The sequence below is a fragment of the Bacteroides sp. PHL 2737 genome (assembly GCF_004115325.2).
GTDB classification, from domain to species: domain Bacteria; phylum Bacteroidota; class Bacteroidia; order Bacteroidales; family Bacteroidaceae; genus Bacteroides; species Bacteroides hominis.
Genome location: NZ_CP040630.1, coordinates 4,959,744 through 5,421,116, shown reverse-complemented (window position 1 = coordinate 5,421,116; position 461,373 = coordinate 4,959,744). Strand labels below are relative to the sequence as shown.

At 44.3% G+C, this 461,373-nt stretch carries 406 protein-coding genes, 6 tRNA genes, 3 rRNA genes, 6 pseudogenes and 2 riboswitches (2 of these 423 running past the window's edge); of the genes and pseudogenes, 233 read left to right on the top strand and 188 right to left on the bottom strand.

Annotation, left to right across the window (positions count from 1 at the left end):
- The 12 genes from DBK98_RS22570 to DBK98_RS22515 form a co-directional block, all read left to right on the top strand.
- Window positions 1-333, top strand: partial view of an AraC family transcriptional regulator gene (locus DBK98_RS22570; RefSeq protein ID WP_005781301.1) — the 3' end only. It extends 516 nt beyond the left edge of the window; only the last 333 of its 849 coding nucleotides appear in the window; its start codon lies beyond the left edge, outside the window; its stop codon occupies window positions 331-333.
- 31 nt (window positions 334-364) lie between these two features.
- Entirely contained in the window at window positions 365-1,672 is a 1,308-nt protein-coding gene (locus tag DBK98_RS22565) for an OmpA family protein (RefSeq protein WP_032536823.1), read from the top strand.
- A gap of 5 nt (window positions 1,673-1,677) precedes the next feature.
- Window positions 1,678-3,834: an FISUMP domain-containing protein gene (locus tag DBK98_RS22560; RefSeq protein ID WP_032536836.1), complete on the top strand. Its 2,157-nt coding sequence runs from the start codon at window positions 1,678-1,680 to the stop codon at window positions 3,832-3,834.
- 18 nt (window positions 3,835-3,852) lie between these two features.
- A complete protein-coding gene (locus DBK98_RS22555) occupies window positions 3,853-6,003 on the top strand; it encodes an FISUMP domain-containing protein (RefSeq protein WP_032536824.1) in 2,151 nt (716 codons plus the stop codon).
- Window positions 6,004-6,019: 16 nt separating this feature from the next.
- Complete coding sequence (locus DBK98_RS22550; RefSeq protein ID WP_032536825.1) at window positions 6,020-8,095, top strand: PL29 family lyase N-terminal domain-containing protein; 2,076 nt, start codon at window positions 6,020-6,022, stop codon at window positions 8,093-8,095.
- 613 nt (window positions 8,096-8,708) lie between these two features.
- Window positions 8,709-10,511, top strand: coding sequence for a dihydroxy-acid dehydratase (gene ilvD, locus DBK98_RS22545; protein WP_005808316.1), 1,803 nt, complete (start codon window positions 8,709-8,711; stop codon window positions 10,509-10,511).
- Between the two features lie 54 nt (window positions 10,512-10,565).
- Entirely contained in the window at window positions 10,566-12,263 is a 1,698-nt protein-coding gene (ilvB, locus tag DBK98_RS22540) for a biosynthetic-type acetolactate synthase large subunit (RefSeq protein ID WP_032536827.1), read from the top strand.
- Window positions 12,264-12,276: 13 nt separating this feature from the next.
- Window positions 12,277-12,837: an acetolactate synthase small subunit gene (ilvN, locus tag DBK98_RS22535; protein WP_005808314.1), complete on the top strand. Its 561-nt coding sequence runs from the start codon at window positions 12,277-12,279 to the stop codon at window positions 12,835-12,837.
- Complete coding sequence (locus DBK98_RS22530; RefSeq protein WP_005781287.1) at window positions 12,838-13,581, top strand: acyl-[acyl-carrier-protein] thioesterase; 744 nt, start codon at window positions 12,838-12,840, stop codon at window positions 13,579-13,581.
- A gap of 16 nt (window positions 13,582-13,597) precedes the next feature.
- Window positions 13,598-14,182 (top strand): porin family protein, encoded by a 585-nt coding sequence (locus DBK98_RS22525; RefSeq protein WP_005808313.1) that lies wholly within the window; start codon window positions 13,598-13,600, stop codon window positions 14,180-14,182.
- A gap of 86 nt (window positions 14,183-14,268) precedes the next feature.
- Window positions 14,269-15,312 (top strand): ketol-acid reductoisomerase, encoded by a 1,044-nt coding sequence (gene ilvC / locus DBK98_RS22520; RefSeq protein WP_032536828.1) that lies wholly within the window; start codon window positions 14,269-14,271, stop codon window positions 15,310-15,312.
- A 196-nt stretch (window positions 15,313-15,508) separates the two neighbouring features.
- Window positions 15,509-17,437, top strand: a complete 1,929-nt coding sequence (locus tag DBK98_RS22515) for an LruC domain-containing protein (RefSeq protein ID WP_032536829.1) — start codon at window positions 15,509-15,511, stop codon at window positions 17,435-17,437.
- Between the two features lie 168 nt (window positions 17,438-17,605).
- Here DBK98_RS22515 and DBK98_RS22510 read toward each other — a convergent pair whose 3' ends face one another.
- Window positions 17,606-19,510 carry an AAA domain-containing protein gene (locus DBK98_RS22510; protein WP_032536837.1) on the bottom strand — a complete coding sequence of 635 codons (1,905 nt, stop codon included), beginning with the start codon at window positions 19,508-19,510 and terminating at the stop codon, window positions 17,606-17,608.
- A 138-nt stretch (window positions 19,511-19,648) separates the two neighbouring features.
- Here DBK98_RS22510 and DBK98_RS22505 point away from each other — a divergent pair, with 138 nt between their 5' ends.
- The 6 genes from DBK98_RS22505 to DBK98_RS22480 all read left to right on the top strand — a co-directional run bounded on the left by DBK98_RS22505 (window position 19,649) and on the right by DBK98_RS22480 (window position 27,546).
- A complete protein-coding gene (locus DBK98_RS22505) occupies window positions 19,649-21,892 on the top strand; it encodes an aconitate hydratase (protein WP_005821648.1) in 2,244 nt (747 codons plus the stop codon).
- 116 nt (window positions 21,893-22,008) lie between these two features.
- On the top strand, window positions 22,009-23,199 hold the full coding sequence (icd, locus tag DBK98_RS22500) for an NADP-dependent isocitrate dehydrogenase (RefSeq protein ID WP_005781277.1): 1,191 nt from the start codon (window positions 22,009-22,011) through the stop codon (window positions 23,197-23,199).
- A gap of 12 nt (window positions 23,200-23,211) precedes the next feature.
- A complete protein-coding gene (locus tag DBK98_RS22495) occupies window positions 23,212-24,555 on the top strand; it encodes a citrate/2-methylcitrate synthase (protein ID WP_005781276.1) in 1,344 nt (447 codons plus the stop codon).
- 116 nt (window positions 24,556-24,671) lie between these two features.
- A complete protein-coding gene (locus tag DBK98_RS22490; RefSeq protein ID WP_032536830.1) occupies window positions 24,672-25,433 on the top strand; it encodes a DUF1295 domain-containing protein in 762 nt (253 codons plus the stop codon).
- Between the two features lie 14 nt (window positions 25,434-25,447).
- Window positions 25,448-26,680: an NADH:flavin oxidoreductase gene (locus tag DBK98_RS22485; RefSeq protein WP_032536831.1), complete on the top strand. Its 1,233-nt coding sequence runs from the start codon at window positions 25,448-25,450 to the stop codon at window positions 26,678-26,680.
- Window positions 26,680-27,546: an SDR family NAD(P)-dependent oxidoreductase gene (locus DBK98_RS22480; protein ID WP_032536838.1), complete on the top strand. Its 867-nt coding sequence runs from the start codon at window positions 26,680-26,682 to the stop codon at window positions 27,544-27,546. The genes DBK98_RS22485 and DBK98_RS22480 overlap by 1 nt, the downstream gene beginning before the upstream one ends.
- A 60-nt stretch (window positions 27,547-27,606) precedes the next feature.
- Here DBK98_RS22480 and pfkA read toward each other — a convergent pair whose 3' ends face one another.
- The 3 genes from pfkA to cmk form a co-directional block, all read right to left on the bottom strand.
- Entirely contained in the window at window positions 27,607-28,587 is a 981-nt protein-coding gene (pfkA, locus tag DBK98_RS22475) for a 6-phosphofructokinase (protein WP_005781272.1), read from the bottom strand.
- Window positions 28,588-28,660: 73 nt separating this feature from the next.
- Complete coding sequence (locus DBK98_RS22470; protein ID WP_005808303.1) at window positions 28,661-29,533, bottom strand: 4-hydroxy-3-methylbut-2-enyl diphosphate reductase; 873 nt, start codon at window positions 29,531-29,533, stop codon at window positions 28,661-28,663.
- A gap of 112 nt (window positions 29,534-29,645) precedes the next feature.
- Window positions 29,646-30,335: a (d)CMP kinase gene (gene cmk / locus DBK98_RS22465; protein WP_032536839.1), complete on the bottom strand. Its 690-nt coding sequence runs from the start codon at window positions 30,333-30,335 to the stop codon at window positions 29,646-29,648.
- Between the two features lie 155 nt (window positions 30,336-30,490).
- On the opposite strand from cmk, the gene DBK98_RS22460 reads away from it, so the two are divergent.
- From DBK98_RS22460 to DBK98_RS22420, 9 genes are all read left to right on the top strand, one after another.
- Window positions 30,491-31,174 (top strand): energy transducer TonB, encoded by a 684-nt coding sequence (locus DBK98_RS22460; protein WP_005781269.1) that lies wholly within the window; start codon window positions 30,491-30,493, stop codon window positions 31,172-31,174.
- 78 nt (window positions 31,175-31,252) lie between these two features.
- A complete protein-coding gene (locus tag DBK98_RS22455) occupies window positions 31,253-32,227 on the top strand; it encodes a polyprenyl synthetase family protein (RefSeq protein WP_005808299.1) in 975 nt (324 codons plus the stop codon).
- A gap of 7 nt (window positions 32,228-32,234) precedes the next feature.
- Entirely contained in the window at window positions 32,235-32,945 is a 711-nt protein-coding gene (locus DBK98_RS22450) for a hypothetical protein (RefSeq protein WP_005808297.1), read from the top strand.
- Between the two features lie 3 nt (window positions 32,946-32,948).
- Window positions 32,949-33,725: a TatD family hydrolase gene (locus DBK98_RS22445; RefSeq protein WP_005781265.1), complete on the top strand. Its 777-nt coding sequence runs from the start codon at window positions 32,949-32,951 to the stop codon at window positions 33,723-33,725.
- 161 nt (window positions 33,726-33,886) lie between these two features.
- Window positions 33,887-33,974, top strand: a tRNA-Ser gene (locus DBK98_RS22440).
- A 79-nt stretch (window positions 33,975-34,053) separates the two neighbouring features.
- Window positions 34,054-34,878, top strand: coding sequence for a MotA/TolQ/ExbB proton channel family protein (locus DBK98_RS22435; protein ID WP_005808294.1), 825 nt, complete (start codon window positions 34,054-34,056; stop codon window positions 34,876-34,878).
- Between the two features lie 6 nt (window positions 34,879-34,884).
- Window positions 34,885-35,355, top strand: coding sequence for a hypothetical protein (locus DBK98_RS22430; protein WP_005781263.1), 471 nt, complete (start codon window positions 34,885-34,887; stop codon window positions 35,353-35,355).
- A 36-nt stretch (window positions 35,356-35,391) separates the two neighbouring features.
- Entirely contained in the window at window positions 35,392-35,982 is a 591-nt protein-coding gene (locus DBK98_RS22425) for a biopolymer transporter ExbD (protein WP_005781261.1), read from the top strand.
- On the top strand, window positions 35,982-36,446 hold the full coding sequence (locus DBK98_RS22420; protein ID WP_005781259.1) for a biopolymer transporter ExbD: 465 nt from the start codon (window positions 35,982-35,984) through the stop codon (window positions 36,444-36,446). The genes DBK98_RS22425 and DBK98_RS22420 overlap by 1 nt, the downstream gene beginning before the upstream one ends.
- Before the next feature lie 285 nt (window positions 36,447-36,731).
- On the opposite strand, the gene DBK98_RS22415 is transcribed toward DBK98_RS22420, so the two are convergent.
- A complete protein-coding gene (locus tag DBK98_RS22415) occupies window positions 36,732-38,012 on the bottom strand; it encodes an IgA Peptidase M64 (RefSeq protein ID WP_032536832.1) in 1,281 nt (426 codons plus the stop codon).
- A gap of 150 nt (window positions 38,013-38,162) precedes the next feature.
- Here DBK98_RS22415 and DBK98_RS22410 point away from each other — a divergent pair, with 150 nt between their 5' ends.
- Window positions 38,163-38,639, top strand: a complete 477-nt coding sequence (locus DBK98_RS22410) for an Lrp/AsnC family transcriptional regulator (RefSeq protein ID WP_005781250.1) — start codon at window positions 38,163-38,165, stop codon at window positions 38,637-38,639.
- Window positions 38,640-38,641: 2 nt separating this feature from the next.
- On the opposite strand, the gene DBK98_RS22405 is transcribed toward DBK98_RS22410, so the two are convergent.
- Entirely contained in the window at window positions 38,642-39,136 is a 495-nt protein-coding gene (locus DBK98_RS22405; protein WP_032536833.1) for a dihydrofolate reductase, read from the bottom strand.
- A 137-nt stretch (window positions 39,137-39,273) separates the two neighbouring features.
- Here DBK98_RS22405 and DBK98_RS22400 point away from each other — a divergent pair, with 137 nt between their 5' ends.
- On the top strand, window positions 39,274-40,560 hold the full coding sequence (locus DBK98_RS22400; protein ID WP_005805709.1) for an IS1380-like element IS613 family transposase: 1,287 nt from the start codon (window positions 39,274-39,276) through the stop codon (window positions 40,558-40,560).
- A 193-nt stretch (window positions 40,561-40,753) separates the two neighbouring features.
- Here DBK98_RS22400 and DBK98_RS22395 read toward each other — a convergent pair whose 3' ends face one another.
- The 5 genes from DBK98_RS22395 to DBK98_RS22375 all read right to left on the bottom strand — a co-directional run bounded on the left by DBK98_RS22395 (window position 40,754) and on the right by DBK98_RS22375 (window position 44,849).
- A complete protein-coding gene (locus tag DBK98_RS22395) occupies window positions 40,754-41,548 on the bottom strand; it encodes a thymidylate synthase (RefSeq protein WP_005781248.1) in 795 nt (264 codons plus the stop codon).
- A gap of 66 nt (window positions 41,549-41,614) precedes the next feature.
- Entirely contained in the window at window positions 41,615-42,889 is a 1,275-nt protein-coding gene (gene cls / locus DBK98_RS22390; RefSeq protein WP_005808280.1) for a cardiolipin synthase, read from the bottom strand.
- Between the two features lie 475 nt (window positions 42,890-43,364).
- Window positions 43,365-43,694: a DUF5056 domain-containing protein gene (locus DBK98_RS22385; protein ID WP_032531961.1), complete on the bottom strand. Its 330-nt coding sequence runs from the start codon at window positions 43,692-43,694 to the stop codon at window positions 43,365-43,367.
- Window positions 43,678-44,226, bottom strand: a complete 549-nt coding sequence (locus DBK98_RS22380) for an RNA polymerase sigma factor (RefSeq protein WP_005808274.1) — start codon at window positions 44,224-44,226, stop codon at window positions 43,678-43,680. The genes DBK98_RS22385 and DBK98_RS22380 overlap by 17 nt, the downstream gene beginning before the upstream one ends.
- Complete coding sequence (locus DBK98_RS22375) at window positions 44,223-44,849, bottom strand: DUF6249 domain-containing protein (RefSeq protein ID WP_005808272.1); 627 nt, start codon at window positions 44,847-44,849, stop codon at window positions 44,223-44,225. The genes DBK98_RS22380 and DBK98_RS22375 overlap by 4 nt, the downstream gene beginning before the upstream one ends.
- Window positions 44,850-44,967: 118 nt before the next feature.
- Between DBK98_RS22375 and DBK98_RS22370 the strand changes: the two genes are divergently transcribed.
- From DBK98_RS22370 to DBK98_RS22360, 3 genes are read left to right on the top strand one after another with little or no spacing between them, the layout of a single operon-like run.
- Window positions 44,968-45,540 (top strand): ORF6N domain-containing protein, encoded by a 573-nt coding sequence (locus tag DBK98_RS22370; RefSeq protein WP_022011680.1) that lies wholly within the window; start codon window positions 44,968-44,970, stop codon window positions 45,538-45,540.
- On the top strand, window positions 45,537-46,955 hold the full coding sequence (locus tag DBK98_RS22365; RefSeq protein ID WP_032531959.1) for an rRNA cytosine-C5-methyltransferase: 1,419 nt from the start codon (window positions 45,537-45,539) through the stop codon (window positions 46,953-46,955). Before DBK98_RS22370 ends, DBK98_RS22365 begins: the two co-directional genes overlap by 4 nt.
- Window positions 46,956-46,990: 35 nt before the next feature.
- Window positions 46,991-47,737 (top strand): hypothetical protein, encoded by a 747-nt coding sequence (locus DBK98_RS22360; RefSeq protein ID WP_005781237.1) that lies wholly within the window; start codon window positions 46,991-46,993, stop codon window positions 47,735-47,737.
- A gap of 146 nt (window positions 47,738-47,883) precedes the next feature.
- Here the strand turns inward: DBK98_RS22360 and DBK98_RS22355 are convergent, their stop codons facing one another.
- From DBK98_RS22355 to DBK98_RS22330, 6 genes are all read right to left on the bottom strand, one after another.
- Complete coding sequence (locus DBK98_RS22355; RefSeq protein WP_005781236.1) at window positions 47,884-49,062, bottom strand: TolC family protein; 1,179 nt, start codon at window positions 49,060-49,062, stop codon at window positions 47,884-47,886.
- 125 nt (window positions 49,063-49,187) lie between these two features.
- Entirely contained in the window at window positions 49,188-52,274 is a 3,087-nt protein-coding gene (locus tag DBK98_RS22350; RefSeq protein WP_032535446.1) for an efflux RND transporter permease subunit, read from the bottom strand.
- Between the two features lie 76 nt (window positions 52,275-52,350).
- A complete protein-coding gene (locus tag DBK98_RS22345) occupies window positions 52,351-53,589 on the bottom strand; it encodes an efflux RND transporter periplasmic adaptor subunit (RefSeq protein WP_022011676.1) in 1,239 nt (412 codons plus the stop codon).
- 170 nt (window positions 53,590-53,759) lie between these two features.
- The gene (locus DBK98_RS22340; protein ID WP_005781232.1) at window positions 53,760-54,164 is read right to left on the bottom strand and encodes a DUF6769 family protein; all 405 of its coding nucleotides are present in this window, start codon (window positions 54,162-54,164) and stop codon (window positions 53,760-53,762) included.
- Between the two features lie 124 nt (window positions 54,165-54,288).
- Window positions 54,289-54,564, bottom strand: a complete 276-nt coding sequence (locus DBK98_RS22335) for a hypothetical protein (protein ID WP_005781230.1) — start codon at window positions 54,562-54,564, stop codon at window positions 54,289-54,291.
- 115 nt (window positions 54,565-54,679) lie between these two features.
- Complete coding sequence (locus DBK98_RS22330) at window positions 54,680-56,314, bottom strand: ABC-F family ATP-binding cassette domain-containing protein (protein ID WP_032535445.1); 1,635 nt, start codon at window positions 56,312-56,314, stop codon at window positions 54,680-54,682.
- A 116-nt stretch (window positions 56,315-56,430) separates the two neighbouring features.
- Here DBK98_RS22330 and DBK98_RS22325 point away from each other — a divergent pair, with 116 nt between their 5' ends.
- The gene (locus DBK98_RS22325) at window positions 56,431-56,829 is read left to right on the top strand and encodes a response regulator (protein WP_005781227.1); all 399 of its coding nucleotides are present in this window, start codon (window positions 56,431-56,433) and stop codon (window positions 56,827-56,829) included.
- Window positions 56,830-56,907: 78 nt separating this feature from the next.
- Here the strand turns inward: DBK98_RS22325 and DBK98_RS22320 are convergent, their stop codons facing one another.
- Together DBK98_RS22320 and DBK98_RS22315 are read right to left on the bottom strand one after the other, a co-directional pair.
- The gene (locus tag DBK98_RS22320; protein ID WP_005808257.1) at window positions 56,908-59,157 is read right to left on the bottom strand and encodes an inorganic phosphate transporter; all 2,250 of its coding nucleotides are present in this window, start codon (window positions 59,155-59,157) and stop codon (window positions 56,908-56,910) included.
- A gap of 65 nt (window positions 59,158-59,222) precedes the next feature.
- The gene (locus DBK98_RS22315; RefSeq protein WP_005808256.1) at window positions 59,223-61,298 is read right to left on the bottom strand and encodes an RNA degradosome polyphosphate kinase; all 2,076 of its coding nucleotides are present in this window, start codon (window positions 61,296-61,298) and stop codon (window positions 59,223-59,225) included.
- 56 nt (window positions 61,299-61,354) lie between these two features.
- Here DBK98_RS22315 and DBK98_RS22310 point away from each other — a divergent pair, with 56 nt between their 5' ends.
- The 3 genes from DBK98_RS22310 to rfbB all read left to right on the top strand — a co-directional run bounded on the left by DBK98_RS22310 (window position 61,355) and on the right by rfbB (window position 64,048).
- The gene (locus DBK98_RS22310) at window positions 61,355-61,846 is read left to right on the top strand and encodes a metallophosphoesterase (protein WP_005808255.1); all 492 of its coding nucleotides are present in this window, start codon (window positions 61,355-61,357) and stop codon (window positions 61,844-61,846) included.
- A 179-nt stretch (window positions 61,847-62,025) separates the two neighbouring features.
- Complete coding sequence (rfbA, locus tag DBK98_RS22305; protein ID WP_005808254.1) at window positions 62,026-62,889, top strand: glucose-1-phosphate thymidylyltransferase RfbA; 864 nt, start codon at window positions 62,026-62,028, stop codon at window positions 62,887-62,889.
- A gap of 19 nt (window positions 62,890-62,908) precedes the next feature.
- Entirely contained in the window at window positions 62,909-64,048 is a 1,140-nt protein-coding gene (rfbB, locus tag DBK98_RS22300; RefSeq protein ID WP_005821615.1) for a dTDP-glucose 4,6-dehydratase, read from the top strand.
- On the opposite strand, the gene DBK98_RS22295 is transcribed toward rfbB, so the two are convergent.
- A complete protein-coding gene (locus DBK98_RS22295; protein WP_005808253.1) occupies window positions 64,045-64,941 on the bottom strand; it encodes a 1,4-dihydroxy-2-naphthoate polyprenyltransferase in 897 nt (298 codons plus the stop codon). The genes rfbB and DBK98_RS22295 overlap by 4 nt on opposite strands.
- A 101-nt stretch (window positions 64,942-65,042) precedes the next feature.
- Here DBK98_RS22295 and DBK98_RS22290 point away from each other — a divergent pair, with 101 nt between their 5' ends.
- A complete protein-coding gene (locus tag DBK98_RS22290; RefSeq protein WP_032535449.1) occupies window positions 65,043-66,098 on the top strand; it encodes a metallophosphoesterase in 1,056 nt (351 codons plus the stop codon).
- On the opposite strand, the gene nadD is transcribed toward DBK98_RS22290, so the two are convergent.
- The 5 genes from nadD to DBK98_RS22265 form a co-directional block, all read right to left on the bottom strand.
- Window positions 66,070-66,660: a nicotinate (nicotinamide) nucleotide adenylyltransferase gene (gene nadD / locus DBK98_RS22285; RefSeq protein WP_005808251.1), complete on the bottom strand. Its 591-nt coding sequence runs from the start codon at window positions 66,658-66,660 to the stop codon at window positions 66,070-66,072. The genes DBK98_RS22290 and nadD overlap by 29 nt on opposite strands.
- Before the next feature lie 32 nt (window positions 66,661-66,692).
- Window positions 66,693-67,307: a guanylate kinase gene (gene gmk / locus DBK98_RS22280; protein ID WP_050503154.1), complete on the bottom strand. Its 615-nt coding sequence runs from the start codon at window positions 67,305-67,307 to the stop codon at window positions 66,693-66,695.
- Window positions 67,308-67,319: 12 nt separating this feature from the next.
- On the bottom strand, window positions 67,320-68,198 hold the full coding sequence (locus DBK98_RS22275; protein ID WP_005781209.1) for a YicC/YloC family endoribonuclease: 879 nt from the start codon (window positions 68,196-68,198) through the stop codon (window positions 67,320-67,322).
- A 630-nt stretch (window positions 68,199-68,828) separates the two neighbouring features.
- A complete protein-coding gene (locus DBK98_RS22270) occupies window positions 68,829-70,457 on the bottom strand; it encodes a hypothetical protein (RefSeq protein ID WP_032535444.1) in 1,629 nt (542 codons plus the stop codon).
- Window positions 70,454-71,761 carry a sensor histidine kinase KdpD gene (locus DBK98_RS22265; RefSeq protein ID WP_032531952.1) on the bottom strand — a complete coding sequence of 436 codons (1,308 nt, stop codon included), beginning with the start codon at window positions 71,759-71,761 and terminating at the stop codon, window positions 70,454-70,456. The genes DBK98_RS22270 and DBK98_RS22265 overlap by 4 nt, the downstream gene beginning before the upstream one ends.
- A gap of 176 nt (window positions 71,762-71,937) precedes the next feature.
- On the opposite strand from DBK98_RS22265, the gene tsaB reads away from it, so the two are divergent.
- The 7 genes from tsaB to rseP all read left to right on the top strand — a co-directional run bounded on the left by tsaB (window position 71,938) and on the right by rseP (window position 78,656).
- Window positions 71,938-72,627, top strand: coding sequence for a tRNA (adenosine(37)-N6)-threonylcarbamoyltransferase complex dimerization subunit type 1 TsaB (gene tsaB, locus DBK98_RS22260; RefSeq protein ID WP_005808245.1), 690 nt, complete (start codon window positions 71,938-71,940; stop codon window positions 72,625-72,627).
- A gap of 49 nt (window positions 72,628-72,676) precedes the next feature.
- Window positions 72,677-73,294: a DUF4290 domain-containing protein gene (locus DBK98_RS22255; protein WP_005781202.1), complete on the top strand. Its 618-nt coding sequence runs from the start codon at window positions 72,677-72,679 to the stop codon at window positions 73,292-73,294.
- Between the two features lie 47 nt (window positions 73,295-73,341).
- Complete coding sequence (gene murA, locus DBK98_RS22250; RefSeq protein WP_005808243.1) at window positions 73,342-74,646, top strand: UDP-N-acetylglucosamine 1-carboxyvinyltransferase; 1,305 nt, start codon at window positions 73,342-73,344, stop codon at window positions 74,644-74,646.
- Complete coding sequence (rimM, locus tag DBK98_RS22245; RefSeq protein ID WP_005808241.1) at window positions 74,643-75,185, top strand: ribosome maturation factor RimM; 543 nt, start codon at window positions 74,643-74,645, stop codon at window positions 75,183-75,185. Before murA ends, rimM begins: the two co-directional genes overlap by 4 nt.
- Before the next feature lie 66 nt (window positions 75,186-75,251).
- Window positions 75,252-76,112: a M23 family metallopeptidase gene (locus tag DBK98_RS22240; RefSeq protein ID WP_005821606.1), complete on the top strand. Its 861-nt coding sequence runs from the start codon at window positions 75,252-75,254 to the stop codon at window positions 76,110-76,112.
- A 2-nt stretch (window positions 76,113-76,114) separates the two neighbouring features.
- Window positions 76,115-77,281: a 1-deoxy-D-xylulose-5-phosphate reductoisomerase gene (locus DBK98_RS22235; protein WP_032535443.1), complete on the top strand. Its 1,167-nt coding sequence runs from the start codon at window positions 76,115-76,117 to the stop codon at window positions 77,279-77,281.
- Between the two features lie 19 nt (window positions 77,282-77,300).
- Window positions 77,301-78,656: an RIP metalloprotease RseP gene (gene rseP, locus DBK98_RS22230; protein ID WP_032535442.1), complete on the top strand. Its 1,356-nt coding sequence runs from the start codon at window positions 77,301-77,303 to the stop codon at window positions 78,654-78,656.
- 102 nt (window positions 78,657-78,758) lie between these two features.
- On the opposite strand, the gene DBK98_RS22225 is transcribed toward rseP, so the two are convergent.
- The gene (locus tag DBK98_RS22225; RefSeq protein WP_005808233.1) at window positions 78,759-79,637 is read right to left on the bottom strand and encodes a hypothetical protein; all 879 of its coding nucleotides are present in this window, start codon (window positions 79,635-79,637) and stop codon (window positions 78,759-78,761) included.
- A gap of 193 nt (window positions 79,638-79,830) precedes the next feature.
- Between DBK98_RS22225 and phnX the strand changes: the two genes are divergently transcribed.
- Window positions 79,831-80,622, top strand: a complete 792-nt coding sequence (gene phnX / locus DBK98_RS22220) for a phosphonoacetaldehyde hydrolase (RefSeq protein ID WP_005808231.1) — start codon at window positions 79,831-79,833, stop codon at window positions 80,620-80,622.
- A gap of 6 nt (window positions 80,623-80,628) precedes the next feature.
- Complete coding sequence (gene phnW, locus DBK98_RS22215) at window positions 80,629-81,717, top strand: 2-aminoethylphosphonate--pyruvate transaminase (protein ID WP_032535441.1); 1,089 nt, start codon at window positions 80,629-80,631, stop codon at window positions 81,715-81,717.
- A gap of 7 nt (window positions 81,718-81,724) precedes the next feature.
- Here phnW and DBK98_RS22210 read toward each other — a convergent pair whose 3' ends face one another.
- The 5 genes from DBK98_RS22210 to DBK98_RS22190 all read right to left on the bottom strand — a co-directional run bounded on the left by DBK98_RS22210 (window position 81,725) and on the right by DBK98_RS22190 (window position 88,249).
- Window positions 81,725-83,131 carry an MFS transporter gene (locus DBK98_RS22210; protein ID WP_005808227.1) on the bottom strand — a complete coding sequence of 469 codons (1,407 nt, stop codon included), beginning with the start codon at window positions 83,129-83,131 and terminating at the stop codon, window positions 81,725-81,727.
- A 234-nt stretch (window positions 83,132-83,365) separates the two neighbouring features.
- Window positions 83,366-83,830 carry an anaerobic ribonucleoside-triphosphate reductase activating protein gene (gene nrdG / locus DBK98_RS22205; RefSeq protein ID WP_032535440.1) on the bottom strand — a complete coding sequence of 155 codons (465 nt, stop codon included), beginning with the start codon at window positions 83,828-83,830 and terminating at the stop codon, window positions 83,366-83,368.
- 7 nt (window positions 83,831-83,837) lie between these two features.
- Window positions 83,838-86,231, bottom strand: a complete 2,394-nt coding sequence (locus DBK98_RS22200) for an anaerobic ribonucleoside triphosphate reductase (RefSeq protein WP_032535439.1) — start codon at window positions 86,229-86,231, stop codon at window positions 83,838-83,840.
- Between the two features lie 32 nt (window positions 86,232-86,263).
- A riboswitch (cobalamin riboswitch) is annotated at window positions 86,264-86,447 on the bottom strand.
- Window positions 86,448-86,570: 123 nt separating this feature from the next.
- Window positions 86,571-87,221, bottom strand: coding sequence for a hemolysin III family protein (locus DBK98_RS22195; RefSeq protein ID WP_005808222.1), 651 nt, complete (start codon window positions 87,219-87,221; stop codon window positions 86,571-86,573).
- A 128-nt stretch (window positions 87,222-87,349) separates the two neighbouring features.
- A complete protein-coding gene (locus tag DBK98_RS22190) occupies window positions 87,350-88,249 on the bottom strand; it encodes a diaminopimelate dehydrogenase (RefSeq protein WP_005821599.1) in 900 nt (299 codons plus the stop codon).
- Window positions 88,250-88,407: 158 nt separating this feature from the next.
- On the opposite strand from DBK98_RS22190, the gene ruvA reads away from it, so the two are divergent.
- Window positions 88,408-89,010, top strand: a complete 603-nt coding sequence (gene ruvA, locus DBK98_RS22185) for a Holliday junction branch migration protein RuvA (RefSeq protein WP_005821598.1) — start codon at window positions 88,408-88,410, stop codon at window positions 89,008-89,010.
- 136 nt (window positions 89,011-89,146) lie between these two features.
- On the opposite strand, the gene DBK98_RS22180 is transcribed toward ruvA, so the two are convergent.
- From DBK98_RS22180 to DBK98_RS22165, 4 genes are all read right to left on the bottom strand, one after another.
- Entirely contained in the window at window positions 89,147-89,671 is a 525-nt protein-coding gene (locus DBK98_RS22180) for a hypothetical protein (RefSeq protein WP_032535438.1), read from the bottom strand.
- Window positions 89,634-90,371 carry an ImmA/IrrE family metallo-endopeptidase gene (locus DBK98_RS22175; RefSeq protein WP_005808215.1) on the bottom strand — a complete coding sequence of 246 codons (738 nt, stop codon included), beginning with the start codon at window positions 90,369-90,371 and terminating at the stop codon, window positions 89,634-89,636. Before DBK98_RS22175 ends, DBK98_RS22180 begins: the two co-directional genes overlap by 38 nt.
- Entirely contained in the window at window positions 90,358-90,711 is a 354-nt protein-coding gene (locus DBK98_RS22170; RefSeq protein WP_005808213.1) for a helix-turn-helix domain-containing protein, read from the bottom strand. The genes DBK98_RS22175 and DBK98_RS22170 overlap by 14 nt, the downstream gene beginning before the upstream one ends.
- A gap of 165 nt (window positions 90,712-90,876) precedes the next feature.
- The gene (locus tag DBK98_RS22165) at window positions 90,877-91,410 is read right to left on the bottom strand and encodes a GNAT family N-acetyltransferase (protein WP_032535448.1); all 534 of its coding nucleotides are present in this window, start codon (window positions 91,408-91,410) and stop codon (window positions 90,877-90,879) included.
- Between the two features lie 72 nt (window positions 91,411-91,482).
- Here DBK98_RS22165 and DBK98_RS22160 point away from each other — a divergent pair, with 72 nt between their 5' ends.
- From DBK98_RS22160 to rpiA, 3 genes are read left to right on the top strand one after another with little or no spacing between them, the layout of a single operon-like run.
- A complete protein-coding gene (locus tag DBK98_RS22160) occupies window positions 91,483-92,487 on the top strand; it encodes a DUF3843 family protein (protein ID WP_032535437.1) in 1,005 nt (334 codons plus the stop codon).
- On the top strand, window positions 92,468-92,608 hold the full coding sequence (locus DBK98_RS22155) for a hypothetical protein (protein WP_022011774.1): 141 nt from the start codon (window positions 92,468-92,470) through the stop codon (window positions 92,606-92,608). Before DBK98_RS22160 ends, DBK98_RS22155 begins: the two co-directional genes overlap by 20 nt.
- Before the next feature lie 29 nt (window positions 92,609-92,637).
- Window positions 92,638-93,339 (top strand): ribose 5-phosphate isomerase A, encoded by a 702-nt coding sequence (rpiA, locus tag DBK98_RS22150; protein ID WP_032535436.1) that lies wholly within the window; start codon window positions 92,638-92,640, stop codon window positions 93,337-93,339.
- A gap of 169 nt (window positions 93,340-93,508) precedes the next feature.
- Here the strand turns inward: rpiA and DBK98_RS22145 are convergent, their stop codons facing one another.
- Together DBK98_RS22145 and DBK98_RS22140 are read right to left on the bottom strand one after the other, a co-directional pair.
- Window positions 93,509-93,604 carry a smalltalk protein gene (locus DBK98_RS22145; RefSeq protein ID WP_156127618.1) on the bottom strand — a complete coding sequence of 32 codons (96 nt, stop codon included), beginning with the start codon at window positions 93,602-93,604 and terminating at the stop codon, window positions 93,509-93,511.
- A gap of 31 nt (window positions 93,605-93,635) precedes the next feature.
- The gene (locus tag DBK98_RS22140) at window positions 93,636-94,106 is read right to left on the bottom strand and encodes an HU family DNA-binding protein (RefSeq protein WP_032535435.1); all 471 of its coding nucleotides are present in this window, start codon (window positions 94,104-94,106) and stop codon (window positions 93,636-93,638) included.
- Between the two features lie 267 nt (window positions 94,107-94,373).
- Here DBK98_RS22140 and DBK98_RS22135 point away from each other — a divergent pair, with 267 nt between their 5' ends.
- Window positions 94,374-94,619 (top strand): DUF4248 domain-containing protein, encoded by a 246-nt coding sequence (locus DBK98_RS22135; RefSeq protein WP_005790540.1) that lies wholly within the window; start codon window positions 94,374-94,376, stop codon window positions 94,617-94,619.
- A gap of 231 nt (window positions 94,620-94,850) precedes the next feature.
- Here DBK98_RS22135 and DBK98_RS22130 read toward each other — a convergent pair whose 3' ends face one another.
- Entirely contained in the window at window positions 94,851-97,010 is a 2,160-nt protein-coding gene (locus DBK98_RS22130) for a VapE domain-containing protein (protein ID WP_005808203.1), read from the bottom strand.
- A gap of 71 nt (window positions 97,011-97,081) precedes the next feature.
- Complete coding sequence (locus DBK98_RS22125; protein WP_032531940.1) at window positions 97,082-97,474, bottom strand: hypothetical protein; 393 nt, start codon at window positions 97,472-97,474, stop codon at window positions 97,082-97,084.
- Between the two features lie 731 nt (window positions 97,475-98,205).
- Here DBK98_RS22125 and DBK98_RS22120 point away from each other — a divergent pair.
- The 19 genes from DBK98_RS22120 (at window position 98,206) to DBK98_RS22030 (ending at window position 115,916) form a co-directional block, all read left to right on the top strand.
- Entirely contained in the window at window positions 98,206-98,745 is a 540-nt protein-coding gene (locus DBK98_RS22120; protein ID WP_005781154.1) for a UpxY family transcription antiterminator, read from the top strand.
- Between the two features lie 44 nt (window positions 98,746-98,789).
- Window positions 98,790-99,275, top strand: a complete 486-nt coding sequence (locus tag DBK98_RS22115; protein ID WP_032535434.1) for a UpxZ family transcription anti-terminator antagonist — start codon at window positions 98,790-98,792, stop codon at window positions 99,273-99,275.
- A 51-nt stretch (window positions 99,276-99,326) separates the two neighbouring features.
- A complete protein-coding gene (locus DBK98_RS22110) occupies window positions 99,327-100,424 on the top strand; it encodes an MraY family glycosyltransferase (RefSeq protein WP_005808196.1) in 1,098 nt (365 codons plus the stop codon).
- Window positions 100,425-100,442: 18 nt separating this feature from the next.
- On the top strand, window positions 100,443-101,786 hold the full coding sequence (rfbH, locus tag DBK98_RS22105; RefSeq protein WP_033572534.1) for a lipopolysaccharide biosynthesis protein RfbH: 1,344 nt from the start codon (window positions 100,443-100,445) through the stop codon (window positions 101,784-101,786).
- A 37-nt stretch (window positions 101,787-101,823) separates the two neighbouring features.
- Entirely contained in the window at window positions 101,824-102,600 is a 777-nt protein-coding gene (gene rfbF / locus DBK98_RS22100; protein ID WP_005781149.1) for a glucose-1-phosphate cytidylyltransferase, read from the top strand.
- A 5-nt stretch (window positions 102,601-102,605) separates the two neighbouring features.
- Window positions 102,606-103,685: a CDP-glucose 4,6-dehydratase gene (rfbG, locus tag DBK98_RS22095; RefSeq protein ID WP_033572590.1), complete on the top strand. Its 1,080-nt coding sequence runs from the start codon at window positions 102,606-102,608 to the stop codon at window positions 103,683-103,685.
- A gap of 1 nt (window position 103,686) precedes the next feature.
- Complete coding sequence (locus tag DBK98_RS22090) at window positions 103,687-104,586, top strand: NAD(P)-dependent oxidoreductase (RefSeq protein ID WP_032535894.1); 900 nt, start codon at window positions 103,687-103,689, stop codon at window positions 104,584-104,586.
- A 2-nt stretch (window positions 104,587-104,588) separates the two neighbouring features.
- Window positions 104,589-105,617, top strand: a complete 1,029-nt coding sequence (locus tag DBK98_RS22085; RefSeq protein ID WP_032535893.1) for a GDP-mannose 4,6-dehydratase — start codon at window positions 104,589-104,591, stop codon at window positions 105,615-105,617.
- Window positions 105,604-106,968, top strand: coding sequence for an oligosaccharide flippase family protein (locus tag DBK98_RS22080; protein ID WP_033572585.1), 1,365 nt, complete (start codon window positions 105,604-105,606; stop codon window positions 106,966-106,968). The genes DBK98_RS22085 and DBK98_RS22080 overlap by 14 nt, the downstream gene beginning before the upstream one ends.
- The gene (locus DBK98_RS22075) at window positions 106,955-107,890 is read left to right on the top strand and encodes a glycosyltransferase family 2 protein (RefSeq protein WP_005781142.1); all 936 of its coding nucleotides are present in this window, start codon (window positions 106,955-106,957) and stop codon (window positions 107,888-107,890) included. Before DBK98_RS22080 ends, DBK98_RS22075 begins: the two co-directional genes overlap by 14 nt.
- A 7-nt stretch (window positions 107,891-107,897) precedes the next feature.
- Window positions 107,898-109,094, top strand: a complete 1,197-nt coding sequence (locus DBK98_RS22070; protein ID WP_032541816.1) for a glycosyltransferase — start codon at window positions 107,898-107,900, stop codon at window positions 109,092-109,094.
- A 4-nt stretch (window positions 109,095-109,098) separates the two neighbouring features.
- Window positions 109,099-110,034, top strand: coding sequence for a glycosyltransferase (locus tag DBK98_RS22065; RefSeq protein WP_033572586.1), 936 nt, complete (start codon window positions 109,099-109,101; stop codon window positions 110,032-110,034).
- A gap of 6 nt (window positions 110,035-110,040) precedes the next feature.
- On the top strand, window positions 110,041-111,150 hold the full coding sequence (locus DBK98_RS22060; RefSeq protein ID WP_033572587.1) for a hypothetical protein: 1,110 nt from the start codon (window positions 110,041-110,043) through the stop codon (window positions 111,148-111,150).
- Entirely contained in the window at window positions 111,147-111,842 is a 696-nt protein-coding gene (locus DBK98_RS22055) for a glycosyltransferase family 32 protein (protein ID WP_032535451.1), read from the top strand. Before DBK98_RS22060 ends, DBK98_RS22055 begins: the two co-directional genes overlap by 4 nt.
- The gene (locus DBK98_RS22050; protein ID WP_032535470.1) at window positions 111,842-112,654 is read left to right on the top strand and encodes a glycosyltransferase; all 813 of its coding nucleotides are present in this window, start codon (window positions 111,842-111,844) and stop codon (window positions 112,652-112,654) included. Before DBK98_RS22055 ends, DBK98_RS22050 begins: the two co-directional genes overlap by 1 nt.
- Window positions 112,655-112,678: 24 nt before the next feature.
- Window positions 112,679-113,566: a glucose-1-phosphate thymidylyltransferase RfbA gene (gene rfbA / locus DBK98_RS22045; protein ID WP_005808173.1), complete on the top strand. Its 888-nt coding sequence runs from the start codon at window positions 112,679-112,681 to the stop codon at window positions 113,564-113,566.
- A complete protein-coding gene (gene rfbC / locus DBK98_RS22040; RefSeq protein ID WP_032535452.1) occupies window positions 113,563-114,105 on the top strand; it encodes a dTDP-4-dehydrorhamnose 3,5-epimerase in 543 nt (180 codons plus the stop codon). The genes rfbA (DBK98_RS22045) and rfbC overlap by 4 nt, the downstream gene beginning before the upstream one ends.
- Window positions 114,102-114,818, top strand: a complete 717-nt coding sequence (locus DBK98_RS22035; RefSeq protein WP_032535453.1) for a CpsB/CapC family capsule biosynthesis tyrosine phosphatase — start codon at window positions 114,102-114,104, stop codon at window positions 114,816-114,818. The genes rfbC and DBK98_RS22035 overlap by 4 nt, the downstream gene beginning before the upstream one ends.
- A gap of 657 nt (window positions 114,819-115,475) precedes the next feature.
- On the top strand, window positions 115,476-115,916 hold the full coding sequence (locus tag DBK98_RS22030; protein WP_032535454.1) for a cold-shock protein: 441 nt from the start codon (window positions 115,476-115,478) through the stop codon (window positions 115,914-115,916).
- A gap of 134 nt (window positions 115,917-116,050) precedes the next feature.
- Here the strand turns inward: DBK98_RS22030 and DBK98_RS22025 are convergent, their stop codons facing one another.
- From DBK98_RS22025 to DBK98_RS22015, 3 genes are all read right to left on the bottom strand, one after another.
- The gene (locus DBK98_RS22025; protein WP_032535456.1) at window positions 116,051-117,001 is read right to left on the bottom strand and encodes a DUF4435 domain-containing protein; all 951 of its coding nucleotides are present in this window, start codon (window positions 116,999-117,001) and stop codon (window positions 116,051-116,053) included.
- Window positions 117,002-117,009: 8 nt separating this feature from the next.
- A complete protein-coding gene (locus DBK98_RS22020) occupies window positions 117,010-117,837 on the bottom strand; it encodes an AAA family ATPase (RefSeq protein WP_005808164.1) in 828 nt (275 codons plus the stop codon).
- A 149-nt stretch (window positions 117,838-117,986) separates the two neighbouring features.
- On the bottom strand, window positions 117,987-118,829 hold the full coding sequence (locus tag DBK98_RS22015) for a hypothetical protein (RefSeq protein ID WP_005808162.1): 843 nt from the start codon (window positions 118,827-118,829) through the stop codon (window positions 117,987-117,989).
- Window positions 118,830-118,982: 153 nt separating this feature from the next.
- On the opposite strand from DBK98_RS22015, the gene DBK98_RS22010 reads away from it, so the two are divergent.
- The 3 genes from DBK98_RS22010 to DBK98_RS22000 all read left to right on the top strand — a co-directional run bounded on the left by DBK98_RS22010 (window position 118,983) and on the right by DBK98_RS22000 (window position 125,564).
- Complete coding sequence (locus DBK98_RS22010) at window positions 118,983-120,428, top strand: CCA tRNA nucleotidyltransferase (protein WP_005808160.1); 1,446 nt, start codon at window positions 118,983-118,985, stop codon at window positions 120,426-120,428.
- A 264-nt stretch (window positions 120,429-120,692) separates the two neighbouring features.
- Complete coding sequence (locus DBK98_RS22005) at window positions 120,693-122,795, top strand: WD40 repeat domain-containing protein (RefSeq protein ID WP_032535457.1); 2,103 nt, start codon at window positions 120,693-120,695, stop codon at window positions 122,793-122,795.
- Between the two features lie 3 nt (window positions 122,796-122,798).
- Window positions 122,799-125,564, top strand: coding sequence for a caspase family protein (locus tag DBK98_RS22000; RefSeq protein WP_005808156.1), 2,766 nt, complete (start codon window positions 122,799-122,801; stop codon window positions 125,562-125,564).
- 83 nt (window positions 125,565-125,647) lie between these two features.
- Here the strand turns inward: DBK98_RS22000 and DBK98_RS21995 are convergent, their stop codons facing one another.
- The 3 genes from DBK98_RS21995 to DBK98_RS21985 form a co-directional block, all read right to left on the bottom strand.
- The gene (locus DBK98_RS21995) at window positions 125,648-126,811 is read right to left on the bottom strand and encodes a Xaa-Pro peptidase family protein (RefSeq protein WP_005781100.1); all 1,164 of its coding nucleotides are present in this window, start codon (window positions 126,809-126,811) and stop codon (window positions 125,648-125,650) included.
- Window positions 126,812-126,954: 143 nt separating this feature from the next.
- The gene (gdhA, locus tag DBK98_RS21990) at window positions 126,955-128,292 is read right to left on the bottom strand and encodes an NADP-specific glutamate dehydrogenase (protein ID WP_005781098.1); all 1,338 of its coding nucleotides are present in this window, start codon (window positions 128,290-128,292) and stop codon (window positions 126,955-126,957) included.
- A 147-nt stretch (window positions 128,293-128,439) separates the two neighbouring features.
- Window positions 128,440-130,527, bottom strand: a complete 2,088-nt coding sequence (locus DBK98_RS21985) for a prolyl oligopeptidase family protein (RefSeq protein ID WP_005808154.1) — start codon at window positions 130,525-130,527, stop codon at window positions 128,440-128,442.
- 246 nt (window positions 130,528-130,773) lie between these two features.
- On the opposite strand from DBK98_RS21985, the gene DBK98_RS21980 reads away from it, so the two are divergent.
- From DBK98_RS21980 to DBK98_RS21940, 9 genes are all read left to right on the top strand, one after another.
- The gene (locus tag DBK98_RS21980) at window positions 130,774-133,743 is read left to right on the top strand and encodes a PEP/pyruvate-binding domain-containing protein (RefSeq protein ID WP_032535458.1); all 2,970 of its coding nucleotides are present in this window, start codon (window positions 130,774-130,776) and stop codon (window positions 133,741-133,743) included.
- A 224-nt stretch (window positions 133,744-133,967) separates the two neighbouring features.
- Window positions 133,968-134,777 carry a DUF4493 domain-containing protein gene (locus DBK98_RS21975; RefSeq protein WP_005781092.1) on the top strand — a complete coding sequence of 270 codons (810 nt, stop codon included), beginning with the start codon at window positions 133,968-133,970 and terminating at the stop codon, window positions 134,775-134,777.
- Window positions 134,778-134,796: 19 nt separating this feature from the next.
- Complete coding sequence (locus tag DBK98_RS21970) at window positions 134,797-136,125, top strand: DUF4493 domain-containing protein (protein WP_005781090.1); 1,329 nt, start codon at window positions 134,797-134,799, stop codon at window positions 136,123-136,125.
- 12 nt (window positions 136,126-136,137) lie between these two features.
- Window positions 136,138-137,928, top strand: a complete 1,791-nt coding sequence (locus DBK98_RS21965) for a DUF4493 domain-containing protein (RefSeq protein ID WP_005808148.1) — start codon at window positions 136,138-136,140, stop codon at window positions 137,926-137,928.
- Between the two features lie 10 nt (window positions 137,929-137,938).
- Complete coding sequence (locus DBK98_RS21960; RefSeq protein ID WP_005781085.1) at window positions 137,939-138,664, top strand: hypothetical protein; 726 nt, start codon at window positions 137,939-137,941, stop codon at window positions 138,662-138,664.
- Window positions 138,665-138,684: 20 nt separating this feature from the next.
- On the top strand, window positions 138,685-140,295 hold the full coding sequence (locus DBK98_RS21955; protein WP_005808144.1) for a PCMD domain-containing protein: 1,611 nt from the start codon (window positions 138,685-138,687) through the stop codon (window positions 140,293-140,295).
- 11 nt (window positions 140,296-140,306) lie between these two features.
- Complete coding sequence (locus DBK98_RS21950) at window positions 140,307-142,418, top strand: DUF4493 domain-containing protein (protein WP_032535459.1); 2,112 nt, start codon at window positions 140,307-140,309, stop codon at window positions 142,416-142,418.
- A gap of 2 nt (window positions 142,419-142,420) precedes the next feature.
- Window positions 142,421-143,098, top strand: coding sequence for a DUF4493 domain-containing protein (locus DBK98_RS21945; protein ID WP_033572588.1), 678 nt, complete (start codon window positions 142,421-142,423; stop codon window positions 143,096-143,098).
- Between the two features lie 104 nt (window positions 143,099-143,202).
- On the top strand, window positions 143,203-143,376 hold the full coding sequence (locus DBK98_RS21940) for a hypothetical protein (RefSeq protein WP_005808137.1): 174 nt from the start codon (window positions 143,203-143,205) through the stop codon (window positions 143,374-143,376).
- An 815-nt stretch (window positions 143,377-144,191) separates the two neighbouring features.
- Here DBK98_RS21940 and DBK98_RS21935 read toward each other — a convergent pair.
- The 3 genes from DBK98_RS21935 to DBK98_RS21925 all read right to left on the bottom strand — a co-directional run bounded on the left by DBK98_RS21935 (window position 144,192) and on the right by DBK98_RS21925 (window position 146,727).
- Window positions 144,192-145,124 (bottom strand): YafY family protein, encoded by a 933-nt coding sequence (locus DBK98_RS21935; protein ID WP_005781063.1) that lies wholly within the window; start codon window positions 145,122-145,124, stop codon window positions 144,192-144,194.
- Window positions 145,121-145,747, bottom strand: coding sequence for a Type 1 glutamine amidotransferase-like domain-containing protein (locus DBK98_RS21930; protein ID WP_005781062.1), 627 nt, complete (start codon window positions 145,745-145,747; stop codon window positions 145,121-145,123). Before DBK98_RS21930 ends, DBK98_RS21935 begins: the two co-directional genes overlap by 4 nt.
- A 524-nt stretch (window positions 145,748-146,271) precedes the next feature.
- Window positions 146,272-146,727, bottom strand: a complete 456-nt coding sequence (locus DBK98_RS21925) for a helix-turn-helix domain-containing protein (protein WP_005821551.1) — start codon at window positions 146,725-146,727, stop codon at window positions 146,272-146,274.
- A 200-nt stretch (window positions 146,728-146,927) separates the two neighbouring features.
- Between DBK98_RS21925 and DBK98_RS21920 the strand changes: the two genes are divergently transcribed.
- Entirely contained in the window at window positions 146,928-147,248 is a 321-nt protein-coding gene (locus DBK98_RS21920) for a hypothetical protein (RefSeq protein WP_005808132.1), read from the top strand.
- 168 nt (window positions 147,249-147,416) lie between these two features.
- On the opposite strand, the gene DBK98_RS21915 is transcribed toward DBK98_RS21920, so the two are convergent.
- From DBK98_RS21915 to DBK98_RS21870, 10 genes are all read right to left on the bottom strand, one after another.
- Window positions 147,417-148,448 carry a BT_3987 domain-containing protein gene (locus DBK98_RS21915; RefSeq protein WP_005781056.1) on the bottom strand — a complete coding sequence of 344 codons (1,032 nt, stop codon included), beginning with the start codon at window positions 148,446-148,448 and terminating at the stop codon, window positions 147,417-147,419.
- 13 nt (window positions 148,449-148,461) lie between these two features.
- A complete protein-coding gene (locus DBK98_RS21910) occupies window positions 148,462-149,643 on the bottom strand; it encodes a DUF1735 and LamG domain-containing protein (RefSeq protein WP_005808131.1) in 1,182 nt (393 codons plus the stop codon).
- 23 nt (window positions 149,644-149,666) lie between these two features.
- Complete coding sequence (locus DBK98_RS21905) at window positions 149,667-150,707, bottom strand: endo-beta-N-acetylglucosaminidase family protein (protein WP_005808128.1); 1,041 nt, start codon at window positions 150,705-150,707, stop codon at window positions 149,667-149,669.
- A gap of 31 nt (window positions 150,708-150,738) precedes the next feature.
- A complete protein-coding gene (locus DBK98_RS21900; RefSeq protein ID WP_032535460.1) occupies window positions 150,739-152,367 on the bottom strand; it encodes a RagB/SusD family nutrient uptake outer membrane protein in 1,629 nt (542 codons plus the stop codon).
- A gap of 20 nt (window positions 152,368-152,387) precedes the next feature.
- Window positions 152,388-155,657 carry a SusC/RagA family TonB-linked outer membrane protein gene (locus DBK98_RS21895; protein WP_005808126.1) on the bottom strand — a complete coding sequence of 1,090 codons (3,270 nt, stop codon included), beginning with the start codon at window positions 155,655-155,657 and terminating at the stop codon, window positions 152,388-152,390.
- 180 nt (window positions 155,658-155,837) lie between these two features.
- A complete protein-coding gene (locus DBK98_RS21890) occupies window positions 155,838-156,827 on the bottom strand; it encodes a FecR family protein (protein ID WP_005808125.1) in 990 nt (329 codons plus the stop codon).
- 46 nt (window positions 156,828-156,873) lie between these two features.
- On the bottom strand, window positions 156,874-157,410 hold the full coding sequence (locus DBK98_RS21885; protein WP_005781047.1) for an RNA polymerase sigma-70 factor: 537 nt from the start codon (window positions 157,408-157,410) through the stop codon (window positions 156,874-156,876).
- A gap of 452 nt (window positions 157,411-157,862) precedes the next feature.
- On the bottom strand, window positions 157,863-159,197 hold the full coding sequence (locus tag DBK98_RS21880) for an NADP-specific glutamate dehydrogenase (RefSeq protein WP_005781046.1): 1,335 nt from the start codon (window positions 159,195-159,197) through the stop codon (window positions 157,863-157,865).
- A 165-nt stretch (window positions 159,198-159,362) separates the two neighbouring features.
- Window positions 159,363-159,539 carry a hypothetical protein gene (locus DBK98_RS21875; RefSeq protein WP_002562412.1) on the bottom strand — a complete coding sequence of 59 codons (177 nt, stop codon included), beginning with the start codon at window positions 159,537-159,539 and terminating at the stop codon, window positions 159,363-159,365.
- Window positions 159,536-161,824 carry an NADP-dependent malic enzyme gene (locus tag DBK98_RS21870; RefSeq protein ID WP_005781044.1) on the bottom strand — a complete coding sequence of 763 codons (2,289 nt, stop codon included), beginning with the start codon at window positions 161,822-161,824 and terminating at the stop codon, window positions 159,536-159,538. The genes DBK98_RS21875 and DBK98_RS21870 overlap by 4 nt, the downstream gene beginning before the upstream one ends.
- 387 nt (window positions 161,825-162,211) lie before the next feature.
- Here DBK98_RS21870 and DBK98_RS21865 point away from each other — a divergent pair, with 387 nt between their 5' ends.
- From DBK98_RS21865 to DBK98_RS21845, 5 genes are all read left to right on the top strand, one after another.
- The gene (locus DBK98_RS21865; RefSeq protein WP_005781040.1) at window positions 162,212-162,505 is read left to right on the top strand and encodes a hypothetical protein; all 294 of its coding nucleotides are present in this window, start codon (window positions 162,212-162,214) and stop codon (window positions 162,503-162,505) included.
- A gap of 15 nt (window positions 162,506-162,520) precedes the next feature.
- Window positions 162,521-162,814, top strand: coding sequence for a cell division protein ZapA (locus DBK98_RS21860; protein WP_032535461.1), 294 nt, complete (start codon window positions 162,521-162,523; stop codon window positions 162,812-162,814).
- A gap of 109 nt (window positions 162,815-162,923) precedes the next feature.
- Window positions 162,924-164,459 carry a ribonuclease Y gene (gene rny / locus DBK98_RS21855; protein WP_005808123.1) on the top strand — a complete coding sequence of 512 codons (1,536 nt, stop codon included), beginning with the start codon at window positions 162,924-162,926 and terminating at the stop codon, window positions 164,457-164,459.
- A gap of 90 nt (window positions 164,460-164,549) precedes the next feature.
- Window positions 164,550-165,305: a copper homeostasis protein CutC gene (locus tag DBK98_RS21850; protein WP_032535462.1), complete on the top strand. Its 756-nt coding sequence runs from the start codon at window positions 164,550-164,552 to the stop codon at window positions 165,303-165,305.
- Window positions 165,306-165,391: 86 nt separating this feature from the next.
- On the top strand, window positions 165,392-165,874 hold the full coding sequence (locus DBK98_RS21845; protein WP_005808119.1) for a PepSY-like domain-containing protein: 483 nt from the start codon (window positions 165,392-165,394) through the stop codon (window positions 165,872-165,874).
- 81 nt (window positions 165,875-165,955) lie between these two features.
- Here DBK98_RS21845 and DBK98_RS21840 read toward each other — a convergent pair whose 3' ends face one another.
- On the bottom strand, window positions 165,956-167,125 hold the full coding sequence (locus tag DBK98_RS21840; RefSeq protein ID WP_032531641.1) for an acyltransferase: 1,170 nt from the start codon (window positions 167,123-167,125) through the stop codon (window positions 165,956-165,958).
- A 154-nt stretch (window positions 167,126-167,279) separates the two neighbouring features.
- Here DBK98_RS21840 and DBK98_RS21835 point away from each other — a divergent pair, with 154 nt between their 5' ends.
- Complete coding sequence (locus tag DBK98_RS21835) at window positions 167,280-167,846, top strand: MTA/SAH nucleosidase (protein ID WP_005808116.1); 567 nt, start codon at window positions 167,280-167,282, stop codon at window positions 167,844-167,846.
- On the opposite strand, the gene DBK98_RS21830 is transcribed toward DBK98_RS21835, so the two are convergent.
- The gene (locus DBK98_RS21830) at window positions 167,813-168,175 is read right to left on the bottom strand and encodes a YbaN family protein (protein WP_005781029.1); all 363 of its coding nucleotides are present in this window, start codon (window positions 168,173-168,175) and stop codon (window positions 167,813-167,815) included. The two genes, DBK98_RS21835 and DBK98_RS21830, sit on opposite strands and share 34 nt — an antisense overlap.
- A gap of 116 nt (window positions 168,176-168,291) precedes the next feature.
- Between DBK98_RS21830 and DBK98_RS21825 the strand changes: the two genes are divergently transcribed.
- From DBK98_RS21825 to DBK98_RS21800, 6 genes are all read left to right on the top strand, one after another.
- Window positions 168,292-168,624 (top strand): 6-carboxytetrahydropterin synthase, encoded by a 333-nt coding sequence (locus DBK98_RS21825; protein WP_005781027.1) that lies wholly within the window; start codon window positions 168,292-168,294, stop codon window positions 168,622-168,624.
- Window positions 168,611-169,156 (top strand): radical SAM protein, encoded by a 546-nt coding sequence (locus DBK98_RS21820; RefSeq protein WP_032535463.1) that lies wholly within the window; start codon window positions 168,611-168,613, stop codon window positions 169,154-169,156. The genes DBK98_RS21825 and DBK98_RS21820 overlap by 14 nt, the downstream gene beginning before the upstream one ends.
- Before the next feature lie 133 nt (window positions 169,157-169,289).
- Window positions 169,290-170,030 (top strand): (Fe-S)-binding protein, encoded by a 741-nt coding sequence (locus tag DBK98_RS21815; RefSeq protein ID WP_005781023.1) that lies wholly within the window; start codon window positions 169,290-169,292, stop codon window positions 170,028-170,030.
- Complete coding sequence (locus DBK98_RS21810) at window positions 170,027-171,412, top strand: lactate utilization protein B (protein WP_032535464.1); 1,386 nt, start codon at window positions 170,027-170,029, stop codon at window positions 171,410-171,412. The genes DBK98_RS21815 and DBK98_RS21810 overlap by 4 nt, the downstream gene beginning before the upstream one ends.
- Window positions 171,409-171,987: an LUD domain-containing protein gene (locus DBK98_RS21805; RefSeq protein ID WP_005808111.1), complete on the top strand. Its 579-nt coding sequence runs from the start codon at window positions 171,409-171,411 to the stop codon at window positions 171,985-171,987. Before DBK98_RS21810 ends, DBK98_RS21805 begins: the two co-directional genes overlap by 4 nt.
- A gap of 58 nt (window positions 171,988-172,045) precedes the next feature.
- A complete protein-coding gene (locus DBK98_RS21800) occupies window positions 172,046-172,918 on the top strand; it encodes a pyridoxamine kinase (protein ID WP_032535465.1) in 873 nt (290 codons plus the stop codon).
- 81 nt (window positions 172,919-172,999) lie between these two features.
- On the opposite strand, the gene DBK98_RS21795 is transcribed toward DBK98_RS21800, so the two are convergent.
- Both DBK98_RS21795 and DBK98_RS21790 read right to left on the bottom strand, forming a co-directional pair.
- A complete protein-coding gene (locus tag DBK98_RS21795; RefSeq protein WP_032531638.1) occupies window positions 173,000-173,314 on the bottom strand; it encodes a hypothetical protein in 315 nt (104 codons plus the stop codon).
- A 202-nt stretch (window positions 173,315-173,516) separates the two neighbouring features.
- Window positions 173,517-175,343: a VWA domain-containing protein gene (locus DBK98_RS21790; RefSeq protein ID WP_032535466.1), complete on the bottom strand. Its 1,827-nt coding sequence runs from the start codon at window positions 175,341-175,343 to the stop codon at window positions 173,517-173,519.
- A 111-nt stretch (window positions 175,344-175,454) separates the two neighbouring features.
- On the opposite strand from DBK98_RS21790, the gene DBK98_RS21785 reads away from it, so the two are divergent.
- Together DBK98_RS21785 and DBK98_RS21780 are read left to right on the top strand one after the other, a co-directional pair.
- On the top strand, window positions 175,455-176,030 hold the full coding sequence (locus tag DBK98_RS21785; RefSeq protein ID WP_032535467.1) for an RNA polymerase sigma factor: 576 nt from the start codon (window positions 175,455-175,457) through the stop codon (window positions 176,028-176,030).
- Complete coding sequence (locus tag DBK98_RS21780) at window positions 176,027-177,193, top strand: energy transducer TonB (RefSeq protein WP_032535468.1); 1,167 nt, start codon at window positions 176,027-176,029, stop codon at window positions 177,191-177,193. The genes DBK98_RS21785 and DBK98_RS21780 overlap by 4 nt, the downstream gene beginning before the upstream one ends.
- Window positions 177,194-177,242: 49 nt before the next feature.
- On the opposite strand, the gene DBK98_RS21775 is transcribed toward DBK98_RS21780, so the two are convergent.
- The 3 genes from DBK98_RS21775 to DBK98_RS21765 all read right to left on the bottom strand — a co-directional run bounded on the left by DBK98_RS21775 (window position 177,243) and on the right by DBK98_RS21765 (window position 178,327).
- Window positions 177,243-177,315, bottom strand: a tRNA-Trp gene (locus tag DBK98_RS21775).
- Window positions 177,316-177,380: 65 nt separating this feature from the next.
- Complete coding sequence (locus DBK98_RS21770) at window positions 177,381-177,734, bottom strand: arsenate reductase family protein (protein ID WP_005808101.1); 354 nt, start codon at window positions 177,732-177,734, stop codon at window positions 177,381-177,383.
- A gap of 2 nt (window positions 177,735-177,736) precedes the next feature.
- Window positions 177,737-178,327: a uracil-DNA glycosylase family protein gene (locus DBK98_RS21765; RefSeq protein WP_005781007.1), complete on the bottom strand. Its 591-nt coding sequence runs from the start codon at window positions 178,325-178,327 to the stop codon at window positions 177,737-177,739.
- Between the two features lie 107 nt (window positions 178,328-178,434).
- On the opposite strand from DBK98_RS21765, the gene DBK98_RS21760 reads away from it, so the two are divergent.
- Entirely contained in the window at window positions 178,435-179,142 is a 708-nt protein-coding gene (locus DBK98_RS21760) for a DUF5020 family protein (RefSeq protein WP_005781006.1), read from the top strand.
- 7 nt (window positions 179,143-179,149) lie between these two features.
- A complete protein-coding gene (locus tag DBK98_RS21755) occupies window positions 179,150-180,475 on the top strand; it encodes a nucleobase:cation symporter-2 family protein (protein ID WP_032535469.1) in 1,326 nt (441 codons plus the stop codon).
- Between the two features lie 54 nt (window positions 180,476-180,529).
- On the opposite strand, the gene DBK98_RS21750 is transcribed toward DBK98_RS21755, so the two are convergent.
- The 5 genes from DBK98_RS21750 to DBK98_RS21730 all read right to left on the bottom strand — a co-directional run bounded on the left by DBK98_RS21750 (window position 180,530) and on the right by DBK98_RS21730 (window position 187,560).
- Window positions 180,530-182,629, bottom strand: a complete 2,100-nt coding sequence (locus DBK98_RS21750; protein WP_005821526.1) for a KamA family radical SAM protein — start codon at window positions 182,627-182,629, stop codon at window positions 180,530-180,532.
- A 12-nt stretch (window positions 182,630-182,641) separates the two neighbouring features.
- Window positions 182,642-184,354: an IS1182 family transposase gene (locus DBK98_RS21745; protein WP_033572589.1), complete on the bottom strand. Its 1,713-nt coding sequence runs from the start codon at window positions 184,352-184,354 to the stop codon at window positions 182,642-182,644.
- Window positions 184,355-184,506: 152 nt separating this feature from the next.
- Window positions 184,507-185,145: a hypothetical protein gene (locus DBK98_RS21740; protein ID WP_005781003.1), complete on the bottom strand. Its 639-nt coding sequence runs from the start codon at window positions 185,143-185,145 to the stop codon at window positions 184,507-184,509.
- A gap of 101 nt (window positions 185,146-185,246) precedes the next feature.
- Entirely contained in the window at window positions 185,247-186,626 is a 1,380-nt protein-coding gene (locus tag DBK98_RS21735) for a sodium:alanine symporter family protein (protein ID WP_032531633.1), read from the bottom strand.
- 292 nt (window positions 186,627-186,918) lie between these two features.
- Window positions 186,919-187,560, bottom strand: a complete 642-nt coding sequence (locus DBK98_RS21730; protein WP_005781000.1) for a helix-turn-helix domain-containing protein — start codon at window positions 187,558-187,560, stop codon at window positions 186,919-186,921.
- Window positions 187,561-187,708: 148 nt separating this feature from the next.
- On the opposite strand from DBK98_RS21730, the gene DBK98_RS21725 reads away from it, so the two are divergent.
- The gene (locus tag DBK98_RS21725; RefSeq protein WP_005780999.1) at window positions 187,709-187,885 is read left to right on the top strand and encodes a histone H1; all 177 of its coding nucleotides are present in this window, start codon (window positions 187,709-187,711) and stop codon (window positions 187,883-187,885) included.
- Window positions 187,886-188,025: 140 nt separating this feature from the next.
- On the opposite strand, the gene msrB is transcribed toward DBK98_RS21725, so the two are convergent.
- Entirely contained in the window at window positions 188,026-189,114 is a 1,089-nt protein-coding gene (msrB, locus tag DBK98_RS21720; protein ID WP_005808092.1) for a peptide-methionine (R)-S-oxide reductase MsrB, read from the bottom strand.
- A 171-nt stretch (window positions 189,115-189,285) separates the two neighbouring features.
- Here msrB and DBK98_RS21715 point away from each other — a divergent pair, with 171 nt between their 5' ends.
- From DBK98_RS21715 to DBK98_RS21705, 3 genes and pseudogenes are all read left to right on the top strand, one after another.
- A complete protein-coding gene (locus DBK98_RS21715) occupies window positions 189,286-190,185 on the top strand; it encodes a YafY family protein (protein WP_032531632.1) in 900 nt (299 codons plus the stop codon).
- Window positions 190,182-191,447 (top strand): annotated as a pseudogene (locus DBK98_RS21710) (putative DNA modification/repair radical SAM protein). The gene DBK98_RS21715 and the pseudogene DBK98_RS21710 overlap by 4 nt, the downstream one beginning before the upstream one ends.
- A 7-nt stretch (window positions 191,448-191,454) precedes the next feature.
- Window positions 191,455-192,228: a TIGR03915 family putative DNA repair protein gene (locus tag DBK98_RS21705; RefSeq protein ID WP_032531658.1), complete on the top strand. Its 774-nt coding sequence runs from the start codon at window positions 191,455-191,457 to the stop codon at window positions 192,226-192,228.
- Between the two features lie 2 nt (window positions 192,229-192,230).
- Here the strand turns inward: DBK98_RS21705 and DBK98_RS21700 are convergent, their stop codons facing one another.
- Window positions 192,231-192,899, bottom strand: a complete 669-nt coding sequence (locus DBK98_RS21700) for an MgtC/SapB family protein (protein ID WP_032531631.1) — start codon at window positions 192,897-192,899, stop codon at window positions 192,231-192,233.
- 149 nt (window positions 192,900-193,048) lie between these two features.
- On the opposite strand from DBK98_RS21700, the gene DBK98_RS21695 reads away from it, so the two are divergent.
- Together DBK98_RS21695 and DBK98_RS21690 are read left to right on the top strand one after the other, a co-directional pair.
- Window positions 193,049-193,420 carry a DUF2809 domain-containing protein gene (locus tag DBK98_RS21695; protein WP_005808086.1) on the top strand — a complete coding sequence of 124 codons (372 nt, stop codon included), beginning with the start codon at window positions 193,049-193,051 and terminating at the stop codon, window positions 193,418-193,420.
- Window positions 193,421-193,538: 118 nt separating this feature from the next.
- On the top strand, window positions 193,539-199,412 hold the full coding sequence (locus tag DBK98_RS21690; protein WP_032536002.1) for a DUF3320 domain-containing protein: 5,874 nt from the start codon (window positions 193,539-193,541) through the stop codon (window positions 199,410-199,412).
- On the opposite strand, the gene DBK98_RS21685 is transcribed toward DBK98_RS21690, so the two are convergent.
- Together DBK98_RS21685 and DBK98_RS21680 are read right to left on the bottom strand one after the other, a co-directional pair.
- On the bottom strand, window positions 199,402-200,301 hold the full coding sequence (locus DBK98_RS21685) for an ion transporter (protein WP_005821520.1): 900 nt from the start codon (window positions 200,299-200,301) through the stop codon (window positions 199,402-199,404). The genes DBK98_RS21690 and DBK98_RS21685 overlap by 11 nt on opposite strands.
- 37 nt (window positions 200,302-200,338) lie before the next feature.
- A complete protein-coding gene (locus DBK98_RS21680) occupies window positions 200,339-201,316 on the bottom strand; it encodes a lytic transglycosylase domain-containing protein (RefSeq protein ID WP_005780989.1) in 978 nt (325 codons plus the stop codon).
- Window positions 201,317-201,453: 137 nt separating this feature from the next.
- Here DBK98_RS21680 and DBK98_RS21675 point away from each other — a divergent pair, with 137 nt between their 5' ends.
- The 5 genes from DBK98_RS21675 (at window position 201,454) to DBK98_RS21655 (ending at window position 210,206) form a co-directional block, all read left to right on the top strand.
- Window positions 201,454-201,837: a hypothetical protein gene (locus tag DBK98_RS21675; RefSeq protein WP_032536003.1), complete on the top strand. Its 384-nt coding sequence runs from the start codon at window positions 201,454-201,456 to the stop codon at window positions 201,835-201,837.
- Window positions 201,838-202,033: 196 nt separating this feature from the next.
- Complete coding sequence (locus tag DBK98_RS21670; RefSeq protein ID WP_005808076.1) at window positions 202,034-205,768, top strand: efflux RND transporter permease subunit; 3,735 nt, start codon at window positions 202,034-202,036, stop codon at window positions 205,766-205,768.
- A gap of 140 nt (window positions 205,769-205,908) precedes the next feature.
- Window positions 205,909-207,417, top strand: a complete 1,509-nt coding sequence (locus tag DBK98_RS21665) for a TolC family protein (RefSeq protein ID WP_284697201.1) — start codon at window positions 205,909-205,911, stop codon at window positions 207,415-207,417.
- 36 nt (window positions 207,418-207,453) lie between these two features.
- Window positions 207,454-209,100 carry an efflux RND transporter periplasmic adaptor subunit gene (locus DBK98_RS21660; protein ID WP_032536007.1) on the top strand — a complete coding sequence of 549 codons (1,647 nt, stop codon included), beginning with the start codon at window positions 207,454-207,456 and terminating at the stop codon, window positions 209,098-209,100.
- A gap of 323 nt (window positions 209,101-209,423) precedes the next feature.
- Window positions 209,424-210,206, top strand: coding sequence for a hypothetical protein (locus DBK98_RS21655; protein ID WP_005780981.1), 783 nt, complete (start codon window positions 209,424-209,426; stop codon window positions 210,204-210,206).
- A 340-nt stretch (window positions 210,207-210,546) separates the two neighbouring features.
- Here the strand turns inward: DBK98_RS21655 and DBK98_RS21650 are convergent, their stop codons facing one another.
- The 3 genes from DBK98_RS21650 to DBK98_RS21640 all read right to left on the bottom strand — a co-directional run bounded on the left by DBK98_RS21650 (window position 210,547) and on the right by DBK98_RS21640 (window position 213,493).
- Window positions 210,547-211,371: a fimbrillin family protein gene (locus DBK98_RS21650; RefSeq protein ID WP_032536008.1), complete on the bottom strand. Its 825-nt coding sequence runs from the start codon at window positions 211,369-211,371 to the stop codon at window positions 210,547-210,549.
- 165 nt (window positions 211,372-211,536) lie between these two features.
- A complete protein-coding gene (locus DBK98_RS21645; RefSeq protein ID WP_005808067.1) occupies window positions 211,537-212,412 on the bottom strand; it encodes a fimbrillin family protein in 876 nt (291 codons plus the stop codon).
- A gap of 196 nt (window positions 212,413-212,608) precedes the next feature.
- Window positions 212,609-213,493 (bottom strand): hypothetical protein, encoded by an 885-nt coding sequence (locus DBK98_RS21640; protein ID WP_032536009.1) that lies wholly within the window; start codon window positions 213,491-213,493, stop codon window positions 212,609-212,611.
- 129 nt (window positions 213,494-213,622) lie between these two features.
- Here DBK98_RS21640 and DBK98_RS21635 point away from each other — a divergent pair, with 129 nt between their 5' ends.
- Window positions 213,623-214,309 carry an HAD family hydrolase gene (locus DBK98_RS21635; RefSeq protein WP_015083751.1) on the top strand — a complete coding sequence of 229 codons (687 nt, stop codon included), beginning with the start codon at window positions 213,623-213,625 and terminating at the stop codon, window positions 214,307-214,309.
- A gap of 9 nt (window positions 214,310-214,318) precedes the next feature.
- Here the strand turns inward: DBK98_RS21635 and DBK98_RS21630 are convergent, their stop codons facing one another.
- Window positions 214,319-214,645: a multidrug efflux SMR transporter gene (locus tag DBK98_RS21630; RefSeq protein ID WP_005780971.1), complete on the bottom strand. Its 327-nt coding sequence runs from the start codon at window positions 214,643-214,645 to the stop codon at window positions 214,319-214,321.
- 226 nt (window positions 214,646-214,871) lie between these two features.
- Window positions 214,872-215,621, bottom strand: a complete 750-nt coding sequence (gene cfiA, locus DBK98_RS21625; RefSeq protein WP_032536010.1) for a CfiA family subclass B1 metallo-beta-lactamase — start codon at window positions 215,619-215,621, stop codon at window positions 214,872-214,874.
- A 149-nt stretch (window positions 215,622-215,770) separates the two neighbouring features.
- Here cfiA and DBK98_RS21620 point away from each other — a divergent pair, with 149 nt between their 5' ends.
- Window positions 215,771-217,057 (top strand): IS1380-like element IS613 family transposase, encoded by a 1,287-nt coding sequence (locus DBK98_RS21620; RefSeq protein WP_005805709.1) that lies wholly within the window; start codon window positions 215,771-215,773, stop codon window positions 217,055-217,057.
- 12 nt (window positions 217,058-217,069) lie between these two features.
- Window positions 217,070-217,252 carry a hypothetical protein gene (locus tag DBK98_RS23485; protein ID WP_081977108.1) on the top strand — a complete coding sequence of 61 codons (183 nt, stop codon included), beginning with the start codon at window positions 217,070-217,072 and terminating at the stop codon, window positions 217,250-217,252.
- A 120-nt stretch (window positions 217,253-217,372) separates the two neighbouring features.
- On the opposite strand, the gene DBK98_RS21615 is transcribed toward DBK98_RS23485, so the two are convergent.
- From DBK98_RS21615 to DBK98_RS21600, 4 genes are all read right to left on the bottom strand, one after another.
- Entirely contained in the window at window positions 217,373-218,005 is a 633-nt protein-coding gene (locus DBK98_RS21615; protein WP_032536725.1) for a CatB-related O-acetyltransferase, read from the bottom strand.
- On the bottom strand, window positions 218,002-218,448 hold the full coding sequence (locus DBK98_RS21610) for a GNAT family N-acetyltransferase (protein WP_032536726.1): 447 nt from the start codon (window positions 218,446-218,448) through the stop codon (window positions 218,002-218,004). Before DBK98_RS21610 ends, DBK98_RS21615 begins: the two co-directional genes overlap by 4 nt.
- An 819-nt stretch (window positions 218,449-219,267) precedes the next feature.
- A complete protein-coding gene (locus tag DBK98_RS21605; protein WP_032536727.1) occupies window positions 219,268-219,543 on the bottom strand; it encodes a hypothetical protein in 276 nt (91 codons plus the stop codon).
- A gap of 237 nt (window positions 219,544-219,780) precedes the next feature.
- Complete coding sequence (locus DBK98_RS21600; RefSeq protein WP_032536728.1) at window positions 219,781-220,038, bottom strand: hypothetical protein; 258 nt, start codon at window positions 220,036-220,038, stop codon at window positions 219,781-219,783.
- A 151-nt stretch (window positions 220,039-220,189) separates the two neighbouring features.
- Between DBK98_RS21600 and DBK98_RS21595 the strand changes: the two genes are divergently transcribed.
- Window positions 220,190-221,185 (top strand): hypothetical protein, encoded by a 996-nt coding sequence (locus DBK98_RS21595; RefSeq protein WP_032536729.1) that lies wholly within the window; start codon window positions 220,190-220,192, stop codon window positions 221,183-221,185.
- Window positions 221,186-221,214: 29 nt separating this feature from the next.
- Here DBK98_RS21595 and DBK98_RS21590 read toward each other — a convergent pair whose 3' ends face one another.
- Together DBK98_RS21590 and DBK98_RS21585 are read right to left on the bottom strand one after the other, a co-directional pair.
- Window positions 221,215-222,171, bottom strand: coding sequence for a homocysteine S-methyltransferase family protein (locus tag DBK98_RS21590; protein ID WP_032536730.1), 957 nt, complete (start codon window positions 222,169-222,171; stop codon window positions 221,215-221,217).
- Between the two features lie 128 nt (window positions 222,172-222,299).
- Window positions 222,300-223,328: an N-acetylmuramoyl-L-alanine amidase gene (locus tag DBK98_RS21585; protein ID WP_032536751.1), complete on the bottom strand. Its 1,029-nt coding sequence runs from the start codon at window positions 223,326-223,328 to the stop codon at window positions 222,300-222,302.
- Window positions 223,329-223,498: 170 nt separating this feature from the next.
- Here DBK98_RS21585 and DBK98_RS21580 point away from each other — a divergent pair, with 170 nt between their 5' ends.
- The 6 genes from DBK98_RS21580 (at window position 223,499) to DBK98_RS21555 (ending at window position 230,407) form a co-directional block, all read left to right on the top strand.
- Complete coding sequence (locus tag DBK98_RS21580; protein WP_005782776.1) at window positions 223,499-224,779, top strand: O-acetylhomoserine aminocarboxypropyltransferase/cysteine synthase family protein; 1,281 nt, start codon at window positions 223,499-223,501, stop codon at window positions 224,777-224,779.
- A gap of 195 nt (window positions 224,780-224,974) precedes the next feature.
- Window positions 224,975-226,087: a site-specific integrase gene (locus DBK98_RS21575; RefSeq protein WP_032536731.1), complete on the top strand. Its 1,113-nt coding sequence runs from the start codon at window positions 224,975-224,977 to the stop codon at window positions 226,085-226,087.
- Between the two features lie 551 nt (window positions 226,088-226,638).
- The gene (locus tag DBK98_RS21570; RefSeq protein WP_005808041.1) at window positions 226,639-227,451 is read left to right on the top strand and encodes a DUF4469 domain-containing protein; all 813 of its coding nucleotides are present in this window, start codon (window positions 226,639-226,641) and stop codon (window positions 227,449-227,451) included.
- A complete protein-coding gene (locus DBK98_RS21565; RefSeq protein WP_128900031.1) occupies window positions 227,451-227,720 on the top strand; it encodes a hypothetical protein in 270 nt (89 codons plus the stop codon). The genes DBK98_RS21570 and DBK98_RS21565 overlap by 1 nt, the downstream gene beginning before the upstream one ends.
- A 145-nt stretch (window positions 227,721-227,865) precedes the next feature.
- Entirely contained in the window at window positions 227,866-229,947 is a 2,082-nt protein-coding gene (locus DBK98_RS21560) for a PAS domain-containing hybrid sensor histidine kinase/response regulator (RefSeq protein WP_234072680.1), read from the top strand.
- Between the two features lie 259 nt (window positions 229,948-230,206).
- The gene (locus tag DBK98_RS21555) at window positions 230,207-230,407 is read left to right on the top strand and encodes a hypothetical protein (RefSeq protein ID WP_005782771.1); all 201 of its coding nucleotides are present in this window, start codon (window positions 230,207-230,209) and stop codon (window positions 230,405-230,407) included.
- Between the two features lie 35 nt (window positions 230,408-230,442).
- On the opposite strand, the gene DBK98_RS21550 is transcribed toward DBK98_RS21555, so the two are convergent.
- The 3 genes from DBK98_RS21550 to DBK98_RS21540 all read right to left on the bottom strand — a co-directional run bounded on the left by DBK98_RS21550 (window position 230,443) and on the right by DBK98_RS21540 (window position 236,569).
- Window positions 230,443-231,816: a TolC family protein gene (locus tag DBK98_RS21550; RefSeq protein ID WP_032536734.1), complete on the bottom strand. Its 1,374-nt coding sequence runs from the start codon at window positions 231,814-231,816 to the stop codon at window positions 230,443-230,445.
- 300 nt (window positions 231,817-232,116) lie between these two features.
- Window positions 232,117-235,326, bottom strand: a complete 3,210-nt coding sequence (locus DBK98_RS21545; protein ID WP_005782769.1) for an efflux RND transporter permease subunit — start codon at window positions 235,324-235,326, stop codon at window positions 232,117-232,119.
- A gap of 133 nt (window positions 235,327-235,459) precedes the next feature.
- A complete protein-coding gene (locus tag DBK98_RS21540; protein WP_032536735.1) occupies window positions 235,460-236,569 on the bottom strand; it encodes an efflux RND transporter periplasmic adaptor subunit in 1,110 nt (369 codons plus the stop codon).
- 150 nt (window positions 236,570-236,719) lie between these two features.
- Here DBK98_RS21540 and DBK98_RS21535 point away from each other — a divergent pair, with 150 nt between their 5' ends.
- On the top strand, window positions 236,720-237,571 hold the full coding sequence (locus tag DBK98_RS21535; protein WP_032536736.1) for a helix-turn-helix domain-containing protein: 852 nt from the start codon (window positions 236,720-236,722) through the stop codon (window positions 237,569-237,571).
- Between the two features lie 285 nt (window positions 237,572-237,856).
- Here the strand turns inward: DBK98_RS21535 and DBK98_RS21530 are convergent, their stop codons facing one another.
- Window positions 237,857-238,090, bottom strand: coding sequence for a hypothetical protein (locus tag DBK98_RS21530; protein WP_022011580.1), 234 nt, complete (start codon window positions 238,088-238,090; stop codon window positions 237,857-237,859).
- A 415-nt stretch (window positions 238,091-238,505) separates the two neighbouring features.
- On the opposite strand from DBK98_RS21530, the gene DBK98_RS21525 reads away from it, so the two are divergent.
- Window positions 238,506-239,999, top strand: coding sequence for an IMP dehydrogenase (locus tag DBK98_RS21525; RefSeq protein ID WP_032536737.1), 1,494 nt, complete (start codon window positions 238,506-238,508; stop codon window positions 239,997-239,999).
- A gap of 134 nt (window positions 240,000-240,133) precedes the next feature.
- On the opposite strand, the gene DBK98_RS21520 is transcribed toward DBK98_RS21525, so the two are convergent.
- On the bottom strand, window positions 240,134-240,982 hold the full coding sequence (locus DBK98_RS21520; protein ID WP_032531656.1) for an AraC family transcriptional regulator: 849 nt from the start codon (window positions 240,980-240,982) through the stop codon (window positions 240,134-240,136).
- Between the two features lie 239 nt (window positions 240,983-241,221).
- Here DBK98_RS21520 and DBK98_RS21515 point away from each other — a divergent pair, with 239 nt between their 5' ends.
- Window positions 241,222-242,853: a PAS domain-containing sensor histidine kinase gene (locus DBK98_RS21515; RefSeq protein WP_005808018.1), complete on the top strand. Its 1,632-nt coding sequence runs from the start codon at window positions 241,222-241,224 to the stop codon at window positions 242,851-242,853.
- Window positions 242,854-242,964: 111 nt separating this feature from the next.
- Here the strand turns inward: DBK98_RS21515 and DBK98_RS21510 are convergent, their stop codons facing one another.
- Window positions 242,965-244,578, bottom strand: coding sequence for a serine hydrolase (locus DBK98_RS21510; RefSeq protein ID WP_032536738.1), 1,614 nt, complete (start codon window positions 244,576-244,578; stop codon window positions 242,965-242,967).
- Window positions 244,579-244,971: 393 nt separating this feature from the next.
- On the opposite strand from DBK98_RS21510, the gene DBK98_RS21505 reads away from it, so the two are divergent.
- Complete coding sequence (locus tag DBK98_RS21505) at window positions 244,972-245,643, top strand: isochorismatase family protein (protein WP_032536739.1); 672 nt, start codon at window positions 244,972-244,974, stop codon at window positions 245,641-245,643.
- 184 nt (window positions 245,644-245,827) lie between these two features.
- Here DBK98_RS21505 and DBK98_RS21500 read toward each other — a convergent pair whose 3' ends face one another.
- From DBK98_RS21500 to accC, 5 genes are all read right to left on the bottom strand, one after another.
- Window positions 245,828-246,742, bottom strand: coding sequence for a YncE family protein (locus tag DBK98_RS21500; RefSeq protein ID WP_033572525.1), 915 nt, complete (start codon window positions 246,740-246,742; stop codon window positions 245,828-245,830).
- A 213-nt stretch (window positions 246,743-246,955) separates the two neighbouring features.
- Window positions 246,956-247,840, bottom strand: coding sequence for an AraC family transcriptional regulator (locus tag DBK98_RS21495; protein ID WP_005821482.1), 885 nt, complete (start codon window positions 247,838-247,840; stop codon window positions 246,956-246,958).
- Window positions 247,841-247,979: 139 nt separating this feature from the next.
- A complete protein-coding gene (locus DBK98_RS21490) occupies window positions 247,980-249,515 on the bottom strand; it encodes an acyl-CoA carboxylase subunit beta (RefSeq protein WP_032536741.1) in 1,536 nt (511 codons plus the stop codon).
- Window positions 249,516-249,532: 17 nt separating this feature from the next.
- The gene (locus DBK98_RS21485; protein ID WP_005782744.1) at window positions 249,533-250,033 is read right to left on the bottom strand and encodes an acetyl-CoA carboxylase biotin carboxyl carrier protein subunit; all 501 of its coding nucleotides are present in this window, start codon (window positions 250,031-250,033) and stop codon (window positions 249,533-249,535) included.
- 6 nt (window positions 250,034-250,039) lie between these two features.
- Window positions 250,040-251,554, bottom strand: coding sequence for an acetyl-CoA carboxylase biotin carboxylase subunit (gene accC, locus DBK98_RS21480; protein ID WP_005808006.1), 1,515 nt, complete (start codon window positions 251,552-251,554; stop codon window positions 250,040-250,042).
- A 138-nt stretch (window positions 251,555-251,692) separates the two neighbouring features.
- Window positions 251,693-251,907, bottom strand: a riboswitch (cobalamin riboswitch).
- 179 nt (window positions 251,908-252,086) lie between these two features.
- Here accC and DBK98_RS21475 point away from each other — a divergent pair.
- Together DBK98_RS21475 and DBK98_RS21470 are read left to right on the top strand one after the other, a co-directional pair.
- On the top strand, window positions 252,087-254,345 hold the full coding sequence (locus DBK98_RS21475; protein ID WP_005808003.1) for a cation:proton antiporter: 2,259 nt from the start codon (window positions 252,087-252,089) through the stop codon (window positions 254,343-254,345).
- 752 nt (window positions 254,346-255,097) lie between these two features.
- Window positions 255,098-256,309, top strand: coding sequence for a peroxiredoxin (locus DBK98_RS21470; RefSeq protein ID WP_032536743.1), 1,212 nt, complete (start codon window positions 255,098-255,100; stop codon window positions 256,307-256,309).
- A gap of 23 nt (window positions 256,310-256,332) precedes the next feature.
- Here DBK98_RS21470 and pncB read toward each other — a convergent pair whose 3' ends face one another.
- From pncB to DBK98_RS21450, 4 genes are all read right to left on the bottom strand, one after another.
- Entirely contained in the window at window positions 256,333-257,499 is a 1,167-nt protein-coding gene (pncB, locus tag DBK98_RS21465) for a nicotinate phosphoribosyltransferase (RefSeq protein WP_032536744.1), read from the bottom strand.
- Between the two features lie 98 nt (window positions 257,500-257,597).
- Window positions 257,598-258,575: a nitroreductase gene (locus DBK98_RS21460; protein ID WP_032536745.1), complete on the bottom strand. Its 978-nt coding sequence runs from the start codon at window positions 258,573-258,575 to the stop codon at window positions 257,598-257,600.
- 116 nt (window positions 258,576-258,691) lie between these two features.
- On the bottom strand, window positions 258,692-259,294 hold the full coding sequence (locus DBK98_RS21455) for a TetR/AcrR family transcriptional regulator (protein ID WP_005807998.1): 603 nt from the start codon (window positions 259,292-259,294) through the stop codon (window positions 258,692-258,694).
- 140 nt (window positions 259,295-259,434) lie between these two features.
- Window positions 259,435-260,214: an SDR family NAD(P)-dependent oxidoreductase gene (locus tag DBK98_RS21450; protein ID WP_032536746.1), complete on the bottom strand. Its 780-nt coding sequence runs from the start codon at window positions 260,212-260,214 to the stop codon at window positions 259,435-259,437.
- Between the two features lie 1,041 nt (window positions 260,215-261,255).
- Here DBK98_RS21450 and DBK98_RS21445 point away from each other — a divergent pair.
- From DBK98_RS21445 to DBK98_RS23455, 22 genes and pseudogenes are all read left to right on the top strand, one after another.
- The gene (locus DBK98_RS21445) at window positions 261,256-262,554 is read left to right on the top strand and encodes an ATP/GTP-binding protein (protein WP_022011572.1); all 1,299 of its coding nucleotides are present in this window, start codon (window positions 261,256-261,258) and stop codon (window positions 262,552-262,554) included.
- Window positions 262,555-262,601: 47 nt separating this feature from the next.
- On the top strand, window positions 262,602-263,021 hold the full coding sequence (locus DBK98_RS21440) for a hypothetical protein (RefSeq protein WP_022011571.1): 420 nt from the start codon (window positions 262,602-262,604) through the stop codon (window positions 263,019-263,021).
- Window positions 263,014-263,961: a hypothetical protein gene (locus DBK98_RS21435; RefSeq protein ID WP_032536747.1), complete on the top strand. Its 948-nt coding sequence runs from the start codon at window positions 263,014-263,016 to the stop codon at window positions 263,959-263,961. The genes DBK98_RS21440 and DBK98_RS21435 overlap by 8 nt, the downstream gene beginning before the upstream one ends.
- Window positions 263,962-263,975: 14 nt before the next feature.
- Window positions 263,976-264,932 carry a hypothetical protein gene (locus tag DBK98_RS21430; protein ID WP_032536752.1) on the top strand — a complete coding sequence of 319 codons (957 nt, stop codon included), beginning with the start codon at window positions 263,976-263,978 and terminating at the stop codon, window positions 264,930-264,932.
- Between the two features lie 4 nt (window positions 264,933-264,936).
- Window positions 264,937-268,464 carry a hypothetical protein gene (locus tag DBK98_RS21425; protein ID WP_033572526.1) on the top strand — a complete coding sequence of 1,176 codons (3,528 nt, stop codon included), beginning with the start codon at window positions 264,937-264,939 and terminating at the stop codon, window positions 268,462-268,464.
- A 4-nt stretch (window positions 268,465-268,468) separates the two neighbouring features.
- Entirely contained in the window at window positions 268,469-269,995 is a 1,527-nt protein-coding gene (locus DBK98_RS21420; RefSeq protein ID WP_032536749.1) for a hypothetical protein, read from the top strand.
- Window positions 269,996-269,997: 2 nt separating this feature from the next.
- Window positions 269,998-271,743: a MoxR family ATPase gene (locus DBK98_RS21415; protein WP_033572527.1), complete on the top strand. Its 1,746-nt coding sequence runs from the start codon at window positions 269,998-270,000 to the stop codon at window positions 271,741-271,743.
- Window positions 271,733-273,451: a VWA domain-containing protein gene (locus tag DBK98_RS21410; protein ID WP_022011565.1), complete on the top strand. Its 1,719-nt coding sequence runs from the start codon at window positions 271,733-271,735 to the stop codon at window positions 273,449-273,451. The genes DBK98_RS21415 and DBK98_RS21410 overlap by 11 nt, the downstream gene beginning before the upstream one ends.
- Before the next feature lie 11 nt (window positions 273,452-273,462).
- Window positions 273,463-273,940 (top strand): annotated as a pseudogene (locus DBK98_RS21405) (O-acetyl-ADP-ribose deacetylase).
- A 70-nt stretch (window positions 273,941-274,010) separates the two neighbouring features.
- Window positions 274,011-274,307, top strand: a complete 297-nt coding sequence (locus tag DBK98_RS23480) for a helix-turn-helix domain-containing protein (RefSeq protein ID WP_005807965.1) — start codon at window positions 274,011-274,013, stop codon at window positions 274,305-274,307.
- Window positions 274,308-274,442: 135 nt separating this feature from the next.
- Window positions 274,443-274,691, top strand: a complete 249-nt coding sequence (locus tag DBK98_RS23475; protein ID WP_005807963.1) for a hypothetical protein — start codon at window positions 274,443-274,445, stop codon at window positions 274,689-274,691.
- 104 nt (window positions 274,692-274,795) lie between these two features.
- On the top strand, window positions 274,796-275,008 hold the full coding sequence (locus tag DBK98_RS21395) for a helix-turn-helix transcriptional regulator (RefSeq protein ID WP_005807960.1): 213 nt from the start codon (window positions 274,796-274,798) through the stop codon (window positions 275,006-275,008).
- A gap of 10 nt (window positions 275,009-275,018) precedes the next feature.
- Window positions 275,019-276,578, top strand: coding sequence for an RNA-binding domain-containing protein (locus DBK98_RS21390; RefSeq protein WP_005807959.1), 1,560 nt, complete (start codon window positions 275,019-275,021; stop codon window positions 276,576-276,578).
- Window position 276,579: 1 nt separating this feature from the next.
- Complete coding sequence (locus tag DBK98_RS21385; RefSeq protein WP_032536623.1) at window positions 276,580-277,974, top strand: hypothetical protein; 1,395 nt, start codon at window positions 276,580-276,582, stop codon at window positions 277,972-277,974.
- Between the two features lie 26 nt (window positions 277,975-278,000).
- Complete coding sequence (locus tag DBK98_RS21380; protein WP_005807952.1) at window positions 278,001-279,752, top strand: nuclease-related domain-containing DEAD/DEAH box helicase; 1,752 nt, start codon at window positions 278,001-278,003, stop codon at window positions 279,750-279,752.
- A gap of 1 nt (window position 279,753) precedes the next feature.
- Complete coding sequence (locus tag DBK98_RS21375; protein WP_128900033.1) at window positions 279,754-282,180, top strand: hypothetical protein; 2,427 nt, start codon at window positions 279,754-279,756, stop codon at window positions 282,178-282,180.
- Window positions 282,167-282,700 carry a hypothetical protein gene (locus tag DBK98_RS23470; protein ID WP_255504393.1) on the top strand — a complete coding sequence of 178 codons (534 nt, stop codon included), beginning with the start codon at window positions 282,167-282,169 and terminating at the stop codon, window positions 282,698-282,700. Before DBK98_RS21375 ends, DBK98_RS23470 begins: the two co-directional genes overlap by 14 nt.
- A gap of 55 nt (window positions 282,701-282,755) precedes the next feature.
- Window positions 282,756-283,025 carry a hypothetical protein gene (locus DBK98_RS23465; RefSeq protein ID WP_255504392.1) on the top strand — a complete coding sequence of 90 codons (270 nt, stop codon included), beginning with the start codon at window positions 282,756-282,758 and terminating at the stop codon, window positions 283,023-283,025.
- A gap of 6 nt (window positions 283,026-283,031) precedes the next feature.
- Window positions 283,032-286,274 carry a helicase-related protein gene (locus tag DBK98_RS21370; RefSeq protein ID WP_255504391.1) on the top strand — a complete coding sequence of 1,081 codons (3,243 nt, stop codon included), beginning with the start codon at window positions 283,032-283,034 and terminating at the stop codon, window positions 286,272-286,274.
- A 4-nt stretch (window positions 286,275-286,278) separates the two neighbouring features.
- A complete protein-coding gene (drmB, locus tag DBK98_RS21365) occupies window positions 286,279-288,435 on the top strand; it encodes a DUF1998 domain-containing protein (protein ID WP_032536803.1) in 2,157 nt (718 codons plus the stop codon).
- A 499-nt stretch (window positions 288,436-288,934) separates the two neighbouring features.
- Window positions 288,935-289,501 carry a competence protein CoiA family protein gene (locus DBK98_RS23460; protein WP_234072676.1) on the top strand — a complete coding sequence of 189 codons (567 nt, stop codon included), beginning with the start codon at window positions 288,935-288,937 and terminating at the stop codon, window positions 289,499-289,501.
- A 243-nt stretch (window positions 289,502-289,744) separates the two neighbouring features.
- Window positions 289,745-290,041 (top strand): hypothetical protein, encoded by a 297-nt coding sequence (locus DBK98_RS23455; RefSeq protein ID WP_232307372.1) that lies wholly within the window; start codon window positions 289,745-289,747, stop codon window positions 290,039-290,041.
- 279 nt (window positions 290,042-290,320) lie between these two features.
- Here DBK98_RS23455 and DBK98_RS21355 read toward each other — a convergent pair whose 3' ends face one another.
- From DBK98_RS21355 to mnmE, 9 genes are all read right to left on the bottom strand, one after another.
- Window positions 290,321-290,848, bottom strand: a complete 528-nt coding sequence (locus DBK98_RS21355; RefSeq protein ID WP_005807945.1) for a hypothetical protein — start codon at window positions 290,846-290,848, stop codon at window positions 290,321-290,323.
- Window positions 290,849-290,852: 4 nt separating this feature from the next.
- Entirely contained in the window at window positions 290,853-292,061 is a 1,209-nt protein-coding gene (locus DBK98_RS21350) for a hypothetical protein (RefSeq protein ID WP_005807944.1), read from the bottom strand.
- On the bottom strand, window positions 292,058-292,420 hold the full coding sequence (locus DBK98_RS21345) for a hypothetical protein (RefSeq protein WP_050503222.1): 363 nt from the start codon (window positions 292,418-292,420) through the stop codon (window positions 292,058-292,060). The genes DBK98_RS21350 and DBK98_RS21345 overlap by 4 nt, the downstream gene beginning before the upstream one ends.
- 383 nt (window positions 292,421-292,803) lie before the next feature.
- Complete coding sequence (locus DBK98_RS21340; RefSeq protein WP_005807941.1) at window positions 292,804-293,874, bottom strand: AAA family ATPase; 1,071 nt, start codon at window positions 293,872-293,874, stop codon at window positions 292,804-292,806.
- Between the two features lie 5 nt (window positions 293,875-293,879).
- A complete protein-coding gene (locus DBK98_RS21335; RefSeq protein ID WP_005807939.1) occupies window positions 293,880-294,254 on the bottom strand; it encodes a helix-turn-helix domain-containing protein in 375 nt (124 codons plus the stop codon).
- Between the two features lie 98 nt (window positions 294,255-294,352).
- The gene (locus DBK98_RS21330) at window positions 294,353-295,069 is read right to left on the bottom strand and encodes a hypothetical protein (RefSeq protein ID WP_005807936.1); all 717 of its coding nucleotides are present in this window, start codon (window positions 295,067-295,069) and stop codon (window positions 294,353-294,355) included.
- 455 nt (window positions 295,070-295,524) lie between these two features.
- Complete coding sequence (locus DBK98_RS21325; RefSeq protein WP_005807935.1) at window positions 295,525-296,640, bottom strand: site-specific integrase; 1,116 nt, start codon at window positions 296,638-296,640, stop codon at window positions 295,525-295,527.
- Between the two features lie 117 nt (window positions 296,641-296,757).
- A complete protein-coding gene (locus tag DBK98_RS21320; protein ID WP_005807933.1) occupies window positions 296,758-297,633 on the bottom strand; it encodes a helix-turn-helix domain-containing protein in 876 nt (291 codons plus the stop codon).
- A 284-nt stretch (window positions 297,634-297,917) separates the two neighbouring features.
- Window positions 297,918-299,315, bottom strand: a complete 1,398-nt coding sequence (gene mnmE, locus DBK98_RS21315; protein ID WP_005807928.1) for a tRNA uridine-5-carboxymethylaminomethyl(34) synthesis GTPase MnmE — start codon at window positions 299,313-299,315, stop codon at window positions 297,918-297,920.
- A 121-nt stretch (window positions 299,316-299,436) separates the two neighbouring features.
- Here mnmE and DBK98_RS21310 point away from each other — a divergent pair, with 121 nt between their 5' ends.
- Together DBK98_RS21310 and DBK98_RS21305 are read left to right on the top strand one after the other, a co-directional pair.
- Entirely contained in the window at window positions 299,437-301,356 is a 1,920-nt protein-coding gene (locus DBK98_RS21310) for an ATP-binding protein (RefSeq protein ID WP_005807922.1), read from the top strand.
- A gap of 78 nt (window positions 301,357-301,434) precedes the next feature.
- Window positions 301,435-302,085, top strand: coding sequence for an NAD(P)-dependent oxidoreductase (locus DBK98_RS21305; RefSeq protein WP_005807919.1), 651 nt, complete (start codon window positions 301,435-301,437; stop codon window positions 302,083-302,085).
- Here the strand turns inward: DBK98_RS21305 and DBK98_RS21300 are convergent.
- The 5 genes and pseudogenes from DBK98_RS21300 to DBK98_RS21280 form a co-directional block, all read right to left on the bottom strand.
- Window positions 302,069-302,597 (bottom strand): annotated as a pseudogene (locus DBK98_RS21300) (3'-5' exonuclease). The gene DBK98_RS21305 and the pseudogene DBK98_RS21300 overlap by 17 nt on opposite strands.
- Window positions 302,597-303,475: a nucleoside phosphorylase gene (locus DBK98_RS21295; RefSeq protein WP_005807914.1), complete on the bottom strand. Its 879-nt coding sequence runs from the start codon at window positions 303,473-303,475 to the stop codon at window positions 302,597-302,599. Before DBK98_RS21295 ends, DBK98_RS21300 begins: the two are co-directional and overlap by 1 nt.
- Window positions 303,476-303,604: 129 nt before the next feature.
- Window positions 303,605-304,606 carry a flotillin-like protein FloA gene (gene floA / locus DBK98_RS21290; RefSeq protein WP_005807912.1) on the bottom strand — a complete coding sequence of 334 codons (1,002 nt, stop codon included), beginning with the start codon at window positions 304,604-304,606 and terminating at the stop codon, window positions 303,605-303,607.
- A 25-nt stretch (window positions 304,607-304,631) separates the two neighbouring features.
- Complete coding sequence (locus tag DBK98_RS21285; RefSeq protein ID WP_005782627.1) at window positions 304,632-305,102, bottom strand: NfeD family protein; 471 nt, start codon at window positions 305,100-305,102, stop codon at window positions 304,632-304,634.
- A 7-nt stretch (window positions 305,103-305,109) separates the two neighbouring features.
- Window positions 305,110-306,537, bottom strand: a complete 1,428-nt coding sequence (locus DBK98_RS21280) for a tetratricopeptide repeat protein (protein WP_005807908.1) — start codon at window positions 306,535-306,537, stop codon at window positions 305,110-305,112.
- A gap of 139 nt (window positions 306,538-306,676) precedes the next feature.
- On the opposite strand from DBK98_RS21280, the gene DBK98_RS21275 reads away from it, so the two are divergent.
- Together DBK98_RS21275 and DBK98_RS21270 are read left to right on the top strand one after the other, a co-directional pair.
- Window positions 306,677-307,426 (top strand): ATP-binding protein, encoded by a 750-nt coding sequence (locus DBK98_RS21275; protein WP_005782625.1) that lies wholly within the window; start codon window positions 306,677-306,679, stop codon window positions 307,424-307,426.
- 14 nt (window positions 307,427-307,440) lie between these two features.
- Window positions 307,441-307,809: a DMT family protein gene (locus DBK98_RS21270; RefSeq protein WP_005782624.1), complete on the top strand. Its 369-nt coding sequence runs from the start codon at window positions 307,441-307,443 to the stop codon at window positions 307,807-307,809.
- A gap of 74 nt (window positions 307,810-307,883) precedes the next feature.
- Here the strand turns inward: DBK98_RS21270 and DBK98_RS21265 are convergent, their stop codons facing one another.
- The 6 genes from DBK98_RS21265 to DBK98_RS21240 all read right to left on the bottom strand — a co-directional run bounded on the left by DBK98_RS21265 (window position 307,884) and on the right by DBK98_RS21240 (window position 312,349).
- The gene (locus DBK98_RS21265) at window positions 307,884-308,900 is read right to left on the bottom strand and encodes an FAD:protein FMN transferase (RefSeq protein ID WP_032536802.1); all 1,017 of its coding nucleotides are present in this window, start codon (window positions 308,898-308,900) and stop codon (window positions 307,884-307,886) included.
- A gap of 70 nt (window positions 308,901-308,970) precedes the next feature.
- Window positions 308,971-309,555, bottom strand: coding sequence for a manganese efflux pump MntP family protein (locus tag DBK98_RS21260; RefSeq protein ID WP_005782622.1), 585 nt, complete (start codon window positions 309,553-309,555; stop codon window positions 308,971-308,973).
- A gap of 4 nt (window positions 309,556-309,559) precedes the next feature.
- Window positions 309,560-310,312 carry a DUF6048 family protein gene (locus DBK98_RS21255; RefSeq protein ID WP_005782620.1) on the bottom strand — a complete coding sequence of 251 codons (753 nt, stop codon included), beginning with the start codon at window positions 310,310-310,312 and terminating at the stop codon, window positions 309,560-309,562.
- Complete coding sequence (locus DBK98_RS21250) at window positions 310,269-310,796, bottom strand: DUF6452 family protein (RefSeq protein WP_032536806.1); 528 nt, start codon at window positions 310,794-310,796, stop codon at window positions 310,269-310,271. Before DBK98_RS21250 ends, DBK98_RS21255 begins: the two co-directional genes overlap by 44 nt.
- Before the next feature lie 24 nt (window positions 310,797-310,820).
- Complete coding sequence (locus DBK98_RS21245) at window positions 310,821-311,774, bottom strand: glycosyltransferase family 2 protein (RefSeq protein ID WP_005782616.1); 954 nt, start codon at window positions 311,772-311,774, stop codon at window positions 310,821-310,823.
- A gap of 26 nt (window positions 311,775-311,800) precedes the next feature.
- Window positions 311,801-312,349 carry a DUF4199 domain-containing protein gene (locus tag DBK98_RS21240; protein ID WP_032530334.1) on the bottom strand — a complete coding sequence of 183 codons (549 nt, stop codon included), beginning with the start codon at window positions 312,347-312,349 and terminating at the stop codon, window positions 311,801-311,803.
- A 307-nt stretch (window positions 312,350-312,656) separates the two neighbouring features.
- Between DBK98_RS21240 and DBK98_RS21235 the strand changes: the two genes are divergently transcribed.
- Window positions 312,657-312,730, top strand: a tRNA-Thr gene (locus DBK98_RS21235).
- Window positions 312,731-313,461: 731 nt separating this feature from the next.
- Here DBK98_RS21235 and DBK98_RS21230 read toward each other — a convergent pair.
- The 3 genes from DBK98_RS21230 to DBK98_RS21220 all read right to left on the bottom strand — a co-directional run bounded on the left by DBK98_RS21230 (window position 313,462) and on the right by DBK98_RS21220 (window position 316,965).
- A complete protein-coding gene (locus tag DBK98_RS21230) occupies window positions 313,462-314,346 on the bottom strand; it encodes an SDR family NAD(P)-dependent oxidoreductase (protein ID WP_032536801.1) in 885 nt (294 codons plus the stop codon).
- Window positions 314,347-315,047: 701 nt separating this feature from the next.
- A complete protein-coding gene (locus DBK98_RS21225; RefSeq protein WP_032536800.1) occupies window positions 315,048-315,905 on the bottom strand; it encodes a GyrI-like domain-containing protein in 858 nt (285 codons plus the stop codon).
- A gap of 733 nt (window positions 315,906-316,638) precedes the next feature.
- The gene (locus tag DBK98_RS21220) at window positions 316,639-316,965 is read right to left on the bottom strand and encodes a cupin domain-containing protein (protein WP_005782604.1); all 327 of its coding nucleotides are present in this window, start codon (window positions 316,963-316,965) and stop codon (window positions 316,639-316,641) included.
- A gap of 311 nt (window positions 316,966-317,276) precedes the next feature.
- Between DBK98_RS21220 and DBK98_RS21215 the strand changes: the two genes are divergently transcribed.
- Window positions 317,277-318,566: an MATE family efflux transporter gene (locus DBK98_RS21215; RefSeq protein ID WP_032536798.1), complete on the top strand. Its 1,290-nt coding sequence runs from the start codon at window positions 317,277-317,279 to the stop codon at window positions 318,564-318,566.
- Here the strand turns inward: DBK98_RS21215 and DBK98_RS21210 are convergent.
- On the bottom strand, window positions 318,558-319,094 hold the full coding sequence (locus DBK98_RS21210) for a GNAT family N-acetyltransferase (protein WP_032536805.1): 537 nt from the start codon (window positions 319,092-319,094) through the stop codon (window positions 318,558-318,560). The genes DBK98_RS21215 and DBK98_RS21210 overlap by 9 nt on opposite strands.
- Window positions 319,095-319,233: 139 nt before the next feature.
- Between DBK98_RS21210 and DBK98_RS21205 the strand changes: the two are divergent.
- Window positions 319,234-319,416: pseudogene (locus tag DBK98_RS21205) on the top strand (DNA-binding response regulator); the annotation flags it as partial.
- A gap of 411 nt (window positions 319,417-319,827) precedes the next feature.
- Window positions 319,828-320,064, top strand: a pseudogene (locus DBK98_RS23445) (transposase); the annotation flags it as partial.
- A 368-nt stretch (window positions 320,065-320,432) separates the two neighbouring features.
- Here DBK98_RS23445 and DBK98_RS21200 read toward each other — a convergent pair.
- Genes DBK98_RS21200 through DBK98_RS21185 form a run of 4 tightly spaced genes read right to left on the bottom strand, consistent with a single transcriptional unit; the run spans window position 320,433 to window position 323,217 of the window.
- Window positions 320,433-321,071, bottom strand: coding sequence for a hypothetical protein (locus DBK98_RS21200; protein ID WP_227239007.1), 639 nt, complete (start codon window positions 321,069-321,071; stop codon window positions 320,433-320,435).
- Window positions 321,072-321,074: 3 nt separating this feature from the next.
- The gene (locus DBK98_RS21195) at window positions 321,075-321,428 is read right to left on the bottom strand and encodes a hypothetical protein (RefSeq protein ID WP_007653852.1); all 354 of its coding nucleotides are present in this window, start codon (window positions 321,426-321,428) and stop codon (window positions 321,075-321,077) included.
- A gap of 4 nt (window positions 321,429-321,432) precedes the next feature.
- A complete protein-coding gene (locus DBK98_RS21190) occupies window positions 321,433-322,836 on the bottom strand; it encodes an ATP-binding protein (protein ID WP_007653851.1) in 1,404 nt (467 codons plus the stop codon).
- A gap of 45 nt (window positions 322,837-322,881) precedes the next feature.
- Window positions 322,882-323,217, bottom strand: a complete 336-nt coding sequence (locus tag DBK98_RS21185; RefSeq protein WP_007653850.1) for a helix-turn-helix domain-containing protein — start codon at window positions 323,215-323,217, stop codon at window positions 322,882-322,884.
- 128 nt (window positions 323,218-323,345) lie between these two features.
- On the opposite strand from DBK98_RS21185, the gene DBK98_RS21180 reads away from it, so the two are divergent.
- The 4 genes from DBK98_RS21180 to DBK98_RS21165 all read left to right on the top strand — a co-directional run bounded on the left by DBK98_RS21180 (window position 323,346) and on the right by DBK98_RS21165 (window position 324,998).
- Entirely contained in the window at window positions 323,346-323,912 is a 567-nt protein-coding gene (locus tag DBK98_RS21180) for a cysteine hydrolase family protein (protein WP_032536796.1), read from the top strand.
- Window positions 323,913-323,922: 10 nt separating this feature from the next.
- Window positions 323,923-324,162 (top strand): hypothetical protein, encoded by a 240-nt coding sequence (locus tag DBK98_RS21175; RefSeq protein ID WP_007653839.1) that lies wholly within the window; start codon window positions 323,923-323,925, stop codon window positions 324,160-324,162.
- A complete protein-coding gene (locus DBK98_RS21170; protein WP_007653837.1) occupies window positions 324,125-324,535 on the top strand; it encodes an RteC domain-containing protein in 411 nt (136 codons plus the stop codon). Before DBK98_RS21175 ends, DBK98_RS21170 begins: the two co-directional genes overlap by 38 nt.
- Window positions 324,536-324,665: 130 nt before the next feature.
- On the top strand, window positions 324,666-324,998 hold the full coding sequence (locus DBK98_RS21165) for a helix-turn-helix domain-containing protein (RefSeq protein WP_005645903.1): 333 nt from the start codon (window positions 324,666-324,668) through the stop codon (window positions 324,996-324,998).
- A 42-nt stretch (window positions 324,999-325,040) separates the two neighbouring features.
- Here the strand turns inward: DBK98_RS21165 and DBK98_RS21160 are convergent, their stop codons facing one another.
- The 6 genes from DBK98_RS21160 to DBK98_RS21135 all read right to left on the bottom strand — a co-directional run bounded on the left by DBK98_RS21160 (window position 325,041) and on the right by DBK98_RS21135 (window position 330,038).
- Complete coding sequence (locus tag DBK98_RS21160; RefSeq protein ID WP_032536795.1) at window positions 325,041-325,766, bottom strand: hypothetical protein; 726 nt, start codon at window positions 325,764-325,766, stop codon at window positions 325,041-325,043.
- Between the two features lie 4 nt (window positions 325,767-325,770).
- Complete coding sequence (locus DBK98_RS21155; RefSeq protein ID WP_032531311.1) at window positions 325,771-326,694, bottom strand: relaxase/mobilization nuclease domain-containing protein; 924 nt, start codon at window positions 326,692-326,694, stop codon at window positions 325,771-325,773.
- Entirely contained in the window at window positions 326,660-327,043 is a 384-nt protein-coding gene (locus DBK98_RS21150) for a MobC family plasmid mobilization relaxosome protein (RefSeq protein ID WP_032536794.1), read from the bottom strand. The genes DBK98_RS21155 and DBK98_RS21150 overlap by 35 nt, the downstream gene beginning before the upstream one ends.
- A 156-nt stretch (window positions 327,044-327,199) precedes the next feature.
- Window positions 327,200-328,180: a toprim domain-containing protein gene (locus DBK98_RS21145; RefSeq protein WP_032536793.1), complete on the bottom strand. Its 981-nt coding sequence runs from the start codon at window positions 328,178-328,180 to the stop codon at window positions 327,200-327,202.
- A gap of 336 nt (window positions 328,181-328,516) precedes the next feature.
- Entirely contained in the window at window positions 328,517-329,749 is a 1,233-nt protein-coding gene (locus tag DBK98_RS21140; RefSeq protein WP_032536792.1) for a VapE domain-containing protein, read from the bottom strand.
- Window positions 329,730-330,038, bottom strand: a complete 309-nt coding sequence (locus tag DBK98_RS21135; RefSeq protein WP_032536791.1) for a helix-turn-helix domain-containing protein — start codon at window positions 330,036-330,038, stop codon at window positions 329,730-329,732. The genes DBK98_RS21140 and DBK98_RS21135 overlap by 20 nt, the downstream gene beginning before the upstream one ends.
- 339 nt (window positions 330,039-330,377) lie before the next feature.
- On the opposite strand from DBK98_RS21135, the gene DBK98_RS21130 reads away from it, so the two are divergent.
- Together DBK98_RS21130 and DBK98_RS21125 are read left to right on the top strand one after the other, a co-directional pair.
- Complete coding sequence (locus tag DBK98_RS21130; protein WP_032536790.1) at window positions 330,378-330,665, top strand: helix-turn-helix domain-containing protein; 288 nt, start codon at window positions 330,378-330,380, stop codon at window positions 330,663-330,665.
- Between the two features lie 4 nt (window positions 330,666-330,669).
- Window positions 330,670-330,951 carry a helix-turn-helix domain-containing protein gene (locus DBK98_RS21125; RefSeq protein ID WP_032536789.1) on the top strand — a complete coding sequence of 94 codons (282 nt, stop codon included), beginning with the start codon at window positions 330,670-330,672 and terminating at the stop codon, window positions 330,949-330,951.
- A 157-nt stretch (window positions 330,952-331,108) separates the two neighbouring features.
- Here the strand turns inward: DBK98_RS21125 and DBK98_RS21120 are convergent, their stop codons facing one another.
- From DBK98_RS21120 to DBK98_RS21105, 4 genes are all read right to left on the bottom strand, one after another.
- Entirely contained in the window at window positions 331,109-332,080 is a 972-nt protein-coding gene (locus tag DBK98_RS21120; RefSeq protein ID WP_032536788.1) for a DUF4062 domain-containing protein, read from the bottom strand.
- Window positions 332,081-332,128: 48 nt separating this feature from the next.
- Window positions 332,129-333,346: a site-specific integrase gene (locus DBK98_RS21115; protein ID WP_032536787.1), complete on the bottom strand. Its 1,218-nt coding sequence runs from the start codon at window positions 333,344-333,346 to the stop codon at window positions 332,129-332,131.
- A 613-nt stretch (window positions 333,347-333,959) separates the two neighbouring features.
- Window positions 333,960-336,362: a S8 family peptidase gene (locus tag DBK98_RS21110; RefSeq protein ID WP_005656967.1), complete on the bottom strand. Its 2,403-nt coding sequence runs from the start codon at window positions 336,360-336,362 to the stop codon at window positions 333,960-333,962.
- 13 nt (window positions 336,363-336,375) lie between these two features.
- A complete protein-coding gene (locus DBK98_RS21105) occupies window positions 336,376-337,335 on the bottom strand; it encodes an AAA family ATPase (protein ID WP_005656965.1) in 960 nt (319 codons plus the stop codon).
- 323 nt (window positions 337,336-337,658) lie between these two features.
- On the opposite strand from DBK98_RS21105, the gene DBK98_RS21100 reads away from it, so the two are divergent.
- Window positions 337,659-338,546 (top strand): toprim domain-containing protein, encoded by an 888-nt coding sequence (locus DBK98_RS21100; RefSeq protein ID WP_005656963.1) that lies wholly within the window; start codon window positions 337,659-337,661, stop codon window positions 338,544-338,546.
- A gap of 71 nt (window positions 338,547-338,617) precedes the next feature.
- On the opposite strand, the gene DBK98_RS21095 is transcribed toward DBK98_RS21100, so the two are convergent.
- The 3 genes from DBK98_RS21095 to DBK98_RS21085 all read right to left on the bottom strand — a co-directional run bounded on the left by DBK98_RS21095 (window position 338,618) and on the right by DBK98_RS21085 (window position 340,376).
- Window positions 338,618-339,397: a DUF4121 family protein gene (locus tag DBK98_RS21095; RefSeq protein WP_033572557.1), complete on the bottom strand. Its 780-nt coding sequence runs from the start codon at window positions 339,395-339,397 to the stop codon at window positions 338,618-338,620.
- Between the two features lie 384 nt (window positions 339,398-339,781).
- Window positions 339,782-340,084, bottom strand: a complete 303-nt coding sequence (locus DBK98_RS21090) for a helix-turn-helix domain-containing protein (protein WP_005656957.1) — start codon at window positions 340,082-340,084, stop codon at window positions 339,782-339,784.
- A 7-nt stretch (window positions 340,085-340,091) separates the two neighbouring features.
- Window positions 340,092-340,376, bottom strand: coding sequence for a helix-turn-helix domain-containing protein (locus DBK98_RS21085; RefSeq protein ID WP_032598767.1), 285 nt, complete (start codon window positions 340,374-340,376; stop codon window positions 340,092-340,094).
- 470 nt (window positions 340,377-340,846) lie between these two features.
- Here DBK98_RS21085 and DBK98_RS21080 point away from each other — a divergent pair, with 470 nt between their 5' ends.
- A complete protein-coding gene (locus tag DBK98_RS21080) occupies window positions 340,847-341,140 on the top strand; it encodes a helix-turn-helix domain-containing protein (protein ID WP_005636803.1) in 294 nt (97 codons plus the stop codon).
- A gap of 56 nt (window positions 341,141-341,196) precedes the next feature.
- A complete protein-coding gene (locus tag DBK98_RS21075) occupies window positions 341,197-341,901 on the top strand; it encodes an NYN domain-containing protein (protein WP_005656955.1) in 705 nt (234 codons plus the stop codon).
- Between the two features lie 83 nt (window positions 341,902-341,984).
- Here DBK98_RS21075 and DBK98_RS21070 read toward each other — a convergent pair whose 3' ends face one another.
- From DBK98_RS21070 to DBK98_RS21025, 10 genes are all read right to left on the bottom strand, one after another.
- The gene (locus tag DBK98_RS21070; RefSeq protein ID WP_033572551.1) at window positions 341,985-342,776 is read right to left on the bottom strand and encodes a PRTRC system ThiF family protein; all 792 of its coding nucleotides are present in this window, start codon (window positions 342,774-342,776) and stop codon (window positions 341,985-341,987) included.
- Window positions 342,773-343,474, bottom strand: coding sequence for a prokaryotic E2 ligase family D protein (locus DBK98_RS21065; RefSeq protein ID WP_033572556.1), 702 nt, complete (start codon window positions 343,472-343,474; stop codon window positions 342,773-342,775). Before DBK98_RS21065 ends, DBK98_RS21070 begins: the two co-directional genes overlap by 4 nt.
- Before the next feature lie 10 nt (window positions 343,475-343,484).
- The gene (locus DBK98_RS21060; RefSeq protein WP_033572550.1) at window positions 343,485-344,594 is read right to left on the bottom strand and encodes a hypothetical protein; all 1,110 of its coding nucleotides are present in this window, start codon (window positions 344,592-344,594) and stop codon (window positions 343,485-343,487) included.
- Window positions 344,595-344,630: 36 nt separating this feature from the next.
- Window positions 344,631-344,852 (bottom strand): PRTRC system protein C, encoded by a 222-nt coding sequence (locus tag DBK98_RS21055; protein WP_005656951.1) that lies wholly within the window; start codon window positions 344,850-344,852, stop codon window positions 344,631-344,633.
- Between the two features lie 22 nt (window positions 344,853-344,874).
- The gene (locus DBK98_RS21050; RefSeq protein ID WP_033572555.1) at window positions 344,875-345,963 is read right to left on the bottom strand and encodes a PRTRC system protein E; all 1,089 of its coding nucleotides are present in this window, start codon (window positions 345,961-345,963) and stop codon (window positions 344,875-344,877) included.
- A gap of 19 nt (window positions 345,964-345,982) precedes the next feature.
- Window positions 345,983-346,192: a hypothetical protein gene (locus DBK98_RS21045; protein WP_032598763.1), complete on the bottom strand. Its 210-nt coding sequence runs from the start codon at window positions 346,190-346,192 to the stop codon at window positions 345,983-345,985.
- A gap of 18 nt (window positions 346,193-346,210) precedes the next feature.
- The gene (locus DBK98_RS21040; protein WP_005656948.1) at window positions 346,211-346,423 is read right to left on the bottom strand and encodes a hypothetical protein; all 213 of its coding nucleotides are present in this window, start codon (window positions 346,421-346,423) and stop codon (window positions 346,211-346,213) included.
- A 295-nt stretch (window positions 346,424-346,718) separates the two neighbouring features.
- Window positions 346,719-348,491 carry a DNA topoisomerase gene (locus tag DBK98_RS21035; protein ID WP_033572549.1) on the bottom strand — a complete coding sequence of 591 codons (1,773 nt, stop codon included), beginning with the start codon at window positions 348,489-348,491 and terminating at the stop codon, window positions 346,719-346,721.
- Window positions 348,492-348,565: 74 nt separating this feature from the next.
- Window positions 348,566-348,841 carry a DUF4099 domain-containing protein gene (locus DBK98_RS21030; RefSeq protein ID WP_007219032.1) on the bottom strand — a complete coding sequence of 92 codons (276 nt, stop codon included), beginning with the start codon at window positions 348,839-348,841 and terminating at the stop codon, window positions 348,566-348,568.
- Window positions 348,842-348,895: 54 nt separating this feature from the next.
- Window positions 348,896-350,731, bottom strand: a complete 1,836-nt coding sequence (locus tag DBK98_RS21025; protein ID WP_005828772.1) for a DUF3945 domain-containing protein — start codon at window positions 350,729-350,731, stop codon at window positions 348,896-348,898.
- A gap of 852 nt (window positions 350,732-351,583) precedes the next feature.
- Between DBK98_RS21025 and DBK98_RS21020 the strand changes: the two genes are divergently transcribed.
- From DBK98_RS21020 to DBK98_RS20900, 25 genes are all read left to right on the top strand, one after another.
- Window positions 351,584-352,807 (top strand): site-specific integrase, encoded by a 1,224-nt coding sequence (locus DBK98_RS21020; protein ID WP_005656940.1) that lies wholly within the window; start codon window positions 351,584-351,586, stop codon window positions 352,805-352,807.
- 495 nt (window positions 352,808-353,302) lie between these two features.
- Window positions 353,303-353,851, top strand: coding sequence for a UpxY family transcription antiterminator (locus tag DBK98_RS21015; RefSeq protein WP_005636842.1), 549 nt, complete (start codon window positions 353,303-353,305; stop codon window positions 353,849-353,851).
- Between the two features lie 24 nt (window positions 353,852-353,875).
- Entirely contained in the window at window positions 353,876-354,982 is a 1,107-nt protein-coding gene (locus DBK98_RS21010; RefSeq protein WP_005636844.1) for an MraY family glycosyltransferase, read from the top strand.
- Window positions 354,983-355,008: 26 nt separating this feature from the next.
- Window positions 355,009-355,803: a polysaccharide biosynthesis/export family protein gene (locus DBK98_RS21005; RefSeq protein ID WP_005636845.1), complete on the top strand. Its 795-nt coding sequence runs from the start codon at window positions 355,009-355,011 to the stop codon at window positions 355,801-355,803.
- Between the two features lie 41 nt (window positions 355,804-355,844).
- Window positions 355,845-358,223 (top strand): polysaccharide biosynthesis tyrosine autokinase, encoded by a 2,379-nt coding sequence (locus DBK98_RS21000; RefSeq protein WP_033572548.1) that lies wholly within the window; start codon window positions 355,845-355,847, stop codon window positions 358,221-358,223.
- A gap of 13 nt (window positions 358,224-358,236) precedes the next feature.
- Window positions 358,237-358,941, top strand: coding sequence for a tyrosine-protein phosphatase (locus DBK98_RS20995; protein WP_005656934.1), 705 nt, complete (start codon window positions 358,237-358,239; stop codon window positions 358,939-358,941).
- Window positions 358,942-359,022: 81 nt separating this feature from the next.
- On the top strand, window positions 359,023-360,228 hold the full coding sequence (wecC, locus tag DBK98_RS20990) for a UDP-N-acetyl-D-mannosamine dehydrogenase (RefSeq protein ID WP_033572547.1): 1,206 nt from the start codon (window positions 359,023-359,025) through the stop codon (window positions 360,226-360,228).
- A gap of 818 nt (window positions 360,229-361,046) precedes the next feature.
- Window positions 361,047-362,390 (top strand): lipopolysaccharide biosynthesis protein, encoded by a 1,344-nt coding sequence (locus tag DBK98_RS20985; RefSeq protein WP_005636855.1) that lies wholly within the window; start codon window positions 361,047-361,049, stop codon window positions 362,388-362,390.
- Window positions 362,378-363,580 (top strand): hypothetical protein, encoded by a 1,203-nt coding sequence (locus tag DBK98_RS20980; protein ID WP_005636858.1) that lies wholly within the window; start codon window positions 362,378-362,380, stop codon window positions 363,578-363,580. Before DBK98_RS20985 ends, DBK98_RS20980 begins: the two co-directional genes overlap by 13 nt.
- Window positions 363,581-363,586: 6 nt before the next feature.
- Entirely contained in the window at window positions 363,587-364,756 is a 1,170-nt protein-coding gene (locus DBK98_RS20975) for a glycosyltransferase (RefSeq protein ID WP_005636860.1), read from the top strand.
- A gap of 5 nt (window positions 364,757-364,761) precedes the next feature.
- Window positions 364,762-365,835: a polysaccharide biosynthesis protein gene (locus DBK98_RS20970; protein WP_005636862.1), complete on the top strand. Its 1,074-nt coding sequence runs from the start codon at window positions 364,762-364,764 to the stop codon at window positions 365,833-365,835.
- 175 nt (window positions 365,836-366,010) lie between these two features.
- Window positions 366,011-367,165, top strand: a complete 1,155-nt coding sequence (locus DBK98_RS20965; protein ID WP_005656928.1) for a capsular polysaccharide biosynthesis protein CapF — start codon at window positions 366,011-366,013, stop codon at window positions 367,163-367,165.
- A 6-nt stretch (window positions 367,166-367,171) separates the two neighbouring features.
- Window positions 367,172-367,570 carry a WbuC family cupin fold metalloprotein gene (locus DBK98_RS20960; protein ID WP_005636866.1) on the top strand — a complete coding sequence of 133 codons (399 nt, stop codon included), beginning with the start codon at window positions 367,172-367,174 and terminating at the stop codon, window positions 367,568-367,570.
- A 6-nt stretch (window positions 367,571-367,576) separates the two neighbouring features.
- The gene (wecB, locus tag DBK98_RS20955; protein ID WP_005636869.1) at window positions 367,577-368,758 is read left to right on the top strand and encodes a non-hydrolyzing UDP-N-acetylglucosamine 2-epimerase; all 1,182 of its coding nucleotides are present in this window, start codon (window positions 367,577-367,579) and stop codon (window positions 368,756-368,758) included.
- 31 nt (window positions 368,759-368,789) lie between these two features.
- A complete protein-coding gene (locus tag DBK98_RS20950) occupies window positions 368,790-369,971 on the top strand; it encodes a glycosyltransferase (protein ID WP_005636871.1) in 1,182 nt (393 codons plus the stop codon).
- 34 nt (window positions 369,972-370,005) lie between these two features.
- Window positions 370,006-370,380, top strand: a complete 375-nt coding sequence (locus DBK98_RS20945; protein WP_172679981.1) for an acyltransferase — start codon at window positions 370,006-370,008, stop codon at window positions 370,378-370,380.
- Between the two features lie 4 nt (window positions 370,381-370,384).
- Window positions 370,385-370,882 (top strand): serine O-acetyltransferase, encoded by a 498-nt coding sequence (locus DBK98_RS20940; protein ID WP_007219052.1) that lies wholly within the window; start codon window positions 370,385-370,387, stop codon window positions 370,880-370,882.
- Window positions 370,883-371,185: 303 nt separating this feature from the next.
- Window positions 371,186-371,302 carry a hypothetical protein gene (locus DBK98_RS20935; RefSeq protein ID WP_227980272.1) on the top strand — a complete coding sequence of 39 codons (117 nt, stop codon included), beginning with the start codon at window positions 371,186-371,188 and terminating at the stop codon, window positions 371,300-371,302.
- Between the two features lie 55 nt (window positions 371,303-371,357).
- A complete protein-coding gene (locus tag DBK98_RS20930) occupies window positions 371,358-372,551 on the top strand; it encodes a glycoside hydrolase family 88 protein (RefSeq protein ID WP_033572546.1) in 1,194 nt (397 codons plus the stop codon).
- A gap of 12 nt (window positions 372,552-372,563) precedes the next feature.
- Window positions 372,564-373,262, top strand: coding sequence for a WecB/TagA/CpsF family glycosyltransferase (locus DBK98_RS20925; RefSeq protein ID WP_033572545.1), 699 nt, complete (start codon window positions 372,564-372,566; stop codon window positions 373,260-373,262).
- An 11-nt stretch (window positions 373,263-373,273) separates the two neighbouring features.
- Window positions 373,274-374,434 carry a non-hydrolyzing UDP-N-acetylglucosamine 2-epimerase gene (wecB, locus tag DBK98_RS20920; RefSeq protein ID WP_033572554.1) on the top strand — a complete coding sequence of 387 codons (1,161 nt, stop codon included), beginning with the start codon at window positions 373,274-373,276 and terminating at the stop codon, window positions 374,432-374,434.
- 894 nt (window positions 374,435-375,328) lie between these two features.
- Entirely contained in the window at window positions 375,329-375,637 is a 309-nt protein-coding gene (locus DBK98_RS20915; protein ID WP_033572544.1) for an Arm DNA-binding domain-containing protein, read from the top strand.
- A gap of 24 nt (window positions 375,638-375,661) precedes the next feature.
- On the top strand, window positions 375,662-377,923 hold the full coding sequence (locus tag DBK98_RS20910) for a Helicase associated domain protein (protein ID WP_005636894.1): 2,262 nt from the start codon (window positions 375,662-375,664) through the stop codon (window positions 377,921-377,923).
- A gap of 329 nt (window positions 377,924-378,252) precedes the next feature.
- Window positions 378,253-380,628, top strand: coding sequence for a hybrid sensor histidine kinase/response regulator (locus DBK98_RS20905; RefSeq protein ID WP_229066991.1), 2,376 nt, complete (start codon window positions 378,253-378,255; stop codon window positions 380,626-380,628).
- Window positions 380,573-381,877 carry a sigma-54 dependent transcriptional regulator gene (locus DBK98_RS20900; RefSeq protein ID WP_005636898.1) on the top strand — a complete coding sequence of 435 codons (1,305 nt, stop codon included), beginning with the start codon at window positions 380,573-380,575 and terminating at the stop codon, window positions 381,875-381,877. The genes DBK98_RS20905 and DBK98_RS20900 overlap by 56 nt, the downstream gene beginning before the upstream one ends.
- Before the next feature lie 5 nt (window positions 381,878-381,882).
- Here the strand turns inward: DBK98_RS20900 and DBK98_RS20895 are convergent, their stop codons facing one another.
- From DBK98_RS20895 to DBK98_RS20875, 5 genes are all read right to left on the bottom strand, one after another.
- Window positions 381,883-382,377, bottom strand: a complete 495-nt coding sequence (locus DBK98_RS20895) for a hypothetical protein (protein ID WP_033572542.1) — start codon at window positions 382,375-382,377, stop codon at window positions 381,883-381,885.
- Between the two features lie 221 nt (window positions 382,378-382,598).
- A complete protein-coding gene (gene mobC, locus DBK98_RS20890; protein WP_005636903.1) occupies window positions 382,599-384,635 on the bottom strand; it encodes a conjugal transfer protein MobC in 2,037 nt (678 codons plus the stop codon).
- A gap of 36 nt (window positions 384,636-384,671) precedes the next feature.
- On the bottom strand, window positions 384,672-385,919 hold the full coding sequence (mobB, locus tag DBK98_RS20885; RefSeq protein ID WP_005636905.1) for a conjugal transfer protein MobB: 1,248 nt from the start codon (window positions 385,917-385,919) through the stop codon (window positions 384,672-384,674).
- Complete coding sequence (gene mobA / locus DBK98_RS20880; RefSeq protein ID WP_005840900.1) at window positions 385,904-386,326, bottom strand: conjugal transfer protein MobA; 423 nt, start codon at window positions 386,324-386,326, stop codon at window positions 385,904-385,906. Before mobA ends, mobB begins: the two co-directional genes overlap by 16 nt.
- Window positions 386,327-386,674: 348 nt before the next feature.
- Window positions 386,675-386,884, bottom strand: a complete 210-nt coding sequence (locus tag DBK98_RS20875) for a hypothetical protein (RefSeq protein WP_005828745.1) — start codon at window positions 386,882-386,884, stop codon at window positions 386,675-386,677.
- Between the two features lie 166 nt (window positions 386,885-387,050).
- Here DBK98_RS20875 and DBK98_RS20870 point away from each other — a divergent pair, with 166 nt between their 5' ends.
- Genes DBK98_RS20870 through DBK98_RS20860 form a run of 3 tightly spaced genes read left to right on the top strand, consistent with a single transcriptional unit; the run spans window position 387,051 to window position 388,959 of the window.
- Window positions 387,051-387,845: a ParA family protein gene (locus tag DBK98_RS20870; protein ID WP_005828742.1), complete on the top strand. Its 795-nt coding sequence runs from the start codon at window positions 387,051-387,053 to the stop codon at window positions 387,843-387,845.
- Between the two features lie 8 nt (window positions 387,846-387,853).
- Window positions 387,854-388,303, top strand: coding sequence for a DUF3408 domain-containing protein (locus DBK98_RS20865; RefSeq protein ID WP_005828741.1), 450 nt, complete (start codon window positions 387,854-387,856; stop codon window positions 388,301-388,303).
- Complete coding sequence (locus tag DBK98_RS20860; protein WP_005828739.1) at window positions 388,291-388,959, top strand: DUF4122 family protein; 669 nt, start codon at window positions 388,291-388,293, stop codon at window positions 388,957-388,959. The genes DBK98_RS20865 and DBK98_RS20860 overlap by 13 nt, the downstream gene beginning before the upstream one ends.
- A gap of 466 nt (window positions 388,960-389,425) precedes the next feature.
- Here DBK98_RS20860 and DBK98_RS20855 read toward each other — a convergent pair whose 3' ends face one another.
- From DBK98_RS20855 to DBK98_RS23440, 3 genes are read right to left on the bottom strand one after another with little or no spacing between them, the layout of a single operon-like run.
- Window positions 389,426-390,565, bottom strand: a complete 1,140-nt coding sequence (locus DBK98_RS20855) for an AbiH family protein (RefSeq protein WP_005828737.1) — start codon at window positions 390,563-390,565, stop codon at window positions 389,426-389,428.
- A 32-nt stretch (window positions 390,566-390,597) separates the two neighbouring features.
- A complete protein-coding gene (locus DBK98_RS20850) occupies window positions 390,598-391,371 on the bottom strand; it encodes a hypothetical protein (protein WP_229055237.1) in 774 nt (257 codons plus the stop codon).
- A gap of 46 nt (window positions 391,372-391,417) precedes the next feature.
- Window positions 391,418-391,606: a hypothetical protein gene (locus DBK98_RS23440; RefSeq protein WP_229055238.1), complete on the bottom strand. Its 189-nt coding sequence runs from the start codon at window positions 391,604-391,606 to the stop codon at window positions 391,418-391,420.
- Window positions 391,607-392,162: 556 nt separating this feature from the next.
- Between DBK98_RS23440 and DBK98_RS20845 the strand changes: the two genes are divergently transcribed.
- From DBK98_RS20845 to DBK98_RS20785, 13 genes are all read left to right on the top strand, one after another.
- Window positions 392,163-392,549 carry a DUF4134 domain-containing protein gene (locus DBK98_RS20845; RefSeq protein ID WP_074668503.1) on the top strand — a complete coding sequence of 129 codons (387 nt, stop codon included), beginning with the start codon at window positions 392,163-392,165 and terminating at the stop codon, window positions 392,547-392,549.
- Between the two features lie 5 nt (window positions 392,550-392,554).
- Window positions 392,555-392,881 (top strand): DUF4133 domain-containing protein, encoded by a 327-nt coding sequence (locus tag DBK98_RS20840; protein WP_005656899.1) that lies wholly within the window; start codon window positions 392,555-392,557, stop codon window positions 392,879-392,881.
- A complete protein-coding gene (locus DBK98_RS20835; RefSeq protein ID WP_005828729.1) occupies window positions 392,878-395,412 on the top strand; it encodes a TraG family conjugative transposon ATPase in 2,535 nt (844 codons plus the stop codon). The genes DBK98_RS20840 and DBK98_RS20835 overlap by 4 nt, the downstream gene beginning before the upstream one ends.
- Entirely contained in the window at window positions 395,409-395,765 is a 357-nt protein-coding gene (locus tag DBK98_RS20830; RefSeq protein ID WP_005636939.1) for a DUF3876 domain-containing protein, read from the top strand. The genes DBK98_RS20835 and DBK98_RS20830 overlap by 4 nt, the downstream gene beginning before the upstream one ends.
- Window positions 395,762-396,391 carry a DUF4141 domain-containing protein gene (locus DBK98_RS20825; RefSeq protein ID WP_005656895.1) on the top strand — a complete coding sequence of 210 codons (630 nt, stop codon included), beginning with the start codon at window positions 395,762-395,764 and terminating at the stop codon, window positions 396,389-396,391. Before DBK98_RS20830 ends, DBK98_RS20825 begins: the two co-directional genes overlap by 4 nt.
- Window positions 396,392-396,393: 2 nt before the next feature.
- A complete protein-coding gene (traJ, locus tag DBK98_RS20820; RefSeq protein ID WP_005656893.1) occupies window positions 396,394-397,407 on the top strand; it encodes a conjugative transposon protein TraJ in 1,014 nt (337 codons plus the stop codon).
- 122 nt (window positions 397,408-397,529) lie between these two features.
- The gene (traK, locus tag DBK98_RS20815) at window positions 397,530-398,153 is read left to right on the top strand and encodes a conjugative transposon protein TraK (protein ID WP_005636947.1); all 624 of its coding nucleotides are present in this window, start codon (window positions 397,530-397,532) and stop codon (window positions 398,151-398,153) included.
- Window positions 398,150-398,449 (top strand): TraL conjugative transposon family protein, encoded by a 300-nt coding sequence (locus DBK98_RS20810; protein ID WP_005656892.1) that lies wholly within the window; start codon window positions 398,150-398,152, stop codon window positions 398,447-398,449. Before traK ends, DBK98_RS20810 begins: the two co-directional genes overlap by 4 nt.
- Window positions 398,400-399,707 (top strand): conjugative transposon protein TraM, encoded by a 1,308-nt coding sequence (traM, locus tag DBK98_RS20805; RefSeq protein ID WP_005828723.1) that lies wholly within the window; start codon window positions 398,400-398,402, stop codon window positions 399,705-399,707. Before DBK98_RS20810 ends, traM begins: the two co-directional genes overlap by 50 nt.
- A 49-nt stretch (window positions 399,708-399,756) precedes the next feature.
- Window positions 399,757-400,671, top strand: coding sequence for a conjugative transposon protein TraN (gene traN / locus DBK98_RS20800; RefSeq protein WP_005828721.1), 915 nt, complete (start codon window positions 399,757-399,759; stop codon window positions 400,669-400,671).
- Complete coding sequence (locus tag DBK98_RS20795) at window positions 400,668-401,255, top strand: conjugal transfer protein TraO (RefSeq protein ID WP_005828719.1); 588 nt, start codon at window positions 400,668-400,670, stop codon at window positions 401,253-401,255. Before traN ends, DBK98_RS20795 begins: the two co-directional genes overlap by 4 nt.
- A 21-nt stretch (window positions 401,256-401,276) precedes the next feature.
- Window positions 401,277-401,738 (top strand): DUF3872 domain-containing protein, encoded by a 462-nt coding sequence (locus DBK98_RS20790; protein ID WP_005828717.1) that lies wholly within the window; start codon window positions 401,277-401,279, stop codon window positions 401,736-401,738.
- On the top strand, window positions 401,735-402,214 hold the full coding sequence (locus DBK98_RS20785; RefSeq protein WP_005828716.1) for a hypothetical protein: 480 nt from the start codon (window positions 401,735-401,737) through the stop codon (window positions 402,212-402,214). The genes DBK98_RS20790 and DBK98_RS20785 overlap by 4 nt, the downstream gene beginning before the upstream one ends.
- 68 nt (window positions 402,215-402,282) lie before the next feature.
- Here the strand turns inward: DBK98_RS20785 and DBK98_RS20780 are convergent, their stop codons facing one another.
- The 7 genes from DBK98_RS20780 to DBK98_RS20750 form a co-directional block, all read right to left on the bottom strand.
- Window positions 402,283-403,437, bottom strand: coding sequence for a hypothetical protein (locus tag DBK98_RS20780; RefSeq protein WP_005828713.1), 1,155 nt, complete (start codon window positions 403,435-403,437; stop codon window positions 402,283-402,285).
- A 28-nt stretch (window positions 403,438-403,465) separates the two neighbouring features.
- Window positions 403,466-404,347 (bottom strand): hypothetical protein, encoded by an 882-nt coding sequence (locus DBK98_RS20775; RefSeq protein ID WP_005828711.1) that lies wholly within the window; start codon window positions 404,345-404,347, stop codon window positions 403,466-403,468.
- A 12-nt stretch (window positions 404,348-404,359) separates the two neighbouring features.
- Window positions 404,360-405,595 (bottom strand): hypothetical protein, encoded by a 1,236-nt coding sequence (locus DBK98_RS20770; protein WP_005636598.1) that lies wholly within the window; start codon window positions 405,593-405,595, stop codon window positions 404,360-404,362.
- Window positions 405,596-405,627: 32 nt separating this feature from the next.
- A complete protein-coding gene (locus DBK98_RS20765) occupies window positions 405,628-406,368 on the bottom strand; it encodes an N-6 DNA methylase (RefSeq protein ID WP_032557856.1) in 741 nt (246 codons plus the stop codon).
- Window positions 406,355-407,176, bottom strand: coding sequence for a DUF4121 family protein (locus DBK98_RS20760; protein ID WP_005636601.1), 822 nt, complete (start codon window positions 407,174-407,176; stop codon window positions 406,355-406,357). The genes DBK98_RS20765 and DBK98_RS20760 overlap by 14 nt, the downstream gene beginning before the upstream one ends.
- Window positions 407,163-407,441 (bottom strand): hypothetical protein, encoded by a 279-nt coding sequence (locus DBK98_RS20755; RefSeq protein ID WP_005636603.1) that lies wholly within the window; start codon window positions 407,439-407,441, stop codon window positions 407,163-407,165. Before DBK98_RS20755 ends, DBK98_RS20760 begins: the two co-directional genes overlap by 14 nt.
- Before the next feature lie 281 nt (window positions 407,442-407,722).
- Window positions 407,723-408,013, bottom strand: coding sequence for a DUF4120 family protein (locus tag DBK98_RS20750; protein ID WP_005942846.1), 291 nt, complete (start codon window positions 408,011-408,013; stop codon window positions 407,723-407,725).
- Between the two features lie 330 nt (window positions 408,014-408,343).
- Here DBK98_RS20750 and DBK98_RS20745 point away from each other — a divergent pair, with 330 nt between their 5' ends.
- Window positions 408,344-408,688: a hypothetical protein gene (locus tag DBK98_RS20745; RefSeq protein WP_005636608.1), complete on the top strand. Its 345-nt coding sequence runs from the start codon at window positions 408,344-408,346 to the stop codon at window positions 408,686-408,688.
- Between the two features lie 58 nt (window positions 408,689-408,746).
- Here DBK98_RS20745 and DBK98_RS20740 read toward each other — a convergent pair whose 3' ends face one another.
- From DBK98_RS20740 to DBK98_RS20655, 18 genes and pseudogenes are all read right to left on the bottom strand, one after another.
- Window positions 408,747-409,457: a hypothetical protein gene (locus DBK98_RS20740; protein WP_005840921.1), complete on the bottom strand. Its 711-nt coding sequence runs from the start codon at window positions 409,455-409,457 to the stop codon at window positions 408,747-408,749.
- A gap of 1 nt (window position 409,458) precedes the next feature.
- Window positions 409,459-410,160: a hypothetical protein gene (locus DBK98_RS20735; protein ID WP_080707123.1), complete on the bottom strand. Its 702-nt coding sequence runs from the start codon at window positions 410,158-410,160 to the stop codon at window positions 409,459-409,461.
- 18 nt (window positions 410,161-410,178) lie between these two features.
- Window positions 410,179-411,198: pseudogene (locus DBK98_RS20730) on the bottom strand (LPD29 domain-containing protein); the annotation flags it as partial.
- 13 nt (window positions 411,199-411,211) lie between these two features.
- On the bottom strand, window positions 411,212-411,421 hold the full coding sequence (locus DBK98_RS20725; protein ID WP_033572541.1) for a hypothetical protein: 210 nt from the start codon (window positions 411,419-411,421) through the stop codon (window positions 411,212-411,214).
- Window positions 411,397-411,696, bottom strand: a complete 300-nt coding sequence (locus tag DBK98_RS20720; RefSeq protein WP_033572540.1) for a hypothetical protein — start codon at window positions 411,694-411,696, stop codon at window positions 411,397-411,399. The genes DBK98_RS20725 and DBK98_RS20720 overlap by 25 nt, the downstream gene beginning before the upstream one ends.
- A complete protein-coding gene (locus DBK98_RS20715; protein ID WP_033572539.1) occupies window positions 411,693-412,292 on the bottom strand; it encodes a hypothetical protein in 600 nt (199 codons plus the stop codon). Before DBK98_RS20715 ends, DBK98_RS20720 begins: the two co-directional genes overlap by 4 nt.
- Before the next feature lie 47 nt (window positions 412,293-412,339).
- The gene (locus DBK98_RS20710; protein WP_033572538.1) at window positions 412,340-412,837 is read right to left on the bottom strand and encodes a DUF4313 domain-containing protein; all 498 of its coding nucleotides are present in this window, start codon (window positions 412,835-412,837) and stop codon (window positions 412,340-412,342) included.
- A 50-nt stretch (window positions 412,838-412,887) separates the two neighbouring features.
- Window positions 412,888-413,139, bottom strand: a complete 252-nt coding sequence (locus DBK98_RS20705) for a hypothetical protein (RefSeq protein ID WP_005634966.1) — start codon at window positions 413,137-413,139, stop codon at window positions 412,888-412,890.
- A 69-nt stretch (window positions 413,140-413,208) separates the two neighbouring features.
- Window positions 413,209-414,096, bottom strand: a complete 888-nt coding sequence (locus DBK98_RS20700; protein WP_033572537.1) for a hypothetical protein — start codon at window positions 414,094-414,096, stop codon at window positions 413,209-413,211.
- 3 nt (window positions 414,097-414,099) lie between these two features.
- Entirely contained in the window at window positions 414,100-415,233 is a 1,134-nt protein-coding gene (locus DBK98_RS20695; RefSeq protein WP_033572536.1) for a hypothetical protein, read from the bottom strand.
- A gap of 14 nt (window positions 415,234-415,247) precedes the next feature.
- Complete coding sequence (locus DBK98_RS20690) at window positions 415,248-415,523, bottom strand: hypothetical protein (RefSeq protein ID WP_007838828.1); 276 nt, start codon at window positions 415,521-415,523, stop codon at window positions 415,248-415,250.
- Window positions 415,524-415,822: 299 nt separating this feature from the next.
- Window positions 415,823-417,058 (bottom strand): site-specific integrase, encoded by a 1,236-nt coding sequence (locus DBK98_RS20685; RefSeq protein ID WP_033572552.1) that lies wholly within the window; start codon window positions 417,056-417,058, stop codon window positions 415,823-415,825.
- Window positions 417,059-417,530: 472 nt separating this feature from the next.
- A tRNA-Phe gene (locus tag DBK98_RS20680) sits at window positions 417,531-417,606 on the bottom strand.
- Between the two features lie 120 nt (window positions 417,607-417,726).
- Window positions 417,727-418,761: a thiamine-phosphate kinase gene (gene thiL, locus DBK98_RS20675; RefSeq protein WP_005782550.1), complete on the bottom strand. Its 1,035-nt coding sequence runs from the start codon at window positions 418,759-418,761 to the stop codon at window positions 417,727-417,729.
- 26 nt (window positions 418,762-418,787) lie between these two features.
- Complete coding sequence (locus DBK98_RS20670) at window positions 418,788-419,597, bottom strand: purine-nucleoside phosphorylase (RefSeq protein WP_005782547.1); 810 nt, start codon at window positions 419,595-419,597, stop codon at window positions 418,788-418,790.
- Complete coding sequence (gene lpxK, locus DBK98_RS20665; RefSeq protein ID WP_032536666.1) at window positions 419,536-420,666, bottom strand: tetraacyldisaccharide 4'-kinase; 1,131 nt, start codon at window positions 420,664-420,666, stop codon at window positions 419,536-419,538. Before lpxK ends, DBK98_RS20670 begins: the two co-directional genes overlap by 62 nt.
- Window positions 420,667-420,674: 8 nt before the next feature.
- Window positions 420,675-422,453 carry a signal peptide peptidase SppA gene (gene sppA, locus DBK98_RS20660; RefSeq protein ID WP_032536667.1) on the bottom strand — a complete coding sequence of 593 codons (1,779 nt, stop codon included), beginning with the start codon at window positions 422,451-422,453 and terminating at the stop codon, window positions 420,675-420,677.
- A 241-nt stretch (window positions 422,454-422,694) separates the two neighbouring features.
- Window positions 422,695-423,207, bottom strand: coding sequence for a ferritin-like domain-containing protein (locus DBK98_RS20655; protein WP_005782541.1), 513 nt, complete (start codon window positions 423,205-423,207; stop codon window positions 422,695-422,697).
- Window positions 423,208-424,545: 1,338 nt separating this feature from the next.
- Between DBK98_RS20655 and DBK98_RS20650 the strand changes: the two genes are divergently transcribed.
- The 18 genes from DBK98_RS20650 (at window position 424,546) to DBK98_RS20565 (ending at window position 447,093) form a co-directional block, all read left to right on the top strand.
- Window positions 424,546-426,074, top strand: a 16S ribosomal RNA gene (locus DBK98_RS20650).
- 155 nt (window positions 426,075-426,229) lie between these two features.
- Window positions 426,230-426,306 (top strand) — tRNA-Ile (locus tag DBK98_RS20645).
- Window positions 426,307-426,332: 26 nt separating this feature from the next.
- A tRNA-Ala gene (locus DBK98_RS20640) sits at window positions 426,333-426,409 on the top strand.
- 150 nt (window positions 426,410-426,559) lie between these two features.
- Window positions 426,560-429,447, top strand: a 23S ribosomal RNA gene (locus tag DBK98_RS20635).
- 89 nt (window positions 429,448-429,536) lie between these two features.
- A 5S ribosomal RNA gene (rrf, locus tag DBK98_RS20630) occupies window positions 429,537-429,647 on the top strand.
- Together the 16S, 23S and 5S rRNA genes with 2 tRNA genes alongside form the textbook arrangement of a ribosomal RNA operon.
- A gap of 124 nt (window positions 429,648-429,771) precedes the next feature.
- The gene (locus DBK98_RS20625; RefSeq protein WP_005780897.1) at window positions 429,772-430,044 is read left to right on the top strand and encodes a hypothetical protein; all 273 of its coding nucleotides are present in this window, start codon (window positions 429,772-429,774) and stop codon (window positions 430,042-430,044) included.
- 401 nt (window positions 430,045-430,445) lie between these two features.
- Window positions 430,446-431,942, top strand: a complete 1,497-nt coding sequence (locus DBK98_RS20620; protein WP_005807874.1) for a 2-isopropylmalate synthase — start codon at window positions 430,446-430,448, stop codon at window positions 431,940-431,942.
- 47 nt (window positions 431,943-431,989) lie between these two features.
- Window positions 431,990-433,384, top strand: coding sequence for a 3-isopropylmalate dehydratase large subunit (gene leuC / locus DBK98_RS20615; protein ID WP_032535603.1), 1,395 nt, complete (start codon window positions 431,990-431,992; stop codon window positions 433,382-433,384).
- Between the two features lie 102 nt (window positions 433,385-433,486).
- Window positions 433,487-434,077, top strand: coding sequence for a 3-isopropylmalate dehydratase small subunit (gene leuD / locus DBK98_RS20610; protein WP_005780891.1), 591 nt, complete (start codon window positions 433,487-433,489; stop codon window positions 434,075-434,077).
- Window positions 434,056-435,585: an alpha-isopropylmalate synthase regulatory domain-containing protein gene (locus tag DBK98_RS20605; RefSeq protein ID WP_005807870.1), complete on the top strand. Its 1,530-nt coding sequence runs from the start codon at window positions 434,056-434,058 to the stop codon at window positions 435,583-435,585. Before leuD ends, DBK98_RS20605 begins: the two co-directional genes overlap by 22 nt.
- Window positions 435,586-435,597: 12 nt before the next feature.
- On the top strand, window positions 435,598-436,659 hold the full coding sequence (leuB, locus tag DBK98_RS20600) for a 3-isopropylmalate dehydrogenase (RefSeq protein ID WP_005807868.1): 1,062 nt from the start codon (window positions 435,598-435,600) through the stop codon (window positions 436,657-436,659).
- A gap of 217 nt (window positions 436,660-436,876) precedes the next feature.
- Complete coding sequence (locus DBK98_RS20595; RefSeq protein WP_032535604.1) at window positions 436,877-437,611, top strand: glycosyltransferase; 735 nt, start codon at window positions 436,877-436,879, stop codon at window positions 437,609-437,611.
- Between the two features lie 4 nt (window positions 437,612-437,615).
- Window positions 437,616-438,263 carry a lipid-A-disaccharide synthase N-terminal domain-containing protein gene (locus DBK98_RS20590; protein WP_005807865.1) on the top strand — a complete coding sequence of 216 codons (648 nt, stop codon included), beginning with the start codon at window positions 437,616-437,618 and terminating at the stop codon, window positions 438,261-438,263.
- Window positions 438,253-439,806, top strand: coding sequence for a glycosyltransferase family 39 protein (locus DBK98_RS20585; protein ID WP_032535605.1), 1,554 nt, complete (start codon window positions 438,253-438,255; stop codon window positions 439,804-439,806). Before DBK98_RS20590 ends, DBK98_RS20585 begins: the two co-directional genes overlap by 11 nt.
- A 13-nt stretch (window positions 439,807-439,819) precedes the next feature.
- On the top strand, window positions 439,820-440,830 hold the full coding sequence (locus tag DBK98_RS20580) for an NAD-dependent epimerase/dehydratase family protein (protein WP_032530700.1): 1,011 nt from the start codon (window positions 439,820-439,822) through the stop codon (window positions 440,828-440,830).
- Window positions 440,831-440,980: 150 nt separating this feature from the next.
- The gene (locus DBK98_RS20575; protein WP_032535606.1) at window positions 440,981-441,265 is read left to right on the top strand and encodes a hypothetical protein; all 285 of its coding nucleotides are present in this window, start codon (window positions 440,981-440,983) and stop codon (window positions 441,263-441,265) included.
- 1,016 nt (window positions 441,266-442,281) lie between these two features.
- The gene (locus tag DBK98_RS20570; protein WP_032535607.1) at window positions 442,282-445,461 is read left to right on the top strand and encodes a TonB-dependent receptor; all 3,180 of its coding nucleotides are present in this window, start codon (window positions 442,282-442,284) and stop codon (window positions 445,459-445,461) included.
- 12 nt (window positions 445,462-445,473) lie between these two features.
- Window positions 445,474-447,093 (top strand): RagB/SusD family nutrient uptake outer membrane protein, encoded by a 1,620-nt coding sequence (locus DBK98_RS20565; RefSeq protein ID WP_005807859.1) that lies wholly within the window; start codon window positions 445,474-445,476, stop codon window positions 447,091-447,093.
- Window positions 447,094-447,250: 157 nt separating this feature from the next.
- Here the strand turns inward: DBK98_RS20565 and DBK98_RS20560 are convergent, their stop codons facing one another.
- Window positions 447,251-447,916: a phosphatase PAP2 family protein gene (locus tag DBK98_RS20560; protein ID WP_005807857.1), complete on the bottom strand. Its 666-nt coding sequence runs from the start codon at window positions 447,914-447,916 to the stop codon at window positions 447,251-447,253.
- Window positions 447,917-447,939: 23 nt separating this feature from the next.
- On the bottom strand, window positions 447,940-449,778 hold the full coding sequence (locus tag DBK98_RS20555; protein WP_164932438.1) for an LTA synthase family protein: 1,839 nt from the start codon (window positions 449,776-449,778) through the stop codon (window positions 447,940-447,942).
- 90 nt (window positions 449,779-449,868) lie between these two features.
- Here DBK98_RS20555 and cysK point away from each other — a divergent pair, with 90 nt between their 5' ends.
- Entirely contained in the window at window positions 449,869-450,819 is a 951-nt protein-coding gene (cysK, locus tag DBK98_RS20550; RefSeq protein WP_005807854.1) for a cysteine synthase A, read from the top strand.
- A gap of 132 nt (window positions 450,820-450,951) precedes the next feature.
- Window positions 450,952-451,821, top strand: coding sequence for a lipopolysaccharide assembly protein LapB (locus DBK98_RS20545; RefSeq protein WP_044300679.1), 870 nt, complete (start codon window positions 450,952-450,954; stop codon window positions 451,819-451,821).
- Window positions 451,822-452,215: 394 nt separating this feature from the next.
- On the opposite strand, the gene recQ is transcribed toward DBK98_RS20545, so the two are convergent.
- Window positions 452,216-454,021, bottom strand: a complete 1,806-nt coding sequence (recQ, locus tag DBK98_RS20540) for a DNA helicase RecQ (protein ID WP_005807850.1) — start codon at window positions 454,019-454,021, stop codon at window positions 452,216-452,218.
- 233 nt (window positions 454,022-454,254) lie between these two features.
- Here recQ and DBK98_RS20535 point away from each other — a divergent pair, with 233 nt between their 5' ends.
- The 3 genes from DBK98_RS20535 to DBK98_RS20525 all read left to right on the top strand — a co-directional run bounded on the left by DBK98_RS20535 (window position 454,255) and on the right by DBK98_RS20525 (window position 457,531).
- A complete protein-coding gene (locus DBK98_RS20535; RefSeq protein ID WP_005780854.1) occupies window positions 454,255-454,719 on the top strand; it encodes an AraC family transcriptional regulator in 465 nt (154 codons plus the stop codon).
- Between the two features lie 94 nt (window positions 454,720-454,813).
- Window positions 454,814-456,865, top strand: coding sequence for a dihydrofolate reductase (locus tag DBK98_RS20530; RefSeq protein WP_005807847.1), 2,052 nt, complete (start codon window positions 454,814-454,816; stop codon window positions 456,863-456,865).
- Window positions 456,866-456,868: 3 nt separating this feature from the next.
- On the top strand, window positions 456,869-457,531 hold the full coding sequence (locus tag DBK98_RS20525; protein WP_005780849.1) for a DNA alkylation repair protein: 663 nt from the start codon (window positions 456,869-456,871) through the stop codon (window positions 457,529-457,531).
- A gap of 142 nt (window positions 457,532-457,673) precedes the next feature.
- On the opposite strand, the gene DBK98_RS20520 is transcribed toward DBK98_RS20525, so the two are convergent.
- Window positions 457,674-459,332: a glycosyltransferase family 39 protein gene (locus tag DBK98_RS20520; protein ID WP_032535609.1), complete on the bottom strand. Its 1,659-nt coding sequence runs from the start codon at window positions 459,330-459,332 to the stop codon at window positions 457,674-457,676.
- Between the two features lie 95 nt (window positions 459,333-459,427).
- Here DBK98_RS20520 and DBK98_RS20515 point away from each other — a divergent pair, with 95 nt between their 5' ends.
- The 3 genes from DBK98_RS20515 to DBK98_RS20505 form a co-directional block, all read left to right on the top strand.
- On the top strand, window positions 459,428-459,916 hold the full coding sequence (locus tag DBK98_RS20515) for a Fur family transcriptional regulator (protein WP_005780845.1): 489 nt from the start codon (window positions 459,428-459,430) through the stop codon (window positions 459,914-459,916).
- On the top strand, window positions 459,913-461,184 hold the full coding sequence (locus DBK98_RS20510) for an adenylosuccinate synthase (protein WP_005780843.1): 1,272 nt from the start codon (window positions 459,913-459,915) through the stop codon (window positions 461,182-461,184). The genes DBK98_RS20515 and DBK98_RS20510 overlap by 4 nt, the downstream gene beginning before the upstream one ends.
- Before the next feature lie 136 nt (window positions 461,185-461,320).
- Window positions 461,321-461,373, top strand: the start of a protein-coding gene (locus tag DBK98_RS20505) for an alpha-L-fucosidase (protein WP_005807843.1). 1,252 nt of this gene lie beyond the right edge of the window; only the first 53 of its 1,305 coding nucleotides appear in the window; its start codon is at window positions 461,321-461,323; its stop codon lies beyond the right edge, outside the window.

Below are 461,373 nucleotides of genomic sequence, written 5' to 3'. Positions count from 1 at the left end.
ACGGAACAGTCATCCAAATTCAAAGAACAGATATTGGAAAACTATCTCAGTGCAAAAAATGTAGGCGAGTTGGCCAGTCTGTTAGGATACGGGGTCACCAATTTCCGGGTTAAATTTAAAGAGCAATTCGGAGTATCGGTTTATCGTTGGCTCCTCAATCGGAAATCACAACGGATTATTTATCGCATTACCGTATATGGTGATGAGTTTAGCCAGATTATCGATGACTTCGGGTTTTCGTCTCCTTCACACTTTAATAAATTTTGTAGGTCACAATATGGACTTACACCTTGCGAACTTCGCAAGAAACTGAAAACAAACAATAATTCTTAAATTGGAGCTTATGTTAAAAATTCGTTGTTGTATGGAAACAGAATGTAAAAGAGCCATTCTTTTCCTTTTCTTGTCTCCGCTGTTTTGTAACGGCTTTGCCCAGACAAAAACATCGGTTGGGGCCGATGAACCTCTCAAATCGTATTCTCATTGGTACTTCGGAGCAGAGTATGCTACTCCCTTTTTATTTGGTGATTTTACTTCATTTTCGGCAGATAAAACTTATATCGGGTCTCAGTTTGGGGGATTTGCAGGCTATCAGATCAATTCGTGGATAGGTATAGAGGCATCCGCACGGACCGGATATACCAGAATGGGCGCAAAATCTTATGCGTCCGATTACCTCCTGAGTGCTGACGGAATGACTTATTATACCAAGCAGGACTTTACTACCTGGAAGTATAAGGATGTGTTTTCGAAAGTACACTTCACCAATCTTGGCTTACAGATGAATCTGAATGTAAATAACTTCTTTGGACCCAACCGGGGTAACCGGCGTTGGACGGTATTGTTGAGTCCTGCTGTCTATGCACAACGTTTCTCTACGGAGTTAGTAAATAAGGCGGATAAGAGCCCGTTGTCAGGCAAAAAGACTGATGACTGGAACTTTGGAGTAGGGGGAGATCTCTCTTTGCGTTACAAGATTTCACGCGCTTTTGACGTACAGTTGCGTACGGGAATTATATGGGTCAATAATAATAAGATGGATGGTGTGTCGACCCTTATCAAGTCAAAAGACCATTTTATGACGAGTGCCGGGCTTTCCTTGATATGGAAAGTTGGTAAGAAGAAACAAGATAATGTCCTTTATGCCTCAAAGCATGTGACAGATATTGCGGTAAGATATATAGAGGAGCGCGCGGTGAACTTACCCACACCTGTTTGCTGTACGGAGGATTCGATAGAGAAGAACCGGATGAAACAGGAAATAGCTTCCTTAAATATGCAGTTGCAGCAAGCGCAAACGGATGCGAAAGAGAGAGTGGAATCCAATCCGGTGCTGGGATTCAATGAGTTGCCTCCTGTCTACTTTAAGAGGGGGTCGGCTTATCTGAATGTAGCTTTATACAAAAATGAATTATCCCGCATTGTGGAAACCCTGAAAAAGTATCCTGATCTGAAAGTCATTCTTTTGGGTTATGCCGATCATACGGGTAATCCGGATATTAATCAAAAAATCTCTTTACAGCGTGCGGAGGTGTTGGCAGCTTACCTTGAAAAGAAGGGAATTGACAGCAAACGTATCAACGTGAAAGGAGAGTGTATAGATACGCTTACTTCCGATCCTAACAGCTACAGTGTACTTGCCAGGCGAGTTATTGTTGAAATTCAAAAATGAAAACTATGATTAGAAAGAGAATATATCTGTTGTTGTTATTGATTCCGTTGCTGCATGGCTGTAAGGAATCCGATTTCAACGATTTACTTGACAGACAAGGCGATCAGAAGAAAGAACTGCAGGAGCTGACAGAGTTATGCAGAAAATTGAATGAAGATATTTATAATCTTCAGGTGATTGTCAATATTGACAAGATAGGAGACAACATCACTCACATTGAGGAGTTGGCGGATGGTACGGGATATACCATCTCCTTTTCCAGAAGTGCCCCGATCACTATTCGTAACGGAAAGAAGGGAAATACGGGTCCCGATGGAGATGCCGGCAAAGACGGTATTGACGGTACGGACGGCAAGGATGGTGTAGATGGTACGGACGGCAAAGATGGCGTAGACGGTGCCGATGGTACGGATGGTAAAGATGGAGAGAACGGCACCGATGGTAAAGATGGTGTGGATGGAACGAATGGCTCCGATGGCAAGGATGGCGTGGATGGAACAGACGGTAAAGATGGAGCTAATGGTACGGACGGAAGCAAAGGAGAACAAGGTGATCCCGGACAGAATCCGGTGGTCGGCATTATGCAGGACCCCACTGACTCGGAATATTACTGGACTGTAAAAGTCGGCTCCGGTGAACCATATTATCTGGCGGACAATGACGGAAACCGGATAAAGGCAGTCTCTGCGGTCCATGATGGACGGACTCCTCGGTTAGGAGTGAAACAGTGGACGGTGGCTGATGGCGGTGACGATAATTATTACTGGACACAGAAGATAGGGTCCGATCCTGAAACATGGATTGAGGCGGGTGGAAAGAAAATAATTGCCAACGCAAAAGATGCCGTGTCTGTGTTTGAGAAGGTGGAATATAAAGATCCGGATTATATAGAGTTTACTTTAAGTGGGGGAGCAACCCAATTTAAAATACCGGTGGGAAAACCTTCTATTGAGGTGCCGGAGGGACGCAAACTGCTCTTTTTCAGTCGTGGCGAGTCCCGGGTGATTGCTTTCAGTTGTAAGGGTATCTCTAAGGAACGGCTATCGGTAGATGTTCCGGAGGGATGGAAGGCAACGGTTGATTTTGATGCAGGTACACTGGCCCTTGAAGCTCCTTTGGCAGGAGCAGCGGACGTAGCATTATCCGGAGATGTAGTACTGAGGAGTACGAATACCACAGAAGAAGCAGCACGGAGCTCTTTCGCCGTGAGTATGCTTTATAGGATAATGCTTCCGGATTTCAAAGGCTCTTATGTCTACAACATCCGTCTTTGGGGTAAAAAGGTGGGAGAGCTTTGCCGGGAATATCAGCGGGAGTTAAAGCAGTCTGCAACGATTGTCTATCCTTATCTGACAGGAGGAATTTATGGGGCGGGGCTTATCACGAATACAGGAGGCACGGTGCAGCACGACGGTACGGGCTATCATGCTCCTGCTGCCGATCGGCCGGCAGTCATGTATATCTATACTGAAGACGGGGCGGAATTCTATACCGACAGTTCGTTGAAAGGACGGGAACCGGATTTCGGAGATGGCCTGCAAGCGGAAAAACTGACTGATGTGGATGGTAACACCTATCGCATCGTGAAAATAGGTAAACAGTATTGGACCATGGAAAATTTACGGACGCTTAGTTATCCTGATGGAAGTCCTGTCGAAACTAACTTATCGGGGCATGCTTGGAAAGAAAGTGGATTTGAAGATACAGGTTCAGGTGCTTGTGCCGTGTATGATTATCAGGACGCCTCCGCTACAGGAGCTTTTGCCAATAAAATATCTTATGGCGTTTTGTACAATTGGGTGGCAGCAAAGAAAGTAGTACCCGATGGATGGAAACTTCCTACGGAATCTGATATCGTATCTATATTGCGGGCTTTTCTGGGCACCAATGCCGGTACGTTATTGAAGGAAGCCGGGACAGAACATTGGAATGTTGCCGGCGGAACTGATCTCACTGGTTTTGGCGGTTTCGGAGGGGGATATAGGGCTGCTGACGGTCTTTCGTTTAACGATCTTCAGCAAGCCGGTATCTGGTGGAGTAGCGCCAGCCTGGAGAGTGTCGGTGCTGTATTCAGGTTGTCTGCAACTTCTTCCGAGCTTGGGTTTAATAGTGGAGATAATAATTCGGTGGGGTATAGCGTACGGATTTTGAGAGAAGACTAATCTTTAAAACAGGAAATCATGAAGAGATATAAAAAATATATATTTATCATTTTGTCGGTTTTGTTGGCAGGAGGATGTGTTCAGGAGGACATTAACGAAGCCTTGCGCCGGGAAGCCGAATTGAATGTCCGGATGGGAAAGCTCCGGGAATGGATATCCGATACCAATAATGAAGTACGGCTGCTTGCCACGATAGTGAATACGATACCGACTCATGATTACATTGAAAGTGTGACCGAGTTGCCCGATGGGAGCGGTACACTGATCGTTTTTCATAAAGGGGGAGACATGCTTGTAAAGAATGGCCTGGTTGGGAATAAAGGAGAAAACGGTAATGACGGAACCGATGGCAGTAATGGCAATGATGGTCAGAACGGCACAGATGGTACGGATGGCAAGGATGGTGTTGACGGTGAAGATGGGGCAGATGGTCAGAATGGCTCGAACGGAACTGACGGAACCGACGGCAGTAATGGCAATGATGGTCAGGACGGCGCAGATGGTACGGATGGCAAAGACGGAGTTGACGGTACTGACGGTAAAGATGGTGTGAAAGGTCCGGCCGGAGATACTCCGTTGATGGGTGCTAAACAGGATACGGATGGTAATTATTACTGGACTGTACAGATAGGTGCCGGAGTGGTAGAGTGGCTGACGGACGGAGAGGGTAATAAAGTGATTATGACTCCGGTAAATGGTATTACTCCATCTGTCGGTATAGCTAAAGATACGGACGGAGAATATTACTGGCAGGTTACTGTCGGAACTGTTACGAAGTGGATGACAGGAGCAAGCGGAGAGAAAATTGTAGCCACCGTGACAGATGGCAGCCAGTCCATCTTTACGTCTGTGAATCCGGGAGATCCGGAGTATGTCATTTTTACAATGACTGACGGAAGTGTCTATAAGGTGGCTAAATCCGCAGATAATAAACTGATATTCAATGAAATGGGACCTATTTTCTTCCGTCGTGGAGTAGCACTGGACATTCCGTTTGATTGTAGTGGTTTCCGGCAGATAGTAAAGGTGGCAGGAACATGGGATGCTACGATTAATTATCAGCCGAAAGCTTTGCAAGGGGTGCTGACTGTGAAAGCGCCTGCTGCCGGTTCGGCTCTGCCGGCTTCGGAAAGAATAACGATAGAAGGCACAGATGCCTTGGGAAATACTGTCCGGGCAGACATCTTGGTAACGTTGTATTATCGTATTGAGCTTCCGAAGTTCAATAGTTCCCTGGTTTATGATATTTTGATGGAGGGGTTTAAAGTAGGAGAAATATGCCGGGAGTATGTGCCGGCTTATTCCACGACGGACCGGGCTACTGTAGTCTATTCTTATAATGCTGCTTCGCGTGTTTTTGGTTCGGGGATTATTCTGGAGAACGGAGCGTCGATACAGCATGACGGAACAGGGTATACTCCCGTTACGGGCAATCCGTCATCTACTGCCATACTGACGGAAGACGGCAGTCAGTATGTAATGCCGGCAGATGGAACAGATGGGCTGGTGAACGGGACTGTTTGCGGGCTGAAAGCTTCCTTGGCTGTCGATGTGCAGGGATATGCTTACCGGGTTGTGAAAATAGGCAGTCTCTACTGGATGGGAGAAAATCTGAAGACAACCCAATTTAATGATGGTACTCCTATTCCTACCGGTTTTGCCACTTCAGAAGCTTGGATGATTCAGTGCGGGTCAGATCTTCCTGCATGTCAGGTTGACCGGGCGGCTAATGCCGATGCTCCGGGTGCTATGCAATATCGCAACCAGTACGGTGTGCTTTACAATCTGTTTGCGATGAAAGGGAATATAGCTCCTCAAGGATGGCATGTTCCTTCTAAAGCAGAACTGCAAGCATTGGTAGACTTTGTGGGGGCAGATGCACGTAAACTGAAATCGACAGCTATTGGGAAAGGGATCGGAAGTTGGATGGAGAGTGCCGGAATAGAGGGAGACAATCTGACCGGTTTTACTGCTTTACCTGCTAATACGGTCGAGGGTAGTAATGGCAGTACCGGAGCTTCGGAAACAACAGGGCAATGGTGGTCGACGGAAGCGGATTACCGTATCCGGATGAGTTTTAGGTCCAATTCTGTAGAGCAACTGACTCCCGGTGTTGCCGGGTTGGGCGAAGGTAACAGTATCCGTTGTGTCCGGGATGCAAATTATTAATTTAACTCTAATAAATATGAATCATATAATCAAACTATTGTTTCTCTGTTTGTTCCTCGTTGCTTCCTGTAGTCAGGAAGAGATAAACGAAGTGCTGAAGAATCACGCGGAAATGGAGGAACAGGCAAACTCTATCGAAGAGTTATGTAAAAATATGAATAGGGATATTGTTGCCTTAAAGCTGATCATAGACTCGTCTGAATCCGGTGATTACATTACCGGATTCAACGAACCTGCCGATGGAAGCGGCTATACGATCAGTTTCTTTAAGAGTGGCACCATTGTCATCAAGAATGGTGAGAAAGGAGATGACGGTAAGAAAGGGGAAGACGGTAAAGATGGTCAGAATGGTCAGGACGGCACCGATGGCAAAGATGGTCAGGATGGTACCGATGGCAAAGACGGAGTTGATGGTACCGACGGCAAGGATGGTCAGGATGGTATCGATGGTAAAGACGGAGTTGACGGTACCGACGGCAAAGACGGTCAGGATGGTACCGATGGTAAAGACGGAGTTGACGGTACGGATGGTAAAGACGGTGCGGAAGGAGATAAGGGAAAAAATGGTATAGCTCCCGTCATCACCATGAAAATGGATACGGACGGGCATCTGTATTGGGCTAACAAGGCTCCGGATGGAACTTCTTCTTTTCTTTTGGATAACAACGGGCAAAAGGTCAGAGCTTCGGGAACCGATGGCATTGTTCCGGTCATTGGGGTCAATGCGGCAGGATACTGGACGCTTGACTACGGGAGTGGTCCTGTTGAATTGGAAGATGCTGCGGGTAATCCGATGAAGGCGAAAGGTGCATCCGGCGATCCTATGTTCCGGAAGGTGGTCAGTGAAGACGGTTATATTGTATTTTATCTGAGTGATGGAAAAACTCTTAAAGTGCCGGAATGGCAAGGATCACAGGTCGGACTGGAGACTTCGGAAGTGGCATATTTCCATCGGAGCGAATCCCGGACCTTTGCATTTACTTGCAGTGGCGTGAATAAAGATATTGCTCCGGTATGTACGGCTCCGCGCGGTTGGACAGTTACGGCAAGGTATACATCGGCCACCGATGGCGAAATAACAGTGATTGCCCCTGGTAAAGGTTCGGCTGATGGAGCATTGTCCGGTACTGCTGTCCTCGAACTGACTGCTAAGGATGGTAAGAAATTGCCGGCAACGCTTGAAACTACCTTATTACTTGAATTTAAAGTGCCCGATTCTTCCCGTTCGTTTGTTTATGAACTTTATGTTGAGGGAGTGAAAGTAGGAGAACTATGTCATGAGTTTATTCCCGGTTATTCATTTGGATCGGGTAAAAATGCCTCGGTCTTTTATCCTTATAATGTTTATAACAAGGCGTTTGGTGAAGGAGTGGTTCTGGACAACGGAGGAAAGGTGGATTATCTGACTACCGTTTATACGCCGGGTACTAATACGGAGCCATTCACCTCTTTGTTTACCGAAGACGGAGTGAATTTTATTACCGGTGATTATATCGGTTACTCGGGCAATCAGGCAAGCGGACTCCGTCCTTATCAGGCTACCGACAATGAAGGTAACTCGTATCGGGTGATGAAAATCGGTACACAGTATTGGATGGCGGATAATTTGCGGACGATAACAAACAGTGCAGGAGTCATTTCCTCAGAATGGAGAAAGGATGGTATCCCGCGATATGCTGTATATGGTTTCCCCGCTGGCATTACGGAAGATAGCCGGACCATTCGCAATCAATATGGACTGTTGTATAATGCAGGTGTGTTTTCCAGTGGCACGTCCTTGGTCCCTAAAGGCTGGAAAATACCGAATCATTTGAGAGACTGGGATACATTGCGGGATTTCTTAGGTGGGGATCCTAAAGTAGCCGAGGCATTGAAGATTGCCGGATTTGTCGGGAAACCCGGTGGACGGCGCAATGCTGATGAGCCTTTTGCTTTTCAGGAAAAAGATGAAGTTGGGTATTGGTGGTTTGACAGTGTTGATGGGAATGATTGCTGGGCACTCTCCGTCAATCCTTCGAATGTAGCCGTACCACAATGTACGAATACATATAGTCGTGGCTTCGGATTTAGTATACGTTTTATTCGTCAGTAATATGCCATTGTTTACTTTGAAACTTTAAACTCTTGTTGCGAAAACATCCGGGTGTTGTTGTGTGAAACATCCGGATGTTTTGTATTATAACATGGGGATGTTTTACGATACAACATCCCCATGTTTTATTGGTTTGACTTTAATCTAATCTTTCCGCTCTTTTCTTTTTCCTTGATTTCTATTGATGTTTCTTTGTTTTCTTCCTTGAAGAGTTGTCGCATAATTGGTATGTTTGTGCTGTTTATATTCAATTTGTATATATTCTGAAAGCGGATTTTTATAAGGAATAGTTCGGAATATAGTATTCTGAATGATAAATGCGTATTTAATGATGGGCTTTGCTTACAATTATTTTGTTTTGAGTGATTTTTTTCTTCAATTTGTTTGGAGTTTATAAAAAAGCACTTACCTTTGCAGCACATAAAGAAAGAAAAACAGAAGTTATGAATAATCATACATCAATTAACCTGGCAGTCCTGCATATTATTCGCGTCGTGGTGATTCCATCAAGAGCGTGAGAAAGGTTATGTATGTATTCGTACAGATAGAAGATATGATTTAGAGCCTTTCTCACTACGGTGGGAAAGGCTCTTTACTTAAAAGGAATATTGAAATGAAAAAGCAGTTACGCAGTTCGTTCAGCACACAAGGCCGTCGCATGGCGGGTGCCCGGGCACTTTGGGCAGCCAACGGTATGAAAAAAGAGCAATTAGGCAAACCTATCATTGCCATCGTCAATTCGTTCACTCAGTTTGTTCCGGGACATGTACATCTACATGAAATAGGCCAGTTGGTGAAAAAAGAAATTGAGAAGCTGGGATGCTTTGCTGCAGAGTTCAATACGATTGCCATTGATGATGGCATTGCTATGGGGCACGACGGAATGCTCTATTCCCTTCCCTCCCGGGATATCATTGCCGATAGCGTAGAATATATGGTGAATGCCCATAAAGCGGATGCCATGGTGTGTATCAGCAATTGTGACAAAATCACTCCGGGAATGTTGATGGCGGCTATGAGGCTGAATATTCCTACTGTATTTGTATCCGGAGGTCCGATGGAAGCCGGTGAATTGGACGGGCAGCATTTGGACCTGATTGACGCGATGATTAAGTCGGCCGACGAAAGTGTGAGCGATGAAGAAGTTTCCAAAATTGAGAATCGGGCCTGTCCCACTTGCGGGTGCTGTTCGGGGATGTTTACTGCCAACTCGATGAACTGCCTCAACGAAGCGATCGGTCTGGCACTCCCCGGAAACGGAACGATTGTGGCAACTCATGCCAACCGTACCCAATTGTTCAAAGATGCTGCGAAACTGATTGTGGAAAATACCTATAAATATTATCGGGACGGTGATGAGAGTGTGCTTCCCCGGAGCATTGCCACCCGTGAGGCATTCCTGAATGCCATGACACTGGATATTGCGATGGGGGGATCTACCAATACGGTACTCCACCTGCTGGCGATAGCTCATGAAGCAGGAGCGGACTTTAAAATGGATGATATCGATATGTTGTCGCGCAAAAGCCCGTGCCTGTGCAAGGTAGCGCCGAACACTCAGAAGTATCACATTCAGGATGTGAATCGTGCCGGAGGTATCATGGGGATTATGGGACAACTTGCCAAAGCCGGATTGATAGATACATCCGTGGCCCGTATCGATGGGATGACATTGGGTGAAGCAATTGATAAATATGATATAACAAGCCCGAACGTATGTGAAGAGGCTATTAAGAAGTATAAGAGTGCGGCTGCCGGGAAGTTCAATCTGGTGCTCGGCTCTCAGGACGTCTATTACAAAGAACTGGATACGGATCGTGCCGAAGGGTGCATTCGCGATATGGAACATGCATATAGCAAAGACGGAGGACTGGCCGTACTGAAAGGAAATATAGCTCAGGATGGTTGTGTGGTGAAAACAGCCGGTGTGGACGAAAGTATCTGGAAGTTTACCGGTCCGGCAAAGGTATTCGATTCACAGGAAGCCGCCTGCAATGGGATACTTGGAGGAAAAGTTGTCAGCGGAGATGTAGTCGTCATCACGCACGAGGGTCCGAAAGGAGGTCCCGGTATGCAGGAGATGCTTTATCCCACCTCTTATATTAAATCGCGCCATTTGGGCAAGGAGTGTGCGCTGATTACCGATGGCCGTTTCAGTGGCGGTACATCGGGACTCAGCATTGGTCATATCTCTCCCGAAGCGGCCGCCGGAGGTAATATCGGGAAGATCAAGGATGGTGATATCATCGAAATCAATATCCCCGAACGGACTATCAACGTGCGACTGACCGATGAAGAACTGGCTGCACGTCCGATGACTCCGGTCACTCGTGAACGCTATGTGCCTAAGAGCCTTAAAGCGTATGCCAGCATGGTAAGCTCTGCCGATAAAGGGGCGGTGAGACTGATTGATTAACTATGGGGTTGTTTCAATCGAAATCATAAATCGTTAAATTGTAAATTTTAGTACATGAGTAAAGATATAATTTCAGGCGGTGAAGCATTAATGCGTTCTTTGGAATATCATGGTGTAAAGACGATCTTTGGTTATCCCGGAGGTTCCATCATGCCGGTATTCGATGCCTTATATGACCATAGGGAGACTTTGAATCACATTTTGGTTCGCCATGAACAGGGAGCGGCACATGCTGCTCAGGGGTTTGCCCGTGCTTCGGGTGAAGTAGGGGTTTGTCTGGTGACAAGTGGCCCCGGGGCTACTAATACCATTACCGGTATTGCGGATGCGATGATTGACAGTACACCGATTGTGGTGATTGCCGGACAGGTGGGAACGGCTTTTCTCGGTACGGATGCTTTTCAGGAAGTCGACCTGGTAGGTATTACACAACCGATCACGAAGTGGAGTTATCAGATTCGCCGTGCCGAAGATGTTCCGTGGGCAGTGGCCCGTGCTTTTTATATTGCCAAAAGCGGACGCCCGGGACCGGTAGTGCTTGACTTTGCAAAAAATGCTCAGGTGGAGAAGGCGGAATATTCTCCTACAAAGCTTGATTTTATACGCAGCTATGTGCCTGTACCCGAGACCGATCCGGAGGCTGTGAAAGTAGCTGCCGAATTAATTAACGGTGCGGAACGGCCCTTGGTATTGGTAGGTCAGGGTGTGGAGTTGGGCAATGCCCAGCAGGAACTGCGTGCTTTTATCGAAAAAGCAGGCATGCCCGCCGGATGTACGCTGCTGGGACTGTCGGCCTTACCGACTGAACACCCTCTGAATAAAGGTATGTTGGGAATGCATGGTAATCTCGGACCGAACATGAACACCAATAAATGTGATGTCTTGATCGCTGTCGGTATGCGTTTTGACGACCGTGTGACCGGCAATTTAGCCACCTATGCTAAACAGGCTAAAGTGATTCATTTTGATATTGATCCGGCTGAGGTGAATAAGAATGTACATGCGGATGTAGCAGTATTGGGTGACTGTAAAGAAACACTTGCCACGGTAACGGCATTGCTTCAACCCAATGAGCATAAAGAGTGGCTGGATAGTTTCCTGCCTTATGAACAGGTGGAAGAAGAAAAGGTGATCCGTCCGGAATTGCACCCGATGGGCGATACGCTTTCAATGGGAGAAGTGGTGCGTGCAGTAAGCGATGCAACGAATCATGAAGCAGTATTGGTAACTGATGTAGGGCAGAACCAGATGATGTCTGCCCGATACTTTAAATACTCAAAGGATCGTAGCATTATTACCTCCGGAGGGCTCGGCACTATGGGATTCGGGCTTCCTGCCGCTATCGGTGCTACTTTTGGCCGACCGGACCGTACGGTTTGTGTATTTATGGGTGACGGTGGTTTGCAAATGAACATTCAGGAGCTGGGAACCATTATGGAACAGAAGGCACCGGTTAAAATCATCGTATTGAATAATAATTTTCTGGGAAATGTACGCCAATGGCAGGCAATGTTTTTTAACCGTAAATATTCGTTTACACCCATGTTGAATCCTGATTATATCAAGATTGCTTCTGCTTACGATATACCGGCCAAAAGGGTTTTCACCCGTGAAGAACTGGCTGATGCGATAGAGGAAATGATTGCGACAGAGGGTCCGTTCCTGTTGGAAGCCTGTGTGATTGAAGAGGGGAATGTGTTGCCGATGACTCCTCCGGGAGGTTCGGTTAATCAGATGTTGTTGGAATGCTAATAATTTAGAGGTTATGGATAAAACATTATATACGTTAATTGTTCATTCAGAGAACTTTGCCGGATTGTTGAATCAGGTTACGGCGGTATTTACCCGTCGGCAGATTAATATAGAAAGTCTGAATGTTTCGGCTTCTTCCATCAAGGGGGTACATAAGTACACCATTACAGCCTGGACTGACAAGGATACGATTGAGAAGGTTGTCAAGCAGATTGAGAAGAAAATAGACGTGCTTCAGGCGCATTATTTCACTGAAGATGAAATTTATTTCCATGAAATAGCACTTTACAAAGTGTCTATGCCGGAATTTCAGTCACAACCGGAGGCGTCGAAAGTGATCCGTCGTTACAACGCACGGATTGTAGAAGTTAATCCGGTATTTGCCATTGTCGAGAAGAATGGAATCAGTGAGGAAATTACTTCCCTCTACGAAGAATTGAGCGTATTGAACTGTGTGTTGCAGTTTGTGCGTTCGGGGCGGGTGGCCATCACTACCAGTTGTTTTGAACGCGTGAACGAATTTCTGGCAGATCGTGAAACCAAATATAACTTAAGCAAAGGAGAGGAAAAGTAGATGAGTGATGCGAATAAGATAGGAAGTTATAAGTTTATTGCGGAACCTTTTCATGTCGACTTCAAGGGGCGTTTGACAATGGGGGTGCTCGGTAATCATCTGTTAAATTGCGCCGGTTTTCATGCCAGTGAACGTGGGTTCGGGATTGCTACATTGAATGAAGACAATTATACCTGGGTACTGTCCCGTCTGGCCATCGATCTGGAAGAGATGCCTTATCAATATGAAGAGTTTACCGTACAGACGTGGGTGGAGAATGTATACCGTCTTTTTACAGACCGTAATTTTGCTATCCTGAACAAAGATGGCAAGAAGATCGGGTATGCCCGTTCGGTATGGGCGATGATTAATCTGAATACCCGTAAACCTGCCGATTTGCTGACATTGCATGGCGGCAGTATCGTGGATTATGTATGTGACGAACCTTGCCCCATTGAGAAACCTTCGCGCATCAAAGTGACAACAGACAAGCCTTCTGCTAAGTTGACCGCTAAGTATAGTGATATTGATATCAATGGCCATGTAAACAGTATTCGTTATATAGAGCATATCTTGGATTTATTCCCCATTCAATTATATATGAGGAAACAAATTCAGAGGTTTGAAATGGCCTATGTGGCGGAGAGTTATTACGGTGACGAACTTTCTTTCTTTGAAGAGGAGGTGAACGAAGATGAGTATCACGTAGAGATAAAGAAAAACGATTGTGAAGTGGTTTGCCGTGCAAAAGTGAAGTTTGTATAGTTTAAAATATAATAGGATGAAAAAAATAGTTTTTCTTTTACTGCTTTTTGTTTCTTGCCGGGTGGGTGCCCAGCAGTTTCATTTGATTCCTAAAGTTGGTTTGAACTTGGCCAACACTACCGGGGAAGTGGATTCTAAAGTACGTCCCGGACTTAATGTGGGATTGGGTGGCGATGTGATGCTGACTGAACGGTTCGGAATAGAAGCAGGAGTGTACTACTCAATGCAGGGAAGTAAATATAACGGTAATGGGGTTTCTTATACGGACAAGTTGGATTATATAAACATCCCGGTATATGCGAAAGAATTCATATATAAAGGATTGTATCTATTCGGAGGTCCGCAGTTTAGTTTTAATGTGAACTCAGAGAATAAAGCATCTTCGGATCATGCGACCACAGTTATAGGTATGAACGTGATTCGTACGTTTGATTGTGGTGTGGGACTTGGTGCCGGATATCAGTTTGAGCGTGGCTTGCTGGTTTCTCTTAACTATAATATCGGATTGATTAATGTAAACAAAGCGTGGGCAAGTAATTCTAATCCGAAAGCAAACAATAGTGTGGTGCAGCTTAATGTAGGCTGGCGGTTTGCACTATAATAAATAAAGAATATAAGTTTAATTATTAATAATCGGTTTTGCTTCCTAAATAAGATGGAGCAGGACTTTTAAAACAAAAAAGAAAAATGGCACAATTGAATTTTGGCGGTGTTACGGAGAATGTAGTAACCCGTGAAGAATTTCCTTTGGAAAAAGCTCGTGAAGTATTGAAAAATGAAACAATCGCTGTTATCGGTTACGGTGTGCAGGGACCGGGTCAGTCACTGAATTTGCGTGATAACGGTTTCAATGTGATCGTTGGTCAGCGTCCGGGAAAAACATATGAAAAAGCAGTGGCAGACGGCTGGGTTCCGGGTGAAACACTGTTCGGCATCGAAGAGGCTTGCGAGAAAGGTACTATTGTGATGTGTCTGTTGTCAGATGCTGCCGTAATGTCTGTATGGCCTACTATCAAACCTTACCTGACTGCCGGAAAAGCGCTCTACTTCTCTCATGGTTTTGCAATCACCTGGAGTGACCGTACCGGTGTCGTTCCACCGAAAGATATCGATGTGATCATGGTTGCTCCCAAGGGATCGGGCACTTCACTTCGTACGATGTTCCTTGAAGGCCGTGGACTGAACTCTTCATACGCTATCTATCAGGATACTACCGGAAGAGCTATGGAGAGAACCATTGCATTAGGTATTGGAGTTGGTTCAGGATATTTGTTTGAGACTACTTTCGTTCGTGAAGCTACTTCTGACCTTACAGGCGAACGCGGTTCGCTGATGGGAGCTATACAAGGACTGCTGCTGGCTCAGTATGAGGTTTTGCGTGAAAACGGTCATACTCCATCTGAAGCATTTAATGAAACAGTAGAAGAGCTGACTCAGTCATTGATGCCTTTGTTTGCTAAGAATGGTATGGATTGGATGTATGCCAACTGTTCTACGACAGCTCAGCGTGGTGCTCTTGATTGGATGGGCCCGTTCCACGACGCAATCAAGCCCGTTGTTCAGAAATTATATAATAGTGTCAAGACAGGTAATGAAGCACAAATTTCTATTGATTCCAATTCAAAACCGGATTATCGCGAGAAACTGGAAGCAGAACTGAAGGCATTGCGTGAAAGCGAAATGTGGCAGACAGCCGTAACAGTTCGTAAACTTCGTCCGGAAAATAATTAATCAGAATATACAAGTTTTGATAAGAGGGAGAATGATTGTTCTTCCTCTTTTTATTTTATTGGTATTTAGTGTATTGTGTATTTGAAATGAAGCGTATATGTTGTATAATATGAAAAATAAGTCTGTTTGTTGGATAAATGTATCAAGTTTTATATATACCTTTGTAGTCTAATTCACAAACAAACTATTTGTCAATATGAAAAATCGTGTTTATGCAACGAAAAAGATGCTGGGAGTATTACTAAGTACTCTTTTATTGGGATGTGTGATTGTGGGATGTATTGATGAGAAAGATCACTATAAACCAGATGAAAAACCGTCCGGGGTAGCTAATTCCTTTGATTTTGCAACTACACAAGATGTCCAATTGGATCTGAAGTATGATATTCCTACAGAGAATTATCAGGTATTATTTGAACTGTATTTTGAGAATCCGTTGACAATTGATGCTGACGGACAGGTTGTGAAGCGCACTGATATCGACCCCAAGGTGGTGAGAATGACTGATGGAACCGGAGTATATCGTGCCAAAGAAACAATCCCGGCTTATGGCGAGGAAGTATATATTTATACCTCTTATATCGGAGTACCAATGTTGTATAAAACTAAAATAGAAGGGAATACAATAATGGCTGATATAAACTGGGATACGGCTGCCGAAGCATCTGTGCAGACACGTGTAGGTGGTGAGTATCAAACGGTGCCTGAAGGATTTTATACTTTGGGCAGTTGGGATATAAAAGGGAGACCTAACTATTTGGATAATGAAGGTGTTATTGAATTGACCCCCGCATTTTACAGAACAATTAATAAAACTATACCGGAGGGTGGAATTTGCCCTCAGAAATATCGCCAGTCGGTTGATTTTATGATTAATGACGAACATGGTGCCGAAGTGAAGGTGCGTTTTGTCGGAGGAGAAAGTTCGGCATATAGTGCGTTTGGCTATTATTGCTATCCGGAAGGAGCAACTGTCGCTCAGATTCGGAAAGCTAAAAAGTACGTTGTATTCCCCAATACCAAAGCAGGAGTCGGCATTAAAGGCGGGGAGTGTGTAAAACTACATTATATTGATGCTGACGGAGAAGATAAGGGAACTGTATTCCCAAAAGGGACTAAAATAGGCTGGTTTATTAGTAATAACGCTTTTACGGGGAAAGGGACGACTACTAATGGCAATGTAGGTAAGGGAGAAAGAATGTTCTATTCAACTACTGCATTAAATAACGATCAACGTAAGCATACAGCTGCATTTAAAATAAATGAATTTATTGTATTATCGTTTGAAGATTGGACAAGTCAGGATTATAATGATGTTATGTTTAATGTCTGGTCAAATCCGATAGAGGCTATTATCCCTCCCGATATGCCCTCGGTTGATCCGGAAGATCCGGACGATCAGTCAATAGCCTATAAAATGACGTATAAAGGAATTTTGGCTTTTGAAGATAATTGGCCTTCTAAAGGTGATTATGACCTGAATGATGTGATTGTGAAATATAATTCGGTTTTGAGTTTTAACACCAAAAATCAAGTACTTTCTACTGAGGATACTTTTACTGCTATGTGGTCAGGAGCGTTATTTAAGAATGGCTTTGCTTACCAAATGAATACAGAAAGGGCAAATGTAGAAGAGTGTGACTTCACCGAGGGGAAATCGGCTTGGGGAAGTCAGGGGTTGGATAATGAATTAGGCCAGGCTACTGTTGCTGTATTTGCCAATGCTATTGAAGAGACCGGTAGCAATACAAAGACCTCTGCATTTAAGATACGGAATAAATTTAAGCAACCTGTAGATCATGAAACTTTTGGAGTGGCTCCCTACAATTCATTCATCTTCTTGCACCAGAATACAGGAAAGGATCGTACGGAAGTACATTTGGTAAACCATAAACCAACTGATAAGGTAAATACGGCTCTCTTTGGAAGCCAGCAGGATTTATCGGATACAGATAAAGGGATCTATTACGTGTCAGACCAGAATTATCCGTTTGCTATTCATTTGGCAGATGTTGAAACATTCAATACGGAAGAGAAGGAATCTATTGATCAATCATATCCGCGTTTTGCTTCATGGGCAAAATCTGGTGGAAAGACAGATAAGGATTGGTATTTGAAGAAATAAGCAGACTGCTGCTTTATTGTAAACGAGGTTGTCAAAACTCATCACAGAGAACACAGAGTAGCACAGAGGTGGTTTAAGTTGCTGATTATTAGTAAAAAGACTCTGAGATGCTCTGTGTTATTCCGTGGTGAGTTTTGACATAACTTCGTTTTTTTGTTATCGGTATTTTTATGAATTTTGCCTGAGTCCATTGATATACTCAATTAACTTTCTGTAGAAAGCGTGTTTGCTCATGGTTGTGGCATCACCCAATATTACCAGTTTCATTCTGGCACGGGTGATGGCTACGTTCATTCGCCTTAAGTCATTGAGAAATCCGATCTGTCCGTTTTCATTGGCTCGTACCAAACTGATAAAGATAACATCACGTTCTTGTCCCTGAAAACCATCTACTGTGTTGACAGTGATTCGGTTACGGTAGGGGCGAAAGAATGGATTTCCTTTTATTTTATTCCGTAAATATTGTACCTGGGCCTTATAAGGTGAAATAAGTCCAAAGTCTATACACTCTTCTGCCACTCGGTTTTCTCCGATTTTGCGGATATAATTTTCCAGTTCTTGCAACAGCAGATTGGCTTCCGGTTTATTGATACGTCCGAAACTTTCTCCAACGAACTCTTCATGAAAGTCCATTTCCGAAGTATCGATCCAATTTATGGGAGTGTCCAGCTCGAGTATTCCCCGGTGAGAAATTTCCGGTGCGGCTTCCAGCTCACCTTGATAGAACCAGGCGGAAGGAAACTGCATGATGGAGCGATGCATGCGATATTGTATTTTCAGCAGAGAAACGGCTTCTTGCTTGTTCATTACGACTTTTTCCATTAATGTGCGGTCTAAACCGCTTCGCGCGGCCTCCATACATTTAATGGTTGGAGGGAGTTGGCAATGATCTCCTGCGAGGATTACACGGTCTGCTTTTCGGATAGCTATCCAGCAGGCAGCTTCCAGGGCCTGTGCGGCTTCGTCGATAAAGAGGGTGCTGAAATGCCGTCCGGTGAGAATCCGGTGATTACTGCTAACCAGTGTCGATGCAATGACACGGGCACTGGAAAAGAGGTCTTCGTTGATTAGTATTTCAAGTTCAGTGGCACGCTCTTTCAGGCGGAGTATTCGGTTACGTGTGGATTCGCGTTCAGAATATCCTCCTTTACGCAGATGATTCCCCATGTCACGAATGGATTTACGAATACCCCATAACTCGGTATATGCCGGATGACTTTCGAAACGGCGTTCGTAGGTAAACGAAAGCATTTTGTCGTTTACCCGGCTGGGATTGCCGATGCGTAGTACAGGCACTCCGCGGTCTACCAACTTTTCCGCAATCCAGTCGACGGCCGTATTACTTTGCGCACATACCAGCACTTGGTTTTCACGATGCAATGTTTCGTAGACAGCTTCTACGAGGGTAGTGGTTTTACCTGTTCCCGGAGGTCCGTGTACGATAGCCACGTCTTTGGCACGTAGCACTTTGTTAACGGCTTCCTCTTGTGTGGTGTTCAGCCAGGGGAAGCGTACCGGATATATCTCTCTCCATTGCGAGGGTTGTTTACTAAGTAAAATATCACGTAGTTGGGCGAGGCGATTACCTTTTGCACGAATCACGTCTTCCAAGGCTTCGAACATACTGCGGTAGGAAGTTTCATCGAAATACAACTGTACACCCAGTCTGTCTGCTCCTTGTATTTCAAGAAGTGCACCTGCTCCGGGTACCACGACTACCATACGCTCTTCATCTGCATAGCTTACGGTGTAGATGGAATTGAAATAATGTATGCTGCCATCATAGCCCTGTTCGAAAAAGCAGACAGGACGTCCGAATTCAAATGAATGTTCTATCTCTTTATCTTCTTGACGTTCTATTTCTATCACAAGTTGGTTCAGCGAATTATAAAAACTTCTGCCTGTACTGACGGGATACCAGCAAAGCCCTCGCTTCACTTTCCTCGCAATGCCCATCGTTTCTGTCTGCTTGCGAAATTCTTCTTTTTCATATTCATATTCCATACGTAGCAAAAGCTGTTGGCGTTGAAGATCGCTAAGTGGGGAAGAAGAGTTTGTATTATAATCGTTCATGCTAATGGGGTGCGGGTTAAATTTCCGGCAAAGATAACAAATCTGTTTCCGGATTGGAATAAACATTTCAATTTGTTAAACCTTTCTTTCGTATAATTGGTTATAATAAATAGAAGAACAGATAAAACCAAAATTGTTATGGTATATGATTTGAATATGTTAAAGAGCTTCTATACATCCTATAAAGGGAAAATGGAGCATGTTCGTGCAGCACTGAAGCGTCCTTTGACGTTGGCTGAAAAGATTTTGTATGCACATTTGTATAATGTGGCGGATTTAAAGAATTATGAACGGGGAGAGGACTATGTCAATTTTCGTCCGGACCGTGTTGCAATGCAGGATGCAACGGCTCAAATGGCCTTGTTGCAATTTATGAATGCCGGGAAAGATACAGTGGCAGTACCTTCCACGGTACACTGCGATCATTTGATACAAGCTTACCGGGGTGCTGAACGTGACATTGAAACAGCTACACAAACCAACCGGGAGGTGTATGATTTCTTGCGTGATGTTTCCTCTCGTTATGGCATTGGTTTCTGGAAGCCGGGAGCGGGCATCATTCATCAGGTGGTGCTTGAGAATTATGCTTTTCCGGGTGGGATGATGGTCGGTACCGACTCGCATACCCCGAATGCCGGAGGGCTTGGAATGGTGGCGATCGGTGTAGGTGGTGCCGATGCTGTGGATGTGATGACAGGTATGGAGTGGGAACTTAAGATGCCGAAATTGATCGGGGTACGTCTGACAGGAGAGTTGAATGGATGGACAGCTCCCAAAGATGTCATACTGAAATTGGCCGGTATCCTGACCGTGAAAGGAGGAACAAACGCTATTATCGAATATTTTGGATCGGGTACGGCTTCGTTATCGGCCACGGGAAAAGCTACAATCTGTAATATGGGTGCTGAAGTAGGAGCTACTACCTCTCTTTTCCCTTATGATGAACGTATGGCTGTTTATCTGAAAGCAACCGGACGCGAGGAAGTGGCTGTGATGGCCGACAGTGTAGCTGCCGATTTGCGTGCAGACGACGAAGTAATGGCACGTCCGGAAGATTTTTATGACCGGGTTATCGAAATAAATCTTTCAGAGTTGGAACCTTATATTAATGGTCCGTTTACTCCGGATGCCGCCACTCCTATTTCAGAATTTGCTGAAAAGGTAGTAATGAACGGTTATCCCCGGAAAATGGAAGTAGGTTTGATAGGTTCCTGTACCAACTCTTCTTATCAGGACATCAGCCGTGCGGCTTCCGTAGCCCGGCAGGTGAATGAGAAGAACCTGGGAGTGGCATCACCACTGATTGTAAATCCGGGTTCCGAACAGATCCGTGCGACAGCCGAGCGTGACGGTATGATGGATGTATTTGAAAAGATGGGTGCTACTATCATGGCTAATGCCTGCGGTCCTTGTATCGGCCAGTGGAAACGCCATACAGACGATCCGACCCGTAAAAACTCTATTGTGACTTCATTTAACCGCAATTTTGCCAAACGTGCTGACGGTAACCCGAATACTTTTGCTTTTGTGGCTTCACCCGAGATTGTTCTGGCACTAACTATTGCCGGCGATCTTTGTTTCAACCCGTTGAAAGACCGTTTGGTTAACCATGACGGTGAAAAGGTGAAACTTAGTGAACCTACGGGGGATGAACTGCCATCTGCCGGATTTGTTGCCGGCAATCAGGGATATCAGGCTCCTACGGGTGAGAAAGCTGAGATTAAGGTTGCTCCGGATTCTCAGCGTTTACAGTTACTGACTCCTTTCCCTGCATGGGACGGCAATGATTTTCTCAATATGCCGCTGCTTATCAAAGCACAGGGAAAATGCACCACAGATCATATCTCGATGGCAGGTCCCTGGCTTCGGTTTCGTGGCCATTTGGAAAACATTTCCGATAATATGTTGATGGGAGCGGTGAATGCATTCAATGGCGAAACGAATAAGGTCTGGAACCGTTTGACCAATACATATGAAACTGTTTCGGGTACCGCAAAACAGTATAAAGCGGATGATATCTCTTCCATTGTAGTAGCCGAAGAAAATTATGGCGAGGGTTCAAGTCGTGAGCATGCTGCCATGGAACCGCGTTTTCTGAATGTGAAGGTGATTCTGGCCAAAAGCTTTGCCCGCATTCATGAAACCAATCTGAAAAAACAGGGTATGTTGGCCGTTACTTTTGTAGATAAAGCCGATTATGACCGGATTCGTGAGCACGATTTAATCTCGGTAGTTGGATTAAAAGAGTTTTCGCCCGGACATAACCTGGAGGTGATTTTGCATCACGAAGATGGCACTGAAGAACGGTTTGCGGTACAGCATACTTACAATGAACAGCAGATTGGCTGGTTCCGAGCTGGATCGGCTTTGAACGCCAAATAGCTTGTAGATAGCTTTCCGGGACTTGTTTTAGGTTTTAAATCAATAAATCTTTGGTTTTAAACCAATGGAACCTGACTTTGGAACACGATTGGAGGAGTATATAAAAAAATAAATCAATGAGTAAAATTACCAAACAGAAAGATGGGGGATTGTTGGTGCCGGATGTACCGACAATACCTTTTATAACAGGTGATGGAGTAGGGGCGGAAATCACTCCTGCCATGCAGGCAATAGTAAATGCGGCGGTAGACGTATCGTATGGTGGCAGCCGTCATATCGAATGGAAAGAAGTATTGGCTGGTGAACGTGCTTTTCGGGCAACGGGTTCATGGTTACCTGATGAAACGATGGAGGCTTTTAAGGAATATCTGATCGGCATCAAAGGACCGTTGACAACTCCGGTCGGCGGGGGAATCCGTTCGTTGAATGTGGCTCTCCGCCAGACGCTCGACTTATACGTTTGCTTGCGTCCGGTGCGCTGGTTTCGTGGAGTGGTGTCTCCCGTCAAAGAGCCTGAGAAGGTGAATATGCACATCTTTCGTGAAAACACGGAAGATATCTATGCCGGGATCGAGTGGGAAGCAGGTACTCCGGAGGCAAGAAAATTCTATAAGTTTTTGCACGATGAGATGGGAGTCAGTAAAGTACGTTTTCCCGAAACCTCTTCTTTCGGGGTGAAGCCGGTTTCGCGTGAAGGTACAGAGCGTCTGGTACGTGCCGCGTGCCGCTATGCATTGCAGCATGAACTGCCTTCAGTCACTTTGGTGCACAAAGGCAATATCATGAAATTCACCGAAGGAGGTTTTAAAAAATGGGGATACGAGTTGGCTGAACGTGAGTTTTCCGATGCGATTGCTTCAGGCAAGCTGGTGATTAAAGATTGTATCGCTGATGCCTTTTTGCAGAACACTCTCTTGATTCCTGAAGACTATTCGGTTATCGCCACTTTGAATCTGAACGGAGATTATATTTCCGATCAGTTGGCAGCCATGGTAGGAGGTATCGGTATCGCGCCGGGAGCCAATATCAACTATGACTCCGGACATGCCATTTTTGAGGCTACCCATGGGACGGCTCCCAACATTGCCGGAAAGGGAGTGGTCAATCCTTGTTCGTTGATACTTTCGGCCGTCATGATGCTTGAATATCTGGGTTGGCAGGAGCCTGCCGACCTGATTGTAGAGGCGCTTGAAGCCAGTTTTGCCGAAGGGAAAGCCACCAATGACCTGGCGCGCTTCATGCACAAAGGGCAGCCACTTTCTACCTCCGAATTTACAGAAGAAATCATTAACCGAATTAAAAATTAATACCTTCAGGACATGAAAAAAGAATATTTGATTTATAAACTTTCCGAGGCAATGAAAGATTGTACCCGGATTGACACCGATTTATTTCCGAAGTTTGACGTAAAACGGGGGCTTCGTAACGAAGACGGTACAGGTGTGTTAGTCGGATTGACTAAGATTGGTAATGTCGTAGGTTATGAGCGAATTCCCGGAGGGGGATTGAAGCCTATTCCCGGAAAGCTGTTCTATCGGGGATATGATCTGGAAGACTTGGCACATGCCATTCTGAAAGAAAAACGTTTTGGATTTGAAGAAGTTGCTTATTTATTGTTATCCGGCAGTTTGCCCGATAAAGAAGAACTGGCTTCGTTTAGGGAACTAATCAATGATAATATGCCTTTGGAACAAAAAACCAAGATGAATATCATTGAACTTGAGGGGAACAATATTATGAACATTCTGGCTCGCAGTGTACTTGAAATGTATCGTTTTGATTCCAATCCGGATGACACTTCACGTGATAACCTGATGCGTCAGAGCATTGATCTGATCTCAAAGTTCCCCACAATCATCGCTTATGCCTTCAATATGTTGCGTCATGCCACTTTCGGCCGTTCGTTACACATCCGTCATCCGCAGGAGAATTTGTCGATTGCCGAGAATTTCCTTTATATGCTGAAACGGGATTATACCGAACTGGACGCGCGTACACTTGACCTTTTGCTGGTGCTCCAGGCGGAACACGGAGGAGGTAACAACTCTACTTTTACGGTTCGTGTAACTTCATCTACCGGTACAGATACATATTCGGCTATTGCCGCAGGTATCGGTTCGTTGAAAGGTCCGCTCCATGGAGGTGCCAATATTCAGGTGGCCGACATGTTCCATCATTTGCAGGAAAATATTCAGGACTGGACCAATGTGGATGAGATTGACACTTACTTTACCCGTATGCTGAACAAAGAGGTTTATAATAAGACCGGATTGATCTATGGTATCGGGCATGCCGTGTATACCATTTCCGATCCTCGTGCCGTATTGCTGAAGGAACTTGCACGTGACCTGGCACATGAGAAAGGGCGTGAACGCGAATTTGCTTTCCTTGAACTTCTGGAAGAGCGTGCCATTGCCACATTCGGTAAGATTAAGAATAATGGAAAAACGGTGTCCAGCAACGTCGATTTTTATTCCGGTTTTGTATACGAAATGATTGGCTTGCCACAAGAAATCTACACTCCTTTGTTTGCTATGGCACGTATTGTCGGTTGGTGTGCCCATCGTAATGAAGAATTGAATTTTGAAGGCAAACGTATCATTCGTCCGGCTTACAAGAATGTGTTGGAAGAAGAAAAATATGTGCCGTTGAAAAAAAGATAAAAGAAAAGTCTGAGGGTGTGGCAGATCACTTTGCAGCACCCTTACTTTATTTCCGTAAACTATTTGTCTCTTTAAAGTTTTTCTTTTAACTTTGTCCATTGTATAAAATCTTGGATATGAGTATAGAAGGCTTTAATCTGCTTCTTTTGATAATGAGTCTGGTGGCTCTGGTCGTTTTCATAGCCCTTTATTTTATCAGGGCGGGATACGGTATGTTCCGCAGCCGTTCCTGGGGTATCTCGGTAAACAATAAGTTGGCCTGGATACTTATGGAGGCCCCTGTCTTTTTGGTCATGAGTTGGTTGTGGTGGCATTCCGACCGTCGTTTCTTTCCTGTAGAACTTACTTTCTTTCTCTTCTTTCAGTTGCATTACTTCCAGCGGGCCTTTGTTTTTCCCTTCTTGATGAAAGGAAAAAGTAAGATGCCGATACTCATTCTTTTGATGGGAGTCCTCTTTAATATCCTCAACGGACTGATGCAGGGTGAATGGATATTTTATCTTGCGCCTTCAGGATACTACACGGCCGACTGGTTGCTGTCACCTTGTTTTTGGATAGGAACACTTTTATTCTTCAGCGGGATGCTAATCAACTGGCATTCCGACTCAGTCATCCGGAATCTGCGTACTCCCGGAGATACCCGCCATTATCTTCCTCAAAGGGGAATGTATCGTTACGTGACTTCTGCCAACTATTTGGGTGAGATTGTTGAATGGATTGGTTGGGCTGTCTTGACCTGGTCTTTGCCGGGATGTGTCTTTGCTTGGTGGACTATTGCCAACCTTGTTCCACGGGCAGATGCTATTTGGCATCGTTATAACGAAGAGTTCGGGGCGCAGGTCGAGTATAAGAAACGAATTTTTCCCTTCTTATATTAAAAAATAAATTACTTATGAATACACACCTTGCTTCTAAGCTTTTCACACCGATTACTATCGGACCGCTTACATTGCGCAACCGTACTATTCGTTCGGCAGCTTTTGAAGGTATGTGTCCGGGAAACGCCCCTTCTCCGATGTTGCTTGATTATCATCGTTCCGTTGCTGCCGGAGGTGTAGGGATGACTACGGTTGCCTATGCTTCGGTGACCCGTAGCGGATTATCATTTCCAAGGCAATTGTGGCTTCGTCCCGAAATCATTCCCGGCTTACGTGAGCTAACCGATGCCATTCATGCGGAGGGTGCCGCTGCCAGTATACAGATAGGGCATTGTGGCAACATGTCTCATAAAAGTATTTGTGGAGTTACACCTATTTCTGCTTCATCAGGCTTCAATATTTATTCGCCTACATGGGTACGGGGGATGGGGCGGGAGGAATTGCCGGAAATGGCAAAAGCCTACGGACGTGCAGTCTGTCTTGCTCGTGAAGCCGGCTTTGATGCTGTTGAAGTTCACGCAGGACATGGGTATCTGATCAGCCAGTTTCTTTCACCTTACACCAACCGCCGGAAAGATGAATATGGAGGATCATTGGAGAACCGGATGCGGTTTATGACGATGGTAATGGAAGAGGTGATGAAGGCGGCCGGCAGTGATATAGCCGTGTTCGTGAAGATGAATATGCGTGACGGCTTTCGTGGTGGCATGGAAATAGAGGAGACCCTTGAAGTGGCCAGACGGCTTGAGTCATTGGGGGGGCATGCATTGGTTCTGAGTGGAGGTTTTGTCAGTAAAGCTCCTATGTATGTTATGCGTGGGGCGATGCCTATCAGGACGTTGACGCACTATATGGATTGCTGGTGGTTGAAGTATGGTGTTAAGTTGGCGGGACGGGTGATGATACCGACTGTTCCTTTTAAAGAAGCCTATTTCTTGGAAGATGCTTTAAAGTTCCGCTCTGAGATTAAAATTCCTTTAATTTATGTTGGCGGGCTGGTGTCCCGTGAGAAAATAGATGAGGTGCTGAATGAAGGGTTCGAGGCTGTACAGATGGCACGTGCTTTGCTTAATGAACCCGGGTTTGTCAACCGGATGCGGCGTGAAGAAAAGGCCCGCTGTAATTGTGGGCACAGTAATTATTGCATAGGAAGGATGTATACCATTGAGATGGCTTGTCATAAGCATTTGGCAGAAGAACTTCCTCTTTGTTTGCAAAAAGAGATCGAACACTTGGAAAATAAATGATGGAACGTAAGCTTGCTATTATTACCGGCGCCGATGGTGGGATGGGGATGGAGATCACCCGTGCCGTGGCTCGTGAAGGTTATGCAGTAATCATGGCCTGTTGTTCGCTGTCGAAGGCGGAACCCAAATGCAGGGAGTTGGCGAAGGAAACAGGAAATAAGAATATGGAAGTGTGGGAGATAGATCTTGCATCACTGGCTTCAGTGAAAACTTTTGCAAACCGGGTATTACAGCGGAACACTTCCATAGCTTTGCTGATGAATAATGCCGGGACGATGGAAACCGGATTGCATATTACAGAAGATGGGCTGGAGCGTACGGTCAGTGTAAACTATGTAGGTCCCTGTCTGTTGACGCGGCTTTTGCTTCCGTTGATGGGACAGGGAACACGTATTGTCAATATGGTGTCTTGTACCTATGCAATTGGTAAGCTGGATTTTCCCGATTTTTTTCTTCGTGGTAAAAGGGGAAATTTCTGGCGAATCCCTGTTTATAGTAATACAAAACTCGCTTTGTTGCTTTTTACTTTTGAACTGGCAGAGCGTCTTCGGGTACGTGGAATAACGGTCAATGCTGCTGATCCAGGAATTGTGTCTACCGATATCATCCGGATGCATCAATGGTTCGATCCATTGACCGACATTTTCTTCCGCCCTTTTATACGGACACCTCTTCAGGGAGCCTCTACTGCAATCGGACTATTACTTGATGTGGAAGCAGGGAAACAGACTGCGACATTTAATTTGAATAATCATTTGCATCCTCTTTCCGAAAAATATACTCACCATGTTCAAAGGGTGCAATTATGGGAGGAAACAGAAAGAATCTTGTCAGAGAAGGGGTTTACCGTAAATGATAAACAGTGAACCATAAACATTTTGTATGTTTACCGTCCACCGTCTGTCTTTTTCTGTTGTATACTGTTATCAAATAGACAGTTCTCTCAACACATTGACGAGATCTCTTTTGACAGGTTTATCGTTTTTGATGGCTTTGCTGAACGGAACATAAACAATTTCGTCGTGCTCTATGCCGATCATGACATTACGTTGGTCTTCCATGATAGCATCGATAGCTGCCGCACCCAGACGACTGGCCAAAATACGGTCATGTGCCGTCGGGCTGCCACCACGTTGCAAGTGCCCCAGAATGGTGACGCGAACATCATATTGTGGATATTCGTTTTTCACACGTTCGGCATAATGCATGGCACCTCCGGTAAGTTCACTTTCGGCTACCAGTACGATACTGCTGTTTTTTGATTTGCGGAAACCGCTCTTTATAAATTCCTCCAGTTGGTCGACTTCCGTACTGAATTCCGGAATGATGGCGGCTTCTGCTCCCGAGGCAATCGCACCGTTCAATGCCAGAAAACCGGCGTCGCGTCCCATTACTTCTACAAAGAACAAACGCTCGTGCGAAGTAGCTGTGTCACGGATCTTGTCGACTGCATCCAGAATGGTATTCAGCGCCGTGTCATATCCGATAGTGGTATCTGTGCCAAAAAGGTCATTGTCAATAGTACCCGGAAGTCCGATACAGGGAACGTCATATTCTTGTGCAAAGATGCGTGCTCCGGTCAGCGAACCGTCACCACCAATTACAACAAGGGCGTCAATTCCTTCTTTTACCATGTTATCGTATGCCATTTTACGTCCTTCGGGAGTTGTAAACTCTTTGCAACGTGCTGTTTTCAGGATCGTTCCTCCCAGTTGAATGATGTTACTTACATTCTGGCTTTTAAATTCTTTGATCTCCCCTGTTACCAAGCCTCTGTATCCTCTATATATACCTTTTACTTGCAGTCCGTTATAGATTGCTGCACGTGTCACTGCACGAATAGCAGCGTTCATTCCCGGTGCATCACCACCGGAAGTTAAAATACCAACACACTTAACTGTTCCCATAACAATCTTGTTTTTTAATTGACGTTGCAAAGATAACAAAAAGGAGTGCCCTGTATGATTAAATAACGTTAATTCATTGTCTTTTAATCTGTGCCTTTATGGCTTCGGAGATTTCTTCCATCAGCCATTTGGGAGTGGATGTAGCCCCGCACACGCCGATAGAATTGACTCCGGGGAGCAAAGAATCATCGATTTCCTCAGCACTGTCTATCAAATGTGAGTTTGGGTTGACTTTTTTGCACTCTTCGAATAACATTTTGCCATTTGAACTTTTTTTACCACTGACAAAAAAGATCAGATCGTGTGAAGCGGCAAATTTTCGCAGGTTGGGCATGCGGTTGGCTACCTGGCGGCAAATGGTATCATAATATTCAAAAGTCGCGTCAGGCGAAATGTGTTCTTTGATGTATTCCACAATTTCCCAAAACTCATCGAGTGATTTGGTAGTCTGTGAGTATAAGCGTATGCTTTTGCTGAAGTCCAGCTGACGGGCTTCATCGAGTTTTTCTATCACAATCGCTTTGCCGGTTGTTTGTCCGACCAATCCCAGGACCTCTGCGTGTCCGTTCTTACCGTAGATCACGATTTGTTTCTCATCAGAGTCCTCCTGCATGTATTCTTGTTTGATCCGTTTTTGCAAACGGAGCACTACCGGACAAGTGGCATCAATGATCTCGATGTTATTCTCTTTGGCGATGATATAGGTCTCAGGCGGTTCGCCATGGGCGCGTAAAAGTACTTTGGCGTTATGAAGTTGCTTGAATTCCTCATGGTTGATGGTAATCAGTCCCATTTCCTTCAGACGCTCCACTTCGCGGCTGTTGTGTACAATATCTCCCAGGCAATAGAGCGTCACCCCTTTTGTGAGTTCCTCCTCGGCTTTGTGGATGGCTGTGACCACTCCGAAACAAAAACCGGAACCTTCATCTATTTCTACTTTTACCATATAATTACAAAATCTGTGATTAAAAAAGGGTGTAGCCATACTGACCGGATGGCTACACCCTTTCCTCAGGATGGCTACACCCTATGGGGCGTATGGCTACACCCTTCCGTTTTTACTTTTTTATTGCTTTTTGATATTCGGCTGTCAACCACTCCCTCTGCTCGGCAATGGTGAGATGACTGTTGTCTAATAGTAAAGCATCGTCGGCTTTCTTTAGCGGGCTCACTTCACGCGTCTGGTCTATATGGTCACGTTGTTTCACGTTCTCCAATATTTCTTCGAAACTGGCCTCCTGTCCTTTGGCTTTCAGTTCGTCATAACGGCGCTGGGCACGAATCTCCGGTGAGGCGGTTACGAATATCTTTAATTCTGCATCCGGAAATACAGTTGTACCGATATCACGGCCATCCATAACAATGCCCTTGGCTTTGCCCATTTCTTGTTGCTGGGCCACCATGGCTTCGCGGACAAAACCGAGCGCACTGATCGGACTTACTTTAGAAGAAACTTCCATGGTGCGGATTTTGTTCTCTACGTTCACTCCATTTAAGTAAGTATTCGGGCGACCGGTTTCCGGATCAATCCGGAAAGAGATGTGGATATCGTCGATACGCTGTTTCAGTTTTTCGGTATCAATCGTATCTCCGTTGAAGATGCCGTTCTCTATACTGTATAGTGTAACGGCACGATACATAGCTCCACTGTCGATATAAATGTATCCGATTTCTTTAGCCAAATCTTTAGCCATGGTACTTTTCCCGCAAGAAGAAAAGCCATCAATTGCAATTGTTATCTTTTTCATGATGTTATGCAGCAGGTTTATTCCCTTTTTTAACGTCTTATCTAAATTTTTTCGCCAAATATACTGCATTTTTAAAATATCTGCGTTATATTTGTGGCACAAAAGCAATAACAGCTTAAAAACCAGAAGAACACCAATTTTTATATAATAATTTTATGGAAGTAAAAAAATCGCCCAAAGCAGACCTCGAAGGTAAGAAGACCCAGTGGCTGCTGATCGGTTACGTTGTGGTGCTCGCCTTTATATTCGTTGCGTTCGAATGGACGGAGCGTGATATAAAGATCGATACAAGCCAGGCGGTAGCCCAAATTGAGTTTGAAGAGGAAATGATTCCTATTACACAACAGGAAGAAAAACCGGCCCCACCTCCTGTTGAGGTTCCGAAACAGGCTGAAATCCTGAAGATTGTTGATGACCAGGCTGATGTGGAAGAAACAGCTATTGCTTCAACAGAGGATACCGGACAGAAAGTGGAAGTAAAATACGTGCCGGTTGAGGTGAAAGAGGAAGAACCGTCGGAACAGGAAATTTTTGAGGTAGTAGAAGAAGCTGCTGAGTTTCCGGGTGGTATGCCTGCTTGTTTGCAGTTCCTGTATAAGAATATCAAATATCCGACCATTGCTCAGGAAAACGGAACCCAGGGACAGGTTGTTCTTCAGTTCGTTGTTGAACGTGATGGTAGTATTACTGACATTAGGGTTGTAAAGAGCGTTGACCCATATCTTGATAAAGAAGCTCTTCGTGTGGTTAAAACCATGCCTAAATGGAAGCCGGGTAAGCAGAGAGGTAAACCAGTTCGTTGTAGATTTACATTACCTGTACGATTCAGACTGCAATAATCATTGTATAGTATAAGAAGAGAGGCTGCCGTCCAAGCAGCCTCTTTTCATTCAATCCTCTTTTTATAACTTATTACTATGTATACAGCATTTCAGCTTCTTGATAAAATAAATTCTCACATTTCAGATATCCGGTTTACACGCACACCGGTTGGTTTGTATGACCCTGTTAAATACGTACTTTCCATGGGGGGAAAACGCATTCGCCCTGTTCTGATGTTAATGGCATACAATCTCTATAAGGAGGATGTTACTTCTGTTTATGATCCTGCTACGGCAATTGAAGTTTATCATAATTATACTCTTTTGCATGACGACTTGATGGATCGGGCCGATATGCGCCGTGGAAAAACAACGGTTCATAAAGTCTGGAATGACAATACTGCAATTTTGTCGGGAGATGCCATGATGGTGCTGGCTTATCAGTATATGGCAAGTTGTTCTTCAGAGTATCTGAAAGAGGTTATGGACTTGTTTAGCCTGACAGCACTTGAGATTTGCGAAGGTCAGCAGATGGATATGGGGTTTGAGTCCCGCGATGATGTGAAAGAAGAGGAATATCTGGAAATGATCCGTTTAAAAACTGCCGTTCTATTGGCGGCCAGTTTGAAAATCGGAGCTATTTTGGGAGGAGCTTCCCGTGAAGATGCTGAAAATCTATATGATTTCGGCATGCAGATTGGGGTTGCTTTCCAATTGCAGGATGATTTGCTGGATGTATATGGCGATTCAGCCGTGTTTGGTAAAAATATCGGTGGTGATATTTTATGCAATAAGAAAACATATATGTTGATTAAAGCATTGGAACGGGCCGACCGGAATCAGTTGGATGAACTGAACCGTTGGTTGAATGCGACTTCATTCTGTGCCGAAGAAAAAATCGGTGCTGTAACCGAGTTGTACAATCAGATAGGTATCAAAGCTGTCTGTGAAAACAAGATGCGTGAGTACTATACTCGTGCGATGACCAGTCTGGGGGCCGTATCTGTCATAGAAGATAGGAAAAGTGAGCTGAAAAAGCTGATGAAGCATTTAATGTACCGCGAGATGTAATATAACGATGCCTTATAGACGTTTGCCAAATACTGATCAAGCCAGGATACGGGCGCTGAAAGCAGCGGTCGTAAAGGGGGACGTATGTAATGTCTATGATTTGGCCGTTTCGTTAAAGACATTGGGGGAAGCACGTATGTTTCTGGCTAAATTTGAGGCTGCGCATTCTTATTATGTACACTGTTATGGCGAACAGAGCAGAAACAGTAAGAAGCATCAGGCCAATGTAAAAGCGGCCCGTCTTTATATTTCTCACTTTATACAAGTTTTGAACCTGGCAGTGATTCGAGCCGAAATTAAAGAATCCCATAAAGATATGTACAGCTTGCCTATGGATAATTTCGGCGTGCCCGACTTGAACAGTGAGGCTTCTATAGCCGAGTGGGGACAGAAAATCATAGAAGGAGAGCGGCAACGTACTTCCCGGGGAGGCATACCTATCTATAACCCGACGATTGCCAAAGTGAAAGTACATTATGATATATTCATGGAAGGTTATGAGAAGCAGAAAAACCTTCAACTCCTCACAAATCGTAGCTTAGAACAACTTTCGTCTATGCGTGCGCAGGCTGACCGGTTGATTCTCGATATCTGGAATCAGGTGGAGGCCAAATACCAGGAGGTACTGCCTAATGAAAAACGGTTGGAGAAATGTCGTGATTACGGTCTGATTTATTATTACCGGACCGGTGAAAAACAAACTAAAGAGATTCTTTAAAATATGCTTGTCGATTCACATTCCCATCTTTTTCTGGAAGAATTTGCCGAAGATTTGCCTTTGGTAATGGAGCGTGCCCGTGCTGCCGGTGTTACGCATATTTTTATGCCCAATATAGACAGTACGACAATCGAACCTATGTTGTCGGTTTGTGATACCTATCGTGACTTTTGTTTCCCGATGATCGGGTTGCATCCTACTTCCGTGAACGATTCGTATGAAAAAGAACTTGAAATAGTGGCTAATCACCTGGCAACTTCGGAACGATTTGTGGCCGTAGGAGAGATCGGGATCGATCTTTACTGGGACAAAACCTGGTTGAAAGAACAGTTGATTGTTTTTGAGAAACAGGTTCAGTGGGCCCTTCAGTACCAGTTGCCGATTGTCATTCATTGCCGTGAAGCTTTTGATTATATATATAAGGTATTGCAGCCTTATAAAAGCAGTGGCTTGACCGGCATTTTTCATAGTTTCACCGGGACGTCCGAAGAAGCTGCCCGGATGATGGAGTTCTCCGGGTTTAAGATTGGCATAAATGGTGTGGTCACTTTCAAAAAGTCAACTCTGCCGGAAGCGCTTAAACATATTCCGTTGGAACGCATTGTGCTGGAAACGGATTCTCCTTACCTCACGCCGGTCCCTAACCGTGGGAAGAGGAATGAGAGTGCGAATGTGAAAGATACATTAATAAAAGTTGCCGAAATATACAAGGAAGATCCCGAAAAAGTTGCGGAATTGACTGCTATCAGCGCATTGAAAGTGTTTGGAATACTCAAATAAGCTCTGTTAGATTTTAAATTTTATTAATTTAGTGGATTTATTAAAGATAAAAGAAGGATAATGCTGCAGAAGAAGAAAAAAAAGAATACATTTGTAGCTGAAAACGCTTGTGGTTCGCATTTTTTTTGTAATTTGCACCCGATTTGAGGAAAGCACCAATTGGAGAGATGCTCGAGTGGTTGAAGAGGCACGCCTGGAAAGCGTGTATACGCCAAAAGTGTATCGCGGGTTCGAATCCCGCTCTCTCCGCAGGAAATATTAAACAAAAGACGATAAGTAAATACAATAATAATAATTTAATTAATTAATCTTAAAAATTAGACACACAATGAAAAAGTTATTTGCAATTGTTGCTGTGATGGGAGTCTTAACATTTGGCTCAACTCAACTCGTTCAGGCTCAGGATGCTGCTGCTACCGAACAAGCTGCTCCTGCAGCAGACAAACCGGTTGCTGACGCTGTAGCTGAGGCTGCTGAAGCTTCTGCTCCTCTTGCTGGTGCTGAAGAAGAAGGTGGTATCCACAAAGAAATTAAAGTAAAATTCATCGAAGGTACTGCATCTTTCATGAGTTTGGTTGCTATCGCATTGGTTATTGGTTTGGCTTTCTGTATTGAACGTATCATTTACTTGAGCTTGGCTGAAATCAACACAAAGAAATTTATGTCTTCTATCGAAGCTGCTTTGGAAAAAGGTGATGTTGAAGCTGCTAAAGATATCGCTCGTAACACGAGAGGTCCTGTTGCTTCTATCTATTATCAAGGTTTGATGAGAATCGACCAAGGCATCGACGTGGTTGAGAAATCTGTAGTATCTTATGGTGGCGTTCAGGCTGGTTACCTTGAAAAAGGATGCTCTTGGATCACACTGTTCATCGCGATGGCTCCGTCATTGGGATTCTTGGGTACTGTAGTAGGTATGGTTATGGCATTCGATAAAATCCAACAGCAGGGTGATATCTCTCCGACAGTTGTTGCTGGTGGTATGAAGGTTGCCTTGATTACTACTATCTTCGGTTTGGTTGTAGCTTTGATCCTTCAGGTATTCTATAACTACATCCTTGCTAAAATTGAAGCTCTTACAAGCGAAATGGAAGACTCTTCTATCTCTTTGCTTGACATGGTAATCAAATATAACTTGAAATACAAAAAATAATCTGAGATGAGTAAGTTAACATATAAAGTATCGTATTACGTACTATACGCGATGTTTGCTCTTATCGTGATCGTATTGGGTCTTTTCTATTTTGGTGGACAAATGGAAACTCCGCTTGTATACGACATGGATAATCCTGCAAACACAGATGCCTTGCTGTACCTGATGTACGGTCTGTTTGGCATTGCTGTAGTTGCAACTGTTGTTGCTGCTATCTTCCAGTTCGGTTCTGCTTTGAAAGACAATCCTAAGGGTGCTATCAGATCATTGCTCGGACTTATTCTTCTTGTTCTTGTATTGGTTGTAGCATGGTCTATGGGTAGTGGTGAAACACTGACAATTCAGGGATATGAAGGAACTGACAATGTTCCTTTCTGGTTGAAACTGACTGATATGTTCCTTTACAGTATTTATTTCTTGTTGTTGGTAACAGTTGTTGCTATCATCGGAAGTAGTATTAAAAAGAAATTATCATAACTAATTGGGGAAACTCAATAAAATACAGTAACTACAATGGCAAAAGGAAATAGAAAAGTTCCTGAAATTAATTCAAGTTCAACAGCGGATATTGCATTCTTATTGCTTATCTTCTTCTTGATTACGACATCTATGGATACTGACCGTGGTTTGGCAAGACAATTGCCTCCACCTCCCGATAAGGATCAGGTTGACAATGACATCGTTGTTAAGGATCGTAACGTTCTGCAGATTTTTCTGAACTTTCAGAATCAGTTGATGTGCGGTGGCGAAGTTGTTGATGTGAAGCAATTGAGGGAAAAAGCCAAAGAATTCATTGCCAATCCATATAACGATGAAAAATTACCGGAAAAACATGCGAAAGATGTGCCTTTCTTTGGTAATACCATGGTTACGGAGAATCATGTAATTTCTTTGCAGAGTGACCGCGGATCTTCTTATCAGGCTTATTTTGATGTTCAAAATGAGCTGGTTGCTGCTTACAACGAGTTAAGAGATGAATTGGCTCAGGAAAAGTGGCAGAAGAATTATGCTGAGTTGAATGAAGACCAGCAGAAAGCTATTCGTGAAATTTTTCCTCAGAAGATCTCTGAGGCTGAACCTAAAGGAGTTAAAAAGAATAATTAATGGGAAAATTTAATAAAACAGGTAAGCGCGGGATGCCTACGCTGAATACTTCTTCTCTACCTGACTTGATCTTTACATTGTTGTTCTTCTTTATGATTGTAACAACAATGCGTGAAGTTTCTTTGAAGGTTGAGTTTAAGATTCCGCAAGGTACTGAGTTGGAAAAGCTTGAAAAGAAATCTTTGGTTACGTTTATCTATGTAGGTAAACCGACAGCAGAGTTTCGTAAAAAACTGGGGTCTGAAAGCCGTATCCAGTTGAATGACGCATATGCTGAAGTTGACGAAATTCAGGCTTACGTAACTAACGAGCGCTCAAGTATGAAAGAGGAAGACCAACCCTTTATGACTGTGTCTTTGAAAATTGACCAGGATACAAAAATGGGTATCGTTACCGATATTAAACAGGCTCTTCGTCAAGCTTATGCACTGAAAATTAACTATTCTGCGAGAGCTCGCGAATAAGTTATTCTATACATAGAAAAGGCCGTCTGATTTGTTTCAGACGGCCTTTTTTTATGAGATACCCGGGCTTATCGCTTTCAGCTCTTATAGGACTAATATCCCTCGGGAATTATATGGGTTGCCTGTATGTATTTAGTGGCGATATCGTAACTCCTGTATGGGCGATTACACAGACTCACATGCAGATATAAAGATTGAAATAGTCGATAATCTTGATAAGACCTGTGAAGTCTGTGTAATTCGTACAGTGGTTAATGTATTCCTTTTCGTTGGTTTGAGATGATCTTATTTACCTGTATAGAATTCTATGATTCGTTTGATGGATCTCTGGCAAACCGGACAGAATGTGGGATATTCATTTGTGCGCATGCGGCAATCGAATGCCGGACGATAGATACCTTTAGCTGAGTAACCTCCTCCTTCGTATACACCTGTGGGGTATTTGGCCTTATCTGCTACCGGAGTCGGAACCGGGGTGTCTTTAGTGAGCATATCTTCCCATTTGGAAGCGAAGTTGACACGTGTGGTTATGTTTTGTTCCCATGGTTCGATACTGAGTGGATAGAGGCCGTTCATCACATCTTCGTCATAGAAGTATTCATCGGCCAGACCACCGAAACTATGTCCGAATTCGTGTACCACTACCGGGCGGAAATTGGGGTGATGTGCGGTGGTTAATGTGAAAGCATTGTAGATGCCGCCTCCGCCATATTGCTCTGTATTGGCGAGGATTATGATATGTTCATAGGGAATGCCTGCCAATGCGTCGTTAATTGCTTTTACACGGCTGGTAGTCAGATAGCGGTCAGAGTAGAAAGTATCGAAGTGCGAACCGAAGGCAGTATGTTTCCATGCTCCCTGTTTCGGAGCACTGACTCCGCTGTCTGCGGAAGGACTGGCTACGGCTATGATATTGAAACGGTTCTTCATAGACTGGAACGGTTCGTGCGAAAATAGTGCTTCGCATGCCACGGCTGCATCTTTATAGAAAGTTTCCATTTCGGCTGTGGTATATCCTTCGGCCAGGATTGCCACATCGATACATTGTTCTTCGTTTCCGCTTTTCAGCAAATATTTGTGTGGGGTGATGTGTGTGAGTCCTTTTTTATGTATCAGGATATCATCGGGCTTGACGATATGTTTCAGGCTTGCGCTTACTTCGTGTTTGTTGTTGCGCAGCGTGATTTCTACTTCCGCCGGTTTTACAGGGTAGGGCAGGAGATAAGTATTCTCAAATCCTTTGGTTACTTCTTTAGCTTCGTCTGTCTCCAGCCATTCCTGGAATAGTGAGGAAAACGAAGTGGTATAGATAACTTTTCCGCTTTTCACATCACGCATGACAATTTGCCCGTTTCCTTCCAGTGGTAATTCTGCAAGATGATGCCGTCTGCCCGCCCATGTGGGCAGTTCCGAAAGTTCGTCGAGACAAATTGATTGCTTCTCCGCATTTCCGGTGAAAAGATAATCGACGCGCAGTGTTTTGTTCGTAAAGTAGGCCGAAAAATTTTGTGCGTATGCACATCCTGTCACGAAAAGACAGGTGAATAAGGTCAATATTAGCTTCATATCGTGTGAATTTATTGTTTTTACAAAGGTACGAACTATTGCCGATTTATTCTATTTTTACAAATAAAAGTAATAAACTATAGTATTTATTGCCGGGGAAATAACTAACTTTGCATTAGTGATTGATATATTAAAACAAATTGATTTAAAATGGGACATCATCAATTAGATACTTTAGACGAGCAGATTCTGAAGTTGATTGCCGACAATGCCCGCATTCCGTTTCTGGAAGTGGCAAGAGCGTGCAACGTTTCGGGTGCGGCTATTCATCAACGCATACAGAAGTTGACTAATCTGGGTATATTGAAAGGTTCGGAGTATGTTATCGACCCGGAGAAGATTGGATATGAGACATGTGCTTATATTGGGATTTATCTGAAAGATCCTGAGTCGTTCGATTCTGTGACCAAAGCTTTGGAAGCGATTCCGGAAGTAGTGGAATGTCATTTCACCACCGGGAAATACGATATGTTTATCAAGATATACGCAAGGAACAACCATCACCTTCTGAGTGTGATCCATGATAAACTTCAACCGTTGGGATTGGCTCGTACGGAGACGCTTATTTCATTCCATGAAGCTATCAAGCGGCAAATGCCGATCATGGTAGAAACGGACGAGGATTAAGTTTATCCCCGAACGTAATCTACGAAAGCATATGAGCAGAGATGTTTCTCATCCGCAGGATGGACTTCTCTGCTTTTTTCGTGCCATATGGCTGTATCTACAGCCGGGAAAAAGGCATCTGCTTCCGGAGCTGTGTCATCAACTTCGGTCAGGCACAGTTCGTCGGCCAAAGGCATGGCTTGGCGGTAGACACTTGCTCCTCCGATGATGTATACTTTCTCTTCTTCCTGACAGCTTTTCAAAGCGGCTTCCAGCGAAGTGAACGCCTCTGCTCCGGGACATTCGGTTGCCGGATTGGAAGAGAGTACCACATTCCGTCGATTGGGTAACGCTCCTTTAGGAAGTGATTCGAAAGTTTTTCGTCCCATTATGATTGTGTTTCCTGTGGTCAGCGCCTTGAAACGTTTCAGGTCGTTGGGCAGCCAGAATAAAAGCTTGTTTTGAAATCCTATGGCCATTCGGTGGTCTACAGCGGCAATAATGCTAATTCTACTCATCCTTAATTCCGCAACACTATTATAAAATATTTTTTTTAAGTACCTGAGCAACAAAAAGTTGCTCAGGATTTTGCCATGTCAGAGGATTCACTTAACTTAGTGTTGCAAAAAAATAATCAAACAAAACCTCATCAGGCATGGCAAAAATACAAATAAAATCCGAGAAGCTCACTCCTTTTGGAGGAATATTTTCAATCATGGAGCAATTTGACTCCACATTGTCATCTGTAATCGACTCGACACTCGGTCTAAGGTGTAGCTCGTTCGGTTATCAGTACAGTGAAATCGTCCGTTCCCTCATGAGTATCTACTTCTGTGGTGGCTCATGCATTGAGGATGTCACTACTCATTTGATGAACCATCTCTCGCTCCATCCGACACTTCGTACTTGTAGTTCTGATACTATCCTCAGAGCGATAAAGGAACTGACGCAAGGAAACATCTCATACACATCAGATACGGGTAAGAACTACGATTTCAACACGGCTGACACACTCAATACCTTACTGCTCAATTGTATGTTTGCATCCGGCCAACTGAAAGAGGGCGAGATGTATGATGTTGATTTCGACCATCAGTTCATAGAGACTGAGAAGTATGATGCAAAGCCTACATACAAGAAGTTCCTTGGTTATCGCCCTGGCGTGGCGGTTATTGACGACTTGATTGTTGGCATTGAGAATAGCGATGGTAACACCAACGTTCGTTTTCATCAGAAGGACACGCTGAAGAGATTCTTTGAGAGATTTGAGCAGAACGGACTTACAATCAATCGTTTCAGAGCTGATTGTGGATCATGTTCCGAGGAAATCGTGGAGGAAATAGAGAAACACAGCAAATCCTTCTATATCCGCGCAAACCGCTGCAGTTCGCTCTACAATGACATCTTTGCTCTTAGAGGCTGGAAGACTGAGGAAATCAATGGCATTGAGTTCGAATTGAACTCTATTCTTGTTGAGAAGTGGAAGGGTAAAGCATACCGACTTGTGATTCAAAGACAGAAACGGATGGACGGTGTGCTGGATCTTTGGGAAGGAGAATACACATACCGTTGTATCCTGACTAACGACTATGAATCTTCCACAAGAGAAATTGTCGAGTTCTATAACCTTCGTGGAGGAAAGGAACGTATCTTCGATGATATGAACAATGGTTTCGGGTGGGACAGATTGCCCAAATCCTTCATGGCAGAGAACACTGTGTTCCTTCTTCTTACGGCACTTATCCGTAATTTCTACAAGGCCATTATCCACAGACTTGACGTAAAGAGGTTCGGACTCAATGCAACAAGTCGCATAAAAGCGTTTGTCTTCAGGTTTGTCTCTGTACCAGCCAAGTGGATCAGAACATCAAGGCGGTATGTGCTGAATATCTATACCTGTAATAATGCTTACGCAGATATTTTTCAGACTGATTTTGGATAACGCCTACAACTTATGGGTATGATACTGCGTATTGCCTCAAGTCGCATAGTGGGGCAAGGGGATATTGTGGGCAGAAGTGGGTATTTCAGCCTCAATTTATCTGCTAATTCAGTGATGAGAGGACGTTTAGACGCAAGAAGGACGCTGAAGAGCTTAGTTGCGGATTTGAGGCTCATAGTCCGGTGGAGTTATGTTATACCGCAACTTTCCCTGCAATGTGCGGGTGCGGATCGTAGTTTACTAATTCAAAATCCTCAAACCGGAAGTCGAAGATACTTTTCACATCCGGATTTATTTTCATCTGCGGCAGTGTACGGGGCTCCCGGCTAAGTTGCAGTTTCACCTGTTCCAAATGATTCAGGTAGATATGTGCATCACCCAGCGTGTGGATGAACTCTCCCGCTTTCAAACCGGTGACTTGCGCCATCATCTGTAGCAGCAGTGCATAGGAGGCTATGTTGAACGGTACACCCAGGAAGATATCGGCGCTGCGCTGGTAGAGTTGCAGGCTCAATCGTCCGTTCGCTACGTAAAACTGAAAGAACGCGTGGCAGGGAGGGAGGTTCATGTGATCCAGATCACCGACATTCCAGGCACTGACGATGATGCGGCGTGAATCCGGATTGTGTTTGATGGCATCCACCGCTTCACTGATCTGGTCGATGAATCCGCCGTCATAGTTGGGCCACGAACGCCACTGATAACCATAAATATGTCCCAGGTCGCCCTTCTCGTCCGCCCATTCGTTCCAGATGCGTACACCGTGGTCCTGCAGATATTTCACATTTGTGTCTCCTTTCAGGAACCACAACAGTTCGTAAATGATCGATTTCAGATGAAGTTTCTTGGTAGTGAGGCAAGGGAAGCCTTCGTCCAGGTCGAAACGCATCTGGTGTCCGAAGACACTGATGGTTCCCGTTCCGGTGCGGTCACCTTTTTCTGTTCCTTCTGCCAACACCCGGTTGAGCAGATCTAAATATTGTTTCATATGGATGGTTATACTTTTTGAGTTACTAAAAATTCCTGCCAAAGTTACAAAAACAGCCCGAATAACTTACAGGAACGGTGTGAATAAGTTCGCAAACCAACATTTAAACTTCTTCCAGGCCGATTTTTGTCTCCACATTTCCGGAGTCAGACGGGTGCAATGCAGGGTGTCGGCTTCAAAAACGTCATTCAACTGCCGAGTGATGTTCTTGTCGAAAATGAAGGCATTCGTTTCATAATCGTATCGCAGGCTCCGGCTGTTCAGGTTAGCTGTACCTACGGTGCAGAACAGATCGTCCACCATCATGATCTTTGAGTGGTGGAATCCACCGTTGTACAGATAGATATTTGCCCCCTTTTTCATCAGTTTCTGCACGGCATAGAGCGAGGCATCCGGTGTGAAAGGGATATCCGATTTGGAAGAAATCATGATCTCTACTTTCGTTCCCCGGTTCAGTGCCCTTTTGAGGGCCTTGCGGATGGATGAAGTCGGAACGAAGTATGGATTCACGATGCGTACATCGTGTTGCGCGGCATAGATAGACATGGCATACGTGTGGCTCAGCATTCGGGAGTTCCGTTTGGGAGTACGGTCTACGATTGCGATGATTGTGTTGCAACTGTCTGCACGTTCCGGATGATTCGGGAAATATTCTTCGCCCACGATGTTTTGTTTGGTAGTCTTGTTCCAGATGTCGAGGAAGATTTCTTGCAGAATATTCACCGCGTCACCTTCGATCCGGATGTGCATATCGCGCCAGGTACCTATCTTGGGCAGTCCGTTGATGTAGTAATCCGCAATATTCATTCCGCCCGTATATCCTATTTTTCCGTCGATGACCGCAATCTTCCGATGGTCACGATGGGCTGCATGATTGATATACGGGAACTTGAACGGATCGAATTTTACGATTTCGATTCCTTTCTCCCGGATTGCTTTCAGATGCTTCTTTTTGAGCGGCTTGTTGTTCGACCAGTTACCGAATGCATCGAACAATGCCCGTACCTTGACACCCTCTTTCACTTTTTCGCCGAGCAGGTCGAACAGTGCATTGGCTATGGAGTCGTTACGGAAATTGAAATATTCCAGATGAATGTGATGCTTTGCTCCGCGGATGGCTTCGAACAAGTCTTCAAATTTCTCCCGCCCGCTTTTGATAAGTTTCACCTTATTGTTGTCAGTGATAGGGATGTTAGAGTACTCGAGGAACTGCATGACAAGGGAGTCGCTTCGAATAAATTGTGTAGTGTCCTCCCGCTGCATCAGCAGGCTGTCAATATTCTGTGTTCGGGCAGTGCCTATAGAGAGAATGGTCGCTATTATTAAAACGTATAATTTCAAAACCTCAGTCTTTATTTAGTTTACAAGGAAACAAAGATACAACATCTCTGTTCTTGGCTTCTTTTTGTCAAGAGCAGATTTAGTATATATTAACAGTGGACCGCTTTTTCGGGAAAGAATAGGAGTAATGCTTGATAACATCAGGAGATAATTGATTTACTCCTGATGTTATCGAGTGGAAGAGCCGGGCTTCGGGGGCGAAAGCTTACTGCTTTTGGCTGGAATACACCGTCTTCCGGACCGAAAGACACCGTCTGTTTTCTCCGGACGCACCGTCTTCCGGAAGATCTGCCGGTGATACCATAAAAAAAGGGAAGAGTTGCAACTCTTCCCTTTTACCTCATATTAAATTGAATATATTGTATGTATCTTGTTTACAAAGATAACGCATTCTGATCCTGAAAGCAAGTTTTTTACCTGTTTTTTTAGGGCTGTTGCGCACAAATCTCTGTACCGCTTCCGGATTATCTCCGCATCAAGCCATAGACCATGCCTTGCGTGCTCCGAAGAAAGCGAGTACCAGAATGGCGATATAGAGAGATTTCGGATCGAATCCCGCCGTAAGCCCGTGTTGTACCATGGATACAAAAACTTCGCGCAGCGTACTGATAGTGGCTTGCAGACCTCCGAAGGCGAAGAACAGGATGACGCACAATACTGTGCAGACCGTTCCCCATACCTGGATCAACCGATGGTTTCGTCCCGGTAGATTACGCATGACGCGGCGGCTGAACCCATTATCTTTTACTTCTTGTTTTTGCTCGCTGAAGAATTGCTTCAGGAGTTTATCATCTGTTTCCGTCATAACCGTTTTGTTTTAAGTAAATTGCCAATTTGTCTTTAGCCCTCGACAGGTGCGATTTGACCGTTCCTACCGGGCATCCCGTTATTCCCGCAATCTTTTCTATACTGACATCTTCCATATAGAACAAAGTGATACAGGTGCGTTCTATTTCTTTCAGCGTTCTGAGTGATTGGTAAACATCCATCTGTTCGCCCACGTTCACTTGTTCGGTGCTGTTGACAGCATCCACTTCACGGGCATCCAGATCCGTTGTTTCCTTTCGGCTGCGAATATAATCATAAAATACGTTATAAGCAATTCTGTAAAGCCATGTTGAGAAACTTGAAAGGTTTTTAAAGTTTGCAATGTTTGTGTAGGCTTTTATAAACGTATCTTGTGCCAGATCGTCGCTCAGTTCGCTGTCGCCGCAGGTCAGGTTCAGGAAGAAGCGCCGGACGGGCGACTGATACTTCTGTACCAATTGGTCGAAGGCCCTGGTGTTTCTGAACACCACGACCTGTGCGACTAACGATATATCATTGAGCTGGCTCATTTCTGTTCATTCTGGGTTTCGTCTCTGTGTGTAGGAGTTGTGAAAGGGTCTTCCGGGCGTCCGTGCTGCTGGTTGCGTGAGATGATCCACTGCCCGATTCCGGTGAACAACACCAGCAATCCGATACATCCTATGCTGAATTCGTCTGTGATGGTCCAAAGGAAGATGAACAGTCCGATTCCGGTACAGATGTTCTTGATGCCTTTCGTCCGGTAGTCCTGTGGCAGGCTATCTTTGAAGATTCCTTCCGGCAGGGGTTGTCCGGTTGCCAGTGCCTGTTCCATCAGTTTGTACTTTGCTTTCCGGTTTTTGTATCGGAAGTAGAAAGCAACGAATACGATAAAGAAAGGGAATCCGAATATCAGTATGACGACTATTAAACCTGTCAGTATACCTCCGTTAATAGCTCCTTTGCCCATATTGAACGGAAATTCGTTTCCGAAATCGAAGCTGCTGCTCTGGTAGTCGGTGTCTACGGTACTGCTGTCCACAATGTCCGTGTATTCAGCAACGAAGGTAGAGTCTGAAGAGTCATTGTTGTTTTGGGTGATGGTTTGGTTCTGTGCCATTGCCAGCGAACAGAAGGTCATAGCTACCATCAAAGCGATAAAGATACGTTTCATATTACTGTTGTTTTTTAATTGTTTTTGTTTATTTGTCTGTTAGACGTAGTTCATAGTGCAGAAAGTTGCAAAGAGACGAAATATTTTTGATATTTGCAGCTATTAATACACAAAAGTGATGGAGCTACAAATCATACAGAGCAAGATTTACGAGATACGGGGGCAGAAAGTGATGCTGGATTTTGATCTGGCAGGGTTGTATCAGGTAGAAACCCGTGTTCTGAATCAGGCAGTAAAGAGGAATAGTAAAAGGTTTCCTGTCGATTTTATGTTCCAATTGAATGCGGAAGAATGGGAAATCTTGAAGTCACAAATTGTGATATCAAGTTGGGGAGGTACCCGCAAGCTTCCTTTTGCTTTTACCGAACAGGGGCTGGCCATGCTTTCCGGGGTGTTGAACAGTGATATTGCCATCGAAGTGAATATCTCCATTATGCGCGCTTTTGTGGCTGTCCGCCAATTGGTTTCGGCTCTTCCGGTGAATGATATCACCAGGTTGCAAAATGAAATCAAAGAATTAAAAGAATATGTAGAAGGGGCATTTGCCGATTACAATGACATCAATGAAGATACGAGGATGCAATTAGAATTGATTAATCAGGCAATTGCCGAGTTGCAGGTCAACGACAAACGACCGGACGGGAAATCCCGTAATCCGATCGGTTTTATATCTTATAATAAAGGAGAATGAAATTACCTATATCATTTATCGAATCGACCCGTGCGCTGATGGGGGATGAAGAGTATCAGAAATTATCCGTTGCATTGGAGCAAGAGCCGCCTGTTAGTGTCCGGCTGAACAGCAAGTTTACTGATTCGCTGTCCTGTTCTTCCATTTCAGGGCGCATTCCCTGGGCGGCAGGAGGATATTATCTCAATCAGCGGCTGACGTTCACCTTCGATCCCCTTTTTCATGCCGGATGCTATTACGTGCAGGAGGCCTCGTCGATGTTTGTGGAACAGGTGTTGCGCCGGTATGTCACGGCTCCGGTGAAGATGCTCGATCTCTGCGCCGCTCCCGGGGGGAAGTCTACTCATGCCCGCAGCCTGTTGCCGGACGGGAGCCTGTTAGTGGCCAACGAGGTCATCCGTAACCGCTCGCAGATATTAGCAGAGAATCTGACGAAATGGGGACATCCCGATGTTGTGGTTACCAATAATGACCCTTCTGATTTTTCGCGGATCGGTTCCTTCTTCGATGTCATATTGGCTGATGTGCCCTGTTCGGGTGAAGGGATGTTTCGTAAAGATCCCGGTGCCATAGAAGAGTGGAGCCCTGAAAACGTGGAAATCTGCTGGCAACGCCAACGCAGGATTATCACCGACATCTGGCCTTGTCTGAAACCGGGAGGAATCCTGATTTACAGTACCTGTACCTATAATACTCGGGAAGACGAAGAGAACATTGCCTGGATCAGGCAGGAATTCGGAGCAGAACCGCTGCCGCTTACCGTTCCCGAAGAGTGGAACATTACCGGTGGTTTGCTCGTCGGGGCCGATGCGCCTGTCTACCGCTTCCTGCCTCATAAAACACAGGGAGAAGGTTTTTTCCTCGCCGTGCTTCGCAAGCCGGAAGAAGCAGAAGAAACGGATGGAGGCTTCCATTTTCCGAAGAAAAAGAAGCCGAAAGGTGAAACGGCTGCTTCATCGGTATCCAAGGAGAATCTGGCCGTTGCCAGAGGCTGGTTGCCAACTTCCGACAAATATGATTTGTTGGTGAACGGTGCTGTGATTACTGCTTTTCCTGCACTTTTTCTGGATGATTTAGCTATGCTTCGTTCGTCTCTCCGCATTGTCCAGGCAGGCACGGAAGTAGCCGAAGTCAAAGGGAAAGATCTGATTCCGGCACATGGGCTTGCCATGAGCCGTCTGCTGGAAACATCGCTTTTCCCGACCGAAGAGCTGACTTACGAACAAGCCATTGCCTATCTGCGGAAAGAAGCCATCACCCTCTCCCCTTCTGTTCCCAGAGGATACGTGCTGGTCACTTATAAAAAGACACCTTTAGGATTTGTGAAGAACATCGGCAATCGCGCCAATAATCTTTATCCGCAAGAGTGGCGTATCCGAAGCGGATATTTGCCCGAGGACATACGGACATTATGATAGTTCACTCAATATTCACACAAACAAGCTTATTAATGAAAACAAACTTTTATCATCTTTTGGTCTGGCTGGTTGCTTTTAGTATAGGTGTTCCGGCTATGGCTCAGACTGGTACGGAAAGGGTAAAACCTTTCAGTCATTTATCTGTTTCGCTGAATGCGGGAACACTGGGAGGAGGATTGCAGGTGGCTGCTCCGTTGAACGATTATCTGGGACTTCGTGCCGGATTCTCTTTGTTGAAGTTCAATTATAATTATGATTATGACGGAACCTATGAAGGTCCGTTGCCGGCAAATGCCCGTGTCGGTAATGAGGATACGGATAGATATTATACGGTTCCTTTGAAGGCCAAAGCAAATATGGCAAACGGAATGGTGTTGCTTGATTATTTCCCGTTCAGAAGATCAGTCTTCCATGTGACTGCCGGACTGCTTTTCGGAACATCGTCCATCCTGAAAGTGTCGGGTGAGACAGACGAACGGATTGAGGTGGGAGATATTATCATCGAGCCGGGAGCGGACGGACGTGTGGAAGCTGCTCTGAAAACCAATGCCGTGAAGCCTTACGTCGGACTCGGATTCGGGCGTTCGGTGGCTCACTCACGCGTAGGTTTCAAGTTCGAATTGGGAGCTATGTTCCATGGCAATCCGAAGATTGAAGCAACTACCGGAAAGATCGTGGAAGATGCGGTTGACCAGGAACTGAGCCGTTTCAATAAATTCCTGAAAAACTTTAAGGCTTATCCCGTACTGAACTTCCAGTTATCTTATCGGATATTCTGACGGACTTTCAGTTGAGGTGTCAAAAGTCTTTTTTACCACGGACTACACAGATTCTCATAGATAATTCATTTTGATAATCAACAGCTTGCAATTCAATCTATGTTAATCTGCGTAATCTGTGGTGAAAAGGGGGGGCAACCCAACTCTTATAGTTTATTCTTATATATCTTTGCCATGGCCTTCTGATACTGGTTCTCCAATTGCAGATAGTTCTGTTTGCTCTGATATACTACCGATACTTCTACAAAATATTCTATCATACTGATTTGTCCGCCTGTCAGTGCTTGTTTCAGCAAAGATAAATCCTGTTGTGCCTGAAAGGTTTTCTCGTATTCTTCCATTGAAGTACGTAGTGTGTGGGCTTCGCGGTAAAGTTGTGTCAGTTCCGATTCCACCTGTACCGAAGTATTGGCCCGTTGCAAGTCGATGTTCAGTGACTGTGCTTTGGCTATCTTCACTTTGTTGCGGTTCTCAAACAGGGGGAATGAGAAACCTACGACAACTCCGTTGAAAGGCTCGCCCGATTCGGTATTCCGACGGTATCCCAGTTCCAGCTTCGGAAGCCATTGCGATTTGTTGACTGTGATTTGTTTGCGGGCGGCGGCACTTTCACTGTTGAGTGCCTGCAGTGTGTAGTCCGATGCCAGAACTTCCGTTTTCAGTTCTTCGTAATTGGTAGGAAAGATAACAGCCGGATAGTCGGAGTCTTCAAACACGACCGGTATGTTTCCGTTCAGTGCAGTCAGCTCCTGTATTTTATTCCGAAGGGCCGTTTCGTTTAACGATGCTTCTGTTTTCACGTTCAGCAGTTCCAGATTGATCTTATTGGTTTCGATCACGTTGGCATCTCCTGTTTGCAAACGTTTGGCATACATGGCAGATAGCTCCTCGGCGTTTCGCAAACGTTCTGCCAGTATCTGTTGTTGCTTGCGCAACATGATGATATCCAGACAAACATCTTTAGCCTGTAACAGGATACTTTGGCGGAATACATTTTTTTGCCCGTCAAAAGCACCGGACTTCAGTCGGTTCAGTTGATTGCGGGTGGCATACAGGCTCGGAAAGTCGAAACTTTGGGAGACTACAAGCTCACCGATCGTATTATTCTTATCTTTGTTGTTCCACAAATGGGCATACGAAAGGGTAGGGTCAGGCAGATTATTGTCCGTCCGGGCTTCCAGCTTTTGTGAGGCAATCAATTGTGCGTTGGCTTGCAACTCTTTATTATTGGTTTCGATGTTGCGCAGTACCCCGTCTATACCGGTTTGTGCCTGCAATCCGGATAGCGCAAAGAGGGTGGCGGCAAGTATGGTTATTCGTTTCATATGATTATTGGGGTTTATGGCTTCACATCTCTGAGGGTATATCGAAATTCGTATTCACCACAGAGTATCACAGAGTTCCACATCTGTGGTGCATGATGACACACTCTCAGGAGTGAGGCCTTTTATTATTTTCTTTTTCCGTTCATCATCAGATAAACAATTGGGATAATAAATCCGTTCAGGAAAGTCGACGTCAACAGACCGCCCAGGATTACCTTTGCCATCGGACTTTGAATTTCGTTACCGGGCAGACTTCCGCTTAATGCCAGCGGTATCAGTGCCAGAGCGGACGAGAGGGCTGTCATTACAATCGGGTTCAGACGGTCGAGTGACCCACGGATAACGCTGTCGTATACTCCCAATCCTTCTACCTGTTGCAGGTGGTTGTAATGGCTGATAAGCAACATACCGTTACGTGTGGCGATACCAAACAGCGAAATGAAACCGATGATGGCCGGGATGCTGATTTCTCCCGTTGTGATCAGCAAGGCAAACACACCTCCGATCAGTGCCAGAGGCAGGTTTATCAGGATGACCGCCGACTCCTTCACGCTGCGGAACTCATGATACAGCAGCAAGAAGATCACTACAATGGACATGAATGAGGTCAGTGCCAGAGTGCGGCTGGCTGCCTGCTCGCTTTCAAATTGTCCGCCGTATTCGATGTGATAACCTTCGGGGAGCTTGATTTGTTCGTCCACCTGCTTTTGAATATCATTTACCACACTTCGCAAGTCACGATCGGCTACGTTGGCAGAAATGACGATTTTGCGTTTTACGTTTTCGCGGTTGATGGTATTCGGCCCCATAGCCGAAACTACGTCGGCAATGTAACTCAACGGCACTTTCTTTCCGTCCTGTGTGTCTACCATCAGGTTGCGTATCTTTTCGGCTTCGTCACGGAAATTGTTTTCCACTTTCACAATCAGGTCGAAGCTCTTACCCTGTTCGTATACTTGCGAAATCACTTCACCGGCCAATGCCACATTAATATATTCAGAGAATTCCGGCAGAGTAATGCCATATTTAGCCAGCATTTCCCGTTTGGGGGTGATCTTCAATTGCGGACGTTCGATCTGCTGTTCTACGTTCAGGTCGGCGATGCCCGGAATGTTGCCGATAGCCCCTTTTATCTGGTTGCCCAGAGAGAACATCTTGTTCAGGTCGTCACCGAACAGTTTGATGGCGATATTGGCTTTGGTACCACTGAGCATAGCGTCGATACGATGGCTGATGGGCTGTCCTATTTCGATATTTGCTCCGGTGATGGTACCTAATTTCTCTCGTACATCCGCCATCAGTTCGGTACGCGAGCGGTCTTTCAGTTCGAATGGCGCTTCTATTTCCGATACGTTCACACCTAAGGCATGTTCGTCCAGTTCGGCACGTCCGGTCTTGCGGGCCACTGTCTGTATCTCGGGGATGGATAGCAGAAGTTCCTCGGCACGGTGTCCCATCTTATCGCTCTCTTCGAGTGAGATACCCGGCAACGAACTGATGTTGATAGTGAACGACCCCTCGTTGAACGGCGGAAGGAACGAGCGTCCCAAAGTGAAGAAGAATCCCAGAGCGATGATGAATAGCCCGATGGTGCTTCCTAAAGTTACGCGTTTGTGGGATAATACCCAAGTCAGTGCTTTTTCATACCCTCCTTTCATCCAGCGCGCTACGAGGGCCTCTTTCGGGAGTTTGTCCCCTTTGTCTTTACCCAGCAGATAAGAGCAAAGTACCGGGGTCAGTGTCAATGCCACTATCGTCGAGGCAAATAATGCTACGATGAAGGCAATGCCCAGCGGAACCAGCATGCGTCCTTCCATACCGGAAAGGAAGAAGAGAGGCACAAAGCTGACGACAATAATCAGCGTAGAGTTCAGGATAGGCATACGAACCTCTTTGGAAGCGTTGAATACCACCTGGATAACCGAAAGGCGTTCACTCTCGGGCAGGAGGCGGTTCTCACGCAACCGTTTGTATACGTTTTCTACATCGACAATGGCGTCGTCCACCAGCGAACCGATGGCGATAGCCATACCTCCCAGACTCATGGTATTGATGGTCAGTCCCATGAAGTGTAAGGTAAGGATGGAGACAAGCAGTGAGAGAGGCAGTGTCACCAGTGAAATGACCGTAGTCCGAACATTGGCAAGGAACAGGAACAAGACGATGACTACAAAGATGCCGCCCTCAAAGAGTGACTTCTTTACATTGCTGATGGAGCTCTCGATGAAACGGCTCTGGCGGAAAATGTCGGTAGATACCTTTACATCCGGTGGCAGATTCTTTTGCAGGTCTTTCAGTGAAGCTTCCAGTTTATCGGTCAGTTCCAACGTACTGGTGGAAGGTTGTTTGGTGACGGTCATCAGTACTGCGGGTTTTCCTCTTTCCGAGGCGGTACCCAGTTTGGGAGCTTTCGGGCCAATCCGGACATCGGCTATGTCTTCCAGCAGTACGGGTACGCTATTGATGCTTTTTACCACTGCTTTGCCCAACTGATCTACTTTGGCGGTAGAAAGTACGCCGCGTACAATGTACTCGTTGCCATACTCGTAAAGTACTCCTCCGTTTGCATTCAGGTTCATTCCCTGGGTAACGGTCATCACCTCGTTCATCGATACACCGTAATGACGCATACGTTCCGGATCGAGTTGAATCTGATATTCTTTCAATTCACCTCCCAATACGGCTACCTGTGCTACACCTCCGGTAGAGAGCAGGCGCGGACGGATGGTCCAGTCGGCAATGGTGCGCAGGTCGAGCATGGAAGTCGAGTCGGCTGTTAATCCGACAATCAGGACTTCACCCAGAATGGACGACTGTGGTCCCAGTGTCGGTTTACCTACATTCGAAGGAAGTTCTTCGCCTACGATGGCCAGCTTTTCGCTTACAATCTGGCGGGCGAGGTATATGTCGGTTCCCCAGTCGAATTCTACCCATACGACAGAGAATCCGTTGGTCGAAGACGAACGTACACGGCGCACACCGGTGGCACCGTTTACGGCTGTTTCTACGGGAAAAGTCACGAGTTGTTCCACCTCTTCGGCTGCCATACCGTTGGCTTCGGTCATAATGACCACCGTCGGGGCATTGAGATCGGGGAACACGTCTACTTCGGTATGCATGGCGGTATAAGTTCCGCCAATCAGCAACAGTACCGAGGCTACAAGCACCAGGATACGGTTCTGAAGTGAGAAATGTATGATTTTATTTAACACAATATTCTTTATTTATAGTTTGTAACCTATGATTGCCGGACTTACTTCGATTGTAAATCTTCCAATCGTAAATCTTTTAATGTTCGTGACTGTGTGCAGGTATTGCGTTGCTTGCTGAAGCCAGTTTTACCTGATAAGCACCTTGGGTCACTACCCGGTCACCGGCTTTAACACCCGAAAGTATCTGTACGCTCTTGCCGTTATCGGCTCCGAGGGTGACTTCCTGTTTCTTATATCCTTCTTCATCCAGTTGCAGATAGACGAAGAATAGGCCCTGTTCTTCGGTTAGTGCGGTGCGTGGAAGCGATATCACGTTTTCCATGGGTGACGACAGCAGGTATACTTCAACGAACGAACCCGGAATGATGTCACCCTTATTGTCGAATTCGAAAGTGACCGGCACGTAAAATGAATTGTCGCCGGCCGATTTGCCGAATGACAAAAGGCGGCCGTTCAATCCTTTCAGTTCGTATACTTTATCATCATACGGTGTCTTGAAATTGGCCGAACCGATGGTGCGCAGAGACGGATAGTATTTCTCCGAAACTTCGGCTCGCAGGAAGAGACGGCGGTTCTGTGTAACGCTGACCAATGGCTGGCCGATGGTCACGTAATCTCCTTCTTTCACCAGGATATTCTTTACGAATCCGGCAATAGGGGAAACCACAGCCTGTCCGCCTGCCGAATGATTCTTGGCAAGTGCTTCATAACTGATACGTGCATTTTCATAATTTTGTTCTGCTTGTGCAAACTCTTTGTCGGATACTATTTTGTTTTTTACAAGTGCTTGCATACGCTCGTACTCCTTCTTGGATATTTCGTAGGCGATGCGGGCACGTTGTACCGGGTCGCCATCGGCAATGTTGCTGGATGAAATGGTCACCAATGCAGTGCCTTTGCCCACACTCATGCCCTCGGTCACTTTACCGCGAAAACTAACGACACCGGCCACAGTAGCTACCGCTACGGATTCATCTCCTTGTGCAGCCAGCACTTGCCCGCTCGTTTTTATCACTTGTTCAAAAGCTTCCGGTGCGATGACGCTTGTTTTCACTCCGGCTGCTTCAGCTTTTACTTTCGGCAGGATGATCTCGTCACTGTGTCCGGCTGCCGGTTCGGTACCTTGGCTGTGTTCTTCACCCTCGTGATCATGCCCTTCATGATCTTCGCCTTCGTGATTGTGGTTTTCACCTTCATGGTCGTGGTCATGTGCTTCTGTTCCATGGTCGTGGCCTTCGTGGTTGCCACCCGATTTACTGTTGCAGGAACCCAGGATAAACAATCCGAGGATTCCCATAAAGATAAGTTTCTTCATGATGATATAAATTCTTTACTTTTGATGATTCTGGGAAGTATATCTGTGTAGGTTTTAAACCAAATGCCTTTGGTTTAAAAACAAGGCATTGTTGGTTTTAAAGGAATATCCCATTGATTTTAAACCAACGGTCAGTAGATTCCTAACCTTACGAAATAGGGCTTATAAGCCTATACAACAGGGTATGGAGGGGCACGAAGGCCGAAGGCACAGTTGATAACCGTGCTGTGAAGAGATTCCCGGTAGGCGTAATAATTCTTAATACGCCGCTCTTGGGGCTTGAATAAATTCTCTATGATAAGGTCCGTAAATAAGATGGCAGTAAACAGATAGTGAGGGCTGTTGTCTGCCTGTACGGATGGGGTTGGCGAATTGAGACGTGTCATACATCCGTCATTGCAGCACGAATCGTTGCCCGGATGATGATGGTGTCTGGGACACTGGGGTTCCGGTGTCACGTCGTTTTTCATGCAAATCACGCCGTTGGCATGGTGGTGATGGGGAATGACAGGTACCACCAGCATAATAATGCTGATGAAGAGCAGAAAAGAGAGTATGTACCGTTTATTCCTCATTCTTATTTTTATATTGAGCCACAAAGATAGTCTATCATCGGGTAAAAAACAAACAGTGTTACTTAAAAAACAAAAAGACAAGCAGATAACTACTTGTCTTTTCAGAAGAGAACGTCAGAAACGTTTATTTTTTCTTTCCTCCTTTGTCTTTGGTGCATTGGGCGTCTTTACATCCGGTTTTAGTTTTGCAATTGGCTTTTTCTTTGCATCCGTCAGATGTTTTCTTATCAGCTTCTTTTTTGCAACATGCTTTTTCTTCCTTTTTACAGCATGCTTTACCGTCTTTCTTGTCACATTGCTCTTTTTTGACTTCTTTCTTTTTCACGTCCTGAGCTTGGGCAGTAGTACCGGCCATACACATTGCTGCAACAAAAGCAGCACAGAAAACTAATTTCTTCATACAGTTTCTTTTTTAGTTGATTAAAATGGGGTTTGTACCTCTCTGTTTTAATTAAACGGGTAAAAGTTACCATATGTTAGTTATCAAATATTAAATAAGATAAGGTGCGGCAATTTTATTTCTCCAGCTCCCGCAGCGAATCCATTTTTTTCTTTTCAAGGAATTCATAAATGCCACACAGGTGTTCTGTTACTTTTTTGTTGCCAAATTCATATACCTTGGTCACCAGCCCGTCCAGGAAGTCGCGGTCGTGTGATACTACAATCAGTGTACTATCGAAATCTTTCAGCGCCTGTTTCAGAATGTCTTTGGTTTTCAGGTCGAGGTGGTTGGTCGGTTCGTCAAGAATCAGCAGGTTTACAGGTTCGAGCAACAGCTTGATCATGGCCAGGCGTGTACGCTCACCTCCCGAGAGTACCTTTACTTTTTTCATCGACTCTTCCGGTCCGCCAAACATGAATGCTCCCAGCAGGTCACGTATTTTATTACGTATCTCTCCTTTGGCCACGTCATCGATAGTCTGGAATACAGTCAGGTTCTCGTCCAGTAACGATGCCTGATTCTGCGCAAAGTATCCTATCTGCACATTGTGCCCCAACGTCAGGGTACCGTCATGTTCTATTTCGTTCATGATACATTTTACCAACGTTGATTTACCTTCGCCGTTTTTGCCGACAAATGCTACCTTATCTCCGCGTTCGACTGTAAGTGTGGCATTTCGGAAAACAACATGGTCACCATAGGTTTTACCTACTCCCTCCATAATGACAGGATAGTTTCCCGAACGTGGGGAAGGTGGAAACTTCAGGCGCAATGCTGATGTGTCTTCTTCGTCCACTTCCAATATTTCCAGTTTCTCAAGCATTTTTACACGGCTTTGTACCTGAAGTGTTTTCGAGTAGGTACCTTTGAAGCGTTCGATGAAGTCTTTTGTCTCAGCGATAAACTTCTGTTGTTCTTCATAGGCTTTCTGTTGCTGTTCGCGGCGTTCTTTACGCAATTCCAGGTATTTGGAATAGTTTACTTTGTAGTCGTAAATACGTCCCATGGTCACCTCGATGGTGCGGGTAGTAATGTTATCGACGAATTTTCGGTCGTGACTGATGACAATTACCGCCTTTCCGTTATTGATCAGGAAATCCTCCAGCCATTGGATGGATTCGATATCCAAATGGTTGGTAGGCTCGTCCAATAAAAGTACATCCGGCTTTTGCAATAAAAGTTTTGCCAGTTCGATGCGCATCCGCCATCCACCACTGAAGTCACTTGTTTGCCGGTGGAAGTCTTCACGCATGAATCCTAAACCGAGCAGTGCTTTTTCTACATCCTCTTCGTAGTTGGTGGCATCGATGGCGTAGAACTTTTCGCTGAGGGCCGACACATTTTCTATTAGCTCCATATAGCTGTCGCTTTCATAATCTGTGCGTGTTTCCAACTCTTTGTTCATACGTTCTATTTCGGCTTCCATCTCGTGAAGGTGGGCAAAAGCTTGCGCTGTCTCTTCGAAAACCGTCCGTCCGTCTTCTGTCATCAGGTGCTGGGGCAGATAAGCAATGACGCACTCTTTAGGGGCAGATATTCTGCCACGGGTAGGCTGGCGTACTCCTGCCAGAATTTTGAGCAAGGTACTTTTGCCGGCACCGTTTTTTCCCATGAGCGCGATGCGGTCTTTTTCGTTAATGACAAATGAAATATCGCTAAATAAAGTGGTTCCGCCGAATTCCACGGCCAATCCGTCTACTGAAATCATATCGCTTCTTTAAATTTTAGCCGCAAAGATAATCAAAACTATGATTTTTTTTTATACCTTGCGGGCTGAATCGAATAAGATTGAATGTAGAATTAAAAGTAAACCTATTATATAAAATGGAAAATGAAGAAATAAAAAGTCTTCGTCCTCTTATTCTTGTGGCCGAAGATGATGATAGTAACTTCAAATTGATTAAAGCTATTATCGGTAAAAAATGCGACATTCTATGGGCAAAGAACGGTGAAGAAATGCTGAATTTATACCGTGATCACGGAAAAGAAGCGTGGGCTATTTTAATGGATATTAAGATGCCGATTATGAATGGACTGGAAGCAACCCGGATCATTCGTCAACAAGGAGCTACCCTGCCTATCATCATGCAGACTGCTTATGCCTTCAGTTCGGACCGGGATAATGCCATCGAGGCCGGTGCAACCGAGGTGCTGGTAAAGCCCATTACGGTAAGTGCTCTCCGGAATTGCCTGAATAGTTATTTCCCCGAGATTAAATGGTAAGATTATATCCTCTTAAAATAAATAGGGCTGACTTCAATAATGAAATCAGCCCTATTTATTTTAAGAGGATATTTGTTTTCAGATTTCTGTTTCCATTTGGAATTTACGGCTTACCTTCATTAGATTGATCGTGTAAGTCACTACGTTTTGTGCTTCTTGAATCATGGTCAGATAAACCATGCTCACTTTAATACTGCCTGTTTGGCTCTGGATACGCTGTAACTCCTGGCGCTTCAGATGTGAGAGTTGTGAGTTCAGTTCGTTTGCACGGCGCAAATCTTCCTCAAAGTTATTGTAATTGTTGGTTTCTAACTTCTGGCGGCATTGCTGGATCAGATAGGTGATGTCCTCGGCTACATCTCCGAATTCACCTTTCTGGATGGCATCCAGCGGATTGAAGTTATTGTCGATATGTTCAAGGCAGGGCTCGCACAGACGGCTGATACTGTATACCAATTCACTGGCAAAGTCATTTCCCTGATAGTAATAAAGTCCTTTTTCAAGTACGGTGTTATTATCCAGTTTGCACATTGCTACAGTCCCGGTGCGTTTCATCTGTTTGATCAGTTGTTTTTCGAATTTGGTAGATCCCATTGCTCTGCGTAGTCCGCGGAGGTTTTCGTGTAAGAACGATGTGACGGTCAGTTCGAAGTTTTGTTCTGCATATTCCAATACTTTGCCCAGTTCTTCACGTGTGTGTTTGCGCATCAACGACAAGGCTTCGTGGCTACTTGTAGCTTGCATCAGTTGTTTCAGGGTTTCATTGCCTTTTTCCTTTTCTTTTTTCTTCTTGTATATCAACTGGCTGCGGATCAATGTGAATGCTGCCAGTCCGATCAGTGCGATGATGGCAATGCTGCCTCCGAAATGGATGATCATAGCAACGAAGAAACAGATGGTGAAAGCGGCTCCGGCTGTGATGAACCATCCGCCAATGACACTTAGCACACCTGTGATGCGGTAAACGGCTGAATCACGTCCCCAGGCACGGTCGGCAAGTGAAGTACCCATGGCCACCATGAAAGTAACATAAGTGGTAGAGAGGGGGAGTTTCAGTGAAGTACCCACGGCGATCAGAAGGCCGGCAAGTACCAGATTGACAGAGGCACGAACCAGGTCGAATGCTGCTCCGTCGGCTATGATGGCTTCGTCTTTGCGGAAGCGGGTATCCATCCAGCGTTTGGCGCTTTCGGGAGTAATACGTGAAATGCCGTTGGCAAGCGTGAGGCTGAAGCGTACCAAGGTACGTGCTATCGGTGTGCTTCCGAAGTTCTCTTCTCCTTCATCCTGGCGGGAGAGGTCTACTGAAGTCTTGATTACTGCATGTGCTTTTTTGGAGGTGCACAAGGCATATACCATGATGGCTCCGGCACCTATCAGGAAGTACCACGGTGTTTTGGCTGAACCCATCAGTGAGGTCATCAGGAAACCATCAGGACCTACAGCGGTTCCGTTAGCTGTATAATCCATAAAAGAAGAGTAACCAGCCAAAGGTACACCGATGAAGTTGACAAGGTCGTTACCCGCAAATGCCAATGCCAATGCAAAAGTTCCCAGCAGGACAACTACTTTGAATACATTTACTTTCAACCAGTGTAATATCTGCATCAGGATGGTAGAGATGACGAAGAAACAGCTTACCAGCATCATTGTATTTTCTTGTACCCACTGCTTGTTTTCAGAAGTCATGAACGAGCTGTCCTTCAATCCTTTTATTACCATGAAATAGATGATGGCAGTGGAAGCGATGCCACCGAACAGGGCAATGCTGTATTTCATCTTGTTTTTATAATTGAATGTAAACACCATACGTGCCAACCACTGTACAAGCATACCGAAGAAGAAGGCAATGGCAACTGAGACAAAGATTGCCATGATGACGGACAGGGCTTTGTCGGTGTTGATAAGATCTCCCAGTCCCAGCGTGTCGCTGTTGTGCACTTTAATCAGTGCCAGGGCAAAAGTACCTCCGAGAAGTTCGAATACCATCGAAACGGTGGTGGAGGTAGGCATTCCCATTGAGTTGAAAACGTCGAGCAGGACGACGTCCGTCAGCATTACGGCAAGCAGGATGCACATGATTTCGGCAAAGTAGAAATGCTCCGGTTGGTAGATGCCGTGTCTTGCAATGTCCATCATGCCGTTTGATAAGGAGGCCCCGATGAAGATGCCGGCACCGGCTATAAACAATATTGTTTTGAAAGATGCCGCCTTCGCTCCGACAGCCGAATTCAGGAAATTTACCGCATCGTTACTTACGCCGACCATCAAATCGAATACGGCAAGCACGAATAGGAAGATAATGATACATAGATAAATTGTCTCCATAAATGTGTATGTTATTTCTGGCTGCAAAGGACGGATTTTCGTATTGCAGAGAAATGTCATACATGTTACAGAAATGTTTCATTCTTCTCTTTAAGGTAATTATAAAAGGTATACTGTGCCCTGACCGGTGCAGCACTTGCTTTGAATTTGAATATGTTATTCAGCTTTTCGTCAACGAAGCAGGCCTTTTGATTGTCTGATAGCTGGATATGCAGCATGTCGACGATTTCTTCCCGTAATTCACTGTCGAGGACAGGCACCACGGCTTCTATTCGCCGGTACAAGTTTCGGCGCATCCAGTCGGGTGAACCCAGATATACTTTGGGATGTCCGGCGTTACCGAAATACCAGATGCGGGCATGCTCCAGGAAACTGTCTACAATACGGGTGACACGTATGTTACGGCTGTATTCCTGTCCGGGGATCAGGCAACAAATGCCCCGCACAATCAGGTCTATTTTTACACCCCTTTGTGACGCTTCATAGAGTCGGTCAATCATGATAGGGTCCTGCAAGGCATTCATCTTCAGAATAATCCTGCCGCCTCTTCCTTTCTCGGCCAGTTCGATCTCCTTATCGATCAATCGGTTTAGTTCGGGAATCAGATTGAAACGGGCCACGAGCAGCCGGGTGAACTTGGGATTTTCTTTACCGCGCAAGGTACGGAAGAGGTTGGTAAGGTCATGTACGATGACCGGATTGCTGGTGAATAATCCGCAGTCCGCATATAGCGTTGCTGTCTTTTCGTTGAAATTGCCGGTACTGATGTAAGCATAGCTGTGAATCTTTTCTCCGTTGAAACTACGGCGACGTATAAGGGCCACTTTGGCGTGAACTTTCAGTCCCGGTATACTATATATGATATTGATGCCGGCGGCTTTCATCATTTCGGCAGTGGCAAGATTATTTTCTTCATCAAAGCGGGCTTTGAGTTCTACAAATACCGTTACTTTCTTGCCATTCTGTGCCGCGGCAATCAAGGTATTGATGACAGCCGAATTTTCCGCTACCCGATATTGCGTCACCATGATCTCCCGGGTCTCGGGATCGTGCACGGCTTCGTAAAGGAAATGAATGAAATGGTCGAAAGAGTGGTAAGGGTAGTATAATAACAGATCTTTCTTTTCTACGTAACTGAAAATAGACTCCTTATCATTCAGCCGGTTCAGTTTCATCGGTACAGGTTTCTCCATCCGGGGAATAGAATGGCTGGGATTGGGCAGATGGCGCAGGTCTTCCAGATTCAGATGTTTGTCTCCCGGTACCAACTCTTCACGTTGGATTCGGAAGGCATCTACCAGAAAGTCCAGAAAATCGTCAGGCATGGCACGGTCATATACAAAACGGCATACGGCACCTATCTTGCGTTTTTTAATCTTTTTCTTTACTTGCTCCACCAAATCGACGCTGCTGATGGTATCGTCTATCATGATGTCGGCATCTCTCGATATCTTGATGCAATAACTACAGTCCACTTCGTAGCCCGGGAAGATGACACCAATATTGGCTTTGATGATATCTTCGATAAACATCAGGTAATAATATTTCCCATGTTTGGGCAGTTCGATGAAACGGGGCACTTTACTATATGGCAGTTTCATTACAAAGTATTGCAAATGGTTGGCATCTTCTTTCTTTGTGCCTTTCAGAAACAGGCGGACAGCCAGATAGAGCCGGTTGTCGCGTAGAAAAGAGATCACTTTGTCTTTGGATACCGGTACCGGTTGCAAGTAGGGAAATATCTCTTCGCGGAAAAAGTCTTTTACGAACTGCTGGTGAAAAGGCTCAACGTTACGGCTTTGGTAAAAGATGACATGGTTTTTGCGTAATGCAGGTATAATCTTCTTTTCATAAATGTGGATACGGTCTTCCAGTTGTCGGTTCACTTCCCTGTTGATTTCTTCCAGCAAAACCTTGGCTGACTGCTGGGATTCTTCTGATCCTTCTGTTACGCCGGAGGCAACAGCTTTGTGGTCGGCTACTCTGATTTTATAGAATTCTTCCAGGTTGGAAGAATAAATAGAGATAAAATTGATACGTTCGTAGAGTGGCAATCGATCGTTATCAGCTTCCAGAAGTACCCGGTAGTTGAATGACAGCCAACTGATATCTCTCTTAAAGTATTGGTATTTGTTTCCCATTTGCATATAAGGTTTGCCCAAATATAGTTACCTTTGCAGAGATAAACAAAGAAAGTATGACAAAAGTTGGTTTATTGTCCGATACACACGGCTGGTGGGACGAAAAATACTTGCAATATTTTGAAACTTGCGATGAAATCTGGCATGCCGGAGATATTGGTTCAGTGGAGGTAGCGCAGAAATTGGCGGCTTTCCGCCCTTTCCGTGCTGTGTATGGTAATATTGACGGGCAGGAAATTCGCCGTATGTTTCCTCAGGTGAATCGTTTTACGGTGGACGGTGCCGAAGTGCTGATGAAGCACATCGGGGGATATCCTGGAAATTATGACCCGTCTGTCAAGGGAAGCTTATTGGTACATCCACCTAAGTTGTTTATCAGCGGACACTCGCATATATTAAAGGTAAAATATGATAAGACACTGGACATGCTTCATATCAATCCCGGTGCTGCGGGAATGTCCGGATTTCATAAAGTACGTACAATGGTCCGTTTTGCCATAGATAATGGTGTGTTCAAGGATTTGGAAGTGATTGAACTGGCCGGTTAATAAATTTGTATTTTTATTTTGTCACGTCAGATTTCTTTCCGTTCTTTGTCACAGGTTTGAGAGATGTAAGCCATAAGCAATGTGCTACAAATTACAAGTAACTGTGCGAGAAACTTATGTATTGTTTATTACAGTATGTAACCTGTAACCTGTAGCCCGTAACTCATAATGTTCAAAATATGAAAGGAATTATTCTTGCCGGTGGCAGTGCCACCCGACTCTATCCGCTGTCAAAAGCCATATCGAAGCAAATGATGCCGGTGTATGACAAGCCGATGATATACTATCCGCTTTCTACATTGATGTTGGCCGGAATACGGGAAGTGCTGGTTATCTCTACTCCCCGTGACCTGCCGTTGTTCCGTGAACTTCTGGGTACCGGTGAGGAGTTTGGAATGTCCTTTTCATATCAGGTGCAAGAACAGCCGAATGGACTTGCTCAGGCTTTTGTATTGGGAGCTGACTTTCTGGATGGCGAACCGGGTTGCCTGATATTGGGAGATAATTTGTTTTATGGGCAGGGTTTCTCAGCCATGCTTCGCCGGGCGGCTACTCTTGAGAAGGGAGCTTGTATCTTTGGATATTATGTGAAAGATCCTCGTGCTTACGGAGTAGTGGAGTTCGATGAAAGTGGAAAGGTGATTTCGTTAGAGGAAAAGCCGGCTGTACCTAAAAGTAACTATGCGGTACCCGGACTTTATTTTTATGATGCCACGGTGACGGAAAAGGCACTTGCTCTGGAACCTTCTGTCCGGGGGGAATATGAAATAACTGATTTGAATAAATTATATCTCGGTGAGGGAACGCTGAAAGTGGAACTTTTCGGGCGCGGTTTTGCCTGGTTGGATACGGGAAACTGCAACAGCCTGCTTGAGGCATCCAACTTTGTAGCCACTATTCAGAATCGCCAGGGGTTTTATGTGAGCTGTATTGAAGAAATAGCTTGGCGTAACGGATGGATTTCTTCATCCCAACTGAAAGCTCTGGGCGAGAAGTTGGGAAAAACCGAATACGGTAAATATCTGATAGACTTAGCAAATTAATAAATCAATCATAAAGAATATGAAAACTTATCTTGTAACCGGTGCTGCCGGATTTATCGGTGCCAATTATCTGAAGTATATTCTGGCTAAACACAGCGATATCAAAGTGGTAGTGCTCGATGCACTGACTTATGCCGGAAATCTCGGAACAATTGCAAACGACATTGATAACGAACGTTGCTTTTTTGTAAAAGGTGATATTTGTGATCGTGAACTGGCTGACCGTCTTTTTGGTGAGTATAAATTTGACTATGTAGTTAACTTTGCTGCCGAAAGTCATGTAGACCGTAGCATTGAGAATCCTCAACTGTTCCTGATGACCAATATTTTGGGAACACAAAACCTGTTGGATGCGGCACGTCGTGCATGGGTGACCGGTAAGGATGAATACGGGTATCCTACCTGGCGTAAAGGAGTACGCTATCATCAGGTATCCACCGACGAAGTTTACGGTTCGCTGGGGGCTGAGGGGTATTTCCATGAAACAACTCCACTCTGTCCGCATAGCCCTTACAGTGCATCGAAGACCAGTGCCGATATGGTGGTTATGGCTTATCATGATACGTATAAGATGCCGGTGACCATCACCCGCTGTTCAAATAATTACGGTCCTTATCATTTCCCGGAGAAATTGATTCCGCTTATTATCAAGAATATTCTTGAGGGCAAGAAACTTCCGGTGTACGGTGATGGCAGCAATGTGCGCGACTGGCTGTACGTAGAAGATCATTGCAAGGCTATCGATTTGGTAGTTCGTGAAGGACTGGAAGGTGAAGTGTACAATGTGGGTGGACATAACGAAAAAACAAATCTTGAGATAGTGAAGTTGACCATTGCGACGATTCACCGCCTGATGTCGGAACATCCCGAATATCGTGAAGTATTGAAGAAGAAAGAAAAGAATGCCGATGGTGAAATCTCGGTTGACTGGATCAATGAAGACTTGATTACGTTTGTAAAGGACCGTCTGGGTCATGACCAGCGCTATGCTATCGATCCGACGAAAATCACCAATGCCTTGGGATGGTATCCCGAAACGAAATTCGAGGTGGGCATTGTGAAAACAATTGAATGGTACCTGAATAATCAGGAATGGGTAGAAGAAGTTACCAGCGGTGATTATCAGAAATATTACGAACGGATGTATAGCAAACGTTAACCGTTTATAATCAGTCCTATTGATAGTAGGATCCCCATAAACAGCATATTTCGCGAAGTTTCGCCCAATATGCTGTTTAGCTTTTTACCGCTGTGTATCTGTACCATCTTTCTCCAGGTCCGGATATGAAAAAACAGGTAAAACTGAGGCAGGAGAGTCGCATATAAATGTCCGCTGAATAAAAACCAGAAACAGAGCCAAGCGGCTATGATGCCGAGCAACAGATAGAAATATCTTCCGAAAGGTTCACCGAAACGAACTACAACCGTCTTTTTCCCGCTTTTCCGGTCGGCATCCCGGTCCCGGTAATTATTAACTACCAGTAATGTATCTACAATCAGTCCGCACACCAATGAAGCAACCGTAACGTCCGGTGTCCAGTTGAGGGCCTGTACATAATAAGTACCTCCTACCGGGACAAAACCAAAAAACACAATGACTAATACGTCTCCCCATCCTTTGTAGGATAACGGGTAAGGACCTGTGGTATACAGGAAAGCAAATAATACACATAGCGCACCTACAAGGATCAATTCCCAGCCGCCATATAATAGGAGGCTACAACCAATCAGGCAGGCGAGGGCTACTGTTATGAATATGCCCTTCTTCATGGCGTTCGCCGAAATCCAGCCTTGTGCACAAGCACGTTCCGGACCGAGGCGGTCTTCCCGGTCGGTACCTTTCAGAAAGTCAAATAAGTCGTTGATAAAATTGGCGGCAATCTGCATTAAGCCGGCAAACAAACAACAGATTAATGCCGGTATCCAACTGAATTTTCCGTCGGCATAAGCCAATGCACAACCAATCATTACCGGGGTAATGGCACCTGCCAATGTTTTGGGACGGGCAGCAAGTATCCATGCCTGTAACGAGTTCCGTCTTACTTCTTCCATTCTCTTTTTCTATATAATTCGTTTCAAGAGAACAAAGATAGGGCAAAAAAATGTATATTTTTGCTTTTTTGCCTATCTTTGCGCTCCTGATATTAGAGAATATGAAGAAAACAATATACTTATTGGCGGCACTTTTATTGCTGCTTTCGTCCTGTAAATCAAAGAAAAACCTGGTTTCTCCGATTGCCTGTCCGGTATTGAATACCGATTCCATTCGTCCGGACAGCTCCGATGTAGTGGCCCGGTTGTTTGCTCCTGATACTTCCGGACTCAAAAGACTTTCTGCCAGACGGAAAGCAGCAGAAAAGGGGCAGGTTGCCTCTTCCGGGATAACGCGTTCGATTCCGCCTGTTGTAGCCCGGGGAACAAATATCACCAGTTCTGCTGTCAGTGTATCTTCTGTTTATCCGGGGATCGGCCGGGTGAAAAGATACGAGTTCACCCATCGTGATGTTCCCGAAGCCTTTGATGGTTTCCGTATCGCCTTTATTTCGGACTTGCATTATAAAAGCCTTTTCAAGGAGAAAGGGCTGGAGAGTCTGGTACGTTTGCTTAACGCACAGCATGCCGATGTATTGTTGATGGGAGGTGATTACCAGGAAGGGTGTCAGTTTGTACCCGAACTTTTTGCGGCATTGGCTAAAGTGAAAACACCGTTGGGTACTTATGGTGTGATGGGAAATAACGACTATGAACGTTGTCATGATGAGATTATCCGTGAAATGAAGCGTTATGGCATGCGCCCTCTTGAACATCAGCTTGACACGTTGAGGCGCAATGGTGAGCAGATTATTCTGGCCGGTGTACGTAACCCGTTTGATCTTGCCAATAACGGTGTTTCTCCTACTCTGTCCCTCTCTCCGGCCGATTTTGTGATTCTGTTGGTACACACTCCTGATTATGCCGAAGATGTGTCTGTCGCTAATTCTGATCTGGTGCTGGCCGGACACACGCATGGAGGGCAGGTACGTATTTTTGGCTATGCTCCCATCATTCCTTCGCATTATGGCAGTCGGTTCCTGACAGGATTGAAATATAATTCAGCTAAAATTCCGATGATTGTAACCAACGGGATCGGTACTTCAAACAAGAATATCCGTATTGGAGCACCGGCCGAAATTGTGATGATTACATTACATCGTTTGCGGAATGAATAGCTTTGATTTTCGTGTACACAGCCGGGTGAAGGAAATAGCGCACATCTTTTCCGGCAGCCAGAGCTTGACGGATAAAGGTGGAACTGATTTCGAATATCGGAGAATGCGCTAAGTGTACGTTCGGGGGTAGTTGTGAGGCATCTACCGGAAAACCGGGACGAGGATAAACGAGTATTTTATTTTCTGAGACAATACGTTCCGATTCGAACCATTGGTCAAATACTTTCCAGTTGTCAGAGCCTATAATCAGTTGGAATTCCCTTTCGGGATATACTTCTTTCAGACGGTTGAGTGTGTGGACTGTATAGGAGGGACGAGGTAAATGAAATTCAAAATCGGATGCACGGAATCGTGGATATCCTTCAATAGCAAGCTGTACCAGTTGCAGGCGCAGCTCGTCAGACCATAAATCTGCTTGCTTTTTGAAGGGGTTGTGCGGAGTGACCATAAACCAAACTTCATCCAGCCCTTCAAACTCGCACAGATAGTTGGCAAGTGCCAAGTGCCCGATGTGTATCGGGTTGAAAGAGCCGCTGAAGATTCCGGTTTTAGTTTTTTCCATATGCTATAATCACAAATAAGAGAACACAGATCTTATTCCGCATCGATACCCAAAAACTCTTTAATCACTTTTAATGCCTGTGCCTTGGCTGTTGCCAGGTCATCATTGATGATTACTTTGTCAAATTTCGGAGCGAAACTTAGTTCATATTCGGCTTTGGCTATTCTACTCTCAATGACCTCGGGAGCATCTGTGCCACGCCCGATCAGGCGGCGACGTAACTCCTCGATACAAGGGGGCTGGATAAAAAGTGAAAGTGCACGGTCACCATAGAATTTTTTTATGTTACAACCGCCCACCACATCTACATCGAACACTACGTTCTGGCCGGCAGCAAGCTGTTTCTCTACCTGTTCTTTTAAAGTTCCGTAAAATCGATCGGTATAAACTTCCTCGTATTCCAGAAATTCATTGTTTGCAATGCGTTGGCGGAATTCGTCGGGAGTGAGGAAAAAATATTCTACTCCATGCTTTTCATTTCCTCGTGGCGGACGGCTGGTAGCTGAAATGGAGAATGCAAGATTCAGCTGCTGGCCCAACAAATAGTTTATAATTGTCGACTTGCCCGATCCGGAAGGAGCAGAAAAGATGATGACTTTGGCTTCACCCTTTTGAGGTGGGGTAGTTATTTTTTCTGTTAAATTCATAATCTGTCGTTGTTACATCACATTCAGCACTTGTTCTTTGATCTGTTCCAGCTCATCTTTCATCTGTACCACAATCTTTTGCATTTCAGCATGATTCGATTTGCTGCCGAGCGTATTGATTTCACGTCCCATTTCCTGAGCGATGAATCCCAGCTTTTTACCTTGTCCGCTACCGTTTTCAAGGGTACTGATGAAATATTTCAGGTGGTTGCTCAAGCGTTGTTTCTCTTCATTGATGTCGAGTTTCTCGATGTAGTAAATCAGTTCCTGTTCAAGACGGTTTTTATCATAATCTACGCTCAGTGTTTTTTCCAGCGCATCTGTGATTCGTTCTTTAACTTTATCCACCCGTTCTTTTTCATAAGGTGTTACCGATTCAAGTAAACGATGAATGTTTTCAATCTTTTCACGGAACTTCTTTTCAAGGGCGGCACCCTCCTGCTTACGGAAATCTACTAAATGTGAAACAGCTTCCTTGACGGTTGCATATACTATTCCCCATTCTTCCTCACTTAACTCCTGTGTTTCGGTACGTGTCATCACGTCCGGCATGCGGAGCAGAGTCTGAAACCAGTCAGTGGGTACTGCAATGTGGAGGTTTTCGGAGATAGCTTTGATTTGGTTATAATATCCTTCTACCAATACCTGGTTGATGGGAGTGGCGGCTTCTGCGCACTCTTTCTTTTCCACCCAGAGGCTGAAGTCAACTTTTCCACGTTCCAGCACACGTGCAATTTCATTGCGGAGTTCCATCTCTTTTTCACGGTATGCCGGTGCGATTCGTGCCGACAAATCCATCGCTTTACTATTGAGCGATTTTATCTCTACATTAATCTTCTTATCGGGAAGTTCGGCAGTTGCTTTGCCATATCCCGTCATGGATTGTATCATATTACCAAAAGTTTTGTGCAAAAATACGGGATAATTTTAAGATAACCGCTGTAAATGGATAAAAAAGACATTTTGTTTAATCGGGCGGCACGGCTCTTTCATTTAACAACCGTCTTCCTCCCATACAAAAAACACGTTTCGATCTTCCATCTTCCACCTTTTAGAGTGCATATCGTTGATTGTGAGATGTGTATATTGGTGAAAGATGCGGTTTTTATGCCATTTATCTTCCACCCCTATCTTCCATCTTCCACCCGCTGTTTTAGGGGGTGTTTCAGCAGTAACGGTTTGGAAAACAAATGGATATGTCCAATTTCTTATCCGTTAATCTCTCTAAAAGCATTTCATTTCCCTTACTCTCTTTAGTGCAAATGGTCGGATCTTTATCTCAGTCCGGGCATGTGGGCTCATCGGCCTGGGTATGCGGGCTCATCAGCCCGGGTATGTGGGCTTATCAGCCCAGGTATGCGGGCTGGGATAAAGAGTTGTATGACAATGGTTAATCTACTACACTTCTCCGGTAATAGCCGGCCGGATTCTTTCTTAAAAAAGAAACAACGAAGCGCTGCTTCCGCATCGTTGTGTGCGAATGGAGGGTTTTGTGGGGGGGACAAGGGAGGAAGGCGGTTGTTAAATGAAAGAGCCGTGGTCCGGCGGAGCATCTTTTGCTTCTGCCGAACTTTCGTGGTAGGCCTTTTCGAGCATTTCATCCAATAGCGAAGTCAATTGCTGGCAGCTCTCTTTTATCTGTTCCGAACATTCTGCCTTTTGGGTGGGCGAAAGTGAAGTGCCTACTATCAGTTGAGTCTGTTTGTTGATGTGATTGAGAGGAATGTGCACATCGTTATACATCGACCGGATGAAGTTCGATTGCATTCGTTCGCTTTCCTGAGCCTTTTGGGTCTGGCGTAGCAACTCTTTTTGTAGTTTGCGGGTACGTTTCAGGTTGATTGAAAGATAAACAGTAAAGCCGATGACAACGAAAGTCAGTAGGATGGTACTGTAAAAAGCAATGTTCCTGATTCGGGTAATAATGTCCGCTTTTTCCAGTTCCAGTTGTGCGACTTCATTTTTTACCTGTATTTCTCCAAGTTCGCCGAGTTGTTCTTTACGGGTCAGTGAATCGGCCAGAAACATAGCCCGGTCGTAAACCTGACAGGATTCTTCGGCACGTCCCATTTCCCGGAGTAATTTGGCTTTGGTCTTATAGTGAGTCACCGAGGCCGTATTGATAGCCTTACCGGTTTCTACCATCTGGATCAGTGAATCACAAAAGGCGAGTGCTTGTGGATATTCGCCCAGACTACTGAAATAACTTTGACTTAAATCGTAGAAAAAAAGTTTATTGCGTAACAGGGCATCTCCTTTTCCGTGACGGACGTAGTTACAATAACGCAAATAATATTCATGTGCTTTCTGTCGCCCTATCAATTGATGGTTTAGCATCAGTTGCTGGTAGCACAGCACATATAAACTGTTTTTGTAGAAGTAAGGGCGCCGGTGGATTACATCTTCCCGACTGAAATATTCATCCAGTCTTTGCAAGTACTGGTTAGATACTTCCATCAGGCGTTTGCTGTCTTTCAGACTGCGGTAACTCACGCTTAGCATGATATATAGATTGCCTGTAAAGTTTTTGCGGGCAGTAGGTGGAAAACCCTCTGCCAAATTCCATCCTTCTTCCCAATAGGGGAGGGCATTTTTATAATCTATATTTTCGGTCATAGCCATTAACAGATAATGGATCACTCCGGTGAGGAATAGACGTTCGGCCTTTTCATAAGGCGTTTCCGACTCTTTCCGGTCGTTCAGTTCCTGCTGTATCCGGTTGCAGACTTTTACCCTTTCTTCCCGGGGAGCAAGTTGCAGGAGCCGGGCTTTATAAGTCATTTTGTAATAGGTGGCAAGTCCCTCTTCATCTGAGTTTTCCAGCAACTTTTCTGCTTCGTTCAGCAGAAGGGTAAGTGAATCTTTCTTTTCCGGATCCTGCATATAGTGAATGGTGAGTGTGCTGAGAGATGCGCCGATGGCCATTTTATCGTCCGCTTTCTTCCCTTCGGAATAAAGTTTCCGGGCGATTTCCAATTCATCGGGTGAGGAATCGGACAGGTCTAATATATTGATTAGTAATTCGGCACGTTGAGTAGGCTCTTTCGTTTTTTGCAGTATGTTTTGTAAACTGTCCTTGATCGAAGGGGCGGCTTGGGATATTGTTACAATGAATAGCAATATAATCCAGATGTAGTATTTCTTTTTCATTTCTTAGCGTTCTCCATCGGTAGGGTAAATATAAAGCGGGATCCTTTCGTATACGTCTTGTCAATGTAGATATCTCCTTGCATGTGCCTGATGATCAGTTTACAAAGGTAAAGTCCCAATCCGCTTCCTTGCCTGAAAGTATCCAGTTTGGTGAAGCGCCGGAAAACATATTCGTGCTTGTCCGTCGGTACTCCACATCCCGTATCTGTAACACTGACCATCAGCATCTTCCGTCTGCTGTCTTTCCGGCAACTGAGATTGATGAACCCCTGAGTCGTAAACTTATTGGCGTTGTTCAGCAAAGCCCGGAGCAATAAGCTGAGATATTGCGGGTGGGCATAGACTTTATAATCGTTCTCCGGTAAATTGAGTTGATAATCTATTTCCGGTTTTCCTTCCGTTTCTTCCAGATATTGCATTTCGAGACGGCAATAGTGGTTTATTTCTATAGGTTTCAGTGTGAGACTTGCTGTCAGGCTATCCAGATTGGCCACTTCTACCAGGCTATGGAGCAGTGAGGTGAGCAGACGGGTGTTTTCCTGAATAATAAGCTGGTAATCCTTTTGTTCTTCGGGAGTAGAGAAGTCATCGCTTAATATTTCGGAGAAGCCGTTGATAGAATTGAGTGGTGTACGTATTTCGTGACAGATGGATTTGATAAAAGATGCTTTCACCTCTTCGCTCTCCTGTGCTTTGATGCTCTGTTGCAATACCTCTTTCTGAAGTCTTTGAGTCTTGGCCAGTGTCTGGTAGTAATATAAGCTGATGCAGATAGCTATGAACAAGATGCATAGGGCAAAGATGAAAGCTACCTGACGCTTTTCTGACTGCAAATTTATTTTTTCAAGTAATAATGTATTTACATCATGTTTCTGGCGGAGGGAGTCGACCTGTGCACCATACTCTTTCTTAATTAGTGAGTCGGAAACGATCATTGATCGGTCGTAGGCTGCGCAAGCCTCTTTATATCGGTGAAGACAACGCAACAGATGCCCTCTGTTCTGGTAAATTTCGACGATGTTGATGTTTTCCGGAGCTTTTCCTGCTTCTATGCTGCGGATTAGTGAGTCATGCCGTGCGAGTGCTTTTTCTTTTTGTGCTTGAGTGAGTGACAGGTAACAACTGTCGGGAAGGAACTTCCCCTTTGCAGATGTACCGTAGTCACTGTACTTTTCTGCCGGGCTGTCATTTGACAAAACGGCAAAATGCTTCGTTTCGCTTGATTCTGTAGCTTGTACGGTCGTCGGGATACCTGCCAACTCTACAAATAATAACAGCATTATATAGTAGCATGCCTGTTTCATCTCTAATTTTAAAACTTGTTATATTTATCTTTTGCTTGTATAAAATAGTCTGCTAAAGTACGCAAAAACTTAATTTAATGCAATGATTTTGAATGGAAATGCGCTTTATTTATATCTCGGTGCGGTAATCTGAAAATAATCATGTAAATTTGCGTCAATTTAATAATCTGATTATTATGTCGTGTATCCTACATATTGAAACCTCTACCGCCGTTTGTTCGGTAGCTGTGAGTGAAGACGGGCAGAATATTTTTGTGAAAGAGGACCTTAAGGGGCCTTCACATGCCGTTTCGTTGGGAGTATTTGTAGATGAAGCATTGTCTTTCATCGATAGTCATGCTATTCCGTTGGATGCGGTTGCCGTCAGTTGCGGTCCCGGATCGTATACCGGATTACGTATCGGTGTTTCAATGGCAAAGGGCATTTGTTACGGGCGTAATGTCCCGTTAATCGGTATTCCTACACTGGAGGTACTGAGTGTACCGGTATTGCTTTATCACGAATTGCCCGAAGACGCACTGATTTGTCCGATGATCGATGCCCGGAGAATGGAGGTATATGCGGCTATATACGACCGTGCGCTGAATGTGAGGCGTGAGATTTCAGCCGACATTGTAGACGAAAATTCTTATCTTGAGTTTTTAGAGAAGCACCCGGTTTATTTCTTTGGGAACGGGGCAGCAAAGTGCCGTGAAAAGATTACGCATCCCAACGCGCATTTTATTGACGACATCCATCCATTGGCAAAGATGATGTTTCCACTTGCCGAAAAAGCGATTGCTATTAATGATTATAAAGATGTGGCTTATTTTGAGCCCTTCTATCTGAAAGAGTTTGTGGCTTCCCAACCCAAGAAGTTACTTTGATACTTTTCAACCCTTTGGATTTTCTATTTTCAAATTAAAATTTAACTACATGCAGTATAATACTCAACAGAAAAGAATGCCGCTGCCCGAATATGGGCGCAGTATCCAGAATATGGTCGATTTTGCATTGACTATACAAGACCGTTCCGAACGCCAGCGTTGTGCCAATACCGTTATCAATATCATGGGTAACATGTTTCCTCATTTGAGAGATGTACCCGATTTCAAACATAAGCTGTGGGATCATCTGGCCATTATGTCAGACTTTAAGCTGGATATAGACTATCCTTACGAGATTATCCGCAAGGACAATCTGGTGACTAAACCCGATTCGATTCCTTATCCGAGCACTAAGATCCGTTATCGCCACTATGGCCGTACACTGGAAGTGTTGATTAAAAAGGCATGTGAGTTTCCGGAAGGGGACGAAAAGAAGAATCTGGTAGCCCTTATCTGCAATCACATGAAGAAAGATTATATGGCTTGGAACAAAGATACGGTGGACGACCGGAAGATCGCTGAAGATCTGGCTGAATTCTCAGGAGGTAAATTGCAGATGGATGACGAGATTTTGCGTTTGATGTCTGAACGTATTGCCCAGAATTATCGTCCGCGTACGAATAACAACAATAACCAGAGAAATAATAATCAGAGAAGAAAATTCTAAGCAAGGAGATTATTATCATTAATCATTAACCACTAATCACCTAAAACATGGCTTCATTTGTAATCGAAGGAGGACACAGGCTCAGTGGGGACATTCATCCGCAAGGTGCCAAAAACGAAGTGTTGCAGATTATCTGCGCTACGTTGCTTACCGCCGAAGAAGTGACAGTAAATAACATCCCGGATATTCTGGACGTCAATAACCTGATTCAATTGATGCGGGATATGGGAGTAACGGTGGCGAAGACAGGTGTCGATTCATATAGCTTTAAAGCTGAAAATGTAGATCTCGCTTATCTGGAGAGTGATGAATTCCTGAAGAAATGTTCCAGCCTGCGGGGATCGGTGATGTTGATCGGACCGATGGTTGCCCGTTTTGGCAAAGCAATGATATCCAAACCGGGCGGAGATAAAATCGGTCGTCGGCGATTGGATACGCACTTTGTGGGGATCCAGAACCTGGGAGCTGACTTTGCTTATAATGAAGAACGTGGGGTATACGAGATTTCGGCACAAGAGCTGAAAGGTACTTATATGCTGCTCGATGAAGCCTCTGTTACCGGAACAGCCAATATAGTGATGGCTGCCGTGCTTGCCAAAGGGATGACTACGATTTATAATGCCGCTTGTGAACCTTATTTGCAGCAGCTTTGTAAAATGTTGAACCGGATGGGAGCAAAAATCAGCGGCATAGCTTCGAACCTGCTGACGATTGAAGGGGTGGACGAACTCCATGGAACGGATCATACCGTATTGCCGGATATGATTGAAGTAGGCAGTTTCATCGGTATGGCTGCAATGACCCGTAGCGAAATAACCATTAAGAATGTCTCTTACGAGAATTTAGGCATTATTCCTGAAAGTTTCCGTCGGTTGGGCATTAAGCTCGAACAGAGAGGAGATGATATTTATGTACCGGCTCAGGACTGTTATCAAATCGAATCTTTTATCGACGGATCTATTATGACCATTGCCGATGCTCCCTGGCCGGGGCTGACTCCGGACTTGTTGAGTGTCATGCTGGTAGTGGCTACCCAGGCGAAAGGGAGTGTGCTGATTCATCAGAAGATGTTCGAAAGCCGCCTCTTCTTTGTGGATAAGTTAATTGATATGGGGGCCCAGATCATTCTTTGCGATCCGCACCGTGCAGTCGTTATCGGTCATAATCATGGATTTACTTTGCGGGGTGGCAATATGACATCTCCCGATATACGTGCCGGTATCGCCTTGCTTATCGCTGCGATGAGTGCCGAAGGCATTAGCCGGATCCATAATATTGAGCAGATCGACCGGGGATATCAAAACATTGAAGGGCGTCTGAATGCCATCGGAGCCAGAATCACACGCATATGATAAGAAGAGAAGACGTATATAAGATCGGATTATTCAATAAACCGCATGGTATCCACGGAGAATTGTCGTTTACCTTTACGGATGATATTTTTGACCGGGTGGACTGCGATTACCTGATTTGCCGGCTGGATGATATCTTTGTTCCCTTTTTTATAGAAGAGTACCGCTTTCGGTCCGACTCTACCGCTTTGGTAAAACTTGAAGGGGTGGATACGGCCGAACGTGCCCGGATGTTTACCAATGTGGAAGTCTATTTCCCGGTGGAGCATGTAGAAGAGGCCGAACCGGGAGAGCTGTCATGGAGCTTTTTTGTGGGTTTTCGGGTGGAAGATGTTCACCACGGTGCTTTAGGTGAGGTGACAGACGTAGATACATCTACCGTTAACACTTTGTTTGTGGTGGACCGGGATGGAGATGAACTGCTGATTCCAGCACAGGAAGAATTTATAGCCGGTATTGACCAGAAACACAAAATCATTACAGTCGATTTGCCCGAGGGCCTGCTGTCTTTGGACGAGTGCGATGATGAAGAAAGTTAAATAGCATAAAGAAACAGGCGGCAAGTAAAGCGAAATGCTTACATTTGTACGCTATATCCTATAATAATGCCGAAAAAGAAACGCAGTAAAGCTTTTTGGAACAATATTAAGTTCAAGTACAAACTCACTATCATCAACGAGAATACGCTCGAAGAGGTGGTGGGACTTCATGTATCCAAGTTGAACGGGCTTTCCGTGTTACTTTCGGTTCTGACCCTGCTTTTCCTGTTTGCTGCTGCCATTATCACTTTCACCCCTTTACGCAACTATTTGCCGGGATATATGAACAGTGATATTCGTGCGCAGGTTGTAGAGAATGCCTTGCGGGTGGATTCTTTGCAACAGCTGGTGGACCGTCAGAATATGTATATCATGAATATACAAGATATTTTCAGCGGAACAGTGCGGGTGGATACCGTACAGTCAATGGATTCACTGACCACTATGCGTGAAGATTCGTTGATAGCCCGTTCCGAACGCGAAGAAGCTTTCCGTCGCCAATATGAAGAGACCGAAAAATATAATCTGACCTCTATTACCTCTCAGCCCGATGTGAACGGATTGATTTTCTATCGTCCGACCCGTGGTATGATATCCGATCATTTTAATGCTGAGAAGAAACATTTTGGAACCGATATTGCCGCTAATCCCAATGAAAGTGTTCTGGCTACCCTTGACGGTACAGTCATATTGAGTACTTATACGGCCGAAACCGGTTACCTGATCGAGGTACAGCATAACCAGGATTTTGTATCAGTCTATAAACATTGCGGTTCGTTGCTGAAGCGTGAGGGAGATACTGTGAAAGGCGGTGAAGCAATTGCTCTGGTCGGGAATAGCGGAACGCTCACTACCGGTCCGCATCTCCATTTTGAACTTTGGCACAGAGGACGGCCGGTTAATCCTGAAAAATACATTGTATTCTAATAATGAACGAGATAAAGAAAAAACAAATAGCTATCTTAGGTTCTACGGGCTCTATCGGTACACAGGCCTTACAGGTTATCGAGGAGCATCCCGAACTGTATGAAGTTTATGCACTGACTGCCTATAATAAGGTAGATCTCCTGATAGCTCAGGCACGTAAGTTCCTGCCTGAGGCTGTGGTTATAGCTAACGAAGAGAAATATGTACAACTGAAAGAGGCCCTCAGCGATCTGCCTGTTAAAGTTTACGCCGGTACTGCCGCTTTATGCCAGATTGTAGAGTCCGGTCCTATTGACGTCGTACTGACAGCTATGGTAGGCTATGCAGGGCTGAAGCCGACCATGAATGCCATTCGTGCCGGAAAAGCGATTGCGCTTGCCAACAAGGAGACGCTGGTTGTTGCCGGAGAGCTGATTAATCAGTTGGCACAGCAATACCGTACACCGATTCTTCCTGTCGATTCTGAACATTCAGCCGTGTTTCAGTGTTTGGCCGGAGAGGTGGGCAATCCGATCGAGAAAGTAATTCTGACTGCTTCCGGTGGTCCTTTCCGTACATGTACCATGGATCAGCTGAAAACCGTGACGAAGGTGCAGGCATTGAAGCATCCGAATTGGGAAATGGGAGCCAAGATCACCATTGATTCTGCTTCGATGATGAACAAAGGCTTTGAAGTGATTGAAGCTAAATGGCTGTTTGGAGTACATCCCAGTCAGATAGAGGTGGTAGTACATCCGCAGTCTGTTATCCATTCGATGGTACAATTCGAGGATGGAGCTGTAAAGGCCCAGTTGGGTATGCCGGATATGCGTCTGCCTATCCAGTACGCTTTCTCTTATCCGGATCGTGTCAACTCGTCTTTTGACCGGCTTGACTTTTCGAAATGTACGAACCTTACTTTTGAGCAACCCGATACCAAGCGGTTCCGTAATCTGGCCTTGGCTTACGAATCGATGTATAGGGGAGGGAATATGCCCTGCATTGTCAATGCGGCTAATGAAGTGGTAGTGGCTGCTTTCCTTCGTGATGAAATCAGCTTTCTCGGCATGAGTGATGTGATAGAACAGACCATGGGACAGGTATCTTTTGTACAGACTCCTACCTATGATGACTATGTGGCAACCGATGCGGAAGCACGCCGGATTGCCCGTGAATTAATTTGTAAATAAATAAATTGTAAATAATCTGATGGAAACATTTTTAATCCGTGCCCTGCAATTGATTATGAGCTTATCTTTGCTCGTCATCATTCATGAAGGGGGGCACTTTCTCTTTGCCCGCCTGTTTAAAGTACGGGTAGAAAAATTTTGCTTATTCTTTGACCCTTGGTTCACACTATTCAAATTTAAACCTAAAAAAAGTGAGACAGAATATGCTGTCGGTTGGCTGCCTTTGGGAGGTTATGTCAAGATTGCCGGTATGATTGACGAGTCAATGGATACGGAGCAGATGAAACAACCCGAACAACCATGGGAGTTCCGCTCCAAACCTGCATGGCAGCGCCTGTTGATTATGGTAGGCGGCGTGTTGTTCAACTTCCTCCTGGCCTTGTTCATCTACTCGATGATTCTGTTTAAATGGGGAGATCAGTACGTTCCCGTGCAGCAGGCACCGTTGGGTATGGATTTTAATGAAACGGCCAAAGCGGTGGGATTCCAGGACGGAGACATTTTGTTGTCTGCCGATGGAGTGGACTTTGTACGTTATGATCCCGACATGCTCAGTCAGATTGCCGATGCACGTGAGGTAACGGTGTTGCGTGAAGGTAAAAAGGCCTCTGTATACATCCCGGAAGATATGATGCAGCGTTTGCTGGCAGACAGTGTTCGTTTTGCCGAATTCCGCTATCCTTATGTAGTAGACAGTGTGATGGTCAATTCACCTGCGGCAATGGCCGGTATCCAACAGGGAGACAGTATCATTGCCCTCGATGGAAAGTCGATTTCTTATTCGGACTTCCTGATGGCTATGGCTGACCGAAGAAAGAATGCAGCAGCATTACAGAAAGATAGCATCGATCCGCACCAGATCACGTTGACTTATGTACGCGACGGAAAGACGGATATGTTGACTGTGGTCACTGACTCTGCTTTTAAGATGGGAGTAGTGATCAATAAGTATACAGATCAGCTTCTTCCTGTTATAAAGAAGGAGTATGGCTTTTTCGAATCATTCCCTGCCGGTGCGGCGTTGGGGGTGAAGACGTTGAAAGGTTATGTGGGTAATATGAAATATCTCTTCTCCAAGGAGGGTGCCAAACAGTTGGGTGGTTTCGGAACCATCGGCAGTATTTTCCCTGCAACCTGGAACTGGCATCTGTTCTGGTACATGACCGCTTTCCTGTCTATCATCCTTGCGTTTATGAACATCTTGCCTATCCCTGCACTGGATGGTGGACACGTACTGTTCTTGTTCTATGAAATCATTGCCCGCCGCAAGCCGAGTGATAAATTTATGGAATATGCACAGATGACGGGTATGATCCTGTTGTTCGGTCTCTTGATTTGGGCAAATTTCAATGATATACTGAGGTTCTTCTTTTAGACGGAAGTAACATCTTATAAATAAACTACGAGCTGCAAGTGATTGCGTGATTATTCCGCGGATACTTGCAGCTCGTGGTTTATGATCGTTAATGGTAGTTTTTTATATTTTCAGCATCTTCTTTTCTCTCTCCAGATCCGATTCATCCAACTTGGGTGACGGTACTGTACAGGTTTTTATGTAGTCGCCTTCCTGGCATGTATAGTTATAATAGATCTCTTCTTCCGGTGTCAGTTCCGCTTTGGGAATCAGTCTGCCTTCCATTTTCAGAAATGCGTCTATATCCGTGCTGTCCGATTGCTTCACCAGGACGATTCTCCGCGCTATCGGGTTGTGGTTGTAGTCCAGGCATAGATACAATCCCTTTAGCATGTTGGGATATTCATAATGTGGCAGTTGCAGATAAATGGTGACCATGGCAAACTGTGGCAGTTCCCGTTCGTTGAACATCAGATAGGAGTTTTGATGATTGCTGATGATGCCGCTTCCCCAATGTACCGATTTATAAGCATTGATCATGCCTACCTTGACGTAATCATTATTCTCTGATGCGCAGATCAGATAGGGTTCTGCCTTGAGACTGTCAGTCGATGAAGAGAGACTGTAACTCAGATATGTACCGCTATAGTTATACACTTCTTCTACAGACCCCTGCATTTCTTTTTCCAGGAGTTTCAGGAACGTATTTCCCATGTTGTTTGTTTCCTGATCGGGTTCCAGGTCGAACAAGCGCTCCTTCATTCCGCTCAGATTGCCAAGCAGGCGTTTTTTCGACACATTGTTCACCAAAGCCAGTGCTTCGTCCAGTGCCTCTTCCTGTGTTTTGGTTTTTTGCAGATTCAGGTAAGCAGGAAGTACACTCGAATAGAGTGCGGACAACACACTGGGGGCCATATTGATCCAGTCGGCTATTTCCTTCATTTTCACTCCGTTGTTACGGAGGTATTCTATTCTTTTGTATATCTCTTCAAGTTCGTTCATGGTATATCGACACGTTGTTTGCATTGCAAATATATGACTTTTGGATTATATAATCATGATATGAATGTTACATTAATATTTCAGCAGAACCCTGCAGAATATAAATGAAATGAATCCTGCAAATTCATTTTTGCTCTGTCCGCTATGCCCTACATTTGCACCGGATTCAAAAACAAGGAAAAATAGATATAAAATGAAAAAGATTGAATGTATCATTATGGACTGGGCCGGAACTGCGGTCGACTACGGATGTTTCGCTCCGGTGGCCGCCTTCATCAAGGCCTTTGCCGAAAAAGGGCTGACGATTGATGTCGTGCAAACCCGGAAACCGATGGGGTTGCCCAAGATTCAGCACATTCGTGAACTGCTGACTATGCCCGAAGTGAACGAGCAATTCACTGCCCGCTATCAGCGTGACTGGACGGAGGAAGACGTGGTGGAACTGAACCGGCTGTTTGAGAAATATCTTTTTGCTTCTCTGAAAGAGTACACAGATCCTATTCCGGGTGTAATCCCTACCTTGGAAAAACTCCGTGCCGAAGGACTGAAGATAGGCTCTACTACCGGCTATACGCGTGAAATGATGGACGTGGTGCAACCTGCGGCTGAGGCTAAAGGTTATCGTGTAGACTATTGTGCTACTCCGAATCTGCTGCCTGCCGGACGTCCGGCTCCGTATATGGTTTTCGAGAATCTCACAAAACTGGGCGTGCCGTGTCTCGATACCGTGGTTAAAGTAGGTGATACCATTGCTGACATCAAAGAAGGTGTCAACGCTAAAGTATGGAGTGTGGGAATCGTGTTGGGCAGTAATGAAATGGCACTTACTGAGAAGGAGGCCGGCAGTCTGTCCGAAACTGAACTCGAAGCCCGCGTCTCCGAAGTCAAAGAACGTATGCTGGCTGCGGGAGCCTCTTACGTCATTCGTAGCATCGAAGAACTTCCCGCGCTGATTCAAACTATTAATTCAAAACTCAATTCTTAAAACGATATGAAACCTTATTTGTTATTAACTCCCGGACCTCTTACCACATCAGAAACCGTAAAAGAAACCATGATGACCGACTGGTGTACATGGGACGAGGATTATAACCTGCACATTGTGGAGGAAATGCGTAAACAACTGGTAGGCATTGCCACTCGCAATACGGAGGAGTACACTTCCGTACTTTTGCAAGGTAGCGGCACTTATTGTGTGGAAGCAGTTATCGGTGCTGCCATCGGAAAGAACGATAAACTTCTGATTTGCAGTAATGGTGCTTATGGTGACCGTATGGGAAATATTGCCGAATATTATCATATCGACTATGATCTCCTTGCTTTTGAAGAAACGGAACAGGTATCGGTAGACTATGTGGACGATTACCTGAGCAATAACTCAGACATTACTCACGTGGCTTTCGTTCACTGCGAAACGACTACCGGTATCCTGAATCCGTTGAAAGAGTTGGCGCATGTCGTGAAAATGCATGGTAAGAAGCTTATTGTGGATGCTATGAGCAGCTTCGGAGGTATCCCGATGGATGTCAGTGAACTGGGAATCGATTTCCTGATCAGCAGTGCCAATAAGTGCATCCAGGGTGTGCCGGGTTTTGGATTCATCATTGCCCGTCGTTCCGAGCTGATGCGTTGCAAAGGAGTTGCCCGCTCACTTTCACTCGATATTTATGACCAGTGGGAGACAATGGAGAAAGGACATGGCAAATGGCGCTTCACTTCACCCACCCACGTGGTGCGTGCATTCAAGCAAGCTCTTACCGAACTGATTGAAGAGGGAGGAGTAGAGGCGCGCTACCGGCGTTATTGCGAGAATCACCGGGTATTGGTGGAGGGTATGCGTTCGCTGGGATTCAAGACTTTGCTCGATGATGCTATCCAGTCGCCTATCATCACTTCCTTCCTTTACCCGAAAGCAGGATTCGATTTTAAAGATTTCTATACTGCTCTGAAAGCTAAGGGATTTGTTATCTATCCCGGAAAAATCTCAAAAGCGGATACTTTCCGTATCGGTAACATCGGAGATGTACATCCGGAGGACTTTACCCGCTTGGTAGAAGTTGTGAGAGAGACTGAATACTAATGAATGATTATTGAGTTTTTGTCTTTAACGTAGAAGGTTGTGAAAGCCGCATACTACTCACTACTGCTGCGACAAAAGCAAATCCGCTGCCTGCTATCAGACAGACCGCTGTACTTTTTTCGTGTACTACGAAACTGAAGAGTAAAGCAACCAGCGTTGTACCGAATGTCTGTCCTAAAAGCCGTGCCATACCCAACATTCCGCTGGCTCCCCCCGAACGTTGTGTAGGGGCGGAAGAGATGATTGTACTGTTGTTGGGCGTCTGGAAAATACCGAAACCTGCACCGCAAAGCATCAATCGCAGAATGATACTGATGACCGATGAATCTGCTGTTAATGTAGATAAAGAATAGAGCCCGATGCAGAATAATGCCATACCGATACTACCCAGTATGCCGGGGTGGATGCGCTCCACAAGGTATCCGGCTGCCGGTGCTGTCACCAATGTGGCGATGGGCCACGGAGTCAGCAGCAATCCCGTCATTACTTCGCTGTATCCCAGTGAGTTTTGCAGGAAAAAAGGAAGAGAAACCATAGCCAGCATCTGTGCCGTGAACGAACAGATGGAAGTCAGGATCGATAACCTGAAGATAGGTATTCCCAGCAGGTCGAGCGGTAAAAGAGGGGATGGCTGGTTCAGTTGCCTGTGGACATAATACGTGCCGACAATGGCCAATACAGCCAGTTGGATGGCTATATAATCGTTTTTCTCGTGATGGGCAAATCCGTCCAGTGTATAGATAAGCAGTCCGAAGGTGATAGCGTTGGCTATGGCACTGAGCTTATCGAATTTCCGGTTGGAACGTTCTTCTTTTCTCGGCAGGTACTTGCATCCCAATATCAGGGCTGCAAGCCCCAGAGGGACATTGATGGCAAACAACCAATGCCACGAGGCGATGGAAAGAATGCCGCTTGCCACCGAAGGTCCGGCTGCAGCCGATATGGCCACTACCATGGCATTGATCCCCATCCCTCTTCCTATCTGATTTCGGGGATAGATGGTACGTAACTGGGCAGTGTTGACACTCGTGATGGCTGAGGCGCTGAAGCCCTGGAAAATGCGGGCAAGGGTCAGAGTCCAGAACGAATGGGAGAGCGCACATATCAGGGAAGTGACTATGAACATGGCAATGCCTGAAAGAAAGATCTTCCGGTATCCGTATATTTCGCCTAACGACGAAAACGAAAGCAGCGATATCACAATGGCGAGCTGATACCCGTTGATGATCCAGGTTGTGACCGCAGGTGAAGTTCCGAAGTCGTGCGAGAGGGTCGGGAGTACTACATTGATGATATTGATGTCAAGCACCGACATACATAAGGCGAAAGAGATGCCGACAACTGCCCAGATGCGGCGATGGAGGGGGAGACCGTCAGTTTCGTCAATTTCCGAAGTTTGTGTAAGCTGAGCCATAAAGAACCTTTTAAAAGAACTGCCACAAAGGTAAACAAAGTCAAGCTTCTTCGGTTTGAGAGGACAATGATATATAAGTTTTTTTAATTCATGAATTTCAGCGAGGCATGTAGCGGAAGTCTTTTTCAATACGGATGACACAGATTTACACTGGGTTTTATTGTTGATAATCAGCAAAATGAATCAGCAATCCATGTAAATCTGTGTCATCTTAGTTCTGCTTCCGATACGCCTTCATGTGTATGTCAGCCTGATAATCCTCTGATTACTGCTACCTCTGAATTCCAGATGTGGAGAGTAAAGTTCTTGTCTGAAGCGTCCGTCCACCAATACATCTATATAAGGTAGTACGGCAGCCAGTGCCGGATTTGCCTGAATCTCTTCGTACGTATATCCTGTATAGCACCAGATATTCTGTCCTGTCTCTTCTTTTATCCTCCGGATAAGCGGAAGAAACGCTTCCGGGTTGTAAAGGGGATCTCCACCGGAGAAAGTCACTCCATCCAGCAACGGATTCGAATTGATTTCACGGATGATGCAGTCCAGACGCTTTTCTGTCAATTCATCTCCGGCCTGCGGATTCCAACTTTCCGGATTATGACAACCCGGACAGCCGTGCCGGCAACCTGCCAGATAGATGGAATACCGGATACCTTCTCCGTCGACAATCGTTTCCGGATATGTATAAAGTATATTCATGACTTTATTACAGATGCTTCACGCGATCTCTCTCTTCTGCCCGTTTGGCAGAGTTCCACGAACTCAGGTCGCCCGTCAGATAACCTGTGATGCGGCGCATGCGCAGGATATTCTCACTTTGGCATACGGGACATTTATCGTAAATCACTCCCTTGTATCCGCAGTTGTGGCAGGTGTCTACCGGGTGGTTGATAGAACCGTAGCCGATACCTTCGTCGAACATTACTTTTACGATCTTGGCAATGGCGCGTACGTTTTTCTGGGCTTCTCCGTCCAGTTCCACATATGTGATGTGCCCTCCGCGGGTGATGGCATGGAATGGAGCTTCCCGTTTGATCTTTTCTACAATGCTGATCGGTTCTTTTACATCCACATGGAAAGAATTGACATAATAATCGTTGTCTGTCACCCCTTCGATTTTTCCGTATTTACGGCGGTCCATACGGGTGAAGCGTCCCGACAGTCCTTCCGCCGGTGTAGCCAGTACCGAATAGTTCAGATTGTATTTGGCTTTGTATTCATCAGCCACCTTGTTGATTTCCAGCACGGCTTCATAAAGGGTGTCCCATGCCTTCTGGCTGTGTCCGTGTCCCTCTCCATAGAGAGCCACCATGGCATTGTGTCCACCCAGGAAGCCGATACCCAGCGTACCACTGCGCAGCACGTCGCCTACTTGTTCGTTCGGGTTCAGGGCAGCTCCCCCTTTCCACACGTCGTTACCCATCATAAAGGGGAACTGGCGGGCCAGGGCCGTACGCTGATATTGATAGCGTGAATAAAGCTGGTCGGCTACTAGGGTAGCCATTTCGTGTACCGATTCGATGAAAATTTCTTTAGCCTTTCTCTCAACGGCATCTTTGTTATGCTTGTCTTCTGTCATGTTTTCCGCTTTGATACGGGCTTCGATGGCAAGGCGCGGCATATTGAGTGTAGTGAACGAAAGGTTTCCGCGTCCCAAAGACGATTTCTCGCCGGCTACGTTCTCAAACACACGTGTGCGGCATCCCATGGTGGCCAGTTCGTAACGGTAACGTTGCGGGTCGTTGGCGTCCCATTTTTCGTTTTGGTTGAACGGGGCATCCAGAAACATAAAGTTAGGGAAGAGTGCTTTTGCCGTAGTGTGGCAAGCTTTCAGGAACAGGTCGAAGTTGGGTGCTTCAAATTTTAATTTACCTTCCATGGCAGCATCGAAATTAGCCATAGCCTTTTCATAATCGGCTTCTGTGTACGATACTCCGTTTTTTATCTTGAATATCTGGATTGGGAATACCGGCACTTCTCCCCTTGTGCCCAGTCCCTCTACGGTTGCTTTCAGTAATTCTTCAATCACCATGCGTCCTTCGGCCGAAGTGTCTGTTCCATAATTGATCGAACTGAACACTACCTGGTTTCCACCGCGTGAGTGCATTGTGTTCAGGTTATGGATAAAGCCTTCCATGGCCTGGTGCGTATCTTTCTGAGTCTGCACAAATGCTTTCTCTATAATTTGGTTCAGATGTTCTTTGTCGATATTGATCTGCAGGGCAGTCAGGGCCATGCGCAATGTTTCGCGTTCCAGTTCCGATGCTTTGATAGACGACAGATGTTCGGCAATCACTGTACGGATAGCCTTTTCTTCTATTTCTTCACCCTTGTTCATCTGTACATAGAAGCTGATGAATGATGCCAGGTGTTTACGGAATGATTTGCTCACGCCTTTTGCCATAAAGAAGTCGAATGCCGGTATGGCCTGACCTCCGTGCTGTTCGTTCTGGTTAGTCTGGAAAATAATGGTAGCCAGGGTAGCATAACTTTGAATGCTTTGCGGAGTACGTATACTGCCGTTCTTGGTGCGGAATCCACGTTCGAAGAGGTCATCCATGTCATACTGGATACAAGTCGTGGTTTTGGTCGGGTAGTAATCCAGGTCATGGATGTGGATGTCTCCCAATTGGTGCGCCTCGGCAAAACGTTTCGGCAACAGATATTTATATGTATAGTCTTTGGTTACTTCCGAGGCAAATGTCATCATCTGTCCGGCGGGGGTATGACTGCTCATATTGGCATTGCTCAGGTTGACATCGTTTTTATCGATAGCTACGATACCGTCCATCACATGCTTCATCTGAGTCTTTTTGTCTCGTTCGGTGTTTCGCCATTCCCGATAGATGATGTACTTTTTGGCTACTTCCGGACGAACCTTCATCAGCTCTTTTTCTACCAGGTCCTGAATTTCTTCTACCGTAATGGTAGGAGATGCAAATTGTCCGATTACGTTCATCGTGATGTCAGCAATCAATTGCTGTTCATCATTGATTCCTGTGGCACTAAACGCTTTTGATACAGCGTTCTTGATTTTACTGATGGAGAAGTCCTCCCTTTTACCATCTCGTTTGATGATACAAATTTCCGCGTAGTTCATAACTTTAACTCCCGAAAGCTTTAGATTTTTTTTAATATGTTTACTTTTTCAGCAGGTCTTCTGACTTATCTCTCCCTCGCAACGCCTTCCCACGCTGGGCGCAGTGGCATAGTGTGCGGATTCTCAGAGAATTACAGCAGCGGGTACTGTCGCCGATTTGCACAGCGTTCCCTTATGACTAAACCTCTTTTTAGTACTGAAATCTGCTACAAAGGTAACAGTTAAAGCAATAAGTTGTTCTTGTTTTAACAAGAATTTTTGGAGAACTTTTCTTTCTTCCTGATACAGAAAGTTTTCCAAAACGGGAAACTTTCGGGCATGAAATTTAAATGAAGTTTGCTAAAGAATCAGCCAGATAGCTATGATATGCCCTATGCTTCCGCCCAGACAAAACAGGTGGAAAACAGCATGTGTGTAAGGTTTTCGCAACGAATAAAATACGGCTCCCATGATGTAGGAAGCCCCTCCTCCGATAAGCCACCAGAAGGCGGGAGAAGCTCCGATGGCGGAGAGGCAGTCCATCAAAGGTTTCAGGGCTACCAGGATGGCAGAACCCATTCCGACGAAGCAGACTGTTTCAAGATTACTGTGTTCTTTCAGCTTTTTAAAAGCCAGTATGAAGCCTACGATGGCCGACAGCCATACGAAAGCGAATATTCCCCAGCCCCAGCCACCGGCATGGCGCAATACCAATAAGGTAAACGGGGTATAAGTGCCTGCTATGTGCAGGTAGATGGCGCCGTGGTCGAATTTGCGGAGAAGTTCTTTACGGCTGCCGGGTCTTGAACCGTGATACCAGGTCGAACTGATATAGGATGCCAGCATTCCCGCCAGGTAGACCAGCACACAACCTGCCGCCCAATGGGGATGTGGGTTGGCAAGTGCTTTTTCCAACAGAAAATATCCTGCGGTGATACCTAACAGAATACCTGCACCATGACTCAGGGTGTTGGATAATTCTTCGCCGTGTGAATATCGCTTGTTCTCCATTCGTGTGTATATAGGTGATGTGGTAGCAATTTAATAAGATGACCGCAGATTTGAGAGTTTCGACACACCCTCTTAAAATCTGCGGTCATCCTTTCCTTTTTAGAAGTATCTTGTATCAGGCAGCAGATTTATACCAGATGTCCGATCCATTCTTCGCGGTCGCCCGGCAACAGGTCGATTACCGGTACTTCCACCATGGTGTAGCATCCCGGTTGCTGCTTCATCGAAGCGCGTGCCACGCATACCAGTACCTGTGCGGTCAGTGCGGGATTGTTGATGCGCATGTTGAATTCGAACAACTGATTCTGGGTTTTTCCCGATACACCTTTGCGGGTCAGGTTTACACCGTGTCCCATGTCCAAGAGTGCATCCACGCTCGGCACTTGCTTTACGTGGGTTTCGTCATTCACGAAATAAGCGTCCGATTTGATTGCGGCTGCCACGTCTTCAAATTTATATCCGTCTTTCAGTTCGATGTATACCATGCGGCGGTGGATTCCCGTTCCTGTGGGGATGGTCATTGACAAAGCCGCTTTCACTCCGTCGATTGCTTTCACGGCTACCGTGTGGCCCATGCTCATACCCGGACCGAAGTTGGTGTAAGTGATGCCTTTGGGGGCGATTGCTTCGAGCATGGTGCGTACGATGGAGTCGCTTCCCGGATCCCATCCGGCCGAGATGATCGATACCGCCCCGTGTTCTTTGGCACAAGCACCCAGTTCACGGCGGAGATCTACGATTCCGGTGTGGATATCGAAACTGTCCACTGTATTGATTCCCATTGCGAGGATTTCTTTTGCGTATTTCTCAACGCTGCGGGTCGGAGTACAAAGAATAGCCACGTCTACTCCCTGAAGTTCCTTTATATCTTTAACTACTGCGTAATCATTCAGTTCAGCCGGTTTGTTCTCGGCACCTGCACGACGAACCACACCTGCTATCTCAAAATCGGGAGCCGCTTGGAGGGCTTCCAGCACATAACGACCAATATTGCCATAACCTACGATGGCTGCTCTTACTTTTTTCATCTTTTTATTGGTTTTGTTTAACACATTTCTTTATTTCGGTTGCAAAATTAGTCATTTTCTTTGTTTTTGAGTCTCTTAGGGGTGTTAAAGTTAGTTTTTGTTATTCAAGGTTCGTGAAGCACAATATTTATTATCTTTGCGTTCTGATTATAACCATTATGATAGAATACATCAAAGGCGAGATTGCCGAACTGAGTCCGGCAACCGCAGTTATCGATTGTAACGGATTAGGATATGCCGTTAATATATCACTCAACACTTATTCTGCCATTCAGGGTAAGAGCAGTTGTAAACTCTATATCTACGAAGCCATCCGCGAAGATGCTTACGTTTTATATGGCTTTGTCGACAAGCAGGAACGGGAACTTTTCCTGCTGCTGATTTCCGTTTCGGGCATTGGAGGAAACACGGCCCGCATGATTCTTTCCGCTCTTTCACCGGCCGAACTGGTAAATGTGATCAGTACCGAAAATGCCAATATGCTGAAGACGGTGAAGGGTATCGGACTGAAAACAGCGCAAAGGGTCATTGTCGATTTGAAAGACAAAATTAAAACGGGTGCTGTGGCTGCTGCCACCGGAGGAGTGACCGGTACATTGCTTCCGGCCATGAATGCGGAAGTGCAGGAAGAAGCCGTTGCCGCCTTGACGATGCTGGGCTTTGCCGCAGCGCCTTCTCAGAAAGTGGTGCTTGCCATTCTGAAGGAAGAGCCCGATGCTCCGGTGGAGAAAGTCATTAAGCTGGCTTTAAAAAGACTCTGAGAGCGGACGGAAGGGGCATTGCTGTCGCAGATTGCATAATAGAGTTACAGCGTAGAGGAAGGAAATGTGATTGTTTATGTAATCTGCGATAGGGCTTTGTCGTTGTGTTGGTCTTGTTTTCTTGAAATGTGTGAGTTTAAATTTGTACGGTACATGCATATTGGGTTATGTCGATGATTGGAAGTTTACTTCCCGCATTATTTACTTCCTGCATGAATTCCTTACACTCCTGCTCTGTCATTTTCTTTCTGCAGTAAGCATAATATAAAAAATCAAGTGTAGTCAGATAGGTAATATTATTCTTGGAGCAATATTCTTTTATGTCTTTCAGGTTACTGCTCCCCAATACGTCTCGGTTGTCTCTGCAATAGATCATGCATGCACTTTCTCCTTTTCCCAGAGTGCGTTGCAATAAAAAGAACTCTTTCATTGATTCCCTCTTTGGGGAAAAAAACTCTTTTTTCAATTTAGGGAAGAAATGGAGATACTTATCTATAAAATCTTTTGTACCGGAATTTTGGGAAATTTCATTATATACCACATCCAATATCAAGTATTCGTACTCCGGAAATATATCGGGTAATATTGAGAAATAATTAGCCTCCATGAAATGGATAATTACATCAGCATCGAGTACTATCTTCGTTTTCTTGTGTTCCATTGATGTTTATTTTATGGAGTAACTCTATATAGTGACCTTCTGAAATTTTTTCCTGTTCGAATAGCTTGCGGGCTTTTTCACCAAAATCACCGATAACCAGTCCTTCGTTGGCCGGTTCGTATAAGGCTGTGTCATATCCGAAACATTTGGCAGAGTATTTTACTTTTATTTCTGCCAATTTGGAACGTGTACTTTCTGTTATAAGTCCGATATTTTGTAATCTATACAATAGAGCGGAACGGGAAACGGAAAAATAGTGTTCAAGTTTTAGGACTGTTGCCATCGAGATGTTTTTGGTTTTTAATTCCATTTCAGGTATTAACTGGCATATACCGCCCTCCGGCATTAATAGAGAGGAAGCAAACATGTCGGCACATTGTTCTATCGGATCTTTGCTGCCACATCCCGGATTACATTTGTGAGGAGTCGGTTTTTTCTCTATATAAAGGTGGTATAATTCGTGAGCTATCGTAAAGTGTTGCCTTCCTCGTGGTTGATTAGAATTGATAAGCATGAAACGGTGCTCTGAATTATCTTTCAAGCACATTCCTGAGAAGTTGTCGGATAAAGGTCTGAAAACAGTGAGTATGTTTAGTTTCAAAAGTAAACTTTTCAAGGTGATGGGCTCGGTGGCACTAAGCCCATTGTCCGTGCGAAATTCTGAGACTTGCTTCTCTATGATAAATTTATTCGGCTTCATTTTGGGCAATGCGTTCCATTTTGAGATAAGACTTTACGATATCCTTGAAAGCAGCTATTTCTTTCAGGTCATTTTCTCCTAAATCTGAAATTCTGAAAGCTGTAGCCATGATTTCATTATTCGTCTGAATATTGTCCTCAAACAATATAAAAGGTTCACAGCCGAATAAATTTGAGATATCTTCCAAAATAGTATAAGGAACCTCTCTTGTTCCTCCTTCGTAATTGCTGTAAGTAGAGCGTTCTATATTAATAGATCGTGCTACTTGTTCTTGCGTAAAACCGGATAACTCTCTAATCTTTTTTAGATTCTCTCCAATAATTTGATTAACCGTTTTCATTCTGCTCTTCTTCTATATTCTGTGGCAAAATTATCTATAATTTTCTATATATACAAATATTGCCACGTAATGTTTCCTCATTTATAGTTCTTTATCTAATCGTGCCTTCAGATTTGAAGAGAACTTTTTGTGTGGATGTGTTTTTATCATCGGCTTTCATGACTTTCAGGGAGTGAGGTATGAATTGTCTGAAATAATTTTCTGATACATCCTCAAATCCAGTTTTTTGCCGAACTTTTCCGCTACCTGCCGGATGTTTGCGCAACACTCGAAGCCACATCTCTCAAATAGGCGTATGCTGGCTTCGTTTTCTCCCGAAACCAGTGCCATTATATTGCTGAAGCCTTCTTGCCGGATGATCTCTTCCAGCCGGAGTATGGTTTGTTTTCCATACCCCTGACCTGTGAACTCCGGTTTCAGGTAGAGGGTCAGTTCTACCGAAATGCGGAAGGCTTCTCGGGGCTTGAAACGTGCGAAGTAGCAGAATCCGCAAGGAGTTCCTTCGGGAGTTTCAATGATGAACGACCGGTAGACGGGATCGCCTACGGGGATGTAGTTTTTCAGTTCGTCGATGGAGGCGCAGTGTACAAAGTACACCACTGTCGTGTGGAGGGTGTAATAATCGTAGATGTCTTTTACAAAAGGCAAGTCGTTTTCCGTGAGCGTTCTGAGCGTAATATCCATTGCCGTAAAGTTCATTAATTGCCGCAAATGTAGCTAATCTTATCAGAAAAGAAGTACATTTGTTTCCGTAAATCAACACTCCAATTCATGAAATTGCAAAAAATATATCGTCAACAGTGGATGGAAGCCCATCCACGCATGCAATCGGCAGATACCGATCAGTGGTACGTGGATTTTGCCAACAGGCTGTTGCCCGTATTTGAGAAGTCGGAGCTTACCGGACAGATGATTCATAAGAACCGGGCTGTTCTCTATTTCACTTGGTATCTGGAAGATTGTGTGAATAATTCCGGTAGCTGGAATACATTCATCCGGTTGCATAAACAGTTGTATGGACGTTTCCTGCCTTTTTACACACTGACAGAGTCGTATGCCGATGATGAAATAAATCCCGAGGATGTATCTTTTCTGCTGTGGACGCTTCTTTCTCCCGTCACGGATAGTTCTCCGTCTCCTTGGAATCCGTTTGACAGTTCTCTGCTTCAGCTCGCATCCGATGTATATGCGGTGCTCGATGCCCATTTTGAACAGGCTCCCCTTACCGGTGATGAATCCACGGAGTGGTTTCCGGATGTCCGTGCCTTGTTACCCTCTCCGGGTCCTGTTTTGGATGTCTTGCCGGAAATGAATCTCCCCCGTGATGTAGCGAACTTCCTGAGTGCTTCCGGAGGAAAACAGATTGTATATTTAAAAGACTATGTTGATTTGCGTCGCTTCTGTGTCGATGCGTTGAAGTGGGCCGATGAAGAAGATTCGTTAATGCCCGAGTTGGCCGATGAAGAAGATTTTGTGTTTTTTGCCAATCCGAAAGGTGTCTTGCTGGCTCCCAATATTGCCGCTTGTTTCCACGACGAACGAAATCCGGAATATAATCCGGAGATTGCCGAACAAGAAGGGGCCGAATTGTTTTATGTTCCGGGGCTTTGTCCCATCGACTTGTTACACTATGCCATGCAGCACGGCTTATTGCCGGAGGTTGCTTTTCCTTTCGGGGATGGCAGGAGGCTGTTGCACGAGAACTGGGATTTCATAGCCCGCAGGTATTTAGGTAAATATTATAATGAAGATTTTTATGAAGAAGAGCGGAAATAGCAATGACCGTCCGGGTAGCGGACGTCCCAAAGCTTCGGGAGGCAAGAAACCTACCGGTAAGCGGATCGGAAAGTCGAAACCCTCAAAAGCCAATAACCAGCTGAACCGTAGGGTGAAATAAGTTGTTATCTGTTATAAACAGGTTTTATTATGAAATGGGAAAGTAGTTTGATGGAACATCTCCAATGGTCGGACACGATAACCAACCGGGAGAGTAAAGAGAGGTTGGCCCGTATGATTGCCATGCGCGTACAAGAAGGCGAGGTCATTGGGGCTGGCTCCGGATCGACCGTATATCTAGCATTGCTCGCTATTGCCGAAAGGATACGTACGGAGAATCTGCACGTCACCGTGATTCCTGCTTCGATGGAGATATCGATGGAATGTGTCCGCTTGGGCATTCCGCAGACTACTTTATGGATGTGCCGTCCCGACTGGACCTTCGATGGAGCAGATGAAGTAGATCCCGACCGCAATCTGATCAAGGGAAGAGGCGGAGCGCTGTTCAAGGAGAAGCTGCTGATAAGCAGCAGCAACCGTACTTTCATATTGGTGGACGAAAGCAAACAGGTTTCTTTTCTGGGAAGCCGTTTTCCTGTCCCCGTCGAAGTCTTTCCGATGGCTTTGCCCTACGTAGAGAGGGAAATCCGGGCAATGGGTGCTTCACATACCCAACTGAGGCCGGCTAAAGGTAAAGATGGCCCTGTGATCACCGAAAGTGGAAACTTGATTCTCGATGCCTGGTTCAGCAATATTCATTCGTCTCTTGAAAAAGAAATCAAGTCGGTGACGGGTGTTATAGAAAACGGACTGTTTATGGGATATGATGTCGAGGTGATGGTAGCAAAATAAGATCGGAAACGGTTGATAGTACGAAAACTGAAGAGGATGTATCAAAACCCACCACAGAGTGACACAGAGGTGATTTTAAGTTGTTGATTATTAATAAAAAGACTCTGTGATACTCTGTGCTACTCCGTGGTGAAAAGAGTTATGACACATCCCTTTTAGCTTTCGTTGCCTACAAGTTCATCGCATTTCCTCCAAGGACTCCCAGTATGGCAGATGCCACTGCGATCATTACTTTTAAAATTGTGTTCCAGTTTGATTTCTTCATTTTTCTACACCTCCTTTCATGTGATTCTGATTTATGCCGTTGGGTCATCCACAATGTCTCCGTCACCGTCTTTTCCCGTTTCCTTTCCTTCCAGTGCGGCTTTGATATCGATGAATTCGATTTTATCACCGGCCCGGGTCGATGTCAGGTTCGGACGTACGCTCGACGACGGACGAAAGTTTATTTTCACCGCCATTATGTTTTTGGCCGTACAGTCTTTTTCCGCATCCACCCCTTTGGTGCGTGCCGAAAGGCTGAATACTCCGAAATCCCGGATATTGACCGACTGCCCGTTGTAGAGTGAGGTACGCATCGCCTCTACAAAATTGGTGAGTACACTTTTGATATCTCCCAATGATAACGAACTCTTCTCCTTCATTTCGTACGCAATGCTTTCCAGGCTTGCGCTTTGACCTAAGGTGACCAGTTGCGGATAAAATTTCTCTATAGCATCCGCTTTTCGCGGATCCTTTCTCGCGATTTTTTTGTATGGAACTGCCATTGTCCGATAATTTTTTATGGTTAATAATTAAGAATGCATCCGGAAGGTCGGACGAGCTCTTTCCCTTTCTTCCGGTATGTCAAAGATACCGCTTTGTAACCCCTGTTTTGTGCTTGTTGACGTGGGTTGAGGCGGTATGGATAAAAGATGGAAAATCAATGAATGTTTTGTGAAATAGTATGACTTCTGCTATGATATGTCGTTTGTTTTTGTTATCTTTATGCTATTGTAAAGTTCCGATTATTTATTAATTTAAAATAGAAAAACATGAAAGATTTAGAAGATGACGAGAGAGAGTTTCCTATCCGTGTATATACAAAAGTCGAGTTGGCTCTGCTTTATGCACCCCATTTGTCTGAAAATGCCGCCCTCAATAATCTCAGCCGTTGGATGCGGCACAACAAACTCCTGATGGCTGCGCTCGAGGAGGTGGGATACTATAAATACCGCCATTCATTTACGCCCAAGGAAGTTCGTCTGATCTTTCGATATATGGGAGAACCGGGAGCATAAAATTAGAGAGAAACCAATACCGGTATTGGTTCGGAGGATTTGATAAGAAGTTGAACTTGTGCAATTTATGCACAAGTTTAAAAATAATAGGTATTGATTTTAATCAAAACAGCTAATATCTTTTTGTCAATAAAACGCCAATATATGTCCTGCCCCGTAACAATATATGTAATCGAAATAACATATATTGTTACGGGGCATTTCTCTTCTATCTCCTTCTTTCCGATACTTTTAAAACGGTAACTCTTCCATCTCCTTTCCCTTCTCCCTTTTCCTGAAGTTTTCGCTCACCTCCTGCTGGCTGAGTTCCACTACGGCATACTCCGTAATGCCATGGACGTTTACACGCTTGCCGAAGGCATCCCTTTCCAGAATCTGTACCAACACTTGTTGCGTTTGCGCGTTGGCTTGTGTCCGTCCGTATACAGATAGAGTAGCCAGTATTGCGGCGGCGGGTTTCCATTTCACCTCAAAGTCCTTTTCTCCTGCCGGACGGAAGTAAACATACAGGTTCTCTTCCAGTGGGTCTTTCATGCGGTGGCGTTCGTTTCGGGTGTTGATGTCGTCTATCTCGTTTCCTTCAAACCAATAGCGGAAACCGTCTTCTATCAGTTGCACCGCCTGTGCGTATACCCCTTTGTGGTCTACCGGAGTGCGGTAGTCGATGGTTTTTACGGGAATGACCAGGAAGCGCCGGTTTCCTCCGTAATCTCTGAGGAACTGCATGTTGTTGGTGCTGCCGATGAACGATGCCCTCCGGGGATAAAGCTGCGCCTGAGTGTCGTATACCTTCCGGATGGTGACGTTCTCCTGTCCGATGATCCGTTTGAGTTCGGCGATGTCTCCTGTCTTCACACCCTCAAACTCCTCCATGTTGATCAGCAGCCGGGTGGATAGCAGCAAGAGGTCATCCTTGTTTGCCGGGTCTATCATTCCGTTGCGGTAATATTCTCCGAGTTCGGGGGGCAGCAGGTGCCGTATCCAGGTACTTTTTCCTTTTCCCTGCGCCCCGTGCAGCACCAGGGCTTGCTGGTTGGCTTTACCCGGTTGGAGCGCCGAGGCCACCATGGCTACGATCCAGCGCCGGAATCCTTCCCTCCAGAATTCCTGATCCTCCGCCTGTATGGTGTCCGCCAGTTTCCCGATGTGGTCGGTTGTCCTGTCCCACCGCACGTTTCCTCCGAAGTAGTCGGTAAAGGGATTGAACTCCGGTGTATAGTCCGAGTCGATGACCGACTTCAGGCTGTTGAGCGGATAGACGATGCCCTGTCTGCTGATGTTCAGGAAGATGGAGTTGAGATCCTTGTTCCGCATGGCGTAGAATGATTTTACCTCCTTCGTTTTGGACAAGTCGCACATTTCCAGTCGGTCGAGTACCGTATTTCTCCTGAAAGCGTAATTCCTGTCCAGATACTCTATCACCTGTTCCACGGGCGGTATCTTTTTTTTCTCCTCTGCCCGTTCCGTTCTGTCCGTATATGTGTAGGCGTTCGCGATGGGGGTGTCTGTATCCATCTGTCCGTTCTCCCCTAATTTCACTGCTGCCAGATGCTTGACTTCCGCCTCTTCAAGTCCCTTTCGGAAACATTTGTTTCCCAGGGTGAAGAGGAACGAATTGCGGTTTCCCTCTGTGTATTTCATCAGCCTGCGGGTAGAGCTGAGGCATTTGTTGAATTCCATGCACGTGTAGGCGCTGACTTCCCCTGTTGGGTCCGTTGCGGGCTCTTCCTTCTGCCTTCCCCTCCGTGCAGGTTCGGGGGCTTCGATGGTGAATGTCCGTTGCGGGATGTGTGCCACCCGCCGGGGAGAGTAAAACGCCCTCGGGTCATACGAAGCGAAGACACCTCTCGACAAGTCCTTTCCGCTGGTGTCCACTTCCGTCTCCAGAAGTTTCTCGTAGTGTTTACGGGCCAGTTCGTACATTCCCGCGTGATACTGCTCCAACCGGCTGTAAGTGATTGCCGGTGTCCGGAAGAATGCGTTTCGCCACCCTTCCGCTTCGAGGCTTACCGGATAGGCGAGCACCTTGAATCCGTGTTGCTTGGCGGTGAGGAAACAGGCGAGTGTCGCTTCGTCTGTTTCTATCAGGGCCCGTATCCGGTCCAGTTCCTTTTCGGGCAGATGGTCCAGGTCGATGGTGATGATGTCATTGTATGCGGCGATACTATGCGCCAGCCTGCATTCGTGGTAGTTTGCCGTGACGGTGAAGTAGTCCAGCTGCCGTTTTACGTTCTCCGCTTCCTTGGTTTTCCCTTCACTGATAAGCCTTCCTATTTTCTCAATCAGGGCGGCATAGCGACTGCTGCGTACCTTTTCGATTAATTCATTCAGGGAGCATCTCCCTTTTACTTTGCTGAAGCCCCTGTAAGTAGTAATACTAATGTTTTCCATTTTTCTGTCTTTTTTAAAGCTCGACGTAAGTGTCTGCGGCTGTAAAATTAGGGATGATTTTATAAACCTTGTTAGACGTTTTCTTTGAAGAATGTCTTTATTTCGTCTAAGATGTTTGTTCCCAGATCTTTATCCGTTCCCTTTTTCTCCTCTTTCAGAAATTTTAGTGTGTTAAATATTTCTGTTTCAATGGATTGTACTGACATTTCCTTTGTGGGGTTTTGTTTCTGTCCGAAGTATAGCATACGGTACATGATATGTGCCAATTCACGGATTCCTTTGCGCTTTTTCGTTCCTTTTTGCTGGTAATTCAACCATAAGAAAAAGAGGATAACCAGCTCTCTGTGAGTAGTTATGTCGAGTTTTTCCGGTTTCTTTTCCAGTGTTTCTAAAATTCTCTTACTCTCGTCAGTTTTTCCGTTTGTAATTACTACATAAGGAATGTCTTCTATGTTGAGAATCATTCCTTCATTCGGTTTTTTTTGCTCATTTTGTCTAATATGATTTATTATTACGAAGGCAAAATTAACTGTTTTTAGTATATAATCCGTTATATACGCGTATATTGTTTACTTTTAATTGATGTTTCACCCCGTCCTGAAAATAGGTTAAGTATACCTGACCTGTTTCCATGACAGGGTAAAATCAGTTTAAAAAGAGAGTATTATGCGTGTACGCGTGTGCGCGATTATATAAAGGGCGTCGGTGAATAGGGGGATTTTAGTGTAAATAGAAAAGAGTATGTTTCAAAAAACGTTCGTTCAATGGAACAAAGGTAAACAGCATTTTTATTATAGCAAAATATTTTTATAAATAAATTTATTTGTTCCTTTTTGAATGCTTTTATTTGTTTGTAAATCAATTAATTATTAGAATTTTTAAATTAGCTTTTCTCTTTTTGAATTTTTCTTTTTGGAGATTTTAAAATTCTGTCAAAAATGGTGTTTAAACAAACGAACGTTTTTTGAAACATCAATGACTTCTAATTCATTCGTTCATAGAGCTTTATCTCTGAAATCCTTCCGTTTCCTGGAAATGGTCAATTTCAGGGTACTTACATAACATTTCATCGTTCTCCTGCTGTGATAGGGGAGAGTCTTGAGATCACATGAATGCAAGTAATACTGATATTCGCATTACATCATCTGACCGGGAGGTACTTTCGTACTCCGGTGTCCCCAAAGAATACCCTTTAGTGAAGGAATCCGACAACATCCATTGGTATGCTGTGCGAGTCACCTACAGCCGCGAACTTTCTTTGAAAACGTACCTTGACAGCGAATCCATCGAGAATTTCATCCCGATGCGCTACGAGTATATCGTGAAGAACGAACGCCGAGTACGTAAACTGGTTCCCGCTGTTCATAATCTGGTATTCGTCCGTTCGTGCCGTGAACGTATCGACCGTATCAAAGAAGAGATGGGTGTATCCCTTCCGATCCGTTATATCATGGATCGGGAAAGTCGCCAGCCGATTGTTGTTCCGGACTCCCAGATGCGCAGCTTCATGGCGGTTGCCGGCAGTTACGAGCAGCAACTGGTTTACCTGGAGCCTTCCGCTGTAGCCTTCCGTAAAGGACAGCGTGTGCGTGTGACGGGTGGGCTTTTTGCCGGTGTCGAAGGTGAGTTCATCCGTGTGAAAAACGACCGTCGCGTGATGGTTTCCATTCAGGGAGTGATGGCCGTTGCCACCACCTACATCCATCCTTCTCTAATCGAGCCGCTCGATCTTTAAACAGTAAAATAGCAGACAGTAAATCGTAAATAGTAAATATTCCCATGAACTCTTTAGATTCTCAAATTACCGCTTTGTACACCTTGGCGCACGAACTTCTGTATCTGGGTTCCGATGGCAGCCCCATCTACAGCGACCACTTCAGCCGGTTGAACGGTGATGTACTCAGCCGTGCCAACACTTTATATCCCCATCATGGCTCCACCGACGAGGAAGAAGCCCGTTTGTGCCTTTCGCTTCTGATGGGTTATAACGCGACGATCTACAATAACGGTGACAAGGAAGTCCGCATCCAGCAGATCCTGAACCGTTGTTGGGAAGTGCTCGACCGCCTGCCCGCTTCTTTGCTGAAGGTGCAGCTTCTGACTTATTGCTATGGCGAAGTATTTGACGACGACCTCTCCCGTGAGGCACACAGCATCATCGACAGTTGGGGAGGACGTGCCCTTTCCGGCGATGAATGTGAGATTGCCGAACAACTCCGCAGCCTTGAAGAGAATCCTTATCCCAACTGGGAAGTAGAGGAGTGAACTCTTTTCTTTTTCGACACAACACTGTATATAACCTAAATCCCCTTTGTCTTGAATATCCTTTTCATCATATTGGCTTTTGTCATCTCTGCTTCGATTGCCCGGCTTATCATTCCCCGCATCCTGCTTATCTCTTTGCGGAAGAAGCTTTTCGATATGCCGAGTGAGCGCAAGGTTCATAAACGTGCCATTCCCCGTTTGGGCGGTGTCTCTTTCTTTCCCACCATCCTGTTATCCTCTTGCGGTGTGTTCGCACTTCGCATTCTGATGGGTTATGATGTTCCTGCCCTCCGTGCGGTGTACTTGCTGCCCGAGTGCATGTTTCTGGTCTGTGGGATGACTTTGCTTTATCTGACGGGTATCGCCGATGACCTTGTCGGAGTGCGCTATCGTCAGAAATTTGTGATCCAGATCATCTGTGCCTCGTTTTTTCCCCTGGCCGGCCTTTGGATCAATAACTTCTACGGGCTTTTCGGTCTGTATGCCCTTCCTGCCTGGATAGGTATGCCTTTTACGGTTCTTCTGGTTGTCTTTGTCACCAATGCCATCAATCTGATTGACGGTATCGACGGTCTTGCTTCCGGTCTGAGCAGCGTTGCCCTGCTTGTCTTCGGCTTCCTGTTCATGCAGAAAGAACTTTGGACGTACAGCATGCTCGCCTTTGCCACGTTCGGTGTGCTGGTCCCTTTCTTTTACTATAACGTCTTCGGCAGTGCGGAACGTGCCCGTAAGATTTTTATGGGTGATACGGGCAGCCTGACTTTGGGCTATGTGCTCTCTTTCCTTGCCATCAAATACAGCCAGTACAATCCGGATGTCACCCCGTATACCGAAGGTGCTTTCGTGATTGCTTTCAGTACGCTGATTGTCCCTGCGTTCGACGTGATCCGTGTGGTGATGGTTCGTGTTCGCAGTGGCAAGAGCCCTTTCGAACCGGACAAGAACCATATTCATCATAAGTTCCTGGCAATGGGTTTCACACCAAGAAAGGCGATGATAACGATCTTGCTGATTTCTTGTGCATTTAGTGCGGTGAATATTCTGTTGGTTCCGGTGGTTGACAACACGGTGATGCTTTTGGCGGATATTGCTGTGTGGGTGGGACTGAATTTATGGTTTGACAGGGTAAGAGATAAAAAACAGAAATAAGAAAAATAATTATACGATATGTCTCAAAAAGATCTATTGAAGCAACAAATTCTCGATTTAACCCGGGAATACTACAAAGAGGTTCACGGACAATCCCAATTCTTTGAACCCGGTAAGAGTTTTGTCAACTACGGTGGCCGTTATTTCGATGACCGCGAACTGGTGAATCTGGTTGACTCCTCCCTTGATTTCTGGCTGACCGCCGGTCCTTGGGCCCGGAAGTTTGAAATCCGTTTTGCCGAATGGCTGGGTGTGAAGTATTGCTCCCTGACCAATTCGGGCTCTTCGGCCAACCTTCTCGCCTTTATGGCCCTGACCTCCCCGCAGTTGGGTGAGCGCAGGATCAGGCGGGGCGATGAAGTGATCACGGTAGCCTGCGGCTTTCCCACAACGGTGACCCCCTGCATCCAGTATGGTGCGGTCCCTGTTTTTGTGGATGTCACCATCCCCGAGTACAATATCGACGTGACTCAACTGGAAGCCGCATTATCTCCCAAAACTAAAGCGGTAATGATTGCCCACTCTTTGGGTAACCCGTTTGATTTGCAGGCTGTCAAAGATTTCTGTGATAAACATAACCTCTGGTTGGTAGAGGATAATTGCGATGCCCTTGGCTCTACTTATACAATCGGCGGTGTGGAAAAGAAAACAGGTACGATCGGCCATATCGGCACGAGCAGTTTCTATCCTCCGCACCACATGACGATGGGAGAGGGGGGCGCTGTCTATACCGATGATCCTCTGCTCCACAAACTGGTGAACTCTTTCCGTGACTGGGGCCGTGACTGCTGGTGTATCGGGGGCGTTGACAACACGTGCAAATATCGTTTCAGCAAACAGTTCGGCGACCTTCCGGTAGGTTACGACCATAAATATGTTTATTCCCATTTCGGGTATAACCTGAAAGTGACCGATATGCAGGCTGCCATCGGCTGTGCCCAGCTTGAGAAGCTGGACTCCATTGTCGAAGCCCGGCGGTCAAATTTCGCCTACCTGAAAGAAGGCCTTGCGGGTACATCTGGCCTTATCCTTCCCGAAGCGCAGAAGAACTCCAACCCGAGCTGGTTCGGTTTCCTTATCTCGGTGAAGGAAGATGCTGGCTTCACCCGTAACGACCTTTCCCAACACCTGGAGAGCAGGAAGATCCAGACACGCAACCTGTTTGCGGGCAATCTTCTGAAGCATCCCGCCTTTGATGAAATGCGCTCCACGGGTGAGGGCTACCGCGTAATCGGCAATCTGGAAGGTACTGATTACGTTATGAATCATACCCTCTGGATCGGTGTCTATCCGGGCATGACCCGTGTCATGCTCGACCACATGATCGGTACGATCCGTGACTTTGTCTCTTCCCGCAAGTAATTTCCGGTTATTAACCTTCAGTAATCTGTCAAGCATAATGAAAGCCGTCATTTTAGCCGGTGGCTTCGGTACCCGCCTGAGCGAAGCCACTAACCTGATCCCCAAACCTATGGTGGAGATCGGTGGTAAACCTATCCTCTGGCATATCATGAAAACCTACAGCCATTACGGCATCAACGATTTCGTGATCTGCTGCGGTTATAAACAATATATCATCAAGGAGTATTTCGCCAACTATTTCCGCCATAACAGTGATATGACCGTGGACCTTTCCAACAATACGACCACCATTCTGGATAACCATTCCGAGAACTGGAAAGTCACGATGGTCGATACCGGGCTGAACACCCAAACGGGCGGGCGTATCCGGCGTGTACAGAAATATCTCGGGAACGAACGTTTCCTGCTGACCTATGGTGACGGTGTCACCGACCTGAACATCGGTGATACCCTGAAGGCTCACGAGTCTTCGGGCTGCCTCCTTTCCCTTACGGCCTACAAACCCGGTGGTAAGTTCGGCGCCCTGCAGCTCGATCTCGATACGGACAAGGTCCTCTCTTTCCAGGAGAAGCCCGACGGTGACCGTAATTGGATCAATGCGGGCTATTTTGTGTGTGAACCCGAAGTGTTTGATTATATCCCTGAGGGTGACTCCACCATCTTTGAGCGTCAGCCCCTCGAGTCTATAGCCAAGGCGGGCCGGATGCACGCTTTCCGCCATACGGGTTTCTGGAAACCGATGGATACTCTGAGAGACAATACAGAATTGAATGAAATGTGGGATCAGGGAGTTGCTCCCTGGAAAGTGTGGTAAGCCGTATGGGAATTGATATATTTGATAATTTTTATCGGGGCAAACGTGTCCTTGTCACCGGTCATACCGGTTTTAAAGGTAGCTGGTTCTCCATCTGGTTGCATGAATTGGGGGCCGAGGTGATTGGTGTGGCTCAAGACCCTTTTACGGCTCGAGACAATTTCGTACTTTCCGGTATCGGCGAGAAAATTAAGGCCGACCTTCGTGCCGATATCCGCAATGGTGAGCGTCTAAAGGCTATCTTTCAGGAATATCAACCTGAGATTGTTTTTCATCTTGCTGCCCAACCTCTGGTTCGCTTGAGTTATGACATCCCTGTTGAAACCTACGAAACCAATGTAATGGGAACAATCCATGTTCTTGAGGCAGTCCGTTCTACGGATAGCGTGAAGGTAGGTGTGATGATTACCACAGATAAATGTTACGAGAATAAGGAGCAAATCTGGGGTTACCGTGAAAACGAGGCTATGGGCGGTTACGATCCTTATTCCAGCAGTAAGGGGGCGGCTGAGATCGCGATTGCTTCGTGGCGTCGCTCTTTCTTTCACCCCGAGCAATACGATAAACACGGAAAATCCATCGCCAGTGTAAGAGCTGGTAACGTTATCGGTGGTGGAGACTGGGCTTTAGACCGTATCATTCCGGACTGCATCAAGGCTTTGGAATCTGGAGCGGCTATCGATATCCGAAGTCCGAAAGCTATCCGTCCCTGGCAGCATGTACTTGAACCGTTGAGCGGTTATATGCTGCTCGCGCAGAAGATGTGGAGTGATCCTACGAGATACTGTGAAGGCTGGAACTTCGGTCCGAGAGCCGAGTCAATCTCTACTGTATGGGATGTGGCTACGAAAGTAGTGAATAATTACGGTTCCGGTGAACTTCGTGACCTTTCTGATCCGCATGCGTTGCATGAAGCGAAGTTGTTGATGCTGGATATTTCGAAGGCAAAATTCCGTTTAGGTTGGGAGCCGAAGATGAATATTGAGCAGACGGTTGAGTTGACGGTGGACTGGTATAAAAGATACCGGGAAGAAGAGGTGTATGATGTTTGTGTTGACCAGATAGTTAATTTTATACAGAAATAAGATGGAAACAGTATTCCTGATTGGAGGGAGCGGCTTTATCGGCAAGAACCTGGCACAATACCTGTCTCAAAAATATCATGTGCATGTATTTGATAAGTATATTGATCAGCCCTTCTTTACATCTTGTCCCTCCATTGAAACAACGGAACTGGATTTGGTAAGTCAACGTATCCCACAGGATGTACCATCACCTGATTATATCATAAATCTTGCTTCGATAGTGACGGCGGAGCGGAATATGTCCTTGTTTGATGAACTAATTTCGTCCAACTTAAAGATCCTTCTCAATCTGTATGAACGTTTCAAAGAAGAATCCTTGTTGAAACTTTTTGTTCAGTTCGGCAGTTCTGAAGAGTATGGTTCTGAACAATCTCCCTTTCGGGAGGAAGACCGTGAGTGTCCTAACTCTCCGTATGCCTTGGTCAAGCAATTGACAACCAATACATCCATGATGTTGTATCGGAATTATGGCTTTCCGATAATGGTTGTCCGACCCGGTAATTTGTTTGGTCCGCTTCAGAATAAGGATAAATTCATCCCCTATGTTGTCGGGCAACTGAGATCCGGGCTTCCTTTGAATGTTTCCCCCTGTGAACAGAAAAGAGATTTTATTTATGTGGATGACTTCTCTTGTGCAATAGAATCCCTTTTACAGAACCATTTCAAATGTCTTGGGGAGATTGTGAATGTGAGTAGCGGAGAAAGTATTTCTTTGAAACAGATTATCGAGCATTGTAAAGCATATCTTCACTCGTCATCGGATGTGAATTACGGTGCTTTACCCTATCGGGAGAATGAAGCTATGGATCTTAAATGCTCCATAGCTAAACTATCATCAATAACGGGATGCAATATCCATTTTGATAACGAAAAAAGACTAACTGATTATTTAAAACAATAACTATGAAGTATTTGATAACCGGCGGATGCGGTTTTATAGGGAGCAATCTTGCAGCGGAGGTGCTAAAGAGAGGTGAAAAACTCTTTGTCTTGGACAATTTATTTCGTTATGGCAGCAGTTCAAATCTTGAGTGGTTACGTACGAAAGGTGACTTTACATATTATCCTTATGATACCCGTAATACCAACGATGTCGAAACGGTAATAAAGGAGGTGCAGCCGGATTATATTTTTCATTTGGCGGGCCAGGTTGCGATGACCACCTCCATCTCCAATCCTCGGTTGGACTACGAAACAAATGCTTTGGGAACATTCAATTTACTGGATGCTGTCCGTAAGTATTCTCCGGATTCTGTAATCCTGTATTCTTCGACGAATAAGGTTTACGGTGATTTTGAGTATTTGCATTTCAGGGAAGAGTCTACCCGTTATGTTTGCGAAGAATACCCTAATGGCTTTCCTGAATCGATTTCTTTGGATTTTCACTCTCCTTACGGTTGTTCGAAGGGTTGTGCCGATCAATACCTGCTGGACTTCCATCGTATCTATGGTTTAAAGACGATTGTTTTCCGTCATTCTTCCATGTACGGCAGTAATCAGCACGCTACCTACGATCAGGGGTGGATTGGCTGGTTCTGTCAGAAAGCTCTGGAGATCAAGAACCATACTTTGCAAGAACCTTTTACAATCTCGGGTACCGGTAAACAGGTCCGTGATGTTCTTCATGGTGAGGATGTTGTGAATTTGTATTTTACAGCAAAGGACATTGACAAAGCTTATGGCGAGGTGTTTAATATTGGAGGTGGTATAGAAAATAGTCTTTCTTTGTTGGAACTGTTTGATTTGCTTGAGAATAAACTTGATATTGAGATGATCTATACTCAATTACCTTGGCGAGAGAGTGATCAGAAGGTTTTCGTGGCGGATATTGAAAAAGCTACAAGGATTTTGGGATGGCTGCCGAAGGTATCGAAAGAAGCAGGGATAGAGTTGATGATTAATTGGTTAAGAAGTTCATATGGACTTGGTTAATAGGTTGTTGTTTAGGAAAATAGGGGTTGATCAAGCTATTCTATTTACTGGATTAGCTCGCATTGTACAGGCAATAGGGGGACTAGTGGTCGTTGTTTTAGTTACAAAAAAATTAACCAATATAGAACAAGGATATTATTTTACATTTGCTAGTATTTTGGCTATTCAAATTTTCTTTGAGTTAGGTTTTAATAATATTTTGAGCCAATATGTGGCTCATGAGGCTATTAATATACGATTAGAGGAGAATGAATTTGTTGGATGTAGCACATCAAAGTCTAGGATTTCGTCTTTATTGCATTTTTCTGTTAAGGTATATTCTACTTTATCTATTTGTTTGTTTTTTGTGTTATCTTTAGTTGGATATATATTTTTTATATTCTGTTCGAAAGATAATATTGTAGAATGGAGAATGCCTTGGCTGATGCTATGTTTGATGACTGCTATATATTTTTTTATATCTCCTTTTATAGCTTTTCTTCAAGGATTAGGAAAAGTTAAAGAGATTGCATTAATGCAGTTTATACAGCAATGTGTATCTGTTATCGGCTTGATTGGTACCCTTCTTTTGGGTGGAAAATTGTATGCAGGAGGAATTGCCTTATTTTTAGGAGTTTTGGTCTGTACTTGCTTTGTTTATAAGAGGTTTAGTAAAATATTATATGCTATTTATCGTAATTCGGTTACTTGTGTTATATCTTATAAGAAAGAAATTTTTCCTTTTCAGTGGAAGATTGCTTTAAGTTGGATTAGTAGTTATTTTATTTTTCAATTATTTAATCCAGTCTTATTTGCTACTGAGGGTGCTGTAGTTGCAGGGCAAATGGGAATGACTTTAAGTGTACTTAATGCAATTATGTCTCTTTCTGATAGTTGGATAACTACAAAAATTCCTTTATTTTCAGGCTTGATAGCTGCCAAAGAATATCTAAAATTAGATCGTATTTTTAAACTGACTATGTTTCAATCATTTTTTATAAATATATTTGTGTTATTTCTTTTCATATTTGGTTTATATATAATTGACATATATAAAATTTCTATATCAGGTCATTTGTTAATTGATCGTTTTTTGCCGTACGGATTAACTGTGATGTTGATGTTTACAATTGTGTTGAGACAATTATATGGAGGATGGGCTATTTATCTTAGATGCCATAAAAGGGAACCTCTATTAATACAATCAGTAATAATTGCAATCATGTGTTCTGTATCAACATTATTTCTTGGAGCCATTAGTGGAATTAATGGAATTGTAATAGGATATACATTCTTAACATTATGTTCCGCAGTATGGATATATATAATATTTTTACAAAAAAGAAAAAAGTGGCATTATGCAAGTATTTGAAGATAAACTTTTAACCATTGCTATTCCTACTTATAATAGACCTGAAAAATTGAAGGATCAAGTATCGTTACTTCTAAAGCAAGTAACTGATCAGGTTGAAATTCTTATTTTAGATAATTGTAGTTCATATAATATTTATCAGCTATTTTCGAAAGAAGAAAGACAGAGGATTCATATCGTGACTCATAAAGTAAATGTTGGGATGCCTACTAATTACATTCGTTGTTTAGAGTATGCAACTACTGATTGGGTATGGACTCTGTCTGATGATGATCCTGTACTGCCAGATGCGATTAATAGTGTTTTATCGGTTATAAAGAATAACTCAGATGCGATTTCTATTTGTATGAATTCCACCTTTGATGTTAGTTCTTATAGTTTTATTGAATTTGTTACTTTATTGAAATCTCATAAAATTTTCTCTTTACATTTTTGGATGTCTATTTGTATTTATAATTTGTCTAAATTGAGGCCTTATATATCATCAGGATGTAATGATTCTACGACAATGATTGGTCCACTCCTCGTCGTTCTTGAGTATTTGAGAATCAATGGTAAGGGACGTTGCGTGTTAACTTCACAGGAAATTATATTATCATCTAATTCTATAACATCATGGAAGAAAGCAGACTTTTTAATTCGTTTAAGTTTGGTATATGATATATTTAGAAATGATCGTAAAGTACTTCAAAAAACATTGTTTTATGGTATGACAAATTTAAGTTTATATGTCCTTATCCAGGGGATTAGGGAGAAAACAGTAAGTAATAAGGATGGAAAATATATATTGAAGGAGTTGTTATTCAAAAGTGGATATATGTATTTTATTAATAATTTCTTTATTCTTTATTTAAAGGCTGTATGCTATTTGTATTTACCTATTTCTATTATGGATAGAATTATTACTTTAAAAAAGAAATAACTATCTAATGAGAAAACTTAATATTTTATTTGTTTTTCACGTACCTTTTATTGCACAAAATGGCGGTGTTGAGAGAGTAACAGATATATTGTCACGCCATTTGATTAATCGTGGATATTCTGTTTTTTATTTAAGTAGTGAACAAAGATGTAGTAACTTTGATTTTCCTGTAAAGCAGTTTTATTTTCCAACATCTAGCTATTATTCTCAAAAGAATATAGACTATTATAATTCTTTTTTACTGGAAAATAAAATTGATATTGTGATTAATCAAAATGGTTCAGAGAAAGCGGCTTTTTTATATTTAAATATAAAAAATAGAAGTAATGTGAAAATTATATCAGTAATTCATACTAATCCTCTTGTGGGATTTCGACATCATCAATATGCATTGATACCTTTATGGGTGAGTTTTTCTTTACGAGATGTCTGTGAATATTTGATGAAATTATTATTATTCCCTCTCAGATATATATATAGAACGCTAGTTCAATTACATAAATTGAAATCTCAATATTCATATGTAACACAAAATAGTGATGTAGTTCTTTTGTTATCAAATAATTATATTAAGGATATGTCATATATATGTCCTAGTTCTGTTTTTAAACTGAGAAGTATACCCAATCCATTACCATATTCAGGAAATACATTATATTGTAAAAAGAAACAAATACTATATGTTGGGAGATTTGGAGTTACAGAAAAGCGTCCAGACAGATTATTGAAAATCTGGAAGAGAATATATAAACAATATTTGGATTGGGAATTGATATTTGTAGGATATGGTGGTCTTGAACGTTATATGCGTAATTATGTTAAGCGTCATAAATTAGAACGAGTCCTTTTTGCTGGTCAATGTGATCCTAGGATCTATTATGAGTCTTCTGCTATATTATGTTTAACATCTTCATATGAGGGATTTCCAATGGTTTTATTAGAGGCTATGCAGCATAAAGTTATTCCAATGGCATTTGATAGCTTTGCTTCAGTCCGAGATATAATAATTCCTAGAGAGACTGGTTTGTTAGTAACTCCATTCAATTTGAATGAATATGCAAATCAATTGGCTGAATTAATGTCTAATCCTTCCCAAAGATTAAAGTTAGCTGAGCAAGCATATTCTTTTGTACAGAAATTTTCGGCTTCCAATGTTGTTTCTAAATGGGAGGATTTATTTGTTGAGATTATGGATAAAGGTTAAGAAAATGATGGAAACTATTGATATATTATTGGCTAGTTATAATGGTTCAAGATTTATAGAAAATCAAATATTGTCAATTATTGGTCAAACATATAAAAATTGGATTTTATATATTCATGATGATGGTTCCAGTGATAATACATTAGATATCATTAAGAAATACGAAAAATTGGATTCTCGTATTAAATTAATTGATGATGGAGTCTCTTTGAAAAGTCCAGGGGCTAATTTTATGCATATGCTTGGAGTGTCACAAGCTAAATTTATCTGTTTTTGTGATCAAGACGATTTATGGCTTGAATATAAGCTTGAAGTGTTACTATCTGAAATTATTTCTAAAGACAATTCTATTCCGCAAGTTGTCTATGGCAATGGTTACACATGGTTTCCGGAAAGTTATTATATGGGGTGTAATTCTGCATCTGTTTATCCTCATTCTTTACAAGATTTGTTTTTCTTTAATGGTGGGTATCAGGGTGCATCTGCCATTTTTAATATAAAAATGAAAGAATGCATCGATAAGAAATATACTTATATAGCAATGCATGATCAAATTTTAAATTTGGCAGGGGTCCTTTTCGGTAATATACATTACATTAATAAATCTTTATTTTTATATCGCCAACATAGTTCTAATTTTACTCCCCATATTGTCCAAAATGGAATAGAAAGATTTGATAGAATTATTCATAATTTGAAAGTGCCAGTACTAGAGGAAACTTATTACCTTGGAATTAAATCTTTTTATGATATTCATAAGTCCAAGATGAAGAGCCGTGATATAGAACTATTTGATTGCTTTCTTGAATATCCTAATAAAAGAGCGTTTTGGAGATTTATTTCAATATTAAAGTATGGATATAAGGTTAATAATTCTAGGATATATTTATTGATTAAACTTTTGATAAGGCCTTTTCTTATTAAGTCTGGAAAATATTGATATAAGATGCTATATCTAACTTTGATAATTACACTGTTACTTATTAGATCTTCTATAAAAAAGTATGATAGAGTATTTAATCCCTTTACTCTTTCTTTACAAATACCCTTGCTGTTTTTATTGATTCCACAAATAATAGCTATTAATATAGGGCTTGGTGAAGATTATTTATTATCAGATATTGTTATATTACTCAACATTCTTTTTATATATATAGGTTCAAGGATAAATTGCCGTTTTTGGGCTGTGAAAGAGATTGAAAACGTTAATCTAATTTCTATAATTTCTATATGTATTGTTTGTATGTTATTTTTTATAATGTTTCCTTTGCTAATATCTTATGGATTATCTTTAAAGGGGGTTAGAGATTTCTATGAAGCTGTTGTTTTTTCTCCTTATGCATCTCTATATGAAATATCAAAAACATTACTGATTATTATTGTTATACTTCAGTTTTTAAAAACACAAAAACTTACTGTTGGTATATTTATAGTGGTCTTCTTTTTGATTTTTTCAGGTAGTAAAATGGCTATACTTTCTACATTAATTGTTTTTGTAACGATGTATGAAGAATATAAAAAAGTTAATTATACTTATATGTCATTCTTTTTATTATTTTCTTTTATTTTAATGCTACTGTATCATTATTCTCAAAGCTCTCAAACAGAAATAGGAATGGCTGCTTTATCTTATTTTGATCTATATAAACAACAGTCTATTGTTATTGATATGTTACAGAGAAATCAAATGGATTATTATAATGGGCAAATATATATAAGTTCTTGGTATAAATTAATTCCTCGATTGTTTTGGCCAGATAAGCCTGTTGACTATGGGTTTGCGTTGTTGAATTATAAAATATATCCAGAATATTCTGCAGAAGGATATATGCCTTCTTTTGGATTAGGTTATGCTTATGCAGATTTAGGCTTTTGTGCAGTTGCATTAGACGGATTTCTTACTGGATTTTCCCGGAATTTTTTTTATAGTATATTTAAGAGATCCAATAAAAATAATACAAGCTTTATATTGTATATCTTGACGTTAAATATTGTGACCTTTATTTTGTTGATAGCATATTCTTTTTGTGATAAAATAAAATTAAAAATAAAGTGATTCCTAAAATTATTCATTATTGTTGGTTGAGTGGTGATCCATTTCCTGATTTAATAAATAAGTGTATTAATTCTTGGCATAACATTTTGTCCGATTATGAATTTATGTTATGGGATACAAGGCAGATTGATGTTAATTCTAATTTGTGGTTAAAGCAAGCTTATGAAAATAAGAAGTATGCTTTTGCCGCAGATTATATCCGCTTTTTTGCTTTGTATCATTATGGAGGAATATATTTAGATGCTGATGTTGAGGTGCTTAAAGATTTTAAATCGCTTTTGATTGAAAAGCAATTTTTGGGAGAAGAAGCTAGTGGAGACATTGAAGCTGCTGTTATTGGAGCTGAAAAAGGTGCAGATTGGGTGAAATCTTGTTTAGATTACTATGCAAATCGTCCTTTTGTGAAAGAAGATGGTTCGTTTGATACTAAGCCTGTGCCTTTATTACTAAATAGAATTATTCAAGAAAAGGCATTTGATATTAAACCATATTATTATTTTTCACCTAAAGATTATAATATTGGCAAGATAGATATAAGTGATAGTACCTTTTGTATTCATCATTTTGATGGAAAGTGGATAAAACGGGGGCTGAAGTATTCTCTTAAAAGAAATATGCACAAAATTTTATACTATGCTTTTGGGCGAAAGGGACATAACTGTTTGGTACGTGCTATAAGAAAATTGAAATGATGAAGTTCTCTGTATTACTTTCTGTATATTATAAAGAAAATCCTGATTTTTTGAAGCAGAGTTTGGATAGTATTTTGAACCAAAGTAGATTACCTGATGAGTTAGTTTTAGTAAAGGACGGTCAATTATCTATTGATTTAGATAGAATGATTGATTCTTATGTGAGAAAATATACTGGTTTGTTTAAAATTTTAGCTTTGTCTGAGAATCAGGGTTTAGGTAAGGCTTTAGATGTCGGATTGAAGTATTGTACTTTTGATGTTGTTGCTCGCATGGATACTGATGACATTGCAACTCCAAACAGATTTGAAAGCCAAATTACTGTATTTGAAAAGTATCCGGAATTGGATGTAGTTGGTGCTTGGATTAGCGAATTTGAAAATGTTTCTTCAAATGTTGTTTCTATAAGAAAACTTCCGGAATATCATAATGAAATATATCTTTATGCAAAGAAACGATGTCCTATTAATCATCCAGTTGTGATGTTTAAAAAGGATGCAGTATTTGCTGCGGGCGGATATAGGCATTTTCCATTATTTGAAGATTATTATCTTTGGGTTAGGATGTTGATGAATGGCGCGAAGTTTTATAATATTCAAGAGAGTCTTCTAGCATTTAGGTTTTCAAGTGAGATGTTTAAGCGACGTGGAGGTTTAAAATATGCAATTAGCGAATTGAATTTACAAAGAGAGTTTGCAAGAATGGGGTTTATTAATTGTTACGAATTATTTCGAAATGTAACAATAAGGTTTGTATCTCGTTTGATTCCAAATAAGGTTCGGGAATTTGTCTATTTGAAATTACTTAGATAATATTGTGGAAATGATAGTAACTTTATGAAAGGCATTGTTTTAGCCGGTGGTTCCGGTACTCGTCTGTACCCCATCACCAAAGGAGTTAGTAAACAGCTTCTTCCTATTTTTGATAAACCGATGATTTATTATCCGGTTTCGGTGTTGATGCTTGCCGGTATCCGTGAAATCTTGATTATATCTACTCCGGATGATCTTCCTGCTTTCCGACGTTTACTGGGAGATGGTTCTGATTACGGAATACGTTTAGAGTATGCGGAACAACCTTCTCCGGATGGTTTGGCTCAAGCATTCATTATCGGTGAGGAATTCATTGGGAGTGATTCGGTTTGTTTGGTGCTTGGAGATAATATCTTCTATGGGCAGAGTTTTACCCGTATGCTGAATGAAGCTGTACGCATGGCAGAAGTGGAACAGAAGGCAACGGTGTTCGGTTATTGGGTAAGTGATCCGGAACGTTATGGAGTGGCTGAATTTGACAAAGAAGGAAATGTCTTGAGTCTGGAAGAGAAGCCTGAAGAACCGAAGTCTAATTATGCAGTGGTAGGGCTTTATTTCTATCCGAATAAGGTGGTGGAAGTAGCAAAAAAAATAGAGCCCTCTGCACGCGGAGAATTGGAGATAACGACAGTGAATCAGGAATTTCTCAAAGATCAGGAACTGAAAGTTCAGTTGTTAGGTCGTGGTTTTGCCTGGTTGGATACCGGTACGCATGATTCTTTAAGTGAAGCATCTACTTTTATTGAAGTGATAGAAAAGCGTCAGGGATTGAAAGTAGCTTGTTTGGAAGGAATTGCTTTGAGACAAGGTTGGATCAGTGCCGATAAGATGCGTGAATTGGCAAAGCCCATGCTGAAGAACCAGTACGGACAGTATTTGTTGAAAGTGATACAGGAACTTGGTTTGAAATGAATGTAATAAAGACTGCTATCGATGGGGTTGTTATCCTTGAGCCCCGTATTTTTAAAGATGACCGGGGATATTTCTTTGAATCTTTTAATCAGAGGGAGTTTGAGGAAAAAGTATGCAAGACTACGTTTGTCCAGGATAATGAAAGTAAATCGAGTTATGGTGTACTTCGTGGTTTACATTTTCAACAGGCCCCTTTTGCTCAGAGTAAATTGGTGCGTGTAGTGAAAGGAGCGGTATTGGATGTAGCTGTTGATATCCGTAAAGGATCTCCTACATTTGGACAACATGTGGCAGTAGAGTTGACGGAGGATAATCATCGTCAATTTTTCATTCCCCGTGGGTTGGCACATGGATTCAGTGTATTGAGTGAGGCAGTTGTTTTTCAGTATAAGTGTGATAATTTTTATGCTCCGCATAGTGAGGGTGCCATTGCCTGGGATGATCCGGATTTGGGTATTGACTGGTGTATTCCGGCAGATCGTGTGATTCTCTCGGAGAAGGACAGCAGACATCCTCGGTTGAAAGATTTAAATTTATGATTCTCTCTTCTTTGGTACATACCGATTTTCAGCCTTATTTACTACTTAATACGGATGTATGGGCTTTGCCTGAGGATAAGGCGTTGGAATTGTTGGTTTATCTTGAACAGCAAGGTGTCAGGCAGATCTACTGTGTACCTCCGGTAAAGGTGGAAAATGAAGGTAATGCTTCTTCTTTTCTGAAAGATGCCTTTCAATATTTACAGCAGCAATACTCCGGTAATATCTCTCTGCGTTTGTCGGCAAGATATCGTTTGGATGAAGGATTTCCGGTTTTGTTGGAGAAGGGAGATTTGTTGACGATAGGAGGGGGGAAGGAGTTACTGGTAGATGTGTCTCCTTTAAAGCAGCCGGAAGGACTCAGTGAGATGATTCATGCCATCTGCCGGTCGGGTTATATCCCTGTTCTGATGCAACCGGAACGTTCACTTTATTGGGGAACGGAAGACTATCTGCACTTGCGGGAATCGGGATGCAGGCTGATGCTGAATCTATATTCCTTGTTCGGTTACAATGGTGACGGAGCGTTGAATTACAGCCGTATGTTGTTGAAAAAGGGTTGGTATACATATCTCTGTTCGGGCAGGGAGGATACAAAGGTGATGCGATATAGTGAATCGTTTTCGATGGAGGATGATGACGATTTGGCGATGAAATTGCAGGAGATAGAAAGAAACAGCAGGCTGTTGTGGTCTGTTACGGAAAACGGGTAACGGCGGTTATTCGTGTTTTAGGCGGCAGCCGGGATTACCGTAACAGGTGATTCCGGCTGTTTTTATATAATATCTTTGAGCCTCTTGAGGAATCAATATCTACTGATATGCTCAGTATAAATTAAAGGAATTGAAATTGTGCAAATAAGTAATTATCACGGGAAATATCCGTTACTTTGCTGAGAAGTTCTGTACTCACCCTGCCATAATAGTAGGAAGGTTGTAACATCTAAAGGTGATACCTTATTGGCAGGATCAGGAACTGATAGAGAAGGTCGATCTGGATAGTGCCGTTAAGTGATTGCGCTATCTGGCAATTCCGGTTCCATCACGATTGGGACCGGAGAATTAGGAATAACCGAATAATATGTGTATATTTGCCGTTACTAACATTGGGTTTATACTGAAATCTTCTTTGTGCGTGATTGTTTTCCGCTTCATTCTGCGGCTTATGGCATTCCCCAATCGACATCATTATTTGCTGCTTTGTTCAGGATAAAAGCCGCGCCTATGTGCTGCTGGCATTCGGCGTAGCGTATGATCTGGATATAATGATGAAATCGTTTGTTTATTGGTATGTGTGTGACATAAAACTGCCTATCCGGCAATCAACATGTAAAAGAACAGGCAGTATTGATTCAGACATAAAATTATTGAATGGTAAAAAAAATAACAACAAGTAAACGTGACCGGGAGAAGCTAAAGGAGCAGAAACGTAAGGAGAAGCAACAACGTAAAGAGGAACGCCAAAGCAGCGGTCCAAGTTCTTTTGAGGATATGATTGCTTATGTAGACCAGTTCGGTGTTTTGCATTCAGTGCCGCAGGAACGGATTGAGGAAGAAGTAGATGCATCTCATATCGAGGTTTCTGTACCCAAACAAGAGGATGTGGAAGTGACTCCTCACATGGGGCGTATCGAGTATTTTAATGCTGCGAAAGGCTATGGTTTTGTGAAAGATACGGATAATGGCGAAAAGTATTTCTTCCATATCTCTTCTGCCCCAGCAACAATTGCTGAAGGTGATAGAGTGACATTTGAAATAGAGCGCGGTATGCGTGGAATGAACGCTGTACGAATATCAATAGTGACTGAATAGCAAAGTGGCTTCCGAAATAAGTAATTATCACGGATAATAATAATGGATATGGCCCCAATAATTGATAACTCAATTATTGGGGCCATATTGGTAAGTGATTGTTACTTTTCGTTTTTATTTCAGCTTTTGTATATTTAAGGCCATATTGATCGAATATCTTGAACACATCTTTTTATCTCAGGATAGGTGAAATAAAGATCGGCATTTAGGAGCTTCTTTTTAAATGTATCTTTTCTTTGATAAATAGTTGCTATTTTGTCATATTCGCCCGCTTCTGACAGACGTTTTTTTTCGTTTCTTTTCAATATATTGCATATTTCTTCTCCTAATTTTGTAATCAAATCGTATAGATTATGTCCACGAATATATAAGTAGGTATTTTCTTCTGTAAGTCCCAGGCGTTTGTATTTGGCTTTCTCTACTGCTTCATCATAATTGGGATAAATACTTTTTAAATAGGATATTTGGGGAGTAACTCTTTTATGAAGAGTGGTAATAATATAGTCTCCATTGTCATCTATTCTATTGTTGCTGTAGGGGAATGATAGTAATTTGAAAAAGTCAGTATTGGGTAATTTCCTTTCCTTTTGTCTGTGATCATATAAGAAAAGAAGAAATAACGGATAAATCTCTTTTGAGTATGCCAACAAAAACTTATTAAAGTCAAAAATGCTATTTGTAAATCCGCAGGTCAATATAGGTAACGCAGCTAAACGATCTGTGAAACAAAGATGATTTTCGAAAGAATAAGTATAAGTCTGTAGTATGTAATGCTTGGCATCTATATCTGGTTCTTGCATTAAATAGTGTAAATCACTGTCTATGGCAATCGCCATCTTACTGTCGAGGAAATCTTTGAAAATAAGACAAGTGGAACTTCCCGTAGCTTTATTTCCAGATTGGGAGCGGCTGTAGGGAATAAAATAAAAATTGTATTGAGGACATGCCTCTTTAAATATTTTATTCCAAAATATAATATCGTTTTTATCTTCCAGATGGATGACAGCTTTACATCCATTCAACAACAGTGAGGCTTTGTAGTTTTGTGCTACAGTTGCATAATAAGCTTTTTTGCTTGGTGTCATTTCTCTTTTTATATCGGTTTGACGATATCCTCCATAAATACTAATTTATCTCCCCATCCATCGGCAAAGATACTCGGTGAATGAGTTGAAAGAATGATCTGGCAATTTTTATTTAGAATTTGTATAGCTTCAATTAATCGTCTTTGCCATTCGATGTGAAGGGATAGTTCCGGTTCGTCCATTAACAGAATGAACGGTTTGTCTTCCTTTAAAAATACCTTGAGTAATATGAGTAACAATTGTTTTTCTCCTGAGGATAGCTGTTCCGGTTCTATTTCCTCTTCTTGGTTTAAAAACGTGAAAACCATTTTGTTTTTTGAATTGATACTGATCTGTTTTTGGGTACTTGCAAAAAAACTATTGATTATTTTAAATAACATCGAGATTCGTTCTTGTATCTCTTCTGACTGTTCAGGGTAGTTAAGGATTTTTGAACGATAGTCGATGAAATTGAAAACGTTTTTATTTAGCGGATAAATAGTCATATCCAATTCTTGCATAAGAGAAGATTGAGTACTTTTCTTAGCTGTCGGTATGTCGAATGTATTGATGTATTCGATGTCTAAAAGCCAGTCTTTTTGAAATTCTATGCTAAAATCTTTTTTGTCTGCATGATATAATATGCTACCTCCTGCATCAAACCGAATAAAGATATCTGTTTTAAGCTTATTGAGCTCTTTGATATCACTTGTAAGTAGCAAGTAGATAAATCGGAGAAAGGTAGATTTGCCACTTCCATTGGGACCGACGAGGATATTGACTTTGGGATCTACGTGATTCCATTCGATGTCCTGTTTTCCCCACATCTTTTTAATTTGTATCTGCGAAATCTTCATTGCTTCTGTTTTATAATTACTTACTGTTTATCAGCTTGATTTTAATAAAGGCTGTCATTGCAAAGATAACCAATCTCTTTTAATATTTGTTCAGTAGAAACTTTTTTTCATAAGTCGCCCCACTGAGCGACTTATGAAAAAAGGAAAATTTATTTTTCCGCAGCCTCTTCTTGGGCTTTCTGTTCCATTTTTCTTTTCACAAATTCGATTTTCAGGTTGGCTTCTTCTTTCTCTTGCTGAATCTGACGTATGGATGAAAGTAATTTGGCCAACTCGTAAGTACCGACGAGTGCTTCACGGTCGGAAGGAGTCATGGTAATGGAGAATTTCCGTTCGCCGAGATACTCGACACGGATATTTTTCTTATCGCGGTTCATGTAGAGGAAACTGAGGACGTTGCCGTCTTCTCCCATTTTGTAGTCGGCTTTTTCGATTTTTTCTCCCAGATCGGTAGTCTCGTAGCTGTCGTTGGAGGCTGGGGTTTCGGCAAAACTTCCGTCCGGTGCTATCACTTTGACGGCTACATGGTGGATGTTGCTTGGACCGCAATAGATGGATGTCAGTGTCATTACTCCCTGTTCGTTCACCTGGAAGCGGAGGAAGGAACGATGCAGATTTTTCTCTACGGTTTGGGTAGGCCAAAAGTAGTTACCGATTTTTTGATATTCTTCGTTTTTCTCGAAAGTATATTTGTTCTTGATCGCTTCGAATTCTTGCTGTTTGACTTGTAGCATGCTATCCAGATATATAAGGCTTTCTTGCTGTTCTTTCAGTTCTACCTGTTGCATCAGTTTGATACCTTCTTTACGGGTATCGAATGCCTTTGGATACAGAATTTTAATACTGTCGATCTGCAACTTGGCTTCGTTGTAGTCGTTGCGTTCAAAAGCTGCGCGGGCAGCTGCAAGTTTTTCACCCGCTTTCTTCTCGATGTTGTCACCACAAGCAGTCAGCAGTGACAATGTACATGCCAGGACAATCAGTTTTTTCATTTTGTTGTTCTTTACTTAGAAAGGGCAAAAATACAAATTTAGACTGAAGAGTGGAAAGTGAAGAGCGAAAAGTTGTACCTTTGCGGCCTAATTAACTGTAAGGTGTTAGTAACAGACTACCACCTTCAATCACTGTAAAAAAGAAAAATGAAGATGATAGAGTTGACTCAGGAGGAATTGAAGCAGCATTTCAGTGAACCCATTTTCGGACAGATCTCGGAGACGGCCGATATGTTGGGATTGGAATGTTATGTGGTGGGCGGATATGTCCGCGACATTTTTCTGCAGCGTCCCTCTAAAGATATAGATGTTGTTGTGGTTGGGAGTGGCATTGCTATGGCCGAGGCGTTGGGTAAACGTCTGGGACGGGGTGCGCATGTTTCTGTTTTTAAGAATTTCGGCACGGCACAAGTGAAATATCACGGAACGGAGGTGGAATTTGTAGGAGCACGGAAGGAATCGTATCAGCGGGATTCACGCAAGCCGATTGTGGAGGATGGAACGTTGGAAGACGATCAGAACCGCCGGGATTTTACGATCAATGCTCTGGCTGTCTGCCTGAATAAGGAGCGGTTTGGGGAACTGGTCGATCCGTTCGGAGGCATGAATGATTTGAAGGAAAAGGTCATTCGTACTCCTCTCGATCCGGACATAACGTTCAGTGACGACCCCTTGCGCATGATGCGCTGTATCCGTTTTGCTACCCAACTGAATTTTTACATAGATGACGATACATTTGAGTCTCTTTGCCGTAACCGGGAACGGATTGAGATTATTTCACGTGAGCGCATTGCGGACGAGCTGAATAAAATAATGCTTTCACCTATCCCTTCCAAAGGTTTTATCGATTTGGACAGAAGTGGGTTGTTGGCGTTGATTTTTCCGGAATTAGTGGCTTTACAAGGGGTGGAGACCCGGAACGGGCGTGCCCATAAGGATAATTTTTATCATACGCTGGAAGTGCTCGACAATATCAGCAAGGTGACAGATAACCTTTGGTTACGTTGGGCTGCCTTGTTGCATGATATCGCCAAACCGGTGACTAAACGCTGGGAACCGAAGGCGGGATGGACTTTTCATAATCATAATTTCATAGGCGAAAAGATGATTCCGAATATCTTTAGGAGGATGAAGTTGCCGATGAACGAGAAAATGAAGTATGTGCAAAAGATGGTAAGCCTGCATATGCGCCCCATCGTGATAGCGGATGATGTGGTGACGGACTCGGCCGTGCGTCGTCTGCTTTTTGAAGCCGGAGATGACATAGACGACCTGATGACACTTTGTGAGGCGGATATTACTTCAAAGAATACGGAACGTAAACAGCGCTTTCTAAATAATTTCCAGCTGGTTCGCCGGAAGTTGAAAGATTTGGAAGAGAAAGACCGTGTCCGTAACTTTCAGCCGCCTGTGAGTGGGGAAGAGATTATGGAGGTGTTTAATCTGGGACCCTGCAAGGAAGTGGGGTCGTTAAAAAGTGCTATAAAAGATGCTATTTTGGACGGAGTGATTCCCAATGAATACGAGGCTGCTTATTCATTTATGCTTCAAAAAGCTAAGAAAATGGGATTGAATCCCGTACGAAACGTGGATGAATAAATGCAATAAGTTTTTGTCTTTTTCGATTTCCGACTAATCACGTAAGGAAAGGGAATGTATGCTATAGAGCAGGTTTGTAACGGAAAACCGTTACAAACCTGCTCTTTTTCTACAGTCTTTCTGTCTATTCTTTTTTCATTTCTATGTATTAACAACTAAACTTTACGGGAAATGAAAAAAAAGGAGTTTCTGTTTGTGATAGATTGCAGAATTAATGCTTATTTTGCAAAACACTATTAAACATAAACTAAATCATTTTAAGGTATGAATAGGATGAAATGTGGATTTTACACTTACAGAGGGATTGCTTTTTGTTTTGTCACCGCGATGTTCTGCGGACAAGCAATGGCACAAGTTGTAGAAAAAAGGGGGTTTGATTCTCAGAAAAAGATTAATGCGTTTGATAACACGACTTTTTGTACTGCTTATTTGTCTGACGGATCGTTGTATACCATGCGCGATATCGCGATTAATGATTTACGCAAAATTGAGCGTATCGTATTTAATCCGACGGGAAGTTCTATCGCCGTGTTGAGAGCGAAGAATCCGGTAAGCATTTACTCTTTTCGTGACAGGAATAAGAAGCTTTTCGAATTGAAAGAGAAACGTAAAAAATTGAAAGCCAAACCGCTGCCGGTATCCATGTGTTATGCTACCGATGCCCGTAGTTTCGTTGTAGGTAACTCGTTAGGGGAAATCGTTATTTATGATACGAAAGAATATATGCCATTGGCTTATATCCAGGGAGATGCTCCGGCTACTGCACTGGCTATGAGTTCGAACAATTATTTTATTGCAGCAGGGACAGGACAGACGATTAATATCTGGAACTTCCAGACAAAGGAGTTGAGAAAAGCGATTCCTATGTCGGCTGTTGTCAAAGAACTGACTTTCTCTCCGGATGCTTCGTTGCTGGCAGTAACCACGGAGGATAATCACCTGACCATTATCGATACGAAAAACTGGGATAAGGTGGACATCTTCGATAAGTTGGGGGGAATGCTTAGTTCTCCGTCATTCCATCCCGAAGGAAAATACATCAGTGTGGTAAAAGATGGGAAGAATATCGAGATCATCAACTTGAAGAATGGTGTCATAGAGCAGGAGATTGTAGATCCTATAGGCGGTGTTACCGGTGGACGCTTCTTTAAGAACAATCAGAATAGCGAGGTATTCATGCTAACCAATCGTACGAAGCAAATGGTCTTCTGGGATGCGAACGGGCTGAACCCATTCTATGGAAAGATTATGGGTAAGGAAGTAGACGCCAAGATGAATGAATGGGTGAAGATGATGCAGGGAGAATCGATGGAGGATTATGCTATCCGTGTGAACGATGAAACCCGTGTTAAACAGCAGCAGTTGTTTGCTCAGGAAGTTGCTACGGCATTGGCGGGTGACCGTATCTCAATGGATAATCCTTTTGTGGATGGATATGATGCTGCTAATAATATGTTGAATATCGGTTTTAAGGGGTTGCCGTCTATCGGACTGGAAGTTCCGGCTAACGAGGCAGGGGACTTTGAGGAAGGTAAAATGAAATTCTCGAATGCCGTATATGTGCTGAATGATAAAGATGAATTTGAACTGGCCTATGTGGAGGTTACCAACGAAACGACCAACAAGGTTTATATCTATGACAATATCGGACGGACGAAGTTGACTGCTTTGGAAGCGGATGAAAACTTTGTCCCTCTGGAAATCATGCAGCAGGCTACCCGTGAGGAAGCACAATTGGCCGAAATAAAGGAACAGGTGATCGAAGAGAAAAAGCAGGATAAACTGATTACCGATAACACACAGATCAATGTGAAGACAGAGGTTATTCCGGGTGTGGATGCTAACGGCAAAAAAATTCTCAATTATAAAGTGGGTTATCAGTATGAGGTGATCAATAAAGAGTTTTCTGCTAAGGAAGACTTCCCGTCCGGTGGTTATAACATTGAACGCTCAAATGCCGCCATGTCTTTGATGAAGATTATCAAGAATGCTTTTGAAGGCGATTTCTCCAAATATTTATCAGAGGGTAAGCAGGTGAAAGTGATTATTACCGGTTCGGCCGATGCGGCTCCGATTCGTGGACGCCTGGCTTATGACGGACGGTACGGAGAGTTCGTGGACGAGCCATATTACAAAGATGGCAATCTCGACAATATCACGGTGACCAAGGCTGCCGGAATCACACAGAACGAACAGCTGGCACTGATGCGTGCTGCCGGTGTGAAGAGTTATATCGAAAAGAATGTGACAACATTAGGTAATACGAAGAACGACTACGAATATCATGTGGAAGTAGCTAAAGAACGTGGTGGAGAATTCCGCAAGATCAATGTAGAGTTTGTAATTATGGATGCATTTCAACAATAAACGATGAAAAGATTTTTTTTACTGACAATCATTCTCACTGTTGTTATGGCCGGTAAAGTGGGGGCGCAGGATGCGTCCTCCGCTTCTAAGCGTGCCAACCAACAGTATGTGCTTTTTGAAAGCGAGCGCGATAAAGGAACGAATGTAACGGCTATGTATGACTATCTGCTGGACAGTTACGCGAATTTCATGAAGGTTGTGGAGGCACCGAATAACGGTCAGTATATAGGGGGAGCAAAGAGTAGGCTAAAGGCATTGTATCCTTATCTGCTGAACGGAGCGGTATATTATTCGGAACAGAAACAGCCGGCTAAAGCATTGGATTTTGCCGCTGCATATATCGATATGCCGCAGATGCAGTTGTTCCGCAGTGAATTGTTGCCGAAAGATAACCGTTATGCTTCGGTGGTTTACTATGCAGCGGTATCGGCCTTTAATCTGGAGAAGAACGAACAGGCGCTGAGGTATTTTCAGGAGTATCTTAATACCGGTACGGAAGCTCAGCAGAAGGACTGTTATGTTTATATGAACATGATTTATCAGAAGCAGAAGAAATATGCGGATCAGGAACGCGTGCTGGAACAGGCTATTGCCAAATATCCGGTGTCACTCGATTTCTTGTATAATCTGGTGAATGTACATATCGCCACCAATAATATGGAAAAGTTGATTGGTGCGATTGACCGCATTCTGGCTGTGGATCCGAATAATGATAAGGTATTGCCTATCAAGGCGCGCATTCTGGAACGGCAGGGAAAGAATGTGGAGGCACTGGATATCTACAAACGCTTGTATGCACTTCATCCCGAGAGTTTTGAATTGATGACCGGTGTGGCACGCGCCAACTTCAATTGTGCTACGGAGATCGTAAACAATGGGGCTACCATTGCCAACGATACTGAATATGCATTGGTACGTCAGCGCGCATCGGGCTATCTGATGGATGCTAAAGATCTTTTCCTGAAGATATTGCAGAAAGATCCTTCTTCCAAATTGTATATGCAGGGATTGGCAGGCGTATATCAGTATATGGATATGAAACCGGAATATGAAGTGCTTTCTAAGATAGTTCAGGACGGGGCTTCTTATACCGCTTTTCCCTCCCGGCTGGCTGCTTACAAAGAGGCGTTGAAGAAGACTGAAAATATAGCTCAGGAACAGGAGTCTGTTCCGGTACCTGTGGAACCGGCCATGTTGGTAATCAAGATGGATCAGTTTACGGATGCCAATAATAATAAGGTAATTGATGCCGGAGAGAGTTTCGCTTTGCAGTTTACCATTGAGAACCAAGGTAAAGGAGATGCGTATAATATACGTATCCGTTTGGCTGAGCAGCAGGGATATGATCAGTATTTCGACGGTCCGCGTGAGTTGGACGGAGGCAATATTCCGGCCGGGAAGTCCAAACAGTATACATTCCGTTATCTTGCAAAGAAAGAGTTGCCCACGAGCCTGGCTAAGATCAACATTTATGCATTCGAAGCGAATGGATTTGATGCCGATCCTTCGGAGTTGATTGTGAATACTCAGGAATATGCAATGCCTCGTTTGCGCATTGCCGACCATCAGTTCTTTGCGTCTGAGGGTACATCTATTACTTTGGGTAAAAACGGAAAGCTGACGGTTGCCTTGCAAAACTTTGGAACACAGACTGCGCGTAAGGTGAAGGTGAATTTCACATTGCCGAAGAACATATTTACTACCGATTCTCCGGAAATGACAATTGATAGTATTGCTCCGGGGGATGTGGCTGTGCTCGATTACGGCTTCCTGGTGAACAAGCGTTTTGATGAAGATTCCGTGGCCGTAATGCTGGCGGTAACGGAGTCTACTCGTTCAACTTTCCTGAACGAGGCTTATAAAGTGAAAGTGGGAGATTACCTGTCTTCTGCCGCTTCTATCAATCTGAGTGGAAATGTGGCTGCACGGAAGGTGAATGTGAAAGACTTTTCGCTGAGTTTCAAGAGTGAGTTGATGGAGGATGTCCCTGTGGGAGCTGTGAACCGCCACCGTTATGCTTTGATTATCGGTAATGAGGATTATAGTATGACCGGTGCCAATGCCGAAATTAATGTGCCTTATGCCGTAAACGATGCTGTGCTGTTCCGTGAATATTGCGTACGTACCTTTGGGGTACCCGACGGGCAGATCAAGGTGGTGCCGAATGCTACTGCCGGTATGATGCACGAACAACTTGACTGGTTGGTGAACATGGCAAGCACCGATCCGCAAGCCGAACTGATATTCTATTATTCCGGTCATGGAAATAATGACGAGGCTACTAAGGAGCCTTATTTACTTCCGGTGGATATTACAGGTAAGAATATCCGTCTGGGTATTTCATTGTCCGGACTGTATAAAAAATTGGCTACTTATCCGGTAAAGGGGGCTTATGTATTCCTCGATGCTTGCTTTAGCGGTGGTTATAAGAGTGCTGCTCCGCTATTGGCACAGAAGGGCGTGCGTGTTGTTCCGAAAGTGGGATTGCCGCAAGGAAACACATTGAGTTTTTCGTCCAGCAGTGGCGATCAGACTTCAAGTGTTTACCATGAAAAGAAGCAGGGATATTATACGTATTTCCTGATAAAGACGATCCGTGACGCTAAAGGTAACCTTTCCATGAAAGAGCTGTTCGAAAGAACCAGTGTTGCAGTGAAACGTGCTACTGCCTTGATCGATAAAATTCAGGAGCCGCAATGTATGGTTTCTCCTACATGGGTGGGATGGGAAAACATTAAGTTGGAGACTCCGGTAACAGAAATTCCTTAGTAAAGTTAATAGTGATATGAAAAAGACGGCTGTGGTGTGGAAAGCACAACAGTCGTCTTTTGGGTATCTATTGGGATTTGTTTTTATTGCAACTCAATAATCTCTTCGTTACAGATAGTAAGTTTCTCTACACCCTCTTGTGTTACTGTCCACGAGTTTTCGATACCTACGGGACCTACACCCGGAATTACAATCTTAGGTTCGAGAGCGAAGACCATTCCCGGTTCCAGTTCTTGTTTCATACGGGGGGCAAGCACCGGAGCTTCATTAATTTCCAGACCGATACCATGACCTATGAATTTTGCTTGCTGGCCGATACCCATGAACTTGTCGGCAAAACCGGCTTTGGTCACTATATCGATGGCTGTATTATATAAATCCTCGCATACAACTCCGGGCTGGGCCATAGATGATACGGCGTCCTGTATGTCGAGACAGACCTGATGGGCTGTATACGCTTCATCACTCAACTTACCAATGGAGAATACGCGGCTCATATCGCCCATATATCCGTTAAAGTTTCCTCCGAGGTCCACCATGACACTTTGACCTTCTTTTAGCAGGCTTCTGTTGAGTCCTCCCGGGAGAGCCGGATCCAGTCCTTCACCTCCTAAGGCGAAATCGTATGGAGAAGGGAAAGCGGCATTGTCTCCGGTCAGTACACTGCCCATAAAGATTTCCATGCTCTGACCGAACACACGAAAGATTCCCAGATTACCTTGCAGACGCATCAACCTTTCTATTTCGATTGAAAATTCCAGATCGGTCATTCCCGGACGGTAAACAGAAGGAATCTGTTCGTAAGCTTTGGCGTGAGCTACACCCGAACGGCGGAATAATTCCACTTCTACAGGAGTCTTGATGCTACGCGCTTCGCGGATTAACGGAGTTCCGTTTACAATTTCCGACTCTGGGAAAACAGCGGCAAGGCGATTGTACTCTGTATATGACAGTTCGTCGCCTTCCAGCATCAGTTTCTGAGGGGCAGGCAATCCGCTTTCTTTAATCAGATCAAGAATCTGTTCCGGTTTTCGGATAGGGAAGACGTGTTCGCCGGTAATATTGTTGGGGCGTTTGATGAATAACAAGGCCGGTGAGTGGAGAGGTAAGTAGAGGTATCCGCTGACAACACGGCCATACGTATAGAGCAAGTTTACATTACAAGTGATGAGAGCGGCATCAATGTTTTGTTGAGCCATCAGCACGCGAATTTTATCGCGGCGCATCTTTAATTCGGGTTGTAACATTTCGTAACAATTATTTGGTTTCGAAATGCAAAGTTAGGCTATTTTAGTTGAAAATGAAACCTTTTCAGAAAAAAGTAGCGTTACCCACATCCTGTCTCAGGAAATGAGTAACGCAATTCACAAATACAACTAAACAAAGCTTTTTAGATGATTCCTTGTCCCATCATGGCATGAGCCACTTTCATGAAGCCTGCAATGTTGGCACCTTTCACATAATTGATATATCCGTCAGGTTCTGTACCATACTTCACACACTGTGCATGGATACCATGCATGATGGTATGGAGTTTCTCGTCTACTTCTGCTGCACTCCAGCTCAAGTGCATGGCATTTTGTGACATCTCCAGCCCGGACGTTGCTACACCACCTGCATTGACTGCTTTACCCGGTGCATACATCGTTTTGTGTTCGATGAAAAGATCGATGGCTTCAGGTGTACAACCCATGTTGGAGATCTCTCCGACACAAAGAACATTGTTATTAATAAGATTTTTGGCATCTTCGCCGTTTAATTCGTTTTGAGTGGCACAAGGAAGGGCTATATCGGCTTTCACTTCCCAAGGACGTTTACCGGCTACGAAAGTAGATCCCGGGAATTCGTCAGCATACGGAGCTACGATATCGTTGCCCGAAGCACGGAGTTCAAGCATATAATCGATCTTTTCCCCACTGATGCCGTTCGGATCATAGATGTAACCATCCGGGCCGGAGATTGTAACAACCTTTGCTCCCAACTCGGTAGCTTTGGTAGCAGCTCCCCAGGCAACATTTCCGAATCCGGAGATAGCTACAGTCTTGCCTTTTATATCGATACCTTTAGTCTGCAACATTTGGTTGACGAAGTACAAACCTCCGAATCCGGTAGCTTCCGGACGGATCAGTGAACCGCCAAACTCAAGTCCTTTTCCGGTGAAGGTTCCTGTAAATTCACGGGTTAGTTTCTTATACATACCGAACATGTAGCCTACTTCACGTCCTCCTACACCGATGTCACCGGCCGGTACGTCCATATCCGGGCCCAGATGGCGCCACAACTCAAGCATAAATGCCTGGCAGAAACGCATGATTTCAGCATCACTCTTGCCACGTGGAGAGAAGTCGGAGCCGCCCTTACCACCACCCATCGGCAGAGTAGTCAAGGCATTCTTAAAGGTCTGTTCAAATCCGAGGAATTTCAGGATAGACAGGTTGACAGAAGCGTGGAAACGGATACCGCCTTTATACGGGCCGATAGCGTTGTTGAACTGAACACGATATCCCAGGTTGGTTTGTACTTCACCTTTATCATCTACCCATGTCACGCGGAACGTAAAGATACGGTCCGGCTCTACCAGTCTTTCGATGATTTTGGCTTTTTCAAACTCAGGGTGCTGATTGTATATATCTTCGATAGAGAGAAGCACTTCTTTTACAGCTTGAAGATATTCTGATTCGCCGGGATGTTTAGCCTCTAAAGAGGACATGATTTTTTCGATGTTCATAATAGTATGTTTTAATAGGTTGATTCTGATAAAATGTCACTTTATCGTATCGCAAATATAGGAAAACTTTTCTAATGTTATTTGATTGTATGGAATATTTTGATTAAATAATGATAAAATGATAGAAAGAGCATTGGGAAATAGATGTCAGTTTTTCATTTTCATTCCCAGATTATACATGATAAATGCATAAACGTCTGCTTGCTCTTTTAATAACTTTGTTGTGGCTTTGTTGAAGCCGTGTCCGGCCTTGTGATCGATACGTATGAGAGTAGGATTGGTCCCATCATTTTCTGCTTGTAAAGTTGCGGCAAACTTGAACGAGTGTGCAGGGACAACACGATCGTCGTGATCGGCTGTGGTGATTAATGTTGCAGGATATCTTGTGCCCGACTTCAGATTGTGCAGCGGAGAATAGCTCAATAAGTAATCAAACATTTCTTTACTGTCGCTACTTGTGCCATAGTCTGTGCTCCATGATGCGCCTATGGTGAATTTATGATAACGGAGCATATCCATCACACCCACCTGAGATACGGCTACGCGGAATAGCTCAGGCCGTTGTGTCATGCAGGCACCCACGAGTAATCCTCCGTTCGATGCACCGGTAATGGCTATTTTGTTCGGATTAGTGTATTTTTCTTTAATGAGATATTCGGCGGCACTGATAAAGTCGTCGAAAACATTCTGTTTTTGCATTTTGACTCCCGCCTTGTGCCATGAATCACCATATTCGTTACCGCCTCGTAAATTGACCTGTATATAGATACCTCCGTTCTCGAGGAACGGGATACGTTCGATGGCGAAGGAAGGAGTGAGGGTGAGGCCAAAGCCACCATAACCATAAAGAAGTACAGGATTGTTTCCATCTTTCTTTAATCCTTTCTTATAAGTCAGAAACATTGGGATTTGCACACTGTCTTTACTGGTGAAGAATATTTGTTCCGTCACAAAGTCATTTGCATTAAACTTTATTTTCGGAGCATAATATAGTGTATACTCATTTTTATCAATGTCATATTGGTAAATTGTGTTCGGGGTGGTGAAAGAAGTGAAGAGGAAAAAACATTTTTTATCCTCTTTTTCTCCGCAAAAGAAGACGGTACCCAGTGAAGGAAGCTTGATCTCTTGTAGTTGTTTCCCATTTAAATTGTAGACATAGGCCCGGTCTGAAGCATCTTTATTATAGGTGAGAAACAATTTTCCACCAATTATTTCTGCTTTGGATAATACGGCATCGGATTCTGGAATCAGTTCTTTCCAGTTTTTCAACGTGGGACTGTTGATATCAGCCACCATGATACGTCTTTTCGGAGCTTTGTAGTTGGTAAAAATATAAATTTTATTATCAATGATGCCTATTGGGCTATATCGATAGCCCGCATTGGCCAGTTGTACCAGAGGTGCGTCTGTTTGGGTGAGATCTTTCATTAAAAGGCCGTTGTTTATGAAAAGAAAACGTCCGTCATCACTTGTGTGTCCGGAATGATTGCACTCCGGATAATATGGGTTTTGATAGATCGGTTTGTCTTTTGCTTGTGGTGTCTTTAGTTTATGATAATAAATCATGGAGTTTCCGTTTACGCTTGACAACTCTTTATCTTTTGGTGGAGCGTCATAAGCGCTATAATAAAAGCCTTTTTCATCCCAAGCCACTTCCTGAAACTTTACCCATTGAATGTGATCGTCCAGAAATTTCCCGGTTGTGGTGTCCATGATATATAGATCTTGCCAATCGGAACCGTTGCGTGAGATGCCACAGGCAGCATATTTACCGTTCTTGGAGAATGATATTCTACTGAGTGATACAGTACCGTCGTCAGACCATCGGTTAGGGTTTAAAAAAATGCGTGGATTATTGCTCAAAGAGTCTTGTATATACATCACGTTTTGATTTTGTAACCCATTGTTTTTAGTGAAATAGTACTTATTTCCTTTCTTGACCGGTAATCCAATTCTTTCATAGTCAGACAGGGTGGTTATTCGTTTTAATAATTTCCGATGGAAAGGGATGGCTTCCAGGTACTTGGCAGTGACTTTGTTTTGTGCTTCTATCCATGCGGCGGTTGCGTCGGAAGTGTCATTCTCTAACCAACGATATGGATCGGGAATTTTTGTGTCGAAATATATGTCTATGCTGTCTACCTTTTTTGTTGCAGGGTAAACCGGTTTTCGGGGGCGTATGCATGAGGTGGCTGCTATACCTATTATAATTAATAAGGATATTGCTTTCATGTTTTTCAATTGGTTACGGTTAGTAAATTCACAAATATACAGAGTGTTTATTACAAAACAAATAGTTCGGTCATTTTCTGTTTTCGGATTTCTCGACTTTGATGTTTCGGTTTGTTTTCAAATCGGAAATGGGAAGATAATCTGTGCCTATATTGGAAGTTGGCAATAAAGTGAATTGCTTTTTCTTGCTTTTCCCAATAAAAACAGCGACTTTTGTCTGTTGAATTTTAAAACTACGGGAAACCCATGCTCAGCAAATTTAAATTAAACCAGCTCTATTTTAAAGATACTCAGTTTGCCAATCTAATGACAAGGCGAATCTTTAATGTTTTATTGATAGCCAATCCTTACGATGCTTTTATGCTGGAGGATGACGGACGTATCGATGAAAAGATTTTCAATGAATACACCTCGCTTTCGCTCCGTTATCCCCCTCGTTTTTCGCAAGTTTCTACCGAGGAAGAGGCGTTGAGACAGCTTGGGAGTGTATCGTTTGATTTGGTGATTTGCATGCCGGGTACGGGAGACAACGATAGTTTTGATATCGGACGCCATATCAAGGAGAAGTACGAACAGATACCGATCGTTATCCTGACACCGTTCAGTCACGGCATTACCAAACGGATAGCGAACGAGGACCTGAGTGCATTCGACTACGTGTTTTGTTGGTTGGGAAATACTGATTTGCTGGTGTCCATCATCAAGCTGATCGAAGACAAGATGAACCTGGAGCATGACGTGAAAGAGGTGGGCGTGCAGTTGATTCTGCTGGTAGAAGACAGTATCCGTTTCTATTCATCCGTGCTTCCCAATCTTTATAAATTTGTGTTGAAGCAGAGTCAGGAGTTCTCTACCGAGGCTTTGAATGCCCATCAACGTACACTCCGTATGCGCGGGCGTCCCAAAATAGTATTGGCCCGTACTTATGAGGAGGCAATGGATATATACGATAAGTATACCAATAATATACTGGGAGTCATCACCGATGTCCGCTTTCCCCGTGTGGAGAAAGGAGAGAAGGACGGCATGGCAGGAATCAAGCTTTGTGCGGAAGTCAGGAAGAAAGATCCGTTCGTACCCTTGATCATCCAGTCGTCCGAGACAGAGAACGCTGCCTATGCGGCTAAGTATGGAGCTACGTTCATTGATAAGAATTCCAAGAAAATGGATGTCGATCTTCGCCGGATTGTTTCCGATAATTTCGGTTTTGGCGACTTTGTGTTCCGTAATCCTGAGACGGGTGTCGAGATAGCCCGGGTTCGGAACCTGAAAGAGTTGCAGAATATTCTTTTTGCCGTTCCTGCCGAATCGTTCCTTTATCACATCAGTCGCAATCATGTTTCACGTTGGCTGTATTCACGTGCTATGTTTCCGGTTGCGGAATTCCTTCGTCCCATCACCTGGCATAGTCTGCAAGATGTGGATGCGCATCGTAAAATCATCTTTGAGGCCATTGTTAAATACCGAAAAATGAAAAATCAGGGAGTGGTAGCTGTATTCAAACGCGACCGCTTCGACCGTTATTCAAACTTTGCCCGTATCGGAGACGGTTCGTTGGGAGGAAAGGGGCGTGGATTAGCGTTTATTGACAATATGGTGAAGCGTCATCCGGAATTTGAAGAATTTGAGAATGCCCGTGTGGCTATCCCGAAAACAGTGGTGCTTTGTACCGATGTATTCGACGAGTTTATGGATAGCAATAATCTGTATCAGATTGCCCTTTCCGATGCTGATGACGATACGATTCTGAAATACTTCCTGAAAGCGAAGTTGCCCGACCGTCTGGTTGAAGACTTCTTTACTTTCTTCGATGTGGTGAAGTCTCCTATCGCCATTCGTTCTTCTTCCTTGCTTGAGGACTCCCACTATCAGCCTTTTGCAGGAATCTATAATACCTATATGATTCCTTATCTGGATGATAAATATGAGATGCTCCGTATGCTGTCCGATGCCATTAAAGGCGTATATGCGTCTGTTTATTTCCGCGACAGTAAGGCATATATGCAGGCCACTTCGAATGTGATCGATCAGGAAAAGATGGCCGTTATTCTGCAACAAGTGGTCGGCAATCAGTACGGAGACCGTTATTATCCTTCGATGTCCGGTGTAGCCCGATCTCTCAATTACTATCCCATTGGCGACGAGAAAGCTGAAGAAGGTACGGTAAACCTGGCTCTCGGTTTGGGCAAGTATATCGTGGACGGAGGTATGACTTTACGTTTCTCGCCTGCCCATCCTTCAAAGGTGTTGCAAACCAGTGAACTGGATATTGCCTTGAAAGAGACGCAGACCCGTTTTTACGCTCTCGATCTGAAAAATGCCGGTGATAACTTTTCGATTGATGATGGATTCAATCTTCTGAAGTTGCATGTGAAAGAAGCCGAAAAAGACGGTTCGTTACGGTATATAGCTTCTACTTATGATCCGTATGACCAGGTGATTCGTGACGGTTTATATCCCGGTGGGCGTAAAGTGATTACGTTTGCCAACATCTTGCAGCACGATGTATTTCCGTTGGCACGCATCCTGCGCTGGGTACTTCGTTACGGGCAGCAGGAGATGCGCCGTCCGGTAGAGATCGAATTTGCAGTGACACTCAATCATGACCGTGATAAGACCGGTACGTTCTATCTGCTTCAGGTACGTCCCATTGTAGACAGTAAAGATATGCTGGATGAAGATCTTACTACTATCCCGGACGAAGATGTGCTGCTCCGTTCCAATAACTCCTTGGGGCATGGCATTATGAACGAAATACATGATATCGTATATGTCAAGACCGATCATTACAGTGCATCGAACAATCAGAATATAGCTTGGGAAATAGAGAAACTTAACCAGCAGTTCCTGAATGAAGGCAAGAACTATGTACTTGTCGGACCCGGACGATGGGGAAGCAGTGACACTTGGTTAGGTATCCCGGTGAAGTGGCCGCATATTTCTGCTGCGCGTGTCATTGTGGAAGCCGGACTGACCAATTACCGGGTAGACCCCAGTCAGGGGACGCATTTCTTCCAGAATCTGACCTCCTTTGGTGTAGGTTATTTCACCATCAATGCGTTTATGAATGATGGAATATACAACCAGGAGTTTCTGAATGCGCAACCTGCCGTATTTGAGACTGAATATCTTCGTCACATACACTTTGAGAGGCCGATTGTTGTGAAAATGGATGGTAAAAAGAAACTTGGAGTGGTTCTTATGCCGGAGAAATAATAAAATAATATTGTATAAAAAAAAGTCCTGTTTTTCATAAGAAAGGCGGGACTTTCTTGTTTTAGCCCTTTTCTGTGGTCTGTTTTTATGATTAAACAACTATTTGTGGTCCTTTTTTCAGATTTTGTAAGGAATCGAAGGTTGTGTATTTATTATAATAAAAGAAAACTATAATTTTGCCTGCGGTTTTTACAACTTATGAATAATATTTAGTAGTTATCATTATGAAAAGACTCTCTTTTATGGTTAGTATGGCGATGCTAATTTCATGTATTGCCTCGTGTGATTCCGGCAGTGATGCTGTTTCATACGGTGTTGGTTCTTTAAGTCTTGGGCTTTCAGCCAATCCTTCTTTTGCAGAGAAAACCCGTTCCGTCAGCGAAGCGGAATACAAAAAAGTCGATAACTATCAAGTTACGGTCAACGAGGGCGACGGTACCTCTTTATACGATGGCCTGTACAAGGATATGCCTTTGTCTATCGATCTGACTGCCGGCAAAAAATATACGGTGAAAGCCTTCTACGGTGATAATGTAGATGCAGGTTTCGATAAACTGTATGTGGAAGGCAGCCAGGAGTTCACTGTCAGTGAAGGCGAACAAAAGAATGTTATTTTGTACTGTAAGCCGGCTAATGTTAAAGTATCAGTCGTTTATACGGAGGATTTTCTAAAATATTATTCGGATTGTACTGTCTCCCTTTCTACTTCACACCTGACTGCTCCTTTTGAAGTAAATATGAAAAAAGACTCCGGTAAGGATGCTTATCTGAAAGCAAATGCCGATGGTGAGAATGTATCTATCACTGTAGGAGGTTTCAAAGATAAAGAAGGCAATGCGGTGGTGATGGAAGCTTTGGTTGCCGAGAAAAAAGTAGCTCCCAAAACGCATCTTACTATTACAGTAGATCCGGAGGTGATTACTATTTCTACGGGTACTGCATCGTTGGACGTAACCGTGGATACCGGTACGGAAGATAAGGATGTGAATATTGAGATTCCGGAAGAGTATTGGCCGGGTAATGCAAGTAAGTAAATATAAAAGATTGGTATATATGAATGCGATAAGAAACATATATGCAGTGCTGGCATTGATAGCACTTTGTTTGAGTTCCTGCGAGATGAAAAATGAGCTGGAAGGCAAATATAATTTGAAGAATGACGAAGGACTTCTGACATTGGATCTGGTGAACAAGACGCAGGCTACGCCTTCTACAAAAGCTGAAAGTACGTCACTTACTGATGAACTGGATGTGAATACCTATAAAGTAGAGATTGTTGATAATGCCACTGAGGCTGTGGTTCGTTCGTTTGCCAGCTATGCGAAGCTGAAAGAGGCCTTGCCGTTGGTCGTTCCGGTAGGAAACTATAAGATTGTGGCTAAAAGCGGTGTTTTGCAAGATGCTTCGCGTACTCCTTATTTTGAAGGAAGCTCTTCTATTGAAGTGAAGCAGGGAATGGAATCTAAGGCGGAAGTTCTCTGTAAATCGGCAACGGTAAAGGTCAGTTTGAATGTATCGGACGAGTTTCTCAGTATGTTTGCCGACGATTATGTGTTTACCGTTTCAAACGGAATCGGCGGAGTTATTTATGTGAAGAAGGAAGATTTAGGTTCAATTTATCTCAGCATTCCCAATGGAGCCACTTCGATTAAAATTGTGGCAAAAGTAACTGAGAAGGAAACAGGTAGAGACATTGAAACTATTTATACTGTGACCAAACCCGATGAAGAAGGCTTGGAGGGAGGTGATTCTTTTAATGTTACAGTGAAACCTGTAGAAGAGGGTGAGGACCCGGAAGATCCGGATGTGACCCCTTCTGATCCGAAATTGGGGATACAGTTGGATATTGACTTGACAATGGACGAGACCGGCATAACAGTGAAAGTACCAACTGAACTGATTGAAGAATCGAAACCGGAGGAGCCGGATCAGCCTACAGAACCGGATCAGCCGGCAGAAGACGGACCGGAGATTATCGGAGCAGATGAAGTGGTGGAAGTGGATACGAATAATCCGCCGACAGTTCAGGTAACGATGAAAGCTCCGGCCGGAATCCGGAACTTGCTTGTGACTATCACTTCAGACTCTAATGAGTTTATAGGTTTGATTTCTCAAATGGGGTTGGGAGAAACATTCGATTTGGCTAATCCCGGTGATTTGGAAGATAAACTTGGAGGTAGTTTGGAAGACGGATCCGGTATAGGCCTGATTGATCCGAATGATCCGATTAAAGATAAAAAAGAGTTTATCTTTGATGTATCCGGCTTTATGCCTATGTTGTCGCCGTTTGGCCTTCAGCAACATTATTTTACTATTAAACTGATTGATAATAATGGTAAGGAGTTAGCCAAGAAATTGACAGTAAAAGTGGTGAAAAACTAATTTGAATTTTCAATGAAAAGATATATATATTTGTTCGTCTCTGTCTTTACTCTTGTGATGGCATCATGCCAACAAGAGGAGACTTCCAATGGTAAGACCGGATTTCTCCAGTTTTCCGTGGAGAAGAATACAAGTACGATTTTAGTTCCGGCAACAAGAGCAGAAGAGTTGCCGATTGCCTTGCAGGTAGTTGACAGAGCAGGGACTGTTGTGAAAGAGACTGATGACTGGCATAACTGGACATCTACTCCTCTTGAATTGCCATTAGGCTCCTATACCATTAATGCTTTCTCAAAAGGGGTTGATGTGGCGACGGCCGGATTTGACGAACCTTATTATTGGGGACAGACCGAAGTAACGGTTGTTCCGAAAGTAAATCAGAATGTGAATATAGAGTGTCGTTTGGCTAATGTGAAAGTGACAGTCAATTACAGTGCTGATGTGAAGAAGTATTTTTCGAAACTGAGCTGTTCTGTGGGTAATTCTTCCGGTAAACTGGTTTTTGGTAAGGATGAAACACGTTCCGGATATTTTGCGGTGGATAATCTGAATATTTCGTTGGCATTGACAAATACGGATGGGCGTTCTTTTGTTTTTGAATCCGAACCGATTACAGATGTAAAAGAACGTCAGCACTACCGTATTAACTATACTATGAAGGCCAATGGTGCTATTGGTGGTGTATCTGTTACTTTAGATCCTTCTACCAAAGAGTATAATGTGAATATTTCCATTCCTAAAGAAAGTAATCCGAGTGTAAATGTCTGGTCTGATTTTGCAGACGTAACTCTTCCTCTTCCTGACGGTGTTGTTACCAAAGAGTGTAAATATCGCATTTCCGGAACGGAAGATTGGAATACGGTGTCCAATGTTGAACAGGCCGATGGAAAGCTTGTTGCAACCATAACCGGTCTGATTCCCGGTACGGAGTATGATTTCTGTTTTGCAATAAATGGAGTAAACGGAAAAATAACGACTGCGACCACCGAACTTCAGAAACAACTGGAAAATGGAAGTTTTGATGAATGGAATCAGAATGGAAAAACTTGGTTCCCGGGAACTGCGGCTGAGGCTTCTGCAAAGAATTCGTATTGGGATACCGGTAATGTGGGAGCAGCTACCATGAGTAAAAATCCAAGTATCGGAGAAAGCAACGATGTACATACCGTAGGTGGTAAATCGGCCAAATTGTCTTCGCAATTTGTGGGAGTGTTTGGTATCGGAAAATTTGCTGCCGGTAACATCTATATCGGGCGTTATATGGAAACGTATACAAGCCCGATGGGAGCACGTATACGTTTTGGTCGTGAGTTTACGTCACGTCCTACGCAACTGAAGGGATGGTACAAATACACTCGTGGGACCAGTATAGATCGTGGAGATCATAATGTGGAGGAATTGAAAAACTCGGGTGGTGATAAATGTGCTATCTATATTGCTTTGACTGACAATGAAGGTTTGGTTGATGATAATGGAGTGAAGACAGCTTATGAAGTCAACAATAACAAAGAAGGCAGTCCCACGCGTTATACGGTCGATCTTTCCGAAGCCAATAAAGATGTCATAGCCTACGGTTCCATTACCGATGAAGAGTCCAAAGGTTCTTTCGATGAAAGCGGAAATGTAGTCTGGAAGCAGTTTACGATTGATCTGCAATATCGTGATTTGACCCGTAAACCCAAATATATTATCGTTGTTGCTTCTGCAAGTAAATATGGTGACTTCTTTACCGGCAGCGAAAGCAGTGTCATGTTGATTGATGATTTTGAATTGGTGTACGGTACACCTGTTACCGCCAACTAATCCATAGCGAATGAAAAAAATAATTATATTTCTACTTCTTCTTTGTCCGGTACTGGTCCAGGCAAAGAAGAAGTTTGACCGTGGAATCGTGAAGAGTGTGTTTGTCCCGAAAGGGCAATGGTTTATGGGTTCTACAGTTTCGTATTCGGAGCAGAGTGCTGATCAATACCAGTTTTTGGTATTGGCAAATATCGATGCCAAAGGTTATACATTCCGTTTGAGTCCCTTCGGAGGATACTTCTTTGCCGACAATATGGCAGCGGGAGGCAGGTTCACTTACTCTCGTACCTACTTCAATATAGGAAACGTAGACATTAATCTGGGCGATGATCTTTCGTTCCACATCAAAGACGATATGTATCTGGAGCATAACTATTCCGCATCCGGATTTCTGCGTACCTATATGGGGCTGGGCAGCAGCAAAGTGTTCGGTTTCTTCAATGAAGTGCGTCTGACTTATGCTTACGGGCAAGGGAAACATTCCAATGGTACGGGTAACGACTTGACGGGATACTATCAGCGTTCTCACACGTTTGAGATCGGTGCAGCTCCCGGATTGGCGGCATTCGTATCCGATTTTGCTTCGGTAGAAGTTTCGGTAGGAGTGATGGGATTCAGTTATAAATGGGTCGATCAGATACACAATCAGGTAAACAAAGCTTCCCGTCATAGTGCAAGTGGTAATTTCAAGATAGACTTATTCTCGATTAATCTCGGAATGACGATGTATTTCTAACTTAAGCAGTGTTTTGAGAAATGAAGAGTTTACAAATTTATCTATTCCTGTTTCTGTCGGTCTTTGCTCTGGGTGCTTGCATACAGAATGACATTCCTTACCCTTACATCAAAGGCGAAATTACAGCTTTCGAAGTAGAAGGGCAGACCGGTGATGCCGAGATAAACAAGAACAGCCGCACCATCGCAGTCGAAGTAGGTGATGAAGTCGATATAGAAGAATTGCGTATTATCAGGTTCGTTGTGAACGAAGAAGCCACTTACAGCGTAGACGAACAATACTGTGTCAGCCCCAATAAATTTCCTTCGGCCGGCTTTTCTGCTTTAGCCGACTTGCCGGCAGGAGCAGATACACGGGTCGATTTCAGTAAGACCGTTCCTGTTCTGCTGCGTACCTATCAGGATTATCAGTGGATGATAACCGTCCGTCAGACCATCGAGCGGGTAGTCGAAGTCGAGAACCAGGCCTTGCCTGCCATCATCGATGATAAGAATCACACGGTATTGGTGTATGTCTCGCAGAAACAGGATTTGTCTGCTGTCAAGATAACAAAGATGATTCTGGGAGGCAGTAAGGCTACCATCACCCCCGATCCGTCCACCGTAACCAATTTCCGCAGACCGCAAGAGTTTGTTGTCAGCCGTTTCGATAAAGAAGAGCTATGGACGGTCGATGTGGTGCGTACCACATCGACAGGTACTACGGGCAGTGCCGATGTATGGGCCACACGTGCCACTCTGGATGGGGGCATGAAGCAGGGAACCACTCCCCGTGTGGAATACAGGAAGAAGTCGGAAGATACCTGGAGCGTTGTACCCGAGGCAGATGTGAAACTGGAAAGTGGTACTACTTTCAGTACGACACTGACCGGGTTGCAAGATGGCACCGACTACGTTTGGCGGGTAGTAGTCGAAGAAATTCCCAGTACGGAAGCCGCGTTCACAACCGAAAAGATACAAGAAATACCCAACTTAAACTTCGATACCTGGTCGCAGAATCCCACAGGAACCTTTAAGAAGAGTTGGTATCCGAACTCTGACGGAGCGAATTCCTATTGGGCAACCGGAAACGACGGAGTGACCTCTTCGTTGGCAGGCAGCCGTGATTCGAGCACCCGCCCTGAAGAGAAAGAGGCGGTAAGCGGGAAAGCCGCTTATATGGTTACTTTGGGCAGTGTGCCATTGGTAGGGGTTGCTGCCGGCAACTTGTTCATCGGTGATTATAAAACGAATGCTCAAAGCCCCAAGGATAGTCCCAAGTTTGGACGTTCGTTTACGGGAGCCCGTCCCACCGGATTGAAAGGATGGTATAAATATACTTCTAAACCGGTTGATTATGTAGGCAATCCGGATAACTTGAAAAACGATGAATGCCATATCTATCTCCGTTTGTGGGACGATAAAGATAACGAGATCGGTTACGGAGAGTTTGTCGGAAAGGAGACAGTGACCAAGTACACTCAGTTCCGGTTCGATGTGACTTACTCCAATAAAACGGCGAAGCCCGCCAAGATAACGATTGTTGCCACTTCGAGCCATTACGGAGGCGACTTTACCGGAATGAAAGTGACCGGTTCGGTAGGTGTAGGTAGTGAACTGTGGGTAGATGAATTTGAATTATTGTATGAATAAGAAAGGGAGTTATGCATAAATCTGTTTTATCTTTAGTGTGTTGTTTGTTCTTTTTCCTGTCGTGTCAGGAAGAAATAGAAACGATGCCTAACGGCAGCCTGAATATAGTATTGACGGACGGAGCAGCGGTTACCCGGACTTTGCCGGATGCACTGTCGGATGAATTGCGGCAGCAGTTTACGATTGAGTTGCTGCGTGACAGAGATGGGACAATCGTGCCCGAATACAAAGGTGCATTGAAAGATTTCGGAGATCAAAGGGTATTCAAGGTAGGCAGTTATCAACTGAAGGCTTATCTTGGAGAGAATCCGGCATTAGAGTTGGATGCACCCTATTATTATGGAGAAGTCCAAGACATCGCTATCGAGAAAGGTAAGGCAACAACGGTAAGCGTTGGCTGTAAGGTAGCCAATGCGCTGGCTACTTTTGAGATTGTGAATCGGGAGGCTTTCGATAAACGCCTGAAAGATTATTACGTAAAAGTTACCGTAGGCGGTGAGTCGGTTACGTGGAAACCGGGAGATGTCACACATCCCTACTTCAAAGCCGGAGGCCGGGTGACGATGGCGTTGATCGGCACTTCCGTAGAAACAGGGCAGGAGGGAAGTTATGCTTTGAATCCGATCGAGACAGTGAAAGCGGGCGTTAAGTATAATTATAAGCTCTCCATGAAAGCTTCCAATGTTGGTTTTGAGGTCACTACGGAAGCCCGGCAGGAACCTGTCACTATCAATGAAACCGTACCCGACAGTTGGTTGCCGAAAGCTAAGGTCTTCAGTGAGGATTTCGATGAAAATCATGTGCTGACTTATACGGAAACAGCGGACGCTTTGTCGAGAGCCGGCGTTTCGTATACTGCTTTGCGTCCGGTTCAGGATGTGGAGTTTGCCCTCAACTTTGCGGATAAGCATTTGGAACATCTGAATAAGACATATCTGCTGTCGGAGCTTTCCGAAGAAGATCGGCGGGCTTTGGCTGCTGTGAATATTGTGTTGCCCGACCTGGCAGCAGGAAGTACTGAGGGAGTTATCGACTTTGCGGGAGTGACTCCCGGCATGTTGACTCACGATGGAGGACAGGATACGGATAATATAATAGCCGTTCGCGTAAAAGCAAATGACCGTTGGAGTGATGCCGGGATGTATACCATCCGGACTGTGAAACCCGTCTTTAAGGTTGGTTATTATCCGGGTAATGTTTGGACGAAAGAGTTTACTTTGAATACACTTACTGCCGATAGTGTGAAAACCGGTAACTTGGATAAGTTTACCGATATTGCTTACGAATTTAGTGCCGATGGTAATAGTTGGGAGGCGATGCCCGGAGATTTGCGAAAGGCAGGGCTGAGTCCGGGAACCTCTTATTATGTGAGAGCGAAATATAGGGGAGAGGTGCCGGGAGAGAAAGTGGAGGTGAAAACGTATCCTCAGACGATGCTGGAGAATGGGAGTTTGGAGGGTGCTACAGTTTTGGCTGGAGATGATAGTGGCATATCTCGTGGAACTGTTTATGGTTGGGATGGCTGGGCTACTTTAAATAGGATTTCAACTCCAAGTGGAATAACTGCATATTCATTTAATTCACGCTCTGGCTGTCGTCCAACCGATGATGGACATATGGGTAAAGGTGTTAGAGTAATTACTCTTGGTTATGTAATGGGAGGTTTTGCTAAGCCTAAAGCTGCTATGCATAGTGAATTGTATTTAGGTACAAATGCTGATGATGATGGAAATAGAGAGTATGGCATTCGTTTCAATTCCCGTCCAACAGCCTTAGGTGTTTGGTATAAATGTATTTCAAATAAAGGAAATGATGTCTCTTTGATAAAAGTACAATTACTTCATGATGATATAATTCTCGGTGAGAATTCTTTTACAACGGGTGCGATTGATTCTTATCAATACAATAAGTTAATGATCAATTATTCTGAAGATTTAGATAAGATAAGGCTTGTTCCTAACAAATTATTGGTTCTGTTTAAGTCTGGTACTAAAGAACCATTATCAGTTGATGATCTTAAAGGATTTATAGGAAAATGGAGTACTACAGATAAGACTGCTGATGCGACATTCCGTGGAAACGAACTATTCATCGACGATGTGGAACTAATTTACGACAAATAAATATGAAAACCTATATATACCTCTTTCTCCTTTTGCTTGCTACAGCCTCTTGTAGCGAGCAAACTACTCCCGATCACTCTGTCGGTTATCTCCGCGTAGAAAACATCACCCTCACTTGTGATACCGAAACGCTTCCCATTACTCGTGCCGTCGATGCCGGACTTAAGCTTGAAATCTGGCAAGGTTCTGAGTGTGTCCGTAGTTACGATCCGGGAGCTGCGGAACTTTCCAAAAGAATCGTTCTTCCGGTTGGTGAATATACCCTGAAGGCTTTTACGCCCGATCAGACCGAGGCGTCGGACAATGAATCGGGCACACCCACTTACAGCGTCGACTACCCTTTCGCCATTGTATCAGAGGATGTAACTCTGATTTCGGTGAAAGCGCCCCAAATTAATATCGGGGTTGGCGTTGAGTGTTCGGATGAATTTATGGCAAACTTTACAGACTTCTCCATTACCGTAAGTAGTCCTACAGGACGTCAGGCAAGCCTGGCAGGTAATGTGACAGACCTTCTTTATTTTAATGTCCCGACCGGTGGAGCCCATTTAAGTTATACGCTTACCGCCACCAATGCCGATGGAGAAACAATGACTTCCGAAGCGCGTTCCATCCTTCAGGAATCGGGAGCGGAACTTACTTCCGGAAATTATAAAGTCCGGATCGGCCTGGTTCAGTAAGGAAGGTCGATGAAAAGCAGTCCGGTTACTCCTAAACTTCCTTAAACCTCCAAACTTTCTTCTTCCGGATTTGTCATATTGCCAATCTTTAAAACGTAGAAAGTATGAATAGAGACAGGCAATTGAAGAAGGACATGGAGAGCCGGGAAGTGCAGATCCATGAAGAATATGAAAAGAACAGGCATCTGATGTCTGAGGACAAAGTAAAGGAAAAAGCTGCTGCATCCGGCAGTGCTGGCGATATCCATTCCGGCAAAGGAACGGGAAAGAAAAAATAGTGTAAAACAGGAATCGTTGCGAGATCCCTTTTTCACTACAGAGTACACAGAGGGCATGGAGGTTTTATTTATAAATAAGCCTTTGTGCCCTTTGTATGCTTTGTGGCAGGTAAAACGTTTTGTTCTCTATTATCCTATTAAACTATCAAAAAGGTGTGAAATACCTCTTTCCTCTGACTCTCCCAGTTTTTTTTCCGGATGAACCGGAGGGAAAAGAAGCATATCAAGTAACTTCCGGAGGCGAAGAACCGCTCTTTTGAGTCGGTAGAGCCTTGCTTTTCCGGAAAACAAGTAAGCATTTACCCCAAAACAAGTAAGCATTTGCTTCGAAAGACGGTTACATTTTCCCAATTTGCTTACTTCTTTTTTAAATATCTCCTAATGTTTTGGCAGATTACATATATTGTTATGCAAATCGGGCGATAAGAGCACGGATTTTCTTCCCGTTGCTCGCCGGGAAGTATCCTGTCCGAAGTGTGTAAAAGAATGGTATTCTACTCTAACAAGGAGATTACGGCGGATAATACTCCTTTATTGTTTCTATTTGATAAGGAAGCAGCTGAATGACCTGTTGAAACGATAATCGGGGAATCGTCTGTGAGCCGTTTTTCCGAACTTCATCAGAGACGTGTCCGAAAGAACGGGATATAGAGCCATTGGATTATCATTTTGACATTTTGGCACTTTGACATCTGCTCTCAAACACTTCTCCAAATCTATTGATCTTTCGTTTGGCAATGCCCAATCTTGTTGCTGAAGTCACCGTTCCGTAACCGGTTCATCACCTGTTTGTCATCAGGAACAGCTGATTGCTATCAAATAGAGATGTTATTGATAATATTTTTAACTTCATGTTTTAAAGAATTTGGCGTTATTATTGTAGCAACATCTGCGAAAGACAAATACCAATGTGCAAATTTACTGATTGAAAAAGTAATAAAACGGTACTCAATCATATTGTCTATTTCTTTTTCGGATGTCAATCCGTAGTAATATTTATCATCATTTATCATGGATGTTTTATCTTTTTCTATTCTTATGACAACTTCATATAACTTTTCTTTGTCGTAAAACTCATCCAAGAACTTTTTAAAAGGTGGATGTTCTCGTGATTGAAATTCATTAAGAATGTGTATTTCTTGAATTCTATCTATACGAAATGTAAGATAGGCTTCTTTTTGAAGACAAAACCCTATCAGATACCAGTTAGTTCTCGAAAAGAAAATTCCAATAGGTTCAACCTTTCGTTCTGAAACACTTAATGTAGTACCTGTAAAATAAGACATTTCAACAATTCTCTTTTGATATATACTTTGCAATATTAGTAAAAGAATGTCTGGCTTATACGCAGATGATTTATAAGTATTTAAGACAGACAGGCATTCTTCCATTGTTTCCAACATCTTTTTATCTACAAAGCGCATCACAGACTTTATCTTTTCTATGCCCGACTTGTAATGTTCATTACTGTTTGAATCAGTTAGTTCATGTACTAATTTCTCTGCAATTAAAAAGGACAAGGCTTCTTTTTGAGTAAACATTAGCGGGGGCAATTTGAATCCTTCTGCCAGTGAATAACCAATACCGGGATTTCCAATAATCGGAATTCCTGCCTCTTCCAATGTTCTTATATCCCGGTATACAGTACGAATACTTATTTCAAAACGCTCTGAAATCTGTTGTGCTTTCACTAACGAATGCGATTGCAATTGAATCAATATAGCAGAAATACGGTCTATCCTATTCATCTTGCATCTTTAATTTGGATATTTGAGTCTTCAATAAAAATTGCTTGTTTATTACTTATTGGGATAAGCTGCAACTTTTCATTATATAGCTGAATTACTTTTTCACCTTTTTTCTTGAATGGGAAATTACCATAATGGGGAATTGTATAAAAATCAACCAAACCTAAAGAAGAATAGTCCTCCAATTCAGGAGCTTTTTCTATTGGGTCAAAGTTTACATTCTTCATATACTCTGTATCGGGAGATGCTATTATTGCTCCAGCAGACTCCCCAATATACAGTTTTCCCGATTTAACTTGTTCGGATATGATTTTATCAACACCTTTTCTTTTTAACTCTTGCAGAAGGAAGAATGTATTTCCACCTGTTATATAGATATAATCACATTTGTGTAATATAGAAGATATTTCTTCATTGGAAAATTGGGTAATCTCAACTTCTTCAACAATCATTCCTACTTTTTCAAGAGCTTTTTTTCCTGTTTTTACATAGAATCGTATTGATTCTGTAAGGCTTGCAGTTGGTATAAAAGCTATAATTTTTCCTTTTAAATCCTCATTAGCAAAATCAATAAGCAGATTGGCTACATCGGCAAAAGATGAGCATAAAAATAATCTTTTCATATTTAGTTATATTAAATTTATTATTGTCGGGTACTTGGTATTAGCAACCTAAAATCATCCAAAATCAACGTTGAATGCTTAATGGTGCAAAAATAACAACTTCTATGACAACCCTATGTCAGTAAGTCTAATATATCCAGATAACCATGTCCGGTATTGTAGTCGTCCTTGCAGATTAGAGGAAGTTATACTTTTATTGCTGGTTAGAAATTTTATGTTTCTAATAAAGCGCAGAAACATATTACCACTTCATATTAAAGGCCTGGGGATCTTCTTTCCTTATTAAAAGGTGATTTTGACAGGTTCAAGCTGAAGCTGTCATATGTAGCAATGTCATGTGGAATATACCCGGATCGAAGAATTGTCCGGAGAAACGGGTGAGGGATGCCCGCCCCGATGGAACTTGCACATAATAATTAGGGTGTAGCCATCCGGGACGGATAGCTACACCCTAACCCCGGTATGGCTACACCCTAAGTGTCGGATGGCTACACCCATTTATATGGAGAGATATGTTTGCGGAATTACTTTCCGCTGTTATTTTGCTGTTCCAGACTTTGAATCCGTTTTTCAAGTGCGGCATATTTTTCATCTTTCTCTTTGAGAAGACGCTCGTAGAGTTCGGTGATTTTATCAATCGGATTAAAAGTGTTAGTTATAATATCGTTGTTATATCCTGTAGATCCCATTGAGCTATCTTTATTGTCATGCACATTATTTGTGATATTCTCAAATACCACAGAAGGTGCATCCTCTTCCAGCGTTTTCAGATATTCCACCGGCACATTCAGCGCCCTTGCGAATCTATTTAGCATTTCATCCTCAATCACCCGCATCTTCTCGTATTTGGATACATTCGGTTGCGTCATGTTTACGAGTGCTGCCAATGCGTCCTGCTTGATGTTTTTCTCGATCCGGGTACGCCTTATGTTATGTCCGTGATGGACATTTACATTCTGTATTTCTTCTTCTGTTTCCATGTTCTTTTTGCTTTTTGAACAACGATTTCCGTTAAAATGTTCCGTTCGAAGCAAATATACGAAAAAAATGGAATAAGATGAATAAAATGAATATTACTTTGTTTGAAAATAGAATATAAGGAATACGTATATGCTTGCAGAATCAACTGTTTTGCGCTTATTTTACGGCTATTGAAATAACAACAATCCTATTACACACTATGATCGGACTACTGACAACTAAAGAAATTGATTTCTTCACCAAACTGGCTGAACTTTTAAAAGAATACAGTGCCATAATATCTTACGGTCATTGTAGCGAGCTGCGTATTCTTGTTTGTATGGGTGACAGCGAAGATGTGGAAAAATATCCCATTATATTTGAGGATAGCTTTGATGAAAATGAGATTTATGATCTGTTGCGCAAAAACAGAAAACGGATCGGAGAGATTATCGAACGTGAAGTAGCTGAGGCTGTTCCCGAAGGAGAACTATCTCAGCCGGACGATCAGGCCGGATCAATGGCAGACCATTTTCACTAAAGATAGTAAGGGATATGAAATGCATTTAGAGGCATAATATGGAGAAGGGTACAGCTTCACCTGTTTGTATATTAATGTGCTGTCACATGGTTTTAAGGAAGGGGCGGGACTTATGAATTAACAGTCCCGCCCCTTCACGGTGTGAATAAAAAGTAATGAAATCTTGCTTTACCGGAAAGCTGTGACTTCATTTACATCAACGGAAAATCTGCCATTGAAGGCCATCATATTCTCGAAACGTACTTTAGTACATTCCACCGGTTTTTTAAAGCTTATATAAGCAATTCCATCCATGACCTTACGGTCGAATACTCCATGGTTCACCCAATTTCCGTCCGGTGTTTCAACCATCACTCTACAGGATTTAAGCATATACGAGCCGCTTGTCGATTTGTTGGTGTCCAGCCTGAACCCTTTGAGTAACTGTTTTTCCGGCAGAATAATCGTCAGATAATTGTGGGCGTTGGAGGTATACCAGTTGTTGGCTGTAAAGTTACCATCGTTTAGCGAACCTAATTTCTCCGGTCGTATATCCGATTTAAACCCGATTTCTTTGTTGAAGCCTTTTCCTTCGATCTTTTTATTGCTTGAATCGATATTGTCCAGGCGTATAGAAAGATTTAGTTTCACAAAGTATGCCGAGCGGGTCCGGGCGATTGCCAAATGTTCATGCGATCCTTCCATCGTCAGCTTTATTGCCATCACATAACCCGATAGGTTGTTTAACTTCTCAACATCCTTGAGAGTCAGTTTGACTGTCGTTTCCAGTTCACCCGCTTTCAGCACACTACCCTCAAAGGTGCAGCTTTCGTTCGGAAAGAGGGGGATACCTTCCACCATTTCAGGAAAATCGGCCATCAATTTGTCTTCTTTGATAAGATTGACCTGGATATCTTCTTTGTAGGGCTTTGTCACTTTTACTTTGAACGAAAGTTCGTTCTTTCCTACCAGGGTGGTACTTACCAGGTCGTTGGTTGCTTCCAGCTGTATATAAGGCTTGCCATAGTATCCCAGGTACACCAGATCAGTGAACGGATCGATGCCGAGTTGCTCACGGATATCTTCTTCGATATACTTATTGTCCATTTGCCAACTTGTATCCTGATCTACTATCTGTATTTCATCTTTACTGCACGATGCCGACAAGACGAGCAATAGAACCCATAAAATGCTTGGGGTGGATTTTATTCTTCTTTTCATTCTGAACTCTTTTTTATTCTTGATTTACAATTACTAATTCATCTGCCGGAAATTTAACGTTTTCCACATATTCAATACGGGCTTTCGTGGTCACATTCTCCATATCGGCGGGAGCTTTCAGGTCCTTGATCCCCGTCTCTTTGCTCAGTGGCAGATACGAAATGAGATGTGGTGTTTCCGGATCCATCGGGAGGTATAAGTAATCGTTGATTTCCGATTCTGTCAACGCCTTATCCCATAAGCGTATTTCTCGCAGATAGTCGTTTCGGTAACCGGAGTTTCCGACTATGATCATGCTGTTTTCACCAAAGGTGATGGCACTGTTCTCGAAAACCTTCTGGACTTTTCCGTTGACATAGACTGTCGTTTTTTTATCCTTGTGCACATAGGTGATATGCAACCATTTACCCGCTTGCAGGGGTATTTGAGTCCATGTGTCGTCCCCGTCGCGTCCGTTTTTCACTTGTATACCGGCGGTAGATGAAATACGGGTATAGAATTCTCCTCCTGTTCCGTTGCTTAGATAGGCTGTGGTCAGGTTGCTGCGGGTCAGGCTTGAATAGATGGCACTCATTTGAATGGTCCATTCAGCCTTTGTGTGCATTCCGGCAGGTTTTATCCGGATACCTTCTCCACCGCTGACTTTGGCTACTGACGAAAGGATGGAGCGATTCAGGAGCAAGACCGCACTGCGTTGTGAGGGAATCAGCGAATATTTGGAAGCCCCCGTGATACTAAGAGGAATTGCATATTTCTTGTTGGCGGGGAAATCCTTGGAATCCAGTTGTCCCACTTTCACCATTATTTTTGCTGAAAAGTCACCGGCGGGTACCCGTATGCCTTCGGAGCCGGATAGCTCGTTTCCCTCTGCATCTGCCAGTTTAAAAGCGGAGGGAGGCAGGGGCTCATACGAGGCTCCGTTGGCTTTGTTGTATTTGTCCAAAGCCTCTTTATCATAACTCACTTGTATGGTCACCGGGCTTTGGCTGATATTGGCCAGTCGGGGTGTCAGATAGGTTGTTCCGCCATCGGGCTCTAAAGTGAAGTTGACGATGCCTTTATTATCGGGTGTTTCCATGTATACTGCGTTTTCCGAGCCTGAACCTTCTCCGTCGGCATAGTCACAGGCAGAAAAGAACGGGCAAAGTATGCCGATCGCAATAAACAGATATTTGTAAGATACGTTACATTTCATGTTTCAAACTGTTTTTAGGTTAATTATTTTACGGGAGGATTCATGATCGATATTGCTTTTCTGATATTAACATAAGCTTCGTCTTCAAATGCGTCTTCGTTAATATGAAAAACTCCGATTCCTCCCACATTGCCTTGTTTGGAAGCCACATAACCGGCGTATGTGCCCGGAAATCTGCTTCGTGCACCGGGCTTGTTCTGAAAACTTTCCGTAAAAATGATCTGTTCGGGTTTGATATTCAACCGGTTTTGGATATCATTGGACCATCTCTCGAAACTGGAAGCCGAACCGCTGTAAGATTGAACGACAAAACGGTCGAAATACTGTGCCGCACGCGGGTCCAGCCAATGGATAGAGCCGTTCAGATGAAACAGTTTGTCCGGTCCCAGCAGCTCGCGCATGGTCTTCATAAACAAGATTTCTTTCTCTTTATTATAATCGCGTGAGCAAGAAGTCAAATTACCGCAATGGTTGCCCGGCTTGAACGGCGATGCGTACGAGGGTTCATAGTCATAGTCGAATCCGTCGTAACCATATTTATTGATTGTATCTACGATGGCTTGCGCATACTCTTTGATGGCTTGTGTGTCGTCGGCGGGCCATTGGTCGCGTCCCCATTTTATCTGGTCACCTATGTCTTCTATAATCCAGCCGATAATGACTTTGGTTCCTTTGGCCTGCACACTCCGCAGCTCTTTGATTTTTTCTTCGCTCAAAGAGTGCCAGTTTCCCCATATCGAAACAACGTCCATACTGTCCGGTAAAAGAGACAGCCGGGGATATTTTCCCGCTCCGTCCGGTTGCCAGGCATTGAACCACCCGAACATAATGGGGTGTTTGGTGCTTTTGTAAGCTCTCAGGTTTTCCAGATATTTTTCGTAGGCAACTTCATTCTCTTTATGTCTTTTATCTTCTTCAGCCCATTTTACGGAGTCCCGTTTGGAATAAAGATCGCCCACGGCTTCGTTTTCCACATCAAGTTTCTCCGGTGAGGTCCAGTCATCGCATGCGGCAAAGCTTACTAAGAGTGCCGTTCCGATAAATGCAAAAATGGTATTTCTCATATTCATGTTTCTTTAATTTTCAGGTTCATTACTATTTGCTTTTTTTGTCCCACCACACTTTAGCGGCGGCATTGTCTGCTCCTCCTAAATGCTGGTTGATGGCATTGTGCAGGTTTTCGCTGTTTTGTTCATACTCGGTGCGGGGATAGGGCATTCTTCTTACACCTCCCACATCGTATCCGTTTCCGATCAATACCGCGGAGTTCGTTTTGTTTTCGGCAACGACTATTTGGCGGGGATATCCGGTACGTCTCCACTCTGTCCATGCTTCCTGTCCGTTGGGGAAGATGGCGAGATATTTTTGAGTGATGATACGTTCCAGCTTTTCTTCTTCCGTAGCTCCGTTTTCCCAGCGGATAGTGATGCTGCTTGGAGCGTTTGCACTTAACTCACCATTGGCGGTGTCGGTATAGTTGGCCGGTTTACGGGTGTGATCCTTCAGATAGTTCTCGGCCGATGAATTGCTCAGTCCATTTTCGCTGAACGACATACGGATGCCTGCGTTGTAGAAGTCACCGGCACTGCCGCCCATATCGAATCCGGCCAATGCTCCTTCGGCTTTCAAGAAGCATACTTCGGACGCTTTCATCCAATAGAGGGGATCGTCTTCATGCACGTTGGGGCGTGTGAACCCGTTGTAAGCGTCTCCGGACTTGGCGATTCCGCACCGTACGGCCTTGAAGCCATTGTTGTTGACAAAGTATACGGAAGCACGGGCGTCATTATATCCTGCCAGATAAGAATAGATGGTGGCTCCCATGCGGGTGTCATTGTATTCTTCATTAATCACTTTCAGCGGATTCTTCATTTGCAGGCCGGCCCCTTTACCCATCTGGGCTGCCAGTTCTTTGCTGTCGATCAGGCCTGCGGGATGTTTCACGGCTTTCTCCGCATATTCTTTGGCAAGTCCCGCATCGGCAAAGCGGACACGGATGGCCAGGCGAAGCATCAGCGAATTGGCAAAGCGCATCCATTTATTGACATCGCCGTTATAAACAATGTCGAAGGCAGGCAATACTTCTTTGCTCTTATTCGAGTAATCGTCCAAGGTTTGGACAGCCTCTTCCAGCTCTTTCAGAAAAGAGCGGTATACGCTTTCCTGGGAGTCGTATGCCACTTTAAAAGAACCTTTGCCCACTTGTGAGTAGGGAATCGGGCCAAACATATCCGTAGTGCGGTGCAGAGCCGCGATCTTAATGATCTGGGCTAAGGCATAAATCTCGTCATTTCTTGTTCCTTCATCCTGCGAGATGCGTTTTATCTGCATCCATGGCGAATAAACATCCGTCACCATAAAAGAATACACATAGTTCACCCAGTTTTCGTACATGAAGTAGTTGGTGAAGTTCTTGCTGCCGTTAAATTTGTTGTCGCGGGGAGACATGTATCCCGCCCAGGCATCACCGGCCAGATTTACTCCGATCTGATAGCGGTTTACCGGTTCTGTGCTTTCTGAAGCGGTGCCGACGGGGATTACACTTTTCTCAAGATTAGGCAGGTAGGCCCCGTAAATAACTCCGTCCATCTTTTCGTCTTCTTTTGTCGGGAGCAACGGGTTCCGGTTGATATCTTCGGATATACACGAGGTGCATAGTGTTGAACCTAAAAGGGCTATGGCCGATAGCGTTCTACACGTATTCTTTATTTTATTTAATTTCATAGTGTTGCATTTTTTAAAGGTTATAATTCAATCTTTACGCTAAATCCCACACTACGCAAACTGGGTGGCATAAAGACATCTCCCCGGTTATAGGTACCTGTCGAAGAGGTCATTTCCGGATCGAATGGAGCTTTATTATAGATCATCCACAAATTGCGTCCGATGGCGGAAACCGTCAGCCGGTTGATCACATTACCGAACCATTTGCCCGGCAGTGTATAGCTCAGGCTGGCTTCTTGAAGGCGGATGTTGGTCGCTTTATACGCATAATATGCCATCAGTTGTTCGCCGCCGATGGTCGTATAATATTTTTCCGCATCATATTGTGTTCCGTTCACCCATACACCACCGTTCTGACGCGCTTTATAAGTGTCTTTCGATACACCGTAGTCGTCGAGGAAGGCTTGGGTGGAAGAGGTTACGATACCTCCGAAGCGTCCGTTGAACAACAGGTCCAGAGTAAGGTTGTTCCAGGTTACATTATGTCTCCAGCCTATTGAAAAATCCGGGTTGACCGATCCTATCTTGATACGTTGTGAGCGGTCTACTTTATATCCTCCTTCTTCTTCGATCAGTTTACCGTCTTTGCCTCTGGCAAGGATACCTTTTACGTATACATCCCCGATTGCGTCCTTCTCCCGCAGATAAACTCCTCCTTTATCCTGCAGGGTCAGTTCGGTGATGCTGAACAGCGAGCCGTCCGCCGGGTTCCTGTAGTCATGCACCATCTTCATGATTTTATTTCGGTTGGCTGTGTAAGTCAGATTGGTGGCATATCCCACTTTTCCGAACCGGTCGTTATAACCCAATGACAGTTCGATACCTTTGTTGCGTACCTTACCTGCCTGTACATAGAAACCCGAATATCCCGAAGCAGGAGACATACTGGAGAGGAAGGTCTGATTATAGGTATCTGTCAGATAAACCGTGGCGTCGATATTGATTTTATTGTTGAAAAGTCTCAGGTTAGTTCCCAACTCATACGATTTGGTTTGTTCTGCTTTGAAGTTCGGGAAAGGGTAAATCGATATCGGATTGATGACTCCGCCTTTCATGGGATCGGTGACGGTTCCGGGAGTCAATCCGGTATAATTGATCGGTCCTCCTACTTCAGCGAATGAAGCTCTCATCTTCCAGAATGAAATGAATTTAGGCAGACTTACCATTTCGGAGATTACGCCCGACACTCCGACGGAAGGATAGAAATAGGTGGGCTGGTCGGAGTTGACTAACTGGGAAGCCCATTCCTGCCGTCCGGTCAGGGTGAGATAAAGCATACTTTTATAGCCCAATTCAGTACTTACAAACACCGAATTGTTTCGTGTATGGATGTGCGATTGCGAACCGGGTCCGGAAGACGGATCGAAGTTATAGGCAGAGAACAGGTTGGGGACAGTAAACAGTTTCCCTCCGATGCCCATGCCGGTAGTCAGGTGATCTTCATAACTGAATCCGGCGTTTGCTGTCAGATTGAAGTCACCGAGATTTTTGTTCACATTCAGCATGATATCTGCATAGGTCTGCTGATACTCTTCCATACTTTGGTTATATGCTCCCTTGTCCGACTGGGCATGCAGCTTGATTGTCGAAGCATGCAGTTTACGTTCGGATGTGGTGTTGGTGTTATCCACTCGTATACGTCCTGCTATGTTCAGCCAGCTCAGAATGTCGTATTTTACGTTGGCATAAAACATATAACGTTTCTTTTTGGAAACAAACATTTCGCGGTTCACAATCCAGTACGGGTTTTCCAGGTTCAGGCCCTGGTCACCATACGACCATTCCTGTATGGGGAACTTGCGGTTGGTGTCATATCGTTCGTACACTTTGACCGCTTCAAAATCTTCACCCCGCGGAAAGAGATACAGAGGTACCAGCGGATTAAAGTAACGTCCTGCCGACAGCATGTTCTGGTCTCCCTGCAGAACATAACTGGCTCCCAGGTCAAGATGGAGTTTGTTATTCAGCATACTCGCAGTGTTGCGCAATGTGAAGTTATAACGATAGTATTCGTTGTTGGGGATGATGCCGGTGGAATTCGTGGTTGCCACCGATACGAACGTTTGATTATTTTTGTTTCCTACTGAAAAATTGGCGGCATTCATGATATTGGCGCCTGTCTTAAAGAAGTCTTTCGGGCGGAACGTTGAAGGCTGTTGCAACATCTCACCCCAACTCTTATAGGATCCTTTTGCATTACCGTATTGATTCTGAAATTCCGGCATTACGTAAGGAGTCATAAACTCCGTATTGTTGGAGATTGAGATTTTCAGTTTGCCTTCCTGACCTTTTTTAGTGTTGATCAGGATAACACCGTTGGCTGCCGATGAACCATATAAGGCCGCAGCGGCGGGACCTGTCAGTATCGATAAACTCTCGATGTCTTCCGGGTTGAAATCGGAAATGCCTTCACCTCCTCCCGGAGTACTGTAATCATTATTGATTTCACCTTTTGAGGGGTTGCCGATGGGCATACCGTCCACCACATAGAGCACATTATTGTTTCCTACAATGGACTTGGCCCCGCGCATGACTACGCGGGTTGCTCCGCCGATGCCCGAGGAGCTCCGGTTGATGGACACACCCGCTACTTTTCCGGTTAATCCGTTTACGAAGTTGGCATCTTTCACACTGTTGATAGCATCCGACTTTACCTGCTGAACACTGTAACTCAGCGCTTTTTCTGCACGTTTGATACCCAGTGCGGTGACGACAACCTCGTCCAGCGCTTTGGCGTCTTCGTCCAATACGACAGTCAGTGAAGAAGCATCACCCACTGTAATATATTTGGTGGTATAGCCCACATAGGAGAATTCAATTACATTTCCTTTGGCAGCCAGGATGGAAAATCGTCCGTCAAGACCGGTGACGGTTCCTGTGGGGCTGCCTTTGAATGAGACGTTGACTCCGATCAAGGGATCTCCTTTGTCATCTTTCACTATCCCCGACAGTTTTTTGCTTTCAACTTCCACTTTTGATTGCGGAATAATCATGATATATTTGTCTTTGATTTTGTAGGAAAGACCCGTTCCGGACAGGATAGAAGTCAGCGTCTTATCCAGAGATTCAGCATTAATATTCAGGTTAACGCGTTTGGTTTTCTCAAGTTTGGATTCGTTGAAAGCAATCAGATAATCAGATTGTTTCTCAACTTCCCGCAATGCTTCCTGCAACGTGATATTCTTTTTTTTGATCGTTATTTTTACGTTGTTTTGAGCAAAGGCAGCTGTTTGTAGAATAAAACAGCTAAAAATTATAAAAAAAATAGACTTTAATCGATAAAAATTCATAGATTTGAACGAATTTTAGTGTTAAATCATAATATTTATTTCCCAAAAAGTAAAGCATAAGCTTTGACGCTAAGAATTCAGATTTCATATCCGGAATTAGGTGGCCGCCTCTTTCCGGATACTTTTTTACATGCTAAATAGTTGTTTTTAAGGTTAAACAAATAAATATACTAAATCATTTTATTTTTTTGCATCCCGTTTAATGTAACATATATTCCCCTTCAGTTCATGGTTGAATCCTCCCACGACTTCCTGCATGATATTCAGGATATCTTCTAAAGTGGATTTCTCACGGAAACGGAAGTTGAATTTATCATCATTAAATAAATTGGCGTTATACTGGAAGGTGACCGCGTAGCGTCTTTCCAGTTCGTTCAGGATTGCCGACATAGTAACTCCTCTGAATACGTACATCCCTTTTTGCCAGGCTGTAACGTCTTCAATATTTGCTTCGGCGAGCTTGCTTTTTCCCGTGCTCTTATGGTAAGTGACCTGTTGTCCGGGAGTGACAATATAACTCTCTTTTCCATTGTCGCATTCCACTTTTATTTTTCCATGAATCAGGGTTGCAATCATTTCGTTCTCTTCCGGATAAGCGGCGACATTGAACTCGGTTCCCAAGGCTGTCACTGCCATGGTGCCCGATCTGACTATAAAAGGCTGGCCGGTGTTTTTCTTTACTTTGAAGTTGGCCTCACCGATTAAGTAAACCGTGCGGGTTTCACCTTTGAACTTTTCAGGATAAAGGAGGATGCTGCCTGAGTTAGTTTCCACTATACTGCCGTCCGGAAGCCGGAGGGTGCTCAGGCGCCCGTCCGGTGTTATGTTCTCAATTAGGGGAGTCTCGGTGAAGTGCTGTTTGGTCATTTGAAAAGTAACCGAAACAGACACGATCAACAACGCTATGACAGCCGCGTAATATGCAAAACGGATGCGTGGCTGATGTCTGCCTCCGGAGTTGGCTCCGACTTTGGTATATACTGATGCGAGAGAGTCCCAGGTGGTCTGGTCGACCTTTCCTTCCGTTTCGTTCCATAAGTCGTGCAGGGCAGTTTCCTTTTCCTCGGTATGTTCCTGGTCGAGCAACCATTGATGGATCTCTCCGGTGACTTTTTTGTCGGGATCGGAAGCTGCAAACAAACGGATGATTCTCTGAATATAATTCTTCATTTTTATAGCCTTTATATAGATAAGACAATTAGTTGTGGCTGATTACTCAACCGATGTAGAAAAAAAATAGGGTGAGGAGCACTTTTTTTAAGTCGATTAATGCCAAATAGATGTGACGCTCTACCGTACGAACTGAAATATTCAGTTCATCGGCAATTTCCTGATTGCTTTTTTCTTGTGTGCGGCTCATCCGGAAGATCTTTCTTCTCTGTTCGGGCATATTGGCAATCGTGAGTTTCATCAGAAGTTCGCTTTCCCTGGCATAAAGTTGATCGTGAATGTCGGCTTCGGATATAGACAGATCCTCTTTTGTATATTGCTCCTGATAGGTCTGTTCGATTGATTTATGTTTTAGAAAGTTATAAATATGATTGCGGACCATAGTGTAAATGTAGCTGTTCCAAGTTTCCTGGTTTTCCCAAATCTCAGGATGGGTCCATAATTTTGCGAATATATCTTGGGCAATATCTTCTGCATCTTCTTCTGATTTCAACAATTTCCATGCAAACGCTTTGACTTTTGGGTAAGTCATAATGAAAAACTGCTCAAATTTCTTCTTCTTAGGCTCGTTATTTAAAATCATTTAGTAGAATATAAGGCTGATTGTGATTTTTTTCAAAAATAAGGCTTTGGTTTTTAAAATTCCAAAAGTAAATGGTTTAAAACAAACAAGCAAATTTTTAATGAACTAAAAAAAGAGATTACTTTTTCGTTTTATGAAAGATTGGGACGATTGCTTTTATTTTTTTGATGTCAATAAGTTCTTTTATAGCAAACTGTCCGGACTGTCTGTTTAAATAGTCTGTTAATATTATTTTTTTTGTTGCTGAACGATTAATGGAATGCGGAGGTGATGTTGAATAAGGAGATATTTTATTTTGCTGTTCCGGAGCTTGAGTACATTTTTTAGTATCCCATCTTTGTGCTCTTTCTCTTCAAGCACTTGCATTGACAGTTTGAAATGAAAATCCCCGTACTCCTGTTACAGAGATACGGGGACTTCTACTATGACATTATGATTGAATTCTTTGCTGATTATAAGATTCCCTGTGCCATCATTGCTTTGGCAACCTTCATAAATCCGGCTACGTTAGCACCCTTCACATAGTTTACGTATCCGTCCGGTTCTGTACCGTATTGTACGCAAGCTTCATGGATATTCTTCATGATGCTCTTCAGCTTTTCGTCTACCTCTTCAGAGCTCCAGCTCAGTTTGATAGAGTTCTGGGTCATTTCCAATCCTGAAACGGATACACCACCCGCATTGGCTGCTTTACCCGGGGCATACAGGATCTTGGCATCCTGGAACACTTTGATAGCTTCCGGAGTAGAAGGCATGTTGGCACCTTCGGATACTGCCATGACACCGTTGGCAACCAGTTTGCGTGCGTCGTCACCGTTAAGTTCGTTCTGAGTGGCCGAAGGCAATGCGATATCGCCTTTCTCACCCCAGGGACGGGCTCCTTCAACGTATTTACATCCGTAAGTTTCGGCATATTCGCGGATGCGTCCGCGGTAGAGGTTCTTCAGCTCCATGATGTAGTCCAGTTTAGCGCGGTCGATACCGTCCGGATCGTAGATGTAACCATCGGAATCGGACATGGTAACCACTTTACCGCCCAGTTCCAACACTTTTTCGGCGGTATACTGAGCCACGTTACCCGAACCGGAGATCAGACAAACTTTACCTTTCAGGTCAGTTCCTTTTGTCTTCAGCATTTCCATCAGGAAGTAGATGTTACCATAACCTGTAGCTTCCGGACGGATCAGTGAACCGCCGAACTCGCGACCTTTACCGGTGAATGTTCCGGTGAACTCGTGAGAGAGCTTTTTGTACATACCGAACATGAAACCTACTTCGCGGCCACCCACACCGATGTCACCGGCAGGTACGTCGGTTTCAGGACCGATGTGGCGCCACAGTTCAAGCATGAAGGCCTGAGTGAAACGCATTACTTCGGCATTTGACTTTCCGCGCGGAGAGAAGTCCGAGCCACCTTTACCACCACCCATCGGCAGGGTAGTCAGTGAGTTTTTAAAGGTTTGCTCGAAAGCAAGGAATTTAAGAATACCAAGGTTTACAGAAGCATGGAAGCGGATACCTCCTTTGTACGGGCCGATGGCGTTGTTGTGCTGAACACGGTACCCCATGTTGGTCTGCACGTTGCCTTTATCGTCTACCCAAGTCACACGGAACTGGTATACTCTGTCTGGAATGCAAAGACGTTCAATCAGATTGGCTTTGTCGAATTCAGGATGTTGGTTGTATTCTTCTTCAATCGTAGAAAGAACTTCTTCTACTGCCTGATGATACTCCGGTTCGTTGGGGAACCTTCTCTTCAAATCTTCTAATACCTTAGCTGCATTCATAATTCTTTTTTCTTTTAATATGATTGTTTTTAAATTCTATCGTCTCTCTGTTGATGACGTTGCAAAAGTAAACATAAAAATCGAACTAACAAGCATTTTATAAAGAAAAACGGCATAAAACATCAAAATTGATATTTTATGCCGCAAAAAAGGAATAAAAAGATATTATTTATTCTTTTTAAGTGATTTGTAGACGGGAATAAAGACTAATGCTGCCGAAATGATAAGCATAAGTATGGTAGGGCCGTCAATACGTTCGGCGTATACCAATACTATGTAACAAAGCGCCACCCAAAGCAGAATGATACAAACTATTTGTGATTTGGATAAAGGACGTTTCATTTATTAGCTTTTTTCTTTTCTACAATAGCGTCGATAACAGCCACGGCGGTGATGTTCACGATGTCGCGTACCGAGCTTTCGATATCTGTAAAATGGATCGGTTTGTTCAGCCCCATTTGGATCGGGCCGATAAATTCGGTATCCGGGTCCATGGCCTGCAACAACTGATATCCTGCATTGGCAGAGCTTAGGTTGGGGAATACCAATGTATTCACATCCTTTCCGTTGAGGCGGGTGAAGGGGTACTTGGAGTCACGGAGTTCGCGGTTCATGGCAAAATTCACCTGCATTTCACCGTCAATAGCCAGTTCGGGATATTCTTTCTGCATATAAGCTACTGCTTCGTGTACCTTCAGCGGGCTTCCTGCCTGGTCGGAACCGAAGTTAGAATAGCTCAGCATGGAGATCACCGGGGTATGATTGAAGAATCTGACAGTTTGGTCGGCCAGCTTGGCTATATCTATCAGAGTGGAAGTATCCGGATGGCGGTTGATCAAAGTGTCAGCCAGGAAGTAAGTTCCCTTTTTGGAATTCAGGATGTGCATGGTTCCGAAATGCTTGTATTCCGGACGGATGCCGATAACTTCTTTCGCTACTTTGATGGTATTGCTGTATTTGGTGTATAATCCGGTGATGAAAGCATCCGCGTCTCCGGTTTCAACCATCATCATACCGAAGTAGTTGCGCTCGAACATCTTGTCGTTGGCTTCTTCGTATGTAGCGCCTTCGCGGGCACGTTTCTGAGAGAGGATGTGGGCATAACGTTCGCGTCGTTCTGCCTCACGGTCGTGGCGAAGGTTGATGATTTCGATTCCGTCCAGGCTCAGGTCGAGTTCCTTGGCCAGTTTCTCGATGCGTTCTTCGTTACCTAATATAATAGGGTGGCAGATTCCTTCCGATTTAGCTTCGACAGCGGCTTTCAGCATGTTGGGGTGTCCGCCTTCGGCAAATACCACACGTTGCGGGTTGCGGCGGGCGGTATCGTAGAGCTGGCGGGTCAACTGGGATTCCTGTCCCATCAATTCGCGGAGATGCGTTTTATATTCATCCCAGTTCTCGATATTCTTGCGGGCCACACCACTCTCCATAGCGGCACGGGCCACGGCGATAGATACTTCCGTAATCAGACGCGGATCTACCGGTTTCGGGATAAAGTATTCCGGACCGAAAGTGAAGTTGTTCACATGGTAAGCTTCGTTCACCACATCGGGCACGGGTTGTTTGGCCAGATTGGCAATGGCGTGTACGGCGGCAATCTTCATCTCTTCGTTGATTGCTTTTGCCTGAGTGTCGAGCGCTCCGCGGAAGATATACGGGAAACCGATTACATTATTAATCTGGTTCGGATAGTCCGAACGTCCGGTTGCCATCAACACGTCGGGGCGGGCAGCCATGGCGTCTTCATATGAAATCTCGGGTGTGGGGTTTGCCAAAGCGAACACGATGGGCGAGGAGGCCATGCTGCGCACCATATCCTGGGATAATACATTTCCTTTTGACAGGCCGAGGAATACGTCTGCTCCCTTGATTGCTTCGGCCAGTGTATGAATGTCGGTACGGTCGGTTGCGAAATAACGTTTCTGTTCGTTCAAGTCGGTGCGTGCCTTGCTGATAACGCCTTTGCTGTCGAGCATGACGATATTTTCGAGGCGGGCGCCCAATGATACGTAGAGCTTCGTGCACGATACGGCGGAAGCACCTGCACCATTGACAACGATTTTCACATCTTCTATCTTCTTACCGGCCACTTGCAAGGCGTTTACCAGTCCGGCACTCGAGATGATGGCCGTCCCGTGTTGGTCGTCATGCATCACAGGGATGTCAAGCTCTTCTTTCAGGCGGCGTTCTATCTCAAAACATTCGGGTGCTTTGATATCTTCCAGGTTGATACCTCCGAAAGTAGGAGCGATGGCTTTTACGGCTTCGATAAATTTATCAGGATCTTTTTCGTTGACTTCGATGTCGAACACATCGATACCTGCATAGATTTTGAAAAGTAAACCTTTACCTTCCATTACCGGTTTACCGCTTAAAGCACCGATGTCGCCCAATCCTAAAACTGCTGTACCGTTTGAGATTACGGCTACCAGATTACCTTTGGCTGTATATTTATAAGCATCCTGTGGGTTCTTTTCTATTTCGAGGCATGGTTCTGCCACACCGGGAGAGTAAGCGAGAGATAAGTCGGTTTGTGTACTGTAGGGTTTGGTAGGTACTACCTCAATTTTACCGGGTTTGCCCTGTGAGTGATAGAGCAAAGCGGCTTCTTTGGTTATTTTAGCCATGATTATGCGTTTTTATAAAGGTTATCATTTGCCCGCAAATGTAGGAATAAAACTTCGGAATCGTAGTCTATTTGATATAAATTCTATTAAATTAATAACAAAAAGGCACAAAAAGATGAAAATGTATCCAGCTTTTTCTCTTCTTTCTGCATATTTATTACAAACGAGATGATGATTCTGAATAATTGTACTTATACCCATATTCTTTTCTATAATGAACGTTTGTGTGTAGAAAATAAATATCCTTGTAATAGAAGACATATAGCTAAAAAAAATAAATAAAAGTTGCCCCGGACAACTATTTTCACTATAAATGACTATTTTCCGCCGAAAAGTTTTTGTAATATCAGAGTTAATCGTATTTTTGTGTACAATTTTGGTGTAGTGATGACAGAAGAAGAAAAGAAGCTATTAAGTACCTTTGAAGCAAGGCTGCGGCATTTAATCTATCTGCATGATGAATTAAAGCGCGAAAATGCTGAGTTAAAGCAACTTCTCGAAGATGAGAAGGCCGAACTCGAAAAGGTGAAAGCTGAATACAAAGCGTTAGAATCAAACTACACAGACCTAAAAACAGCTACGGCAATCAGCCTTAACGGCAGCGACGTAAAAGAGACGAAGCTGCGATTGTCTAAATTAGTGCGTGAAGTCGATAAATGCATCGCTTTGTTGAATGAATAACATAAAAAAGGATGTATGAACGATAAAATAAAAATAAACCTGCAAATAGCAGATTCTTATTATCCCCTCACCATCAACCGTGACGAGGAAGAGACCGTAAGAGAAGCGGCAAAGCAGGTAAATATCAGGCTCAATGCGTATCGGGAGTACTACAGGAACATAGCTCCGGAAAAGATTATAGCTATGGTGGCATATCAGTTTTCACTGGAAAAGCTGCATCTGCTGCAACGTAATGATACCCAACCGTATACGGCCAAGATAGAAGAACTTACAGAAATGCTGGAAGAGTATTTCAGGAACGAGGAATAACTGTTTCCATTTTTATAAAAGAAAATCCACGCACTGCTAAAGATGCCCGGAAGAAGAAGCTTTCGAGTATTTGGCAGTGCGTTTTTATTTATATTTAAATTAAATTACAATGTTAGTAACAATAGTAGCATCCATTGCATGCTTCATCGTAGGAGGAATCTTATCGTACGTATTGTTTAAATACGGACTGAAGGCCAAATATGATAATGTCCTGAAAGAAGCAGAGACAGAAGCAGAAGTGATTAAGAAGAACAAACTGCTGGAAGTAAAAGAGAAGTTTCTCAATAAGAAAGCAGATTTGGAGAAGGAGGTAGCCCTGCGTAACCAAAAGATCCAACAGGCCGAAAATAAGCTGAAACAACGTGAAATGGTGCTGAGCCAGCGTCAGGAAGAGATTCAGCGTAAAAGAGCCGAAGCCGATGCTGTCAGAGAGAATCTGGAAGCACAGTTGGGAATCGTGGATAAAAAGAAAGAGGAACTGGACAAACTCCAGCATCAGGAAATTGAAAAACTGGAAGCACTTTCCGGTTTGTCGGCCGAAGAGGCAAAAGAACGCTTGGTAGAGTCGTTGAAAGAAGAGGCAAAGACTCAGGCGCAGTCTTATATCAATGATATCATGGACGATGCCAAACTGACTGCAAGTAAAGAGGCTAAACGCATCGTGATACAGTCGATACAACGTGTGGCTACGGAAACTGCCATCGAGAATTCTGTAACTGTATTCCATATTGAATCGGATGAAATCAAGGGACGTATCATCGGACGTGAAGGCCGTAATATCCGTGCTCTTGAAGCTGCTACCGGAGTTGAAATCGTAGTAGACGATACTCCTGAAGCAATTGTTCTTTCCGCATTCGACCCCGTTCGTCGTGAAATAGCCCGTCTGGCATTGCACCAGTTGGTTACTGACGGACGTATTCACCCGGCACGCATCGAAGAGGTGGTTGCCAAAGTGCGTAAACAAGTGGAAGAAGAAATTATTGAAACAGGTAAACGTACTACTATCGACTTAGGTATCCACGGATTGCATCCGGAACTGATTCGAATCATCGGTAAGATGAAATATCGTTCATCTTATGGACAGAACCTGTTGCAGCATGCACGTGAGACTGCCAACCTTTGTGCTGTGATGGCCTCTGAACTGGGCTTGAATCCGAAGAAAGCAAAACGTGCCGGATTGTTGCATGATATTGGTAAGGTGCCCGATGAAGAACCGGAATTGCCACACGCTTTGCTGGGTATGAAACTTGCTGAGAAATTCAAGGAAAAACCGGATATTTGTAACGCTATCGGTGCCCACCACGATGAAGTAGAGATGACCAGCCTGCTTGCGCCTATCGTACAGGTGTGTGATGCCATCTCCGGAGCACGTCCGGGTGCACGCCGCGAAATTGTTGAGGCTTACATCAAGCGTCTGAACGATCTGGAACAGTTGGCTATGTCTTATCCGGGTGTAACCAAGACTTATGCTATCCAGGCAGGACGCGAGCTTCGTGTTATTGTCGGGGCAGACAAAATAGACGACAAGCAGACGGAAAATCTGTCGGGTGAAATTGCGAAGAAGATTCAGGACGAGATGACTTACCCAGGACAGGTGAAGATAACCGTTATCCGCGAAACACGTGCGGTGAGCTTTGCAAAATAAAGACTGAAAAAGAAAATGTTTATGATAAGGGCGAAGCAATTCGCCCTTTTTTAATTCCTCGTTAAACAGTTATTTTAATATTCATGAAATATGAAGAACTACCTATTTGAAGTTTGTACCAACTCCGTAGAGAGTTGCATTGCTGCACAGGAAGGTGGAGCAAACCGCGTGGAACTTTGTGCAGGCATCCCGGAGGGCGGAACGACTCCCTCGTATGGCGAAATCGCGATGGCACGTGAGGTGCTGACAACTACACGGTTGCATGTCATTATCCGTCCGCGTGGAGGAGATTTTCTTTATTCTCCCATCGAAATAAAGACTATGTTGAAGGATATTGAAATGGCTCGTCGACTTGGAGCTGATGGAGTGGTGTTTGGATGCCTGACAGCAAACGGAGAGATAGATGTGCCGGTGATGGAACAGTTGATGGAAGCTTCTGAAGGTTTGTCCGTCACTTTCCACCGGGCATTCGATGTGTGCCGTGATGCATCTAAGGCTTTGGAGCAGATAATTAATCTGGGATGTGACCGTATTCTGACTTCGGGGCAACAGGCAACGGCTGAACTTGGCATACCTTTGTTGAAAGAACTCCGTGAAAGGGCGAACGGCAGAATCACTCTCCTTGCAGGTTGTGGGGTGAACGAAAAGAATATCTGCCGGATTGCAAAAGAAACCGGTATTCAGGAATTCCATTTCTCCGCACGGGAGAGTATCAAAAGCGGAATGGCATACAAGAACGAGGCTGTATCTATGGGAGGAACTGTTCATATCAGCGAGTATGAGCGGAATGTGACAACTGTGAAGCGTGTGAAGGATACGATTGGAAACCTCACTTCTGTCCTCTGACAGTGTAGTGGTGGCAGCCTGAAACAAAGCAACCTTGTAAGTTGTTAGTTAGCGAAAAGTATTCATCCGATTAAAATGCTTTAGCTATGATAAAATTGAGATTCAGCTTGTTAATGACTCTGTTGATGGTTGTCATGTCTGTTTGGGCAGATAATGCTCCTGCCAAGGCGCAGGCGGCTTTGAAAAAAATGTATCCCAAAGCTGATGGTATCGCCTGGTCACAGGACAGCGGTTACTATTGTGCCGATTTCATGATGAATGGTTATGAAAAGAATGTCTGGTTCAATGCGCAGGGACAATGGCAGATGACCCAGACGGAGTGGGGAGATACCGATGAACTTTCTGCTACGGTATATAATGCGTTTGCTTCCGGTCCTTATTCCGGCTGGCAGGTGGAAGATGTTACTTATGTCGAGTTTCCCAAATGGCAACCGATTATTGTCATCAAGGTAGGGCAACAAAATGTAGACATTCAATATCAGCTGTTTTATAGTCCGAACGGGGCATTGCTGCGTACCCGTAATGTGAGTTATATGGATGATATATTGGGACCGGGTACATTCTTGTAACTGTAGTCTCTTATCAATGACTTACGTGTAAGGTGAGAAGAGTTCTTAAGCTCTTTCCACCTTACACGTCAATTGTTGGTCTTATCCCATAAGCCAGACAGCTTTTTGGGGCATAAGTTTATAAATGAACGCAGTGAATGCCCAGCTGCAGAGGAATATACAGATAGCCATCAGTGGAACCTGTAGAGGGATAGGTAACGACGAGGGTCCTATTAGAAGGAAAAAAGGACCTACGACGAAGTAGTGAACCATATAGATGCCGAAACCGCATTTGGTCATGTTGGCCAGTGCTTTTATGACAGTCTGGTTGGTGATGACTACTTTTTGTAGCAGTAAGAAGGTGGCTAAGGTCATTAACAATACGTTGGGGCTACAGAAGGTAAAGAAGAGTTCCATTTCTGTTTCTGTTGCGTCAGGATTGGCTGCTGTGGTGCTGAAACCTGTATAAGTGACATAATATCCGACGGCAAACATGAGTATGCAAAGAGTGAATGTTTTCATCAGACTCCAGTTGTTACCCTTCTTGACGTAATGTCCCAGTAATAAATATCCATTGAATCCGGCAAAATAGTAGAAGAGCCCGAATTCATTCCATGTATCAGTACCGAATACATAACCGCTTCTGTCGAACAAACAATTGGCAACATACTCCTTTAGATAAGGAATGAAGAGTGAAATAATCCATATCAGGAGAAATGTTCGTTTGGTCTTTTGATCAGCGTTGTCTATCCATGCCGAGAAGAATGGCATATAGAGATACAGGCCGATGAGCAGGTAGATGTACCACATGTGGTTCTCTTTATGGCTGAAATTGAACGGAATCATGGCTACATCCTTCAGAGAATCTATCAGGCTTTGTGATTCTTGTCCTTGCGTATAACAGAAGAAGTCCCCGATAATTTCTTTCGGCAACCCGAGTACTCCCGTAAACCAGGGAAACAGACTATATAACACCGACCAGATAAGGAAGGGAAACAAAACACGATATATGCGTTTTTTGTAGAACTGACCTAATGGCTGTTTTTTCACAGGGAGCAGAAGTAGCCCGGTCATCATAACAAACAAGGGAACCGATGGGCGGAGGAGTGAACCGTAAATTGCTGCCCAGTGCGTGTATTCGGGGATTGCCCGCATCGTGGGTGAAATGTAAAAAGGATCGATGCAATGAACGCCTATGACCATTATCATTGCAACGCAACGGATGACGTCGAGCCAGACAATACGATTGTCGGAGATAGAGTTTTGAATCATGATATTTTGTGTTTTAAGTTTCAGGCAAAGATAGGAAGAAAACAGGGCGGATATGTGCAGAATCTGACCATTTAAAGATAATATCTGGTCAAATTGTCTTTAATTGACTACTTTTGCATTCGATATAGAATGTATAAAATTAAAGATAGTATTTATGTTGAAGATATTAGTGACTTATGCCGTACAAGGCGAATTTACAGAAATCAAGTGGCCCGATGTGGAGGTATATTATGTACGGACAGGCATTGGAAAAGTGAAAGCGGCTTTTCATTTGGCGGAAGCCATTCAGCAGGTGAAGCCGGATATTGTGATCAATCAGGGAACAGCCGGAACGATTAACCATCAGGTGGGGGATGTCTTTGTCTGCCGTCATTTTGTCGACCGGGATATGCATAAAATGTCCGGATTAGGAATGGAGTGCCACATTGATTCGTCAGAGTTGCTTGCCGCCAGAGGCTTTTGCCGGCACTGGACCGAATCGGCAACTTGCAATACCGGTGATAGCTTCCTGACCGAACTGACGGATATTGAAGGAGATGTGGTAGATATGGAAGCCTATGCACAGGCCTTTGTGTGCAGGGCTAAGGAGATTCCTTTTATTTCGGTGAAATATGTTTCGGATGTGATCGGGCAGAATTCTGTGAAGCATTGGCAAGACCGGCTGGAAGATGCTCGTGCGGGATTGTCTCACTTCTTCAATGTTTTGAAAGAAAGTATATGATAAGTCACTCCTACGGCTATCAGGAAGAGGAGTACTTTGACCCAAACCAACGGAATCAGGAAAAAAATGCAATAGAGCATCGTGCCCCACATTAGCAGGAGTGAGATGATTTTAGCGCGTAAGGGGATTGCCTTATTTTCACGGAAGTTACGTATATAGGTACCGAAATATTTGTGATTCAGCAGCCATTGGTATAGGCGCGGAGATCCTTTGAAGTAGAGGGCGGCAGTGAGCAGCAAGAAAGGAGTAGTGGGTAACAATGGCAGGAAAATACCGAGAATGCCAAGTCCCAGCGAAAGAGTACCTAATATAATACAGATCGTTTTCATTCCGCAAAAATAGGAAAAATAACTTTTCTCGCTGAATGAAAACTATCTTTTGTATTATCTTTGTAGCCGCACCGAGGTGACATTAGGTGTAGTAACCATTAATAATACATATAACGATGTTTACAGTAATTAAACGAATGGAAATATCGGCTGCACATAAGCTGATTCTTCCGTACCGGAGTAAATGCGCCACTCTTCACGGTCACAACTGGATTATCACTGTCTATTGCCGTTCAGAACGGCTCAACTCGGATGGAATGGTAGTGGATTTTACCCAGATAAAACAGACCGTCAAGGAAAAACTGGATCACCAGAATCTGAATGAAGTACTTCCTTTTAATCCCACGGCGGAAAATATTGCCCGTTGGGTATGCAAGCAGATTCCACAGTGTTATAAGGTAGAGGTACAGGAGTCGGAAGCAAATACGGTGATTTATGAGAAAGATTAACGAGATTTTTTATAGTTTACAGGGAGAGGGGTATCATACAGGTACCCCTGCTGTTTTCATACGTTTCTCAGGGTGTAATCTGAAGTGTGACTTTTGTGATACCCGGCATGAAATCGGTGAAATGATGACAGACGAAGAAATTGTAAATGAAGTAAAGAAGTATCCGGCTGTCATGGTGATTCTTACTGGGGGAGAGCCTTCACTTTGGATTGACGATGCCTTTATCGATTTGTTGCACGGGGCGGGCAAGTATGTGTGTATCGAAACCAATGGAACGAAACCTTTGCCTGCTGCTATCGACTGGGTAACTTGTTCGCCTAAGCAGGGTGTCAAATTAGCTTTAAACCGGATGGATGAAGTTAAAGTTGTTTACGAAGGACAAAATATTGACGTTTATGAACAGCTTCCTGCCGAACATTTCTTCCTTCAGCCTTGTTCTTGTAATAACACCGCAGAAACGGTGGATTGCGTGATGCGACATCCCAGATGGAGACTTAGCCTGCAAACGCACAAACTGATAAATATTTTGTGAGCTACGGAAGCTGATACGAGGGCTGCATGTCATAAGCTGTGCATTATGAGTGGCTTTGCTGTCCCCGTACGTATTTCATAGTTGATAACTCGTGGCTTATGACTCGTGACTTGTAACTAATTAATGATATATTATGAAAGTAGGTTTGTTTATCCCCTGTTATATCAATGCCATCTATCCGCAGGTAGGGGTGGCATCATATAAATTACTGAAGAGCTTAGGGGTGGATGTCGATTATCCTCTTGATCAGACTTGTTGCGGACAGCCCATGGCAAACGCCGGTTTTCAAGATGAATCTTTAAAGATGGCTATCCGTTTCAATGATTTATTTCAGAAGTATGATTACATTGTAGGCCCGTCTGCCAGTTGTGTGGCTTTTGTGAAAGAAAACCATCCCGGTATTTTGGCTAAAGAGGGTCATCAATGCCAGAGTGCAGATAAGATTTACGACCTCTGTGCCTTTATTCACGATGTGATAAAACCTACGAAAATCCCTGCTCGTTTTCCCCATAAAGTCAGTATTCATAACAGCTGTCACGGTGTACGTGAACTTTTTCTATCTGCTCCGAGTGAATTGAACATACCTTATTTCAATAAATTGCGCGATTTGCTCCAGATGGTCGAGGGGATTGAAGTGTTTGAACCCAGCCACGTGGACGAATGTTGTGGTTTCGGCGGTATGTTTGCAGTCGAAGAGCAGGCTGTATCCGTCTGCATGGGACGTGATAAGATACGGCACCATATGGAGACTGGTGCCGAATACATAACCGGAGCCGATAGCTCCTGTCTGATGCATATGCAGGGTATCATTGAGCGTGAACACCTGCCTATCCGAATTATTCATGTTGTAGAAATATTAGCATCACAATTATGAGTACCAAGCATGCAAAAGCTGCCGAGAAGTTTCTGGAAAATCCGGTGATGGCAGCATGGCACAATGAGACCCTTTGGATGGTCCGTGCCAAAAGAGACAAGATGAGCAAGGAAGTACCCGAGTGGGAAGAATTGCGTGACAAGGCATGTGCGTTGAAACTTTATTCCAACAGCCACCTTGAGGAACTCTTGCTGGAATTTGAGAAAAACGCCACAGCCAACGGAGCCATCGTTCATTGGGCAAAGGATGCGGAAGAGTATCGTGCCATTGTTTATGAAATATTGAGCAGTCATGGAGTGAAACATTTTGTGAAAAGCAAATCGATGTTGGCGGAAGAGTGTGAACTAAACCCGTTCCTGATAGAGAAAGGAATAGACGTTGTGGAGTCTGATCTCGGAGAGCGCATTCTTCAGTTGATGAATCTGGCGCCAAGTCATATTGTGCTTCCGGCTATTCACATCAAGCGTGAACAGGTGGGAGAGCTGTTTGAAAAGGAAATGGGAACGGAGAAAGGTAATTTTGATCCTACTTATCTGACCCATGCCGCTCGAAAAAGCTTGCGGAACATCTTCCTGAATGCGGAAGCTGCCATGACGGGAGCCAACTTTGCCGTAGCATCCACTGGAGATATAGTGGTTTGCACGAACGAAGGAAATGCTGATATGGGGACATCGTGCCCGACACTGAATATTGCTGCTTTCGGTATGGAGAAGATCGTGCCGGATATGGAGGCTTTGGGAGTGTTTACCCGTTTGTTGGCGCGTTCGGCAACAGGGCAACCTATCACTACCTATACCTCTCAATATCGCAATCCCCGTGAAGGAGGCGAATATCATATTATCATTGTAGATAACGGACGAAGCGCTTTGCTTGCCCATCCCGATCATATCAAGACTTTGAATTGCATCCGATGCGGTGCTTGTATGAATACTTGTCCGGTGTATCGTCGGAGCGGGGGATATTCCTACACCTACTTTATTCCCGGTCCTATCGGTATCAATCTGGGTATGGTACATGATCCGGAAAAGTATTATGATAACCTGTCAGCCTGTTCGCTGTGTATGTCTTGTTCGGATGTTTGTCCGGCAAAGGTAGACCTGGCTGAACAGATTTATAAATGGCGGCAGGATCTGGATAAGATTGGAAAAGCTAATACGGGTAAAAAAATAATGTCCGGTGGGATGAAAGTATTGATGGACCATCCGGCTCTATTCAATGCGGCTCTTTGGGCTGCTCCGGCAGTTAACCATTTGCCGCGTTTTATCAAATACAATGATTTGGATGCCTGGGGTAAGGGTCGCGAACTGCCAGAGTTTGCCAGCGAATCGTTCAACGAGATGTGGAAGAAAAATAAAGTGCAAGGAAAGGAGGAAAACAAATGAGTAGTAAAGAAGAGATATTGGCGAGTATCCGTAAAAATACGAAGAACCGTTATGAATACCCTGATTGGCAAATCAAAACCACTACTTATCCGGATGTGGTTGCCAAATTCTGCGAGATGAGTTTTGCCGTCGGAGGTGAAGCTATTGTATTGGGGGAGGGAGAAGATATCAATGCTGTCATCCGTCGTACTTACCCTGATGCTGCCAGTATTGCTTCCGATCTGGAGGAAATCACCTGCGCTACATTCAATCCTGATTTGCTGACTCGCGCACAAGATCTGAATGGAACCGATATAGCTGTTGTTAAAGGCGAAATTGGGGTGGCCGAGAATGCAGCTGTCTGGATTCCCCAAACGGTGAAGTACAAAGCGCTCTATTTTATAGCCGAAAAACTGGTGATTGTTTTGGACAAGAACCGTATTGTGAGCAATATGCATCAGGCTTACGAGCTGATAAAAGATGAAAAATATAAATTTGGTACATTTATCTCCGGCCCTTCAAAAACTGCTGATATAGAGCAAGCGTTGGTGATGGGAGCGCACGGTGCGAGAGATGTATTGGTAATATTGAAGTGATGAGGGAATGTTTATCTGTGGTGAAACAGATTTCTGCAATATCCTCTTATACAAATATATGTTTGCAAATAAAGTAAAGAAAGTGGCTGCCATTCACGACCTTTCCGGTATGGGAAGGGTTTCTCTGACAGTCGTAATTCCTATTCTGTCGTCTATGGGGTTTCAGGTATGTCCGTTGCCTACGGCCATCCTTTCTAATCACACGCAATATCCGCATTTCACTTTTCTTGATCTGACGGATGAAATGCCTCGTATTATTGCCGAGTGGAAACGTTTGGAGGTGGAGTTCGATGCTATCTATACCGGTTATTTAGGATCACCCAGGCAGATTCAGATTGTATCTGACTTTATCCGTGATTTTCGCCGGAAAGATAGCTTGACGGTGATAGATCCTGTCTTGGGAGACAATGGTAAACTCTATTCAAATTTTGATGAATCTATGGTGGCAGAGATGCAGCAGTTGATCACACATGCCGATGTGATAACTCCCAATCTGACGGAACTTTTCTATCTGCTCGGCCGTCCGTATAAAGAGACCAATACCGATCAGGAATTAAAGGATTATCTGCATTGCCTGTCAGAAAAAGGGCCTGAGGTGGTGATCATAACTAGTGTGCCTGTGTTGGATGAACCTCATAAAACTTCGGTTTATGCTTATAACCGGACAGGAAATCGCTATTGGAAAATCACTTGCCCTTATCTGCCTGCCCATTATCCGGGTACGGGAGATACATTTACGAGTGTCATTACCGGAGCTTTGCTGCAGGGAGACAGCCTTCCCATTGCTTTGGATCGTGCTACCCAGTTTATCCTGCAGGGAATTCGTGCCACTTTCGGTTATGAGTATGATAACCGTGAAGGTATTCTGTTAGAAAAGGTACTCCATAATCTTGATATGCCAATTCAGAGTAGCAGTTACGAGCTGATTTAAATGTTTCCGGAGTACATCTATTCATAAAAAAGCACTGCTCCAAAAATGAAACAGTGCTTTTTGCCCTTTAAAGATGCATCTTTATTTTACTTCTTCACCTTTTTCGTTCATTACTACAGTTGTCTCTGTACCGTCTTTCTGTGTAACGACTACTTTGTAGAGTTTGCCGTCTTCTTTAGCTGTTACTGATGCTTCTTTGATAGTCGATTCAGGATAAGCTTTTCCGAGGGCTTCGGTTACTGCTGCAGGGAGATCTTTTACTTCAATCTTTGTATACTCGTCTTGTGGAGCCTGTGCAGTCGTTACTACTGCGTTAGCGTTTTCTACGTTCTGTGCGAATGCTACTGAGCTACCTAATCCCATAACCAATGCTATTGCTACTAATACCTTTTTCATAATTGTAAGTTTTGAGTTAATAAATGGGGTTTGTTTTTCTGTAAGCCGTTTGCTTACGATAATAGTAGTGCAAGCGGTGTGCCAGAATAAATATATATGTGTTATCTTGTTGATTATTAGATTGTTATATTCAAAGATCTAAATCTCAATCTGTGGAAATTGGGGTTTTGGGGTGTGGATAACGTGGAAAACTTCCACAGTATCAGATACCTTTGGCAGTTTCTGCGAGCCGTATAAATTCTCTTTTATATCCCTTTTCGTCGTTTTCCAAGCCGGTCTTTGCCAAAGAAATCACTTTGTCATAATTGGCATTTCCCTTGAATTCAGAATCTCTCAGCAGTTGTCCGAACATGGCTACTGCGGCTGCGAAACGAAAATCGGCGGAAACCCGGTTGTTTTTAGAGTCAGTCAACGCCTGTTCTATCTTTTTGCTGGCATTGCCGTCCGGTGTTTTGTAGCGTAGTTTGACGGTTAGTAATTCATTAGAGTCGTTGACAGAGGTGGCAGTCTTTTGTTTCTTCTGATATTTCAAATCGTCCACTTTTCCGGTAAAATCACTTTTTACCCCTACAGGAATCACTTCATAGAAAGCTGTGACTGTATGTCCGGCTCCCATTTCTCCTGCATCTTTTGTGTCGTTGTTGAAGTCTTCATCTGCCAGCAAACGACTTTCATAGCCAATCAACCGATAGGCTTGTACCTGTGTCGGGTTAAACTCCACTTGTAGTTTTACGTCTTTGGCGACCGTATGTAAAGTTGCTCCGAACTCGTTCACCAATACCCGGTTGGCTTCTTGCAGATTGTCGATATAGGCATGATTGCCGTTTCCCTTTTCGGCAAGAGTCTGCATCTTGCTGTCTTTATAGTTTCCCATCCCATATCCTAATACGGTGAGGAATACACCGCTCTTACGTTTTTGCTCAATCAGTTTCTCCAGTTCCTGATCCGATGATACGCCCACATTGAAATCACCATCGGTACAGAGGATGATGCGGTTATTGCCACCGGTTATAAAATTTTTCCGGGCAATTTTATAAGCCAGTTTAATTCCTTCTCCTCCCGCTGTAGAGCCTCCTGCTTCCAGTTCGTCAATGGCTTCGCGTATTTTTTGTTTATCGCTTCCCGGTGTGGATGCCAGTTTCTCTCCGGCAGCGCCCGAATACACCACGATTGCTACTTTATCTTTATCTCTCAGATTGTTAACTAATAACTTTAATGATGATTTTACCAGATCCAGACGTTCGGGACCATACATCGAACCGGATACGTCGATCAGGAAGATTAGGTTCGAAGCAGGTAAGTTTTCGGTAGGAATTTCTTTTGCTTTCAATCCGATGCGGACTAACCGATGCTGTTCGTTCCAAGGACAAGTACCTATTTCTGATGTGATTCTTACCGGATCGTTCCCTGTTGGTTGTGCATAATTGTAAGAGAAGTAGTTTATTAATTCTTCTGTACGGATGGCATCAGCCGGAGGTAGCTCTCCTTTATTAAGGAATCGGCGCATATTGCTATATGAAGCTACATCCACATCGATCGAGAAAGTAGATAGCGGATTATCCCACACTTTCTTAAATCCATTTTCCTGTATTGCTTTATATTCTTCGGCAGACATCCCTACGTTGTATAACAGGCTGTGGTTCATTGCGATGGGGGTAGCACCGCAAATCATTTTTTGTGTTTCTATCCCATAACCTATCACTACGCATTCTTCCAACTGTTGTGTATCCGTTTCTAAGGCGACATCTAAACGGGCAGAAGTCACTTTTATTTTTTGAGTGCGATATCCTATGAAAGAGAATACTAAGGTTACCCCTTTGTTTGCACGAATGGAATAGCTACCGTCTGTGCCGGTAATGGTTCCGTTCTGTGTACCGTTTATTACAACGGAGCAACCGGCCACCGCTTCTCCGCTTTCAGCGTCTGTAACTATACCTTTTACTATGAAAGGCTGTGCACTGACTGCTCCCCATGAAATTACTGTCATTAGCAGTATAAGCATCAAAGCTCTGAATTGATTCGTTTTCATACTTTTATTGTTTTAAGTGGATAAATTTGATTCCTTGTTTTACTCAATAGATGCAATTCTCTTATAGATTCCATAAATAGATTCCTCTTTTTTTTTAACTTTGCAAAAAAAATCCTGTTTTTCAGAAGAAACATATCGGAACAGACGGACGAGGAACTATTGCAGCATTATATGAAGTCCGCTAAAACAGAGTATTTCGGTGAACTTTATAACCGTTATATTCCGTTGTTGTATGGCGTGTGTCTGAAGTATCTCAAAGATGAAGCCCGGGCTCAGGATGCGGTGATGGAACTTTTTGAAGATTTGCTTCCTAAAATCACCCATTATGAAATAAAAACTTTCCGGACCTGGATATACCGGGTAGTAAAGAATCATTGCTTGCAAATATTACGGAAAGACTCTAAAGAGATTTCATTGGATTATACTGTTCATATTGTGGAATCCGATGAATTTTTGCATCTTTTATGTGAAGAGGAAAGTAATGCGGACCAATTGGAAGCTTTGCATCATTGTCTAAAGAAACTTTCTGAACCCCAACGTATCAGCATACGGCATTTCTTTATAGAAGAAATGTCTTATGCCGATATAGTTGCGCAAACCGGTTTTACGCTGAATAACGTAAAGAGCTATATCCAGAACGGAAAACGTAATTTGAAGATTTGTATTAAAAATCAGCTTAAGGAATGAAACTATTAGACTACATACGGGGAGCCCGCAAAGGAAAAGAGGCGCATCGGCTGGAGAAAGAGGCTATGCGTGATCCTTTTCTGGCCGACGCGCTCGAAGGTTACAGCCGTGTAGGGAATGGAGCCGACGAACAGATTGAGGAGTTGCGCCGTCGGATTAGAGCCCGTGCTGTGCGAAAGCGTAACCATGCTGTGGTCTGGAGTATCGCCGCCAGCCTGCTGATTGGAGTTTGTATCGGCTCTTATTTCCTTTTTCAGGAGAAACCTTTGTCGGATGAAGCACGGATGGCAATGGAACAAGCGGTTCATCCGAAACCCTTGTCGGTATATGAGGAAGAGAAGAAAGATGAGTTGGCTGAGGCGGTAATAAAGGATTCGGCAGGCCCGTCGAAGAAATTGATTTCAGAGAGTAAGAAGAAAAAAATGCTTGCGCCTTCATCTGAGGTTCCTCAAATAATGACTCAGGAATTGATGGAAGAAGCGCTGGAAGCCACCATTGACGACGAACCTTCGGCTATGGACAAAAAAATGGTTATGAGAGCTTCGGTGGCTAATGATAGTAGTTTTAACGCTAAAGTGGCTGTTGTTGGTAAGGTGCGTGGTAAAGTGACCGATCCCAGTGGTGAACCTCTTGTTGGTGCCACAGTCAGGGTGAAAGGGACTAATCAGGGGACTATCTCAGATGAAAATGGTGATTTTACTTTAAAGACAGATGGGAATCGGGAACTTTCAGTCGATTATATCGGTTATGAATCTGTTGTCCTTCCTGTTGATACGACTAAAGATTTATTGATAGCTATGAACGTAGATGATGCTACACTTGACGAGGTTGTAGTGGTAGGATACGGTTCGCAGCCGAAGAGTAGCGTTACAGGTGCTATAACGAGCTTAAAGATGTCAGGTACGCCGCAACCGTCTATAGGGCGAAAAGCTTTTCGGAGGTATCTGAAAGAGAATCTGGTGCATCCTTCCGACAAAGAGTGTGCACGTGCCAAGGGAAAAGTGATTCTTACTTTCCGGGTAGATAAGGATGGACGTCCGGAATCCATTAGTGTTAAAAAGGGACTTTGTGCTTCGGCCGATAAAGAGGCCATTCGTCTGATTGAAGAGGGACCTGACTGGACTATTGGTGATGAATCGGTAGAGGTGAGTATCCGTTTCTGATAAACGAAAATCCCGCTTAGGTCACATGACTTAAGCGGGATTTTTTTTGCACGGGAGGAGAGGCTCGAACTCCCGACACCCGGTTTTGGAGACCGGTGCTCTACCAACTGAGCTACTCCCGTGTTTGCGGCTGCAAAGGTAGAATAAACTTCTGAATTGGCAAGCTTTTATGCAAAGAAGTTGCTAATTATTTTAATTTTTCCCATTCTTCGGGTTTGAAGCCTACCAATACGAAATGGTCTGTTACTACTAATGGCCGTTTCACCAGTTTGCCGTTAGTGGCCAAAAGGGCGATCTGTTCTTCTTCGCTCATTGTCGGGAGCTTGCTGCTGAGCTTCAGCTCTTTATATACTACTCCGCTGGTGTTGAAAAACTTCTTAACGGGTAGTCCGCTCAATGGAATCCAGGCTTTCAACTCCTCTGTCGTGGGATTATCTTCCACTATAAGGCGGTTGGTATACTCAATTTTGTTTTCCGTCAGCCACTTTTTGGCTTTTTGGCAAGTACTGCATGCAGGATATTGCAAAAAAAGAGGTTTCATATTTATTCTATATTAAGCATTTGTAAATCTTGATACATGACACGGTAAGCTGCCGCTTTTTTATCCAGTGCCAATGGGTATGCCCGTGAAGAAGAAGGCATCCGGTATAGTCGCATCGGACGTCCTTCAAAAACAAATTCAGAGAAATCTCCCACTTTGGGTTCTCTCACTTCGAATTGTGTCCGGAGAGTGTCTGTTGCCTTTTGTCCTGTTGTGACGATGGCTTTGCATTCCGGAATTAACCTGAGGAGCCGGCTTATGTCAGTGGGCTGCACCACTTCCAGAAACTTATCGGAAGCATTGTCCTGTAATCGTCGGATGGATGATGCGGTATCGAACAGTGCTATTCCTTTGTCGTTAAGGAAGTCTGTTATCCGTTCACGACAAAAGGCCTTCCTGTTTTCGTTCAGAAAATAATCCTTGTTGTTGAAGAATAAAAGTCCGACGATTCTCCACATATCATTGTTCAGGTTCGGGTAATAAAAATCCATTGACCATCGCTTTTTCTGGGGCGGAAAACTTCCCAGCATCAGCAATCGGGCATTGGCCGGGAGAAAAGGTTCTAACGGGTGGTTTTCTATTTCTATGTCCATTATTCGCTATTTGATTGGGAACAAAAATAGTGATAATATCTATTTTATAGAAACGTACTCCCACGATTTTTAATTACTTTTGCGCCTTAATTCAAAAAACATTCAACATGAGAAGAACCGCTATTGCTATTTTCTGTCTGTTTATCTTGTCTGTCGGCGTCGGGTTAAAGGCACAGAACATCCAGTTGCATTATGATTTTGGACGTTCTTTGTATGATAAAGATTTAAAAGGTCGTCCTGTACTAACCTCTACTGTGGAGAAGTTTCATCCCGACAAGTGGGGAAGCACTTATTTCTTTGTCGATATGGATTATACCTCGGACGGAGTGGCTGCCGCTTATTGGGAAATAGCACGTGAATTGAAATTCTGGAAGAATCCATTTTCGGTACATGTGGAATATAACGGTGGACTTGCCAAAGGTTTTTCTTATAATAACGCCTATTTGGGTGGTGCAACATATACTTATAATAATGCTTCTTTTTCACGTGGATTTTCATTGTCGGTCCTGTATAAGTATATTCAGAAACATCGTTCTCCCCATAACTTTCAGTTGACCGGGACCTGGTACATGAATTTCAGCAGGAACCTGCTTACTTTCTCCGGATTTGCTGATTGGTGGCGCGAAGAGACGGCTTATGGCAAAACGATTTTTCTTACCGAACCTCAGTTTTGGGTGAATCTGAACCGTATAAAAGGTATCAGTGACAAGTTTAATCTGAGTGTAGGTTCAGAAGTCGAGCTGAGTAATAATTTCGGTGGACGCGATGGTTTTTATGTCATCCCTACACTGGCGCTAAAATGGACAATAAACTAAAAAACTGATGAAAACTGATTTGATATACGGTATTGAGGACCGTCCGCCGTTTAAAGATGCTTTATTTGCGGCATTGCAACATCTGCTTGCTATTTTTGTAGCTATTATTACTCCTCCGTTGATTATTGCCAGTGCTCTGAAACTGGATGTAGAGAAAACCGGATTTTTGGTATCGATGTCTCTTTTTGCTTCGGGAGTGTCTACTTTTATCCAGTGCCGACGTTTTGGCCCTATCGGGGCGAGACTGCTTTGTATACAAGGCACGAGCTTTTCGTTTATTGGTCCCATCATTGCTACGGGGCTTGTAGGCGGACTTCCTCTTATTTTTGGTGTCTGTATGGCGGCAGCTCCCATTGAAATGGTTATTAGTCGTACCTTCAAGTATATGCGCAATATCATCACTCCGCTGGTTTCGGGTATTGTGGTATTGCTTATCGGGTTGAGTCTGACAAAGGTAGGCATTGTTTCTTGTGGAGGTGGTTATGCTGCGATGGATAATGGAACATTTGCTTCTTGGGAGAACCTTTCGATTGCAGGTGTGGTTTTGCTCAGCGTTTTGTTTTTCAATCGTTGCAAAAATAAATATTTGCGTATGAGTTCTATTGTGCTGGGACTTTGTTTAGGATATGGGCTCGCTTTTGCTTTAGGAAAAGTAGATATGAGTGCTTTGAATGTAGAGATGTTGATGAGTTTTAATATTCCTCAGCCATTTAAATACGGACTTGATTTTAATGTGTCTTCTTTTATCGCTATCGGGCTGGTGTATATGATTACAGCTATTGAGGCGACCGGAGATGTGACGGCGAATTCAATGATTTCAGGTTTGAAGATTGAAGGTGACGACTACCTGAAACGGGTTTCGGGTGGTGTGATGGCCGATGGCTTTAATTCTTTCCTGGCAGGTATTTTCAACTCTTTCCCGAACTCTATTTTTGCGCAGAATAATGGAATTATTCAGCTGACAGGAGTAGCCAGTCGGTATGTGGGTTACTATATAGCGGCAATGCTGATTCTTTTAGGATTATTCCCGATTGTAGGAGCTGTTTTTTCGTTGATGCCGGACCCGGTGTTGGGCGGAGCTACTTTGTTGATGTTCGGAACTGTGGCAGCAGCCGGAATCCGTATCGTTTCGTCACAAAACATCGGACGTAAGGAGACATTGGTGCTGGCTGTCAGTCTTTCATTAGGGCTGGGAGTGGAATTGATGCCTGATGTATTGAGTCAGGCTCCCGAAGCTATCCGCAGTATCTTTTCGTCAGGTATCACTACCGGTGGCTTGACTGCGATTATAGCAAATATCGTAATTCGGGTGAAAGAGGAAGAAGAACGATGAATGATGAACAGTGAACGATAAACAGTTCATCGTTTATCGTTCACTGTTTATCGTTTATAATACTTCCAGATTACTCATCCGGTCTGTTGTGTGGAATTCAAATTCCGGATATTCATATAGTTTGAAGCGGGGCTCTGTTTCTCCTTCCGTATAGCTCCAGATGCTGGCATAGTCTTCCGGATCTTCCCCCATTTTGCTTAATTGCCTTAAATAAGCTGCGAGCGATTTATTTTCCACGATATATATTTTCCCCAACTTGTCAATAATAGAACTGTGGCGTCGGGTACTGTCATGGTCAAAGCGAAGGATGCGTTTACCTTCTTCGGTGATTCCCACCAGGTTGAATGTCATGCTCTTGCCGATAGCAGGCAGATTGAGTACGCTTCGGTCTGTAGCCATGAACGGTAGATGGTGTTTCTTCATGAAACGGCGTATACGGGCGGCTGTGTCTTCACCTGTTTCGAGAAGAGAATATAGTTCGTCAGCTTGTTCCGGAGTTAGTTTACCAAATGTTTTTTCCTCATGCTGTTCCTGCATCGACCGGCTGTTAGGTGTGAATACAGCATAATTTTCATTGAATCCTTTGACAGAGAAGGTATAGTAACAGACCACTCCCAGCGAGTTGAGCACTTGGCGTAGCCTTGTGGTATGTCCTCGTCGGGATGCTGCCACGGTATATACGAGCTGATTAGTGATAAGCCATCCGGCGGAAAGGATTTTCCGGATGGCTTCCCGGGTTTGTGGTGTCACCTCCAACGGGCTCTGGAAGTGGGTTTGAATTATAAATTGCTTCATTCCGATGGCAGAGGCTTTTTCTTTGAATTCTCTCAGAATCTCTATCAGTTCGTCATTGATGCGCATAGGCAGGTAAGCCAGTAATCTCGATCCTAAACGGACACGCTGTAATTCAGCGTATTTTTCTCCTTCCGGACGTTCTTGGTTTGCTTTTCGTTTTCGTGCGGCCATGCGATATACGGCTTCAAGAATGTTTCGCAAAGTCTTGTTCTGACTCATCAGAGCATCTCCTCCGGTAATCAATATATCTCGTAACTGGGTGTCTTCTTCAAAATAAGTCATCAACCTGCGTAGTTTCTTATCCCAACTTTCTTTAGGGCGGAGCGCGTCGAATTCAAAATTCAGTCGTTCGCTTTGGAAGTCGTACATACGTTGACATGAAGCGCACAGTCCTCCGCAGGCACGTCCCATTGTATCGGGAATCAGGATAGCTACTTCCGGATAGCGACGGTGAATGTTATGCCCGTCCGGTAATAGCCATCCCGCAGCGTTCGGTTTTCCGGCTTCTACAATATCTTCGCGCTCCCAGGCACGGATATTGCCGTAGGTTTCCACCAAACGGGGTGAATAGAGGATGTAGCTTCGGATAGCTTCGTCATTGTATCCTTCACCGTTGGTGTTGAGCAAAGAAAGATAATAGGGCGTGGCGAAGAAAGGCATCCCTTTTTTACGGGCTCTGGACAATAAATACATTGTTTCGCTGGAAAGAGAATTTCCGAGGAAGCGGTTGAGTTCGGCAGGAGTTTTGATAGCCATCGAAAGGTGGAAGCGGAAATCATCCCACCACCGGCAGACCTGATGGTATTTCTCCTCATAACTCAATCCTTCTTCAAAGTGGAACCGGGAGGATGGCTTTGATTTCCGGTTCTCTATTTTCTGTATCAGCAGATGCAGCATTCGTTCTTTGTTTTCGGTGCGTAGCTCTATCACGTCTTCGTCCAGTCCGGTGGCCCAGCGTTCGGTTCTGTTTTTGATTCGTTGCGGAGAGGGTAGGGGCATTTCCGGGTCCTCCAGTCTTTTGAAGAGGTTATACAGATCCAGGAACAAGTCAGTAGGCATTTCTGCATTTTCCAGATTCCCGGTCAAGAAGCGTCGGAGAAGGGATAAGGTCTGTATTTGCATATCCTGTTCGTTAGACAATTCATGAACTGTCTTTCCGTCGTAGTTGATAAGGAGTCGAATTTGCTCACCCGCTTTGTTCCCTCCGGATATGTGAGAAGCAAGGAACTCTTGCAGGTGGCTTTTAAAGTCTGTGTCATCAAGACTTTGCCGGGCCATTGCTGTGAGTTCGGGTAACTCCTGACAGTATAGTTGACGGATTTGGGAAAGTGTGAGTGAAAGCATTTTCTTTTGTTTCATACGCGATTGTTTTTAAGTTGTTAAAATTGAAATATTTGCATAAATATAATAAAAAAGAGGGTGTCCGAAAAGGGTACCCTCTAACTTTTTTCTTTTTTTGTGATTTATCCAACAACTTATAAAAATGCCCCTCATGAAACTCAATTTTCTCCCTTTATCAGTCTTATAATCCTTTCCATCCCTCCCTTTCTTAGCCTTTTTCTGCTTGCAGATCATTTTTCCGATGTTAAATGCAATAGCCAATATTCCAAAGTCCATGACAATCTTCTCCAAGCCTTTATGCCTGAACCTCTTGTACTCTTTATTCCATTTTATTTGCCCGAAGACCGCTTCCACCTCCACCGGTCTTTTGCTCCTATGTTCAAGCCCTTTTGATGAAGTGAGTTTCTCACGTGCCAGTTGCTTGTACCGCCTTAATTTATGATTCACCTTGATCTCCCTGTTTCCTCTCCCTTTGTGACATTTATTTTGTAGGGGACATCCCTGACAGTTCTTAGCACGGTAAACACTTATTTCACTTTCATATCCATTATCATTGACAGCCTTTATCGTGTAGGCAAATTTCATATACTGTCCCATCGGACATACAAAGTAATCTTCCGGTTCGTTATAATACAAATTATCTTGTTTGGAGATGTCACATTTCCATTTTTTTGTTTGTTCCATATGAAAATAATTATATTTCACATAAGCGCTTATACCGAAGCGTTCCATAAACTCATAATTTTCCTCACTTCCATATCCGGCATCCGCACAAACCTCTTTCATGAACCGGCAGTATCTCATCCGGCCATACAATAGAAATGAAATCAACGTCAACGTATCACCCGGATTGTGATAGAAAGCATAGTTTGTTATGAACTGGTTTTCCGTGGATATCTGTAGATTATATCCCGGTTTAAGCTGACCGTTCCTCATGTGGTCTTCTTTCATGCGCATAAAAGTCGCATCAGGATCTGTTTTGGAATAGCTGTTTCTTTCCCCCATTATTTCCAAGTGTTTCTCATATTCCTGCAGCTTAGGTAAGTACTCCTCATTAAGCTTTTTAATCTGACGAAGTTCACGTTTATTGCGGTTCTCCAGATTAATGGCATCTATTTTTTCTTTCAGAGCATGGCTGTCAATAGGAAGAGTTGATTCTCCAGGAGCGGTGTTGTCACCGAGAATACCCTCATCAATTTGAGAAAGTATACATTGAATCTTATTTTCCAGACGATCCTTATACTTTTCCACACTTTTGCGCCAGACGAAAGTATAACGGTTGGCTGCCGACTCCATCTTGGTCCCGTCGATATATTGTTTTTCCAGGCTGATATATCCCAACTCAACAAGCATGAGCACAATCTGAGTGAACAAACTGTGGATACAACTCTTCAAACGCTTGCTGCGGAAATCATTGATGGTACGGAAGTCGGGAGTGGACTTGCCCGAAAGCCACATGTAAAGGATGTTCTCCTGAAGTAGACGTGCTATCTTACGACAAGAGTACACATTGTTCAGGTAGGCGAAGAACAACACTTTCAAAAGCATGCGGGGATAATAAGCAGGACAACCACCACCCTTATAAGTAGATAACAACGGACTGATGTCAAGCTTATCAACAATCTGGTTGACAAGCCGGACCGGAGCATCCGAAGAAATATTTTCATCAAGACGGCAAGGAAATAAGGAATCCATACCTTGAGAATACTCCTTAAATTGTATATTTGCACTATCGATTAACATGCTCTAAGATAAACATTTTAGAGCAAATTAAAAAGTCCGAGCTTGGGAAAGTTCGGACTTTTACATAAAAAAAGAGGGTACCCTTTTCGGACACCCTCTTGCTATTCGTGCTATTCTTTACGATTCTTTTTTGTTTAATAACATTCAGCTTTTCATTTTGTTTTTGCTTCTTCGTCCTTGTGTTTAGGCTCCTTTTTAGCCAACAAGACAATGTTATAAACGTACTCTGACATCCATTGTTCCGAGAATCCGAGACGTTCTTTGTATTGACGTACAGCCGCTGCCGTTTTGTGTACGTCATCTGCTTTCCATACCGTTTTGGTACATACATCATGTACTGTCTTTTCTGTCATGGAGCGCAGGGCCTTTTTAAATAGGGCCGGCATACGGAATTTCCATTGCATCAGGTTGCCCATCAGCATCATCAGGTCGCTTGAGAATCCCTGATACATGAAAAGGTATGCTTGTACATCGTTTTGCGTACGGCAGTTTTTTTTGATAGATGTGTCTATCTCTTTAAAGAATGATTCACTGATGCCGTAATCCTGCATCAGCATCTTGCGGGATGCCGATTTCTCGGCTAATCCTAACTTACCTCCTTGCGTGGCTACTTTGAACAAACGTTTGAAGTTGGCTACATCCGGCAGGAAGCGGATATTTGTGATACCCAAATTTACTGCAATTACAGATTGAAAATATACACGTGTCAGTGATACGAAGTCTTCGACATTGCCCACTACTTTTGCGTCAGCGTCGGCTTGTTTTTTGAATAAGTTAGCGAATATGCTCATAAGTCATTTGGTCAATTTATAGATTGAGGCTGCAAATTTACTAAATAACTTGTTAAATTGCTACAGATTATATGGATAACATCTATTCTTTTTGAGGTACTTTACCAACATTCGATGTCCTGCTCTATGTCTTTCATTTTGTTTTTGGTGAATACCGGACTTTGGATGCCCGCTTTCTTCTGTTCACGATAGTCCTGCAATAAGCGGAAAGCATATTTTCCGAGGAAGGAAATTGCTATCAGGTTGCAGACAGCCATTAATCCCATGGTAATATCTGCCAGTCCCCATACGAAGTCGAGTGTGGACATGGCACCTACCCATACCATGGCGCCTACCAATATCCGGTAGAGGTATACCACCCATCTCCTGTGGGTAAGATAGCGGATGTTTGCTTCACCGTAATAATAATTTCCAATGATACTGCTGAACGCAAAAAAGAAGAGAGCGATTGCCACAAAAATACCTCCGAGGCTCCCTATTTCATTGTTCAGTGCATGCTGGGTAAGTTGCACTCCATTGGTCGAACCGTCGAGCGGAGCACCACTGAAAAGAATGATAAATGCCGTACACGAACAGATGATAAGTGTATCTGTAAAAACTCCTAAAGTCTGGATCAGGCCCTGCTTGACGGGATGTGACACGTATGCTGTGGCGGCTGCATTGGGTGCGGAACCCATACCGGCTTCATTGCTGAACAGGCCCCGTTTGATGCCTTGCATCAGAGCAGCTCCCATACCGCCTCCCAAAGCTTGTTGCCAACCAAAAGCATGACTGATGATGGTTTCGATAACACCTGGCAGATGCGTGATGTTCAGGAGTACAATGGCCAGTGCCAGCCCTACATATCCCAGTGCCATAATGGGGACAATGATGCTGCTTACTTTGGCGATGCGCTGGATGCCTCCGAAGATGATCAATAAAGTGAGTCCGGTCAGGATGATTCCCATCGGTATGTGGTTGATGCCGAATGCATGCTCTACAGCCGCACAAATGGTATTACTCTGTACCGAATTGAAAGCGAAACCGAAAGTAATGGTAATTAGTATGGCAAAAAGAATTCCCATCCATGGCTTCTTCAATCCCTTCTTCATGTAATAAGCAGGACCTCCTATAAATGATTCCTTTCCTTTTTCTTTATATAACTGTGCAAGGGTAGATTCGACAAAAGCACTTGATGCTCCTAACAAGGCAATGACCCACATCCAGAATATCGCACCCGGTCCGCCTACGGCAATAGCTGTAGCTACGCCTGCAAGATTTCCTGTCCCGACACGACTTGCCAGTGATATGGCGAAAGCCTGGAATGAAGAAATATGTTTTTCTCCGTTCTCCTCTTTTCCGCCGGAATCTTTCAGAAGACGTACCATTTCGCCAATCATCCGGAATTGTACGAAACGGGTTTTAAGCGTGAACCAAACGGCGCACCCCAACAGCATTGCGATAAGGATGTAGGTCCATAATATATCGTTAATCAGATCCATGTCTTTGTTAATTAACCCATCGGTGTATTGTTCTATGGTTCATCCGGCCGATACGTAGTTGAACCATCGTTTTAATAATGTTGATAATCAGTAGATTATATTTACCTGCTTTTTTCTCGGTGTGTAAATCTATTTACTTCGGCGTGTAAAAGCATTTACCTCGGCATGTAAATCCATTTACCTCGGTATGTAAAAGCATTTACCTCGGCATGTAAATGGAACTGGCATTCAAGGCAGCAGATGCTCTCCCTTAGGGTGCGCGTCAAAACACCGTATTCTCCGGCCCCCCCTTCTATTTCAGTCGGAAGTAGAATTTGTGGTTTTCGAATATTGGTTCCACAATGTCGAACCGGATCAACTTAGCCAATAAATGCTCTGCGGCTCGTCGGGAAATACCTGCTTGCCGGCAATAGCGATTCAGTGAGAGTGAGGTGTTTTTTTCCAGTAAGTCGAGTAATAACTGTTCTCGCTCGGTATATTGGATCAGTTCACCTGCCGGATTTCCACTTTGCTGCCAAATGCGCAGATGTACCGGAGTAGCCAGGATATTCTCGTCTTTAATGCGGATATATGCCAGTGGTTTACCGGTTTCATCCTTGGCATAAACAGGCTTGTTCTCACTTTCCTCTATTTGTACGACTAATACAGAACGTCCCTCGACGTGAAATGTTTGCATGGAATAATGCACTTTCGGCTGACAGTAAAGTTGGGCAGCTGCTTCTATCATGTATTTTTCTTCGTCCGAACGTACACCGGCAATTTTCCCATTGTCTTTTACTCCGATCAACAACCGTCCTCCATCGGTGTTGGCAAAGGCCGACAGCGTTTTGGCAATCTTGCGGGCATCGGATATTTCAAATTTAAAGTCTTGTTGCTGATGCTCCCCTTCGGCTATCAATGCGTGTATGTAATCAGTATCTGTAAGCGGTTTCATGCTTGCAAAAGTAGATAAAAAAGACTAAACCTTATTTTTTTGCCGATTTTTAGCCGATAATTTCAAAAAAAATATCGTTTTTATGCGTTTATTTCGGGAAAGGATGTATTTTTGCCCATCATTATTAACGAAGAAATAAATAAGGATTATGAAAGAATTAGTAGAAAAGATTGCTACTTTGGTAGCTGAGTTCAACAAAGATGCAAATGCTCAGATCGAAAATGGTAACAAAGCTGCAGGAACTCGTGCCCGTAAAGCTTCATTGGAAATCGAAAAAGCAATGAAAGAATTCCGTAAAGTATCTTTAGAAGAATCAAAGAAGTAATCTTACGAATAGAAGAAAATGAAAAGCCGGTCTCAGTTTTGTGACCGGCTTTTTTATTTTACAGAAACTAAACTTGTATCTATTGGCAGAAATAGTAAATTAGCAGGTATCCTCTTTTTTTGCAGATACTGTTTCCTCTTTTATTTCTGAGGTAAAAGTTTCAAGTATTCTCCATATCCTTCTTCCTGCATTTTCTCTTTGGGGATGAAGCGTAAGGATGCACTGTTGATACAATAGCGCAATCCTCCTTTGTCTTTGGGACCATCGGTGAAAACATGTCCCAGATGTGCGTCTCCCGTTTTACTCCGTACCTCCGTCCGCACCATTCCGTGTGAGGTATCCGTCTTTTCTTTCACTGACTCTTTTTCGATCGGTTTGGTGAAGCTGGGCCAACCACATCCGGAATCGAACTTATCTGTTGAAATAAAAAGGGGCTCTCCGGTGGTGATATCTACGTAGATGCCATCTCGTTTTTCATTCCAGTATTCGTTATGGAAGGCTGGTTCGGTTGCATTCTTTTGTGTGACGGCATATTGTTCGGCTGTCAGCTTGTTGCGAAGTGTGGCATCATCCGGCTTTTTATAACTTGCCTGTGGTGTTTCGGCACCCTGTGCATTGGCCTTCTTTGCCAATTCAAAGAGTGCCGGATTTATGTGGCAGTATCCTCCGGGATTCTTATCCAGATAATCCTGATGGTATTCCTCTGCTTTATAGAAATTGGACAAAGGCTTCACTTCCACTATAATAGGTTTAGAGTATTCTTTGGCCAATTCACCGATGGCGCTCCGGATTGCAGGCAGATCTGCTTCGTCCGTATAATAGATACCGGTGCGGTATTGTGTTCCACGGTCATTTCCCTGCCGGTTCAGGCTTGTGGGATCAATCGTTTTAAAAAACAGGTCAATCAAAAGTTTCAGTGACACTTCTTGTGGGTTATAGTCCACTTTAACGGTTTCCGCAAAATTGGTTTTCCCTGTACATACCTGTTGATAGGTTGGGTTGGCAATGTTTCCATTGGCATATCCGGTCTGGGTTGACTTTACTCCTCTGATTTGTTTCAGGAAATGTTCAGTTCCCCAAAAGCAGCCGCCCGCAAAATATATCTCACTCTGATTTTTCATACTTTTTTTCTCCTGTTTTTGTTGATAAATCCATTGTACGCCTTGTGCATAGCCGGTATAAATGATACCTGCCAACAGCACGACAAATATAGTGAACTTCTTTTTCATAATCCTTGGTCTCTTTTATAAATAACAAATGAACATCAATTTCTGATTATTAAGAACTGTTGTATCCTTCCATAAAGTGGTTAAAAAGAGATTATCTTTTGTTCTTTCAAGGGATTGTGCTTACTTTTGGCATAAACATTCTATTGCTTTGCAGCAGAAAAAGAGTTCAGTATGGCAAAACAACAATTCAATAAACTAATTTGGCTGGTGGATACGATCTTTCGGAACGGACCTGTGACATTCGCCGAAATCAACCGTCGCTGGCGGGCGGGAGACGGTAGCCGTGTGGATATTCCTTTGCGGACTTTCCACAACCATCGACAAGCTATCGAGGAGATGTTCGACATCAACATTGAATGCGATAAGCGGGATAATACCTATTATATAGCAGATGCCGAGGGTATGTTGGGCGATAAGTTGAAGATGTGGTTACTGAATAGTTTTTCATTAAACAATGTACTGCAAGAAAATGTAGATATGAAGAACCGGATTGTGTTTGAAGAAGTTCCTTCAGGAATACAATTTATGGATACCATTATCAATGCTATGCGTAGCGGGAATGTGCTTGTTATGGAATATCAGGCATATAATTGGGAGCAATCCAAGAGTGTATTGCTTGAACCTTATTTCCTGAAACTTTTTCGGCACCGTTGGTACCTGATAGGAGTGAATCGGGAATATAAGGCTTTCCGTTCTTATTCTCTCGACCGGGTCAGGGAGATCAGCCTTTCAGAAGATACTTTCAGTTTTCCGCGTAAATTCACTCCCCAAGATCATTTCCGCAATAGTTTTGGTATTATTCGAGATGAGAGTCTGCTTCCTCAGCGCACAGTACTTAGGGCCACAATTTCGCAGGCACCATATCTGAGAAACCTTCCTTTACACTCCAGTCAGAAGGAAATTGCTGTTACCGGGAATTACGTTGATTTTGAGTTGTATATATCACATACGTATGATTTTGTACAGGAGTTGTTGTCTAAGGGAGCGGCATTGGAGGTGTTGGAGCCCCGGTCATTAAGGGATACGATAAAAGATGAGATAAGAAATATGCAAACCCTTTATCACTTATGAATGCGAATGTACTTGAAAAACTGAAGATACTGGCAGAGTCGGCCAAGTATGATGTTTCTTGTGCTTCCAGTGGTACGGTGCGCTCCAACAAACCCGGCATGTTGGGCAATACTGTGGGAGGCTGGGGCATCTGTCATAGTTTTGCGGAAGACGGTCGCTGCATTTCGCTATTAAAGGTGATGCTCACCAACTATTGTATATATGATTGTGCTTATTGCATCAATCGGAGAAGTAACGACTTGCCCAGAGCTACGCTTTCCGTATCCGAACTGGTAGATCTGACGATTGAGTTTTATCGCCGGAATTATATTGAAGGACTGTTTTTAAGCTCTGGTGTGGTGCGTAACCCTGACTATACCATGGAGCGTCTGGTACGTGTGGCAAAAGATTTGCGTGAAGTGCACCGTTTTAATGGATATATCCACTTGAAAAGCATTCCCGGAGCCAGCCGTGAACTGGTGAATGAAGCCGGGCGTTATGCCGACCGCCTGAGTGTGAATGTGGAGATACCTAAAGAAGAGAATCTGAAACTGCTGGCTCCGGAAAAAGATCATAAGAGCGTGTTTGCACCGATGCTTTATATCTAGCAAGGGGTACTGGAGAGTAGTGAAGAACGGAAAAAGTTTCGCTATGCTCCTCGTTTTGCTCCGGCAGGGCAGAGTACACAAATGATTGTCGGTGCCACAGCCGAAACTGATAAGGATATCCTTTTTCTCTCTTCGGCTCTTTACCAACGCCCTACGATGAAACGGGTTTATTACTCCGGTTATGTATCAGTGAATACATACGATACCCGTTTGCCGGCACTTAAGCAACCTCCTCTGGTACGCGAAAACCGCCTTTATCAGGCGGATTGGCTGATGCGTTTTTATCAGTTTAAGGTTGATGAAATTGTGGATGACGCTTATCCCGATCTTGATTTGGAGATAGATCCCAAGTTGTCTTGGGCGTTGCGTCATCCGGAACAGTTTCCTGTCGATATCAATAGAGCGGATTATGAAATGATACTCCGTGTTCCGGGAATAGGAGTGAAATCAGCTAAATTGATTGTTGCTTCTCGCCGCTACTCAAAGTTGGGATATTATCAACTTAAAAAGATAGGTGTGGTCATGAAAAAAGCACAATACTTTATTACTTGCAGTGAATTGCCTGTACGGACAGTGAATGAGATGACGCCACAGACCGTACGCAGCCTGTTGCTGCCTAAGCCTGTTAGGAAAAAGACGGATGAAAATCAGTTGTCGTTTGTTTTTTCCGATTGAGATTGTTATGACTCTTTTTATTTACGATAAAACGCTTGATGGCTTGTTGACAGCAGTATTTGATGCTTATTACCGCAAGACTTTCCCCGATGTTTTACTTACGGATGGGGAGGCGTTGCCACTTTTTTATGATGAAGTTTTTACGGTTATTACCGATGACGAAAAGGCAGGACGTGTCTGGCGGGGATTGCAAAAAAAAGTATCGGCGTCTGCACTTTCGGCCATTACCTGGTGTTGGCTGTCGGAATTGCCCGAGGTGGGTTTACTCCTGTTCCGGTACATCCGTAAAGCCATTGATTCCCCTGTATCCATTGAAACGAATTTTGGTGATCCGGATGTACTTGCCCTTTCCAGGATATGGAAACGAGTGGATTGGGAGCGGTTGCGTATGTTGCAGTTCGTACGCTTTCAGAAAGCAGCGGATGGCACTTTCTTTGCTGCTTTTGAACCTCAGCACAACGCATTACCATTGACGGTTGCTCACTTTAAAGATCGGTTTGCCGATCAGCGGTGGCTGATTTATGATATGAAACGGCGTTATGGGTTTTATTATGACCTGCATACAGTGGAAGAGGTGACGTTTGATCAGGATACCCCAGCCGCCCACCTGGTTACCGGTATGCTCGACGAAAGTCTGATGGATAAAGACGAAAAACTGTTTCAGCAGCTTTGGAAGACTTATTTTAAATCTATCACGATCAGAGAGAGGCTGAATCCCCGGAAACACAAGCAAGATATGCCGGTACGTTATTGGAAGTATATCACTGAGAAACAGAAATGACCTTATTCAATCCGTTCTACTGTGACCTCGGGAAACTCCTGTATCAATGATAATAAATGCCCTTCGTCATTGTTCCGTTTGGACTTAATGACCATAGTCACCTGATAAGTTTCTATTCCTCCGTGTTCTTGCTTATCCATCTGATACGACACTATCAGATAATCCTTGGAGTTAAAACGGTCCGCTATTCCTTTCAATACTTGTTTATTGTCGGTGGAGAATGTAATCATCGAACTTTTCATCCCTATACTTTTGAACAAGTAGCTTAATACTTCAAGACCCACGAGAGTCAGTACCATGGCGGCAATGCCTATAACGTACATGCCCGCACCTACTGCCAGACCGATTCCCGCTGTCGCCCAGATACCGGCCGCTGTGGTCAGTCCCCGCACTATCTGCTTTTGGAAGATAATTGTTCCGGCACCGATGAAGCCAATGCCACTTACTACCTGCGCCGCTACACGACTTGGGTCGAGCGTAACACTATCCTCTTTTATTATCTCTTGAAAGCCATATTGGGAAACGATCATTATCAGTGCACTTCCCAGTGAAACCAGGAAGTGTGTGCGATAGCCGGCTTCCTTGGCACGGTATTCTCTATCCAGACCGATGACGGCACCCAAGATGCCGGCAACCAATAATCTTAATACAAAATCGAAGTTCAACATTATACGAAAATCTCCTTTCTGTCTTTATTCCAATAATTTATTCGTAACCTAAAGATACGATTGTTTTTAGAAATAACGTATATTCGCAGCTAAAAGATTATTTCTTTCGGAAAGACTATATATTCAGTACTGCATAAAACTTAAAACACACAATGAATAAAAGACTTTTTTATTTGATTGGCTTTGCTATAATATTGGCAGTTGAAATCATAATCGGTATGTATGTTCACGATCGTTTTGTACGTCCTTATATGGGTGATGCATTGGTTGTTGTGTTGATTTATTGCTTTATACGGATTTTTATTCCGAAAGGTTTATCTCAATTACCTTTCTATGTATTTGCTTTTGCCTGTTTTATTGAGGTTCTTCAGTACTTCCAGTTAGTCGATGTGTTGGGAATAACGAACCCTGTGACCCGTATTATACTTGGGTCTACTTTCGATTTGAAAGATATAGTCAGTTATGCCGGCGGATATGTATTTATTCTGTTGGTGGAACGTTTTTGGGGTAAGAAAGGAAAATAAGAACGGTTTTTCTGCTTGTTTTGTAAATTCTTTGAAATAAGTAGGCTTCGTTTATAAATTATTATGTAATTTTGCTGCATGTTATTGTTTGAGTGTGAACTAATTAATCTTGTTTGTCATGAGTCAAGAGAATCCTTCTTCCAAATTGGATGTGGAGTTTATTTATTTGCCTGTCGTCAATTATTCCATGCAGCAAAACCGGATACCTGTTGTACGGTTGTTTTCTATCAAAAATAATACGGAACATCCACTTGCGGATTTAAAGGTATCTTTGATTTTTGAGCCTGAGTTTGCAGCAGCTTCACCTGTGATGATAGAAAGGTTATCTCCAGGTGAAATGATCAAAATAACCACATTGAACCTACTTTTGGATCCTTCTTTTTTCATTCGGCAAACCGAACGTTTTTCCGGTGCTATCGGACTGATTGTTTCTTGTGATGAAGAAGTAGTCTTCCAAAGTAAATATCCCATTGATATATTGGCCTTCGATCAGTGGGGAGGTATTCAGGTGTTGCCCGAACTTTTGTCGGCGTTTGTGGTTCCCAATCATCCCATACTTACAGGAATTATTTCTCGTACAGCATCCATTCTGAAAGAGTGGTCAGGTAGCTCCTCGTTGGATGCTTATCAGAGTTGTAATCCTAATAGGGTAAAGATACAATTAGCTGCTTTGTACGAGGCTGTTAAGGAGCAGCACATTGCTTATTGTACACCTCCTGCCAGTTTTGGAGATGCCGGGCAGAGAATCAGACTTTCGGATAATGTGCTTTCCGGCAAATTGGGAACTTGCCTGGATATGTCCTTATTGTATGCTTCGTGTGCCGAAGCTATGGGATTGCATCCATTACTGGTGGTTATTCAGGGACATGCTTTGGTGGGATGCTGGCTGATTGACGGAACATTTCCTGATGCGGTGAATGATGATCCTTCGCTGTTGACAAAACGAACTGCAGACGGGATCAACGAAATTATTTTACTGGAAGCTACCTGCATGAACGATGGACAAAATGTGACTTTCGATGCAGCAGTCGGATTGGCTAATGGTAAAATGTTAGCGGTGAACGATTTTATTTGTTTTATTGATGTGGCACGTAGCCGTTTTGCCCATATCCTGCCTTTGCCTCAGAGGATAATGCATGGGAAAGCATGGATCGTAAATCCGGAGATGATTCAGACACCGGAAGACGAGTCGCACGTCAGTTACAGCAATGCCCCGGAAGAGATTAAGCAATATGATTGGGGAAATCAGGACTGTTACGTGGAAGTCACCAAACAACTTTTATGGGAGAGAAAGTTATTGGACTTGAGTCTCCGTAATAATTTTCTGAACCTTCGCATTACCCGAAATGCTCTTCAGGTGATTTCGGCGGATGTGGATAAGATGGAGGATGCTTTTTCTGACGGAACGGAATTTCAGATCTTGGGCAAACCCTCTGACTGGGATAATCCATTGTATGATTTCGGACTTTATGGAGCTTTGACGGAATCTGATCCGATGCTCGGTTTGATTAAGCAGGAATTGACACAGAAAAGATTGAGAACCTATTTGAACGAACAGGATCTGAAAAAGTCGCTTACTTATTTATACCGTTCTTCCAGAGTAGCTCTGGAGGAGAATGGGGCAAACACCTTATATCTTGCTCTGGGCTTGTTGAGATGGTATGAAACCGAACATAGTGAGCGTCCCCGCTATGCACCTATCTTGCTGCTTCCTGTTGAGATGATTCGCAAGTCTGTGTCCAAAGGGTACATCATCCGTGCCCGTGAAGAAGAGAGTATGCTCAATATCACTCTGTTGGAGATGCTGAGACAAAACTTCGGCATTACTATTTCCGGACTCGAATCGTTGCCGAAAGATGAGAATGGTGCCGATGTGAAACGTGTCTTTTCTATTTTCAGGAAGGCAGTGATGAATGAGAAACGCTGGGATGTGGAAGAACAGGCTATTTTGGGTACTTTTTCGTTCAGTAAGTTCATTATGTGGAATGACATTCATTCAAATGCTGAAGAGTTAAGTAAAAATAAGATAGTCGGGAGCCTGATGAGTGGTAAAATGGAGTGGGAGGTTGCAGATGTCGATGCCAGTGCCATAGAGCTGGACCACACTTTGACGCCTGCTGATATTGCTCTGCCTGTCAGTGCGGATTCATCGCAGCTTGAAGCGGTTTATGAAGCTGTGAGTGAAAAGAGTTTCATTTTACACGGCCCCCCCGGAACCGGTAAGTCGCAAACCATTACGAACATTATAGCCAATGCATTGTATCAAGGCAAACGGGTGTTGTTTGTGGCCGAAAAGATGGCTGCACTTTCTGTGGTACAAAAAAGGCTTACAAATATTGGCTTGGCTCCTTTTTGTCTGGAATTACATTCCAATAAAGCACGTAAAACAGATGTGCTCAGACAGTTAAAAGAGTCAACAGAGATTTTCCGGTATAAAGAACCGGAAGAGTTTAAGGAAGAGTCGGAGAGACTGTTTAAAATGCGTCAGCAGATCAATGGATATGTAGAGGCGCTGCACCGGGTATATCCTTGCGGTATTTCCGTTTATGAAGCGGTCACACGTTACAGTTCTATTGACGAAAAAGAAGAAATAATGATACCCGCTTTTCTGCTTACCACATTGACCAAAGAACAGTTGAACGAGTGGAACCATGCTGTGGAAGAATTGGTGGGAGTTGGAAAAGTAAGCGGACATTCTTATCATCATCCCCTCACCGGAATTAATATAAAGGAGTACTCTTCGCAACTGAAAGAGGAAACGGATAAGCTTTTGAAAGAGTATATAACTCTTTTACAGGTGATGGAGAAAAAGGTGGGAAAGTGCTTTTCAATATATGGAATAGGTAATAAATATACGGAGAAGTTGTTGGAGAGTCTGGTTCGGTTTATTCGTATCTTAATGCAACTTCCGGGGATGACTGCCAATTTGGTATTGATGACCGAGCCAAATGAGAATGTTGAGAAGATACGCCGTATCATTGAACATGGGCGAAAAAGGGATGCTGTCTACAGTTTGCTGAAACAATCGTTTGAAGATGCTTTTTTTACTTTTCCAGCACAGCAAAAGTTGGCGGAGTGGAAAGAGATTACACAAAGTTGGTTCCTTCCCCGTTGGCTGAAGCAACGTAAGTTCTGTAAAGAGATGTCTCTCTTTTCGTTGCAAGGGCGTATAGGCAAAGAACAGGTACTTCCGGTATTGCAGCAATTGCTTTCTTATCAGCAAGAAAAGCAGGAAGTGGACAGCAAAAGCAGTTGGCTGCAGAATTTGTTTGGTGCTAAGGCCCATTCAGGCGAAGAGCAGTGGGCTGATATAGAAGCGATGAGTGAGGGACTGCTTCAGTTGAACAGATTGTTGATGGGATTAGCCGAAGATGCGTCATCAGTACGCTTGGTTAAGGAGAAGTTGGCAGAACAGCTTTCAGAAGGCTATTCTTCATTCCGGCAAATGAACAAGGAACAACTTGAGGGAGTGGTACAGGACTGGGAACGTGAAAAGCAATTGGAGGAATCGATGCTGCAACTGCTGGGTATTTCCAAAGAGGTGCTTCATGTCAGTGAAGACAATTGGCTGGCGGGAGCGTTACATCAGTGTGAAATTTGGGCAAAGAACACGGATAAATTGAAGGACTGGTATCGTTGGCTGAATGTGTCCCGTCGGTTCGAAGCTTGTGGCTTGGAGTCTGTATTTACAGCGTATACGGAGTGTAACCTGCCTACCGAACGGATGATGAATATTTACTTGAAAGGATTTTATCGTAGTTTTACGGAATATGCCATTGGTACGGAACAGGTACTGCAGTTCTTTAGTGGAGAGTTGTTCAATGACAGCATTCTCCGTTTTCGTGAACTGAATGAACAGTATCAGGAATTGATAAAGAAAGAACTTTATGCAAAATTGGCTTCTAACATTCCATCGTTTGTGTATGCGGCTGCCCAAAGTTCGGAAGTGGGAATTTTGCAGAAGTGTATCCGTAGTAATGGGCGTGGGGTACCTATCCGTAAACTGTTTGATTCTATCCCTAATTTATTGCCACGCATGTGCCCATGTATGCTGATGAGTCCTATGTCTGTAGCGCAATATATCGATGTGAACCATGATAAGTTCGATTTGGTTGTATTTGATGAAGCTTCCCAAATGCCTACATGCGAAGCTGTTGGTGCCATTGCCCGTGGAAACCATGTGGTCGTTGTAGGTGACCCGAAGCAGATGCCGCCAACCAGTTTCTTCACCAGCAACTCTGTAGATGAAGAGCATATCGAGATGGAAGATCTGGAAAGTATCCTGGATGATTGTCTGGCTTTGTCTATGCCTTCCAAATATTTGTTATGGCATTATCGCAGTAAACATGAGAGCCTGATTGCTTTTAGTAATTCACAGTATTATGATAATAAATTGTTGACTTTTCCGTCTCCTGACGATCTGGCTGCAAAAGTTACGCTGGTATCTGTTGAGGGATATTATGATAAAGGAAAAAGCCGGCAGAATCAAGCTGAGGCACAGGCTGTAGTCGACGAGATTGTTCGTAGGCTTTCCGATCCGAAGCTGAGTCGTCAAAGTATTGGAGTGGTAACATTCAGTTCTGTACAGCAGACTCTGATTGAAGATATGTTGTCGGATGTTGTTATGCAAAATGCCGATTTGGAGAATCTTGCTTTTAACCGTGAAGAACCTGTTTTCATTAAGAATCTGGAGAATGTACAGGGAGATGAACGGGATGTCATTTTGTTTTCAGTAGGTTATGGTCCGGATATCAACGGACGGGTCAGCCTTAATTTTGGTCCGCTGAACCGTGATGGTGGTGAACGTCGTTTGAATGTAGCGGTATCTCGTGCCCGGTATGAGATGAAAGTCTTTTCTACATTAAAGGCTGATCAGATTGACCTGAAAAAAACATCTTCCGTAGGAGTGGCAGGTTTGAAATACTTCCTCGAATATGCCGGTAAAGGCACCGGTGTTTTGAATCACTCTAATGCAATGGCGTCCGAGAGTATTGATATCGGTACACTGGTGGCCTCAAAGCTTCGTGAGAGGGGGTATCAGGTAAAAACTAAAATCGGATGTTCCGGATTCCGGGTAGATGTAGGTGTTGTCGATCCGGATAATTCTTCCCGTTATTTGCTCGGAATTTTGTGTGACGGTGAAAATTATCGGGCTGCGAAAACTGCCCGGGATCGGGAAATTGTGCAAAGCAGTGTCTTGAAGATGCTGGGATGGAATATCTGTAAGGTATGGACAATGGACTGGTGGGAAAATTCTCAAAAAGTGATTGACCGTATAGAGGGAGAATTGGAGAAAGCACGTTGCAGTAAATCGGAGATTCCGGCATCGGTTTCTCTTCCTGTTCCTGTATTGAATCAAGGACAGAAAGCCGGATTGCTATGTAGTGCACAACCTTGTTTGGTAAACGTTCCGGAACAGGTGATTCGGGAGGGAGTAAAGTCTGTGGAATCGGAGATCTATGAAACAGCTTCTTTGGTTTCAGTGAATCTTTCTTCCTGGGACTTTATGATGCCTCGACGAGAACCCCGTATCAGAAAACAGTTGGATGAAATTATGCATACAGAAGCGCCTATCAGTCGTTCATTGTTGAGTAACAGAATTTTCAGTGCTTATGGAATTCTTCGTAAAACAGCCCGTTTGATTGCCTGGATGGATGATATATTGAGTAGAACCCCTTATTACAAGCAAGAAGTTGACGGACTGACTTTTTATTGGAATACGAAAGAGGAAGCAGAGGCATATACTAAATTTCGTATTGATTCCAAACGTGAGGTGGCAGATTTACCTCCACGTGAGGTGGCCAATGCAGCTCTGAGTATATTGGAACAACAAATAGCTTTACCTTTGACTGACTTAATGAAAATAACTGCCCAGTTATTAGGTTATGCCCGTTTCGGACTGAATGTGGAGACTGCTATGCGTAGGGGGGTCCAGATGTTGTTGGACAGGGAAGAGGCTAAAATTGAAGGTGACAAGATACTTATGAAGTAGTCCGGCGCGGTCCGTTAGTCTGGGATTCTTGTTGGGGTGTTTCTTCGTTTTTTAGTTTATGTCCGCAATATTTACAATATGTTGCATTCTCTTCATGCCCCGTTTTGTGACAGTTGGGACATTGCAAATCTTTAAGTTTTTTGTACTCTTTCATCATAGATACAGAGACGATACCTGTGGGTACGGCAATAATAGTGTAGCCGATCAGCATAACGCAGGCGGATAGGAATTTGCCGAGGGCGGTAGCGGGGGTGATGTCTCCATAACCGACGGTGGTCATGGTGACGATGGCCCAGTAAATACTGTTCGGGATGTTATTGAATTGTGTATTGGGCTGAGTTCCCTCGATCATGTACATCAGCGTACCGATGGCGACGACGAGGATGACGACAAAGAGAAAAAAAACGGCTATCTTTTTACTACTTTCTTTGAGTGAGGTGAGCAATCGTTCGCCTTCAAGCCAGAAGTTAAAGAGCTTGAAGATACGGAATACCCGTATGATGCGGAAAGCACGGATGATAAGCAAGTAACGCGCACCGGGCAGAAAGAAGGCAAGATAGAGCGGTAACGTAGCGAGCAGGTCGATGATACCGAAAAAACTGAAGATGTATTTCCGTGGTTGAGGCGAACAGTAAATACGGGTGACGTATTCAAAAGTGAAGAAAGCCGTAAAAAGGTATTCGAGTACGATGAACGGAGCCGAAAGCCAGGAAGGAAGACCTTGCAGGCTTTCGATAATGGCGAGCAGAATACTCAATAGGATACATATGATAAGGGCTACATCGAATGCCTTCCCTGCGGGTGTGTCGGATTCGAAAATAATGACGTACAACTTACGCTTCAGAGCCTGGTTGTGCAGAAAACGATAGAGCCAAGAATCACTTTTCAATGTGTTAATATGTTAATGTAACTGCCAGAGTCAATTATTAATCAATTACCCATTTCCGTTCGTATGGAACGGTCTTTTTCGGGTCATAATTCATACCTTCTTGTGTGGGTATATGGATAACGTATTTCTTTCCGGTTTTGTTTTTCAGTGAAGAGCCGCGTAACCAGGGATTAGCGTCACGTAATTGGGCATAGGTGATGCCTTGTTTCTGTGCAAAGTCGCTCAGGTCACTGATTTCGGTATTTACCGTCACTTCTTTGTAAGGAATGACGGGATAGAGATGCTCCCGTTTCAGCAAGAAGCCAAAGCGTTGCGGGTTGCCGAATACCTCTTTCACGGCCAGCAGGCGGAACATATAGCGGGAAGTCTCTTCTACCAGCCAGAGGTCCATGGCATGATCAGCCAGCTGCTTGTCCAGTTGCGAAGAAATGCGTCCCTGTCCGGCATTATAGGCAGCGGAAACGGCCATCCAGTCACCATATTTGGCATAAGCCTGCTTAAAATAGCGACAGGCGGCTGCAGTGGCTTTCTCGATGTGGTAGCGTTCGTCTACGTTATCGTTGACTTCGAGACCGAATTCGCGGGCGGTGGCGGGCATAAATTGCCACAGGCCGGCGGCACCTGCCGGGGAGCGTGCGATAGGGTTGAGACTGCTTTCTATCACCATCAGATATTTGAAGTCGTCGGGGATACCGTTGGCTTTCAATAGTGGTTCGATGATGGGGAAGTAGCGGTTGGCGCGTTTCAACATCAGCATGGTGGTGGAGTGCATATAAGTGAACGACATCATTTCACGGTCCATGCGTTCACGTCGGTCGTAACGACGGAGGTCGATGGTGTCGCCATCGAAGATTGCTTGTTCGGGGACGGTAGGCGGAGTGACACAGTATGGTACTTCCGATTGTACAGAATGTTGCTCGCTGAGGCAAGTGCTCCCCACGAGGACAGGAATACTGATACCGGCGCCCAAGGCGAGGGCAGTAGTGAAGATATAGTTGATAGATATATGTTTCATGACAGTTTTTTTATTAGTTGGTGGGGTAAAGATAACCAAAAGGATTAAACCAAAAAGGATATTCATACGTTAATTATATGTAACGGGGCTCGAAAGTGTCTATCCCGATACTTATTTTCGCAACCTCAAAAACGCGCATGAAGAAGTTCATATTAATCATCCTTATGTTATTATATGCTGTGGTGTCATCAGGCATTACAGTCAACGTTCATTACTGCATGGGCCGTATGGCAGATGTGGAATGGGGGAGTGCATCTGCTTGCACCATGTGTGGACAGAAGAAGACTTCGGATTGTTGTAAGGATGAGGCACATTACATCAAGCTGGCGGTAGATCAGGACGTGAACCATGTGGTGGTGACGAACCTGGTACCTGTGGTGACAGAACTGTTACCGGTGCTCTATGCAGGATTTCTGTCGTTGGAGGTGGAAGATACCTGCCAGAGTTTTATTGCTTTTGATTCTCCACCCAAGCAAACGGGAGTTCCTCTGTTTGTTTATCATTGTACTTATTTGATTTAGTATTCACTTTACTTCCTTTCCGGAGAGAAGAAAAGAAATTATTTCCCTCTGATTTTCAATGTGGGACAGGAATTGGTATACCCTTTTGATGCATTTCATTAGGGAATATCCTATTCTCTGGGACATTCTGTCAGGGATTCCCATATCCTTTTGGGCATTCCAAGTGTTTACTATTATACAATAAATATCTTTCTATATGATCAACAAAATAATCCGTTATTTCCTCGAAAACAGGGTAATAACCATGCTCCTGCTGGCGCTGGTCGTGGTCTGGGGAGTCTCTACCGCACCCTTCAACTGGCATGGGGGCATTGTGCCGAGAAACCCGATCCCGGTGGATGCCATCCCCGACATCGGTGATAACCAGCAGATTGTGGCCACGGAATGGATGGGACGTTCGCCCAAGGACATCCAAGACCAGATTACATACCCGCTTACCACCTCGCTGCTGGGCATACCGGGGGTGAAAACCATCCGTAGCTCGTCCATGTTCGGGATGTCGTTTATCTACATCATCTTTGAGGATGATATCGAGTTCTACTGGAGCCGTTCGCGCATCCTGGAGAAACTGAATTCGTTGCCGCCGGGCACGCTGCCCGAGGACGTGCAGCCTACGCTGGGCCCGGACGCTACGGCGCTGGGGCAAATCTACTGGTACACGCTGGAGGGGCGCGACCCGAAAACGGGACGACCCACCGGAGGCTGGAACGCCGAGGAACTGCGGACGATACAGGACTTTTATGTGAAGTACTCCCTGTCCGCCGCCGAGGGCGTGTCCGAAGTAGCATCCGCGGGCGGGTTTGTCAAGGAGTACCAGATAGAGCTGAACCCAGACGCGATGTACTCGTTCAACGTGTCGGTGATGGACGTGATGAACGCCGTGAAGAAGAGCAACCTCGACATCGGCGCCGAGACGATGGAGGTGAACAAGGTGGAATACCTGATCCGTGGGCTGGGTTACGTGAAGAATGTGGCGGACATCGAGAACACCGTCGTCACCGTCCGGGAGGGGGTGCCGGTGCGCATTTCCGATATCGCTTTCGTGAACATCGGGCCGGGCACGAGGCGCGGCGGACTGAACAAGGAAGGTGTGGAGGCCGTGGGCGGCGTGGTGATTGCCCGCTACGGGTCGAACCCACTGGAAGTGATCGACAACGTGAAGGAGAAGATTCATGAGATGGATGCCGGTCTGCCGCAAAAGACGCTGGCGGACGGGACGGTATCGAAGGTGACCGTCGTCCCCTTCTACGACCGGACGGGACTGATCAAGGAGACGATCGGCACGCTGGAGTCGAGCCTTTCGCACGAGATACTGATCTGTATCATCGTGATTATCGTGCTGGTACTCAACCTGCGGGCGTCGGTGGTGATTGCGAGCATGCTGCCCATCGCGGTGCTGGCTACATTTATATTGATGCGGTACACGGGGATCGAGGCGAACATCGTGGCTCTGTCCGGTATCGCCATCGCCATCGGGGTGATGGTGGACGTGGGGGTGGTGTTCGTCGAGAGCATCATCCGGTATATGGAGATGCCGGAGAACCGGGGGATTACGAAGGGGAAGGCGCTGGCTGGACTGATATACAAGGCGGTGAGCGAGGTGTCGGGGGCAATCGCTACGGCGATGATTACGACGATTGTCAGTTTCCTGCCCGTGTTTGCTATGCAGGCGCAGGAGGGGAAGATGTTTTCGCCGTTGGCTTACACCAAGACGTACGCGCTGGCTTCGGCTTTCGTGCTGGGGCTGATCCTGTTGCCGACACTGGCTTATTTCCTCTTCTCGGTGCGGATCGACTCGAAGATGATCCGGCGGGGGATGAATTACGTGCTGATCGGGATGGGCGTCGCGCTGTGCTCTATCTACGGCAGCATCCCCGCGCTGGGGCTGACGGCGGTAGGGGTGAACAATCTGCTGGCGGGGCGCTGGAAGAATTCGAAGATAGCCAACTACGTCAACATCGCCATCGCCCTGCTCGTGGCGCTCTTCTACCTCTCCGAAGAGTGGTTGCCGATGGGCCCGGCGCGGGGGCTAACGGTGAACGTGCTCTTCGTGGCCGGTTGCGTGGCTATCATCCTGGCGATGCTCTGGGCGCTGGTCATCTTCTACGAGCGCATCCTGCGCTGGTGCCTGGCCAACCGTTGGAAGTTTATGATGATCCCCGTGGCGACGGTTGTCTGCGGGTTCTTCATCTGGCGGGGCGTCGGGCAGGAGTTCATGCCGAGCCTGAACGAAGGCTCTTTCCTGCTGATGCCTACCAGCATGCCGCATGCGGGCATCGAGCAGAACCTGGACTATGTGGAGAAACTCGACAAGCGCCTGGCCGCCATCCCGGAGGTGGAGACGGCCATCGGCAAGTGGGGGCGGGTGAACTCCGCCCTCGACCCGGCGCCGGTGCAGATGTTCGAGAATACGATCAACTACCGTCCCGAATATATCCTCGACGAGGACGGGCGACGGGCACGTTTCCGGGTGGACGGGGACGGGGCGTTTGTGTTGAAGGACGGGGGCACGTATAATCCTGCCGACGGTTTCCGCCTCTTGCCTGCCGACAGCCTGGTGGCCGACCCCCGGGGCGACTATTTCCGCCAGTGGCGGCCGGAGATCAAGAACGCCAACGACATCTGGCAACAGATTGTCAACGTCACCCACCTGCCGGGGCTGACTTCGGCGCCGAAGCTGCAACCCATCGAGGCGCGGCTCGTGATGCTCTCCACAGGCATGCGGGCGCCGATGGGGGTGAAGGTGTACGGCCCCACGCTGGAGGACATCGAGCAGGGGGGTAAGCTGATCGAACAGGCATTGAAGTCGTCTCCGTCCGTCATCCCCTCGTCCGTGTTCTACGACCGGGCGGTGGGCGCTCCTTACCTCGAGATTAAGCTCAACCGGGAGTCAATGGCACGCTACGGTGTAGCGGTAGGTGACCTGCAAGAGGTGCTCGGAGCTGCCGTGGGAGGGATGGCGCTCACCCGCACGGTGGAAGGCCGCGAGCGTTTCCCCATCCGGCTGCGCTATGCCCGTGAGCTGCGCGACAGTCCGGAGGCGCTCTCGATGCTGCTCGTTCCCACCGCCACCGGGGCGCAAGTGCCGCTCAAGGAGCTGGCGGACATCGAATATTCGCGCGGCGCGCAGATGATCCAGAGCGAAAACACGTTCCTGGTGGGCTACGTCATCTTCGACAAGCTCTCCGGCCGTGCCGAGGTGGACGTGGTGCACGAGGCGGGGGCGATGCTCGACGCCAAGGTGAAGAGCGGCGAACTGGTGCTGCCCAAGGGCGTCTCGTATAAGTTTGCCGGGAACTACGAGCAGCAGCAGCGTGCTACGGACAGGCTGATGATTGTCGTCCCGCTGGCTCTGCTCATCGTGTTGCTGGTGCTCTACTTCCAGTTCCGCACGGTGACGGCTTCGCTGATCCATTTCTCCGGTGTGTTTGTCGCCTTCGCGGGCGGGTTCATCTTGCTGTGGCTCTACGGGCAACCGTGGTTCATGAATTTCAGCATCGCCGGTGAGAACATGCGGGATCTCTTCCAGATGCATCCCATCAACCTCAGCGTGGCGGTCTGGGTGGGCTTCATCGCCCTCTTCGGCGTGGCTACGGACGACGGGGTGCTGATGGGGACGTACATCCATCACGTCTTTCTGGAGCGTGACCCGAGAACCCGGCACGATATCCGTGAGGCGGTGGTCGAGGCCGGATTGAAGCGAGTCCGCCCTGCGGCGATGACAACGGCGACGACGCTGATCGCGCTGCTTCCCGTGCTGACATCCACCGGAAAAGGGGCGGATATCATGGTTCCGATGGCTATCCCGACGTTTGGGGGGATGCTGATACAGTCGATGACGATGTTTGTGGTTCCGGTGCTGCAATGCTGGTGGCGTGAGGCGGTGGAGCGTAGACGGGAGAAGAAACGGAAAGGAGCATACGGTGAGTAGTACCCCCCCCATAATATATAGGGGCCGAGTACCCCTGTATATGGGGTCCGTATACTCCCCACATATGGGGGCTATATACCCCCCGGGTAAGTCTCACCTTTTTGCATAATAGTATTTCATAAGTAAACGATCATATAATAATGAACAGAAAATATAAATATCCATTGGTCATAGCAATTAATATTTTGCTTTGTCCCGCTGTTATTCCCGTTTCTGCGCGGCAATTCGCTTCACCTACCGAAGGACAGCAACCGGTCGACAGCTTGTCGGTTTATCTGGAACAGGCTGCCCGCAATAATCCGCAAGTAAATGCGGACTTCATGCTCTATAAAGCTTCATTGGAGAAGATTCCTCAGGCAGGTGCCTTTTCCGATCCCGAATTAGAGATCGGCCTTTTTATCAAACCCATGGAAACCTTGATGGGTAAACAGGTGGCCGACTTCACCTTGATGCAAATGTTCCCTTGGTTCGGTACCCGTAAAGCAGCCCGTGGTGAGGCTTCCGAGATGGCACGTATGGCCTATGAACAGTTTCGTGATACTCGCAACAACCTTTGGTATGAGGTCAAAGCCCAGTGGTATCAGCTCTGTAACCTCAATGAGCAATATCGCACGATGAAGACTAATATTCATCTTCTCTGTCAGCTTGAACAATTGGCGCTGAATCGTTTTTCTGCTTCGTCGGCACAGGCAACCTCTTTGTCTGTCTCATCTTCTTCTTCTTCTGCTGCTAAATCGATTTCCTCGATGCCACTTGCGTCAGCTTCCGGTAACGACATGGCCGGTATGGGAGGAATGGGAAATGCGGCGTCTGCCATCGCTTCTGGAACTTCAATCGGTACTTCTTCAGGTGGCATGTCTGGTATGGGTGGAGGATCGATGGGGAGTACTGCTACCGGTAGCATGTCCGATGTTCTTCGTATCCAGATGGAACGTGCAGAACTGGAAGATAACCTTGCCACTCTTCAGTCCGCCCGTCTGACTGCTGAGGCTCGCTTTAATGCCCTGCTCAACCGGCCGTCTGATGTTCCTGTCCATGTACCTGACTCTTTGACACAGCGTTTCTACCGCATAGATGAGCATATTCTGATCGACAGCATTCTTACACATAATCCTATGATTACTATGCTTGAGGCAGAAGGTGAAGCTTTTCGTGCCAAAGCAAAAATGGAGCGTCGTATGAGTTATCCTATGATCGGTATCGGACTGCAATACTCTTTGGTCAACAAGGTGGCCGATCCCATGGGGATGCCCGACATGAATGGTAAGGATATGGTAATGCCGATGTTAAAAATCAGTCTTCCTTTGTTCCGACGTAAATACAATGCACAACAACGGGAGAGCCATAATTACCGCGTGGCAAGTGAATTGAAGCGTGACAATATACAAAACCAGTTGCAGGCCGAATATATAAATGTCCGTCAGCAACTTGATGATGCTGCTCGTAAAGTGTTGCTCTACGAACAGCAGTACTCTTTGTCACTTTCCACGTGGCAGCTGATGGTACGTGAATTTTCCGCCGGGCGTCAGTCGTTGACTGACGTCATCCAGGTGGAACGTCAGATGCTTGATTATAAACTGAAAAAAAGTGAAGCTATAGCGGCTTATAATACTATGGTAGCGGCTATGGAAAAGCTAATAGCCCGCTGATAATATAGATATAGAACCACTAAAAAAGATAACCATATGAAAAAGATATCAGATATTCTTCGTAAAAAGCAAGTACTTTATCCATTGATAGCCTTTGCCGGCTTTATCTTGGGGGGGCTTTTGTTCAGTCCTTCCTCTTCATCGGGAACTACCGAAGGGATACTGTCTGAACCTCCTATTCACGACACTCACGGATCATCCCATGACCTTGTACAGGACGAATCCGGTGTCTGGACCTGTTCCATGCATCCTCAGATTCGTCAGGATAAACCGGGTAAATGTCCTATCTGCGGTATGGATCTGATCCCTCTCAAGAAGAATGTAGCCTCCGGAAGTGATGACGCTATCGATCCCAATGCCATTCGGATGTCCGAAGAGGCTATGGCACTTGCTGATGTCCAGACCACCCGTGTCAGCCGGAGTAATCCTGTGAAACAGGTTCGTTTGTACGGTAAGATTATTCCTGACGAACGTAGTCTTCAGTCACAGACTGCTTATGTTGGCGGGCGTATCGAGCGACTTAATATTGAGTTTACCGGTGAGACTGTACGTGCGGGACAAACCCTTGCAACTCTCTATTCGCCTGAGTTATTTACTGCCCAGCAGGAATTACTTGAGGCCATCCACATGCAGCAACCTGCCCTTGTGCAGGCTGCGCGTGAGAAACTTCGTCTTTGGAATCTGACAGATGCCCAGATCGATGCCATCCGCGATTCCGGTCAGGCATCTCCTATGGTAGAAATCAAATCTAATACGAGTGGTATCGTCATAGCCAAGCGTATCAATCAGGGGGACTATGTTTCACAAGGCAGTGTACTTTTTGACATAGCTAATCTCTCCCGTGTATGGGCTGTTTTCGATGCTTTTGAGGCAGACCTTCCGTTCCTTACCAAGGGGGACCTCGTAGAATTCACTCTTTCTGCTTTTCCCGGTAAGAAGTTTTCCGGTCGCATCTCCTTCATAGATCCTATCATCAATGCTACCACCCGTACTGCCCGTGTTCGTGTGGATGTAGCTAATTCCGCTCAGGAGATGAAACCTGAAATGTATGCCACTGCCCGGGTTTCTGCCCCTTTGAAAGGTTATAAAGATCAGATTATTGTTCCCCAAACTGCCATTCTCTGGACTGGTAAGCGTGCTGTGGTCTATGTACGTCAGCCTGGTACGGATATTCCCACCTTCCTGATGCGTGAGATAACTCTTGGTCCTTCCCTTGGTGGAGCTTATGTGGTTCTCGATGGACTTTCTGATGGTGAAGAGATTGTTACTAACGGAGTTTTCTCTATTGATGCCAGTGCGCAGCTTGAGGGCAAACGCTCCATGATGAATGAGAACGGTTCGGGTACTGCTCCGATGGTCGGACATGGAGGACATAATATGTCTGGTACGCATGACAGTCATGCCGGCTCTCAGAACAATGAGCATACTATGTTCACTGTTCATGGTTCCTGCGGTATGTGCAAGGAGCGTATTGAAACAGCTGCTAAACGTGTTCCCGGTGTCCGGACCGCAGACTGGGATCAGGAAAAACAAATGATTCACTTACAGTTTGATCCATCTAAAACCTCTGCAGATGCCGTAGCCAAAGCTATTGCTAAAGTTGGTCATGATACCGATAAATACAAAGCCGATAAGGCTGTTTATGATACCTTGCCCGGTTGCTGTAAATACCGGGATAAGTGATACTCTCTTAAAGTAAAGAACGGATGGGGCTGTGTCGAAAGTCTTTTCACCACAGATTGCACGGATTTTCACAGATTATCAATATGGATAATTAATGACTTGAAATTCACTCTGTGTCATTCTGTGGTGAGTTTCGACACACACCCATTCTTTTTATAAGATGCCTTTAACTTAATATATGCCGAACTTTTTCTTTTCCCAATTGTTGTAATCCAGCAAACATCTTCCAGATGTAGTACTATGCAATTGATCGGATAATAGACCTATATAATAGATTTAATTATAAAACAACTCAAAACCATCTTATTCATAATCATTACGGAATGACGAAAAAACATCGGAAAGAGAGCCTTGATGCCCTTTTTAGGGAGAAGGTATTACTGGAAATGCTGAAAGTGGCAGGGGTCGGTATGTGGACGTACAGTACCGAAACGGGGAAATTGCGTTACATTGGATTTGCCGATACGATACACCGGCACGACGAATTACAGTATGTGGATCCATTGGATTATCTGAAACTGATGAATGGGGAAGATGCACAAATAGTCACTCAATTTATGGCTGCCCTCCATGCCGGACGTCCTCCTCAGGAGGGTATTCGCTATAAGGTGCATGGTAATGGAGAGGACTTCTATCTCGAAAATCATGTCGTGACCTGCCAACCGCTCGGCAACGGGTTTTATTACCTCAAAGGATATGTCAAGAATATTACCGCACAGGTGATGGAGATGAATCGACTGCATATCGGGAAAGAACGTACCGAACAGGCGGATCGGTTGCGTTCCGCTTTTTTTTCCCATGTCAGCCGGGAACTTCGGGGACCTCTTCAGGCGATGGAAGAGCTTGCGTCGCGGATGGTGAATGCCGGAAGCCGGGAAGAACGGGAAGAGTGCTTCCGACAGATACAGGAGAGTAAACGGGCGGCTATGAAGATGGCCGATGCGTTGCATACGGTATCACAACTTCCCGCCAGTACGTATGAACCTTATCATTCACCTATGCGGCTCTGCCTGATGTATCGCGACTTGCTGGCGGAAAACGGTTGTATCCACAACTCCGAAGACGGGGAGCAGGAGGCTAACTTTCTGTCGTTGCTCTTCTCGTAATGAAAAGGACACAAAAAGCTTTGGAGAATGAAGGACTGACTTCTTTTCAGGGTTGTTCTGAACTTTTTTTACCACAGAGTAACATAGAGTCTCACAAAGAAACTTTTCTTTCTTACATATCCGGATAAGTAGTAAATTAGAATTCTGTGCCTTCTGTTGTGAAATCGTATTGCTTGACTCCCCACAGGGTACATAGAGGCTTTCTTTCTCTTGCTTGACTATATTGGTTAAAACTCTGTGAGATTCCGTGTTACTCTATGGTGAATTGGATTCTAATCGTTGGGATATAAAAAGTCTTGGAGAATGAAACGCAAACTTCCTTTCAGGGTTGCTCTGCTTCTTACAGACTAATCGTATAAATCACTCCCGGCTGGAAAGTGCCGGAAGTGGGCTTCACCAGGTACGTTCGTTTTAGCAGCGAAAGCAATAGGACGACTTCCACCTTATAACTTGCCACGCCGGCGGGAACCATCACGGCATCGGTCACTGACCCCAATAGAGGAATAGTCAGTGCAATGTCTGTTACGGAGCTGTCATAAGTGACAGCTCCGTTGCCGATGTTAAGCGTTCCTTTATTGGATACGCCTACCAGTTTGATGCTGGACAGCGAACCCAGGAGGGAAGTGTTCAGCCGGAGTTGGGTCAGCACATGGTTGAACGTGAGGCTGACGGGCGAAGTGCTGGTGCTTCCCGTGGGAGTGCTGACGGCATACATCACATCCTCCGCACCTGTCAGTGTGAAATGGTAGGTGGGGGCGATGCCGTTGTCCGGTGCGGTGATGTAATTGTTGCCGGTGGTTGTCGTTGTGCGGGGATAGTAACCGTAGAAGATGACCCGCTTTCCTCCCAACGGATAATAAAGCTTGGGGTTGAAGGAGATCTGGTTGCCGCTGATGCCACTGGGTGTCAGGTTTAAGGCGAAAGGCGTGGGTGTCCAGGGATATTGCCCGGCAGTACTTCCTTCCCTGACTGCGTAAATGCCGACACTCGACAGATTGGAAGCGTCGATCGTGGTGACAGGTGCCCGTGTGGGCAGTTTTTCTTCCGCGATTGCCATCCGTATGGGCACGGGTTCTTCAGGTGGCAGACAGTCGTCTGCTACTCCGTAGCTGCACCCTTGCGAGAGCAGCATCCAACCCATCAGAGTGAGGATAGCCCGTTTCATCGTCCTTTCTTTTTTGGCGTGGCACAGATTGCGCAGATAAGTAAACTTCACAGTCACTTGCGTAGATTCCTATATCCTGCAAGGCTTTGGCTGTACCGTTCAGGCATGTTCCACAGTCTCCTGCGTAAACCTTATACTGTGCAATCTGCGTATTATGAAAGTATATTATTGTAACGAGGATGATCCTTGTCCTCCTACCTGCCAGGCTGTTACGCTGATGGCGGCTGTGATTTCTTTAGGCGTGAAGGTCAGCGTAATCAGGTGCGACTTTCCGGCCTCGGTGGTTATGGAGATGGCAGTTTCGGGATAGGTCACTCCGTCGCTTGTGGTAACGACAACTGACAGGGCTTCACCGCTTTTCACCATCGGATAATTGCTTACCGTTGCCCCGGCCGTTGTGATGGGGAAGGTTCCCGAAAGCGTAAGATCTTTGGTGGTGTACGTCATGGCGGCCGTATTCAGGTCCAACGTGGCAGGTGCCTTCTGTTGTTTGATTACGAGGCTGGTCACGTTGACGCCCGATGCGGGATATCCCGTGCCGGATACGAACTTGAACTGCAATTGCGTCAGCAGGTGGTTGAAGATGAACGACAAGGGGGTGGCAGTCGCTTTTGTTCCGGAAGCCTGGGCGGTGATCATCACATCCTCTGTTCCGTCGGCTGCGAGTGTCACGCTCTTTCCTGCGAGTGTCCCTGCCGGATAGTAACCTTTGATATAGATGGTCGAACTATTCACCGGGTAATAACGTGCCGGACTGAAAGAGAGCGCAGACGTCGGTGTGGGGGAGGCTACGAATGTCACGGTAGAGTTCCATGCGTTCGTCGTATAGTCTCCATCGGTAGTGGATGCCACGAACGAGGCTGTAATGTTATCATTCGTCGACACCGGTGCACGGGTTGCCACGCCCAGGATGCCGGCATTTAATTTGATCTCCGTGGCATTTTCTTCAGGCTGGGGATTTACGGTGGTGCAGTCATCCTCCGAGGAGCAGCCCGACAGGGCCATCGCGCAAGCTATTACAGCAAACATTAACTTTTTCATACTTCTGTTGTTTTAGGTTATCACACATTAGAATTTACTATTTAGAAATTAAACATCTAAGATAATGCGGTAATAACAAAAGAGGTAGGGGTTGGTTCTCGAAATTGGCACAAGATAATTGAAGACAGGCCGGAAAGGTATATATCCGGTTCATCGCTTTTAGCGTCCGGAGCGATGCGGGTATGAATCCGATTGTTTATCGTTGGGTCAGATACACCGATCCATCCAGATTCTTGTACTTTGCGTCTTTGTAGATCTCTTCCAGCCATGCGGCATATTTTTGGATTACCGCATTCGATTCTTCAGACAGGTTCGCTCCTAAAATGCCGCTCCCCAATACGCCCGGGTTGCTCTCTGCGATGTCTTCCTTTATCATCTTCAGGGTCAGTTCTACTCCTGTCGCGTTTCTGATACCCGCTTCCGGTAAGCTTTGGGCGATTAATTCCTCCAGATGCCGTTTATCCTTCAACGTCATGTAGCCGTACCAAAGGAAACATCGCATCCCTGCCTTGGCCGCTTCTATGAACACATCCAGATAAGTACGGCCGTTTCTGCCGGGCTTGTCTATCTCGTAAGGATCGATGTGGAGGAACGACGATGCGGGGAGGGAAGAAAGCAGTTCAAGAGTCCCCTCGATGGAATCACGATTGAACAAGGTTATGCATTCTTTCAATCCCTTTGTGCCGGCATACTGGCTTACGTTCTCCAAGGGAGCCGATTCGATATCGAAGAAAATATAGCGTGCCGTATCTCCTAAGATATTCATTGCCAGTCCGGGTGAGCCGATGTAGCGGTTTGCCTGCATTGCTTCGCTCTCCTGCTGATAATAGAAAGATCGGCGGAGCGCTTCTTGGGGGTGATAATATTCAGTACGCTCGGGTATACATTCTTTTTCTGCGGCTTCGGCTCTCTTCAGAAAGTGGTAGATGCCGTACTCCTGTTCGGGCGTTCTTTCCAAGGCGTATTGCGCGCAGGCAGCATTGGTTTCTACGTAGACCTGCGGCTTTTCGATGCGTAGCAGTTCACACAAAAGGAGATGTTTCAGCACATCCGCCTGCTTTCCGAAGTGTGTATAAGTCATGTCTTTCTCGTTAAGAGGTTATTCATAAGTTCGGTTGCAATATTCGTTAAATGTGGGGAGAAATGCAAGCCTTTGGCCGTTTATTCGTTTTATAAGCGTATTTTTGCAGGGATTAAAAAAAAGAGAGACATGCAGGAGATAAAAGTGATCGCATTCGATGCGGACGATACGTTATGGGACAACCAGGTGTTTTACGACGAGGTGGAGAGTGAGTTCTGCCGGTTGCTGAGTGAATATGGAACGGCGGAAGAGGTCTCCTCCCGCCTGTTCGACATAGAGATGGAGAATATGGATATCTATAAATATGGCGCTAAGCCGTTTACCCTTTCGATGGTGGAGGCAGCCGTGACGATCAGCCGCAACCGGGTGCCGGCCGAAGTGATCGGACGCATTGTGGAGATGGGGAAAGAGCTGTTGGAGATGCCCATCCGGCTGCTCGGCGGGGTGACGGAAGCGCTCGAAACCTTGAAAGATGATTATAAACTGGTCGTGGCAACCAAAGGCGATTTGCTCGATCAGGAACGGAAGCTACAGCGTTCGGGCATTGCCCATTACTTTGACCATACGGAGATTATGACCGACAAAGCACCGGAGGATTATCAGCGGTTGATCTCTTCACTGGACGTCGCTCCGCAATCCTTCCTGATGGTGGGCAATTCGTTGAAATCGGATGTGCTCCCGGTACTGTCATTGGGTGGGCAGGCCATCCACGTACCGGCTGAGGCGATGTGGAAACACGAGGAGATTCATCCGTCGGGGAAGGAGTATCTGATGATCCGTTCGCTGGCGGAATTGCCGGAGGTGCTGAGGGGATGAACTTCCCCCTCAATGCGAAACCATCTTCAGCCCGATTATTGAACTGATCAGCATCACTATAAAGAAGAGCCTCCAAAAACTGGCGGGTTCCCTGAACACAAGGATACCTACGAGCACCGTACCCACAGCGCCTATCCCTGTCCACACGGCATAAGCTGTGCCGATGGGCAGATTCTGGGTGGCTTTCACCAGTAGTAGCATACTTATAAAAGTTGCGATCAGGAATCCGGTGAACCACAGGTACATTTCCGTTCCGGTTGTTTCTTTCACTTTCCCCATGCAGAAAGTGAACAGCACCTCAAAGCATCCGGCAATCGTTAGGATAATCCAATTCATATCGTTTGTTTTTTGATGGCAAAGATCGCTAATAATCGGGAAGAAACGCTTAACAATTGATAAAAAAAGACTTAACCGTGCTACGCCGTAGATGAAACAAGGATCTGTTGTGTTGTTCAATTGATATTTTTATGTCTCGTTTGTGGCCGGCGTTACATTCTGTGGACGAGATAAAAGTTCTCGCCTCTTCGTTCATAGAATACCGGGTAGATGCCTACAATTCGGGCTATGGTTTTGAGGTGCTTTCTATATATTGGTTCACGATCTGCTTGGTATGCTCTATCAGTTCGGTTCCGCCATAGTCGCCATGTCCGGGCACGACGTAGCGGGCCGAGGGGAACTTGGCTTTTACCTTATCGAGAGTTTTCGGCCATGCCGTCACGTCCGCGTCCGAGATATTGCCGATGCTTGTCGCCTGGTTGTCTTTAAGCATACATCCGCCAAAAAGGATATTCTCTGTCGGCAGCCAAACCACGATATTGTCGGTCGCATGTCCGCCTCCTAAATAATAGCATTGGAGAGGCATGCCGTCCAAGCTGACGGTCAGTGAATCGGTGAATCCATGTTCCGGTACGGGCAACCCTTTTTCCTTGGCGAGGTCTATCGTCATCTGGTTCGCGTATGATTGGACACCTTTCCTTTGCAGGTAACCCAGTCCGCCAATACAATCGCCGTGCCAGTGGTTCGGGATAAACGTGGTGACTTTGGCATGCAAAGAGTCTGTCACCCAGTTGACCAGTATTTCCGTTTGTGCGTCATTGATCGGTGTGTCCAGCAACGCTGCCTGGTGGTTGTTGATAACAATCATCCCGTTGGAAGGTACCATACCCCATCCTTCGATTTCGGCGAGGGATACATAAGTGTACACTTTGTCCGAGAGTTGGGTGATACTGATATCATCGGATATTTTTACGCTTTTCTGTGCCATAACTGCGACAGGGAAAAGCATGGAGATAAGGATAAATACTGTTTTCATTTTATTCTTTTACCTTAATTCCGCAACACTATTATAAAATATTTTTTTTAAGTACCTGAGCAACAAAAAGTTGCTCAGGATTTTGCCATGTCAGAGGATTCACTTAACTTAGTGTTGCAAAAAAATAATCAAACAAAACCTCATCAGGCATGGCAAAAATACAAATAAAATCCGAGAAGCTCACTCCTTTTGGAGGAATATTTTCAATCATGGAGCAATTTGACTCCACATTGTCATCTGTAATCGACTCGACACTCGGTCTAAGGTGTAGCTCGTTCGGTTATCAGTACAGTGAAATCGTCCGTTCCCTCATGAGTATCTACTTCTGTGGTGGCTCATGCATTGAGGATGTCACTACTCATTTGATGAACCATCTCTCGCTCCATCCGACACTTCGTACTTGTAGTTCTGATACTATCCTCAGAGCGATAAAGGAACTGACGCAAGGAAACATCTCATACACATCAGATACGGGTAAGAACTACGATTTCAACACGGCTGACACACTCAATACCTTACTGCTCAATTGTATGTTTGCATCCGGCCAACTGAAAGAGGGCGAGATGTATGATGTTGATTTCGACCATCAGTTCATAGAGACTGAGAAGTATGATGCAAAGCCTACATACAAGAAGTTCCTTGGTTATCGCCCTGGCGTGGCGGTTATTGACGACTTGATTGTTGGCATTGAGAATAGCGATGGTAACACCAACGTTCGTTTTCATCAGAAGGACACGCTGAAGAGATTCTTTGAGAGATTTGAGCAGAACGGACTTACAATCAATCGTTTCAGAGCTGATTGTGGATCATGTTCCGAGGAAATCGTGGAGGAAATAGAGAAACACAGCAAATCCTTCTATATCCGCGCAAACCGCTGCAGTTCGCTCTACAATGACATCTTTGCTCTTAGAGGCTGGAAGACTGAGGAAATCAATGGCATTGAGTTCGAATTGAACTCTATTCTTGTTGAGAAGTGGAAGGGTAAAGCATACCGACTTGTGATTCAAAGACAGAAACGGATGGACGGTGTGCTGGATCTTTGGGAAGGAGAATACACATACCGTTGTATCCTGACTAACGACTATGAATCTTCCACAAGAGAAATTGTCGAGTTCTATAACCTTCGTGGAGGAAAGGAACGTATCTTCGATGATATGAACAATGGTTTCGGGTGGGACAGATTGCCCAAATCCTTCATGGCAGAGAACACTGTGTTCCTTCTTCTTACGGCACTTATCCGTAATTTCTACAAGGCCATTATCCACAGACTTGACGTAAAGAGGTTCGGACTCAATGCAACAAGTCGCATAAAAGCGTTTGTCTTCAGGTTTGTCTCTGTACCAGCCAAGTGGATCAGAACATCAAGGCGGTATGTGCTGAATATCTATACCTGTAATAATGCTTACGCAGATATTTTTCAGACTGATTTTGGATAACGCCTACAACTTATGGGTATGATACTGCGTATTGCCTCAAGTCGCATAGTGGGGCAAGGGGATATTGTGGGCAGAAGTGGGTATTTCAGCCTCAATTTATCTGCTAATTCAGTGATGAGAGGACGTTTAGACGCAAGAAGGACGCTGAAGAGCTTAGTTGCGGATTTGAGGTTTTATATGCTGTATTCAAACTAACATTTATAACTTATGGTTGTTTTTCCGATGGTGGGAAAGTTTGGTAATGATACTTCTTTTTATAAGTTCGTGTGCCGTCTGGATACTGTTTCTTTTTCTTTCTTTTATGATCTCTAAGCATTATCCGGCCACAGCCGCAAGCCCCTCTATATCTCCTTTCATAATGGCAGGCAGGGCTTGGCGGATCTTCTCAACTTCCCAGTCCCACCATCGTAAGCTTTGCAACCGGAGGATGGTCTCTCGGTCGAAACGCGGACGTATTTCTTTTGCCGGAGTGCCGCCTACAATTGTATAAGGAGGCACGTCTTTGGTTACGACTGCCCGGGAAGCGATGATGGCTCCGTCGCCGATGTGTACGCCTGCCATGATGACGGCTTCATAACCGATCCATACATCGTTGCCGATGACGATGTCCCCCTTGTTGTCCCAGGCGGAAGCGACATCTTTCTTGTCCAAATCCCACTCCTCGAAAAAGAGGGGGAAGGTGTAGCCCGACAATGATTTCAGACTGTGGTTAGCACTGTTGAAAAGGAACTTAGCTCCACAGGCGATGGAACAAAACTTGCCGATTATCAGGCGGTCTCCGTTGATCGGGTAGTGATACAGCACATTGTTCTTTTCGAACATGGTAGGGTCGTTGACAAAATCGTTATATATGGTATAGTCCCCAACCGTGATGTTAGGATTCCGGATGACCGTATTCAGATAGATCGTTTGGGAGTCATTGGTACGTGGATAAGTTTTTGCGTTCATGATTTTAGTTCTGATTTATATTCCATAGGTGTAAACCGGATGCCGTTCTCGGTTTTCTCTCCGGTGACGGCGGTGAAGCCCAGACTGCGATAAATCCCGACGGCGTAGGGAGAAGAGTTGACGGTAATCGTCTCTGCGTGCCCGTTTCGTATCGCAGTCTCGAACAGCCGCTTGCCGATGCCTCGCTGCTGATACGTTTTGCGCACAAAAAAGAGGGAAATGTGACTGCCGGAACTGCGGAGAGCGATCATTCCTGCAAGTATGTTGCCATCGAAAGCACCGTATACTTCCAATTCTCCCACCATTTCTGTGTTGTCGATAAAACTTCGGAAATGATCTGTCCCTTCCTGCGGATAGTCCGGTCCTTCAAATTCGATAAATACTTCCCAGGCAAGGTCCATCGCCATCCTTTTTTCCGATTGCGTTAACTTTTTGATTTCCATTTCATTTGTGCTTTGTAAAGTCAAGGTGCAACAAAAGTACAAATAAATCTGTGATTCGAAGGAACTTCTTTACTTTTGTGCCGTACAACCACGGCTCTTTCATTTACCCCGCCTTCCTCTCATACAAAAAATACGTTTCGATCTTCCATCTTCCACCTTTTAGAATGCATATCGTTGATTGTAAGATGTATATATTGGTGGAAGATGCGGTTTTTATGCCATTTATCTTCCACCCCCATCTTCCATCTTCCACCCGCTGTTTTAGGGAATATTTTAGTAGTAACTGTTTGTAGAACAAATGGATATATCCAATTTCTTATCCGTTTATCTCTCTAAAAGCATTTCATTTCCCTTACTTTCTTTAGTGCAAATGGTCGGATCTTTATCTCAGCCCGGGCATGCGGGCTTATCGGCCCGGGTATGCGGGCTCATCAGCCTGGGCATGTGGGCTCATCAGCCCGGGTATGCGGGCTGGGATAAAGAGTTGTATGACAATGGTTAATCTACTACACTTCTCCGGTAATAGCCGGTCGGATTCTTTCTTAAAAAAGAAACAACGAAGCACTGCTTCCGCATCGCAGTGTGCGAATGGAGGGTTTTGTGGGGGGGGACAAGGGAGGAAGGCGGTTGTTAAATGAAAGGGCCGTGCCGTACAACAGGAATACATCCATAAAACAAACCCTGCTCCCCGCACAAAGGATATGAAAGAAGGAATAAGAAAGTTACTTGCCGGAAAAATACTTATGGCAAAACCAAGCGGGGATATAATACGGTGGATTGTAACCGATGCCGTACCATTTGTCCCATGCGGCTGGGACATTAAAAGATCCACCAGAGCAGGAGTGCCAGTACTGCCAACACAGCCAGAAAGATCAGTGTGGAGCGGAGATAGTATTGCGTTTCCGCCTTTTCTTTTTCCCGGGTGGCTTTTTCTATCTTTTCCAGCTCCTCAATAGTAATATTCGGATTCTGAAGCGTTCCTTTCCGGTACATTTTACCTTGGAGGTCCTTCATCCGTTCCCGGCGCAAAGTAAGCAGATCCCTGTTTTCCTTATTGCGCCTGATCATATCAAAAACAAATCCCGAGAAGCTCATATACAGCAGTTTTTATTAGTGAAGTAGCATTACGAATACAAAAATAGAAAATAATTCGGGATTCTCTTTACTTATCCGTAACCTATTGCTTTTTAGGCCTTTTTAAATCTTGCTGTCTTTTTAAGGTTCGGCTGTCTTTTAGCCCTATTACCTTTTTAATTTAAGCTCTCTTGCTTTTTAAATCTCCTGCTTCTCCTGCTTATCATTCTTTAATACCCAAATCTCTGTTGTCTCCTGTTATTTCTCCGCCCACTCCAGAATGGTCGGACTCTTTACATTCACCCCGAACAGGTGTGCTTTGGCGAGAATATTCCGTGCCAATTGCGCTTTATATTCTTCGGGTGCATACCTGAAATAAGCTTCTGCCGCACGTACATGCGCAGCGTCATGGATAGGAAACTCCCTCAACTCAGGAATACCGAACTCAGAAGTATCTAACTCTTTACGTTCATTGCTCGTCAGCTTATCGGACGGCTTTCGGATGAAATCGGACATAATAATAAGGATTTGATGTTAAACTTAGAGATAGTAACAAAAAAGAGAGGATTATGATTACATAGAGGTTGGGATTTACGGTTAATTTACTATGTCTGCAACCGTTAACTCTGAAAATCACTATCTTTGCGGTTCTTTATTAGACTTCATTATGGACAAAGCGAAAAAGATCAGATACGTTTTCTCTGTCTTCATGGTTATTCTGATGGTAGGTCTGGCGGAATGGGCAGGGGAGAAAGAAATTATTTTTCCGGAGATGGCAGCACTCACTATAGGTATGTGGGTGATTGATAAGAGAGTTTGGAAAGTCAGGCGTTGGCAAATGATATGGATGATGACGGCAGGAGCCGTTGCAGGAGTTTGTATCGTGCGTTATTCTCCTTTGCCGTTGCTCTGCAATTTATGTATGGCTTTTACCTTTGCTGCCTGTTGCCTGATGTTCAGCCGGACCACATTGATCCCATTGATTTCGGCTTGCATGCTGCCTGTGTTGCTGCATACTGAGACATGGATCTATCCGACAGCCGTATTTTTCCTTACCGTGATTCTTGTCAGCGGGCAGAGACTTATGGAAAAAGCTGGTTTGCGTAAAGAAACCAATTATGCCGTACCGGAGCGTGAGTGGAAAAAAGAGAGTTGTCGTTGGGGAGCTTTGCTGTTTTTTGTTTCTCTGGTCGCTGCCTTTTCGCTTTTCTGCGGATATGCTTATTTCATTATTCCTCCGTTGATTGTCACCTTTACCGAGATTGTCAATTCCAAAGCGGGCTTCAGAAACCGTCCCATGCAGGTGTTTCTGTTTTTGGTGACCGGAGCCAGTCTGGGTACTGCCTTTCAGATCGTCGGACACTCTTATTTGCATTTGCCCGAAACAATTGTCGCCTTGTCTGTCATCTGTTGTTTGTTTGCCATCTTCGAATGGACCGGAAAGTATTTTGCCCCTGCCGGTGCGTTGGCACTGATACCGTTGATTATCCCACAGGAGGGAATACGTTGGTTACCTTTGCAGGCTGCCATAGGTGCCGCTTTGTTTATTACTATTGGCATGCTTGTCTTTCAGCAGTGTTATAAATGGAGCAAGGCTCAGTTAGTGTTTTGCTTTACACCTACCCTGTTGCGGAGGTATCTGAACCGTAGAAGGAAGGAATGATGGGGGTATTGCAGGCCCGGTACGGACCATTATCGCCCCATCTTGTCACGGCGGCAAGCCAGCGTTTCGGCAAAACGACGCATATGTTGCTGGTTAGTGCCGCAGCAGCCCCCGCAGATTTTTAACGGGAAATCCCACAAAAGTGTCATCAGCCTGTCTGCCAGTTCTTCCGGCGGAGAGGAAATCAGATGCTCACACCCGTTCAGTTCTTCCGGACTGAGGTTGGCCGCATTGGCCTGGATACCTTGGAAGCGCTGATGCACCAGAGGAGTGTCATTCCGGGGATGGAGCAATGCCTGATGCAGGATATCGGGGTGTATACAGTTGGCCATATAACATAGAGGCCGGGTGGAAGTCTCTTTTTCGATAGCATCAATGGCATCATGGATAAAGGTTCCGTCTATCAGGCGTCCGTCACGGCATACCATAAAACTGATAATATAAGGTAACCCGGTTGCCGCCATGGCGTTGGCCATTCCGATGGCTTCTGTCAGCTGAGGCATGATGCCGGCAAACAGATAGTCTACTCCTGCCTCCGCCATCGTGCGGACTGCCGGAAAATGAAATTCCATCGCTTCTTCAACGGACAGGCAATAACGGCCGTCGTACGCGTCGCCGCGGCATCCGGCTAACCCACCGATGTAAACCGGAATGGAAGTTCCGGTGCGGAACCTGGAAAGGAAAGATACGTTATCTGCCAATACATTCTTATGCCGGTAGTCCGATTCTGCGATTTGTTCGATATTGGCTCTGCGGGTAGGAGTCATCAGCATCAGCGGCAGGCGGAAGTCTGTGGCAATTTGCAGATACTGGCGATAGATTTCCGCCAGTGTCTCACGGTAAGAGTCATTGTAAATCAGTGCGGCATGGACGATATGTTTGTCCAATGGGATCTGGAATTCGTGACGCAAACGTTCTACAATAGCGCCTTCGGTGAGAATGAAAGGAGAAGTCCGGAATGATTCTACAAAAGATAGCTGATCCATAAGAATGACTTTAGAAGTTTTACTTTACATCCGGAGACAAATATAGGATTAATCAGCTCATTCCGGTTATCTGTTCCTGCTGTGTTCACATCCTTTTGTAATCTTTCAGAAAAACAAGAGACTCGGCTTTATTTATAGTCCTTTATAAACCCTTCCATCAACCATTTGGCAAGTGCCTGCCGATTGGAAGGGATCACCAGACGACGCTGGTCGAGAGTATTCTGGATGTTACCCAGTTCAACGAATACAGAGGCGGGTGTGGTGTGTGCCAGAACATACAGGTTGCGTCCGCTTACGGTGCCCGAGAAGCCACGGTTGGGCTGGTGCTTGCCGTATTTGGATTCGAAGGTTGCTTTCATATTCCTGGCGAGACGTTTGCTTTCGGCCTTGCGGTTGGAGTGATAGAAGAAGACGTCGGTTTGGGTGCCTTTGCTGCGGCTGTCTACATGGATGAAGATGGCCCGGCAGTACTTGAATTTCTTGCGATCCTTCCGGTAGAGGGTGTTGATTTTATCGCAACGCTGCTGAAGGCGTTGTACCTGGTTCAGAGGGATGGGAGAGCCCATGCAGGTTTCCCGTTTGCTGTTGGACAGGTAGGCCTCGTCGCGGATACCGTCTTTGGCATCCTGAATGATGATGCGTACCTCGGCACCTTCCTGCATCAGGTTGCGTGCCAGGCGCAGGGCGATGTCATAGGCATATTCGTCTTCGTGAAGTTCGTGTTTACCAACACGGCCTATGGCACCGGGGTCGGGGCCGCCGTGTCCGCTGACCACATAGAAACAGGCACCGGCAAGGCGGTCGGAGGTTACCTTGACGTTAGCCAGCCATTTCCCGAACAGCGGTTCGTTGACTTCCGTACGTTTGGGCCGGCGTGCAGACCCCGTTTCGGATGCTTTCTCAGGAGTGGTGTCCGATGTCTTTTTGACGGGAGGAATCAGATAAGTGACACCCATCTTCAGAGTTCTGCTTTTGCCTAATCGGGTTTTGTTGAGTTCGATAAAGTCATCATAATATTTCTTTGGAGCACGGTTGTGGCGCAGGAGGAAGGAAGAGATTCCCTCACCGGATTTAGGAGTGGCTTTCTGCTGTGCCCATAAAGCAGGGGCAGTAAATAAGGAACAGAAGAACAGGAGAAGACAGAGTTTCCTTTTCATATTGCTACGTATAAAAGATGCAGGCTTGGCTGCTGTACCTAATTGTTTGACTTCTATGGTGAATTTTTGCTTTTTCGCCCGCAAAGATAGCCTTTTAAACCAATAATTTTCTCTACTTTTGCGTCGATATAACTTTTTTAAGGCAATATAATCGTAAACTCAATAACATTATGGCAAAACAATTCAAGCCCGAAACCCTGTGTGTACAAGCAGGATGGACTCCGAAAAAGGGCGAGCCGCGCGTGCTGCCCATCTATCAAAGTACTACTTTTAAATACGAAACCAGTGAGCAGATGGCCCGTCTGTTCGATCTTGAAGAGAGCGGTTACTTCTATACCCGCCTGCAAAATCCGACGAACGATGCCGTAGCTGCCAAGATTGCCGCCCTTGAAGGAGGTGTGGGAGCCATGCTGACTTCCAGCGGGCAGGCTGCCAATTTCTATGCCATATTCAATATCTGCCAGGCAGGCGATCACTTCGTCTGTTCGTCGGCCATCTATGGCGGAACGTTCAACCTCTTTGGGGTGACAATGAAAAAACTGGGCATCGACGTCACATTCGTCAGCCCCGATGCCGATGAAGAAGAGATTTCGGCTGCTTTCCGCCCGAACACGAAAGCGCTGTTTGGTGAGACAATCTCCAATCCGTCGCTCGAAGTGCTCGACATTGAGAAGTTTGCCCGCATTGCCCACAGCCACGGAGTGCCCCTGATCGTTGATAATACCTTCCCGACACCGATCAACTGCCGTCCGTTCGAATGGGGAGCGGATATCGTGGTGCACTCTACCACCAAGTATATGGACGGGCACGCCACCAGCGTAGGCGGCTGTATCGTGGACAGCGGAAACTTTGATTGGGAAGCCCATGCCGATAAGTTCCCGGGACTTTGCACACCGGATGAATCGTATCACGGACTGACTTATACAAAGGCTTTCGGCAAGGGTGCCTACATGACTAAGGCAACTGCTCAACTGATGCGTGACCTGGGCAGTATCCAGAGTCCGCAGAATGCCTTCTTGCTGAATTTAGGTCTGGAGACGCTGCACCTGCGTATGCCCCAGCACTGCGGCAATGCACAGAAGGTGGCCGAATACCTTGCACAGAACGATAAGGTGGCTTGGGTGAACTATTGCGGCCTTCCGGGTAATAAATACTACGAACTGGCGCAGAAGTACATGCCGAATGGTTCTTGCGGTGTGATCTCTTTCGGGTTGAAAGGCGGACGCGAGTTGTCCATCAAGTTCATGGACTCGTTGAAACTGGCCGCCATCGTCACCCACGTGGCCGATGCGCGTACCTGTGTGCTCCATCCCGCCAGCCATACGCACCGGCAGCTGACAGACGAGCAGTTGATCGAAGCCGGTGTCCGTCCGGACTTGATCCGTCTGTCCGTAGGAATCGAAAATGCGGATGACATTATAGCGGATATCGAACAGGCACTGAACGCATAACCCCTTTCCCTCGTCTTTTTTTACATCCTGTTTTATCCCTGTCCGATGAAGCAGGATGTTTTTGTTTCTTCTTCTCTTTCCTTTTCCTTTTTACTGCTTTCTCACTTTCTTTATCGGGTCTTTACAAACATTCTTATCTCGGTGCCGTTGTTCTGAGGCCACATGGCGTGGTGACTAAAAAAACATAATTGATTTATGAATGCAATGAAGAAGAATGTAGAAGAGGGGCAGGCCGTTTCCCAGGCAGCCTCCTTGCAAACAGAGTTTTGCATGCAGGCGGAAGTTTGCGCGCGAACGGGAGCGAGGAGCATTGCCCCGGAGGTTTGCACGCTCCCGGCAGCGGGAGTAACCGACCTGCCGGCTTACATGCAAGCGGTGATCGAGGGATTGGAGGAGAAGAAGAAGTATGCGGCGGTGCACACGTACCAGTGCACGCTGAACTCGTATACCCGCTTTGCGGGCGGGGAGGGGACGCCGATGCCGATGGAAGAAGTATTCAGCGCAGGGCGGCTGAAGGGCTACGAGGAGTGGCTGGTGAGGGTGAACGAGCGGAGCTGGAACACGGTGTCGACGTATATGCGGACGCTGAGGGCGGTGTACAACCGGATTTCGCCGCCGGGAAGCGCGGGGCACGACCCGAAGCTGTTTGCCGACGTACATACGAAGGTGGAGTCGAGGACGAAGCGGGCACTGACGGGGCGGCAGGCACATGCGTTGATGAATGCCGACTTTGAGACGTTGACGGAGGAGCAGCGCCGCGTGCTGGCTTATTTCTTGCTGATGTTCCTCTTCCGGGGGATGCCGTTCATCGACCTGGCGCACTTACGGAAAAAGGATGTGCGAGGGGGCGTGATCGTCTACCAACGGCACAAGACGGGGCGGCAGATAACGGTGAGGATACCGAAGGAGGCCGTGCCGCTGATGAAGAGGTTCCGGGGGACGGGGGACGAGTCGGTCTACCTGTTCCCGATACTGCCGGGAGCGAAGGAGGAGGGCAGGGAGCTTTACCGGAGCTATTTGCTGGCGCTGAGGGAGTTCAACAAGGGATTGGCGAGGCTGGCGGCGGAGTTGCTGCCGGGGACGAAGGTCAGTTCGTACACCGCCCGGCATACGTGGGCGACGTTAGCTTACTATCAGGGCACGCCGGTGGGGATCATCAGTGAGGCGATGGGGCACTCTTCCGTCCGGGTGACGGAGACGTATCTGAAACCTTTCGGGAACAAGCGCATCGACAGGGAGAATAATAAATTAATTTCTTCTGTTGTCCGGTGGAAAGAGAAAGGAAGAGAGACCCGCAGTGCTTTGTAAAGCAACGGATTGGACAAAAATTACTTTCTAAGTAACGGCAGACGTTGTCTGCAAAAGTGCTAAGATTATTGCAGATACACAAATATTATCGACAGTTTTTGCCACGAACCACTAAAATTTATTGGAAAAGACAACCTTAAGATTATACAAACACATATTGACACAACACCTATCCTGCGAAAGCACGTAGACACTTCCTTCCATTTTCAGTACTTAAAAACGGATAGCTACCTTATTGTGGAGATGAACCGGCACCGGTTCCGGATGCACGGTATTTTCGATACATCCCTCTTCATTTCTGCTTCATTCGTGCCGCCGGAAAACGCTTTTTCCCGCACGACGGCCTCCCCGACTGCCGTTACTTAGAAAGTAATTTTCCGGAACGGTCAAAGATTTAGAATCATGAACCAGATCAAACAGTCTATCAACATAACCGCTTGCCGGTATCGTCCCCCCTGCATTCCATCGGTGCCTACTTCCCCCCCTCCGGCTGAATTCTGACATACGCACATCTTATTAATATATGAACATTTAAAGAACTACTGAAGCTTATGAAGACAAGAAACTACAAGATGGACCTGGCCCTGATGGCCTATCCCAACGAACTGACTCCCGATATCGATACGGATTATATCGTGAAAGTGAACACCCAGAGCCAGAGCCTGACGTTGGAAGAGATAGCGGCGGACGTGGCCGCCCGTTCCGGAAAATTTGAGGCTTCGGAGGTGAAGAGCCTTTTTGAGATGGGCTTCGAAGCCATGGCGCAAGCGGTGGCAAGCGGCTATTGCGTCTCCACCCCCCTCTGCTACGTGCGCCCCATGGCGAGCGGCGTGGTGATGGAAGAGGAACTCTCGCTTCCGGTAGACCGGGAGAAGGTGAAAGTCTACGCCAGCTTTAGCCAGGGTTCCGCCATGAAGGAGGCGATGGCTCAGGCGCATATCACCCTCTTCACCCAGCCGGCAGTGACCGGGCCGTACATTGCTGGCATGACGAGCACCGCCTATACGGATGCCGCCGCCACCACGCGCGCGCCGATGGCAGCCGGAAAGATGGCGGTCATCACCGGAGAGGGATTGAAGGTGGTGGGCACAGACCCGTCGGTGGGCATCACGCTGACTTCCGTCTCCACCCCGTCGAAATCGTTCGCCATCGCGCCGGGGGATATCAGCCCGAACACGGCAAAGAAGCTGCAATTCGTCCTTCCCGCCGGAATAACGGACGGCGATTGGCGGGTGAAGGTGACCACCCAGTATAGCAAAGGCGGCAAGGTTCTGACAAAAACTCCACGTACCTTTGAGTTGCCACATCCCATCACGATAGGCGACAGTGGAGATGGGGGCATTGTAGATGATCCGACAGCATAATGACCGCTCAACTCTCTGGCGGGAATCCGGTACTCCCTCAAAATGGTATTTTAGTCTTTCCTCCCGTAGGCGGATGCCGGGGAGTACCGGTCTTCTTATACGAAGCACCCTCGTCCGAGTATACGAAGCACCCTCGTCCGAGTATACGAAGCACCCTCGTCCGAGTATACGAAGCACCCTCGTCCGAGTATACGAAGTACCCTCGTCCGAGTATGCGAAGCACCCTCGTCCGGGTATGCGAAGCACTGGCATTAATTATCTTTATATGAAACCACTAATAGAAACATGATACACTTATCCCCCCTATATGCTTTTATTATTCTCAGCCTCGTATTGATCCTGGCTGTCTTCCTGGTGCTGATGGTCAGATGCCGGCGGAATATGGTCCGTACCCTGGCGCAAGCCCGGAACGCAATGAACCTGGAAAAACTCCGCACCGATACCATCCTCGGCAACCTCCCCGTCGGTATAGAGATTTACTCAAAAGAAGGAATCCTGGTAGGGATCAACGACTGTGCCTGCCGGATCTTCGGCGTGGTGGACCGCCAAGAGGTGATCGGAGCGGCTTCCATCAGGGAGAATCCCGTCATCCCGGAAGAATTGAAGGAGGCCTTCGAACAGCAAGAGGAGGTGGAGGCGGAGTCCTACTACGATTTCTCCGTCGTGCGGCAGACGGGATTCTACAAGACCACCTGCGGCACGGCGATGAAGCGGATCAGCAGCAAAGGAGCGCCCATTTTCGACCCTGACGGAGCCATGCAAAACTATGTCTTCATCATGAACGACATCACCCGTGAGCACGAGCAGGAACTGCAACTGAAGGAGAACATCCAACTGGCGCGGCAGGCCATACAGGCCGCCGACCTGGTGCACTGGCGGTACGACAACCGCACCCATCTCTTCACCTCGCACAACGAGCCGCTGACCCATTACGACGACAACCTCCTGGTCAGCCCGGCCGATTATACCCAAGCCATCCATCCGGACGACCTGGAGTGCATCCGCCGCTACATCCGGATGATGGAGGAGGGAGTCGACTTTGTCGATGAAACCTCGGTGCGCATGAAATCGGACTATGACGACGACTGGCAGGACTGCGTCGTCAACGCCACCCCTTTCCTGCGCGACGAAACGGGCAAGGTGGTGCTCTACACCGGCTTCCGCCGTAACGTCACGCCTACTAAAAAACTGCTCAAAGAGCTGAGCGACGCCAAGGAGCGCGCCGAAGAGTCGGACAAGCTCAAATCCGCTTTCCTGGCCAACATCAGCCACGAGATACGCACACCGCTCAACGCCATCATCGGCTTCTCAAGCCTGCTGATGAATACGGACCAGAAGGAGGAGATGGACGAATACAAGCAGATCATCACGTCGAACACCGACTTGCTGCTCCGGCTGGTGAACGACGTGCTCGACCTGTCGAAGATCGAGTCCGGCATGGTAGACATTAAACTGGCCGAGTTCGACCTGGCCATCTACTTTGAGGAGTTGTGCAACTCCATCCGCCCGCTCGTAGTCCGCCCCGAAGTAAAGTTAGTTTGCGACAACCCCTACAAGCGTTTCATGGTGCTGCTGGACAACAACCGGCTGGCGCAAGTGATGCTCAATTACGCCACGAACGCCATCAAATGCACCCGGCAGGGGACTATACACGTGGGCTACCGCTGCGAGGGCGAGGGCATCCGCTTCTACGTCTCGGATACCGGTATCGGCATCTCGGAGACGAACAAGTCCCGCCTCTATCAGCGCTTCGAGAAGCTCAACGAGTTTGCCCAGGGCACGGGGCTGGGGCTGGTCATCTGCAAGGTGGTCACCGAAGCCTCCGGCGGACAGGTAGGCTTCGAGTCCGAGGAGGGCGTGGGATCGACCTTCTGGTCATGGGTTCCCTGCGAATACAAACGTCCGGAAGAGGTGGAGAAAGCGGCCGGTGCAACTACCGACGCTGCTTCCTGCATGTCCGCCGAACTCAACGAGGAGGAGATGGCGATGCCGGAAAGTATGCGGGCATCTGCCATCGTGAGCGGACAGCAGCCGGCGCTTCCGGAGCCGGTGGACGTTCCGGAATGTCCGGGACTTGTCCGCGAGCCCTCGCCCGCAAGTGAAAAGCGGATCCTGATAGTGGAAGATATAGAAAGCAATTACCTGCTGATGCAGATCCTGCTAAAAGGCAAGGGCTACCGGTGCTACCGTGCGGCAGATGGCGTCGAGGCAGTGGAAAAGGTGCTGTCGGAACACTTCGACCTGGTGCTGATGGACATCAAGATGCCCCGGCTCGACGGTTTGGAAGCTACCCGTGAAATCAGGAAGACCAACCGGGAAGTGCCTATCGTCGCCCTCACGGCCCATGCCTTCAACGCCGACAAGGAACTGGCGATAGCCGCCGGTTGCGACGGCTATCTGGTGAAGCCCATCAACGAGAAAGCCTTGAACAAGGTGCTGGGCAAGTACCTGCGCGAGCCTATGGAGACAAGTGTTAATAATGATATAGTTAATTGAAGCGAGTGAGCGGAAAGAGAGACGAGGGAAGAAGCGACTGAAGTACGTGTCGATTTGCAAAGGTGGGGCAAAGGGCTGAGAGGGACGAAAGCCGCGTTCATCTGGTTTGGTCTGTCGTGAGACAGGAACGTTGCGGTCTATTTCCTCTCGCATGGCCCGGCTCCATCAGCTTCTTTCCCTCGTTCTTGTTTTTCCCGTATTTTTTTCGTGAGTTCCTCTTCTTAACTTCTCTTCCCTTTCCTTTGTTCTTTCAGTCAGAATGGAAATGAAACCCTGGTATGATAACTACTGCTTCGCAGAAGAGTCTTTGAAACGTGACCCGGGAATGTTCGACTCGCTGAAAGATACCGAAACCAAAGCCGAAGCACAATGGCAGGAAGCCGTTGAGCGGATAAGGGTTTACCACAAAATGGCACAGAGTAGCACAGAGTGGATGTCAAGTCGTTGGTTATCGGCTTGACTCCCTCTGTGCTACTCTGTGGTGAGTTCCTCTTCTTAACTCCTCTCTCTTCCTCCCCCCAATGCCTGATACAAGGTGATGACCCCCTGGATTTCAGTAAACCGGTTGGCCACTTGCGAGAGTTGCGCATTGAGCAACGTCTGCTGTGCGGTGAGCACTTCCAGATAAGTCGTGTTGCCATGCTTCATCAGCAGTTGTGTGCTGCGGGCGGCGTTTTCGAGGGAAGCCACCTGCTTCTCGAAGTAGTTTGCCTTGTCCCGTGCCGTCTGATATTGCACCAGGGCATTGTTGATCTCGCTTCCGGCGTTGAGCAACGTCTGTTCGAAGCTGAGGCGTGCCTCCTCCTGTTGCGCTTTGGCTATGCGGAGCTGGGCGATGTTCGCTCCCCGGTTGAACAAAGGCTGCGTCAGCGAGGCCACGGCGGTGGCAAGGAACTTGCCCGGGTTGACGATCATCGCACCTGCCGAGTTTGTCCAGCCGGCGCTGCCGCTCAGCGTGATCGAGGGGTAGAAGGCGGAACGGGCGGCATTGGTAGTGTAGAATGCCTGTGCCAACGACTGTTCGGCACTGCGCACGTCGGGGCGGTTGGCAAGCATCTGCAAGGGCACGCCCACCGAAAGGTTCTCCGGCAGGCGCTGCTCGGCGAGGCGTCCGCGGGGAAGGGTGCGGGGGACGTCGGCAAGGAGGAGCGAAAGGGCGTTCTCCACCTGGTTGAGCTGTTCGCGCAGGTCGAGCAGGGTGGTACATATATTGTAGTATGTGGCCTCAGTCTGCGAGAGGGCGGCTTCGGTCACCATTCCGGCAGCTTTCATGGCGCGGGTGGTGGCGACGCTCTCTTTCCAGGCGGCTTCGGTGGCGGTGGAGATCTCGATCTGGGCGTCGAGCATCAGCAACGTATAGTAGTTGTTGGCGACGGCGGCAATCAGTTGCGTCTGTACCGCCTGTTCATAGTCACGGCTCTGCGCCACGACAGCTTGTGCACGCCGCTTGGCGTTCGTCAGCCGGCCGAAGATGTCGATCTCCCAACTGGCGCTGACGGGCAGTGAGTAGGTTTGCGAGGCTTTCCCGCCGTCGAAGCTGCTGGCCGTTCCCTGCGGAGAGAGGGAGAAGGCGGGCAGATAGGAGAGTCGGGCGGAGAGCAAGGTGGCTTCGGCCTCTTTCACACGGAGGTGGGCCGTACGCAGGTCGGTGTTGCGCACGAGGGCGGTGTCGATCAGCGTGCGGAGGCAAGGATCGGTGAAGACCTCCTGCCAGGGGAGGCTGCCGAGGTTGGAGGCGGAGTCGGAAGGATTCGCGCCTTCTTGGCCGTAAAGGCCGTCGGGAACCTCGGTAGCGGGTTTGTATTTGGAGTAAATGCCGCAACTGCTGAGTGCCAGCGTGGCGGCAAGGGATATGATTAACTTTTTCATGATTGCTTGTTTTATGGGAGCCTCCCTCCCCCGGGTTCCTCCGGTGGAAGAGGAGGGGAGGGGGCTGCTAATGATAAATAGGGTTGAACGGGGGAAGAACTCTTTTCACCACAGAGTATCACAGAGTGATATGGAGTGGTACGGAGTCATACAGAGCGATACGAAGTAAAGTATCGCGGAGTAGTACAGAGTATCACCGGGTAGAGTATCACCAGGTGAATCTTGCTCTTTTGATCATTCATATCAATAACCTGTCTTCCTCTGTGTCACTCTGTGTTCCTCTGTGGTGAAAAGAACCCTTTATTCCTTCAAAGCCCCTCCTTTCGCTTCCTTCTTTTCCCGGTCGCTCACTGCGATCTCTTCCTCGATCTGCCAGTCGTGCGTCGGTTCGGTCTGTATCGGACGAATGCGTTCCTGCAACCACTGGAAAGCGATGAAGAGCGACGGCACGATGAACAGCAGTGCCAGCGTACCGATGACCATACCGCCCACGGCGCCCGTTCCCAACGAACGGTTACCGTTTGCCCCTACGCCACTCGCCACCATCAGCGGGAACAACCCGAAGATCATCGTCAGTGCCGTCATCAATATCGGGCGCAAACGGGCTTTTGCGGCGCTCAGCGCGGAGGCTATCAGCCCCATGCCCGCTTTGCGGCGTTCGGCGGCATACTCGGTGAGCAGGATGGCCGTCTTGGCCAGCAGACCGATCAGCATAATCAGTCCCGTTTGCAGGTAGATGTTGTTCTCCAGACCGAACAGGCGGGCGAAGAGGAACGAACCCATCAGTCCGCACGGCACGCTCAGGAGCACCGCGAAGGGGATCAGGAAGCTCTCGTAGAGCGCGCTCAGAATCAGGTAGATCATCAGGAAGCAGATGCCGAAGATGATCGCCGTCGTGCCGCTCTGCTCCGTCTCCTCACGGGTGATGCCTCCGTAGTCGTAGCCGTAGCCCTTGGGCAGGGCGGTGGAGGCTGTCTCCTGTACGGCACGGATGGCGTCACCCGTACTGTAACCGTCGGCCGGCATGGCGTTCACGGCGATGGAGTTGTACATGTTGAAGCGGCTCAGCGACTCGGCTCCGTACGTGCGGGTTAGCGTCACGAACTGGCTCAGAGGCGCCATCTCGCCGTTCGACATCCGCACGAAGGTGTTGCCCAGCGAAGCTTCGTCGAGGCGGTATTGCGGGTCGGATTGGATCATCACCTTATATACTTTCGAGAAGCGGTTGAAGTTGGACACGTACTGCCCGCCGTAGTAGCCCGAGAGGGTGCTCAACACCTGGTCGGGGGTGATGCCCGAGCGCTTGCATTTCGACGGATCTATCTCAACCAGCCATTGCGGGTAGCGGACGTCGAACGTGGAGTAGGCCATGGCGATCTCCGGACGCTGGTTCAGCGCGCCCAGATACTGCTGCGTGGTCTGGAAGAAGGTGTTCACGTCGCCTCCCGTCTTGTCCTGCATGTGCAGTTCGAGGGCGTTACCCATACCGTAGCCGGGGATCATTCCCGGTGAGATGGCAAATACGGTGGCGTCCTTGATGTCGCCCGTCCGTCCGTATACCTGGCCGATGACCGACTGCACGTTGTCTTCCTTTCCGGGGCGTTCGTCCCACGGTTTCAGTTTCAGGATCAACATACCGAACGAGCTTCCCTGGCCCGCCAGCAGTCCGTAGCCCGCCACTTTCTGCACGTGTTCCACTTGCGGGATCTGTTCCATGCGCTGCTCGATGCGCTTCATCACCTCGTCCGTCGTGCGCAGCGAACTGCCGGCGGCGGTGCTGACGTTGACAAACACCACGCCCTGGTCTTCGTCGGGCACGAGGCTGGTCTTCGTCGTATTCATCAGCACCACCAGCAGGGCGATACTTGCCACGAGGAGTCCGCCCGTCAGCCAACGGTGCTTGATGAAGAAGAGCACGATGCCCTTGTAACGGTCTATCACCACGTCGAACGCCGCGTTGAACGCTTTGCGGAAGCGGGCGGCGAAGTTCTGCTTCTGCGTGCCGTCCTCGTTGATGTACGGTTTCAGCAGCAGCGCGCAGAGGGCGGGGCTCAGTGTCAGGGCGTTCACGGCGGAGATGCCTACCGCTACGGCCATCGTCAGTCCGAACTGCGTGTAGAACGTCCCCGATGTGCCGGACATGAACGATACGGGGATGAACACCGCCATGAATACCAGCGACGAGGTGATGACGGCGTTCGAAATGCCTTTCATGGCGTCGATGCTCGCCATGTAGGACGATTTGTAGCCCACGTCGAACCGTGCCTGCACGGCCTCGACCACCACGATGGCGTCGTCCACCACCGTACCGATGACCAGTACCAGCGCGAACAGCGTGATCAGGTTGATACTGAATCCCGCCATCGCCATGAAGGCGAACGTACCGACGAGCGACACGATGATGCCCACCAGCGGGATCAGTGTCGAGCGGATGTCCTGCAAGAAGATGTATACGACGAGGATCACGAGCAGGATGGCTTCGAGCAGCGTCTTCACCACCTCGTGGATGGAGGCGTAGAGGAAGTCGTTGCTGGACATCAGTTGCGTCAGTTCCACTCCGCGGGGGAGGTCTTTGCGCGCCTCTTCAAGGAAGTCGTTGATGCGGTTGTTCACCTCCGTAGCGTTGGAGCCTGCAGTCTGGAAGAGCATGCACGAGATACCGTTGTGCCCGTCCGTCGTTCCGCTGTAGGCGTAGCTTTCCTGTCCTAACTCGATGGTGGCGATGTCCTTCAGTTTCAGCACCTGCCCGTCGTCGGTGGAGCGGATCACGATCTCGCCGAACTCCTCCGGGGTGATGCGGCGGCCTTTGTACTTCATGGTGTATTGGTACGTCTCGTCGGAGTTCTCGCCGAACGATCCGGTGGCAGACTCGATGTTCTGTTCCGCCAGCACCGCCGAAACGTCCGAAGGGATCAGGCGGTATTGCGCCATCACGTCCGGTTTCATCCAGATGCGCAGGCTGTAGTCGCCTCCCATGATCATCATGTCGCCCACGCCCGAGATGCGGAGAATCTCCGGCTTGAGGTTGATACTGATGTAGTTGGCCAGGAAAGCCTCGTCGTAAGAGTCGTCCGGGCTGTGGAGCGAGAACATTTGCAGGATACTCGTCTGCCGCTTCGAGGTGGTGACACCCACCTGGTTCACCTCCGAGGGGAGCTGTCCCGTGGCTTTGGAGACCCGGTTCTGCACGTTCACCGCCGCCATGTCCGGGTCGGTTCCCTGTTTAAAGTAGACAGTGATGGAGACCGTTCCGGCGTTGGTGGCGCTGGAGGTCATATACGTCATGTCCTCCACTCCGTTGATGGCCTCTTCGAGCGGGGCGATGACACTCTTTTGCAACGTCTCCGCGCTGGCTCCGAAGTAGCTGGTGGAGACCATGATGGTTGGTGGGGCAATATCCGGGTATTGTTCGACGGGCAACGTAAACAGCCCGATGATCCCGACCACGACGATGGTGATGGAGATAACGGCCGATAGGACGGGCCGTTCGATGAATGTTCGTAAGTTCATAATGGGTTTATAGTTTGGGATTTGATTTACCACAGCGTTCCACAGAGTGGAAATCAACGAAGGAGAACCCTGTGAAACTCTGTGTCACTCTGTGGTGAGTCTTGTTCTTTGTTTTATTGCATACGATGAGCGTTCACCGTTTTTCGTTGATAACCGTTCCTTCCCGGAGCAGTCCGACGCCTTCGGCCACGATCACGTCACCGGTCTGTAGCCCGCTCTCCACGATGTACTCCTGTCCGCCGTTGACGCGCGTCACCTGTACCGGAGCCGATTGCGCCTTGCCGTCCACTACCTTATATACAAATACCTTGTCCTGTACTTCGAATGTGGCCGCTTGCGGAATCACCAGCGCTCCCGTCTTCTCCGTCGGCACGATCACGTTTCCGGCGCCGCCGCTATGCAGCAGCCCTTCCCGGTTGGGGAACACCGCCCGCAGGCTCACCGTTCCCGTCGTGCGGTCTATCACCCCGCTGATCGTCTCGATCCGTCCCGCCTGCGGATAGTCCGAACGGTCATTCAGTTGCAGGCCGATTTCCGGCATCTGTTTCAAGGCTTCCTCTTTCGATCCGTAACGGCGGATCAGTCCTAAGAGCTGGTTTTCCGTCATCGAGAAGTAGACGTACATGTCCGAGTTGTCCGAAACGGTAGTCAGCGGTTCCGGCAGGCTGGCGCTCACCAGTGCTCCCACCCGGTAGGGCAGCGTGCCCACTACTCCGTCCGCCGGACTCTTCACCAGCGTATACGATAAGTTGTTGCGTGCGTTCACCTCCTGTGCCTTCATCTGCGCCAGTTGTGCCTGCGCTGCCAGGAGAGAGTTCTTTGCCGTGCTCAGGTCGAAGGCGGACACCACGTTCTGCCTGTACAATTCCTGCTTGCTGTCATACGTCAGTTGTGCCGTGGCCAGCGACGCCTTTGCCGCCTCCACGTTTGCCAGGGCAGTCTGCAAGGCAGCTTCGTAAGGCACTTGGTCGATGACGAACAGCGACTGTCCCCGTTTCACCCGTTCCCCCTCGCTGACACACACCTGCGTCAGCGTACCGCCTACCTGCGGATAGATCTCGATGTCTTGTCGTCCGCGTATCGTTGCCGAATACGTACTCGATAGCGTCCGGTCGGCAGGCGCGAGGGTCATCACTTTGTATCCCGACTCCACGTTTGCCTGCGGTGCTTGCTTGCATCCCCCGACGGCCAGACAGCAGGCCAGTATCACGGCCTGTTTCACTTTACTTACCTTTTCAATCATAGTTCCTATTTAATTTTGTCGCGGCAAAGGTAGAGCGTTTTCCCCTTCGGCAGCTTTTCATACCCGCCTCACTATTGTTCATAATCGGAACAACTTTTCGCCTAATTCACTAAAAAGACCTACCTTTGCAGGCGAAATAAAGAACACGATATGGAAAAAAGTAATCTGCTCACTCTCACTCTCGACCAGCCCTTCGTGGCAGGAACCGACGACTTCGCCCCTTTCTACAACCGGCTGCACAAGCTCAACTGTGCCATCATTCTCTACTGCCGCAGCGGTCATGCCACGCTTGCCATCGACCTGAAGAAATACGAGATCACCCCCAATACCCAGGTTGTCCTCCTGCCCGGCTCCGTCATCACCCTTGAAGAGAAGAGCGACGACCTGCAGATCTCCTTTTTCGCCTCCCACATCGAGATGTTCCGTGAAGCCTGCATCCGCTTCGAACCCTCCTTCTTCCGCTTCCTCAAGGAGAAGCCCTGCTATACGCTCCCTCCCGAATTTACCGCCCCCATCAATGGTCTTCTGCACGCCACCGGCGCCATCTTTGCCGACACCGACCACCGCTTCCGCAACCAGATAGCCCGCAACCACCTGCAAAGCTTCCTGCTCGATGTATACGACAAAGTGCACCGCCTTTTCACCCATAAAGAGATCGAAGGCGGCAACCGTCCAAACGAACTTTTTCATAAGTTCGTCACCTTGGTGCACGAGCATTGTTGTTCGCAGCGCGACGTTGTGTTCTACGCTGACCGTCTCTGCATTTCTACCAAATACCTGACGAGCATCTGCCGCTCCCTTATGGGCGGCTCAGCCAAAAAAGTGATTGATGATTTCACGGCCTTGGAGATCAAAGTCCTCCTCCAGTCCACCGACCTCAGTATCCAGGAGATAGCCGACCGCCTGAGCTTCCCCGACCAATCTTATCTTGGCCGGTATTTCAAACGTCACGAAGGGGTTTCGCCGATGGAGTACAGGGCGAGGTTGGCGGGTCTAAAATAGGAGTTCTCTGGGAAATGCGTAGTTGCGACATCCGTCCCGGTAATCTTGATAATCAGCAGATTGTATTTACCTATATTTTTCTTTCAATGTAAAACCGTTTACCCCGGTACGTAAAGCCATTTACCCCGGCACGTAAAACCGTTTATCCCGGCACGTAAATGAAGTCGGCATTCAAGGTAACAGATGTCCCCCTGTAGGATGCGCATCCAAACGACGCATTCTCCGGATGGAACCGAAGTATCCGGTTCTTGTGTGTGATTGAATAAAAACAGGAAAGGCGGTTGCTTATGTATACCAGATTTCGTTATACACAGGTCTTGTCCGGCTTTCTGCCGGAGTCGCCTTCCATGCCTGTGAAGAGGTATCTCCACATCCTTTTTCAATTGGCGACTGTTCCAACAGAGTCGATTCCAGAACAACTTTTCTGCCCGGTGTGCTGTTGATAATGACTTCGGAATGACTGAAACTGAAATTCCGTGTAGTTTTCATTCCGGAGAATGCTTTCATTTCTTGTGACATAAGCGGTAGTTATTTATAGTATGGTAATGAATAACACCGGAGGTACGAAAGTGTTTGCTAAATGGCGTTGTTTTCTGTTAATTTAAAAGCAGGGATGCCGGTTTCGGATTAAATCTATAAGGAAAGCATGACGTAGTCCGGTTTGTATTACCTTTGCCGGTGAACTAAAGAAATCAGGCTATGTCTGTATTGTCAGAACCTTTGGGCATATCCGATGCCGCCTTGCAGCAATATGCCGACCAACTCCGGAAAGGGGGACATACGTTTGAGACTTATCAATAATATCCGTGCCTGAATGGACGGACGGCAGAAGAATTAGGATACTGTGAAGGGATAATTGAAAAAAATACCCCTGTCCCTGTCACATAATTAAAAAGAAAGATGTAATTTTGCATGCCAAAAAACAACTTATCTTATGGCAGTTTACGTAGAAGAAGTATCAAGAACTTTCGGTGAATATTTACTTATTCCCGGTCTTACCACCAAACAGTGTGTACCTTCCAATGTATCTTTACGCACCCCGCTGGTGAAACATGCGGCAGGCACACAAGCAGCAATCGAATTGAACATTCCTTTCGTTTCGGCAATCATGCAGTCGGTTTCCGGTCCCGAACTGGCTATCGAGCTGGCACGCAACGGAGGACTCTCGTTTATCTTCGGCTCGCAACCCATCGCCAGTCAGGCGGAAATGGTGCGGAAAGTGAAGAAATTTAAAGCCGGTTTCGTGACCAGTGACTCGAACCTGACACCGGAACATACGTTGGATGATGTACTTCGCCTGCTTCGTCAGACCGGACACGCTACCATCGGAATCACGGATGACGGCACACCGAACGGACATCTTCTGGGATTGGTAACCAGCCGCGACTATCGCCTTTCCAGAGATCCGCTGGACAAAAAGATCAAAGACTTCATGACCCCTTTCGACAAGCTGATTGTAGGCGAAGTGGGACTGACACTGAGCGAAGCGAACCAGATTATCTGGGACCACAAACTCAACACTCTTCCCATCATCGACAAGGACGGCCGTCTGGCTTATTTCGTTTTCCGCAAAGATTACGACAGCCACAAGGAAAACCCTAACGAGGTGTCAAGCCCCGATAAGAAATTGCTGGTGGGTGCCGGTATCAATACCCGTGACTATCAGGAACGTGTACCTGCTCTGGTAGAAGCAGGAGTGGATGTGCTTTGCATCGATTCTTCGGACGGCTATTCGGAATGGCAATATGAGACTCTGCAATGGATCAAGCAGCAGTATGGGGATAAAGTACTGGTAGGTGCCGGTAACGTGGTAGATAAAGAAGGCTTCCTCTATCTGGCGGAAGCCGGTGCGGACTTCGTGAAAGTGGGCATTGGCGGTGGATCTATCTGCATCACCCGTGAACAGAAAGGTATCGGACGTGGACAGGCGACTGCCTTGCAGGACGTGGCTCGTGCCCGTGACGAATATCAGGCACGCACAGGCATCTATGTGCCTATTTGCAGCGACGGCGGACTGGTGCACGACTATCATATGGTGCTTGCCCTTGCCATGGGGGCCGATTTCCTGATGATGGGCCGTTACTTTGCCCGTTTCGACGAATCGCCTACAAAGAAGCTCTGCATCAAGAACAATTATGTGAAAGAGTACTGGGGAGAAGGTTCGAACCGTGCCCAGAACTGGCAGCGCTATGATATGGGCGGAACGGAATCTTTGAAGTTCGAAGAGGGAGTCGATAGTTACGTGCCTTATGCCGGTAAGATGAAAGATAATCTGGCTGCCACACTGAGCAAGATCAAAGCTACGATGTGCAGTTGCGGTGCCGTTACCATTCCCGATTTGCAGCAAAACGCCAAGATTACATTGGTTTCGTCTACCAGTATCGTAGAAGGCGGGGCACACGACGTGATTCTGAAGGAAAAAGGATAATAAACTTTTCACTATCCGCACACAGGCCATCCAATAAGTGCGAATAATATAGGACAGGCGGACGGATACGGGGTTTGAGATGACTGTATAGTTGTTGAAACTCGTTTCGGTCCGCCTGTTTCGTAGGTTTGACCTTATTTCTCTGCGTTCCGGAACTTCTGTGGGGTCATCCCCACTTGCTTCTTGAAAAACTTATTGAAGAACGCCGCGTTGTTGAATCCCAGGTTCAAGGCAATGTCTTTCACCGGAGTGGGTGTGGTTCGCAGCAGGGTTCGGGCAGCCAGGATCAGGATACTGTTGATGATTTCCATTGCTGTCTGTCCGCCCGATTCTTTCTTTATGATGTGGCAGAGGGTAGTTGATTTCATTCCCATTTCGGCCGCATAAAACTGTACCTGATGTTGGCGGGCATGATTCTCCTGTACCAGTCGGACAAACTGGCGAAAGACGGCGGAATGTTTGTTGGCGGGCGCTACCTGCGACAACGCTTTTCGCTGACTGAGCTCTGTGAACCCCTGTAGGAGTGCTTCAAGCATAGACTTCAGTGTGGCATGACTGAAGAGGAACGGAGCGTCTTTATGGATGTGTGTCAAAAGCGCGAAAGTCTGGACGTAGATGCCGAAAATTTTCGGGGACAATGGGAGCAAGGGGTGTTCGTTGATGATGTAGAACGTATGGATGATCGATCTGTCCAAGTGGGTTTCGTGGATGAACGCAAGTGAAAAGAGTACCGCATGCAGCTGCACATCGTCCGATGTCTTCAGCACTTGTACGAAACTTTCTGAGGGGATAGCGATCATCGTACCGGGACCGATATTGTATTGCACCAGGTTGATCATTGCCTTGACACGCCCCCGTATGCAGAGGGCAAATATGACGGCTTTTGTCTTTTTGAGTTCGGCACAATATGCCCACAGTGTTTCGCTGCTGATGCGGTCGGCAGTGGTGAAATTGGCCGATATATTTAATTCTGGAGTAAGCATGTTCTTTTGTTTGCTATAACGCTGAGATCCCTTTTTGGTTGCAAAAGTCATTATATTATGGTCTAATATAGTTAATGACTTGTTAATTCTGTACGGGGCTTTTCCTGTCATAGTTAAAAGTGGTCAATCCGTACACGATGGAATATTTTGTGAGAATAATAGAATATTATTTCCAACCCGATCCGTTGCCGATAACTGATATTAGTACGATCTTTGTGCCTTGACACAACTGAATTTATATGAACCGATCTTCATTCAACACCTTTGTTTTTCCTGTCTTTTTTTCTTCTTTGGCCATTGGGGACAATAGTCTGATTACGGTTATTGTTTTGCTGCTTATTGTCGTGTTTGCCTTGTGTGTGGCGGTGAAGTGCCTCTACGGGCAGAGGCGGGCGCTCAAAAAGGCGCTGGTGGGAGATGCCGTATGCAGGCAACTGTTTGATGTGTGGCCGCTGAGCATTCTTGTCCTCGGCGCTGACGGGAAGATAGAACGGATGAACAAGTTGTTGCTGGAAGAACTGCAACTGGATTTGAGGCAGGTTGCCGGGCGGCAGGCAGTTGACATCATCGAACTGATCCAGGACAAGGAGAACCTTTTGCCCCGGTTTCTGGAAGAGATACAGAGCGGAAAGCGCAACATTTTGTTTTCTACCAATTGCTTCATTCGCGAACCCCGTTCCAATATCAGCTTCCTGATTCAAGGCGGCATTGTGGGGATTTATGAAAGCGGGCGCTTGATCAAGATGATCGTCTACCTGCGCAATGTGCTTGAAGAACGGACGCAACGGCATGTGCTGAATATCGCCCTGAGCAAAACACATATCTTTTCCTGGTCGTTCGACATGGAGCGGAACCTGATGGTGATTGACCCGCGTTATTTCGACTACCTGAAGATTCCGACTCAAGATTATACACTGACCATGGAACAGTTTTCCGACTTGGTGCATCCCGATGACCGGAAGGTACTTTTCGACGCCCTTGCCGGGCAGTTGACGGGAAACTTGTACGAGGCACCCGTACCTTATCGTCTGCGCCGGGGAGACGGGGGCTGGGAGTGGTTCGAGGGGCAGTCTACTTATGTGGGGCAACTGTCGGATCTGCCGTTCCGTATTGTAGGTATCTGCATGAGTACGCAGCGGCATAAAGATATAGAGGACAGGCTGAACGATGCCCTCCGGAAGGCACAGCGGAGCGACCGATTGAAGAGTGCTTTCCTGGCCAATATGAGTCACGAGATCCGTACTCCGCTGAATGCCATCGTGGGTTTTTCCACACTGCTGGTGAGCGAGCAGTCCGATTTAAGGCCGGAGGACATCGAGGAGTATGCTGCGTTGATAGAGAAGAACGGGCAGTTGCTGATGTTCCTGATTTCGGATATTCTGGATCTTTCGAAGATTGAATCGAACACCATGGAGTTTAACGTTTCGGTTTTCTCACTGAACAAGATGTTTGCCGACATAGCCCGCATGCAGCGTCTGAACGTGAAGCCCGGTGTAGAACTGATTGCGGATCTGCCCGCAGAGGATGTGTCGATTACTGCGGACCCGGTAAGGCTGGAGCAGGTGGTGAACAATCTGATCAATAACGCGATAAAGTTTACGAGCCGGGGCAGCATCCGGATAGGCTATCGCCGGAGGGGGGAGAAGGACGTAGAGCTGTTTGTCGAAGACACCGGGAAGGGAATGTCGGAGGAGGTGATCGCGCATGTTTTTGAGCGCTTTTATAAAGGAGATTCTTTTGTTCAAGGAACAGGGTTGGGACTTGCCATCTGCAAGACGATTGTGGAACATTTCGGCGGAGAGATTCGTGCGGAGTCCGAAGCGGGTGAGGGGGCGAGGTTTGAAGTCTGCTTGCCGGTAGGAGGAAAATAGAAACGGGGAGGACCCGAATGAAACGGGGAAAGTCACGTTGCGCGTTGTCCCATAACCGCTTGTGATTTCCCCGTTTCTGTGTTTATTTTAAGAATGCCCTCGGGCATGGAGTCAATACACGCTTGCCCCCTTAATCACGATCTTTTCCAGCAATTCCTGCATCTTTCCGATCACCGGTTCCGCTTCCAGCCCGTATTCGGCCGCCATCACCTGCATCTGTGGGAAAGTGGCCCATACACTGCCGTTCTTATCCTCCCAAACGGAGATCTTCAGCGGCAATTCGATCGAGATGCTCGGATTGTCCTGCATCAGCTTTGTGCCCACTTTCGGCGAACCGAAGACAATCACCTGGTTCGGGCGAAGCGTCAAGCCTACCTCTTCTGCGTTCTTTCCGTGGTCGAATTTGGCGAAGACAGGGATTCCCATTGCCCGGAGCGTCTGCTCAATGCGTCCCATGGTCTCGTCTACGCTGAACTGGCTCTCGTAGGTGTAAAGTAGGTTATCGTTGGCTCCCGTGCCCATCTTGGCGCTGTCAAAAGCGGCGGCAATGCGGCGTCCCAGGTTCGTCAGGTCCACTCCCTCCTTGTTGGCGAGCAGGGTGACGCATACCAGTTCCGAAGCGTCGGTGAAACGGCTCAGGAAAGCCGAATGTCCCGATACGTCGCCTTTGATGTCCATCAGCCCGTTGTGGTTATAGAACTGCCAGCCTGCCATGGCGGGGACCACCTTGCCGTTGGCCAGCCGGGTGGGCTTGTACATGATGTCACGGTTTTCCGGTTTCTCGATCAAGGCGCTTCCCGCCAGTCCGATGTCCCAATGGGAAACGTTCTCCGCCGATGCCCAGATGTCGGAGAAACCTTTCAGTGCCGTAGGGCTGACAGCAGGCGCTGCGACGAGCCGGCCGTCTTTTTCAACGTATCCGGTCGTTGTTTCCGAGGGGTTGATATAGTCCCGGTCCTTCTTGAATGTCTGGTGCACGTTGCCCGTAGTGGTCACGTCCTCCTGTTTTACTTTCGCCAGGTCTTCTCCGAAGAAAGTCTGCCGCAGTCCCAGGTAGTCAATCTGATACTTCTTCACGAAATCGTGGTAAGGCATTTTGCCCGCCTTCTCGATGATGGAAGTCAGCAGCAGGAAGTTCGTGGCGCTCTGCTTCACATCCGTTCCCGGTTCGAAGCCCAGTGGCAGTGCGGCTACGGTCTCGATCAACTGTTCCGGACGATAATCGGCAGAGACGTCGAAACCCTTCTGCGCGCGGTAGTCGGCGATGCCCGAGCTGTGCTGCATCAACTGGAGGATGCTGACCGGTTTCCAGCTTTCCGGCACATCCTTCAGGTACTTGCCGACGGGGTCGTTCAGGTCGAGTTTGCCCCGTTCGTAGAGTTGCATCACCGCCACGGCAGCATATCCTTGCGAGATAGGGCCGATGGGCCAAAGCGTCTTGGCGGCGGCGAGGTTTCCTTTCGTGAAATCAGTCACTCCGTAGCCCACCACCCGGGGGATGTAAGGCGCCTGTACGATGGCAAGCGTCATGCCCGGTATTCCCTGTTCTTCCATAAAATCGTAAATCATCTGGTCGATGGCCTTGCCTTGGTAGGCAACGTGCACATTTCCCCTGCCGGTTTGCGGCAATTGGTTCTCATACTTCTTCATAATGGTTCCTCCGTTCTGTGCCGAGATCGTTGCCGAAGTCAGCAGTGCGACTAAAATTAATAAATTCTTTTTCATAACGTTCGCGGGATTGTTTTAGTTGTTTAAATCTGATGTTGCAAAGATCGGTGCTTATCGCTGCTCGGGAAAGAGCGATATCACACATTGAATAGGCAATTGTTCCCGAAGGCGGGGAAGAGTGGCGTTTCCACTCTCTAAAACCTGTTTGTTATAAGCCTTTTATATATAAATAGGTGTCTCCGTTCCCTCTTCTGATCCATTTCCTTTCCTCATAGGGTAAGATAGCATGATTTTCTTCTTATTCGGGAAGAATTGCTAACTTATCCGGCCATATGGCCCTTTCCTGTCCTGTGTGGAATGCCGATCTTTGCAAAGTCGGAAAACAAGCGGTACACCGACGCCGCACCCTGAGCTAAAAGGAGTATAAACGTCTAAAAACAAAAAAAGATTATGGAAGGTATCAACACCCCGTTCGTCATCGACGGACACACAGCGATTGTAATGACAGACCCGCAGAACGATTTCCTGAGCGAGAACGGTCTGGGCTGGGGCGCTTTCGGAGAGAATATACAGAAGAATGGCACGGTGGAAAACCTCCGCTGCATCTTCGAGGTGGCAGCCGCAAAAGGCATGCTGGTATTCATCTCCCCGCACTATTACTATAAGCATGATCACCAATGGCTTTTCGAAGGTCCCATCGAGAAACTGATGCACGACATGGGCATGTTCGAACGCCGGGGACAGTTGACCGGCGAGGGTTTCGAAGGTTCGGGTGCCGACTGGCTGGAACTCTACAAACCCTATATCGACGGGGGCACGAATATCATCGTCACGGCACCCCACAAACTGTACGGGCCGGAAAACAATGACCTGATTCTTCAACTCCGCAAGCGTGGGGTGAACAAGGTAGTGGTGTGCGGCATGTCCGGCAACCTCTGCGCGGAGTCCCATCTGCGCGAGTTGCAGGAACGCGGATTCGAGGCAGCCGTCATCTTTGACGCCACGGCCTCTGCCAAGCTCCCCGGACTGGACGCCGATACGGCAGCGTTCATCAACTTCACCCTGTTGGCGGAGAAGGTCTACACCACCGACGAGTTCGTGGCAGAGATGCGGGAGCGGTGAGCACGGGGTTATATAGGCCGTTAATCGGGGGGGGCTCTCTGAGCGGAGTTCCTGAAAGGATAATCATCCCGAAAACGGCCTTCCAATAGACGGAAGATTCCCTTATCTCAACTTTCTCAATGGATGGGAAAAGCTGGGATAAGGGAATTCTTAGTATAAGTAATGACGGATTATGAACCGAATCTTACATTGGATAAACGATGACCCTGCTGTTGGGCAGGTCCGGAATATACATCGTTCCAGAGGCTACCGTGATATCTGCCGGGCCGGACAGCGGTTTCTCCGGGTTAATGTCGAGTGGCGTGATCTTTCGGGTATTCATGTCGACGGCACAAACTTGTGCGGGTGTCCAGTTGGTGATGTACATCGTTTTCTTGTCGGCAGAGAGGGCGATACCGTCATATTGTCCCGGGGTGGTGATGAACTTCTCCGGAACGGGTTTGCTCAGGTCGGTAATCTGATAGATGACATTGTTGTCCGTTGTCTTCCCGTCAGCGGGATAAGAGGCGACGTACATGGTTCCGTTTTCGATAATCAGCCCGTTAGGTCCGGCGATGCTCACCCATTCGGCAGGAATCCCTACTGCGCCCGGGTCACTGATGTCGATGCTGAAGATTTTTCCTGTATTGGTGACAGAAGCATAAAGTGTATTCCCTTCCGCCACGAGGTCGTTTACGAAAAGGTTGCCTTCGGGCAGCAGGACGACTTGCGGTGCTTTCTCCGGTGCTTGTAGGTTGTAGACTACGATTTTGTTGACGTCGCAGATGAACAGGTGCTCGTCACGAACAAACATTCCTTTCGGTCCGGAGAGGTTGCCGTCGGCAGGAATCAGGATTTCCGTCCGGTTATCTTTATGGTAGGCGATGTATCCCCTGCCTTCCGTGTTGAGTGGATTGAGCTGCTCCGTTCCGAAGTTGGCGATCAGGATACCTCCCTGATAGGGGTACGTGCTTTCGCAGAAACGAATGCTGTCACTGATGATCGTTGTTTCCGGTTGCTGTACCTTTTCCGTCGGCTGGTTTTGTTTTTTGCTTTGGCAACACAGAGCGGTAGCCGAGAAGGTGATCAATAGGATGGGAGTAAAGAATTTAGTTTTCATAAGCTGATCTTGTATTTCATAAGATGAATTTCATGCAGCAAAGATACAGGCAAATAGAGAACGGGTTGTTGCCCGTTTGGTTCAGTCTCCGGTCTGTTTGGTTCAGGGTACGTTTACGAATGCTTCGTTCCGGCAGCTTCCCACACCTTATATATAGGTCTTCGATCATCTCCATTTCTCACTTCTCGTCCATCGTTCATCGCTTTTCGCCCATCATTCATCATTCCTCCCCCTATATTCAGTAGGTGTCATCTGATATTGCTCTTTAAAGAGCCGGGCAAAGTGTGCCGCACTTACAAATCCGCTCGCGTCCGTTACTTCTTCGATCGTTTTGTCCGACGTGTCGAGCAGATAAGCAGCGCGTTCCAGTTTTTTTCTGCGTATCCATCCGCGGGGAGCTTCACCATATTCCTGGGCAAACTCCCGCTTAAAGCTCGACAGGCTTCTGCCGGAAAGCATAGCCAGTTCGTTGACGGTGGCCGGGGAATACAAATGCCGGTCGAGCACGGCTGACAGTGCCGGGCTTTCGCTTCGTGCCGCATCCAGGAGGAAGGAAGCTATTAGTTGCCGGTAAGGACTGTCCAGAAGCAGGTATACCAGTTCGGTAAATTTCAGCCGGATCAGTTCGCACATAAACGGACTCTTACTCTTGCTGTATTCCTCCAACGAAGAAAACAGTTTCTCTATTTCCCGGTTGTGGGGAATGATCTTTATGGCTTCTCTTTTTGTCGGCATCCTTTCCGATATACGTTCCGGCAAACATCCGCTCAGTTGTTCGGCCAGTCCTTGCGCAACCCGTTTGCTGAAAAACAACATCAGGCTGCGGAACCCATGTTCGCCGGTAATGTATTCCGACATCACGTACTCTCCCCTTGGTATCAGAAACAGTTCTCCGGGGCGGATGTCAAACTGATTGCTCCCTACCTTGATCTGCTTCACCCCGGAGAGGATGTATACCAGGGCATGGTGCGTCAGGAAAGCGTCGAAGTTTTCCTGTGTGGTAGAGTTGACGTATTGGAGCAGGCGTATGTTCTTGTTTTCACCCGGCTGTGCCGGACGGAGAATGTCATCGGGGACGAAAAGGCGCTTAGTGGGCATAAGATGAAAGGTTTTGGAGTTAGCTGACGCAAATATAGGATAAAACTTCCTGAAAAATGCGGGGAGACGTGCGAAATCTTGTTCCGGTCGCCTTGCCCCCGCGCATATACCCTCTCTCTGCTTGGTCCGCCTGCTGTGCCTACAGCGGCATGTTTCCGTGTTTCTTCGGCGGATTCGTCTGCATTTTGTTTTCCGTCATCTCCAATGCCTGTATCAAGCGTTTACGGGTTTGCTTCGGCAGGATGATCTCGTCGATGAATCCCAGTTCGGCAGCCTGGTATGGAGTGGCAAACTTCTCTTTGTAGGCATCCAGTTCTTTGGCTTTGCTCTCTGCGTCCGCCTTGCGGAACAGGATGTTTACGGCTCCCTCGGCACCCATCACGGCAATTTCCGCACTCGGGTAGGCAAAGTTCACGTCCGCCCCCGTCTGCTTGGAGTTCATCACGATGTAAGCGCCACCATAGGCCTTGCGGGTGATCACAGTCAGCTTGGGCACTGTGGCCTCGGCAAAGGCATACACTATTTTGGCACCGTGGCGGATGATGCCGTTGTTCTCCTGCGTATATCCCGGCAGGAAGCCCGGAACGTCTTCGAACGTAATCAGAGGAATGTTGAAACAGTCGCAGAAGCGGATGAAACGGCTTGCCTTGTCGCTGGCATTGATGTCGAGCACACCCGCCAGGTATGCCGGCTGGTTGGCCACGATACCTACCGAGCGTCCGGCTAAGCGGGCAAAACCGATGATGATGTTTTTGGCAAAGTTCTGCATCACTTCAAAGAAGTAGCCCTCGTCAACAACCCGTTCGATGATCTCTTTCATATCATACGGTATGTTCGGGTCGGCGGGGATAATGCTGCCGAGTGATGCATCTTCGCGGTTGATGTCATCGGTGCAGTTCTGCTTGCGCGTTTCGTCCATATTGTTTTGCGGGAGGAAGGAGAGCAGCTCGCGGATCGACATCAGCAATTCTTCCTCGGTGTTTGCTATGAAATGCGTTACACCACTCTTGCTGCTGTGCGTCATGGCACCGCCCAGTTCTTCTTTGCTGACTTCTTCGTGGATCACCGTCTTTACCACATCCGGTCCGGTGACGAACATATGGCTTTTCTCCTTCACCATAAAGATGAAATCCGTCAGTGCCGGAGAGTAGCAGGCACCTCCGGCGCATGGACCGAGGATAGCCGAAATCTGCGGGATCACGCCGCTTGCCATCGTGTTCTGGTAAAAGATGTCGGCATAGCCCGACAGGCTTTCGATTCCTTCCTGGATACGTGCACCGCCCGAGTCGTTCAGTGCGATGATCGGCGCGCCATTCTTCAAAGCCAGTTGTTGTACCTTGACTATCTTCTTGGCATTCGATGCCGAGAGTGAACCACCGTAAACGGTGAAGTCGTAAGCGTAGACAAACACTTGACGGCCGTCGATCTTTCCGTAACCCGACACCACACCGTCGCCCGGAACCTTGTTACGGTCCATGCCATAGTTGGTGCAGCGGTGCACCATCAGCTTGTCAAGTTCCACAAATGTTCCCTTGTCCAGTAACATATCGATGCGTTCGCGGGCAGTCATCTTTCCGCTCGCATGTTGTATTTCAATCTTGGCAGCGCCTCCGCCTTGGGAAGCGATACGGTCACGCTCTTCGAACGTGGCATAGGCTTTATTTACTTCTTCCATTGTCTTTCTATTATTCGTTATTCTAACGTTATCAGCGTCTGGTCTCCGGCGATATTATCACCTTCCTGTACCAGAATCTCTTTAATCCGGCAGTCCGAAGTCACCTTGTAGTTACTTTGCATCTTCATCGCTTCGATGACGATGACAGTTTCTCCGGCTTTCATCTCCTGTCCCACACTGACGGGGATTTTCACTACCTTGCCCGGCATGGGCGAAATGATGCGGTCGTTCTGTGTTTCTTCACCTTTCTTGCGCATCCGCAGATATTTTGCCTGACTGTCCACAATCTCGACATTGAAACTGCTGTAGTGTGTATTCACTTTGTAACTCTTTCCGTTCTCTTTGCGAATCAGTTGGGCGTTGGAGCTGCGTCCGTCCATCAGGATGTTGCAATTCCCGTTCTCTGCCATGACAACGTCCGCTTCGAACGTTTTTCCGTCGATGGTGAGTACCACTTTGTTATCTTCTTTGCTGACCAGTTCTATTTCGGCCACGCGATTTCCTATATGTATTTCCATACTCTTCTATATTCTTAATACCCCTTTGTGCAGTCCGAATTCTTTCCATTTGCTGATCGGGCGGTTGTCCGCAGCCAGTCCGCTGTTATTCTCCTCCAGGTTCATCAGGTAATCCATGTAAGCGGCGATCAGTGCGATGTTCTCTGCACGTTCGCTGGTACGAGTGATGCAGTGTTGGAGCACTTCCCCGTTTTTGCTGATGAATCCCGTATCGTAATGTCCTTCCACAAAGTCGGGAGTATCCATGATGGCGCGCAGATAACTGATGTTGTTCTTTACTCCTGTCAGCTTATATTCGTGGAGTACACGGCGCATTCGTTCGATGGCGTATTCGCGTGTGGTTGCCCATACAATCAGCTTGCCGATCATCGGGTCATAATAAATCGGAATCTCGTAACCTTCGTATACATAGCTGTCGATGCGCACCCCGATGCCGTTTGGCTCCGTAATCTGCTTGATGACACCCGGGCTGGGCATGAAGTTCATTTCTGTATCTTCTGCGCAGATGCGGCATTCGATGGCATGTCCGCGTTGCTGGATATCTTCCTGTTTCAGTTGCAACACCTGTCCTTCAGCCACTTTAATCTGCTCTTTCACTAAATCTACGCCGACTACCTCTTCGGTAATCGGATGTTCCACTTGCAGGCGCGTGTTCATTTCCAGGAAGTAATAGTTGCGGTGCTTGTCCACCAGAAATTCGATGGTTCCCGCTCCGACATAGTTCACGGCTTTGGCGGCGGCCACTGCTTTTTCTCCCATATCCCGGCGTAGTTCAGGAGTGACGAACACCGAAGGGCTCTCTTCCACAATCTTCTGGTTGCGGCGTTGCACCGAACATTCACGTTCGCACAGATGAATCACGTTGCCATGCTTGTCGCCCAGAATCTGGAACTCAATGTGATGCGGTTCTTCTACAAATTTCTCCAGGTAAACCGTGTCGTCGCCGAATGACGAAAGTGATTCGCTCTTGGCGGTTGTGTAGGCCTCTTCCACTTCATCTGCACGATGAATCAGCCGCATACCCTTTCCACCACCTCCCATCGAGGCTTTCAGCATTACCGGATAACCGATTTGATTGCAGAGTTCTACCGCTTCTTCAAGGCTCTTCAGGTTTTCTTGAGTACCCGGAACCACCGGTACACCGGCTTCTATCATCTTGATACGTGCCGAAATCTTATCTCCCATCGCCTCCATGGTTTCCGGGTCCGGACCGATGAAGATGATCCCCTCTTCACGACAACGACGGGCAAAGGTTGCATTTTCGGACAAGAACCCGTATCCCGGGTGGATGGCGTCTGCGCGGCACGACTTTGCCACTTCGATAATCTTTTCTATATTCAGATAACTCTCTTTCGATGCTGCCGGGCCGATGCAGTAAGCTTCGTCGGCATAGAGCACATGCTTCGCTGTTCGGTCCGCTTCCGAGAAAACGGCAATGCTCGTTATTTCCATCTCCCGGCAGGAGCGCATCACCCTCACGGCTATTTCGCCGCGGTTGGCGACTAAGATTCTTTTAATCATATTCATTTCTCAATTAAATGGAATACACATATTCATGCTTTCCACCCTGCGGACATGAGTCCACCCGATGAAAACACAGTATTTCTACGATTTGGGGCTTAACAACGATGCTTTCTTTCCTAACCCACGAGGTAAAAAAGCTCTTATTCATTGAATGGCAGGTCTTCTGACTGACTCTACATCTTATCGGACCTTCCCGACGTTTCTTTTTCCGTCAGTGGTTTGTAATTGGTTTATTGATAAGATGTTATATAGAGCTTCACAGCAGCGGGACTGTCCGGGATTTACACCCGATTCCCTTTTAATCTTCGTCCGTTGACCACGGATTCCGAACCAATTCGGGGACAAATATAGAGAAATATTGGATAGAGTGGATACTTTTTGCACGAAAAGTTCAATTTTGTGCAATGACCAACGGCGCTTTGTTTCAAAATAAATGTCATATAGACGAAACACAAATAGACTGTCGATTGTTCTTTTTTACAAATAAAAGAGCATAAACGGAATGAATTACTAACGAAATATACATGCCATGTCACACTTACCTACCTTAATTGCCGACCTTGCCCTAATACTGATGTCCGCAAGTATCATTACTCTTTTGTTCAAATGGTTGAAACAACCCTTGGTACTGGGATATATCGTCGCCGGATTATTGGCGGGACCTTACGTGCAGATTTTCCCGACTGTAGGTGATATTGAGAACATCAATATCTGGGCTGAGATAGGAGTTGTTTTTTTACTTTTCGCCCTTGGGTTGGAGTTTAGTTTTAAGAAATTAATAAATGTCGGGTCAGCTGCCTTTATCACGGCAACCACCGAAGTTATCAGCATGTTGCTGATCGGTTATATGGTAGGACATCTGTTAGGTTGGAGCACAATGAATTCTATTTTTCTGGGGGGTATGTTGTCTATGTCGTCAACAACGATTATTATCAAAGCGTTTGATGATCTCGGCTTACGTAACCAACGCTTCACGGGTGTTGTATTCGGGACATTGGTAGTTGAAGATCTGATCGCTATCCTGATGATGGTCATCCTTTCTACAATGGCAGTGAGTAAGGAGTTTGTAGGTGAAGAGCTGTTGATGAGTGTGTTGAAGGTTGTTTTCTTTCTGATCCTATGGTTCCTGATTGGGATATTTATCCTTCCGTTCTTTTTGAAAAAAGCAAAACGGCTGATGAATAACGAAACCTTACTGATCGTTTCGCTGGGACTTTGTCTGGGAATGGTTGTGTTGGCTACCCGTACAGGATTCTCGGCTGCACTGGGTGCTTTCATTATGGGATCTATCCTTGCCGAGACGGTTGAGGCCGAACACATAGAACATATCATCCAGCCGGTGAAAGATCTTTTCGGAGCTATTTTCTTTGTCTCTGTCGGTATGTTGGTCAATCCGGCTGTCTTGGTGCAGTATGCCTGGCCGGTGGTCATCATTACTTTGGTAACTCTTGTGGGTAAATCCATATTTTCTTCATTGGGAGTTTTATTATCCGGTGAACCGTTGAAGGTTTCCGTCAAGTCAGGATTCAGCCTTGCTCAGATAGGAGAGTTCGCTTTCATTATCGCAGGGCTGGGGGCTTCACTCAAAGTACTGGATAGTTTTATCCCTCCGATTATTGTTGCGGTATCGGTGATTACTACATTCACAACTCCTTATTTCATCCGGTTGGCAAATCCGTTTGCCGAATGGCTTTATAAAATACTTCCGCCTAAAACCAGGGAAAGTCTGGACCGCTATGCTTCCGGTAAGAAGACGGTCAATCATGACAGCGATTGGAAGCGGTTGTTGAAGACGATTGTCGGAAGAGTGATTATCTATAGTGTCCTTCTCACGGCGATTTGGTTATTGTCTGTGCAAACTGTTTATCCCACGATAAATGAGATGTTCGATGCTCCCGGGCGATGGGTAAACATAGGGATGTGTCTGGTCACACTTCTGTTGATGACACCTTTCCTGTGGGCACTTGTTTCAGATAAGTATAATTCCCCGGATGTATTTTTAAAGTTGTGGAATGATGATAATTACAATCACGGACGGTTGGTCGCGCTGATTTTGTTCCGTGTGTCGGTTGCCGTCTTTTTCATTGCAGGGGTCGTTATCAGTTACTTCAGCCTCAATTATGGGATAGGCATTGTGATAGCCGTTGCCGTATTGGCATTGATTCTTATTTTCAGGGAGAACCTCACGCAATATTCGCATCTGGAAACACACTTCCTGACCAATCTGAACGGAAGGGAAGAAGCTGCCCGCAAACGTTATCCTCTGAAAAGTCGTTTTAACAGTGAGTTTAATGACAAAGATGTTGAGCTGACTTCCGTTTGGGTGTCTCCTTATTCGTCTTATATCGGTCAGTCATTGGATGAACTCCCTTTCAGGCGGGAGTTTGGTGTCAATATAGTAAGTATTGTCAGAGGGGAGCGGAGAATATACATTCCACAAAGTTCCGAACGAATTTATCCGCAGGATAAGTTAGTAGTGGTCGGAACAGGCGGACAGCTGCAAGAGTTCCGGACGGAACTTGAGAACAGACAGGATTTGCCGGATGAAAAGAACATAAAACAAGATGTGACGCTTCATTCATTCACGGTAGATGAAGATTTTCCGTTTCTGAACAAAAGCATTGCCCAGTCCCGGTTAGGAAAAAGATATGATAGTCTCGTCGTAGCCCTTGAACGAGAGGGTGAATTGGTTCCGGTGAATCAGGCTATAGTTTTCCAATTGGGAGATTTGGTTTGGGTGGTAGGAGACAGGGAGAAGATCAGGCAGTTTTTGGTGCGGAAGAAGTAAGAGTGGTAAAGAGCAGAGGAAAGGAAAACGGCTGAGGCGAAAATTTGCATTTTGACAGATACACAATGAAGTATCATTCTGTATTTTCAATACGGTCTGTATTCGTTTCTTTCCGGCCTCGTTTGCGACTGCTTCCGAAAAGACTCTTATTTTCCCATCAGACAGAATCAAAATGATGTGATTTTACCTTTTTATCAAGCATATGGTTGGTGATCCTTGTTTTTAGACATCTTCTGTCGTTGTAGGTCGGATTGAACCTTTAAAATGATAGTTGACACATATCCCTTCTGAAGCCTCCGATAATTTCAGGAAACTTGTATTTTACGCCTTCTTTTTGCGTTATTAACTTCTTTCGGACAAAAGATTAGCTTCTTCCGAATAAAAGACTAACTTCTTTTCGGGAAAACACTTACTTCTTTTTGGAAAAGAGTAAGGTCTTTTGTTATATGAAATAGCATATTTACTCAATATGAGGCAACTTTCTGTATGTAAATGTCATATCTATGCGTTGTATTCTTCTGCTGCACCGGTTTTTAATATAAAGTGTGTTGTTCAAAAAGGGAAAATAGTTTTTTTTTGATGTTAAAATAGAGATATATGCATCTGTTTGTTTTTAGGCTTTTAAAACTCTGACTTTCTATGAAAAGTTAGTAGATATTATAATATTATTATTAAGTATAAAAGTTAAGATGCCGGTTGTTGATTTCTACTTTCATTGGCTATATTTGTGTATGTCTAAAATATAAAGTACTATGAAGTCCATTTTATTATCTGTTATTTCATTCTTATTAGTCATGAATGTCTGTGGTAAGAATGATGTGGATATGAGAACTTATTTGAAAAAAGTTCTAAGTAATCTTGATAAGGTAGAATCAGCTTCTTACCATGAACAATCTCAGTCCTGGCAACCCGGTGATACGACTGCTATAACTAATTCTTTTCGGTTTATTAAAGAATACACTAATCCTTCTGATTCGACTATCGGTGCAAGTTATGTGGCTCTTAACGCCAAAGATACGACACGATTTGAATTTGGTTATGATGGAAAAGTGAAAATGATAAGTTTTCATGAGCATAAAGGGATTATGATCGATGATTTCACGACCAGAAAACTTCCTTTCAGGTTGGTGGGTCCTCCGTTTTTCTGTTACAGCCGGAATATCATCGGATATGCTTTGAGTACGGGGGATAGCATCACAACCGAATGGAAGGATTTAGGAGAAGCGTATTACTTCAAGTTGGTGATACATGAAGACAAACAGGTTGAATTTTTTGGAAAGGCATATTATATACCGAAACCTCCTTTTGACTTAGAGGACCCGACCTCGATTTACGAACTGTGGATTAATAAATCGGATGATTTGCCTTATAAAGTCCGCAGGGAAATGTCGCATCAGATTTCTGCCAATATATGTTCGGATGTAGTGTTGAATCAATTGTCCATGGCCGATTTTAACTTATATGATTATTTGCCCCAAGACTATGAAATCCGCAAGTATGGTGAGAAAGGAAAGACTACCCAACTTTCGGCAAGAGAACTTATAGGGAAGAAAGCTCCCGACTGGATGTTGAAAGATATGTACGAGAATCCGGTGTCGTTATCTAATCTTAAGAGTAAAGTGCTTTTAGTGAATCTGACCGGTATCGGATGCGGTGCTTGTCATGCATCCATTCCCTTTCTGAACGGGCTGAAAGAGAAGTTTAATGCCGATGAATTTGAAGTGGTTTCTATAGAAACTTGGGGACGCAAACCTCATTCGCTGCGGACTTATGCGGATAAGAACCAGATAAACTATAGATTCTTATGTGGTGATGAAGGTATTGTCAAGTCATACCGGACATATGGCGCGGCACCTTTCTTCTTTATATTAGATCAGGACCGGGTGGTCAGAAAAGTCATTCAGGGATATGGAATGGAGAAAACCGATAAAGAGATAACGGACGCTATCAAAGCACTGTTATGATAAAATGCATTTGCGGTTGGAGTTTATTCCAGCCGCAAATCGTATAAACAGGCACGTACCTCTTCCGGGCTGCCGATATGTTTCCCTATGTCATCTGATAGCTTCACGCATTCGCGCCATTCCTGATTCAGGTTCATCTTGCACTGCGATAGCTTCATGACGATGTTTGATGGCTTGAATCCGGTATCATTAGTCAGGTTTGTGCCGATACCGAATGAACAGCGGATTTTTCCCCGGCAATACTCCTGAATGTCCAGTGCTTTGTCAAAGTCCAGTGCATTGCTGAATACGATTGTCTTGGTAGTCGAGTCAATGCCTAACTCTTTGTAACGGGCAGTCAATCGGTCGATAAACCTGAATTCATCGCCTGAGTCACATCTTACACCATCAAACAATTTGGCTTGTTTGCGACTCAGGTTGCTTAAAAAGATGGCAGATGTATAGGTGTCGGACAAGGCGATGCCGAGGTCCCCGTCGTATACATTTACCCAATTTTCAAGAGCCATGTAATTGGCGTGTTTATAACCGAATTGTGCTCCATGAAACATGAACCATTCATGCGGATGTGTACCCATGGGTTTCATGCCGTATTTCATGGCGAAATGGCAGTTGGAGGTGCCGATGCAATAGCGGGCTGTTTGTCTCAGGTGTCCGATGACTTGATCCTGCACGTCGAATGAGAAGCGTCTCCGTGTTCCGAATTCAGAGAAAAACAGTTGATGCTTGTTGGATAGTTCTGCCTTTTCGGATAGTTTACACAAGATATCTCCCATACTGGCGATATTGCCGGATGATTGATTCTTTATCTCGGAAACGATGGCAAGTAAAGGTACTTCATAAAGCGTTGCCTTATAAAGGTAATCACTGATCTCTATGTGGAGGTGTCGATCTCCGTCCAAACGGACTTCTATTTTTTCCGGTTGGAAACGGAAAGAAGAGAGCCATTCCCAATAGACTCTGGGGAGGAAACGGCAGTTCTTCACCATGTACTCCAGTTCTTCTCCGGTCAGTGCTACATGCGATAAGCGACTGATTTCAGTTTTCAGTCTTTCTACAAACTCGTCGCTGTATTCAGTTTCATCCCTGTCTTTGAAACTGAAAGTGCCCATCGCATACGGGAATAGTTTAATGTAAGCATACGAGGTAGTGAATTTGTAAAGGTCTGTATCGAGTATGGTACGAATAATCATTGGATTCTTTTAATTGGTAAAACGATATTTCAGATTTAAAATGTAGGGCGAAGATACTAACAATTGTCCAAAGGTTTAGGTTTTATAAAAGGAAGTTTTTAGGGCATCAGCACTTCATGAAGATTTTTTCTTGGCGAGTAGGGCATTGGACTGCTATATCCCATACGGAGTAAAACACACGGTATTTCAGTTTTTTTATTGTTTAGCAGTTCTCTTTGCATTTGTTCAGAGAGGATTTCCACTTCGCATGGCTGATTGATAAAAGCGGTGGACACACCGATTTCCGTTGTTTTCAGCAGAAAGCACTCTAAAGATCTTCCCAGATTAATCCAATCTTTCGGAGTATCTTTCTCGGTACAGAACAGCATGATGTGTGAAGACGATCGGAGCTTTTTTTCATCACTTTTATTTTGTATTTTGGGAGTCAGACAAGCATTCATGATGCGGCGAGATAACCATTGTGGTAAGTTAGGTGCACCAAAAACGGCATAACTTAAACCATCTTTAGTCGATTCTGCATGCTTCTTATTGAATCTCATCCAGTTTTTCAACTCATTCTTGAAGTGGAAGTCGGTCATCTGGATTGTATTCCCCCTCAGAACATAGTAACGAACTCTGTCGAACTCAGGCGTTCCGATTTTCCAGCAATGGAGGTGTGCTGTTGCTGCTTTCGGTATTGAAAGCAACTTATGTATCATTTCTTCCGGAATCAGTTGTCCTGTATATATACTTCTGTTGGTTTGCCGCTTGCCAATTTGTCCAATGATAGAAGAAGGGGTAATTACGCCTGCATTGGGCTGGAGTTTTACTGTGATATTCCCATTATCTGCAATGTTTACTTGGGTTGAATATCCTTTAGTTTGTGCAGCCAGGCACAAATTTTCAGTTGCACATCCCAGGGAGATGAACATTTCACGCCGGTTTCCATCCACAATTGATAGTGTTTTAGTTTTATCCGGATGAATCTCAATACCTGCTTCTACGATACGAAATAACCAAGGTTGGGTGTTATGTCCCGAAGGAGCTTTTGTGGCTTGTTCTATCATGAATAGATAGTCATCTGTTATTGTTTCCATAATTAATAGGCCGATCTGAGATCGTTATTGCTGTATTCTATTATATCTTTATTGCATCCGTTGAGTAATATTGCCAGTATGCAAATTCCAATCGTTATCATCTTTTTCATTTTTTGTTATTGCTTTTCTAACCATAGGTCCACTAATATGTTGATTCCGTCTTCCAGTTCTTTCCAACCGCTCTCTTCCTGAAGTTTGAGACCATTGAAGGTAGAACAGTTTTCTTCCAGCAACGTGAGATAACTGATGGCTGCTGTAATGATAGTGGCAAGGGCTGCTATTTCTTTTTGCGGGTGTTTTGACAGTTTGCTTACAGCATCTATCAGCCAAATGCCTTTGGCTTCTCTTTTCTCGCGGAGGTCTTTTATAAAATTGTTGTCTGATGTGAGTTCCCATCTGTATAGCCGTTTCAAAGTGTAGCTTTTTCGCATTATTATGATTTGTTTCCGGAACATCTCTTTGATGAATTCACCAAGGTGGTTTTTATCCGGTAGTGCTCCGTCAAAGTTAATCCAATAATCATGTTGGCCGATATATGCTGCTATCAGACCTTCTAAAGAGTTGAAATAACGGTAGATCAACATTTTTGATACTCCTGCTTTTGCTGCTACTGCATTGATGCCTAATCCTTCGAAACCTTTCTCTTCGATTAATTCGTCTACTGCTTTGATGAGGATTAGCTCTGTTACCTGTCTGTTTTTGATAAACTCTTTTTCCATGACTTTATATTATTGTTACTGATCGGTCACAAAAATATGTTTCTTATCGGTAACATCGAGAGGAAAAGAGAAATATTTTTCCCAAACAGCACTTTTCTACTGTTTGGGATATAATATGTTTGGGGTAAAAGGAGAATCTTTTATGCCAGGTTTACCGTTGGATTGTGTATGGTCAGACCGCCGTCTACTACTATTGTTTGCCCGGTAATGTATCGTGCGTCTTCGGAAGCCAGAAAAGCAATTGTTGCGGCGATGTCTTGCGGTTCTCCTAAATATGGTGTCGCACATTGTCCGAGAAATACGTTCCGTATATCTTCATTCAGGTTGTTTAATGCTGCAGGTGTGAGAATCAGTCCCGGGGCTACAGCATTGCATCGTATGTTTTTCTTTCCTGTTTGTGTCGCAATGTATTTGGTCAGATTGATGACTCCTGCTTTGCTTGCTCCATAAAGAGTGCCGTTCGCATCAGCTGTAATTCCACTGACTGAGGCTACGTTCACAATATTGCCACCGCCATGTGCGTTCATTATGGGGATAACCAGTTGGGACAGGTACATGGTACAAGATAAATTAAGATGGAAAGCTTCGTCGAAGTAATCTATGTCCAGTGTCTCAATGTCGGTATCCCGTTTAGGATTTGTACCTCCTACGTTGTTTACCAATACATCTACCTGCCCGTATTCTTTTATGGCAAAGGCGATCAACTCTTTGCAACTCTGCAATTCTGTTGCAGAAAAATAGATCGGGCGTACATCTGCTCCTAAAGCATTGAGTTCGGTAGCAAGTTGTTCTGCTCTTTCTTTTGAATGGTCGGCTATAACAACTTTCCCACCTTCGGATACAATGCGGCGTGTGGTTGCTTCGCCAATTCCACCGGCAGCGCCCGTGATAACGGCTGTTTTATTTTCAAATCTGTTCATATAGGATTATTTTTGAGGATTATTATCCTCAAAAACAGTTTATTGGGGAATTTGTTATCCGAATAAACCCTCTTTAGCACCATTTGCCTGACTTTAGCATCTATGTATCTTCTATTTCGCTAAATCTTTATAAGTCTGTTAAATGTTAACAAAAGAAAGGCTAAATGTTAACGTCACGGTTCTTCTATTAAACCATGTTATAAGATATCCTGTTTTGCTTTGTAAATTTGCAAAATTACCAGAAGTCCGTATCTTTGCAATGTGTTTTTCATAGTATTAGATTTAAGGTTAACAAAAGATTGGCTGTCTGGGATAGATAGCCTTTTTTTATTGCCATATATGAAGCGGTTAGCATTAAAATACTTATTATTAAGCTATTGGTGAATAGGGAGTTAACCGGGTGAAAGGCAGGGGTAAACAAAATAGTGGATAACCTCTATTCTAATGTAAGCTGTTATGTAGGCAAAAATTAGCCTACATAAGTTTTGGTACAATCTCAAACTATCGTCACTAATAAGGATTAATTGCTTTTTATTGGCTTCTATTTCCCGATGCAAACATGTAGATGTAATTGATAATCAAAAACTTATATTTTAAACGGTAGAAAAGTATTTTTTAGGTCATAATGGGTTGTTTTTGAACCTGAATTTACTGTTCCTACGTTTATTCTTCAACATAAAATTAGAGCCGTGGAAAATCTAAATTTTCCAACTGAAGTTCACCAGTTTTCTATCTACTTACAAAGGTACAAATAATACGTGAGTTTTTCTCCAAGTATGTCAACTAAATGCAAGAGAGTTTCACGTATATTGTTTTACTGAACAAAGGGAAAAATAGAATTAATTCTTTTCCCTCTATTTAACTTTACTTTAATGGACGTATATATTAGTACGTGGGTAAAGTAAAGTTGTCAAGCGAATAATTTGATTTTATCTAATTATAAACAGGATAAATGTAGCTATTTTACAAAAACAGGTAGTATAATATTCTATTTCTTATTTTATTTGATATATTTGCAATCAAAGAAGAAATAGATTGACTATGATAGCAGAATTTACAGTAGAAAACTTCTACTCAATAAGGTCGACTCAAAAAATAAGCTTTGAACCTTCATCAGACAGTTTCATGTTGGATGAATACACTTATGAAGTTAAGGATGGTGTAAGATTACTGAAAGCAGGAATAATATATGGGGCTAATGCGTCTGGTAAAAGCAATGTGCTGGGAGCTATAGATTTTTTCAAGATGCTGGTGTTAAGGGTACCAAAAGGTCGTAATGATACTACTAGAGTTGTTCCTTTTTTATTAGACGAAACATCAAAGACTAAAACGACAAAGATGTCTATGTCTTTTTATGTGAACCAATTGAAGTATATCCTTAGCTTTGAACTTGATAAAAAGCGTATATATTCCGAAACATTAACTGTATATGAATCCGTACGCCCTACAAAACTTTATAGCCGTAGCTATGATCCTTATACAGATTCTTCAGTTATAGAATTTGGAACAAACCTGAAAATGGCAAAGAAAAATCAGGATACCATAGCAGGAAACACAATAAATAACTGCAGTGTGCTTGCTGCTTTTGGAAACTGTAATGTAGGGAAGACTAAGCTAAATGATGTCTATAACTATTTTGCAAAGCAAGTAAAAGATGTTCTTGCTCCTGGAATGCTTTTGTCGGGATATGTGAAACGTCATTTGGATAAGGACAAGGATGGAAATCTGAAGAAATTTATTTTGAACTTTTTAAAGGATTCGGATTTTAATATTGAAGATGTTACTCTTCATGAAGAAGAAGAACTTATAACGCCTGAACTAGAACAACTGATTCAGAAAGCTCCAATTGCTGATGATGCAAAATCAGAAATGTTGAAAAAAGGTAAAATAACAAATACGGAATTGACATTCACTCATAGGACAGGGAATGGTTTATATGAATTATCTGAAGAGTATGAATCAAACGGTACTATGAGATTTTTAGGAATGGCCATAATACTGAATTTCCTTCTGAAAAATAACCAGTTTGTACCCATAGATGAAGTTGAAACAAGCATTCATTATGAATTGCTATCCTATTTTATAAAAGTATTCTTGGCTAATAGCAATCAGACTTCACAAATGCTATTGACTACTCACGACATTAACCTATTAAATGAGGAGTTTATACGCCGTGATACAATATGGTTTACGGATAAAGATGAACAGGGAGAAACAAATGTGGTTCGTCTTTCAGCTTTAGGGCTACATAAGAATCTCTCGCCTTATAATGCATATAAACAAGGTAAATTAGTGAAACTGCCATTCTTGGGTAGCCAGTATTTTGATTTAAATGATTGATGCAAAGGGACGAACGGTAACAAAAAGTTTATAGATAGAACATTAAAATGATTAATTTACAATTATCCAATTGGAAGAGCATACTACAGGATATTTATTGTCCTGTAATAGGCTCTATATGGGTTGCTCCTAATGGTATTTGGGATAATCATTTTGCTCACAACAAGGACAAAGATGATTTTCATCCGTCTGTTGTTGGAAGAGTATTTGATGAAAACAAAAAATGCTGGATAATTCCAGGAACGTCCAAAGACTATAATAAGGGCACAAATGTCTTTAGGGTAAAGATCAATCCAAATGATCCCGATTGTCCTTACTCTTACTTCTTGATAAAACTTAGAATGACATATAATTCTAAGGATTTAACTAATTTGCAACGAGGTTGGAATGGAATAGACTCCTTAAGTGACAGCCAAATAGAAGAACTCAAATTACAAATCAAATTTAGCCTAGGAATCAATGTTTAAGGAAGAATATCTATTAGAGTTGCTCTCTGGAAAACTAACATCCAGAGGCTACGCAAACATACTTGGTACGATTACTTCGATGGTGAGGAAATACCAGTGGAAGAAAAGTATCATAGTATCGGATCATAATGACAATGATTGGCAAAGTGATGATATTAAGGAATTGAGTCACCAGTTCTTTGAGTGGATTATATCCAAAAATAAGATTAAGTATTTGTCAAAAGTGCCATTTGAATATTTGTCTTATTATTTTACACAAGTGTTCATTTCTTTTGTTTCAAACAGAATTAAGGAAGAACAACAAAAGGTCGGTCTGAGTTTTCAAAAGTGTCAGGAACTTGTTCAAGAAATATGCCAAGAAGACTATGATGAAGAAACTCACGAACATAGTGCTTATGTTAAAAGTTCAATGTCCGATGGTAATAATTGGATAGATAAGTTAGATGATGTCGTTAAGTATCTTGCTCATTATCCAATAAATGAAGATACTAAACATTTTAAGCCAATTGTGAAACTGGCAATAGAAGATATTCTTTTGTCGGCTGATGGTTATGTATCGGTTTCTTCTTTGGCTAAAGCTGTCTTTGAATTATTAGATCAGTCAGTCTTCAAGACAAATGTGTCAGAAAATCAAATTGTTTATAATCAACTTGACGATGAGCAAACCAAAGCAATAAAGACAATAATCGAAGACGTAGGTCAAGTAGATTCACGTATATTCTTAGAGTACATATTTCAGAATACAGGTGGTATATCATTATCATCCATCGCTGATAAGTATAACCTTCCGAAAAGCTCTGTCCATCGCAAGATAGAAGATTTTAAGAAAAAATTTTTCTCTACTTATGTGCCTAATAATGAAGAGGAAGGTATTTCTTTCTTGCAAAATATTGCTTTAGCTTTGGACAAAATATCAGAAACGGGAGTATTACCATTATGACAAACGTAGAACATATGAACATCATAAATGATTTCCTCAAGAACCCGATAATTCCTGAGGTGAAAGAAGACATTATAGTATCAGATAAAGAATTGGCCAGCATTAACGACTTATTCGCTTCGAATGATGTGCCTGTCAATTATTTGCATCTACGTCCTAAAATCAAAGAGAATCAGATATGGACAATTAAAAGAAGTTATATGGATTACGAAGGAATACTCCAGTCGGCTGCTGCTTCTATTATGGTTTTATTGGTTTCTCAAGAAGAAATGATAGGAGAAGATGGAACGTTTGTTAGAGTATGTCCTATATCTCCATTTGTTGAAATGGCTTCTGAGAATGATCAAATTTGTGAAGAGGAATCAATAACAGGTTTTCCATTCTTTATAGAGAGATGGAATGAGCAGCCAATTCTTACTGAAATTCTGGATAAATACGTAGGTGATTATTATTTGGATAGCTCTTCCAAAGACTGTAAGTTGACAAATGATCAAGAAGAATTCAGAGAAATAGAAATATCAAATGCTCGATTCTTAAACCATTCTGTGATTGCGTTTATGAATAATCTTGAAAGGTCTGAGAATTTTTCATTCTCTGTAGATGTTAACTATGAGGATTATTCTAAGACAAAACACATGCCTCAAATGAATGTCCTTAAGCCAAGATTGATTCCTCTTAATGGACATGAAGAATATGCGATGGCTGCCAGAACCAATAATATTGTTTCTGAGAATGATTGCATTGAGTTCAATTATGAGCATATACCTTTCTCTATTGAGGTCAGGAAGAAGAAAGCAGAGTTCATTTTAACTATTATTCCAAAAGTAGAAGTAGTACTGCGGAATCCAGAAAACAAACAAATAGAAGGTACCTCAAATTCTGAGAGAATAGTATATGGAGGTTTGCGAAAAGGTTTATACCAAATAGAATCTCCACTTTTGAATAAAACGATAACAATTAGATTAAAGTAATAATATGGCAGGAACTTACATCCCACTCATAAAAAGAACTAAATGGGTTGATCTTAGTAACGAACATAAAAAACTAAGAGAAACTGTAGAGTCTGATCTAAAAGAAGGCTGTAACAAAGGCAATATCCAACCAATAATGTTACAGGGGGCTTTTGGTATTGGTAAATCAACAACATTATACTATCTATTCCATTACGGTTGGGAAGTGCTAAAAACGCCTACCTTCTACATGCCTTTGGCTAAGATTGTTGATGCTGTAAAGAAGGAAGCAGAGTCATCGGAATCTGGTAAGGTTCAAAATAACCAACTTAGCAGAATTATCAATAGTATCATTAAAGAGCAGATCGACAAATTGAGAAACTCTAATTGGAATGATATAAACGATATTGATTTCCCTGATTTTAAGTCTGGTGATGATTCTGAGAATCCAAGCTTAAACCAGTATTTGGAAGATTTCATTCCTGTCACATTGGATTCAAATGATACCAAAGAATCAGAAATTAGCAAACTTGTTTTTTCCGAAGAAGTTATCCGCCAAGCATTAGAAGGCACTACACCTCCTATACTCCTTGTGGATGAATTTGAGTCAAAATTCTATGAACTCAAACGTTATGTTGAATCATCTGGGGGTGGTATCCTTCGTGAATTGTTTGATCAAGTTGTTCAGACAAAACCTTTCTTATTAGTTATTGGCAATGGACCAGCTTCTGGCTATGAAGTAGCAAAAGAAAAGGGAACAGATGGAAATAATGATAGCGAAACAGCTGCTAATAGAAGACTGAAGACAATTCAGATTCCATTTCCAACGGTAGCCTTACTTAAACGTAAGTTTATGAAGGAGTGCGCTAATGGATATGTGAATTTTATATGGTGGATGTCTCGTTGCCGTCCAGGTCATATACAGAAATTGTGGGATGCCATTGATTATAGTATTTATAAGGAATATGATGCAACAGAATTCCTTGTAAAGGACATTTTCAATGAGCCAATAGATGAAAGTGGTGAAGAAGTAAAATACCTAAAGGTTTCTTATTTCAATCAAATGAATAGTTACATTCGTCCGATTGTTGGTAGACTTTTACTCGATTTTGAACCACAATCCATTAAGATTGAGGATTCATACAGAGAGGCAATGAAGGATAGTGTAGAAGATTTCTTCTGTACAGATGAGTTAGTATCTGTAGTAAAAGAACTCAATCCTGCAATTAGTGATGATTTTTCTGCATATCTTGAAAAGTGTAAAGAACAAGGGAAATACACAAGCGTTGATTATATAAGAAACGTTGGTAAGTATTTTAGCTATATTCTCTCTGCTTGTTCTAATTCTGACGGTAAAATTGCTTTTTCAACTGCATGCAGAAATAACAAAGAGAAAGCACTTGCTACAACTTTCTTGATTCCATTACTAGAGTTAACATACGACTTTATTAGTCAGTATGAGGATAATGAGGACCAAGTAACACGAGAGACAAAAGATTTTATCTTAGATTCTATCAAATTTATTGAATCTTCTGTCGAAGAGGAAACAATTGATGATAACTTTGAGAATCTTAATAGTATTTTTGAAACTTGCAAAATAAAATCAGGAAATGAGATTTATATGCAGTATTCATTACGTGCCATTAGGGAAATCATTGAACAGCCTATTGGCTCTCCGAAGTTGAAATATAAGGATATGAGTTTGGATAAAAAACTTGAATCCTCAAATTTCAGACAGAGTGTCCTTTTGACTTCTCGTAGTAGTGACAATACAATTATCTTTGTTCCTATTTTAGAGGATGAGCCTTTAAAAAAGTATATCCTCAGGCTTAAAGACTATATCAAATCACAAAAGAATGACTTGCATACCAATGCAAGTAAAACTATTAGAATAGTATATCTCCAAGAACATGAATATATAAGCCAACTGAAAGAAGAAGTATGTAAGGATGGTTCAAGTAACCTTCTGCCAATCTGTAAAATGAAAAAGTTGGTTTTTGAGGATTACAATCACTATCAGTTCAATTTTGGGGGACAAATAGCAGATTTTATTGACTCTGTGGCAAAAATTGTCATAGCAGCTGGATCTTGCAATGATATTGTTTTGATTGACGACAATCGTACATACGACTTCCATACAGCCATTGACATTATTAAAAATAGAGAATGGACAAAGCAAAAGGAGGCTATTAGAACAATTGAACACTATTCTAGACTTGTATTGGAAGGGGATAGTTGTGTTATTAACACAATTTCTCTTGCGCAGAAAAAAGACCATGGGTCAGCAATGGAAAACCTAATCTGCGAAAAGAGGGATTATGAAGACAATATTCTTTGGGATTTTACCAGTCTTGAATCTGCAGATATAACTGATACAAAAAGTAAGTATCTTGCAATGTACTATATATTGGAGAATGCAAAGAAGCCTACATCAAGTTATCAATCATTATTAAAGATCCTTCAAGAAGTAGGAAACTTTAGAAATGCTTTGTATCTGCCCCCAATTGAAGATAGTATTAACGAATCCTTATTCTTTGATCAAATATTAAATATTTTATCAAGAGAAACTGCCAGTAAATTGATGAGTTCTTATGATAATGAAGACTACATCATTAAACATCTGTGTTCTTTCACAGCTATGATGAATAATGAGAGATCTGTAAGTAAGTTGGACGAACTGCTGACTTTTATGAAGGATTCTCTAAATGATCATTGGATAGCTTCATATAATAATGATATGTCTTATGGATTTAGCAAGGGGCGTACATTGATAAAATTGCTATATCTTAAAGCGTATATCGAAAAGATTGATTTCTCTTTGTTGCGTAGTCAGTTGAATACAAGAATTGAAGAAAAGCAAACAGAGCTTGTTTCAACAATATCGAATTCAACTCAACACATAGCAGCTATAACAAATTTGTTGTATTCTAAGAATTATGCGAAAGCGAATCCAGAGAAAATGCCTTTCCAAGGATATGTATCTGAATTACAATTGGTATCTAGATTACTGTCAAACTGTAAGAGAATCGTATTAGAAGATAAGGATGGTGTATCAATATTTGCAATAATTTCATCAATCGTATGGAGAATCTCAAATATAGTTTCACAAGCCAAAGTTGTTGAACGTCAGATTAATGGTATTTTGATATCCTTAAAGAATAAGAAAGAACTTATCGAAAAAGAATATCAGTTACCTATCAATACAATATATCAGGATTCATTGATATCAAAACTCATTAACCTTTCTGATCATAAGCCTAATGGTCAGCCACAAAAATATGATGGTGATTGGTGTTGGACACAGTATGCTAGATATTTGACGCCAAGATCAGAAGTTCAAAATGTCATTGATGCAAAATTGCATCCTGCAAAAGAAACTTCAATTGACGAGTCTGATATTCATAAGTTCAAGGCCTTTCTTCAAACAAGTTTGACTAATTCTACATATAAAGTTCGAATGGACGAAACCTTAAAGTTCTGTAAAGATTGTCAGGCAGAAGCATTGAGTTATACCAAGGTTTATGAATATATCAAAGATTTGTTAAAAGAGTAACCATATGAATATTGATAAAATTACAAAGCAATACAATAAGGCTCTTGAGATAAAAAAGGGTGATAAATATGCCGAAACTCTTAAATTAGAGCTTAGCAAGCAAGAGTGGCAAGATGAACTTAACGCAATTGAGGAAAGGATTTCAAATATCCTTACCAAAAAAGATTTTGAAAAATGCACAAAGCAACTTGAACAGTTATTTGATTCTTTGTATGAAAAAATGACAGCTCCAGGGTTAGATGCATTTGTGTCATGGGTTGAGGAACATACAAAGAATAACGAAAATAATATTGCTAAATTGCGAGATTTCCTAAAAGGTAATTATGAGACATATTCTTCTAGAATTGATTCAATATTAAGTACACTTGAAAACATTTCTTTTGATGATGACAAGTGTATATTTGATAAAATCATCTCTGAATTCAACAAAAAGTTGAAATCAGATGTCTCAGCATTTGTTAATAAGCCAGATGAATTTGAGAATAATATTGATGGATTCTTGACAGATTTAGAGGATGAATTTGTTGGTTTAGCAGACATTTCTGAATTGGCTTATACAAAGGTAGAAGATCTATATACGGAAGAACAAAAGAATGATGAGACAATATCATTCTATTCCGAAATAATTAAGCAGTCTATAAAAAATGGACAGAATCTTACAGCACTTAATGAGTCCGAAAATAAGTCAAGACTATACTTGCGAGTAAGAAACAGAATCGCGTCTATTAAGAAAGTAATAATCATACTTTCTGATACTGGCATCTCAAGTAATTCGGATGATACACTTAAGCAACTTTTCAAGAAGTTCGATGACACCATGTTGGCAACAAAAGGAGATGTAGCTGAATGCTTGAATAATTTTATTGAGAATACTTGGAATGATATTGAAGCCAAGTACATTGACATAAAAGAATTCTATGCAGAAGATGAATTGTCGTTTAATAAAACTTGGGATGGATTCGAAAAAGATGGTGAGATAGATCTGCTCATAAAGAATTACAAGACAGTAAGAAACGCTAATGTACTACCACAGATACTTACTGTGAAATTTGAGGAAATCGTTCCAAAACTAAACAAATGTCATAATGAAATTGCAAAGCTCCATAGTTCAGAAACAAAGATTTTTGACGAAGTAAAAGACTGCTTTGATGAATTCTTGGCAAACTATAACAAGACCAAAAAAGCTATGTTGGAAAAGATTGCAAAAACTCATCCAGAATTACAAAATGATATTGACTCAATATATGATTCTGAAAATGGAACTCTGGCAACAATTGTGAATGGTTTAGAGCCACTCTCTGATTTTATGAATTCTATTTCTGATGAAACTTTAGATACAATGCTTGAGGATAAGAATAAAACTCAGCAGATATTTGAAGACATCATGAAAAAATCTGGATTGGAAACAGAGATAAACTGGCTTCAACAAAAAGAGTCTTTAGAGTTAACGCCATCCGATTTAGATCATGACTATCTCCGAAAACTATTGGAGAGTGGACTTATTAAATTATCATATACAAAAGAATACTAATAATGACAAATATTGATATAATTCAGGCATTGGATAACATACGAATAAACAATTTGTATGTGCACAATTCAGAACTTGAAGGTGCAAAGTTCTCGAACGAGAAGCTGAAAGATCGAAAAGTGTATTTGGTAGAAACGCTTGCTGTAATCAATGCACTTGTTGAGCGTGGCACAATGATGTTGTATGGAGGACATGGCGGAGGAAAAACCACCTTGTCTAAGTATTTAGGTCAGTTGTTTTGCCATCTTACCAAGGAAAAGATTGAAGATTGTATATTGAGAGGACATCCACAATTGACAGAAGAAAAAATCCTTGGTAGTTTAGATTTTGCTCAAATGACAGGAAACAAACCACTTGATAATGGTAAGTTGTCAGTGGTCTGGAACGAATTTGTCACATCAAGATGGAAAATCATTGATGAGATAAATCGTTTATCTCCATATGCACAAAATATTCTATTGTCATTGCTCGCAGAAGGGTCAGTAAAATATCATGATCAGAGTATGATTGTTCCTGCTTTCACCCTGTTTGCAACCTTGAACCCAAAGGACAATGCGAACACAGAATTGTCTTTGCCATTCAAGGATAGATTTGCTCTTGCACTTCCAATAACCATGCCTGATTATGACAGTTTCAGTACTATTGGAAAACGAGATAAATCATCTTATAATGATCGTATTGAGGAATATCTTCAGGATGTTAATCTAGAAGAACTTCAAGAAATTGTTAAGAATATTCCATATACAGAAGAAGCCGAATTGTTTATCAACTACATAATTGCTTCATATCGCCTATGTGAAAGAGCCTCTAAAGAGTCTAATGATAACTTGTCTGTTGACAAGAGTCTTTGTGAGAATTGTCATATGTGTGCACCAGAAAAAGTGTGCTCAAAAATCAAGTTACCACTAAGCGTCAGAGTAAAAGAAGACCTGTACAGATATGGAAAAGCTCTTGCATGGTTCCTTGGAGACAGAGAAGTCAATGTAAATCATATTGAGGTTTTAGCCCCATATATGATTTGGCATAGAGCTGTTCTGAGCAAAAAGTATGTGTCAACTTTAACTGAACATTGGAAAAATACAAATTCAGGGAAGCAAACATCCATTTTTATAACAAATATTGATTTAGATGGAACTCGAAATATCATACAAATGATCAAGAATGAGTTTGATGGTATTAAAGATCTTCTTATGGGTTTTGAAAGAGTTAAGACAGGAACACTTTCAGTTCCAGAATTCAATGAGTATCTTAAAGAAATAAGAGACTCGTCATATAATTCTCTTGTAATATCTGCAGAGATTGTTCCAGTCTTAAATGAAAAATATGCTCCCGTTTATGATAAGATTGTGTCCTATAACAACCAGATAGATAACTCAAAAGGTGACATTTCGAAGCTTAAGGCTATAAAATCAGAATTAGCATTTAGATATGATATTCCCAATCGACAGTACATTTCAGAGCGAGTTAACCGTTCTATCAAAAAGATAGAAATAAAGGAATATACATTTAAGCTCGAAAAAGATTCAATAATATCGAATCCTCAACTGTCAGCTCTTATTCAAGCGGTTATTCCTGGTACCGATCTTGCAAATGGTGACATACAAAAAGTAAAACCATTTAAGTTGTTGGATATTACACGAGATGCATGCGACTTGTCAGTTAAGAGATTGAAAAAATATATCTTTACCTACCAAGGGGACGAAGATTCTGAATTATTCAAATACTTACAAGCAAACAATGTCAATTGATATTGAAACATATAGATTGAAAGCCCAAGAAGCAATTGAGTATGTATTCGTCAAGGAGTATCACAATTCCTTGGGGATTCCTATGCCTATTGTCAAAATGCTTTTGCCGGATGATGCTAATTATTCAACTGGGCAATACTATATTACTATAGATAAGACTTGGCAGATTCATCTTAATTTCGGAAAACTTCCTATAAGTTATCATGAGTTTCAGAATGAAGTAAAAGTACTTACAAGACATGAAATAGAGCACTATATGTGTTGCCCATTTGATGTAATTACTCATTTTAGAATGCTAAAAAGAATTAGAGATGTTTATTATAAGCATTTCTCTCATCTTGGTATAAATATCGAGTATGCGTGTGGAGCAATTTCAAATCAAGCAGCTGATATTATTGTTGATACAAAAAACTATTATAGACATAGTAAAGAAACTTTAAAGAGTGAAATCGATTGGATAAAAATAGGTGCAAATATCAGTGCCTGTCCAAGGCATTGCAAATTAATGTTTCTAACAAAAGAGGCAATTTGGAAAGAAGATCTTGGTATAAATGAAACTGATCCTGAATTTTTAAAAATTGTCCATCAATTAGCTGATTCATTCACGAAAAACGGCATAGAAGATAAATCGTCATTTTTAGATAAAGTTGAAGAATATGCAGAAATATTCTTTAAACTATATGTTGAAGACCAAAAGAATCCTCAGCAGAGTAGTCAACAAGGATCTCAGCAACAGAGCGGTCAGCATGGATCTCAGCAACAGAGCGGTCAGCAGGGATCTCAACAACAGAGCGGTCAATGGGGTGTTGGTAGACCTAAAGATGGCGATGAACACGGAAATGCTTTTGTTTTTGCGGATCCTGATAAAGTCAAAGAAGCAATAGAAGCACTCGCAGAAGAAACCTCTGTAGAAGAGTTCATCGACCTATTAGCAATTGCTGGTATTATAGGTATGTCTGATAAGCAGAAGGGAGTTCTTTGGTTTAATGTTCAAAGTGCTAATATCATACCAATTGTTGAAATTTCGAATACAGGAAACAAGTCTTCATATACATATCCCTCTGTATGGAGAATTGGTGACCCAATAGAGGAGCTGGATTTAATGTTAACATATATGACATCTCCACGACTTATTCCTGGAATGACTACAAAAAAGTGGGAATATGTATCTAATGATGATAATGGTACTGAAAGCAAACAAATGGATTTGTTGTTGGTCGTTGATACATCCGGTAGTATGGGGTCTGCGATGAAGGAATCTGCTAATATGCATCAGGCTGTTCTTGCATCATATGGTATTTTATCATACTTTGAATCAACAAAAAGCAAGGTTGCATTTATAGGATTTAGTGATAAAATTGATGCATACGTTGATTGGACTGATAAATATGATGACGTAAGGGAGCGTCTATTAACAAATGGTCACGGTGGAACTAAGTTTCCAATTTCAAGAATTAAATCAACGTTAGACGTAAAGTCTAGAGATCTAGTTACCGTGTTGATTACAGATGGTGACTTAGGCAATATCAATGAATCTGTAAGCTATTTCCGTGATTATTTGAATGATGATAATAAGTTATATATTTTTTTACTTGGTGATTCAAAATCTCTACATAGCTATGAACCATTAAAGAATATTGGCGCTAAAATTTATAATGCAAATAATGCAAACGAATTTTGCGATATGGTTCTAACCGATATGGAATAAGAGGTAAGTATATGAAACAGATAGAACTCGTCGTTGGTGGCATAACCAAACTGGCAGTTGATGCAATCGTTAATGCAGCTAACCGCTCGTTGTTAGATGGTGGAGGAGTGGATGGTGCTATTCATCGTGCTGCAGGTCGCGAACTCTTGAAGGAGTGCATGACTCTTGCGGTTGCGAGACTGGTCAGAGTAAGATAACAGGGGCATATAACTTGCCTTGCAAGTATGTAATCCATACCGTCGGACCTGTTTTTATGGTAATGGTGACGAGTCTCAGTTGCTGGCTTCATGCTATAAGACTGCACTTGACATTGCTAAGGGAAAGAGCATTAAGAGTATCGCTTTCCCTTGTATTAGTACTGGTGTGTATGGCTATCCAAAGGCAGAGGCTGCTTAGATTGCGTTGAAGGCAATCCATGAGAGTGACTTCGATGGTAAAGTAATCATCTGTTGTTTCTGTGAGGCAGATGCTACATATTATAAAATATAAAGAGGAATCGTTATGTTCGATAGAACTCTAAACATTTAAATAAATAGTAGGTCAATACGTTATATATAAAATGGAAGTACTAGATATTCACCAACTGATAGGCGGGGTAACAAAATATGATAAGAAGGTGGCTCTGGAGGTGAAGAAACCGAAAAGTTGGTGCAAGAGTGTGAGCACCTTTGCCAATGGCATTGGTGGCAGACTCATTGGGGTATTGCTAATGATAAAACTATCGGTCGGTCTTGATGACGTAAAAGATGATGCGGAGAAGATCAGCGAAGCTATCAAGTCTCACATTGATCCAATACCTGATTCAACCTCTCGTTCGCAAAGGCTGAAGACAAGGAGTTCGTTGTACTCACAGTGATGCCTGGTGCTCAGATACCTTATTATAACATAGATGATGGACCGATGTAGGCATTTGTTCGTGTTGGTAACTAGAGTGTAGTAGCTAGTATCTTGAAGCACAAAGAACTGGTGCTGAAGGGTAGTAACATGTCGTATGAGCCTTGTGTATTGTTGGAAGTTCGTGGATATGGTATTTACCGTGCTTCGTGCCACATACTTTAAGCGCACTAAACGTTTGTTTGAGAATAGCGACTATGAATCATTCGGCATTCTCAACGAGAAGTGTGAACTGACTAATACTGGTGCTCTGCTCGCAGACTATCCTCCTGTTCGCCACTCACGTTTGTTCTGTACTCGCTGGAATGAACTTGACAAGGCTAATGGTATGGTGGTTAATTTTTGAATAGAATTATCATTGAAAAGTATTTTACCAAAATAAATTGAACAATATTAGCTTGTCACATTAAATTTTGATATATTTGCATTAAACTACAAATTATTTCAATTATGAAGCAACTGAATAGGATTAAAATAGTCCTTGTTGAAAAGAATAAAACGGCTAAATGGCTCTCTGAGCAAGTTGGTAGGAATGTGACATCTGTTTCCCGTTGGTGTACTAATGCTTCACAACCAGATTTGGAAACATTATTTCGCATAGCGGAACTTTTGGATGTTGATGTAAGAAAATTGCTTCATGTAGAAAAGGATAAATCTAAATAAGTATATCAAGATGGCTATTCCGGTAAACATAGAAGACTTGCTTCATAAGCGTAAAATAGAATCCACCCGTATTGAGTTTAAGACAGGGTGGAATCCAGATAAAATTTATCGTACCATCTGTGCTTTCGCTAATGATTTTGATAACATTGGCGGAGGATACATCATCGTAGGTGTTCAAGAAGAAGAAAACACAGGTATCGCAAAACGGCCAGTGACAGGTGTTCCTATAGAGGAACTTGATAAGATACAACGTGATATGGTTGGGTTCAATCATAAGATTGAGCCATTCTATTTGCCACGAATCGACGTGCAGGAGATTGACGGGAAATACGTTTTGCTTATTTGGGTGCCAGCTGGAGTGAACCGTCCTTATAATGTACGTGAACGAGTTACAGCAAGTAATCAGTCGCCATGTAAGTGGTATGTTCGTAGTGGAACCAATACTATTGAGGCGAGAGGTGAAGTCTTGGATGAATTGCGTGAGATGGCGAATCGTACTCCATTTGATGAAAGGGGTAATGAGAGTATAGAGATAACAGATATTTCAAGAGCCTTGGTTCTGGATTACTTGCAAACAGTCAACAGTCGTTTGGTTGCTGATTTCGAAAAGCTGTCCCTGTTCGAGTTGTTGTCGCAAATGGACCTGCTGGTAGGGCCCGTTGAACGTCAACTAGTCAAGAATGTGGCCGCTATGATGTTCTGTAAGAATCCTGCCAAATTTTTCCCGACAACACAAGTAGATATTGTTATCTTTCCCGAGGGCTGCATTAAGAATCCCAATAACATGATTGAGGTTCCAAAGATTGTTGGCCCTGTTCCCGATATGATAAAACAGGCATTGGACTATATCAAAACGAATGTTATCAAGAAACGTATCATTAAGCAGAAAGACAAGGCTGAATCTATAATCTTCTTCAACTATCCTTATCAAGCAATTGAAGAGGCAGTCGTTAATGCTTTGTATCATAGAGATTATCAAGAACGAGAACCGGTTGAGATTACGATTGAGCCAGATAAGATTTCTATTCTTAGTTATGCCGGTCCGGACCGTTCCATCAGCATTGATGCTATCCAAAAGGCTGAACGTCTGAAGTCACGCCGCTACCGTAATCGTCGTTTGGGCGATTATCTCAAAGAACTTCAGTTGTCCGAAGGTAGAGGAACCGGTATCCCAACCATACAAGACGAATTAAGAAGAAATGGCTCTGCTCCTGCTGTGATTGAGACAAATGAAGAGAGAAGTTATTTCTTGATTGAGATTCCTTGTAGAGAAGGTTTTGGTGATAGAGTCTTGATTGGGGATGATTTTATTTCCTCAGATGATGATAAGATAAATGATAAGATAAATGATAAGATAAAAAGTGTCCTGTTAAAGATTTCAGAACTAGGAATAGCTAAAAGAAAAGACTTGCATGATGCAATAAAAATATCAATGCCTACTATTGATAGAATCCTTAAGCAACTTATTTCAGAAGATCTTAATTTGATTGAGTATCAAGGTTCGCGTAAAACAGGCGGTTATGTATTGACAGAGAAAGGCAAAGCCTTTATAAAATCAATGAATGAATAATATGTCAAAAAAACAAGAAATAATAGGACTAATTGATGCGGATCTACTTGATAATGGTACGCGTCACCCAAATCTTGTATTACTAAAATTGGCAGGATTTTTCCATGATAATGGAATTCCATTTGAATTAATTCTTGATCCTCAGGCAAATACTTTACATTATACAAGAATATATTTGTCTTGTGTCTTTACGTTTACCAAATTACCAGAACTATATATACGATCAAAAGGAACACCGGAAGAAAAGAAGTTTAAATGTGGAGGAACTGGATTTTATGCCAATGAAGTAAGTGTAATGGAATATCGTAGAAAACGTGAAAAAGATATGAACCAATTAGAACATGATGAATTCCTAAATACACTTAGAAACTTTCATGGAGGTAAAGAGTATGGGATTAGCATGTCTCGTCAGATGCCTTACTATCATTTATATGATCAATTTATTAATCAACAAGTTAAGAAAGGTTTGAAACGAGAAAAATTTAAAGATTATCAAAAATATTCAATAGGTTTTTTAACCCGTGGTTGTGTAAGACATTGTCCATTCTGTGTTAATAAACTAGAGAATTGTATATTACCATATTCTAAATTACAATGGTTCTTGGATGATGAGAAAGATAAAAACGGAAAACTTGTTCGGCCATATATCTATTTATGGGATGACAATTTTCTTGCTTCTGACCCATCTATTTGGAGACCACTACTGAAGCAACTTATAGAGACTAAACGCCCATTTCAATTCCGGCAAGGTCTTGATGAACGCATGTTAGCAGAAAGTCCTTATGGCGAAGAAATGGCAGAAATGTTATCACGGTCGCGTTATCATGGTGATTTTATTTTTGCTTTTGATAATTGGAAAGATCATGAGATAATTGAAAAATCACTTAAAATCTGGAAACGTTACAATCCAAAGAAAGGTACAAAGTTCTATTTGTTTTGTGGTTTTAAACAGTCTCCAACAAAAGTAGATATATTTTATAAAGACATTTGGGAATTATTTCAAAGAATTAAAATACTCATGCAATATGGATGTGTTGGATATGTGATGAGGCATGAAGACTATCATAATGCCCCAGTATCAAATTTTTATGTCCAAATTGCCAGATGGTGTAACCAGCAGCAGTTTTACAAAAAAATGTCTTTTTGGCAATTTTGTTATAGAAATCAATCTTATTGGGAAGAAAAGACATTAAAAATAACTACACGGCCAAAGCTAAAAACATTCGATGAATTTGAACAAGATATAAGAGATGGATATTACGATAGAGTCAAAATGTGTTTATCATTAAAGTCTCTAATAAAAGTTCTAGAAATGTTTCCTAATCATAGGGCAGAATTGATAGACATGTTTAACTATTCAATGTCCGAACTTGTAGACGAAAATCTTTGGAAGTAATCAAATTATAAATAACTCACAACAATATGGCAATCATTATTAAATCTCATAAAGATACTCTTCTAATTGACTCTACTATTGGTATTAATTACAATAGTGGTAATGTACTTCAGGGAGAAAAAGATATGTATGAACGTATTGTACGAGATTGTGAAGCAAGTCCTTTGACATGGTATATGTGGTATGATAAAACTTTCAACATACCATATGGAGGTCAAAATGAAATACAGATTGATTTTCTCCTTATATGCCAAGAAGGTGCAATTATTGTTGAAGTTAAAGGTGGTATAATTGAGTTGATAAGAGGGTTCTTTTATTATAGCTATAAAGGGGTCTTAAGGGAAATGAGTAGAACACCATTTAAGCAAGCTCATGATTATAAATGGGCATTGTTAAATAATGGGATATTAAATAAGGATCAAATATTTGTTGATTATGTATGTGCTTTCCCTCATAGTACTCTTGACATATCACGTGACTCTTCTCAAATCAACCTTTCTCATAAACTTTGGAATAAGTTAGATCAAGATAGTGATAATTCTTTTGCAGACTTCTGTTTAAGTGTAATTCGTAAAAATAAACGCTCTAAACGTATAATATCAAAGACAGAATTACAGTCTATTGTAAACTCACTTGCTCCATCAATTGAAGATCGTTATAAATATTCACTAACTTCGCTTCGCGAAGTTTTGGATTGGTTACAGATTGACAATCTAAGTATTCTAGAAGGTTTGAGAAAAAATCCTAGAATATTAATTGAGGGTGGACCAGGAACAGGAAAAACCACTATGGCTAAAGCATTTATTAAAAGACATAGTGGTCTTAAGGGTTTATATCTATGTTGGACAGGACTGCTAGCAAGTAAGGTTCGGCTTGATTTAGATAAAGAACGATTAAGTTCATGTACTGTCAAAACATTCAATAATTATATCAAGGAAATAACAAATATAGAACTTAATATTAAAAGTGAGAATAGCCAATATGATGTTTACAAACTTTTAAGCAAAGAACTCAGTAAAATTACTAAGGTAGATTATGACTATATTATTATTGATGAAGCGCAAGATGTCATTGATAAAGGTGTTGATATTGTGCTCAATGAACTATTAAGTTCACAACACAATGGTCTTAAACAAGGACGATATCTAGTATTTTATGATCTTGAACAAGGATATAATAATGTTAGTCGAAATTTGAATGAAAATATTAATAAAATAGCAAAATACGCAGCATGCTTCATACTTGATGAGAACAAACGTGTTCCTACAAATAAACTTATTGTAGAATATGCCAATAAAGTATTGTCAGTTGAACATTGCCAGGAAGCTTTTGAGTTATATTTAGATTCTCTTAAAGGAAATGATATAGCAGGACTTACAATATCTTTCCATGATAATGTAAGAGAAGTAAAGAAAGCTATTAAAGAACACACCAAACATCTATTTCAATATTGCGGAGAAATTTCTTCTACAACATTGCTGATACATTCTGATTTTAAATATAAAGAAAATGAAGATGATGATTCAGTATATGATATAATAGCAGAAATGGAGTCATTTCTTGAAGTTTTATCTGAAAAAACTATAGAAAGGAAGTCTAAGGAATTGTTAGCCTTTACAACGATACTTAAATATAAGGGTTTAGAGGATAACAATATAATACTTGTTATCCCAGCTTCAAAGATCAAGAGTTCATGGGATAATTTTCTATTCGAAATTTATGTCGGTATGACACGGGCAATCATGAATTTGGACATTATTATTCTTAAATCTAACTAATATGTTACACGACAACTTTATAAAAACAGCAAAACAGGAAGGCCCTGAATTCAAGGCTCTTTTGAATATACTATCTTCTCTTAATTTACATACTAAAGAAGGTAGAAAGTTATTGTGTGTTCTGAATAATATTATTGATTATTACATTAACAGAGAAGTGGAATATAGTGATGATGTCAAAATGCCTATAGTATATTTCCCATTATGTGAAGATTGGGCTCAGATGTTATGTGAGGAATTTGTTGCATTAAAGATGTCGTTACTTTGGGGTAAAAGCACTCGTACAAATATACTTTCCTCATATAAGTCAAAGCCATTTATATATTTGCCAGAAAAAGTTAATAAAAAGGAGCGTGAAGCATGTTCTAAACATTTTAGATTTAAACGGGATGTTGCAAAATACTTAACAGATGACATTTTAGATATGCCTTCCAACGCAAATGAGAAATGTTTCTTTTATAGTCGTACTTTATCTGATGAATATAATCTCTCATTAAAGACTAAAGGACATTATCATTTTATTCAAGATGTAGTTGGAGATTCTTTTTCAACAGAAAAATCTCTAATTATTTTAAATGGAGATGAGGATGAAGTATATAAAAAAATAGAAAAAAATGATGGGAGGTTTAAAATCCCCCATATATTCCTTTTTCTTCAGAAAAATATTGATGGGCGTAACATTCAATTATGTATGAAAATGCAACGCTCAACAATTAAAGAATATAATGAAGACTATGATGCTGGTATTCATAATGTTATAGCATTTTTATTTTCGCAAAAACCTTATAGACTACAGAGGATATACGAAAATAAACACAGTCTAGTAGAACGCTGGCAACGTGAAAAATTTGCTGAAACGCGTGATTTTATATCATTCACAAAAGCAGAAATGGATTACTTATTTGAACGTCAAGAACCATGTATTGATTTCTATGAATTAGGATGTGAAATAAATGCAGAAGAATACCAAATAAAGAATACATTTGATTTCATGATTCAAGATATTGCTCATGAAGTAAAACTACGGAATGAATTGGCGATTTGTTTTACAGATCAAAGTTTATCAAAGATAAAGGAGGAGATTCTAAACCTTAATTCTGAGGTAAATGAAGAGTATACAGATTATTTTTTACAACTTATTCATAATGAGTACAAAACAGAACTTACAGAAATCTTATATAACTGGATAAAATTCCATGAGATTGCAGTAGTTTTGGATTACAACATAGATGTGTATTATAAAAAACAATTAAAATTCTTCTTACAGTCTAAATGTGGTGCATCTTCGGTTAATTTTTATACATTTAAGAATTTTAAAGCTCATAAAGATGGCTTAGTTTTCTTAAATTCAATACATGAACAAAAGATCCTTGTTCTATCAATGCTTAATCATTGTACGGGACGGAGTTGGGCAATATATCCAAACTCTTTTGATCAGTATCATCTTAATCCTGGACAAAGTGTTCTACAAATAAATAATAAGATTGTATTTGATCCTCGTTATAGTTGGTATTCTTATCGCTATAAAGAACAATTAAGATTACTTCTAAATTCAAACTATCGTGTTAGATACGTGAAAAACGGTATACAGCTTCCTGATAAACCGATAAAAATAGGTATTGAGCCCAAAGAAGATGAAGATGAACAAAATGTTCGTGACAGGCAATCAGGAGTTGAACAAAACAGAGTGAAAGTTTCATTTGGACCACGTCAGCATAAAGTGTTAGATGAATATGATTTTGTTTTATGTAAATATATGGATGAAATTTCAATTTGTACAATTCTAGATGTTTTACGTGATTTTGAAGACCCAACAGTTATTTCAATTCAACCATTGACAGATTTTTATCAATCACTTGAAGATCTTCTTGATAATGAGGAACGTAGAGCAGGTGAAGGTGAATTAATGATACGAAATAATCCAAAGTATTGCTTAACTGATGAAGAGAAACTATCAAGCCGAGAAATGTGGAAGATCCTTTTAGGGCATCGAGTAGCACAATATGGAGAACAAGTTGTTTATAATGATATAATGAAACCACTTCTTCCAGCTGAAAGGATACAATTTATTTCATTTAAACGATGGTTAGACACATCTGAAAATTCAGTACTTCCTCGTAGTAGACGTATGCAAAAGAGAGTGATTGAAGAATATCTTCAAATAGAGGGATTATATACTCGAATGTTAAGACATAGAAAGTCAAGAATAAGTACAAATACTGAAGGTAAAAATGTAATTTTCAGGACATTTTTAATTCACTGTTTACTTGAAACTGACATGAAGAAAGCCTATAAAGAGTTAAGTAATGAAGTTCTTGATTATCTTAATATTGGTAGTGAAAATGATATTAAGATTATTTTAGATCTTATAAAAGACGGCACTATAAATTTTAGACTAATTAAATCCATAAGTTATGATCAAAGATAAAAGAAATTCATTGGAATCTTTCATTCAGGAACAGTTAATAGGTCCAGGTGGTTGCGGAAATAATTTTGGAGTATATGTTTCTAATGAAAATGAGAAAGAACTTGTATGTGAAGTACTTAATACAACGCCAGGCTCTATTTATAGTACAGGTATTCTTTTCCCACGAAAAGATAATCAGTCATTACTTATGTCTGATCGAAAATACGAAATGAACGACGATGGAAATATTGGTGATGAAAATATTGGTGATGAAAATTTATCAGATGAGGATTCGGACGAACAAGGAGATGACATGAGGGATTTAGGAAATCAAGAAGAGGATGAAGATATTAATTCGCTAAGTCGTAGATTCCCTGATAGAATAGGTATATCTTGTTGTGTTAGAAACATTAAATCTTTAACTTCGAGTACTAAAATAACAATTTCAGGACGTTATTATAGAAAGTTATCTGAGAAAACACGTTTATATGTAAATATAGAAGATTATGATTTTTTTTTTTTGAGAAAGTATATTCTATAGAAAAATGTAAAGATTTATTTTCTCAGTATTTCAGATACCAAGACAAAAAATAAGTTTGTTAAAAGTTATAAATAAAGCACAGGACTTGAAGGATTTTCGCGATAAAATGCGAGAACTTAATAAATATTTTTGTTCAATTATAGCTAAAAATCCTAATGGAGAATATGATTCAATTTATACAGATAGCTCTTTCCAAGATAAAAACAAATTTTTAAGTGCATATAAAGAACGACTATTTAAATCCCTAAAATACGTAAACAGAGAAGGTGAATATTTGAGTCCGGATAAGGTTGCAGAAAATAAAGTTCGTATTGCAAAAAAATAGAACAATATGAAACTTTTTTTTTTATCTTATTTTGAAGATATACTATCCATATGTGATTCTAAAGGATTCGGGTTCTGGGTAGGAACAAACTTTTGTAAAGAAATTGATTTATCAGCATTTGCTTTTGATTTTGAATCAGGGAAGAGAAAGATCATAATCCCCCCTAAAGAAGGTGTTACAAAAGGAATAGTAGAGTATACTCTTACTCCTGAAGTCGAAGCTTCTTTGTCCATATGGTTACAGATTTATAAGGGAATCAATGGTAAGACATATTTAAAAGTAATGCTTGCTAATGACTCTACTAAGGTTAAGGTTGATACTAAGCATTACTATTCTATTGTTGCAGAGAAGGTTAATGAGTTAACATTTTTTGGAGTTAAAATTGACGTCTCAAGTTCTGAAATTATACCATATAGAAACGAAATAAATCCAGAACTTGATGATTGTGAAGTAAGCAGTTTGCAGTATCTTTATCGTAATATTGAAGATTATGCTATTGGCCACATCTGTTCTGCAAATTGGTACAATGATAATAATGGAATAATACACGTTTGTTCAGAGTTTATGCCGTCTGTTGAAACACCTGATGTAGAACCAGAACCACGAGATAAGACTAAACACGTTTTTGATGAAAAGACTAACAAATTCTTACCAAAGAAATACGTAGAAGATAATCAATATCTTCAATTTAAGTGGCTTTCTGTCCTTTCTTCTAATACAGATACTGAGATTGTTGAAGGCCTTCGTAAATTTGCTGATTCATATCAAATATGGATAAAGCAATTAGATGCTGCTGGCAACTCGATTGGACGAGAGAATATTACTAAATGTGAGAAGGACTATCAGAGAATAAAGAATAATATTGATGAATTCTTGACAAATCCTGATAAGATGAAGATTTTTCGATTAATGAATACTGCTATGTTTATGCAGCTTTGGCATAGTAAAAGTAATAATCAAGAACAAGTCTTAAAGGATGAAAAAACTTTAAGTTTTGAATATTATAAAGATAAAGCGCTAGATACTACAATTTTTCCTGGAGTTGTAGCTGCATGGCGACCTTTCCAGCTTGCGTTTATTTTGCTTAATCTTGATGGAATTTTCCAAAGTAAGTGTGATCCAAAATGGGAAAAACGCAATGAATTAGTAGATCTTGTATGGTTTCCAACCGGTGGAGGTAAGACAGAGTCTTATTTGGGTATAATTGCATTAGTCATAATAAATCGTAGATTGTTGCTTAAAAATGGAGCTGGCGATGGCGTTGCTGCAATAATGCGCTATACATTACGCTTACTTACAACTCAACAATTTCAACGTGCGTTACGACTTATTCTTGCATTAGAACAGATTAGGAAATGGGATAAATACAATTTAGGAGATAAAGAAATTTCTATTGGCCTATTTGTTGGAGAAAGTTCATTGCCTAATCATTATAAAAATCTAGCTGAAGAAATTCGAAAAAACTGGGTTTCTGATGGAGGACATGGACAAATACCACTAGATCGTTGTCCTTGGTGTGGCTCTTTGCTTAGAGAGAAAGAAGTATCTGTTGATCATTATTATTTTGGATGTAGTAACAAAAAATGTACATATGGAAAACGAAACTATCTGCCTATCAGACTTTGTGATGACCATATATATGAAGAGCCGCCAACATTACTATTTGGGACTGTAGATAAATTTGCTCAACTTGCACGCCGAGTTAATGTAAATGAAGCGTGTGCAGATTCTAGACGTTTATTCGGAAATGGGACAGGATGCAATCCACCAGATTTGATTATTCAAGATGAATTACATTTGTTATTAGGTCCATTGGGTTCTGCAGTAAGTTTGTTTGAAGCAGCTATTGATCAGTTGTGTTCATACAAAAGGCAGGATGGGCTTGTGATTCGTCCTAAGATTATATCATCAACAGCTACCACACGTAATACCAGTTTTCAAGTGCGAGCTCTATATGATCGGGATATTTGTATCTTTCCTAAAAATGGAATAGATTATGATGACTCGTTTTTTGCTTTCTATAAAAGGGATAAACAAGGAGAAAATGATAATTGGTCGTACGTTTCTAAACGCAAATATATTGGTATAATGCCTACTGGACGTACTCAGATGACTACTCAAATGCGTTTAGCTGCAATTTTATTTGTACATCGAGCACTATATGAACGTAAAAATAAAGCATTGTTAGAGATTAATGATAAGTCATTTATAGAGGCTGCAGACTATTATTATTCGATAATTTCTTATTTCAACTCATTAAAAGAGGTAGGAAAGACTGATGCTCAATTCTATCTTGAATTTACTAAGTATACTCGTCGTTTATTTAAACGAGTACTTCGATTTACTGATATGTTGGAATGTTTTTATGCATATAACGAAGTATTCTCTAAGACTGAGTTGACTGGTCGTTTATCTGGTGGTGATGCAGTAAAAGAATTAACAAAAGTACAAACAATAAAATGGGATCCTAATAAGCGATTGCCATATTTAAAAGAAGGTGAAACAAATATATATAATAGTGCAATTCTTCCTGCTGATTATATTTTAGCAACAAATATGATATCAGTGGGACTTGATGTAAGCCGTTTTAATACAATCATAATTAATTCTATGCCTAGAAATATCGCTGAGTACATTCAAGCAAGCTCTCGTGTCGCACGTGATAAGGAAGGATTAGTCTTAACGTTACATAATCCTTTTCGTTCTCGAGATATGTCTCATTTTGAAAAGTTTAGAGAATTTCATGAAAAGTTATATTATTATGTTGAGCCAATCTCCATCACTCCTTTTTCACCAAAGGCTGTAGAAAAGTATATGCCTTTATATATGGCTACTATAATTAGACATTTATACAAGAATCTTGCTGATCGCAAAGATGCAAATAAAATGTCCATTCCAATCGCAACAGAATTAAAATCTGAGCTGAAAAAGTATTTTGAGAATCGTTACGCAAGGACTCAGGCTCTTGATTCTACATTACATGCACTAGAGCACGAAATCATAACAAAAGAGCAATTATCTTACATATATGAATGGATAGATATAAGTCTTGACCAATGGGTAAATAAAGCAGAACAATATGGTGATTCTCTAGTCTATTATGCAGCTGGGCGAAAAGGTGCTGAAGAGGTATCTCTGTTAGTTTCTACAGATGATTATTCGGAGCAAAAAGCTGCTAGCAAATGGATAGTACCATCCGCATTAAGATTAGTTGAACCTGAAGCTGTCCTTCACATTTTAAATAAATAATATTATGGATATACGTAAAGAGAATCAATATAATCAATCTATGGGCAAGTATAAAATCTTGTCTACTGCTGCAGGTGTAGGATCTATTATTACTACCAAGTGGGGCGGTTTTATTATGCCATTAAGTATTAATAACTGGAAATTTGTGGAGGTGGTATCAAATAAAATAAAGGAGATACAATCACAAACATTAAATATCCAAAAAATTCAAGAAGAATGTGGTGTTGAATTGATTGAAGATCCGCGTTTTGTGGATTTTTTAAATGTGAAAAAAGGGTTTACCCAATTAAAATGTTTTGTTGCAATACCTCATATTCAACTGAATTCATTTAATCAAATACAACGTAAAGGTAATCCACTTTATGAATCTATTAAAGCGCGATTTGGAACTGAATTAGGCGAAGATATGTTTTATATCCCTGCTATTAATTTTCCTCAGTGGTTCATTTCTGCTAATTCTGAAATCAAACCTCTTAATGAGTGGCGTAAGGAATGGCAAATTCGTAAATGTAATGATGGGAAAATGACATATTTTGTTCCTCCACGCGATCCTAATAAGAAAACTTATAGAAAAATAAAGGCTGAAGTTTTACATGATGATGTAGAATATGGTCTATTAAAACCAGTTCCACTTATTCTTATTTGCCCAAATGGCCATATATCAGATATCCCATGGTATAAGTTCTTCTGTGCGTCTCTTAAACATGAGAAAATGGATGATGATGCAGGTTTCGAATTGTTTGGTTACGACTGTGAAGATTGTAGTTGTGGAGGTAAGCATAATATTAAATGGCTTAATTCTCGTAACCAAGCAGAATCGTGGGGCACACTAAAATGTTCAAAATGCGGTTATTCTGTTTCATTAGCTGGTATAATGAATATTAAACCTTATTGTCGAGGTGAACGTCCATGGGTTAACAAAGATAATGCATATGAACGATGCTTGTCTACTGGCCAAAAGACTAAGATGCAAGTAGCAATGGTAACTAGTAATAGCATATACTATGCAAGTGGTTTTAGTAGTTTATATATTCCTAAAGATTTTATTCCATTAAAGCCTGGGCAGCTGAATGATCAGGCTCGTATGGTGTTAAGTAAAGTAACTGAGAAATATAATACAATGGTTACTAGAAGGGCAGAAATGACTCAAGAAGAATTTTGGAAAAAAAAGTATAATGATTGTGATGAATTTATTGAGGATGCAAATCTTAACTGGCAGTGTAGTCTGACAGATTTTGATTATGAAAATATCAAAAATATGTTTCTTGGATTAATTGTAGAAGACGAAGATAATGATCCTGTTGCAACATATCGGTTAACAGAATTTGAAGTTCTCACTGATATTCATGAACCCAATCGAAAATCTAAAGGATTAGAGTTTAATGAAATTATTATTCCTAACTCTTTACAGCCATATTTTAAAACAATTAAACAGGTGAATACAGTTTCTCTTACAAATACACAGTTAGGCTTTGGTCGAGTAAACATGCCAACATCTAAACTTGATGATAGTGGGAAGATTGTGGCACCAGGTGATGAGATGAAGCCCATTTTTGATGGAATACCGTCTGACATATATGTATTACCTGCTAATCAAATATATGGTGAAGGCTTGTTTTTTGCATTTGATATGGCTACTATTGAAAAGTGGGCTGAAGAAAATGATTTAAATGATCATTATAAATGTCAACTTGATAATGGGGCATTAGGAGAATTTTTATACCAGGAGATTTCTCTTTACGGAAGAGCTAAATTTTATCTACTTCATACATTTAGCCATGTGTTAATGAAAGAACTTGAGTTTACTTGTGGTTACCCTACTGCAAGTTTGAGTGAGCGGCTATATTACTCAGACAAAATGTGTGGCGTGCTTATTTATACAGCAGATGGAGCAGAAGGCAGTATGGGAGGCCTTGTATGGCAAGGACAGCCTCGACTTATTAGTAGTATTATTGAATCTGCAATGAAACGTGCAGTAAATTGTTCTTCAGATCCTTTATGTTGGGAAAATGAAGATAGCTTAAATAGAGCATCATGTTTTGGTTGTACCATGGTTTCTGAGACTTCGTGTGAATATCAGAATATGGGATTAGACAGACGAGCTCTAGTAGATGAAGAATACGGATTCTTTAAGAATCTAGTAGGACTATATCGTATATAATAATGATTTATTAAAATGCGTTATTGGCTATATTATATAAAAACGGATAGTGCAGTAAGGGTATTATAAGTAAAAATATTAATAAAATCCTACAATGAATGCTAAGTGTATATTGTTTGAGTAGTAGAATGTTCTAAATGAAATTTAACGGCTATAGATACAGAGAAAAGAATTAATAATGATTGAAACATGAAACTCTTGATGTTGGCTAAAACACAAGTTGAAAATTTATGTAGTCCAACTCGTGAGTAATGCTTGCGAGTTGAACTCTATGACACCAGATAGTAAGAAAAAGTAGCGATATCTTATGATAAGGAATATATTCAAACTTTATACTACTTTTGGGGATTAGAATAGCCACTAAATATTTATTATGAAGGTATAAAATAAAGAACTCCATCTATATAATTAACGATCACAAAATATTCATTAAAATCTGTGATTACCTATACAACTATTAGCAAAATAATTAATAAAAGGTTTAGAGGAAGTACTGCTTATGCATCGGAAAGGTTTACTAACATACGCATTAAACTCAATTGGTAATCTTGTCTATATAGACGAAGTTGACACAGGGCAGCTTTGCAATTGTTATTGTCTATCATGTAAGGAAAAATTGGTAGCGAAAAATGGTGGAATGAAACGTGTCCATCATTTTGCTCATGCTTCTGGAGTAGATTGTGAAAATGCATATGAGACTATGTTGCATCAGTTGGCAAAATTAAGAGTTCAAGAGGCATTTCTATTTAAAGAAGTATTTAATGTTGGTTTTGAGTATCGTTCATATTGCCCACATGTAAAGACATGTGCATTCGTTAGAAATGGAAATTGTTATATATCAACTCATAAAAGATTCAATTTAAAAGAGTTTTATGACTCATGTGAACAAGAAATACAGTATGATTCAATTAACAGACGCTCTGATTTGAAAATATTTTCGTCTAAGAAGCCTCAATTGGCGCCTATATATATTGAATTCTTTGTTACTCATGCAAGTGATGTATCTAAATTGCATAATGGTGGTAAAATTATTGAAGTTAAGATTGAATCTGAAAATGACATTTAAAGAATTGTCGATGATGGTTTCATTGAATCCTCTAAATGTGATAGCAGGCTCCTAGAAGGAATAGAATCTGAAAATATAAGTGAAACAACGTTTTGGGGATTCAAGTCGGAGGACTATAATGCTAAAAATATTACACAAGAGATAGAATTTTCTCGTTATATTCTATATGCATCCGGTAAGTCACAATGTTATCAAGACACATCTTTGTGTAAGAATATAGCTAAAGTTAGGAAACAATCTCTTTTGGAAATATGCATTCATACACCTGTTGCTTTTGGAGTATATGAAATGGTTAAATATCAAGGGTATAAAAGATTTGGTATTAAGAATTGTTTATACTGTAAAAATTTTGTTGATAGCTATGACGGCTCAGGAAAACTATGCCGCTTGTATAAATATTTAGGAATAGACCGGTTTGAGCAACATGATACTGCAAGAGCAAAATCTTGTCCTTCTTTCTTGATAAATCAAGATGAAATGAATAGGGAACTTAAACATTTTGATTCTTTGAATAATAGGGAGTATACCGAGCTTGAATAATTTCCAACCACATAATATTATCTGCAAGTCAAAACTTTTCTTTTCCCGCTAATTTGAGTTTTTCGTGTAGGATTTTAGTTCATTATAATTCTAATGTAGGCTTAAAGTATTTATAATTAATAAAGTACTCGATTGAAATTTTGTTAATACTTGCTATGCTTGAAATGAAAAGTTAAAAATAAATGATAAATAAAATGTGTGACAAGAGTTACAACTTGAAAACTATAATTCTTGTCACATATTTTTTAGAACAGAAAGCTATTGTTTAATATTTTTTCATCAGGTTTTATTCCCAAGTAACTTATGAACTACTACCACCATCGTAATTCCCAAGATCGCAATAAGCCCACATATAGCAACCATCCTCCAAATTAACCAAGAATGCAAAAATTCTACATTCGCCATGATCATACAGACCAAGAAAGAGGATAGGGCTATTAGAATGACAATCAAAATATAAAATGCTTTATATGATAGAGAAATACGGTTATCCATTTGAGCAATCCTCTGCTCTGCCTCTGTACACTTGGTTTCAATTTGATCAATGAATTGGCCAAGAACGGTATTGCCAAATTTTACAGCCTGCTCTTGCGTATCCTGAGTAATAGACAGTTTGTATTTTCCTAATAAATCTACCAATGCGGTAAGATCCGTCCTCAATCCATACACATTGTCATTCAACTCGGCAAGTTCTTTTACGTTTATGCCAAGCAGACGTTTTTCCTCCTCAAGATATTCATTTTGAGGAGTACTTTTGGTAGCCTGCGCTTCCTTCATTTCAGCGGTAAAATCAAATTTCTTTTTCATAAGCTCATCGTTTTAATCCAGTTTTCGGTTTCTTTCCTAAGGTACGAATGGCAGCACGGGCACATCTTTTTGCCCATAAGAGATCATCCTCGTCCTTATCTCTCCATGGCAATTCGCTTTGTGAACCACCGCCACCTCCGGTTGGCGCATTGGGAACTTCCAGCAATCCGACAAATATTGCTACTGCCATATCGGTTAACTCCTGTGAATTGGAGAAGAAACGATAATCAAATTCATCGTTAAAATGGTTGAGCACTTTTTCTGGAATGTAGAACCGATGTTCCTGACCTTCGTGACTCAATGTATAGGGAACCGTATTCGAATTGTAGATCTTATATTTGGTATAATCAGCGGATGCCGATGGCTTCTGAATCTGTTTCGAATCAGTGTCTTTAGGTTTGTTATTCGCTGCAATGCCTAGCCTATAATGAAGTTTCTCCCATGTGGCAGGAAGTTTTGAAACCATCAGGTTTCTACCAATGCCCAGATCGGAAGCTTTGTATTTCGTCTTTCCTTTCATGATAGCATATCCGTGAAGAATATCATCATCGTCCTTTCGCTCATGTATGGTGTATCCTTTCTTTGTCAATGCTGCTTTGTATTCATCCCATGACCATGATGACATTGATTTAAGGACATTCATACAATCCCGTGTAACTAATGGTGTGTTGATATTTCTTACCTGTTTTGCTGTTATCCATCCACGTTTCTTTGCCACTCTTTCCGCTGCCCATTGAGCACGAAGGTGTATATTGTGGTCGTTGTTGATCTGTCCGTCTTCATCCATCCGGCAGACAGCAGCATGAAGATGAGGAACTCCGCTATAGGATTCCATATGGAGCCAGACTGTGTATTTGCTGTTGGCCAGATTGGTCGGACAGTTTCGTATTTTTCCGTCCTTGTCTTTGAACACCTGTTTGTCAAACTCTATGGCGAAATCCTGCCAAAGTTTTTGCCAGTCTTCAATGGTGAAATCCTTGGTATGTTCGGGTGACGGACTAAGTTCTATTCTGATGACTGAGTTCTTCACTGGGCGGAAGCGGGAAAGAGTAAGCTGCATGGAATTCCAGACACCCATTGCATCTGGTTCCGATGGCATCATATTATCCAATATCCGATAGATTTTTTCCGGATGTTTTTTATTATGTGATTCGCCGGTTATATAACGGATGTCGTTTATGCCATGCGATATTGCTTTAGCCTTTGCGATCATGATTCTTCAGTTTTATTATTGGTTGGAATAATGTTCGGCTCTTTTACGGAATTTAGGAACTGGCAGACATTTTCTGCCACATTGCCAAGCTCCTTCAGCCAGTTCACCATAAATGGAATCTGGTTGAACATCATGTGCCGTTGGCTTGCACTCATTCCATGAAGGGCTGATGTGTATTTCACCAGGTCAGCACGGCAGTTGTCCAGATTCTGCAGAAGTGCAGCTCCCTCTTTGGTGAGTCTTGCCTTTGGCTTATAATTATATGCCCGTGCAAGCAGATAATCGCTTACGGTCATTCCGCATTGTTCGGCCATTGACTTGATATGTTCTTTCTGTCGGGGGCTGACTTTGGCCCCGATAAATACGGTTCTCCTATTGTCCGGAGTCTCGTTCTGTTTGTTTTATTATTTCTTTTTCCATGAGAATCTAATATTATAACGGGTTAAGGTGCGAGCCTGCGAGTACCGCACCAGCGAAGTGGCTGAGCCGGTGAGAGCGCCAATGTACAACCATAACGGAGTGGAGGTTATACCTTGGCATATCTCGCAACAGATACCTGTTGAAACTGCACGGCAAGCCGTGTCGTATATACAAATGAAATCGGCATTTCAACTGGTACCATAAATGATATCAGTATTCTGGGTATCCAATAAAAGGGGAGAAGATGAATATTTCCTATTAACATCTTTATGACTTTGCTTTATTCTAATATGTACACACTGCCAATAAAGTAAAGCCGGATTCAATAATGGCTGTCTGGGTTGATTTTATATTCCTTTCCCTCTTTTATGACCATCCTTTTGTTACTGAGGAAGGTGGCAACTTTAACCGCTTTATTATGTCCCAGCTTAATGTCCTGCAGGGCATATCCTTCCTTCAGTCGTTCCAGATAATCGTCATAACAGGTAATACAGACGTTTGTAAAAGCTGCGTCCAGAGCTGCCCGATGCACGCTCTCGGAAATTTCCTTGTACGGATCAAACGGCTCTTTTGCAGGTCTTCCGATTTTCTTCTCCTGGGGCTGATAAGAATCCAACAGTTCTGGTAAGACTTCATCGTTTATACGGAAAGCAAACGGTTCAAATTCCCTGTCACGGATATGAATGGCTTCGACTACACTTACTGTCCTGTCCATCTTGTCCACTTCTACCTGCATGACTGTTTCAGCTTTGTTGTTCAGTTCCGTGCCGATGTGACCACGGGCATTCTCGTCATTCTTGTTCTGATGGAGAATGGTATGTATGTGAATTTGGCGGTCATCAGTCCATTGCATGAATCTGGAAATAATATCGGTCGCTTCACTGGGGGAATTGATGTCATAAAGAAAGTCTCGGATGCCATCTATAATCACCAGTCCGAGATCGGGGATTGTGCCGATAGCCTGTTCGATTATAGCCAGACGTATCGGAGGGGCGTACTTGCGCAAAGCCAGCATAATTAGATTATCTGGATTCTTATCCTCTGGGAGTCCGGCAAGGCGCAGGATTCTTTTCAATACTTTTTGGCAATGATGGCGTCCTTGTTCTGTATCAATGTACAGAACAGTTCGCTTATCCTCTGGAAATGATGAACGGTATTTCAGCACTGTTCCGTTTTTCAATGCCGATGCTGCAATGGCTGTTATGTTAAAAGTTTTCTTACTTTTGGCCTTGCCTATAGAGGCACTGAAGTTCCCCAGTGTACCGATTGCGGCATCATCTACCATCAATACAACCGGTGACTGTTCATAAGCTCCGTTTGCACTTACAGCAGATTCCTCCATATAAGCGGTCAATTCCTTGTCAGTAGGAATTCTAATGTCTGTCTTGTCCATAGGCTTTACACGTTTTTAGGGTTAGCCTTACGACGGGTGGCAGCAAGCATCTGTGCCTGTTCTTCTTCAAAAGTCAGTGGAACCTGTACCTTTCTTCCGGTCTCAAGCCATTTGTCCAGTTCATCACGATAGACAAAAAGATGTTTGCCTTGTTTGATTACAGGAATGCCCCCATGCTTGACCTTATAATAAAATGAGGATTTGGATATGCCAAGGTAGGTACATACTTCATCCACTGTCATAGGAACGTGATGGTTCTCTTTGACTTTGTTTTGGACTGCCAGACTGTTTTTCAATACAGTTTCCAGACTTTCAATTCTCTTACATAATTCACCTACGACTGTAGGTAAATCGTTAAAGGTTAAATTTTTGAAATGCATAATGTTTTTATTTATTGTGTTTGAATATGCCACAAACTAAATCAATGACATTATGCAGAAAAATAGGAGACGAGAATCATTTTCCGGTCTGTATTAATTCATTTTTTATCACACTGCGCTTTGTTTATAAGAGTATAATCAAATTTGAAATCATCATATTTTGGACTGTCAATAGGAATCTGACTGTGTATGGTATCTTTGAGATTCTTGACAAGGTATCCCAAGGTTGCATTTTTTAATTCATTAGGAAATATGGTTTTTATGAAATTGGCTCTTTCTGATAATGATATGCCTAACCGTTCGCCTATATTCCAGACAAAATGTCTTAATGAAGGTGATGTAAGAGGAGTTTCCATTTTTGAACGGATGGGTTTATACAAATCTGATTGCCCACTTGCCAAATGGTCTATGTTTTCATGTAGTATAAGCAGATTCTCTTTGGTAAGAAATTTTGCGGTAGAATAGGTGACATATTCATGAATAGCCTTTATAATCATTTTTTTTCTCTCTAGTTCTTCCTTCTGAATTTCTTCCATACGGCTTTCGAATCCCTGGAGATATGAAAAAGCTTCGGATTTAACTTCTGAGGTAGGTTGTTGCTCCAAAACTTTTATTTCTTTCGAATCATCATGCTTCTCTGATATTGTAATGGATGTAACGATTTCAGAGCTGGTAGCTTTGTTTTCTGTAATATCAGTATTTTTTGTCTTTTCTGGTAACTCAATCATTGAAATAACTTCTGTTGCATTGCTAACTTCAATAATTTCTAAACCTGAAACTTCTACAGTCGGTTCATTGCATTTTTCAATTATCATATCTGGTTTGGGAATAACCTTGTCAGGTATAGAATTTCTTTGATTATCAGAAAAGATCTGCGGACATTCATCCGTAAGGAATATATAGAATACACGTTGTAATCCTCCGCACGTTATGATTATTACAACGGTTCCTAATATTATAGGTGTTGTATATCTGGTCAGATCTATCTAGTGATTAATGTACAGATATGTTGCAATTACTGAAAAAAGGATACAACTTACTGCAAGTATGAAACTTGTCTTTCGTGCCGATAATTTAATATTGTTTGTCATGTTCTGTAATTATATGTACTAGTTTTTATGGCAAATATATTTTCTATTTCCAAATAGTTGTAATTAGTGACAGATAATCGTTGAGATTTTAAGAAAAATAAGCCTAAAGTACGAAAATCATACTCTAAATCATACTATAATCATACTTTAGGCATATTATTTATATAGGATACAGACTGCTATTCTTTCCTTTTTAGGGTAATCTTATTGCTCGCTTCACGCTTGTTGCTGTCCACTACTTTCATGTACCTTTGGGTCGTGGTTATGCTCTTGTGAGCCATCATACTTTGTATGGTACGAATGTCGGTTCCAGCCGCCCCTTGCAGGGTTGCGAATGTTCTACGATACGAATGGAATGTTATATTCTTGGTGATTCCGGCAGAACGAATCCATTCCTTCATGGGAACCTGGGTCCAGCACCTTTTCAGACCTTTGAATACCAAACCCTTCTTCTCTGGTGAGTATTCTATCAGCTTCAGGGCTTCATCACTAATGGGGATGATGTCTTCCGTCTTTGTCTTCTGTGTGATGGTGTGTACACATTTCCCTCCTGCTGCAAAATCAACAATTTCCTCCCAGCAGAGAGTAAGTATGTCACTGAGTCTCAAACTGGTCAGGCACGAAAAGAGGGAAGCGGTTTTTAGAACTGGTATCTTGCATGGTGTTTCGGCCAGACAGTACAATTCCTCTACACTCAGATAGTCCTTTACCACATCTTCCGGTTCAATCTTTTCCAGAAAATCATTTATGTTTGACTTGATCAGCCGATTGCGGTAGAGAATCTTCAGGAATCCTCTGAATGTGGACCAGTAGCCGGACGCTGAGTTTCGTGTAATATATCCATCCCGTTTTAGCTGTCTGGCATTGAGCAGATATTCACGAAACTTGTTGCACAGCTCCACATCAATTTCTTCGAAAGTACATTTGCCATGTACGAAGTTATAGAAGTGCTGATAAACGAATTCCCATTTCTGGTCGTGCTTGGGAAGTTGCTTACGGTAGTATTCCAGAAAATCTGCCTTATATTTCCTCTTGTCGAAGAAATCATAACGTTCGTTTACGATAGCTTCAAAGCGCCGGCATCGTATGGCTTCTGCTTTCTCTGACATGGTTGCATTGAAGTCACGCTCCCGCTGGTTCTTTGGGTTGGCATAGATATAAATGTTCAAACCTTCGTGACGGATAGTCTTCATCGTGTCCTGGTCACGGTAGCCCGGATAATAGTCCAGATAGAAGGAAAGCATACCATTTTTTAACGGGCGGGTTCTCAAAGTTACAGTTTTACATTCTGACATAGTTACAAATGTTATTAGTTGACTTAAATTTTGCGGTGAAGATGCACAATGACTTTATGCAGACCGTATTCAGCATAAAATCATTTTCCAGTCTGTATATCTGTCTGTACAGATTCATTATCTGGCGCCCATAATGTGGTCAAATTCCACTTTCAGGAATCTCACAAAGCGCCCTTTCTTCTCCCGTTTTATTTCGTGGAATTGCAGAATGCCGTAAACAGAATCCCGTGTGAGACTATACTTCTTCATGGCTTCCTGCACGGTATAGTATTCTGAAGAATCATCTTCGGTTGTCTTCTTGGACAGATCGAAGTGAAGTTTTGAGTAGAATATCTGGCCGTGCTCTTTCTTTGAAGGGATGTTGTTGCGGTAAACATGTGAACGGATGGCTACACGTGTCATCCCATAGTTTTTCTCGATTTCTTCCGGAGTGTACCATTCGGTCAAGGCGTCATCAGTCTTATATTTGGCAAATGCCGCATCTATGTGCTTTTTACTGTAATAATTAAACTGGCGGATTCTGACCTTGGGAACATTGTTTTGCCGGGTATAGGTCCACACCCATTTGGCGTTGACTTTGTACTTTTCCGCAATCTGTTCAGCTGTATAATACTCGGTAACGTCAAATTCATCTTTTGGTCTGAGAACTTCATAAGGTTTTGTTTTCAGCATCAGTTCGATGTCGGTTCTTCTGATGAGCGACATTCTTGAACTTAACCTTGATGCACGAAGTTTGTCCTCCTTTACCAGTTTATAGACATACTGGCGAGAAACGCCCATTAGTTTGGCTGCTTGAGAAAAGGTAAAGTATTCCTGGCTCTCCAGTTTGTTCTTTACCTCCATCATTTCCTGAAATTCGCGCATTTCCATTCTACGTTCCTTCATCCGGTGTTTATAACCTCTTTTGGAACATTGCGGACTACAATAATTGGTAGTGGTCTTTTTTGCCATGAAAGGCTTGCCGCACCACTGGCAGATTCTTTTTACTTCCATTTTTGTTATTCTCCATATTTTAGTGAAACATGAGCTTTTTACAGCTCGGATTATTTCCCTTTTTGTCTACTCACGTAAACCATTGTCAACACACGTCAACAAATGCGTCAGTGTGACATCGGGCAAAAGCCCTTAATTGTTCCGCGGTAGAAATACGGTAGAAAAATATGGTGAACAACAGTATCCAACTGTTTATAGCTGGATTTTTGGCAAATAAAAAAGCCGCTGATTTTCAGCGACTTCATTATAGTTGGTTCTAATTCATTGCAGTTGATTACAATATCCTACTTACCGATGCAAAAATGTGCAAATATATTCTGTAGCACCATATCATTGGTCACTTCCCCTGCTATATCGGATAAATGGAAAATACATTCACGTATGTCTTGTGAAAGAAAATCCCCGGAAATATTTGCGTCCAATCCTTCTTGTACCCGGTGAATTGCATCCAACGCACGTGTCAACGCTTCGTAATGACGGACATTCGTTACAATAATATCATTCTGTGTGACTGTTGGTAAATGGGCAGCTGCTATAAGTTTTTGTTGGAGTTCATCCGTGTGCTGACGTTGTTTCGCAGAAATAAAAATAGATTCTATTTCCGAACCGACATGCTCGGAAAGTTGTGAGGTCAGTTCATTTTTCTGAGTTTCATTTATCAGTTCTACCTTATTAAAGACTAAAATCAATTGTTTGTGTTCACAACGAGGAAGAATCTTATCGGAGAGTAGTTTTAGCTGTGAGATTGCGTCTGCTGAATCAATTATCCATAGTACAATCTCTGCCTGATCGAGCTTTTGAAAAGTTCGTTCGATACCCAGACTTTCAATCATATCGTTAGTTTCCCGAATGCCGGCTGTATCGATAAAGCGAAAAGTGATACCACCTATATTTACAGTATCCTCAATGACATCGCGTGTTGTGCCGTGAATGTCACTGACAATTGCCTTATCTTCGTTCAACAGAACATTAAGTAAGGTAGATTTTCCTGCATTGGTTTCTCCGATAATAGCTACCGGAACACCATTCTTTATAGCATTTCCTACACTGAACGAGTCTACCAGGCGTGCAATCACCTTCTCAATTCCGTCAGCTAACTGGCGCAAGGCAGATCGGTCGGCAAATTCCACATCTTCTTCACTGAAATCCAATTCCAGCTCAATCATTGATGTGAAGTTCAATAGTTTCTCGCGCAATATTGCCAATTCCTTGCTAAATCCGCCACGCATTTGACTCAGAGCAAGACGATGGGTGGCGGCAGAAGATGAGGCTATTAGGTCGGCTACAGCTTCGGCCTGACTTAAATCCATCTTACCATTGAGGAAAGCTCGTTGAGTGTATTCTCCCGGCTGTGCGGTACGGCATCCGTTTTTTATCAGCAATTGCATTACTTGCTGTAGAATATAGGATGAGCCGTGACAAGTGATTTCAGTACTGTCTTCCCCCGTATAGGAATGTGGGGCCCGGAAAAGGCTGACGAGAACCTCGTCTATCAGTTCTTCTCCGTTATAAATTCGGCCGAAAGTTAGCGTATAAGGCTTTTGTTCACTCAGCAGCTTTCCGGATTTAGCCGGAGTAAAAATACGACTGGTGATGGTTATTGCTTCAGGACCGGAAACACGAATGCTTCCGATGGCTCCTCCTTGAGCGGTTGCTATGGCGCAAATTGTGTCTTGATTCATTATCTATTTCATTTTGAGTGGCAAAGATAGAGCTTTCTCTGTAAAAAACAGAGTAAACAGATAGAAGTTATGCTTTATTATTTTATCTTTGCTCGCATACAGCAAGACAAATTTTATGGCTATGGGACACGCAAAAGATTCATTTTCGGGGATGGAGAATATTGAAAAATTAAAAGAGGATTACCAGAAGATCACTTCTGTTTTGGCCGGACATCAGATTGCATTCTGGGAATACGATATTCCCACGGGCGAATGTAATTTTACAGATGAATATCTTAGTATCTTGGGTTTAAAGGAAGCAGGAATTGTTTTCAGAGAAATTAATGACTTTTATCGGTTTGCTCATCCGGATGATGTTACTTCTTATCAAACAGCTTTTAACCGCATGCTTGAGTCGGATACAAAGACTTCTCAAATAGTAGTGCGTTGCTTGGGAGAGCATGGAGAAACAATTTGGCTTGAAGATAATTTCATTGCGTATAAGAAGAATAAGGAGAATGGTTCTGATAAAATTATAGCATATACTGCCAATATTACTTCACGCTGTGAAAAAGAAGTGCAGATCAGACAGCTTGAAGAGCGAAACCGGAAAATCATTGAGGCACTCCCTGAGTTTATATTTATTTTTGATGATAATTTCTTTATTACGGATGTATTGATGGCACCCGGTACGGAACTATTACATCCGGTAGAAGTCTTGAAAGGAGCAGATGGGAGATCTATTTATTCAGCGGAGGTCAGCGAATTGTTTATCAGTAGTATACGTGAATGTCTGAAAAGTGGAAAACTGAAAGAAATAGAATATCCTTTAGATGTAGAAACCGGCAGGCATTATTTTCAGGCGCGTATTGCTCCGTTTGAGGGGAATAAGGTATTAGCTCTGATTCATGATATAGGTGACCGGATACGGCGCTCGCAAGAATTGCTTGATGCTAAACAGCGGGCAGAAGAGGCAGACCGGATGAAATCGCTGTTTCTTGCTAATATGAGCCATGAAATACGTACTCCTTTGAATGCGATTGTCGGTTTCTCGGAGATAATAGCTCTGACTGAGGATGAAAAGGAGAAAGAGGAGTATTTAGGGATTATCCAGCAGAATAGTAATCTATTGCTGCAACTGATCAATGATATTCTTGATTTGTCACGCATAGAGTCTGGTAAATCGGAAATGCACTGTCAGTTGACAGAAATAAGCGGGCTGGCAGATGAAGTGTATAAGGTACACCGTCTTAAAATGAAGAAAGGGGTCGAACTAAATGTGATTCGTCCATCAGATGAAATCTGGATTTCGACGGACAGAAATCGTGTAACACAGGTATTGTTTAATTTCTTATCGAATGCAATTAAAAATACGATTGAGGGGAGCATCACCTTTGGACTTGTAAAAGAGGAAGAATGGGTGAAATTTTATGTGGCAGATACCGGTTGTGGCATTTCTAAAGATAAGCTCCCTTTGATATTTACCCGTTTTGAGAAGTTGAATGATTTTGTACAAGGTACAGGATTGGGTTTACCTATCTGTAAAAGTATTGTGGAACGGTTAGGAGGTCGGATCGAAGTGGAATCCGAGCTTGAGAAAGGGAGTACTTTCACTCTTTATCTGCCCAATAAGCAAGAGCAAAAAGTAACGGTTGCGGAAAGAGGAAATGCAACCGTCACTGTGGGACTGAGCAACCGGCAGAAGAAGATACTGATAGCGGAAGATGTGGAGTCCGGTTATCTGCAGATTAATGCCTTTTTGAAGAAAGAATATACAATTCTTTGGGTGCCAAATGGAGAGGAAGCAGTAAAAAGTTTCATGCGTGAGAAGCCCGATTTGATTCTGATGGATATCCGAATGCCGGTGATGAATGGTATTCAGGCGACAACTAAAATTCGTGCAATTTCGCAAGAGATACCGATTATTGCGGTTACAGCATATGCATTCTGTCCGGAAGGGGAGCAGGCTATTGAAGCAGGGTGTAACGAAGTGATTGCGAAACCTTATCCTCTGGAAAAGCTGAGAGAAACTATCGGAGCTTATTTGCAGGAGGGAAGATAAGCCTGTTTTTCGATGCAACAATTTATGATATAGAGTGTTATGTAGAAAACAAATAATACTATATAGATAAATTGAGTTATGAAGAAAGTTGTGATAATCGGAGCCAGCGGCTTCGTGGGTTCGGCTATTCTAAATGAAGCTTTGAACCGTGGATTTCATGTGACGGCGGTAGTTCGTCATCCTGAAAAAATTAAGATTGAGAATGAAAATCTGGAAGTGAAGAGAGCCGATGTCTCTTCATTAGATGAAGTTTGTGAAGTTTGTCAAGGTGCCGATGCCGTGATTAGTGCTTTTAATCCGGGTTGGAATAATCCTAATATATATAAGGAAACCATTGAGGTCTATCTAACGATTATTGATGGTGTGAAAAAGGCCGGAGTCAACCGTTTTTTAATGGTGGGAGGGGTCGGTTCATTGTTTATTGCTCCGGGTATTCGTCTCGTTGATTCGGGAGAAGTTCCCGAAAAAATATTGCCCGGGGTGAGGGCTTTAAGTGATTTCTACCTTGATTTCTTGAAGAAGGAAAAAGAGATTGATTGGGTCTTCTTCTCACCGGCAGCAGATATGGCTCCGGGAGTACGTACCGGAAGATACCGTCTGGGTAAGGATGATATGATTGTAGATATTGTGGGTAACAGTCATATTTCCGTAGAAGATTATGCCGCTGCCATGGTTGATGAACTTGAAAAGCCGGACCATCATCAGGAACGTTTCACCATAGGGTATTAAACGGACGGTATCTTTCAAAGATAATTAAGATAAAGTTTTGCACATCCCCGGGCGTCGGAAAGGGCTTCGTGGTGCTTAAGTTCAATTCCCTCCCGTTCGCAGCAAGCACTCAGATTGACTGGTTTATATCCCAAAGAACGGTAGATTCGGCAGGTACATTCCCAATGTTCCGGAAGTAATAGCTCGTCATAGTCCAGTCTGTACATCCGCATGGTGCGTTTTAGTACATTACGGTCGAATTGCTCATTATGTGCAACTATTACTTTTCCTTGCAACCGCTTTTTTATTTCAGGATAAATGGCATGAAACCCCGGAAGTGATTCCGTCATTTCCGGGGTTATTCCATGTACGAGGATATTTGCACGCCAGTATTCATTCTCCGGTGGTTGAATCAGGCTGTAATATTCATCCGTAATTTCTCCGTCGGTAACGGTGACAATACCTACGGCACAGGCACTTTCCATGTATCCTGTGGCTGTTTCGAAATCAATGGCGGCAAATGATAGATTCATCAGATTCGGTCAAGAACAGTTTTTATTAATGTATCGATGGTATTTTTATAGCCCGTATTGGCTTCTTTGATCAAACGGTTGGCTATAACCATACAGACTGTCATGGCTTTGTGTCCCATCAGCTTGCCGAGGCCGGCAAGAGCGGAACTCTCCATTTCAAAGTTAGTTATTTTATAACCCTTGTATTCAAACTTTTCGATTTTGTCATTTTGGTTGGGATCTGCCAAAGGAACACGAAGTTCACGTCCTTGCGGTCCGAAAAAACCTCCCGCTGCAATGGTAACTCCACGTACCATATCATCTTGAGCAATACGGTCAATCAATTCAGCATTGGCATCAATCACATAAGGGGCAGGAGCGCATATATTGCCAGACCAACCCATGTGGTTTAGAAATGCCCGCTCAAAAGGAAGATCGCAAACGGCATTGCGTCCGGCATAAAAATTCAACAGACCATCAAAACCGATTGATTTTTCGGAACAGACAAAAGTTCCAACCGGTGTATTGGGTTGCAGTCCCCCACAAGTACCGATACGGACTAATTCCAATGACCGAAGGTGCTCTTTCTCTTCCCGTGTCTGAAAGTCGATATTTGCCAGAGCATCCAGTTCATTAATCACAATGTCGATGTTGTCGCAACCGATACCTGTAGATACGACCGTTATTCGCTTGCCTTTGTAAGTTCCGGTTATAGTCTTAAATTCGCGGCTTTCCACTTCGCATTCTTTGTTTTCGAAGTGAGAAGCTACGAGAGCCACCCGTCCGGGATCACCTACCAATATAACTTTGTCTGCCAACCATTCCGGCTTTACATGCAAATGAAATACCGAACCATCTTCATTAATGATTAATTCGGAGGAAGGAAAATACTTTTTCATGTTATTGAAAGGTTTTAGTTTTATAAATAAGTTCACCACAAATTACATAGATTAACCACTCTTTTTAAGAGATTATTCTTCTCCAGTCAGTTGTGGTATGCTGTGTAGTTTGTGGTGAATGATTTCTCTTTAATCACCCAGTGGTTTGCTGGTAGATCCGCCAATCGGCTTAGCTATATTTTCACGCATTGAGGTGTCAGCCTGGATGTTTTTCATCTTATAATAATCCATAATACCAAGATTTCCATTGCGGAAAGCTTCAGCCATGGCTTTGGGGACTTCTGCTTCTGCTTGAATCACATTAGCTCGGGCTTCTTCTGCTTTGGCTTTCATTTCCTGTTCGGTAGCCACAGCCATTGCGCGACGCTCTTCTGCTTTAGCTTGCGCAATATTCTTATCGGCATTTGCCTGGTCTATCTGTAGAGCAGCACCAATATTCTTACCTATATCGATATCGGCGATATCAATAGAGAGGATCTCAAAGGCAGTACCTGCATCGAGTCCTTTGCGTAGTACCAGTTTTGAGATAGAATCAGGATTCTCAAGTACTGACTTATGGTTTTCAGAGGAACCGATTGACGAAACGATACCTTCGCCTACACGTGCCAGGATTGTATCTTCACCGGCACCACCCACCAATTGACGGATATTGGCGCGTACCGTCACGCGTGCTTTGGCTATCAACTGGATACCGTCTTTGGCAACAGCTGTTACGGGAGGTGTATCAATAACTTTCGGATTAACTGACATCTGTACGGCTTCGAAGACATCACGACCTGCGAGGTCTATAGCAGTAGCCATCTGGAATGGAAGTTCAATATTGGCTTTTGATGCCGATACCAGCGCATGAACTACCCGTTCCACATGACCGCCTGCCAGATAGTGTGCTTCAAGTTCGTCACGGGTTATGTTACTCAATCCCGCTTTATGTGCTTCGATCATACCGGGTACGATGATGTAGGGCGGAACATTACGGATACGCATCAGGAAAAGTTGTACCAGTGAAATATTAACTCCCGATACTTTGGCTGACAACCACAGGAAGAAAGGTACATAATGAAAGAAGAGAACCAGGAAGATAATACCTCCTGCTATCAAGAAGATAGTCAGATACATGGGTTCGACATTCATAATTGTGCTTGATTTTAAATGAATATTAGGATTTTAGTTTTTCGACAAAGATTATTCCATCAGTGATCCGATTGACTATAATCGGAGTTTTTTCATTCAGTAAACCGTCCATTGATTTTACTTCTATGATATTCCCATTGATTTCAGCATTGCCAATCTGAGCCAGGCGGGTAACTGTGATACCCGTATCGCCCACTTTTACTTTTTCGGCAGCACTTCGGTCTATTTTGGATGTTATATCTTTCTTCAATGCGAGCTTATCCAGAGTTTTCGATCGCATAAACCAGACAAGCGAACCGATGCAGGCAACTCCTGAAATGATAAGTGTTGTGAATCCCGCCCCTGTCCCCAGATTGACAAAAGCGTAATAGTTGGCATAGATGATGCAAACCAAAGCCGAAATACCGGCAAGGCTGATACCCGGAATCACAAACAGTTCAACTAAAAAGAGTATTACTGCTGCAACAATCAATGCAATGATGATCAGTACATCCATAATTGGGTTATTTTAAATTTTGTTTTTCTGCGTTCCGGACTTCGATAGCCTGTTTATCCAGTTCTTTCGACATTTGGAATATCCTTTTCTCAAGATCACGGATAGCCGGAGCCATTTTCGTTTGTTCGTCTTTGTTAGACCGTGCAAATCCCTCACGTTGGTTAGTTAGTTTGTTAGTTTGCTGACGGTAGTCTTTCTCCATCTGTTCGTATTTCAAATACAGTTGTTTGGCTTTAGGAGATTTGAAATCCGTCAAATGATGATAGGTAGAATGGTCGTCAATAACAAACTCAAAATCGAAGTTTTGTTGTATGTCAGGTTTGTGGTTAATAGCTGCTTCAAGGCGTTGGCGGGCATTATCCACTATTTTCTGATCTTTCCAGGTACTCTCCAAAGAATGGAGTTGAGCTAACCCGATTATTTCTTCCGGATTCATTGCTTCGTAATTATAAGTCCGTTTGGATTCATTGGGTACGAAAACGTATATACAAACCTTGTCCTCGGGTTGGTGACGGTCGGAAGCGAACCATCCCAGATTATTGTATTCATCGATGACATACATATAATCGTTGTAAGGAGAGTTGAAAGGCATTCCTACATTTTCCGGAACCAGATAGGTATCAGTATTAGTGTTATATCGGGTCACAAAAATATCGTATCCTCCCATAGAACCATCACCGTCGGAAGCATAATAGATAGTCACTCCATCCGACAATACGTATGGGTAATTGGCGTTTCCCGAGGCATTAATACTTCCCGGAAGTGGTTTCCCTTGACTCCATTCATCCAACATTTTGGTCTTGGACAGGATATTCAGGTTTTCTTCTCCTTGTTCGCTGTAATAAATGCGATTTCCGATTTCTGTTTCATAAACCGTTCCCGGATGATGACCTTTGGTTTTGAAATAATTATTGTAAGTGAAAAGTTTACCTGCCTCTTCACTTATTTTATAAGCTTTCAAGAAGTCGACCTTGTCTACTACAAAGCTATCGATGACACACACGTCTTCTACTCCTTTCAGCATGCGAAGATTTCCTTTTGCCTTTTCCAGCAGTTGTTCCGCTTCTTCTGTGGGTTTCTTCCGTTTTGATAGGTCAGCTATGTATGTTTCATAGCAGTCTACCGCATCCTGAAACCGGTATAGATCATTGTAAGTTTGCGCAAGGTACAGCTGCCCGCTCGGAATTCGCTTTTTTACTGCAGTTTCCAGATACTTCAACGCTTCGGCTGCATCACCGGTTTTAAGACAACATACGCCATACCATAGATTATAATTACCGTTTGCCGGTTGCGATTTAACATATTTCTGGAAAACGGGTTTGGCTTCAGCATATTGTCCTTTACCGTACATGGCCCTTGCTTGTTCCAAGGTTTGTGCCGATACGCTTGTCAGGAGAAAGCATAATAGAAAGAATAGAATATTTTTTTTCTTCATAAATGGTCTCGGGTTATTATTCGGAAGTTCAAAAATACAAATTAATTGGAAATAAACCTTTTTTCTCTTCTTCTATTATGTTAATTCTTCTTTAAATCATTCTTTTCTCTTACTTTTGCAGCCGATTTTTAAAAGAGTTATGGCACAGATTACGGAAGAAGAGAAAACCATTCGGCGTATCGAAAAACGGTTTAATAAAGGGATAGTTCAATATGGACTGATAGAAGAGGGAGATAAAGTGCTTGTCGGTCTTTCGGGAGGGAAAGATTCTTTGGCATTGGTGGAATTATTAGGTAAGCGTTCACGTATTTTCAAACCTCGTTTTTCGGTGGTGGCAGTACATGTGGTTATGAAGAATATTCCCTATCAGAGTGATTTGGATTATCTTCGTGCACATGCTGAAAGTTATGGAGTCCCGTTGGTTGTTTATGAAACCTCATTTGATCCTTCTACTGATACCCGCAAATCTCCTTGCTTTCTTTGTTCGTGGAATCGGAGAAAAGCCTTGTTTACAGTTGCCAAAGAACAGGGGTGCAATAAGATTGCTCTCGGACATCACATGGACGATATTCTGGAAACACTATTGATGAATATTACATATCAAGGAGCATTCAGCACAATGCCTCCACGGTTAGTAATGAATAAGTTTGATATGACTATTATTCGTCCGATGTGTCTGGTGCACGAAGCAGACTTGCTGGAACTCGCGCAGATACGTGGATACAGGAAGCAAGTAAAAAACTGTCCATATGAATCGCAGTCGAGCCGTAGTGATATGAAAGGAATACTCCGCCAATTGGAAAAGATGAATCCGGAAGCCCGATATAGCCTTTGGGGAAGCATGACGAATGTACAGGAAGAGTTACTGCCTAAAGAAGTAGAATTTTAATTTCAAATATAAGTATGAAAGGTGTTTATGCAATTTCGTTATTGATTGTTTCCAATATTTTTATGACTTTTGCCTGGTATGGGCATCTGAAACTGCAGGAGACAAAAATGATCAGTAATTGGCCTCTGTATGGCGTGGTTTTGTTTTCATGGGTCATTGCGCTGGCAGAATATTCTTGTCAGGTTCCGGCCAATAGATTGGGGTTTAGTGGGAACGGGGGACCATTTTCATTAATGCAACTCAAAATAATACAAGAAGTGATCACTTTGATCATATTTACTGTCTTTTCTACTTTACTGTTTAAAGGAGAGTCATTACATTGGAATCATGTGGCTGCTTTTGTCTGTTTGATAGCGGCTGTATATTTCGTGTTTATGAAGTAGGCAGTTTGCGTCGGTATCTCCCGAAAGAATATCTCCGGAGAAAGGATATACATATTTCTCCGGGGATATTCTTTTTATTTATCAAGATATTGTTCCATGTTTTTTGTGAAATAGCTTTTCAACTCCCCTTTTTCATCACTGTAGATAAAATAAGCACCTATGTTTGGGTGTGATTTTGTAAATGCCTCCGCTTCATCCAATCCCATTACCATAAAGGCTGTAGCCAATGCGTCGGCAGTCATGCAATCCTCTGCAACTACGGTTGCCGAAAGAATGTTGTGTTGTACCGGATATCCGGTACGGGGATCGATGGTATGGGCATACTTTTTGCCATCTTTATAATAAAAGTTACGATAGTTTCCGGAAGTAGCAATGCCGACATCTGTCAACTTGAGCGTTGTTTGTATCTCTTGATTGAGGGATAACGAATCGTCTACTGGTTTGTTAATGCCGATTCTCCATGCTTCATCTTTGGGATTCAGTCCCTTTACAACCAGTTCTCCACCTATATCGATCATGTAGTTCTTAATACCTTTGCTATCCAGATACCGTGCTACTACATCTACTGAATAACCTTTGGCCACTGCACTGCAACTTAACATCACTCGGGGATCTTCCTTTATTACTTTGCCGTCTTCCAGTTTCGCTTTTTGGTAACCTGTGATTTGGAGCAGGCTGTCTATCATGGTTGAGTCAGGGAAGGCACCCTTCTTGAAACCGAATCCCCATGCGTTGGCCAACGGAGCTACTGTAATATCGAAAGCTCCTTGGGTTTCGGCTGAGATTTCCATGGATCTGTTGAAACAGGTTTGGAAGAAACTATCCGTTACAATTTCTTCGTTACGGTTGACACGGGTAATAACAGACGTGTCATTGAAAGGGGAGAGGGAACCGTCGAACCTCTTTAATTCAGCGTCAATTTCTGTTTTCAGATTACCGTCATATTGGTAAGTAATATTATATACAGTACCGAATACAAGGCCGTTGATACTGTTGTAAGGTAGCTGTTTATTGCGTTGAGCTAATATCCAGATCGTTCCCAGCAGAAGGATAGCCAGCCAAATAAAGCTTTTTCTTGTTTTCTTTTCCATAATGAATAAAAGTATGCAAGCGACAAACCTGTTTATGATTTTCCAGAGTCTTGTGGCTTGTGGTTGATAGCTAATTATTAAAGAATAAGTGTTCTATTAATATTTTGGTTCCGATAAGGATCAGTATAATCCCTCCCCATAATTCAGCACGGAGCTTTCGGGCAATACCACATCCAAAGCGGATGCCGAAGATGAGTCCTATAAGAGACATCAGAAAGGAGACAAATCCGATAATGCCCACTGGGTAAAGGATGGATGAGCAACTCTTAATACCGAGAAAAGCGAAAGACACTCCTATAGCCAATGCGTCAATGCTGGTTGCTATAGCCATTGTTATCACAACTTTCAAGCTTGCCGGATTAAATCTTTGGCAACAATCTTCTTCTTTAAAGGATTCTTTAATCATCCGTCCTCCCAGGAAAGCCAAGATGGCAAAGGCGATCCAATGATCAACCGATTCGATAAGATGACTGAATGTACTTGCTCCCAGCCACCCTAATAGAGGCATTATAGCTTGAAAAAGTCCAAAAAAGAATGCCATGACGAGCATGGGCCGCCATTGGATACGTTTTAAAATAATACCGCTTGCAATAGAGACAGCGAGACAGTCCATCGCTAAACCAATTGCAAGCAGCCAAATTTCTAATCCTGTCATGTCGTTAAAATGGTAGTTTATAAATCAGGGTATATGTGATGCCTATGTTTGAAGAGTCATATTCACCGAAACCCGGTACATACCATGGATTTCCATGTTCGTTGACTGAAGCCGAGGTCTTGAACTTAAAGCGTAAGGTCCATCCCATATAGAATCTTTTATAGATTTGAACGTTTACTCCGGCTACTAACTCAAGCCATTGCATATTGGATTTTAGTCCATTGTAATGATAAGGTACACTTCCTCCCCAGATACCGTCTATTAATCCTGGATTGGCCATACTTCCGCCATAAATAGGGTCGGAAAAGGGTGTACTTGAGATGTCGTATTTGAAACTGCTGAATCCATAACGCAGTCCCACATACAAATATTCTTTAACGACATTATAATCTACTCCGATACGGAAGTAAGGGGCTGCACTTTTGTAATGGATACCATTATCGCTCCAAGTATCTGTCTGTCCGAAACCTATTTCTGCTGTGGGGATAAATTTCCTTTTTAAGTTCACCCGTACATTTACTTCGGAACTTAGAAAATCCCCTCCAAGTAGTTTACTGCCTAACCCAAATAAGTCTACACCTACATACGTACCATTATAAAATGGAATCGTATCCACTTTTATCTCCTCTTTAGCTTTCTCTTTAGTGGAGGGACGTGCATTCGGTCTTTGTTGTTGTGCATGGAGCGGAAGACTGAATGCAAGACACAGCAGACTAACGATTGTAGCGGTAGAATATTTTAAGATTTTCTGTTCCATTAATGTTAGCTGCATTTGATTTGATATATATGGAGTCTATGCTATGATATTTCTTTTTATTGGTATCTGTATAATCAATCGGATGAATACTGATAATGTTTTGTTTCATACTGTATCCACAATCCATAGATTGGAAGTAGGGAGTATTGGTTTGTCGGATAACCATTGTATCTCTTAACAGGCGGGTATAATGAAACACAAGAATGGTAGAGTCACTTGTGTAGCGTAGAGGAAGGGCGATATCATGAACCTTTTTTTGATTATTGATGATAATTGAGTCAGTTCCGAACGCTGTTACGGTCAGAGAGTCAAGAGTGTCGTTCAGTACGGCTTTTGTTTCCGGATTGATGGTATACATATTGGCATAAACCATCGGACGTCCGGTCATGGAGCAGTCGCTCTCTTCCGAGCAAGCAGAAAAGATAGCACCGGTCAGTGGGTAAGCTATCATCAGGAAGAGTATCAGTTTTATTAATTTTTTCATCGTACAGGTTTCATTTATCATTCATTATATTATTTTTTCTATCAGGTAATTGTTACGTTCCGGAGCGTTTCGTGAGATCAGTTCACCAAGGAAACCAGCCAGGAATAGCTGTGTTCCGATAATCATGGCAGTCAGTGACAGATAAAAATAAGGGGAGTCTGTTACCAGGCGGTAAGGCATGCCGTGATTCATATTGTATAACTTACTGGCTCCTACAATAACCACTGAGATGAATCCCAGTATGAACATCAGTGAACCTAACAATCCGAAAAAGTGCATCGGCTTAATGCCGAATTTGGAAAGGAACCAGAGAGAGATTAAGTCAAGATACCCGTTGAAGAAACGGTTCCACCCGCCAAATTTGGTCTTTCCGAATTTACGTGCTTGGTGATGTACCACCTTTTCGCCGATCTTCTGAAATCCGGCATTTTTTGCCAGATAAGGGATATAGCGGTGCATTTCTCCATATACCTCGATGTTCTTCACTACGGCTTTACGATAAGCTTTCAGTCCACAATTAAAGTCGTGGAGGTTATGTATTCCCGAAACTTTGCGTGCAGTCGCATTAAATAATTTGGTAGGCAAAGTTTTCGATAGCGGATCGTATCTTTTTTGTTTATATCCTGAGACAAGGTCATACCCTTCTTCGGTAATCATGCGATATAGTTCCGGTATTTCGTCGGGACTATCTTGCAAATCAGCATCCATAGTGATTACTACATCGCCTTCGGCTCGTTCGAATCCGCAATATAGAGCAGGTGATTTCCCGTAATTTCGTCGGAATTTGATACCTTTTACTGTGCTCGACTGTTTTTGGAGTGATTCGATAATCTCCCATGAACGGTCGGTACTACCATCATTTACAAAGATAACTTCGTACGAAAAGCCATTGGCTTTCATCACTTTCTCAATCCAGGCATAAAGTTCCGGGATGGATTCTTCTTCATTGAACAACGGTACTACAACAGATATATCCATTTTTTATGTGAATTAGATATTATAAATTATAGAGGTTGTACCTCCGGTGATTTAGGCTTTCGCATTACAAATAAGGCAGTGGGGACGGCTAATATGCTGCCATAGAACACATTTTGCGACATCAGTTGCATGGTAATGTCTATCGGTGTCAATGTACTGATCATTTCCATCACTTCTTTGAGTTGTCCGATATAACCTTCTACGCCTGGTACATCTTTATTAGTCAATTCGTCAAACATTCCCATATAGGTGTTTACAATAAAACCATGGTCGATGAACCGGAAATAAATATAATGAGCTACTGCCGTAAGGAGTGCCGCAAACATATACATAAAGACAATAAATACCCATGCTTGCAGAAAACGGATGGAACCGCCACATACTTTGTCGCGATAGGTACGTGCGTAATAATATCCCATAAACGGAACTCCTAAAGTCAGTCCGAAAAACAGGAATAAAAGAAATGGAATAGATAATCCCAGTGGGAATAGAATGAACTTAAGTATCCAGTATACTCCCATATAGGTGCCAAAATGCATGGCATATTTTTGTAAGTTACTTCTGCTCTCTGTCATTTTATTAATAAATAGCGCACAAAGGTACAAATAATATTGGTTGGTATGGAATTTATGCCTGTTAAAGTTAATAAAGCTATCCGGACAGAAAAAAAACATTTTTTTTTCGATTTTAAATCTCTGAAAAGTAGGTGCTTACTGATGAACCTTACAAAAAAATGCAAGCCCCCTATTGCAGGTTTAATAAAAATACCTACCTTTGCACCCGGGTAAGTCCTATACGGCCAGCTCCCTTCGAATCCTCCAGGGCTTGATCGCAGCAAAGGTAGTTGGTTGTAGCGGCGCGATATAGTAAGCTTACCCACTTGCCTCTTTAGCTCAGTTGGCCAGAGCACGTGATTTGTAATCTCGGGGTCGTTGGTTCGAATCCGACAAGAGGCTCAAAAAAAGAAAAGCATCTCGGTACTGAAAAACCATCTGTTTTTTCAGATCAGCCTTCTTGAAGAGCAAAAGTGAGAGTCGCCAAGTTAGTATTTCTAACTTGGCGACTTTTCTATTTTTTTTAAAGCAAGCTCTTGAAACGCTTGATAGCCTCGTCCGTATGGACAGGCAAACACTTATCTTGATTAATTATGTAAAAAAGCAGCTTTCCTTAAATTGATTTGAAGATCCTCTTGATATTTGCTGCAAAGATGACCATAGCGCCTTGCGGTTGCATACAAGAGATCCCGTACGACAATGCCCTGTCGTATCCGAATACCTGCTTTAGTTCCGCGTTTTTCGGTTCTGTTTTATACCTTATACGGGACTTGGCTTTAAGGTCTTCCATATCTTGAAAGATCAACTGCGAGCCCCCGTGTGAGTAGCATCAACTATGATGGTTTTCGATTTCATAATGCCTTTCTCGATTGTTATGGACACAGTCTTGCCGATTAGTTAGAAGGATCAGCAGATCTTTGGACAAATCAAGAACCTGATCCTTACGAGGGTGCTTTTTCAGTGCCCTGAAGATTTTCGGGGGCAGCTTTTTATTTGGAGTATCATTTAAATTAGGGACAAGGACCGATCTTTGTTTTGAAAATAAAGTGTATCATGAAGCAGGAAAGTGGAGACGGTTTTAGTACATTATACCATATTCCATTTTACTTCTGTATGTTTGGTTTGGAACTATATTATTCTGTGTAAATCATCTTTTTAGTCATCCCTCCGTCAATCGTGATATTTTCACCGTTGATAAAGTCATTTCCTTCTTCACAAAGGAATCTACACATGCGGGCTATATCTTCCGGTTTACCGACTCTTCTTGAAGGGTGTTGTGCATGATCCTCCGGACGGAGACAATCGTAGTCATGGGTTTGTATCCAGCCCGGCGCAATAGAATTGACTGTGATATGAAATTGAGCAAGTGACAAGGCTAACGCATGTGTTAGTGAATAGATTCCCCCTTTAGAGGCTGCATACCCCTCGCTGCCGGATTCACTCATTAAATATCTGGTAGAGCAGATGTTGATGATTCTTCCGTACGGATTGGGTGTTGTTTGCGATTGACGGTGGAGAGCCATGAAGTGTGAAGTAATGAATACCGGGCGTAGATTAATGGATAGAATCCTGTCGAAATCTTCTACGCTTGTTTCAGTGATAGGAGAGAAGTCACTGATGCCTGCGTTATTGATTAAGACATCAATGTCATCCCATTCCTCAATGATGCGTTGCATGCAGTGTTCAAGCATATCCTTGTCACTTATGTCAACTTGATGGAAAATGGCTCCTGTTTCTTCTGCAGTACGCTTTCCTGCTATTTCGTCTTTGTCACAAAATGCCACCCGGTACCCATTTTTACAGAATATTTCTACAATAGCTTTACCAATTCCATTGGCTCCTCCCGTTACAAATACTCTTTTATGATTATAGGGCTCTGTTGTCGTTTGAGCCGCTTGTTCCGTTTTAGCAGAGTGAGTGATATTCGTTTTCTTTTTGCCATATTTGCGTGCTTTTTCCCAAGCCGCTTTTCTGGCTTCGTATTGCTCGTATTGTCTTTCGATATAATTGTCTGCCATAATATTTAGGTATTCAAATTGGGTATAGGGTAATGATTCTTAGGTTGTTTATTTGCACCGATGCTGCATATTGGACTAATTGATTACCAATAGTTTGAAACTTAAATGGTAGAAAAGTCCGTTTTGCCCTTCTTTTTCTTCGCTGAACGAATGCAAAGATAGTGCGTTTTTCTGTCATAGGAAAGCAAGTGAAAAATACTTTTGAGAAACATTGTGTGAAATCATGTTTCCGGACATTGATTTACAGGTGTTGTTGTGGATGAATTGCAAAGTATAACTGGTAGTGTTTATGGTGTGGGTTCAACCCATCTCATGAATCTTACGCAGTGCAGGAAAAGACAATCTGATATATATATGTATGATATTATCCTATATGCTGCAGATTCGCATCAGCGAGAGAGAGACTTGTTTAAAAATGAGTTTTATCGTTTAGCTGATTGGTATCGTCCTAAAACGAAAAGTATATCAGAGAAAGCTTGCCAACAATATAATAAACTTGTTACCCAAGGCAGTATGCTATCGAAGCATTTATAAGATTCTTACATTATTGCTTTAAGAGGGATTGGGATAATCATGAGGTTGATAGTTAGGTTTTTAGGTTTATAGTGTCTTGCTTGTTCTGACTTTTCTTATGGCATTTCCAGATTGTGAACAGGTCGGCAAAGTAGCATCACGTTTTGCCAACCTGTATTCTTTGGAATTTATTCGACCGGAATGTAGATTTCGGTTAATAATTCTTCGGGAAGAGTACATGAAGGATCATTAAGGTATCTTTCGGCACTGGGTTCATCTCTCAGGGTACACTCCATTTCGGGTAAATATTTGCCGTAAATTGTATCATATACAGCTTGTAACTGATCGTATGGCCCCTGGTAGAGGAAGGTTGCATAACGTCCCGCAGGCAATTGTTTGAATCCGACATTTCCTTTTGGAGTTGCGCTTGTTGGTAACAACATACATACATCCGTCCGAAGTTTTCCGGCGGGAGTCACTTTAGGATCATCATGGTAGATGCAGAGAGGTGAAGGATCTCCCATCGGAAGCTTTTCTTCTTTCACAAACTGAATCAGACGTATCCAGGTGCCTGCATAGTCATTGAGTTTATAGTCACCGAAGAGACGGATGTAAATTGCATTTCGTTGGGGAAGTTCCCTGATTTCCTTTTTCAATTCCAGATCCGGTTTGATAATGGCTGGTTTCATAATTACAAAGTTTTTATTATTACGATATTCTGTTGGTGAAATACCATACATCTGTTTGAATATTTTGGAGAAAGAGGATGGAGAAGCATATCCGATCCGGTAGGCAATATCAGCTATCGGAGCGGATGAATAGCGTAATAGGCGGGCTGCGGCCTCGGTGCGTGTCCGGACGATAAAAGTACCGACGGGCTCGCCTAAAAAAGCTTTCATGATGCGGTGAAAATAAAAAGGAGAGAAATGGGAAATCCTGGCCAGTGATCTCAGGTCAATTTCTTCACCTAAGTGGAGATTGATATAATCTACCACTGCGTTCACACACTTCTGATACTCTTCTTGCGTTGTCTTTTTTCCTTCCATGATTCAATTGGTATTTCAATGCTGCAAAGATAGGGTGAAAAGAGAGAAAGGACTTGTCCGATGTTGCGGAATACAAATAAAAATGCAATTGGTCTTATTCGGGAACAGGGCTTGCCGGATTCATTTAGGGAGCGCGGCTGCCGGTTACTTTCTATTCGGGTATTCATAGGCTTGGAGCAGAATTGGTTTTAAGAGATATAAAAAGAATCGGGAATAAATCCGATAGGATACGTCAACGGGATGTTTTAAGTTTAAAAGTTTGATATAAAAGATTGGATATGTATACTCGGATTTACATCCTAAAAAAACAGGACAAATGGCCTTGGATTCACTTGCCCGGAAGTTAACCCCCAACCCCCGGACGTACCTTACTAAAGTTTCTTTTGTTTCTTGGATAAATTGTTGTCTCCCCGTCGAACTCTTCATCTTAGCGGCTAAGATGTGCATCTTGGCAGGCAAGATATACATCTTGGTGGCTAAGATATGTATCTTGCCAGCCAAGATACAGTTTAATTGCTTCTTTTAACAAGTTTTCTTCCAATACTTCAGAATTCGGGGCAGAATGATATCCTATTTAATAATTTACGATTCAGCCTCTTCCTGCCTTTTTTGAAGCTTTCGGACCTTTCTGAAAAATAAACAAATAAGCCCGTCTTACAAAAAATGATTTGATATGGGAATATCCGAAGTATTCATAAGATGGATTAGTACACAGCTGCCTTGCCTCCAGATGTTACTCTTTGATCATTGTCAGCAACATCTTAAACCTTTCAATAGCTGTCAGTGCATGCGGCGCGTTGGCCGGAAACACGATACTTTCTCCGGCTTTCACCGTAAACTCCTGACCGTTTACTATCATATTCGCACTTCCTTCCAATATTTGTACCAAAGCATCGAACGGGGCACGATGCTCACTAAGTCCCTCTCCTTTGTCGAACGAGAATAGAGTGATATTCCCGGCAGAACTCTTGATCAACTGTTTACTGATAATTCCTCCTTCGGAATATTCCACTAATGAAGGCAGGTGGAGTACGGCTCCCTTTTTAAAAGACTGTTCCATATTCAATATTGTTTTTTTGAGTAGATACGAAGATAGAACGTTTGAAGAAAAAGATTGTTTATCTGTTTCTTTTTTCTACCTTTGCCGCATATTCATTATTAAGTCATTGATCTTCCGAATGAAACTCTGCATATAGCTACGCTCAACGAATAGCTCCCGATTTATAAAGCTATTCAGCTATCGGACAGATGCTCCGGCGTCTTTCCCCGAGTTTTTTATATCCGTTTATTTACCCGTTACGTGCATATAGGTACAACCGGACTCGTATGTCTGTTTGATACCTGAATGTGCCGTTTTCATTCAATTGAGCAATGAATTATACTTATCGACAAATAGGACTTATCAATTATCCTGTGATGCTGAGCATCTTGATGGAACAGTTAATCAATATAACCGATGCTATTTTTTTAGGACATGTCGGTGAAGTGGAATTGGGAGCTTCCGCTCTTGCCAGCATCTATTATCTCGCTGTTTACATGTTGGGATTCGGTTTCAGTCTGGGTCTGCAAGTGATGATCGCCCGCCGTAACGGTGAGAGGCGTTATGCCGGAACAGGCAGAACCTTCTTTCAAGGATTGTTTTTCTTAAGTGCTCTGGCTGTCCTTCTGAGCTTCTCTTCTTATTTCTTTTCACCATTTATCCTGAAGTATTTCATTCACTCGCCTGAGATCTATCGTGCCGTGACCGATTACCTGGATTGGAGATGTTTCGGCCTGCTGTTCTCTTTCCCGTTTCTGGCCTTCCGTTCTTTTTATGTTGGCATCACCCGGACCAATGCTTTGTCGTGGGCGGCGATGACGGCTGTTTCAGTCAACATCCTCTGCAACTATCTGTTTATTTTTGTTTGGGGTAAGGGAATAGCAGGTGCGGCCTTAGCCTCTTCTCTGTCTGAGGCTGCTTCCCTCCTGATCGTTGCCGTTTATGCTTGGGTGAAAGTGGACGGGAGAGAGTTCGGACTTAAACCACTATATGACAAACGGTTGTTGGCCGAACTGCTGCGTCTCTCCCTATGGAGCATGTTACACGCTTTTATCAGCGTTGCTCCGTGGTTTCTGTTTTTTGTAGCAATTGAACGGTTGGGGGAGGTGCAACTTGCTGTTTCCAATATTATAAGGAGCGTTTCTACCGTCTTCTTTGTTATTGTCAATTCGTTTGCCGCTACTACGGGGGCACTGGTCAGTAACCTGATCGGAGCGGGGGAGAGGCGATTGTTGTTTCCGCTCTGCCGGAAAATTGTGAAGTTAGGTTATGCAATTGGTTTTCCTCTGATAGTATTGGCTGCGTGTTTTCATCGGCAGATTGCCGGGCTTTATACGGATAGTACCCGACTGATAGAAATGTCAGCCGTCCCTTTTATAGTGATGCTGTTTAATTATGTGTTTGCCTTGCCGGGATATGTGTATATCAATGCGGTGACGGGTACGGGAAAAACCCGTACTGCCTTTCTGTTTCAGTTGACAACGATTGCTGTCAATCTGGCCTATTTATATCTGCTGAGCCGATATGCCGGGGTCCCTTTGGCTGTCTATCTGATGGCGGAATATCTTTTCGTGATTTTGTTGGCTATCCAGTCCGTCCTTTATTTGCGGGCGTCATCGTAACATTTCCTTTTTCAGGTAGAAGCATAAATGATCGTATACATGGCCGTCATAAGTCGTTTCCGCTTCGTGGAGGATACCTTCGTATACAAATCCGTGCCGTTCCAGCAAATGTCGGGAGCGGGTATTATGCGGATAGCAGTTTGCCGAGATCAAATGCAGCCCCAGTACGTTAAATCCATAATCCAATACGGCATGTGTTGCTTCCGAAGCTATTCCTTTTCCCCAATGGCACTCCTTCAGCCAGTATCCTAACATGCGTGTCCGGGGATTCTCCCGTTTGGGATCGGGAATAATGCCGATAGAACCCACCAGAGAATTATTCTCTTTCAGAATCATAGCAAAGACTCCTTCATTCCCCATAAATACCGTATGCAGGATTTCTTTGGAGTCTTCGATACTTTTGTGAGGTTCCCAACCGGCGTTATTTCCCAGATTCGGGTTCTGGCAGCATTCAAAGAGTTCCTGTAAGTCCGTTTCCCGGAAAGGGCGGAGAAGGAGGCGTTCGGTTTTTAAAGTGATGGTGTCCATAAGATTATAATTCATATTTGGAGTACAGTGAAATTGGATTCTTCTGCAAAGATGGTATTTTTATTTCTAACCTTGCACGGTCTATCTCTTTTTTATTATCCGATTTACCATATCTTTGGCGGAAAATCCGGAAAAAACAATGGATTCAATCCCTATTACCGGAGAAGAGTTGTGGGCAAAACAAAATTTGTTGCCTTCGGATGTAGACTATACTATTTTGGAAAGAGACAAAATGATGCTTCATCAATTGTCAAAGTTCAGCCGGAATTGCACTTTCGTTGTCGATGTATATAAATGCAGGTACGCTTTTGCATCTTCCAATTGTTATAGACCGAAAAACGAAATTTCCAAGTTGGAAAAACGAAACGGTGAAGTCTAAACTAAACAATACATGATTTAGATAATGTAGAGAGAATTTATGATTCTAATAATGAATTCATTATGTGTGTGTTAAAGGAAACTGCTTCTGAAAAAAATGTCATTATAAGCTCTTTATATTAAATATTATTATCTATATTTGTACTCATAAATCAGAATGGATCCTCTCATAATGGAGCTATATGTAGTGCTTGAAAAACAAACAAAACAGTAGCTCTAATAATTGGCTGCTTGTCTTTGAAAACATATCGAGTGTATCTTATTGAAAAGAGATGTATGCTGACTGTAAATGTACTTGCGATATACCCATATATATAATAGGGACATTCAGCAAATAACATAGAGCTAACCAACTAAGTGGTACAATAAAATAGAAAAGCTTGGATACGGATGTTTCAGAACCGTAACAAATACCATGCAGAACTATTATGAAACAATACTAATATGAACAATACTAAACTATTTCGTTAATAGGGAAACAAATGCATTTGCAGAATCATTCAATGCAAAAATTTAAGGGTTCAGAGCACAGTTTAGGGAAGTCGGAGATATACCATTCTTTATTTTTAGATTATGCAAACTAACAGGGTAGATTTAACATACCCACAGGGTTTTCGGACTGACCCCATTTTTCTTGTACAGACTCGCTAAATTATATGCATAAAAAGAAAAGCTCTCAGATTTTTACATTGATCCCCTTGCTTTGCTTATTCTTGGAAATGAAAAATCCCTGAACTTCTTTGAAATTCAAGGATTTACATCGTTTTTCTTTCTTAAAAAGTGGTGCCACCAGCAACCGAAAATCGGTTTGTATGGCACTATTTCTCAATAAGTTATATCTTTATCACGATGTTAGTCCCTTGAATAAGGTTTTCACAGCTTTGCACCGTTCGACATCAGTTTGTATCTTGGGTACGATTTCTGAGTGCAAAGATACAACTAATATTAGAATTTCAAATATTATCCTTTTATTTGTTCTCTAAAAGACTTACCTATATCCATTATTAACTTGTCATATTTTTCTTTTGTCCTTCTATTTTTATTGATGGTGTTTTGTGCATCTGCTTTAGATATTATTTGTTGAACTTGTTCTCCACCTTCAATTTGTATTCTTATATCTATAAGCTTTAATTTTCCGAATTGGAATTGTTCAAATTGTTCTATAAGTTGAATTAATTTCTCATAATGTTCTTCTTCTATTAATAGAAGATTATCGCTAATAGCATTACGAGTAAGCCTGATTTGTTCACTGAAAGATGGTATTTGATTAGGGTCTGCTTTTTGCCATAACAAATCAGCTTGTCGTTTTGTATATAGTAGAACTTTCCATAAATCATTATACAATTCAAACTGTTTCTCTGAATATCTGAGAAACTGGGATTTTGCTTTCTCTAATTCATTTTTTGTATTTTCCAATTCAGAAGCATACTTTGTTTTTATCACTTCTAATTCTTTTTCATGTTTATTATTATAAGCGTCTAATAATCTAGTTGAAAGGAAATTTCCAAACCATTTAGATAGTGCAATAATAACAACACTTGAACCACCGATTGAGACAATGAAGGCTGTTACTAACTTTACATATTCTATCATTTCCATATTTTAATAATATAATCCGTTATTCTGCATCCAAGTATTAATACTATCAGGGTCAATACTGCCAAATAAGTATTTGTTCTTTGATAAAAAACCAACTCGTTGCCCTCTTAAATATATGGTAGGTGGAGTGGATGTATATGGATTATAAGGGCTTAAAGAAGAGTAAGGACTACCATAAGTTGAATACTGATTCTTAAATGAAGTAGCGGAATAGATACTACCATACAAACCATATTCATAGGAAATGGAATCTATATCGTATCTATTAAGAGAAAGTTTTCCTAAGAATTGCCCGTCACTAGCAATTAAAAAGGATTCACATCTTGCAATTCTATTATTGAAATCATTTATATTCATATATTTATTTTTTTATGATATATTGTTGTAATGGACTATTAGGTTTGTTAGGTATAGTCATAGAAAGAATGCCTACTTCTAAAAGTGGATTTATGATATTTTTTTTAAATCTACTTCGGTTTGTTTGTCCTACAAGTTTCATTATTTCTTGAATAGAATGGGGTTCTGAGCAATACGAAATTATTTGTTCCGCTATAGATGTATAACGTATATCCAGCTTAGGACATTCTTGGGACAAGCTTGGGACATTTATTATTTCATTTTTGATACTAATTCCTCTTTTAAATACAGCTGTAAACATCCCCTCTGTGTGAAATTCCGGTTCGGGAAGATTCGCTTCCCTCATGGCTTCTTGCATACGAGGAATACCGGATGCAACTCTTTCGACCAAGTGCATACGGGTAAATAACCCGAATATTAGTGGGTTACGTGTCATGCTTTTATGCCCGAAATTTTTAGCTACAATAGGCAAAAGTCCTCCGGGATTGGAAATCTCTACCCGGTCGTCAAACATTTCTATCATAATGCTTGCGCCTTGTTCATAGTAGTCACGATGTGACAGGGCGTTTATAATGGCTTCTTTAAATACGGTCAAAGGTATTTCCCAAATTTCCTCTCTTGGTCCTGCTCCCTCTATTTTATAAGCTACTTGCAGTTTGCTTTCCAGCCAAGACATAGCCTGTAGATATTGTTGGTACAATGAACCTCCGAAAGTTTTATCATCTATAATATAGACTTTGTTTGTTCCCTTGAAAAGAACACATCTTGTAACAGCGTGCGGAAACTTTCGTTCAGGTTGCTTGCCGAAGAACATCGCTGCACCGTTCTTTGCCGTTCCATTCTCGGTAAACAGTTCCAAGTTCTCAAATATTTGTTTGTCGGGTGTGGACAGACTTAGTTTGGCTTCTGTTCGGAAATCCTTAATCATCTGTTCGTCTGCATCCATGTAGATATTGAACCAATGGCAGGGTATATGGTCGAAAAAGATTTTGTTACACTCCTGAAAGAAGCTGCGCATTTCTTCGGCTGTGTGAAGTTTCTGTGAGTTTGCCCCCTCACGGACATAGATAGAACCGGAAAATATATAAGGTTTATCCTTGCCGGACGGAACATCAATCACCCAAACAGTTTTATTCACAAGATTTACGGAATACAATTCACAGTGAAGTGCAGGAGATATTTCGCTGATAGAACCTTGAATGGCAGAACGCTTATCGTTTTCTAAGTTAGTATCTACCACTTGCCCGTTATCATCTACTCCAATAAGCAAATATCCTCCGTCTGCATTGGCGAAAGCACATATTTCCTCTGTCAGTTCACGAACCTTTGAAGGAACACGAACTTTAAACTCCACATTGTAGCCCTCTCCACTGTCAATGAGTGATTGTATGGTTTCTGTATTCAGCATAAGTTTTTATGACGATGATACAAAATTAGTTATTATGAAAATTAATCAATTCTCGTTTTCTTCAGCCATTTTTTTATATCCCCAATCAACCAAATATTTAATGAATGGAATAAGCTCCTTGCCTGTCTTGGTTAAAGAGTATTCGACTTTTGGGGGAACTTGGGGATACATTTCACGATGAATCAAATTATCCATTTCCAACTCTCTCAAGGTTTGTGTGAGCATCTTTGTACTTATGTCGGATATTTCACGGCTCAGTTCACCATATCGCATAACCGTATGTTTTGACAGAGCCCAAAGAATACGTCCTTTATATTTCCCTCCTATCCGTTGGAAAGCAAAATCAAGCACACAAATATCTTTTTTAATGTTCTTATTCATTTTTATTTGAGCACATTAATTTGATAATCAATATTCGATACCTTTTAGTCTGTATCATACTAAATTGTACATACTTGATACAAAGATAGTAAACATTTAACTTTGTGGGAAATATTAAAAGCATAAAAATGAAAAAACAAAAAGCATTAATTCTTATAGACCTCCAAAATGATTATTTTGAAGGTGGATTATATCCACTGGTAGGCAGTTTGGATGCTGTATTAAAAGCGCAAAAACTTATACATTATTTTAGGTTAAATTCCCTACCAGTTATATATATACGGCATATTTCATCTAGACAGGATGCAACTTTTTTTCTACCTGATACTATAGGGGCAGAAATACATAGCAGTGTTGCTCCGATAAAAAACGAAGATATAATTATTAAACATTCTCCGAACAGTTTTTATCAGACAGAATTAAATAATTTGTTACAATCTAAAAATATCACAGATGTAGTTATTTGTGGTATGATGACACACATGTGCGTGGATGCTACCATAAGAGCTGCTAAAGACTTGGGATATAAATGCACTATAATACAGGACGCTTGCGCTACTAAAGATTTAGAATTTCAAGGTTTTAAGGTAGAAGCAGAAAAAGTGCAAGCTGTTTTTTTAGCTGCATTAACACCATTTTATGCCACTATTATATCGACTGACGAGTACATAAAATCATGTTTAACGACACTTTAAATTAAAGAAAATGAAAAGAATCCTTGAATTGAGCATATTTCAGTTATTGTCTGAATATACTCAACACAAAGCATCTGTTGCAGAGTTGACAGATGCTATCAATGAATTGACTGCTTATTTAGTAGAAATAAGTACAGTAGAACAGGATTATGCAGTCCTATTACGTTTTTATTCAATGGGATTAAACAAGCTCAAATTGTATCGTATGCAATTTGGGCAAAAGGAAAATACCCTTTACGCAATTTATTGATGAAGCAATAGGAATAATAAATACAGAAATTTATATTATAAGGTTACGAATTAAATATCCCGAACAGTTCAGGACACATTCTAATACACAACCACTTTCCCCTCTCTACCTCGCTGACAAGACAACCCTTATCAACATCATGGAAATGGTAAGCGGTTTGTTCCTCTCCAAAGACATCGTGTATCAGAACGGCAAGCCCGCCTACTTGGTGGACTTGGCGAAAGCCTTTGAATGGCTGTTCAACATCAAGATAGGCGACTGTTACCAAAAACATGAGGACGTGATAAAACGAAAGCCGGGCAAACTGACCGGGTTTCTTAATGGATTGGTAGAACTTATCAAAAAGGAACATGACAAGAAAGGGTACAGATAACCAACGGCTTACGATTTATTTATAGGGGATTCCATTAGTTCCCCTATAATTTCTTTGCACCTGTTTTCTGAACTTTGCTTCATCAATCGATTGACAGACCATAATGTATAATCAGAAAAATGAAGCAATCATGTATATAGACAATGACGATTTCAGCGTATGGATGCAGAAGCTGTACGCCAAACTGGAAGAACTCTGCAAGGATGTACGGGTACTGCGCAATGCCGACAGGGTGCTGCCCGAAGATGACAACCTGCTGGATAATCAGGACTTGTGCCTGCTGTTCAAAGTAAGTATCAAGACCCTGCAACGCTACCGGGCTATCGGTGCGCTGCCGTACTTCACAATCAGCGGAAAAGTGTACTACAAGGCTTCCGATGTCCGGGAGTTCATCAAGGAGCGGTTCAGCGTCACCACGTTGCGCCAGTTCGAGAAAGAACACTGCACGAAGAAAAAGAAGTGAATTAAAAAGCCGGGGCGGTTCTGTTCCGGCTTCGCTTTTGTTTTATGGCTTGCCTAATTTGTCGGCTTGCTCCCTTAGCTGCTCGGCTTGCTCGTTTAACAGCCTTGCCCGTTCCAACGCTTCCGCCTGCTTTCTGCTGCGGTATTCAAAGCCTTTCACCGAATCGGTCAGGCTTCGGATGAAATCGTTGTCCCGTTCCCTGCTGAACCTCGTTTCCAGCAAATCAAGGCTGCTGCCGTCTGCCTTTCCTTTCATCAGGATATAGCGGTATTTTATATCGTTGTCCTGTAACCGCTGCATTCTTTGTATAAAACGTACATTTAACACAAGCGACACAAGACAAATGATTATCCCTGCTGAAAAAAGAAAGAACTTGGGTTTCAAATAGGGAGTTACCCGGTATGTCAGTTTGCCGTACCATGAAACGGGCGTTATTTCTCCGGCTGGTGTATCATCAGTCGGGAACAACACCTTTAACCGCTCCTTGAAATATCGGTGCGAGGTCACGATAAGCCCCTTTATATCTTCAAGGTCTTGTTTTTGGTTCCTGGACTGCCCTTTTCCGATACTGCCGATTTGGTTTAGAATCTCCCGTACCGTGTTTTCAGTAATGCCGGATTTACCTTGCATTTCCGAAATGCGCTGCTCGATAACGTCCAGCCTGTTAATCGTTTCCTCCCGGCTGGCTGGCGTTACCTGCTTCTCCTGCCGTTCTTTCAGTTCCGTAACCATGGAGAGAAGCCCCTCCAAAATTAAGTTATCTTCCATGTTCCTATAATTTTAAGTGTCGTTTCTTTTTCTTCTTTTTTCTTTCACCGGGATTGTCGGGCGTATCATCAGCCGGAGAGGACGGGGCGGAGAACAGACCGCCCAAGCCTGCCAGCAGCGGACTGTCGGCTTTGTCCGGTGTCTGCGCTGGCTCCTGAACAGGTGCGGAAATCGTCTGTCTATTGTTTCCGGTAGTGTTCAGCCCTACATCCCCGAAACATTTATCCAGTTTGGTAAAACTGAAACTGCGGTCTATCTCCGAACCCTTGAACGTGTATCCGCCTTTGGAAAAGGATATGCCCTGTACTTCGCCAGTCTGTCCCCTGTACTTGAAATGAATCCCGATACCCTTTTCTGCCAGCCGGGTTTGTAACTGCTGCCAGTTCTTGGACTTCCCTATTTCATCCTTTACAGCGTTGTAAATCTCGTATTTGGACTTGTCCGGCTCTCTTAAACGGTGCTGCTTTACATGCATCTTGTCTTTAGCAAAATAAAGCCCGTGTTTGATTTTCAGTTTTTTGCATACCTGTTCATTGCGGTACATGTCGTTCCTGTCCGAAATGGTCTTGCCGTTGTTGTCTATACGGTTGAACACGATATGCACGTGCGGATGTTCCCGGTCTTGGTGGCGCACGATGATGTACTGCGTATCGGTGATTTTCATTTCACGCATGTACTCCTGTGCAAGCTGTACCATTTTCCCGTCTGTCAGCTTGGGTACGTCCACCGGGGAATAACTTAGCGCAATATGTCCGACAGGCTTTTTCAGGTCGGGGTTCATCCCGGCTTGCAGTATGAAACTGCGTATGATGTCCCGGTTGCTTTCCGCTAACACTCCCTCCGCATGAAGCAAGGTTGCCTGTCCCTTGCCGAGCACATAGTTCACGCAGCCTTTAAATCCGCTTCCCTTTTTTATTTTTCCAATCATCCGACAGTTGGTTTATGATTTCGACAATCCTGTTCTTGAGTTTCACCAGTTCCACCGCCACCAGTGCGAACCCTCCGGCATTCGCCCGGTGCGCCAGTTGGTTGATGTTGTTGGCTTCCCCTGCCAGCTTGCGGATAGTGTCCGCATCCTGCCTGTTCAGCCGGGGCGTTACCTCTGCTGAAACGACCGCCTGCCGGACGTACTCGCTGACACGCAGCCCGGCTTCCCCGGCTCGCTTCCTGATTGCGTAGAACTGTAACTCGGTCAGTTTCGTGCTGACTACCTTTTGATATTTGTTTACCCGGTTCTTTGCCGGGCGACCTCCCGGTTTGTTCCTTATCTCTGTCATGTGTTTTTGCTTTTAGGTAGTGTCTTAAAAATTGCGACCAACGGGAGAAATTTTCTTTGCTGTCAAGCAAAGCAAGGTGTTTCGGTCTACCGAAACATAACCTTGCTCTCCCTAATCACAAAGCCTGCCGTCGGTTCATGCCGTCAGCCTTGCAGGTCACATCCTTAGCCCTCTCTTTCTTTTTTCACCCGGATTTTGTCTGTTATCATGCTCCGGCTGGGGCTTGTCGGTAACTGTCAAATCTTGGGATTGCTTCACTTTAAGGCTACGCAGATAGTCGTTCAGGTCATTGTGACCGCTGTACAGGTGTGATGCGTCACGTACACGCCATTTGTATTCCTGCCTTATGGCTTCAACCGCTTTCCTGCCTGCCTCGTCATTGTCAAGCATACAGTGTATATGCCCGTAACCAGCCAGCGGATATAAGGCTTTATCTACGTTGGCGGTGGAGTTCAGGATAACGTAGTCCTGCCAGTCGGTACAGGGCATACCCGGGCTTTTCTGTTGCCGGATAGTGAGGAATGAGAGGAAATCCATAAAGCCCTCGAACACGAAACAGGTATCTCTCGGCTCTCCCTTTTGCCTTATATGGGTGATGTCTTTCGATGTGCTGCCCTTGAAACGGGGATTGCGAAGCTCGTAACCTCCTGAATCATTCTTGAACGCCAGCGCAAAATAAGGCTTTCCACCGATGCGGTAATACATTTCCTGCACGTATGGGGCTGCCGTTCCGGGGGAAATCCCCCTTTCCTGCAAGTAGCGCATGAGTGCCGGATTCTGTAACGGCTGTATTCTGCGTATCTCTATCGGGCTGGCTGCCTGCCTTTTCGTGTCCCTTTCGGGCAGGTCTTTCCCGTGAAAGGAAAAAGAGGTAGTGTTGCCCTGCTCCAGTCGGCAGATAGCACCGTAGGCGTTGCACCCGTTCTGCTTCATCACAAGGTCGATGAGCGCCCCACCCTCGCCAGTTCCGTAGTCATACCATAGATTGGCGTTATAATCCACCTTGAAACTCGGCGTGTTGTCCTCCCGTAAGGGGCTGCGGTACATCCCGTAGCTTCCCTTTTCCGTGACGGGCTGGATTCCCAAAGAGTTCAGGTAATCCTTGATACTGATATTGTTGGCTTCCTTGTAGGTCATAATCTTTATTTTTTTGATGTTGATAAATTGCAGTAGCACAGTAAGAAGTCAGTAAGAAGAAAAGTCACTATGTTTCTGCGCATAATTCTTTTTTCTTTCAGCGGATTATCTCTTATGCAGTAAGATAAGTAAGTTATTTCTTCAAAAGAAGATAGAAATATAACCCTGATAATTCCTGCGTTTTTTCTTTTTCCAAACTTTTCCAAAAGTTTACGGTTTTATCTTACTGCTTACTGCGCTATTATTAAATGTTTGATATACAGGCTATAAAATGAAAATATATCTTACTATGGCAGTTACTGCGTTGCAGTAATAACCAATCGTAAAATGACCGTGCTAACCGTAATCGCTGTTTGTACAGGATGTTGAAACAGGCTTTATCCTATACCCATATACCGAATAGGTCTGTTTGTCGATACGTTTCTGTACCCGTTTGAACCCGGCTTTGCGTAACGCTTCCCCCAGCCGTTTTTCGGATAGTTGCATGGGACATATATCCCGTAAGCGTGCCAGTATCTGTGCCGTTGTCATAAAAAACAGGGCTTCTTCCCCCTCTGTCGGCTTCTCAAAGTATTGTGTCAGCATCTCGAACTCAACCGTCTGCACCTCAAATTCCGCATTTGTCAGGTGCAGTTCCCCAATCTCCGCATCATTGAACCAGTAGCGTACGCCCTGACGGTACAGGTACATGATTTCGGAATAGACGTTATCCATGTGGATGCTTTCTGCCGTGGGCTTGTCTATGCGCAGCACCTCGAACGGCAAGAAACGCCTGCTGCCTGTCGGGTCGGTCAGGAACTCGTTGCCGTTCACCGAAGCCATGAAGCTGGCGAGGTGGGGATATTCCTCAATGTAAATGTCATATGGTCTGCGGTACTTTACTGCCGGGGTGGTGATAAGGTTCTTCAATGCGTTCTCGTTCTGTTTGTTGAGTTCCTTTAGCTGGTCGTCAATGTTGATGAACAGGTATTCGGCTATCAGTGTCAGGATGTCTTTGCCCTGCGGGTCTATCTTCCCGGTGAACAGGTAGTTCTTAAGCGGTGTCGGGCAAAGGTTGTCCAGCCACCACGATTTGAACTGTCCCTGCTTGTCCCCTGTCAATACCAAACAGGTATGGTTCTGACATCCCGTATCATTCATGGCGTTGGCTACCACACCGATAAGCCATTTCGTGAAATATTCCTCCCATTTGCCGGGGTTGGCTACCTGTACCGTGTTCAGGAGCCTGCCGATATGCCCGTGTTCGGTTGGATTGAGAAGCGGCAGGGCGTTGAAGTATTCCCGTATGGGATGTACCTTTCTTGCGAAATCGCTTTCCAGTATGGTACGGATGTTCTCGGCAGAGGTGACAATACCGGCGGTTGCGTCCAGCCTGCGCCTGAATGAGTTCAGGACGAATTTTGTAACGGGCTGGTACAATCCCGAAGAACTTGCAGCCCGGTATTCCGTCCGGCTCTTTACGGTATTGAACCGGAAATCGTACAGGACGTTCAACAGGCTTTCGATGCGCTCGTTCTTTGACTGCCAGCCCTCGATATGCCGTGTTTCATCACCTCTTTTCTTTTTCATCGGGAAGTCTGTTAGAAGCCGGGACATACTGCTGTTGCATCCACTTTTTGAGTTCCTCCATGTCGAAACGCAGGGTACGCCCACGCTTGACACACGGTATCATCCCCTTACTGGCTAAATGATACAGGTAATTGACCGAATACCCGGTTATGCCACTGGCAACGGATATTTTGACTAACACAGGCTCTTTTTCGTCCTGCCGTTCTTCGGGCTGTGCGCTCGTGACCGGGGCAATCATCTTTTCGATGTTCTCCAGCCGCTTGAAAATTTCTTCGAAAGGATTGTTCATAGGTGCTTATTTTTTGGATTAGCACCACAAATAAAATAAGAAAAATCGGTAAAAATCAAAGCGTCAGCCGTTTGGAATCGCTTTGCTTCGCTCTGCACCAAATTAATGTCGGCAAATAGAAAACGTTTTTGTGTTCATTACCTTACTTATTTAGGGAGTGGAGAAAAAACAGGTTTTTTGTTATCGGTTCGTTTCTTTCGTGTTGTTGTTGGGTTGGCGGTGGACATTTTCGGACACGCAAGGTCATTTTCGGACAGAGGGGAACAACCTATTATTCAGTCTTATATATTTGCACCAGTGAAGAAAAACGGAGTATTGACAAGAATAAATATATCGGTTATGGAAATAGTGACGATTGAAAAGAAAACCTTTGAACTTTGGAAACAGAGGTTTGAAAACTTTGTGGGATGTGTGGATGCGCTCTGCGTGCCTTTACGCAGGAAGCGTGACAAGTGGCTGGATAACTGCGAGACCTGCCGTTTGCTGAATGTTTCAGCCCGGACAATGCAGACCTACCGTGATACGGGAAAACTGCCTTATTCGCAGATTAACAATAAGATTTACTACAAGGCTTCGGACGTGGAAGCCTTTCTGCTCGACCAAGTAAGGGACAATTCTAAAAAGTAGGCGCATGGATTTGATAACGAAAGATTCCGAAACCACGCTGGTGCTGTTTTCTTCCCTCGACAGGGTGCTGGAAAATGTGGAGTACGTGGTAATGAACTATCGCCCTGTATTGAACGGTGAACACTACCTAACGGGCGAGGAAGTGTGCAAGCGGCTTTGCATCAGCAAACGGACTTTGCAGGATTACAGGGACACGGGACTGCTGGGGTATGTGCAGCTTCCGGGAAAAATCATCTACCGGGAAAGCGAGATTTTAGACCTGCTGGAAAGGTATTACAGAAAATGAAATCTTGAAAACATGAAATCTTGTTTTATTGATGTCTTGCTTTCTTGAAATATTGAAGTATTGAAATATAGCTGTCTTGTTTTCTATATTGTTTGGTTGAAAGCCAGCAATCACGGTTTCTTGAAAACTGTGTTGCTGGCTTTTTGTTGTATAAAATTTAAAAAGGCAAGTCATCCTCCTTAGATGATGGTATATTTAAAAAAGACTGATTAATATAATTATCATCCCAATTGGATTTGTTTACATATTTGAGCCTGTTTTCTTCGTCAAATATTTTCTTTGATATAGTTAGGGTTTCTTTTAATGTCCCATTCTTTGAAAATTTAATCCAAGTATAATCATCATCCCAAGGTGCTTCGTCCGGAGAATTAGAATATCCTCTTGCTTCTATTAATTTCATTAAATCATTTACTCCTTCGATATAGAAATTATATGGAATATTCAATTTTTCTCGTAATGCTCCAATTAAAGGATGGTTAATCATTAATATTCGATTAATATCTTCTGTTTGTCCCTTATTTTGTTCACTAAGAAAAGTTACTAATTTGTTTAAATTTTGTGATGTCCTTTCCAAATTCATTATAAGACTAACCTCTTTAATCTTGGTTTGTTCTTCTAAGAATCGTTGAAATAATCCAGCAAATTGCTCTTTTAGATATCTTGTTATATCTGAAGCTGTTTCAAATCCTTTTATATTATTATTGACCTTTAGATTTTTAATTTCTTCAATAAATTGATAGATTTTAACATTGTCAACAAATTTATAGTTGATAGAATTTTCTTTATTTAACAAGTATGTTTCGTATTCAGAAAGTACATTCTTTTCCACAAAAACATAAATTTGCTTATTTTCTTTAATTGCAGTTTTTAGCTCTGTTTGAGAAATAGAAGAATTCTCTCTTTTTGATTCAGAGCCAAAACGTCCACCAATGATAGAAATAAGGATGTCTACAGATTTTATTTCTTTATAACAATATTCTTCTAAAGCATCTTCTTTTCCATATGGAATGTCGCCTTCTTCATTTCGTATAGGTTCATATCCCAGTCCTTCTATGAATAAATCTATATCAGAACGGATTTGTCGTAAATCATAAAAAGTTGAACTTATGAATATTCTTGGTTTTGCCATATAATTATTTTTTTTGCAAAAATACGGAATTTACTCAATAACTGGCATTTATTTCGAAAGTATAAATTCAACTTTTTGCATATCCCTTAATATCGTTTGGTCTAATACCTTTGCGTAGTGCTGCGTCATTCGGGTGGATGAATGCCCCAGCATTTTAGCCACGTTCGGCAGTGACACGTTGTTAGCCAGTGCGATAACCGAAGCGAAACTGTGCCGGGCTGTGTGCGTGGTCAGGTTCTTTTTAATACCGCACAGGTCGGCAATCTCTTTCAGGTAGCTGTTCATCTTCTGATTGCAGGGAACGGGCAACAAAGTTCCTTTATCCATGCAGTAGGGGTTATCCTTATACTTTTCAAGTATCTGTTTGGGAATGCTCAAAAGTGGGATGTTACAGAGGTTGTTTGTCTTTTCACGGGGTTTCACTATCCACAGGTTGCCGTTGCTGTCCTCTGAAACGTGTTCGGGGCGCAAGTTATACACGTCTATGAATGCCAGCCCGGTATATACGCAGAAGATAAAAACATCCCGTACCAGTTCCAGCCGTTCAATCCTGAACTCTTTCTGCCATATCCGGTTTATCTCGGCTTGGCTTAGGAACTGTTTGTTTACTTCCACCTCGTGAAACTTGATTCCTGCAAACGGGTTCTTTGTCAGCCACTCGTTGGCAATGGCAAGGTTTATCACTTTCTTAAAACATTTCATGTACCGGATAACGGTATTCTGTGCGCAATGCTTCTCCGTCTTTAGGTATAAATCGAATTTGCGTACCAGTTCCCCGTTTACCTCACGCAGTAACATATCATCTACCTTGTAATCCCGTTTAACCAGTTCCATGAGGTATTTAAGGCAATTGTCGTAACGTCTTACGGTGATGTCGGCATAGTCCGTCCCGATTAGCTTCCGGCAGTTGTCGTTATGTTCCTTGAATACATTATACAATGTCTTGAAAGTCTCGTCCTTTCCCTGATAGCGGTTCACTATGGCACGTGCGGAGATAATCTTTCCCTCCAGTTCCAAGTCTTGGTAAATCTGATAGAATTTCACACGCAGGGCGTCAATGTAATGGTTAAGTTCTACGGAGTTTCGGTCTTTGCCTGTCGATTTCTCTTTTTCCTGCGACCAGAGTGGGACTTTTACGCTCCGCTTTAGTTGAAGTTCCACGTATAGGCGGTCATAAGTGACACGCACACGCACGGGTGCTTCCCCGTTTTTTAACAGTTTGCTACGCTTGATGAAGAACAACACGCTGAATCTTTTTCTTTCCATACGGCTCGATTTTTAATGATACAAAGTTAGGAAATCGAACCGAGAACCCTGTTATGTAAAATAGTGCAACGTGCTGTAAAAGAATGAAGTAAATACCTCGCAGTGGAACATTCCGGGCTTTTAAAAACAGTCCCTTGAATAAGGACGTATAGTTTGCTTCAATCCCACTAATTTTGCTTACTCTTGGAAAAGAAAAATCCCCGAACTTCTTTGAAATTCAGGGATTTACATCGTTTTGCCTTCTTAAAAAGTGGTGCCACCAGGAATCGAACCTTTTGCTTTGGTTTATTCTAACTCCTTGAATGACTGCACATTTATTACTTTATCTTTTATGAAAGCCATTGAATTAGCATCACACTAAATTCATCGCTTTTCTTGACTAATCTGGTAATCTTTATCTCTTTGAGATTGCAAAGATAATAAAAAGGTTCGATTTCTGCAAACTAATGCATATTTTTTTTGCCTGTTTTTTGTCAACGATGTTGTTTATATCTATAGTCTCTGCCTACAGTGTCATTGAAACAGTAATTTGTATCTGATGTAAATAAAGACATTGTGTTTCCGCATATGCTTTATTAATAATCAAGTGCTTATTAGATTTTTTCTTTATTTCCTATACTTCTTGCATTATTTGTACTCCTATTCTATTACTGATAGCCGTTTCTACGGCATCGTAAATTTCAGTTTTCGTTGTCTCTATTGATACGATAAGTGAATATTTGATAACATTATCAACATTAGCTAATTTCCTTTCTTTCCACCATCCTTGGCCTGGATAAATAATTATCTGCCCGCAAGAAGCCAATTCAGCGGCCGTACATTCAATCCAGTCAGATTGTACAGTACCTTGTTCTCTACGTTGTTGTTTGATGGTCCATCTGTTAGTATCATTGTCAGTTCTCTTTTCTCCTTCACTTTTATTTCTTCTGCAAAGAAACTCTTCCATACTCTCGCTTGCACTTTTCAAGTCGAAATGCAGCGTAGCAGATGGATAACGATACTTGTTGCTTCTTCCCGCATATCCAGGAGACGGCTTTACATAATAAGATAGTGTGATTCTTATTTTTACATTTTCTTCTCCCATTTGTTCCAGCACCTCTGTTGGCCAAGGCAAATCATAAAAGTGCAATTGATTATAGGTGTTTGAACCATCTTTTTCCCAATAGGGTATTAACTCATTTTCAAATATAAACGTTGCATATTTTTCATTACTGAATAAGGCCGTCTCTTCATCAGGAACGCCATAGCCGCATAAAGGTATAATATCCTTGATATTACCGATACGTATCATTTCCGGTGTCCATTTGGCAGAATGTACCATCATGCCACGAACAGACAACATGGAAAGAGCTGGTGTTGCTGTTTTTATTTTTGCCGCAAGACGTGTCGCTAATGCTGTAGCCGCACTTGTGGCATGGAACTGTTCCAATGATTCCGCCAAATCTTGGCAGGTAGTAATCAAACTTAAATCAGGATGTGTCGTTGTTTGAAAAACAGGATGATAGGCTATATTACCTCCTTCCATGACTATTTCAGGCTTATTGCAACCATTTCTCCAACTCCACGAACTTCTTGACATGGGTGACAGATTCCCTGGAGCTGCCAGTGCCTTGTAGCTTTCATCTGTTACTATCGTTTTCTCCGTATATGCTCCGACTGTTAATGCGTTCCATGCTTGAGCCGGACTTTGTACAGCATTGGCTTTGCAGGACTCCAGATAATTTGTGGCATCTACTTCAGGGGGCTCAATGTTGCCCGCTGAAACGAGCACCAAGCGGTCACACTTGCCATTATGGTATATGCTTTCATCCAATGACGCAGAACTTGACGTTGACTTTCCGTCATACGATGTACCATCAGTTACAGCCATACATTGTATAGATGCCCCCATAGTCTGAGCCTGATAGATAGCATCTTCAATTACCGCTCCATAGAAATCCGGATCTGTTGTATGACCGTTCTCAACAATCTTCACGGAAGCCAAGTCCTGTTCTATGATTATCGGACCTCCATGTCGATAAGTTATATCCGTCAAATCTCCATAAAGCATAAGTCCGGCCATACCTGTACCATGGTCACTGTGGTCTGTTGTATCCGGCACGCTGATAGCACTTTTCATTCTGTCATTAGGAAGAGCAGGTGCCAGCAGTTTATGGGCATTGTTGACGCCTGAGTCCAACAAGCCTATTCTTGTACTGTCTTTATCAAGCGCAAATTGGATTTCTCCTTCAATCAGTTCACTCCACTCGCGACTTTCGCTCCGATTTTTTATAAGTATCGATGGCTGATGATAGGGACGCACTCCTTCTATATAACCGATAGATAGCGGTAATTCACATAACTGTTGTTTGGTTGCTTTTATCATCCAAACATCTACTCCATCAAAATCCAAATGATTTTTACCTGCTTTTAAGATAGCAAGTTTATCCAAGACATCTGATAATTTTACTGTGTCATATTCCTTTGTTTTGGTTATCCACAACTCGAATAAAAAGGCTTTATTATCAGGTAGTTTATCGAAATCTTCTGTAGATGTATAGAGCGCATGTATATCTGCCGGCTTAATGGCGTTGATAGGTTCAATCAAGCCTGTATTTTTAGGTTTGCCTGTTTTCGTATTATACTTTTCATCGGCATACTCGTCTGCCTTCTTGCTCAGCCAATCTTTTTTTTCATTTTTGATATATACGGTTACATCAACATTTCCGTCACTTTTATCTTCGGAGATTTTCAGAATGGATGCTCCACTACTTTGGGCTAACTTTTGGGGAACCAATTTGGGAGACATGTCAAGGTTTATATACACACCATCCGCAGACGGTAAACCACACTTTTCCCTTTCAGAAAGAGCCGTGATGGCATATTCAACGACTGCATTATAGCTTTCCTTGATAAATGCAGCATGTTCTTGTCTGTTCCTTTCAGGAATAACAGGTGGTGGTACAACCTTTGCTCTTGGAGTGAAAGAACGGGGTTCTGCTATTTGGTTACCTAAGAAAAAATGTTCCTTTTGCATATTATCTCCTTATTCAACTTATTTCACGGCAAAGTTGATTCCGTTTGTCAACGACCATCTTTACCAATTCTATATTCATTGGCACATCATTTAACAAAGATTCTTTGAATATATCAGAACATACCATTTTTATCTCTGCATGGCTCATACCTTCAAACAGAGGTGCTGCCATGGAATAATCAAGTTCTTTAGCCGCATATAGATATTCACGCAACAGATGAATACGTTGTCCGGAGTCTGGCAAGCGATATTCAATAACGTCATCAAAACGTCGAAACATCGCTTTGTCTATCGAATCAATGGCATTTGTCGCTGCTATAATGAAACTGTCTGATGAGTCACGTTCCAACAATTGAAGAAATGTGTTGAGTATTCGGCGCTGTTCACCTACTTCATTTTCCATTCCACGCTGAGCACCGATAGCATCGAATTCATCAAAAAGATAGACTGCGGGAACCTCATCTATAAAATCAAAGATACGGCTAAGTTTCTGTCCTGTCTCACCCATGAATTTTGTAACGACTTTCTCTGTCCTCACAATAAATAAAGGAAGATTCAACTCTTTAGCCAATACTCCTGCTGTCATAGTCTTGCCTGTCCCAGGTACGCCATAGAGCAATAATTTGCGGCGATTGGCAAGTCCATATTTTCTAAGTTCTTCTCTCTTTGTAAATTCTTTGATGACTCTTTCTATCTTTTCTTTCAATGTTTTGTCCGTCACCATATTTTTCAAGCAATCGTATGTCTCAACTTGAAGCAATAAGTCATCCACATCTTTATTACGTGGAATAAGCTTTAAAGCACTAAAAGATGTTTTTCTTTGACTTAAAAGCTCCTGGATGGTTCTTGCTAATACTGCATGACCATTCTTTGCCTCTACAGCAGAAATCTGGAGAGCAACTTTTCTAAATTGTGCATCATCGTTATTCAGATGATTACGTATCAAAGACAATATTTGGTCCGCATTTGCCATCTATAAATCAATAATTATTGCTTTGCAAAATTACTATTTTTCCGTCTAATTCCCTAATATATTATCAAATATCACCAATGTCGCCAAACTTTTTGAGGAATGTTTATAGTTTGTATAACAGATTTATGATTTAAGGAGTGTATGTAAAACACACAAATAGTAATGGAAATGATAAATCATATGGTAACATGTTTTTATATTAGGTTGCTTGTCGTCTAATGACTTTTGATGCCATCTGATGACACTGTTTTGTCTGTTTCGGGTATAAAGCGGTTCTTTGTCCTATGTGTTAATCGTGAATTAATTCATGAAAAAGATATGTCATGAACATACAGGAAGCAAAGAACATCAGGCTTGTTGATTTTTTAGCTGGATTCGGACATGAACCGGTAATACAGCGTGGGAACAGCGTATGGTATAAATCGCCCTTCAGGACGGAAAAGGAGGCCTCTTTCAAGGTAGACCTCCATAAGGAACTATGGTATGACTTCGGTCTGGGGAAAGGAGGGGATATTATAACATTAGCCAAGGAGATTTATCGGACACAGGATGTAAGCCGTGTGTTACGGTGTATTGAGGATAAAAGGACGGTTTTGAAGCCGGCTACTGTCTCCTGCCCTTTTGAAAAAGCGTATCCCGCCTTTCAGGACTTGAAAATCACGCCTCTTGCCAACCGGATACTGCTTGCCTATCTGGAGGAACGGTGCATTGATACGGAAACGGCCCGAAAAGCATGCAAGGAGGCTCATTTTAAGCGGAACGGGAAAAATTATTTTGCCATCGCTTTCCCTAATATTTCCGGAGGGTACGAGATACGGAACAGGTATTTCAAGGCTTGTATCGCTCCCAAGGACATCAGTTGTATCATCAGCTCACCGGAGAGCGGGATTTGCTATATTTTTGAGGGGTTTATGGATTTTCTGTCTTTCAGGGCGGCTTTTCCATCCTTGGAAGAGGGGGATTATATAGTGTTGAATTCTGTCAGTAACTTACAGAAAGCTTTTTCTTTCCTTTCACGATATGATGGCATCTGTTGCTGTCTGGACAATGATACGGCCGGAAAAAATGCGGTGCAGGCATTAAAGGAGAAATACGGAATCCGTATATGCGATCTCTCGCATGAATATTCCGGATATAAGGACCTGAATGAATATCTGTGCGGGAAAAACAACCGGCTCCATAATAATAGAGGAATTGAAAAGACAGTCTGATGGTGTACCCTCGTTTCCTTCCTGCCGCACGTGGCAGGAAGCGGGTTGATTTTTAATGCGGCGATACTGTGTTAATAGTAGAATGTGGTCAGATGTGTTTTATGGTCTTTTACAATCTTTACTTCCTGCATCTGTCCGTATATCTCACGCACGGATACCGGACAGTCCATCTTTTCCCATTCTTCCGGGGAAATCCTCATGTCGGAATGCCTGAAACATAGCATGACCATTTCCGGAGAACCCTCTTCTGCGAATATGAAACCTTCATGGTCGTCGACAAACTGCCTGAGTCCATCCTCATCCTTGCAGGATATTTCTCCGGTGTACATATCCCCGCCCGGCCGGGTGTTTTTGCGGATATGGATTTTGAACCATTCCCGGCTTTCCGGATGTTCAGGTGCGTCACACTCCCACAGGGCTATTTTCGCATCGTAGTAAACCTCCCCGTTTTCACATGCCCCGTAATGCCCCCAATGCTTGAAACGGCCGGTAGTCCATGTATTGAACCTTACATCGCCTGCCTTTACCAACACGCACTCATCGCCATGCATATCGCATTTGATGCCCTTTTTATCCCGGGACACGAACGGGACACAGGAGAAATTCCGGAGCACGATGTTATCTCCATACACGGCATCTACGAAGAACGGCCGGGAACGTTCACCGTATCCGGAAATAAAGAACAGGCTGTCACCTGTACGGGGATACCGGTCGGAACGTGTCTTTTCGATGTGTTCCACCATTGCGTTCGCTTTCTCTATGTCTTCCTGGACAAGCCCGTGCATCCGGTCATACCAGTAGTTCAGGCGGATGAACGTTTCCTTGCAATACTTGTTTTTTGTTTGGATCATGGTCTTTTTTATTTTATGGTTAAACATGCCCGGCTTTGGTAAAGCCGGTATTTCTTTTCTTATATGCATCCGTTTGTCTTTTGCCCTGATTGTGCAAGGCTTGGCGAAAAAATACCGCAGCGAAGCGAGGATGATTTTTTCAGCCAACCGGTCCAAAGGACCGCCTTGCTCGATCAGGGGCAAAAGGCTACCTTTGCAGGTAAGAAACAGAAATGCGGAACACTGCTTGATTCCAAGGTGGAAAACCTTTGCCTCGCAACCTGATATATCCCCCCAATAAAATCCGGCAAGGAAAATCTGTTTTTAAAAGATTCCTTGGTTCATATGTCTTACATTGAACAGTATAAGGAAGCACTTGAAGTCCGGATATTTCCCAAACGGACATTACCGGTTATCAAACGCCTCCACCCTGTTTCTTTCCAACAAAGCAAGGATGTCCTTCTCCTTATATAGTAATTTGCCTCCTATCTTGTAGTAAGGCAGTTTGCCGTTTATCCTGTACTCTGCCAGCGTCCTGCGTGTCAGTTTCAACTGTTCGGCAAGCTCACAATCCGTAATGTAACGTTCTCCGTTCAGAACCGGACGTAATTTCTCCTCCTGCTTGTCCAGCATTTCGGACAGGCTGTCTATGCTCCGGAAAAAACGAATGATTTCCGGGGTTTCTTTGGTCAACAGGGATTGGATCATCTTGCTTTTAAGGGGTTATACGGTGAATGTTGTTTTCCATAAAACAGATAATATCCTGACGCTTGTAATACACCTTACGGTCTATATAACTGTAAGGGATGGCCCTGCTTCTGCGAAGCTGCAACATCTTTCTTGGAGAGACGTCCATGAGCATGCAAGCCTCCTGGTTGTCAATCCAGTCGTCCATACCGGATACGCAACTTCCGCATGTTTCACACATTTTTTTTACAACGGCTTCCAGAGCCTCATTCATTTCCATGAATGTTTTAGCCTCGATACATACAAACTCCATAAACTTCATTTTTTGTCGGATACGAAAATATGAAAGGGAACATTCATGTCCAAAAGGATGTCGTTAAATGACATCAGATGTCATTAAACGTCATATGTAACAGAGGGCTGCAGGGGCAAACTTCAGGAAAATGCTCTGAAATAAATATTATCAACCATATATGTTGAATACCTTGTGTGGAAGCGTCATCAATTTATCCGGTTTTAAGAATATAGGCGGGGTGGTATCTGTAACTTGTAAAGTTTACATTACGGACTTTACAATTTTACACTTCAAAATTTTACACATACCATCCACTGATAAAAATTACGCAATATTATTTGATTGATTATCAACAGAATGCAATATATAACTAAGTTAATACCGGCACTTCGGCATAGATTTTTCACTAAAGATGGCATATACTCTCGAAAGTGCGCACAAGAAAGGGTATTTCAGTAATAACCTTTAAAAGACAGGAGAGATACGCCATGATGTATATAGACAATGAAGTGCTTGAGAAGATGATAATGACCATAGTGGAAGGTTTTGACCGCATAGAAAAGAAGCTGGACAGGATGGGGCGTGTGAAGGATTTCATGAACGGGGACGAGCTGCTGGACAATTATGATATAGCCAGGCTGCTCAACGTGTCGCTGCGGACAGTCGCCCGTTACCGGGAAAAGGGGCTGATCCGCTATTACCAGACGGACGATAACGGAAAGAACTTCTACAGAAGCTCGGAAATACAGGAATTCTTGCTGAAACGCGGAAAGAAAAAATGAACGTGGGGGTATCAATATGCGGAAGTTATGCTAACTTTGTTTCATAAACAGTTGTTATGAAGACAAATACCAATTCCAGATATGCCGTTGCGGTCCTTATTGACGGGGATAACGCTTCCTTTGAGAAGATGGAGGATATAATGGGCTTTGTTTCCCGTTATGGGGATGCCATCGTGAGACGAATTTATGGAGACTGGACGAAGAAAGCGCTTTCCGCGTGGAAGGAAACTGCCCGGGAGCATGGATTCAGGCTTGTACAGGCTTCCTCCCATGCTCCTGGAAAGAACACGACGGATATTGCACTGGTCATAGACGCGATGGATATCCTTCGTGACGGGCGGGCGGACTGTTTCTGTCTGGTAGCCAGTGACGGTGACTACAGCCTGCTTGCCCAACGGATACGGGAAGCCGGATTGAAGGTGCTGGGATATGGGGAGGGCAAGACTCCCGTATCGCTGGTACGGTCCTGTTCCGTGTTCCTGTATGCCGACCGGAAGGAAAACAAGGTTTCGGACAATACTCCCGAATTCTTTATCCGAAGGGACATGGAGTATTTTGACAAGGCTTTTGAGCAAGCGGCTGACGGCAAAGGGGAGGTGTCCCTTTCGCTGATCGGCGGCGCATTGAAAAAAATGATGCCCAAATTCAAGGTCAGGAGATATGGATGCAAGACATTGGGCAAACTCTATGAAAGGCTGGACCGGTATGAGCTGGTCATGACGGAAAAGGGAGTGGCAAGTGCCGTGCGGCTGAAAGGCTGAACCGCACGGCGGGAACAATCAGGAATCGTCAGTTTTCTTTTATGCATCCTTACCATGCATAAAAGAAAACTGACGTTTATTGTCTATATCGGAATGGGATTTATCCGTAGTGTATCGAGATTGAGATAGGCTCCCCGGTAGAATGTCCTTCCTTCCCTGAGCATACGCCACAGGATGTCGCAGCCGGTTTGTGCCAGTATGGAATTGATGAAAAGGTCCTGCTTCTGCAAGGCTTCCGCCAGCGAGCAGCTCGGCCCCGAATCCTTTTCCTTGATGGTGGAGTAGCGTACTTCTTCGGTAATGACATTCATGCGGGGAACGGGCAGGTATTCGTTGGAGACGGGCTGGAGAATCTTGCCACGGATGTTCCCTATCAGGACCTGTCCGGTGGTCCGGGCATTGCCGAAGTCCATCCAATATATGGGCGACCGCTCGTTGTTGGAAGTGTGTTCCCGGTGTTTCTTTAGGAACCGCCAGAGGTTCATCCGGGAGCGGATGTTGTCGGTGCAGGTGACGATGATGTTCGCCAGGGCGGGCTCTTCCCGGTCTGCGGAGGCTTTCAGCGGATAACGCTGCCCTTTTGCCTCCCACGAGAAGCCGAAAAAACGGTTGATGCGGGTCACAAGTGCCGCAGCCTTGTTCAATCCGAGTTCCGATCCGCTGAACAGCTGGCGTCCGATGTTCGCTTCCGTGACGGTATCGGGGTCGAAGACCGTCACGTGCAGTCCCGGATGTCCTAGCGCCTGTAATGCCACGCTTATCCGCGCCAGGCCGGTGGCCACCTGTGAGCCTGTTCCGCCCGCACCGATTACGAAGACGGTCACGGGATGGTAGGGATTGAGCAGGTATCTGTCTGTATAATGAATCTTTTTCATGCCAGTAAGTCTTTAAGTTGTTTGTTCATGGGGTTCAGTTCGTTCTCGTCAAACGGATTGGCGCGTGCCTTTTCCGTTACCGAGACCAGGTTGCTTCCGGTCGGATTCCTGTTTCCTCCCAGATGGGAGAATTCGCTGAGCCAGAAACGTTTTTCCCAATACTCGAGGAGTTTTGAGAAAGTCATGTCTTCCGGGGGGGGCAACGCGGCGTTTCCCAGACAAACACTGCTGCCCGTGACATTGAAGAAAGGGGCGAGGAAAAGCGGGCTGTTTTCCACCGGTTTTTCCCCCTTGTAGGAGAAAATGTCCAGCCTGCCACCGGAAACCTTGTAGATCACGCCGGGCACATGGAATATCCCGTCAGGAATATTCAGGCTTCCGGCAAAGAACATCTGCCGTTTTCCCGGAGGATTGTACCAGATATACCTCTCGTGCCCCTTACGCGTATCACACCACAGCATGTTGGCGGGGATTTTCCCGTGCGGCACGTTCCGCCTGTCATCCGTATAGGATTCCACCAGGGAGTCCATGAACTCATAGGTGACAGGCATGGCAGCCTCCATCCTGCCCCTGTCATTGATGGGATGCAGTTCGAGGTAATGCATTCCGTTCCCATAGCGGTTCTCACGGTATTCATACGCGATCAGTGCCGCCTTGGGCATCATCACCTGTTGTAATTTATTGGTCAGTTCATTCATATCGTTCATTTTAGAAGTTGTCAGCTATATGTTTTGTAAAACGTGCCAGCCATTTTGAAAGCTTTTCCGGGTAGTCGCCCATTTGGAAGAGACAGTCCGTTTCCGGTGTCAGAAACCTGTATGTGACCGGGGTAAGGGCATAAGTCTCCTGATAGTCCGAATTCATAAATCCTTCCATGCATTCAGCCAGCGTGTCACGGGTAGAGTAGACCAGCATGACCTGGCTTTCCATTCCCACCGGGTAAAAATCACGCTCCTCCTCATACGCCCAATCGTACAGGTAATTTGTGAGGTTCGGGCTTTCCGGGGTGATCAGTGCCATACCCTCCCTTATCAATTCCAGTAGTTTTTGTTCCTTCCCTTTTTTTGTCCGGTAATTCCGTGCAGCCTCTTCTAGAGAGTTGCAGAACGGTTTTCCCGACATCCGTTTGAGCGCTTTCGCCCGTTTTCCTGACTGGTAGGAATCCGCCAGCCGCTTGTTCGCCCTGATTTCTTTCGGGGAGGCGTCGGAATCCCGGTTTTCCCAGTCTTCCAGTTCCTCTATGGCGAAGTCATAGCAAAACGCCTCGGTGACATTGCAGACTCCGTGATGCCGGACGAATTGCCGGATGAACTCCCTGACAATGTTCCTCAATGGTATGGGAAGCCGTTCCGTAAAGTCGATGGGAATCCAGAACAATGTGGGTTCCGGCCAGTCGTGATGGCGGAACAGACAGAAATGGAGCCTTCCTTCTTTCTCTTCCAGATTGACACATTCCGGCACGCTCTCCTCCATCGCCTTGTACAGTTCGGTGGTTTTCAGACGGGGGCTGCCCCCTTTCCTGTATCGGAAAGGGAGCTTTATACCCATAAGTCCGGCATAGTTCGATGCCGATTGGTAGAGATAGTCAAAATTCTCCGGTGTCGTGAGATTGACCGGGGAACCGTCATATCCGTCCTTATGCCAAAAATCCGGTGCAAGGGGAGGAATTTTATCTGTCAGAAAATCATGACGCTTCCCGGTGGCGGCAGTATCCTCCTTTTTTGTCCCGATGTTCCTCTTCGGATGTCTGACGGGTCGGCCGAGCGGATAATGAGTCCCGCCAGATTCTCCTTGGTTGATTCTGAGAGTTGTCTGCATGGTTTGTCCTCCTTTTTCTTTCTCTTATCCATACGCTTATCCTTTCACTCCGATAGTTGTCTTGAAGCGGTAGACCGCCTTGTCTTCCTCCCATTCCGGTCCGTGGACGGTCGCCGTTGTCAGTTCGGGATAGGTCATGGAGTAGAAGTCCATCACCTCGTTTACGGACAGGCTGCTGTCCGGGTCGCTCAATACCAGTTCTTTAGAGTCCTTCCTGAATTTGAAAATTCTCTGCAATCCTTTGATTTCAAGTGCCATAATTTCTCTTCTTTTATAAAGTTTAACAATATACCATGTCCATTTGTGCCGTGTCCGTCATGCGGCATTCCTTCGGAAAATCCGGATATTCCGCATACGGGTCTTCCCTGAGCATTTCCCGGTCGTCCTCGCAGTCCTTGTCGAAGTTGTACATTGCAGCCTCTTGCGGTTGCCGGAGGTATTCACGCTCCTCATAAGTTCTTGCGGCCTCCTGTACCGGTGCATACCGTGGCTGTGGCGGAGCCGGTTGCATCCATTGCTTTTCGTCTATCCGTGCCTGTTGCATCTGTACTGGTTGATGAAACTGGATTCCTTGCGGTTGTGGAACTGCCTGTTGCGGAACCGGTTGCGCTTGTGGTACGGAAATAGTATATTGTACGGATTGTGTTTGCGGCTGTCCGGTAAATGGCGTTTGCTGTCCGGGATGTACAGCTGACCGGGGCGGTTGTGGTTGTGAAACGGGTTGCGAAACCGGAGCCGGCTGCTCGGGCAAAAACATCGGGATTTGCTCTCCGCTCCGGTATTGCGATGCCGGGGCTGCCGCCGGTTGCGATGCCGTCTGTTGTGGAGCTGGCTGCGGCTTGGACACTGACGGTTGTTCCATGCCGAACAGGCTTCCCTCTGACGCCTTTTTCTGTACTTCCACCATTTTTTCGTCGATTTCCTTTTGCTTGTCCGGAAGTGCCAGCACCTTTGCCTGCTTGAGCCATGTCAACGCTTCGGAATAGCGTTTGCCGGTCATGGCATCCTCAGCCTTCTTAAGCAGTTTTTCCATCTTTTCCCGTTTCTCGCGGACCTCTTTGGACTCTTTTTCCGCAGCAGACCTGGCGGCTTTGCTTTGTGAGACCGCCTGTTCCGCCTGTTTCTCGAACGTTTCCAGGTTGGTAAGGATGCCCTGCGCTTTCTGTACAGGTGTGCCGACAGCCTGCAGGAAGCCCGCATCCAGCTCTTCCGGCGTGCCGTTCAGGATGAGCGGAACGATGCGCTCCCCGTCCTTTACCCCCGACCGCCTGGGAACAACGGCCACCGTCAGGTTGTTGTTTACTCGTCTGATGTTGATACTCAGGTCTGTGCCTGTCGTGATCATTTGGTTGATTGCTTGAAAAAACATAATGGTAAAATTTAAAATGTTATACATAAGTTTCCTTGAAAAAATTCTTCAGGATTCTCTGTCTGTCCGGATTTGAGGCTATGCCTCTCAACGGCTCCAGATAGTAGCCGATACGTTTCGGTCCGTCCGTCGTATCGGGAATCCGTTTTTTAACAGGTCTCACACGGTTTGTGGCGGGCCATGCAGCCGGCATGACCGGAGCCGACGGGGTGAATGTAGCGGTTCTCATGTCTTTACGCTTTAAGGATTATACAAGCATGCCCATGACGGTCAGGGCAATAATTATTTTTACAATGAGGGTGAATGTCCTGAAGAGGAGGCTGATGAGCGTTCCCGACAAAAGGAACAGGACGGGCAGATACACGGGAATGATCCCCTTGCTGTAGAGCAGGCATATTCCCGTAAGCAGAACCAGTGAGACCGTTTGCTTGCAGATGTTTTCGATAAGTTGTAGTTTCATGTCTTTAAATTTTTAAGAATGAATAATCCCATCGGGATATGTTTTCCCGATTTTATAGGCCTCCGGCCCTTGGATTGCCTTTTTGCGCAAGGCTTGGCAAAAGAAAATACCGCAGCGAAGCGAGGATGATTTTCTTTTAGCCAACCAAGCCCCCAAAGGGGGCCGCCTTGCGGCAAAAACGAGGCAATCCAAGACTTTTGCCGCTTAAAAGCGGAAAAACGTATCTTGCACATATAAAAAAGAAGTACAGACAGACTGTCTGTACTTCCCTTGTCTTGTTGGCTTTGACATTTGTTTATGTGGTTCCCTGTGGTCGCTTTTCCACCGGATGGTTCCGGAATATCTCGCCTGTCACCTCATTTACCGTTTCCAGCACACCGTCCAGGAACTTTCCCTGCGAGAGTTCCCCCCGTTCTATCCGTGCCAGTTCTGTTTCCCATCCCGAAGTGAGGGAGGCGTCGGCTACCTTCATACCGCGTACCGTTTCATACAGGAAAAGCCCTTTAGGAGTCGGGACGACATATTTACCCGAATAACGGATGTATTTACGTTCCAACAGCGTACGGAGAATATTCGTGCGGGTGGAGACGGTGCCCAGTCCGGCCTTGTCCATATAATTCACCAGTTCCTCGTCCGTATAAGGGGAGACCGGTAACGATTTCTTATGTATAAGGCTGCATCCTGCCACCGGCAGGATCTCTTCCTGAAAAAGATCCGGTACCACCTGGTAAGGCATACAGCCTTTTGCGACAAGATGTTCCCTCTCGAAAATTCCGAGCCATCCTTTTTCCAAGATGCGGTATGTACGGATGCGGAATTTACGTGCGGCACACACCGCATCGACGGTTGTGTATTCCACCTTGCAAGGCGGCATGAACGTTTCAAGCACCCTGCCGACAATGAGCGTGTAAACCAGCATTTCCTCCCGGTTCAATTTACCGGGCTGTGTGCCTGTGATGATGATGGCATGATGCTCCATGGGGTCTTGTGCCTCAATACTGTCCCGTGGCGCGGCGAGGTCAACCGTACCGGCATATTGTCGGAACTCCTTGCAGGACAGCATCTTTTCCACGACAGGCGGCAGCATGTCATATACATCCTTTGGCAACAGGCGACTGGAGGTGCGCGGATAGGAAATCAGCTTCTTCTCGTACAGGCTTTGTGCAATCTCCTGCACCTGTATGGCCGTCAGGCTGTGGTAACGGTTCGCATCTTTCTGCAGTTCGGCCAGGTTGTAAAGTGCCGGTGCCCCGATTTCCTCCATCTGTTTCCCTACCGCTGTGATGCGGACACTTTTTGCCGCCTTGCAATCCTCGTACAATGCCAGTGTCTCCCGGCGGACCACAAGGTCGTCCACGTGGCGCATCTTTAAGATACGGTCATTCTTGCACAAGCTGATGAATACGGGCCAGCTGTCAGCCGGCATGTGGTTCTCCCTTTCCCGGTACCGTCTGCATATCTCCGCCAGTACGGGGGTCTGTACCCTGCCCAGCGAATTGTTCCCGAAGCCTACCGCCTTACAGATGGCATAGCTTGAATTGACCCCCAGGAGCCAGTCCGCCCGGTTACGGCTGTCCGCCGCAAGGAACAGGTTGTCGAACCGATCACATGGAAGGAGGTTCGCCATACCTTCCGTGATGGCCTCGTCCGTCAGAGACGAGATCCAGAGGCGGAGGCAGGGTTGTTTACATCCCAGAAAACCGTAAAGATGGCGGAACAGCATCTCTCCCTCTCGGGAGGCATCGGTTGCCGCGATAATGGTGTCGCATGCGTTGAGCACCTTGGCAATCACTTTCAACTGGAGCACCGCATTGATGTCGGGATTCCACCCGGTATCCGTCTTCACGTGCCTTACTGTCAGGAAGGAAGGCGGCAGGAGGGGAAAGTCCTTCCACTCCACATGGGCTGTCCCTGAATCCTTCGGCATTGCAAGGGAAAGCATATTGCCGTATGTCCATGTCACCATGTAGCCGTTCCCGGTCATATAACCGTTCTCTTTTCTGCCGGCTCCCAACACTCTTGCTATCTCTCTGCCCACGTTGGGCCTGTCAGTCACTATTGCGATCATATTCTTTTTCTTTTTGATGCCCCGTACCGGATTGGGCAGTACAGGGACAGGTTAAACTTATTTTATTTTTTTTGTTATTTCTTTGGAGATTCCTCCTGACGGATACCGTTGATTTCCATGATTGTCCTGTTGTTGTCACCGGGTACCAGTTTGAGTGTAGCGTCCATGGTCAGGCTGATTACCGGGGTACAGAGTTTCAACGGGATGATTTCCGACTCCTTGCCTTGCAACAACAGGTCAAGGTTGCCGTCCGCTTCCAGTTGCTCCTTGCTGATACCCACGGCCTTCAGACCGGGCCAATCAATATCTTTTACATTATAATTATAAGGGATGTTCCGATTCGTATTCATACGGTTTGGGGATTTGATGTTTGTAAAATTCATTTTGTTTCTCTCTGATTGGGGTTATACCGCTTGTTTTGCGCCCTTCTTTTGTTCCTGCTGCTGGCCTTGGGCGGTATCCGCCTGTGCTGCACGACGGGAAGTATCCCTGCGAATATCAGGGTTCTCTTGGAAATACTGCAACTGTCCGGAATAAGGGTTTACTTTCAGGTAGGAACTGAACGTTTGCCCGTTGTTTTTCAGTCCTTCGACCAGGAGGGTCTTCCCGTCCTGGAGGTTCGCCTTTTCCTGCGCCGTGAATACATGGCCGTAAACCTCCGCCGGGATACGTGGTGCCTGCTGCTCGTTGAACCCATCCGGCGTGCGTGAGTACATCGTCCTGCCGGTATTCATGTCCAGCTTGACAAATGCGGAGAATTCCTCTCCCTTACGGTTGATCATGTTTTCCAGATAGACGGCCTGCCCCTTGCGCAGGACCTCCTTGTCCTCGGCTGTCAGCTGCACGTTGCAGATTTCCTTTGGAATATAGATTTCTCCGGTTTCCGGATTATGACGGGTGTAATTCGGCCGTCCCGTCGTCTGGTCTATCGTGACAAACGCGGAGAAAGCTCCGTCCCTGTTCTTGAACTTCATGTCCTCGACCAGGATGGTATGTCCCTCGCTGAGCATCTTTATCTGGGTGGGCGAGAGTGGCACGCCTCCGATGGACTTCTCGTTGAATACCTGGTTCTTCGGGAAGATGAACTCCAACCCCCTGCGCTCGGCACTGTATTGAAGCGTGGCATCAAACTCCTTCCCCGCCTTGGAGGTCATCCCCTCCACCTTGACGGGTTGTCCCTCCTTCAGCAGTCTGATCTCCTCGTCCGTAAGTCTTACCCCGCTCACTTCCTGCGGGATGTAGACATGTTCCTGCCGGACGGCGACCAGCTCGTTGGTGTTTTTGTCGATGGAGATCAGGCAGGGGGTGTACTCGCTGCCACGCAGGTTGAGTTCCACCGCACGTCCCATGTTGCCGGTCTCACGCAGGTTCTTCTTGTCTTCCTCGCTAAAGTTAAACCCGAAATAAGGGCGTTCCAGTTGCGGTTCCTTGCGTATACCGTGAACGGCCAGCCCCACCTGCCCGTTCTCTTGCGGTATGAGCGAGAGCCTCGCATCCAGTTTGGCTGTCAGCACGCCGGGAATGTTAAGTGTCAGCGGCACCAGCTTGTTGGTCTTGTAACCTCTCAGCATGGAGTCAAGAAGTCCTTGCTGTTCGAGTGTCGCCTTTGAGATACCGATCTTGTCCAATCCCTCCCAGTCGATCATGTTCTCATTGTAACGATAGCGCGGGCCTTGCGGCTCTTGTGGCACCTGCTGTGCCTGCGGTTGCTGTTGTTGCTGGGATGCTTGTTGTACCTCACTCTGTTGCAGGGGTTCCTGCGGTTGCGTTTCTTTTTTTGCCATGGCTGTCTCTTGTTTATTCATGTTTTGTTCCTCTTTGTTCTCTCTCGGACGGATCTCGTAGCGTTTGAGGAACTCCTTCACCACGTCCGTCTTTTTCCCTTCCGCCAGGTCCTTGATCGCCTGCTTGTTCACCTTGTAGTCGTGGAAGGTCATGCGGAGCAGGCGGAAATGGGTCGGTTCCTTGAACTGGCTCCAGAAATTCTTGATGAAGTTTTCGAGTATGCTCGAGTTCTTGTCGAATTTCAGGAATGAGTTTTCATTCTTCTCGTCCGCTGGAACCGTCTTGACCTTCCCGTCCTTGTCGATCTCGCTGACCACTTGTACACCGGCTTTCGGATCGCTCTTGTTATGAATCATCATCAGCTCGGTGATCTGTTCCACCAAAGGGGCATCGTTCATGACCTTCGGTTTCCGGGGCCGTCCAGGCTTCTCGTTTGGGCTCTTTTCTTGTGCCATACCTTTTCTTTTTGGGGTTAATAAATTGCTTTGACACTTCAAAAATATGGGCTAAATCCGAATAAAACACTGATTTTCAAAAAGGTGTCATCAGGTGTCATCAGATGTCGTCAAATGTCCGAAAGACTAGTTTTCCGTGAGAGAAACATGCCGTGAAAACAAGGATATGGTATGCGGAGGAAGGGCGAAGAAGCCGGCACGGGCGCAAAGGGAGGATTATGCAGAGCAGAGGGAGCTGAAGTCCCTGTCTTCTCATGGGGCGGCGTTTTTTTCATAAGACATTGCAGGTCTGCCCATATATCCCGTACTTCCTGCCGAATTTATTAGGGATATAAAGGAGGCCCTCCTTTTTTCATCAATGACACGGTCATGCGTCGCGTCGGTCGCAGTGAGTCCCTATAATCTTTCCCGAAATCAAAACCATTGTCCGGGCGTTTGTTTCCATGTGTATTTTCCGCGACTTGTCGCAAGGAAAATACTCATGGAAAGCGAAGCCGGAACGCCCGTGACAATACGGTTTTGATTTATCTTTGATTATAGGGAACTCGCTGGTATCCGTCTGTTTTTACGAATTTCCCAGAAAACATATACTGTCTTGTTGTTTATGCGATATAAATATTTCTAGACTTGTTCCACGGAAAAAACGTCGCTTTTCATTTTCGGACTTTGATTCTTTACGAGGCTATTCGGACTGTCTTTCAAGAAGATTTACAGAGTTTGGCATCGGCATCAGGTGATATTCGGTGTTCCAAGTGGAGAAGCGGAATCCATGACTAAATATTTTCTTCCTTCAACAATATAGCCCACGGGTTGTATCTATGTACCTATTATTCATCATAAAACAGACTATATATGGCTACCATTAAATTAAAATTCCGTCCGTCGACGGTACAGGGTAAGGCCGGCACGCTCTGTTACCAGCTTTGCCACCGTCAGGAGAACAGGCAGATTACCACCGACATGAGGATATTTCCCGAGTGGTGGAATGAGACGAAACGTGAGCTTGTCGCTGTCCCCGGCAATGAGAGGGTCCTGACCGCCTACCGGAAACGGGCGGAAAAGGAGATGCGTGACATCCGTGAGATTATCCGCGAGCTGGACTGTAGCGGAGAAACATACACCTTGTCGGAAATACTCAACCGCTATCGCTCCCTGCCTTCCGAGCCCGGTTTCCTGTACTACATGAAAAAAGAGATGGAAACGCTTTGGGAGAATGGCCAATACGGCACCTCTCGTAATTACCGGCGTGCACTGAACAGCTTTTCCGCTTTCCTGGACGGTGACGACATTCCTTTTTCATCGTTGGATTCCGCCCTGGCGTGTCGGTATGAGTCATGGTTGTGGCAACAAAAGGTAGCGAGAAACAGCAGCTCGTTCTATATGCGGATTCTGCGTGCCGTCTATAACAAGGCCGTAAAGCAAGGTCTTGCGGTGCAGACCTTTCCGTTTCGTGAGGTTTATACAGGAGTGGCTCGCACATCGAAGCGTGCCGTGGATGAGGAAACCATTCGGAAGTTACAGCGGCTTGACCTATCCGGATCACCGGCTCTGGCACTTTCAAGAGATATGTTCGTGTTCAGCTATTGCGCCCGTGGGATGGCGTTTGTGGATATGGCCTATTTGAAAAAAGAGGATGTAGGTGGAGGACGAATCACCTATTATCGTCATAAGACCGGGCAATACCTGACACTCCGCATAGAGCCGTGTATGGTAACGATATTGGAACGGTATGGGCGGACTTGTCCGGAAAGTCCATATCTTTTCCCCATCCTTACCGATGAACAGCCGGAGCTGGCTTACCGTCAATATCGGACCGGATTGAACTACCATAACCGAAAGTTGAAACGGTTGGGCAAATTGCTTGGCGAACCATTACCTTTGTCCTCATATACGCCACGCCACAGCTGGGCTACCGCCGCACGCAACCACGACGTACCGATTGCCGTCATCAGTGCGGGGATGGGACACAGCAGCGAAAGGACTACGCTTATTTACTTGGATTCTTTGGACAATGCCATAATAGATAATGCGAACGAGAAGATTTTGAAGGGTTTGAACGATACCATTTCTATGTAAGAGAGGGTAAAAACACACTGCAAAGGTAATGATTCTCAGTAAAACTGAAAAGTAAAATAAACGTTTTTATTTCCTTATTTTACCCCCCCCCCATTTACAAACAGTTGATTATCAATAATTTATATTACTAATTTAATATGAATCAAAATAGTGCCGTAATAAGAATATAAAATAAAAGGAGAACGTTGCATTTTCCATTCGAGCGTATTTTCGAGTCTAAAACCGAGCAAACCGAGCAAAAATGTACTTTTATAGCAATGTATATTCTTGATTATCAGAAAAAAACAACATGTGTACCCTCTCTTACATAGAAACGGTACGAATACGGGGTTACGGTATCCGCTCACTGTAGTCAGGAGCGGCCCGCATTCCGGAAGTCCTATGAAGGAAAAAACCGGATTAACCTTGATTGCTGTATCTTCCTTATTTGAAAAAGCAGAAGGTGCAGGAATGGAAATTATATCCTTTTTATCAACCCGGTAACATTACTTTTCGTTGAACATAGAAACACACACACACGAACATTGGTTCGCCCTAAAAGTATTTTATAACAAAGTTTTCGAGATTGAGGATATATTGAAAAAAGACAAGATCGAGACTTACATTCCTTGTGAGGAAACCTTGATGGAACGTAACGGCATAAAGAAGAAACTCCGTCGTCCGGTCATTAATTCGCTTATGTTCTTCCGTTCAACCGTTTGTCGTGCTTTGGAAGTACAGCGACAATTCACCAATAAGGTAATCCTATATACAAGACAGAAGGGATTGAAAAGACTTCCCCTTGCCATTCCTGATCGGGAAATGAACATTTTCATGCTGGTCACCTCGTCCGGCGAGCAGGGAATGGAATATTTCGGGGAGGACAATTCCAAGTTTCAACAGGGAGAACGTGTACGGGTCATTGACGGAAAGTTCAAGGGAGCGGAAGGGGTTATCTGCCGGATTAGGAAGAATCGCCGTTTGGTGGTCACCGTCCAAGGCGTATGCGCCGTGGCTACTTCCTATATTCCACAAGCCTTTCTACAACGGATAGGGCAAGATTAAGAAAATCATCAAAAGAATCATATAGTGGACATTCTTCATTTTATCGAATTTGCCTTTATAGTCATAGTCGGCTGGACATTGAGTGCGATGGTCCTGCCTCGCATTTCGTTGGTCTCTTTCCGACGTCGCCTGTTCGACTCAGTGGACGAACGTAAGTTGCATACTGCCCATATACCAAGGTTAGGCGGTATCGCCTTTTTCCCTTGTATCACAGTTACGGTTTCGCTTGCCATTATCGGTTACAACCTTTGGCAGGGCTATAACATACTCGACATGGACTTGACGAACCGTCTGCTTTCCATGCTCTGTTGTCTGTTCATACTTTATCTTATAGGTATGATGGATGACCTTATCGGTGTACGTTACCGTTCCAAATTTGTAGTGCAAATACTTTGTGGCATACTGTTGGTGATTTCCGGGTTATGCTTCGACAACCTATACGGGTTGTTCGGTATTTATGTCATACCTTATTACATAGGAGTGCCGTTCACAGTATTCGTCATCGTCTATATCCTGAACGCCATCAATTTGATAGACGGCATTGACGGACTTGCCTCTGGGTTGAGTATTATCTCATTCCTCGCTTTCAGCTGCATGTTCATCCATTTGCAATGGTGGATGTATGCCTTTATCAGTCTAGCTGCTTTCAGTGTGTTATTGCCGTTCTTTTATTATAACGTATACGGTAAGATATATCGGGGACGCAAGATCTTTATGGGTGATACCGGTTCGCTCACTATCGGGATGCTGCTGGCAGTGATGGTCATCCGTCTGAGTATGTCCGATCCAGTGAAAGAGAGTGCCTTTCCCGGTAGCATTGTGATAGCTTTTTCTTTTTTGATTGTACCAATGTTTGATGTGATACGTGTGGTTATTCACCGGTTGCGTAACGGTAAAAATCCATTTCTTCCAGACCGGAATCATATCCACCATAAATTTATAGCCTTAGGAATGTCCCAACGTAAAGCTATGGTAAGCATTATTATTATGGCAGCTTTTTTTGCATTGGGAAATTGTTTTTTGATTCATTGCCTTTCCGTAACAAACTTGTTTCTGTTGGATGTGGCTGTTTGGACGGTGATTCATTGCTACATAACTATGAAAATCAAACGAAAACATAAAGTAGAATAATTAACTGTACAGAAAAAAAATCAGATATGAAATTTCATTTAATTAAATTATGTTTCTTGTGTGTCTTATTGGTGTCCTGCAATACCTCCAAAGAAATTGTCTATTTTCAAGATATCGTAGTTAATCAACCCGAGGCGATTATCGGGGCACGGGATATTACCGTACAACCCAAAGACCAGATTTCCATTATGGTGTCCAGTAAGGATCCGCAATTGGCGGCTCTGTTTAATTTGACACGGGTGCAATACCGTGCCGGATCTTCTGATTTACGTTCTGGCAACATCAATGGAGAAATATCAGGTTACACATTGGATGATAAGGGGAACATTGATTTTCCTGTTGTCGGAACATTGCATATTGCCGGTATGACCAAGAGCCAGATTGCCACCCTGGTAAAAAAAAGGCTGATGGAAGAGAATCTGGTAAACGATCCGGTAGTTACAGTTGAGTTTATGAACCTTTATTTCTCCGTGTTGGGCGAGGTGAAAACTCCAGGTAAATATGCCATTACAAAAGATCAGATTACCCTTTTGGAAGCCATCAGTATGGCGGGTGACCTAAGCATCTACGGAAAGCGAGATGCGATATTTGTCATCCGTGAAGAAAACGGCGAGCGTGTAACCCATTGGGTGGATATCCGCTCGAAAGATCTGTTTAATTCACCGGTGTATTATCTGAAACAGAATGATGTGGTGTATGTACAGCCCAACAAGGTACGTGCCGGACAAAGCACCATTAATGAGAACAGTGTAAAATCGGTATCGTTGTGGATCAGTATCGGTTCGCTCCTATCCTCGCTGGGTGTTTTGCTGTTCAAGTAATGTATTGAATTTTATTTTATAAGATATTAAAGAGAGCCAAAATGATAAAGAATAGAACGAACACAGGCAAACCTACCGATGATTTTATACGGATACAAGATTTATGGGGTATGTTTATCCCGAAATGGTATTGGTTTGCCACTTCCTTGTTCGTTGCGTTGGCAACGGCATCATTATATTTGTTGAGTACTCCTAATGTCTATACCCGGACGGCTGCCATTTTAATTAAGGATGACTCCAAGAACAATTCTCCGGCAAGTGCAATGAATGAGTTTGCAGATATGGGTATTTTTAAATCAAACACCAATATCAACAACGAACTGCTCACCTTGAAATCCCCTACGCTGATGACAGAGGTGGTGAAGCGTTTGGGGCTAAATGAGATATATACTATTCGTAGGGGCTTAAAAAGAATAGAATTATATAAATCAAGCCCGATATTGGTGACTTATCTTTTTGATAATAAAAAAAGTGTAAGTTTTGATATAGAAGTTGGTGCACAAAACAAGTTTTATCTTTCAAACTTTATCGTTGCTGGAGAAGAAACTGGGGAACGGTTTGAAGGAATTATAGGAGATTCCATTCAAACATCAGCAGGAACATTGGCCATCAGCTTAACTTCTCAATATGAGAATTTTTTTACAGGCAGCACTATTCAATATAGTAAAGAACCGGCTGATATGGTGGCAGACAGCTATACGCAAAAATTGTGGGCTGAATTAGGCAATGAAGATGCCACCATTATTAATTTGAGCATTGATGATGCTTCTGTACAAAAGGCAGAAGATATATTAAATACATTGATTGAGGTTTATAACGAGAAATGGATCCAGGACAAGAACCAGATAGCAGTAAGTACCTCACGGTTTATCGGTGAACGTTTGGGCGTGATTGAAAACGAATTGGGTCATGTGGATGAGAACATCTCCAGCTACAAGAGTGAACATCTGTTGCCGGACGTACAAGCCGCATCCAATCTGTATATGAGCCAGTCAGCTGAGAATAAAAAAGAAATTCAAGCACTCACCAATCAGCTTACCACGGCCCAGTATATTCGTCGCGAACTGAACAGCAAGGAAATGAACCAGCCATTGCCAACCAACTCCGGTATAGCTAACGTAAATATCGAAAGTCAAATCGGAGAATACAACAAGATTGTGTTGGATCGTAACCGGTTGATAGCTAACAGTAGCGAGAAGAACCCGTTGGTGAAAGATTTGGGAAACTCTATGCAGAGTATGAAGCGTACCATTTTGCAATCAGTTGATAATCTGATTGTATCACTGAATACCCAGATACGCAGTATTCGTCAACAGGAAGTGGCGACCACTCAACAGTTAGCTTCTAATCCGAGTCAGGCCAAATACTTGTTATCGGTAGAACGTCAACAAAAAGTAAAGGAAGAGTTGTACCTGTATCTGCTCCAGAAGCGTGAAGAGAACGAACTGTCCCAAGCGTTTACCGCTTATAATACGCGAGTGATTACAGCTCCACGTGGCAGTGCTTTACCAATGGCACCGAATAAGAAAAACATTTTGTTGGTGGCTTTTGCTCTCGGGCTTTTAGTACCGGCAGTCATTATCTTTATGCAAGAAAACATGAACACCAAAGTTCGGGGTAAGAAAGATTTGGAGAACTTGAGTGTGCCCTATTTGGGTGAAATACCATTATATTCCAATAACAAGAAAAAGAAGAACAAATCTCAGGAAAAAACAATCGTGGTGGAAGAAGGCAATCGCAACATCATCAACGAAGCTTTTCGTGTACTTCGCTCCAACGTGGACTTTATGAAAAACAAGAATACCGATCAGAAAGTATTTGTGATTACCTCTTTCAATCCGGGTAGTGGAAAGAGTTTCTTTTCGGTGAACATAGCCACGAGCTTTGCCATTAAAGGGAAAAAAGTATTGGTGATAGATGGAGATTTGCGACATGGATCCATTTCTGCTTATGTGGGGTCGCCTAAGAAAGGTCTGAGTGACTATTTGGGTAATCGGGTGGCTAATTGGAATGAAGCGCTTGTAATAGATAAGAAACATGCCAATTTGCATGTTCTTCCTGTGGGGACCATTCCCCCGAATCCGACGGAACTGCTGGAAGATGAAAAATTTGCAACCTTGATGCAAATCTTGCGCAATGAATACGATTATATCTTTGTGGATTGTCCGCCGATAGATATCGTGGCAGACACACAAATCATAGAGCAATATGCCGACCGGACACTCTTTGTGGTACGGGCGGGATTATTGGACCGCTCACTGTTATCTGAATTGGAAAGTATTTATCTAGAAAAGCGGTTCAAAAACCTTTCGGTAATTTTGAATGGGACGGAAAGTACTGGTGGACGCTATAGTTATCGATATGGTTACAGTTATGGTTACCACAATGGGTATACCTCTTATTACGGCAACTCAAAATAAATAGTCAACAGGAATGTGGCTTTTTCGACAGAAAAAAACATTAGCGGAAAGCGGTTTTTTCCGTGGTTTCACCGATTGCCATAGTCACTTGTTGCCAGGTATTGATGATGGAGTAAAAACAGAAGAAGAAACATGGAGAATTTTGGATGAGATGGAGCGGCAAGGAGTGCGGAAAATATGGCTTACCCCTCACGTCATGGAAGACATGTCCAATAAAACTGTTACATTACAACAAAAATTTTTGAGCTTAAAACAAAAATATCAAGGGAAGGTGGAATTGGCTTTGGCTGCGGAATATATGTTGGATAACCTTTTTGAGGAACGGTTGGAAAAGGATGACCTGTTACCCCTTGAGGAGGGAAAACGTTATCTGTTAGTGGAAACTTCTTATTTCAATCCACCAATGGGATTACTGTCTATTTTGCAACGCATCCAAAAGAAAGGTTATCATCCTTTGTTGGCCCATCCGGAACGATATGAGTATATGCAAATGATGGATTATAAAACGTTAAAAAAGAACCAAATTTCTTTTCAATTAAATATACCGTCATTAGTCGGAATGTATGGTAAGCACATAGAGAAGAAAGCGAAGATATTATTAAAAGCAGGAATGTATGATTTAGGAGGAAATGATGTTCACTCCCTTATTTTTTATGTGACAACTTGTAAGCAAAAAATAGACAATCTGTCTTTCTTGAAAAATGTGTGTAAAATATAGCGTATTTACATTCGGGAAGACTTTGCCCTAATATGTGTTTTTTTATGTAAATGAATGATTTAATATTTAATACAAAGATAAATGAAAGCATGTTTCATGGGCTTGGGTTACATCGGACTACCTACAGCCATTATTGCCGCAAAGCACGGCATTCAAATAACAGGAGTTGACATTAATCCTCATGTAGTGAAAATGACCAATGCGGGACATTTGCACATCATTGAACCTGGCATGGAGGAAATGTTACAGGAAGTAGTGAAAGCTGGCATGTTGAAGGCTTCGGTTACACCGGAAGTCAGCGATGCATACTTCATGGTGGTCCCAACCCCGTTCAAGGGAAACCACGAGCCGGATGTGAGTTACGTGGAAGCGGCTACACGTGCCGTATTGCCGTTACTGAAAGAAGGGGATCTTTATGTAATAGAATCCACTTCACCTGTAGGAACTACAGAGGCTATGGCACGCATCATTTTTGGTGAACGTCCGGAATTGGAAAGTAAGATTTTCATAGCCTATTGCCCGGAGCGTGTATTGCCAGGTAATGTGATCTATGAATTGGTACACAACGATCGGGTCATCGGTGGTTTGAATCCTGAATCTACCGAAAAGGCAATAGCATTCTATTCGCAATTTGTGCAGGGCACACTTCACAAGACTAACTGCCGTACAGCGGAAATGTGTAAGCTGACGGAGAACTCCAGTCGCGATGTACAGATAGCTTTTGCCAATGAACTTTCGCTTATCTGCGACAAGGCTGGTATCAATGTTTGGGAACTTATTAACCTTGCCAACAAGCATCCGCGTGTAAATATCCTGCAACCCGGTTGCGGTGTAGGAGGTCATTGTATTGCGGTAGATCCATACTTTATCACTGCTGATTTCCCGGCAGAAAGCAAGTTAATCAGCGATGCACGTGATATTAACAACTACAAGAGTTTCTGGTGTGCTGAAAAGGTGAAGAACGCCATGTTGAAGTTTGAGTTGAAGAATCATCGTAAACCAGTTATAGCCATGATGGGATTGGCATTCAAATCAAATATTGACGATTTGCGTGAAAGTCCGGCGAAGTATATTACCACGAAAGTGATGCAGAGCTGCAACAATGCCGACATTTTGGTCGTAGAACCGAATGTAAAAGAGCACAACGTGTTTAAGCTGACTAACTACTGCGAAGCCTACGACAAGGCAGACATCGTGGTGTTCCTTACGGCTCACAACGAGTTTAAAGAGCTATCTTGGAGGAAGGATAAAATGATATTGGACTTTTGTGGAATATTCAAGAAATAATGGATATTTCTAAATAAGTGCAAATACAATTATCACCGAAACTAATGAAAATTGCACATAAAATAGTTCAAGTACCGGAAATGAAATTTTTATTAAGACCTTTTATACACAATGTAAAAAGGAATAATCAAAATATACATGAGATTTTCCAGGAAAAATCTCATGTATATTTTCGGAGTTTGATAAGATTTTGCCACAAAACAATATCTTTTGCAGCGTATTTACCAATATATTATTGGGGGCGGTTCGTAAAAAAATATCAAAAGCGTTTCGATATAATAATCACCAGTGCCTGATACAAGAATTATGCATCCAAATTAAAATATATACTCGAAAAAATAGGAATTTATGTTTATCCGAAGATTTGAAGTGTTAGCTGGAAATAAGACTTGTGAAGAAACATACAGGAAACGTCATATCGACATAGAATATATCTTACATATATGAAGACTATCCATCATGTCTGTGTGATTTTGGTTACGTTGACGGTACGGTATCGCATTTAGAATTGATGAAAAAAATTCGGTTGGGCAAAATTGGAAGAATCGAATTCCCTATCAGTCACGAAATAACACATTTTTTCGAAAACATAGAATCAACGTATTGGCTAATACAAATGAATGGATCTTGCAAGATATGAACTACTATATAACTTCCTATTCAGACTTTCACGACGATGACACAAAGCCAAGGATGTTTGAATAGAAAGAGGGTAAGGCGATATTAATGCATAGTGAGTATGAGGAGAAGTGGAATATTATTCCTGTATAAAATTCTTTTAGATAATCCTATTATTAGGTGATTTTAGGTTTCAAGATATGAAAGGGTTGAGTTTTATTAAGTCATCTTCAGGCAGAACTCAAAAGGCACAAAAGAATATTTTGGGGATGTTGCTCATAAAAATTTGCAACATCATTATTAATTTGGCTTATGTTCCATTGTTGATTAATAGTTTGAATCAAGATAGATATGGAATATGGTTGACAATTACTACAATTGTTTCTTGGATTGCATTTTTTGACATTGGGTTAGGTAATGGTCTGAGAAATAAATTGGCGGAATCAATTGCTTGTAAAGATGAAATAAATGCTCGAAAATATGTGAGTACTACTTATGGTGCAATGGGAATCTTATGTTTCTTGTTCTTTATCATAGAGGCCTGCATTGTTCCATTTTGCAATTGGAATAGTCTGCTAAACGCTCATTCGATTCCTAATGGTGAACTTACATTATTAATGTTATGGGTTCTTTCAAGTTTAGCATTTCAAATGCTACTAAAACTTCTAAATTCTGTATTGTACGCTTTACAAAAGCCGGCATTATCCTCATTGATATTGATGCTTAGTCAATTGTTCGCTTTCATTGGAATTTTTATTTATACAAATGTTTGCAATGAAGTTTCTCTTTTGAAATTGGGAATGATTATATCAATGGCTCCAGTCGTTGTATTGATGATTTTTTCATTGATACTGTTTAGAAAAATGATACCCCAATATATGCCAACCCCCTCTTTCTTTGAGCGTTCTAAAATAAAAGAGATTGTTATTCTTGGGAGTAAATTCTTTTGGATTCAATTGACGACTTTATTATTATTTCAGTCAAACAACTTGATAATCGCCCATACTTGTGGAAATACTTCTGTGGCTGAGTATAATATTGCCTACAAATACATTGGTTTGATAGAGATGGCCTTTATGATTATCATGACTCCTTTTTGGTCTGCTGCCACTGATGCTTATGCGAGAAAGGATTATCAATGGATTAAAGGAATATTAAAAAAACTACAATTCATTTCATATATAATGATTGCCGCTGGAGGAGTTTTGATTTTATTATCAGATTTTGTATACAAATGGTGGTTATCATCAACTATCAAACCCGATAAATCATTAATGTTTCTTCTATTATTGTATTTCTGCATCCAATTATCATGGGCTAGATATGGGAGCATAATCAATGGTATTGGGTGTGTAAAGCTCCAATTCTATATTACAATGATAGAGGCTTTTGTGCATATTCCATTGGCTTTATTGCTTGGTACTTATTGGGGTGTAAAAGGAGTAATTATTTCACTTATTATATCAACATTTGCCAATACTATTTGGCCTAAGATACAGATCAAAAATATTTTTTTAGGAAAACGAAGTATATGGGTAAAGTAAATTCTATTACAAAGCTAGAAATAGCGATATTTGTTTTTCTCACTATGATGATATCAGGAGCATCGTCCATTGCTAGTAATGATTTTATTAGAATTATAGTTGTGGGATTATTAGCTCTTTATAGCTTTATAAATCATAAGAATTTATATAATAATATTCTTTTTTATTTATTAAGTGGATGGATTTTAATAAACCTAATATCCTCATTATATTTTGGTAAAAATATAGATTTTTTTCCTTTTATAGGGAAAATTGTTTTGATCTATCTTGCATATTTATGTTTATCTTGTTGCAAGGATAACTTTTGGGATAAATATGAGCAATTTTTGTATAAACTGGCGTTAATTTCTACAATATTTTATATCTTATCCTTGTTCTTTCCCAGTATGTTTAATAGCCTTACTTCTGTATTCCGTCCTTTTACCGCTGATATTTTTTATCAGAAGGAGTCTCAGAAATACTATTTCTATGCTTTCTTTTTTACATATATGGGTAATGGAAACTTCAGGAATAGTGGTTTTATGTGGGAACCGGGTGCATATGCGATGATTTTAAATATCTTGATTGCATATAATATATGTCGACAAGGTTTTCAATTGAATAGACACATTAAGGTATATACTATAATCCTTTTAACTACATTTTCCACAGCAGGATATTTGGCATTTTTTATCATTTTGCTACTGTTTCTTTTGAAAGGACAAAATATTTATATAAAAGCACTTATTCTTATCTGTACTGCTTTTTCAATAGGTTGGTTGATGAATGCAGACTTCCTTCTTCCAAAAATCGAAGAATTTATATCCTCCGCACAAAAGGGAATAGTACACCATCAAGGTTACAGGAAACTATATGAAGCCAATAGAATCCTTTCTTTCAAATTGTTGACGGATAAATTTTTGATGTTTCCAATAGGTTGGGGTTGCGTCCAAGATACAACTTCATATATGGCTTTGAAACATATTGTTACTGTTAATGGCTTGGGAAACACATTAGTGACATGGGGTATTTTCGCATTCTCTTTTTTTATGTACTCGATTGGTAATTTTTTCTATCAATATAGGCAGTCAATTATTATTGTTACACTTTCATTATTAGTAGTATGTATTAGTTTTTTTAGTAATCCTATAGAAAATAACATACTACTCTATTTGTTAATTTTATCTCCTTATATCGTAGAATTTAATTGATAAAACATGAATATTGGCATTATTTGTAAATACCCTATTCCGTATGGAATGGCAGCCACAACACGTATCTTCTCATATTCTAAGGGCTTATTAGAATGTGGTGATAAAGTTGATGTATGGTCAATTGCACCTAATAATTTTAACGCGAATAATAATAATGAAGGCGTTTTTAATGGTATATCATATTTTTATTCATTCAGAAGCAAACGATTTAGTAATAAGCTATTCCATGCATATGAAATGATTTATTCTCTTTTTATCTTAGGTGTAAAATTACATAAAAGAGATAAAATTAGAAGATATGACGTGTTTATTATAAGCTCAGATAGTCTCATTTGCCTGCTGTATATGAGGGTATTAAATATATTATTTAAGAGAAAACTTATTTTTATTTTTGATGAGTATCCAACACCTATTAGAGGTAAATTAAAGAATAAAATACCATTTTGGAAAGAAGTGATTTATCGTGTTATTTTAAGTAAATATTCAGGATATATTTCCATGACCGAAAATTTATTGAAATATTATAAAAAAATCACAGACAATCCAGGTATTATAATTTCATCCATTACCGATGTCAATCGATTCCATAATATAATAAAAAAGCCTATAAATAAAACTAAGAAATTAATTTATATGGGAAATATGGAATTATCAAAAGATAATGTAGACAATATTTTGTACGCTTTATCTATCTTGCTAAGAGATAATTATGATGTCCATTTGTATCTTTTTGGAAAACCAAATTTAAAAGATAAATCTATATTGGAAAGGATTATTGAGCAAGAGGGATTAGCAAACAACACAAGTTTTAGATTTGCTCAATATAATGATGTTCCAAAGATTCTATCAGAAGCAGACATTTTAGTTTCCTCCCAACCTGTGACTGTTCGTGCAGACGGAGGATTCCCAACTAAATTGGGAGAATATTTAATGTCGGGTACTCCTGTATTATCAACCAATGTTGGAGAAACATCAAAATACTTTAAGGATGGCGAACATATGTATTTTGCAAAACCAGAATCGCCATTGGATTATGCTAACAAGCTCAAATATATCATAGATAATTATGAGAAAGCATTAGCTGTTGCTAAAAAAGGGAAAATGCTAATAGAGCAATCGTATTCTCATATATCTGCTGGAGAAAAGATGCATAAATTTTTAAAATCATTATAAATAGTATGTCAGTATTCAAAGACAAAGTCCTGTTAATTACAGGCGGTACGGGTTCCTTTGGGAATGCTGTGCTACGTCGTTTTCTTGACAGCGACATCAAGGAAATCAGAATTTTCAGTCGTGATGAGAAGAAGCAGGACGATATGCGTCACCGCTTGCAGAATTCTAAGGTGAAGTTCTATATCGGTAATGTCCGCAACAAGACTTCTGTAGATATTGCTATGCGTGGTGTTGACTACGTTTTTGCCGCCGCCGCTCTCAAGCAGGTGCCGAGTTGTGAGTTTTTCCCTATGGAGGCTACTCGCACTAATGTTCTCGGTACTGGAAACGTTCTTCTTTCTGCTATCGAGCATGGGGTAAAAAATGTTGTGGTCCTTTCTACTGATAAGGCAGCTTATCCTATCAATGCTATGGGTATCAGCAAAGCACTTATGGAGAAGGTTGCGATTGCTAAAGGTCGTGAACTTGGCGAGGGTGCGGCTACTACCATTTGTTGTACTCGTTATGGTAACGTTATGGCAAGCCGCGGTTCTGTTATCCCTTTGTGGGTTGAGCAGATGATAGAGGGTAATCCTATTACTATCACTGATCCGAATATGACCCGCTTTATGATGACTCTTGATGATGCTGTTGACTTGGTTATATACGCGTTTACCCATGGTCATAATGGTGATCTTTTTGTCCAAAAGGCTCCTGCCGCTACTTTGGAGACTCTTGCTACCGCACTGAAGGAAATATATTCTAAGGTTGATCCGAAATATGGAGATACTGAGGTTCGCGTTATTGGTACTCGCCACGGTGAGAAACTTTATGAGACTCTTGTCACTCGCGAGGAGATGGCTAAGGCTATTGATATGGGCAATTATTACCGTATTCCTTGTGATAACCGTGACTTAAATTATGACAAGTTCTTCTCTGAGGGTGATGAGGTGGTTTCTCGTATTGAGGATTATCATAGCCACAATACTCAGCGCCTTGATGTTGAGGGTATGAAGAAGCAGTTGATGCGTCTGCGCTTTATTCAGGAGGATTTGGGCTTGATTGAGAAGGCAAAGGCGCGCGAAATCCGTTCCGAATAGCCGGTGTGTGAAAACCGGCAATCTACTGCGTTGCCATCGACTTCGCAAAGTATTTTTTTTGGGGGGGGGAACAATTATTCAAAGTGTTCCCGCTATTGAGAAATCACCAATAGGAAATCTTTTACACACAGGAAGACATTATCTTTCTTTTCCATCATAATTAAATTTTATCTCAATGAAAATATTAGTTACCGGAGCCAAGGGCTTTGTCGGTCGAAATCTTGTTTCGCAACTTTACAATATCCGCGATGGCAAAGCTCGCAATTACGGCATTGACAGTGAGGACTTGGCCGTTTATGAATATGATATTGACAGTGACCCTGCCGACCTTGAGGAATATTGCAAGAATGCAGACTTTGTTTTCAATCTTGCCGGTGTTAACCGCCCGAAGGACAATTCTGAGTTTCTGAAGGGCAATTTCGGCTTTGCGTCGGTGCTTCTTGACACTTTGAAGAAGTATGGAAACACTTGCCCTGTTATGATTTCATCATCTATTCAGGCGGTTCTTGACAATCCTTACGGTGAGTCGAAGCGTGCTGGCGAGCAGTTGATGTTTGAATATTCGGCGGAAACTGGAGCGAAAGTGCTTGTCTACCGCTTCCCGAACGTTTTCGGAAAGTGGTGTCGTCCAAACTATAATAGTGCCATTGCAACTTTCTGCAACAATATAGCGAATGATCTTCCTATTAGCGTCAATGACCCGAGCATTGTTATGAATCTTGTTTATATAGACGACGTTGTTGATGAGATGATAGCGGCACTTAACGGCAACGAGCATTGCAATGAAAACTTCTGTGAAGTTCCAGTCACTCATACCCGCACACTTGGCGAGATTGTTGAGATTATCCGCTCGTTTAAGGATATGCCAGCAAATCTCGGCGTTGCAGATATGGGCGACGGTTTGGCTAAGAAACTCTATTCAACATACCTTACTTATCTGCCGAAGGAGCGTTTTGCGTATCCTTTGAAAATGAACGTCGACGAGCGCGGCAGTTTTACTGAATTTATCAGGACAGCCGATCGTGGTCAGGTTGCGGTGAATATATCCAAACCGGGTATTACCAAAGGTGAGCACTGGCACCATACAAAGGTGGAGAAATTCGTTGTAGTCAGCGGTCACGGCCTTATTCAGATGCGTAAGGTCGATTCAGACGAGGTCGTCAATTTTGAGGTTTCCGGCGATAAAATCGAGGTTGTTGAGACTATCCCGGGATACACTCATAACATTGTAAACCTTTCAGAAACAGAGAATCTTGTAACTCTGATTTGGTGTAACGAGTGCTTTGACCCGAACCGCCCAGATACTTATTTCGATAAAGTAGTAAAATAGCAGGTTATGTTGGTTATCGACAAAGAATTGCTTGACGGGGTAACGGCACAGGCAAAGGCGAGTCCCCGTTTGCGGATGAACTACAATCTGCATGACAGTCTTGAGGCAAAGGCGCAGAGACTGATGAACGCTATGGAACCCGGAACCGATTTGCCGATTCACCGCCATACCCATACTGCAGAAACGTATTTCGTTCTACGCGGTAGAATCAACGTGCTGTTTTACGGTGAAGATGGTCAGTTGGAAGAAAGCCGTGAACTTGACCCCTTGAAAGGATGTTACGGCGTTCAGATTCCTATCGGTCAATGGCATACGATTGAGGTCCTTGAAAGCGGAACGGTAATCTTTGAAGTTAAGGATGGACCGTACACACCACTTACTCCTAAAAATACAATGACAAAATAAAATATTATGGAATTAAAAACTGACTATTCAGATATAAAATTTGCGGAAAACGGCAAGTTGAAACTTTTGATAATTGTAGGAACAAGACCTGAAATTATCCGCCTTGCAGCCGTTATCAGTAAGTGCCGCATCTATTTCGACACAATCCTTGCTCATACAGGCCAGAACTATGACTATAACTTGAACGGCATCTTTTTCAAAGACCTGAAGTTGAAAGAACCAGAAGTGTATATGGATGCCGTTGGCGATGACCTCGGTTCAACAATGGGAAATATCATAAGTGCTTCCTATAAACTCATGTCGCAGGTAAAGCCCGATGCTGTACTTGTTCTTGGCGATACAAACTCATGCCTGTCAGTTATCGGAGCAAAGCGTCTGCACATACCTATCTTCCACATGGAAGCAGGTAATAGATGCAAGGATGAGAACCTTCCGGAAGAGACAAACCGCCGTATCGTCGATATCATCAGTGACGTCAACCTTGCCTATAGCGAGCATGCTCGCCGCTATCTTGCAGAATGCGGATTGCCGAAGGAGAGGACATACGTTACCGGTTCACCAATGGCGGAAGTCCTTCATAATAATCTTGAAGAGATTGAGGCAAGCGACATTCATAACCGTCTCGGCCTTGAAAAGGGCAAATATATCCTTCTTAGCGCCCACCGTGAGGAGAATATCGACTCAGAAAAGAACTTCACTTCATTGTTCCGGGCAATCAATGCGATGGCAGAGAAGTACGATATGCCGGTGCTTTATAGTTGCCACCCAAGAAGCCGCAAACGCCTTGCCGCAAACGGATTCCAATTAGACAAAAGAGTAATTCAGCACGAGCCTCTCGGATTTCATGATTATAACTGTCTCCAGATGAACGCATTTGCCGTTGTCAGCGACAGTGGAACATTGCCAGAGGAGAGTTCATTCTTCACATCAGTAGGCCATTCGTTCCCGGCAATCTGCATCCGCACGAGCACAGAGCGTCCGGAAGCCCTCGACAAGGCATGCTTCATATTGGCAGGCATTGACGAAAAATCATTGCTTCAGGCGGTTGATACAGCCGTAGAGATGAACAAGAATCAAGATAACGGCATTCCAGTGCCAAACTATGTTGATGAGAACGTATCAACAAAGACCGTTAAACTCATCCAAAGTTACACCGGCGTTGTCAATAAAATGATATGGAGAAAATAATTAAGAATTTTACCTAAATCATCAATAAATAATGAAAGTTCTTTATTCTCATCATGGCATGAAAGGAAAAAATGGATGGGGACGAACCTTTTATATGGCACAAGGATTAGCAGATTTAGGACATGATGTGACCTTATTAACAATCAATCCTAAATGTTCATTCTTTAAGATAAATACTATTATCTATCAAGGTGTTAAAATAAAAGTACTACCAGACTTTTTTCCTGCCAAAATGAAATCCTCAGGTTTTGCTATTTGGAGTACTTTATTTGGATTGATATACTCGATGTTCCATAAATTTGAAATATGTATAGCAGATTGTGGACATAGATTTACTTCCTTACCTTGTAAATTAAATAGATTTATTTATCATTCTGTTTATATTTCTGAGTGGTGGGATTTCTTTGGTAAAGGAGGTTATATTAAAAAGAAAAGTAGATTGTTTAGGTTAACATACGGTAGACTGGAATGCTATAATGAACTCAACGATAAAAGAAAAGCTGATGCTATAGTCGTATTATCTACTTTTATGAAAGATAGGGCTGTTGAAAATGGAATTGACTCAGAAAAAATTTTTATTGTTCCTGGTGGGTCTATAGTGAAAGATGTAAAGCCGTTATATCCATCCTATTCATCTGTTGAAAAACGAAAAATAAATATAGCATACATTGGCATTAATAATCACGAAATTGATTTGATAGCTCCGTTTATAGAAGCATTGAAATGTGAAAATGTTAAAAACAGTTACAGGTTGATTCTATATGGGAATACTATCTCAAACGAAAAGTGGAATCAATTAGGATTGTCTGAAATTGCTGAATATAGAGGATGGTTAGATTATTCTAAAGATGTTTCTACCTTAAAAGATATAGATGTGTTTTTGCAATTATTAGATGACAACAATGTTTCTAAAGCTGGATGGCCTAATAAATTAGGTGATTATTTAGCATTTGGGAAGCCCGTTATATTGTCACCTTATGGTGATATAATTGATTTTGTAAAAAATGAAAAAGGTTTTTTTATAGTAGAATACAATAAATACTCGATATTAAAAATTTTACAAGAAATTAAAGATATACCTTATAGCGATTTAAAGACCATGGGGTACGCTAATAGGCAATTAGCGGAAAAAATCTCATGGAAAAATAGAGCAAAAAATATAGAATATATATGCAATAAAATTAGATTTAATAATGAAACTGTCAAGAATTAAAAAACTTGTCTTCCTTCATTTACAGCATTTGCCAATGAAGTCAAGGGGGTGGAGACCAACGCTTTGTAAATGGGGGGGGGTAAACATCAAATGCCCTAAAAAGACCTTCATCGGAGAGGACGTTATTTTCGACACAAATTATCCCGAAGATATTGTCATTGAAGAGGGCGTGCGCCTGACTGTCGGCGTCCGGATTGTAACGCATTTCATGAACCCGAAGACAGGCAGTTATGACCGCGGTCAAGTGCATGTTGGCAAAGGAGCCTACATTGGCATGGGAACAATGGTTGTCAAGCCGGTCACAATCGGAGAAGGGGCAATCGTAGGCGCCGGGGCAATAGTGACGAAAGATATACCGTCAAACGAAGTATGGGCAGGAAACCCCGCCCGCTTTATCAGAAAACGATAAAATTATGCCAAACGCAATATTTTTTTACAGAATACAGAGGTGGTTATACTTACACCACATTCCATTTTTACCTAAATTAATTCAACTATTAATTTTTCTGATTTACAACACTAAAATTACTGCTGATTCAAAAATCGGTAAAGGATCTTATTTTGTTTGTAAAGGAATTAGCACTGTACTAATCCCAGGAACGGAAATTGGAGAAAACTGCGTATTAGGTTTACGATTCTCAACAGTAAGAAAATTTCCATATAAAAACGTTCCTAAAATTGGCAATAACGTTTTTATCGGTCCAAACGTTGTAATCTGTGGACCAGTAGAAATTGGTGATAACTGTATTGTTGCAGCTAATTCGTTTGTTGATAAATCATTAAGGGGGGGGGTAATTGTTGCAGGCTCTCCTGCTAAAATAATCGGATATACTAAAGACTTAAACTATAATATTTCTTCAAATCAAAAAGATTTAGATGGAATAGCACCATATCTGCAACCAAAAGAGTAAATCAAAAGTTGCAATCGGATATAGTTTTAAAAGGATAAAACTATGTTGAATGCAATCTCTTTTTATCGGGTATCAAGGTGGCTGTACTTGCACCACATTCCTGTACTGCCAAAATTGATAACATTGCTTATTTTCCTAATCTACAACAGCAAGATTCCATACCAGGTAAAGATTGGCAGAGGGTCAACTTTTGGATACGGAGGTATGGGTATTATTATCCATTCTAAATCAATTATAGGGGGAAACCGCACTATATGTCAGCAAGTTACCATAGAAGGGTAATTCAAGATTTCGGGAGTACCTGTGATAGGTAATAATGTTTATATTGCGAAAGGTTCTATCGTTATGGGTGGTATAACAATCGGAAACAATGTTACAAATAGGAGCAAACGCAGTCGTAACCAAACCAGTTCCCGATAATGCTATCGTTGCAGGCGTACCCGCCAAAATTCTAAGGATTAAAGAATAACATAATATGCATAAAGTTATCAATTCTTTTCGTTTGCTGAAGGAGTATTGCGAGAATGAGGGGTTCAAGGGTTGGGATCCCTATGACGGACTTAACTCGAAGGTTTTTCAGGCGTTGCCGTTCCTGAAGAAGTCGGCAATCTGCCGCCTGGTTGTTATCCAAGGATTTAAGCGCTGCCCAGTCAATCTCCGCAGGCTTGCGCTTGTTCCCAAGGAATATAATGCCAAGGGCATCGGGCTTTTCCTTTCCGGTTACTGCAACCTATATAATGCGGTTAAGGCAAACCCCAAACTTGCGGAAAGCCTCGGCTCTCCCGATTCCCTGAAATCACGGATTAACGAACTGGCTGAACTGCTGATCTCTCTACAATCAAAAGGTTACAGCGGTGCTTGCTGGGGATATAACTTTGACTGGCAGGCTCGCAGACTTTTCCTTTTCCCAAAGTTTACTCCAACCGTTGTTGCGAGCAATTTCTGTGCAACCGCCCTTATGGAAGCATACGAAATTACCAGAGAGAAAAGGTATCTTGAAATCGCTCTCAGTGCGGCAAATTTCGTTATCAACGACCTTCACCGCACGGAATATAAGGACGGATTCCTATTCTCTTACAGCCCGTTGCAGGGAAACGACACTGTCTTTAACGCCTCACTGCTCGGCTCAAGGATGCTTAGTTTTTGCTACAAGTACACAGGCAACGAGGAATACCGCAAACTTGCAGAGCAAAGCATAAAGGCATGCTGCTCAGGTCAAAAGCCAAACGGTGCATGGGTATATGGCATGCTACCCGTTCAGAGTTGGGTTGACAGTTTTCATACAGGCTATAACCTTGATGCGCTTATTGCATATCAGGAGCTGACAGGCGACAATAAGTATCGCAAATATATCGAGAAGGGCTTTGAATTCTATATTCAAAACTTCTTTGAAGCCAACGGAATGCCAAAATACTACGACAACCGCACTTATCCCATTGACATTCACTGCTCGGGGCAGTTGCTCGTAACGCTCGCAAGGTTGCACAAGATCGAAGAATACAAGGAAATTGTAGAAAAGGTCATTGAATGGACTATCTGCAATATGCAAAACCGGAAAGGCTATTTCTACTACCAGTTAAAGCCGGGGATAAGTTCAAAAATATCATATATGCGTTGGAGCAATGCGTTTATGTTTAATGCTATGAGCCATTATTTACTTGCCGAATAATATTTTAATCTTATGGATAAAGTTTCATTAAACGGGGTCGAAATATTCCCTTTCGACTCCGAACAGCAACTATTGCATTATGTGGACACGCATAAGGGCATATTGGTAGCGATCAATGCAGAAAAGATATTGCATGCCACGGAACAGACACGTGCCGTTATCAATCGAAATATTGGGTATTGTGATGGAGCCGGTGCACAAATGGCTTTAAAGCAGAAAGGTTATAAAGATGCCTGTAAGATTCCCGGATGTGAACTATGGCTAAAGATTATTACTCGCTTTTACAAGGAAAAGACATTCTATCTGGTTGGTGGAAAGCCGCAAATCGTAAATGAGACCGTAGAGAAACTGTGTTCTGAATATAAGGATATCCGAATAGTGGGCTATCGTAACGGCTATATCAAGACGGATGAAGAGAAACGACGATTGATAGACGATATTGTGGAGAAGAAACCGGATGTGGTATTCGTGGCTATGGGGTCGCCAAAGCAGGAATTGCTGATGGAGGAGATGCAGCAACGGCATCGCGCTATCTTCCAAGGCTTGGGTGGTAGTTTCGATGTCTATACAGGTCATGTGCAGCGCGCACCGAAATGGTGGGTGGAGCATAATCTGGAATTTGCTTATCGCTTGATAAAAGAACCCAAAAGAATTAAACGTCAGATCCACTTGGTGAAGTATGCTTGGTGGCTGATGAAGAAAAAATTATAAACAAAGGATATATGAAGAAAGTGATGTTGGTCTTCGGCACCCGTCCGGAGGCAATCAAGATGGCTCCGCTGGTGAAAGAATTCCAGAAACAGCCAAAACGGGTAGAGACTGTGGTGTGCGTAACCGGACAGCATCGGGAAATGCTGGATCAGGTGTTGAAGATATTCGACATCAAACCGGATTATGATTTGAATATCATGAAGCAGGGACAGGATCTGTATGATGTGACCGCTCGTGTGCTGACCGGTATGCGTGATGTACTGAAAGAGGTAAAGCCCGATGTGGTATTGGTACATGGGGATACTACCACTTCTACAGTTGCAGCTTTGGCTGCTTTTTATCAACAGATACCGGTGGGACATGTGGAAGCTGGTTTGCGTACACATAATATTTATAGCCCATGGCCGGAGGAGATGAATCGGTTGTTGACGGGACGTCTGGCGACCTATCATTTTTCTCCCACTCCGTTAAGTCGTAATAATCTGATTAAAGAGAGCGTTGATGACCGCAATATCATTGTAACTGGCAACACAGTGATTGATGCGCTTTATTGGGTAGTAGATAAAATCAAGAACAACAAGGAGCTAGATAATGAACTAGAAGATATATTGAGCAAAGCGGGTTATGATGTAAACCGCTTGAACAATGGCAAGAAGCTGGTATTGATTACGGGGCATCGCCGTGAGAACTTTGGTGACGGATTTATCAATATGTGTACAGCTATTAAAGATTTGACGGTTAAATATCCAGATTTGGATTTTGTTTATCCTATGCACTTGAATCCTAATGTGCGCAAGCCGATTCATGAGGTGTTCGGGGAGAATCTGTCCGGCTTAAAAAATATGTTCTTCATTGAACCATTGGAGTATTTGAGTTTTGTGTATCTAATGGAGAAGAGCAGCATCGTATTGACAGATAGCGGTGGCATTCAGGAGGAAGCTCCGGGACTGGGTAAACCGGTATTGGTGATGCGTGATACCACGGAGCGACCAGAAGCATTAGATGCCGGAACGGTGAAACTGGTAGGTACGGACTATAATAAGATTGTAAACGAAGTATCATCTTTGATTGATGATAAAGCAGCTTATGAAAAAATGAGTAAGGCTGTAAATCCGTACGGTGACGGATTAGCCTGCGGACGTATTGTAAATGCATTGTTATATAGGATATAAGCTGAGCTATGAAGCTGATGCTGAAAAATATTTTTACAAATTGAAATACTTGTTATTACTTATGGTTTGCATTACCAAGAGCTAATAAACTTAAAGTGAAAGTTTTTTCTGGAGTTGAACTTCATTATCGGGACTTGTTTCATGGTAAGATATACGAATTGTTGCAAAACCTAACATCGGGTATAAAATGAAGAATGATAAACGAAAAAAGGAAATTTTTCGGTGGATATTCCTCGGAGGACTTTTGTTGTTTGTGACTTTTCCTGTTTTTACGCAGTAAATACAAGAATGAGTGGATTGATTTATGTGCCGAGCACGGACATAGATGATGGAGGAAAAACTCGCATAGGTGGTCACTTTTTCAGAAAAGAGTTCCTGCCCGATGTCAGCTTGAATTCGTTAGGAAAGTGGATGTATCATACAGGCAATCATTTTTTGAGCATCATTCCTTTTTCATAGATTGAGCTGGAATTATTTGTACTATACAGAAAAAATTAAAAGACAGCAATATAGATAATATGGATTTTGATCACAAGAATTGATATTTATCTAAAAGAATCAGGCCTATCAAAGAAAACGAATGATGATCATGTATTGCTATTGGAAGTAATGATCACATTACGACGAGTGACAAGGTGAAAAGAGATGATTGGCCGGATAGTAGAAGAACCATATTGGGGAACTATTATGTTGCTGTCACTAAATATACGAAAAAAAACATATCATAGGTTTCTATGTCACCTACCGAAAATGAAAACGTGATTACAATTAAATGGAATGGAGTGGCAGACTGTATGACTTATCAGTCCTCTTTGCAAAACGGGAAATATTCTTCGGAAGGTATATGCTTTTACATCAACCTACTGTAAAATACTAATCAAGAAAATAATAAGGATGCCTACAGTCGTTGTCCGTTTTGAGACTTGTAAGAAAGCCATAGGGTACGGTACGGTTTATTACCGTATCTACAAAGGACATAACCGACGTATGGAATTTTCTTCCCACCTTCACCTACCAACTTCTTCTTGGGATGAAACCACAAAGACAATCCGGGGAGAGCATCCCAAAGCCTGTCTCTTTCGTGCTCAGATGGAAGCGGATCTTCGGCTTTTGAACCGGATTATAACGGAAGATGTTACCGGTCGACTGACAATGGGCGATATGATAGCCCTCTTTAAACAGCAAAGGACAATAATCAAATGAACTTTTGACTTGTAAGTAAATAGGATGGTACCGTCTTTGACAGATTGCTATCACCGTCTAGGTTTTCAGGTAACAGAATCCGAAGATGGATTACGGATAGGCTTCAAACCGGGAATGGCACATGCTATCGTGAAGGAGATTTGGAACGAGCAGCCTTTGACCCGTTCGGATGTTGAAAGGTTTTATGAAAAGCTTTCTTCACTGAACAAAGGATATCGAAATCTCTATTTCAGGATCGTGGCGCACGGTGGATTCCTGCCGGAGGCATTGGACTTTGAACTGCACGGGCTGACCGTTTCGGATGAAAGCTATATTGAAAGCCTCTTGTCCGGAAGACATGTGGAGCTTTATCCGCATAACGAAGCGGCTTACAGGGCGATCATGCGGGGATTCAAACAACACCGTATCGGTACGGTCGTGCAGGCTACCGGAACAGGGAAATCCTATTTGCTGGCACGCTATATCGCAGATCATGCAAAGGAAAATATATTGGTCTTTGCTCCGAACATCACGATTCTGGATGAGATCCGGAAAGCCGTCGGATTCTCCATTCCGCAAGTGACGTACCGGACATTCCAGTCACTGATTCGTAACCGGGAGGACAATGGGTTGTTACGGGCAGATCATATTCTTATTGATGAATTCCATCATTTCGGGGCGGAAATTTGGGGAAGTGCCTTGCAGGAAGTGATAGAAAACAATCCCTGTGCCTATGTCCTGGGAACATCGGCAACGCCAATCCGTCCGGAAGGAATGATCGATACGGTGGATCTTTATTTCGAAGGAAATTTGTTTTATGAACTTACCTTGCCGCAAGCTTGGTATTACAATATCTTACCAGTGCCGATCCTGGTACAAAGTGCTTACGGGCTGGACAACGAACTGGATCGGCTGCAAAGAAAGCTGGAACGCAGCGGTTGTTCAGTCCGCCGGAGAGAGCGCATCCAAAAGAAACTGGACCTGGCGCGGGTCGATTTCAAAGGTGCTTTGGGTGCGTCGTCGGTGATCCGGAAGTTCCTACCCGAAAGCGTACGCAAACTGCTGGTTTTCTGTCGCGACCTGGCCGATCTCAGACAGATGGTGCCGGAAGTGTGCGACTGGCTCACACAGGCAGGCCGATCGATTACGCCATTTGAAATCCATCATGCGCAAAGCGAGCAGGAGAATCAGCGGCTGTTGGCCGCTTTCCGAGAAGAGTCGGACCGGTTACACGTACTCTTTTCCGTCAATATGCTGATCGAAGGATTGCATGTCGAGGGAGTGGATGCCGTCTTGTTCCTGCGGCGCACCGAATCTTACATTGTCACCCTGCAACAGCTGGGGCGCTGTCTGGATGCCGGAAGCGGGAAACAGCCGGTCGTCTTGGATTTCGTGAATAACCTGTCGGGTAAATCGGTCTACGACGTGATGGCGTGCCACTGGGAGCGACTCTCTTATCTTCCATCGCCCCACGGATTTGAAAGAACAACCTCGTTCCTCGCTACCGGCTATTTGTCGGATATCCGGCTCCGCATCGAAGAGATCCTGGCCGAGCTGGAACCATGGCAGATTATGTACGAGCGGCTGGTCGAGTTCCACCGGGAAGAGAACGACTGGCCTTCAGTGACGGAAGGGAAACTGGGCCTTTGGTGCAACACGCAACGCATCGCCTACAAACGAGGCTGTCTTGCCAAGGAACGGTGCGACCAGCTTGATGCAATCGGTTTTGAGTGGAATCAGCTCGACTCCAAATGGATGAGGGAATACCATGCATTGAAAGTCTTCTTTGATACCTGCGGACGCTGGCCCAAACGTGAAGACGGCCCGCTTGCGACCTGGTGTTATACCCAGCGGGAAAGACGGAAGGATGGACGTTTGAGCAAAGAGCGCATCCGGGCTTTGAATGAGATCGGCTTTGTCTGGAATCAGAACCTCCAAGGGGAATGGATGAAGAACTACGAGGAGCTGAAGTCTTTTGTCAGAAAATATCGGCGTTTCCCTAAATCGACGGAAGGGAATTTGGGCGGATGGTGCCATACACAACGGAAAATGCGTAAACAGGGAAAGTTACCCAATGACCGTCGGCTCCTGTTGGATAAAATAGGATTTGTCTGGTCGGCGGAACAGGTCTGGCAAGGCAACTTCGAACAATTGTGCCTGTTCCATAACCTGCAAGGACGATGGCCGGGATGCCGTGAAGGAGCATTGGGACGCTGGTGTACCATTCAAAGACGGGATTACCGCAAGGGGAACATGTCAGACGAGCGAAAAGCACAATTGGAAAGAATCGGTTTCCCTCTTGCCTGATATGGAATATATTCGATTCTATCCGTTATGAAAGTTGTCTATTCAATTATAATCAACATTGGAACAGTGTCTGTCATTACCCGGATTTGGAACTGCCAGCATACGGGTGGAACCAACTGATAAAACCGGAATAAGACCAATCTCATAAAGTAAATCGTTATTGATTCATCCCAATATGGAAGCCCTTGTCTGAAGCCGGTTATCGGAGAAGACAGGGGCTTCTTCTATATTTTATAAATGAATTATAGATAACTATTACACTGGCTTAACGAATCCGTTACAAATCCTTGGTGGTTTAAAGTGAGTGTTTACGTAAAATGAAAATATTTATGGTAGCAAGGAAAGCTTCATTACAGCATAAGGTTCTTTTAGGGTATATGATATTGATCATGGCTGTTTGCGGCATGGTTTCCATCTTGTTATACGAACGGAGCCGCATGCGTGAGATAAAAACGGAAACATCGGAGATACGCAGGATACGCCATGACATCAGTACGGCGCATCGCTATATCACGGAGCTTGCCACCTATGGAGAGTCCGTCATTGTCTGGGAGGATACCGATTTTCGTGAGTATCGCAGAAAACGCTTGCAAACGGACAGCTTGTTACAAATATTGAAAGTGAGTTGTGGCACGTTCGTCCTGCCAAAGCAGATAGACTCCCTATGTCATTTATTGGAAGCTAAGGAGATACATCTGCTCCGCATTATGGAGACCATTACCAGACAGGGGGAAGCGGACAGCCTGCTCGCAAATCGTCTGCCTATTGTTATCAGGGAAGCGGTTCGTACCCGGACAGTCACCCAAAAGAAAAAAGGGATTGCCGGTTGGTTCGGAGGGAAAAGGAGCGTACAGGTCTTCGAGCCATCGAAAGGACTGCAAGATTTGAATGAGAAGCTGATCGCCATGCAAGAGGAACGTGAACGCCGGATAGACATGTATACCGACAGTCTGCGCATACAGAATAAGGCCTTGAACCGGAAGTTGCAAATACTCATCACCCATCTTGACGGGCAAGCGCAGGCGGCGTTCATCAGTCGTGAGGAAAAAATCACGGAAGCCGGAGATTTTTCTTTCAAACTGTTTGTCTTGGTAATCGTCTCTGCTTCCTCCTTGCTATTCATCTCGTTCCTGATCATACGGCATGACATCAGGAAAGAAAGGGAAGGGCGGGCACAGCTCCAAAGGATAAACCGTGAGAACGAGGAACTGCTCGGTATGCGTAAACAGATCATCCTGACCATCTCGCACGATATACGGGGACCATTGGGTAATATCAACAACTGCGTGGAACTGGCCTCGGAAACCCGTGAAAAGAAAAAACGGGAAGGCTATCTGGAGAACATCCGCCATTCCTGCCGCCATATACTGAATCTGGTGAACAACCTGATGGATGTTTATAAGATCAATGAGACCAAGGATACCCGTAACGAGGTTCCTTTCCGTCTAAACAACTTGCTTGACAACATATCGAAGGAATATGCCCGCAAAGCGGGTGGCCGGGCCTTGCTGTTCGAGCACCGGCATAAGAATGTCGGTGATATTACAGTGAGAGGAGACGCAGACAAACTGGAACAAATATTGGACAATCTGCTGACAAACGCCATCAAGTTCACCCTGTCGGGTACGATCCGTTTCCATACCGAGTACATGGCGGGAAGATTATATGTGGAGGTCGGTGATACCGGTATCGGTATGGACGAGGAGACATTGGAACGTGTCTTCCGTCCGTTCGAGCGTGCGGCGCAGGAGATAAACTCGGAAGGTTTCGGTCTTGGGCTTTTTATCACGAAAGCTCTTGTAAAGGTACTGGACGGAAGCATTGAAGTAGAGAGCCGACCAGGTAAAGGTACAACATTCCGCCTGTCGTTTCCCCTTTCGGAAACGACAGGAGAACCGGAAACAGAGGAGCTTCCGGTACAATCTGCGACGATACTTCCCAAACATGTACTGGTAGTGGATGATGACAGCATCCTTCTGAAAATAACGGAAGACATGCTCGGGCGCAACGGGGTGGAATGCACGACCTGCCAAAATGCAAAAGAAGCCATTCTAGCACTCGACCGCTTGGATTATGATTTGGTATTGACAGATATACAGATGCCCGTGACCGATGGTTTCGGCTTGTTGAGATTACTGCGTAACTCGGATATCGGAAATTCCCGTACCGTTCCGGTCGCTGTCATGACGGCACGGGGGGACGGGGACTCGGGCGTGTATATGAAGTCCGGTTTTTGCGGTTGCATACATAAGCCTTTCTCTTCAAAAGGACTGCTGGCCTTTATCTCCTCCGTTACGGAGGGCAGAAGTGCAGGCATGTCTCCGTTCGACTATTCCCGCCTGATGGAAAGTACGGACGACCGTCGTCATATGTTCGGTCTTGTCGCAAAAGAGTCAGAAAAGGATCTTGCCGAACTGGAGGAGGCTTTAAGAGAAAACGATCGGGAAGCCATGCGGAGGATCGTACATCGGATGGCTCCGGTCTGGGAGTTGTTAGGGGCCAACGATGTACTGTTCGGTTATCGGAAGCTCCTGCATGACAAGACCTCGAGCGACGAGACGGTCAGAGAGTACACGATGAGAATTATGAAACAGATACGGTTACTGATAGACGAAGTAAATAATGAATTAAGAAAGAAAAATGACGGGGATGAAAAAGACTTTATTGATCGTGGAGGACAACCTGATTCTTTGCGATATTCTTGAGAGATGGCTACAGAAAGCCGGTTACAGGGTATTGACGGCCATAGATGAGCCTTCGGCACGCCGGAAAATCAAGGGGAATAACGTGGCGCTGGTACTGACGGATGTCCGCCTTCCCGAAGGGGATGGCATCAGTTTACTGGAATGGAGCATCTCCCAAGGGTTACATATCCCTTTTGTGGTGATGACCGAACATGCCTCCATTGCAGATGCGGTGCGTGCCGTCAAATTGGGCGCAAAGGACTACTTGCCCAAGCCTGTCCACGAGGAGTTACTGATGGAACTGTTACGGGGATTGATCGGTCTGCCAGTTTCCGTTCCCCCGAAGAAATCATTAATGAAAAGGCTTAGCGGGGCGGTCCGGGAGACCGAGCGGATAGCTTGTCGTGTGGCTCCTTTGAATTGTTCCGTCATGATCCTTGGACCGAACGGTAGCGGAAAAGAATCTGTCGCACAGCTGATCCAACAGCATAGCGGGCGTAAGGACAAGCCTTTTGTGGCGGTGAACTGTGGTTGTATCCGGGGGGAACTTGCCGCATCTGAGTTCTTCGGCCACGTGCAGGGGGCATTTACCGATGCGAAAAAGGATACTGCCGGCTATTTTGAGACGGCCAAGGGCGGTACGCTCTTCCTTGACGAGATCGGAAACATGCCTCCCGAAATGCAGACACTGCTGCTCAGGGTATTACAGGAAAGAGTGTATTGTCCAGTGGGCAGCCGCAAAGAACTTGAAGCCGATGTACGGATATTGTCGGCCACCAACGAGGATATGGAGCGTGCCATACGGGAGGGACGTTTCCGGGAGGATCTGTACTACCGTCTCGCCGAGTTTGAGATACGCCAGCCCTCTCTCTCCGAATGCCCGGAAGATATATTGCCACTGGCTGACTTCTTTCGTGAGCAACATTCAGAAGAGATACGTGTGGAGACCTCCGGTTTTACCGAACAAGCCAAAATCTCCATGCTTTCCCACTCATGGCCGGGCAATGTGCGTGAACTTGACAACCGGATAAGACGTGCTGTCCTGTTGGCGGTATCTCCATTGTTAACCCATAAAGATCTGAATCTTAATGCGACCATCTGTAGGACAGGCGAAAAATGTAAAAAAGGCTTGATGGAAGAAGCAGAAGAGAAAGAACTAATAAGGAAGATTCTGGAAGAATGTGGAGGTAAGATCAGTCGTGTGGCGAGAATGTTGGGGATGAGCCGTCCGACTCTATACAAAAAAATGGAAAGGTATGGGTTGAGATAGCATCTTTATCCGTTTCGTTTATACATAAGCCGACAGATTCCGTTGGAGAAAGTTTTGCTGCCAAGAAGTTTCCAGCGGGCAGACCGGAATTCTCCCGTCAAGGGGATTCCACCACCATAAGAAAGAGGCAGCAGAAAAAGTACTGTCTCATCCACCAGATTATACCGAAAAAGTCCATCGGCATATTCCGCACTTCCTCCATCTCCCACTCCTGCCAGATAAATACAATCCTTGTCATGCTTTTCCTTTACATTCAGCAAGTCCATCAAACCGTAATGGGGGTAGATGTGGAATGTGGCCTGTCGCTGCCAGCGTGGGAAACCATACCGTTTGTTTTCCCTCACCCATCGCATAAGCATCTCGTCTTCATGCGGAAGGAACCCGTCCAAAGTGAGTGCCATGATAACTTGAATTTTTGCCATACCTCTTGTTAAAAAAGCATGAAACCCATGCTTATTTCGAACAGAGGCTCTGACAAAGCCCAACACAGAAACCCGCATGGGCTCATGCTATAAGGTATAGCATAAGCCTCACGCAATAGCCTCTGTGTTTTTGAATTTGTCAGATTCCTGTTCGAGACGTCTTGCGACTTATGTATAATAATGGCGGTCCCAATTGTCGAGACCGGCCTTATTTCTCTATTTCAAGTTTCAAATATACGGCATCTTTTTCAATAATCCGATCAGTCGGGGTATAATTTCTTCAATTACCCCTCCACTTGTCATGATTTGTCGGGGTCCTTTCCTTTTTCATCTTCCAGACCTAGTCGTTTACGGAGTTCAGGGTCATTTTTGATACGCCGCATCTCCTCATTGATAATAGCCTGCGCATCCGCCTTGATCTGGTCGTAATTGCGTTGTATCTGTTGCATCATGATGTCGTTACCGTTCCTGTCCTTGAAGTCGTTGATGACCGGGATTTTCTGATAAGCCTTTTCTTCTGCGCTGATCTTGGTATGGTCCACGACAATTTCGGCATGAAATATTTTTTGCTCTATCCTCTCATCAAAATTATCCGCCACAGCCCCGACAAACGTGCCTTGTGAGAGGTTGGCGATCTTTGATGCGGGAATGAGCGAGTCTAGCTGTGTGTTGATGGAGGTGGATACGTCCTGACGGTTGATGGATACGGACTGACGTTGCTGAAGCACCTTGCCGAAGCGCTCTGAAAGCGTTTTTGCGGTTTCACCGACCACCTGTCCGCTGAAAATATTCCCCACCGTGTTCTGGATGACCTTGGATTCTTTTTCTCCGTAGTCACGTGTCAATTGACTGAAATCCTGAAAACCCAGAAGCACACCCACCTTGTTGCTTCTCGCCGTCGCGATCAGGTTGTCAAGCCCACGGAAATAGATGGTGGGAAGCTCGTCAATGATAACGGCGCATTTAAGCTGTTTTTTCTTGTTGATAAGCTTGACGATACGGGAATTATATAATCCGAGCGCTGCCGAATAAATGTTCTGCCTGTCCGGATTGTTGCCCACGCAGAGCAGTTTGGGCTCTTTCGGATTGTTGATATCCAATGAAAAATCATTACCGGTCATCACCCAGTAGAGTTGTGGGGAGATCATGCGCGTAAGGGGTATTTTAGCCGAGGCTATCTGGCCTTGGAGCTGGTCCTGGGCATTTCCCTTCCATGCGTCCATGAAGGGAGAAAGATAGTTTTCCAGCTCCGGATAAGAGGTCAGAATGGTGAACAGGTCTGAGTAGGGTTTGTTGAGCAGTTCTACCGCATGGGGAAACGTACAGTAAATACCGTTTTTGTAAATCTTTAAATACCAGATTATTGCCGCAAGCAGAATGATAGGAGACTCCACGAAGAAGTCCCCCTGCTTTTCGATCCAGGTGCGATTGAGGTTGAGCATTATCGTATAGCTTGCCTCGTACGCATCGGAAATGTCCGTCATGAATTCCGGATTAATGGGATTGCACCGGTGAGACCTGCGCGGATCGTCGAAATTGATGACATAGAACCGGGGCTTTACCTCGTACTTGTCCATATTCTTCAACAAAGAATTATAGGCGATGGTGGACAGGTCATCAAACTTGTAATCATAGATGTAAATCGCAAAGCCTTTGGCTATAAGCTGGCGTATGTAACTGTTGACTATCGCATAGGATTTGCCGCTGCCCGGTGTCCCGATAACCATGCAGGCACGGAAAATATTGACAATATTGACAAATCCGTTATTCCAGCGTTTTTTATAATAGAATCTCGTCGGGAGGTTTACCGAATATTCATTCTCCATCAGTCGGGTTTCCTGCATGAAACTCTCATTTTCCATATTGAACACATCTTCCATGAGGTTGTGCCTGTAAAGGCGGCTCATCCATAATCCCGACATCAACAGGGCGAGATAGCCTGCCGTAAGAGTAAAAATATAGAATGCGGTATTTGCCATGTGTGGCAATGGCAGTTTAAGAAGCCACCAGTTCAGAAAAAACAATGCGCATCCTGCCACCAACACCGCATAAATTTTAGGCCAGGTTATTTTTTCACCTTTGACCCCATGCGTACCCAGGCAGGAAACGGCCAACAGAAGCACTGCCAACAGTTTGCTCCAGAGAATACAGTTGAAAATTCCGGTCGTGTTGTTGAAGTTTACCAGAATCCGGTCTATCACCTCAAGGTTCAGGTGCCATGCGGTGATACTCGGATAGCAGTACACATAGACGTGTACCACCAAAAGAAAAATACTCACGGCCCTGCCGAATTCCATTATCTTAGCGAGAGCCCTCAAATCATCTTCCTGCTGCATAAGAATTGTATATAAATGGGTTGATACTTGTTTTGTCTAAATGCCACGCTTGCGTCCGGTCTTCTTTTTTTTCTTCATGCGGCGTGCAAAGGCTTCCTCCTCGTAATCCCGCGGATTGGTTTCCAAGGAAAAAATGCCTGCCGCCAGTTCGAGCGTGCTAGAGGATTCGTGACGGTGATGCTGCCAAAGTTCTGTAGCGGAATGTCCGCCCCGTTCCTTTTCGGGTATGTTTTCCAACCATTTGAAATAGTCGTTGAACACATTGGCAGAAAACACCTTGCCCATGCGTGAGCCGTTGAACACCTCCCGATGGTTGTGATCAATAAAGGTGACACCATAGATACGTCCCCGCTCATTCTTGCGGAAAACCACATCAATACGCCTTTGCCCGAGCAGTTCCACAAACCGTTTCTGTGAATCCGCCTGCCGCAAGGCACGAACGATGTCCGCCTGTATGGAGGGGGCCCATTTCCCATCTTTGAGAGCTTTCAGATTTATCAGCATCCGCTTTTCCAACTGTTCATTTCCGAAGCGTTTCCCAAATCGGGAACTTTTGAACGGTGGGCTGACAACCTTGCCGGTATCATCCGTGACCGAATATACAATACTGGTATATGGGGTACCGTTGTATTCTCCCCTGACCTGTTTCGCCTCGATGTTGAGCGTGGAAAGCAGCGCATTGTATTCCCCGAAGGTTTGGAAACGGTAGCTTTCCAATACGGCTTTAAGGGTATTACCTACCTGATGGCGGACATCTCCCAAGGAAGCGTCCACCTTTCTTAGTTCCGCTTTTGGATTCCGCTTTTCCGCATCCGCTCCGTTTCGCAGACCGAAATCCACTTCCAGCTCCCGACAGGCGGTCATGGAACGCCGATGCTCGTAGGCATCGCTGATCTTTTTCCCCTGTTCATCCACACAGACACTGACAATATGGATATGGGTATTGTGTGTATCGGCATGTTTGTAGGTGATGTAAGGCTGATTCCCATACCCCATCTTCTGCATATAACGTTCCGCCAGTTCTGCCAGCCGCCCGTCGGTCAGCCGGTCTTCCGGTGCTGGGGAAAGGGAAATGTGCAGGACGGGCTTCTCCGTATTGCGGTTTGCCAGCAGGTAATTCTCAAAAGAGAGCAATGCCAAGCGCATGTCCTCGCTTGGCAATCCGAGCCGGTCGGAAATCATACGGTTACCGGAAAGAATCTCAGCCGTACCAGCCGCTACCTTCTCGTAGTTATAAGCAAGCGCTCCGTAAAGACTCATGCCATGGCTTATTTTTGCAACCATTTCCGCTCGTATTCCTGGGTTAGCGCCATGACCTTTTTGCAGATGAGCATCAGCTCAAGACTCAATCTTTCCAACTTATAGAGCAATGCCATCGCCCGTTTCTCCCCGAAATTGTTCTTCAAGGCACGGACGACCTGGTTGTAGTTGTTGCCGACAGCCTGGAACTGTTTGTGGAATTCTGTCAGCCTGATGTAATAGTCCATCGTCGCCTTGTCTATTTTCACGACCTTTATCTGTCCCGAGAAGATGGATTTCTTGATGAACAGCGTGAGGTTGCCGGCTCCTGAATCCGCCAGCAACTTTTCAAATCTTGTGTTCTCCTCGGCGTTCAGGCGGAAACTGTACTTGTGGTCCGCCGGATCATTTTTAGGCTTTCTGCCCGTCCTTGTCCCTGTTGTTTTCTCCATACACATGAGATTTTTGGTTTGTACTTTTTTCTCTTCCAGAATCCGCGACTTTGGAGCGGATTCCCCCGCCCCTCTGGGCGGGCAAGTTGGTTCTTGTCGGACAAAAGACTTTTTGTCGGACAAGGACACAACTTGCTCTGTTCGCTTGAACAGAGAATCCTCCTTCGTCGGATTGCTGCGCGACGTTCACGGCGTGCTGTGGTCCGGCGAAGTCAGTTCCTTTCCATTGTCTGATTCCGGTTTTGCAAAATTAGACAGTGATAACCGATTGGTAAACAGTGCTTGATATGACATTTGATGACATCTGACGACATCTGATGTCAGGTAGGGGAAATGTTGGCGGAAGTTTCAAAAATAGCCGCTACTTTTGGCACAGTGCATGAGGGCATACATTGGAACATTGTCCTGTAAGGTGTATTGCTTGCCTGCCACAGGTGGTGCATGACGCGAATGCGGTATCATCCATGTATGCGCAATGCCATATATGCCGCATGGCAGTCCTGCATGACGGGACACATTGCATCCGTGCAATGCAGTATGGGGTACATTGAACTCCATATTGCATGAATGCAATGCACCTTATACGGCAACACCCTCCGGCAACCGGCATTACACTGATGCGATATGGTATGCAATGTATTCATGCAAACAGGCAAGCAATGCGTCATTGCCATATACCAACGGATGCATTGCCGTGTGATGAAACGAAAAAATCCAGACAGATATGAAACAAGTCATACACTCTAAATTCAAGCCTATGAAGAGAGAACCTTTATTTGTCGCTTTGAGCAATCAGAAAGGCGGTGTGGGAAAATCCACGTTCACCGTGTTGCTCGCCAGTTATTTCCATTACCTGAACGGATATAACGTACTTGTGGTGGATTGTGATTATCCACAGCACAGCATCAGTGCCATGCGGGACTGGGAAGTGGGGAACATTGAAAAGAACGTGCATCTGCAAAACCTGCTGGTGGAACAGTTCGGAACAAGCGGCAGGAAAGCCTACAGCATCCTGAACTCCACCCCGGAGGAAGCCAGGGAGACGGCCGGCCGCTTTCTCGAAAAGTCGGAGCTGGACTATGACCTTGTCCTTTTTGACCTCCCCGGTACCGTGAATGTGCCCGGTGTCTTCCAGTCCGTAATCAATATGGACTATGTATTCACTCCGATTACACAGGAAAGGATGGTAATGCGGAGCAGCATGTCTTTTGTCCTTGCCATCAGGGAATACATGCACCGGCATGCGGACGTACCCTTGCGTGGCATCCATATGTTCTGGAACCGGATGGACAAACGGGTGTCCAAAGGGCTGTATAACGGCTATACCGAAATTTTCCGCTCTCTGAAACTGCCGGTGCTGGAGACCGTCATTCCCAGTGCGGAACGCTACAACAAAGATTCCGGGATGAAGGGGTCCCTGTTCCGCAGCACCTTGTTCCCTCCATCAGCCGCCGCACTGAAAGGCAGCAATCTGGATCTGCTGGTTGCGGAGATGGAAACCATACTGAAACTTAAATAGGAATCATCATGGCTACCAAGAGAAGAACGGATTACCGGGTGGACGAGGATGCCCTGAAGCGTATGATGGCGGGGGATGTCACGGCATTGGAGGAAACAGCAGCTCCGGCTGAGACTCCGGAAATAAAGCCCTCCCTTTCCCGGGAGAGACAGGAGAAGAAAACCTCTGCCGATTCCCCAAAACAGCAAACAAGAAAATTTCCGGATGAGGCATCAGGTGCCGATGAATACCGGCTGCGTTTTCTGGAAGCAAAGCTGACGGGTACCAGAAGGCAGACCTATATCCACGATTCCCTGTATAGGGCGGTTGCCAGGGTGCTGCCGGTCATTGCGCCGGACATGTCCGTCCCGATGTTTCTAAGCAGCGTCCTGTCAGACCATCTGGAAAGGTACCAGGACATCATCAATGAGATATATAATCAGGAAGCCACACAAAAACCGATAGAATGGAAGAAATAGTTTATTTGTCAATACGGCTCGGCTGTACCGCTTATCTATTATATAAGGTATGGGAGCAGAAAAAGAGAATAGGTAAGATATGCGATCTGCTTTATACTCCCCGTAAGAAACCGGAAATGGAGAAGGGCCACCACCGGAATCCGGAAAATGCGGCAGATGTGATGGGGGCCACCCGTTTTGTCTATCTGGATGAGAATGCCGGAAAGACCGTTGCCCCTTACATGAGCCAGCAACTGGAAATGGGAAGCGACCTTATCGGCAAGGATGAGGATATTCCGGAAGATGAAGTGGAATGCAAACTGCCTTTGGAGGAGATGAGAATGCTGAAAGACGAACAGGAGGAGCTGGACAGCCGTTCTCCCGAGGCGGAAGCCATTGTTCCGGCAGTCACTCCTGCCGACCTGCTCAATGTAGGTGACGTGCTGCTTAATCTGGACGGTGCCGGTTCGGATGAGGACAAATCATACCGGGCCGCCATGACACTGCGTGCCATCCGGGAAACGGACATGTTCGAGCTGTTCTCCTCCCAGGTGGAGAACAAGAAACTGATAGAGGAGCTGATGGAAAGGTATGTGGATGAGGAAGGGAATGCTCTGCCTTTAAAAAAAGAGAGGAACGTTTCCAAACCTGTCGCAGACTGGAGGAAGCTGGTCTGAAAGTAATATGCTATTATGCCACAAAATTCCATATTGTTGAATATTATATATAGGATATTCATTATGTACCCAACTTTGTATTTTTCTATAATCTATGAAAAAGGTTGAAGTTTGTCTTTTGTTAAGGGTCATAGAAAGGAACAAACACTCAAAACATAGAAATCACGGGGACAACTCAGAAAATCGGATACTTCCTCACTGTTGCTTACGATTCAAAAGTAAAAGAATGAAATTATCCTGATTTGCTGACAGGAAAAACTATAACTCAATTTATTAAATGAAATTTCTTTATAAGAGACCTATAAACGACTATAAAAAAGTAAGGAGCTGCTTACCAAGCCAGCTCCTTACTTTTTCTAATGGATGAAAATCCGTTTCCCTGCTTCCTTTTGCACAATATTTTTGTCGTACTTTATGTGCATAACAAGATATCATAGAAAAAATCACATTTAAATTTAGTGTTCCATTACATGGTTTTGCATTGCTCCTTGTTCACAACTCTATCTCTGAATAACTTCATATTAGTAAAGTTTCGGGAAATATTTTGAACAAGTTCCAAGTAATTATCTCTGCCATCTTCCCATTTATGATAAAACGGCTTTATGGAAACACAGTTTTCATGTTCAAAGACGGTATTTAGTAATGTTCGGTCTGAATTTCCGCAAGAATGCCCCATTATCAAAACTTGAAAAGGTGCAGCTAAAAGAAATTCGAGCAAATCATGATAATGTCTTGTTTCTAAATATTTAACGGATTTGACATATCTAAGTAACTCATTGTCATTCATATCAAGAATAGACTGGTAACTTTTGTCAAGTTCATCCCCATAGCCAAAAATTATATTTTCAGGTTTTTCTAATTCGCCATGAATATAATTGTGGGTAATATTAAAGTTACCATACATCTTAGCTGTTTTTGTATAGTTGAAACTCAGCAACATGATACGTTTAGGGATAAGTTTATCGCGTTCTCCATAATTGTATTCAACATCTGCAAGGCTGGATATATCCAGCCCAATGTTATCCAGAGCTTTCTTTTTTCCTTCTGTTGAGAAATCAGCAGGATCAAAGAAGTCAATTATTGCATTTTGAAGGTCATTCCTTACATTGTCTGTTTCTATTGTATGGAGGTATTCAATTAATTTTTCTTGAAGGAATGCAAATTGTTCATTCAACTCACTGATTGTATAATTACAACCAGGGCTATCCATGCCAACTTTCAACAGTTGGTAATAGTCGTTTTCAATATCCACCCATCCTTTGGTTTCTATTGATTGCAGAATAGTTTTAAAAAAAGGGCAACATTCAATAGAAAAAATGTTTGGTTGGTCCTTGATATACTGAATAACTTCGCTTCCTGAGTATCTTTCTTTACGATAGATATCCTTAAAAAAACATGAGTTGTTGAAGACAAAAACATTCCAGCAATTAATGCCTACATTATCTTTGATAACCAAACGGCAAAGGCAATCTTCTGATACATTTGTAGTATTACCGGAAAAAGTATACACTCGTTGGTCCCAATACCAGTTGATAAAATCCATATAACTTGTTTTAAAGCCATGTGCCATGTCAAATCCGTTTCCTATGATAACAAGTCTATTCATTCGGTTGTAATGATGATGTTAGTGTTATTGACTTAAATTATAGAATAATCTCCTTGCTCTTCATTTACAAGAAGTGGCTTTAAAAGCGTTTCCACCGACTCAAAAGTATCTTGTTTTGAGAAGTGTATCTTTGGTTGTCCCCACCATCCTCTAATGAATTGTTGGTATTGGTATTGCAAGGTACGGCGAGGTGCCTGCGCCAAGTAGCTATTATAAAAGGAGTCCACAATGTCAGAATGGTAATTGGTCAATGAAAAGAAATACTGCCAAGTTTCTGATATTTCATTCGCGTTGAATCCGGGACGTTCAATTATTTCCACTGCATCCAATCTATGAACACCATCATGTTTAGAGAACGCAGCTTTAAGTATTTCACTTGCCTCCTTATCAGAAGAAGGTGCGCTATACCCAAAGATTGTTACCTTGCCTGCTTTCGATATGTAGTACTTTGCAACACTCCATTGGTCACGGATAAAGCTGTCGCTGTTGTAATCCTTTTGTTCTACAGGATACAGCAAAGGAACAGCGTTGTATGGTTTGCCACACTTTCTGCAATAGTTTTGTATAAGACCAAAGGTCATACAGTCTTTGCACACACCAGCCCCCACATTTCCATGCAAGAACAGAATCTTTGGTCTGTTCCAGGTAATCTTTGCCACTCTGTTATATGCTTGGATAAGCAGACTATCCCAGTTGAAGGATACAATGCAGTCTTTTTCTGTGAGCGAAAGAATCAAAAGGTCGTAGATGGTCAAGAAGGATGGAAGCTGCACATTTGAAAAATATTCATAAAGTTTTTTTTCCATTGCTATCCGTGCGTTTTTACACTCATCACCACGTCTAAACAGCTCACTATATATCTTCAAGATTCTTGCTTTTCGTTTCTAACATAAATCCTTCAAGGATCCTATCTAACCCAACCTGTTCAATGGCTTCATTCATCGTCGGGCAAGATTTTCCCATGACCGCTCTTGAAGCACCAGCTCCAACTATCACGACATGAGGGCGTTGGCAATACAAATCTTTAAGTTTTTTCTTCATACACTAACTGATTAAATATTTTGCCCGTAAGCAATTGTTGCATCATGCTTTATTTTACGGCCTCATATTTTGTTCGTTTTGTTTCAGGCACAATAATTTCATTGTTCATACTTATAAGTATGAAAGTTATTGTTCTCTGTTTGGCTGTTCTTGAATATAAACAGATATATTACTTAAAAATGCCTTATCAAGGTGTGATATTGTTACTCTCTTTATACACTACTACATGATATACTATTTTTAACCTGTTTACATTGGCCATAAAACTGCGTTTGATATGCAAATATAGCTATTTTAATCCAATATCAATAATAGTCGTTTTTGACAAGAAATCAACTTTATGGAATTTGCTGGCTTTTGTATGGCAATTATATAAATGGTACAGAAAAACATGTAACCGTTTGAACAATCCATGTTTGTGCCAAAATCATCAATTAATCATGTATTATGCTTGAGGTAAGCGTCTCCGCAATGACGTAAAACAGTGTTGAAAATCTCTGTAGAGACGCGCAAAAGCACTTGTTGGATGACATCTGATGACATCTGGCGACATCTGATGACACCTCTGAATAACAGCGTATTATCCCTTTTTATCTTCGCCGTCGAATTCAAATTTATGTCTTACCCAAACGATTCGACAATGAAGAGAAGAATCCTTTTTTCAGTGATGTGCGCGGCGATTGCCGCCGGTGCTTTCGCGCAGGGCCAAGGCCAGGGCCTTGCCGGTATCAACGAGGCGACCAGCCTCATGACCTCGTATTTCGATCCCGCCACCAAACTGTGCTATGCCATCGGTGCGGTGCTCGGCCTGGTGGGCGGCATCAAGACCTACGGCAAGTTCTCCAGCGGTGATCCCGACACCTCGAAAACCGCCGCCAGCTGGTTCTTTGCCTGCATCTTTCTGATTGTAGCCGCCACCATCCTGCGTTCCTTCTTCCTCTAAGCGGTATGGAGTATTCTGTAAACAAGGGGGCGGGCAATCCCGTCGAGTTCAAGGGGCTCAAGTCACAATACCTGTTCGTCTTCGCGGGCGGTCTGGTGACGGTGCTCCTGGCGGTAGTCATCCTTTACCTGGCAGGCGTGGACCAATGGATATGCATCCCTTTCGGGACCGTATCCGGCGGTCTGCTGGCATGGGCGGTGTTCCGGCTGAACGCCCGCTACGGCGAACACGGTCTTATGAAGCTGCTGGCGGAGAAACGCCATCCGCGCTACCTGATCCACCGCAAGAGAGTTTTCAGATTATTTGCAAAAAGAAAAAAACGACAATCATGAGAAATGTATTGAAAGCGGAAACGCTGGAACGCAAGTTCCCCCTGCTCTCGGTGGAGAACGGCTGCATCGTGAGCAAGGACGCCGACCTGACCGTGGCCTTCGAGGTGGAGCTTCCCGAGCTGTACACGGTGACGGCGGAAGAGTATGAGGCCATGCACTCCACCTGGATAAAGGCCGCCAGGGTACTGCCCGAGCACAGCATCGTCTGCAAGCAGGACTGGTTCACGAAGGAGAGCTACCGTCCCCAAAACGGCGGGGAGGAACAGAGCTTCCTCTCGCGCAGCTATGAGCGGCACTTCAACGAGAGGCCGTACCTGAACCACCGCTGTTACCTGTATCTGACAAAGACCACCCGTGAGCGCAACCGCCGGCAAAGTGACTTCAGCACCCTCTGCCGGGGATTCCTGCTGCCCAGGGAGATTACCGACAAGGACATGGCGGCCCGCTTTCTGGAAGCGGTGGAGCAGTTCGAGCATATCGTGAACGACTCCGCCCATATCCGGCTGCGCCGCCTGGAAACGGAGGAGATTACCGGCACGAAGGAACATCCCGGGCTGGTGGAGAAATACCTCTCCCTCTCGATGGAGGACGGGACCGCCGTGCTGCAGGACATCTGCCTCAAGCCCGGACGGATGCGTATCGGGGACAAGCGGCTCTGCCTGCACACACTTTCGGATACGGAAGACCTGCCGGGCAAGCTCTCCACCGACATGCGCTACGAGCGTATGTCCACCGACAGGAGCGACTGCCGCCTTTCCTTCGCCGCACCCGTGGGGCTGCTGCTCTCCTGCAACCACATCTACTCGCAGTACGTGTTCATCGACAACGCGCAGGAAATCCTGCAGATGATGGAGAAGAACTCGCGCAACATGCTCTCTCTGTCACGGTACAGCCGGAGCAATGCCGTGAACCAGGAATGGACGGAGATGTATCTGGACGAGGCGCATACCAAGGGAGTGCTTCCCGTCAGATGCCACTGCAATGTCATCGCCTGGGCGGAGGATGCGGAGGAGTTCCGCCGTATCAGGAACGACACGGGCAGCCAGCTTGCCATGATGGAATGCACCCCCCGTTACAACACCGTCGACACCCCGGTGCTTTACTGGGCGGGCATTCCGGGCAATGCGGGCGACTTTCCTGCCGAAGAGTCATTCTACACGTTCCTGGAGCAGGCGGTCTGCCTCTTTGCCGGGGAGACCAATTACAGAAGTTCTCCCAGTCCGTTCGGCATCCGCATGGCGGACCGGCAGAACGGCATTCCGGTGCACGTGGACATTTCCGACCTTCCGATGAAACGGGGCATCATCACCAACCGCAACAAATTTATCCTGGGACCAAGCGGCAGCGGCAAGTCCTTTTTCACCAACCATCTGGTGCGCAACTATTACGAGCAGGGAGCGCATATCCTGCTGGTGGACACGGGCAACAGCTATCAGGGGTTGTGCCGGATGATCCACGACCGCACACGCGGCGGGGACGGCATCTACATCACGTATGAGGAGGACAATCCGATATCCTTCAACCCGTTCTACACCGATTCCGGACAGTTCGATGTGGAAAAGCGCGAGAGCATCAAGACTCTGATACTGACCTTGTGGAAACGGGAGGACGAGGCGCCGAAACGTTCGGAAGAGGTGGCGCTCTCGGGAGCGGTGAACGCCTATATCCGTAAAATTACCGGGAATCGGGAGGCAAGGCCGGACTTCAACGGCTTCTACGAGTTCGTGGACGGTGACTACCGCCGGATGATAGCGGAAAAGAAGGTACGCGAGAAGGATTTCGACATCGACGGTTTCCTGAACGTGCTGGAGCCTTTCTACAAGGGTGGCGACTACGACTTCCTGCTGAACTCCGACAGGGAACTGGACCTGACAAACAGGCGGTTCATCGTGTTCGAGCTGGACAACATCAGCGGCAACAAGGTGCTGCTGCCTGTGGTGACGCTGATCATCATGGAGACCTTCATCGCCAAGATGCGCCGTCTGAAAGGAATCCGCAAGGTAATATTGATAGAGGAGTGTTGGAAAGCCCTTATGTCCGCCAACATGAGCGGCTATATCCAATATTTGTTCAAGACCGTCCGTAAATATTTCGGTGAGGCCGTTGTGGTGACCCAGGAGGTGGACGACATCATCAGCTCCCCGATTGTGAAGGAGGCCATCATCAACAACTCCGACTGCAAGATCCTTCTGGACCAGCGGAAATACATGAACAAGTTCGAGCATATCCAGCGGCTGCTCGGCCTAACGGAGAAAGAGAAAAGCCAGATACTCTCCATCAACCAGGCGAACCATCCCGGACGTTTTTACCGTGAAGTCTGGATAGGGCTTGGCGGCACCCGTTCGGCGGTCTATGCTACGGAAGTGAGCGCGGAAGAGTATTTCACGTTCACGACGGAAGAGTCCGAGAAACTGGAAGTGCAACGGCTTGCCGAGGAGCTGGACGGCAACCTGGAACTTGCCATCCGCCGGATGGCAGAGAGAAAACGAGAGGAACAAAGACAAGTATCAACCCCAAAAAGAGAACAATGAGAAACAAATCCCTTATGAGACTGGCGGTGTGCCTGATCGGTATGGCCGCCATGGTATTGCAAGGCTGCTCGGAGAGCGGCACCGACCGTGACAAGCTCTGCGGCTCGTGGAGCAGCGTGGAAGGCAAGCCGGACGTGCTGGTATATAAGGAAGGGGAAGCCTACAAGGTGACGGTGTTCGCCCGTAGCGGAAAGATGCGCCGTCTCAGGCCTCAGACCTACCTGCTGGTTGAGGAGAACGGGAACCTGTTCATCAACACGGGGCACCGCATCGACATCTCCTACAACGAGGCCGCCGACGTGCTGACCTTCTCCCCGAACGGTGACTATGTGCGGAAGGAGGAACGCCCATGAAAGCGAAGTCACTCCTGATCGGAACGGTACTCGCCCTGTGCGGCACCGGCGCCAATGCCCAGTGGGTGGTGACCGATCCCGGCAACCTTGCCCAAAGCATCATCAACATGTCGGACAACATCGCCCATACCTCGAAAACGGCGGTCAATACGGCCGACAGCTTTGCGGAGACGGTGAAGATTTACGAGCAGGCCAAGAAGTATTACGACCAGTTAAAGGCGGTGAACGACCTGATACAGGACGCCCGCAAGGTGCGCGACATCATCCTGATGGTGGGCGACGTGTCCGACATCTATGTAACGAACTTCGGCAAGATGATGAACGACGGGAACTTCTCGCCCCGCGAGCTGGACGCCATCGCCTTCGGCTACACCCGCCTGCTGGAGGAGAGCAACGGCGTGCTGCAGGATCTCAGGCAGGTCATCAACGTGAGCACGCTCTCCATGACCGACAAGGACCGCATGGACGTGGTGGACCGCTGCTACTATGAGATGCGCCGCTACCGCAACCTGGTGAGCTATTACACGAACAAGAACATCGCCGTGAGCTATCTCCGTGCCAGAAAGAAGAACGACCTGGACCGGGTGATGCGGCTTTACGGGAATGAAACCTCCAAATACTGGTAGCCATGATGCCGTTGTCGATAGATTTTGCCAACCTGCATACCATACTGGCGACCCTGTATGACGATATGCAGCCCCTTTGCAAGGACATGATGGACGTGGGAAAGGGACTTGCCGGGCTGGGTGCCCTGTTCTATGTCGCCGTCCGCGTGTGGCAGTCGATGGCCCGTGCCGAACCGATAGATGTCTATCCCCTGCTGCGTCCCTTCGCCATCGGCATCTGCATCCTGCTTTTCCCCACGCTGGTGCTCGGCACGCTGAACACCGTGCTCAGCCCGATAGTACAGGGTACGCACAAGATGCTTGAGGGGCAGACGCTGGATATGGAACAGTACAGGGCGCAGAAGGAGGAACTGGAAAGGGAGGCCATGCTGCGCAATCCCGAAACCGCCTACCTGGTGAGCGACGAGGAATTCGACCGTCAGCTGGACGAGCTGGGCTGGTCAACCATAGATACCGCCTCCCGCCTGGGCATGTACGTGGAGGTGGGGATGTACAATCTGGAGAAGAAAATCCGTGACGCCTTCCGCAGCCTGCTGGAACTGATATTCGCGGCGGCATCGCTGCTGATAGACACCGTGAGGACCTTTTTCCTTGTCGTGCTCTCCATACTGGGACCGGTGGCGTTCGCCTTCAGCGTATGGGACGGTTTCCAGTCCACGCTCGGGCAGTGGTTCACGAGGTACATATCCGTCTACCTTTGGCTTCCGGTCAGCGACCTGTTCAGCACCCTGCTCGCCAAGCTCCAGGTGCTGATGCTCCAAAATGACATTCTGGAATTACAGAACAACCCCGACTACTCGATAGACAACTCAAATAGCGTCTATATCATATTCATGCTGATAGGGATTATCGGGTACTTCACCGTCCCGACGGTGGCGGGCTGGATCGTACAGGCGGGCGGAGCCGGAAACTTCAGCCGTAACCTGAACCGCACGGCCACGAAAGCGGGCGGTTTCGCTGCCGGGACGGGCGGTGCCGTACTGGGGAATATCGGGGGAAGGCTGCGGGGCAAATAGGCTCTATGGCAACCCGTTTCCGTGAGTCGGCAACTTGGATTACCGGGTTGGCGACTTGTCGGAAGGAGCCGCCCGGTCATACCGGAACATTTATTTATTCATTCAAACCAATCATTCGCTAAATGGAATTCAAGTCATTGACCAACATTGAGAGCAGCTTCAGGCGTATCCGGTTGATGCTGGCTGTCTTTACCGGCTGCTGTGCGCTCATTACCGGCTATGCGTTGTGGAGCTCGTACCGTTTCGCCGAGAAGCAACGGGAAAAGATCTATGTGCTGGATAAGGGCAAGTCGCTGATGCTCGCCCTCTCGCAGGATCTTTCACAGAACCGCCCCGCCGAGGCGCGGGAACACGTCCGGCGTTTTCACGAGCTGTTCTTCTCGCTCTCCCCGCAGAAGGACGCGATCGAGCACAATATAGGCCGTGCCCTGCAGCTGGCGGACAAGAGCGCCTATCACTACTATGTGGACTTTGCCGAAAAGGGATATTACAACCGGCTGATTTCGGGCAACATCAACCAGGTGGTACACGTGGACAGCGTGGTGTGCGACTTTGCCGCCTATCCCTACAAGGCGCGTACATATGCCCGGCAGCTGATCATCCGTGAGAGCAACGTGACCGAGCGAAGCCTTGTCACCTCCTGTTCGCTCCAGAATACGGGGCGTTCGGACGACAATCCCAACGGGTTCATCATCGAGCAGTTCACCATACTGGAGAACAGGGATATAAGGAGTGTGGAACGATGAGAGGGAAACCTGCCGTCTTAAAACGTGCGGACAGCCGTATCCGGCTGTTCTGCCGCCGGCTGACCGGGAAGCAGCGCATTGTCTTGACAAGTGTCGTCTCGCTTCTGTTCACGGCAGCCTGCCTGTACTCGGTTGTCTCTTCCGTGTCCCGTTTGGGGGAACGGAAGGGCGACATGAAAACCGGGCATATCCGGCCCGTCATGTTACGGCCGGAAACAACAACCATTCATTCAAACATCCAGAAACATGAAAATGGACTTTCAGAAAATCAGGGAACGGCTGGGGCTGTCGAGTGACAAGCCGCTGACTCCCGAAGAGAAGCGCCGACGCGCGAGGTATATTGTCTATCCGTTCTTCTGCCTGCTGTGCGCCGGATTTCTCCTGCTGGTATTCAGCCCGTCGGAAAAGGAGAAGGCGGAAAAGGAAAAGGGCAAGGGATTCAACGTAGAGATGCCCTCGCCGAAAGATTCGGAAATGGAGGGCGACAAGGTAAGCGCCTACGAGCAGGAAGCACTGGCTAAAAAGGAAAAATGGCGCAGGGGAACCTTCCAGGAGATGTCCAAGCTGCTCAACAAGGACAGTCAGGATACTGCCGGCCTTACCGCAGGAAAAGCCAACACGGAACTTCCGCCGGAACCGGAAACGGGGAAATCCCCCGGCTCCGTCCATTCCTCTGCGGAAGCCTACCGGAATATGAACCGCTCGCTGGGTGCTGTATATACCCGGAATGAAAACCAACAAAATGCCGATCTGCTCCGCCGTATAGAGGAACTGGAAAAAGAAAAGAGACCGGCGGAAGGACAGCCGGAAGGACAGACCCTGGAAGAAAAGATGGCACTGCTGGAAAAGTCTTACGAGCTGGCCGCCCGGTACAACGGGAAGCAACCGGATGCCCCGGCTGCCGTGAATGGCCGGAGCGACCGGAAAGACAGGACAGCCGTCCGCCCGGTGAAACAGGTACGGAATCAGGTGGTGTCATCGCTTGCACAACCTATGGGCAATGAGGATTTCATCGCCGAATTTGCGGGAGAGAGGAATACCGGTTTCCACACCCCTATAGGCAGGACACTCCCTTCCGGCAGGAATACCATCGCCGCCTGTGTACACGGCACGCAGACCGTATCGGACGGGCAGGTGTTGCGCATCCGGTTACTGGAGCCGATGGCGGTGGACGACCGGCTCATTCCCCAAGGGATGGTATTGACCGGCGGTACACGCATCCAGGGGGAGCGGATGGACATCCTTGTAGAGACGGTGGAATACAAGGGCACGCTGTTTCCTGTGGAACTGGAGGTATATGATGCCGACGGACAGCGGGGAATCCTCGTGCCGAACTCGATGGAGTATGATGCGGCGCGTGAGATAGCCGCGGGTATGGGCGCCTCAATGGGGAGCAGCATCAACATCTCGACGGATGCCGGGGCGCAGATTGCCTCGGACGTGGGCAAGGGGGTAATACAGGGCGTGTCGCAATATGTGGAAAAGAAAATGCGTGCGGTGAAAATCACCCTAAAAGCCGGACACCGGCTGTTGCTGCACTCTCCCGAAAAATGAAAAGAGAAAAGAAACCAACCATTTATTCACCAACCAATCAAGAACGCACATGAAGAAGATTCTGATGATGTTTGCCCTGATTATGGGCGCAGTGGCTGCATACGCGCAGCAAGGCAGCGGGGATTATTACGAGGGATTGAGCCGCAAGATCGGCTTCAGCCAAATGATTCCCCCGCATGGTCTGGAAATCACGTATGACAAGACTGTACATATAATTTTCCCCTCTCCCGTAAGATACGTGGATTTGGGTTCCCCCAACCTGATAGCGGGCAAGGCGGACGGTGCGGAAAACGTCATCCGTGTGAAGGCGACCCGGAAACATTTCCGCAGTGAAACCAATATGAGCGTGATAACCGAGGACGGCAACTTTTACACATTCAACGTCAAGTATGCCGACGAGCCGTTGCTGCTGAACGTGGAGATGTGCGACTTCATCCATGACGGGGAGTCGGTTAACCGTCCGAACAATGCGATGGAAATCTACTTGCAGGAACTCGCCGGGGAGTCGCCCCGTCTGGTACGGCTGATCATGAAATCCGTGTATGGGCAGGACAAACGCAAGGTCAAGCACATCGGCAGCAAGCGGTTCGGGGTTCAATACCTGCTCAAGGGGCTTTACGCACACGGCGAGCTGCTCTATTTCCATACCGAGGTGAAGAACGCCACGCACGTGCCTTTCGATGTGGACTTCGTAACTTTCAAGATTGTAGACAAGAAAATCGTGAAGCGTACCGCCATGCAGGAGCAGGTTATCTATCCGCTGCGTGCCTTCAACTATGTGACCCGTGTGGACGGGAAGAAGAACGAGCGGACGGTGTTCGCCCTGCCCAAGTTCACCATCCCCGACGGCAAGAAGCTGGTCGTGGAGATGTACGAGAAACAGGGTGGCCGCCATCAGTCGTTTGAGGTGGAGAACGAAGACCTTGTACGCGCCGAGACTGTCAATGAACTGAAAGTAAGATGAGTGCCATGAAAAGAAACTTCATCTTTATTATCCTCCTGCTTGCCCTCTTTACGGGGCAGGCGGAAGCCCAGCGCCGGCTGCCGGGGATGAAATCCGTCCGCTTTACCGCTGAAATGGCCGACGGCTTTTACAGCCGGGCAGACCGCCATGATGCGGGCTACGCCTTTTCGCTGGCTGTTGCCACTTACACAAAGAAAGGGAACCAGTGGGTGTTTGGCTGTGAGATGCTACAACGTAATAACCCTTACCGGAACACGTATGTCCCACTGTCGCAATATACAGGGGAAGGCGGTTATTATCATACAATCCTTTCCACATCCGGCAAGTCTTTCTTTCTGAACCTCGGCGCTTCCGCCTTGCTGGGCTACGAGGCCGTGAACAACGGAAACCGCCTGTTGGATGACGGAGCTTCCTTGCGCAAGTATGAGTCCTTCATCTATGGAGGCGCGGTGACACTGGAAGCGGAGGGATACCTGTCGGACAGGATAGCCCTGCTGATACGCCTGCGTGAACGTTTTGTATGGGGTGGCGCTTCCGGCCGCTGCCATTTCCAGTATGGAGCCGGAGTCAAATACATTTTCTAACCTTAAAAAGAACATATACCCATGAAAAGAAGAATCCTTGATTTTATGATGACAGCCTGTTGCATGGTATTTTCCTTTCTTGCCCTTGTCGCCTGTGACAATGAGCTGGATATCAGACAAGAATACCCGTTCACGGTGGAGTCCATGCCGGTGGCGGACGAAATCGTAAACGGTGAGACGGTGGAAATCCGTCTGGAAATCAAGCCGGAAGGAAACTTTTCCGGAACTGTCTATACGCTGAGGTATTTCCAGCCCGACGGAAAGGGCAGTCTGAAGATGGAGGACGGAACGGTACTGAAACCCAATGACCGTTATTTGCTGAACGAATGGAAATTCCGTCTTTACTATACCTCGCAGAGCGGCAAGGAATCACAGACCATAGACCTCTATTTTGAAGACAATTGGGGAAATCTGCAACAGTTGACATATGATTTCAATGGAAAGGATGCGGAGGAGGAAGACAATAATACGGAGGCCGCATGAAAAGAATACCGGTTATTATGATTTTTCTGTCACTTGTTCTGTATGGCAAGGCGGAAAATCCCCCGTCTGACAAGGATAAGGCGGTAGCCTGCATCAAGCGGTGGGAAGGCTGGCACCGGGGGAAAATGCCTTACATCGGTTACGGACACCGCCTGCTCCCCCATGAGAAGCTGACCGAGAACCTGAGTGAGGCACAGGCGGACTCACTTTTGAGATGCGACCTTGAACGGTGCCTGAACGTATTCCGTAAATATGGAAAAGACTCGCTTCTTTTAAGTCTGTTAGGCTTTAATGTAGGCTGTTACCGTCTGATCGGAAACGGCAAAATACCTAAAAGCAGACTGATTCAGAAACTGGACAGCGGCAACCGGGATATTTACAGGGAATATGTATCGTTCCGCTGTTATCGGGGGAAAGTCATTCCAGGCATAGAGAGAAGAAGAAAAGAGGAGTTTGAACTGTTCTATATACCGTAGATTGAAATTATGCAAAGCCGTGAACGGACGCTTGCCATCGCCGTTCACGGCTTTAGTCTTAGCCACTCTTAATTTACCTTTACCCGGTTCATCAGCTGCCCCGATATTTCATGCAGTTCCCGGCAGCGTTCCGGCTGCTGTTCCCTTGCAAAGGCGGTGATTCCCTGTGTCAGTTTCCAGAGCGTGGCCCCGCCTGTCACTCCGTCGTCAGGATTGTTGTTCATCAGCAGTTTTTCCACCTCGCGTCCTTCGTTTTTCAACAAGGCTCCTTTCTGCACCAGATTCTTCAGTTCCTTGTCGAAATCCACGTCAATTTCCGATGCTCCTTGAATTTCGATGGCCTTCTGCATGATGGTGTCTTTGCTGTACAGTCCTTTGGTCAGGTCGGAAACAGCCGATACGGTGGTCTGCGTGTCCAGTTCGTAGGTCTTTTGGGAGAGGGACAGGGATTCCGGCAGTCGGCCTCCAAGGTGTATCTGCCGCATGACGGACTCCCTGACCATCCCGTTCAGGCACGCCCCGTTGAGCAGGAACGACCGCATGTCCACCGATCCGTTGCCATAGTCGGATGTGGAGAAGCGTGCTCCTGCGAAGATGATGACCGTTCCGTTCTTACGGGTGGGTATCTCTATCGGAGTGGGCAGGATTGTCTCACACCATACTTTCGTGTCGTTCATATAGGCATCGGACACGACCGCCCCCTGTCCTCCCGCCTCACGGATGAAAGCGGTCAGGATATCCACCGAGTTCAGCCGACGGTAGGAGTCCGACAATACGCCCCGGACTTCCATTCCTACCGCCCGTATCAGTACCCGTGTACGCTCGGTCCATCCCGAATGCTCGTTCAGGATGGTGGCGCACAACTGTTTCTGCCAAACATCCCCGGCGGAAAGCTCGCGCAGGTATTTGGCGGGAATGCCCATCTTCTCCGAAATCTGGCTTATGGCGTTGCCGTGCAGGTTGAAGTTCCCTTCGGGCATTGCCATCTGTACCCTTCCTTCCGCTTTGAAAGAGATAACGGGGCGTTCCTTGCTACGTTGGCTTACCCCGATGGGAGCGATGAAATCCTGCGCGATCCGTCCCTCACTGAGCAGACGGTTGATGGTGTCCATGACATCCCCCTGCCTGCCTTCTATCATTCGCCGTACCTTGTTGATGACTACCTGGTTGAGTCCCTGCTGTTTCTGTACCGGTGCAGTGGCCGGCATGACTGTTGCTTCCATATTTCTTGTTTTTAAAGTCGTTGATAAATTACAATTTGTTCTTATGGCTTGTCCTGCTTGTTTTAGTAAATTCAGATCTGTACTCTTCTGACAGACGGATATAATCCTTTTCGCTATATCCGGCCGTTCCGAACAGTTCATAATATCCGGGGAAGGGTTTTCTTTCCGTTTCCGGTATATGCGTGCTGGTTTCCTTATGGCAACAGATGATGTGCCGGACAAACCGGTAGCACTTGCAAAGATCCGCCAGGATGGTGTACTCGTTGTCCGTATGAGGTTCATAATATCCGCAGGAGAGATTGACGCAGGATACTTCCAGCCCGTTCCTTTTCAATGCCGCCACATCCGTAGCCAGCCCCTGTGCAGGCTTGTAACCGTACCTCCGGGGATCTACTGCCGAAATGAACTCATTGGAGCAGAGCCTCATTCCGTTGATTTGTGTCACCATGTCCCCGTTCCCTTTCCGGTCGCACTGGATGACGAAACGGCAGTCGGAAAAGAAGGACATGTCGGCATGGCCGCTGCCTATGCATCCTATCTCCTCCTGTACGAAGAAGGCGCATTTCACCGCCTTGAAATCCTCCAGGCATTTCAGGCAGATCCAGATGCCGTTCTTGTCATCCGCGCCGATTCCGGCCATCCGTTTACGCTTGCGGTCATAGCCGACAATCATCGAGTCCGCCACAAGATGGGCTGCATAGGTGCCTGTCTTGCGCCGGTGTACCTCGTCCATGTGCGCCACGACACAGGGGTAGCTTTTCCGGTTGCCTTTGACCGCGTAGATGTTTCCGTGCCGGTCTTGCCGGAAAGGAATACCCATCCGCCTGAGTTCCCCGATGATGAACCCGGCCATCTTCCCCTCCTTGCCGGAGGGGGAGGAGATGTTGTAAAGAGCCATTAATTTTTCCATGATACTGACTTTTCAGGAGATGAACAACTTTTCGATTTGCAGGTACCGTCTGAACTCCGGTACGGGACGTCCCTTCTTGAAGAGGAAGGACGGATATTTCTTTCCCTTGTATTCCGCGGACGTGCCTTTCAGTACTTTTCCGAATACGGTGGATATATAGAACATGTCCTGACAATTCTTGCAGAATGCCGTATCCGGAAAGGAATGTATCTTTCCGCATTTGGGACATACATATTTTCTCCTGTTTGCGCGCCCTTCCGTGCTCCGGCAGGTGGCTATGCTCGTGTCGCCCTCCGTATTTCTCAGTTCCAGGTTACCGTCCGTCAGATGGAGGCTGTAGAACGTGTCGAGGTAAGGCACCCCTTTCTTGTGCCACCTGCAGGCGGGCACTTTCACCGTCAATGAAACCTGTATATTGTCTCCGGCCGCCCATTCCTGCCCCTCAATGGGATTCAGTACGGTGAAATCCGTTGTATGTGTATAATCGTTGTATCTGCGTCGCAACAGGATGCCCGCCTCCTGCGCCTGCTTGCGGATCAGTTCGGCGACGAATGCGTGTGAGGAATAGATGCGGTCCAGCAGGGAGGCGGCAATCGGTGTGTTTATTGATTTCCACAATGTTACCTCGTTCCATACGACAGCCCGTCCGAGTATGTTGTTGCTCTCGTCCCTTGCCACAAGGATTTTAGCGCCGGCGAAGTTGGTATAGAAGTCAGCGGCGTTGCGTGCCTTGTCCTCATACCGCATACAGGAACTGTGCAGGCTGGATGTGTCACTGTCGGAGATGGGGCTGTAGTTGCTTTCCAGATAGGCTTCCATGAAGTCGTTCATGCTTTCATGCAGCCTGACCGTGACTTTGCTGTCCAATGAGAGAGAACTACAGAAATAATTGATTTCGTCGGGTGAGTACTTGGGCAGGTTCTTGAACAGTTCCACAAACGTGGAGGGTTCCAGGTCTGTCCGGTTCTCCGGGAACCAGGGTGCCTGCGGGTTGTTCCGGTCCGGGAAACTGGGATGGGCCAGATCCTTGCTGCAGGCCGTGAACACGATTCGGATTTTCTTGAACGTGCCCGCTTCCGTCCGCTTGCGCTTGGTGGAGAAGCAGTTGTAGGTACCGCGTATGATCTCTTCCACCGGTACGTTCTTTTTTACTTCCGAAAGGATGTCTTTGGCTATCACACTTCCGTTTTCCGCCGCATGCACCAGGCGGGATTTCAATTCATTGCTAACATTCAGTTTCATAATCATTCGTTTTATTGTTTATAAATTCTGCCATGTTTTTATGGCAATTGTTTCTTGTCCGGCTGCATTTGGCGCAATTTCTCTTTCTGCTTTCTGAGCAGGTCAACGGACATGTTCCTGCTTGTCCGATATTCCTCCTCGCTCATCCGGCGAATGGAAGGAATGCCCGTCTGGGTCAGTGTATGGTTTACCATCCAGCCGTCCATGAAGTTTTCGGGGCAGAGGCTGTCATGGTGGATGACTTCCCCCACGCAGCCGTGAATGAGCATATTGCATATGGTCATCAGGCAACAGGTACGGTTGACATCTTCCGCGACAAGATAATTACCCAGGTGGCGTACATGATATGCCAGCAGGAGACGCCCACTTCCGCAGGTAGGGTCGTTTATCCTCTGCCCGGTCTTTTTTCCGTCCGTTTCCGTACACATTACCATCAGGTCGCAGATATGTACGGGAGTGAAGAACTGCCCTTGCGCCTGTTGTCCCTTTCTGGAACTGAGCGCCATGAAAAGGTCTCCTAACGCGTCATACCAGGATGCGGCCTCCAGCTGCTTCTGCATGAGCCGCACCCATTCCGCAAACATTTTCATGAATGCGGCATTCTGCTGCCGCTTGTACCTCCAGTCTTTCAGCGGAGGAGCGCCCGGTGAGAATCCGTGTATGACGTAACGCAGGAAATCTGTGAACACGTTCATCGGATCGTACCCGTTCAAGCCTGCAAACTCACAGATTGTCTTTTCAAGTGGCCGGACTTCTGGGGATGTCTCATAGCGTGTCATATTGTTCTGTTTTTTTATAGAAGGTTACTGTATGTCCGTTATGGTCTGTCCGTATCTTGACGGGGGAGACGCCAAGGAAAAAGAGGTGCGTTTCCGCTTTCAGCATGTTCCATTCCCATGTGGGAAGTTCCTTCCATTCCATACGGTATGCCCAGAGTATGAACAGACCGGGACGGAATCCGTTGAAAAGTTCTCCGTGCAGAATCCCGACCAGCCGCTCCAGTTCTTCCCGCGAGTAAAGGGTGAATGACTCATTCCGATAGATAAAGGCATCAGCCGGTTCAATATCCGGCTGACACTCGATGATGTATCTCGTCCATTCTTTTGTGGTGTACTTTCCGTACAGAGGATCGGGTTCCGTGTATTTCCATGCCCTGACGAATGTGTGGAAGAGGACGGCACCGTTCCTGTGCCTTCCGGTATGCCCCCACATCCGGAACTGTTTGCTGCGTATGCCATCGGGAAGCAGCAATTCCGGACCGGTTATAACCCAAGGGCCTCCTTCCGTATTGTAACCGGTACACTTTTCATTTTCATGGCAGAAAGGTGTCTGTGGGAGAAGGCAAATATGGACTTCCCGGTCATCGCCCCTTTCAATGTGTGCCTGCGGATAATAGTCACCGCCACGGGTAGTATAAGTGACGACATCCCCTGCGGTCGGTAAACTGACTCTTTCCCTGTCCTCCCGCATCCTTGAAATCAGCCGGTTCACCTTCTCCACGTCGCACTCCTTTATGGAACAGGCACACCCTTCATGCCTGTTGAGCAGAGTCAGGCTTTCCAAATCATAAAAATTACCGTACTTCATATTGAGAGCGTTTTTGTTGGTACAATTTGACCTGGCGGGCAACCATATCACAGAACTTCTGTCCGTTCTCCTTCTCGCTTCTGAAATAGGCAATCATGTCCCAGAGATTCTGATTGAAGTAGCCGGTCCATTTTTCGTAGCAGTGACTTCCATAGACCTTTCCGAACGTTTCCTCGAAAAGTGCGGGAGTCAGCCCTTCATCCCCATGGTGGTTGTATTGCCACAGAGAGACAAGCAGCAGCCGGTTATAATCCAGTGTTTCCATATCCGTTCTTTTTTAAGTAAAACATCGGCCTACATGGGTAGGCATTTTTATTTCTTGGTGTCTTTCCGGCCTGTTTGCCGGGGATTGCGACAAGGCTTGGCGAAAGAAAATACCGGAGCGAAGCGAGGATGATTTTCTTTCAGCCAACCCAGCCCCTGAAAGGGGCCGCCTTGCGCAATCAGCCCGGGAAACGGCTATCTTTACAGCAAGAAATGAAAAAGCAGACCTCGGATTCTCTGTTCTGAAGTCTGCTTTTCGGTCATTGTCGAGTCTCATGTTTTTCAGGTATGTATCTGCCATCCGTGGAACGGCTGCAATGTTACGGCAAACGATCTGTCAGGTATTCCATGATAGAGCAGACCTCCCACGATACCTGTCCTTCCGTCGGGATAGCGCTGTGTAAAGCCGAACGAGTACGGGGCATGGTCGTAGTAGAGTGAGATTTCGCAGGGACAGTCAGGGTTTTCTTCCCAGCTTTTCAACCGTTCCAGACATTTTTGGAGCGAGGTGTCACCGATGGATTCGGCATAGCGCCTTACATTCTCGAAATGTTCTTCATTCAGGATTTTCATGACTTTTGTATTTTTATCTGTTAAACACGTCCGGCTCCGGGAGCCGGTATTTTTATTTCTCGCCTGCCTGACAGTCCCGTGGCCGTACCCGCAAGGTTTGGCGAAAGAAAATACCGCAGCGAAGCGAGGATGATTTTCTTTCAGCCAACCCCGCAGGGGCCTGACCTTGTACGGGTACACAGGACACGGGACTACCTTTGCAGGGTGGGAAATAAAATATGCGGTTGTTCCTTGTTGCGGGATCTTGTATGGCTTCCGGAGATAATCTTCCTGATTTGTTCGCCATTGCCGGACAAATGGTGTATTTTTGCAGTTTCTAATTTCAGGATCATGGAAAACTATATAAAGAAAGCGGCGGATGCTTTCCTTGTGGAGCGTCCGTATGGTATGCGTGTGGATTACAGGAAGAAAGGATTCGTGCTGTTTAACCGCAACCTGAACGTATTGGGCAATGCGGAGCATGCCCGTCTGGAAGAGCTGCCTCTGGAGCGGTTCAATGTGGAGGAGATTCCGTTGGATGGTGAAATTGTGGAGGAACACGCGGGATTTACCGATGTATTCTTCTATACCGATCTGACCAGCCCCTATGCCGGATATGCGCTGAATTTGCAAAAGCTCAAGGCCTATAACCGGTTTATGTTTCCGTTGGCGATGGCGCTGAACCGTAAGTTGTGAGTCCGGAAGCCGGCAACGGTAACAGCCGCATGGAGCACGCCGTTACCGCCAGGTTTTATTATTTGCCCTTTCTTGTTGTTATAAATGCAAGATAATCGCCCACGGCCTTATGGCATCCGGTAAAGTCCGGAGTCCGGAGACCTTTGATTTTCCGGTAACTGACGGTTCCGTTCCTGTCAATGCCTCTTACATGCCTGTTGAATGTCCCTTTGGTTCTGATATGGATGTCAAAACCGTCCCTTCCGGTGATTTCAAGGAACATTCCTCCCGTGATCCGTTCCCCGTCCAGGAATTTCTGTTTCTGTTCATCGAGCAGCCGCTGATATTGCTCTTCCCGCGCTCTGCGCTCTTCCGCCTCTTTCTCCTCCTGTTCCCTGCGTTTCTGTTCCTGCCTCCTTTTGTATGCCTCACGGGCTTGCACCAGGGGGGTGGTGTCAAGTCCGAGAGCCTCGAACACGCGGACGGAGATCAACCTGACAAAGGCTCCTCTTTCCGCGCCCTGAAGCGTATCCGCGATCCAGTTCCTGCAATAGGCGGCAGTTTCGTCCCTGCGGTTTTCTCCGTTGAGGAACCGGCGTGAATACTGCCCGCTGGAGAAATAAACGTTTTCAATCCGGCAGACCACATGGAAACAGTCATCGTCCTCATTCCCATATTCGTTCTTTCTAGACAGGGAGAGATATACATTCTCGGCGTACGGTTCCAGTTCCATATAAGGAGCCACGACGGTATTCCCGTCAGACCTGTACTTGAATACTTTTGCTTTCATACTATCGTTCAGTTTGTCGGTTGTTGCATATTTCATCTATAATCTCTTTCCCGCTTCTTTCACCCTTCAGGAAGGCAAGGAAGCGCCTCAAAAAGAGCCGGGCACAGTCAGTTCCCAGCTGGAAGCTTTCACCGTCTTTGGTAGCACATACCGCAAAACGCCCTAGTCCGAAACTGTCCTGTTGCGGTACGATGTGGTAAGACAAGTCCTCGCTTGCGTTGATGTGCAACCCACGACGGAAAACATAGAAAGTTTTCGGGATTCTTCTGTCGGTATCGATTTCCATACGCTTGTAACCGTGATGTTCCAATAATCGGCCCAGTTCCCTGTTTGTCGGAATTGTATGTCCGATCCAGTCCGGCCAGCTTATATTTTCTATTGTGTGTCCGTAATTGTCATATAATATGTTGAACTGTTCCTGGTATTCATCGTAAAATTCCCCGTTCCCGTTGCACATTTCCTCCAACGCGATGCCGTTTTTACGGACAAGGGCAAGGTCGCCCAGTCCGCACGCGATTTCATTGAGCAGCGTGCGTTCCTCATCCCTGTCCTTTGCCGTTCCGTAAATTCTAAGCCGGGAATATCGGTGTAGCGCCGAACGGGACGGCATATCCAGTTTTTCCCATATTCCATCGTTTCCTATAGCCTGTCTGGTGTTTCCCGGAAGTCCGTACCACCACTTGTCCAAATTGTTTGTATCCATAATTTCTGAATCAGATTGTTTCAAATTCTGTTTTGAGTACCATGCCTGATACGCGGCGGCATACTCCTGACGTTCCCGTTCCAGGGAATTTCTCATTTCAGGGGTGTACCCGAGCAGGCGGATGTATCCTCCGTTATAGCCGGTGGGTTCGCACTTTATTCCGGCTTCCTCCAGTTTGTCGATGCGTTTTTGGGCCATTTTTGCGCTTGAATATTCCTTCGGCCAAAAATAGACTTCGCCCCGTGAGCCCCGTGAGCCGAAACAGTCTTCCCCCAGAATTATTTCCCCGGCATACTTCCGGCTTTCGATGATGCCGAAACGCGCTTTGCCCAATGCCCGGCGCATTGCCTTGTGTGCCGGACCTTCCGGATGCTTGAATACCTCCGGCTTGTCTTTGCTGCCGAGTTTGGGCGGTTCCACCTTGTACGGCTGTTTGTAACTTCCGATTCCGAGCGTCAGGTAAAAGTTGGTATGAAAATAGTCCGTCATGGGGGCGCTGTCATCGAAATTGTACGACATGATGAAATCGCAGATGTTCATCATTACATCCTTTGCCCTGTCCGTCAATGATTTGTCTGAATGGATATGATGGTGGTTGACATCGCCTTGAACTTTTCCGGACTCTTTGGTGAACGCCTCGAAATCCGCTTTCATCAACCGGATATGGATGGAGTGGCAATTCTCCCGTCTGGCAGAGAACTTGTATCCCGGATAGGTCTCCTTGAGCCATGCCCGTACCAGTCCCACGATTTCCGGAGCGTGCTGCCCCTTGTAATTGCGGCCTTTCCAGCGGTATTCGTTATACACATACCCGGTGTATTCCTTTGCCGTGGCTCCCGGATAGTCATATTCATATCCGGTTGAGGTCGAGGGAATATCCGGTTTTTCTTTCCAAGCCTCAAAAAGCCTTCCAAACTCGGTGGTCACCTGTTGCATGATTGCGGTGTCACCACTCTTGTCCGGGTGGTGCTCCAATGCCAGCCGGCGGTATTCTTTCTTCAAGTCCGCCAGAGAGTGTATGTTCTGAAAATAAGTCATAGCCATAAGTTTTTTATGCCCCTGCGAGGCGGTTGATAAAATATTCCCGGTAGTCAAGGTCAAGACCGAGGTTGAGACAGGCTGTTTCCATGTCATCTTCTCTCAGGTCGTCCGCCTCCTGCAATTCGCGCAGGTACCGTATTTCGGAGTCCAGGTATTCCTGTGCTTCCGTTTGACTGCAACCGCATGAGTTGCAGATCAGACTGATAATGTTTCCCTGCATGCTGTTTGATTTTTTATGTTTCTGTTCCTGTTTCTGAGGCCTCGTCCGTCATATATCGAGACGGCCCGTTCCACCAGAATCCTGCGGTTGTCTTCCGAGAGTTCCAGGTAGAACCGTTCCGCCGCGCCGAATGTGCCCTTGTCTGTCGCCACGCACCATTTTTTCCAGAAATGCGGGTACATGCCGCCATACACGGCTTTGCATTCCTCCTCGCTCCAGGCGTTCCACATGTAGTAGAAGAAACTGGAGACGGTATTTTCCGCTTGATATTTCATGGTTCTTCTATTTGTGATTCTACATTGTTTGTTTCTCTCAGTTGATGCCACACAGCCTCATACATCTCATGAAGCCAGTCTATGTTCTTTGCGCCGAGTTCAAACGGGCTGTGACACTGCACCCCGTCACCGCTTTCTTTCTCTTCGGCAAGGACGGTCAGGCTGTCCGCCGTTACCCGGAGTCCTGTCACCCTGCATTCATATGGTTCTCCGTTCTTGCCAAACCATATCACCCAGACCGGATCATAATCCTCTTCCGGAAGACGAATTTCTTTCATGCAGTGAGCATGGAGCAACTGCCGTATCGCGTCGATGATGTCCCCCCGCAGTTCCTTGATCCTGCCGCTGAAATCAACGGCTTCTGACGGTAAACTTCCTTTTCCGCCTCTTTCCTGCAAGGAGAGAATCCGCGTGTCGGGATGGATACAGAAATCCCACTCCAATACTTCATCGTCATCGCGTGTCGTGTGGATATCGCCGCCCAAAACAGGACCGCAATCGTCATTTACCATTCTTTTTGCTTCATCGCGGTCTTCTGCCGCTACCGTGTAAGTGCCCTCGAAGGAATACCTTACTCTTATGTCATATCTTTTCATGATTCTTTCCATTTGATTGTTGATACCAGATTCATTGCCCGGAAGGATTACCGGATATTCAATATTGCGCTAAAGGCATGTGGGTCAAGCCTGTAAAACGTCGGAAGGTTAAGTGTGACCATCGGGTAGCTTACCCAGCCGCTCTGACGTCTATAACCTGTATCCTCAGCCAATTTGTTGGACAGAAGGAACTCCATGGCATCAGGATTGTTGTTGATGTCCACGAATGCCCTGTTAGGCAGTGAGAATGCCGCCTTATCTTCCAGGTTAACCGTCAGGACCGTGTATATCTCATGGGTCACGGGATCTTTCAGAGACAATGCCGGCCAGCCGTTATGGTACATTTCAATCACGATTGAGAAACGGCTTTCCTGATACAGGAAAGTCTCTTCCATGGACGGATGGTCGCATTTGACAATTTCAAAATCATCCTCCCCTTTGGTAAATGTCACCATCGGATAGGATACATCGACAAAACATTCCTCTTCCCGGTAACAGAGATGTTCTTTTCCCTCTGAACGGATTATAGCCAATCGGGTGTTCATATTCGTAACTGGTTTTAAAATTATTGACTTGCAAGTTAATTGGCCGGCATTCACCTGCCTGTTTCTTTAAACGTGTGATTGTCACCGCCTGCGGACATTTGGGAGAGTTGCTGTCTCACCGCCTTGATTTTCCCGATCAGTTCGTCCTCCCTTCGGAATGAGGGGGTACATTTGGTACGCCTCATCCCGGCTCCCCAGGGGATGCCGCCGCATACTTTTCTCAGGCGTGCCTTTTCGCTTTCCAAGGCCGACTCCAGACGGGCCAGCCTGCGTCGCAACGATTCTTCGGTCACAGTTCTCATGATCTCATTGTTTTTTTAGTATGGTGACGGATCGGAAAGACAGTCACCATACCGTCGTTATGTGTCACGTTATATTTTAGCTTTTTCCCTTTTGATGCCTCTCAGGACGTACAACAGGTGCAGGAACAGCTCCCTGTCGTAAATCCGGAAGAAGAACGGCTCGCCTGTTTCCCTGACCGTTCCGGTAAACGACACGGACTCCCGGTTCACGGGATATTGGAAGAAGTTGCCGTTTGCCAGCAGGGTGTGCTTTTTCTTCATCACTTCGCCTAGGAACCTGTCCATATCGTCGTTTCCCTCATAGCCGGAGAAGTAGAGGAAATGATGACGGCGCAGGCTTCGCAGGATTTTGGTGGTTTCCAGCCTCACATCCCTGCCTGACGATTCGTCCGTTCCTCTCATCAGGTTGCAGATGAACTTTTTCTCGCCATTTATGTCAAGAAACAGATAAGGAACTATAATTATAGAGGCATGCCGTGCGTGGTTGGAGATGACCATCGGCTTTTCTTTCTGGATGTCTCCTTTGAAGGTAATGTTCCGGTAATGGTTGTCCATCTGCCGTTCCAGCTCCTTCCTTGGCGTGGTAACGGAGCGGAGTCCCGTGAAGTAGCGTCCGCCCGCCCGGAAGCAGAACCGGTAGATGTCCGCATGATAAGGCTCTCCCAGGAAAAAGAAATTCCGGGTATGGCGGATGGGAGGCAAGACATCCATGTAGTCGAAATATCTTTCTTCCGTAATCTCACTGAACGGGGCGCAGAGGGATTGCAGGTGGATGCGTATCATCTTGCGGACGGTATTTCCGGACACGGCTGTGAGACACGGGTTCTTTTCCCTGTCTCTCAGTTCCTCCAGTGTCTCATGGTGGTAGTCGCCGTGTATTCCGTCAGACATGGTGGTCACGCAGCTGCCGTCAAAACTGCGTGAATCGACTACGAATTTCAGTTTGTCGTTATTCATGGTTCAGATGTTTTGAAGGTTCAACACTCTTTTGGCGGCACTGAGGGCATTGGAGGTGAGCTGCCGTTGCCATGCCTTGTTTCTGGGTGACCAGCGGAATCCGGAGGATTTCAGTTCCTTGCGTCTGTTGTCTTCGGGAATCCTGTCAAACAGGATCTGAAGGCGGTCTTCCCCATAGTTCCATACAAGTGTCCCGCCCTCGAACGGCACTTCCTTGTTTTCCCGGCTTTGCATCGCTTTCAGCTTTTCGCGCATCCGTTCCGCCAGTTCCGGCAATTGGAAGAATTTGTTTCTCGGTGTGATGACGGGTTTCTTCACCCTTGCGTTATATTCGGAAATGAAGTCCACGGCCCTACGGACGATTTCCACTTCCCCGTGATTGGCCAGGGTGGATACCTTGTTCAGGATGCTGCTGACAAACAGGGCACGGCTATAGCCCCGGCATTGTCCGGTATCAATCCCGTGGATGGTATCGGCACTGCTCTTGATGTCGCGTTTGAGCGTCTGCCATGCCTTTTCCTGTTTCTCTTCCTCCGGTCGTGCGGCTTCCTTTTTCCGTCTGACGGTTTCAAGAACTTTTTTCCGCCAATTGCGGAATTCTTCGTAACGGTTCTGATAGCTTCTGTTCGTTTTTTCCTGCCTGTAGTAATCAAATCCGCTCCGTCCCGTCACCATCGGGTTGGCACAGCGGGAGAGGGCCGAGAGCTGGGCGGACAACTTTTGCCGGTAGGCGGCGATGTATGTATCCCGTTCCTCTTCCGGCATGAGTTGCAGGTCGTTGTGCAGCTCCTCTCCATAAATCATGATGTCCGTCTCGCCGCGAATCTCCGGATTGAAGGAACTCCAGGCGTATGCGTCGCAAGCCTGTTTCCACATATCATCCAAATAGGCAGGATGTTTGAATGCTACGGCTTCCCAGTCTTTGAAGTCCTTGGAATGCAATTCATTGTGATCTTCCGGATTTCCGTACAGGTGTACATAGTTGCCCGTTCCATGATGCTCCTTTCTGAAATGGAACGGTACGGGGGGATAGTCCGTACCTTTTTTCCGGATCATCGTGACCCTGTGTGCATTCTCTATGGTAAGGCCTGCTACTTGCTCTTCGCAGACCTTTGCTGTTGTTTCATTCATAATCATTACTTTTTTAAATGTCAGCCGTAAATCATTTCTTCCAGTTCATCGTCCGTCAACAGGCGGATCTCTTCGTCCGAACAATAGTAAGCGATTTCTTCGTCCAAATCGAATGCTGCCGGATCAAGGCTTCTGATGCCATCCAGCAGTTCCTGTTCCAGTCTTTCTACGGAAACCAGATAGTTCCCATCTTTGCCTTGCACTTCCCGTGCAGGATAGCTCATTTCCCGATAAACCAACATCGTCATTTCCGGATTGGCTTCCTGCTGTCCTTTGCTTGTCGTCTTTCTGTTCATACCTTTATTTTTTAAAGTTTGACATGATCGGCTCCATGGAGCCGGATTTTCGTTTTCTTACTTGCCGGGCTGTCCTTTGTCGGGGATTGAGCAAGGCTTGGCAAAAGAAAATACCGCAGCGAAGCGAGGATGATTTTCTTTTAGCCAACCAGCCCCTGAAAGGGGCCGCCTTGCGCAATCAACCCGACAAATGGCTATATTTGCAGGTAAGAAATTGAAAGGACGGCAGGATATTGTGATTTATAGATTACAAAAAAAGCCATCCCTAGGGGGACGGCTTAATGACTGAATTTGTATACTTATTGTGCAAGACGCTCCTTCACGTTGTTCATTGCTTCTTTCAGGCTGCTGTTCATGACCCGTGCATAATGCTGTGTCATACGTGTGGAGGCATGGCCGAGCATGACGGAAACATCTTGAAGAGGCACATTGTTGGCAAGCGTGACCGTAGTCCCGAAAGTGTGACGGGCAACGTGCGTGGTCAGATTCTTCTTAATGCCGCAGAAATCGGCTATTTCCTTGAGATAGCTGTTCATCTTCTGGTTGCACATGACGGGCAAACAGCATCCTTTCTTAATGCAGGTCGGATGTTCCTTGTATTTCTCCAATATGGCCAGGGGTACGGGCAGCAATGGAATATTGCTGATGGAAGAGGCCTTCCTACGGTGTTCCAATTTGACCCTTCCTTTTCTTATCCACCAGTCTCCGAGATTGTCCTGTACCAGATTCTCTTTGTTCAGACTGGCAACATCGGAGAATGCCAAACCGGTGAAGCACGCAAAGACAAAGACATCCCTGACCAGTTCAAGCCGTGGAATGGTGAATTTCTTTTTCATTACGGTCTGCAACTCGTCGTAGGTCAGGAATACCGGATCGGTCTCGTCCTGCTCCATCTTGTAACCGTAAAAGGGATTCTTGCGCATCCATTCCTTTGCCAATGCCATATTGGTAAATTTCTTGAAGCATTTCATATAACGGACTATCGTGTTCCGGCACAGTCCCGCCTCCGTTTTCAGGTAAATGTCAAACGCACGGATGAACTCCGGTGTCAGCTCATGGAAAGTGACATCCTCCTTTCCATAATAAGAGGGGATGAGCAGCTGTAATTTCTTCACCACGTTCTTATACCGGTTGATCGTGACGGGAGAGTAGTCTATACCCGCCAGTGTTTCCATTTCCTTGATGCCTTCCCTCATGGTGCCGAGCAGTGTACGCATTTCGGTGTCTTTCCCGAAAACACGTTTAAGAATCAGTTTTGGGGTAATCAGGGCCTGTTCCAATACCAGTTCCTTGTGTTTTTCCAAGGCGCGTGCGTGCAGTTCGGCAATATAGGCGTTCAGTGCCACTGATGCCCTGTCCCTGCCTTTACTGCATCCTTTGGCGGCGTTCCATAAGTTCAGGGGTACGCTTCTTTGGATACGTACATCGTCATAGTCTCCATTGATGGTTATCCGCATCAATACCGGTGCCTCACCGTTTTTCAACAATTTCGTTTTAAGCACGAAAAACAGAATGTTCATTGTTCCTTGTTTCATCACTTTTGTTTTTTGAGGTGTTACATTCAATTGTTTCGTCAAAACCGGATGGCATGAGGACATGGAGCGAAATGTTAAATTCGGTGGCTTTTTTGAGGGACTTATGGAAAAGCCATAAAAATCCCATTTTTCTCAGGTTCGAATTGCCTTTTGTATCCCGGGTTCGATTCCTTTTTTTTATCCCGATGGGAAATACCGAATTTTTAAGTTTCTTTCACTTTTTCGACTTCATCCGGTCATGTGTGCAAAATTACTTTTTCACACCGGAGATTGGAATTGTCAAACAATTGAAAAACAATGAAGTATGGTACATATTTATGGCTTTTTCAAAAGCCTTAAAAAAAGCCACTGAATTGGCGAAATCCAACTTCACAAATATGTAGCGGAATGCGTAGTGAGGGTAAAAAAAGAACCCTTGAACTATCTCTAATTCAAGGGTTTTCATGTGTGAAAAGCATTTATGTACTTTCTTTGGTGGTGCCACCAGGAATCGAACCGGGGACACAAGGATTTTCAGTCCTTTGCTCTACCAACTGAGCTATGGCACCTTTCTTGTTTGCGGTTGCAAAGGTAGTGAAAGTTTTTTAATTCTGCAAATCTTAGCACAATAAAAAACACTGATAAAAAGCTATATTGCTTATTATCAGTGTTCTTATTACTGAACTTTTTTATTTATTCTCTTGTAGCGGATTCCATCCCTGAGCTTTTAGCTCGAATTCCTGGCCATCGCGTGTGATAAGTGCACAGCCTAATTCGGGCTTTGTGATGTGACCGATCAAACGAACACCTTCCATTTCCGATATCTTTTCGTGATCGGCAATAGGAACGGTGAAAAGCAGTTCATAATCTTCACCGCCATTCATAGCACATGTGGTGAGATTCATGTTGAACTCTTCTGCCATAACAGCTGTTTGATAATCAATGGGGATGTGTTCCTCGTAGACGCGGCAACCTGCCTTACTTTGAGTGCAAATATGCAATAGTTCCGAGGAAAGACCGTCAGAAATGTCCATCATTGAAGTCGGGACGATATTTGCAGTAGCCAGTTTCTCAATAATGTCTTTGCGGGCTTCGGGTTTGAGCTGACGTTCCAACAAATACTCTTTTCCGGAGAAATCCGGCTGAGCATCCTGTTCACCTTTAAAGACCGCTTTTTCACGCTCTAACAGTTGCAACCCCATATAGGCCGCACCTAAGTCACCACTGACGCAAATCAGATCGGTGTCCTTAGCACCGTTGCGGTAAACTACTTTATCCTTATCTGACTCACCAATGCAGGTGATGCTGATTGCAAATCCTGTCAAGGAAGAAGTAGTGTCACCACCTACGATATCCACCTTGTATTGCTGACACGCCAAACGGAGACCGGCATAAAATTCATCCATATCTTCCACGCTGAAGCGTTTGGAGAGGGCAAGTGAAACTGTGATCTGCTTCGGTGTCCCGTTCATCGCATAGATGTCGGAGAAGTTGACAACAGCGGCTTTGTAACCCAAATGTTTCAACGGTGTGTAAGTCAAGTCAAAATGTACCCCTTCCATTAACAGGTCGGTGGTGACCAATACCTGCTTATCGGCAGGATAGGAGAGGACGGCGGCATCGTCACCCACACCATATTTGCTCGATTCGTTTTCTAATTTAATTCCTTCGGTGAGGTGCTTGATCAGACCGAACTCACCCAAGGTTGCTATTTCTGTTCTCATATATCTTAGTTTATGAAAAAAAGTATCTATGCACGGTTTATCAGCTCACGCATAATGGTGGTCATCTTCGGTTGGGCAGCGTCGGCTGCTTTCTGAACCTCTTCGTGTGATACTTCTACAATCTTGCCTTCTACTCCGAGATCAGTCACTACTGATATACCGAATACCTTAATGCCACAATGGTTGGCAACAATTACTTCGGGGACAGTAGACATACCTACTGCATCGGCACCCAAGATATGAAACAACTTGTATTCAGCCGGTGTTTCGAATGTTGGACCCTGTGTACCGATGTATATGCCATGTTGCACTTTAATACCTTTTTCTGCTGCAATAGCATCTGCCTTGCGTATCAGTTCTTTGTCGTAGGCTTCACTCATATCCGGAAAACGCGGCCCATACGGAATGTTTTTACCCCGTAGGGGATGTTCGGGGAAATAATTTATGTGGTCGGTAATAATCATCAGGTCTCCGATTTCGAAGTCGGGATTAGTACCGCCACTGGCATTGGATACAAATAAAGTTTTGATGCCCAGCTCACGCATCACACGTACCGGGAAAGTCACTTCTTTCATGGAGTACCCCTCGTAGTAATGGAAGCGGCCTTGCATCGCCATGATTTCTTTATTGCCGAGTTTACCGAAAATCAGTTTTCCGCTATGTCCTTCTACGGTAGACACCGGAAAGTTGGGAATATCCTCATACTTTATTTCATACTTTTCAGTAATTTCGTTTGCCAAACTGCCAAGTCCGGTTCCCAGAATGATTGCTGTCTCAGGGCTTGTGTGCATCTTCCCTTTCAGGAAGGCTGCCGTTTCTTGTATTTTCTCTAACATAGCCAATAATGTGTTGGTTAAAAATATCTTGTTGATTTTGTAATATTTCTACTTCGATGGGCAGGGCATAAATAAATGGTTTTAGTTCTGCATCCAGTGCCCGATGGTCTATCAGACGGGTGGCATCTTTCTCGGTAGTGATAATCAGACGCCGTCCTTCTTTCAAATTACCGAACTTCTCTTTAATTAGCGACATGTCTCGCTGGCTGAAGCTATGGTGATCGTCAAAAGCGAGTAGGTCGATGTTCCGTGTATACATTTCCAGTTCCCGGATGATAGCATCCGGAGACGCGATTCCGGTTATCACTAGTATCTGTTCATCTGCTTGCAAGGACGATAGTTCCCTTTCTCTTACGGCAGTACAAACAGGAAAGACCGCTTGTAATTTGCCGTATCGGAATGACGAGAAATAAAGTTGTTGATAGGGGAATAGATTCAACCGTTTTGCGATGATATTATGATCGATAGGCTTGATATCCGGCGGACATTTGGTTACAATGACTATTTGTGCCCTGTTTTTCCCCCGGGTAGATTCCCGTAAACGTCCGGCAGGCATTAAAGCATCGTCACAGAACAGGCGATGATAATCTGTCAGAAGAATATTCAGTCCCGCTTTCACATATCGGTGTTGGAATGCATCGTCCAGTAAGATAACTTCGACAGGAGGCTCTTGCAATGTGAGCAATTTTTCGATACCATGACAACGGTCTTCGTCCACTGCAACTCGTATGTCGGAAAACTTCGATTTTATTTGATAGGGTTCGTCACCAATGCTACGAGCATTGCTCTCTGCTGTTGAAAGTATGAATCCTTTCGTATGGCGCTTGTATCCACGGCTCAGTACGGCTACCCGGAAGTTGCGATGGAGCAGCTTTATCAGATACTCTGTGTGCGGTGTTTTGCCTGTGCCGCCCACGGCGATATTCCCGATACAAATCACGGGAATGTTAAAACTCTTTGACTGAAGTTTACCCCAGTCAAAGAGTTTATTTCTCAGTGCTACTCCCATTCCATAGAGCCATGAAACGGGATATAGCCATTTATGTATCTTAATAGAGCTTTCTTCCATGTAGTTCGCTATTTCACATTCAGTTCAAACGGGACACGTGCCTGAATCATGGCGCGTTCTTTTATATTTCTTAATAGATTGAAATCCTTGTAATAGTCTCCTAACTGGCTTTTCAGCACTTGGGATTCTACATAGTTATTGGGTTGGACATCGAGTAATGTGGATAGAATATCCTTTTTGGTAGGATAAGATACAATGGTATAGCCTTTCAATTCGGCTTTCCGTGCTGCAATTTCCAGTGCTTTGTCGATTCCACCCAGTTCGTCTACCAGTCCGATTCCTTTGGCCATTTCTCCGGTCCATACGCGTCCTTCAGCTATTTTTTCAATACCTTCTTTGGTCATATGGCGACCTTCGGCACAACGACTTACAAACAGGTCATATCCCTGGCTGATCATCATTTGCAGCAATGCTCTTTCATCACCGTTCACAGGACGCATCAGGTTACCGAAATCTGCAAATTTATTGGTTTTTACCACGTCAAATGTTAGTCCGATCTTTTCCGTCAATCCTTTGACGTTCGGGATCATGCCGAAAATTCCGATAGAACCGGTTAAGGTAGTTGGCTCGGCTATGATGCTGTCGGCTGCGCAAGAGATGTAATATCCGCCGGATGCGGCATAGTCACCCATCGAAACAATTACTGGTTTGTTAGCTTTTAATTCTTTTACGGCATGCCAGATCTGTTCGGATGCAAATGCGCTTCCTCCCGGAGAATTAACACGCAGTACGACTGCCTTTACGTTATCATCCTCTTTTAGCTTACGCAGGTCACGAATCATTTTGCTCCCTACAATTCCTTCGTCGGATGTCGCCGATCCGTCATAGTCAGTTATTTCACCGGATGCATAGTAGACAGCCAGAATATCACCGCTTTTATCTTTAGGTACACTCTTTTTGATGTTGATCATATCATCGAGCCCTAATATCGGCAGGCGGTCGTCTTCGTTGATTTTTACAAGTGTTTTCAGATAGCTGCGTACGTTATTCTGATAAATCAGGGTATCGGCCAATCCGCATTTCACGCTTTCGTCCGATGGGTAAAACATAAGCATGCGATCTGCATACGCATTCAGTGAGTCTTTTTCTATTTTGCGTGAAGCCGAAACACCATCCAGTATTTGGTTCCAGGTTGAACCGATGAATGCCGTAACTTGCTCTTTATTGGCCGGAGACATTTCGGTTGAAGTGAACGGTTCTACAGCCGATTTGTAAGTACCTACCTTGAATACCTGCATTTCAATTCCCAATTTCTGTAATAGGTCTTTGTAGAAAATGGGAGCTGAAGCGAGTCCTCGCCATTCAATCATGCCTTTAGGGTTAAGCATTACTTTGTCGGCAACACTCGATAGGTAATAAAGCCCCTGCGTATAATTGTCACTGTATGCTACAACGAATTTGCCACTTTCCTTGAAATCTTCCAAAGCGGTCCGTATTGCCTGTAATGAGGCATAAGGGGCATCCAGCCATGAAGCCTGTATATAAATGCCTTTTATATTATCATTTTCTTTAGCTTTTTTGATTGAAGCTAATATGTCGTCCAGTCCGTATGTGTTGCCCGCTTCACCGGTGAATTTTCCCAATAGCCCTTCTAAACTCTCTTGAGTGCGCTCTACCAATGTGCCTTTTAAGTCGAGCATCATTACGGAATTTTTTTTCACTACTGTTTCGGTATCCGATGACGAAATGATGCCGACAAGCGTCGCAATTCCGATGATAAACAAAACAATGCCCGATAGTACGATACCGGTCAATGTAGCAAGCGTAAATTTAAAGAAATCTTTCATTGTACATATTGTTTTTATGCCAGCTTTTTTAAAGCTAACAAAGATAAATAATTGAGTTGAAATTCATCCCATAAGTCGCATAGTTTTTTGTTTTGTCACGGTCGGAGTGCATAAAATATGATTATTTAGGTATGTCTGCGGAGTAGAGGAAAGGTGATTATTACAGTGAGGAGTAACAATAAAAAGAGGAAACTACCCCGGACGGAGTATTCCCTCTTTCCATTCTTGAAGAAACCATTATTTATTTCTTAAGAAACGATTCTTTCATTCTGGCAATATCAGTCAGATAATCCTGTAAGTCCTGTTCATGCTCTTCTTCTTCAGCCAGGATATGTTTGGCGATGTCACATGTGGTGTAATCTTTACCGTTTGTAAAGTTGGCAATCTCCTGATAACGGAGAATGGCGCAACGCTCTGAAGAAACGTTTTGGTTCAGTAGGCTGACAGAGTCGAATGCTGTTGGAGAATCGTATTTGCAGCGGGCCAGTTCAAACCATTTTTTCGGATCGAGTACCGGAACACCTTCCAATTCGATGATTCGGTCTGCTATCAATTGTGCGTGGTGACGTTCTTCTTCAGCATGTTCTTCGAACTCACCTTGTACGTCTGCGCGCATAGCACCTTCCACTACCAATGCACCTACCCAATATTGATAGTATGCCAACCATTCTTCAGATAATGCAGCATTCAGCTGATCAATCAAACTTTTTACATCGAGCTTTCCTTGCAGGATTTTTACACTTTCTTTAGCCATAATTCTTTTGGTTTAGGTTATAAAAATTAAGTTGGTTAAGTAACATGGGGCAGGGGATTTTGTTTCCTGAAAGGGTGATTTTAACAGGAAGACATTTGCTTTAGGGATATTTGAAGACGTGCTTTCTTTTTATGTCCGATTCTTAATCTATGATCCAATCTTTGATACTTTCTTTCTTTAACTTGTGCCTGTCCTGCTATTCTCTTGTCTTTTGTAATTGCACTCCTCCCGCTTCCGCTCCAAACCTTACTTTTGAAAATCCGCTGCGCCCATACTTGTTCTAATCGCAACTATCCCTTTCGGCCCACTACTTATCTCTTTTTCTAAAAAATAACTCCTTGTCTCTCTATTGTATTCATTCTCAATCCTTTTCTCTCTTCCGTTTCTTCTCCTCCCGTCACTTGATTTAACAGGGGGTTAAATCAAGCCTTTTGTCTTCAAATAACAAGTCTTTTCGAAGCAAAAGCTTTGTTATTTCCGCCCCTGAAATAAATGTCTCCCCAACTGCATTAACAATGTTAACGTTTGGATTCCGTTCAATTCCCATTCAATTTCCGTCAAAATCCCGCCATATTTTCTGTTTAACTCCCGTTTAAATTCCGTCAAGCTCCCGTTAAATCCCCTATTTTTCTCCGCAATTCCCTCTCCAAAACACTTGTTCCCCTCCCTTTCGTAGCACATATCCTTTCCTTTATCTCCTGAAAATTCCCCCTCTATATATTATAATAATGTGTCTCCCTTGGCCCTCCCTTTTCCCTTCTTTTTAAAGTATGCTCTAAGACCTACCTCTCCCTCAGTCCTTTACATCTGAATTTATATTTTTATTTAAAAAACTTCCTTATATATTTGCCTTGTATTGGTAAATCACGTACTTTTGCACCCGCTTTCCAAGAGACGGAGAGCCGATTGAAATTGACATGTTGCAAGTGCGTATTGATTGCCTTAACGAACAACCAAAATAATCTCCTTTTTCTTTGGAGTTTAATATTAAAATTCGTTATCTTTGCAGTCCGATTCGCGATAAAAGGCGTTTATTCCGGTGCCTTTCCCTTTCGCTAAGAGAGCCAGAGAACAGACCGGGAAAACATTTTAAAAAAAAACTTCCAGAAACATTTGGTGTTTTAAAATAAACCTTTTACCTTTGCACCCGCTTTTAAAACGAAGCGCAATCGAAAAGAAGCGTTCTTTGAAAAATTGATAAACAATACAAGTAGTACAAGTAAATTTAGAACCGTCAATACTTATTATATAGGTATATGAAAAATGACCGTCAATAAATTTTCGACATCCTGAACAGAGCTAATATTGTCCCTTATTGGGATATATAACAATACTTTTACAATGAAGAGTTTGATCCTGGCTCAGGATGAACGCTAGCTACAGGCTTAACACATGCAAGTCGAGGGGCATCAGGAAGAAAGCTTGCTTTCTTTGCTGGCGACCGGCGCACGGGTGAGTAACACGTATCCAACCTGCCCTTTACTCGGGGATAGCCTTTCGAAAGAAAGATTAATACCCGATGGGATAATCATTCCGCATGGTTTGATTATTAAAGGATTCCGGTAAAGGATGGGGATGCGTTCCATTAGGTTGTTGGTGAGGTAACGGCCCACCAAGCCTTCGATGGATAGGGGTTCTGAGAGGAAGGTCCCCCACATTGGAACTGAGACACGGTCCAAACTCCTACGGGAGGCAGCAGTGAGGAATATTGGTCAATGGGCGCGAGCCTGAACCAGCCAAGTAGCGTGAAGGATGACTGCCCTATGGGTTGTAAACTTCTTTTATATTAGAATAAAGTGCAGTATGTATACTGTTTTGTATGTATAATATGAATAAGGATCGGCTAACTCCGTGCCAGCAGCCGCGGTAATACGGAGGATCCGAGCGTTATCCGGATTTATTGGGTTTAAAGGGAGCGTAGGTGGACTGGTAAGTCAGTTGTGAAAGTTTGCGGCTCAACCGTAAAATTGCAGTTGATACTGTCAGTCTTGAGTACAGTAGAGGTGGGCGGAATTCGTGGTGTAGCGGTGAAATGCTTAGATATCACGAAGAACTCCGATTGCGAAGGCAGCTCACTGGACTGCAACTGACACTGATGCTCGAAAGTGTGGGTATCAAACAGGATTAGATACCCTGGTAGTCCACACAGTAAACGATGAATACTCGCTGTTTGCGATATACAGTAAGCGGCCAAGCGAAAGCATTAAGTATTCCACCTGGGGAGTACGCCGGCAACGGTGAAACTCAAAGGAATTGACGGGGGCCCGCACAAGCGGAGGAACATGTGGTTTAATTCGATGATACGCGAGGAACCTTACCCGGGCTTAAATTGCAGTGGAATGATGTGGAAACATGTCAGTGAGCAATCACCACTGTGAAGGTGCTGCATGGTTGTCGTCAGCTCGTGCCGTGAGGTGTCGGCTTAAGTGCCATAACGAGCGCAACCCTTATCTTCAGTTACTAACAGGTCATGCTGAGGACTCTGGAGAGACTGCCGTCGTAAGATGTGAGGAAGGTGGGGATGACGTCAAATCAGCACGGCCCTTACGTCCGGGGCTACACACGTGTTACAATGGGGGGTACAGAAGGCAGCTACCTGGTGACAGGATGCTAATCCCAAAAGCCTCTCTCAGTTCGGATCGAAGTCTGCAACCCGACTTCGTGAAGCTGGATTCGCTAGTAATCGCGCATCAGCCACGGCGCGGTGAATACGTTCCCGGGCCTTGTACACACCGCCCGTCAAGCCATGGGAGCCGGGGGTACCTGAAGTACGTAACCGCAAGGAGCGTCCTAGGGTAAAACTGGTGACTGGGGCTAAGTCGTAACAAGGTAGCCGTACCGGAAGGTGCGGCTGGAACACCTCCTTTCTGGAGCGATGTTGAAAACGACGTTCATCGGTTCTAAAATTGTACTACTGGTACTTGTTTATTTATAGAATATAGATCGACCGTCTATAGCAATATAGATAGAGATAAACAAGAGAAAAACAGAAGCCGAGTCTAAGACAGGACACGGTTGAACTAGTCCTATAGCTCAGTTGGTTAGAGCGCTACACTGATAATGTAGAGGTCGGCAGTTCAACTCTGCCTGGGACTACCAAGACGAGATTGATATCTTGTATGATTGGGGGATTAGCTCAGCTGGCTAGAGCATCTGCCTTGCACGCAGAGGGTCAACGGTTCGAATCCGTTATTCTCCACCATTGATACGCTGGCAACACAAGTTGCCGAATGTTATCATACGATCTTTGACATGATGTACAAAAAAAAGTAAATTTAGTAAGAGCTAAAAGTATATATCGAACCATTTGGTTCAGATCCTTTTTAAGAAAAGGAGATGAACCTGGCGATAAAAGAAAGTAAATAAGGGCGCATGGCGGATGCCTTGGCTCTCGGAGGCGATGAAGGACGTGATAAGCTGCGATAAGCTTCGGGTAGGTGCAAATAACCTTTGATCCGAAGATTTCCGAATGGGACAACCCGGCATTCTGAAGGAATGTCATCCAACCAAGTTGGAGGCTAACGCAGGGAACTGAAACATCTTAGTACCTGCAGGAAAAGAAAATAAATAATGATTCCCCTAGTAGTGGCGAGCGAACGGGGAATAGCCCAAACCACCCGTGTTACGGCATGTGTGGGGTTGTAGGACCACGCTCTCGCAAGAAAGTTATTGAGAAGAAGCGGCTGGAAAGCCGCGCCATAGACGGTGATAGCCCGGTATTCTAAGGTAACTGAAGCGTAGTGGTATCCTGAGTAGCGCGGAGCACGAGGAATTCTGCGTGAACCAGCCGGGACCATCCGGTAAGGCTAAATACTCCCGAGAGACCGATAGCGAACCAGTACTGTGAAGGAAAGGTGAAAAGCACTTCGAATAGAAGAGTGAAATAGTCCCTGAAACCATGCGCCTACAAGCGGTCGGAGCAGCGTAAGTTGTGACGGCGTGCCTTTTGCATAATGAACCTACGAGTTACTTTTTCCGGCAAGGTTAAGCATCTTGAGATGTGGATCCGAAGCGAAAGCGAGTCTGAACAGGGCGGATAGTCGGAAGGAGTAGACGCGAAACCAAGTGATCTACCCTTGGGCAGGTTGAAGGTTAGGTAACACTAACTGGAGGACCGAACCGATAAGCGTTGAAAAGCTTCCGGATGACCTGAGGGTGGGGGTGAAAGGCTAATCAAACTTGGAGATAGCTCGTACTCCCCGAAATGCATTTAGGTGCAGCCTTGAGAATTACTAATGTGAGGTAGAGCGACTGATAAGATGCGAGGGCTTCACCGCCTATCAAGTCTTGATAAACTCCGAATGCGCATTAGTTCGATCTCAGGAGTGAGGGCATGGGTGCTAAGGTCCATGTCCTAAAGGAGAAGAATCCAGACCATCAGCTAAGGTCCCCAAATAAACACTAAGTTGAACTAACGAAGTCAGATTGCTAAGACAGCTAGGATGTTGGCTTGGAAGCAGCCATTCATTTAAAGAGTGCGTAACAGCTCACTAGTCGAGGAGTTTGGCGTGGATAATAATCGGGCATTAAGTGTTTTACCGAAGCTATGGGATACGTAAGTATCGGTAGGGGAGCATTCCACTCTGCGTTGAAGGCTAAGCGTGAGCTTTACTGGAGCGTGTGGAAAAGCAAATGTAGGTATAAGTAACGATAAAGGGGGTGAGAAACCCCCTCGCCGCAAGACTAAGGTTTCCTGATCAACGCTAATCGGATCAGGGTTAGTCGGGTCCTAAGGCTCAGCCGAACGGTGATGCCGATGGCAGAACAGGTTAATATTCCTGTACTAGCATTAAGAGTGACGTGGAGACGGAGGAGTGACAACGCCGCGGACTGACGGAATAGTCCGTTAAAGGGTGTAGATGTTGATTATCCCAGGCAAATCCGGGATAAGAGTCGAACCTGACAGTATACCAATTTCCTCGGAAAACGGTAATAGTGCGTGTAAACATACTCCCAAGAAAATCCGCTAAACTTAATCTTAATGGTACCCGTACCGCAAACGGACACACGTAGTCGGGTTGAATATACTCAGGCGCTTGAGTGAATCACGGTTAAGGAACTAGGCAAATTGACCCTGTAACTTCGGGATAAAGGGTCCCTACCCGGTGACGGGAGGGCGCAGAGAATAGGTCCAGGCAACTGTTTAACAAAAACACAGGGCTGTGCAAAATTGAAAGATCACGTATACAGCCTGACACCTGCCCGGTGCTGGAAGGTTAAGAGGAGATGTCATCGCAAGAGAAGCATTGAATTGAAGCCCCAGTAAACGGCGGCCGTAACTATAACGGTCCTAAGGTAGCGAAATTCCTTGTCGGGTAAGTTCCGACCTGCACGAATGGTGTAATGATCTGGACACTGTCTCAACCGTGAGCTCAGTGAAATTGTAGTATCGGTGAAGATGCCGATTACCCGCGATGGGACGAAAAGACCCCGTGAACCTTTACTATAGCTTAACATTGAATTTGGGTAATTGATGTGTAGGATAGGCCGGAGACTTTGAAGCAGGTACGCCAGTATTTGTGGAGTCGCTGTTGAAATACGGCCCTTTGATTATTTGAGTTCTAACTCGCATTTGCGAGGACACTGTTTGGTGGGTAGTTTGACTGGGGTGGTCGCCTCCAAAAGTGTAACGGAGGCTTCTAAAGGTGCCCTCACGCCGATTGGTAACCGGCGGCAGAGTGTAATGGCATAAGGGCGCTTGACTGGGAGACTTACAAGTCGATCAGGTAGGAAACTAGAGCATAGTGATCCGGTGTTTCCGTATGGAAGGGACATCGCTCAAAGGATAAAAGGTACTCCGGGGATAACAGGCTGATCCCTCCCAAGAGCTCATATCGACGGAGGGGTTTGGCACCTCGATGTCGGCTCGTCACATCCTGGGGCTGGAGAAGGTCCCAAGGGTTGGGCTGTTCGCCCATTAAAGTGGCACGCGAGCTGGGTTCAGAACGTCGTGAGACAGTTCGGTCTCTATCTATCGTGGGCGCATGAAATTTGCGTGGCTCTGACACTAGTACGAGAGGACCGTGTTGGACTGACCTCTGGTTTACCGGTTGTGCCGCCAGGTGCATTGCCGGGTATCTAAGTCGGGATTGGATAAGTGCTGAAAGCATCTAAGTACGAAGCCAGCCACAAGATTAGATTTCTTTCAGGGTCGTTGTAGACTACAACGTTGATAGGACGCAGGTGTACAGGTGGTAACATCACAGCCGAGCGTTACTAATTGCCCGATGACTTTCTTTTATTGTCTTTTATGGTTTATATATCCGTTTAGCTTTACTATCCGGGTGATAGACGGCTAAGTTTACTTTTGTACATTATGTCTACCTTATTCAGGTGACTATAGCATCAGGGTTCCACCTCTTCCCATTCCGAACAGAGAAGTTAAGCCTGATCACGCCGATGGTACTGCGTAACAGTGGGAGAGTAGGTAGTCGCCGTTTTCAGAGAGTTCATCCCCTCGGGTCAGAAGACACGAGGGGATGACTTGTTTTTGGGAGATTCATTTATTTTATCTATATTTGCAAATGAGTATTTATATAAACGTTTAAAGCAAATATTTAAAGTATGAAGACAAAATTCTTTTTAGCTGCTGCAATGGTGGCATTCTCTTTTGCGATGATTTCTTGTGGTGGTAATAAAACAGCTAATTCGGAAGCTGCTACAGACTCTACTTCAGTTGCTGTAGAAGCAGTGGAATCTGCTGCAACTTGTTGCAAAGGTGACTCTGCTGTTTGTGACTCTACCAAGGCTTGTTGCAAAGATAAAGCTGCATGCGATCAGAAAACAGAATGCCCTCAGAATGCAAATTGTGAAAAGAAAGCTTGTGATAAGAAGTAATCAACAGGCATTAAAGCTATAATTGAGTGGGAATAAGGTATCTAACAGTACTTTATTCCCATTTTTTGTAGGCAGATATATGAACTTTGATTGTGATATATTTGTTATTATACAGTAGTTCTTCTTATGAAATGATATTTTTATGAATAAAAAAGTAACGTTTTATTTGGAGGCTAAGAAATAATCTATACCTTTGCATCGTCAAACAATAAAAGAGACAATAAACATGAATCAATCATTTATACATATTCTACTGTGTGGTATTATTATTCTGCTGGCAAAGGTCGGGGGAAGTGAGTGTCGCGCGTAAATGTGTATAATGAAAATATACGAAAGCCTTTCTCACTTCCTTGTGTGAAAGGCTTTTTTGATGGTGTATAATCAGATTAAAAAAATAGAATATGAGCGACAGATTATTTATTTTCGACACCACCCTTCGCGATGGTGAACAAGTACCGGGATGCCAGTTGAATACAGTGGAAAAAATTCAGGTGGCAAAGGCATTGGAAGTTTTAGGTGTAGATGTAATTGAGGCAGGCTTTCCTATTTCCAGCCCGGGCGATTTTAACTCGGTGATTGAAATATCAAAGGCTGTAACCTGGCCGACGATTTGTGCATTGACGCGTGCGGTACAAAAAGATATCGATGTGGCAGTGGATGCCCTGAAGTTTGCTAAACATAAGCGTATTCATACAGGAATCGGTACTTCAGATTCACATATTAAATATAAATTCAATTCTAATCGGGAAGAGATTATCGAACGTGCTGTGGCGGCAGTGAAATATGCCCGTCGTTTTGTGGATGATGTAGAGTTTTATGCAGAGGATGCAGGACGTACGGATAATGAATATCTGGCTCGTGTGATTGAAGCGGTTATTAAGGCTGGTGCTACAGTAGTGAATATTCCGGATACAACAGGTTACTGCCTACCTTCCGAGTATGGCGCGAAAATCAAATATCTGGTAGATCATGTAACAGGTATTGAGAATGCAATCATTTCTACCCACTGTCATAATGATTTGGGAATGGCTACTGCCAACACGATGGCAGGTATTCTGAATGGTGCCCGCCAGGTAGAGGTTACCATCAACGGTATCGGTGAACGTGCGGGAAATACGGCCCTTGAAGAGATAGCAATGATTATTAAAAGCCATCACGAGATTGATATTGAGACGAATATCAATACTCAGAAGATTTATCCTACCAGCCGTATGGTATCGAGCCTGATGAATATGCCGGTACAGGCTAATAAGGCCATTGTTGGACGCAATGCATTTGCGCATTCTTCGGGTATCCACCAGGATGGCGTACTTAAGAATGTGCAGACTTATGAAATAATTGATCCGCACGATGTGGGTATCGACGATAACTCTATCGTATTGACAGCTCGTAGCGGACGTGCTGCCTTGAAAAATCGCCTTTCCATTCTGGGTGTGACACTGGATCAGGAAAAACTGGATAAAGTATATGAAGAATTCCTGAAACTTGCCGACCGCAAGAAAGATATTCATGATGATGATATTCTGGTATTGGCGGGTGCGGACAGAAGTGGTAACCATCGCATCAAATTGGAATATCTTCAGGTGACCAGTGGAGTAGGAGTCCGTTCCGTTGCCAGCCTCGGATTGAATATTGCCGGAGAGAAATTTGAAGCGGCTGCCAGTGGTAATGGTCCGGTGGATGCTGCCATCAAGGCTCTGAAGCGTATTATTGACCGTCATATGACTTTGAAGGAATTCACGATTCAAGCCATTAGCAAAGGAAGTGATGATGTGGGTAAGGTACACATGCAGGTTGAGTATGATAACCAGATGTATTACGGATTTGGTGCAAATACAGATATCATAGCTGCATCGGTAGAAGCCTATATCGACTGTATCAACAAGTTTACTAAGTGATGTGACTCTAAACGTAATTTGTAAATCGTAAAATAATAAATAAAAAGATGAATACATTATTTGATAAAATATGGGATGCACACGTAGTGACTACGGTGGAAGATGGCCCTACACAACTCTATATCGACAGATTATATTGTCACGAAGTAACCAGTCCTCAAGCTTTTGCCGGTTTACGCGCACGCGGGATTAAAGTACTCCGTCCGGAGAAGGTATATTGCATGCCGGACCATAATACACCGACTCACGATCAGGATAAGCCTATTGAAGATCCTGTCTCAAAAACTCAGGTGGATACATTGACTAAGAATGCAGCCGATTTTGGGCTGACGCATTATGGGATGATGGATAAAAGAAATGGTATTATTCATGTGGTAGGTCCCGAACGGGGACTCACTTTACCCGGAATGACGATTGTCTGTGGCGATTCACATACTTCTACTCACGGTGCGATGGGAGCGGTTGCTTTTGGTATCGGTACAAGTGAGGTTGAAATGGTACTTGCTTCACAATGTATTTTGCAGTCACGTCCCAAGACTATGCGTATCACGGTAGATGGCGAATTGGGTAAGGGAGTTACAGCCAAGGACATTGCTCTTTATATGATGTCGAAAATGACGACCAGCGGTGCAACCGGTTATTTCGTAGAATACGCCGGTGAGGCAATTCGCAGTCTGACAATGGAAGGCCGGTTGACACTCTGTAATCTTTCTATTGAGATGGGAGCCCGTGGCGGTATGGTTGCTCCCGATGAAGTGACTTTTGAATACATCAAAGGGCGTGAAAATGCTCCTCAGGGCGAAGAGTGGGATAAAGCAATGGCGTATTGGAAAACTTTGAAGAGTGAAGAAGATGCGGTTTTTGATAAAGAAATCCATTTTGATGCAGCCGATATCGAGCCGATGATCACTTATGGAACTAATCCGGGGATGGGTATGGGCATCACGCAGCATATTCCTACAACCGAGGGTATGAATGAAACAACGAAAACTTCATTCTTGAAATCTCTGGACTATATGGGATTTCAGCCGGGTGAATCATTGTTGGGTAAAAAGATTGATTATGTATTTCTGGGTGCTTGTACTAATGGGCGTATCGAAGACTTCCGCGCATTCGCTTCCATAGTGAAAGGGCGTCAGAAAGCTGAACATGTGATTGCATGGTTAGTGCCGGGTTCTTGGATGGTTGATGCCCAGATCCGTGAAGAAGGATTGGATAAGATTCTGGAAGATGCCGGTTTTGCCATTCGTCAGCCGGGATGTTCGGCTTGTCTGGCCATGAACGATGATAAGATTCCTGCCGGTAAATATTCAGTTTCCACCAGTAACCGTAATTTTGAAGGACGTCAGGGGCCGGGAGCCCGTACGCTATTGGCCAGCCCGCTTGTGGCGGCTGCAGCTGCCGTAACGGGAGTGATTACCGATCCGAGAGAACTGATGTAATAGAGCTATAGGACGATCGAGGATTTACTGCTCAAGGAGTTTGTGAACGGAGATTGTCCGCCTGCACTGTAAATCGCAATTATTTAAATCGAAAATAAAAAGATGAAAGCAAAATTCAATATACTTACAAGTACTTGTGTACCTCTTCCATTAGAAAATGTGGATACAGACCAGATTATTCCCGCGCGTTTTTTGAAAGCTACAACCAAGGAGGGGTTTGGAGAGAACTTGTTCAGGGACTGGCGTTACGATAAACAAGGGAATAAAATAGAATCATTCGTGTTGAATGATCCTACATATGGAGGACAAATTTTGGTAGCCGGAAAAAATTTTGGTTCGGGATCCAGCCGAGAGCACGCTGCCTGGGCCATTGCTGATTATGGTTTCCGTGTAGTGGTGAGTAGTTTCTTTGCAGATATTCATAAAAATAATGAATTGAATAATTTCGTTCTTCCGGTTGTGGTAACCGAGGAATTCCTTGCAGAGTTGTTCGATTCCATCTTTAAGAATCCGAAGATGGAAGTGGAAGTTAACCTGCCGGAACAAACCATCACTAACAAAGCTACCGGAAAGAGTGAACATTTTGAAATCAATGCCTACAAGAAGCACTGTCTGATGAATGGACTTGACGACATCGACTTTTTGTTGACTAATAAAGATAAAATAGAACAATGGGAAAAGGCGTCAAAATAGAAATCATGGACACGACTCTCCGCGACGGTGAACAGACCAGCGGAGTATCGTTTGTGCCCCATGAAAAACTAATGATTGCCCGACTTCTGCTGGAGGAGTTGAAAGTAGATCGTGTGGAGGTAGCTTCGGCACGTGTGTCCGATGGAGAGTTTGATGCGGTGAAAATGATATGTGACTGGGCTGCCCGAAGGAATCTACTGCAAAAAGTAGAGGTATTGGGGTTCGTCGACGGACATACTTCATTGGATTGGATTCATGCTACCGGATGTCGTGTCATCAATCTGCTGTGCAAAGGTTCGCTGAAACATTGTACCTGCCAGTTGAAGAAAACGCCCGAAGAACATATCGAAGACATTCTTGCCGTAGTGGATTATGCCAATGAACTCGATATTGAGGTTAATGTATATCTGGAGGATTGGAGTAATGGTATGAAGGACTCTCCCGAATATGTGTTCCAGATTGTGGATGCATTGAAGGAGACCACTATCAAACGGTTTATGCTTCCCGACACATTGGGTATCCTGAACCCGCTTCAGGTGATTGAGTTTATGCGGAAGATGAAAAAGCGTTATCCTGATACACATTTCGACTTTCACGCACACAATGATTATGATCTGGCTGTAAGTAATGTGCTTGCTGCCGTGCTGAGTGGGGTAAAAGGGCTCCATACCACTATCAACGGTTTGGGTGAACGTGCCGGAAATGCTCCTTTGGCGAGTGTACAGGCCATCTTGAAAGACCATTTCAATGCCATAACCAATATCGATGAGAGCCGGCTGAATGATGTGAGTCGTGTGGTCGAATCGTATTCGGGCATTGTGATACCCGCCAACAAACCGATTGTAGGTGAGAATGTATTTACTCAGGTGGCCGGCGTACATGCCGATGGAGACAATAAAAGTAATCTTTATTGTAATGATCTGCTTCCCGAGCGTTTCGGGCGTATACGCGAGTATGCTTTGGGGAAAACTTCCGGTAAGGCCAATATTCGCAAGAATCTTGAAAGTCTGGGACTGGAACTGGATGAAGAGTCCATGAAGAAGGTTACGGAGCGAATCATTGAGTTGGGTGATAAGAAAGAGTTGGTTACTCAGGAAGACTTGCCCTATATTATTTCTGATGTGTTGAAGCACGATGGCATGAGCAATAAAGTAAAATTGAAAAGCTACTTTGTCACTTTAGCACACGGATTGAAGCCGATGGCAACACTAAGTATCGAAATCGACGGTCAGGTTTACGAAGAAAGTTCTTCCGGTGATGGACAGTACGATGCCTTCGTACGCGCTTTGCGTAAAGTATATAAGGTGACTTTGGGGCGTAAGTTCCCGATGCTGATTAATTATGCCGTAAGTATCCCTCCCGGAGGCCGTACCGATGCCTTCGTACAGACAGTCATCACCTGGAGTTTTGGTGAAAAGGTGTTCCGTACCCGTGGATTGGATGCCGACCAGACAGAGGCTGCCATCAAAGCTACTATTAAAATGCTGAATATAATAGAAGAATATTAATTATTGAACAATATGGATTTTAAAATTGCTGTATTAGCCGGTGACGGCATCGGACCGGAAATCTCTGTACAAGGTGTAGAGGTGATGAGTGCCGTCTGTGAGAAGTTTGGACATAAAGTAAACTATGAATATGCCATTTGTGGTGCGGATGCTATTGATAAAGTAGGTGATCCTTTCCCCGAAGAAACCTATCAGGTGTGTAAGAATGCCGATGCAGTTCTCTTTTCGGCTGTAGGTGATCCTAAGTTTGACAATGACCCGACTGCCAAGGTACGTCCGGAACAAGGGCTGCTGGCTATGCGTAAGAAACTTGGTTTATTTGCCAATATCCGTCCGGTGCAAACCTTTAAATGCTTGGTTCATAAGTCTCCTCTTCGTGCAGAGTTAGTAGAGGGAGCCGACTTCCTGTGTATCCGTGAGCTGACGGGTGGTATGTATTTCGGTGAGAAATATCAGGATAATGATAAAGCATATGATACGAATATGTATACACGTCCCGAAATTGAACGTATCCTGAAAGTCGGTTTTGAATACGCAATGAAGCGTCGCAAACACCTTACTGTAGTCGATAAAGCCAATGTGCTTGCTTCCAGTCGTTTGTGGAGACAAATTGCACAAGAGATGGCCCCGCAGTATCCGGAGGTGACTACTGATTATATGTTTGTGGATAATGCTGCAATGAAGATGATCCAGGAGCCTAAGTTCTTTGACGTAATGGTGACGGAGAATACCTTTGGCGACATTCTGACCGACGAAGGTTCTGTAATTAGCGGTTCTATGGGATTACTCCCGTCTGCTTCTACGGGCGAGAGTACTCCGGTGTTCGAGCCGATTCACGGTTCATGGCCGCAAGCAAAAGGTTTGAATATTGCTAACCCACTGGCACAAATCCTTTCGGTAGCAATGTTGTTCGAATACTTCGATTGCAAAGCCGAAGGCGCTTTGATCCGTAAGGCTGTCGATGCTTCTTTGGATGCAAATGTACGTACCCCCGAAATTCAGGTAGAAGGTGGTGATAAGTTTGGCACGAAAGAAGTAGGAGCATGGATTGTTGATTACATCCGGAAAGCCTGATTTCGTTTTTATATTTATAAAACAACAGACAATGCCGGAGAGGAGTGATATTCTTTCCGGCATTCTTTTTCTGTTTTAAGTCTGTATGAATGTTATAATCCGGTTTCATTTTTTCTTTTTGTGCTATAAAAACATAAATTAGATTTGGTTTGTTGTTTCAATACCCCTGTTTTATTTCTTATTTTTTGTATTTTTGCAGGATATTTACAATGAGGCAATGAATAAAACGATCAATTATCAACTGACTATCGTTGTTCCGGTATACAACGAAGAAGACAATATCTACTCTTTGGAACAGAAATTGGGAGAATTTTTGCCCAACTCTATTTGTACGGCTTGTGTATTGTTCGTGAACGATGGTTCACGTGATAACAGTAAGCAACGTATCATGGAGGTATGCGCGCGCAATAAGGATTTCTTTTATATGGATCTGGCGAAAAATTCCGGATTGAGTGCCGCCATGAAAGCGGGTATCGACTACGCTGAGTCGGTATATGTGGGATACATGGATGCCGATCTTCAGACTACTCCCGAGGATTTCAACCTGTTATTGAAGGATATTGCCGACTATCAGTTGGTGATGGGTATCCGTGCCAATCGTAAAGACTCCTTTTTTAAAAACCTCCAGTCCAAGATTGCCAATGGTTTCCGGCGGATGATGACCCATGATGGTGTTCAGGATACAGGTTGCCCTCTTAAAGTGTTGCATACGGTCTATGCCAAACGTATTCCGTTCTTTACGGGTATGCACCGTTTTCTTCCTGCGTTGATTTTATTGCAGGATGCTAAGATCAAACAGATTCCTGTCCGTCATTTCCCGCGTGTAGCAGGTACATCCAAGTATCATTTGTGGAACAGACTGGTTTCTCCTTTCCTCGATTGCTTTGCGTACCGTTGGATGAAGAAGAGATATATTAATTATCGTGTCGGCGACAATAACTTAATGGAGTAGTCTTGTGGGAGGTAACGGTTTTATTTATGTAATCGGTTTTTTGGCGCAGGCTTTTTTCTCTGCGCGCATCATATTCCAGTGGGTACTATCGGAAAAAGCAAAGAAGGTAGTATCTCCTTCCATATTTTGGATTCTGAGCATTGCCGGTTCTTATCTGTTGTGTATCTATGGGTGGTTGCGTGATGATTTTTCTATTATCTTCGGACAGTTTATTTCTTATTATATCTATTTGTGGAATCTGAACGAGAAGGGTATTTGGAATAAATTGCACGGGGTACTGAAAACTCTGCTGGTAATTACCCCCATTATTGCAGCAGCTTTTATGCTGCATGATGCACAACACTTTATCGATAGTTTTTTCCGAAATGAAAAGGTGCCTCTCTGGCTGTTGGTCTTCGGTTCAATGGGGCAAGTCATTTTCACTCTTCGTTTTGTATATCAATGGGCTTATTCATTCCATCATAAAGAGTCTTTACTGCCTGCCGGTTTCTGGATTATCAGTCTGGTCGGTTCATCGGTTATTGTGGCATACGGTGTATTCCGTCTCGATCCGGTTCTGATTTTGGGTCAGTCGGTCGGTTTCGTAGCCTATTTTCGCAATCTGATGATTGGGCGTAAAAGCTCCAAGCAATCAGTTGCCTATGAAAAGTAAATTTCTTCCGTTTTTATTATTGCTGGCAGTATTGCCGGTGCTGATTTTCCGGGATTATACTCCCTCCAATGAGTTACGCTATCTGAGCATTGTCGATGAGGCACTGCGCAATGGTGATATTTTTACGTTCACCAATCACGGTGTGCAATATGCCGATAAGCCTCCTTTGTATTTCTGGATTCTGATGCTGGGCAAATGGTTGCTGGGCAGTCATGCCATGTGGTTTGCGTCACTTTTCTCTTTCATTCCTGCTCTGGTGATTATGCTGGTAATGGATCGGTGGGTAGAACGTGAAACATCTGCGGCCAATCGTCTTTCGGCACAGCTAATGTTGATGAGTTGCGGCTTGTTTTTAGGGTTGGCAGTTGTTTTGCGTATGGATATGCTGATGTGTATGTTCATCGTTCTTGCCCTCCGTACTTTCTACCGGATGTTGAAAGGGCAGGGCAGCAAGAACCGGAATGCCTTTCTGTTTCCCTTCTATATTTTTATGGCTGTTTTCTCCAAAGGTCCGGTCGGTATACTGGTACCCTTGCTGTCTACTTTTGTCTTTCTGCTTATCACCGGGCGTGTGAAAACCTTCGGACGCTATTGGGGATGGAAGACATTTGCCGTGCTACTGTTAGGATGTTTCATCTGGTTTGGTGGTGTCTGTTGGGAAGAGGGAGGTTTGAACTATCTGCATGATCTGCTATTCCGCCAGACTGTAGGACGGGCTGTCAATGCTTTCGACCATAGTGCACCCTTCTATTATTATTTTATTTCCGTTTGGTATTCGTTGGCTCCTTGGGCGTTATTGCTGATAGGGGTGATTGTGGCCGGGGCATGTCGTCGGTTAATCCGTTCAGATCTGGAGCGTTTCTTTATGGTAATCATCCTCAGTACTTTGCTGATGTTGTCTTGTTTCAGTGGTAAACTTGCCGTCTATTTGGCACCGACTTTCCCATTTTTTGTCTATCTGGCCGTACTTTTGCTATCACATTTCCGATGGAATCAATGGCTGGCGTTGACGTTGGTTCTTCCTGCCGTTGTTTTTGTGGCAGGCCTGCCCGCTCTTATCGTGTTGGGACGAATGCCGGGCACCGAATTTCTGGGACAGAAGCTTTTTTACGTGGCCGGTGGAGTGTTGACAGTTAGTGGTTGTGCGGCTCTGTATTTCCTCTATCGGAAGAAATCGTTGAACAAGACTATCAATACGCTTGCCTTCGGATTGTTTTGTGCTATCTTTGTGGGCGGTTGGGATGTACCTGCCATTAACAGTGAATTGGGTTATTCCGAATTATGCCGGAAAGCAGTGGAACTTTCCAAAGAGAAAGGCACTTCCGGTTATTGTGTCCTGAATGTACGTCGTCCTGAGAATATGGATGTCTACCTGCACGAAGGTGTGAAAGAAGTGACTGAAGAAGAAGTTTTGGATAATAAATATCAGAATACCATCCTGATGATTTCGAATAAGAAAATACGTTCGAACAAGGAACTGCAGAAATTTGTTGACGGTAAGGAACATTATGTTATAGGCCGTTTTTCCGTAATGGTACTCTAAATAAGATTGAATCATGAAAGTATTAGTGACAGGAGCTGCCGGTTTTATCGGCTCTTATACAGTAAAAGCATTGATAGCACAGGGTTGCGAAGTTGTAGGGTTGGATATAATCAATTCTTATTATGATGTGCAGTTGAAGTACGACCGCCTTGCTGATACTGGTATAGCAAAAGAGTCGATAGAAGATGGTGTATTGTTACCAAGTTCTAAATACCCTTCTTATCGCTTTATTAAGATCGATTTGACTGATCGTGACGGACTGAACCACTTGTTTGAATCCGAACATTTTGATGTTGTGGTTAATCTGGCAGCCCAGGCGGGTGTGCGCTATTCGATAGAAAATCCTTATGCGTACATCGAATCGAATGTTGTAGGTTTCCTGAATTTGCTGGAGTGTTGCCGTCATTACCCGGTGAACCATCTGGTATATGCCAGCTCAAGCAGTATTTATGGGCTGAATGACAAGGTGCCTTACGCTGAGACGGATAAGGCCGATACACCGGTAAGTTTATACGCAGCGACGAAAAAGTCGAATGAACTGATGGCCCATGCTTATAGCAAACTGTACGGTATACCGACTACCGGTGTGCGTTTCTTTACAGTGTACGGTCCGTGGGGACGTCCAGATATGGCTCCATGCCTGTTTATGAAAGCAATCCTGAACGGAGATCCCATTAAAGTATTCAATAATGGGCAGATGCGTCGTGACTTCACCTATATAGACGATATCATCGCAGGGCTGATGAAGATCATCGCCCATCCTTCTGCCGATCCTATTCCTTTCTATATTTATAATATCGGTAATTCCGCTCCTGTGGAACTGATGGATTTCATTTCTGTGATTGAGAAAACAGCGGGTAAGACGGCAGTTAAGCAGATGATGGGGATGCAGCCGGGAGACGTGGTATGTACTTATGCCGATACAAGCCGGTTGGAAAATGATTTTGGCTATAAGCCTTCTACTTCCATAGAAGAAGGAATCCGAAAATTCTATGACTGGTATATAAAGTATTTCAATAAGTAACGTACAAAATCTTACCTTTGATAACCTGAAAATATTTCCTGACGGTCCTCAGTGGATAATCGCACGCAGACAGAAAACAAAAAGAAAATGAAGCGGTGGCAGTATATCCTCGGGACAAATAAATGAAAAGGAAATGATAAATGCCGGATTATGGAAACACTTGGAAAGATTATTTTTTATCTATCAAACTTAGCCTTATATCATCTTCTGATGTGGTGGGGAGTCAATACATTGTGTGTTGGGGTGGTAGCTGCCGGTTTTGAATATTGGATACTTTTTGCTGTGCTTATTTTCTTAGGGATAAGTACTTTTAGCTATTTACTGGCGTACTATTTTTGGAATAGTAGCTATTGGGGGATGTTCCTCAAAAATGCAGGTATGTTCCTTTTGGCTTTATTTGTTACTTATTTAAGAATGATGTTTTACGACCTGTAATTGTCGGGATGCCTTTCTGCATCTGCCTGAATTTCATGTTTTGGGGATACCTTTGCCTTTGAAAGAGTTCTTTTGATAGTAATGCCGTGCAAATACTTGAAAATAGGACAATTGCTAAAACATTACTTCTTTTTCTACAATACCACGATAAAACAATTAATGTTCAAATAGCCGGCATAAATTAATCACTATTTTAAATAAGATTTCATTTCGCCCAAAGTCCTAAGGCATAGAAAGAAAATCTGCTTGAAAGGGCAATCAAACTTCATCTTTGCAGCCAAGATGTGTGTCTTCGCCGCCAAGATATACATCTTGCCTGCGGAGATGTATATCTTCGCCGCTAAGATGAAGAAAGTTAGGCATAGAACTTGGATTACACCCGGATGAGCCGGTAAGAGAAATATGAGGAGGATTGGAGTACGTATTGGATTGCTAAGTTCTTTCAGGACTATATCCGCAGTGTAGAAAACGCAATTCGGAGCTTTTAAGGCTAACAAATAATTCACATCTCTTAAGTCTTTGGCAGATGTTATGCAGCAAAGATAAGAATAAGAATTAATAAAATGCAAAAATAGAATCTTTTTTTTAATAAATACCAGAGAACTTAAACTAACCAATCTTTTGTAGTAAATCGAAACGGCATCCTTAATTTCTATCTTATAGATATAAGTTGCATATATTCAGTGTATTATATTTTAGTTTGGTAGAATATGGGTACAAATAAGTATAAATGATACGGTTGTTCCTTCAAAAAAGCATCTGCATTTCTTGCTTTTACTCTGATAAACTGTACAAAATTCCTGTCTTTCCAAGTCCTGAAAGGACTACTCCCCAATGAATTGTTTTTCGGAATAGGATATCAGCATAGTTCAGCAAAGTTTTAATGTCGACAGAAAACTAATAATCAAAACTAAAAGGCCTATGAAGACTTAGAAGAACGACCAAACTGATTCCGGATTTATACATCTTCCGGATGGAACATTCCTTTTTTTATGTTTAACCGAAAAATTTAATGTATGACAAAAAGAACTAACCTGTTTCCGAGTTTGATCAAAGCTCGTGAAATGAATTGCCTCAAAATAGCAGGTACCAGTTTGCTGCTATTATGTATGTCACCCCAGTTTGCTGTGGCCGATAGCCTAAAGCAAGATGCAGTTACCGTCACACAACAGCACAATGTAAAAGCCAGCGGCATTGTTACCGATGAAGCCGGCGAACCTCTCGTTGGTGTATCCGTATTGGTAAAAGGGACTACTTTGGGAAGTATTACCGACCTGAAAGGAAGATTCTCTCTGGATGTTCCGGAAGGAAGCACTTTTGAGATTTCTTATATTGGTTATAAAACACAGATTGTCAAAGCGGAGAGAACTCCGATGAATATTGTTCTGAAGGAGGATACTCAGAAGCTGGATGAAGTTGTCGTAGTGGGCTTTGGTACCCAAAAGAAGGTTAACTTGACGGGGGCGGTATCGGCTGTGACCGGTGACGATATTTCGAAACGACCGGTTGCCAATGCCGCTATCCTGTTGCAAGGACAAATTCCGGGATTGCGTGTCAATCAGGGGCTTGGACAGCCCGGTGGCGAAGGGACTTCTTTCCGTATCCGTGGTCAGGGGACTTTCTCTTCTGCCGGATCAGATCCTTTGATCTTGATCAATGGCGTACCGGGTAGTATGACCAACCTCGACCCCAGTGTGATCGAGAGTGTTTCCGTTTTGAAAGATGCTGCTTCGGCAGCCATTTACGGAGCAAGAGCCGCCAACGGTGTTATTCTCGTTACTACCAAGCAGGGTGCCGTGGGAGATAAGGTGAGCATTAGTTATCATGGGAATATTGGTTTGCATACACCGACCAAACTCTACGACCGGATTACCAATTCGGCAGAATATATGGAGTTGGCAAATCTGGCCTGGAAGAACTCCGGAACCGGAAAGCAGTACACCCAAGATCAGATCAACCTCTATCGGAATAATGTCGGTGACCCCCAATATCCCAATTTCGATTGGCAGGACTATATGTTCCGTACGGCCGTAGTGCAGACACATAATCTCTCGATGGCCGGAAGTACAGAGAAAACTACTTATAACGTGGCTTTGAATTTTGTAGATCAGCCGGGTACTATGCGTGGATTCAAATATAGAAAGTATAACGCCACAATCGACCTTACCGCACGCATTACCAATTTCATCAAAGTCGGAACCTATGCCAACCTGATGTATGGGGAAACGGAACAACCCCGTCAAGGCCAGAACGATGCATTCCTCTCTACTCTTTCGCAAGCACCGACCTATATGCCTTGGTTGCCGGACGACGGAACGGGGATTCGTCGTTGGACAAGTTCGGCTTATTCGTTCGAAAGTCATAACAAGAATATGCCTGCCATTATCGGAGAGAATGCGATGAAACGTGACAACAATTTCGATATTAATGCCCAGTTGTGGTTAGAGATCAACTTGGCTAAGGGATTGACATGGTACACCAAGGGTGCTGCCCGCCTTCAGTCGAACAAAAGTAAAGACTGGAGAGGGAGTACGACTTATACTTACGATTACCACACCGGAGAGAAGTCGTCCGAGCTTGATAAAGGAGGATTGGGGCTGAGCGTGGGCGATAGCCGCCGTTTCTATACCAATCTTTATAGTTACTTGAAATATGACCTGTCACTGGTGGAGAATGCACACAATTTCTCTTTGATGGTAGGTTATAATCAGGAATCGGAAAAATATGAAACGCTCAACGCTTACCGTAAGGACTTTGCCTTTGACCTGCCGGTGCTCAATGCCGGTGGTACGGCCGATTGGAGCAACAGCGGAGGTGAAGAAGAATGGGCTATCCAGTCTTTATTCGGACGTTTCAACTATAATTTCAAGGAGCGCTATCTGTTTGAAGCCAATATGCGCTATGACGGAACTTCGCGTATTTCCGATGAAAACCGTTGGGGTGTGTTCCCGTCATTCTCAGTCGCCTGGCGTGCTACGGAAGAAGAGTTCATAAAAAAAATGAACCTCAACTGGCTGAATAACTTCAAACTGAGAGGCTCATGGGGACAGTTGGGCAACCAGAATATCGGGCTTTATCCTTATCAGGCCATGATCTCCGGGGTAAATGACTATCCGTTTACCAAAACTTCGGACGGAGTGGTTATCGGTTATCAGCAGACGGCTTATGCCAATCGTAACATCAAGTGGGAGACGACTACCATTACCGATATCGGTTTTGACTTACAGGTGTTTGATGGTTTGAGTGTGACCTTCGACTGGTATAAAAAGACCACCGATGACATTTTGCGCTCTTCACAGGTGTCCAGTTTGCTCGGACTTTCAGCTCCGACTGTAAACAATGGCTCGGTAGAGAATAAAGGTATAGAGGTTGCCCTGAATTATGCCAATATGGTAAAGGGAGGCACACTCAAGGGACTCCGTTATAATGCCGGTGTTTATTTTGACCGTTCGCGCAACAAACTGACTGAGTTTGGCGCAGAGGAGATCGGAAGTTACAGTATCAAACGTGAGGGATTGCCTTACGATGAATACTACATGCTGGAGTGCATCGGTGTATTTGCCGACAAGGCTGAGATTGACGCTTCGCCGAAGCAGTTTAATGACAACACCCAGCCGGGTGACCTGAAGTATAAGGATATCAGCGGCCCTGATGGGAAACCGGACGGAGTGATCGATAATTACGACCGCCGTACTTTCTCCGGACGCTTCCCCGGCTTTGAATATGGCATCAATGCCAGTGCCACCTGGAAAGGCTTCGACCTGTCGTTGATCGGTCAGGGAGTAGCTGATAAGAAATATTACACCACTGACTGGGGAGTGCAGCCTTTCATGCAAGGCGCTTCTCCCAACAAAGACTATATCAAGCACATGTGGACGGAAGAAAACCCGTATGGAGCCAAACATCCCAAACTTTATTGGCAGGATATGGGCGGAGGCAAGAATACACGTCCCAACAGCTATTATCTGAAAGACGCTTCTTTCTTCCGGTTGAAGAATGTAACACTTGGCTATACGTTACCGCGGGTATGGACCGAAAAGGCAAGCATCTCCAAAGTACGTATTTACTTCTCCGGTGACAACCTGTTGACCCTGACCCCTTACAAAGGACTCGACCCCGAACGTAACGGTGACGGAAGAGATGCCATCTATCCACAAAACAGAATCTACTCGTTTGGTTTAAATGTTGAATTTTAATTAGGACATGCAATGAAAAAGAATATTCATATATTGTTAGCTGCCACATTACTTTTCGGTGCCACCTCGTGTGAAGACTTTCTTCAGAAAGATCCTCCGTCAAGTCCTTCGCAAAGCGTATTCTGGCAGAAGAAGAGTGACTTTGAATCAGCTTTGGCCGGAACCTATTCGGTCATGTACTCCGGTGTATTCTCTCAGATTATGCCTTGTCTGGACGGATTGACCGATAATGCAATCGTGCAACACAGTGAAGGTACCTACGGTTGGGCCAAGACCATCGCCCAGGGAGACCTTACTCCCAATCAGGGCGGGTTCGTGACCGACATTTATGGTAATTGCTATAAAGGCATTGCCCGTGTACATATCCTGATGGAACAACTCGAACAGTATACCGGATCGGATATCAGTGCAGACGATAAGAAGTTTATGCTCGCACAGTGTAAAGCGTTGCGCGGTTACTTTTATTCATGGTTGTATCAGTGTTACAAAGAAGTGCCTGTCGTGACCCAGTCACTCGATCTGAACACAATGTACCAGCCTAAGGCCACCCGTGCCGAAGTGTTGAACCGTGTGATGACCGACTATGACGAGGCTATCAGCGAATTGCCCGATAAACTGTATTCCGACTCACAGACATCCGGGCGATTTACCGTTTCGGCTGTCAAGGCTCTGAAGGCGAGAATTCTGTTGTTCGATGCCTACGATAGCAATGGGAAGGCCATCCCTTCGAAGATGGAAGAGGTGCTGACTTTGTTACAGAGTATCAAAGGATATAGCCTGGCAGCACGTGTACGTGACAATTTTATCTCTGAGAAACAATTGGCATCACCGGAAATCATGTTCTCCGTCCGCTTCCTGCGTCCGAACCTGACTCACTCCATGGACTTGTATTATGGTGCCTGGGCTGTTCTCGATCCGACCCGCAATATGGTGGATGCATTTGAATGTACGGATGGAAAACCGTGGGGAGAGTCGCCTCTGACCGTACGTCCTGACGAAAGCATATTGTATGGTAACAATGATGCGCTGAAGAAAGCAGAACGTGCCAAGATGTTCATGAACAGGGACCGCCGTCTGTATGAGTCGGTCAATCACTCCATGATGGCTAACTTTGCCAGTGACGGATGGAAAGACGAGGAGGTACAGGTGAACGAATCGAATAATAAAGGACCTACCGGTTTCAGCGCCCTCAAATACATTCAGCCTACGGATGTGACACCCGGATACAGTACTGTTTCGGATGCAGATGTAATCGTGTTGCGCTATGCTCATGTATTGCTGATGATAGCCGAGGCGGAGAATGAAGCCCATGGACCCACTACGACAGCTCTGGATGCTATAAACAAAGTAAGGACACGCTCCGGTCAGCCAGCTATCGGGGCAGGTATTTCACAGGATGACCTTCGCGAACGTATCCGGAACGAATGGCGTATTGAGACTTGTTTTGAAGGTTTACGTTACTTCCAGTTGAAACGATGGAAGCTGATGGATAAACTGGTGAACGGAGCGGAAGATCCCGCCTATCTGGGATATATCAAGGTGTATAAACCTGCATTTGAATTCTTCCCCATTCCGCAGTCCGAAATAGACAAGGCAGGCGGTGTCCTGAAGCAAGATCCGGCCTATGAGTAAGGGTACGAAGAAGACATGACCGGTAGCCGGATTCACGGTTGATAATAAAGATGATAAGCCGACGGAACGCATGCTTCATAAGGAAGAAGCGCGTTGCCGTCGGCTTTTTGTATTTTAAAAGAGGAGGTCTTTTCCAGAACTCCGAAAGTAAGAATGATTATGCCATGATGAAAGCGTAAATCAGAATTCCCAACGTGGTCAGCAAACCGGCATAGATCGTGATTTCCGTATGTTTCACTTTGCCGAAGGAGGTGCCTTTGGCTATTTTCTTCAACAGATAGCACATCAGTGCAGCTCCGCAGCATCCTATGACAGCTCCTACAATCAGGTCGCCCGGATAGTGTACTCCCAGATAGATGCGTGTATAGCAATTCAGTGTGGCCCATAGGAGAATGAAAAGGCTCAGCCACTGTTTGCGGAACAGGAAAACCAGGAAGAAGGCAAGTCCGAAAGAGTTGGAGGCATGACAGGATGGAAACCCATAGCGTCCGCCCCGGTAGTTGTTTACTACGTGAACGAGGTCGGAGATCGGATTCTCCGGGTTTGCCGGGCGCAAGCGCTCTACGACGGGACGTATCAGGCCGGCACAAACCTGATCGGCAAAAGTAATGGTCAGCGCGATGGCAGCCAGACAGCACAAAGTTATTTTCCAGTTGAAATTCTTTAGCAGTACATACAAGATGCTGGCATACATCGGCACCCAGATCCATTTCCCGGTGAAGGTACTCATGAAATAGTCGGCAAAGGTGTTATGAAAACCGTTGAGGTATAGCAGCAGGTTCTGGTCTACGTTGGCCAGTGACTGGATAAGGTCGTTAGTCATATCGTTGTTGGGTTATGGGGTGATTATCTTTTAGCCAGGTCGTCGTACAGTTTTTGCAAATATGCTTTAGCTTTGGGTAAATTCTCTCCTTTATGTTCTCCTTCGTCCGAAACGACAGAGTTCGATTCACAGTTGAATACGACTTCATTTTCCGGTGTCATCATTCCGAAAGCGTTCGGGAAAGTGAAGAATCCGAAGTGAGGAGAGGCCGGGTTAAGCATGTTTTTACTGAAAGCGAACTCTTCGTGCGGAAGTCCCAGTTGCCCCAGCAGTGTGGCGGCAATGTCGATCTGTGAACCGTAAGTATCGATATGTTTCGGTTCTTTCACCGCTCCTCCTATGAAAATCAACGGAATTCGGTAACGGTCTACGGTCAGGTTGTCTATATCCTGCGGATAGGCTCCCAGATGATCGGGTACAAGAATGATGACCGTATTCTTCCATAAAGGAGTCTCTTTGAACCGGCGTACAAAGTCGCCGGCACAACTGTCCGCATAAGCAAAAGCATTCAGTCTCGGATTGTCCAGCCGTTGAAACGGAACTTCGAAAGGTTCGTGACTGCTCGAAGTCTGTACTATTTTCATAAAAGGTTCTTTGGGAGGATTCTGTTCCAGGTCGTTCAGCAGTCGGTTGAATACCACATGGTCGTGTGCTCCCCATTTGCTGAGACGTTCGGAAAGAGGAAAATCCTTATCGGAAACAATGTTGTCGATTCCTGCCTGAATCAGGTAAGAACGCATATTGGTGAAGTCGGCATCTCCTCCGTAATAATATTGCAGGTCGTATCCTGCCTTTTTCAGGCTGCCGGGGATCGAAGGCAAGTGTTGCGTCTTCTTCGGGTACTTCATGATGCTGGTGGTCGGTTGTGCCGGATAACCACTGATGATGGCTGCCAGTCCGCGGTCGGTACGGAAACTGTTGGCGAAGAAGTGGGTAAACAAGACCCCTTCACGTCCGAACTGATCCATGTTGATAGCTACGTTGGGTTCTCCTCCAAGGGTTTCCATCAGTTTGGACGAGAAGCTTTCTAGTATGATTAATACTACGTTCGGGCGTTCGATAGTGAAAAGCTGAGGAACACTGTCGGACGGAGTAACCGGTTTATCCTTGAGTTCCGCGAAGAGTTTGTCGGCCTCCTCAGCCGTCATAAACCGGTATTGTTTGTCGAAATTATCCTGTCGCGACAACGACTCCATCAGGCTGAAACAAGGATTGATGGCCGCATGGTTCAGTCGCTGGTTGCTGCTGAAGTAAGCTTTGCTCAGATTCATGGTCGACACCGTGAAGCCTCCCCGTATCGGGATGAACAGGAGTCCGGTGACGAGCAGCAAAACTCCGGATACGCTTAACCGGTGGAAAGGTATTTTCAGAGGTTGCTTCTGATAAATCAGCACCCGATAGAATATCCAGTAAAGCAGGGCTGCATAAACGGCGATTGCGGCCAGTCCGGCTATTACGACCCAAATGCTGACACTGGCCAATGCGTCTTTGGGAGAAGAAAAGAGGTAAAAAAGCGGGGTGGCATCCAGACGGAACCCCCAGTATTCATATAACCCTAAGTCACCGATAAAGATACAGGATAGCAGGATGGCTATGATCATGAAGTATACCCGGCGTATCTGGCGGATAATGGAAGGTTGTATCCAGACCGAAGCGATCAGCAATAGTCCGGGAATAGCGGTCAGATAACCGGCAAGCGAAAGGTCCAACGGAAGCCCGTGCCCTATCACGGAGAAATAATCAGTCCATGACACCTTATTATATAAGGTATGGTAGTAACCCATGAAAATTGGTTTCTGGAGGACGAATATGAGGACAAAAAGAAAATAAGTCGTGACGAATTGGATAAGTCTTCTCTTCATAAACTCTATACTTAAAAAGATTGAACGGTCACAAAGGTACGATTCTTTTCTTTATCTTTGCGCATTAACTGTGGTAAAACAGAGAGCTATATGGCAAAAATCGCAAAGAAACTTACCGAACTGATAGGCCATACTCCGTTGATGGAGTTGTCCGGTTATAGTCGTAAATACGGCCTGCAAGAGAATATTATCGCTAAACTGGAGTCATTTAACCCTGCCGGAAGCGTAAAGGACCGGGTGGCACTTTCGATGATCGAGGATGCCGAGAAGAGAGGAGTTCTGAAGCCCGGTGCCACGATCATCGAGCCGACCAGCGGAAATACCGGTGTGGGACTGGCCATGGTGGCTACCATTAAAGGGTATCAGTTGATACTGACCATGCCCGAAACGATGAGTCTGGAACGTCGCAATCTGTTGAAAGCACTGGGAGCACAAATTGTATTGACTGACGGGTTGGCAGGAATGGCCGGTTCCATAGCCAAAGCTGAGGAACTGAAAGATTCGATCCCCGGTTCGGTCATTCTGCAACAGTTTGAGAATCCTTCGAATGCGGAGGTGCACACACGCTTCACCGGCGAAGAGATCTGGCAGGACACTGACGGCCAGGTGGCTGTGTTTGTAGCGGGAGTAGGAACGGGCGGAACCGTTTGCGGGGTGGCCCGTGCACTGAAAAAGCATAATCCGGATGTATATATAGTAGCTGTGGAACCGGCGTCGTCTCCCGTACTTGAAGGCGGGAAGGCCGCTCCCCACCGTATACAAGGGATTGGGGCGAATTTTGTTCCCGGTATTTACGATGCTTCGGTTGTAGACGAAATCATGCCTGTGCCTGACGATGAGGCGATCCGTGGCGGGCGTGAATTGGCTTCTACGGAAGGACTGTTGGCGGGGATTTCTTCCGGAGCCGTTGTTTATGCAGCCCGCAAGCTGGCCGAACGTCCGGAGTTTAAAGGAAAGAGGATCGTGGCTTTATTGCCCGACACCGGCGAGCGTTATCTCTCTACCGAGTTATTTGCGTTTGACGCTTATCCTCTGGATTAAAAAGCACACTCGCGCTTGTCTGACATTTTAATATATATGAACCGGGGATCGGCCTCTGACCGATCTGTGGAGAAAGAAACTGTATGCTCTGCGTATACTCCCCATTACCGGTTCGTTTTTAATAGATTATTTATGAATCGAAAAACTATCATTGTTCCCTTTCTTTTGGAAGAGGGGATAGGGAGGAAGTATCTCTTTCTCCTTCTTTTCTCCATCTTTTCCATATCCCTTTCCGCTCAGACCTATCAGGAACTTTCTGAGAAGGCCGTCGAGTGTGTTGGAAAAGACAGTCTGGCGCAAGCCGAGGATCTTTTGAAGCAGGCATTGAGACTGGAACCGAAGAACCCCCATAATGCTCTGTTGTTTTCTAATCTCGGCTTGGTGCAACGCAAGCTGGGACGTTATAATGATGCTGTCGAGTCGTATACTTATGCACTCAACATTGCGCCGCTCGCCGTGCCCATTTTGCTGAACCGTGCCGCCATCTATCTGGAGCAGGGTATGCAGGACAAGGCTTATGTGGATTATTGTCAGGTGATGGATGTGGACAAGAAGAATACGGAAGCCTTGCTGATGCGGGCGTATATTTATATGTTGCGGCGGGATTATAAAGGAGCTCGTCTGGACTACCAGCGTTTGCTGGAAATTGATCCGAAGAATTATAACGGACGCCTCGGCTTGGCAACTTTGGAACAGAAAGAGGGCAAATTTCGTGAATCGCTCGATCTCCTGAACCAATTGTTGGTGGAATTTCCCGAAGATGCCGTTTTGTATGTGGCCCGTGCCGATGTAGAGCGGGATATGAAACATGAAGATCTGGCACTGGTGGATTTGGACGAAGCCATCCGCCTGGCGCCTAACTCCGTCGATGCCTATTTGCTGAGGGGGGATATCTATCTGGACCAGAAAAAGAAGTCGCAGGCGAAGGCAGATTTCGAGAAAGCTATTTCGCTGGGAGTGCCCCCTGCCGATGTTCACGAACAGATGCAACAATGCAAATAATTTCGGAAAATAATAGTCCGGAAGCTTGACTTTTGCTGTTGATTATCGTATCTTTGTAAGCGTAATCATAAACTATATTCAGATTAAAATACGGTAGAAGGGAGAAGTTGAAAGCTTTTCCCTTTTTTTATGCCTTTTCTGTTCATCGGCACGGGAAGCCGGGGTATATGGGGGGAAGCCCGGCTTTCGGATGATGAAAGCCCGGCTTTTCGACCCAAACAGACGGTTGCTCCGACTCGGACAGACACCGTCTTCCGACCCGGATGAAGCTTTGTTCCGGTGCATTACAATATGTGTTATGAAAATATCTCCTATTGTTATCGGCCGGTAGCCTACCCGGTTAATAAAACATAAAACTGCTCTTGACAAAATCCGGTTGCGGTTTCTCTTCCGGTCATACAAACTGGCGGATCAGCGCGACAAATTCTTTTCCGTATTTTTTCTTTTTGTATTCGCCAATCCCATTGATGTTGCCGAATGCTTCGACGGTTGTGGGACGCGACAGGCAGAGCAGGTGCAGCACTTTGTCCGATAACACGATGTATGCCGGGAGTGCTTCCTGGTCGGCCAGTTGCTTGCGCAACGCGCGCAAGGCCTCGAAGAGGTCTTCTTCCTTGCTTCTGCTTTCTCCGTCCCATGCCTGTGCATGGACGTTTACGGTCTTTCTTCTCTTTCTGGCGGTAGCAGGCTCTTCTCTCCGGATGACAACCAGCATTGCCCTCTCACGGCCAAAAAGGACGTCACTTCCGCTCTTTGTTATTTTCAGGTGATTGTTTTCGTTGTAGGCTATCTCAAAGTATCCCATTTGCAGCATTTGCAGCAAATAGTCCTGCCAGTCGCGCGCCGGGATTTCTCTTCCGGCTCCAAACGTTTTCAGCTCCGTATAAGCTTTTTCGGTGATTTCAGCAGTCGGGTTCCCTCTCAGGATATCTATCAGGAGAGTTATGCCTGCCTGTTGGTTGGTACGGGCTATGGCGCTTAAGGCTTTTTGAACGATGACAGTTCCGTCGAAGCGCTCGGGCGGATTACGGCATACATCGCAGTTGCCGCAATCTTCAGTAGCCGTTTCGCCGAAATAGCTCAATAAGATACGTCGCCGGCAGATGTCGGCTTCGGCATATTGTTGCATCCGGTTTAATTTTTCCAGATTGATATTCTGCTGGTTGCTTTCTGTTGCAAACTTTGTCAGCAAAATCAGGTCGCCCAATGAATAGAATAAAATCGTATCGCTGGGCATACCGTCACGCCCCGCACGGCCGATTTCCTGGTAAAAACTTTCGATGCTTTTCGGCAGGTTATAATGTATCACCCACCTGACATTCGACTTGTCAATGCCCATCCCAAAAGCGATGGTGGCACATACCACTTCGATCCGGTCGTTGATGAAGTCGTCTTGTGCTTCGTCCCGTTGGCGGGCAGACAGTCCGGCATGGTAAACGCCACAACGGATGCCATGCTTTTGCAACATCTGTGCCACTGTTTCAGTTTTACTGCGGCTCATGCAGTAAATGATTCCGCTTTCACCCCGGTGGCGGGCAATGAAGTCTACGATGGCTTTGCTCTTCTCCTTGGGTTGGTAGCCTCTTTTTACAGACAGGCTCAGGTTAGGGCGGTCGAATGATGAAATAAATATCTCCGGTTGCTTCAGTTGCAGTTGGCGGACAATGTCTTCCCTTGTGATTTTATCTGCCGTGGCAGTCAGGGCAATCATGGGGATGTTGGGGAATTGAGTACGTAAGAATCCCATCCGGGCATATTCCGGGCGGAAATCGTGTCCCCATTGCGAAATACAGTGGGCTTCGTCTACCGCAAACAGTGAGATGGTCATATCCCTCAGCAGATAGTCGGCTTCGGAGAGCAGTTTCTCCGGTGATATGTAGAGCAGCTTGAGCTTGCCTGAGATACAGGCCCTGCGTAAGTTGGCATTTTCGGATTCGTCGTTGCTGCTGTTCAGTGCACCTGCAGGTATTCCGTTGGCACAGAGAGATTCTACCTGATCCTTCATCAGTGAAATAAGAGGTGAAATAACAATTGCAGTGCCTTCCATCAGCAAGGCCGGAAGCTGATAACAGATTGATTTGCCTCCCCCCGTGGGCATCAGAACCAGCGCGTCTCTCTTACTCATCAGGTTTCGGATGATCTCTTCCTGCAGGGGACGGAAGCTGTCATAACCGAAATAAGTTTTGAGGGTTTGTATCATTTGATATTTTTCATTCATCTTTCGGGCAAAGGTACGCTTTATTTCCGGGTTATTAAAAGTTAAATATTCTTATTAACGCCCCTTTTTACCCACTTTTCGACGATTTTGATTGTTTTTATATCAAAAATATATACGAAAAAGTTGTGTATATCAAAATAATGTATGAAATTTGTGACATCTAAAGTTACAAATTAATAGTGATATTTAAAAACAAACCCTAACCAGTTAATTCAATGAGTGATTTAGAAAACAAAACCCAGGAAGAAACTCCTAAAAAACGCCCTTACAATTTAAGGGAGAAGAAAGAAAAGAAAGCTGCTTACCGGTCTTTAATCAGACCAGAATTGGCAGATGAGTTGTATGACAAGATTCTGAACATCATTGTTGTACAGAAGAAGTACAGAGACCCTGACTATTCGGCTAAAGATTTGGCGAAGGAACTGAAAACCAATACCCGTTATCTTTCGGCTGTAGTTAATTCTCGCTTTGGTATGAACTATTCTTGCCTGCTGAACGAGTACAGAGTAAAAGATGCTTTGCACTTGTTGACGGATAAAAGATATGCCGACAAGAATGTAGAGGAAATCAGTGCGATGGTTGGTTTCGCTAACCGTCAGTCTTTTTACGCTGCATTTTATAAAAACGTAGGTGAAACACCCAACGGATATCGTAAAAAACACGCAGAAAAAAAGAAATAATTGCATTTCTTGAAACGGAATAAAAAGGAATTATCTCAGGGTACGGCTTTGAGGTATTTCCTTTTTATGTTTTATAACCTCAACGTCTAAAGGTATGAAGAAACATTTTATTTCAATGGCTGCGGCCGCAATCTTACTGACTGCTTGCGGCAGAGCCGAAAAAACAAACCCTGCTGCGGCAGATAATTTTAAATATACAGTGGAACAATTTGCAGATTTACAGATATTACGCTATCGCGTACCCGGATTTGAGAATTTAACTCTCAAACAGAAAGAGTTGGTTTATTATCTGACTCAGGCTGCGTTGGAAGGAAGAGATATTCTGTTTGATCAGAACGGAAAGTACAATCTTACCATCCGTCGGGCGCTTGAGACGATCTATAAGGATTATGCCGGTGACAGAAACAGCCCGGACTTCGTGAATCTGACCACCTATCTGAAACGCGTATGGTTCTCAAACGGTATTCATCACCATTATGGTTCGGAGAAATTTGTTCCGGGCTTTACGCCGGAGTTTCTGAAACAAGCATTGTTCAGTGTAGATGCTTCCGGGCTGCCGTTGGCTCAAGGACAGACGGTAGAACAACTGTTTGAGGAGCTGTCACCCGTTATTTTTGATCCGAAGGTGATGCCTAAACGAGTGAATCAGGCGGACGGCGAAGACTTGGTGCTGACTTCGGCCAGCAATTACTATGACGGAGTCACCCAGCAGGAAGCTGAGGATTTCTATAATGCGATGAAGGACCCCAAAGATGAAACCCCTGTCTCTTACGGACTGAACAGCCGTCTGGTTAAAGAGAACGGAAAGATCGTCGAGAAGGTATGGAAAGTAGGAGGGCTTTATACACAGGCCATCGAAAAGATTGTGTATTGGCTGAAGAAAGCTGAAGGGGTGGCAGAAGACGAAGCTCAGAAGGCTGCCATCGGCAAGCTGATTGAATACTACGAGACCGGTGACCTGAAGACGTTTGACGAATATGCCATCCTTTGGGTGAAAGATCTGAATTCACGCATTGACTTTACGAACGGATTTACTGAAACATACGGTGATCCGCTCGGGATGAAGGCCAGCTGGGAGTCCATCGTGAACTTTAAAGACCTGGAGGCTACGCGCCGTACTGAACTGATAAGCGGCAATGCCCAATGGTTCGAAGATCATTCCCCAGTGGACAAGCAATTTAAGAAAGAAAAGGTGAAAGGGGTGACTGCCAAAGTGATTACTGCTGCCATTCTTGGCGGAGACTTATATCCGGCGACGGCCATCGGAATCAACTTGCCTAACTCTAACTGGATTCGCAGCCATCATGGCTCCAAGTCGGTCACTATCGGGAATATCACCGACGCTTATAACAAAGCGGCTCATGGAAACGGATTCAACGAAGAGTTTGTGTACAGTGATACAGAAAAGCAACTGATCGATAAATATGGTGATCTGACAGGAGAATTGCATACCGACTTGCACGAATGCCTGGGTCACGGTTCCGGAAAATTACTTCCGGGAGTTGATCCGGATGCCTTGAAAGCCTATGGCTCTACAATAGAGGAGGCACGTGCCGATCTGTTCGGACTTTACTATGTAGCCGATCCTAAATTGCTGGAATTGGGCTTGGTGCCGGCTGAAGAGGCTTACAAGGCCGAATACTATACCTATCTGATGAATGGCCTGATGACCCAGTTGGTGCGTATCGAGCCGGGCAACAGTGTTGAAGAGGCTCACATGCGCAACCGCCAGCTCATTGCCCGTTGGGTGTTTGAGAAGGGTAAGGCCGATAAGGTGGTGGAGATGGTGCAGAAAGACGGTAAGACTTACGTCGTGGTGAACGACTATCAGAAACTTCGCCATCTCTTTGGCGAATTGCTGGCCGAGATACAGCGCATCAAGTCGACCGGAGACTTTGCAGCAGCCCGTTCGCTGGTAGAAACCTATGCCGTAAAAGTAGACCCCGAACTTCACTCCGAAGTATTGGCCCGCTATAAGAAACTGAACCTGGCGCCTTATAAAGGATTCGTGAATCCAAGATACGATGCGGTAACCGACGAGAAAGGAAATATAATTGATGTAAAAGTAACCTATGATGAAGGCTATGCCGAGCAGATGCTGCGTTATAGCAGGGACTATTCGCCACTGCCTTCTGTAAACGATTAACCCATGGATGTAAAAGAACAATTGAAAGATATTAAAACACAGCTCCGTCTCTCTATGAACGGAGTTGTGTCACAAAGCATGCGTGAGAAGGGGCTGGACTATAAACTGAACTTTGGTGTTGAGTTGCCCCGTATCAAGAGCATCGCCGCTGCTTATGAGAAGAACCATGACTTGGCACAAGCCTTGTGGAAAGAGAATATCCGCGAGTGTAAGATTCTGGCAGGTTTATTGCAGCCGATAGATACCTTCTTTCCCGAGATAGCTGATATCTGGGTAGAGGATATCCGCAATATTGAGATAGCAGAACTTACGTGTATGAATCTGTTTCAAAACCTGCCTTATGCCCCGGCGAAAACTTTCCAGTGGATTGCGGATGAGGCGGAATATACACAAGTTTGTGGCTTCCTTACCATAGCCCGTCTGTTGATGAAAAAGGGAGATATGGCCGAACGCCCTGCGGGTGAATTGCTCGATCAGGCGATTTGTGCCGTACAATCGGGAAGTTATCATGTCCGTAATGCGGCAATGCTTGCTATCCGTAAGTATATGCAGCATAGTGAAGAACATGCTTTCCAGGTATGTCGCCTGGTAGAAGGCATGGCCAACTCTGATAAAGAAGCGGAACAGATGCTGTATACGATGGTGAGAGAGGAAATTAGCGATTAACGATAAGGTTGTGTCGAAACTTCACCACAGATTACGCAGGTTTTCACGGATTATCAACATCGATAATCAATGACTTAAAACTCACTCAGTGTCACTCTGTGCCCTCTGCGGTGAAGTCTCGACACCTTTTCATCGTCCGTCTTTATCGTTCGTCGACTATTGTCACATTGCTGATAAATACGCTATCATATCTTTTGTGCCCTTTTGCCCAGCGATTGTTGTCATAACAGTCGATAAAGCGAAGACTTAAATTCTTTCGGATGGAATCCGGAATCAGTTGTTCCGCCGGTTTCTGTGAGATCAGAACAAACGGCAGGGCTTTTGTAATCTCTTCTTTATTGGTTAAATCCATGTCTCCGATCTTCTTATGTGCTTCGTATACCAACTCGATGCGTAGCACTTCGTCTTTGCTGTGATAGAATGGCAGAGCTTTTAGCTCCGGGTTTTCTTGGGTAGCGCTGATGCTTTTGGGATCTGAGTTACTCACAAAACTTCCGATATAAGGCATTACAAACAACTCGGCAACAGCAAATAGCGCTACGACTCCCATCAGGAAAGAGAAAGGCCGGAGCTTGAGCGCAGAGCTGAATAGCCAAACTGCTACTGTCAGGAATAATACAGCCAACCATATGAACATCCCTGTACCTATCCGTCCTTCCCGGTACATGAAGAGGTAGAGAGCAACGGGAAGGGCCAATGTAGCCACTACAATCAAATAAGCATTTATCCGGTAAATCACTCTGTCTTTCAGGTGCGGCATTTTCTGTTTAGCCTGTTGAATCCAATATACAAATAAGTATCCCATGGTCAGTGCGGCCGGCAATAAGATAGGAAGCAGATAGCGTGTCTTCTTTTCCGGGAGCAACGACAGGAAGAAAAGGATCAGTAACATCCAGCTCAGGCAGAACATGTACTCTTTGGATGCTTCGACCCGCTTTTTCCAGAAGGGTACTATCAGTGCTGTCAGTGTCAGCAGCGACCATACTCCTGTTTCCAGGAAAAACTGCCAGTAATAATACCAGGAACGTACGTTGTGGTTACTCCAGGAAGAAGACTCTTTGTGGAATACATAGGATGCCATCTCCTGGTGGCAGATGTATGTGTAGGCATACCACCATGTGCTGAGCACGATGCAAATAAAGATCATGGTGAAGAGTGCGGTCCATTTCCCTTTCATTCTTGTTTCCCTGCGATAGAATAAGAGGTAGGCACAAATGAACGGGAGAAGCAGGGCATAGAAAGATACGGGCCCTTTGCCAAGGAAAGATAATCCCATAAAAACGCCTGCGGCAATGAAAAGAGGCCACTTGCAGGCAGTTTGCCGCAAAGCAAGATAAAGATAATAAATAGCTCCCATCATGAATGCGTGGCAATAAATGTCCCAGGTAGCTGTACGTCCCATCAGAATGATATTATAAGAGGTGCACAAGATCAGGGAAGATACCAGGGCATAGGTTCGGTTACCGGTCAGTTTCGTAGCAAACTTATAGAAAAAGAGTACTAACATGACGGCCGCAAGTCCGGCCATGGCTCGTTGCAAGGGAAGATTATCCGGCGAAATCACTTCTACCACGGCAGCAATCCATGTGGGAAGTGGAGGCTTCTCCAGTCGCAGCTCTCCGTTCATGGTAGGCACCAGCCAGTTATGGTCGTATACCATTTCGCGTGCAGTGACAATGTTTCTTGATTCCATGATGTCTGCAAAGATTGCGCCATTGTTTATAAAGAAAGAACAGCAGAACACAAGAAGTAATAGAGGCAAGTGCCAGCGATAATTTTGCGTGAAGGGGACTCTTGTCATAAAACATTTTTTTAGTGATTGGGTGCAAATTTACAGATATATTTTTGCTTTCCGCAAAAAACAATTAACTTTGTTGGCGCTAAAATAGCGCCGATATGGAAACTCAAAATGTGAAAGATACGGTACGGCAGATATTCACCGAATATCTAAATGCGAATGGACATCGCAAGACTCCTGAACGTTATGCGATACTGGATACCATATACTCCATTGACGGGCATTTCGATATCGATATGCTTTATTCGCAGATGATGAACCAGGAAAATTTCCGGGTGAGTAGGGCTACACTGTATAATACCATCATCTTACTTATCAATGCACGTCTGGTGATAAAACACCAGTTCGGCACTTCCTCCCAATACGAAAAATCATATAATCGCGAGACACACCATCACCAGATATGTACGCAGTGCGGTAGGGTCACAGAGTTTCAGAATGAAGCTTTACAGAACGCGATTGAAAATACCAAACTAAGTAAGTTTCAACTTTCGCATTATTCCTTATATATATACGGTATATGTAGCAAATGCGACAGGGCCAACAAGAGAAAAAGAGTAAATAATAACAATAAAAAAGAAAAATGAAAGTAGATGTTCTATTAGGATTGCAATGGGGCGACGAAGGTAAAGGAAAAGTAGTCGACGTCTTAACTCCGAGATATGATGTAGTTGCACGTTTCCAGGGTGGACCGAATGCCGGTCATACACTTGAGTTCGAAGGACAGAAGTACGTGCTTCGCTCTATCCCTTCGGGTATTTTCCAGGGAGATAAAGTAAATATCATCGGTAACGGTGTAGTGCTCGATCCGGCTTTGTTCAAAGCGGAAGCAGAAGCGCTGGAAGCATCGGGACACAACTTGAAGGAGAGACTGCATATTTCGAAGAAAGCGCACCTCATTTTGCCTACGCACCGTATACTGGATGCTGCCTATGAAGCTGCCAAAGGTGATGCTAAGGTAGGAACTACCGGAAAAGGTATCGGTCCGACTTATACGGATAAAGTAAGCCGTAACGGTGTCCGTGTGGGGGATATCCTGCATAACTTCGAACAAAAATATGCTGCAGCAAAGGCTCGCCACGAACAAATCCTGAAAGGTCTGAATTATGAATACGACCTGACTGAACTTGAAAAAGCCTGGTTTGAAGGTATCGAATACCTGAAACAGTTCCAGTTGGTAGACAGCGAACATGAAATAAACGGTTTGCTCGATGCCGGAAAATCCGTGCTTTGTGAAGGTGCTCAGGGAACTATGCTGGATATTGACTTTGGTTCGTATCCGTTCGTGACTTCTTCGAATACCGTATGTGCAGGTGCATGCACCGGTTTGGGCGTTGCTCCGAATAAGATCGGCGATGTATATGGTATTTTTAAAGCTTATTGTACACGTGTAGGTTCGGGTCCGTTCCCCACAGAGTTGTTCGATAAAACTGGCGATCAGATCTGTACGCTTGGTCACGAATTTGGCTCGGTGACGGGACGTAAACGTCGTTGCGGATGGGTGGATCTTGTTGCACTGAAATATTCAATCATGATCAATGGTGTCACCAAACTGATTATGATGAAGAGTGACGTACTCGATACTTTCGAGACGATCAAAGCTTGTGTGGCCTATAAGATGAATGGTGAAGAGATCGATTACTTCCCTTATGACATTACCGACGAAGTGGAACCAATCTACGTGGAACTTCCGGGATGGCAGACAGACATGACAAAGATGCAGAGCGAAGATGAATTTCCTGAAGAGTTCAATGCTTATCTCTCCTTCCTTGAAGAACAGCTGGGCGTACAAATCAAAATTGTTTCTGTAGGTCCCGACCGCGAGCAGACTATTGAAAGATATACTGAAGAATAAGAAGCCTCACCTGTATCCTTCTTTTTTAAAAGGAGGAAGAAGTAGACTTTTATAGAAGAATTAATTCAAAACGAGGCCTTTCTTCTTCCCTCTCTAAAGTAGAGAGGGGCGAGGTGAGGCCTTTATTATAATACTTATGAAGAAGCATTTTATTACTTTTCTCTTGCTATTGGGAATGACTGCTTCCCT

What these genes read in the sequence shown, in the direction of transcription:
- DBK98_RS22560 (WP_032536836.1), top strand. Translation starts at nt 1,678, where the DNA reads ATGATTAGAAAGAGAATATATCTGTTGTTGTTATTGATTCCGTTGCTG.
- DBK98_RS20775 (WP_005828711.1), bottom strand. Translation starts at nt 404,347, where the DNA reads ATGGAAAAATTAATGGCTCTTTACAACATCTCCTCCCCCTCCGGCAAG.
- DBK98_RS20870 (WP_005828742.1), top strand. Translation starts at nt 387,051, where the DNA reads ATGAAACAAGTCATACACTCTAAATTCAAGCCTATGAAGAGAGAACCT.
- rfbC (WP_032535452.1), top strand. Translation starts at nt 113,563, where the DNA reads ATGAATGTAATAAAGACTGCTATCGATGGGGTTGTTATCCTTGAGCCC.
- DBK98_RS21140 (WP_032536792.1), bottom strand. Translation starts at nt 329,749, where the DNA reads ATGAAAAAGAAAAGAGGTGATGAAACACGGCATATCGAGGGCTGGCAG.
- DBK98_RS21735 (WP_032531633.1), bottom strand. Translation starts at nt 186,626, where the DNA reads ATGGATCTGATTAACGATATATTATGGACCTACATCCTTATCGCAATG.
- DBK98_RS21705 (WP_032531658.1), top strand. Translation starts at nt 191,455, where the DNA reads ATGACTCTTTTTATTTACGATAAAACGCTTGATGGCTTGTTGACAGCA.
- DBK98_RS20715 (WP_033572539.1), bottom strand. Translation starts at nt 412,292, where the DNA reads ATGAAAAGATATGACATAAGAGTAAGGTATTCCTTCGAGGGCACTTAC.
- DBK98_RS21210 (WP_032536805.1), bottom strand. Translation starts at nt 319,094, where the DNA reads ATGGACACCATCACTTTAAAAACCGAACGCCTCCTTCTCCGCCCTTTC.
- DBK98_RS21850 (WP_032535462.1), top strand. Translation starts at nt 164,550, where the DNA reads ATGAAGAACTACCTATTTGAAGTTTGTACCAACTCCGTAGAGAGTTGC.
- DBK98_RS22550 (WP_032536825.1), top strand. Translation starts at nt 6,020, where the DNA reads ATGAATCATATAATCAAACTATTGTTTCTCTGTTTGTTCCTCGTTGCT.
- ilvN (WP_005808314.1), top strand. Translation starts at nt 12,277, where the DNA reads ATGGATAAAACATTATATACGTTAATTGTTCATTCAGAGAACTTTGCC.
- DBK98_RS23480 (WP_005807965.1), top strand. Translation starts at nt 274,011, where the DNA reads ATGGAAGTACTAGATATTCACCAACTGATAGGCGGGGTAACAAAATAT.
- DBK98_RS21960 (WP_005781085.1), top strand. Translation starts at nt 137,939, where the DNA reads ATGAAAAAAATAATTATATTTCTACTTCTTCTTTGTCCGGTACTGGTC.
- DBK98_RS22145 (WP_156127618.1), bottom strand. Translation starts at nt 93,604, where the DNA reads ATGAAGAAATCAAACTGGAACACAATTTTAAAAGTAATGATCGCAGTG.
- DBK98_RS22430 (WP_005781263.1), top strand. Translation starts at nt 34,885, where the DNA reads ATGAGTAAGTTAACATATAAAGTATCGTATTACGTACTATACGCGATG.
- DBK98_RS21900 (WP_032535460.1), bottom strand. Translation starts at nt 152,367, where the DNA reads ATGAAATTAAATAAAATAAAGAATACGTGTAGAACGCTATCGGCCATA.
- DBK98_RS21485 (WP_005782744.1), bottom strand. Translation starts at nt 250,033, where the DNA reads ATGGAAATACATATAGGAAATCGCGTGGCCGAAATAGAACTGGTCAGC.
- rfbB (WP_005821615.1), top strand. Translation starts at nt 62,909, where the DNA reads ATGAAAACTTATCTTGTAACCGGTGCTGCCGGATTTATCGGTGCCAAT.
- DBK98_RS21935 (WP_005781063.1), bottom strand. Translation starts at nt 145,124, where the DNA reads ATGAATAGGATAGACCGTATTTCTGCTATATTGATTCAATTGCAATCG.
- DBK98_RS20970 (WP_005636862.1), top strand. Translation starts at nt 364,762, where the DNA reads ATGTCAGTATTCAAAGACAAAGTCCTGTTAATTACAGGCGGTACGGGT.
- DBK98_RS21260 (WP_005782622.1), bottom strand. Translation starts at nt 309,555, where the DNA reads ATGACAGGATTAGAAATTTGGCTGCTTGCAATTGGTTTAGCGATGGAC.
- DBK98_RS21530 (WP_022011580.1), bottom strand. Translation starts at nt 238,090, where the DNA reads ATGTCACAAGAAATGAAAGCATTCTCCGGAATGAAAACTACACGGAAT.
- DBK98_RS21450 (WP_032536746.1), bottom strand. Translation starts at nt 260,214, where the DNA reads ATGAACAGATTTGAAAATAAAACAGCCGTTATCACGGGCGCTGCCGGT.
- DBK98_RS20845 (WP_074668503.1), top strand. Translation starts at nt 392,163, where the DNA reads ATGACACCTCTGAATAACAGCGTATTATCCCTTTTTATCTTCGCCGTC.
- DBK98_RS22355 (WP_005781236.1), bottom strand. Translation starts at nt 49,062, where the DNA reads ATGAAACGAATAACCATACTTGCCGCCACCCTCTTTGCGCTATCCGGA.
- DBK98_RS22505 (WP_005821648.1), top strand. Translation starts at nt 19,649, where the DNA reads ATGGTATATGATTTGAATATGTTAAAGAGCTTCTATACATCCTATAAA.
- wecB (WP_005636869.1), top strand. Translation starts at nt 367,577, where the DNA reads ATGGAATTAAAAACTGACTATTCAGATATAAAATTTGCGGAAAACGGC.
- DBK98_RS20655 (WP_005782541.1), bottom strand. Translation starts at nt 423,207, where the DNA reads ATGGCTAAAGAAAGTGTAAAAATCCTGCAAGGAAAGCTCGATGTAAAA.
- DBK98_RS21390 (WP_005807959.1), top strand. Translation starts at nt 275,019, where the DNA reads ATGGCTATTCCGGTAAACATAGAAGACTTGCTTCATAAGCGTAAAATA.
- DBK98_RS21580 (WP_005782776.1), top strand. Translation starts at nt 223,499, where the DNA reads ATGGCAAAACAATTCAAGCCCGAAACCCTGTGTGTACAAGCAGGATGG.
- DBK98_RS21285 (WP_005782627.1), bottom strand. Translation starts at nt 305,102, where the DNA reads ATGGATGTACTGATCATCATTGCATTGATTGTTGCAGCAGTAATACTC.
- DBK98_RS20740 (WP_005840921.1), bottom strand. Translation starts at nt 409,457, where the DNA reads ATGAAAGCAAAAGTATTCAAGTACAGGTCTGACGGGAATACCGTCGTG.
- DBK98_RS23460 (WP_234072676.1), top strand. Translation starts at nt 288,935, where the DNA reads ATGCATCGGAAAGGTTTACTAACATACGCATTAAACTCAATTGGTAAT.
- DBK98_RS20915 (WP_033572544.1), top strand. Translation starts at nt 375,329, where the DNA reads ATGCCTACAGTCGTTGTCCGTTTTGAGACTTGTAAGAAAGCCATAGGG.
- DBK98_RS21385 (WP_032536623.1), top strand. Translation starts at nt 276,580, where the DNA reads ATGTCAAAAAAACAAGAAATAATAGGACTAATTGATGCGGATCTACTT.
- DBK98_RS21100 (WP_005656963.1), top strand. Translation starts at nt 337,659, where the DNA reads ATGAACATACAGGAAGCAAAGAACATCAGGCTTGTTGATTTTTTAGCT.
- DBK98_RS21835 (WP_005808116.1), top strand. Translation starts at nt 167,280, where the DNA reads ATGTTGAAGATATTAGTGACTTATGCCGTACAAGGCGAATTTACAGAA.
- DBK98_RS21085 (WP_032598767.1), bottom strand. Translation starts at nt 340,376, where the DNA reads ATGGAGTTTGTATGTATCGAGGCTAAAACATTCATGGAAATGAATGAG.
- DBK98_RS21040 (WP_005656948.1), bottom strand. Translation starts at nt 346,423, where the DNA reads ATGAAACTACAACTTATCGAAAACATCTGCAAGCAAACGGTCTCACTG.
- DBK98_RS21755 (WP_032535469.1), top strand. Translation starts at nt 179,150, where the DNA reads ATGAAAACTGATTTGATATACGGTATTGAGGACCGTCCGCCGTTTAAA.
- DBK98_RS21225 (WP_032536800.1), bottom strand. Translation starts at nt 315,905, where the DNA reads ATGGAAGGAAAAAAGACAACGCAAGAAGAGTATCAGAAGTGTGTGAAC.
- ilvD (WP_005808316.1), top strand. Translation starts at nt 8,709, where the DNA reads ATGAAAAAGCAGTTACGCAGTTCGTTCAGCACACAAGGCCGTCGCATG.
- DBK98_RS22295 (WP_005808253.1), bottom strand. Translation starts at nt 64,941, where the DNA reads ATGGAAGAAGTAAGACGGAACTCGTTACAGGCATGGATACTTGCTGCC.
- DBK98_RS22115 (WP_032535434.1), top strand. Translation starts at nt 98,790, where the DNA reads ATGAACTCTTTAGATTCTCAAATTACCGCTTTGTACACCTTGGCGCAC.
- DBK98_RS21590 (WP_032536730.1), bottom strand. Translation starts at nt 222,171, where the DNA reads ATGGATCAGCTATCTTTTGTAGAATCATTCCGGACTTCTCCTTTCATT.
- drmB (WP_032536803.1), top strand. Translation starts at nt 286,279, where the DNA reads ATGGATATACGTAAAGAGAATCAATATAATCAATCTATGGGCAAGTAT.
- DBK98_RS21820 (WP_032535463.1), top strand. Translation starts at nt 168,611, where the DNA reads ATGAGAAAGATTAACGAGATTTTTTATAGTTTACAGGGAGAGGGGTAT.
- DBK98_RS20695 (WP_033572536.1), bottom strand. Translation starts at nt 415,233, where the DNA reads ATGATTATGAATGAAACAACAGCAAAGGTCTGCGAAGAGCAAGTAGCA.
- DBK98_RS21240 (WP_032530334.1), bottom strand. Translation starts at nt 312,349, where the DNA reads ATGACAGAGAGCAGAAGTAACTTACAAAAATATGCCATGCATTTTGGC.
- rimM (WP_005808241.1), top strand. Translation starts at nt 74,643, where the DNA reads ATGATAAGAAGAGAAGACGTATATAAGATCGGATTATTCAATAAACCG.
- DBK98_RS21915 (WP_005781056.1), bottom strand. Translation starts at nt 148,448, where the DNA reads ATGAAAAGAAGAATAAAATCCACCCCAAGCATTTTATGGGTTCTATTG.
- DBK98_RS21515 (WP_005808018.1), top strand. Translation starts at nt 241,222, where the DNA reads ATGAACCGATCTTCATTCAACACCTTTGTTTTTCCTGTCTTTTTTTCT.
- DBK98_RS21185 (WP_007653850.1), bottom strand. Translation starts at nt 323,217, where the DNA reads ATGAATAAGAACATTAAAAAAGATATTTGTGTGCTTGATTTTGCTTTC.
- DBK98_RS21810 (WP_032535464.1), top strand. Translation starts at nt 170,027, where the DNA reads ATGAGTACCAAGCATGCAAAAGCTGCCGAGAAGTTTCTGGAAAATCCG.
- DBK98_RS22325 (WP_005781227.1), top strand. Translation starts at nt 56,431, where the DNA reads ATGGAAAATGAAGAAATAAAAAGTCTTCGTCCTCTTATTCTTGTGGCC.
- DBK98_RS22065 (WP_033572586.1), top strand. Translation starts at nt 109,099, where the DNA reads ATGATGGAAACTATTGATATATTATTGGCTAGTTATAATGGTTCAAGA.
- DBK98_RS22130 (WP_005808203.1), bottom strand. Translation starts at nt 97,010, where the DNA reads ATGGAAAACATTAGTATTACTACTTACAGGGGCTTCAGCAAAGTAAAA.
- DBK98_RS21505 (WP_032536739.1), top strand. Translation starts at nt 244,972, where the DNA reads ATGGAAGGTATCAACACCCCGTTCGTCATCGACGGACACACAGCGATT.
- DBK98_RS20790 (WP_005828717.1), top strand. Translation starts at nt 401,277, where the DNA reads ATGAAAAGAAGAATCCTTGATTTTATGATGACAGCCTGTTGCATGGTA.
- DBK98_RS20510 (WP_005780843.1), top strand. Translation starts at nt 459,913, where the DNA reads ATGAAAGTAGATGTTCTATTAGGATTGCAATGGGGCGACGAAGGTAAA.
- DBK98_RS20605 (WP_005807870.1), top strand. Translation starts at nt 434,056, where the DNA reads ATGGGAAAAGGCGTCAAAATAGAAATCATGGACACGACTCTCCGCGAC.
- DBK98_RS21520 (WP_032531656.1), bottom strand. Translation starts at nt 240,982, where the DNA reads ATGCTTACTCCAGAATTAAATATATCGGCCAATTTCACCACTGCCGAC.
- DBK98_RS20515 (WP_005780845.1), top strand. Translation starts at nt 459,428, where the DNA reads ATGGAAACTCAAAATGTGAAAGATACGGTACGGCAGATATTCACCGAA.
- DBK98_RS21370 (WP_255504391.1), top strand. Translation starts at nt 283,032, where the DNA reads ATGAAACTTTTTTTTTTATCTTATTTTGAAGATATACTATCCATATGT.
- DBK98_RS21985 (WP_005808154.1), bottom strand. Translation starts at nt 130,527, where the DNA reads ATGAAAGCAATATCCTTATTAATTATAATAGGTATAGCAGCCACCTCA.
- DBK98_RS22265 (WP_032531952.1), bottom strand. Translation starts at nt 71,761, where the DNA reads ATGAAACAGGCATGCTACTATATAATGCTGTTATTATTTGTAGAGTTG.
- DBK98_RS21105 (WP_005656965.1), bottom strand. Translation starts at nt 337,335, where the DNA reads ATGGCAAATGCGGACCAAATATTGTCTTTGATACGTAATCATCTGAAT.
- DBK98_RS21030 (WP_007219032.1), bottom strand. Translation starts at nt 348,841, where the DNA reads ATGAATACGAATCGGAACATCCCTTATAATTATAATGTAAAAGATATT.
- DBK98_RS21970 (WP_005781090.1), top strand. Translation starts at nt 134,797, where the DNA reads ATGAATGCGATAAGAAACATATATGCAGTGCTGGCATTGATAGCACTT.
- DBK98_RS20825 (WP_005656895.1), top strand. Translation starts at nt 395,762, where the DNA reads ATGAAAGCGAAGTCACTCCTGATCGGAACGGTACTCGCCCTGTGCGGC.
- rfbA (WP_005808173.1), top strand. Translation starts at nt 112,679, where the DNA reads ATGAAAGGCATTGTTTTAGCCGGTGGTTCCGGTACTCGTCTGTACCCC.
- DBK98_RS20965 (WP_005656928.1), top strand. Translation starts at nt 366,011, where the DNA reads ATGAAAATATTAGTTACCGGAGCCAAGGGCTTTGTCGGTCGAAATCTT.
- DBK98_RS21280 (WP_005807908.1), bottom strand. Translation starts at nt 306,537, where the DNA reads ATGAAGAAAAAAAATATTCTATTCTTTCTATTATGCTTTCTCCTGACA.
- DBK98_RS21800 (WP_032535465.1), top strand. Translation starts at nt 172,046, where the DNA reads ATGTTTGCAAATAAAGTAAAGAAAGTGGCTGCCATTCACGACCTTTCC.
- gdhA (WP_005781098.1), bottom strand. Translation starts at nt 128,292, where the DNA reads ATGAACATCGAAAAAATCATGTCCTCTTTAGAGGCTAAACATCCCGGC.
- DBK98_RS22255 (WP_005781202.1), top strand. Translation starts at nt 72,677, where the DNA reads ATGCAGTATAATACTCAACAGAAAAGAATGCCGCTGCCCGAATATGGG.
- DBK98_RS20580 (WP_032530700.1), top strand. Translation starts at nt 439,820, where the DNA reads ATGAAAGTATTAGTGACAGGAGCTGCCGGTTTTATCGGCTCTTATACA.
- DBK98_RS21275 (WP_005782625.1), top strand. Translation starts at nt 306,677, where the DNA reads ATGGCACAGATTACGGAAGAAGAGAAAACCATTCGGCGTATCGAAAAA.
- DBK98_RS22490 (WP_032536830.1), top strand. Translation starts at nt 24,672, where the DNA reads ATGAGTATAGAAGGCTTTAATCTGCTTCTTTTGATAATGAGTCTGGTG.
- DBK98_RS20745 (WP_005636608.1), top strand. Translation starts at nt 408,344, where the DNA reads ATGGAAAACTATATAAAGAAAGCGGCGGATGCTTTCCTTGTGGAGCGT.
- DBK98_RS22200 (WP_032535439.1), bottom strand. Translation starts at nt 86,231, where the DNA reads ATGAACTACGCGGAAATTTGTATCATCAAACGAGATGGTAAAAGGGAG.
- DBK98_RS21940 (WP_005808137.1), top strand. Translation starts at nt 143,203, where the DNA reads ATGAATAGAGACAGGCAATTGAAGAAGGACATGGAGAGCCGGGAAGTG.
- DBK98_RS22400 (WP_005805709.1), top strand. Translation starts at nt 39,274, where the DNA reads ATGGCAAAAATACAAATAAAATCCGAGAAGCTCACTCCTTTTGGAGGA.
- DBK98_RS20925 (WP_033572545.1), top strand. Translation starts at nt 372,564, where the DNA reads ATGGATAAAGTTTCATTAAACGGGGTCGAAATATTCCCTTTCGACTCC.
- DBK98_RS20865 (WP_005828741.1), top strand. Translation starts at nt 387,854, where the DNA reads ATGGCTACCAAGAGAAGAACGGATTACCGGGTGGACGAGGATGCCCTG.
- DBK98_RS21250 (WP_032536806.1), bottom strand. Translation starts at nt 310,796, where the DNA reads ATGAAAAAATTAATAAAACTGATACTCTTCCTGATGATAGCTTACCCA.
- DBK98_RS20525 (WP_005780849.1), top strand. Translation starts at nt 456,869, where the DNA reads ATGGATGTAAAAGAACAATTGAAAGATATTAAAACACAGCTCCGTCTC.
- DBK98_RS20855 (WP_005828737.1), bottom strand. Translation starts at nt 390,565, where the DNA reads ATGAATAGACTTGTTATCATAGGAAACGGATTTGACATGGCACATGGC.
- DBK98_RS21320 (WP_005807933.1), bottom strand. Translation starts at nt 297,633, where the DNA reads ATGGAAGTAAAAAGAATCTGCCAGTGGTGCGGCAAGCCTTTCATGGCA.
- DBK98_RS22460 (WP_005781269.1), top strand. Translation starts at nt 30,491, where the DNA reads ATGGAAGTAAAAAAATCGCCCAAAGCAGACCTCGAAGGTAAGAAGACC.
- DBK98_RS20770 (WP_005636598.1), bottom strand. Translation starts at nt 405,595, where the DNA reads ATGATTATGAAACTGAATGTTAGCAATGAATTGAAATCCCGCCTGGTG.
- DBK98_RS22415 (WP_032536832.1), bottom strand. Translation starts at nt 38,012, where the DNA reads ATGAAGCTAATATTGACCTTATTCACCTGTCTTTTCGTGACAGGATGT.
- DBK98_RS20810 (WP_005656892.1), top strand. Translation starts at nt 398,150, where the DNA reads ATGAGAGGGAAACCTGCCGTCTTAAAACGTGCGGACAGCCGTATCCGG.
- DBK98_RS21230 (WP_032536801.1), bottom strand. Translation starts at nt 314,346, where the DNA reads ATGGCAGACAATTATATCGAAAGACAATACGAGCAATACGAAGCCAGA.
- DBK98_RS20620 (WP_005807874.1), top strand. Translation starts at nt 430,446, where the DNA reads ATGAGCGACAGATTATTTATTTTCGACACCACCCTTCGCGATGGTGAA.
- DBK98_RS21150 (WP_032536794.1), bottom strand. Translation starts at nt 327,043, where the DNA reads ATGACAGAGATAAGGAACAAACCGGGAGGTCGCCCGGCAAAGAACCGG.
- DBK98_RS21435 (WP_032536747.1), top strand. Translation starts at nt 263,014, where the DNA reads ATGTTTAAGGAAGAATATCTATTAGAGTTGCTCTCTGGAAAACTAACA.
- DBK98_RS21475 (WP_005808003.1), top strand. Translation starts at nt 252,087, where the DNA reads ATGTCACACTTACCTACCTTAATTGCCGACCTTGCCCTAATACTGATG.
- DBK98_RS21035 (WP_033572549.1), bottom strand. Translation starts at nt 348,491, where the DNA reads ATGATCGCAATAGTGACTGACAGGCCCAACGTGGGCAGAGAGATAGCA.
- DBK98_RS21695 (WP_005808086.1), top strand. Translation starts at nt 193,049, where the DNA reads ATGAATAAAAGACTTTTTTATTTGATTGGCTTTGCTATAATATTGGCA.
- DBK98_RS20750 (WP_005942846.1), bottom strand. Translation starts at nt 408,013, where the DNA reads ATGAAAATCCTGAATGAAGAACATTTCGAGAATGTAAGGCGCTATGCC.
- DBK98_RS22155 (WP_022011774.1), top strand. Translation starts at nt 92,468, where the DNA reads ATGAAGAAGAGCGGAAATAGCAATGACCGTCCGGGTAGCGGACGTCCC.
- DBK98_RS21330 (WP_005807936.1), bottom strand. Translation starts at nt 295,069, where the DNA reads ATGATAATTGAAAAATGCAATGAACCGACTGTAGAAGTTTCAGGTTTA.
- DBK98_RS22135 (WP_005790540.1), top strand. Translation starts at nt 94,374, where the DNA reads ATGAAAGATTTAGAAGATGACGAGAGAGAGTTTCCTATCCGTGTATAT.
- DBK98_RS21265 (WP_032536802.1), bottom strand. Translation starts at nt 308,900, where the DNA reads ATGGAAAAGAAAACAAGAAAAAGCTTTATTTGGCTGGCTATCCTTCTG.
- DBK98_RS21895 (WP_005808126.1), bottom strand. Translation starts at nt 155,657, where the DNA reads ATGAATTTTTATCGATTAAAGTCTATTTTTTTTATAATTTTTAGCTGT.
- DBK98_RS20960 (WP_005636866.1), top strand. Translation starts at nt 367,172, where the DNA reads ATGTTGGTTATCGACAAAGAATTGCTTGACGGGGTAACGGCACAGGCA.
- DBK98_RS22375 (WP_005808272.1), bottom strand. Translation starts at nt 44,849, where the DNA reads ATGAAACGTATCTTTATCGCTTTGATGGTAGCTATGACCTTCTGTTCG.
- DBK98_RS20725 (WP_033572541.1), bottom strand. Translation starts at nt 411,421, where the DNA reads ATGCAGGGAAACATTATCAGTCTGATCTGCAACTCATGCGGTTGCAGT.
- DBK98_RS21025 (WP_005828772.1), bottom strand. Translation starts at nt 350,731, where the DNA reads ATGGCACAAGAAAAGAGCCCAAACGAGAAGCCTGGACGGCCCCGGAAA.
- DBK98_RS22480 (WP_032536838.1), top strand. Translation starts at nt 26,680, where the DNA reads ATGGAACGTAAGCTTGCTATTATTACCGGCGCCGATGGTGGGATGGGG.
- DBK98_RS21130 (WP_032536790.1), top strand. Translation starts at nt 330,378, where the DNA reads ATGGAAATAGTGACGATTGAAAAGAAAACCTTTGAACTTTGGAAACAG.
- DBK98_RS21865 (WP_005781040.1), top strand. Translation starts at nt 162,212, where the DNA reads ATGACAGAAGAAGAAAAGAAGCTATTAAGTACCTTTGAAGCAAGGCTG.
- rseP (WP_032535442.1), top strand. Translation starts at nt 77,301, where the DNA reads ATGGAAACATTTTTAATCCGTGCCCTGCAATTGATTATGAGCTTATCT.
- DBK98_RS20575 (WP_032535606.1), top strand. Translation starts at nt 440,981, where the DNA reads ATGGAAACACTTGGAAAGATTATTTTTTATCTATCAAACTTAGCCTTA.
- cfiA (WP_032536010.1), bottom strand. Translation starts at nt 215,621, where the DNA reads ATGAAAACAGTATTTATCCTTATCTCCATGCTTTTCCCTGTCGCAGTT.
- DBK98_RS20765 (WP_032557856.1), bottom strand. Translation starts at nt 406,368, where the DNA reads ATGACACGCTATGAGACATCCCCAGAAGTCCGGCCACTTGAAAAGACA.
- DBK98_RS20690 (WP_007838828.1), bottom strand. Translation starts at nt 415,523, where the DNA reads ATGAACAGAAAGACGACAAGCAAAGGACAGCAGGAAGCCAATCCGGAA.
- rpiA (WP_032535436.1), top strand. Translation starts at nt 92,638, where the DNA reads ATGAAATGGGAAAGTAGTTTGATGGAACATCTCCAATGGTCGGACACG.
- DBK98_RS20850 (WP_229055237.1), bottom strand. Translation starts at nt 391,371, where the DNA reads ATGGAAAAAAAACTTTATGAATATTTTTCAAATGTGCAGCTTCCATCC.
- DBK98_RS20595 (WP_032535604.1), top strand. Translation starts at nt 436,877, where the DNA reads ATGAATAAAACGATCAATTATCAACTGACTATCGTTGTTCCGGTATAC.
- DBK98_RS21550 (WP_032536734.1), bottom strand. Translation starts at nt 231,816, where the DNA reads ATGAAAAAGTTAATCATATCCCTTGCCGCCACGCTGGCACTCAGCAGT.
- DBK98_RS21845 (WP_005808119.1), top strand. Translation starts at nt 165,392, where the DNA reads ATGATAAAATTGAGATTCAGCTTGTTAATGACTCTGTTGATGGTTGTC.
- DBK98_RS21635 (WP_015083751.1), top strand. Translation starts at nt 213,623, where the DNA reads ATGCAGGAGATAAAAGTGATCGCATTCGATGCGGACGATACGTTATGG.
- DBK98_RS21680 (WP_005780989.1), bottom strand. Translation starts at nt 201,316, where the DNA reads ATGAAACATATATCTATCAACTATATCTTCACTACTGCCCTCGCCTTG.
- DBK98_RS21410 (WP_022011565.1), top strand. Translation starts at nt 271,733, where the DNA reads ATGTCAATTGATATTGAAACATATAGATTGAAAGCCCAAGAAGCAATT.
- DBK98_RS21020 (WP_005656940.1), top strand. Translation starts at nt 351,584, where the DNA reads ATGGCTACCATTAAATTAAAATTCCGTCCGTCGACGGTACAGGGTAAG.
- DBK98_RS21760 (WP_005781006.1), top strand. Translation starts at nt 178,435, where the DNA reads ATGAGAAGAACCGCTATTGCTATTTTCTGTCTGTTTATCTTGTCTGTC.
- DBK98_RS21575 (WP_032536731.1), top strand. Translation starts at nt 224,975, where the DNA reads ATGAATGCAATGAAGAAGAATGTAGAAGAGGGGCAGGCCGTTTCCCAG.
- DBK98_RS21905 (WP_005808128.1), bottom strand. Translation starts at nt 150,707, where the DNA reads ATGAGAAATACCATTTTTGCATTTATCGGAACGGCACTCTTAGTAAGC.
- DBK98_RS20930 (WP_033572546.1), top strand. Translation starts at nt 371,358, where the DNA reads ATGCATAAAGTTATCAATTCTTTTCGTTTGCTGAAGGAGTATTGCGAG.
- DBK98_RS20565 (WP_005807859.1), top strand. Translation starts at nt 445,474, where the DNA reads ATGAAAAAGAATATTCATATATTGTTAGCTGCCACATTACTTTTCGGT.
- DBK98_RS21740 (WP_005781003.1), bottom strand. Translation starts at nt 185,145, where the DNA reads ATGAGCATATTCGCTAACTTATTCAAAAAACAAGCCGACGCTGACGCA.
- msrB (WP_005808092.1), bottom strand. Translation starts at nt 189,114, where the DNA reads ATGAAAAAGAAGTTCACTATATTTGTCGTGCTGTTGGCAGGTATCATT.
- phnW (WP_032535441.1), top strand. Translation starts at nt 80,629, where the DNA reads ATGAAACCTTATTTGTTATTAACTCCCGGACCTCTTACCACATCAGAA.
- DBK98_RS21440 (WP_022011571.1), top strand. Translation starts at nt 262,602, where the DNA reads ATGATTAATTTACAATTATCCAATTGGAAGAGCATACTACAGGATATT.
- DBK98_RS21870 (WP_005781044.1), bottom strand. Translation starts at nt 161,824, where the DNA reads ATGGCTAAAATAACCAAAGAAGCCGCTTTGCTCTATCACTCACAGGGC.
- DBK98_RS21745 (WP_033572589.1), bottom strand. Translation starts at nt 184,354, where the DNA reads ATGTTAATCGATAGTGCAAATATACAATTTAAGGAGTATTCTCAAGGT.
- DBK98_RS22070 (WP_032541816.1), top strand. Translation starts at nt 107,898, where the DNA reads ATGAGAAAACTTAATATTTTATTTGTTTTTCACGTACCTTTTATTGCA.
- DBK98_RS20735 (WP_080707123.1), bottom strand. Translation starts at nt 410,160, where the DNA reads ATGGATACAAACAATTTGGACAAGTGGTGGTACGGACTTCCGGGAAAC.
- DBK98_RS21750 (WP_005821526.1), bottom strand. Translation starts at nt 182,629, where the DNA reads ATGAAACAAAAGAAAATGCTTTCACTCACACTTTCCCAAATCCGTCAA.
- DBK98_RS21880 (WP_005781046.1), bottom strand. Translation starts at nt 159,197, where the DNA reads ATGAATGCAGCTAAGGTATTAGAAGATTTGAAGAGAAGGTTCCCCAAC.
- DBK98_RS21565 (WP_128900031.1), top strand. Translation starts at nt 227,451, where the DNA reads ATGACCGCTCAACTCTCTGGCGGGAATCCGGTACTCCCTCAAAATGGT.
- DBK98_RS22075 (WP_005781142.1), top strand. Translation starts at nt 106,955, where the DNA reads ATGCAAGTATTTGAAGATAAACTTTTAACCATTGCTATTCCTACTTAT.
- DBK98_RS20910 (WP_005636894.1), top strand. Translation starts at nt 375,662, where the DNA reads ATGGTACCGTCTTTGACAGATTGCTATCACCGTCTAGGTTTTCAGGTA.
- sppA (WP_032536667.1), bottom strand. Translation starts at nt 422,453, where the DNA reads ATGAAAGATTTCTTTAAATTTACGCTTGCTACATTGACCGGTATCGTA.
- DBK98_RS22085 (WP_032535893.1), top strand. Translation starts at nt 104,589, where the DNA reads ATGAAGTATTTGATAACCGGCGGATGCGGTTTTATAGGGAGCAATCTT.
- DBK98_RS21790 (WP_032535466.1), bottom strand. Translation starts at nt 175,343, where the DNA reads ATGAAAACGAATCAATTCAGAGCTTTGATGCTTATACTGCTAATGACA.
- cmk (WP_032536839.1), bottom strand. Translation starts at nt 30,335, where the DNA reads ATGAAAAAGATAACAATTGCAATTGATGGCTTTTCTTCTTGCGGGAAA.
- DBK98_RS21395 (WP_005807960.1), top strand. Translation starts at nt 274,796, where the DNA reads ATGAAGCAACTGAATAGGATTAAAATAGTCCTTGTTGAAAAGAATAAA.
- DBK98_RS21815 (WP_005781023.1), top strand. Translation starts at nt 169,290, where the DNA reads ATGAAAGTAGGTTTGTTTATCCCCTGTTATATCAATGCCATCTATCCG.
- DBK98_RS22235 (WP_032535443.1), top strand. Translation starts at nt 76,115, where the DNA reads ATGAACGAGATAAAGAAAAAACAAATAGCTATCTTAGGTTCTACGGGC.
- DBK98_RS20995 (WP_005656934.1), top strand. Translation starts at nt 358,237, where the DNA reads ATGTGGCTTTTTCGACAGAAAAAAACATTAGCGGAAAGCGGTTTTTTC.
- DBK98_RS22425 (WP_005781261.1), top strand. Translation starts at nt 35,392, where the DNA reads ATGGCAAAAGGAAATAGAAAAGTTCCTGAAATTAATTCAAGTTCAACA.
- DBK98_RS21000 (WP_033572548.1), top strand. Translation starts at nt 355,845, where the DNA reads ATGATAAAGAATAGAACGAACACAGGCAAACCTACCGATGATTTTATA.
- ilvC (WP_032536828.1), top strand. Translation starts at nt 14,269, where the DNA reads ATGGCACAATTGAATTTTGGCGGTGTTACGGAGAATGTAGTAACCCGT.
- DBK98_RS21220 (WP_005782604.1), bottom strand. Translation starts at nt 316,965, where the DNA reads ATGGAACAGTCTTTTAAAAAGGGAGCCGTACTCCACCTGCCTTCATTA.
- DBK98_RS21055 (WP_005656951.1), bottom strand. Translation starts at nt 344,852, where the DNA reads ATGGCACTTGAAATCAAAGGATTGCAGAGAATTTTCAAATTCAGGAAG.
- DBK98_RS21825 (WP_005781027.1), top strand. Translation starts at nt 168,292, where the DNA reads ATGTTTACAGTAATTAAACGAATGGAAATATCGGCTGCACATAAGCTG.
- DBK98_RS22240 (WP_005821606.1), top strand. Translation starts at nt 75,252, where the DNA reads ATGCCGAAAAAGAAACGCAGTAAAGCTTTTTGGAACAATATTAAGTTC.
- DBK98_RS22005 (WP_032535457.1), top strand. Translation starts at nt 120,693, where the DNA reads ATGAATAGGATGAAATGTGGATTTTACACTTACAGAGGGATTGCTTTT.
- DBK98_RS21690 (WP_032536002.1), top strand. Translation starts at nt 193,539, where the DNA reads ATGAGTCAAGAGAATCCTTCTTCCAAATTGGATGTGGAGTTTATTTAT.
- DBK98_RS22225 (WP_005808233.1), bottom strand. Translation starts at nt 79,637, where the DNA reads ATGAACGAACTTGAAGAGATATACAAAAGAATAGAATACCTCCGTAAC.
- DBK98_RS22385 (WP_032531961.1), bottom strand. Translation starts at nt 43,694, where the DNA reads ATGACGGAAACAGATGATAAACTCCTGAAGCAATTCTTCAGCGAGCAA.
- nrdG (WP_032535440.1), bottom strand. Translation starts at nt 83,830, where the DNA reads ATGAATATACTTTATACATATCCGGAAACGATTGTCGACGGAGAAGGT.
- DBK98_RS22435 (WP_005808294.1), top strand. Translation starts at nt 34,054, where the DNA reads ATGAAAAAGTTATTTGCAATTGTTGCTGTGATGGGAGTCTTAACATTT.
- DBK98_RS21655 (WP_005780981.1), top strand. Translation starts at nt 209,424, where the DNA reads ATGACGAAAAAACATCGGAAAGAGAGCCTTGATGCCCTTTTTAGGGAG.
- DBK98_RS21925 (WP_005821551.1), bottom strand. Translation starts at nt 146,727, where the DNA reads ATGGAAACAGAAGAAGAAATACAGAATGTAAATGTCCATCACGGACAT.
- DBK98_RS21910 (WP_005808131.1), bottom strand. Translation starts at nt 149,643, where the DNA reads ATGAAATGTAACGTATCTTACAAATATCTGTTTATTGCGATCGGCATA.
- DBK98_RS21305 (WP_005807919.1), top strand. Translation starts at nt 301,435, where the DNA reads ATGAAGAAAGTTGTGATAATCGGAGCCAGCGGCTTCGTGGGTTCGGCT.
- nadD (WP_005808251.1), bottom strand. Translation starts at nt 66,660, where the DNA reads ATGGAAAAAACTAAAACCGGAATCTTCAGCGGCTCTTTCAACCCGATA.
- DBK98_RS21080 (WP_005636803.1), top strand. Translation starts at nt 340,847, where the DNA reads ATGATGTATATAGACAATGAAGTGCTTGAGAAGATGATAATGACCATA.
- DBK98_RS21875 (WP_002562412.1), bottom strand. Translation starts at nt 159,539, where the DNA reads ATGAAACGTCCTTTATCCAAATCACAAATAGTTTGTATCATTCTGCTT.
- DBK98_RS21930 (WP_005781062.1), bottom strand. Translation starts at nt 145,747, where the DNA reads ATGAAAAGATTATTTTTATGCTCATCTTTTGCCGATGTAGCCAATCTG.
- DBK98_RS21965 (WP_005808148.1), top strand. Translation starts at nt 136,138, where the DNA reads ATGAAAAGATATATATATTTGTTCGTCTCTGTCTTTACTCTTGTGATG.
- DBK98_RS22315 (WP_005808256.1), bottom strand. Translation starts at nt 61,298, where the DNA reads ATGGGAAACAAATACCAATACTTTAAGAGAGATATCAGTTGGCTGTCA.
- DBK98_RS22270 (WP_032535444.1), bottom strand. Translation starts at nt 70,457, where the DNA reads ATGAAAAAGAAATACTACATCTGGATTATATTGCTATTCATTGTAACA.
- DBK98_RS21640 (WP_032536009.1), bottom strand. Translation starts at nt 213,493, where the DNA reads ATGACTTATACACACTTCGGAAAGCAGGCGGATGTGCTGAAACATCTC.
- DBK98_RS20625 (WP_005780897.1), top strand. Translation starts at nt 429,772, where the DNA reads ATGAAGACAAAATTCTTTTTAGCTGCTGCAATGGTGGCATTCTCTTTT.
- DBK98_RS21725 (WP_005780999.1), top strand. Translation starts at nt 187,709, where the DNA reads ATGAAAGAATTAGTAGAAAAGATTGCTACTTTGGTAGCTGAGTTCAAC.
- DBK98_RS21975 (WP_005781092.1), top strand. Translation starts at nt 133,968, where the DNA reads ATGAAAAGACTCTCTTTTATGGTTAGTATGGCGATGCTAATTTCATGT.
- DBK98_RS21065 (WP_033572556.1), bottom strand. Translation starts at nt 343,474, where the DNA reads ATGAATGAACTGACCAATAAATTACAACAGGTGATGATGCCCAAGGCG.
- DBK98_RS21160 (WP_032536795.1), bottom strand. Translation starts at nt 325,766, where the DNA reads ATGGAAGATAACTTAATTTTGGAGGGGCTTCTCTCCATGGTTACGGAA.
- DBK98_RS22370 (WP_022011680.1), top strand. Translation starts at nt 44,968, where the DNA reads ATGGAGCTACAAATCATACAGAGCAAGATTTACGAGATACGGGGGCAG.
- traN (WP_005828721.1), top strand. Translation starts at nt 399,757, where the DNA reads ATGAAGAAGATTCTGATGATGTTTGCCCTGATTATGGGCGCAGTGGCT.
- DBK98_RS21890 (WP_005808125.1), bottom strand. Translation starts at nt 156,827, where the DNA reads ATGAAGAATTATATTCAGAGAATCATCCGTTTGTTTGCAGCTTCCGAT.
- DBK98_RS21415 (WP_033572527.1), top strand. Translation starts at nt 269,998, where the DNA reads ATGACAAATATTGATATAATTCAGGCATTGGATAACATACGAATAAAC.
- DBK98_RS21995 (WP_005781100.1), bottom strand. Translation starts at nt 126,811, where the DNA reads ATGTTACAACCCGAATTAAAGATGCGCCGCGATAAAATTCGCGTGCTG.
- DBK98_RS21295 (WP_005807914.1), bottom strand. Translation starts at nt 303,475, where the DNA reads ATGAAAAAGTATTTTCCTTCCTCCGAATTAATCATTAATGAAGATGGT.
- DBK98_RS21945 (WP_033572588.1), top strand. Translation starts at nt 142,421, where the DNA reads ATGAAAACCTATATATACCTCTTTCTCCTTTTGCTTGCTACAGCCTCT.
- DBK98_RS20755 (WP_005636603.1), bottom strand. Translation starts at nt 407,441, where the DNA reads ATGGAAACACTGGATTATAACCGGCTGCTGCTTGTCTCTCTGTGGCAA.
- accC (WP_005808006.1), bottom strand. Translation starts at nt 251,554, where the DNA reads ATGATTAAAAGAATCTTAGTCGCCAACCGCGGCGAAATAGCCGTGAGG.
- thiL (WP_005782550.1), bottom strand. Translation starts at nt 418,761, where the DNA reads ATGAGAACAGAAATAGCAACCTTGGGTGAGTTCGGTCTGATCAAGCAC.
- DBK98_RS21955 (WP_005808144.1), top strand. Translation starts at nt 138,685, where the DNA reads ATGAAGAGTTTACAAATTTATCTATTCCTGTTTCTGTCGGTCTTTGCT.
- DBK98_RS22525 (WP_005808313.1), top strand. Translation starts at nt 13,598, where the DNA reads ATGAAAAAAATAGTTTTTCTTTTACTGCTTTTTGTTTCTTGCCGGGTG.
- icd (WP_005781277.1), top strand. Translation starts at nt 22,009, where the DNA reads ATGAGTAAAATTACCAAACAGAAAGATGGGGGATTGTTGGTGCCGGAT.
- DBK98_RS21045 (WP_032598763.1), bottom strand. Translation starts at nt 346,192, where the DNA reads ATGAGAACCGCTACATTCACCCCGTCGGCTCCGGTCATGCCGGCTGCA.
- DBK98_RS22445 (WP_005781265.1), top strand. Translation starts at nt 32,949, where the DNA reads ATGCTTGTCGATTCACATTCCCATCTTTTTCTGGAAGAATTTGCCGAA.
- DBK98_RS20570 (WP_032535607.1), top strand. Translation starts at nt 442,282, where the DNA reads ATGACAAAAAGAACTAACCTGTTTCCGAGTTTGATCAAAGCTCGTGAA.
- DBK98_RS21660 (WP_032536007.1), top strand. Translation starts at nt 207,454, where the DNA reads ATGAAAAAGATATCAGATATTCTTCGTAAAAAGCAAGTACTTTATCCA.
- ilvB (WP_032536827.1), top strand. Translation starts at nt 10,566, where the DNA reads ATGAGTAAAGATATAATTTCAGGCGGTGAAGCATTAATGCGTTCTTTG.
- DBK98_RS22025 (WP_032535456.1), bottom strand. Translation starts at nt 117,001, where the DNA reads ATGACACCAAGCAAAAAAGCTTATTATGCAACTGTAGCACAAAACTAC.
- DBK98_RS22165 (WP_032535448.1), bottom strand. Translation starts at nt 91,410, where the DNA reads ATGAACTTTACGGCAATGGATATTACGCTCAGAACGCTCACGGAAAAC.
- DBK98_RS20560 (WP_005807857.1), bottom strand. Translation starts at nt 447,916, where the DNA reads ATGACTAACGACCTTATCCAGTCACTGGCCAACGTAGACCAGAACCTG.
- traJ (WP_005656893.1), top strand. Translation starts at nt 396,394, where the DNA reads ATGATGCCGTTGTCGATAGATTTTGCCAACCTGCATACCATACTGGCG.
- DBK98_RS20875 (WP_005828745.1), bottom strand. Translation starts at nt 386,884, where the DNA reads ATGGAGTTCAATGTACCCCATACTGCATTGCACGGATGCAATGTGTCC.
- DBK98_RS21420 (WP_032536749.1), top strand. Translation starts at nt 268,469, where the DNA reads ATGAATATTGATAAAATTACAAAGCAATACAATAAGGCTCTTGAGATA.
- DBK98_RS21805 (WP_005808111.1), top strand. Translation starts at nt 171,409, where the DNA reads ATGAGTAGTAAAGAAGAGATATTGGCGAGTATCCGTAAAAATACGAAG.
- DBK98_RS21730 (WP_005781000.1), bottom strand. Translation starts at nt 187,560, where the DNA reads ATGAAACCGCTTACAGATACTGATTACATACACGCATTGATAGCCGAA.
- DBK98_RS21165 (WP_005645903.1), top strand. Translation starts at nt 324,666, where the DNA reads ATGTATATAGACAATGACGATTTCAGCGTATGGATGCAGAAGCTGTAC.
- DBK98_RS21885 (WP_005781047.1), bottom strand. Translation starts at nt 157,410, where the DNA reads ATGATTTTAAATAACGAGCCTAAGAAGAAGAAATTTGAGCAGTTTTTC.
- DBK98_RS22180 (WP_032535438.1), bottom strand. Translation starts at nt 89,671, where the DNA reads ATGGAACACAAGAAAACGAAGATAGTACTCGATGCTGATGTAATTATC.
- DBK98_RS22140 (WP_032535435.1), bottom strand. Translation starts at nt 94,106, where the DNA reads ATGGCAGTTCCATACAAAAAAATCGCGAGAAAGGATCCGCGAAAAGCG.
- DBK98_RS20980 (WP_005636858.1), top strand. Translation starts at nt 362,378, where the DNA reads ATGGGTAAAGTAAATTCTATTACAAAGCTAGAAATAGCGATATTTGTT.
- DBK98_RS21665 (WP_284697201.1), top strand. Translation starts at nt 205,909, where the DNA reads ATGAACAGAAAATATAAATATCCATTGGTCATAGCAATTAATATTTTG.
- DBK98_RS21860 (WP_032535461.1), top strand. Translation starts at nt 162,521, where the DNA reads ATGAACGATAAAATAAAAATAAACCTGCAAATAGCAGATTCTTATTAT.
- rfbA (WP_005808254.1), top strand. Translation starts at nt 62,026, where the DNA reads ATGAAAGGAATTATTCTTGCCGGTGGCAGTGCCACCCGACTCTATCCG.
- DBK98_RS22410 (WP_005781250.1), top strand. Translation starts at nt 38,163, where the DNA reads ATGGGACATCATCAATTAGATACTTTAGACGAGCAGATTCTGAAGTTG.
- floA (WP_005807912.1), bottom strand. Translation starts at nt 304,606, where the DNA reads ATGAATGTCGAACCCATGTATCTGACTATCTTCTTGATAGCAGGAGGT.
- DBK98_RS21525 (WP_032536737.1), top strand. Translation starts at nt 238,506, where the DNA reads ATGGCAGTTTACGTAGAAGAAGTATCAAGAACTTTCGGTGAATATTTA.
- DBK98_RS21350 (WP_005807944.1), bottom strand. Translation starts at nt 292,061, where the DNA reads ATGATCGCAAAGGCTAAAGCAATATCGCATGGCATAAACGACATCCGT.
- DBK98_RS21335 (WP_005807939.1), bottom strand. Translation starts at nt 294,254, where the DNA reads ATGCATTTCAAAAATTTAACCTTTAACGATTTACCTACAGTCGTAGGT.
- DBK98_RS20720 (WP_033572540.1), bottom strand. Translation starts at nt 411,696, where the DNA reads ATGAAATATCAAGCGGAAAATACCGTCTCCAGTTTCTTCTACTACATG.
- DBK98_RS21050 (WP_033572555.1), bottom strand. Translation starts at nt 345,963, where the DNA reads ATGTTTTTTCAAGCAATCAACCAAATGATCACGACAGGCACAGACCTG.
- DBK98_RS20785 (WP_005828716.1), top strand. Translation starts at nt 401,735, where the DNA reads ATGAAAAGAATACCGGTTATTATGATTTTTCTGTCACTTGTTCTGTAT.
- DBK98_RS22310 (WP_005808255.1), top strand. Translation starts at nt 61,355, where the DNA reads ATGACAAAAGTTGGTTTATTGTCCGATACACACGGCTGGTGGGACGAA.
- DBK98_RS20840 (WP_005656899.1), top strand. Translation starts at nt 392,555, where the DNA reads ATGGAGTATTCTGTAAACAAGGGGGCGGGCAATCCCGTCGAGTTCAAG.
- DBK98_RS21585 (WP_032536751.1), bottom strand. Translation starts at nt 223,328, where the DNA reads ATGAAAAGGAAACTCTGTCTTCTCCTGTTCTTCTGTTCCTTATTTACT.
- DBK98_RS20530 (WP_005807847.1), top strand. Translation starts at nt 454,814, where the DNA reads ATGAAGAAACATTTTATTTCAATGGCTGCGGCCGCAATCTTACTGACT.
- DBK98_RS21595 (WP_032536729.1), top strand. Translation starts at nt 220,190, where the DNA reads ATGGACAAAGCGAAAAAGATCAGATACGTTTTCTCTGTCTTCATGGTT.
- DBK98_RS21600 (WP_032536728.1), bottom strand. Translation starts at nt 220,038, where the DNA reads ATGTCCGATTTCATCCGAAAGCCGTCCGATAAGCTGACGAGCAATGAA.
- DBK98_RS21110 (WP_005656967.1), bottom strand. Translation starts at nt 336,362, where the DNA reads ATGCAAAAGGAACATTTTTTCTTAGGTAACCAAATAGCAGAACCCCGT.
- DBK98_RS21175 (WP_007653839.1), top strand. Translation starts at nt 323,923, where the DNA reads ATGAAAAGAATCCTTGAATTGAGCATATTTCAGTTATTGTCTGAATAT.
- DBK98_RS20940 (WP_007219052.1), top strand. Translation starts at nt 370,385, where the DNA reads ATGCCAAACGCAATATTTTTTTACAGAATACAGAGGTGGTTATACTTA.
- DBK98_RS21765 (WP_005781007.1), bottom strand. Translation starts at nt 178,327, where the DNA reads ATGGACATAGAAATAGAAAACCACCCGTTAGAACCTTTTCTCCCGGCC.
- DBK98_RS21125 (WP_032536789.1), top strand. Translation starts at nt 330,670, where the DNA reads ATGGATTTGATAACGAAAGATTCCGAAACCACGCTGGTGCTGTTTTCT.
- DBK98_RS21200 (WP_227239007.1), bottom strand. Translation starts at nt 321,071, where the DNA reads ATGGAAATGATAGAATATGTAAAGTTAGTAACAGCCTTCATTGTCTCA.
- DBK98_RS21650 (WP_032536008.1), bottom strand. Translation starts at nt 211,371, where the DNA reads ATGAAACGGGCTATCCTCACTCTGATGGGTTGGATGCTGCTCTCGCAA.
- DBK98_RS20705 (WP_005634966.1), bottom strand. Translation starts at nt 413,139, where the DNA reads ATGAGAACTGTGACCGAAGAATCGTTGCGACGCAGGCTGGCCCGTCTG.
- leuD (WP_005780891.1), top strand. Translation starts at nt 433,487, where the DNA reads ATGAAAGCAAAATTCAATATACTTACAAGTACTTGTGTACCTCTTCCA.
- DBK98_RS21770 (WP_005808101.1), bottom strand. Translation starts at nt 177,734, where the DNA reads ATGAAACCTCTTTTTTTGCAATATCCTGCATGCAGTACTTGCCAAAAA.
- mnmE (WP_005807928.1), bottom strand. Translation starts at nt 299,315, where the DNA reads ATGAATCAAGACACAATTTGCGCCATAGCAACCGCTCAAGGAGGAGCC.
- DBK98_RS22170 (WP_005808213.1), bottom strand. Translation starts at nt 90,711, where the DNA reads ATGAAAACGGTTAATCAAATTATTGGAGAGAATCTAAAAAAGATTAGA.
- DBK98_RS22530 (WP_005781287.1), top strand. Translation starts at nt 12,838, where the DNA reads ATGAGTGATGCGAATAAGATAGGAAGTTATAAGTTTATTGCGGAACCT.
- DBK98_RS22210 (WP_005808227.1), bottom strand. Translation starts at nt 83,131, where the DNA reads ATGGCTCAGCTTACACAAACTTCGGAAATTGACGAAACTGACGGTCTC.
- phnX (WP_005808231.1), top strand. Translation starts at nt 79,831, where the DNA reads ATGAAAAAGATTGAATGTATCATTATGGACTGGGCCGGAACTGCGGTC.
- DBK98_RS23475 (WP_005807963.1), top strand. Translation starts at nt 274,443, where the DNA reads ATGAGCCTTGTGTATTGTTGGAAGTTCGTGGATATGGTATTTACCGTG.
- DBK98_RS22030 (WP_032535454.1), top strand. Translation starts at nt 115,476, where the DNA reads ATGGTAAAAAAAATAACAACAAGTAAACGTGACCGGGAGAAGCTAAAG.
- DBK98_RS20710 (WP_033572538.1), bottom strand. Translation starts at nt 412,837, where the DNA reads ATGAACACCCGATTGGCTATAATCCGTTCAGAGGGAAAAGAACATCTC.
- DBK98_RS22080 (WP_033572585.1), top strand. Translation starts at nt 105,604, where the DNA reads ATGGACTTGGTTAATAGGTTGTTGTTTAGGAAAATAGGGGTTGATCAA.
- rny (WP_005808123.1), top strand. Translation starts at nt 162,924, where the DNA reads ATGTTAGTAACAATAGTAGCATCCATTGCATGCTTCATCGTAGGAGGA.
- DBK98_RS22195 (WP_005808222.1), bottom strand. Translation starts at nt 87,221, where the DNA reads ATGGAGAACAAGCGATATTCACACGGCGAAGAATTATCCAACACCCTG.
- mobB (WP_005636905.1), bottom strand. Translation starts at nt 385,919, where the DNA reads ATGGTTGCAAAAATAAGCCATGGCATGAGTCTTTACGGAGCGCTTGCT.
- DBK98_RS21675 (WP_032536003.1), top strand. Translation starts at nt 201,454, where the DNA reads ATGAAGAAGTTCATATTAATCATCCTTATGTTATTATATGCTGTGGTG.
- ruvA (WP_005821598.1), top strand. Translation starts at nt 88,408, where the DNA reads ATGATAGAATACATCAAAGGCGAGATTGCCGAACTGAGTCCGGCAACC.
- traM (WP_005828723.1), top strand. Translation starts at nt 398,400, where the DNA reads ATGAAAATGGACTTTCAGAAAATCAGGGAACGGCTGGGGCTGTCGAGT.
- DBK98_RS21795 (WP_032531638.1), bottom strand. Translation starts at nt 173,314, where the DNA reads ATGAAAAAGGTATTAGTAGCAATAGCATTGGTTATGGGATTAGGTAGC.
- DBK98_RS20950 (WP_005636871.1), top strand. Translation starts at nt 368,790, where the DNA reads ATGAAAGTTCTTTATTCTCATCATGGCATGAAAGGAAAAAATGGATGG.
- DBK98_RS21540 (WP_032536735.1), bottom strand. Translation starts at nt 236,569, where the DNA reads ATGATTGAAAAGGTAAGTAAAGTGAAACAGGCCGTGATACTGGCCTGC.
- DBK98_RS22000 (WP_005808156.1), top strand. Translation starts at nt 122,799, where the DNA reads ATGAAAAGATTTTTTTTACTGACAATCATTCTCACTGTTGTTATGGCC.
- DBK98_RS20975 (WP_005636860.1), top strand. Translation starts at nt 363,587, where the DNA reads ATGAATATTGGCATTATTTGTAAATACCCTATTCCGTATGGAATGGCA.
- DBK98_RS23485 (WP_081977108.1), top strand. Translation starts at nt 217,070, where the DNA reads ATGGGTATGATACTGCGTATTGCCTCAAGTCGCATAGTGGGGCAAGGG.
- DBK98_RS22060 (WP_033572587.1), top strand. Translation starts at nt 110,041, where the DNA reads ATGCTATATCTAACTTTGATAATTACACTGTTACTTATTAGATCTTCT.
- DBK98_RS21830 (WP_005781029.1), bottom strand. Translation starts at nt 168,175, where the DNA reads ATGAAAACGATCTGTATTATATTAGGTACTCTTTCGCTGGGACTTGGC.
- mobC (WP_005636903.1), bottom strand. Translation starts at nt 384,635, where the DNA reads ATGCAGCAGGAAGATGATTTGAGGGCTCTCGCTAAGATAATGGAATTC.
- DBK98_RS22010 (WP_005808160.1), top strand. Translation starts at nt 118,983, where the DNA reads ATGATAGAGTTGACTCAGGAGGAATTGAAGCAGCATTTCAGTGAACCC.
- DBK98_RS21070 (WP_033572551.1), bottom strand. Translation starts at nt 342,776, where the DNA reads ATGAAAAAGATTCATTATACAGACAGATACCTGCTCAATCCCTACCAT.
- DBK98_RS21620 (WP_005805709.1), top strand. Translation starts at nt 215,771, where the DNA reads ATGGCAAAAATACAAATAAAATCCGAGAAGCTCACTCCTTTTGGAGGA.
- DBK98_RS21780 (WP_032535468.1), top strand. Translation starts at nt 176,027, where the DNA reads ATGAAACTATTAGACTACATACGGGGAGCCCGCAAAGGAAAAGAGGCG.
- DBK98_RS23440 (WP_229055238.1), bottom strand. Translation starts at nt 391,606, where the DNA reads ATGAAGAAAAAACTTAAAGATTTGTATTGCCAACGCCCTCATGTCGTG.
- DBK98_RS21325 (WP_005807935.1), bottom strand. Translation starts at nt 296,640, where the DNA reads ATGTCAGAATGTAAAACTGTAACTTTGAGAACCCGCCCGTTAAAAAAT.
- DBK98_RS22340 (WP_005781232.1), bottom strand. Translation starts at nt 54,164, where the DNA reads ATGAGGAATAAACGGTACATACTCTCTTTTCTGCTCTTCATCAGCATT.
- DBK98_RS20905 (WP_229066991.1), top strand. Translation starts at nt 378,253, where the DNA reads ATGGTAGCAAGGAAAGCTTCATTACAGCATAAGGTTCTTTTAGGGTAT.
- DBK98_RS20830 (WP_005636939.1), top strand. Translation starts at nt 395,409, where the DNA reads ATGAGAAACAAATCCCTTATGAGACTGGCGGTGTGCCTGATCGGTATG.
- DBK98_RS21615 (WP_032536725.1), bottom strand. Translation starts at nt 218,005, where the DNA reads ATGAACGCAAAAACTTATCCACGTACCAATGACTCCCAAACGATCTAT.
- DBK98_RS21190 (WP_007653851.1), bottom strand. Translation starts at nt 322,836, where the DNA reads ATGCTGAATACAGAAACCATACAATCACTCATTGACAGTGGAGAGGGC.
- DBK98_RS21145 (WP_032536793.1), bottom strand. Translation starts at nt 328,180, where the DNA reads ATGACCTACAAGGAAGCCAACAATATCAGTATCAAGGATTACCTGAAC.
- DBK98_RS22450 (WP_005808297.1), top strand. Translation starts at nt 32,235, where the DNA reads ATGCCTTATAGACGTTTGCCAAATACTGATCAAGCCAGGATACGGGCG.
- DBK98_RS20780 (WP_005828713.1), bottom strand. Translation starts at nt 403,437, where the DNA reads ATGGAAGCAACAGTCATGCCGGCCACTGCACCGGTACAGAAACAGCAG.
- DBK98_RS20670 (WP_005782547.1), bottom strand. Translation starts at nt 419,597, where the DNA reads ATGTTAGAGAAAATACAAGAAACGGCAGCCTTCCTGAAAGGGAAGATG.
- DBK98_RS21920 (WP_005808132.1), top strand. Translation starts at nt 146,928, where the DNA reads ATGATCGGACTACTGACAACTAAAGAAATTGATTTCTTCACCAAACTG.
- leuB (WP_005807868.1), top strand. Translation starts at nt 435,598, where the DNA reads ATGGATTTTAAAATTGCTGTATTAGCCGGTGACGGCATCGGACCGGAA.
- DBK98_RS21195 (WP_007653852.1), bottom strand. Translation starts at nt 321,428, where the DNA reads ATGAATATAAATGATTTCAATAATAGAATTGCAAGATGTGAATCCTTT.
- pncB (WP_032536744.1), bottom strand. Translation starts at nt 257,499, where the DNA reads ATGATTATTCGTACCATACTCGATACAGACCTTTACAAATTCACTACC.
- DBK98_RS21610 (WP_032536726.1), bottom strand. Translation starts at nt 218,448, where the DNA reads ATGGAAATCAAAAAGTTAACGCAATCGGAAAAAAGGATGGCGATGGAC.
- DBK98_RS21460 (WP_032536745.1), bottom strand. Translation starts at nt 258,575, where the DNA reads ATGGAAACAATAACAGATGACTATCTATTCATGATAGAACAAGCCACA.
- DBK98_RS21090 (WP_005656957.1), bottom strand. Translation starts at nt 340,084, where the DNA reads ATGATCCAATCCCTGTTGACCAAAGAAACCCCGGAAATCATTCGTTTT.
- DBK98_RS22365 (WP_032531959.1), top strand. Translation starts at nt 45,537, where the DNA reads ATGAAATTACCTATATCATTTATCGAATCGACCCGTGCGCTGATGGGG.
- DBK98_RS20700 (WP_033572537.1), bottom strand. Translation starts at nt 414,096, where the DNA reads ATGAATAACGACAAACTGAAATTCGTAGTCGATTCACGCAGTTTTGAC.
- DBK98_RS21545 (WP_005782769.1), bottom strand. Translation starts at nt 235,326, where the DNA reads ATGAACTTACGAACATTCATCGAACGGCCCGTCCTATCGGCCGTTATC.
- DBK98_RS20545 (WP_044300679.1), top strand. Translation starts at nt 450,952, where the DNA reads ATGAATCGAAAAACTATCATTGTTCCCTTTCTTTTGGAAGAGGGGATA.
- DBK98_RS22495 (WP_005781276.1), top strand. Translation starts at nt 23,212, where the DNA reads ATGAAAAAAGAATATTTGATTTATAAACTTTCCGAGGCAATGAAAGAT.
- leuC (WP_032535603.1), top strand. Translation starts at nt 431,990, where the DNA reads ATGAATACATTATTTGATAAAATATGGGATGCACACGTAGTGACTACG.
- DBK98_RS20945 (WP_172679981.1), top strand. Translation starts at nt 370,006, where the DNA reads ATGAAGTCAAGGGGGTGGAGACCAACGCTTTGTAAATGGGGGGGGGTA.
- DBK98_RS22335 (WP_005781230.1), bottom strand. Translation starts at nt 54,564, where the DNA reads ATGAAGAAATTAGTTTTCTGTGCTGCTTTTGTTGCAGCAATGTGTATG.
- DBK98_RS22275 (WP_005781209.1), bottom strand. Translation starts at nt 68,198, where the DNA reads ATGATACAATCCATGACGGGATATGGCAAAGCAACTGCCGAACTTCCC.
- DBK98_RS21005 (WP_005636845.1), top strand. Translation starts at nt 355,009, where the DNA reads ATGAAATTTCATTTAATTAAATTATGTTTCTTGTGTGTCTTATTGGTG.
- murA (WP_005808243.1), top strand. Translation starts at nt 73,342, where the DNA reads ATGGCTTCATTTGTAATCGAAGGAGGACACAGGCTCAGTGGGGACATT.
- DBK98_RS21950 (WP_032535459.1), top strand. Translation starts at nt 140,307, where the DNA reads ATGCATAAATCTGTTTTATCTTTAGTGTGTTGTTTGTTCTTTTTCCTG.
- DBK98_RS21980 (WP_032535458.1), top strand. Translation starts at nt 130,774, where the DNA reads ATGCTCAGCAAATTTAAATTAAACCAGCTCTATTTTAAAGATACTCAG.
- DBK98_RS22015 (WP_005808162.1), bottom strand. Translation starts at nt 118,829, where the DNA reads ATGAAAAAACTGATTGTCCTGGCATGTACATTGTCACTGCTGACTGCT.
- DBK98_RS22565 (WP_032536823.1), top strand. Translation starts at nt 365, where the DNA reads ATGGAAACAGAATGTAAAAGAGCCATTCTTTTCCTTTTCTTGTCTCCG.
- DBK98_RS20585 (WP_032535605.1), top strand. Translation starts at nt 438,253, where the DNA reads ATGAAAAGTAAATTTCTTCCGTTTTTATTATTGCTGGCAGTATTGCCG.
- DBK98_RS22125 (WP_032531940.1), bottom strand. Translation starts at nt 97,474, where the DNA reads ATGATTCTCAACATAGAAGACATTCCTTATGTAGTAATTACAAACGGA.
- DBK98_RS21245 (WP_005782616.1), bottom strand. Translation starts at nt 311,774, where the DNA reads ATGGATATATCTGTTGTAGTACCGTTGTTCAATGAAGAAGAATCCATC.
- tsaB (WP_005808245.1), top strand. Translation starts at nt 71,938, where the DNA reads ATGTCGTGTATCCTACATATTGAAACCTCTACCGCCGTTTGTTCGGTA.
- DBK98_RS21120 (WP_032536788.1), bottom strand. Translation starts at nt 332,080, where the DNA reads ATGGCAAAACCAAGAATATTCATAAGTTCAACTTTTTATGATTTACGA.
- DBK98_RS22515 (WP_032536829.1), top strand. Translation starts at nt 15,509, where the DNA reads ATGAAAAATCGTGTTTATGCAACGAAAAAGATGCTGGGAGTATTACTA.
- DBK98_RS22555 (WP_032536824.1), top strand. Translation starts at nt 3,853, where the DNA reads ATGAAGAGATATAAAAAATATATATTTATCATTTTGTCGGTTTTGTTG.
- DBK98_RS20685 (WP_033572552.1), bottom strand. Translation starts at nt 417,058, where the DNA reads ATGAAACAAGGAACAATGAACATTCTGTTTTTCGTGCTTAAAACGAAA.
- DBK98_RS22320 (WP_005808257.1), bottom strand. Translation starts at nt 59,157, where the DNA reads ATGGAGACAATTTATCTATGTATCATTATCTTCCTATTCGTGCTTGCC.
- recQ (WP_005807850.1), bottom strand. Translation starts at nt 454,021, where the DNA reads ATGATACAAACCCTCAAAACTTATTTCGGTTATGACAGCTTCCGTCCC.
- DBK98_RS21075 (WP_005656955.1), top strand. Translation starts at nt 341,197, where the DNA reads ATGAAGACAAATACCAATTCCAGATATGCCGTTGCGGTCCTTATTGAC.
- DBK98_RS22455 (WP_005808299.1), top strand. Translation starts at nt 31,253, where the DNA reads ATGTATACAGCATTTCAGCTTCTTGATAAAATAAATTCTCACATTTCA.
- DBK98_RS20835 (WP_005828729.1), top strand. Translation starts at nt 392,878, where the DNA reads ATGAGAAATGTATTGAAAGCGGAAACGCTGGAACGCAAGTTCCCCCTG.
- DBK98_RS21490 (WP_032536741.1), bottom strand. Translation starts at nt 249,515, where the DNA reads ATGGAAGAAGTAAATAAAGCCTATGCCACGTTCGAAGAGCGTGACCGT.
- DBK98_RS21645 (WP_005808067.1), bottom strand. Translation starts at nt 212,412, where the DNA reads ATGAAAAAGTTAATGTTTGCTGTAATAGCTTGCGCGATGGCCCTGTCG.
- DBK98_RS21670 (WP_005808076.1), top strand. Translation starts at nt 202,034, where the DNA reads ATGATCAACAAAATAATCCGTTATTTCCTCGAAAACAGGGTAATAACC.
- DBK98_RS21445 (WP_022011572.1), top strand. Translation starts at nt 261,256, where the DNA reads ATGATAGCAGAATTTACAGTAGAAAACTTCTACTCAATAAGGTCGACT.
- DBK98_RS20520 (WP_032535609.1), bottom strand. Translation starts at nt 459,332, where the DNA reads ATGACAAGAGTCCCCTTCACGCAAAATTATCGCTGGCACTTGCCTCTA.
- DBK98_RS21135 (WP_032536791.1), bottom strand. Translation starts at nt 330,038, where the DNA reads ATGAACAATCCTTTCGAAGAAATTTTCAAGCGGCTGGAGAACATCGAA.
- DBK98_RS22160 (WP_032535437.1), top strand. Translation starts at nt 91,483, where the DNA reads ATGAAATTGCAAAAAATATATCGTCAACAGTGGATGGAAGCCCATCCA.
- cysK (WP_005807854.1), top strand. Translation starts at nt 449,869, where the DNA reads ATGGCAAAAATCGCAAAGAAACTTACCGAACTGATAGGCCATACTCCG.
- DBK98_RS22485 (WP_032536831.1), top strand. Translation starts at nt 25,448, where the DNA reads ATGAATACACACCTTGCTTCTAAGCTTTTCACACCGATTACTATCGGA.
- DBK98_RS21500 (WP_033572525.1), bottom strand. Translation starts at nt 246,742, where the DNA reads ATGAAAACTAAATTCTTTACTCCCATCCTATTGATCACCTTCTCGGCT.
- DBK98_RS21605 (WP_032536727.1), bottom strand. Translation starts at nt 219,543, where the DNA reads ATGAGCTTCTCGGGATTTGTTTTTGATATGATCAGGCGCAATAAGGAA.
- DBK98_RS21630 (WP_005780971.1), bottom strand. Translation starts at nt 214,645, where the DNA reads ATGAATTGGATTATCCTAACGATTGCCGGATGCTTTGAGGTGCTGTTC.
- gmk (WP_050503154.1), bottom strand. Translation starts at nt 67,307, where the DNA reads ATGAATTTAACAGAAAAAATAACTACCCCACCTCAAAAGGGTGAAGCC.
- DBK98_RS22420 (WP_005781259.1), top strand. Translation starts at nt 35,982, where the DNA reads ATGGGAAAATTTAATAAAACAGGTAAGCGCGGGATGCCTACGCTGAAT.
- DBK98_RS22380 (WP_005808274.1), bottom strand. Translation starts at nt 44,226, where the DNA reads ATGAGCCAGCTCAATGATATATCGTTAGTCGCACAGGTCGTGGTGTTC.
- wecC (WP_033572547.1), top strand. Translation starts at nt 359,023, where the DNA reads ATGAAAGCATGTTTCATGGGCTTGGGTTACATCGGACTACCTACAGCC.
- DBK98_RS21425 (WP_033572526.1), top strand. Translation starts at nt 264,937, where the DNA reads ATGGCAGGAACTTACATCCCACTCATAAAAAGAACTAAATGGGTTGAT.
- wecB (WP_033572554.1), top strand. Translation starts at nt 373,274, where the DNA reads ATGAAGAAAGTGATGTTGGTCTTCGGCACCCGTCCGGAGGCAATCAAG.
- DBK98_RS21180 (WP_032536796.1), top strand. Translation starts at nt 323,346, where the DNA reads ATGAAAAAACAAAAAGCATTAATTCTTATAGACCTCCAAAATGATTAT.
- DBK98_RS20760 (WP_005636601.1), bottom strand. Translation starts at nt 407,176, where the DNA reads ATGAAGTACGGTAATTTTTATGATTTGGAAAGCCTGACTCTGCTCAAC.
- DBK98_RS21430 (WP_032536752.1), top strand. Translation starts at nt 263,976, where the DNA reads ATGAACATCATAAATGATTTCCTCAAGAACCCGATAATTCCTGAGGTG.
- DBK98_RS22050 (WP_032535470.1), top strand. Translation starts at nt 111,842, where the DNA reads ATGAAGTTCTCTGTATTACTTTCTGTATATTATAAAGAAAATCCTGAT.
- DBK98_RS20860 (WP_005828739.1), top strand. Translation starts at nt 388,291, where the DNA reads ATGGAAGAAATAGTTTATTTGTCAATACGGCTCGGCTGTACCGCTTAT.
- rfbH (WP_033572534.1), top strand. Translation starts at nt 100,443, where the DNA reads ATGTCTCAAAAAGATCTATTGAAGCAACAAATTCTCGATTTAACCCGG.
- DBK98_RS21840 (WP_032531641.1), bottom strand. Translation starts at nt 167,125, where the DNA reads ATGATTCAAAACTCTATCTCCGACAATCGTATTGTCTGGCTCGACGTC.
- DBK98_RS21495 (WP_005821482.1), bottom strand. Translation starts at nt 247,840, where the DNA reads ATGCCCACTAAGCGCCTTTTCGTCCCCGATGACATTCTCCGTCCGGCA.
- DBK98_RS21555 (WP_005782771.1), top strand. Translation starts at nt 230,207, where the DNA reads ATGGAAATGAAACCCTGGTATGATAACTACTGCTTCGCAGAAGAGTCT.
- DBK98_RS21115 (WP_032536787.1), bottom strand. Translation starts at nt 333,346, where the DNA reads ATGGAAAGAAAAAGATTCAGCGTGTTGTTCTTCATCAAGCGTAGCAAA.
- DBK98_RS21310 (WP_005807922.1), top strand. Translation starts at nt 299,437, where the DNA reads ATGGGACACGCAAAAGATTCATTTTCGGGGATGGAGAATATTGAAAAA.
- DBK98_RS20900 (WP_005636898.1), top strand. Translation starts at nt 380,573, where the DNA reads ATGAAAAAGACTTTATTGATCGTGGAGGACAACCTGATTCTTTGCGAT.
- DBK98_RS21060 (WP_033572550.1), bottom strand. Translation starts at nt 344,594, where the DNA reads ATGCAGACAACTCTCAGAATCAACCAAGGAGAATCTGGCGGGACTCAT.
- DBK98_RS22395 (WP_005781248.1), bottom strand. Translation starts at nt 41,548, where the DNA reads ATGAAACAATATTTAGATCTGCTCAACCGGGTGTTGGCAGAAGGAACA.
- DBK98_RS21270 (WP_005782624.1), top strand. Translation starts at nt 307,441, where the DNA reads ATGAAAGGTGTTTATGCAATTTCGTTATTGATTGTTTCCAATATTTTT.
- traK (WP_005636947.1), top strand. Translation starts at nt 397,530, where the DNA reads ATGGAATTCAAGTCATTGACCAACATTGAGAGCAGCTTCAGGCGTATC.
- DBK98_RS22290 (WP_032535449.1), top strand. Translation starts at nt 65,043, where the DNA reads ATGAAGAAAACAATATACTTATTGGCGGCACTTTTATTGCTGCTTTCG.
- DBK98_RS21375 (WP_128900033.1), top strand. Translation starts at nt 279,754, where the DNA reads ATGTTACACGACAACTTTATAAAAACAGCAAAACAGGAAGGCCCTGAA.
- DBK98_RS21535 (WP_032536736.1), top strand. Translation starts at nt 236,720, where the DNA reads ATGGAAAAAAGTAATCTGCTCACTCTCACTCTCGACCAGCCCTTCGTG.
- DBK98_RS22090 (WP_032535894.1), top strand. Translation starts at nt 103,687, where the DNA reads ATGGAAACAGTATTCCTGATTGGAGGGAGCGGCTTTATCGGCAAGAAC.
- DBK98_RS21560 (WP_234072680.1), top strand. Translation starts at nt 227,866, where the DNA reads ATGAACCTGGAAAAACTCCGCACCGATACCATCCTCGGCAACCTCCCC.
- DBK98_RS21570 (WP_005808041.1), top strand. Translation starts at nt 226,639, where the DNA reads ATGAAGACAAGAAACTACAAGATGGACCTGGCCCTGATGGCCTATCCC.
- rfbF (WP_005781149.1), top strand. Translation starts at nt 101,824, where the DNA reads ATGAAAGCCGTCATTTTAGCCGGTGGCTTCGGTACCCGCCTGAGCGAA.
- pfkA (WP_005781272.1), bottom strand. Translation starts at nt 28,587, where the DNA reads ATGGGAACAGTTAAGTGTGTTGGTATTTTAACTTCCGGTGGTGATGCA.
- DBK98_RS23470 (WP_255504393.1), top strand. Translation starts at nt 282,167, where the DNA reads ATGATCAAAGATAAAAGAAATTCATTGGAATCTTTCATTCAGGAACAG.
- DBK98_RS22035 (WP_032535453.1), top strand. Translation starts at nt 114,102, where the DNA reads ATGATTCTCTCTTCTTTGGTACATACCGATTTTCAGCCTTATTTACTA.
- DBK98_RS21095 (WP_033572557.1), bottom strand. Translation starts at nt 339,397, where the DNA reads ATGATCCAAACAAAAAACAAGTATTGCAAGGAAACGTTCATCCGCCTG.
- DBK98_RS22360 (WP_005781237.1), top strand. Translation starts at nt 46,991, where the DNA reads ATGAAAACAAACTTTTATCATCTTTTGGTCTGGCTGGTTGCTTTTAGT.
- DBK98_RS22190 (WP_005821599.1), bottom strand. Translation starts at nt 88,249, where the DNA reads ATGAAAAAAGTAAGAGCAGCCATCGTAGGTTATGGCAATATTGGTCGT.
- DBK98_RS21340 (WP_005807941.1), bottom strand. Translation starts at nt 293,874, where the DNA reads ATGGACAAGACAGACATTAGAATTCCTACTGACAAGGAATTGACCGCT.
- DBK98_RS22175 (WP_005808215.1), bottom strand. Translation starts at nt 90,371, where the DNA reads ATGAAGCCGAATAAATTTATCATAGAGAAGCAAGTCTCAGAATTTCGC.
- DBK98_RS22345 (WP_022011676.1), bottom strand. Translation starts at nt 53,589, where the DNA reads ATGAAGAAACTTATCTTTATGGGAATCCTCGGATTGTTTATCCTGGGT.
- DBK98_RS20795 (WP_005828719.1), top strand. Translation starts at nt 400,668, where the DNA reads ATGAGTGCCATGAAAAGAAACTTCATCTTTATTATCCTCCTGCTTGCC.
- DBK98_RS22330 (WP_032535445.1), bottom strand. Translation starts at nt 56,314, where the DNA reads ATGATTTCAGTAGACGGATTGGCCGTGGAATTCGGCGGAACCACTTTA.
- DBK98_RS20535 (WP_005780854.1), top strand. Translation starts at nt 454,255, where the DNA reads ATGAGTGATTTAGAAAACAAAACCCAGGAAGAAACTCCTAAAAAACGC.
- DBK98_RS21355 (WP_005807945.1), bottom strand. Translation starts at nt 290,848, where the DNA reads ATGAAAAAGAAATTTGATTTTACCGCTGAAATGAAGGAAGCGCAGGCT.
- mobA (WP_005840900.1), bottom strand. Translation starts at nt 386,326, where the DNA reads ATGGAGAAAACAACAGGGACAAGGACGGGCAGAAAGCCTAAAAATGAT.
- DBK98_RS22405 (WP_032536833.1), bottom strand. Translation starts at nt 39,136, where the DNA reads ATGAGTAGAATTAGCATTATTGCCGCTGTAGACCACCGAATGGCCATA.
- DBK98_RS21380 (WP_005807952.1), top strand. Translation starts at nt 278,001, where the DNA reads ATGGCAATCATTATTAAATCTCATAAAGATACTCTTCTAATTGACTCT.
- DBK98_RS22470 (WP_005808303.1), bottom strand. Translation starts at nt 29,533, where the DNA reads ATGGTAAAAGTAGAAATAGATGAAGGTTCCGGTTTTTGTTTCGGAGTG.
- DBK98_RS20555 (WP_164932438.1), bottom strand. Translation starts at nt 449,778, where the DNA reads ATGAAGAGAAGACTTATCCAATTCGTCACGACTTATTTTCTTTTTGTC.
- DBK98_RS21255 (WP_005782620.1), bottom strand. Translation starts at nt 310,312, where the DNA reads ATGGAACAGAAAATCTTAAAATATTCTACCGCTACAATCGTTAGTCTG.
- DBK98_RS22020 (WP_005808164.1), bottom strand. Translation starts at nt 117,837, where the DNA reads ATGAAGATTTCGCAGATACAAATTAAAAAGATGTGGGGAAAACAGGAC.
- DBK98_RS22510 (WP_032536837.1), bottom strand. Translation starts at nt 19,510, where the DNA reads ATGAACGATTATAATACAAACTCTTCTTCCCCACTTAGCGATCTTCAA.
- DBK98_RS21470 (WP_032536743.1), top strand. Translation starts at nt 255,098, where the DNA reads ATGAAGTCCATTTTATTATCTGTTATTTCATTCTTATTAGTCATGAAT.
- DBK98_RS20985 (WP_005636855.1), top strand. Translation starts at nt 361,047, where the DNA reads ATGAAAGGGTTGAGTTTTATTAAGTCATCTTCAGGCAGAACTCAAAAG.
- rfbG (WP_033572590.1), top strand. Translation starts at nt 102,606, where the DNA reads ATGGGAATTGATATATTTGATAATTTTTATCGGGGCAAACGTGTCCTT.
- DBK98_RS20895 (WP_033572542.1), bottom strand. Translation starts at nt 382,377, where the DNA reads ATGCGGGTTTCTGTGTTGGGCTTTGTCAGAGCCTCTGTTCGAAATAAG.
- lpxK (WP_032536666.1), bottom strand. Translation starts at nt 420,666, where the DNA reads ATGGAAGAAAGCTCTATTAAGATACATAAATGGCTATATCCCGTTTCA.
- DBK98_RS21155 (WP_032531311.1), bottom strand. Translation starts at nt 326,694, where the DNA reads ATGATTGGAAAAATAAAAAAGGGAAGCGGATTTAAAGGCTGCGTGAAC.
- DBK98_RS21455 (WP_005807998.1), bottom strand. Translation starts at nt 259,294, where the DNA reads ATGGAAAAAGAGTTTATCAAAAACAGACAGGTAACAGAGCTAATCCTC.
- DBK98_RS21215 (WP_032536798.1), top strand. Translation starts at nt 317,277, where the DNA reads ATGAATTATACTTATCGACAAATAGGACTTATCAATTATCCTGTGATG.
- DBK98_RS21715 (WP_032531632.1), top strand. Translation starts at nt 189,286, where the DNA reads ATGGCAAAACAACAATTCAATAAACTAATTTGGCTGGTGGATACGATC.
- DBK98_RS21510 (WP_032536738.1), bottom strand. Translation starts at nt 244,578, where the DNA reads ATGAAAAAGAATTTATTAATTTTAGTCGCACTGCTGACTTCGGCAACG.